The organism is Allobosea sp. NPDC055353 (assembly GCF_053644975.1).
The window spans coordinates 1-429014 of record NZ_JBSHMC010000004.1; the positions used below are offsets into that span (position 1 = coordinate 1).

Here is a 429014-nt window from a genome sequence, read left to right on the forward strand (position 1 = left end):
CCTATAGCCCCAACCCCCGCTGCCGCCCTAACTGCCACGACACCGAACCGCCCTGCATGATACCCGCGACCTCGCGGCCGAGCTGGCGGTCGATGACCGGCCGCCACGGGACAAGCGTGAACTCATGGCTCTTTTCCACCACGGCGAACTTGCCGCTCGTTAGCTGAACAGTCCCGGTGAACTTGCCGCTGACGTTCTCGCCGTCCGTAGCGGCACGGAACGGCAACCCCTTGCCCTCGGCCATCTCCGCGCCGATGCGAGCAACCTCGCGTTCGCGCAGCGTAGCGAGAAGGTTGCGCCGATAGAAGATGCGACCGTCCCGCGCTCGGCTGGCGTCGCGCTGCTCGACATGATGCTCGCGGCGCTGCTCCATCGCCTCGCGCACCTGCTGGCCGAAGCCGGTCGGCGCAAGGCCGGCCGTCTCGCCATGGATCAGCCGCCGGTCCAGCCAGGTCGCGCCGTCCGATCCGATCTGCCTGTCCAGATTGACGGGAGAGACGACGCGAACGCTGGCCTGCCGGTCGCGGCCGGCATCATAGGCGGCGGCGCGGCTCTCGAAATCTTCGGGAATGCGCCACTGGTCGGCGTCGATGCGCTCGACGATTCCGGCGCGGCGTAACGCCTCCAGCCGGCGCACATGAGCATCGACATAGCCCTCGTAGTCGCCGCCCGGAACACGGCCCTCGAATTTCGCCTGCTCCAGATGACGGCTCGGCCGATAGATACCGTCCTCGGCGATGGCGGTGATGGTGCGGTCGGACGGCCGGGGTGCTGCCTCGGCCGGGCCGATCTGGATGACGCTGCCGATGCGGGCGTCCTCCAGCCGCTCGGGCGCGATGCCCGCGATGTGGTGGGTGCGGCCGTCGATCCCGTCCACCACAACGGTCAGGTTCTCCCCCAACTCGTCGGACAGGTGCTTGTCCACGACGCTGCCGATGATGGGCGTCTCGGGCGCTCCGTCATGGATTTGGAAGCTCATGGGATCGCGTTCGCCGCCCTGCGGGCCGAGCGCCTTCTGCATGGTGCGGATAATGTCGCCGCGCTCGCCTAGCTCGCGCAAGGCTGGCTCCATGTCCTTGCTCAATTCCCAAACGGCGGGCGCGTGCTCGGTCGCCAGCCCCATCTTCTCCAGCTTGCCGAGACGGCGCAGGCGTAGCGTCCGCTCGAACTGCCGCCTCGGCTCTGCCGGTTCATGGCGCAAGTCGAGGAAACGGGCATCGGCTTCCTCGGTCATGGCGCGGTCGATCCGGGTGAAACGATCTTGGTCGATTTCGGCCGACAGCTTGCGGGTCTGCTCGATCTCGGTGACGGGGCCGAGTTCCAGACTGGCAAGCTCGCTGGCGCGTTCGCGCAGGCCGGCGGAAAGGTAGTCGCCGTTAATGACTAGATCCACGCCCGTATCGTCGCGGCCGTTGACGATGACATGCACATGGGGATGGCCGGTGTTGTAGTGATTGACGGCAACCCAATCGAGTTTCGTGCCGAGGTCGGCTTCCACCTGTTTCATGAAATCGCGGGTGTAGGCCGTGAGGTCCGATAGCTCCGCGCCGTCCTCGGGCGAGACGATGAATCTGAATTGGTGGCGGTCGTCCTTGCCGCGATCAAGGAAGGCGTCGCCATCGGCGCGGTCCTCATGTGCCGAATAGAGCCGGCCGCGCTCGCCGTCGCGTGAGGTTCCGTCACGCTGGACATAGCGCAGATGCGCGCGGGCACGGCCGCCCTTCCACGCGGCCCTGACGCTGCGCTGCTTGACGATCACGCGGCGGCTGCCCGACTGGCGATGATGCCAATGGCCGGAGATATTGCGAGCGCGCACGAAGCTCGCGCCCCGGCCGCGCTTCACGCCCTTGCCGCTGGCGACCACGGCACGGGACCGGCCCGGCGTTGACGGGCGGGCGGATGACGGCACGGAAGGATCGCGGGAGGCCGCTGCCTGATGCTGCCGGGTGATCTTCCTGACCTGCGTGAAAAAGCTCTTGGTCTTGCCGGCCTTCGGCGTGTCGGATCGGATGCGGCCGGGCTTCGGTCGGAAGCGGTTTTCGTCGTCGGCGCTCAAGGGCGCGACTCCAGCCCAAACCGCCGGAAAACGGCCGATCTGCCCCTATGGTGCCGCTCGAAACCCTGCAAAGCCAAGGCTTTGCGCGAAATCGCGGCACGCGGCCCCTCAAAACCATGGTGCCGGAACCGGCCACCTAACCAGTGTGCAGACAACAATAATTTCCAGAAGCGGCCCCATATGGTGCCGTCTTCTTTAATCTTGCCCTCCGCCCTTCTGCCTTTTCTGCCCCTCCTGCCGGGAATCCAGCCGGGCGCAAACCTACCCGACCGGATGCCGAAACCAGCGCCGCCGAGCGCGGGAACGCCGCCCTCATGGTATTCTCCCGTCGCTGGCGCTCGCCACGAAAATTCCGTCGTCCTGCGGCTCCGCACGGGCGCGGCCGTCGCCTGTTTGCACCTCGGACGGCGGCGCGGCGACAGCCCGCGCGTCGCCCGGACGCATCACGAACAGCGGTGCCTCGCGCCAATCTGGCGGCGGTGGCGGTGCCGATGACGGCGCTTCGGTTGCAGCCGCACCGCCGAGGATCGGCGCGAGCGCGGCGACATAGGCCCGCGTTTCGGCCGGCAGCGTGCGGCCGGTCGCAAGGTATTCGTCATAGCGGCCGGGACCGGCATTGTAGGCCGCCAGCATCGCCGCGACATTGCCGAAGCGGTCGAACATTTCGCGCAGGTAGGCGGTGCCTGCGAGGATGTTGTCATGTGGGTCGTAGCGATCGCGGCCGAGGCCGTAGCGGACGCGCAGGCCCGCCCATGTGTCGGGCATTACCTGCATCAATCCCATCGCGCCGGCCGACGAAATCGCGCGCACGTCGCCCGCGCTCTCGGCGCGCAGCACGGCGCGAATCCAGTGTTCGGGGATGCCGAAACGCTGCGACGCCTCGGCGATGTGGGCCGCATAGGGATGGGCGGCAGCCGGGCGCTCGAAGGGCGCGGATTGCGCGACCGCGACGCCCGATCCGACGCAGACGGAAAGCGCGCCGGCCAGTATCAAGACGGCATAATGCCATGCAGTCCTGTCTCCGCTTCGACACCAGCCTGCCAGCGTGCTCGCTGCGGTCAAGGGCAAGGCGCAAGCGCCGGCCGATGGCCGCCCCTGACCTTCGCTGCGCGCGCCGGCCGTCCGGTGGCCGAGCGGGACGGAGGGATGAGACGGCTTTTCCGCGAACAAAGGGATGACGATCTTGGACCGGATGGCGGGCCGAACGCGCGCGGCCGTCATTCCTCGTCCTCGACTTTCCGGGGGTGCTTCCAACGCAGGGTCCAGACCGAAGGATCGTCGTTGGACTGGAACAGTTTGGCGCGGATCGGGATCGGGAAGATTGGCCCTTCCAACCGCATCGACACGAAGTCGCCAGCGTTCTCGCTGGAGTCTTTCCATGCGGGGCCGGTGTCCGGGCCGTCCTCGCTGTCGAGACGCACACGATAGTCGGGCGCGTTCTTCACGTCGCTCGGCTTTGCCGGGACGATGAAAAGCCGTTCGTGAAGGCCGAACGAATGAAGCTCCCCGGCATAGCCGGTTTCGGTGCGGGTGAAGGTGCCTATTTCTGCCATGGGAAATCTCCTGCGGTTGGCTTTGAGGGGTGGTTTCAGTGCGTCCGCGCGCGCCACTCGTAGCGGCCGACGCCTTCCTCGTCGGTCCAGAGCGGAACCGCTCGGCCGATGACGGAAGCTGCGAGGGTGAGTCCGAAATATCGGCCGTCGAGGCTGTCGCGGACTTCCCAATTCATGAGGAAAAGCTGGTCGTCGCCGATGACGCGGCAGCCCTGCCAGACGGGCAGATCGCGGCCGAGGCCGTCACGCTCCAGCGCCTCGCCCATGTCGATCCCGTCCACCGTGATCGTGCGGCCGGTGCGGCAAACCCGCTGTCCCGGCAGGCCCAAGACGCGCTTCAACAGCGGGACGCCGCGCGCGATATAGCCGCGCTCGGCCATGAAGGCGGCGAGCGGTTCGGGCGGCATGACGACGACCAGCTCGGGCACGTCGAGCGCGTCGGCCGGCTCGACGGTGTAGAAACCGATGGGTGCGCTGGCCGTCGCGTTCCAGATGAGTTTCACGGGCCAATCGACGGCGCTGGCGGCGGCGATGCCGATGGCGGCGAGCGCCGTCACCGTGAGATAGCGGCGGCGCATCATGGCCCGATCCTTCGGCGGTGAAGCCACGCGGCATGTCGCTCGGGCGTGTAGGCGTGCGGCTCCAGATTGGCGGTCAAACGGTTGTGGACGTGCCGCCAGTGGTCCGGCGAAGCGTCGGCCGGATCGAGGCCGAGCGCATCCACGGCGTCGATGGCGGCAAGCGCGCGCTGCACCTTCGGCCAGCCGTCGATGCGCAACAGGATTTCGCCGCCCGGCCGGACGAACGGCAATGTCTGGAACGGCTCGCCCCGGCCGATTGCCCGCACAATGTCCATGCGGGAAACGACCGTACCATGCTCGCCATTCGCCCATCGCACGAAGGCGAAGACGCTGCCCGGCGCGAAGCCGACGACACTCCGGCGGCGGTCGATGATCTGTTCGTAGCTCTTGCGGCCGAAGCGTATCCAGTGCTCGATGCGGCGCTTCTCGAACGTGAGTTCAACCAATGTCGTGAAGGGCGCAGGCCCGTCCGGCAGCGGACGGCCGTGCGCGCTGCGATGGGCGCGGCGGGTCATTGTGCGTCTCCGGCGATGTGCTGGTGGGGATTGCGCGCGTGCGCTGCGTCAACGGCGGGCGTCATGGCTCGCCGCTCCCGGCAGAACCGGCACCACGCTTCGCCTGCGCGCGCGTCAAAGAAAAAGAGTTAGATTCTCTGTTAGATAAGTTAGCGGTCAGATTCCGCGTTTCAGACCAAAGCGTTAGCTGCGATTCGTGCGCCTGATCTGCCGATAGTCGTGCGCCTGATGTGCCGATACATCGTGCGCCTGATCTGCCGATGGCATTCACACCCTTATCAACAGTGCCTGTTGATGAGTTTTCGGGGCGGATGCGCAGCAACTCGCGGCCGTCTTCGCGCTCGATCTGGAGCAGGTAGCCGGGGAGTTGCTGGCGGGCCGCGATCCGGCGCAGGTCGAGCGCGAAATCGGACGGCCGCGCGAGGCTGCCGGATTTCTGATGAAGGTGCGCGACCTCGAAAATCCAGCCGTGGCGCTGGTGCCCGGCGTGCTTTCGGGCGACGCGGTAAAGCCATCGCTCGATACCGCCAGTCAGTCGGAAATAGGCCGGGTCGGTGGTCAGGACCAGCGAACGGTCGATGACGCTGTTGTAGAACCATTCGGGCAGGACGAACTCCATGCCCTCGACGCGGCCGGCGCGCGTCGTCATTTCCTCCCATTCGTTGATCCATGAGAATTGCCGGCGACGCCAATGCGGGCCGTTGCGAATGGTGGTGGCGATAACGGTGGATTGCAGCCGCGCCAGCGCGGCTTTTAGAAGCCGGTATTGGTGATTGCCGGTCGGGCGTCCGATGGCCCGCAACAGATGGTAGGGCGTGAACCGGACGAAGCGCGACGTGGCGAGTCCGTTGTTCTCGGCCGCGACGATCTGCGAAGCCGCCCATATCAGCACATCGGCGTCCCATATGGTCGCCATGCCGTGCTCGGACATCCCGAACACCTGCACCTCTATGTCGGCGGCCTTGTAGAGAATCGGCTTGGTGCGCGGGGTCTTCGCCAGCGAGAAGAACGGCCGTTCCATCAAGTCGCGCTGGTCGCGCGGCGGCGCATCGCCCGTTGCGACCACGAAGGGGTCTAGGCGGCTGCGCTCGCTATCATCGACCGGCGGCGCGGGGGCGTGATCGTCCTCTCGCAGCATCTAGCACTCGTCCCGTTCTTCGGGCGTGAGCGGACGCGCGGGAAATACGGTGCCGGCGGTCTTGTCGCGGGTGGATTTGCGCTCGCCCGCCGCGCTCCAGTCTTCCAGATCGCGGACGGTGTAGAGGACGCGCCCACCGACCTTGCGATAGGTCGGCCCGGTGCCATAGGTGCGATGCTTCTCAAGGGTGCGGATGGATATGCCGAGGAAACGCGCGGCTTCCTTGGTGCGCAGCAGGCGCGGCGGCAGGCCCGCAAGCGGGTTGGGCATGGATCACCTCCAGTCGGGATTGGGCTGCCGGGGGCGGCAGCGGACTGTGGCGAACCATGGCGAGGGATCGGCGGCGCGTAGCGTGCCGCATTTGCGTAGGTGCGCAGGCGGCACCCCCCCTGCGAGGGGTCGCGTGGCTAATAGATGAGGGATTTCAGTGGCTCGTTGGCTGCCGCGCCGAATAGGCAAAGACATTCGCGCGCAGCTCGGCTAAGATTGTGGGCAGAGCAGACGCGCTGCTCTGGGGCGTAGTAACCCCTGACTAGCGGTTGGTGTCGGCCGTGACGGCACCACGATCCTCGAACCTATGGTCGGGGAGCCTATGGCGTATGTCCAAGGCTACCCGCCCAAAGGTCATAGGGCCGTCTAGTCACGGTTACTAACTCCCCGATCACCAGGTAGAGGGGCCATTTGCGGGGGCGCACCGCAAGCAAGGCCCTTTCCAGATGAAGGGGATGGCGATGCGGGTTCCCGTCGAACTCGATCCCGATGTGGACGATGAAGCGCCGACCGGCGACACCATAACCGTCTATGACGAACGGCATTTCGTGACCTATCTGCGCTTACTGGATGCGAAGACCGAGGGCGCTGACTGGAAGGAAGTTGCGCGGATCGTGCTGCACCGCGATCCGGCTGCCGAGGAACTGCGGACCTATCGTTGCTGGCAAAGCCATCTCGAACGCGCGCAATGGCTTTCGCGCAAGGGCTATCGGAAGATTCTAGAGCAGGCCGTCGCCAACAAGGCGTGAGGTCAAAGGCCGAGAACGATCAACGCTTGTCGGGCTTGATCGGATAATGGAGCAGCAGGCGATAGCCGCCGCGCATCATTTTGATGCCGTGCGCAACCAGTCGGCGGGCCTTGTTCTTGCGCGGGTCGCTCTCGAAATCCTCCTTGGTGCCGCGAAAGCCGAGCAGGACTTCAGCGATGGTGCGATAGCTTTCGCCGCGCAACCGCGCGTCAAGCGCGCGCAGGGTCAAGATATGCCATTGCCGGAGTTGGGCAGGCACGGCTCGGAAATCAGGACCGGGCGCGCGACCGTTGAGGGACCGCCAAAATCGGCGGGCCGCGTGAGCACGCAGTTCCAGAAACGAATCCATCGGCAACGTGACGGCGTAGAATGCGGCGGCATCGGGCACGGCCTCGGGCAGCCAGAATTGATGCGCGACGCCATCCACCTGCCAGATGCTGTGCCAACCATCGGCGGCGCGGCGCAGGTCAAGGCCATCGAGATGCGCCAGCGTCAATATTGGTTCGGTATCGCCGTTCTTGTGATCGACCGGCGACAACATCACCGCTTGCGGGTGAAGGTTCGGATTCCAGATCGGCGATTGCGGGCCATGCTGCGCGTCGGGATCGCAAGGGAAATCGCAAGCCCCAGCGATGTGCAAACATTTCGAGGTCACCGCCGGTCGGTTCCCCGGTCCTTGCGATGGTCTCGAAGTCCTGACGATAATCGTCATTCCGGCGCAGGTATTCCCAAGCGAAACCGGCGGCCGGAATTTGCTTCGCGTGTCTGTATGCCGCCGGCAAACGCCAGTCGATGCTTAGCATGGCGTCACCTCTCAAAGCCGGAGCGCGCGAGGTTGCGCCCGGATCGGAGAGATTCAAGTATTGTTTGAAGTATTAGAAGGCTTTCAAATCAGATACGTTGAGCGGTTAACCCGATCATTCTTGGTTATTTTCTTCTTAACACTGTCGTTGAAGTCTGGCTAGCCGCTCGCCCGCGTATGCGGGCAAGCAGACCTTGCTTCATCTGCTGGAAAACACATGCACCTCGTCATGTCCGATTTCGATGGTGAAAACGTCACCGCTCATTTCGGCGTCACGCGCCATCGCCTTCCAATCGACATAATACCGCAGCGCCTCGGGGATCGTGATGCTGTCGCCGGTCAATTCCTCCATATAATCGGCAAGGCTGGTGAACTGACCGTGATAGCAATCCTGCAAGGCGGTTTCGGCTTGGTCGATGTCGTCGCCGAACTGCTCCAGCAGGCCCGCGCCTAGTGCGCCATGCTCTGCGATGAAAGCGCCCATGCGCGCCACTGTGTCGATGCCGGCATATTCGGAGATGCGGACGCCCTCGAAGCCCTTATAGTCGTGAATGGCGTATTCCTCCGCGTCCTCGACAGGGGAACGGGAAAGCATCACGGCAATCTCGTCCCTGATCTGGTCGGCGTCCTGATCCGCGTCGATCCAAGCCCCATGCAGATAGCCATTGTTGTAAGCTGCAAGGCACGCAACATAGATACGAGGATTGCTGTCGGCTGCACTGGTCATGTCTCTGTTCCTTTGGGTTTTGAGGTTCAGAGCAGCGAAGCGCCGCTCCTGAACCCTTGCCCGTCGGCGAGACCGGGGTAGTAAGGTGCCAGACAACTCTTTGGCACCGTGGAATAAATGGAGGGGACCCGTTTGTGGGGAGCGGGCCGTTTATGCCGCGAAAGGTCAGAGAGTTGTCTTGCGCCGCGCGAGGGCAGCGCCCTTAGAAATAGCTATCAGATGGGACGCGGCGAAAGCTGCGCCGGCCCGCAGGCGAACGCGCTCAGAGATTGCGTGGTAGAGAGCCGGACGGCCGCTAGACGAATTCACGGTGTTTGCTAGTGGTAGCATATCCTCAGGGCTGGTTTTTGTGTATCCGCCGGATACACTGCGAATTATGAAAAAAGACGCTGGTATGCGAATCAGGATCGAGCGCGAGCTGCGGGATGAATTCCTTGCAGCCTGCCAAGTTCTGGATCGGCCTGCCGCGCAGGTCATACGGGAGTTCATGCGCGATTTTGTCCGCAAGCACGGTGCGTCGTCGGACGCGCATCCCGCAACGAAACCGAACGTGACGACGCGCTAATGGAACAGGTGCGAAAGCCGGGTCCGGCGCAACAGGTGAATGCCCGAACAGGGGCTTGGGGGAAGACATGGCCGAACAGACGCTGCAATCGCTTTTGCAGACCTACCGTGATGCAGCGCGTACCGAGCGGGAAAAGGGAACATATTTCGAGCGTTTCGCCATCGCCTACCTCACCCATGATCCGATCCAGCTTGAACAGTATGAGCAGGTTCAGACCTTCAAGGATTGGGCCGACGCCAACGGCTGGGATGCCCGTGACACCGGAATCGACCTTGTAGCCAAGCTTCGCGACGAAGACGGCTTCGCCGCGATCCAGTGCAAATTCTATGATGCTGCCTACCGCATCAGGAAAGAGGACATCGACAGCTTCATATCGGCATCGGGCAAAGCCCCGTTCAAACGGCGCGTCATCATTGACAGCACCGAAAAGGCTTGGAGCGAGAACGCCGAAACCATGATCCGTGGGCAGGCCATCCCCGTCCTTCGGATCAACCTGTCCGAAATGCAGGAAAGTCCTATCCGTTGGGAAACCTTCGCCGCCAAGGGCGAAGTGGTGCTGGCGGACAAAAAGAAACTCCGCGAACACCAGCAGGACGCCTTGCGTGAGGTGCGCGCCGGACTGGCCGAAGCCGATCGCGGTAAGCTCATCATGGCCTGCGGAACAGGCAAGACCTTCACCAGTCTCAAGATCGCCGAAGACCTTACAGGGGAAGGAAAGCTTGTCCTGTTCCTTGTGCCGTCCCTTGCCCTGATGTCGCAGACGGTACGCGAATGGACGGCGGACACCGAAACCCCGTTGCGATCCTTTGCGGTATGTTCCGATACGCAGGTCGGCAAGCGTCGTCAGAGCAATGATGACATTGCCGAAATCGACGTGCTGGACCTTGCATTCCCTGCCACGACCAACGCCGCCAAGCTTTCCGAAAGCGCGGGCGAGGCCGTGCCGGACAAGATGACCGTGGTGTTTGCGACCTACCAATCCATTCAGGTTGTCGCGGACGCACAGCAGAAGCACGGCCTGCCGGAATTCGACCTCATCGTTTGCGACGAGGCGCACCGTACCACTGGCGCAACTCTGGCGGGCGAGGACGAATCCAATTTCGTCAAAGTCCATTCCAACGACATTATTCGCGGCAAGAAGCGTCTCTATATGACGGCCACGCCGCGCATCTTCGGCGACAACGTGAAGAGCCGTGCCGATGAAGCCGACGCTGTTCTGGCTTCGATGGATGACGAGAAGCTGTTCGGTAAAACGCTGTTTTACCGTGGCTTCTCATGGGCGGTGCAGAACAACCTTTTGACCGACTACAAGGTTGTCGTGCTGGCGATGGATGAAGGGCTTGTCAGCTCAGCGATCCAGAAGCGTCTTGGCGACGGCAGTTCCGAGCTTGTCCTTGATGACGCGACCAAGATCATCGGTTGCTACAAGGCCCTGACCAAAGCCGACATGAAGGCCGATGTCGCCGCCGATCCGCATCCCATGCGCCGGGCATTGGCGTTCTGCAAAGACATCCGCAGCTCCAAGCTGATCCGTGACGAGTTCGGCACGGTTGTCGATGAATATCTCGACTACACTGACGAAGACGACGCCGAAAACAGATTGTCCCTGCGGTGCGAGATCGAACACGTTGACGGCACGTTCAATGCCAAGTCCCGTGGCGCATTGCTCGACTGGCTGAAAGCCGATGCAGGCGACGATATCTGCCGTATCCTGACCAATGCGCGCTGCCTGTCCGAAGGCGTGGACGTTCCGGCGCTCGACGCCATCATGTTCCTTCATCCGCGCAAGAGCCAGATTGATGTTGTGCAATCGGTCGGGCGCGTGATGCGCCGCGCCGAGGGTAAGAAGATGGGCTATGTCATCCTGCCCGTTGGCGTCCCCGCAGGCGTTCCGGCGGAACAGGCATTGAACGACAACGAGAAATATCGCGTTGTCTGGCAAATCCTCAACGCCCTGCGCGCCCATGATGATCGTTTCGATGCGACCATCAACAAGGCATCGCTGGGGCAGGATGTCAGCAATGCGATCGAGATCATCGGCGTCACCCAGAATGCCGAATTGCAGGCGGTTACTGCCGTTGTGGAAGACCTGCCGACGCGCTCGAAACCCGAACGGTCGGGCATCGGCACACCGGGGCGCGATCCGATCGTCACCGGCGAGGTGCAAGGCGAGCTTGCCTTCTCCGTTGACGAATTCTCCCGCGCCATCATGGCGAAGATCGTCAAGAAGTGCGGCACCCGCGATTATTGGGAAGATTGGGCGACCAACATCGCCGAAATCGCCAAGAACCATATCAGCCGCCTGAAAGGCATCCTTGCCGATCCGGACACCGAAGCCCGCCGTGCGTTCGATGAATTCCACGGGGAGCTGAAAGACGATCTGAATGACAGCATCACCGAAGATGATGCCGTCGAAATGCTGGCACAGCACATCATCACCCGTCCGGTGTTCGAGGTGCTGTTTGAAGGCCATCAGTTCACCAGCGAGAACCCCGTCTCTCGCGCGATGCAGCGTGTGCTGGACGTTCTGGACGAAGCCAATCTCGACAAGGAATCCAAAGACCTCGAAAAATTCTATGCCAGTGTGCGATTGCGCGCATCGGGCATCACCGACCCGCAGGCCAAGCAGCGGCTTATTGTCGAGCTTTACGAGAAATTTTTTGCCAAGGCCTTCAAGCGTACAACCGACAAACTCGGCATCGTCTATACGCCGGTCGAAATCGTGGATTTCATCATCCATTCGGTGAACGAGGTATTGCAGCAGGAATTCGGGCAGACGCTTGGTTCCGAAGGCGTCCATATCATCGACCCGTTCACGGGAACCGGCACGTTTATCACGCGCTTGCTGCAATCCGGCCTGATCGCGCCGGAGGAAATGGAACACAAATTCCGGCATGAAATCCATGCCAACGAGATCGTTCTACTGGCGTACTACATTGCTGCTATAAATATCGAAGCCGTTTATCACGGCATCATGGGGGGCGATTATGTGCCGTTTGAAGGTATCTGTCTCACCGATACATTCCAGATGTACGAGAGTAATGACCTAATCTCACATTATATGCCGGATAACTCGGAGCGCCGCAGGCGACAGAAAGCGACTGACATCAAGGTCATCGTTGGTAATCCGCCATACTCGGCAGGGCAAGGTAGCGCCAATGATGATAACGCGAATGTTGAGTACCCGAATCTGGATGAGCGAATCCGTCGCACGTATGTAGCTCGCTCCGAGAATACGAATAAGCGCGCACTGTATGACAGCTATATCCGCGCATTTCGCTGGGCGTCGGATCGTCTAGGCGACGCAGGGGTCATGGCTTTTGTGACCAACGCTGGTTGGGTTGATGGCAATGCAGCGGATGGAATGCGGGCATGTTTGGCCGAGGAGTTCAGCGACCTTTATATTTTCCACCTGCGCGGCAATCAGCGAACAAGCGGAGAGCAGTCGCGGCGCGAGGGTGGAAAAATCTTTGGCTCAGGTAGTCGTGCGCCTATCGCCATTACTGTACTGGTCAAAAACCCTGATGCGGCGGAACATGGGCGCATCCATTTTCACGATATCGGCGAGTACCTCGATCAAAAGCGGAAATTAACGATTGTTCGAAGCTTCGCTAGCATAGGGGGAATTTCAAGGGCGGATGGTTGGACAATTATCCAGCCGGATGAGCACAACGATTGGCTCAGTCAAAGGGATACGCGATATCAGAATTATATTCTGACTTCGGATAAGAAAACATCCGAGCCAACCTTGTTTTCCATGCATACTCGAGGCGTGCAAACCACGCGGGATGCCTGGTGCTTCAACTATTCACGAACCGCCCTTTGGGAAAACGTCTCAAGCGCGGGGGAAGCGTATAACACTTACGCCAAGCGAAATGACCCGTCTGGGACCGACGCGAAGGAATTCAGTTGGTGCCAGAAGACGCGCAAGGCAGCAGAAGACGGAAAGCTGTACACGCCTGACACGAACAGAATTTTCCTTTCTGATTTTAGGCCCTTCGTCAAATCATGGCTCTACACAGACGGTTTCCTGAATTGGAGCGCTTATCGAACTTCTAATCTCTTCCCCGACCAAGAAGCGCCTAACCTTGCGATTGGTGTCCCCAGTCGAGGTTTTCGCGGTGATTTTTCTGTGCTTATGTCTGCCCGCATGCCCGGTCTCTACTTTGCAAGCACAGACTGTAGTGAATTCTTTCCCCTATACACGTATGAAGCGGCAACTTCGCCGGAGAGCGGCGATTTATTCGCTGGTTCCGATGCTTCTCAGCAGGTTGTCAAAAAGGACGGCATCACCGATGCTGGCCTCGCCCATTTTCAGAATGCCTATCCCAGTGAGACAATAGCCAAGGAAGATATCTTCTTTTATGTTTATGGCTTGCTGCATTCCGATGATTATCGCGCCCGTTACGCCGACAACTTATCCAAGGAATTGCCGCGTATCCCATGCGTGAAGAAGGTGGAAGATTTTTGGGCATTCAGCCGTGCCGGACGCACTCTTGGCGATCTTCATGTAGGTTACGAAAGTGTGGAGCCGTATCCGGTTACTTTCAAGCAGGGTGACTTGCGCCTTGCCAACATCCCTGATCCGGAAGCGTTCTACCGCGTTACGAAGATGAAATTCGGCGGCAGTGGGAAAGCGAAGGATAAATCCGTAGTTATCTACAATGCCAATATTACCATGCAGGACATCCCGCTTGAGGCGTATGATTATGTTGTCAACGGCAAGCCCGCCCTTGAGTGGCTGATGGAACGTCAGGTGGTTAAGGCGGACAAAGACAGCGGTATCGTCAATGACGCCAACCGTTATGCCATGGAAACCGTTGGCAATCCGGCCTATCCGCTGGAACTTTTTCAGCGCGTCATCACGGTCAGCTTGGAGACGATGAAAATCGTCCGCAGCCTCCCGGCGTTGGAGATCGAGCCATGACGGAGTTGTGCAAATATAAGCTTTTGTCGCCCGTCTCGGTAGGTGAAGGCGATGATCTTTTGGCAGATAAATCCCCTGAAGACGGGCTGCGACGGGTGCAGGCGCTACTCGCAGACTGGCTCCGAATGGAAAATGTTGTCGTTCTGACCGCAGCAGGCACATCGTTTAGCGCTGGCGGGAGATTGATGGCTGGGCCAAGGGCGAACAATCTCGAATGTTTGGTTTTGGGTGCTGTCGAGAATTGCCAACTCGCAGATGATGTGCAGGCCATCATCCGCCATCGAATAGCACAGTGGCCGCCCAAAGTAGATTCTGGACCTCTGGGCTTTGAGGATTGGCTAAGCTATCTCTTCAATGCCTCAGAGCTTTCGAAGCCCGAAAAATCTCCCATCAGTACGGTGAAATGGAAAGGAGAAGATAGCATCGGTTTGGATTGCGATGTCATTCTCGGTGATGAAGACCTAAAGTTACTGAGAAAGCTGATCGAAAGAGCAATTTATGCCGAATGCGCTCTTGAGATCGATCGCAGCGAGCTTTCTGATCCAAGCGCCCCAAATACCACAGGGCATATCCCGTTTCTGGCCAAACTCATCGCCCGTGACACCAATCTTGGCCGCACACACCTTTTCACACTCAACTACGACACCCTGTTCGAGCAGGCGATGGAAGAGCTGGGCATTCAATATTTCGATGGCTTTACCGGCAAAGCAAATTCGCGGTTTGACCCCTCCGTCTATGGGTTGGATATCTACTATCCGGGTGATGTGGCGGAAGGGCGTGTCCGTCGTTTCGATAAGTTTCTCCAATTTTATAAGCTACACGGTTCTATCCACTGGCAGCCAGACGAGCGTGGCCTTGTGCGCGCCCGCCATAGGGAAGTTGGATTTGCGAAGCAGTACCGACAAGCAGGCGCTGAACAGAAAGCTGCACTGCTTGCTTCCCCTGAATTTGAGGGAATAGATTCATTCGGAATTCTGCCAACGTCGCAAAAATTTACGAAGACGCTGGATATGCCCTACGCGCATCTGTTCCGGCTTTTCCATGCTCGCCTGAATCAGCCGCAAACCTTTCTGCTGGTATTGGGGTATGGGTTTGGTGACGATCATGTAACCCGCATCATTGAAACGGCACTTATGAATCCGTCACTGGTGTTGCTGGTCGTGGAGCCGAACCCCGATAGTGCAATCGTCGGGCGCATCCGCAGCTATCAGAGTTTGGGACAGCGTGCTTTCGTGTTGACCGAGCGCGTCGGTGAAGGTGCTGCTTGTTCCTATAATGTCGCAACCTTCTCTGATTTCGCGCAGAACATCATGCCGGATGTGAAGTGGCTCGATGACTACAAACATCTTCGCAGCTTTGAAGAGCAGCTTCGTAAAACTCAGGAAAGGCAGCCTGACGGGAAAACGGAGGCCGTTTGATGGAACAGCCGCGCGTCATCGGCCACGTCGTTTCGGTAAACGGATTTCGGCTCAAGGTTGAGTTGTCGCCGGATGCGAAATCGTCCTCTCGTGCGACGCCCGATGGCGTGCAGCGTGCGGTTGCAATCAATTCGTTTCTGACTTTTGACCTTGGGGCGGGTTCCCATGCGATCGGTATGCTCAGCGACCTCGAAGCGCGTGAGAGCTATGATCCGACACGGGATGAAGAACTGTCCCTTGAGCTGACCAAGCCGCGCCGAATTGCTTCAGTACAGCTCCTTGGCACTGTGCGCCATTTGAGAAAAAATAAATGGAAGTTCGATACCGGAATTACCGTTCTTCCGACATTGGACACGCCTGCCGAGGTTGCAAATCCAGAAATTTTGTCGGGTATTTTTGCTCATCCACCTCAGCGGAACCGTCCGCATGGTTGGACTGACAAGCCTTTTGATTTTGCTCTGGAGATCGGGCATCAAACAGGTGACGAGAATACCAAGGTCAGGGCATCTTTTAATGACCTATTTTCCCGCCCGCTCGCGGTTGTAGGAAATACCGGGTCTGGGAAATCCTACACCGTTGCCAGCCTAATCCGGGGTATCGTAGAGCATGATGGATTTGGCTCAGATGCCGAGGCGGATCCCCATATTTTCATCCTTGATATCAATGGCGAATACGCAAACGCATTTCTTGATCCCACCAAGACAACCTATCAGCGCGAACCCAACCGAGTTTACCTCAACGGAGAGGAGTTCTGTCTTCCCGCGTGGTTGATGAACGGAGAAGAACTTTGTGAATGGCTTCAAGCATCTGAAGCAACACAAGAGCCTGTTCTGAAGGATTGGTGGGCGATCGCGAAGATATCCAGCTCTGGCATCGGAGCTTACGACCCGCTTCAAATTGCTGTCTCGAAGATAGATGCTGCATTCGAGTGGATGGATAGGCAGGGAAATAAAAACAATAACGGCTTTAAAGTCCAACTCGATCAAGCTGCGGAATATGTCACGAGCATAGATTGGAGCGAAATAAAATCGCTTCCAACGTGGAGCGGTTCCGGTGATTGGGACTCGTTGACCAATGAAAAGGCCGTTCGAGACAAGCTTGTAGAAGTCCGATCCAACTTGCTTACAGCGATTTCCGATCGGCAGAATGAAGGTATCAACTTCGCAAAGTCAGCAGATTCCCCGCGCTTTGTTGAGGTTGCTGAGTTCCGTGACCCCCGCCTTGTCGATCGAACAACGGATCAGGAAAGCGGAAAAAAGATTGACCAGTATCTGACGACGTTGAAGCTGCGTCTGCGCACCCGTCTTGACGACAGGCGATGGCAGTCGCTTTTCAGCTACGAGAAGCAGGCCATTAGCAGCTTTCAGGACTGGATGGAGAGGCTAGGGGTCGGAAAGAGAACTGGCCCCCGTGTGTCGGTGCTCGACTTTTCCATGTTGGCATCCGAGGTTTTGCCATTCGCATGTGCGCTGTTGGGGCGGTTGTTGCTCGAAGCACGAGAAATGCTTCGCCCAGATACGCGAAGTCAGTATCCGTGGGTTTTGGTTCTGGAAGAGGCGCATAACTATGCCCGCCCCGCTGGCAAGGTCGAAGATCGAGGTCAGGCACTTTCGCGGCGTGCATTTGAACGAGTTGCGAAAGAGGGACGAAAATTCGGGCTATCGCTCATCGTCGCTAGTCAGAGGCCGAGCGAGATTAGCCCTACCATTATAAGCCAGTGCGCCAACTTTTTTTCCCACCGTTTACAGAACCCCGATGATATAGATCATTTCCGACGAATAATTCCAAAGCAAGCGCAGCGTATGCTGGATCAGGTAACAGTTCTCGCTGCTGGTGAAGCAATCGTTTTTGGTAGCGCATTGCATGTTCCGGTGCGCGTCCAGATCAGATTGCCGAAACGAGAGCCATGGAGTGCAACAGCAGCTCCATATATTGATTGGGCTAAGGGCGATGCGTTTCCCTTGGCTGAGGTGGTTGAGAGCTGGGGGCTAAAGACAATTTCTGAATCAGAGAAGTCAGTTTATCAAGTTCCAGATGTACCTTATACTTCAACAGAATTGGATGATGAGATTCCGTTTTGATTACGTAATTTACCTGAAAATGTTAACGCTTGGTCATTTGTATTGGAAAATTATTTATAGATAAATAGTTTGGGCGTTGCTGTGTAGGGAGGGGGTATGCAGGATGAGATCTGGTTAGGTAAAGATGGCGTGCTAGCCGTCTTGCCGATCCATTTTAACTTACCGGCGCATGCCATACCTCTCGGTACGTTTGTGCGCACCGCCGAACAAGCGGAAACCATCATTGCCTCTTTGAACAGGGAGCTTTTCGATGGAAAGCTGAAATATGAGATTCTGGTTCTTCCGCCGCAGGAAAGCTCCTTCAAAAGCAGGATCGGCGTCTATTTGCTTGGCGGCTGGATCGCTGTTTGGACATTTACGGAAAGCGATATCGGTCAGGCCTTCATCCGTGGTCTGACATTACGGGAACCGGCACATTGGGCCGAGCAGGCAGGTTCGGCGATCAGGGAGCAGATCGTTTCTGATGAGGATGACGAGGTCATCGAGGAAGCGGACAAAGCGCCAGAAGATGACGAAGCGAAATGCCTTGCCGCCGCTGAATTCCTGGTCGAAACAACAAAATCCTTCCTTCAAACAGATGTCGCCGAACTGGAATCGGTTGGCGTAACCACGACGCGCTTTCGCGATGGATTCGCCGCACGGAACGAGTTCTACGAAGCTTGCGCCGTCACACCTGATATCCGCGCAGTCGGGTTCGAGGACGAGCCTGTTTTCCCAATCGACCGAAGCGACTTCGCGCGCCTACAGGTTGTTCTCCCGCCGGTGAAGGACGAAGACGATGAGCCGTGGCAGACGGCTATCGTTGACCTCAAGGTGACGTCCCCGAATTGGGAAAGGGAAGATCGTCAGCGTGCTTGGAAGGCGAAGGACGCCAAGGGCCGCGAGCGGCTGTTCCGGATTGAAGATGAACAGTTCTGGGGGCTGGTGAAAGCCGAACAGCTCAACATCCACATCATGGACACGATCAAGGTGCAGTGGGCTTTTCAGGGAAAGGCCAATTCACCCAAGAATATCAGAGTTCTGCGCGTTCTAGAGTTCAATGGCGATGCCTTGTCTGAGCCTCTAGACGATAATGCTCTGTCAGCGGTTTTGGGTGCATTTAGCGAAATCGACACAGATCAGGGGGACCTTTTCGCAGGCAGAGGGGGTGCCGATGAGTAGTGGACATCATTCAGCAATAAAGACCATGGCCGTGCGATCCACCTCATGAGATCTCCTAGATTTGACATACGTGCGAAGAAGCTGCGAACAATATTTTCTCCACAGAACATCGAAAGGATTTGGAAAGAGAAAGTTAAAGTCTCAATGCGTGATCAGTTCATGTGCGATGGGATAGAGAATTTCGACTTTCATGTGTCACGCAAAGTAGAGAGCCAAAAACTTTCGCATTTGATATTATCGGGTGATTATGTACCGCAGAAGGCGCAACGGATCCTTGTCGAAAAAAGCAAAGGGCTTTGCAGGCAGCTCGTCATTCCGAGCATACGAGATGCCATCGTTTTGCAGTGTCTATCTGATGCTCTCTATTCTGAAATCAAAGGCAAGGCGCCTACGAGCAAGGCATTCTTTGAACCAAAGGATCACAAGTTCTCGTCACCACCGAGTGGTTACGGCACGTTCGCAGCTTGGTTAAATTTCCAGAAAGAGCTGTTCGAGTTTTCAAAGACGCGTAAGTTCGTCGTCGTAACAGACATCGCCAACTACTACGACAGTATTTCATACGTTCATCTCCGCAACGCCATTGCCTCGATCAGCGGCGTCGATGAATGTGTGATTGATATGCTGATATACGTCCTCGGTGATCTTCTTTGGCAGCCGGATTACACTCCTCGCATCGAGGTTGGGTTGCCCCAAATCAATCTTGATGCACCTCGCCTGTTAGCGCACTGCTTCCTCTACGAGCTAGATTCGTACCTTGCGAGCGATCCCGGACGAGACTTCGTGCGCTACATGGACGACATCGATATAGGTGTTGACACGATCGTTGATGCCAAACGGGCATTGAAGACCGTCGATCTGGTCCTTCAGACGAAGCAGGTTCGTTTGAACAGCGGCAAGACAGTCATTCTTACTCGGCCCGAGGCTATTCGACATTTCCGAATTTTCGAGAACGCGCGGCTAGATTCAGTTCAGGCAAGCGTCGATCACCGCGTGAGACACGGACTTCCGTTGGACCGGCAGCGAGCTCATGTTGAAGCCAGAATCAGGCAAGGACTTCGTAAAAAATCATTCGACGCAGGGAACGGCGAAAAGGTTCTGAAGCGATGGCTGGGGCTTGCGGCTAAAACCGGCGCTGTGGTGAAGCCTGAAGCTCTCGAAGATCTCGTCAAAAGAAGACCATCAGTTCGAGAGAATGTTTATTCGTTTATAAGAAGTCGCCCCCTCACTCCATCGATTGCGGGCATTCTAGCAAGAGCAAGTCAGTCAGGTCTTCTTGTTGATGATGCCGCGATGGTGGAGATGTCAAACTATCTTGTCGAAACATTTGTCAAAAATAAGCGATGTCACGCAATGCTTGAAGCTGTCATCGCGAGCAATGACCCACAAAGCTACTTTGGGCTCTATTCAAGGCTTTGGCTGCTGTCGAAATATGGGACGCCCGCGCAGATTCTCACAACTCTTCGAGATGCCCGAAACATTTGGTCACCGCATGAGCGGCTGGGTCGTCTGGCGGCTTCGTTCATGCCCTTGTTTCACGGTTCGCCTGAAGAGACGCCTCTTAAGCGTCTTCTCGGGGATACCTTAAATTCTGGTGTGCGCGACACATACAAATTCCATATGAAACTTGCGACCGATCTTCCAACATTTAAGGCAATGTTTGACGCGTTAAAGGCACCAAATCCATCCCGTGGAACCGGCATTACACACGCAAAATTTCTATGCCTCCTATCTGCACTGAAAAATCCTGCTGCACCGGTCGCTCAGATTACAACCTTAAGAGCTAATCACTTCCGAGCCTTTGAGGACGCTTACTACAAAGAGATAAGCAAGCGAGTCGGTGTCTAGACTAGCTCAAATGCAAAGAGAAAGCGGCGGCCACCTGCCGCCGTTGTCACGCTTACCTGATCTCGCCGAAGGCCGTTGGCGCAGTAAAGGCCACCGAAACCACCTGCGCCGATAGTCAGGCCTGTGCGCAAGAAACATCTATAATTTCAGAGAAGCTACTCCCTGTCAGCGAAGGCACATTTATAGGGCTATAGCGTAAACGTAGTTGTCATCTTCGCCCGGTGCGGCGCGCCATTTCCAAACATATCTGGGAACACCGTCGACTGCGAGCGATAGCCTGGCGGCGGTCCGTTCCAGAGACGCTTCATCAGCAATACACGAACAACACCGTCATCGACTTCGACGCGGTCGATAGCGGCGTATCGCCGGGGTGATGTTTTCGCGCTTGGCTCGACCGAAGCTTTCGATCACGTCGGGTGAAAGCCCGGAGGCGGAGCAGTCTCAAGTCCAATGCAGCTCGCCGACGATGCACATGCTGCTCCTTTTGAGCGAGACATCACTTCCGGCATCATGCTCCAGAGCTGCCCCCCTCATGGTACTTGAGGCCGAGCGATCGGGGATCGTTCGGCCACCCTCATTCTGAGAGACGCCCACCCGACATGGCCGAGCGCCAGACCCCGCCCGTTACGACGTCGAGGCCAGGTTTTGCTCTTGGCGCTACAGCGCTTTGACCGTCGCTTTCACGGCTCGCTGCGTTGCATCGACAACCTGGTCGGCCTCCTGCCGCGTCAGGCAAAGCGGCGGGGCAAAGCCGAGGATGTCGCCCTGCGGCATGGCGCGGGCGATGACGCCCTGTTCCAGCAGGGCAGCGGCGATGCGCGGGCCGACCTTCTGCGAAGCGTCGAAGAAGACGCGGTCATCCCGGTCGCGGACGAACTCGACAGCCGCCAGCAGGCCTTCGCCGCGGACCTCGCCGACATAGGCGTTGCGGCCGACCGCGTCCTTCAGCGCTGCGTTGAAATAGGCGCCGACCTCGCCGGCATTGCGCACGAGGTCGAGCTCGTCGACCAGTTCGAGATTGGCAACACCGGCTGCCGCACAAAGCGGATGCGAGGAATAGGTCCAGCCATGGCCGATCGGGCCGAATTCGTCCGAGCCCTGCTCGAGCACACGCCAGAGTTTCTCCGAGACGATGACGCCGGAGAGCGGCGCATAGGCCGAGGTCAGCCCCTTGGCGATGGTGATGAGATCGGGCTCGATGCCATAGTGATCGGAGCCGAACATGCTGCCGAGGCGCCCGAAGCCGGTGACGACCTCGTCCGCGATTAGCAGGATGTCGTATTTCTTCAACACGGCCTGGATCTTCGCCCAATAGCCCGCCGGCGGCGGCACGATGCCGCCGGTGCCGAGCACCGGCTCGCCGATGAAGGCGGCGATCGTCTCCGGCCCCTCGGCCTGGATCAGCTCTTCCAGCCTGTCGGCGCAATGCTGCGAGAACTGCTCCTCGCTCATGCTGCGATCCTCGCGGCGGAAATAGTACGGCGCCTCGGTGTGCAGGACCGGCGCCTTGGGCAGGTCGAAGAGGTTGTGGAAGGCGGCAAGGCCTGTGAGGCTGCCGGTCATCACGCCCGAGCCGTGATAGCCGCGCCAGCGCGAGATGATCTTCTTCTTCTCCGGCCGCTTCAGGACGTTGTTGTAGTACCAGACCAGCTTGAGATTGGTCTCGTTGGCGTCCGAGCCCGAGAGCCCAAAGAACACCCGGCTCATGCCCTTGGGCGCGCGTTCGACCACCATCTTGGCGAGCCTGATCGATGGCTCCGAGCCATGGCCGACATAGGCGTGGTAATAGGGCAGCTTCGCCGCCTGCTCGGCGATCGCATCGGTGATGGACTTCCGGCCATAGCCGACATTGACGCAGTAGAGCCCGGCGAACGCATCGAGGCTCCGCTTGCCCTCGCGATCGACGATGTAGACGCCCTCGCCACCGGCGATGATGCGGTTCGGCGTCTCGCCGCGGGCATGCTGGCCCATATGCGTCGAGGGATGGAAGAAGTGGTCGCGGTCCCAGGCGTCCAATTCGTTGTCGGTGCGGGCGGGTTGGTCGAGCATTGCAATCATCCTTCGCGAAAGCGGGAAACGGCGCCTCAGTTCAAATCGAGGCAGACATATTTGAGGTCGGTGAAGGCCTCGAGGCCGTGGCGCGAGCCCTCGCGGCCGAGGCCGGATTGCTTCATTCCGCCGAAGGGGATCGGCGCGCCGGTGATCTTGACGCGATTGATCGCGACCATGCCGTAGTCGAGCGCCCTGGCGAGGCGGGCGGCGCGGGCGCCGTCGCGGGTCACGACATAGGCGACGAGGCCGTATTCGGTGTCGTTGGCGCGGGCGATGACCTCGTCCTCGCCATCGAAGGGAGCGATGGCTGCGACCGGCGCGAAAGTCTCCTCGCGCATGATCAGCGCCTCCTCCGGCACATCGGCGAGCACCGTTGGTGCCAGGAAGAGTGGGCCCGGCATGGCGCGCTCCGGCGTCAATCGCCTCGCTCCGCGCGCCAATGCGTCGGTGATCTGGGCCTCCGCCTTGCGCCGGGCGGCTGCGTGCATCAGCGGGCCGATCTCGACGCCAGCCTCCAGGCCAACGCCGACCCGCAACGCCGCGACTTTCTCTGCAAAGGCTGCGCAGAAGCGCCCATAGAGATCGCGCTGCACATAGATCCGGTTGGCGGCGAGGCAATCCTGGCCCGAGGTGGCGAACTTGGCGTCGATGGCGATCGCGACGGCACGGTCGAGGTCGGCATCCTCGAAGACGATCAGCGGAGCATGGCCGCCGAGTTCCATCACCACGCGCTTGACGGTCGCAGCCGCGTTGCGGGCGACGATGCGTCCGATCTCGGTCGAGCCGGTGAAGCTGACGGCGCGTACACGGGTATCGGCGCAATAGGCCTCGGCGATCGGCGCGGCCTCGCCGGTGACGATGTTGAAGACGCCCGCCGGCAATCCGGCGCGGTCGGCGAGCTCGGCCAGCGCCAGCGCCGAGAGCGGCGTGTGCGACGAAGGGTGGGCGACCACGGTGCAGCCGGCGGCGAGCGCGGCCGCGGTCTTGCGCGTCAGCATGGCGGAGGGGAAGTTCCAGGGCGTGAGCAGAGCTGCGACGCCGACCGGCTCGCGCGACAGCGACATCTGCGCTCCCGGCAGATGGCTGGTGACGCCCTCGGCATTCACACGCAGCGCGTCCTCGGCGTAATATGCGATGAAGTCGGCGGCATAGGCGATCTCGCCGCGCGATTCCGCCAGCGGCTTGCCCTGTTCGAGCGTCATCAGCAGCGCAAGGTCCTCGGCCGCCGCCAGCATCGCGGCATGCCAGCGCCGCAGCAGCGCGGCGCGCTCCTGCGGCAGCAGCGCTTTCCAGGCTGGAAAGGCGGCATGGGCCGCCTCGATCGCGCGTGTCGCTTCGCTCACGCCGAGCGCCGCGACCTGCGCGACGAGGGCGCCGGTCGCGGGATCGGCCACCGGGAAGGTCTCGCCGTCTCGGGCGGCCGTCCAGCGTCCATCGATATAGGAGAGCTGCCGCAGCAGGCGGCGATCGGCCAGGCGTGCCAGGCCGGGATGTTCGGCCGGTTTGGCGATCGCGGCTTCTCGCCTTGCCGTGCTCGTCATTGCGTTCATGACCGTCCTCCCTCGATTGATGACGAGGCTAGGCGCAAGAGCGGCGAGACTGTCTTCGAACTGCCGGCTGTGGACCGAAGCAGTCTCGGAAGTTCACGGTGGCGCCGATAGATCGTCGGCGCGACCTCAGCCCAGCACCGAGGCCAGGAATTCGCGGGTGCGCGGCTGCTCGGGCGCGTTGAAGATGCGCTCCGGCTCGCCCTGCTCGCAGATGCGGCCCTTGTCGAAGAAGCAGACCCGGTCAGAGACCTCGCGGGCGAAGCGCATCTCATGGGTGACGAGCAGCATCGTGAGATCGTGCTCGCTGGCGAGGCCGCGGATGACCGAGAGCACCTCGCCGACGAGCTGCGGGTCGAGCGCCGAGGTCGGCTCATCGAAGAGCAGCACGCGCGGCCGCATGGCGAGCGCGCGGGCGATCGCGACGCGCTGCTGCTGGCCGCCGGAGAGCTGGGCCGGGTAATGGTCCTTCTTGTCGGCGAGACCGACCATGGCGAGCAGGTCGACGGCCCGGCATTCGGCCTCGCCGCGCGGCAGGCCGAGCACCCTGACCGGCGCCTCGACGACATTGCGCAGCACGGTCATGTGCGGGAACAGGTTGAAGCTCTGGAAGACCATGCCGACATGGCTGCGGATCTGGCGCAGATGCCCGTCCGAGGCCTTGAACGGCCCGCCGGCATTCGGCTCGTGATAGGGCATGCCGGCGAGCGTCAGCCGGCCTTCCTGGAACGGCTCCAGCGTCATCAGGATGCGCAGCACCGTCGACTTGCCCGAGCCCGACGGGCCGATCAGCGTGACCTTCTCACCGCGGGCGACGCTGAAATTGAAATCGTCGAGCACGGTCAGGGCGCCGAAGCGCTTCGTGACGCCAGCGAACTCGATGATGGGCGCCTGAGTGTTCTCGATCATCGCAACGGGATCCCTGCTTTCGGCAGCGCCTTCTGCAGCCGGTGCAGGCCGGCCGAGCAGATCAGCGTGAGGAGGAGGAAGATCAGGCCGACCAGCGTCAGCGGCACCAGATATTCGAAGGTGCGCTCGCCGATCATGTTGGCGAGCCCCATCATCTCGAGCACGGTGACGACGGAGAGCACCGGCGTCTCCTTGATCATGGCGACGAGATAATTGCCCATCGCCGGCAGGATTCGCGGCACGATCTGCGGCACGACGATGTCGCGATAGGTCTGCATCCGGGAGAGGTTCAGCGCGGTCGCCGCCTCCCACTGCCCGCGCGGCACCGCCTCGATGCCACCGCGATAGACCTCGGAGGTGTAGGCCGAATATTGCAGCCCGAGCGCGATCGCCCCGGTCAGGAAGGCGGGCAGCGTTATCCCGTAGTCCGGCAGCACGTAGTAGAGGAAGAAGAGCTGCACCAGCAGCGGCGTGTCGCGCAGGAACTCGACGACGACGGCCGTGGTCCAGGACACGGACGTGAACCGGCTGCGGCGCAGCAGAGCGAAGACGAGGCCGAGCACCAGCGCGATCGCAAAGCCTGCGGCAGCGGCCTGCAATGTCACGGTGAGGCCGATGAGGATGATCGGCAGGATCGAGGACGCGTAGGTCAGCGGCGTCGTCGTATCCCATTCGAAGCCGTACATCATGCGCGGCCCCTCACGAATGCGCTGCGCGCGGGAAGGCGGCGCCGCGCCGGACGAACCGCTCGATCAGCCGCATGAGCAGCATCAGCACCAGCGACATCGCGAAATAGCCGATGAGCGTCAGGCTGTAGATCCCGGCACTGTCGAGGGTGAGGTTGCGGATCGACTGCGCCCGGAAGGTCAGGTCGGCGATCGAGATCAGCGAGACCAGTGAGGAGAGTTTCAGCGTCTCGATGGCGAGATTGCCGAAGGCCGGCATCATCTCGACCAGCGCCTGCGGCAGCGTGATGTGGAGCAGCGTCTGGACCCGGCCAAAATTCAGCGCCCGCGCCGCCTCGTGCTGCTGGACGGAGACCGATTGCAGCGCGCCGCGCACGATCTCGGAGCCATAGGCGCCGACATGGAGCGAGAGCACCAGGATGCCCGTAGCGACCGGCTCGAAGCTGATCCCGACGAGCGGCAAGGCGTAATAGAACCAGAACAGCTGGACGAGGAGCGAGGTGCCGCGGAAGAGCTCGGTGTAGCAAAGCGCCGCCATCGACAGCACGCGCCCGCCCTCGACGCGGGCGATGCCGGCCGCGAAGGCGGCGACGGCGCCGATCGCGATCGCCGACACGGTGATCCCGGCGGTGATCAGGGCCCCGCGCGACAATGCAGGCAGATAGGACAACCATTCCATCCGGCAGGCTCCGCGACAACGTTGAACAGGCGTGGAGTTCCGCCCGCCATCCGGGCGGGCGGAATGATGTCGGCTAACGCCTCACTTGCCGGCGCAGAGGTCCGCGACCTTGCGATCCGCCGCCGCCTTGATGCTGGCTTCCGAGAGGCCGTAGGTGCCGAGGATCTTCTTGTAGTCGTCGGTCTTGCGGAACTCGACCAGCGCGGCGTTGAAGGCGTCGCGCAGCTCCTTGTCCTCGGGCCGGAAGGCGAAGCCGCCGAAATTGCGGACAGGCTTGCCGTTCACAACCGGGTCGGTGAAGGGCGCAACCTGCTCGACATTGGCCTGGCCCTTGGCGAGCGAGGCGACAGTGAGCTCGGTCGCGGCATAGGCGTCGGCGCGGCTCTGAACGGTGGCGAGCGCGTCGGCATTGGCGGTGATGAAGATGACCTGGCTGTCCTTGACGCCGACGGCGCGCAGGAAGTCGATATTGTTGGCGCCGGAGACGACCGCGACCTTGAGAGAGGGGTCCTTGGCGATGTCGGCATAGGTCGTCAGCTTCTTCGGGTTGCCCTTCTTCACCAGCAGGCCCTCGCCATAGGAGGAGTTCGGCTCGGTGAAGGAGACCTGCTTGCAGCGCTCGGGCGAGATGTTCTGCTCGGCGGCGACGAAGTCGAAGCGCTTGGCCTTGAGGCCGGGGATCAGCGTGCCGAACGGCGTGACCGACCAGTTGGCCTCGGCGATACCGAGCTTCTTCAGCACGGCATTGGCGACATCGGGGCCGATGCCTGCCGAGGTGCCGTCATCCTTCATGTAGGAATAGGGCACCTCGTTGGCGGTCGCGACGCGGATATAGCCCTGGTCCTTGACGTCCTTAAGCGTGGTGGCGCCGGCGGCGGCAAGGCCGGTGGCGAGAGCAATGGCGGAGAGACCCGCGATCTTCAGAAACGGCATGTGCAATTCTCCTCTGGTTGATGTTTCTCCGCGTGCCGATTGCTTCGGCTTGGCTGGCGTCTTCGCGCCGGCGGATTGGCTTGGACCGGTCGCCCGGCCGAACGGGTCAGGGCGCCTCCCTCAGCACGGCGAGCACCGAGAGGCAGTCGCCGGCTTTGATCAGCCCGGGGACGTGGCGGGCGGCGAGCACGCCATCCATGGCAGCACAGTACTCGGCCGGGGCGAGCCCGGTCTTTCCGACGGGATAGACCCGGGCGATCGCTTCGCCGGCGCGCACGGGTTCGCCGAGGTCGCGCTCGAAGACGATCAAACCGTCGTCCTGCGCGAAGGAGAAGCAATCGGCCGAGGGCATGTCGAGCCAGCGGGTCGGCACCGTCTCGGGCACTCCTGCGAGGATGCCGGCATGCCTGAGCAGGTTGCCCGCGCCGCGCCGGGCGATGCCGATGCTCGTCGCGCTCGCCGTTCCGGCGCCGCCGAGCTCGGTCGTGACGAAGACCTTGCCCATCTCCTCGACGGTGGTGTCGAGCATGCCGACGGCGTCGATCTCCAGCATCTTCATCGAGTAGGGCGCGGAGAAGGCCGCGACCGCCGCAAAGCAGCGCGCCTCCTGCGCCTTGTCCGGCAGTTCGTGCGCGGCGGCGTAAGGCAGGAAGTCGAGCGTCTTTCCGCCGGAGTGGAAGTCGAGGACGATATCGGCGAGCGGCACGAGATGGCGCGTGACGTAGTCCGCGATCTTCTCGGTGACATTGCCATCCGGGCGGCCCGGAAAGCTGCGATTCATATTGCCCTTGTCGATCGGCGAGGTCCGCGTGCCGGCGCGGAAGGCCGGATAGTTCAGGGCCGGCAGAATGATCACCCGGCCCGAAACCTCAGCCGGATCGAGCGAGCGCGCCAATTCGAACAGCGCAGCCGGCCCCTCATATTCGTCACCGTGGTTCGCGCCGGTCAGGAGCGCGGTGGGCCCCTCCCCGTTCGCGACGACGCAGATCGGGATCATCACCGAGCCCCAGGCGCTGTCGTCGCGACTATAGGGCAGGCGCAAGTGGCCGTGCTGGACGCCTCGGGCCGAGAGGTCGATCGTCGGCGTCACCGGCGAGGGGCGGGGCGAGGCGCTTAGCATCGCATCAATCCTTGGCGAAGAGCTGGCGCGGCACGTTCGATAGGCATTCGACGCCGGTCTCTGTGATCGCGATGCTTTCGGTGATCTCGAGGCCCATATCCTCGAGCCAGAGGCCGGTCATGAAATGAAAGGTCATGCCGGGCTTGAGTTCGGTCCGGTCGCCGGGCCGCAGGCTCATGGTGCGCTCGCCCCAATCCGGAGGATAGGACAGGCCGATCGGATAGCCGGTGCGGTTGTCCTTGATGATCCCGTACCGCTTCAGCACCGCGAAGAAGGCGTTGGCGATGTCCTCGCAGGTATTGCCGGGCTTTGCCGCGGCGAGGCCGGCTTCCATGCCTTCGAGCGTCGCCTTCTCGGCGTCGAGGAAGGCTTGCGTCGGCTTGCCCAGGAAGACGGTGCGCGAGAGCGGGCAGTGGTAACGTTTGTAGGCGCCTGCGATCTCGAAGAAGGTGCCCTCCCCCAGGCGCATCGGCTTGTCGTCCCAGGTCAGATGCGGGGCGGAGGCATCGGCGCCCGAGGGCAGCAGCGGCACGATCGCGGGATAGTCGCCGCCGAATTCGGCCGTGCCGCGAATGCCGGCATCGTAGATCTCGGCGACGAGATCGCATTTGCGCATGCCGGGTTCGATGACCTCGACGATACGCTGGTGCATCAGCTCGACGATGCGGCCGGCCTTGCGCATATAGTCGAGCTCGGTCGCGCTCTTGACCGCACGCTGCCAGTTCACCAGCCCGCCGGCATCCTTGAAGCGGGCGTTCGGCAGATGCTTCTGCAGCGAGGCGAAAGCCGCCGCCGAGAAGTAGTAATTGTCCATCTCGACCGCGACCCGGAGCTCGCCCCAGCCACGCTCGGCGATGATCTCGGCCAGCAGATCCATTGGATGGCGCTCGGTCGACTGAACATAGTGGTCGGGATAGCCGATGATGCTGTCATGGCCGATATAGGCGGTGCGCTTGGCGCCGTTCGCATCCTGCTTGCGGCCATACCAGATCGGCTCGCCCGTCGGCGGCACCAGCACGCATTGATGGACGTAGAACGACCAGCCGTCATAGCCGGTGAGCCAATGCATGTTCGACGGGTCGGTGACGATCAGCAACTCGACCTCAGCCCGCTCCATCGCGGCGCGGGTCTTGGCGAGGCGCTCGGCATATTCCTTGCAGGTGAAGTTCAGGGTCACGGTCACGCGGCGTCTCCCGCTTCGGCTTTGGTGTCGATGGTCTGCCCCGCGCCGGCAGTGCGGGCGCGGAGGGCGGCGAGATTGGCGATCGCGGTGTCCTGCACGCCGGTGCCGGTCAGGTCCGCCAGGGTGATCTCTTCAGCGCGGCTCCGGCCGGGGCGTTGGCCGGCGATGACCTCGCCGAGCTCGGCGGAAGCCTGGTCGGCGCTGGCGGAACCGGCGCGGATCGCATGGGCGAGCTCGCCGAGGCGCCGGGTCTGGCTGAGCCGGTCGGCGACATAAGTCGCGCGGGCGAAGACGGCGGGGTCGATCTCGTTCTTGTGCTCGCTGTCGGAGCCCATTGCCGTGATGTGCTGGCCGGGCTCGATCCACTCCGCCATCAGGATCGGCCGCTCGGCCGGCGTCGTGGTGACGATGATGTCGGCGCCTCGCACCGCGGCCCGGGGATCGGCCACAGCAGCGACAAGGAAGCCGAGCTTCCGGGAGAGCTCGGCCGCCGCCTCGTTCGCCTTCTGCGGATCGCGGGCCCAGATCCGCGCCTCGCGGATCGGCCGCACCAGCGCCAGCGCTTCGAGCTGGAGCCGGGCCTGCATTCCTGCACCGAAGATGGCTGCGACCGCGGCATCCGACCGGGCGAGATGGCGCGCTGCGACGGCTCCGGCCGCGGCCGTCCTGACATCGGTGAGATAACCATTGTCCAGAAGCAGCGCCTCGACCAGCCCGGTGCGGGTGCTGAACAGGATCATCAGCCCGTTGAGGCTGGGCAGGCCGAGCCGGGGATTATCGAAGAAGCCGGGGCTGACCTTGATCGCGAAGCCATCGAGGCCCGGCACATAGGCCGTCTTCACATCGACCTCGCCGCGGTGCTGGGGAATGTCGAGCCGCAGGATCGGCGGCATCGCGACGGGCTTGGTCGCGAGCGCCGCGAAGGCCTCCTCGACACAGTCGACGGCGCTCGGATCGAGCCCGACGATGCGGCGCAGCTCCGCTTCGGTGAGGACGAGCATACGGCTCATGCGGCGGCTCCGGAGACGATGCGCCGATGCACGGCCTCGTCGATGTTCCGGCCGGAAACGATGAGCGCCGTCGGCCCCTGCGGCTTGACCTTGCCGGCGAGCAAGGCGGCGATGCCGACGGCCCCGGCGCCCTCGACGATCTCGCCCTCCACGAGCGCGGCATGGCGGATGCCGGCGGCGATCTCGGCCTCGCTCAGCAGCACGACCTCGTCGACGAGATCACGGCACAGCCCGAAGGTGACGCGATTGGAAAGACCGATGCCGCCGCCGAGCGAATCAGCCAGCGTTTCCTCTTCGACGACCTCGACCGGCCGGCCGGCCGCGATCGCCGCGGCCATGGCGGCGCCGCGCTCCATCGAGATGCCGACGATCCTTGCCGAAGGCCGCAGGGCTTTGACCGCCACAGCGATGCCGGCGGCGAGCCCGCCACCTGAGAGCGGGATCAGCACGCAGGCTAATTCCGGCAGATCCTCGATGAGTTCGAGGCCGATCGTGCCCTGGCCGGCGACGACGTCGGAATCGTCGAAGGGCGGGATCTGGGTGAGGCCCTGTTCCGCGACCAGTCGCTCGACCTCGACCTGCGCATCATCCTGCGAGCGGCCGACGATGCGGATTTCGACACCCAGCGAGCGGATCGCCTCGATCTTGTTCGCCGGCACGAGCGCCGACATGCAGATGGTGGCGGCAAGGCCGAGTTCGCGGGCAGCGTAGGCGACGGCGCGGCCATGATTGCCGGTCGATGCGGTCACGAGCCCGCGCCGGCGCCGGTCCTCGCCCAAGGCCAGCACCGCATTCATCGCGCCGCGCAGCTTGAAGGCGCCGACCGGCTGGCGGGTTTCGAGCTTGAGATGGACAGGATGGCCGCAGAGGCGGCTCAGGGAAGGCGAAGTTGCAAGCGGCGTACGCTCGACCCGGCCAGCGATCCGCGCCATGGCGGCTTCGACCTCGGACAGCGCGACAGCGGCCGGCGGCGCGGCCGGTCGATCTGCCTCGGCAGTGAAAAGACGCGGTTTTGTCACCGTCATGTCTCCCTCGCTTGTCATGCTGCGAGGGAGAAAATTTCATGTCAATTATTATATTGTCATGATCCAATTATGCCAAACTTGCGCCGCAGGCGGCAATGACATGGGCGGAGGGCCCTGCCCGCCGCTCTCAGCCGATAGCGCCGATATCGAAGACCGGCGGCAGCTGCTCGAAGGTCTGGCGCACCGTCGTCAGCGTCCGCGCCAGCAATTCATGGCTCATCCGTCCGCCGAGGCAGATGCGGAGGCCGCCGCCATGGCCTGCACCAGCCACAAACGGGTCAGACGGCGTCACCGCGATGCGCCGGTCGGCGAGCGAGCGCACCAGGCTGTCCTCGGTCCAATGCGCGGGGACCTTGAGCCAGGAGCAGAGCGAGAGCGGATGGCTTGAGGCGACATGGCCTCCGAGCGTCTCCGCGACGATGCGCTGGCGTGCCGTCGCTTCCTCGCGCTGGACGGCGAGCAGCCTTTGCGCGGTACCGTCCTGGACCCAGCGCGTCGCGATCTCGGCCGGCAGATAGGTGCCGCTCCAGCTGGTCACGCGCAGGATCGAGGCTGCGCGGATCGAGTATTGCGGCGGCACGACCAGGTAGCCGACGCGCAGGCCGGTCAGCACCGTCTTGGTAAAGCTGGTGAGGAAGAAGCCGAGATCCGGCAGCATCGCGGTGATCGACGGCAGCGGTTCGGCGATCAGCGGCTTGTAGACCTCGTCCTCGACGACGAAGACGCCATGGCGCTGCGCGATCTCGGCGATAGCGCGGCGTCGCTCGGGGCCGGCGACATGGCTGGTCGGATTGTTGAGCGTCGGGATGAGCACGACCGCCCGCACGCCGCCAGCGCGGCAAGCCGCCTCGAACGCATCGGGGCGGATGCCTTCCTCGTCGGTCGGCAGGCCCTTGAGGCTGAAGCCGAGGACGTTGGCGAGGCCGATCACGCCGTGATCGGTCAGGTTCTCGGTCAGCACGAGGTCGCCGGCACGGACCACACAGGCGAGCGCGAGGAAGAGCGCATGGGCGGCGCCATTGGTGATCAGGATGCGCTCGACGGGTGTCTCGACGCCGAGCGGACCGAGCCAGAGGCGCGCCGCTTCACGATGGTGGTCGAGCCCCGCGATCGGCCGGCACGGCCGCATGAAGGCGCTGCTGTCGCCCTCGGCCAGGGCTGACAGCGCCTGGCGCGAGGCCACCTCATGGGCATCGAGATAAACCCCGCGCACGATCGAGAGGTCGACGACTTCGGTGGGGCTGCGGTCGAGCATCAGCCGGCCCGCCTGTTCGGTGACGCGGCTCTTCACGAAGGTTCCGCGCCCGACCTCGCCGCTGAGATAGCCGAGGCGCTCGGCCTCCTTGTAGCTGAGGCTGACGGTCTGGACGGAGATGCCGAGTTCATGGGCGAGGTCGCGATGCGTCGGCATCCGGTCCATCGGCTTCAGGATGCCGGCGTCGATATCGGCGATGATGCGCTCGGTCAGCGCAGCATGCTTGGTCGCGCCCTTCTGCTTCGTCAGGACCGGGCGCCATTCGACGGCCTTCTCGACGATCGGAGAAAGCCTGTTGCCGGAAGGCCGTTCGGCTTGACGGAACATGATATTGTCTCGTTCTTATAAAGAGGCATTCATGACATTATGCACCCGCGGTCCCAGAAGATGAAGCTCGATCCCATCGATCTCAAGATCGTCGCGGCCCTGCAACGCGACGGCCGCATGACCAAGCTCAAGCTCGCCGAAACGGTGGCGCTGTCGCCGGCGGCCTGCTGGGAGCGGCTGCGCCGGATGGAGGAGGCCGGCGTGATCAAGGGCTATTCCGCGATCGTCGATCTGAAACCCGCTGCCCCACGCACCACGGTGATCGTCGAGATCAGCCTGAAGAGCCATCAGCAGGCGGATTTCCGCCGCTTCGAAGAGGCCGTGGCGAGGGAACCGGCCATCGTCGCCTGCGACGCGACCGGTGGGGGCATCGACTACATCATGCGGGTGGTCACCCCCGATATCGACGCCTATCAGCGCCTGATCGACCGGCTGCTCGAACCGGCGATCGGGATCGAGCGCTATTACACCTACGTCGTGACCAAGAGCGTCCCGTTGGCCGAAATCCACGCGATCCCGAGAGACCAGCCTTGAGCCACGCCATAAGAAACAGGCACAAATCTCGGCTTGCGGGAGAGAGCATCCACAAAAGCCCGGGGCTGTTCAGCCGGAAACCCATCGCGCCTGCACGGTGGCGACCGTCGGATGCCGCGCCAGGCGGTCTTCGATATGAGCCAGCTCGATATCCGGTGGCGCCGACACGGCCAGCTTGAATTCGGCAGTGCTTGCCGACGAAGCGGAAGCCGCGATCTCGTTCAGCGTCCAGCCGAAGCGCTGAACGTCCGCGAGCACGCGGCTTACGGAATCTCCGAGATCCGACGTGACAACGTTGATGACGACGCGGTTCAATGAGGATCCGGGCACGGTGCGACGGGACCTAGGGCAGCAGGATGGTGGAGCCGACGGTGCTCCGGCCCTCCAGCCTCGCATGCGCCTCGGCGGCTTCCGCCAGCGGGAGGCGCAAGCCGATATCCGCCTTGAGAATGCCTTCGCCGATCAGCGCGAAGACTTCGGCCGCCATCTCCCTCAACGCGGCTGGGTTGCGCAGGTGATGAAAGATGATCGGCCGGGAGAGTGAATTCGAGCGCGCCGCGAGTTGCGAAACCTCGAACGGCGGCACCGGGCCGGAACTCTGCCCGAAATTCACCAGCTTCCCGAAATACGACAGCGCGGACAGCGACGATTGGAAACTGTCGCGCCCGACCGAGTCGTAGGCCACGGCGACGCCCTCGCCCTTCGTGATGTCCATCACCTTGCCGGCAAGCCCCTGATCGGAGCTTGAGAGCACATGCGCAGCGCCCGCCGCACGCGCGACCGCTTCCTTGCGTGGATCTCCGACCGTTCCGATCACGACGGCGCCAAGGTGATCCGCCCAGCGGCAAAGCAGTTGTCCAACGCCCCCGGCAGCGGCATGCACGAGAATATGATCCCCCGGACCGACCACGTACTCCCTGCGGAGCAGCATGCAGGCGGTCAGCCCCTTCAGGATCGTCGCGGCAGCGATCTCATGATCGACGGCGTCAGGCAGCTTGAGCGCAAGGTTCTCGGGCAGGTTTCGATGCGCGGCATAAGCTCCGTAACCGCCTGTGACATAGCAAATCCTGTCGCCGGGCCGGAAATCCCTGACACCTTGGCCGGCTTTCTCGACGATGCCACTGGCCTCAATGCCCGGAATGCCGGGCAGCGCGAGCGTGCGATACAGCCCCGAGCGAACATACACGTCATGAAAATTGACGCCTATGGCGCTCTGCCTGATCCGCAATTCGCCAGGACCGGGGTCCGGCAGGTCGACCTGCTCCAGCTTCAGCTGATCCGGGTCTCCATGGCTCCTGAGGACGATCGCCGGTGTCATCGTGAAGTTCCGTTGATGGCTCTATCAGGCTGCATCGGTCGCGGCTCAGGTCACGATCTTCAGGCCGGTGCGCTGGCCGATGGAGCGAAACCTTGCATTTTCCGCCACGACGATCGCGCGGGTGCTTTCGGGAGTGTTGGGGCCTTCCCACGCCTGCATCCCTGCTTTGAGGAACCGTTCCCGCGTGACCTGCTGGTTCAGCGAGGCGGCTCCGGCCTTGTTCAGCTTGGCGCGGACCTCAGGCGGCAGGCCCGCCGGCGCATGGATCAGGTAGTAGATGTTCAATTCCATCTCCGGCATCCCGAGCTCCCTGAACGTCGGGATGTCCGGGAACAGCGGAAACCGGTTGGGGCTCGTCACGGCTAGCCCCCTCAGGGCACCGCCGTTCAGAAGTCCCGTCGCCGACCCCAGCGACGCCACCCCCCAGGCCGTCTCGCCTTTCGACACGCTCAGCACCGCTGGCGCACCGCCGCGATACGGCACATGGCGCGACTGGTTGGCGGGGCCGACAAGGGCTCGCAGCAATTCTGAGCCGATATGAGGGATCGAGCCGACGCCGGAGCTGGAATAATTCAGCTCCGCAGATGCCGGCGTACGGAGAAGCTCGATTGTCTCCTTCACCGTCTTCGCCGGAAAGTCCGGCGAAACGATCAGCACCATGGGAGCCGTACAGACGGTCGCAATCCAGTCGAAATCCTGGACCGGATCATATTTGACGCCGGTCTCATGCATCGCAGGCCAGATCGCGAACGAGGACGATTCCGACAGAAGCAGGCTGTAGCCATCCGGCTGCTGGCGCGTCAGCCATGTCGCCGCGACGGTTCCGCTGGCGCCCGGCCGGTTTTCGACGACCATTCGATGTCCGTCGAGCTCCTGCGCCATACCCTCGATGATCAATCGCGAGGCGATATCCGTCGAGCCGCCGGCCGGGTAACCATTGGACAGGATCGGGGATCGGATCGGAAACGTGCTCCCGAAGGCCTGCGTCGCGGAGAGACCGGCGGCGGCAAGCCCGATGATGCATTCGCGGCGATCCATAGCATTCTCCTCCCGAATTTCTCTCAGGCGTCGTCGCCATTCATTATTTTATTCGAATGATAGTGCGGAGCTTCCGGACGTCAACCTGAAAGCGGCGAAGTCGCGACGATTCCCAACCACTGGCCAAAGGAAGCGCACAGGCCTCTCAAGGCATTTGGGATGCTTTGACTTTCAATCGACGCCGCCTTGCCGTAACCGGCTGCGCGGCCTCACGGCATAGGCCCTGCCATTTCATTCGAAGAACAGTGTGCAGTTCGCTCCGGGGGCTATGATTCGGCGCCGGAGCAAGCTATTTCACGGAGCGAGCGGGGATTTTGCGTGCGAGAAGAAGCAAGACATGCCTGAGGGTACCAGGACCACCGGTGGACATGCGGTCCTTGCGGATCTGCTGCGCGACGAAATCGGCGGAGGGACCTACCCTGTGGGCAGCCGCTTCCCGACGGAGCCCGAACTGCAGGAGCGGTTCGGCGTGGGTCGCCACACCATACGCGAAGCTTTGAAGCTGCTCGCGGAGCAGGGCATCCTCGGGCGCCGGCGCAAGACGGGCACGACGGTGCTGGCCCAACGGCCGGTCGCGCCCTATGTGCATTCGCTGCGCGATCTCAAAGGGCTGTTCGATTTCGCCCAGAGCACCCAGCTCGACGTGCGCCATTACGGCTTCGCCTCCAGCGTGGCGAAGTCGTTCGAATCCTTCTCCGGACTTCGGGAAGGCAGATGGTTGCGGGTTGCAGGCGTGCGATCGACACGCAACGACCAGCAGCCCCTTTGCTGGTCGGAGGTTTTCGTGCCCGAGAAGCTGGCCCCGACCCTCGAAGCCATCCAGCAGGGGGACAGGGCCATCTACGAAGTCATCATGGATGAGCAGGGTCTCAAGCTCGACTATGTCGAGCAGGAGGTATCGGCGACGACCATGCCGGCGGCAATGGCCGATCTGTTGCACGCCGGGACTGAAACCGCCGCCCTGGCCGTGAAGCGGCGCTATGTCGCCAATAATGGCCAGACATTCGAGTTGTCCTACAATCTCTATCCGGCGGCGCGCTACTCGGTCAGGAGCGTCATCCGCCAGCGGATCTGAAAGCGGTTCGGCGCGACCTTATCGGCCGGCGAAGCGCGGTTTCCGTTTTTCGAGGAAGGCCGCCCGACCCTCCGCATGGTCCGCCGTTTGCAGCAGGGCGGCCTGGGTATCGCGCTCCCAGTCCAGCATCGGGTCGAGCCCCCGGGCCAGGGCGGCTCGGGTCTGCGCCGTCGCCAGGGGAGCCAGTTGGCTGAAACGGCCGGCAAGCGCCAACGCCCGTTCGAGCAGTTCGCCCGAAGCCACCGTTTCGTCGGTCAATCCGATGCGGCCGGCGCGCTCGGCATCGATCACTTCATCATATAGCAGAAACTGGCGCGCCCTTGCGGGCCCGATGCGGGCCGGCAAGGTATGCAGCAGGCCGAAATCCGCGATCAGTCCGACCTGCGGAAACCCCGCCCGGAAGCGTGCGCCGGGCGTGGCGATCACCGTATCGGCCGCGAGCGCAAGCCCCAGCCCGGCACCGACCGCCCAGCCCTCCACCGCTGCGATCACCGGCTTCGAGCCCCGGATCATCAGCCGCGTCAGCTCGTGCACGCCGCGAAAACGCTCGCGACCGGCGGCCAGATCCGTCGATTGATTCATCGAGTCGATGTCTCCGCCCGAGCAGAAGTTCCCCCCGGCGCCGACGATGACCGCCGCACGCAGATCACGGTCCCTCTCGAGCCTGAGGAAAGCTTCCAGCAATCCCTCCCGCAGCGGGGCGGAGAGCGCGTTTCGCTTTGCGGGATTGTTCAGGGTCAGGACAATGGTCGTGCCGTCGCGGGCGATTTCCAACATCGGCCTCTTCCTTTTGATGATAAGTTCGAATTTAATAGCGAGTGAGATCGCTTCCGGCTAGAGGCCGCGCGACGATGCTTGCTCGGATCGAGATGGGAGAGGCGCATGTTCAGGGACGACGTCTTGAAGGGCCAGCACATCCTCGTGACGGGAGGTGGCACCGGGCTCGGCCGCGAAATGGCGCATCGCTTCGCCGGCTACGGCGCGCGCGTCGCGATCTGCGGGCGCAGGGAAGCGGTCGTCCGGGAGACGGCCGAGGCGATCGCCCGCGAGACCGGCGCGGCGGTCGACGCCTATGAGTGCGACATCCGCTCGCCTGAATCCGTGCGGACGATGGTCGACCGGGCCTGGCTCGACCATGGTCCGCTGACCGGGCTGGTCAACAACGCGGCCGGCAATTTCATCAGCCGCACGGAAGACCTGACGGCGAACGGCTTCAACGCGATCTCCGATATCGTCCTGCGCGGCACCTTCTACGTCACCAACGCGATCGGACAGCGCTGGATAGCCGAGCAGCGAAAGGGCTCGGTGCTCTCGATCCTGGCGACGTTCACGCGGACCGGCGCGCCCTTCGTCGTGCCCTCGGCCATGTCGAAGGCCGGGATCGAGGCGATGACGCGCTCGCTCGCCATCGAATGGGGGCGCTACGGCATCAGGCTCAATGCCATCTCGCCGGGCATTTTTCCGACGGAGGGCGCTTCGGCCCGCCTGCGCCCGACCGACAATCCGCATGACTACGAGCGCTCGGTCAATCCGATGGGACGCCTCGGACAGAAGCCCGAGCTCACCACACTGGCCACCTTCCTGATGGCGCCGGGCTGCGAGTGGCTCAGCGGTGAGACGATTGCCGTCGACGGTGCGCATGGCCTCGCGAACGGCGCCTATTTCACGAACTATCTGCCCTGGACCGACGAGCAATGGCAGCAGGCGCGCGACCGTATCCGGGGCCGTGACCGCAACGACAAGGCTGCGAGCGCTGCAGGCTGATGGGGGCATCCCAAGCCGCTTCGGTGCGGGGGTGCCATCGCCACGCGGAGCGCCTGATTGCGCTCCGCCCCGTCAGGCTGCGGAAGAAAAGCCCTTTGGCAGGCCGGCGCGGGCGAGAGCGCCGGTGAAGCGCTCTTCCGGAAGCCAGGTTTCGACGCGCTCCCGCAAGCGCAGCAATGCAGTCAGGTCGATGCCGGTGGCGAAGCCCATCGCCTCGAGCATGAAGGCGCAGTCTTCCGTGTTGATGTTGCCGGTCGCGCCGGGGGCGAAGGGGCAGCCGCCCAGCCCCCCGAGCGAGGCATCGAAACGGCGGACCCCGGCCGAAAGCGCAGCCCCGACATTGGCCAGCCCGAGGCCGCGCGTGTCATGGAAATGCGCGGCGAGCGGCAGCGGCCCGACAATGCCGGTGGCTCCCTCGAACAGGCGGTGGACGCGCGCTGGATCGCCATAGCCGACGGTATCCGCCAGCATGATCTCGTCCGCTCCAGCGCGCGCCAGCCGCCCGACGATCGCGAGCACGCGCTCCTCAGGCACCTCGCCTTGCAGCGTGCAGCCAAAGCTGGTCGCCACGCCACAGCCCAATGTGACCCGATCGGACAATCCTTGAGCCGCGCGCTCGGCGACGATCAGATCGAACTCGTCCAGCGCCGCATCGGTCGAGCGGCGCGCATTGGCGAGGCTATGGGCCTCGCTGGCAGAGACCACATAGTTGACCTTGGTCAGCCCGGCGGCGAAGGCGCGCCGTGCTCCCTTCAGGTTCACGACGAGGGTGGAGACCTGCGCGCCTCGAATCCCGGCAATCCCCGCAGCGACAGCATCGGCATCCGCGAATTGCGGAATGACATGCGCCGGCACGAAGGATGTCGCCTCGATCTCGGCAAGGCCGGCCGCGGCTGCACTGCCACACCAGTCGAGCTTCTTCTCCGTGTCGAGAACGGTCGAGACGAGCTGCAGCCCGTCGCGCAGCCCGACCTCCCTCAACAGAACCCGCTCCGCCATCATCCACCTATTTCCCGATGAAGCGCGGCGGTCGCTTTTCGTTGAACGCCGTCACGCCCTCGTGGCGGTCCTGCGTCGGGACCATCCGGGCATAGGCTTCGATCTCGAAGGTGAGGCCGTCGCGCAGGGCCATCTGCAGGCCGCGGTGGATCGACTGCTTCGCCTGCCGCACGGAAATCGGCGCGTTATTGGCGATGGTGGTCGCGGTCGCGAGCGCCGCCGCAAGAAGCTCGTCCTGAGGCAGCACCGCATTGACCAGGCCCCATTGCGCCGCTTCGCGCGCCGAGAAGGGCTGCCCTGTCAGGATGAGTTCCTTCGCCCGTCGCTCGCCGACGGCGCGGGCAATCGTCTGGGTTCCTCCGCCGCCGGGCATGATGCCGAGTGTCACTTCGCTCTGGGCGAAACGGGCGTGTTCGGCGGCGTAGAGAAAGTCGCAGCAGGCGGCGATCTCGCAGCCGCCGCCATAGGCCGCCCCGTTGACCGCGCCGATCACGGGGATGGGGCAGTCCAGCAGGGCGCGCACCATCCGCTCGAACACGACATGCTGGCGTTGCCACGCCTCATCGCTCATGCCGCGCCGTTCCTTCAGGTCACCGCCGGCACAGAAGGCGCGCTCCCCCTCGCCGGTCAGCACGATGCAGCGCAGCCCCGCCGCATCGAGCGCGACCGCCTCGAAGAAGGTCACCAGATCGCGCCCCATCTGCGTATTCAGCGCATTCATGCCCTGCGGACGCGCGAGCGTCACCAGGGCGATATGCTCGGCCGGCGCCGAGACCACGAGCGTCTCGAAGGCTGGAGGCGCGGCGGAGGCGTTCATGCCGCGCTCCTGCCGAGCGCCAGGCGCAACCGCGTGATCCAGGCGCCGACATCCGGCGACGTAGCGATCGTCAGACCATCCCCGAACAGGCCGAGCGTCGTATCGGCGCCGAGCCCCGGCTGCACGCGCCGCAAGCAATCCGTCCATTTGGCGGCGAGCTGCTGCTCCGTCATCGGGTCCTCCGGCGAACCCGGCGCGCGCGTCACCGTCCTCGCAACGGAACCGCCATCCTTCAAGGTCACAGTCACCGTGACGGGCGCGCTGCCGACCTCGCTCCCCCGGCTCGATTCGCCCGACGCCTCGACCAGTTGGATATCGGCAAGCCGTGCCTGAAGGTCCGATCGAAGGACAGCCTCGTCGGTGAAGCTCGCCAGATCGATCCTGCCGTCGGCCAGGCTGGCGGCAACCGCATAGGGGCCGCTGAAGAGGGCATTCAGCCCGGTGCGGGGGAACGGGTGGATCAGCGGCTTGGTGCCGCCTGCCGGCATGTCGACGCGAACATGCTTCACCGCGGCGAGATCGATGCCTGTGTCGCGGCGCAGACCGAGCGTACCCTCGATCATCCGGTGCAGCATGTAGCAGCACGGATAGCGCTTCTGCTCGAAGCCGGGCTCGCTCAGCGCGAACGGCGCGCCGAGCACGACATCCGGCGGCCAGCGATCGGTCTCGCCGCCGGAGAAGGCCTTGAGATAGCCGTCGGCCTCGAAGACCTCGGAAGCCGCATCGATGCCGCCCTGCGCGAGCCTTGCGGCCTTGAGCCCGTTCGATGCCGCCAGTCCGACATGCAGCGACTTCACCATCGAGCCGAAATTCTTTCGTAGGCCGCAGGCCATGCTGGCGGCAATCGCGAGCGCCCGCCGGGTCGTGTCGGCATCGAGGCGCAGGAGTCGCGCGACCGCGGCGGCGGCGCCGACCGCTCCCAGCGTGCCCGTGGCGTGGAAGCCGAGCGCGTAATGCCGAAAGCCCATGCTCTGCCCGAGACGGATCAGCACCTCGGTGCCGATCGCCACCGCGCCGAGCAGTTCCGCCCCCGTGACCTTGCGCTTGTCGAGAAGGGGCAGCAAGGCCGACAGTACGGGTGCCGTCGGATGGCAGACGCTCAGCATCGAGACGTCGTCATAATCGAGCACATGGCTCGCCATGCCGGTCAGAAGCGCGGCATCGTCGCTGCGGAAGGCTTCCGGTCCCCAGAAGCTGGGCACGGCCCCCGGCCAGGATTCAAGAGAAGCGGCCAGCCGTCGCACCGGCTCCTCGGCGCCACCCGCCACGGTCACGGCGAGCGTATCGACGACCACGCGCGTGGCCTGGCTCAGGACCTCATCCGGCACCCGGGCGTCGACGATGAACGCCGCGAGGCGTTCCGTGGGGCCCGGAAACGGCGAAAGGCTTTTCAGAGGCTGCAAGGCTGTCATCCTGTCCTCGTTTCGGCTCAGTAGGAACGGGGCATGCCGAGCGCGTGCTGGGCGACCTGGGCAAGGATCAGATTGTTGGAGAGCGGCGCCGTGCGGAACAGCCGCGCCTCCTTCCATTTGCGCTCGACGTGATATTCGCTCGCGACGCCGTAGCCGCCGAACGTCGTCATGCACGCCTCGGCGGCCTCCCAGGCGGCTTCGCTGGCGAGGAACTTGGCCATGCTCGTCTCGTTCGCGCAGGGCAGCTTGCGGTCGAACAGGGCCGCGGCCCGGTTGCGCATCAGCTCGGCCGCCTCGATATTCATATGCGCCCGCGAGATCGGGAACTGGATGCCCTGGTTCTGGCCGATCGGCCGATCGAAGACCTGCCGGTCGCTGGCGTATCGCGAGGCCTCGGCGGTGAACCAGCGGCCGTCCCCGATCGACTCGCTCGCGACCAGGAGGCGTTCGGAGTTCAGCGAGTCCACGAGATAGTGGAAGCCGCGGCCTTCCTCGCCGATCCGATCCTCCTCCCCCACCTCGAGATTGTCGATGAAGACCTCGTTGGTGTGGTGGTTCAGCATGGTCCGGATCGGCCGGGCGTGCAGGGCCTTGCCCGCCTTCTCGATGTCGATGAGGAAGAGCGAGAGGCCGTCCGTCTTGCGGCTCACCTCCTCGAACGGCGTGGTCCGGACGATCAGCAGATACATGTGCGACTGCATGTAGCGCGAGGTCCAGATCTTCTGGCCGTTGATCACATAGCCGCCGCCCGGACGGCGCTTCGCGAAGGTCTTGATCCTGAGCGTGTTGGAACCGGCATCCGGCTCGGTGACGCCGAAGGCCTGCAGCCGCAGGGAGCCGTCGGCGATGCGCGGGAGATAGCGGCGCTTCTGCTCCTCGCTGCCATGGTTCAGCACCGAGGCCATCGTGTACATCTGCGCGTGGCAGGCGGCGCCGTTGCCCCCCGAGCGATTGATTTCCTCGAGGATGATGCAGCCTTCCATCAGGCCGAGCCCGGAGCCGCCATACTCCTCCGGGATCAGGGCCGAGAGCCAGCCTGCCTTGGTCATCGCCTGGACGAAGTCTTCGGGGTATTCGCCGGCCTCGTCGCATTTGCGCCAGTAGTCGACGCCGAACTCGGCGCAGAGCTTGCGGACCGCCGCTCGGATCTGTTGCTGGGTTTCCGTGTAGTCGAAATCCATGGTGCTCTGTCCTGGAAAAGGCTGCTTTACCCGACCGCCCCGGCGAGGCGCAGGCGTTCGATTTCGTCGGATGCGTAGCCAAGGCCCGAGAGCAGGGACGCCGTGTCGGCGCCAAGCACAGGCGGCGGTTCGAGCCGGGTCGAGCGGCTCCCCGAAAGCTTCAGGGGCAAGGCGACGACGCGATGGTTCTCGCGCTCGGCCGCCGGCAGATCGGCGATGATCCCGGCCGCCTCGACCTGCGGATGCGCGAGCATCTGCGCGACCGAGTTGAGCTCGCTGCAGGGAGCCCCCGCCGCGCGCAGCCGCGAGACGATATCGGCCGCCGGCAATTGCTGCGTGACCGCGCTGATCGCCGCCACGAGCGCTTCGCGGTTAGCCACACGCGCTGTGTTGGTGGCGAAACGCATATCCGCCACGAGCTCGCGGCAATCCAGCCCACCGCAGACGCGCTCGAACAGCCCATCGTTTCCGGCCGCGATGAACACATGGCCGTCTCGCGCCGGGAAGAGCTGATAGGGAGCGGCCATCGCCATGCCGGAGCCGAGCTTTTGCGGCAGCGTTCCGGTCGCGAGATAGGTCGCGACGAATACGCTCATCCAGCCGATGCCGGTATCGAGCAGGCTCGCCTCCACGAGCATCCCGCGCCCGCTCCGGCCGCGCTCGATGACGCCGGCCAGAACACCCAGCGCGGCCCACATCCCGGTGCCGAGATCGATCAGCGAGACGGCCACGCGCACCGGCGCGTCGCCCTCGTTGCCGGTCGTGCTCATGATGCCCGTGAAGGCCTGCATCAGCGGATCGTAGCCTGGCAGGGCCGCCAGCGGGCCGGCCTGCCCGAAGGCGCTGATGGCACAGTAGATCAGGCGCGGATTGCTCGCGGCGAGATCGGCATGGCCCAACCCGCGGCTTTCGGCGCTGCCGGGCTTCATCGAGTGGATGATGACGTCGGCATCGGCGGCGAGGCGCTTGAGCACCGCCAACCCCTCGGGGTGGTCGAGATCCAGGCAGATGCTGCTCTTGTTCCGGTTGAGGGCGAGGAATGTCGCCGACTGATCCCCATGCTGCGGCGGCCAGTCACGCGTGTCGTCGCCGCGCCCGGGGCGCTCGACCTTGATCACCGTCGCGCCCATGTCGCCGAGCACCTGGGTGCAGAACGGCCCGGCCACATTTTGCGTGAGGTCGACGACCTTCAGCCCCGACAGAATCGCTCCAAGCATTCCCGCTTTCCATTTTTATTCATTCGATTGATATAGCGCCCCTGCAAGGGAGGCAACCGCCCGCACCCAGATTTCGATATAAAATTCGGATGAATAAACCCGGCGCCGTATCACCCCTTCAGGGCGGCCTCCGCCATCGCTCGCAGCACATTGCGCTGGACCTTCGGCCCGTTCGGTCCATCCGTCGTCGGAAACGTGTCGACGGCCAGAATGCGCGCGGGTTGCTTGAACTTGGCGAGCTGTCCGCGGCAGTGCTCCCGCACCACGGCTTCGGTGAAGCCTCCCTCCGCCGCAATGACGAAGGCGACCGCCCGGTATCCGTCCGGGCCATGGGCTCCGACGACCTGGCACTCGCTCACCATCGGATGGGACGCAACCATCTCGGCGATCTCCGCCGGGCTGACGAGGAACCCTCCCAGGCGCAAGGCGTCGTTCATGCGTGCATGGAACTCGAAGCTGCCATCGGCACGCAGGCAGCCGGCATCGCCCGTCCGCAGGAAGCCATCATCGGTGAAGGCGGCCACGGTCGCCTCCGGGTCGCCGAAATAGCCGAGCATCATGCTCGGAGCCGACACCTCGAGCTCGCCGCTCTCGTCGACTGCGAGAAGGCGGCCGGTGTCCGGATCGCGGACGCGGACGATCGCCGCGGCAGAGACCGGATGACCGCCGCCGCGGGCACGGCGCTCCGGCCCCGCCTGCCTGGGCTGGAGGGAGAACAGCCCCTGGAATTCAGACATGCCATAGGCCCCGACCGCCAGCAGCCCACGCTGGTCTGCGGTACGGACGAAGTCGTCGGGCGAATTGTTGAACGAGCCGAAAACGACGAAGCGCAACTCCGGAAAGGGCGCTGCATCGCCGCTCGTCTGGAGCAGGCGATAGAAGACATCGTCGACGCCAGCCATGTTGGTGACGCCGTGCTGGCGGATCGCGGCTGCGGCGACCTCCGGATCGAAGCTGCGCATCAGAACCGTGGGAGCGCCGCCGGCCAGCGCACCGATCGTCTGGGTGAGGCCGAACGCGCCGCATAGCGGCATGATCGACATGCCGGCGCTGCCCGCCTCGCCATAGAATCCCGATGCGGCGGCAACGTCGAAGGCGTGCGTGACCAGGCCCTGCTGGGAATGCAGCACGAATTTCGGCTTCTTCGTCGTGCCTGACGTGGTGAGGATCAGGCACCCTGTCGCAGGCGACATCGCCGGCCCGTCCCATTCGCCCCATTCCAGTAGTGAGGCATAGGTAGCCTGGCGGCGGCCCTCCAGAACGGGCGTCGCCTCTTCCGTCAAGGTCACGATCGTCGTCACCGCGGCCAATTCTGCGGGCGGGACGCTCGCCAGGATTTCGCGATAGGCAATCGGCGCGAAATCGGGAGACATGACGAGAGCGCACGCGCCCGAGCGACCGAGGATGTCGCCGATCTCCACGGCGCGGAAGCGGGTGTTGAGCGAGACCACGATCGCCCCCAGGCGACCACAGGCGAGCAGGGTCACGATCCAGGCCGAGCAGTTCGGCAACCAGACCGCGACACGATCTCCCTGCCCGATGCCGAGCCGGGCGAGGCCGGCGGCGAGGTGCCGGCTGCGCCGCGCGAGCTGCGCGAAGGAGACCGGACGGTCCTCGTCGAACAGCGCCGGCGCCTCGCCGTGCTGCAAAGCCAGGCTGTCAATCCAGCCCCCCAGCGTCACCGGGCGTATGCCCTTCCGCTCCGCCGCCATCGCGAGGTTACTTCTTCACCAACGGGCAGCGCGAGCGGGACAGCGGCTGGAAGGCTTCGTCACCGGGAATCGTGGCCAGGACGTTGTAGAGGTCCCACGGCTCCTTCACCTCGGACGGCTTCTTGACCTCGACCAGATACATGTCGTGGACCATCCGACCGTCCTCGCGGATTTTGCCGTTGGTGGCGAAGATGTCGTTGATCGGCAGCGCGCGCATCTGCTTCATCACGGCGTCCGTCTCGTCGGTGCCCGCCTGTTTGACCGCGCCGAGATAGTGCAGCACGGTCGAATACACCGCCGCCTGCTCGGCATTCGGCATCCGCTTCATCGCCTCGTAGAATCGGCGCGACCAGGCGCGGGTCTGCTCGTTGCGGTTCCAGTAGAATGCCTCGGTGAAGATCAGCCCCTGCGCGCCCTCGACACCGATCGCGTTGATGTCGTTGATCAGCGTGTAGAGCGACGCCATCCGTTGCTTGCCGCCGACACCGATGCCGAACTCGCGTGCCGTCTTCAGCGCATTGGCCGTGTCGTTGCCGGCATTGGCGAGGGCGATGACCTTTGCGCCCGAACTTTGCGCAGCGACCAGGAAGGACGAGAAATCGGTCGTCGCCAGCGGATGGCGCGTCGTACCGACAAGCTTTCCGCCGGTATCCGCGAGAGCCGCCCCGGCATCCTGGATCAGATCCGCGCCGAAGACGCTGTCGAGGGCGAGGATATGCCAGCTATCGAGGCCGCGTTCCGTCAGCGCCTTCACGGTCGCACGGGTCAGGGCGTAGCTGTCCAGCGCGTAGTGAATCGAGATCGGCGAGCAGCTCTCGTTGGTGAGCCGCACCGCGCCCGGCCCGCTGAAGGCGACGATCTTGTTCTTCTGCTTGGCGATCTCCAGCACCGCCAGCGCCGGACCGGTTGCGACGGTCTCGAGGATCGCATCGACCTTCCCGTTGTCGAACCATTCGCGCGCGCGGCTCGACGCGATGTCGGGTTTGTTCAGATGATCCGCTGCCAGCACCTCGATCGGCTTGCCCAGGACGGTGCCGCCGAAATCAGAGACCGCCATCCGCGCCGCTGTCGCCGCGCCTTCGCCGGAATAGTCCGAATACGGCCCGGACATGTCGAGGAGAAGCCCGATCCGGACGACGTCATCGGAAATCGTGGCCCGGGCTGCGGCGCGTTCGCATGGGTTCGCGGCCATCAGCAGCCCGACGATCAGAGCAAGCGTCCAACGCATGTTCATCACTCCCCTGTTCGGAGAGGTTCGCCCTCCCCGCCTTGTCGTTGGAAACGTCCTAGCCGCTCATTCGGCGGCGAATTCGAATATCCCGTTGTTGAGGATCACGATGTCCCGCTCGACCGCGCGGCAGCGGAAAGCGGCCGAACCCGGCTTCACGGACCAGATCTCGGTCCTGATCGTCTCGCCGGGATAGACCGGGGCGGAGAAGCGGCAGTCGAAACGCTGGAACCGCGCCGGAGCCCCCCCGCACAGGGTGCGCAGCAAGGCATAGGCTGCGATGCCCCAGGTTGCAGCTCCATGCAGGATCGGGCGCGGGAAGCCAGCAGCGCGAGCCACTGCGGGGTCGGCGTGAAGCGGGTTGTAGTCACCCGACAGCCGATAGATCAGCGCCGCCTGCGGGACAGTCGGATGGTCGACGATGTGGTCGGGCTGCGTCTCCGGCGGCGGCGGAAGAACCCGGATGCCGGACGTGGCAGGGCCGCCGAAGCCGCCATCTCCCCGCGCGAAGATGGAGTTCGTGACCGTCGCGATGAGGTCGCCCGTCCCGGCGTCGACCACGTCGCGCACGGTATAGATGACAGCCCCCTTGTCGGCGCCCTTGTCGACGACCTCCTCGACCCGCGTGCGCCCGATGACATGTCCCTCCGGAGGAAGCGGCCGGTGCAGGATCAGCCCCTGCTCGCCGTTCAGGATGCGCTTCCAGTCGATCCCGGTCGCAGGGTCCTGCAACCAGAAGCCGGGGTAACCGAGAACGCCTGCGAAGCTGGGCAAGGCCTGCAGACCGCGCTCGTAGACGAAGTTCAGATCCTCGGTCCGACTCTCGTCGCCGCCCAGCCCCAGGCCGAGCGCGTAGAGCATGGTGTCGCGCGCGGTGAAGCTGTGGTCCTTCGGCTCGATCCGCCAGGATTTGATGGCATCGTAGTCGATCGGCATCGGCGTCATCCGGATTATCGTGAGCGGGGAGCGAGCCCCTGCCTTGCCATTCAATATTCATTCGACGGAAATGACAACGATCCTTCTTATTAAAGTCGAATTTTTTCTTGCGCACGCGCCGGCCGGGTGGGAGAAGGCTAGCGCCTTCGTGCGTCCGCGCGACAGGCGCGAGAGGACAGCGACGGGGATGGAAGATGAGTGATTCTTTGCAGGGTAAGGTGGTCCTGGTCACAGGCGCCGGTCGCGGGATCGGCCGTGAGATCGCCCTTCTGGCGGCGGCGGAGGGCGCTGCGGTCGTGGTCAACGATCTCGGCGGCGACGCGGAAGGCGGGGGACGCAGCGCCGGCCCCGCAGACGACGTCGTCGCAGAGATCAAGGCGGCCGGCGGGCGCGCCGTCGCGAACGGGGACAGCATCACCGATCCGGCAGCAGCGGAACGCATGGTTCAGCAGGCCGTCGACAGTTTCGGCAGGATCGATGCCGTGATCAACAATGCCGGCATCCTGCGCGACCGCATCTTCCACCGCATGTCGCATGACGACTGGTCGTCGGTGATCAACGTGCATCTCAACGGCTATTTCAACGTCTCCAAGGCGGCCTGCCCCTTCTTCAAGGAACAGCAGAGCGGCGCCTTCGTGCATTTCACCTCGACATCGGGCCTCATCGGCAATCTCGGCCAGGCGAACTACATGGCCGCCAAGCTCGGCGTCATCGGTCTCTCAAAGGCGATCGCCCTGGACATGCAGCGCTTCAACGTGCGCTCCAACTGCGTCTCGCCCTTCGCCTGGAGCCGGCTGGTTGGAACGATCCCGACCGAAACGGAGGCCGAGAAGCTGCGCGTCGAGCGCATCAAGGCCATGACCGCGGCCAAGATCGCGCCGCTCACCGTGTTCCTCGCCAGCGACCTCGCCAAGGACGTCAACGGGCAGATCTTCGGCTCGCGCAAGAACGAGCTGTTCCTGTTCAGCCAGCCCCGGCCGATCAGGGCGGCGCAGCGGAGCGACGGCTGGACGCCGCAGACGATCGCCGAGCACATGCTGCCGGCCTTCAAATCGTCCTTCTATCCGCTCGAGCGCTCGGCGGACGTCTTCTCCTGGGACCCGATCTGAGACGGGCCATATGCCGGCCGCAGGCGATGCCTGCGGCCGGCAGCGGCGTTCACGTCCGGGCGGGCCGCAGCAGGTCGCGGCCGATGATCAGCTTCAGGATATGGTTGCTCCCCGCCGAGATCCGGTCGACGCGGGCATCCGCATAGGCCCGCGCGATCGGGTATTCCCACATATAGCCCCAGCCGCCGAAGAGCTGCAGGCACTGGTCGATCACCCGCCCCTCCAGTTCGCTGGCCCTCAATTTGGCGGCGGCCGCATCGACTGCCGACAATTCGCCCCGCAGATGCCGCGCGATGCAGTCGTCGACGAAGACCCGGTGCACCATCGTTTCCGACCACAGGTCCGCCAGCAGGAACTGGGTGTTCTGGAAATCGGCGATCTTGCGGCCGAACGCCTCGCGCTCACTGACATAGTCCACGGTCGATTGCAGCGCGCGCTCGGTCGCGGCCATCGCGCGCACGGCCGAGCTCAGCCGCTCCTGCGCGAGCAGGTTCATCATCATCCCGAACCCGGCGCCCTCCTGGCCGAGCAGATTGGAAACGGGGACCCGCAGATCCGCGAAGAACAATTCCGAGGTGTCCTGCGCCTTGCGGCCGATCTTTTCGAGCATCCGGCCGCGCGTGAAGCCGGGCCGGTCGGTCTCGACCAGGACCATGCTGATGCCCTTGCCGCGTGCGGTCGGATCGGTCTTGCAGGCCAGCAGCAGCAGATGCGCCTGATGGCCGTTGCTGATGAAGACCTTCTGGCCGTTGATCACGTAATCGTCGCCATCGCGGACCGCGCTCGTCCGCATCGCCTGCAGGTCGCTTCCCGCCGACGGCTCCGTCATGCCGATCGCAGTGATCACCTCGCCGCGCGCCATCGCAGGCAGCCAGCGCTCCTTCTGCTCGGGCGTCCCGTAGACACTGAGATAGGGTACGACGATATCGGAATGGCCGCTGAAAGCCGGGCCGGACCCGCCCGCAGCCGTCATCTCCTCGTTGACGATGACGTTGTGGAGGAAATCTCCACCACCGCCACCGTGCTCGATGGGCTGGTCGCAACAGAGCAGTCCCGCCTCGCCCGCCTTGCGCCACACCTCCGGCGGCACCGTCCCCGCCTTTTCCCATGCGACCCGGTGGGGCAGGATTTCCGCCTCGACGAAGCGGCGCACGGTGCGCCGGAACTGTTCGTGTTCTTCCTGAAAGATCGATCGTTTCGACATGCATCTCTCCCTGTTGTTCAGATGGCGTCAGGCGAGGCCCAGCTCCGCCAGGATGGCCCTGCGATCCTGATCGAGGTCCGGCGCGACGCGGCGCGTCGGCGGATCCTCGAAAGTCGAGAACTTGAGCGGCGTCCCGGCGATCCGGACCGGACCGAGAACCGGGTCGGTGACCGAGATCAGCATGTTGCGTGCCGCCACCTGGGGATGGCTCAGCGCCTTGTCGATGGAGTTGATCGGCCCGGCGGGAACACCGGCAGCGTCGAAATGCGCAAGCCAGTTCGCCGTGCCGTCTCCCCGCAGGCGCTCCTCGATCAGCTCATGGAGGAGCTCCCGATTCGCGACGCGCAATTCGTTGCGGCGGAAGCGCTCATCCTCGACCAGCTCCGGCAGGCCGAGCGCCCGGGCGAGCAGCCCGAACATCTTGTCGTTGCCGCAGGCCAGCACGATGTGCCCATCCGCAGTCGCGAAGGCCTCGAACGGCATGATCGCCGGATGGCGGGAGCCCATGCGCCCGCCGACCTCGCCGGCCATGGTGTAGCGCGAGATCGTGCTTTCCAGCATCGCCAGCAGGCAGTCATACATCGCGATATCGATGCGCGAGGCCTCGCCGGTGCGCTCGCGATGCAGCAGCGCGGCGTTGACGGCGGCGGCGGTGAAGATGCCCGAGCCGACATCCGCGATCGAGATGCCGACGCGGCAGGGCTCGCCCTCGCTCGGGCCGGTCACGCTCATCATCCCGGACATGCCCTGGATGACCATGTCGTATGACGGGCGGTCGCGCGCCGGGCCGGCATGACCGAACCCGGACGTGGACGCATAGATCAGGCGTGGATAGCGCTCGTGAAGATGCTCCCAGCTATAACCCAGCCTTTCGAGCACGCCGGGCCGGAAATTCTCGGTGAGGACATCGGCGCGCTCCAGCAGCTTCTCGAACACCGCCCGGTCCGCCTCGGATTTGAGGTCGAGCGCGATCGATTCCTTGCCGCGGTTGACCGAGCCGAAATAGCAGGGTCGGCCCTGGATGAACGGCCCGAACTGGCGTGAATCGTCCCCGAGCCCTGGCGGCTCGACCTTGATCACCCGAGCCCCCATGTCGGCGAGCATCATCGTGCAGTATGGCCCGGCCAGGACGCGGGTCAGGTCAACGACGGTTATGCCCGAAAGGGGCCCCTTTGCGGTCATCGCGCATTTCCTCCGGTCTTATGCGTCGGCGGCGACATCGAGGCCGCGCGCTTCGCCCTTCAAAACACAGATTTTTAGGATGGACAATATTTGTTCGTATTAATAGACAGGTCGCCGACGCAGCGATGCCACGCCCCGTGCGTCGACAGGTGACGGGAGGCGCGATTGGGACCGCTGTCCGGGATTAAAGTCGTAGAATTCGCCGGGATCGGGCCCGGGCCCATGTGCGCCATGCTGCTCGCCGATCTCGGCGCGGATGTCGTCCGCATCGAGCGGCAGGGCGGCGAGCTCGGCGTACCGAAATCACCGGCCCATGACGTGCTCCGCCGCAATCGGCAATGCCTGACGCTGGATCTCAAGACCGAAGCCGGCCTCGCGGCCGCCCGGGCGCTCGTCGCCCGCGCCGATGCCCTGATCGAGGGCTCGCGCCCCGGCGTCATGGAACGCCTCGGCCTCGGGCCTGAGGCTTGCCTGGCCGCCAATCCCCGCCTCGTCTACGGTCGGATGACGGGCTGGGGCCAAGATGGGCCGCTCGCCCATGCCGCGGGCCACGACCTCAACTACATCGCGATCACGGGTGCCCTCCACGCGACCGGCCGGCAGGGCCATCCGCCGACGCCTGCGCTCAATCTGGTCGGCGATTTCGGTGGCGGCGCGCTCTATCTGGCATTCGGTCTGGCCTGTGCGCTTCTCGAGGCGCAGCGTTCCGGCAAAGGGCAGGTCGTCGATGCGGCCATGACGGAGGGCGCGAGTTCGATGATGGCCGTGTTCCACGGCCTTTACGCTGCCGGGCGGTGGGAGCTCGATCGCGGTGCCAACATTCTCGATTCCGGCGCCTTCTTCTACGATTGCTACGAATGCAGCGACGGCAAATGGGTCAGCGTCGCCGCGCTCGAACCGAAATTCTACGCGCTCCTGATCGATGCGCTGGAGATCGCGCCCCAGACGCTGCCGCCCCAGCATGACAAGGCGCGCTGGCCCGAAGGGCGCGCGATCCTGGCGGCGCGCTTCGCCGAAAAGACCCAGGCCGAATGGTGCGCGCTGCTCGAAGGCACCGACGCCTGCTTCGCGCCGGTGCTGTCGCTCGCCGAAGCCCCGCACCACCCTCACATGCAGGCCCGCGGCGCCTTCGTCGCAGTCGACGGCATCACGCAGCCGGCACCGGCGCCGCGCTTCAGCCGGACCAGCCCAGCGGCCCCTCGATCGCCCGTCGCCCTGGACGGCATCTCGACCGTTCTGTCGCGATGGGAGAGGCATGCCTGATCCGGCCTCCCGCGACTAGACATTCATTCGAATAAATGCCATCGATCATAAATTCGCACGAATGAGCATTCCGACATGGCGACACCATCCGAACGACCGCGGCCGAAGCCGACCCCCGAGACCCGGCACTTCTGGGAGGGGACGCGCGAAGGAGAACTCCGGCTGCAGCGCTGCAACGCCTGCGAGCGCTCCTATTTTCCGCCGCGCCCGTTCTGCCCGCATTGCAACGCCGACGACGTCACGGTCTATGCGGCCTCCGGGCGGGGCACGCTCTACAGCTACGTCATCAGCCATCGCCCGGCGCCCGGCTTCACGCCGCCCTATGCGATCGCCGTGGTGGAGACGCAGGAAGGGCCGCGGCTGATGTCCAACATCGTCGACTGCCCGCAGACGCCCGAGGCGCTGCAGCTCGACATGGCCGTGGAGGTCGTTTTCCAGAAGCTGGACGACGAGATCACGCTGCCGCTCTTCCGCCCGGTGGGGGCGCGCGGATGAAACCCGGATCGATCGCCATCGCCGGCGCCGCCGAGACGACGCGGATGGGGCATATCCCCGATGCCTCGCAGATCCAGCTCCATGCCGATGCCGCGCGCAACGCCATGCGCGATGCCGGCCTGAAACCCTCCGACATCGACGGCTATGCCTGCGCCGGGGAAATCCCGACCAATGTGGCGCATTATCTCGGCCTGACGCCCAAATGGGTGGACGGCACTTATGTCGGCGGCTGTTCCTTCATGCTGCATGTGCGCCATGCGGCGGCGGCGATCACGGCCGGGCTGTGCTCGACGGTGCTGATCACCCATGGCGAGAGCGGGCGCTCCCGGATCGGGCTGGTGCGGCCGACGACGCAGCCCGAGAGTTATGCCGGGCAGTTCGAGCTGCCCTACGGCCCCAGCGGGCCGCCGACGCTCTTCACCATTCCCGTGCTGCGCTACATGAAGAGATACGGCCTGACGCATGAGCAACTGGCGATGGTCGCGGTCGTGCAGCGCGAATGGGCGGCCCGCAACCCGCGCGCCAGCTTCAAGGACCCGATCACCGTCGACGACGTCCTGAACTCGAAGATGATCGCCTATCCGTTCAGGATCCTGCAGTGCTGCCTGGTCACGGATGGCGGCGGCGCCCTGATCCTGACCTCGGCCGATCGCGCCAAGGACTTCCCGCAGAAGCCCGTCTACATCCTCGGAACCGGCGAAAGCACGGAAACGCCGATGATCAGCCAGATGGCCGACTTCACCTCGTCGCGCGCCTTCCGCGTCGCCGGCGCCACCGCCTTCGCCGAGGCCGGCATCAGCCACGCCGATGTCGACCATGCCATGTTCTACGACGCCTTCGCGCATCTTCCGATCTTCGGCCTGGAAGATCTCGGCTTCGTGCCGCGCGGCGAGGCGGCGCGCTTCATCTGGGAGCGAAACACGGCGCCGGGCGGCAAGCTGCCCGTCAACACCAATGGCGGCGGCCTCAGCTACATGCATTCCGGCATGTACGGCATGTACGCGCTGCAGGAGAGCGTCCGGCAGATGCGCGGCATTGCTCCCGCTCAGGTCGAGGGCGCGAAGGTCTCGGTCTGCCATGGCGTCGGCGGCATGTTCGCGGCCAGCGGAACGGTGATCATGTCGAACCAGCAGCCTTAGGGACCGTCCCCCGAGAAGCATCAAAGATGCCCGGGGTCTTACGAACAGGGAGGAAAGAATGCGTGGACTTACAGCAGCGGCAGCGGTTGCGCTGGCGCTATTCAGCCAATCCGCCGTTGGGCAGGAGCCGGTCCAGGGCGGCACGCTGCGCCAGGCCGTCCTTGCCGAGCCCTATACGCTCGATTGCCATGCCGCGACCACGGTCTATGTGACCAGCGCGCTCGCGCCGCACTATTCCACTCTGGTGCGCTACGACCCGCAGAACTACCCGAAGGTGATCGGGGACCTGGCCGAGAACTGGACGGTCTCGGAAGACGGCCTGACCTACACCTTCAAGCTCATCCCGGGCGTGAAATTCCATGACGGCTCGCCGCTTACGGCGCGGGACGTCGCGGTGTCGCTGGAGCGCATCCGCAAGCCGCCGAAGGGCATCGTCTCGGCACGGGGACCGCTCTTCCAGCGCATCGCCTCGATCGAGGCGGTTGACGACCTGACGGTGGTCCTGCGCCTCTCGCAGCCGGAAGTGGCGCTGCTTGAGCTTCTCGCCAACCCGCTGAACTGCGTCTACAGCGCCGCGAAGCTGGAGACGGACCCGCATTTCCCCGAGAAGCAGGTCCTCGGCTCGGGCCCCTTCAAGTTCAAGGAGCGCGTCTCCGGCTCGACCTGGGAAGGGGAGCGCTACGAGAACTTCCATCGGAAGGGCCAGCCCTATCTCGACGGCTTCAAGCTGTTCTTCATGAGCGGCCCGGCGATCCTCAACGCCCTGCAGTCGGACCAGGTCGACACCGAGTTCCGCTCCCTGACGCCGCAGCAGCGCGATCGGCTGGTGGCCGCCCGCAAGGATTCCGTCTCCGTGCAGAGCGGCACGATGACGACCATGATCAAGATCGCCTTCAACACGCAGCGCAAGCCGTTCGACGATGTCCGGGTGCGCCGCGCGCTCAACCTCGCGATCGACCGCACCGGTGGCTCGGAGGTGATCTCGCGCGTCACCTTCATGGGCGGCGTCGGCGCCCTGCAGCGCCCCGGCTACGACCTGGCCGAGACTCCCGCCGAGCTGGCGAAGCTCCCCGGCTTCGGCAGCGACATCGAAGCGCGCCGGGCCGAGGCGCGGCGGCTCCTGAAGGAAGCTGGCGTGGCCAACCTCTCCTTCGCCTTCGGCAACCGCAATGTCGGCGAGCCCTATGTGACCATCGGCACCTGGGTGATCGACCAGTGGCGGCGCATCGGCGTCAATGCGCGCCAGGACATGCTGGAAAACCCGGTCTGGGTCGCTTCGCGGGCCAACGGCCAGTTCGACGTGCTGATGGATGCGATCGCCGAGGCGACCGACGAGCCGACGGTGATCTTCTCCAAGTATCAGTCGCGCGACAAGACGCCGTTCAATACGGCGAAATACGAGGATCGCGAGATTGACGCGCTCTACGAGAAGCAGCGCGCCGAGCTCGACCCGGCGAAGCGCAAGGAAATCCTTGCGCAGATATCCCGCCGCGTCCTGGATCAGGCCTATTACGCACCGCTTTTCTGGGCGAACCGCATCATCGTCAGCAACGCCAAGCTCAAGCACTGGAAGCTCGCACCGAGCCAGTTCCTGAACCTGGATCTGGCCGACATCTGGCTCGACAAATAGAGGCCGGATGGGGATCGGGACGAGAGACGCGCGATGACGGGTTTTCTTTTGCGGCGGATCGCCCTGATGATCCCCACCTTGCTGGGCGTTGCCGTCCTGATCTTTCTGATGCTGCGCGTCCTGCCGGGGGACATCGTCGAGGCGAAGCTGCGCGGCGACGGCGCGGCGGTGAGCGCGGAACTCATCGCCACCGAGCGCGCGCGGCTCGGGCTCGACCGCTCGCTCCCGATCCAGTTCGGCGAATGGGTCTCCCGCGCGGCAAGGGGCGATCTCGGCGTCTCGATGTGGACCGGGCAGCCGGTGACCAGCGAGATCGGCCTGAGGATCGGGCTGTCGCTGCAGGTGGCGGTGATGGCGGCGCTGATCGCCACGCTGATCGCATTGCCGCTCGGCACGCTCTCCGCGATCTATCCGGGAACGCCGCTGGATTACGTGATCCGTCTCGTCGCGGCCTCGGGCATGGCGGTCCCGTCCTTCTGGTTCGGCATGATGCTCATCCTCATGCTGCTCTACCTGTTCAACTGGGCGCCACCGATCACCTACACTCCGTTCTGGCAGGACCCGCTCGCCAATCTCAACCAACTGATCTGGCCGGCTCTGGCGGTGGGCTACCGCTATGCGGCGGTCGCGGCCCGCATGGTCCGCTCCTCGCTGCTCGAAGTCCTGCAGGAGGACTATATCCGCACCGCGCGGGCGAAGGGGACGCCGGAGCGCGACCTGATCTGGCGGCACGCCATCCGCAACGGATTGCTGCCGACCATCACCATCGTCGGGCTCGAATTCGCATTCCTGGTGGGCGGCCTCGTCGTGACCGAGCAGGTCTTCAACCTCAACGGCATCGGCAAGCTTCTGGTGCAATCCGTCGCCCATTATGACTACGTCATGATCCAGGGCATCGTGATGGTGCTCGCCTTGGTCTTCGTGCTGACCAATCTGGTGCTCGATATTCTCTATGTCTGGCTCGACCCGCGCATCGAGTGGTCGCGATGAGCGTGGGCGACGAGCTTTCGGTCCCGCCGCGGCGCCGGGGCGCGGTACGGCGCTTCCTGATGTCGCAACCGGTCGGCACCATCGGCCTGTGCGTGGTCATCGTGATGGCTGCCGCGGCCGCCTTCGCGGACTGGCTGGCGCCTTACGATCCGCTCGCCCTGGGGTTCGACACCGCGCTTCAGCCGCCGTCCATGGAGCATCTCTTCGGCACGGATTCGCTGGGGCGAGACATCTTCTCCCGCGTGATCTTCGGCGCCCGGACGGCGTTGACGATCGGCGTTTCCGCCTCGCTGGTCGGCTGCTCGATCGGCGCGCTGATCGGCATCGCATCCGCCTATTACGGCGGGCTGGTCGATCTGATCATCCAGCGCCTGACCGATCTCATGCTGGCCTTGCCCATCATCGTGCTGGCGATCGTCATCGTCGCCATTTTCGGTCGCAGCACCAGCGAGGGCATCGATCTGAACGTCATCCTCGCGATCGCTATCGCGATCATCCCGAACGCCGCGCGCGTGATCCGCTCATCGGCGCTCACCATCGTGACGATGCCCTATGTCGAGGCTGCCCGCGCCTCCGGGCTGCGCAGTGCCCGGATCATCCTTCGCCATATCGCGCCCAATGTCGCCGCGCCGTTCCTGATCCTCGTCAGCGCCTATATCGCGCAGTCGATCCTGCTCGAGGCGGCCCTCTCCTTCCTGGGGCTCGGCGTGACCGAGCCCCAGCCCTCATGGGGGCTGATGCTGTCGGGGAATACCTCGGATTTCTATCGCGAGGCGCCCTGGATGATCGTTTTCCCGGGGCTTTCGATCACGGTCACCGTGCTCGCCTTCAGCCTCGTCGGCGACAGCCTGCGGGACTGGTTCGACCCGAAATTCCGGATGCGGTGAAAGGCGGGAGGAGTTCCGACATGTCAGGGAAAGTCGCGATATCCGCAGGTGAAGCGCCTCCGGTCCTGCATGACCTGCGGGACGGCGTCGGCATCATCACCCTGAACCGCCCCCGCGTGCACAACGCCCTGAACGACGCCGCACGCGCTGCGCTGAAGGAAGCGCTGATCTGGGCGCGGGATAACGGCGCGGTGCGCGCCGTGCTGCTGCAGGGCGCCGGGCGGTCCTTCTGTTCCGGGCGGGACCGCAACGGCTTCCTCGAAACAGGCGAGCATGCCTCGCATCGCGAGCTCATCCGTGCGGCACAGGAACTGCGGCTGCTGCAATGCGGGCTGGGAAAGCCCTCGATCTGCGCCCTGCACGGCCACGCGATCGGCGCCGGGGCGGAGCTGGCGCTGGGATGCGATTATCGCATTGCCGGAGCCGACCTGAAATACAGCTTTCCCGAGGTCGGATTTGGCGTCGTCTCCGACACGGGATCATCCGCGCTGCTGACGCGGCTCCTGGGTCCCGCCCGCGCAAAATGGCTCCTGGCGAGCGGCGATGTCATGGATGCGCGACAGGCTGCGGATTGGCATCTCGTCGAATGGGTCGTCGAAACCACGGAGCTCGCCGATGCTGCATTCGAGAAGGCCGCCCGATTGGCGCGCCGGCCGCCGACAGCGCTCCGGAAGCAATCGGAGCTGATCGACGCAGCAGCGCCGGCCCTGCTCCGCCAGGCGCTCAGCCGGGAGATGGAAGCCCAACTGGAACTGTTCGCCGGCTCGGAGTTCGCCCTCATCCGCGAGCAAGGCTTCCAGGCCCGTGGATAACGCAGGACACGGTCCTCGCTATATCCGTGCATTCGTCCCGGCGGCGTGCTGACAGCGGCTCTTGACCGATCCGTTGGCTCGACATCATCAGCGTGATCGACAAGACCGTCCCGCGCGTTGTGTCGGGCTGGAGCCCTGAACTTGCCCCGGAGGGACTGAAGATTGGCTTTTCTCGAGGAACCTGAGCCTCAGCGGGGCGTCGCCCTGCCCGTTCTGCCAGGCATCAGGCGTATCGTCGCGAATAACCCGAGCCTGATGACCTATCACGGCACGAACACGTACCTGATCGAGTCTGATGAGGGCTTCATCGTGCTCGATCCCGGGCCGGAGGATGCCGGCCACCTCGACGACATCATCGCGGCAACGGGGGGCAAGGTCTGCGCCATCCTCCTCAGCCACACCCATTCGGATCATCTTGGCGCCACCTCTTCCCTCAAGGCCAGGACGGGAGCGCCGACCTTCGCCTTTCATCGGGTGGCCGATCCATCCTTCGAGCCGGATGTCCTCGTCCAGGACCGCGACATGGTGGCCGGAATGCTCGCGATCCACACACCGGGACACGCCAGCGACCACCTCTGCTTCGCAGCCCGGGACGGGGTCGTCTTCAGCGCCGATCACGTGATGTCGTGGTCGAGCAGCATCGTCTCCCCGCCCGACGGCAACATGGCCGCTTACTGCGCAAGCCTTCGCCTGATGCTGTCACGCAGCGACAGTCTTTATCTGCCGGGCCACGGCCCTCCGCTACCCAATCCCGCACCCTATGTCGCAGACCTGCTCAATCGGCGAGTCGAGCGGGAGGAGGCGATTTTCGAAGCGTTACGCTCCCGGCCGTCCGACGCCTGGGACCTGATGGATCGACTCTATTCCAAGACCGATCCCTGGCTTCGGCGGGCGGCCGAACGCAATGTGATAGCCCATCTCGAGAAACTGCATGCGGAGGGGCGCGTCACACAGGCCGGCGAGATCTGGAGCGTGCCGCGCTGATCAGGCTGAGTTCGCGAGGCGCCAGACGACGTCTGCGAGGACCTGCGCGCCCGCGGTCAGGTGCTCCGGTTCAGCCCATTCGTCGGGGTTGTGGGACACCCCGCCCCGGCATGGCACGAAGATCATCCCGGCGGGGCAGACATAGTGCAGTTGGCGCGCGTCATGGCCGGCTGCCGAATAGACATCCATGGCGGGAATGCCGCGCGCCGCAGCCGCTTCGGCAATGGCGCTGCGAATCGCGGGCGCGAAGTTCAGCGAGGGCGAATGCTGGATCTGCTTCAGCTCGACGCTGCACTCTCCCTTCATCTCTTCGACGATGCGGCGGATCGCGGCATCGACCCGGTCGACCACAGCATTGTCCGGGTGCCGAAGGTCGATCGAGAAGAAGACCTCAGCCGGCACGACGGACGGGGCGTTCGGCGTCACCTGCAACATGCCGACCGTCAGCAGCGTATCGGCCGGTTCCATGGCGGCTTCGTCGATGGCACGGATCATGCGGATAGCCGCCATCAGCGCATCGCGCCGATCCTTGCGCAAGGCGGTGCCGGCATGGGCGGCCTCGCCCATCACGCGGACCCGGTAACGCCGCGTCCCCTGAATACCCGTCACGACGCCGATCGGGATGCCCGCCTGTTCGAGCACGGAGGCCTGTTCGATATGGGGCTCGACATAGGCGGCGATCGGCAGGCCGAACGCCCGCAACGGCACCTTGTCGTCGGCAGCCAGGATCGACGCCACGGCTTCGCCAATGCTGATGCCGTCCGCGTCGCGGATGGGCAGAACCGCCTCGAGAGCCTTGGTTCCGGTGAAGAGGTCGGAGCCCGTCATGCCCGGCGCGAAACGCGAGCCTTCCTCGTTGGTCCAGGCCACGATCTCGAACGGGCGGAGCGGCCGCTCGCCGCGCGCGACGATCGCCGCCGCGGTTTCCAGCGCCGCGAGCACGCCGAAAACGCCATCGAACTTGCCACCGGTCGGCTGCGAATCGATATGCGATCCCGCCACCACCGGGGCGAGCGAGGGATCGCGCCCCTCGAGACGCAGGAACAGGTTCGCGGCCTTGTCGGTGAAGGGCTCCAGGCCGATCGCACGGCCCCAGGCGATCACCTGCGCGCGGGCCTGTGCCTCCTGCGGCGACAGGGTCGGGCGATCGACGCCGCCATCGGCGCGGGCGCCGAATGCGGCCAGCGCCATGTGGCGAGCCCAGAGGCGCTCGCCATCGACGAAATCGGACAGGCGCTGCGGGGCCGCCATGCTCAATCGACCCGCATGATCTGCGCCGGGTTGGCGCGGGGGTCGCGCACGCCCCAGCGCCCGGCCTCGACCTGCGCGATGAACTCGGCGAGCAGGCGATTGAAGAGTTCGGGTTCCTCGAGATTCAGCGTATGGCCGGATTTCGGGAAGACGGCGAGGCCGCAGCGCGGCACCACCCGCTTCAGATAGAGCCCCGGCTCGATGCAATGATCATCCTCGTCGCCGGTCATGACCAGCAGAGGCGCCTGCATGGCGCGGAACCCGGCCTCGAGATCGTAGAGCGAGGGCCGGCGCATCTGCACGCCGCGCATGGTGTTCGCCGCGCCGAGCGAATCATGCTGGCCGAGCCGCTCCGCGAACAGCGCCCAGCCGCGCGGGTCCTTGTCCTGGAACTGCACGCGCGAGGCGCCCTCGGCATAGGTCGGCGCGAAGTCTTTTGCGCCGCGCTCCTGGAAATTCCGGGCCACCTGCTCGGAAATGCCCTTGAAATAGTCCTCGTGGGCTTTCTCGGCGCCGTAGCCCGCCCCGGCGGCAACGATCGACAGCACGCGGCCGGGATGGCGCAGCCCCGCATGCAGCGCGGCGAAGCCGCCCATCGAGAGCCCGACGACATGGGCCTTCTCGATTCCGGCCGCGCTCAGCACATCGACGATGTCATCGGCCGCGCGCGCCTGGGAATAGCTTTCCGGGCTCTCCGGCACGTCGGAGGGCCGGTAGCCGCGCGCCGCGAAGGTTATGCAGCGGTGCCGGCGCGCGAAGAAATTGAGCTGCGGCTCCCAGCTCCAGTGGCTGCCGCCGAACTCGTGCACGAAGATGATCGGCGTGCCGGTGCCGGCCTCCTCGTAGAACAGCTTCACGCCATCGCTGGCCGTGGCAAAGGCCATGTCGCGCCTCCCCTCAGATCACGGAACGGCGCGAGGCGATGCCGCCATCGACGGTGAAGATCGCGCCGGACGTGTAGCCGGACCGGTAGGAGGCGAGGAACACGATCAGGTCGGTGACCTCGTGGATATGGGCCGGGCGCTTCAGCGGATAACGCTGCTGCAACTCCTCGTAACGGCCGGCATCGCCGAGCCAGTCGGCCGCGCGCTTCTTCAGCATGTTGTAGATGCGGTCCGTATCGACCGGCCCCGGATTGACGCCCACCACCCGGATATTGTCGTCGAGCGAGTGGCCGCCGATGGCGCGGGTGAAGGCCATGAGGCTGGCATTGCCGGTCGTGCCGGCGACATAGGCGGGATCGAAGACCTCGCCGCCATTGCCGATATTGTTGATGATGACGCCGCCGCCGCGCGCCTTCATCAGCGGATAGAGCGCGCGCGTGAGGTTGATGTAGCCGAAAACCTTGAGTTCCCAGCCGGCGCGCCATTTCGCCTCATCGACGTCCCACAAGGTGCCGCTGGGGATGACGCCGGCATTGTTGACGAGAATATCGATATCGCCGACCGCCGCAACGAGGCGTTCCACCGCGCCCGCCGCCGTCAGATCGACCGCGTGCGCCGTCACCGTCACGCCATGACCGGCCTCCAGCTCGCGCTTGAGCGCCTCGAGCCTGTCGCCGGAGCGCGCCACGACATGGAGATTGCAGCCCTCCTCGGCGAATGAGCGCGCCAGCCCTTCGCCGATGCCCTGGGACGCACCGGTGATCAGGACCGTCTTGCCCTTCAGCTTAAGATCCATTGTCGCTTTCTCCCTTTGATGAGCGCTGCGGCGCGGCAGGTCGGCTCAGAACAGTTTGACGTCTTCGTTTTGGCCACGAACCTGCTCGACCATGGTCGGCAGCAGGTCGACGAACTCCTCCACCCAGGCGGTCGGGACCGTGGTGCTGATCTTGACGAACCGGTCGCCGAAATTGGGCGTGTGATAGGCGCCCTGGCGGATCATGATGTCGTGCTTCTGAAAGGCTGCGACCAGCGCCTCCGGCTTCACCCCGGCGCGCTCGCATTCGAGCACCACGAAATTGCCGTTCGACGGGAAGACCGGCAGGGACAGGCCTGGAATCCTGTCGGCAGCGTCCTTGATCAGTTTCTGGTTGGCGCGCTGCTGCGACAGGACGCCGGGAAACCACTCCGCCTTGATGCCGAGGCCGGCGAGCGCCGCGCGCTGGGACAGAATGTTCGAGCCGAGATTGTTCGGCGGCGCCGCCGAGAGCTTCTCGATGATGTCGGGATGGGCGACGACCGCGCCGACGCGCATGCCGGCCAGGCCGAGCCATTTCGAGAAGCTGTAGATGGTCAGCGTCCGCTCGGGATAGCGCGTCGCCGCCAGCGTGTGCTCATGCGCGAAATGGCGATAGGTGCAGTCGTGGATCAGATAGGCCCCGACCTCGCGCGCGGCTGCCACGATGCCGTCGATCTCGTCCGCCGTGCAGGCCGAGCCCAGCGGATTGTTCGGATCGACGATGTAGATCACCTTGGTCTTCGGCGTGATCGCCGCTTTCAGCCGCTCCGGCGCAAGGCGATAGCCATATTCCTCGCCATAGATCGGAATTTGCGTGACTGTCGCGCCGACGGCGCGCGCGAAGGCCATCGGCCAGTTCCAGGTCGGGTCGGTGGTGATGAACTCGTCGCCCGGCCCGAGCAGGCTGTGGCAGACATGGTAGAGCGAGGCGACCGCCCCGTCGGAAACCAGCGCCGCCTGCCCCTCGAGGCCGAGATCGGCGACGATGCCGTGGCGCAGCTCCTCGAGCCCTGCCGGCGGCGCGTAGATGTGGAATTCCTCGTCGCGGATGCATTTCTCCATCGCCGCTAGCACGGCGGAATGCGGTGTCGCGTGATTGGTGTTCTGCCCCATCCAGCGCAGGCCGGTCGTGTTCACCAGCCGGTCGAAATGGGCATTGCGAACCTCGAAGGTTTTCATGACATCTCCGCGGCGTATCGCCATTTTGGTATAATGAAGGCGGCTTACAGCTCTATCTTTGGGAGTGTTTGCACAAAATCCGCATACCGAACAGCCCAAAAACGCGGCGTGCCGGCAAAAAATTATGCAGGAATTGATTTTGTGCATAATGACACTTGCGCCCAGCGGAGATCACGGTGATGCTGGTGACAGCGTCGCCACAGGCAGGCAGGCGACAATAAAAGGGGAGATACCGGATGCGTGTTTCACGTCGCAGTGCTCTCAAGGGCTTCGGTGCCGCAGCCGCGGCAGCCATGACGAGCACCATCGCCATGCCCGCGCTCGCGCAGGGGCTGAAGAAGGTCTCGTTCACGACCTCCTGGATTCCCGAAGGACCGAACCTTTTCGCCTATGTCGCGCGCGACAAGGGTTTCTGGAAGCGCCATGGGCTCGACGTCTCGGTGGCGCGCGGCTCAGGTTCGGGGGCGGCGGCGCAAGCGGTCAGCGCCGGCACCTTCGATTTCGGCATGGCGGCCACCCCGACGGTGATCGTGCAGGCGGCGAAGAAGCTGCCGATCACCTGCATCGGCCAGATCAACTATGATGCGCTGATGGGCATCGGCGTCCTGTCGGGCTCGCCGATCAAGGGCCCCAAGGACCTCGAAGGCAAGAAGCTCGGCGCCAGCGTGACCTCCGGCGAGTATCCGTTCCTGCCGCTCTATGCCGAGAAGGTGGGCCTCGACCTTTCGAAGCTCCAGATCCTGCAGATCGACGGCAAGGTGCGCGAGCGCACGCTGGTCGAGAAACAGGTCGATGCAGTCTCGGCCTTCGCCACCAGCACGGTGCCGTCCCTGGCACCGCTCGGCACCGATGTCCGGTTCATGCTGTTCTCCGCGGCCGGCATCGAATTCTACGGCCAGTCCCTGACGACCCAGCCGGCCCGGCTCAAACAGGACAAGGCGCTGTGCGAGGCTTTCGTCCAGGGGGCCATGGACGCCATCAAGTTCACGATGACGAATTTCGACGAGTCCGTGGACATCTTCCTGAAAGCCAATAGCGAGGTCGCGATTTCCTCGACGGGCAAGGAATATGCCCGGATCGGGCTCGGGCTGACGAACCTCACCAATCTCGTGCCGGAGGTGAAGCAGAACGGCTTTGGCTGGGCCGATCCGGCCAAGGTCGCCATGATGGCCGATCTCGTGATGAAATATGCAGCCGGCGAGGGAGCGGTGAAGCCGGATGTCGGCACGCTGTTCACCAATGACTTCATCGGCAAGCTCAAGCTCTCGCCGGAAGAGCTGGCGGCGGCGGAGAAGAGCGCCGCGCCGTTCCGCAAATATGTCGGCTCCTGACCGGCCCATCGCACGAGGCGACAACCTGATGCTGAGTTTGGCACCCAAGGTGGAGCGTCCCGCGGCCGAGGCACCTCTCGTCTCGGCCACGGATGTCCAGAAGACCTATTTCACGCGGCAGTCGCCGATCCATGCGGTCGCCTCCGCGTCGGTCGATGTGGCGAGGGGCGAATTCGTTTCGCTGCTCGGCCCATCGGGCTGCGGAAAGTCGACGCTGCTGATGATGATCGCCGGGCTGGAGCGGCCGACATCGGGCACGATCACGTTGGCGGGCGAGCCCGTCGCATCGCCGCGCCGCGACATCGGCATCATCTTCCAGGATGCGACGCTGCTGCCATGGAAGAGCACGCTGGAGAACGTGCTCTTCCCAATCCGCATCCTGAAGCTGCCGATGGAGACCTATCGCGACAGGGCCCACGGCCTGCTCAAGATGGTCGGCCTCGCCGGCTTCGAGCACAAGAAGCCGGGCGAGCTCTCGGGCGGCATGCGCCAGCGCGTCGCGATCTGCCGGGCGCTGATCCACGATCCGGAAATCCTGCTGATGGACGAGCCGTTCAGCGCGCTCGACGCCATCACCCGCGACCAGATGAATGTCGCCCTCTCGGAGATCCTCGAGACCTACCGCAAGACCGTGATCTTCGTGACCCATTCGATCCGCGAAGCCGCCTTCCTGTCCGATCGGGTGGTGGTGATGGGCGGGCGGCCCTCGACGATCATCCTGGACAAGAAGATGCCGTTCCCCCGGCCGCGTCGCTTCGAGATCGAGGAAACGCAGGAATTCGCCCAGGTCTGCCGGGAGCTGCGCCTGACCATCGAAGCCGCGCATGGGCACGGGCAGGATGGCCATGCGCAGGATGCGCCCAGGCCCGCTTCGAGCCCCGCCGCCGTCAGCGTCATCGAGTGAGGTCCAGCATGGCAAAGCTCACCATCGGCACCGAGACCGGCGCCGTCCTTCCGGCGTCCGATACCGGCCGCTTCCGGGGTTCCGCCGGCCTGAGCAGCATCGTCCTGCCGCTCGGCCTGGCCTTTTTCGTGCTGGCGGCCTGGCAGCTCTACGTCACGATCTTCCAGGTCCCCTCGGTCATCCTGCCGTCGCCGATCTCGATCGCGCGCTACATCGTTGCCCGCTACGACATCCTGCTGATGCATGCGGTGCCGACCACACTGGAATCCGCTGTCGGCTTTCTGCTCGCGGTCCTGCTCGGCGTCGCGATCGCTGTCCTCATCACCTATTCGGACATGGCGCGCGAGGCGCTTTACCCGAACCTGATCTTCTTCCAGCTCATCCCGAAGATCGCGTTGGCCCCGCTCTTCATCATCTGGCTCGGGGTCGGCTCGCAATCGCGCATCGCGTTCTCGATATTCATCGCCTTCTTCCCGATGGTCATCGCGACCACCGCCGGCTTCCTGAGCGTCGACCGCGGCATTCTGAGGCTGTGCCGCTCGCTGACGGCCACGGAATGGCAGATCTTTACCAGCGTGCGCTTTCCGGCCGCGCTGCCCCATATCTTCAGCGGCATGAAGATCGCAATCACGCTGGCGATCATCGGCGTGATCATCGGTGAGTTCATCACGGCGCAGGCCGGGCTCGGCTATCTCATCATCTTCGCGACGGCCCGCGCCGATACCGAGGTGTCGATGGCGGCCATCGTGGTGCTTTGCATCTGCGGCCTGCTCCTCTATGGGCTTGTGGCGCTCGCGGAGATGGTCGCGAACAGATTTTACTCGGCAGACAGCCGGTGAGGCGCTGACCTGATGGCGCGAATGAACGGATCGATGACGCCAGACGAGCCTGAATCGCTTTCGGCCGGAGTGGTCACCCGTCTCGAGGAGGAAATCCTCAAGGGAATCCGCAGGCCGGGCGACAAACTGGACGAGCGCCAGCTCGCCGAGCAGTTCGGCATGTCGCGCACGCCCGTGCGCGAGGCGTTGCAGCGCCTCGCCGCCAGCGGCCTCGTGGTATCGCGCGGCCGTCAGGGATTGCAGGTCGCGCAGATGTCGCTCGCCGATCTCCTGGATGCGTTCGGGGTGGTCGCCGAGCTGGAGGCCTTCGCCTCCTCCCAGGCCGCGCGCCGCATCCAGCCGGAGCAGCGGGCGCTTCTGCAGGCGGCGCACCGCACCTGTGCCGAAGCCGCCGCGGCCGAGGATGCGGAAGCCTTCTACGCGGCCAATCTCGTTTTCCACGAGCTGATCGCCGCCGCCAGCCACAACCGCATCCTGCAGGACGAGTTGCGGCGATTGACGCTGAAGATCTCACCCTATCGCCGCACCATCACCTACCAGCCGGGGCGGATGTACTCCTCCATCCCCGAGCACGAGCGCGTGATGGATGCCATCCTGCGGGGCGACGGCGTCCAGGCTGCGCAGATGATGCGCTCGCATGTGACCCTGCTGGGCGAGGGACTGTCGGACCTGCTGCATTTCCTGCGCGCCTCCGGCGGGCACGGGCTGCTGGCGGAGATGTCCTGAGCCAGCGCTTCCGTTCGCCGCGCAGGCCGATTTCAGCGTCTCCGAAACGCCGGGCCGCCGAACATCGCATCCCCGGCTCCGCCCTCGACGATCTGCGGCAGCAGCGCTTTCCAGGCCGCGATCATATCGGCGAAATAGCCGGGGTCCTGGCGCAGCACGGTCTGCACGCCCATGCCGCGCACCAGGCAGACCGTCAGGTTGAGGATGATGCGAGCCTCGCGGGCCGTGCGCTTCTCCGGATTGCAGAACTCCACCCAGGTCGAATCGAGCGCCTCATGGAAGCGCTTGACGACGGGAACCATCCGTTCGCGCAGATCGGCATCGTTGCGCGCCTCGGTGATCATCTCCAGCGAGAGATAGAAGAAGCGGCCGGAGAACAGCTCCCAGAGAAAGCCGACGAAGCCTTCGAGCGACAATTCGCCGTTCTGGACACGCCGGGCGACGGCGCGGATCTCCGCGGTGCCGTCGTCGAGCAATCGCTCCATCGCCGCCAGGATGATGTCAGCGCGAGCCGGGAAATGGTAGAGCAGCGCCCCGCGGGACACTTGCGCCCGCTCGGCGATCTCCTGCGTCGTCGCCGCGTGGTAGCCGACATCGTGGATCACATCGAGCGTCGCCCCGATCAGTCGTTCATAAGTCGCGACGCTGCGCGCCTGCTGCTGGCGCTCGGAACGCGAAGCCTGCTTCATCTCTGCCGCCACCTGTCCGCTCCCCTCTGTGCTGCCTCACCCGGCCGGCGCATCGATCCCATAAAAAACAATCTTGCCTGATTTTTTCAAGAGAATACCGTGCCCGGATCGCGACACGAATGCGCGCAGGGAGGGAAGAAGCCATGACGGACGACTATCAGAACAGAAGCTACGGCGAGATTCCGGTCGGCTTCGGCAAGAAGCCCGGCATCGTCGTCGTCGATTTCCAGACAGGCTTCACCGATGCCCAATATCCGCTCGGCGGAGCCCCGCTCGTCATGCGCGCCGTGGAAAACACCGCCAGACTGCTGGAGGTGGCGCGCCGCTACAACGTGCCGGTCGCGAACTGCAACACGGCCTATATGAACGAGCGCGAGATGCCCTACTGGAAGATCACCGCCGTGCGCGAGACCTTCCGGCACGACCATCCGAGCGCCGCCTTCGACCCGCGCATCCACGATCCCGCCTACGATCTCACGGTCTGCAAGAAAGCACCCTCGATCTTCTTCAACACCGGGGTGAGCGACTACTTCAACAAGGAGCGCGTCGACACGGTGATCGTGACCGGCTGCAACACCTCGGGCTGCATCCGCGCCACCTCGATCGACAGCTTCAGCTATCGCTACCGGACCATCGTTCCCGAGGATTGCGTCGGCGATATCGAGGAGCAGCCGCATCGCGACAATCTTCGCGATCTCGGCCGCCGCTATGTCGACATCTCCGATCTCAAGACCGTGCTGGCCTATCTGGAAGACTGGCACAAGCAGAACGCCGCCTGAAACCGGTCGGCACGGTCTCTGCCTGCCGGCTCAAGCTGATCGGCGGGCCACAGGGCGGGCTTCAGCGCATCGCGCTCTGCGACTGAAGCGCCGAGGCCAGCACCCGCACGACATGCACGGCCTCGCGCTGCGCGCCGTCATGGATCTGGTGGCGGCAGCTCGTGCCGTCGGCCACCACGAGATCGTCGGCGCCGGCCTTGCGCACCGCCGGCAGGAGCGAGAGCTCGCCCATCGCCAGCGAGACGTCGATCGTCGCCGCGCCATAGCCGAAGGCGCCGGACATGCCGCAGCAGCTCGACTCGATCGGGCGCACATCGAGGCCCGGCACGGCCCGCAGCGTCTTCTCGACCGCCCCCATCGCGTCGAACGCCTTCTGGTGGCAGTGTCCGTGCAGATGCGCGATGCGTCCGCCCTGATCGCCGAGCGGGAGCGTCGTCTTGCCCGCCGCCATGTCGGCCGCCAGCAATTCCTCGATCAGCAGCGCGGCCTTCGCCAGCGGCGCGACTTCGGCCTTGGGCAGGAGAGCCGCGAACTCGTCGCGAAAACTCATCAGGCAGGAGGGTTCGAGCCCGACGATGCGTGCGCCCTTCGCAACGAAGGGCGCGAGCGCATCGAGCGTCCGCCTTGCCTCGGCCCGGGCTTCCTCGACCAGCCCGGCCGAGAGGAAGGTGCGCCCGCAGCAGAGCGGCCGCCCGCCACCGGCGGCTTCGACGCGATGCAGGCGGTAGCCGCCGGCCTTGAGCACGCGCTCGGCCGCCTCCAGGTTCTCGCGCTCGAAATAGCGGTTGAAGGTGTCGCCGAAGAGCACGATGTCGCGGCCATCGCCCTGAACCGCCGCGGCATCCGCTGCGGCAACCGCCTCGCGCCAGGGCTTGCGCCAGACCGGGAGCGAGCGCCGCGCCGAGAAGCCGAGCCAGCGTTCGCTCAGCTTCGCCAGGAGCGGGATGCGGTCGCGCAGGTTCATCAAGGGCGCGAGCGCGGCAGCGACAGGCGCATAGCGCGGCAGGAAGGCGATCAGGCGCTCCTTCAGCGGCAGGCCGTGCTTCGCGTGGTAGTGATGCAGGAACTCGACCTTCATCCGGGACATGTCGACGCCGGTCGGGCAGTCGCGCTTGCAGCCCTTGCAGGACACGCAGAGATCGAGCGTCTCCTTCATCTCCGGCGCGGTGAAGGCATCCGGGCCGAGCTGGCCGGAGATCGCGAGCCGGAGCGTGTTGGCCCGGCCGCGGGTGACATGCTGTTCATCCTGCGTCGCGCGCCAGGACGGGCACATCGTCCCGCCGGTCATCTTCCGGCAGGTGCCGTTGTTGTTGCACATCTCGACCGCACCGCCGAGCCCGCCCCAGTCGGACCAGTCGAGCGCCGTTTGTGCGGGGACCGGCGTGGCATAGCCCGGCGCGAAGCGCATCAGGCTGCGGTCATCCATATGATAGGGCCGGACGATCTTGCCGGGGTTCAGCCTGTTGTCGGGATCGAACCCGTCCTTGACCGCCTCGAAGGCGCGTGTCAGCGGCGCCCCGAACATCGGCTCGACGAAATCCGAGCGCGAGATGCCGTCGCCATGCTCGCCCGAGAACGAGCCCTTGAAGCGGCGGACGAGCTCGCAGGCCTCCTCGGCGATGCCGCGCATCGCCTTGACGCCCGTTTCCGTCTTCATGTTCAGGATCGGCCGCACATGCAGGCAGCCGACCGAGGCATGGGCATACCAGGTGCCGCGCGTGCCGTGCTTCTCGAACAGGGCCGTCACCGCATCGGTGTAATCGGCGAGGTGCTCGAGGGGTACCGCGCAATCCTCGATGAAGGAGACCGGTTTCCCGTCGCCCTTCATCGACATCATGATGTTGAGGCAGGCTTCGCGCACGTCCCAGACCGGCTTCTGCCGGGCCGGCTCGACCACCTCCACCACCGCATCGGGGAAGCCGAAATCGGCCATGCACTGGTCGAGCCGCTTCAGGTCCCGCTTGAGATCGGCGAGATCGTCGCCGGCGAACTCGACCAGCAGCAGGCAGTTCGGCTGGCCCCTGGTGATGTCGGCGAGCGTGCGGACGAAGAGCGGGATGTCGGCGCCGAGCACCAGCACATTGTTGTCGACGAGCTCGACCGCGACCGGCCCGAGCGCGACGATATGCTGCGTCGTCTCCATCGCGGCGCGGAAATTCGGGAAATGGCAGACGCCCATGACGCGGTGCTGCGGCAGGGCTGAGAGCTTGAGCGTCGCCTCCGTGGTGATGGCGAGCGTGCCTTCCGAGCCCACGAGCAGATGCGACAGGTTCGGCTGCGGTGCGATCAGCTCGTCGAGATTATAGCCGCCGACCCGCCGCTGCACCTTCGGGAAGATCGCCTCGATCGCCTCGCGATGCTCTCCGGCCAGCGCCAGCATCCCCGTCATCAGGTCGCGCGCCCGCGGCGAAGCGTTGTCGCGCACGGCGCCCTCGCCCAGCGCGAATGGCTCGCCGTCATGGAACAGCGCCTTGAGCGCGACCACGTTGTCGACCATCTTGCCGTAGCGCAGCGAGCGCGCACCCGACGAGTTGTTGCCGGTCATGCCGCCGATCGTGCAGCGGCTCGCCGTCGAGGGCTCCACCGGGAAGAACAGGCCGTCCTTCTTCACATGCGCGTTGAGCCGTTCCAGGACGATGCCGGGCGCGACCGAGATCGTGCGTGCCGCCGGGTCGTAGTCCCTGATGTCGCGAAAATGCCGGCTCATGTCGAGGATCAGCGCATCACCGATCGGCTGGCCGTTCTGCGAGGTGCCGCCGCCGCGCGCGATCACCGGCACACCGTGCTCGGCCGCGATCGTCAGCGCCGCCGCGATATCGGCCTCGCTCTTCGGAAAGGCCACGCCCTGCGGCACGATCTGGTAGATCGAGGCATCGGTGGCGTAACGCCCGCGGGTGAAGGCGTCGAAGCGGACCTCCCCTTCCAGCGCCTGCGACAGTTTACGTTCGAAGCCGAGATTGCGGCTATGCGGGCGCGACAGCGCGGCCTGCGTCATCGTGTGGCCTCGGCGGTCTCAGGGTCGGTCCGGCCGCGGCCGCGCAGTGCGGCGATGGCATCGCTGGCCGGACCCCAGCAGAGCAGCAGCAAGGCGAGGATGACGAGCGTCGTGACCAGCCCGTTCGCCCAGAAGATGCCGAGCGAGCCACCCGAGCCGAGCAGTGCCTGGCGGAAGGCGTCCTCGGCGCGATCCCCCAGCACCAGTGCCAGGATCATCGGGGCGAGCGGATAGTCGAGCTTCTTGAAGAGATAGCCGACGACGCCGAAGATCAGCATCAGCCAGATGTCGAAGATCGAGTTCGAGATCGTGTAGGCACCGATGGCACAGACGATCAGGATCACCGGCGCGACGAAGGAAAACGGAATCCGCATGATCGCGGCGAAGAGCGGCACCGTGGCGAGCACGATGACGAGTCCGGCGATATTGCCGAGATACATCGAGGCGATCAGGCCCCAGACGAAGTCCTTCTGCTCGACGAACAGCATCGGCCCGGGCTGCAACCCCCAGACCAGCAGGCCCCCGAGCAGGACGGCAGCCGTCGCCGAGCCGGGAATGCCGAGCGCCAGCATTGGCAGCAGCGCGCTGGTACCGGCGGCATGCGCGGCGGTCTCGGGGGCGAGCACGCCCTCGATCTCGCCCTTGCCGAAATTCTTGCCGCGCTTCGAGAAGCGCTTGGCCAGGCCATAGCCCATGAAGGAGGCCGCGATAGCGCCGCCCGGAGTCACGCCCATCCACATGCCGACGACCGCGGAGCGCAGCAGCGTCGCCCAGTAGCGTGGCAGGCCAGCCCAGGTCCGCAGCACCACCATCAGGTCGATCTTGGCCTGCTTGCCCTTGAACACCAGCCCGTCCTCGACCGTCAGCAGGATCTCGCTGACGCCGAACAGGCCGATCACGACGATCAGGAAGTCGAAGCCACGCATCAGTTCGGTCGAGCCGAAGGTCATGCGCAGGTCGCCCGAGATCGAATCGAGGCCGACCGCCGCCAGCAGGAAGCCGATGCAGAGCGAGGCGATGATCTTGGCGCGGTTCTCCCGGCCCATGCCGATGAACGAGCAGAAGGTCAGAAGGAAGACCGCGAAGAACTCGGCCGGGCCGAATCTCAGCGCGAACTGGGCCACCAGCGGCGCGACGAAGGTGATCAGCACCACGCCGGAAAGCGCCCCGATGAACGAGGCGGTGAAGGCTGCCGTCAGCGCTTCCGCCGCTTTGCCCTGCACCGCCATCGGGTAGCCGTCGAAGGTGGTCGCGACCGACCAGGCCTCGCCGGGGATGTTGAACAGGATCGAGGTGATCGCCCCACCGAACAGAGCGCCCCAGTAGATCGACGACAAGAGGATGATCGCCGAGGTCGGGTCCATGCCGAAGGTCAGCGGCAAGAGGATCGCCACGCCGTTCGGTCCACCGAGGCCAGGCAGCACCCCGACGATGATGCCGAGGATGACGCCGACCGCCATGAAACCGATATTGTGCCAGGAGAGCGCGACCTGGAAGCCGGCGATGAGCGAGGAGAAATCGTCCATCGGTGACCCTTCAATAGCCGAGCATGGCTTCCAGCGGACCCTTTGGCAGGGGCACGCGGAACTGCAGTTCGAAAATCCAGAAGCAGGCGATCGGTACGATGAGCGCCGTCAGCCCGATCGACCACCAGCGCGACGTCCCGACCACCGCCATGAAGGCGACGATGAAGACAGCCGAGGCGACATAGATTCCAAGCGGCTGGATCAGTGCCACGAACAGAACGAGCGGTCCCAGCACCCTGACGACCTGGCGCAGTTGCTCATAGGTGACAAAGACCGCATCCGGCCGGCGGAAGGACTGCCAGAGGATGAAGAGCGAGGCGGCAAGAAAGATCCAGCCGACGCGGGCCGGGAAGAAGCCGTTCTGCGGGCCGCCATCCCAGCCGGCGCCACGGCCATGCGAGTCGTAGAGCACGATGCCGGCGAGGCCGATCAGCAGCAGCGCCGTGGCGATTTCGACCGGCCGACGCGAGATGCCGGGTTCCCGGGGTTCAGCTTCAACTGGCTGCGTCATTCACCGTTCCTCGCGCGTCATCCCGGACAAGCCGCCCTCGGGTCCGACCTTCGGTCGGCCCAGGGACAGGCTTAGCGGCGCCGATCCGGGATCCATTCCTGAACATTCCGGAATGGATCCCGGGTCTCCCTTTGCTCGCCCGGGATGACGAGGCACCCCGGCAACGGTCACCCGTTCACTTCGCCATGAAGCCGGCTTCGGTCATCAGCTTCTCGTGCTTCGCCTCGTCCGCCTTCAGGAAGGAAACGAAGGCTTCACCGTCGCGATAGTCCGCCGCCAGCGCATTGCGGGCGAGATACTCTTTCCACTCCGATGTCTCGGAGACCTTCTTGAACAGGTCGACATAGAAGGCTTGCTGCTCCTTGCTGACCTTGCCGGGCATGAACATGCCGCGCAGCATCTGGTAGCTGACATTCAGCCCCTGCGAGGCGCAGGTCGGGATATCCGCCCAGGACTGTCCGTCCGCGACCTTCTCGGTGTAGGTCATCTTCTGCTCGGCGAAGACGCAGAGCGGCCGCGTGGCGCCGCCGCGCCAGTTGGCGAGATCCTCGGCCGGGTTGTTGGTGGTGGCCTCGACATGCCCGCCCGACAACTGCGTCGAGGCCTGGCCGCCGGAGGTGTAGGGGATGTAGGCGAACTTGGTGCCGCCCTGCTTCTCCATGGCGAAGACGAGAAGGTTGTCCTCACGCTTGGAGGAGGTCCCGCCGATCTTCATCGCTGGATTGGCGCTCTTGGCCGCCGCCATCAGGTCGCCGGCGTTCTTGTAGGGCGCTTTGGCGTTGACCCAGAGCAGGAAGGAATCCTGCGCCAGCATGGCGACCGGAGTGTAATCGGTCCAGTTCAGCGCAAGCTTGGTCGCCATCGGCGTCATGAAGATACCGCTCGAGGTGGTGATCAGCTTGTGGGGATCGCCGGCCGATTTCTGGATGTCGAGCATGCCCTCGGCACCGCCGGCCGCCGGCTTGTTGACGACGATGATCGGCTGCTTGGTGAACTGCTGCTTCTGGATGATGCCCTGGATCGTGCGCGCCATCTGGTCGGAGGCGCCGCCTGCCGAGAACGGCACGACGATCTCGATCGGTTTCGTCGGCTCCCAGGCGGCGGCTGGCGCGATGGCACCGAGCGACAGGGTAGCGGCGAGCCAATGCTGCTTCATGGTCTTTCTCTCCCTTCATCGCGCTCTGACGGCGCCATGGGAGCGACCCTAGACCAAAAAATTTTGCATTCAATCTAAAAGATCAAACCTGTCGAATTGAGGACGAAACACCCCGCCTTGCCCTCGGCCTTGCGATCGCAGGCCCATCAAATCGGAGACAGCCTGCGCTCAGACCGAAGGCTGGGCCGCCTTCAGCTTGTTCCTGAGATGCAGAAACAGGATGTCGCTCAACTCGCTGCCCGCGCGCCGACGCAGCGCGTCCAGGATCGCCTCATGCTCGCGCATCGCCTCGCTCAGCCTGTCGCGGTCCTTCGCCAGGTTGGCGGCATAACGGACGCGCCGGATGCGGCCGGCCAAGCCCGCATAGGTCGATGCCAGCAGCGTGTTGCCCGCAGCCGCCACGATCATCTGGTGGATGGCCTGGTTGCAGCGGAAATAGCCGTGCACGTCCCGGCGCAGGTAGAAATGGTACATTTCATGGTGAACCCGCTCGATCTCGGCGATTTCAGCATCGGTTATGCGCTCGCAGGCCAGGCGCCCGGCCAGGGATTCCAGGCCGCCCATGACATCGAAAAGCTCGCGCAGATCAGCCGCGCTCAGCTCGCGCACGCGCGCGCCGCGATTGGGAAGCAGCTCGATCAACCCTTCCGCAGCAAGAACCTTCAGCGCCTCGCGCAGCGGCGTCCGCGAAATGCTGAAGCGCTCGCACAGCGCGCGCTCGGGGATGCGCACACCATCCTCCAGATGCCCCTCGACGATGAAATCGCGCAGCGCCGCCAGCAACTCGCCGTGAAGCGTCCCCGACGACCTGGCAGCCTCCACAGCCTCGCGACTCCGCCCCTCATGTGCATTCATGCTTATCTCGCTCATGGCCTCCAGCTAAGCTCGCTTACATCGACTGTCGAGCCCCGCCCCTCGCCCATCTGAATTACATGATAAGCTTGATCTTACAAAAAATGAATGCAAAATGAGATCAAGCAGCGGCGCAACATCCGCTGAAGGGAGGATACAACGTCATGCAGGGTCGTCATTTCCTACATATTCCCGGCCCGAGCCCGATCCCTGACCGCATCCTGCGCGCGATCGCGATGCCGATCATCGACCACCGCAGCGCCGAGTTCGGTGCGCTCGGCAAGGAGGTCCTCGAAGGCTCCAAGGCCGTCTTCAAGACCAGCCAGCCGGTCGTGATCTACCCCTCCTCCGGCACCGGCGCCTGGGAAGCCGCGATCACCAACACGCTCTCCCCCGGCGATACCGTGCTGATGGCCGAGACCGGGCATTTCGCCACGCTTTGGAAGCAGATCGCCACGCGCTTCGGCATCGAGGTCGACTTCATACCCGGCGATTGGCGCCATGGCGCCGATCCCGCCGCGATCGAGGCCAGGCTCGCCGAGGACAAGGCCCATAAGATCAAGGCGGTGATGGTCGTCCATAACGAGACCTCGACCGGCGCAACCAGTCGTGTCGCCGAAATCCGCAAGGCCATCGACGCCGCCGGCCACCCCGCCCTGTTCATGGTCGACACGATCTCCTCGCTCGCCTCGGTCGATTACCGACACGACGAATGGCAGGTCGACGTCACCGTCTCCGGCTCGCAGAAGGGTCTGATGCTGCCGCCCGGCCTGGGCTTCAACGCCGTCTCCGAAAAGGCGCTCGCGGCATCGAAGACCAACAAGCTGCCACGTTCCTACTGGGACTGGCAGGAGATGGTGAAGATCAACGCCAGCGGATTCTTCCCCTACACGCCCGCGACGAACCTGCTCTACGGCCTCAAGGAAGCGCTCGCGATGCTGCAGGAGGAAGGGCTCGCCAACGTCTTCACCCGCCACCAGCGCCTTGCCGCGGCCTGCCGCGCCGCCGTCAAGGCATGGGGGCTCGAAGTGCTCTGCCAGAACCCGGACGAATATTCGCCGGTCCTGACCGCCGTGCTGATGCCACCCAGCCATGACGCCGACCGCTTCCGCAAGATCGCGCTGGAGAAATACAACATCTCGCTCGGCTCCGGCCTCGGCAAGGTCGCCGGCAAGGTCTTCCGCATCGGCCATCTCGGCGAATGCAACGAACTCAGCCTGCTCGGCGCGCTGTCGGGCGTCGAGCTTGGCCTCTCGGCCGCCGGCGTGCCGCATCGCAGCGGCGGCGTCGCCGCGGCGATGGCGAGCTTCGAAGGGCAGGACAAGGCCAACGAAACAGCGGTCGCGGCCGTCGCCTAGAGGCTGCTGATTTTATACGAAACCACGCCGTCATCCCGGGCTTGCTTGTCCGGGATGACGGCCCGCTTCCGGGACAATCAAGCAAGCACTGGGCCATCGCGCGTCCTGTCGGACGGCCCGACCCTACGGCGCTTTCAACCCGAAGACGGCCTCGGCGGTCTCCCCGGCCGTCAGGGCCGCTTCCCATTTCGCCTCCAGCACCAGCCGCGCTTCGGCATCGGCGATGCGGGCGCGGATCGTTGCCGGCGTCAGCGCGACCAGCCCGTCGTCGTCGCCGATCAGGAGGTCTCCAGGCGAGACGATCGCGCCGCCGATCGTCACCGGCCGGTTGATCTCGCCGCGCTCGGCCGAGGACGGGCCGCGTGGCGTCACCGAACGCGCGAAGACCGAGAAATCGGTCCAGCTCGCGAGCATTCCGACATCACGGATCGCCCCGTCGCAGACGATGCCGACAGCGCCCTTGCGGCGGATATGCCCGCCCAGGATTTCCCCGATCATCGCACTTTCGCCATGTCCTGCCGCGGCGATGACGAGGACGTCGCCGGGGCCGATGATGTCCATCGCTCGCACGACCGAGCCGAAATCCGGCGCCTCGCAGAACGCGGTCACCGCGCGCCCGAACAGGCGCGGCTGCTGACCGGGCGGCATCAGGGGACGGATGGCAGGATCGATCTGATTGAGATTGCGGCCGAGATCGACAGCGACCGCGACGGGTATCGCCCGCCAGCGCTCGATCTCGGCCTGTGTCAGGTCGCTTTTCGGAACGGGGTGGATGGTCACGGGCATGATCGGATCCTCATCGGTCGCAGCACGGCGCACTTGTGTCGATCGGCAGGGTTTGCGTCAGCCGCGAATCCGCGACCCCATACGGCTTTTCAGGACGTTGCCGAGCGCTGTGATGCCGGCGACCAGCCGCTCGTCCGTCTGAGTCGAGTAGCTCATCCGGGCATGATTCGGCCGCTGGTCGAGGGCGAAGAAGGTCGCGCCGGGCACATAGGCGACGCGGGCCTCCGGCAGCGCATGGTCGAGCATGAACGCAGCCGCGTCGAAGCCTTCCGGGAAGGTCAGCCAGGTGAAGAGCCCGCCGCTCGCATCGGTGCAGGCGATCTCCTGCGGGAAGCTCCGCCGGATCGTGTCCAGCATCAGGTTCTTCTTGTGACGGTAGGCGCTGCGGATCGTCGCGATATGCGCGTCGATGTCGTATTCCGCGAGGAAGCGCGAGGCGACCGCCATGTTGAGCGTGCTCGTCTGCGTATCGGCGGCGAGTTTGAGCAAGCCGAGCTGCTCGATCAATTCGGCCGAGGCGACAGCCCAGCCGAGCCGGAGCCCCGGCGCCAGGATCTTCGAGAAGCTGCCGAGATAGATCACCCGGCCCTCGGTATCGAAGCTCTTGATCGGCGGGATGCGCTCGCCTTCGAAGCGGATCTCGCGATAGGGCGAATCCTCGAGAATGATGATGTCACGGGCGTTTGCGATCTCGACCAGCCGCTTGCGCCGCTCCAGGCTCATGGTGACGCCGGTCGGATTGTGGAAATCCGGGACGGTATAGATGAACTTCGCGCCAGGATTGGCCTTGAGGGCCGCGTCGAGCGCCTCGACATCCATGCCGTCCTCGTCCATGCCGACCGTGACATAGCGCGGTTCGCAGGGGTTGAAGGCGATCAGCGCGCCGAGGAAGGTCGGATCCTCGACCACGATGATGTCGTCCTTGTCGACCAGCATCTTGGCGACGAGATCGAGCCCCTGCTGGCCACCTTGGAGGATCAGCACCTCGTCCGTCGTGCAGGGCACCCCGTCGCGCGTCATCCGCTCGGCGATCTGGCGGCGGAGCAGCGGCATGCCGTTCGGGACGGTGTATTGCAGCGCCTCCTGCCCGTTTTCGGCGAGCGTCTTGCGGAAGACCTCGTCCAGCCCCGCGATCGGAAACAGCGAGGCGTCGGGATAGCCGCCGCCGAAGGAGATCACGCTGGGATCGGCACCGAGACGCAGGAGCTCGCGGATGGCGGAGGGCTTGACCCGGTCCATCCGGGCAGCGAGGCGAGACGTCATGATCGTACGCTCCGGCACTCAGGCGGTGACGTTGAGCTCGACGGCGCCGACGCCTTCGAGTTCGAAGCGATAGGTTTCGCTCTCGGTCGGGAAGCGGGTGGTGACGAGGCTGCCGGTCATCACGATCTCGCCGGCGCGCAGGCTCTGCCCCTTCGCGGCCAGCGCATTGGCGAGCCAGGCGAGCGGCGCAAAGGGATGGCCCAGCGCGTCGCGGCCATAGCCGCGATCGATCTCCGTCCCATTATGGCTGATCGTTCCCGAGACCGCGTCCAGCGCCGGCCAGTCGCTGCAGAATGTCGACAGGATCACGCCGCCGTTCCAGGAATTGTCGGCGACCAGCGAAAGCACGTCGAGCTCGGCATAATCGGCGGCCCGGTCGTCGACGATCTCGATCGCGGCGCAGACGCCGGCGACATGGGCGGCGATGTTCTCCGGGGTCCAGGCCGGGCCGCCGACGGGCAGGTCACTGGCCATGCGCACCGCGATCTCGAATTCGAGGCCCATGCGGCCATAATCGGCAATGGCGAGGCGCGCGCCGGAATGGTGCAGCCGGTCGGCCAGCACGACGCCGGCGATCGGATGGGGAATGCCGCACATCGCCTGCATGCGCTGCGAGGTCAGGCCGATCTTGTAGCCGACGGCAGCGCCGCAGCGCGGCTTCAGCAGCGAGACATAGCGCTCCTGCACGGCATAGGAATCGTCGAGCGAGGCGATGCCATTCGCCGCGGCGAAGGATCGGAATTTTTCGTTGCGGTCATGCTCGTCGATCAGCCGTGCGGCCAAGCGGTTCCTATCCATCGTCCAGTCCTCCCGCCCGCAAGGGAGGCTGGTTTCCCGGAAACGGCAAGAGCCGGATCGGCGGAACGGGCATGCGCTCTCGCGCATCCGGCGCATCGGCCACGGCCGCGTCCGGCCATGGCCCTATCGGCGGATCACGCCTTCAGGTGAAACGTCACCAGCACGGTGATCTCGGCGCCATCGGGCAGCGACGCGGCGACGCGCAGGAAATTGCCGAAATGGCTCACCCGCTGGAAGGTGACGGCGTCCCTCGCGGCCGGCAGGTCGAATTCCGAGCCTTCGGCGCACCAGTGCAGGCCATCGGCCGAGATCTCGATCCGCGCTTTCGGCAACGGGCCGGTCGGCGCCTTCAGCGCGCGCACGAAGACGATCGCCTCCTTCGCCCAACCGGCCTCGTAAGGCTCGGTCGCGCTTTCAGCCGTCCAGCTTTCGTTGCGGGCGACGACGGCGGTGAGGTTCTCGGGCAGCATCAGAAATCCCCCGACAGGCAAACGGAGTCGAGATAGGCGAAGGCGCGCTTGTCGGTATCCGTCTCCGCGAAGAAGGCGAGGTTCAGCATGCACCACAGGTTCTTCATCGCGGGGATGCGGATGCAGTCATAACCATCCATGGCGAAGACCCGGTCATTGACCTGAAACCGTGTCGCCTGCATCGCGGCAAGGTCGAAATCGAAGCGCAGATAATGCCAGTTCACCTTGGTCGGGATCTCGTTGTAGCAAAGCCGCTGCTCGCCGCCCGGCAGATCCTCCCAGTCATCGGGAGCGAGGTGGTAATGCGTGATCGTCTTGCCGGCGGTGCCGATCGGCTTGATCGGCGTCGTCTTGCGCTTGAACTGCCATTTCTGGATGTGCTGCCCGTCCTGCGCGTTGAGGAAGCGCAGGTGCGGCATCACCCGATCGCCCGGCCCAGAGGTATCGCCGATCTGGAGATCATAGAGGAAGCCGAAGGAGCGGATATCGGTCTCCGAGAGCGCGAGCTCCGTCGCCTCCGGCTTGAAGGTGAAATAGGCCTCCAGCCGGATCGGCCCGGCCTTGCGGAAGGTCAGTCGCTTGATCGCGACATTCTGCGCGCCCTTCCTCGGCCGGGTCGCGATCTTCAGCGCATAGGAGCCGTCGACGCCGCCATGCGAGCCGAAATCCCAGTTCGGCAGGGTCGAGAGCATGGCATGGCTGTGCTGGGCATAGCCCGGCAGCATCGCGTCCAGCGTGTCCTCGTAATTGCCGACGAGCTGGGTCCAGCCGCACATGCCGCGGTCGAAATCGTCGAGGCAGATGATGCGCGGCAGCGGGTCGAAGCGACTGAGTTGCGGGTCGCTTTCGCGGATCGCGCGTCTGAGGTCGTCGAGTTGGGTCATGGCGATTACCCTTTCACCGCGCCGGCGGTGAGCCCCGCCACGAGATGCTTCTGCATGAGGATGACGAAGGCGAGCACCGGCACGAGCTGCACGGTGGAGGCCGCGAAGAGCACGCCCCATTCGACGCCCTCGACGGCGCCGATCATCTCGGAGATCACCAGCGGCGCGGTCTTGGCCTTGGTCGTGGTGAAGATGAAGGCGAAGAGGAACTCGTTCCAGGCGTAGACGATGACGAAGACCGAGACCGCCAGCATGCCCTGTGCCGCCATCGGCAGGATCACGCGCATGATGATCTGGAACTGCGAGGCGCCATCCATCATCGCGGCCTCGTCGAGTTCGCGCGGGATCTGGTCGATGAAGGTGCGCATCACCACCGTGCCCAGCGAGACGAAGAAGGTGGCGTAGAGCACGATCAGCACGAAATGCGTGTCGTTGAGGCCAAGCCAGTTCACCACCGGGAAGAGCGGCAGCGTGATCACGATCGGCGGGATCAGGCGGATGAAGATCAGGAAGAAGGCCGAGGCCTGCAGGCCCTTCGAGGCGAAGCGCGAATAGGCGAAGCCGGCGAGCAGGGAGACACCGACGGCCAGCACGGTCGCACCGACCGTGACGAGGAAGCTGTTCCACAGGCCGAAGAAGAAATCGCCCCAGCGGCTCCACAGCGCCTGGTAGTTCGCCAGCGTCGGCGCGAAGGAGAATGTGCCGGTGGTCGAGAAGATGTCGCGGTCGGCCTTGAAGGAGGACATCGCGATCAACCCGATCGGCACCAGCGACCAGGCGACGACCGCGAGAACGCCGATGAGCTTCAGGAGATGGCGCAGGAGCTTGGACAGGGAGAGCTTAGGCACGCGCGAACATCTCCTTGTAGAGCCGGCGCAGGTAGAACAGCGCGAGCAGGAGCGAGGCGAGCACCAGCAGCCAGCCGGTGGCGGCGGCGGAGCCGAAGGCGTTGTAGCGGAAGGCCTCGAGATAGAGATAGACCGCCATCACCTCGGTCGAGCGCGCCGGCCCGCCGCCGGTCATCAGCCAGACCTCCGAGAACAGCCGGAAGGCGAAGATGTAGCGGAACAGGGCCGCGATCAGCAGCGCCGGCATCAGCAGCGGCAGCGTGATGCGGCGGAACGACGTCCAGGCCGAGGCGCCGTCGATCGAGGCGGCCTCATAGAGGTCGCTGGGGATCGAGAGCCGTGCCGCGTAGAGGATGATGAACGAGAACGGCAGGTGCAGCCAGATCGAGAGCAAGCTGACCATGGCGAGGCCATGGCTGGGGTTCACCGCCCATTCGATCGGCGGCAGGCCCAGCGTCATCAGCAGCCGGCTCATCATCCCGACATCGGGCTCGAACAGGTAGCGCCACATCACCACCGCCGAGACTTCGCTGACAGCATAGGGCGCGAGCACGATCGCGAGCAGCAGAGCGCGCAACGGCACGCCGGAGGCGAAGAACAAGGCCATGCCGAGCCCGATCAGCAGTTCGACATGCACCACGACGGCGACGACGATCACCGTATTGAGCAGCGCCTTCCAGAAATACGGATCGCTCAGTACCTTGGCGTAATTGGCAAGGCCGACGAACGTTGCCGCCTGTCCGAAGGAAGACTGGTTGAGGCTCAGCCAGAAGACATAGAGCGCCGGCAGGAAGATGATGCCGCCGATCATCATCTGGACCGGCGTGACCAGCGCGATCGCGGAGAGGGGCGTACGGGCGCTCATCAGGCGATCCTGAAGCGCTTCAGCGCCTCGCGGTCGATCTCGATGCCCAAGCCCGGCCCCTGCGGGATCGCGAGCTTGCCGTCGACGAGCTGCGAGCCCTCGCCGACGAGCGGGCGCGTGAAGGCGTCGCGCAGCGGGTTCTCGTAGACCATGCACTCGAAGGTACGGAAGCTCTCCGCCGCTGCGGCGAGCTGCAGGCTCGCGGCAACGCAGATCGCGCCCGACCAGCCGACATGCGGCGCATAGGCCGTGTTGAAGGTCGCGGCGAGCTCGGCGATGCGCCAGGTTTCGGTAATGCCGCCGGAGCGGGTGACGTCCGGCTGGATCAGCCCGAGCGAGCGATCCTGCAGCATGGTCAGCGCCTCGCCCGCGACGAAATCGCTCTCGCCGGCCGCGAGCCGGATCGGCAGATGCTGGGCGAGGCGGCGATAGCCTTCACGGTCATGCGGCGCGATCGGCTCCTCGAAGAAGCCGTAGCCGAGATCGGCCAGCGCGCGGCCGACGATCATCGCGTCGTCGACGTCATAGGCCCAGTTCGCATCGACATAGAGCGCGATCTCGTCGCCGGCGAGCCGGCGGATCAGCTTTGCGCGGGCGATGGCATCACGCAGGGGATGGCCGAGCTTGACCTTGATTTCGCGGAAGCCGGCCTCCAGCGCCGCCGCCACCTCGGCCTCGACCGTGGCGTCGTCGAGCCAGTTGATCGAGGAGGCATAGGCCGCGACCTCCATGCGCCCCATGCCGCCGAGCAGCTTGTGGACCGGCTGCCCCGCCTGCTTGCCGGCGATATCCCAGAGCGCGATATCGACGGCCGCGATGGCCTCGACGACCTGCCCGCCCGGACGCCCCGAGAGCGCGGCGCGCATCGCCTTCCACAGCGCGCGGCGGTCGGCAGCATCGCGCCCGATCAGGCGCGGCACAAATGCGTCCTCGATGAAGCGCGCATAGCCGGCCGCGCCGCGCCGGCACAATCCCTCGCCGAAGCCGATCGTGCCGTCCGCGGTCTCGACCTCGACGACGACGATCTCGATCGCGGGATAGTCGCCCTGCGAGGTCCGCTGGACCTTGGGCAGCGTCGCCCGCAGCGGATGGACGTCGATTCTGGCGATGCGGCTGGCCGACATGCGGCATGGCCCTCCCGAGGCGCGTCGCTGAACGACACTTGCTTATCTGATAGGTTGAACAGTTGCCAAGGAACGCGGCATCTGTCAATGATCCCCGCCGGAGGAAATTGATGAGCGATATCGCCCGTTCCGTGCTGGATGCCGACGACCCGTTCGCGGGCGGCGATGTCGTGCCGATGCGTCTCGGCGATGCCGTGATCCAGCGCATCACGCAGGCGATCCATGAGGGGCGTTTGAAGCCGGGCGATTTCCTGCCCTCGGAAGCGCGCATCGCCGCCTCCTTCGGCGTCAGCAAGCCGATCGCACGCGAGGCCATCCGCCAGCTCGCGGCCATGGGCGTCGTCCATATCCAGCAGGGCAAGCCGACGCGGGTGCAGGCGCTCGATGCCGCGCCGCTCGACCGGTTCTATCGTTTCGCCGTGCGCGGCCGTGCCAACGGCCTGACCGAAGCCGTCGAACTGCGCCGCATCCTGGAGCCGCCGATCGCGGCGCACAGCGCCGAACGGCGTACGGACGAGGATATCGAGAAGCTCGATCTCATCCTCGCCCGGATGGAGGATGCGCTGGGTCACGTGCCGCTCTGGATCGAGGCCGATCTCGATTTCCACGAAGCGGTCGCAGCCTCCTCTGGCAACCGCCTGCTCGATTTCCAGCTCCGCGGCCTGCGCCCCGTCATCCGCGAGGTGATGGAGATTTTCAACTCGCGCGAGGCGCGCGGCCCCGAGGACTGGCAGCGCACGTTCAAGCGCCATGTCCTTGTCGTGGACGCCATCCGCGCGGGCGATGCCGCCGCGGCTTCCGCCGCCATGAACAAGCATTTCGAAGCGGCAGAAGCCGCCATCGCGGAACTCGCGAGCCATAGGGAGGATCATCATGAGTCAAGGGGCGACACTCGACCGTAGGCAGTTCGGCGCCGGTATCCTCGGGCTGAGCTTTGCCGGGCTGGGTCACACGGCGCAGGCGCAGAGCGGGCCTTTCAACGTCTTCACCCATCGCGTCATGCAGACGGTCGCGACCGGCGCGCAGGGCGGCGACATCACGAAGGACTGGGCGCAGAAGAACGGCGTCACCGTCCAGTGGACGACCTTCGACACCGGGCCGCTGCAGGAGCGCCTGTTCCGCGAAGCGAGCCTCGGCGAGACCTCCGTCGATGTCGGCTTCGTCGTCAACACCCAGGTCGTGCCGCGCGCTGCGACCCTGTTCGAGCCGCTCGACGACTATCTGAAGAAGGACCCGGTCGAGGACATCGCCGATATCTTCCCCGGCCTGATCGAGGGCATGAAGGTCGGTGGCAAGCAGCTCGCGATCCCGTTCCGCCACGCCTCCTCCGGCCTGCACTACAATGAGGAGATCCTGGCCGAGAAGGGCTTCTCCAAGCCGCCCGCGACGATCGAGGAGATGATCGAGATCGCCAAGGCCTGCAGCTATCGCCGCGCCGACGGCACGCAGGTCGTCGGGTTGTGCACGCCGGGCGCGACCTATCCCAACGTGATCGATCTCGCCCGCGCCTGGGACGGCGATTTCATCACGCCCGATTTCAAATGCGTCGCCGACCAGCCGCCGATGCTGAACGCGATCCGCACCTTGCGCGAGCTCTTCCAGGCCAACGCCTTCCCGCGCAATTTCGCGACGCTCTCGCCCGAGGACGTCAATGTCTGGATGCAGCAGGGCCGCGCCGCGATGAGCCTGCAGAGCATGGGCCGAAACCGCATCTACAACGACCCGCAGAAGTCGAAATTTCCCGGCAAGATCAAGACGATCGCCGTCCCAGCCTCGAAGACGCTGGCTGGCAAATATGCAGCAGCCCCGGCCAAGGTCGAGTTCTGGGGCATGGTCATCCCGAAGAACGCCAAGCGCAAGGACCTCGCCTGGAGCTTCATCAAGGCGATGACCTCCAAGGAAGCGACGCTGAAGGCCGCGCTCAATGGCAACGGCCCGGTCCGCGCCTCGACCTATGCCGATCAGGGCTTCGCCGGGTCCGTGCCTTACGCCGCCGAGGAATTGAAGGTGCTCAAGGTCGCGCGCGTCCCGATGCCGGCCTTCGACGAGGCTGCCCGCGCCGGCGATCTGTTCAAGGAAGAAGCCGAAGCCGCCGTGCTCGGCATGAAGACGCCGGAAGAGGCGATGGCCTCGCTGGTCAAGCGCGTACAGCCGCTGCTGCCGGCCTGACGATCGAGAAAGCGGCGCACCACGCCAGAAAACGAGCACCGGAGGACAATCGATGACATCCCGCATCTCGCGCCGCCGGTTCGGCGCGCTCGCCGGCGCCGCAGCCGCCTCGGCGCTTCTCCCGCGCGGCGCCTTTGCCCAGGCGAAGACGCTGACGGCGCTCGGTCACCGCGTTCACCAGAATGCCGCGACGACCGGTCCCGGCGGCGATGCCACCGAAGCCTTCCGCAAGGCGAACGACGCCAATGTGAACTGGGTCACCTTCGGCGATGTCAACGCCGTGCATGAGCGGCTGCTGCGCGAGGCCTCGCTCTCGGAGACCTCGATCGATGTCGCCTATCTCGTCAATGGCCGCGCCGTGCCGCGCAATCTCCAGCTCTTCGAGCCGCTCGATGCGCTGATGAAACAGGCGCCGATCGAGGCCTTCGACGATTTCGCGCCGGGCCTGCTCGGCCCGCTCAAGGTCGGCGATGCCCTGCATGGCATCCCGGTGCGCCACGCGACCAACGCATTGATCTACAACGAAGCCCTGCTGGAAGAGCGCGGCGTCACCAAATTGCCGACGACATTCGAGGAGCTGACGGAGCTCGCCCGCAAGCTCACCTTCAAACGCGAGGACGGCACGCAGATCTACGGCCTCGCCTTCACCGCCGTCTTCGCCTCGAACTTCCTGACGCTCGCCCGCTGCCTCGGCGGCGACTACATGACGACCGACGGCAAGATCGTCGCGGCCGAGCCGCCCATGGTGAAGACGCTCGCCCTGCTCGCCGATTTCTACAAGGCCGGCGTCCTGCCGCGGAATTTCGCGACGGTGAACAACGAGGAGATCACGACCTGGATGCAGCAGGGCCGGGCCGCGATGACGATCAACCCCTTCGCCCGGCTCGTCACCTATAACGACCCGTCCAAGGGCAAGTATGGCGGGCGCTTCAAATCGCTACTGCCGCCGATGGCCGCCGATCTCGTGGGCAAGGTCGCCTTTGCGCCGACGACCGAATTCTGGGCGCTGATGATCCCGAAGAACGCCAGGCAGAAACCGCTGAGCTGGGAATTCATCCGCACCCTCTCTTCGAAGGCCGGCACCGCCGCCATGGCGCTGAACGGCAACGGCCCGGTCCGCATCTCGACCTATGCCGACGAGAAGCTGAAGGCGGCGATGCCCTATGCCGCCGACGAGGCTGCCGCGCTCAAGGCTTCGCGCATCCACCTGCCCGCCTTCGACGAGCAGGCCCGCGCCCACGACATCTTCATCGAGGAAACGCAGGCCGCCGTGCTCGGCCGCAAGCCGGCGCAGCAGGCGATGGACGATGCCACCGCGCGCGTGAAACCGCTGCTCGGCTGATGACGGGTCCGCTTTCGGGCCGTGTTGCCCTCGTTACCGGCGCGGCGCGCGGCATCGGGCGGGCGATCGCGACACGCCTCGCGGAAGCCGGCGCGCATGCGATCATCCATGACCGGGACGCCGGCGCCGCCGACGCGGCGGTGGCCGATCTGCGCGCGCAAAACCGTGCAGCCACGGCCCTGATCGCCGATCTCGCCGAGCCGGGCGCGCCCGCTGCGATGGCGGCGCAGCTCATGGCAAAGGGCATCGAGCCCGATATCCTCGTGCTCTGCGCCTCCGTCGAGATGCTGGAGACCTGGGACGCGGTCTCGGAAGCCGCGATGGCCGCCCAAACGGAGATCAATCTCCACGCCACGGTGCGGCTGCTGCAAGCTTTCCTGCCGGGGATGCTATCGCGCGGCTTCGGCCGGGTGATCGCGATCGGCAGCGTGCAGGAAGCGCGCCCCAATCCGACCCACTTCTACTACGCCGCCACCAAGGCGGCGCAGACCAGCATGATCCTGAACCTCGCCCGCACCACGCAGGCTCCGGACGTCACCTTCAACATCGTCAAGCCCGGCGCCATCCTGACGGACCGCAATCGCGCCGTGCTGGCCCAGCCCGGCCGAGAGCAGCAGGTGCTCGCCCGTATCCCCCTGGGCCGGATCGGCAGCCCCGAGGATTGTGCGGGGATCGCCCTGCTGCTCTGCTCGCCCGAAGGCAGCTATATCAACGGAGCCGAAATCGCGGTGGATGGCGGATTGCGGCTCTGAGCGGGCTCAGGGCCCGACGAGCTGCCCGCCATCGACGACGATGCTCTGGCCGGTGACCCAGCTCGCCTTGGCCGAGGCGAGGAAGAGCACGACCTCGGCGACTTCTTCGGGCTTCCCCATGCGCCCGAAAGCGATAGACGCCAGGGTTGCATTGTAGAGCTCGGGATTGGAGGTCTTCCGGTTTTCCCAGGAGCCGCCAGGGAATTCGATCGAGCCCGGCGCGACGCAGTTCACCCGGATGCCCTTGCGCGCCAGCATCTTGGCCTGGCTGCCCGTGTAATGCATCACGGCCGCCTTGATCGCGCCATAGGGCGCCGAGCGTGCCGAGGCCCGCAGAGCCGAGATCGACGAGATGTTCACGATCGACGAACCCGGCTGGAGATGCGGGATCGCCGCATGGCTGCCGCGCACCACGGCCATCATGTCGACGCTGAGCGAGGCGGCCCAGCCCTCCTCGTCATCGCTCTGGCCGAAGCCCGAGGCATTGTTGACGAGGATGTCGAGGCCGCCGAGCGCCTTGACGGCTTGCGGCACATAGGCCTCGATCTGGCCGGCATCGGCGAGGTCGACGGTCGCCGCATGCGCGGAGACGCCCAACGCTTCGATCTCCTTACGCGTCGCCTCCAGCGGGCCGGCGCCGCGCGCGCAGATCGAGACCGCTGCCCCGCCCGCGGCGAAGCCGAGCGCGATCGAGCGGCCGATGCCGCGGCTGCCGCCCATCACGATCACGCGCTTGCCGGTGAATTCCTTGGCCATGCGGGCCTCCCCTTCCTGATTGATTCCCGGTCCTTATTGCCGGCGGGAAGAGGCAAGCTTCAAGGCAGGCGGCACGCATGCCGCCCCTGCAAATCCGGGAGGAATGATGGGTCTATCGGTCCCGCGCGACGCGAAAACCATTGGTGTAGAAGCGCACGTCGGCCTCGTATTTGAAGCGCGCGGCCGAGCGCAGATAGCGCGGATCGTTGTTGAAGGAGCCTCCGCGCAACACCCGCTCGCGGCACCCCCCGACCGTAAAGGCGCTGCCGTCGCGGGGCGCGTTGCGATAGCTCTCGCTCCAGCAATCGGCGACCCATTCCGCGGCATTGCCGGCCATGTCGTAGAGCCCGAAGGCATTGGCCGGGAACTGGCCGGCCGCGACCGCGCTACCGCGCTTCTGGTCGTTGCAGCCAAGGCAGTTGGCCCGCTCCTTCACCAGGGTCTGCCCCCAGGGATAGGTCGTCACCGTGCCGGCGCGCGCGGCATATTCCCATTCGCTCTCGGTGGGCAGGCGATAGGACTTGCCAGTGCGGGCCGAGAGCCAGGCGAGATAGGCATTGGCATCGTTCCAGTGGATATCGGTCACCGGCCGCTTGCCGCGGCCGAGCCCGCGATCGTCCGGCCGATAATTGCAGCCGCCCTGGTCGATACAGAGATCCCATTCCTCGAATGTCACCTCCCGCACCCCGAGATGGAAGCCGCGCACGCTCACCGGATGCACCGGCTTCTCGAATTCGTAGAGATCGTTCGAGCCCATCTGGAAGCTGCCGGCAGGGATCGCGACCAGCTCGGGACAGCCTGCGCAATCGCGTTGCCGCGCACCGGCAGGCTGGGAGGTTGCGGCTGCGGGCGCAGGCGCGGCCGGGCCGGCGCGATATTCCTGCTCGCGCGTGCGGGCCAGCGAAGCGAAACGCCCGCTCGGATAGGCATCGAGATAGGCGCGGTACTCCGCCGCGTTGCGGCTGTTGCGGATCGATTCCCAGAAGGCGAGGTCGTAGGCGGCGTCCTGGGTCGCGCCCGGCGTCTGCGGCGGCGGAATCACGGCGCGGCTGCCTTGCGCCACCGCAACCGGCCGGGCGACGGGCGTGACGACGAGCCCCTTCGGCGGCTCCGCCGAGAGCCAGACCTGCTGGCTGCGCCGGGTTTCGCGCGAAACCGTGTCCCGCACCTGCTTCAGCGCCTGCGTCATGTCCAGCCCAGGCGTCCGGATCGCCTTCAGCCAGGCGGCGACCGCGCGGTCGGGGCCGCCCGGCAGCGTCTTGCCCGGCGCCGTCGGGAACAGCACGGCGATACCTTCCATCGGCTCCAACGGCAGGAGCCCCTTCGTCTTGGCCTGCCAGGGATTGTCGCGGCCGGCATCCAGGAACACCAGGGCGCTCGCCGGCCGGGCGACGATCAGCGGATCGATGATCTCGTCGAGATCGACCACCCCCTCAGCGCCGTTCTGCGTCGAGATCAGGAAATTGCGGTTGCGCTGCTGGATCGCATGGCCGCTGTAGAACACCACGACCTGCGCGCCGCGCCGGAGCTTGCCCGCGAAACCGGCGATCGCCTGCCGCAAGGCGTTGCGGTCGGCATTCTCGACCGCGACGACATCGAAGCCGCCGGCGCTCAAGGTCTCTGCGACGGCGCGGCCTTGCTGGGCGGTGCCGGCGATTGGCGCCTCCGGATAGGCTTCGTTGGCAATGACGAGGGCGACACGCGCAGGCTCGCCCGGCTGCTGGGCAAAGCCGGCCAGACCCGACAATCCCTGCAGCACGATCGCAGTGGCCAGAACGCGCAACCAAGCCATCGGCGGACGATATCCTTCAGCTAGCGGACATTGACCGTGATCTTCGGTGACATCACGGGCGGATTATGCGGGGTATGATTGTGGTCGCCGAGCAGCAATTGCAGCGTGTGCCGGCCCTTGGGCAGCGTCACCACCACTTCGGTCTGCCCGTTGCCGAGATGGATGTTGTTGTAGTCGGACGGGATCGGCTGGTCCGGCGGGCCGGGATCGGTATCGATCAGCAGGTGATGGTGCCCCGTCCGCGCGTGATTGACGCCTGCCGGCGCGACGCCCATGCCGCGCAGGCCGATCCGCACGGTGAAGCGCTCGGGAACGCTCAAGCCATCGATCGGGTAGTGGAAATAGACCTGGGCGCCGGGAGGCGCCGGCTGGCGCGCCGGCGTCTGCGCCGCGGCCTCCGGAGCAGACGCCTGCCAGGCCATCAGCGCGACAAGGCCGGCTGCTGCGATGCGGGCTTGCGACATCACCGGCGCCTCCTCGCATGCGGGCCACCCGGCGCCACCGTGACCGTGATGCGCTCCGAAATCACCGGCGGATCATGCGGCACATGGTTCTCGTCGGCGAGCAGGAGCTGCAGCGTGTGCCGCCCGTTCGGCAGCGTCAGCTTGTATTCGGTCTGGCCGCCGCCGAGATGGATATGGTTGAGATCGGCCGGGATCGGCTCGCCGAAGGAGGGCGGCCCGGTATCGACCAGCAGGTGGTGATGGCCGGTATTCGGCTTGGCGACGCCGGCCGGCGCCACGCCCATGTTGCGCAGGCCGAAGCGGATCGTCGAGGTCGGATAGATCCGGTCGCCATCCCTGGGATAGACGAAATAGACCGCGGCATCGTTGGGCGACGCCGTGCGGGCGCGGCCGGGGCCATGGGCATGCGGCGGTGGAGGCGCAGCGACCGAAGCCTGCGCGTCGCCGACGACGCGGACCCGGATGCGCGGGGACACCACCGGCGGATCATGTGGCACATGCTCGTGATCGCCCATCAGCAATTGCAACGTGTGCTCGCCGGGCGGCAGCGAGAGCTCGACCTCGGTCTGGCCGCGCCCGAAATGCAGATGGTTGAAGTCGCTGGGAATCTCGCGGTCGAGCGCCGGCAGTTCGGTATCGACGAGCAGATGGTGGTGGCCGCCATTCTGGCTGGTTGTTCCGGCCGGCGTCACCGCGATACCCTCCGCACCGAAGCGTATCTTGGCACGGCTCGGGATCGTCGCGCCGTCCTGCAGATCGATGAAGAAGACGCGGGCGCCGGGCGCGGCGGCCGAGCGTGGCTTCTCAGGCGCCGCCGAAACCTCGACCGTGATGCGCTCCGACACCACTGGCGGATCATGCGGCACATGGTTGTGATCGGCGAAGAGCAATTGCAGCGTATGCTTGCCCGGCGTCAGCGCGATCTCGGCCTCGGTCTGGCCGCCGCCGAAATGGATATGGTTGAAATCGCTGGGGATCGGCTGGTCGAGCGGTGGCAATTCGGTATCGATCAGCAGGTGGTGATGCCCGCCATTGCGCATCGGCTGGCCGGCAGGAACGACCTCCATGCCGGAAATCGCGAAACGCACCGTGAGCTTGGCGGGAACCTGCGCCTTGTCGGCGAGACCGACGAAGGAGAGACGGGCGGCTGCGGGGGCCGGGCTGCGCTGCCGGGCACGATCCTGCGCCGATACCCCGGCGAATGGGAGCGCCAAGGCCAACCCCAACAGCAGAAGCCCCGGCGCGAGACGAAGCATCAGCGTCTTCCTTTCGCGAGAAGATAGGCGGAAGGCTATCAGCGACGATTGCAGCCTTCAAGCAAAACACCATCCCGTTTCGATGAGAACTATGCTTTGTTCTGGAGATAGCCGGGATCATGCATTAGCATGACGTAGAGGCTGCCCGCAGCCTCCAGGATGCGCCCATGACCCTCGTCGTCAGACTCTGCGGCCTGATCCTCATGCTCTGGTCCGGCCTTGCGCTGGCCGAGACGCCGCCCGAACGCCGCGTGGCGCTCGTCATCGGCAATTCCAGCTATCGCAACGCCCCGGCGCTGCCGAATACCGTCAACGACGCGCGCGACATGGTCACGGCCCTGCGCAAGGTCGGCTTCGAGGTGGTCGACGGTATCGATCTCGACAAGCGCGGGATGGATGCGGCGCTGACGCGCTTCGCCCGGCTGGCGCAGGATGCCGACGCCGCGATGTTCTATTTCGCCGGCCACGGCTTCCAGTTCAACGGCGAGAACTATCTCGTACCCGTCGAGGCGAAGGTCGAGGATGAGGTCGGCGTCCAGTACGAGACGACCCGGCTCAACGATGTCGTCACTGCGCTGAATTATGCAAAGGGCGTCAAGATCATGGTGCTCGACGCCTGTCGCAACAACCCGTTCGTCGGCTTGCTCGCCAAGCGGCAGGCGACGCGCGGCTTCTCGGTCGCCTCCGGCCTCGCCCCGGTCCAGCGCGCGCAGGGCATGGTCATCGCCTATGCCACGCAGGCGAATGACGTCGCCGCCGATGGTGCGGGCCGCAACAGCCCCTTCACCGCCGCTCTGGTGCGCGAGATCGACCAGCCCGGCCTGGAAGTGGCGGCGCTGTTCCGCCGCGTCCAGAAGAGCGTCTACGACTCGACCGCCGGCAAGCAGACGCCGGAACTCTCGCTCTCCCTGCTTGGCGATTTCTATCTCAACCGCGAGGAGACCGACGCCGATGTCTGGCGCCGGATCCGCACCAGCGACGACACCACCGCCTTGCAGGCCTTCATCCAGCGCTATCCGCAGAGTTTCTTCGTCATCGATGCCCGCACGCGGCTCGACCTGCTCGAACGCCGCTCCGCCGTATCGAGCGATCGTGACAAGCTCATACGCGAATTCGCCGCGCGCGAACGTGCCTTGCTCGAGCGTCTCGAACGGGCGGAACAGGGGCGGCGGCAGGCAGCAGACGATCTCGCCCGCAAGGATATTGGCGACGCGGTCGGCGTCCCGCCACCCGTGCCGGCTCCGGGCTCCGCGCCTGTCGCTATCGCCCCTGCCCCGCCCCCGCCGCGTGCCCAGGACAAGGCGGAGCGCGCGCGCCTCGCCGACGAACTCGCCCGCCGGGAATCGGAGCTCGCGGCGATCGAGACGGAAAAGCAACGGCTTGCCGAAGAGCGCCTGGCTGTCGAGCAGGCCATGGCAGCGCGGCTCGGTGTATCCGGCTCGCTGTCGCCGAACCGGTCGACGCAGCCCGTCGCCCTGCCGGGTGCCGCACTGCGCCCGCCGGAAGCCGCACCGCGCGGACGAGCCTCCGGCGAATGCGCCGAACTGTTGATGCGCGCGCAGCTCGGCGACCTCACGCCGGCCGGGCGCGAACAATTGCGGCAGTGCCGCTGATGCAGGGGGCCGCGGCGGGAAAGCCCGGCCGAAGCCGGAGAGGTGAGGCATGACGGGCCTGGTCCGCTTCAAGATCGCCGTGATCGGCCTGGCGCTGCTGGCAGGAGCCGGCGTGGCCCACGCCCAAGCCGCACCGCCGACACCGACCCCGTTCGCTGACGCGCTCCGCAGGGCGGCCGACGACCTGTTCGGCAAGGCGTCGGTTTCAGGCGACAAGGTCGAACTGGTGATCGACCCGCTCATCGACGCGGCCTCTGGCGCGCAATCGACCGCGACGCGCTCGATGCAGGCCACGCTGATGGAGATCGTCCGGTCGCACTATCCGCGCTTCACCGTCCTGCCCTTCGACAGCGAGGCGCTCGCCGGCAAGCCGGTGGTGCTGGTCGGCACCTTCACCGCCGTGAACAACCAGGGCGTGGCGGACGGTCCGCGCGACGCCTACCGGATCTGCCTGACGCTGGCCGACCTGAAATCCAACAGCATCGTCTCCAAGGGCGTCACCCGCGCCCGCACCGAAGGCGTCGACACGACGCCGACGCCCTATTACCGGGACTCGCCACTCTGGGCCAAGGATCAGGCGACGGACGCCTATATCAAGACCTGCCAGGGCACGAAGCTCGGGGACCCGATCGATCCCGGCTATGTCGAGAAGCTCACCGCCAATGCGCTGATCAATGACGGCATCCTCGCCTATGAGACCCGGCATTTCCGCGAGGCGCTCGCCTTCTACCGGACGGCGCGCAGGCTGCCCGGCGGCGAGCAGCACCGCGTCAGGATCGGCACCTATCTCGCCGCCAGCAAGCTCGACCGGCGCGAGGACATGGTCGATGCCTTCGGCGACCTGATCGACTACGGCCTCGGCACCGACCGATTGATGGTGAAGCTGCTGTTCAAGCCCGGCACCACGCAGTTCATCGACGACCGCCAGATCACCGAGCCCTATCCGATGTGGCTGAGCCAGATTGCGACGCGTTCCCGCCAGAAAGGTGCCTGCCTGGAGATCGTCGGCCATACCTCGCATACCGGCCTGCCGCAGGTGAACGACCGGCTCTCGGCGCTGAGGGCACAGTTCGTCATGGACCTCCTGCTGACCGGCGCGCCCGACAATCGCGGCCGCCTGATCGCGACCGGCCGCGGCTTCAAGGAAAACCTCGTCGGCACCGGCAAGGACGACGCCAGCGACGCGCTCGACCGCCGCGTCGAGTTCAAGGTGATCGGCTGCTGACGCGGAGCGACCGGCAGCATTGTCCTCTCTCCCCCTTTCGATTCGGCGGCGCTGTTGCGGTGGCGCGCCGAAAAGCGGAAGCTGCGCGCCATCGCGCAAGCTTTCCTGCGATCGACAAGGCTATCGACACCGTGCTGACCCGCCCCACATCGCGCCCCTCCGATTTCGGCCACAAGACCGCGATGCGCTTCAGCGCGCTCGGCGCGCAGCCCCTGCAGACGGCCTGACGATGACCGAGGAAGCCAAACGGATCGGCGCGATCATCGGGGCGCCACCCGAAGCGGTGCGCCGGGCGCTCTCGCGCCATGGCGTGCTGCGCGCCGGCATCAATCTGTCGAATTTCCTGCTGGTTTCCAGCCGCACGGCCGATGGCGGCCCGGCCGGCGTCTCGCCGGACATGGCGGCGATCCTGGCCGAATGCCTCGGCTTGCCGCTCCGGTACGTCCCCTATGAATCGCCCGGCCCGCTCGCGGATGCGGCCGAGCGCGACGAATGGGATGTCGCCCTGGTCGGCGCAGAGCCACAGCGCGCCGCGGTGATCGACTTCACCCCGGCCTATACCGAGATCGAGGCGACCTATCTGGTGCCGGCGGGCTCGGACCTGCAATCGGTGGCGGAGGTCGATCGTCCGGGCCGGCGCATCGCGGTCGCCGCCCGCACGGCCTATGGTCTCTGGCTCGAACGCAACATCCAGGCGGCCGAACTCGTCGCCGGAGAGGGCTTCGACGGAGCCTACCGGCATTTCGTCGACCGGAAGCTCGATGCCCTCGCGGGCCTGCGTCCCAAGTTGATCGAGGATGAGAAGACCCTGCCGGGTTCGCGCATGCTCCCCGACCGCTTCATGGCGGTCCAGCAGGCGCTGGGCACGCCCAAGGCCTCCGGCATCGCCCTCGACTATCTCAGCAGCTTCGTCATCGCCGCCATCGAGAGCGGGCTCGTCGGGCGGCTGATCGCGAAGCATGGCATCACCGGCCTCTCCGTCGCCGAGCCGCCTCTCGGCAGCTAGACCGACAGCTCATCGGCCTTGTCGAGGTGACGGAATTTCGCGACGCCACCCCGTTCAACCGGAATTGAGTGGCGAGCGGCCCCGGGAAAGTGCCGGGCTCCGATTGATCGATTGCCGTACAATCCGTATTCCTCTTGTCGACAAGAGGATTTCCCATGACCGCCAGCAAGACCAAGACAATCCCCGTTCCGGAGCGCAAGCGCGGCTCGGGCGTGAAATTCGTCTACGACCTGTTGCGCGATGAAATCCTCGATCTGGTCCTCCAACCCGGCAGCCCGATCGACGAGGTCCAGCTCGCCGAGCGCTTCCAGATGTCGCGCACGCCGATCCGCGAGGCACTGGTGCGGCTGGCCGGTGAAGGGCTGATCGACACCTTGCCGAACCGCTCGACCATGGTGGCCAATCTCGACTTCCTGAACATGGCGCCCTTCTTCGACGCGCTGACGCTGATGTACCGGGTGACGACCCAGCTTGCCGCCCAGAACCGCCGGCCGGAGGACCTGGAAGCAATCCGCGCCCGGCAGGCGGAATTCGCCGCCGCGGTGAAGGCGCAGGATGCACTGGCGATGATCGCGACCAACGCCGCTTTCCATGCCGCGATCGCGGAAGCCGGGCGCAACCCTTACTTCAACAGCCTGTTCAGCCGCCTCCTCGACGAGGGTCGCCGCTTCCTGCGGCTCTATTACCAATCCTATGACGACCGGCTGCCGCAGCAATTCGTCGACGAGCACGAGACCATCGTCGCCGCGATCCTGGCCCGAGACACGGCACTGGCAGAGCGCCTGGGGAAGGCTCATGCGGAACAGATCGTCCGGCAGATCCAGAAGCTCATGATCGGCGAGGACAGGCTCGACATCGCGCTTTGAGTTTCTTGCGTAATCGTTGTCGACAAGGAATATGCAAAACCCTATAATGAGCCCGAGAAGAGCGCGCCGCTGGGGTGTCGGGCTCTCCGCAAGAACGACAGCCAGAAGGAGAGCGAGATGAAGGCCCAGATTTTCTCCGGCGTGATCCCCGCGTTGATGACTCCCTGCAAGGCGGACCGCACGCCCGATTTCGACGGGCTGGTGCGCAAGGCCAGGGAGCTGGTCGCCGCCGGCATGTCCGCGGTTGTCTATTGCGGCTCGATGGGTGACTGGCCGCTCCTTACCGACGCCCAGCGCATGGAAGGCGTCGAGCGGCTGGTGAAGGCCGGAATCCCGGTCATCGTCGGCACCGGCGCGGTCAACACCGCCTCGGCCGTGGCGCACGCCGCTCATGCCCAGAAGGTCGGCGCCAAGGGCCTGATGGTGATCCCGCGCGTTCTCTCGCGTGGCTCGGTCATCGCCGCCCAGAAGGCGCATTTCAAGGCGATCCTGACCGCCGCGCCGAGCCTGCCGGCAGTGATCTACAACAGCCCCTATTACGGCTTCGCCACCCGCGCCGACCTGTTCTTCGCGCTGCGCGCCGAGCACCCGAACCTCGTCGGCTTCAAGGAGTTCGGCGGTGCCGACGATATGCGCTATGCGGCCGAGAACATCACCAGCCGCGATGACGGCGTCTCGCTGATGATCGGCATCGACACCACCGTCGTCCATGGCTACGTGAACTGCGGCGCGACCGGCGCGATCACCGGCATCGGCAATGTCCTGCCGAAGGAAGTGCTTCATCTCTGCCAGCTCTCGGTGGCCGCGGCCGCCGGCGATGCCACGGCGCGCCGCCAGGCTCAGGAGCTGGAGCAGGCTCTGGCCGTGCTCTCCTCCTTCGATGCCGGCCCGGACCTCGTCCTGTTCTTCAAGCACATGATGGTGCTGAAGGGCGACGCGGAATACACGCTGCACTTCAACGAGACCGATGCGCTGAGCGACAGCCAACGCGGCTATGCCGAGACGCAGCTCAAGCTGTTCGACGCCTGGTATGCCGACTGGTCGAAGGCGAACGTGGCCCATAAGCAGGCGGCCTGATCATGCGCCCCGCGCGGCGGAAGCCCTTCCGCCGCGCGGGGGCAAGTTCCATGCTGATATCCCCGGCCGGTTATTGGCCCGGATCAAAACCGCAAGACGCATTCGCGAAGCGCATCCGCTGATGGCCAATCCCGATGTCACCGTCATAGGCGCCGGCGTGGTCGGCCTCTCAGCCGCGATCGCGGCGCAGGGGCGCGGCCTGTCGGTCGTGGTGCTGGACAAGACCGGGCCGGCCGCGGGCGCCTCCGCCGGCAATGCCGGCGCCTTCGCCTTCACCGACATCCTGCCGCTGGCTTCACCCGGCATCCTGCGCAAGGCGCCGAAATGGCTGCTCGATCCGCTCGGGCCGCTCTCGGTGCCGCCGGCCTATGCGCTCCGGATCGCCCCCTGGATGTATCGCTTCTGGCGGGCCTGCTCGCCTGATCGCGTCGCCCATTCCACCACGGCGCAGACCGCGCTGATGGACCTGTCGAAGGCGGAGCTGGAACCCTTCCTGCACGAGACCGGCACCTTCGCCATGCTGCGCAAGGACGGCAATCTGCAGGTCTATGAGAGCGAGGCTGAGCTGAGGGCCTCCCTGCCCGGCTGGCAGGCCCGTGCGGAACACGGCATCGCCTTCCGGCATCTCGACGCAGCCGGCATGGCCGAGATCCAGCCCGGCCTCGCACCACGCTTCACCCACGGCACCTTCACCCCCGGCTGGTATTCGATCGCCGACCCAAAGGGCTATACGGTCGCGCTCGCCGACCACTTTCGCGCCCGCGGCGGCACGATCGAGCGGCTGGAGGTCGAGCGCCTTGCTCCGCATGACGGCGGCATCACGATCCACGCTCGCGGCGGTGAGACCCGGCAGGCCGCGCAGGTCGTGTTGGCTGCCGGCGCCTTCTCCCATCGCATCGCCAAGAGCCTCGGCGAGCGCATCCCGCTCGAAACCGAGCGCGGCTACAACACCACGCTACCGCCCGATGCCTTCGACCTGCGCACCCAGGTCACCTTCGGCGGCCATGGCTTCGTCGTCAGCCGCCTGTCGATCGGCATCCGCGTCGGCGGTGCGGTCGAGCTCGGCGGGCTCGACCTGCCCCCGAATTTCCGCCGCTCGGAGGCGATGCTGGCCAAGGCCCGCGCCTTCCTGCCCGGCCTCAAGCCCGATGACGGCGTGCAATGGATGGGTTTTCGCCCGTCACTGCCCGACAGCCTGCCGGCAATCGGCCGTGCTCGCGCGACCCCGCGCGTGATCTATGCCTTCGGCCACGGCCATCTCGGCCTGACGCAATCGGCCGGCACCGCCCGCCTCGTCGCCGACCTCTTGACGGATCGGCCACCCGCCATCGACATCGCTTCCTTCTCACCGCAGCGCTTCTGAGAGTCGGACCATGGCCAGCCACACCTTCTCCTGCATCGACGGCCACACCTGCGGCAATCCGGTGCGCCTCGTCTCCGGCGGCGGCCCGCGCCTCGAAGGCGCGAACATGCTGGAGAAGCGCGCGCATTTCCTGCGCGAGTTCGACTGGATCCGCACCGGCCTGATGTTCGAGCCGCGTGGCCACGACATGATGTCGGGCTCGATCCTCTATCCGCCGACCCGCCCCGATTGCGACGTCGCCGTGCTCTTCATCGAGACCTCGGGCTGCCTGCCGATGTGCGGCCACGGCACGATCGGCACGATCACCATGGGCATCGAGAACGGGCTGATCACCCCGCGCGAGCCGGGCAAGCTCTCGATCGAGGCGCCCGCCGGCAAGGTCGATATCAGCTATCGCCAGGAGGGCCGCTTCGTCGAGGAGGTCCGCCTGACCAATGTGCCGGGCTTCCTCTATGCCGAGGGCCTGACGGCCGAGGTCGAGGGTCTCGGCGAGATCGTCGTCGACGTCGCCTATGGCGGCAATTTCTACGCGATCGTCGAGCCGCAGAAGAATTTCCGGGACATGGCCGACCATACCGCCGGCGAGCTGATCGGCTGGTCGCCGAAGCTGCGCGCGGCGCTGAACAAGAAATACGAATTCGTCCACCCCGAACACCCTGAGATCCAGGGGCTCAGCCATATCCAGTGGACCGGCAAGGCGACGAAGCCGGAGGCGCATGCTCGCAACGCCGTGTTCTACGGCGACAAGGCGATCGACCGCTCGCCCTGCGGCACCGGAACCTCCGCCCGCATGGCCCAGCTCGCCGCCAAGGGTAAGCTCGCCGTCGGCGACGAGTTCGTGCATGAATCGATCATCGGCTCACTGTTCAAGGGCCGCGTCGAGGCCGCAACGACCGTCGCGAACCGCCCGGCGATCATTCCCTCGATCGCCGGCTGGGCCCGGATGACCGGCTACAACACCATCTTCATCGACGATCGCGACCCCTTCGCCCACGGCTTCGTCGTCGCCTGAGGCCGCTTCAGCTTGCGGATCGCTCGTCCGCTCCGCGACGCAACAGAAAGACCACGGCCCCGCTGCTCATCAGTGCCAGGCAGAACCAGGTCAGCGCATAGATCAGGTGCGTGTTGCGGAAGCTGACCTGGGTCATGCCGCCCTGTGGCAACGGGCCCGGTTCGGCGGCGGCATCGGCATCGACGAAATAGGGCGCGACCGCACCCAGACCTCGCGCGGCAGCGATCGCGGCAACGTCGCGCGAATACCAGCGCCCTGCAGCGGGATCGTTATTGCGCAGGAAGCCGCCGCCAGGCTCGTTCAGGCGCAGCAGCCCCACGACCCGCGTCTCTCCGGGTTCCGCCGCGCGGCGCTCATCCACCCCGCGCCGATCCTCCGGCACGAAACCGCGATTGACCAGAACAGTGAAGCCGGCATCGCTGCGGAACGGCGCCATGACCCAGAAGCCGGGTCCGCGCCCGGTGACGGCCATGGTCAGCGTCTCCGGCGCATCGAGATAGCGGCCCTGCATGGCGATGCGTCGGTATTCGTCGGCGGCTGCACCAACGCCGCTCCACTCATCCGGCCCCGGTGCTGTGCTCGGAGCAGCATGAATCCGCGCCTCGACGCGGGCGATCAGGTCAAGCTTCCAGCTCCGGCGCTCGACCTGCCAGATGCCGAGCCCGACGAAGACCAGCGTGAAGAGACAGAGCGCCGCGGCAAAGGCGAATCGGGCAAACCCACCGCGCGCGTGCCCGCCCGCATCCACCGACATCGGCCCTGCCTTACATTCTGTGCATGTCCGGCATCATGTTGCTGTTGAGGTGGAACATCACCCAGAGCGAGCCGGCGAGCACGATCGCCACGATAACGAGGGTGAAGATCAGCCCCATCATGTTCCAGCCGCCCTCCGAGCGGCCGTTCATATGGAGGAAGTAGACCATGTGGACGACGATCTGCGCGGCCGCGAAAGCCATGATCACGATCGCCGTCAGCGTCGCATTCCCCAGCATGTCGTTCATGACCAGCCAGAACGGGATCGCGGTCAGGACGACCGAAAGCAAGAAGCCGGTGACATAGCCGCGCAGGCTGCCATGCGGGGCATGGTCGTCGCCATGGGCGCCATGCGGTTCGGCTTGGTCGTGGCTACCGCTCATTTCAGCACGCCCATCAGGTAGACGAAGGTGAAGACGCCGATCCAGATGACGTCGAGGAAGTGCCAGAACATCGAGAGGCACAACAGGCGCCGGCGGTTCGCCTCGATCAGCCCGCGCTTCGAGACCTGCACCATCAGCACCGTCAACCAGATCAGGCCGAAGGTGACGTGCAGGCCGTGCGTGCCCACCAGCGTGAAGAACGAGGACAGGAAGGCACTGCGCATCGGCGTCGCGCCCTCGCGGATGAGATGCGCGAACTCGTAGAGCTCGATCGCCAGGAAGGCGAGGCCGAACAGCCCGGTGACGACGAGCCAGCGCTGCATCAGCGCCTGCTTGCCCTTGTCCATCGCCAGCATGGCGAAGCCATAGGTGATCGATGAGAACAGCAGCATGGCGGTGTTGACCGCGACCAGCCTGAGATCGAACAGGTCGGCGCCAGAGGGCCCCGCTGCATAATTGCGCCCGAGCACGCCATAGGTCGCGAAGAGCACTGCGAAGATCAGGCAGTCGCTCATCAGGTAGAGCCAGAAGCCGAGCATGGTCGAGCCGCCGGAATGGGCGTGATCGTCCCCGGTGACGTAGAATGCCGGCACGCTCGCGGCTTGAGCCTGTGCTTTCGCCTTGGCCATCATCGCCCCTCAGGCCCGTCCGAGCTGTCGGCTGCGCGCTTCCTCTTCCCGCACGACGTCGCCTGCGGGGATGTGGAAATCGCGGTCGTAGTTGAAGCTATGGATGATCGCGGTCGCGACCACGCCGACGAAGGTGAGCGCCGCCAGCCACCAGATATACCAGATCAGCGCGAAACCGCAGACCGTGGCGAGCCCGGCGATGATCACGCCCGCACCGGTGTTCCGTGGCATGTGGATCGGCTTGAAGCCGCCGAGCGGGCGGCTGTAGCCGCGCTTCTTCATGTCGGCCCAGGCATCGAGGTCATGCACGATCGGCGTGAACGCGAAATTGTAGGCCGGCGGCGGCGAGGAGGTCGACCATTCCAGCGTGCGCCCGTCCCAGGGATCGCCGGTCACGTCGCGCAATTGCTCGCGGCGGAGGATGCTGACGCCGATCTGGATGATGAAGCAGAGGATGCCGAGCGCGATCAGCACCGCGCCCATCGCCGCGACCACGAACCAGATCTGCAGCGACGGGTCCTCGAAGCGGCTGAGCCGCCGCGTCACGCCCATCAGGCCGAGCACATAGAGCGGCATGAAGGCGACGTAGAAGCCGATCACCCAGAACCAGAACGAGAGCAGGCCCCAGAATCGGTCGAGCTTGAAGCCGAAGGCCTTGGGGAACCAGTAAGCGATGCCGGCGAAGACGCCGAAGACCACGCCGCCGATGATGACGTTGTGGAAATGGGCGATCAGGAACAGGCTGTTATGCAGGATGAAATCGGCCGGAGGCACCGCCAGCATCACGCCGGTCATGCCGCCGATGACGAAGGTGATCATGAAGGCGAGGAGCCACATCATCGGCAGCTCGAAGCGGATGCGGCCACGATACATCGTGAACAGCCAGTTGAAGATCTTCGCCCCCGTCGGGATCGAGATGATCATCGTCGTGATCCCGAAGAACGAGTTCACGCTGGCGCCCGAGCCCATCGTGAAGAAATGATGCAGCCAGACGAGATAGGACAGGATGGTGATGACCACCGTCGCATAGACCATCGAGGCATAGCCGAAGAGGCGCTTGCCGCAGAAGGTCGAGGCCACCTCGGAATACACCCCGAAGATCGGCAGGATCAGGATGTAGACCTCGGGATGGCCCCAGATCCAGATCAGATTCACGTACATCATCGGGTTGCCGCCGAGATCGTTCGTGAAGAAATTGGTGCCGACATAGCGGTCGAGCGTCAGCAGCGCGAGTGTCGCCGCCAGGATCGGGAAGGTCGCGACGATCAGGACGTTGGTGCAGAGCGCGGTCCAGGTGAAGACCGGCATCCGCATCATCTCCATGCCGGGCGCCCGCATCTTGACGATGGTCGCGATCAGGTTGACGCCGGACAATGTCGTGCCCACGCCTGCGATCTGCAGGGCCCATAGGTAGTAGTCCATGCCCACCCCGGGCGAGTAGGCGGCCCCCGAAAGCGGCGGATAGGCGAGCCAGCCGACCTTGGCGAATTCGCCGACGAACAGCGACATCATCACCAGGACGGCGCCGCTCACCGTCATCCAGAACGAGAAATTGTTGAGGAAGGGGAAGGCGACGTCGCGCGCGCCGATCTGCAGCGGCACGACATAGTTCATCAGGCCGGTGACGAAGGGCATCGCCACGAAGAAGATCATGATCACGCCATGCGCCGTGAAGATCTGGTCGTAATGATGCGGCGGCAGATAGCCCTCGTTGGCGCCGAAAGCGATCGCCTGCTGGCCACGCATCATCAGCGCATCGGCGAAGCCGCGCAGCAGCATGATCACGCCGAGGATCATGTACATGATCCCGATCTTCTTGTGGTCCACGCTGGTGAACCACTCATGCCAGAGATAGCCCCAGAGCCTGAGCCGAGTGACCAGCGCGATGAGCGCGAGGCCTCCGAGCGCGACCGCGGCGAAGGTCCCGATCAGGATCGGCTCGTGATAGGGGATCGCCTCAAAGGTGAAGCGCCCGAAGATCAGCTTCCACCAGTCGGGATAGGTCATCGCTCACTCGCCTCAGTTGGCGACACGGGCGGTGACGCCCGCGGTGCCGTAGACATCGGTCGGCGTGCAGATCGCCGTCACGAACGGACGCGGCGGCATCGGCTGCCCGCCCCGGCGCACGCTCTTGTCGTATTCGAGCTGCGCGACGATATGGATGCCTTCCTTGCCGCCGCCACCCTTCGCGTCCAGCGCCATCATGTCGCGCGTGCACATCTTCGCCCGGTCGACGCACATGTTGAGGATGGCGCTGAAGAGATCGGACGGGATGTCGCGGAAATAGCGGACCTGCTCGCGCTCGCTCGGCTTCTCCAGCACGAGATACTCCTCGCGCCCCAGCGGGCTGCCGGTGCGGATCGCACCCTGCACCCAGTCGCCGAAAGCCTTGTCGTCGACGCCACGGAAGCGGAAGCGCATGTCGGAGAAGCCGGCACCACTGTAATTGGCCGAGAAGCCTTCGAACTCGCCGGCATGGTTGATCACGGCGTTGAGTTTGGTCTGCATGCCCGGCATCGCGTAGATCTGGCCGGCCAGCGCCGGAATGAAGAGCGAATTCATCACCGAGGACGAGGTGATGCGGAACTCGATCGGCTGGTCGACCGGCGCCACCACCTCGTTGAGCGAGGCGATGCCCTGCGCCGGGTAGAGGAACAGCCATTTCCAGTCGAGCGCGACGACCTCGATGACGAGCGGCTCCTTGCGGACGCCGTTGCCACCGGCCTTAGCCTCGACCACCGGCTTGCCGGCACTGATGCGGTTGAGCGGGCGATAGGGGTCGAGCAGATGCGTGCCCATCCAGGTCATGGCGCCGATCACGATGATGATCAGCAGCGGCACCGACCAGATCACCACCTCCAGCGGCAGCGAATGGTTCCACTCCGGATCGTAGCTGGCCTTGGCCGAGGCGCGGTAGCGCCAGGCGAAGAAGATCGTCAGCGCCATCACCGGCACGATGATCAGCAGCATCAGCCCGGTCGAGGCGAGCAACAGGTTGCGTTGTTGCAGCGCAACATCGCCGGACGGGCCGAGCAGCACCATCTGGCAGCCGCCGAGCAGCGCGAAGAGCGGTAGAACCGCTAAAAAACGAAAGATCCGCAAGAGACTCGAGACCTCCCTCATCCGGGACTGCCGTTCTCTATTCCCATTCTTTCGCACCGCACATAAGACAATCTGTCTCATTGCGATGGTTTGACGGGTGGCTTCTATCCACCGTATCCATTTGTATCAGGTGCGGGCAAGTCCGGTTCGGCCGGCAGGCCCGCCAACGAGGAATTCGCGGTCATGAGCGCTGACGCAGCGAACCATTCAACGAGGCATCCGGCGGACGAGCATGGCCGCGACCACGTGTCGCCGGCCGATATCGCGCTCGGCGTCATCATCGGCCGGACCTCGGAATATTTCGATTTCTTCGTCTTCGGCCTCGGCTGCGTGCTGGTTTTCCCCGAGCTGGTCTTTCCCTTCGCCGACCGCCTGACAGGCACGATCTATGCCTTCGGCATCTTCGCGCTGGCTTTCGTCACCCGCCCGATCGGCTCGGTGCTGTTCTTCGCGATCGACCGCCGTTACGGCCGCGCCACCAAGCTCACCGCCGCCCTCTTCCTGCTTGGAGGCTCGACGGCGGGTGTCGCCTTCCTGCCGGGCTATGCGACGCTCGGCATCTGGTCGATCGTCATCCTCGCGGGCTTTCGCCTGCTGCAGGGCATCGCGCTCGGCGGCGCCTGGGACGGGCTGTCCTCCCTGCTTGCGCTCAATGCCCCGCCCAACCGCCGCGGCTGGTATGCGATGCTGCCGCAGCTCGGAGCGCCCTTCGGCTTCATCCTGGCGGCCGGGCTCTTCGCCTATTTCGAGGGTGCGCTCTCGAAGCAGGATTTCCTCGGCTGGGGCTGGCGCTATCCCTTCTTCGTCGCGCTGACGATCAACGTCGTCGCGCTTTTCGCCCGGCTGCGCATGGTCGCGACCCAGGAATTCGCCCAGCTGATGGAAACCCGTGAGCTGATGCCGGTCCCGGTCGTCGAGCTCATCCGCGTCCACGGCCGCACCCTCATCGTCGGCGCCTTCGTGCCGCTGGCGAGCTTCGCGCTCTTCCACCTCGTCACCATCTTCCCGGTGAGCTGGATCAATCTCTTCACCGACCGCTCGGTTTCCGAGTTCCTGCTGGTGCAGGCCGCCGGCGGCGTGGTCGGCGCAGGCGCGATCGTCACCTCCGGCCTGATCGCCGACCAGATCGGGCGCCGCAACACGCTGCTGCTTTCGGGCGGGATGATCGCGCTGTTCAGCCTGTCGAGCATCGTCGCGCCCCTGCTCTTCGGCGACAGCCTTGCCGGCCAGACGATCTACGTGATCATCGGCTTCGGCCTGCTCGGCCTCGCCTATGGCCAGACGGCCGGCGCGGTCGCTTCCAGCTTCAAGGCGCAATACCGCTATACCGGCGCGGCACTGACCTCCGACTTCGCCTGGCTGATCGGCGCCGGCTTCGCCCCGCTGGTCGCGCTGACCCTGTCGAGCAGCTTCGGTCTCGCCTGGGTCGGCCTCTACCTGCTCTCCGGCGCGCTCTGCACGCTGGCGGCCCTGTGGATCGACCGGCGGCTGGAAGGGCGCTACGGCTGAGGCATTCTCTGTCGCGGCCCTGGCGGTACAGAAAGCGGTGACACCGCGTCATCCGCCTCAAGGACGGGAATTCACCCGCGCGCGCTTCAGGGCCGCTTCCGGCAGAGCGCGGCTTCGGCCTTCGTCGCCTCGCGGACGATGCGCGTGGCGACGACCGGCGGCTTCCGGCTCTCATCGATCTCGCCGGCGAAGACGATCGTGCCGTAATAGGTGCCGCTGACCTCCGCCACGCGCTTGCGCTCGGCTTCCGTCAATTGCGTCAGCGACGCTTCGGTGCGCGGCAGGCGCCGGTTGGAGGGCAGGAGCAGGACGTCGCGGGCCGGGCATGGCGCCCGGAAGCAACGCAGGCCGTTGTCGCAAGTGACGAACAGGGTTTCAGCCTGAACGGGTTGCCAGAGCAGGAAGCTCAGGGCCGATGCGGTGACGATCCTCATGATGTTCTGTCATCCCATACCGCACGGGGGGCGTCGTCCATACGGATGACGCCCCCCACTTTTCAGAACAAGCGTGAAACCGCATCGATCCGTCAGGCGGCCTGGGGCTGCTCCGCCGGCGCCAGATAGGCGCTCTGGAAGGTCGACATCACATGCGCGACCATGTCGCGGGCAATGTGGAGCTGATCGTCCTGGAAGGCGAGCGCGCGGGGCGAGTTCAACACGATCTCGTAGCTCGGGAAGTAGTCGACGAAGTCGTGGCGCCGGAACAGCTCCTCCGCCACCGCCCGCAGCAGCGATTTCGAGGCGCTGTTGGCGACGATGACATCGGCGTCCTTGAAGGTCGCGCCGAACGGCACCGGCGAGACCGTGACGACGAAGCGCATCTCCGGGTGGCAATGCTCGCGGATCAGCCCGATGATCTCCTCCATGTCGGCGAGCGTCGCATCGTAGCCGTAATCCACGAAACGGAAGCGCTCCGGCATCCGCTGCAGCCAGGTCGGGCCGGGATGGGCGTTCATGGCGATGCCTGTCTCGGCATCCTGCCAGGTCTCGGTCAGGCCGAGCGTGAAGAAGCAGATGCGCGCCTGCCTGATCTGCGCCGTCGCCTCGGTGAGGCGCCTGCGATTGGCGAAGGCGCTCTCGCGATCCAGCAATCGCAATCCGCTGGCCTGCGGGTCGAACCATTGCCCCGGCGCGAGCTCGATCAGCCCCTCGTCGGGATAGCTTTCACCGAGCAGCACGCGCTTGAGCTCATGCGTCATGGAGCGCACCGAATATTTGTTGAGCGCGCCCCGGCTGAGCTGGCCGCGATCGGCCCCGCCGCCGCGGCCGGTTTCCTCGCTCCAGCTCTCGAAATGCTCGGCCGGCACGCCATGGCCTGCGAGCAGCAGCGGCAGGCCGCGCAGCATCAGGATGTTCTCGACCTCGCGCGCGAAGCAGGAGCCCATGGTGAAGATCGGCCAGGACGGGTCGATCCTGAATTTCGGCTTATGCGCCACGGCGAGATAGTCACCCGTCGTCAGGCGCTCCCTGGCCATTTTCTCGGGCTTGCCCGAGGTCCAGCCGCGCACGGGGTTTCCGCGCATGATCGAAAGGGCCGTGCCTGCATCGTATTCGATCTTCATGATCGTCTCCTGGTTCGTGGAAGCCGATAGCCGGAGAGCCTTCGCGCCCCGCCAGGCTTGGCGAAGCCGTTCATGCCCCCGGATCGGCCTTCACATCCGGTGGGGAATGCCGTTCCGGTCGAGGAAGCCGCGCATCCGGTCGTAGGAGCCGGCATAGCTCTTCGCGAGGCCGTTCAGCGCCGCCTCCTGATAGACCGCGCGCCAGCCGCCCTCAGCCAGCGCCGCCTCCGGCACGACCGGAATCTTCAGCGTCTCCGCCAGTTCCTGGCTGCGCGTATCATAGGCGACGAGCACGCCGGGCACGCCATGCGCGACGGCCGGCAGCACGCCATGGACGCGATAGCCGACCGCGAGGTCCTGCGAGCGGGCGAAGGCGTCGTAGTGCTCGACATCGAAGAACGAGAAGAGCTGTTTCTCGTAGATTCGACGCATCGCGGCATCGTCCGCCCCGTTCCACCAGCCGGTGCGGATGAATTCCGCGACAGCCTTCTCCTTGGCCGCGGGATCGCGCAGGAAGAAGGCCTTCTCCTCCTGCTCGCCATGCGAGGACATCACCATCTCGCTTTGGCTGTCGACCTTGAGCAAGGCAGCCTTCTGGTTGCGCAGATAGGCTTCCGGATCGGCGGTGTAGCTCTTGTCGGCCTCGCGACGCAGGCTGAACGCGACCTTGCGGATCTCGCGCTGATCGGGGACGCGGATCTGGAGGTCGCGATTGCGGGTGCGGAAGATCGAGGGACAGCCGACGACCTCGACATTGCGGATACCGTTCTGCCTGAGCGTCTCGGCGCTGAAGGCGCCGCGCACGCCGATGGCGGCCGAACGCTCGGCCACGATCGACCAGAAGCGCTTCGAGCCCTCGGACAATTCGATCCGGCGGTTCTGGCTCGCCTGCGCGCCGACGCCGATGGCGTAGACCGGCAGCTTGACCTTCTCCAGCACCTCGACGGCGCGGAACCACTCCATGCTCTCATGGATGAAGTTCGAGCCGCGCACGAAGACGAAATCGAACTCGCTGGCATAGCGCGCGATGTCGGCATCCGTCGGCGACATGATCTTCATCGGCTCCAGATGCGCGTAATCGAGGAGCTTCAGCGTCGAGTCGTAGACGATCATGTCGCCGATATTGAAATAGTCGCTGAGCAGCTTCTCCATCGGCGCGCGATACCAGCGCACCTTGTCATGGTCGTAGACCTCGCCGGCCGGGTAGATCACCAGTGCCCGCAACGCCTTCGTCTTCGAGACCGGGCGCAATTCCGAGCCGGGCGCGAGCGCGCCGGTGCGGGCATCGGCGACCGCGATGGAGCGCAGACGCGTCTCCGGCAGGGCCGGCAGCGGGATGGCGATCTCGGCCATGGTCGCATCGCCGGTGACGAGCGCGCCCGGGTTGATAGTGGCGTAGTCCTGCCCGTCGATGAGCAGGCGCAGCGACGGCCAGCTCCCGCCGGGCTCGCGCGCGACGAGCACGACGACCTCCTGCGTGGTCGCGCGCAGGATCTTCATGCTCTGCACGACCTGGCTGGCCGGGAGCGGATGGGCGGGCGCATTCATGGATTGTCCTTCACGATGCGGATTTTGATGCGGACGAGATCGCGCTGGGGGCCGAGCTTGCAGTCGGCGACATGCATCTTGGTCATGAACAGAAAGGGCTCGTTGCCCGTGGTCTCGAAATTGCGCGAGGGCGAGGCAGGGTCTGCGATGGCGCCGTAGCCATAGCGGTCGCGATCGCCGCAATCCTTGCTCCACATCGTCGGATGCGTGACGAGCGTCTGCAGCGGCGACCAGCTCACGAGGTCCTTCGACCAGCTATAGGCGACACGCCCGCCGGCAATGCCCAGCTTGGGATCGGGGCCGAGATGGAACAGCGCGAGCCATTGCCCGCTCGCCTCGTGCCGGGTGACCGAGCCGACCGTGGTGGGCAGGTGCCTGAGCGGTTGGCATGGCCGGGCCTGGCTCAGGTCGCCGCGATAGGGATCGACGGCGGAGATCGTGAAATCCTGCCCGTCGAAGGCGCGCCACGCCGTCGCGTCCTTGATATCCGTCGAGCGGAACAGGCAGACGCCGTTCTTCTGGCCCTCGCCGCCCGTCGTCGCGATCAGCGCATACCAGGCGCCGTCCGTCTCGACGATGTTCGAAGGGTTGAAGAAGCCGCGATGCCGACCCTGCCCGACCTCCTGCTTGTAGGGCGGCGCCGCCACCAAGGGACGCGGCTCGTCGGTCCTGAAGCTGCGACCGCCATCGTTCGAGCGAGCGGCAGTGACGACATTGTACCAGCAGCTCATCGCCGCCTTGAAGCGGCAGGCGCCGGGATGCTTGTCGGCATGGTATTCGGCATGGATCAGCGCCTGGACATGGCGGCCGTCATCGGTCCAGGTCGCGGCGATCCAGCTCTTGTCGCTGAATTGGCTCGGATCGGCGCTGTTCTTCGCCTGGAAGGACACCGCGCAGCTCTTGCGGATCGAGGTGAGGTCACGGCCGATCAGCGGACGGCTGCGGTAATGGCTGGCGAAGGCGACGACCTCGCCCTTGTCGTCGCGGAAGGCGCGCAGCGGCGCATCCGGCAGGTCCCATTCCTCGCAGCGCTCGCGCGCCCAGGAGACCACCGTCTCCTCCTGCGCGCCGGGTGCGAGCTCGAGCCGATAGCCCTGCGCGACCGCGGGCAGCGCCAGCAGCAGGCATGCGGCCGACAGGGCCGCCTGCAGGGCGGGGGCGCCCCTCATGCCACCTTCCTTTCCGGCGCGGGCGCCTCTTGGGCAGCCGCAGCCGGCTTGACCATCTTGTGGTCGACCTTGTTCTCGCTGAGGAACGCGCTCATCGCGCGGTAGACCTGCCCATAGGCTGCGTTGAATCGGTCGAAGCGCGCCTGCTCCCAATAGTCTTCCAGCCTGAAATCCTGGCCGGAGAAGACGTCGACGCTCGGGATCTTGAACGTATCCGCGAATTCGACGGTGCGGCTGTCATAGGTGAAGTAGATCGAGGGCGTACCGTTGGCGAGCGCCATCAGGTTGCCGTGCAGACGGTAGCCGAGCACGAGGTCGAGCCCACGCACCAATCGCTCGTATTCCGCGACCACGTCGGAATAGAACATCCGGGTCTGGTAGAGCCGCTCGACCTGCTCGTCGAGATACCAGCTATTGGCCCATTCATTGGCGCGCAGCGCCGTCATCGCCTGCGCCTGCTGGTCGATGGTGCCCAGCGCGAGCTTCTTCTCCTCGACCTCGCCCTGCGACATCAGCGTGACCTCGAAACGATCCGCCATCGCCTTCACCAGGGAGCGGTGGAAGGTGAGGTAGCGCTTGATGTCCTGCGCATAGGTCTTCGAGACCTCGCGCCTGAGCGTCACGCCGGCGGTCTTGATCTGCTCCAGCGGCGGCAGCCGGATGGCGAGGTTGGGATCGTTGTTCCGGAACGCCGTCGGGCAGCCGATAATGCGGACATTCCTGATGCCGAGATCGTTCAGCACCTCGGCGGAATAGGTGCCGCGCACGCCGAGCGAGGCGGTGGAATCCGAAATGAGCTTGAGGACCGTCTTCGTGTCCTCGCTCAGTTCCAGCTTGCCGCTGACCGGCGCCTGCGCGCCGATGCCGAAGGCGATGACCGGGATCTTCAGCCGGCGCAGCACGTCCGCCGCCTGCGCCCAGTTCATCTGCGCATGGACATAGTTCGAGCCGCGCAGGAAGACGTAGTCGTATTCGGCATTGAGCCGGTCGATCATCGCGGGATCGACGCGATCGATCGGCAGCTCGTCGAGCTTCTCGAAATTGAGCAGCTTCAGCGAGGAATCGAAGACGAAGGCGTCGCCGATATTGTGGTAGTGCTCGATATGGCTCTGCAGATCGGCATGGCGATACCAGCGGACATTGTCGTGGTCATAGACCTCCCCGGAGGGGCTGATGACGAGGATGCGGGCCATGGTCGGGTCTCCCCTGTTGTTTCGTTATGGTTTCAGGCGATCATCGCGGGAGGGTCCTGCCGCACGGGCGCAGGCTTGCTGCGTTCCGCCAGCAGGCGGCGGTAGAGATCGAGATGCGTCCCGGCGCATTCGACATGGCTCATCGGCCGCTTGATGCCGCCGCGCAGACGATCCCAGAGGCCGGGCTCGGTCAGCGCGCGCGTCATGCAGTCGACAAGGTCTTCCGGGCTGCCAGGCCGGAAATGCAGGCCGTCGACCTCGTCGGTGATCTTCTCGGCCATGCCGCCGAGATTGCTCGCCAGGATCGGGCGGCCGTGGAAGAACGCCTCCTGGATCACGATCGGCGAGTTTTCCCACCAGACCGAGGGCATCACCATCCAGTCGACCGAACGCATCAGGTTCGGCATCTCGCGGTTCTGGAAGGCGCCGCAGAAGCGCACGCGGCGCCCGGCCGCTTCCACGAGCTTGGCGAACTTGTCCTGATAGGCCTGCGGCTGCCTCTCAAGGTTGCCGCCATAGACCAGCAGGATCGAATCCTCGCCCCAGACATCTTCCGGAATGCGGGTCACCGCATCGATCAGCACATCGGCGCCCTTGTAGGGCGTGAGCTGGCCGAAATAGGCAAAGCGCGAACGCCGCCCCTTGCCCTCCGGCAGGGGGCGTGGCGGGGCGGCGCCGGCGACATCGATGCCGTTCTCGATCACCGAGAAACGGTCTTCAGCGAGGCCCCAGTCGACATAGCGATCGACGAGGAAGCGGCTCGGCGAGACGAAATGGTCGGCCAGTCCCAGCATGCCCTTGATGAAGGTCTCGCGAGCGAGGAAGCGGGCGGGCGAGATGTCCGGGAAGCAGGCGTTGCAGTCGGTCGGCGAGGCCCGGTAGCAGAGCTTGAATTGGCCGGTCTTCACCATCTGGCCGTGATGGTGACAGATCGAGAGATATTCGTGGAAGGTCACCACGATCAGCGCGTCCGGCAGCGCGTCGCGCACCGCGAACAGGCATTCGAGGCCGAGCCCGATGAAATGGTGGAAATGCACCACGTCGGGCTTCAGGTCGTTCAGCACGCGCACGAAATCGCGCTCGATCTCCTCCGTCGCCCGATTCGAGATCAGGAAGTGGTCGTAATCCTCGGCATAGTAGAGCAATTCGCCGCCGCGCTGGCGCAGGCTCATCAGCGCCGTGCCGGCATGGCGCGGCGTCGGCGCACCGACGCGGGCGAGGAAATGGGAATCGACGCCCTCGCCCGCCTGCAAGCCCTTGTGGAGATTGTAGGAAGCCACCTCCGCGCCACCCAGGGACATCGAAGGATGGCCGTGCGATATCACGAGAACCCGCATCCTCAGCCTTTCATGTTGGAGATGGCGAGCGCCCAGCGCCGGTCGAAGCTGGTGCGGTCGGCAAGCTGGGCGAGCGCGCCGGCATGGGGCGCCGCGGTTTCGCCATCGTCGACCGCATAGACCTCGACATCCGGCACCCAGAGCGAGGGCGAGCCCGCCATCCGGAGCTTGAGGCAGAGATCGAGCCCCTTCTCCGCCGTGGTGAAATAGTTGCGCGCGAAGCCGCCGACCTCGATAAAGGCGGCGCGCGACAGCACGCAGCACTCGCTCGCCCCGGCAGCGACCTCCATCGGGCCGAGATTGCCGACAGCTTCCAGCGGATAGCCGACGAAACGGTTGGCGATCCGCCGGCTTGCCCCCTCGCCTTCCAGCCAGGCGCCGGCCCAGCGGATCGAATCGTCCTCGAACAGAAGCGTGGGGCTGGCGACGCATTGGCCGCCCCGCGCCCGATAGGCCCGCTCCAGCCGGCCGAGCCAGCCGGGCATGCGGATCTGCGCGGCGCCGGAAAGCAGAGCCACCGTCTGGAAACGACAGGCACGCACGCCTGCCTCCAGCGCGTCGCAGGCATCCTCGACGCCTTCCACTGCGACGAGGCGCATCGACAACCCATAGAAGCGCGCGAGCCGGCGCGCTTCCGCGCCGACGCGGTCGAAGCTCTCGGAGGGCGCCGCGAGCACGATCGGCAAGGGCCGCGCTTCCGGGTCCATCGCGAGCAAGGCGAAGAGCGCCGACAATTCGCGATGGCGGTGATCGAGTCCGATCACGAGGCCAAGCGCGGCTTCCGGATCGAAAGCACCGACATCGAGCGTTTCCGCGGCGCGCGGCGGCGCGATCTCGGCCGCCTGCAAAGCCGGCGCGATCTGCCGTTCGACCACGGCATTGGCCGTCGAGGAACGGGCATCGAGCAGACCGAGCACACGCTCGAGCGCCCGCCGTGCCGGGGCACGGTTGGGTTCGAGCGGCAGGAAGGCGGGGCCCGTGCCCTGCACCTCGAAAGCGAGATGCAGCGGCTGGCCGGCCTCCGGCAGGAGTTTCGGTGCGAAGACGATGAAACCGTGATTGTTACGGCGCGACGCGAGCGCAGGGCCGAAGCGCGGGTCTTCCATGAAGGCTGCCGTCACGTCGGCGCGCTGCACCCGGGTCCACAGGCGATCGACAGCGCAGGACTGGCTGCCGCTGCGCAGCGAGACGCCGTCGACACGGCGCTCGGGATCGAACAGCCAGCCGATGATGAGCACGCCGGTGCCTTCGACCACGGTCACCGAGTCGATGCCGGCGCGTACCGGCTCCTCCAGCAGGCAGACCGTGTCGCGGCCGTCGAAGCGCTGCGAGGCGCGCTTGAGCTTGTCGGCCGTCGCCTGCGGGGCCGTACCGCGCTGTAGGCCGTCGCGCAGATGGCCGGGCACGGTGATCGGTTCGAGCAGGACATAGCGCTCATAGACCTCGAGCGCGCGCCAGCCGTCATTGCCGCGGAAATAAAGCCGTTCGATCTCGCCGGGATGCTGGACGTGGCAATCCTCCAGCAGGCCGAAGAAGCCGCGCGCACCCTCGCCGAGATCGTCGCGCTCGAAGGTCCCGGTTTCGAGATGGGCCGGCGACAGGCCGCCATGCGAGATCAGGAGCTTCACGCGCCCGGCGGCGAAATGGGAGGTCCAGCCCTGCAGGAAGATGCTGCGTTCCGCCCCCGCGATATCGTCGAGCTTGCCCATCACTTCGACGAAGCCGCCTGGCCGCGCCACCGTCTGCAGCAGCATCGCCACGGCCCTGAGGCGCCGCGGATTGGGCGCCCCGGTCAGCAGCACTTCGAGCAATCCGTCGACCACGCTCGGGAAAGCCTGCCCGGCATCATCCGCGAGTTCGGAGAGGAAAGCCTGCAGGGGCTGCGGCTTCGGCGCCAGGATCAGGCGCAGCGGCCGGCCGGGCCTGCCGATCAGCAACGCGCCGGTGCCGCTGTTGTCGACGCTAGGCGCCGGCGCGAGACACAGGAAACCGGTGGCGGCAGACGGCTCGGCACCGGGCCGGCGCCAGCTCAACACCATGGTCTGGGCGCGGTTGCGCGGGTTGCCGTCGACCGCGACCGGCACCTTCGCTGGAATGGCATCGCAATGGCTGCGGACGAGGATCGCGTTCTCGCCGAGCGGCGTCCAGGCCACGGTCGGCGCCTGCGCGATCGCGGTCCTCTCGGGAACGATGACCTCGCTCATCCCTCACCCTCCCCAAAGCGTGACGGCGAGCGTGACGAAGGACATCACCGCCGCGAGCGTCGAGAGGAAGCCGAGGATGACAGTGACCTGCCGGAGCGGCGCCCGCGCCTCCTTGCGGATCGCGTCGAGTCGCTCGTCGAAGCCGCGCAAGGTGCCGTCGAAACGGAGCTGGAAGACGTCGAGCTCCCCGAGCCTGCGCACGATCTCGCTCTGGCTCTCGGTCTCGGCCTTGGTCGCCTCGGCCAGCGCATGGTTCTCCTCCAGCCGCGCCGCGATGCGGTCGAGCTTCTCGTTGAGCTCCTTCTGGGCAAGCTGGGCGCGCCGGTTGAGCACGATCAGCATCTCGACCTTGTCGAAGAAGCGCGCCAGCGGCACCGCGATCGCAGCCTCCGCCGCCAGTTCGTCCGCCGCCGGCAGGCGCAATTCGAGTTCGACGCCCGTGGCCGCGGAGACACCGACGATCGTCAGACGCGCACGCGCCGCGACCAGCGCCTCGTCGAGATCGATCGAGAAGGCGTGCTTGCCGTCGCCGATGCCATTGCGGCGCAGATCGATGCGGCTCTGGTCGGCCTTGGTCTCTGCGACGACCTTGCCATCCAGGGAAATCCTGACGGTGATCGCCTCGTCGGGACGAGCCTCGTCCCAGATCCAGCCATGCAGGCGGCTGCCGTCGAGGGCATCGACCCGTCCATTCAGGCGGGCAGGGTTGACGTTGGGAAGGCGGACCTCGTTGTCCTGATCGGGACGGCGGACCTCCTGGTCCTGATACTGAGCCGTTGTCATGCGGCCTCCGCGAGCTTGAGATCATCGAAGAGGGCGAGGTGGCGGCCGACGCAGCTTGCTAGCGAAGGCTGCTCGGCGATGCCGTGGACGAGGCGCTGCCAGAGGCCGGCCTCCTCCATCGCCCGGCGAAGGGTACGGGCCAGTGCGGCCGGGTCGCCCGGCCGGACGTGCAGCCCGTCGATCTCGTCGCGCACCATCTCGGCCATGCCGCCGATCGAGCTGACGATCGGTGGGCGGCGGTGCTGGAAGGCTTCCTGGATGACGAGCGGTGCGTTCTCCCACCAGATCGAGGGCATCACCACCCAGTCGACCTCCGCCATCAGGCCCGGCACCTCGTCACGGGAATAGGGCCCGCAATGGGAGACGACGCCCTCTGCGCCTGCAAGCGCCGCGTCGAGCGCCGTCGTGAAAGCCTCGCTCTGGAACGGCGCGCCACCGTGGATGCGCAGCGAGAATTCGGTTTCGCCGGAAGCGCGCAGCAATTGCGCCGCCTGCAGCAGCGGCAGCACGCCCTTCCAGGGGTTGAGATTGCCGAAATAGCCGAAGCTGGTGCGTCGGCCGGTGGCCTGCCGGTGCGGCGCGGCCTCCTGCGCCGGGCGGGCATTGGCGATGACCTCGATCCGCTCGCCGGGCAGACCCCAATCGACATAGCGCTGGCGCAGGAAGCGGCTCGGCGCGACGAAACGGTCGACCGCCGCCAGATGCGTCTTGATGAAGCGCTCGCGCAGCAGGAAACGATCGGAGCCGATCTCGGGGAAGCAGCCATGGCAGGCGGAGGGCGAGGAGCCGTTGCAGCGCTGGCGGTCGCCCGGCCGCACCATCAATCCGTCATGATGGCAGATCGGATAATAGTCGTGCAGCGTCATCACGATCGCCGCCTGCGGCAGCAGCCGGCGGGCCAGTGTCAGGAACTCCGCGCCGATCAGCACGAGATGATGGACGTGGATCACGTCCGGCCGGAACTCCTCAAGCAGCGTCGCGAGATCCTGCAACGTGCCGTAATGGTCGATCTGGCTCATGTGGAAGCGGTCGTAATGCGCGCTCCACAGCACCACGTCCTCGCCGATCGCCTGCAGCGCCGTGCCGGGATGGGGCTCGCGATGCATCGCATTGGTCGCGCCGAGGAACAGCACCTCGCAGCCCTGCTCGCGATAGGCCTGCGACAGATCATGCGCGAAGATCTCGGTGCCGCCCGGATGCAACGCCGGATGGTTATGCGCGACGACGAGGATGCGCCGGCTCATGCCATGCCCCCCGGTCCCTTGCCCCCCGGCTTCGTGGCGATCAGCAGATCCTGGTAATGCGCCGCGCTGATGCCGCGCCAATGGCCGGGCCTGAGCGCCTCGACGGTAAGCCCGGCCTGCGTCGCCTGCTCCAGCAGGAAGCGGCTGTCGATGCCGGCGGCCGCGAGCGGCGCCTCGTCGATGGCGTACCAGCCCGGCCCATCCTGCCAGCGCTTGAAGGAGAGGCGCTCCTGCCCCGTCGAGGTGCCGTCGATCGCGAAGGCGGTCAGGAAGAGGCGCCCGCCCGGTGCCAGCAAGCGCGCGGCCTCCTGCAGGTAGACCACCAGTTCCTCGGGCGGCAGATGCGTCGCGACCGAGGTCATCGTCACGAAATCGAAGCTGCCATTGGCAAAGCCGAAGCGGACCTCCAGGCCAGGCAGGGATCCTTGCGGGTTGTAGAGCGGGTGAGCGATATCGAGCCGCTGGAAGCGGAAGCGCGGATAGGCCGGGGTGATCGTCTGGGCGCACCAGAGGATGCCCTCCATCACCGGATCGACGCCATCATAGCTGCCGCGCTCGGGATCGAGATATTGCGTCAATGGCACCGCCATGCGGCCGATGCCGCAGCCAATATCGAAGACGCGCTCATGCGGCCGGAGGCGACCGATGCGGATGAAATGGCCGAGGAACTCGGCACCGATCGCGCGATAATCGCCATCGCCGACGAAGATCGAATCCGGGGGCGGATGCGGCATGAAGCGGTTGCTCTGCAGCGACGCCATCAGCCAGTCGAGCTCGGGCCCGGCGGAAACTTCCGCGGGAGCCGGCTCTGGTGCGATCTGTCTCAGGGCGGTCATGCTGCGGTCGCTCTCCTGAAGCCGAAGCGGGGAACAAGGTCGGGTTCGCTGGGAGCAACGGGCGCCGGCAAGGCGAGCTCCGGGGCGGATGTCTCGAAGGCCTGCATCAGCGCATCGATCTGCGCGCCCCAGCGCTGGCTTTGCAGCCAGGCATTGTGCTGGGAGGCGGCGCCGCGCGTGTAGTCGGTGCTGCGCGCGATCGATTGCCGTTCGAGATGGTAGAGCGCGACATCCGGCACGTAGAGGATGCCGAAGCCGGCGCGGCGGATCTTGAGGCAGAGGTCGCTGTCCTCGTAATCACCGATCACATAGCTCTCGTCGAAGCCGCCGAGCTCCTCGTAGAGATCGCGCGCCATGACGATGCAGGCCCCGGTGACGCCGGGCACCGGTCGCTCGACATTGGCCGGCGCGTAGCTGCCGGGCATGCCCTTGAAGTAATGATGGTTGAGCCAGGTGCCTTTGCTGTCGCGCTTGAAGAACAATCCCGCATGTTGCAGCGAGCCGTCATCGTAGAGCAGCTTCGGGCCGACGGCGCCGACCCGCGCCCCGCGATCGAGCTTGGCGATCAGCGTTGGCAGCCAGTCGTTGGCGGTGGGGATCACGTCGGAGTTGACGAGAGCAAGAACCTCGCCGCGCGCCTGGTTCGCGCCCGCATTGCAGGCGGCCGAGAACCCGCCATTGCGCCGCATCGCCACGAGCTGCATCGGCAGGCCGTAGGCGAGATGCAATCCGCCGAGGAGGTGGCCGACCTCAGCCTCGTGCTCGGGTGAATCGAGCACATAGATCAGCTCGGCATTCTCGGCGAACCAGCGGTCGCCGGCGAAGGCCGCGACCTGCACGCGCAGGAAATCGTAGACGCGGTAAAGCGGGATCACGACCGAGGCCTTCGGCCGCGCCAGCGGCTGGCCGAACATCCTGGCGGTCGGTTCGGGCCGGCTGTCGCGCAAATCCTCCTGGCAGGCGGCGAGCACCGGCGCGAGCGTCGTCTCCAGCATATCGGCCGTCAGGTACTGCGGCGGGATTGCCGCGAGCGCCCTCGCCCGGATCGTCACGGCATCGGCCGGCTGCACCGGCGGGCGCAGCGTCAGCGTCGTGCCGGATTTCAGCTTGATCTCGCAGCGCGGCTGCAGCACCGGCGCCCCGGTGGCGTAATCCGAGGCGAAACCGGCAAAGCCCGTGGCGGCGCGCGTCTCGCCATCCGCCCCGGCCGGCAGGCGGACAGGGAAGCGTTGCAAATGCGCGAGCATCGCGATCGGCTCGCCATTGCCGCGATGCAGCAGCACTTCCTCCAGCAGATCGTCGGGATCGCGCAGCCAGCCACCGATCAGGAGCCCCGCCCGGTTGCAGACCGCGAGATCGAGCTCGGCGGCGGGCAGATCGTCGCTGCGGCGAACATGCTGGACGGCGAGCGGCACGCGCCGCTGCATCTCGATGGCGAGCAGACGGCCCTGTTCGGACAACCCCGCAAGCTGCTCGACGACCCAGTTGCGCAACCCGTCCCGGCTGGCTGCCTTGCCCGCCCACCAACGGCCGAGCGAAGCCGCCGCCTGCCGGCCGGGCAAGGCGCGCAGCACGAGCGAGCGCTCGCCCTGCAGAATCAGGAGCCCGCCGCCCCGGCTGGGCGGCGCGTCGAGAACGAGATGAAGCTCGCGCTTGCCGCCGCGATCGGTGGCACCCAGCCTTGCCTTGAGATCGAGGCGCGAAAGCCCGGTGCCATCGAGGCGCGCGACGCCCTGCAAGGCACCAAAATCGGCCGGCACGGCCGTCTCGAACAGCCACTGGCCTTCGACCAGGGCCGCGGTCGGCTGCATTGCCGCCGGCTTGGGAAACAGGGTCAGCAGAAGCTGGCGCAGAAAGGACAGGTAGTTCGGAATCGCAGCGAGACCGAACAGCGGCGGCCAGGACCGGACCAGCGCATTGGCGAGCGTCAGGCGCGCCTGAGGGGCAAGCTCCTTCAGAAGCTCGGTCGGGTCGGCGAGGCCATGAACCAGCGTCGGGTCGAAACCGGCCGTCACATCCCCCTGCGGCCCGTGATCGCTGAGGGTCGCGACGACATTGTCATGGCCAGACGAGCGGAAGGCGACGACGAGCCGCTCGCGTCCATCGCGCAGGCCGAGCGAGATCGAGGCCGCAGGCAGGCGCCGGCCGCTGGCGGTGAGCGCGATCGCAGGCTTACCGAAAGGCGAGGCCTCGAGCGTCCAGCAGAGCAGGAAGACCGAACCGCCGAGGCGGTGGAGTTCGAGCTGGGCCGGCGGTGTCGTCGCCATCGCGACAGGCGCAAGTGAAAGCATTGGGGCGTTCCTGCGGCACGGAGAATCCCGGAGCGCTTGCGGAAAGCGGGGGGACACTTTCCGGGGACATGCGCGCTCCGGGGCTGCGGATCCCTCGCCCGGCCATGCGGCGGACGAGGGATCGCATCAGGATCAGGCGACCGTGAAGTAGGAGTTCGGGTCGGCCTGAACGTCGTCGGCGGAGACGCCGACCAGGGTCAGCGTGTCGCCATTGCCGAGGTCGACGACCGTGTTGCCGCCAACGGTGGTCGCACGCGCGGCCACGTCCTCGGCCGAAGACACGCCCGTGCCGTTGATGTCCGAGGCGATCTGCAGCATGTCCGAGCCCGCCTCGAAATCGAGGACGACATCGTTGCCGCCGCCGCCGGCGAACACGAAGGTGTCTGCGCCCGCGCCGCCATGCAGCATGTCGTTGCCGGCACCGCCGAACAGCATGTCGTCGCCCGCGCCACCCTGCAGGATGTCGTCACCGACGCCGCCATTGAGGATATCGGCACCCTCACCGCCCTGAAGGACGTCGTTTCCGGCGCCACCCTGGAGGATGTCGTCGCCGGGTCCGCCCTGCAGGATGTCGTTGCCTTCACCCCCGACCAGGACATCGTCGCCGGCATTGCCGCGCAGGATGTCGTCACCGGCGCCACCGATGAGCGTATCATTGCCCTCGCCGCCGAACAGGGCGTCATTGCCTTCGTCGCCGGACAGGACATCGTCGCCGAGCCCGCCGAACAGGGTGTCATTACCCTCGCCGCCGAACAGGGCATCGTTGCCGCCGTCGCCGAACAGCGTGTCATCGCCCTCTTCGCCGAACAGGGAATCGACCTGATCCCCACCCTTGACGATGTCATCGCCGGCGCCGGCGAGGATCACGTCGCTGAAACGACTCCCAATCAAAAAGTCGTCGAATGCACTTCCTTCGATCGTTGCCATACGGCACCTCCTCAGCGATCTGATGAACCTGGAACGTTCGACGGCCGCACCGCGGAACGAAAAGACCAGGAATGGGTACGACAGCCTTCCGATAGATCAGGCCATCATTCGACCGGGGGAAGATTGCTCAATAGCTGCGGCGCAGCAAGAGTTTTATTATGATCATTTTGCGACGCAACATAATTTGGTCTTTATTTTACAACCGATATTCTACCTATAACGACGAGAATATACTTTCAAAATCGAAATATAAGCGAAACCAGCGGATATCACTGACCGCCACATCGATGGCGCCTCTCAATCCTCGCGGAAGGCCCGGTTGAAGCTGTCGGTGACCGGGGAGAGCAGATAGTCGATCGCCCGGCGCGCGCCGTTGACGATCATCACCTCCGCGGTCATGCCGGCATGCAGCGCGATCTTGTGGTCCCGCAGGCTCTCGGGATCGATCTCGGCCCTGACGACGAAATAGGGAATGCCCGTCTTCTCGTCGACGAGCTGGTCTGGCGCGACATAGCTGACCTTGGCCTCCAATGGCGGCAGCAGGCGCGAGTTGAACGCCGTCAGGCGCACGCGGGTCGTGGACCCGATGCGCACCGAATCGATATCGCGCGGATCGACCTTAGCCTCGACGATCAGCGGTTCGTTCTCCGGCACGATGTCGAGGATCGCCTCGCCTGCCGCGATCGCGCTGCCGGCGGTGCGCATCCGGATATTGGCGACGATGCCCTCCTGCGGCGAGGTCACCACCAGCCGGCGCAGCACGTCCTCGGCCTGGATGATGCGTTCCGTCACCTCGGAGAGCATCAGCTGGGATTCCTGGATCTCGCCGCCGATATCGTTCTGCTGCTCGAGGCTGATCGAAAGGATTTCGAGATTGGCGCCGGCGACCGCCTGCTCGGCCTTGGCCTTGCGGGCGGCGTATTCGCCGGCCTTGCCGGAAAGCTCGCTCTGCTTGGTCTGCAACTCGACGAGCTGGCTGCGCTTGGCGTAACGCTTCTCGTAGAGCTCGGCCATGATCCTGACCTCCTCGTCGATCAGCGAGCGCTGCTGCGTGGTGGCGTCGATCTGGGCCTTCAACGCATCGGCCTCGGCCTGATGCTGTTCGATGACGCGCTGCTGGATATGGATCTTACCGCCCTGGACCTGGGCGCGGGATTTGAACAGGCCCTGCTCGGCCCGCAGAACCTCGCGCGCGATTGGCGAATCCATCTGGGTGAGATCCTCGGGAAAGACGATCTCGGTTGCGCCGGTCTGTTCGGCCCGCAAGCGCGCGAGCTTGGCCTCCAGCCCGATGCGCTTGGCCTGCAATTGCTGCAATTCGGCGCGTTGGCGCGCATCCTCCAGCCGCAGCAGCGGCTCGCCCCGCGTGACGCGCTCGCCCTCTGCCTTGAGCAGGGTCTTGAGGATGCCGCCTTCGAGATGGCTGACGGTCTTGCGCTTGCTGTCGACCGCGACGATGCCGGTGGCGACGGCGGCATTGTCGAGCCGCGCCGTCACCGCCCAGGCGCCGAAACCGCCGAACCCGACGCCGATCGCGGCGACGCCGGCCAGCACGAGATTGCGCAGGCTCGGCGTGCGCTCCTCATGGACCTCCGCCTCGATCTGGAGGGTGAGCGAATGCTCGGGGCGCTTGATCAGGGACCGTCCGGTCATGCCTTCACCTCGCGAACCTGTGGGGGAGCGGCCGGAGCCTTGACGGCAGGATCGACCTCGACCCGGCCACTGGGCGTGATCATGCCGGCAATCTCGCCGCGCGGGCCGAATTGCTGGACGCGGCCCTCGCGCAGAACGAGCAGCTTGTCGACGACCTGCATCACCGAGGGCCGATGCGCGATCAGCACGACGATGGCGCCGCTCTCGCGCGCCGCCGCGATGGCACGGATCAGGCTCTGCTCGCCTTCCGCGTCGAGATTGGCGTTGGGCTCGTCGAGCACGATCAGGCGCGGCGAACCGTAGAGCGCCCGGGCCAGGCCGATGCGCTGGCGCTGGCCGCCGGAGAGATTGAAATCGCTGTCGGCGACATTGGTGTCGTAGCCGAGCGGCAGGCGGCCGATGAGCTCGTGCACACCGGCGACGCGCGCCGCCTCCAGGATCGCATGCGGATCGGGGTCGCGCATCCGGGCGATGTTCTCGGCGATCGTGCCGTTCAGGAGCGAGACCGATTGCGGGAGATAGCCGACCATCGCGCCGAACGAGCCACGCTCCCACAGATAGGTGCTGTGCCCGTCGAGATAGACGCCGCCGACATTGGGCCGGAGCACGCCGACGAGCAGCCGCGCCAGCGTCGACTTGCCGGCGCCGGAAGGCCCGACCACGCCGAGAACCTCGCCCGGCTCCAGGGTAAAGGAGACGCTCTTGATTACCGTCTGCTCCTGGCCGGGCGGCGCATAGATCACGCGGTCGATCACGAGATCGCCCTGGCAGGGCGGCGTCGGCACGGTCTGGCGCTGCGAGCTGCGGCTCAGCACGAGCTCGCGCACGCGCTTCCAGGCAGCGGCGGCGAGAACCCATTGCCGCCAGTCGACGATCATCGAATCGAACGGCGCCAGCAAGCGGCCGAGCAGGATGCTCGCCGCCATCAGCGTGCCTGCGGTGACCTCGTTGCGGATGATCAGGATGGCGCCGGTCGCATAGACCGCGAGCTGCATCGTCATCCGTGAGGAGCGCGTCACGGCCGCGATGAATTTGCCACGCCTTGTGCCCATGTCGAGTTGCTCGATCATCGCCAGCTGCTGGCCGCGCCAGCGCCGGGCGAGCGCCGGCAGCATGCCCATCGCCTCGATCGTCTCGGCATGGCGCAGGCTGGCGCCGACCTCGTTGATGCTGGCGACGCCGGCTTCGTTGGCCTCCTTGAGAATGCGGCGGGTCAGCATGTCCGAGAGCACGCCGAGCAATAGCAGAATGATCAGCGACGCCAGACCGACGAGCCCGTAGACCGGATGCAGCGCGAAGAGCACGGCGAGGAAGACCGGCGACCAGATGGCCTCCAGAGGCGTGGCGATCGCCGAGCTCGCGATGAAGAAGCGGATGTCGTTGAGATCGCGAATCGCCTGCGTCGCCTGCCCCGAGCCCTGTTCGAGCGAGGAGCTCACCGCCGCTTGCAAAGCCGGCAGATTGAGCTTGCGCGCGAAGATGCTCGCCATCGCCTGGAAGGTCAGCGAGCGGATGAACTCGATCGTGCCGTAGAGCGCCAGCGCCCCGACGGCGATGACCAGGAGCATGGTCAGCGTGTCGTAGCTGCGGCTCACGGTCACCCGGTCCTGGACCTGCATCATGAACAGCGGGACGGTCAGCAGCAGCAGGTTCACGCAGAGGCTGAGGAAAGCCGCGTAGCTCAGGCCACCGACGAACGAGCGCTGGAGATTCCGGATCAGTGCGTCCGGCGCAGGCTTCATCGCCTTCATGCATGGCTCCGAGAGTGAGGGTGTGTGGATCCGAGAAAGCTGCGGGAAAAACCCGTCATCGGTCCGAGCAACGAGACATGGAGGGAGTGTCAAGATTATGACAGATTAGAAGCGTAGCTCACCGACTCAGAGCGAAGCAAATAAGGCTGAAACGTGAGAAATTTTGAATTTCGAAACAGTTTCGGCACATCTGAAGGTGATTACAATCTTATTTATTGGCTCACCTAGATGGCATGTGCTTTGCTATTAGGCTTGTTGAGACGCGTGGAGGCAAAACGGATGGTCTATTTAGTTTTTGATCAGGTGGGGTAAGGGATGCACTTCAAATTGCACGGCGGCGAGCAATTCACAGGCGGTTCCTTGAACGGCCACCATCCAGCGAATGGTTCCGGGGCCCTCGAAGAGGTCCCTGATCGCCGAATTTCTCCTTTTGACCTGGCACGGGTGATCGAACGTGTCAGCCGGCGCTTTCTCGACTACCTCAGGCTCGAACTGTCCAAGCTCGGCGTCGACGACATCTCGCCATCGCAAGTGATGGTCCTGATGACGATCGGACAAGGCGAGATCGCGGTTCGCGATCTCTTGGATCGCGGCCATTATGGCGGCTCGAACGCCTCCTATAATCTCAAGCAACTGGTCGAGAACGGCTATCTCGACCGCGGCGCCTCGCCGCGCGATCGCCGCCAGGCCCGCATCTCCCTCTCGCTGAAGGGGCAGATGCTGTGCGAGCGGCTGCGCTTGCTCGACGAGGCCAGCCAGGTCGGCCAGCGGCTCGAAAGCAACCGCGAGACCGACCTGAACACGACCCACGAGACCCTGCGCCAACTCGAACAGTGGTGGAACGATGCGCTCCGCTACAGCGGAGTGCTGCTCGCATCATGCATGTCCTATTCGTTCATCGCACAGGATCTGGTCAATTCGCTGCTTTGATCGGCAGCCTCGTCGCCGAGGGCGTCGAGATTACGCTGATCACCGAACGTCCGGCGCAGGAGGCGCCGGGCGTGCGCCAGCTCGTCTATTCCGTCGACGAGACCGCGACCCAGCATCCGGCGCTCGCAGCCACCGAATATCACCTGCGCACGGGCGAGGCGGTGGCGCGGCTGATGGAACGCCTGAACCGCAGCGACCCGCCCGATGTCGTGCTCGGCCATATCGGCTGGGGCGGCATGCTCTTCGCCCGCGATACGCTGCCTGATGCGGCGCTGATCGGCTATTGCGAATATTATTACCGCAGCACCGGCTCGGACCTCGATTTCGGTATCGGCGAGCCGGTTCCCGCGGCCGACCGCCAGCGCGTGCGCATGCGCAACGCAGCCCAGCTTCTCGCGCTCGACACGCTCGATGCCGCCTATGCCCCGACGCAATGGCAGCGCCGGCAATATCCGGCCGCCTATCGCCAGGGCATCGCCGTCTGCCATGACGGCATCGACACGCAGACCTGCCGGCCCGATTCGCAGGCCTCCTTCGTCCTGCCCGACGGCCGCGTGCTGACGCCCGCCATGCCGGTCGTGACCTTCGTCGCCCGCGATCTCGATCCCTATCGCGGCTATCCCGAATTCATGCGCGCGGCTGCGACCCTCGCGGCCCGTCATCCCGACGCGCTTTTCGTCGTGGTTGGCGGCGACGGCTCGGGCTATGGCCGTCCACGCTCCGACGGCAACAGCTGGCGCGAGGCGATGTGCGCCGAGACCGGACTGGGCGACAGGATCATCCATATCTCCTGGCTGCCCTATGAGAACCTGATCCGGCTGTTCCAGGTCTCGGCCGTCCATGTCTATCTCACCGTCCCCTTCGTCCTGTCCTGGTCGCTGCTCGAAGCGATGGCCTGCGGCTGCCTCGTTATCGGTTCCGATACCGAGCCGGTCAGGGAAGTGATCCGCGACGGCGTCAACGGCCTGCTGTCCCCCTTCCATGATGCCCAAGCGCTGGCGGAGCGGATCGAGGAAGCACTGTCGAGCCCGGCGCTGATGCGACCATTGCGCCGCGCCGCGCGGGAAACCGTCCTCGCCGGTTACGAGCGAGAGCGCTGCATCGCCCGCCAGACCGGCTGGATCCATCAGTTCGGGGCTTAGGCAGGACGGCGATTGCTGGATCGTCCGTGATGGCAGCCCCTTTGTCATTCCGGGGCTTCGCGCAGCGAAGAACCCGGAATCCACGACCGGGCGAGCTAACGGCAACCGAACACGCCGCGTCCCACCCCGTCGTGGGTTCCGGGTTCGCGCCTGCGGCGCGCCCCTGAATGACAAAGACCGCGGCTGAAAACCGCTGGCTTAGATGCCGGCACCGATCCTGGCCTACCTCGTCACGCCTCAACGGTCCCGGCGAAATCAAGAGCCGCCTTCCGGACCGTTTCCGCGAAATCGAGCGCCACGGCCGAGCGGAAGCGGCCGGCGCCCCAGATGATGGCGATGTCGTAGGTCACTGCCGGCTTGAGCGGACGCACCTCGACGCCTCTGCCGCGATACTCCGCCGCCGTGAAGGGATCGACCACCGAGAGCCCCGCACCCGCCGCGACGAGCCCGCAGGCGATCATCGACAGCGGCGTCTCGACACGGGTCTGGCGCGCGACGCGATGGGCCGAGAACAGGGCATCGATGCGATAGCGCAGCTGCGTCGACTGCTCGAGCGAGATGAAGGGCTCGTCGACGAAATCCTCCGGCGTCAGTTCGGCCTTGACCGCGAGCCTGTGCCCCGTCGGCAGCACGGCGACGGGCGCCATCGCCGGCAGGATCTCGATGTCGATCCCCGGGAAATCCAGCGGAAGCTGAGCGAAACCCAGCTCGCAGAAGCCCGAGGTGACCCAGTCCACGACCTGCGAGGAGATGCTGCCATAGAGCGCGATCTCCAGGTCCGGCTTCTGCTTGAGATAGCCGCCGACGACCCGCGGCAGGAAGCCGACATTGAAGGCCGGCAGCGCCGCGACCCGCAACGAACCCGCCCGCCCGTCGCGCAGGTTGCGGGCGGCGTTCTCGATGCGCTCCAGCCCGACGAACTGGCGCTCGACCTCGCGGTAGAGCGACAGCGCCTCGTTTGTCGGCACCAGTCGCGCACCGCGCTTCACGAAGAGCGGCAGCCCGAGCGCATATTGCAGGTCCTGGATCAGGCGCGTCACCGCTGGCTGCGTCACATTGAGCGCCTGCGCTGCGGCGGTAACACCGCCGGTCACGATCACCGTGCGAAAAGCCTCGATCTGACGCGGATTCAGCATAATGGAGCCCTCGCGCAGCGCATAACATTTCGGCATGGCTTGCACGAAACATTCGATTTGACCAGTTCGAGATCAGCCCCGAACCTGACGGCATCACTCGAAAACGAGGAGGGGATACCGTGAAGCTCGCCATCACATTCGCTCTTGTCGCCGGAACCGCGCTCGCCGGCTCCGCCGCCTTCGCCCAGCAGAAGACGCTTTATGTCGCCGGCTATGGTGGCTCCTACGAGCAGACCATGCGCAAGGAGGTCATCCCGGCCTTCGAGAAGCAGGCTAACGTCAAGATCGAATACGTCGCCGGCAATTCGACCGACACGCTCGCCAAATTGCAGGCACAGAAGGGCAACCAGCAGATCGACGTCGCGATCGTCGATGACGGCCCGGCCTATCAGGCGGTGGCGCTCGGCTTCTGCGGCACGCTGACCGACGGCGCCGTCTACAAGGACGTCGCGCCGGTGATGAAGTTCAAATCGAACAAGGGCGTCGGCCTCGGCCTCGTCGGCACCGGCCTGTTCTATGACAAGAAGGTGTTCGACGAGAACAAATGGCCGGCCCCGACCTCGTGGAACGACCTGAAATCGAAGACCTATGGCAAGAAGATCGTCGTGCCGCCGATCAACAACACCTACGGCCTGCACGCCCTGATCGCCTTCGCGCAGATGGCTGGCGGCGGCGAGAACAACATCGAGCCGGGCTTCGAGGCCTTCAAGAAGGACATCAACTCGAACATCGTCGCCTACGAGCCCTCGCCGGCGAAGATGACCGAGCTGTTCCAGAACGGCCAGGCCGTGCTCGGCGTCTGGGGCTCGGGCCGGGTCAAGGCCTTCGCCGATACTGGCTTCCCGGTCGCGTTCGTCTACCCGAAGGAGGGCGGCTACGCGCTGGGCTCCGCCGCCTGCCCGATCGAGGGCTCCAAGAACGCGGCCGAGGCCAATGCCTTCATCCAGTTCATGCTCTCGCCCGCGATCCAGAAGATCATGGCGACGGGCGCTGGCTTCGGCCCCGCCAACATGACGGTGACGCTGACGCCGGACGAGCGCAAGGGCTTGCCCTATGGCGAGGAGGTGAAGACGCTCAAGGCGGTCGACTGGGACGTCGCCAACGCCAAGCGCGAGGAATGGACCAAGCGCTGGAACCGCGAGGTCGAACGGTAACATAGTCCGCTTTCGAACCTCGCCGTCATCCCGGACGTAGCGAAGCGAAGATCCGGGATCCATCGCAGAGCGCGAGGCCCTTCGATGGATCCCGGGTCAAGCCCGGATGACGGAGGAGTTTCCGCGCCCTCAAACGAGGCCAGAAATTAACCCATGTCCCATCTCGTTCTCGAAGGCCTCGGCAAATCCTATGGCAGCGCGGTCGCGGTCGAGGGGCTCGGCCTCACGGTCGCGCGCGGCGAGTTCATTTCGCTGCTCGGCCCCTCCGGCTGCGGCAAGACCACGACGCTGCAGATGATCGCCGGCTTCGTGCTGGTCGACCGCGGCCGCATCCTGCTCGACGGCCAGGATCTCGGCGCGGTCCCGCCCAACAAACGCGGCCTCGGCATCGTCTTTCAGAGCTATGCGCTCTTTCCCCATATGACCGTGGCGCAGAACATCGCCTTCGGTTTGGAAATGCGCGGAATCGAGAAGGCGGAGCGCGAAAAGCGCACGCTGGAGGCGATGGCGCTGGTCGGGCTGAAGGGCTTCGAGGATCGTTATCCCCGCCGCATGTCGGGCGGACAGCAGCAGCGCGTCGCGCTGGCCCGTGCGCTGGTGATCAGGCCCTCGCTGCTCCTGCTCGACGAACCCCTCTCCAATCTCGACGCCAAATTGCGCGAGGAGATGCAAGGGGAGCTGCGCCAGATCCAGCGCTCGATCGGCACGACCACGATCCTCGTCACCCATGACCAGCACGAAGCGATGGCGCTCTCCGACCGGATCGTCGTGATGAATCGCGGCCGCGTCGAGCAGATCGGCGCGCCCGATGCCGTCTATGGCGCACCCGACAGCGCCTTCGTCGCGAACTTCCTCGGCAAGACCAACGTGCTGAAGGCGACCGGCGACGGCCGCGGCCATGTCACGATCGAGGGCCTCTCCGTACCGCTCCCTGATGCTCGCTCCGGTTCCCTGCGCATCGCGGTCCGCCCGGAGCGCCTCGGCTTCGCGGCCGAGGGCGCCCCGGGCTTTACGGCCCGCATCACCTCGCGCATCTTTCAGGGCGCGCATTGGCTGCTGAGCGCCGAGAGCGCCGCCGGCACGGTCACCCTGATCCGGCACAATGACGGCGCGCCCGTCCCCGGCGAAGGCGAGAGCGTGACGCTGACCTTCGGCTCCGGCGATGCCGCTTTGCTGGCGGAGGGCGCAGGCACATGAGCCCGGACGCCTCCGCCCGCGCGACGCCCTATTGGCTGACCGGCCCCGCGCTCGCTGTCTTCCTTGGCCTCGTCATCATCCCGCTCGGCATGACCGTGCTGCTCGCCTTCCACGACTGGGGCCAGTACAAGGGCATCGTCGCCGAGTTCACGCTGAAGAATTTCCGCGAGATCTTCAGCGACAGCTATTTCCTCGAAGTCTTCCTGCGCACCTTGCGCATCGCCGTGCTGGTGACGCTCTTCGCCATCCTGGTCGGCGTGCCCGAGGCCTATATCCTCAACCGCATGTCGCCGGCCTGGCGCGGCATCTGCCTGCTCGCGATCCTCGGGCCGCTTCTGGTCTCGGTCGTGGCGCGCACGCTCGGCTGGGCGCTGCTGCTCGGCTCGACCGGCCTCGTCAACCGCGGGCTGATGGCACTCGGGCTGATCGACCAGCCGCTCGAATTCATGTTCACCGAGACCGGCGTGGTGATCGCGCTCGTCCATGTCCTGATCCCCTTCATGATCCTCGCCGTCTGGGCCTCGCTGCAACGGCTCGATCCGCAGATCGAGAACGCCGCCCTCTCGCTCGGCGCCTCCCGCCTCACCATCTGGCGCCGCGTGATCCTGCCGCAGATCGTGCCAGGCATCCTCTCGGGCTCGATCATCGTCTTCGCGCTGGCGGCGAGCGCCTTCGCTTCGCCGGCGATCATCGGCGGCAGGCGGCTCAAGGTCGCGGCGACGCTCGCCTATGACGAGTTCCTGAACACGCTGAACTGGCCGCTCGGCGCCGCTGTCGCCGTGCTGCTGCTCGCCGCGCTGGTCATCCTCACCGTCGGCACCAACCGATTGGTCGAGCGCCGCTATTCACAGGTGTTCGAATGAGCCGCAACGGTCCCTTCGCCATCCTGTTCCACACGCTCTTCGTCGTCTTCATGCTGGCGCCGCTGGTGGTGGTCTGCCTCGTCGCCTTCACGCCGGAGGGCTATCTCTCGCTGCCCGGCCGGGTCTGGAGCCTGCGCTGGTTCAGGGCGATCCTGGATTATCCCGAGTTCCTGCGCGCCTTCCGCGACTCGCTCTGGCTGGCCGCGCTTTCCTCCACCGTCGCGATCGGGCTTGCCGTGCCGGCCGCGCTTGCCATTGCCCGCTACCGCTTCCCCGGCCGCGAGGCGATGACGGCCCTGTTCATGTCGCCATTGATGGTCCCCCATGTCGTGCTGGGCATCGCCTTCCTGCGCTTCTTCACGCAGATCGGCCTCTCCGGGACTTTCCTCGGGCTGGTGCTGAGCCATATCATCGTGATCATTCCCTTTGCGCTGCGCCTCGTTCTCGCCGCCTCCTACGGCATCGACCGGCGCATCGAGCATGCCGCGATCTCGCTCGGCGCGAGCCCGGCCGTGGTCTTCCGGCGTGTGACGCTGCCGCTGATCCTGCCCGGCGTCGTCTCCGGCTGGCTGCTCGCCGCGATCAATTCCTTCGACGAGGTGACGATGACCGTTTTCATCGCCTCGCCCGCCACCACCACGCTCCCTGTCCGGATGTTCCTCTACATCCAGGACAATATCGACCCGCTCATCGCAGCCGTCTCCGCCTGCCTGATCGCCCTGACCGCCATCCTGCTGCTGGCGCTGGACAGGCTCTTCGGGCTCGACCGGCTGTTCGTCGGAACCGGAAAAGGCTGAACCCGTGTCCACTATTTCCACAGAGCCCGATGTCGCTGTGATCGGCGGCGGCGTGGTCGGCGGCGCCATCGCACTCGGCCTCGCCCGTAGCGGCGCCAAGGTCGCGATCCTCGACGAAGGCGACACGGCCTTCCGGGCCTCGCGCGGCAATTTCGCGCTGGTCTGGGTGCAGTCCAAGGGTTTCGGCATGCCCGATTATGCGCTCTGGTCGCGCCGCTCCGCCGATAGCTGGCACGAGTTGGCCGCCTCGCTTGCCGGCGAGACCGGAATCGACGTCGCCCATAGCCAGCCCGGCGGCTTCATGCTCTGCCTCTCGCAGGCCGAGCTCGACAAGCGTATCGACGCGATGCGCCGCCTCCATAACAGCCGGCCACTCACCGATTTCCCTTATGAGGTGCTCGACCATGCCGAGACGAAGCGGCGCCTGCCCGCCATCGGCAAGGATGTGGTCGGATCGCTCTATTCCCCGCTCGACGGCCATGTGAATTCGCTGAAGCTCTTCCGGGCCTTGCGCGAGGCGACGGTGCGGCGCGGCGTCGACTACCGCCCGAACAGCCCGGTCGAGAGCATTGTCCCGAAGGATGGCGGCTTCGCCATCACCGGCCCCTGGGGCGAGATGCGCGCCGGGAAGGTCGTGCTCTGCGCCGGGCTCGGCAATGCGCGGCTGGCGCCGATGGTCGGGCTCGACGCGCCGGTGAAGCCGAGCAAGGGCCAGATCATCGTCACCGAGAAGACCGAACCCTTCCTGCACAACCCGATGGTCACGGTGCGTCAGACCGACGAGGGCGGCGTGATGATCGGCGACAGTCAGGAGGATCGCGGCTTCGACACCGTCGTTGGCCAGCCGATCCTCTCGACCATGGCGGAGCGGGCCGTGAAGATGTTCCCGCGCCTCGCCGGCCTCAACGTCGTCCGCACCTGGTCGGCGCTGCGCGTCATGAGCCCCGACGGCTTCCCGATCTACGACCAGTCCGAAAGCCATCCCGGCGCCTTCGTCGTCACCTGCCATTCCGGCGTGACGCTCGCCGCCAACCATGTTCTGACGCTCGCTCCCGCGATTCTCGCCGGCACCTTGCCCGAGAGCGTCGCGAGCTTCACCGCACGGAGGTTCCATGTTCCGGCCCATAGCTGACCTTGCCGCGAGCGGAGAGCTCAGCTTCACCTTCGACGGCCGGCCGATGACGGCGCGCGCGGGCGACACCGTCGCCGCCGCCTTGCTCACCAACGGCATCACCGCCTGCCGCGAGACCCCGGTCTCGGATACGCCGCGCGCGCCCTATTGCCTGATGGGTGCCTGCTTCGACTGCCTCGTCGTCATCGACGGCATCGGCAACCGGCAGGGCTGCCTCGTCCCGCTCGTCGAGGGCATGCGCATCGAGACCCAGCATGGCCGCCGCCATCTCACGGAGGCCGCGGAATGACCCCGATCGCCAGCATCGAACAGCTCGCCGAGAGCTATGACCTCCTCGTCGTCGGCGCCGGTCCGGCCGGTCTCTCCGCCGCCGTTCGCGCCGCCGAACTCGGCCTCTCGGTCCTGCTCGCCGACGAGAACCCGGCGCCGGGCGGCCAGATCTACCGCGCGGTGACCACGACGCCGGTCAAGAACCGCGCCATCCTCGGTGAGGACTATTGGCGCGGCGCCGACATCGTCGCCCGCTTCGAGCGCTCGAATGCCGTTTACGCCCCGCGCTGCACCGTCTGGTCGATCGGCCCGGACGAAACCGCGCCCGGCACATTCGAGCTTGGCCTCTCGCTGGACGGCAAGGCCCGCATCATCGGCGCGCGGCAGGTCATTCTCGCGACCGGCGCGCAGGAGCGTCCCTTCCCGATTCCCGGCTGGACCTTGCCCGGCGTGATGACGGCGGGCGCCGCCCAGATCGCGCTCAAATCCGCAGGCGCCATTCCGTCGGGGCGCACCGTCATCGCCGGCTGCGGCCCCCTGCTCTACCTGCTGGCGGGCCAGCTTGCGGCCGCCGGCTGCCAGATCGCCGCGGTGCTCGACACGACGCCGAAAGACAACTGGTCGAAGGCGCTCGGCGCGATCCCGGACTTCCTGCGCTCGCCCTATCTCGCCAAGGGCCTCAGGCTTATGGCAGCTGCGCGACGCAAGCTGCGCTTCGTCTCTGGCGTCACCAGCCTGACAGCAACCGGCAGCGGAAAGCTCGGCTCGGTCCAGTTCGAGCAAGGCGGCCGCACCGGCACCATCGCCTGCGATACGCTCCTGCTGCATCAGGGCGTGATCCCGAGCGTCAACTTCTCCAACGCCGCCGGCTGCGCCCATGATTTCGACACCGAGCAGCACGCCTGGGTGCCGCGCGTCGATGCCTGGTTCGCCTCGACCGTGCCCGGCATCGCCATCGCCGGCGACGGCGCCGGCATCGGCGGCGCAGAAAGCGCGGCCCTGCGCGGCGAGATCGCCGCTTTCGGCGCGGCATCGCGGCTCGGCAAGCTCAACGAGGCCGAGCGCGACCGGCAGGCCGCCCCGATCCGGGCCGAACTGGAAAAGAAGCTGCGCGGCCGGCGCTTCCTCGACCTGCTCTACAAGCCGGCGCCGCAATTCCTGGCGCCGCCCAAGGACGAGACCATCGTCTGCCGCTGCGAGGAGGTCACCGCCGGCCAGGTCCGCGATGCCGCGGGACGACTCGGCGTCACCGGCCCCAATCAGATGAAGGCCTTCCTGCGCTGCGGCATGGGCCCCTGCCAGGGCCGCCTCTGCGGCCCGACCGTCGTCGAACTGATCGCCGAAACGCGCGGCACGACCCCGGCCGAGACCGGCTATTACCGCCTGCGCCCGCCGATCAAGCCGGTGACGCTGGCCGAACTCGCGGCCCTGCCGCAGACCGAGGCCTCGGTGAAGGCGGTCGTGCGATGACAAAGGATCGTCGCAATGCCGATGTCATCGTCATCGGTGGCGGCATCCATGGCTGCTCGACCGCGATGCATTGCGCGATGCGCGGGCTCACGGTCATCCTGATCGAGAAGGACCATGCCGGCCGCCACGCTTCCGGCGTCAATGCCGGCGGCGTGCGTCAGCTCGCCCGCCATGTCGCGGAGATCCCGCTCTCCAACGCCTCGATGGCGCTCTGGCACAACATCGCCGAATTGGTCGACGACGATTGCGGCTTCACCAGCGATGGGCAGGTTCTGGTCGCCGAGGACGAGGCCGATCTCGAAGGCTGCCGCGCCCGCGTCGCCGACCTGACGCTTCGCGGTTTCCATCATGAGGAGATGGTCGACGCGAAGGAATTGCGTTCGATCGTCCCGGCCGTCTCCGAGACCTGCCCGGGCGGCGTGATCTCGCGCCGCGACGGTGCCGCGATCCCCTTGCGCGCGACGCAGGCCTTCAAGCGCAAGGCCGAGAGCCTCGGCGTCTCCATCCGCGAAGGCGTGCGTGTCACCAAGGTCGAGCAGGACGGTGAGAACTGGCGCGTCGTCACCGATTCCGGCGACTTCCTCGCGCCCCGCATCGTCAACGCTGCCGGCGCCTGGGCCGACCGCATCGCCAGCGATCTCGGCGAGCCCGTGCCGCTCGAAGTCATCGCGCCGATGCTGATGATCACCGCGCCATTGCCGGCCTTCATCAAGCCCGTGGTGATCCTGCGCGGGCGAAAACTCTCCTTCAAGCAGTTCGACAACGGCACGGTGCTGATCGGCGGCGGCCATCTCGGCACCCCCTTGCGCGACCAGAACGTCACGCTGCTCGACTGGCGCAAGCTCGCGATCAGCGCCGGCACGGTCTGGGACCTCTTCCCGATCATGCGCGGCGCGCCGGTCGTGCGCGCCTGGGCCGGCATCGAGGCGCGCATGCCGGACGACCTGCCGGTCTTCGGCAAGAGCGCCAGGCATGACGGCGTCTACCACCAGTTCGGCTTCTCGGCCCATGGCTTCCAGCTTGGCCCCGGCGCCGGCGCGGTGATGGCCGAGATCATCGCGACCGGCCAATCGAACGTGCCGATCGACGGCCTCGACATCGCCCGTTTCACCGCCACCCACTGAGCTTCAACCGAAGGAGAAGACCCATGGCCATCAAGCGCTCCATCCGCACGCCCATCCAGAACCGCGTCGTCGAGACCGGAAACCTCGCTTTCGTCGGCGGCGTCGTCGCCGACGACACCAAGCAGGGCATGGGCCCGCAGACCCAGAACATCCTCGGCAAGATCGAGAGCTATCTCGGCGAGGTCGGGCTCGATCGCAAGGCGATCGTCGCCGCCCAGATCTTCGTCACCGATCTCAAGCTGAAGAAGGAGATGGACGCGGTCTGGACCGGCTTCTTCGGCGAAGACATGCCGACTCGCGCGACCGTCGGTGTCGCCGATCTCGGCGGCCCGCTGATCGAGATCGTGGTCACCGCCTCGCGCTGATCCGCGGCGACGGTAGACAGGGTGGCAGGCGCGGTGTTGCGCCTGCCGACCATCTTCGGAAAGCGCAAACAGGGGTGCCCAACCTCCCGACGCTGGCATACGGTCTCCATCTGACGACAGCCTCGAGACCAGCATGCAGCACGCTTCCGACCATTCCGACATCCGCGATGCCGTCGCGAAGCTCTGCGCGGGCTTTCCCGGCGAATACTGGCGCAAGCTCGACCGCGAGATGGCCTATCCGACGGAGTTTGTGACCGCGCTCACGGAAAGCGGCTTCCTCTCGGCGCTGATCCCCGAGGAATACGGCGGCGCCGGCCTCATGCTCTCGGCCGCGGCCGTCATCATGGAGGAAATCCAGCGCCAGGGCTCCAACGGCGCCGCCTGCCACGCCCAGATGTATGTGATGGGCACCGTACTGCGCCACGGCACAGAGGATCAGAAGCAGCGCTACCTGCCCAAGATCGCCTCCGGCGAACTGCGCCTCCAGGCCTTCGGCGTCACCGAGCCGACCAGCGGCACCGACACCACCGCCCTGCGCACCACCGCCCGCCGCGAGGGCGACCACTACATCGTCAACGGCCAGAAGATCTGGACCAGCCGAGCCGCGCAGTCCGACCTGATGCTGCTGCTCGCCCGCACCACGCCGCGCGACCAGGTCGCCAAGCGCACCGACGGGCTCTCGGTCTTCATCCTCGACATGCGCGAGGCGCTGAAGGACGGCCTCACCATCCGGCCGATCCGCACGATGATGAATCACGCGACGACCGAGGTCTTCTTCGACAATGTGAAGGTCCCGGCCGAGAACCTCGTCGGCGAGGAGGGCAAGGGCTTCCGCTACATCCTCTCCGGCATGAATGCCGAGCGCATCCTGATCGCGGCCGAATGCGTCGGCGACGCCAAATGGTTCATCGACAAGGCGTCGACCTACGCCAAGGAACGCCATGTCTTCGGCCGGCCGATCGGCCAGAACCAGGGCATCCAGTTCCCGATCGCCAAGGCCTACGCCAACATGCGGGCGGCCGAACTGATGGTACGCGAGGCGATCCGCCTCTACGAGGCCGGCGCCAATCCCGGCGCCGAGGCGAACATGGCGAAGATGCTGGCGGCGGATGCCTCCTTCGAGGCGGCCAATGCCTGCGTGCAGACACATGGCGGCTTCGGCTTCGCCGAGGAATACGATGTCGAGCGCAAGTTCCGGGAGACACGGCTCTATCAGGTCGCGCCGATTTCGACGAACTTGATCCTGTCCTATCTCGCCGAGCATGTGCTGGGCATGCCGCGCTCCTACTGACCGAAGGCCTGAGGGCCTCAGGCCGAGGCTGGCGCTTCGGGCGCCAGGCTGACGCGGTCGAGCTTCGGCGTCATCGTGTCGAGCAGAGGCAGAGCGGCGGCTCCGAGCGCTGCCGTCAATCGCCCGGTCGCGCCGCGCTGAACGCGCGGGATCGTCCGCCCCGAACGGTTCGCCACCGAAACGGCCAAGGGCGACATCGCCACGATCAGCGCATCGATCACCGTATCCGGCATTTCGCCGCCGAGGATCACGGTCTCCGGATCGAACAGATTCTCCAGCATCGTCACGACCGGCGCGAGCAGCCCGGCCGCCTCCACGATCCAGCCGGACAGGACGGGATGCCCTTGCGCATGCAGGCGCGCGATCTCCTCCGGCCCGGCGCCCGAGATGCCGGCCTCCCGCAAAGTCTCCGCCAGCGCATGGACGGAGGCATAGCGTTCGAGGCAGCCATAACCGCCGCAGGCGCAGGCGCGCCCATAGCGCACGACCGGGATATGGCCGATCTCGCCGGCATTGCCGAAGGCACCGCGATAGGGCTGCCCGCCGACGATGACGCCGAGCCCGAGGCCGGCACCGAAATAGATCTGGCAGAAATGGCGCAGGTTGCGGCCGAGCCCGTGGAGGTGCTCGCCGACCGCCGCCGCATTGGCGTCGTTCTCGATCACCACCGGCGTGTTCAGGGCGTCCTGCAGAAGCTGCGCCGCATCCTGCCCGGCCCAGCCCGGCAGGGGCGAGGTGCCGACCGAGTTCATGCCCTCGATCTCGAAGGGGCCGGGCATCACCACGCCACAGCCAAGCAGGCGCTCGGGCAACCCAGCCTCGCGCCGCACCGTGGCCAGCTCCACTGCCGCCGTCTTCTGCACGCCCACAACGGTCGTGTCCGCGAGGGGCGCGATACGCTGCGCCCTGATCCGCCCGGCGAGATCGACGAGGACGGTGGTGACGTGATCGGACGCGATCTCCATCCCCGCCGTCATTCCGCCTTCGGGATTGACGGCGAATTCCACCGGCGGCTGCCCGCGCGCCGTCCGGCGCCGGCCGAGCTCGGTCAGAAAGCCCTCCTCGACCAGCTCGGCGACGATGTTCGATACCGCCTGGGCCGTGAGCCTGGTCAAGACAGCGATGTCGGAACGGCCGAGCTGCCCGTGCTGACGCACGGTTTCCAGCACGACCCGGCGGTTATGGCTGCGCGTCCGCTCGGGATTGGTGCCGACGGCGACGCTGCGGGAGGGGGGAACGGGACGGTTCGGCATAGGCGGTCGCGAGGGAACGGGCGGGCAGCCTGCTCCGGTAATTAATCCAACTCAAGTGAATTAATTGATTGACAGTCTCGGGCCGGCGAGATGACGATATCGACGAGCCTCCCGAATGCCGTTTTCCGGCAGGGACGGAGGATGATGAAATCAGGGGAGAGGGTCATGCGCGGCTTACGCGGGATGCTGTTGGGTCTGATGGTCTCGGTCGGCGCGGTCGCCGGCGCGAAAGCGCAGACCGTCGAGATCGAATACTGGCAGTATGTCTTCGACGCACGCGTCAAGGCGATGACCGAGTTGATCAAGCGCTTCGAGGCCGCCAATCCGAACATCAAGGTCAAGCAGACGACCTTCCCCTATGCCGACTACCAGACCAAGATCGCCGCGGCGATGCCGGCCGGCCAGGGTCCGGACGTCGTGCAGCTTTTCTATGGCTGGCTCGACAATTTCGTCGGCGCCAAGTTCATCCAGCCGCTGCCGCGCGACGCCTTCCCGCCCGCGATGATCGAGAAGGAATTCTACCCGATCGTCTCGGCGATGAAGCGGGACGGCGAGTATTACGCCCTGCCGACAGCGGTACGCTCGCTTGCGCTGTTCTATAACAAGAAGCTCTTCCAGGAGGCCGGGCTCGACCCGAACACGCCGCCCAAGACCGTCGAAGAGCTGCTCGACTTCGCCAAGAAGACGACCAAGCGCGACGGCGCCGGCAACATGCTCTCCGCCGGCATCACGCTCGATTTCCCCGGCCAGGATTATCACTGGTGGCGCGAGACGCTGCTGCGCCAGAATGGCGGCGCGCCCTATAGCGACGACAACAAGACCGTGACCTATAACAGCGAGGCCGGCGCAAAATCGCTGAACTGGTATGCCGATCTCCAGCGCACCCACAAGGTCGGCCAGGTCGGCTTCATGGACGAGGGTCAGGCGGCCTTCCGCGCCGGCCGTGCCGCGATGACCATCGACGGCTCCTTCCGCCTCGGCGCCTTCGGCGGCATCAAGGCCTTCGAATGGGGCGTTGCCGAACTCCCGGCCTCGGCCGACGGCAAGAAGGCGAATTTCGCCAGCTACTGGGTCAACGCCATCACCACCAAGCCGACCGGCCCGAAGCTCGAAGCGGCCAAGAAGTTCCTCGCCTTCGTCACCACGCCCGAGGCAATGCAGCTCTGGCTCGAGACCGTCGGCGAGTTGCCGGCACGCAAGGCGGCGGCCGAGACCGAGAAGAACCTGAACCACCCGGTCTACGGGCCGTTCCTGAAGGCGCTCAACTACTCGCACGCCACGGTCTTCGTCGACGAATTGGCCCAGCGCCAGGTCGCGCTCGACATGATCAACCGCGTGCTCTTGCAGAACCAGGACGCCAAGGCCGCGCTCGCCGAGGCCGCCAAGGCCGAGCAGGCCATCCTCGACCGCTTCTACAAGAAGTGATGCGGACCGGGCACCGGATCGGATTGTCGCGATGAACGCTTCTTCGTCTCGTGTCGATGCACGGTCCGGCACCCGTCTCTCCTCGGGCCTCGGCATGCGCCAGAAGCAGGTCCTCTGGGCCTGGTCCTTCCTGGCGGTGCCGATCCTGTTTTATGCGGTGGTGCGCTTCTACCCGACGCTGGAAGCCTTCTGGATCTCCACCACCAACTGGAACCTGCTGACCGAGCCCTCCTTTGTCGGGCTCGCCAACTTCAAGCGCCTCCTCGCCGACCCCGTATTCTGGAAGGTCTTCGGCAACACCGCGCTGTACCTCTTGCTGGGTACGCCGATCAGCCTGCTGCTCGCCTTCACCATCGCCTATCATCTCGATCGCGTGCGCTTCCTGCACGGCTTCATCCGGGCTTTGTACTTCCTGCCCTTCCTGACGACGGCCGCGGCGATGGCCTGGGTCTGGCGCTGGTTCTACCAGCCGGTGCCGATCGGCCTGTTCAACAACCTGCTCGCCGGCATCGGCATCGCCCAACAGCCCTTCCTGCGCTCGACCACGCAATCGCTGCCGGCCGTGCTGGCGCCGGCGATCTGGGCCGGACTGGGCTTCCAGGTCGTGATCTTCATGGCCGGCCTGCGCGCGATCCCGACGACCTATTACGAGGCCGCCCGCATCGACGGAGTCTCGAACTTTACGATCCTGCGGAGGATCACCCTGCCGCTGCTCAAGCCGACGATCGTCTTTCTCGTCGTCTTCTCCTCGATCGGGTTCCTGCGGATCTTCGATCAGGTCTACAACATGACCAGCCAGACGAGCAGCGATCCCGGCGGGCCCTTGAACGCCACCAAGCCGCTCGTGCTGATGATCTACCAGACGGCCTTCTCCTCCTTCGACATGGGCTATGCCGCGGCGCAGACCGTCGTTCTCTTCCTCGTGCTGCTCGTGGTCTCGCTGCTGCAGCTCCGGCTGCTAAGGGATCGCTGATGAGCGCCGCCGCCTCCCCCCTGGCCCTGCGCATCGAACCCGGCCGCATCCTCGCCTGGCTTTTGCTCTTCGGCGGCGGCCTGCTGATGGTGACGCCGCTCGTCTTCATGTTCGCGACCTCGCTGAAGGATTCCTCCGAGATCTACGATCTCGCCTTCTTCCCGGCCCATCCGACGCTCGACAACTACGTGACCGTGCTCTCGGACGGCCGCTTCCTGCGCTGGTTCGCCAATTCCTTCGGCATCGCGGTTGCGGTGACCCTCTCGAACGTCTTCTTCGACAGCCTCGTCGGCTACACCCTCGCGAAATTCCAGTTCCGCGGCCGCTATCTCGTCTTCATCGCCATCCTCTCGACGCTGATGATCCCGACCGAGATGCTGGTCATCCCCTGGTACGTCATGGCCAAGAACTTCGGCTGGCTCGACAGCTACTGGGGCATCATGTTCCCCGGCATGATGACGGCCTTCGGCACCTTCCTGATGAAGCAGTTCTTCGAGACCGTGCCGAACGACTTCCTCGAAGCCGCCCGCATCGACGGCCTCAACGAGTTCGCCATCTTCTGGCGCATCGCCATGCCGCTGGTGACACCGGCGCTCTCGGCGTTGGCGATCTTCACCTTCCTCAGCAACTGGACGGCCTTCATCTGGCCGTTGATCGTGACGACATCGAAGGAACTCTACACCTTGCCGGTCGGCCTCACGAGCTTCGCCGTGGAATCGCAGGTCCAGTGGGAATTGATCATGACGGGCGCCGCGCTCGCCACCCTGCCGACGCTGACCGTCTTCCTGCTGCTCCAGCGCTATATCGTGCGCGGCGTGGTCCTCGCCGGTCTCAAGGGCTGATTGCCATGACGAAAACCGATCCTCGCGCGAGCGATACCTCCGTCTTTCCCGATCCGGTCTACAAGGAGACGGTGCTGCGCCCGCTCTTCGACGGCGCGAAGACGCATCATGTCCAGAGCTTCCGTGCCATCGACCGCGCCCATCTCGTCATGCTGGCCGAGACGGGTATCCTGCCGCGCGCTACAGCCGGCCGCATCGCTCGCGCGCTCGACGCCATCGATGCCGAGATCGACCCGGCCACGCTGAGCTATGACGGCACGGTCGAGGACTATTTCTTCCTGATCGAGACCGAGCTGAAGAAGCGCCTGCCGGCCGACGATGCCGGGCGCCTCCATACCGGCCGCTCGCGCAACGATATCGACCACACCCTGTTCAAGCTCGCGCTCAAGCCGCGGCTCGACCATATGGCCGGCCTGCTGCGCGCGCTGATCACCGCGACCCTCGATCTCGCCGAGCGCGAGAAGGCGACGCTGATCGTCGCCTATACCCATGGCCAGCCGGCCCAGCCGACCACCTTCGGCCACTACCTTTCGGCTGCCATCGAGGTGATGCTGCGCGATCATGAGCGGCTGGTGCAGGCGCGTGCGCTGCTCGATCTCTCGCCGATGGGCGCTGCCGCGATCACGACCTCCGGCTTCCCATTGGATCGCGCCCGCGTCGCGCATCTGCTCGGCTTTGCGGCCCCGCTGCAGAACTCCTATGGCTGCATCGCCGCGATCGACTACCTGACCGCGACCTATAGCGCGGTCGAACTCGTCTTCCTGCATCTTGGCCGCCTGATCCAGGACCTGCAGGTCTGGACCGCCTTCGAAGTCGGCCAGCTCTATGTGCCCAACGCCTTCGTGCAGATCTCCTCGATCATGCCGCAGAAGCGCAATCCGGTGCCGATCGAGCATCTGCGCCATCTGGCGTCGCAGACCGTGGCGCGCGCCCGGATGGTCAGGGACATCGTCCACAACACGCCTTTCACCGACATGAACGACGCCGAGGGCGAAACCAACGAAGCTGGCTATCAGGCCTTCGCGACGGCTGAGCGCGTGCTGAGCCTGCTCGCCGCGCTGCTGCCGGCGCTCCAGGTCGACGGGCGCCGCGTTGCCGAGAACATTCGTCGCTCCTGCATCACCATCACCGAGCTTGCCGATACGCTGGTGCGGTCGGAAGGCCTCTCCTTCCGCACCGCTCATGAGATCGCGGCCGATGTCGCCCGGGCCGTGGTCGCGGCCGATGGCGACCTGCCGCGCGACGGCTATGCGCCCTTCCGCAAGGCTTTCCGTGAACATGCGGGCCGCGAGCCGCAATTGAACGAAGCCGCCTTCGCCGAGGCCGTCTCACCCGAACATTTCGTCGCGGTGCGCGAGCGCTTCGGCGGGCCGGGGCCGCAGGCACTCGGCGCCGCCTTCGCCGGCTATCGCGGCGTCCTGGTGGCGGCCGGTCTCGCCGCGACCGCGACCGCCGCCCGCGAGGCTTCCGCGCGCCATGAACTCGACGCCGCCTTCGCGGATCTGATGGGAGCAGCCTGATGGCCGGTATCGAGCTTCAAGGGCTGGTCAAGCGCTACGGCAAGACGCAGGTCGTCCACGGCATCGACCTTGCGATCGAGGACGGCGAGTTCGTCGTCTTCGTCGGCCCCTCCGGCTGCGGCAAGTCGACGACGCTGCGCATGATCGCCGGTCTCGAAGAGATCGACGATGGCATCATCACGATCGGCGACAGGCCCGTGAACCGGCTGGAGCCGAAGGAACGGAACATCGCCATGGTGTTCCAGAATTACGCGATCTACCCGCATATGAGCGTCGCTGAGAATATCGGCTTCGGCCTCTATACGGCGAAGCTCGACAAGGCCGAGAAGCGCCGCCGGATCGAGGAGACCGCCCGCATCCTCGGCCTCGAACCGCTGCTGGAGCGCAAGCCCTCGGCGCTGTCGGGCGGCCAGCGTCAGCGCGTCGCCATCGGCCGCGCCATGGTGCGCGACCCCTCAGCCTTCCTGTTCGACGAGCCGCTCTCCAATCTCGATGCGCAATTGCGCGCCCAGATGCGCCTGGAGATCAAGCGCCTGCACCAGCGGCTCGGCCGCACCATCGTCTTCGTCACCCACGACCAGGTCGAGGCGATGACGCTGGCCGACCGGATCGTGGTGATGCGCGACGGCCGCATCCTCCAGGTCGGCGCGCCGATGGAGCTCTACGAGAAGCCGGCCGACGTCTTCACCGCCCGCTTCATCGGCTCGCCGACGATGAACATCCTTCCGGCCAGGACGACCACTGCCGATGGCAAGCAGAAGCTGGAAATCGTAGGCAATGCCGTCGCGCTGCCGTCCCGCCCGGCTCCGCTCGCCGCCGCGGTGCTGGTCGGCGTCCGCCCGCAGGAATTGCGCGTGCTTGCCCCCGGCGACAGCGCCGATCTCGTGCTCACCGGCAAGGTCGCGGTGGTCGAGCCGCTCGGCTCCGAGACCTTCGTCCATGTCGAGCATGGCGATGACCTGATCCTCGCCTCGGCCTCGGCCAAGGCGCCGCCGGTCGTCGGCCACGACGTCCGGCTCGGCGCCGGCATCGATTCTCTGCGCCTGTTCGACGCGGCGACCGAGCGCGCCCTATGAGCACTGGGCGCGACCTCGTCCTCAGCATCGGCCGGCTCTACTGCGATGTCGTCTTTCGCGGACTCAAAGCGCTGCCGCGCCTCGGCGAGGAACGTTTCGCCGAGACGGTCGCGATCGTGCCGGGCGGCGGCGGCTTCATCACGGCTGCCCATCTCGCCGCGCTCGGGACGCATGCAGGGTTGCTCGCCCGCATCGGTACAGACCCGCTCTCCGGCACGCTTGCACCGGCACTCGCCGAAAGTGGCGTCGATCTCCACTGGCTTGAGCGCAGCTCCGAGGCCGGTCCGCAGCCGACCGTCGTCATGGTTCAGGACGGCGAGCGCGCCTTCCTGTCCCGGCGCGCCGGCAGCGCCCGCCCGGCCACACTGGACGCGGCGCTTGCCGACCCGGCCGCCAGACATCTCCACATCGCCGAATTCGCGACGCTCGCCGAAATCCCCGACCTGATCGACAGGGCGAAACGCGCTGGCCTCACCGTCTCGCTCGATCCAAGCTGGGACGATGACTGGATCCGCCGGCCAGACCTGATCGAGCGCGCCGCGGGCGCCGACATCTTCCTGCCCAATGCCGCGGAAGCACGCGCGATCGCAGATTGCGAGGATCTCGATCAGGCCGGAAGCCGCCTCGCCCGCCATTTCCCGGTCGTGATCGTCAAGGACGGTGCCAACGGCGCCCGCCTCTTTCAGCGTGACACCGTCTTCGCCTTGCCGGCGCCCGAAGGCGGGCTGGTCCTCGACACGACGGGAGCGGGCGACGCCTTCAATGCGGGCTTCCTTGCCGCCTGGCTCGGCGGACGCCCGCCCGAACAGGCGCTGGCGGAGGGCATCGCCTGCGGCACCCTGTCCGTCCGCGCCATCGGTGGAGCCGGAACGCGGCTGAACCCTGCCGATGTCGACGCGATAAGCCGAAACCTGCTGCGCTGCCATGACCGGATCGATGCCTGAAGCCCTTCTCACCCGCGAGGCGGCGGAAGCGGCCGACGTCGCCGCCCGCCAGATCTCGGCCAATGCCGACGCGATGGTTGAGCTCGGCGAACGCTTGCGCCGGCGCAGGCCCGCCTTCGTCGCGACCTGCGCGCGCGGCTCCTCCGACCATGCCATGACCTATGGCAAATACCTGCTGGAGCGGACGCTGGGCCTGCCCGTCGCCTCGCTCGGCCCCAGCCTCGCCTCGGTCTATCGCGAAGAACTCGATCTCTCCGGCGCAGTCTTCATCGCCGCCTCGCAATCCGGCCGCAGCCCGGACACGCTCCAGTTGACCGAGACCGCCAGGCGCGGCGGCGCGCTGACGGTCGGGCTGATCAACGACATGGAATCGCCGCTCGCCGGACTGGTGGACGTCGCCTTGCCCCTCGGCGCCGGCCGCGAGACCAGCGTCGCCGCGACCAAGAGCTTCCTCGCCACCGGCATCGCCCTCCTGCATCTCGCTGCGGCCTGGAGCTGCGAACGCAGCCTGTCGGACGCGCTGGTCAGGTCACCCGAACTGCTCCGGCAGGCTGGCCTCTGCGATTGGTCGCCCTTCTTCGATCGCTTGAGGAATGCGACCAGCCTTTATGTCATCGGCCGCGGGCTCAGCCTCGGCATCGCCCAGGAAATGGCGCTGAAATTCAAGGAAACCTGCCGCATCCACGCCGAAGCCTTCAGCGCGGCCGAGGTTCTGCACGGGCCAATGGCGCTGGTCGGGCCGGGCTTTCCGGCTTTGGTGCTTGATCCCGCCGATGAAGGCAGCGACAGCACGCTTTCGGTCGCTCGCAGCTTCGCAGGGCTCGGTGCGGAGATCGCCTATGCCGGTATCGAGACGGCACCGGGAATCGCCCTGCCCGTGCCGGTGGAGACGCCTGCCGTGCTGATGCCACTCCTGCAAGCGCGTGCCTTCTATGGCGGTATTGCCGCGCTGGCCAAGGCGCGCGGGCTCGATCCCGATCGTCCGCCTCACCTGCGCAAGGTCACGCAGACGCTTTGAGACCCGGCCGGCGTCAGACAAGGTTCCGTCGAAACGCGGCTTGCTCTAGAGCTGATGCGGCCTCACGCCTTGGATAGCAGCCCATGAAACAGCCGCTCACGCCCGCTTCGCTCGCCCCGCCGTTCGGGCAGTATTCCCATGGCATGAAGGCCGACGCGCAGGGCGTCCTGCTGACCTCCGGCCAGCTCGGCATCAACAGCGACGGCAGCGTCCCGGAGGATGCCGGCGCGCAGGCCCGCATCTGCTTCGAGAGCATCGCCGCGATCCTGCGCGAGGGCGGGCTCTCGATGGCAAATATCGTGCGCCTCAACGCCTTCGTCACCGACCGCAAGCATATGCCGGCCTATATGAAGGCGCGCGACGAGGCCTTGGCGGACTGCCCGGTGAAGCCGGCCTCGACCCTGGTGATCGTTTCCGGCTTCAGCCGCCCCGAATTCCTGGTCGAGGTCGAGGCGACGGCCGTCTACTGAGCCGGTTTGGGCCTCTATCCGCGGGCGCTCAGTGCGCCCCCGCCTTGACGAAATTGGCGAGTTCCGGCGTCTGCGGATTGGCAAAGAGCTCCTTCGACGGCCCGCTCTCCCAGATCAGCCCCTGGTGCATGAAGACGGTGGTATCCGCGACGGTGCGCGCGAAATTCATCTCGTGCGTCACCAGCAGCATGGTCATGCCGCCCTTGGCGAGCTTCTCCATGACGATCAGCACCTCGCCGGTCAGCTCCGGATCGAGCGCCGAGGTGACCTCGTCGAACAGCATCACCTTGGGCTGCATCGCCAGCGAGCGGGCGATCGCGACGCGCTGCTGCTGGCCGCCCGAGAGATTGTCCGGATAGCTGTCGAATTTCTCGGAGAGCCCGACCTGCGCCAGCACGTCCTTGGCCAGCGCCAGGGCCTGCGCCTGCGGCACGTTCTTGGTGATGCGCGGCGAGAGCATGATGTTCTGCCCCACCGTCAGATGCGGGAACAGGTTGTAGCTCTGGAACACGATGCCGACATCCTTGCGCAATTCGCGCAGCTTCGTCGGGTCCTGCGTCATCGTGTGGCCGGCGACCTCGATCTTGCCGGCGTGGAAGGTCTCAAGGCCGTTGATGCAACGCAGGAGCGTCGACTTGCCCGAGCCCGAGCGGCCGATGATCGCGACCACCTGTCCGGCATCGACACTGAGCGAGACGCCTTTCAGCACCTCCAGCGAACCGAAGCGCTTATGGATGTCTTCAATGAGAACGGCTGGCATTCATCACCTTTTCGAGATGGCGGCTGAGCCGGGAGAGCGGGAAGCAGATCGCGAAATAGATCGCTGCGACCACGGTGAAGATCTGAAAGGCCTGATAGGTCGCGTTGTTGACCAGCATGCCGGCGCGCATCAGGTCGACGAAGCCGACGACCTGCACGATCGAGGTGTTCTTCACGAGCTGCACGAGGAAGCCGACCGTCGGCGGCAGTGAAATGCGGATCGCTTGCGGCAGGATCACGTGGCGGTAGGTCTGCGCCGGCGAATGCGCCAGCGACATCGAGGCCTCCCATTGCTGGCGCGGAACGGATTCGATCGAGCCGCGCCAGATCTCGGCGAGATAGGCCGAGACGTAGATCGACAGCGAGGCCGAGGCCGCAAGGAAGGGCGGCAATTCGATGCCGAGAGCCGAGAGCCCGTAATAGCTCATGAACAGCACCATAAGCACCGGGATCGACTGGATCACCAGGATGTAGCCGCCCGCGAAGCGTCGCAGCCAGCGGATGCGCGACAGACGCATGAGCGCGAAGGCGCCGCCGATGATGCTCCCGATGAAGAAAGCGATGACGGTGAGCGCCAGCGTCCAGCCGGCGGAGCGCAGGATGAAGAGGATTTCCGGCCAACCGAAGGTCTGCATCAGGCGGCCTCCCCATGCGCTTCGGTGAGGCGAGCAAGGCCCGACACCTGCGGGAAGAGCCTCCGGCCGAGCCAGTTGAGGAACAGCTTCAGCGAGAGCGCCAGCACGAGATAGATCACGGTGACGACGATATAGGTCTCGAACGAGCGGAACGTGTCCTGCTCGATGATCGCCGCCGTACCCGACAATTCCTGCACCGAGACGAAGGAGCAGATGCTGGACGCCAGCATCATCAGCACGAACTGGCTCGACAAGGCCGGCCATACACGGGCGAAGGCGGGCTGCAGCACGACATGCTTCAGCACCTGCCATTTGCTCATCGCCAGGGCCAGGCCCGCCTCGATCTGCGACTTGTGGATCGAGTCGACGCCGGCGCGGATGATCTCGGTGGCGTAGGCGGCCAGGTTGAGCGTCATCGCCAGGACGGAGGCTTCCAGGCCGTCGAGACGGATGCCGATCTGCGGGAGCCCGAAGAAGATCATGAAGAGCTGCACCAGGAACGGCGTGTTGCGCATCAGCTCGACATAGGCGTCCACGATATAGCCGGCCCAGCTCCCCGCGAGGCTGCGCAGCGCGGTCATCGCCGTCGCCAGCACGAGGCCCAGCGTGATCGCGACGAAGGACAGCGCGATCGTGAGCCAGACCCCGTGGAGGATCATCGGCCATTTGGAAAAGACGTCTTGGAAGAGCAACGGCGCGCTCCTTCGTCCGGGAAGGTCGATGGTGGTCGCCGGCGCGTCGTGGACGCGCCGGGACATTGGTGTATCCGATCGGGAATCCGATCAGGACGTCGGATCAGAAGGTCGGCAGCGGCGGCAGCGGGCTACCGACCCACTTCTGCGCGATCGCGTCGAGCTCGCCGTTCTGCTTGACGTAGTAGATGAAGTTGTTGAGCCACTGGCGCAGCTCCCAGGCGTCCTTGCGCATGGTCATCGAGTTCGGCTGCACGCCGAAGACGAACTTGAGCTCGGTCTCGGTCTCGCCGCGCGCCTTCATCGCCGCGTTGGCCTGGGCGTCCGGCCCGGCAATGGCCTCGACCTGGCCGGAGAACAGCGCCTGCATGGTGGTGGCGTCGTCCTCGAAGCGCAGGATGGTGAGGTTCAGCTCCTTCTCGCGGCTGGTGAATTCACGCTCGACGCTGGAACCGCGGTTGACCCCGACCTTCTTCCCCTTGAGATCGGCCCAGGTTTTGATGGCGACGCCCTTCTTGGCATAGATGCCGGTCTGGAAGGCGCTGTAGGGGATCGAGAACATCACCGCCTTGGCGCGCTCCGGCGTCGGCGCCAGCGTCGCGACGAGGAAGTCGACCTTGTTGGCTTCCAGCGCCGGGATACGGGCCGGCGGGGTGAGCTGAACCATCTCGACCTTCACGCCGAGATATTTGCCGATCAGCGCGATGACGTCCGCATCGTAGCCGATGGCGTTGCCCTGGGAATCGACCGAGCCGTAGGGCGGGGCGCCGATCAGCACGCCGACCTTCACCGAGCCGCGCTTGATGATGTCGGTGATCGTCTGGGCCGAGGCCTGGCTGGCGGCGAGCATGCCGGCGCCGAGAGCGAGAGCCAGGCCGGCAATCTTGAGATGCTTGAGCATTTTCACGTGGTGTCTCCTCTGCTGCGGCGGCGCCGCTTGTCTTGGCCCGGCTTCTGGCGGCCGGCTGTGGAAGAACTTGTTTCGGCGCATCGAATTCCCCCGAAAAGTGCGGCCACCTTTCGGTTCGATGCCGGAGCGTCAGGCGCTGGCGCGCACGACGTTGACGAGCGGCTCGCCGGCGAAGCGACGCCTGATGTTGTCGGCGATAATCCCCTGCCTGCGGCTGATGGTGCCGCTCGTCCATCCGGACATGTGCGGCGTCATTAAAACGTTTGAAAGCTCATGGAAAGGCAGATTTGCAGGCAGCGGCGTGCTGTCCCCAGCGCTGGGATAGCGGTACCAGGTATCGATGATCGCCCCGCCGATCCGGCCGCCTTTCAGGGCGTCGAACAGTGCCTGCTCGTCGATGGTCGGGCCGCGCCCGACATTGATGACGACGGCGCCCGGCCGCATCGCGGCAAGGGCGGCGGCGCCGACGATGCCCCTGGTCTCCTCGGTGAACGGCACCGAGACCACGACGACATCGACCGAGCCGCAGAATTCGGCGAGCGCATCGAGCGTGAAAGAACGATCGACCAGGGCCGAGGCCGGCACGGCGCTGCGATTGGCGACATGGACCTGCATCTCGAAGGCCTTGGCCCGCGCCGCGATCGCCTTGCCGATATGGCCGAAACCGAGGAGACCGATGGTCTGGCCGGCGATCTCGCCATGGACGCGCTCCGGCGCGCCGGCCCAATAGGCCCAATCGCCCTGGCGCAAGCGCCGGTCGGCATCGGCGAGCGGGATATTGCGCGCCAGCAGCGCCGCCATCACGTATTCGGCGATGGCCTGCTCATGGCCGAAGCAGTTGCAGACGGCGGCCGATGCCGGCAACGCGCCAAGATCGACCATGTCGTAGCCGGCACCCGGCACATGGAACAGCTTGAGCCCGGCAGGCTGCGGCAGGCCGGCATCGAACTTCACACCGACGATGACCTCGGCCTCGGCATAGGCTTTCTGGTCGGCACCCGCTTCGAGATGGTCGGGCAGGAGCCGGATCTCGGCCTTGTCGCCGACCAGCCCGGCAAAGCCATGGCTGAAGGAGGCGGCGTTCTCGCCATGGAAGACAATGCGCATGGTCCGGTAATCCCTTCCGTCAGGTCTTCAGCAGCGGCTCGACCCTGCAATCCAGCAGGGACGGGTCGATCGCTGCTTCCATCTCGTCGAACATGCCGTCCACGAAGCCGATCAGCGCATCCGAGGCGGCAACGGCCTCATCCGCCCGGCGCGCCGCGATGGCGTTCAGCACCGCGATGTGATGGTCGACCGAGACCGCGAGGCCGACCCGCTGCGGCATCGCGCTGTGATAGATGAAACCGATGCGCCGGAAGATCGTGTGCAGCGGGCGCAGGGTATGTTCGAGAAACGGCTCCGCGGCGGCCGACAGCACCGTCTCGTCGATGCGGCGATCCAACGCGTTGAACTCCGCCAGGCTGAAGCGGTCCCGGCGCTCGCGCAGCAGGCGCTCGATATGCAGGAGCTGGTTGCGATGGGACGGGCCGGCCCTCTCGGCCGCCAGCCCGATGACGAAGCGTTCGAGATCGCGGCGCAGGCGCAGCAGCACGCGCTCCCGCGCCAGATCGATCGGCGCGATCTGGAGGCCGTGACGTGGGCGGATGACGATCAGCGTATCCGCCGCCAGCCGGTTGACGGCATGATGGACCGGCGTGCGGCCATAGCCGGTCATATCCTGCAGATCCTGGAGCGACAGGAAACGCCCCGGCGGAAGCTCGCAGGTGATCAGCATCGCCTCGAGGCGCTCGTAGGCGAGCTCGAACAGGTTGACGCGGTTGCGCCGCTTGGGCGCAGGCGCATCTTCTGCCTGTCGGGGTTGGATCGCGCTGCGCGCCATTCCCGGGTTTCCTCCGCGAGGGCGCTCTTGGTCGGCGCCTGTTGGGGAGGAGCGTAAACATGTTGTGAAATTTTACAAGAGGGCGCTTTGCCCAAGAGCATTCGCCGGCCTGCGTGACCGCATCGGCACCGCTCCCCCGAAACTGCATATCAAGTCGAAACGGATCGATTCGACCGATCGGATGATCTCATCACATTGCCCCCGGAAAGGGTCCCGCTTGAATCAGCCCCAGGTGAACCAGGACAGCCCGTAGCGTGGCTGAAGGCCTTCGCGGGCAAATAGCTGCCGGCAGCTTTCGGGATCGACCTTGCCGTCCTCGCTCCAGTCCAGGTCGCCGCGATGGATGCCGCCCGCGATGAAGGCGGCGTCGATCCCGGCCTGCGCCGCGCCCGCGACGTCGTGCTCCAGCGAATCCCCGATGGCGAGCAGGCGTTCAGCCGGACGATCGAGATAGTGCAGGCAGCTCCGGTAGATTCGCGGATGCGGCTTGCCGTGATAATGCACCGTGCCGCCCATCTCCTCATAGACGAGCGCGGCGAGCCCAGGCGCCTCGTGCAAGGTGCCGTCGGCATGGACCCGGTAACGATCAGGGTTGCCGCAGACCATCGGCAGGCCGCGCCGCAGGGCCTGCTCGAGAACAGGTTTCCAGCCGGCAACCGACTGGCTGTCCGGATCCATGCTCATCACGAACAGGAAATCGGCCGCCTCCGGCGTTTCCACCAGCGTCAGGCCCAGTCCGCTCGCCAAGCGATCCTCGCCCGGTCGCGCCAGCAGCAGGCAGCGCGAGCCGAGATCGCGATAGGCTGGCTCGGAGCGTTCCAGCAGCGCCTCGCGCGCGTCGTCCCCCGCCGAGGCCACCCGGTCGTAGAGATCGCGGGCGAAGCCCATGCTGGCGAGCACGCCTTCGTTGTCGCGCCCGCTCCGGCCCGAATTGGACAGGATGATCACGGCCTTGCCGGCGGCCCGCAGGCGTTCGAGGCAGGCGACCGCCTCGGGATAGGGCCGCGTGCCGTCATGCAGCACGCCCCACTGGTCGAGCAGGAAGCCGTCATAGCGGTCAACCAGTGCTGACAGACCGCCGGGAAAAGCGGTCTGCGCCTGTGGTTCAGACAATGCGGGAGCGGACATAAGCCGAAAGCGCCTCGCTGATGATGACGATGCCGAGGATGGCGATCAGGATCACGATCGCCTGCGACCAGGCGAACTGGTTGATCGAGGCGTAGAGCAGGAGCCCGATGCCGCCGGCGCCGACGAAGCCGAGCACGCTCGACTCCCGCACATTGATGTCCCAGCGGTAGATCGAGGTGCCGATCAGCACTGGCAGGATCTGCGGCAGGATCGCGACGCCATAGACCTGGAAGGTGCTCGCCCCGGTCGATTCCACCGCCTCGATCTGGCCGGCATCGACCTCCTCGATCGCCTCGGCGACGAGCTTGGCGATGAAGCCGATCGAGCGCGCCGCGACCGCACAGATGCCGGCGACCGGCCCCGGCCCGAAGATCGCGACGAAGACGAGACCCCAGATCACCGTGTTGATCGAGCGCGACAGCACCAGCATGGCCCGGCCGATCAGCCAGGTCGCCTGGTTGTAGGTGGTGTTGCGCGCCGCGAGGAAGGCAACCGGCAGCGCGAAGACGATGGCGATCATCGTGCCGAGCGTCGCGATATGCAGCGTCTCGATCAGCGGCTGGACGATGCGCGGCAGATAGGACCAGCGCGGCGGCCACATCCGCTCGATCAGGTCGGCCGCCTGTTCGTGGGCATCGGCGAAGAAGGCCCATTCGATGTCGAGCGCCGAGACCGACCAGGCCGCGGCGACCGCGATGCCGCCGAGCCAGATCCAGTGCACGATGCGCTCGCGCAGCGAATAGCGTTCCCACTGGTCGGGATAACGGCGCATCGGCGCGCGGTCCTGCGGGAGCTGATGCGCGGTCATCTCAGCCTCCGCCGGGCCCAGTCGCTGAACCATTCGCCGAAGGCGACCATCGCCGCGATCGTTAGCAGGATCGCGCTGGCGAAGTCGAAATCGTAGCGCGAGAACGAGGCCGAGAGCGTCTGGCCGATGCCGCCGGCGCCGACGATGCCGATCACGGTCGAATGGCGCAGATTGGAATCGAGCCGGTAGATCAGCACGCCCAGCGTCTTGACCAGAACCTGCGGCACGACCGCGTAGAAGAAGGTCTGGCCGAAGCTCGCGCCCGTCGCACGGATCGCCTCGACCGGACCGGGCTTCATGTTCTCGATATCCTCGGCCAGCATCTTGCCGAGGAAGATCGCCGAGGAGAAGGCGAGCGTCAGCAAGCCCGCGACCGGCCCGAAGCCGAACAGCTTCACGAAGAAGATCGCGATGATGACCTCGTGGAAGGTCCGGCCGGTGACGATGAAGGTGCGCGCCAGCAGATAGAGCGGGCGCGGCGAGAGATTGGCTGCAGCCGCGATGCCGATCGGGATCGACAGCACCGCGCCGATGATCGTCGCGGCGATGGCGATCTGCACGCTCTCGACCATGCCGGTCAGCAACAGCTCCCAGCGGCTGAAATCGGGCGGCATCATCCGTTCGAGAATGGTCCAGGCCCGCGGCAGCCCGGCGAGGATGCGGGCGGTGTCGATGTTCAGCGTCGAGAGCGACCAGACCAGATAGGCGGCAACCAGCGCCCAGAAAGCGAGCCGCCGGCCGGGGCTGCCGAAGATGCTCGGTGCGCGCCAGCGACTGGGATAGGAGGCGGCAGCCGTGGTCATGACAGCGCGCCGACCGGCGCCATCGTTGCTGCCGGAGCCGGAGCCTCGTCGTCCTCGTCATGCGGGGTCGACCAGTCCTCCTCGCCATAGATCCGGGTCAGCGCTGCATCGGTCAGCGCGGAAGCCTCGGCGTCGAAGACGATCAGCCCGTCCTTCATGCCGATGATGCGGTCGGCATGGGCGCGGGCGAGCGCGACGTCGTGGATATTGATGATCGCCGGCGTCTGGCGCTCGGCCACGAGCTCGCGCACGAGGCGCATGATCTGGCGCGAGGTCTTGGGATCGAGGCTCGCGGTCGGCTCGTCGAGCAGCAGCAGGTCGGGCCGCTGCATCAGGGCGCGCGCGATGCCGACGCGCTGGCGCTGGCCGCCGGAGAGCGCATCCGCCCGCTGGTTGTGGTAGCCGTCGAGCCCGACGCGGTCGAGCAGCGCGAAGGCCGCCTGAATATCCTCGGGCGGGAAGCGGTAGCGCAGCGAGGCCAGGAGCCCGGTATAGCCGAGCCGCCCTGAGAGCACGTTCTGCATGACGCTGAGCCGCTCGACCAGGTTGTATTCCTGGAAGATCATGCCGATCCGCCGCCGCGCCGCGCGCAGGCCCTTTCGGTCGAGCGCGACGATCTCCTCGCCGTTGAGCCTGACGCTGCCGGCGGTCGGCTCGACCAGCCGGTTGATGCAGCGGATGAAGGTGCTCTTGCCGGCGCCGGACGAGCCGATCACCGCCACGAGCTGCGGCCGGTCGATGACGACATCGACGCCGCCCAGCGCCTTCTTGCCGGTCGGATAGACCTTGGCCAGTCCCGCGACGGCCAGCAGCGGAGCACCGCTGGCCGAAGCCCCCGTAGCAACAGACATCAATCGCCCTTCAGCTTCGAGAGGCCGTCCTGGGTATAGGTGATGCCGCTATCGCGCTGGATCAGGATGATGTCGCCCCAGGCATCCTTGTAGCTCAGCTCCTTGAAGCCCTTGGTGTCCTTGAACTCCTTGGCCAGCGCCGAATTCAGGAAGTCGAAGCTCAGGAAGGCCTGCTTGATCTTGGCCTGCAGCTCGGGCTTGAGGTCATGCGCGAGACCGAAAGCCGTGCGCGGGAACGGGCTCGATTCATAGACGATGCGGATGTCGTCGCGCTTGAACATGCCGCGATCAGCCATGCGTTCGACCACGCTGGAGGCGACGGGCGCGGCGTCATAGTCCTTGTTGACCACGCCCATGATCGAATTGTCGTGCTTGCCGGAATAGAGGATTTCGTAGTCCTTGCCGGGCACGACGCCCTTCTCCTTGAACAGGATGCGCGGCGCGGTATCGCCCGAGTTCGAGGACGGAGCGACATGGGCAACGCGCTTGCCCTTGAGATCGGCGATGGTCTTGATCGGCGAGTCCTTCGGCACGATCAATTGCAACGTATAGCCGATCGAGTTGTCCTTCTTGGCCATCGCAACGATCGGCACGAAGCCGGCGAGATTGACTGCGAACGGCGTCGGGCCGCTGGCGACGCCGGCGATATGGAGGCGGCCGGAGCGCATCGCCTCGACCTGCGCGGCATAGGATTCAGCGCCGAACCACTTGATCTTCTTGCCGGTGACCTTGCTGAGATGAGCGAGGAAATCGGCGAAGACGTTCTCGTAGACCGAAGGGTCCTCCACCGGCGTATAGGAGAAGATCAGCGTGTCCGGGTCCTTCTGCTTCGCCGCCTCGGTCGGCGTATCCGCCAGCAGGTCGCGATTGGCGTCGCAATAGCGGGCATCGAGCGTCCCGCGATTGGCGCAGTCCTGTGCCCCGGCCGGGCCGGCAAGCCCGATCCCGAAAGCAAGCAGGCAAAGGGACGCGATCTTGGCGCGCAGCATGGCAACCTCCCTGGAAGCGGCGGCGCCCTGACGGCGCTCGTGTAAGATTTCTTCCATCCTGATCAAAAGCGATCACGGACGCAAGAGTGCCGGCTAAGAATTGAAGGCGAAAAGCGGTTTCAGGCCACGAGCCAGCGCGCACCGCTGCGCTCCCAGCTCGCCCGCAGGCGGGGGCCGGGCTCGGCATCGACGACGATGAGGCTCAGCGCCTCTGCCGGCGCGACGCGGGCCGTGCCGATCTGCTCGAACTTGGTATGGTCGGCCAGTGCCAGGCTCTGCCGGGCGCGACCCATCGCGGCCTGGCGCACGGCGATCTTCTCAAGGTCGAAATCCATCGGCGCGCCGTCATCGTCGAAGCCGCCGAGGCCGATGACGGCATAGTCGAAGCGGAAGCCCATGATGCTGGCGATCGCCGCCTGCCCGACGAGCGAGCCGTTGGCCCCGCGCGTCGTGCCGCCGGTCACGACCACATCGAAGACGCCGTGGCTGCAGAAGATCTGGGCGACGGAGACGCTCGCCGTCACAACCCGCAGGCCGGGCTTGTTGATGAGAGCACGGGCCGCAGCCTCAACGGTGGTGCCGACATCGAGGAAGACCGAGGCTCCCGGCGGCACGATCCGCGCCACCGCAGCGCCTATCCGCTCCTTGCCGCGCGGCGAGACGGTGAGCTTCTGGGCATAGGCCGAGCGGATGCCGCCGGAGGCGAGTCCCGCCCCACCATGGAAGCGCTGCAGGAAATTGCCGGCCTGCAGGCGGATGATCTCGCGCCGGACCGTCTGCGCCGAGACGCCGAAGCGCTCGGCCAATGTCTCGATCGTGGTGAAGCCGAGCTCCTGTACGAGATCGAGGATCTGCCGCTGGCGCGGCGTCAGAGTGTCGGTATCGGGAGCGGAAGGGCTCATCGCATGTCCGTGCCAGACGTGCCGGGTTTTGGAAGCAAGCCCCGGCTACGCGCGTATGATAGCCGCCCGGCGCCAAATGCAAGCGGGCCGGAAGAAGCGCTTTAACCGCCGCCCCACAGCGCATGGACGGATTGCACGATGGCAAAGCCGCTGACCGCGAGCAGGATGACGATCGCAACGATGCGGTAATGGCGCTGCAAGGCGGAGCGGAACAGCCGCGTCCCGATCACCTGCCCGACGAAGAGCGCGGGGATGGTCACGGCCGCCAGCATGGCCGTCGAGGATCCCATTAACCCGGAAGCTCCCGCGAAACCGATCGCGACCGTGTCCGAGAGCAGGAAATACAGGACGATCGAGGCACGCCCGACATGCATCGCGGTCTTGGCGTTCAGATAGAACAGCACCACGGGCGGGCCGCTCATTGCGGCCGCGCCGTTGAGCAGGCCGGAGAGGATGCCGACGCCGAAGGTCGCGGGCGCCCCCGGCTCGCGGCTCGCCTTCAGGCCGGCGGCGAGCGCGCAGGTCGTCGCGAGCACGACCAGCGCGATGACCAGGCGCATCACGTCGGCCGGGAGCGCCGCGAGTCCGTAGAGGCCGATCGGCGTCGCCAGCAGCGCGCCGCCGACCAGCAGCATGACCGAGCGCAGATGCGCCGCGCGCCACAGGCCGGGCAGCAATTGCAGGCTGCCGACCACTTCAAGCAGCAGCACCATCGGCACGGCGGTGACGGGATCGGCGATCAGGGCGAGCAGCGGCACCGCCACGAGCGCGAAGCCGAAGCCGGTATAGCCGCGCATGATCGCCGTCAGGAAGACGACGAGGATGCAGGCGCAAACCTGCCCCGTGCTGAAAGGCTGCAGCAGCGCCGCGACCGTCATGAAGCCCCCGTCGAATCGGCCGCTGCCGCATTGGCCTGGCCGAACCTTCTGCCCGCGACGGGCGAGGCTGGATAGCAGGCTGTCAGAGAACCGGCGCCGCCTGCTTGCCGAGCTCTTCGGCCGGCGGAATCCGGCCGCCCTCGAACCAGTAGGACGCGGCTGCACGGGACATCGCCGCCCCGTCATGGCCGATGCCGGCGACCGTGATCAATTGCCAGTTGCAGGGCATGCCGAGGCGCGCTGCCTCGGCCTGGCCGAACGCCAGCATGTTATGGGCGCGGCCATAGCGGTGCGGCCCCTGCGCCAGCGCCTCGGGCTGCGCCGGCAGGTTCGGATCGTCCGTCGCGATATCGCGGTCGCCCGCGAACAGGATCATCGGATAGGCGAGCCAGCGCGTCAGCGCCGCCCGATCGAGCCCGAGCCCGCCGAGCCCTTCCGGGAAGTTCCGCTCCGGCGTCGGCAGGGTGTACCAGCCGGGATTGGAGGCCATCGCGGCTTCGAACAGCGCGCCGCCTTCCGTCGCCAGCATGCGGTGCACGAACTGGCCGCCGGCCGAGTGACCGAAAATGCGGGTGACCGGCTTGTTGATCACGCCCGCCGCGCGCAGCGCGTCGAGCACGCGCCCCGGCACGGCGTAAAGCCATTCGGCACGCGGGGCCACGGCACCATCCGTCGTGACCACAAGGCCATTATTATAGCCCTCGGCCTTGGGGAAAGGCTCGTTCGGGAAGGTCGGTGCGACAATCAGCAGGTTGTGCTTCTCGGCCGCATCGATCCAGAAGTCGCGATAATCGTCGCCATTGCGCAGCATGCCGTGCTGCACGACGATCACCGGATCGTTCGGCTGATGCCGCGCCGGCCGATAGAAATTGACCTCCAGCGGCTTGTCCGGATGGCTGACGTCGATGAAGGGCAGCGTGCTGCGCCCGACCGGCGGATTCAGGGTCTTGGGTGTCATGCGGCCTCCGGAGCCTAGATCATCGCGCGTCCGATCGGACGCGATAACGATGATCTATTCTATTGGAACCGCATCGGATTTTTCCGAAAAGTGGCTTCCACTTTTCGGCCCGATGCTGGTGTGCAGATGGCAGGCGGCGCTGCGGCCGGGCGCGATCTCGGTGAGAACCGGCCGGACCTCGCGGCAGACCGGCATGGCCTGCTCGCAGCGCGGATGGAAAGGGCAGCCCGGCGGCGGCGCCAATGGAGAGGGCAACTCGCCCTTGAGCGGCTGGAAGGCGCGCTTGCGTCGTGCCGCCGACGGAATCGCGGCGATCAGCGCCGCGCTATAGGGATGCGCCGGCTCGGCGAAGATCTCGGTCGCCGAGCCGACTTCGACGATGCGGCCGAGATACATGATCGCGACGCGGTCGCTGATATGGCGGACGAGGCCGAGATCGTGACTGACGAAGAGATAGGTCAGGCCGTGGCGCGCGCGCACATCCATGAACAGGTTGATGACCTGCGCCTGGATCGAGACGTCGAGCGCCGAGACCGGCTCGTCGCAGACCAGGAAATCCGGCTTCACGGCGAGCGCCCGCGCGATGCCGATGCGCTGGCGCTGCCCGCCCGAGAACTGGTGCGGATAGCGCTCGCGATAGGCGAGATCGAGCCCGACCTCGCTCAGTGCCTGGTCGACCGCCCCATCGATCTCGGCCTTGGGCAGGAGCTTGTGGACGCTCAAGGCCTCGCCGACGATGCGGCTCACCTTCATGCGCGGATCTAGCGAGGCGTAGGGGTCCTGGAAGATCATCTGGACCTTCAGCAGGAAATCGAGCCGCTCCTTGCCCTTCAGACCCGCCACACGCTGCTGCTCGTAGACCACCTCACCGGTCGTCGGCTTCAGGATGCCGGTGACGACACGCGCCAGCGTGGACTTGCCGCAGCCGGATTCGCCGACGAGGCCGAGCACTTCGCCGCGCTTCACGCTGAGATCGATGCCGTCGACGGCGCGCAGCACCGGCGGCGCCTTGCCCCGCCCGGTCGCCATCAGGATGCGTTCCGCCAGCGTCGGCTTACGGCGGAAATGCTTGGTGATGCCCTTGAGCTCGATGATCGGGGCGCTGGTCGAAGCACTCATGCCGCTTCTCCCACCGGCACCGGATTATGGCAGCGGAAGCTGCGGTCGCCCTCGCCCGTCGTTTCGGGGTCCCGTTCCGCGCAGACCGGCTGGACGCGCGGGCAGCGCGGCCGGAACGGGCAGCCGCTCGGGCGCGCGTCGATGCGCGGGGCGACGCCATCGATCTGGTTCAGGCGTTCGCCCGGCGCGACATTGGCGGCCGAGGAGTTGAGCAGGCCGAGCGTATAGGGATGGCGCGGCTGATCGAGCACCGCGTCGACCGGCCCGATCTCGACGACGCGGCCGGCATACATCACCGCCACCCGGTCGGCGAGCTCGGCCACCACCGCGAGATCATGCGTGATCCAGAGCACGGCCGTCCCAGTCTCGCGGGCGAGCTTCTGCACCTCGAACAGGATCTGGCTCTGGATGGTGACGTCGAGCGCCGTCGTCGGCTCGTCGGCGATGATCAGGTCGGGCGCGTTGAGCAAAGCCGTCGCGATCGCGACGCGCTGGCGCATGCCGCCGGAGAACTCGTGCGGGAACTGCTTGAGGCGGGCTTCCGGCGAAGAAATGCCGACGCGGGCCAGCGCCTTGGCGGCTTCGCTGAGCGCCTCCTGCCGGCTGCAGTCGCGATGTTCCAGGATCGCCTCGCTCATCTGCTCGCCGATGCTGAGCACCGGATTCAGTGTCATCAGCGGGTCCTGGAAGATCATGGCGATGCGATCACCGCGCAGGTCGCGCAGGCGTTCTTCGGTCGCCGCGCGCAGGTCTTCCCCGCCAAAGCTCACCGTGCCGGCGACGATCTCGCCCGGCGGATCGATCAGGCGCACCAGCGAGAAGCCGGTCACCGACTTGCCGGAACCGGACTCGCCGACAAGACCCAGGACCTCGCCGCGCGAGACGCTGAGATCGACGCCGTCGACGGCGGGCCAGGCGCCGTCGAGCGCATGGAAGACGGTTCGGAGGCCACGAACCTCAAGCAAGGGATCGGTCGCGAGATCACTCATGAGCGCACGTTGAAGCTGCGGCGCAGCCGGTCGCCGACGAGGTTGAGCGAGCCGATCAGCAGCACCAGCGCGATGCCGGGGAAGACCGCGATCCAGTATTCGCCGGAGAGCAGGAACTCGAAGCCGTTGGCGATCAGCAGGCCGAGCGAGGGCTGCGTCACCGGCACGCCGACGCCGAGGAAGGACAGCGTCGCCTCCAGCGTGATCGCGCCGGCAATGCTGATCGAGGCCACGACCAGCACCGAGCCGACTGAGTTCGGCAAGAGATGCGCGATCATGATGTGCCGGGTCGGCAGGCCGAAATTGAGCGCTGCCTCGATATATTCCTTGCGCCGCTCGACCAACGCTGACGCGCGCATCAACCGGGCATATTGCGCCCATTGCACCAAGACGATGGCGAGGATGACCTTGTCGACCCCGCGCCCGATCGAGGCCAGCAGCACGAGCGCTATCAGGATCGAGGGGAAGCCGAGCATGAAATCGACGACGCGCATGATCACGGCATCGACCACGCCACCGAACTGCGCCGCGACGAGCCCGGCCGAGATGCCGATGAAGAGCGCGCCCAGCGTCGCGGTGAGCCCGACCATCAGGCTGGTGCGCAGGCCGTAGAGGATCGCGCTCAGCATGTCGCGCCCTTGCGAATCCGTGCCGAGCCAGTAGGTCAGGCCGTTCATGCCGGTCTCGCCCGGCGGCAGGCGGTTATCCATCACGCTGAGCGAAGCGAGATCATGCGGGTTCTGCGGCGCTATGACGGGAGCGAGCAAGGCCAGCGCGACCATGATGCCGAGCAGGATCGCGGCGCCGCGCGTCGTCGGCCGGTTGCGGATGCGGCGCAGCACCTTTTCGCGGAGCGGCGTGTCGGCATAATCAGGGATGGCCGGCGCTTTGGCTTCAGCGCTCATGCCATCTCTCCCGTCAGCTTCACCCGCGGATCGAGCGCGGCATAGAGGATGTCGACGAGGAAGTTCACCGTGACAAAGAGCAGCGTCGCCAGCAGGACATAGGCGACGACGACGGGCCGATCGAGCTGATAGACCGAGTCGATCAAAAGCTTGCCCATGCCCGGCCAGGCGAAAACCGTTTCGGTGATCGTCGAGAAGGCAACCAGGCTGCCGAACTCGATGCCAACCACGGTAACGACCGGGATCAGGATGTTGCGCAGCACATGCCGGCCGACGACGCGGCGCGGCTTGACGCCCTTGGCGCGGGCATATTTGACGTAATCCTGCGTCATCGCCTCGGTCGTGCCGGCGGCGACGAGGCGGATCATCAGCGCGATCTGGGGTATGGCGAGGTTGATCGCCGGCAGCGCGAGATGAGTGAGCCCGTCCCGGGTCAGGAGGCTGGTCTGGATGCCCAGAACCGACACCGTCTCACCACGGCCTGCCGTCGGCAGCCAGCCGAGCACCACCGCGAAGAGCAGGATCAGCATCATGCCCTTCCAGAAGCTCGGCAGCGAGAAGCCCAGCACCGTACCGCCCATGATGATGCGCGAGGGCCGGCTGTCCGGATCGAGCCCGGCATAGAGGCCGATCGGCACGCCGGTGACGATGGCGAGCGTCATCGAGAGCAGGACGAGCTCGAAGGTCGCCGGCAGGCGCCCGAGGATGAGCTCGATCGCCGGCACGCCATGCACGAAGGAGCGTCCGAGATCGCCCTTCAGCGCATTGCCCATGAAGACGAAATATTGCTGCCAGACCGGCAGGTCGAGGCCGAGACGCCGGACCAGCGCCTCGCGCTCGGCGGCGCTCGCCGAGGGCGAGACCAGCAGTTCGACGGGGTCGCCGATGCCGTAGACGGCGAAGAACACCACGACCGAAACCGCGAGCAGCACAAGCACGCTCTGGATCAATCGCTGCAGGACATAGGCGGTCATGACGCTCGACCGGCTCCACTGAATGGCTCACGGGCCGCCCTCGGCGGGCGACCCGGCTTGTCGATGGCCTGTCGGCCGGCGGCTTACTTGGCTTTCGGGCGGACCGACATCGCCAGCGTATACTGGTCGGCGCGGCCCGCCAGGGTGAGGTCGGACTTGAAGGCCCAGATGCCGCTCTCGAAGTGCAGCGGGATGAAGGCGTAGTCGTCGACGACGATCTTGCCGGCCTCCTGCAGGAGCTGCGAGCGCTTGTCGTCGTCGAGCGTCGAGATCGCCTCGCGGATCAGCTTGTCGAACTGGTCGTTCTTGTAGCCGCCATAGTTCGATCCGCCGATCGTCTTGGCCTCGTTCGGGGTCGGCGGCCACTGGCGCAGGAAGGAGGCCGCCTCGCCGGTGCCGGAACCCCAGCCGCCGATCGCGACGGAGAATTCCTTCTTGGCGCGGCGCGGGAAGTAGATCGCGCGCGTCATCGCGTCGACCTCGGTCTTGATGCCGATCTGGGTCAGGTACTGCGCGACGGCCTGGGTGATCTGGCTGTCGTTGATGTAGCGGTCATTGGTGGTCGAGAGCGTGAGCTGGAAGCCCTTGGCGTAGCCGGCCTCGGCGAGCAGCTTCTTCGCCTGCGCCGGGTCATAGGCCAGCTTCGGCGGGTTCGGCCGCGTGCCGGACATGCCGGTCGGCAGGTACTGGTAGGCCGGCTCCGCCGCACCGTCCATGATGCGCTTGACGATGGCGTCGCGGTCGATGGCGAGCGACATCGCCTTGCGGACGCGCAGGTCCTTCAGCGGATTCTTGCCGTCCTCGGACTTGACGAAGGGGCTCTGGTCGCGGGCGACGTCGAGCTGGAAATAGACCACGCGGGTCGAGGGCGTGATGACATGGCTGAAGCGCTTGTCGTCCTTGATCCGGCCGAGATCGCGCGCCGCCGGGTTCTCGATCACGTCGTAGTCGCCGGCGAGCAGCCCGGCGAGACGCGGGCCGGCATTGGTCACCGGCAGGAAGCGCACGGTCGCCCAAGGCTCGGCCTTGCCCCAATAGCTCGGGTTGCGCTCGAGCTCGATCGCGGAACCGCGCACATAGGATTTGAGCTTGTAGGGGCCGGTGCCGATGGCGAGCGTGCCGTCGTTGAAGCCGGTCACGGTCGGCCAGGGGCCGGTGACGCCGCAATTCTTGGCGACATCGTAGCTGATCGGGCCGTGCTCGACGATCGAGGCCGAGAGGATGCTGAGACCCGAAAGCAGGTTCGGCAGCAGCGGCTCGGGCTCCTTCGTGTTGATCACCAGCGTCTGCGCGTCGGGCATTTCGACCGAGGCGAAATTGCCGGTGGTATCGGCGAAGGAATCCGAGACCTTGGTCTCGTTCTTCAGCGTGCGGCAGAAAGTGAAAACCACGTCCTCAGCGGTGAAGGGCTTGCCGTTGGTGAACTTCACGCCGTCGCGCAGCTTGAAGGTCCAGCGGTTCTTGCCGTCGTTCTGCCAGGAGGTCGCGAGGTTCGGATGCAGCTTCTGCTGCTCGTCCTGGCGCACCAGCGAATCGAAGATGTGCTGGGCCAGCGCATTGTTGGGAGAGAGGTCATGGTAGTGCGGATCGACCGCCGTCGGCTCCGACGACAACGCGATGCGCAGTGTCTGCGCCGAGACCGCCGTACCGGCGAGGCAGGCGGCCGCGAAAGCCGCGAGGAAAAGGGGTTTACGCATGGTGTGGTCCGCTCCCGGTTGAGAACCGCTTTTGACAGCTTTATTTTCGTCCAGTAGCAAACATGAAAATTTTCGAACGTCAATCGGGTAGCCGCGCATGTCTCAGGGCCTGAAGCCGACGACCGATCTCTCGAACCGGATCGCCCGGATCTACCCCTCGCTGAGCAACGGCCACCGCCGTGCCGCGGATTTCGTGCTGCAGCATCCGCTCGACGTCGCGACCATGACGATCGAGGGGCTGGCCGAGGGCAGCGGCACCTCCAACGCGACCGTGACGCGCTTCGTCCGGGCGCTCGGCTATGGCGGCTATGGCGAGTTCCGCGGCGCGCTCTCGTCTGCTCTGAAATTCGCCCATGACCCGGTCGACAATTTCGCCGGCGCCCGCTCCGCCGCCGGCTCGATCTTCGCAACCTTCACCGCCGCGCTCGCCGACCAGAACGCCAATCTCCAGGCCGCCCGCGACGGGCTCGACGAGGCGTCCGTGACCAAGGCCGTCGAGCTGTTGCTGAAGGCGCCGCGCGTCTTCATCGCCGCCTCGGGCGCGAGCCACCATGTCGCCTCCTTCCTGGAGGACGGGCTCGCACTCTATCTCGATGCCGACGTGACCTTCGCCTCCTCGCGCACCGGGCCGGAGCGCGCCATCCGGCACATGATGTCGGCGCGCCCGGATGACCTCGTCGTCGCGATCGCGGTGCCGCGCTATTCGCGCGCCACGCTCGATCTCGCGACCTTCGCCAAGAAACGCGGCGCGGCGCTGCTGGCCCTGACCGACAGCCCGACCTCGCCGCTCGCTCCCGTCGCGGACGTGACCCTGTTCGCACCGGCCCGCAGCCGGCTGCTGCCGAATTCGCCGACCGCGGTCTTCGCATTGGTGGATGCGCTCATCGCCGCCATCGCGCGCGAGCGCCCGGACGCGGTCGAAGCCCTGAAGGAGCTGAGCGAAAATCTGCTCTGGACGTTCCACCAGTAGCGGGCAGCAGGCTCAGGCCGCTCCGACGCGCGCTGCCGCGAAGCGCTCGCGCAGCCAGCGCGCTGCCGGTCCGCAAGGGCGCTGCTTGTGCCAGACCATTTCCAGTGCGACCGGCAGGTCGAAATTGTCGAACTGAAGATCGGGTGTGACGAGATCGGCCGTCACCGGCGAATTCTCGATGACATAGCTGGAGACGAAGGCCCAGCCGATGCCCTGCTTGACCAGTTGCAGGATCACCCAATGGCTTTCGACCCACCAGACCTCGGCCGCGACGCGCAGGCGCTGCTTTTCCGGCCCGTCGCCACGCGCCGCGACGAGGATCTGGCGATGCCGCTTCAGCTCCTCCCAGTCGACGCGCGTGCCGGCCAGCGGATGCCCCTTGCCACAGACGAGCTTGATCGGCACCCAGCCGACCGTCTGGAAGCCGAGCTCAGGCGGCAGCACCTCCTGGCGCCACATCACGCCGATATCGGCCTGGCCGGCCAGGACGAGCTGGCTGACATCCTCCATCAGCGGGAACAGCAGCTCCAGCTCGACATGCGGGAACTGCCGGGCGAAATCGGCAAAGAGCGCGCCCAGCAGATGCTCCGGATAAAGCTCGTCGATGGCGACGACGAGCCGCGTCTCGACATGGCTCTCGAAGCTGCTGGCGACGCCGATCAGGTGTTCGCGGCGATCCAGGATGACCTTCGCCTCGCGCAGGAGCCGCTCGCCCGCCGCGGTCAGCACGGGATTGCGCCCGGCCCGACTGAACAGCGCGACGCCGAGATCCTCTTCCAGATTGGCGACCTGCGTGCTCACCGCCGACTGCGCCTTGCGCAAAGCCCGCCCCGCTGCCGAGAAGGAACCCTGCTCGGCCGCCGCGACGAAGGCTTCCAGCTGCTCGAAGGAGACATTCATCTATCTGGCAATCAGATATAACCTAACTTGAGAAAGCCAGATTTGACGATAGAAGGCAGCACGTCAACGAGAACAACAGGTGTTTTGGATGTCGATGCGTTCTTTTCCCGACCGGGTTCGCCATACGGTGCTGTTCGAGGTGCTCGGGCTTGCGCTGGTGATCCCCGGCGGCGCCATGCTCTTCAACCTGCCGGCGACCCATATGGGCGTGATCGGTGTGGGCTCGGCGACCGTCGCGACGCTCTGGAACTTCGTCTACAATCTCGGCTTCGACCACGCGATGCTTCGCCTCATCGGCCACACCCGCAAGAGCCTGGCGTTGCGCGTGCTGCATGCGCTGCTGTTCGAAGGCGGCCTGCTGGTCCTGCTGCTGCCGCCGATGGCCTGGTATCTGGGCATGGGCCTGTGGCAGACCTTCGTGATGGACCTCGCCATCGTGGTTTTCTACGTGGTCTACGCCTTCCTCTTCAATCTGGCCTATGACCGGGTCTTCCCGATCCCCACGGTGCCGCAAATGGCCGCAGCCTGAGCCGCTTTGCCGCTCTGACCGGCGAAAGTCTCCGGTTTCCCCTCTGCATGCCGGCAGCCTATGCCACGGCAGCCATGGACATTCGCCGGCGATCGTATTTTGATCGAAGCGGAACCATCGGGACGGCCTGCTCCGTCCCGGCCGGGATTGCGTGACGCGGCATCAGGCCGCGCCGGGGAGAAGCGATGACAGGTAAGATTTATGATGGCCCGGGCGCTGCGCTCGAAGGGCTGCTTTTCGATGGCATGACGATCATGTCCGGGGGCTTCGGCCTGTCGGGCAATCCCGAGAGCCTGATCCCGCAGATCCGCGATTCCGGCGTCAAGAACATCACCGTGATCTCGAACAATGCCGGCGCCGACGGCTTCGGCCTGTGGATGCTGCTGCAGACCCGCCAGATCAAGAAGATGATCGCGTCCTATGTCGGCGAGAACAAGCTGTTCGAGCAGCAATATCTCGCCGGCGAGCTGGAGCTGGAGCTGAACCCGCAGGGCACGCTGGCCGAGCGCATCCGCGCCGGCGGCGCCGGGATCCCGGCTTTCTATACCCGGACCGGCGTCGGCACCGTCGTCGCCGAGGGCAAGCCGGTCGAGGAATTCGAAGGGCAGCTCTATGTCCGCGAAACCTGGCTGCGCGCCGACCTCGCCATCGTCAAGGCCTGGAAGGCCGATACCGCCGGCAATCTCGTCTATCGGAAGACCGCGCGGAACTTCAATCCGAACATGGCGACCGCCGGCAAGGTGACGGTGGCCGAGGTCGAGGAGATCGTGCCGATCGGCTCGCTCGATCCCGAGGCGATCCACACGCCCGGCATCTATATCGACCGCGTCATCAAGAGCACGATCAACGAGAAGAAGATCGAGAAGCTGACCGAGCGCAAGAGGGAGGCCGCCTGATGTCCTGGACCCGCGAAGAGATCGCAGCCCGCGCCGCCAAGGAATTGAAGGACGGCTTCTACGTCAATCTCGGCATCGGTATCCCGACGCTGGTGGCGAACTACATTCCCGACGGCGTCAACGTCACCTTGCAGTCCGAGAACGGCCTGCTCGGCATCGGCCCCTTCCCCTATGAGGGCGAAGCCGATCCCGACCTGATCAATGCCGGCAAGCAGACCATCACGATCCTGCCGAGCTCGAGCTTCTTCTCCTCGGCCGACTCGTTCGCGATGATCCGCGGCGGCCATATCGACCTGACCATCCTTGGCGCCATGGAAGTGGCGGCGAATGGCGACATCGCCAACTGGACCATCCCCGGCAAGATGGTGAAGGGCATGGGCGGCGCGATGGATCTCGTCGCCGGCGTCAAGAAGGTCATCGTCGTGATGGAGCACGCCAACAAGGCGGGCGAATCCAAGGTGCTGGAGCGCTGCACCCTGCCGCTGACCGGCGCGGGCGTGGTCGACCTGATCGTCACCGATCTGTGCGTGATGAGCTGCGCCAAGGAAAACGGCGGCGGCCTGACCCTGGTCGAGCTCGCGCCGGGCGTCACGCTCGACGAGGTCAAGGCCAAGACCGGCGCACCCTTCACCGTCGCGCCAAGCCTCGCAAAGGCCGCGTGAGCGGGTTCCTCCGCGCACGGCCGGCGACGACTGAGGCCATGCTGGCCGCGTTCTCGGACGCGGCCACGTTGCGTTCTGCGCTCGCCTTCGAGGCCGAGCTCGCGCGCGCCGAAGCAGCAGAGGGCCTGATCGGCGCGGAGGCGGCCGAAGCCATCGCGGCGCTCTGCGCGACGATCGCGATCGATCCTGCCGAACTGGCGGAAGAAGCGGCGCTCGCCGGCACGCTGGCGATCCCGCTGGTCGCGCGCCTGCGCGCCGCCCTGAGCGGCGAGGCGGCCAAAGCCCTCCACAAGGGCGCGACCAGCCAGGATGTCGCCGATACCGTATTGGCCTGCCAGATCCACGCTGCGAGCGACCTGCTCGACCACGACCTGACACGCATCACGACAGCGCTTGCCGGCCTCGCACGACGCCATGCCGGGACCCCCGCCATCGGCCGAACGCTATTGCAGGACGCCTTGCCGATCGGCTTTGGCCTGCGCATTGCGCAGTGGCAAGCCGGCGTTGCGGAAGCCGCGACTCGTCTCCGCCGCGAGGTCGAAACGGGTGCCGCCCTGCAATTCGGCGGCGCCGCCGGCTCCCGTGCCGGGCTTGGTGGCAAGGGTGCGGCTGTCTCCGCCCGCCTCGCCGCGGCGCTTGGGCTACCCGATGCGCCGCCCTGGCATGCTCGTCGCGGCGGCATCGCCGGCATCGCGACGGCGCTCGCCATCGCCATCGGCGCGCTCGGCAAGATGGCGCGCGACGTCTCGCTTCTCGCCCAGAACGGCATCGCGGAAGCCCGCGAGCCGGCGATCCCCGGCCGCGGCGGCTCTTCCGCCATGGCGCATAAGCGCAACCCGACCGGCTGCCAGATCGTGCTTTCGGCAGCCTTGCGCGCACCCGGCCTCGTCGCCGGCATCCTTGCCGGCTTGCCCGCGGAGCAGGAACGCGGCCTCGGCGGCTGGCAGGCGGAAGGCCCGGCGCTCGCCGATCTCTTCCTGCTCGCCGCCGGCGCGGCCGATGCCATGGCGGCGGTCGCGGAAGGTCTGGAGATCGACGAGGCCGCCATCGCCCGCAATCTCGCGGTGGCCGGGCTCGGCAACGATATCGGCGAGAGCGCAGGCCTGGTCGCCGCTCTGCTCGCGCAGGACGATTGAGGAACCTACGATGCCTTTCGCGACGAGCAGCGGCGCCCGCATCTACTGGAAGCTGGAGGGCAGCGAGGACAAGCCGACGCTCGTCCTGCTCAACTCGATCGGCACCGATCTCGGGCTCTGGGATGCGGCGATGCCCGCCCTGCTCACCGCCTTCCGGGTGCTGCGGTTCGACACGCGAGGCCATGGCGCCTCCGATGCGCCGGGGGGCGACTATTCCCTCGCCCTTCTGGCCGACGATGTGGCCGCGGTCATGGACACAGCCGGCATCCCGCAGGCCGCGATCGCCGGCGTCTCGCTCGGCGGCATGATCGCGATGGAACTGGCGCTCTCCAAGCCCGAGCGCGTCTCTGCACTGGCGCTGATCTGCACCTCCGCGACCATGGACAAGGCGGCCTGGCAGGATCGCGTCGAGAAGGTTCGCACCGGGGGCACGGCGGCGATCGCCGATCTCGCCATGCAGCGTTTCCTGTCACCTGCTTTCTCCGCGGGGCAGCCGGCTATCGCCGAGAGCGTCCGACGCAACCTCGTCGCCATGAATAGCGAAGGCTATGCCGGAGCCGGCGCCGCGATCCGCGACATGGAGCTGATCGGGCGCATTCCCGCCCTCGCCTGCCCGACGCTCGTGATCGTCGGCGGGCGTGACGCCTCCACCCCCTTCGCCGGCCATGGCGAGAATCTCGTCGCCGCGATCCCCGGCGCCGCACTGAAGCAGCTCGATTGCGGCCATCTTGCCCCGCTCGAAGCACCTGCGGCGCTGGCCGGCGTCTTGCGCGCCTTCCTTTTGCCCGGTCCGGATACCGCAGATGCAGCGGAAACCTTGTTCGAAGCGGGCCTCGAGAACCGCCGCCGCGTGCTCGGCGATGTCTGGGTCGATCGTTCGCTCGCCAACCGCACGCCCTTCAACGCCGAATTCCAGGCGATGATCACCCGCATCGCCTGGCAGGAAATCTGGAGCCGGCCCGGCCTCGACGACCGCACGCGCCGGCTGCTCGTGCTGGCGATCACCGCGAGCCTCGGCCGTTGGGAGGAATTCCGCCTGCATGTCCGCGCCGGCCTGACGCGCGGCGGCTTCACGCAGGACGACCTCAAGGAGGTGCTGATGCAGACGGCGATCTATGCCGGCGTCCCCGCCGGCAACACCGCCTTTGCCGAAGCCGCCGCGGTCATCAAGGACATCGAGGCGGCTGGGTAAGCCGCCTCAGGCCTTGGACCGATAGTCCGAGGGCGACACGCCCGCCCGCTTGGCGAAGAAACGCGAGAAATAGGCGGGATCGGAAAAGCCCAACCGGAACGATATCCGCGAGATCGACATCGACGTGTAGACCAGATCGCGCCGCGCCTCGATCATCAATCGGTCCTGGATGACGCGCGCGGCCGAGCGGCCAAGCAACTCCCGGCAGGAGCGCGAGAGGTGCGGCACCGAGGTGCCGAGCACGCGCGCATAATCCGTCAGCGCATCGTGATGCTGGAAGCGCGTCTCGACCTGCTCGACGAAGCGGCGGACGAGCCCCGCCCGTGCATCCCGCGCCGGTTCCGCGACCGCCCGCGCCCCGCGCATCGCCCGCACGAACCAGGCCGCGATCAGATCGGCATAGGCGCCGAGCGAGAATTCCCGCACCGGCCGGTTGGCGGCGAATTCGCCCATCGCCAGCCTGAGCGTGGCATCGAGCCCGGCATATTGCACCCCGCCGACCGGCACATGCAGCACCGCCGCGCCGCCCAGCAGCGCGCGTGCCTCCGGCTCGTTGCCGAACAGGCGCTTCAATGAGGTCGCCGCCGCGCTGGCGACGAAGCCGTCGGTATCGTCGAGGAAGGCGAACTCATGGATGGTCGATGGCGGCAGCAGCAGCACCGAGCCCGGCGAAAGGGCATGCTCTCGGCCATCGACGCGCGTGCGCCCTCCCCCCGCCGTGACGAGAAAGAACTGGAACAGGTCGTGATGCATATGCGGCTGGATCGTCCAGCCATGCAGGGAACTGCGAGCCACGATCGGCTCGATATGCAGCGCGTCGGGAAAGCGCTCCGTCAGACGCTCGCCATAGAGCCAGTAGGCGGGGACGCTTCGGCTGGACATGTCGCACTCACGATCGATTTGTCCAAGACAATGCGCGAATCCTCCATTTCGTCAACGGCAGCGAAAGCGTTAGCCTCTGCCTGCGGATCGAACGGTGCAAACCGCCGTTTCGCGGGAGGCAAAGAAGAACGATGCGGACGCAGGTCGCCATCGTCGGCGCCGGACCCGCCGGGTTGCTGCTCGGGCAGCTCCTGTCGCGCGCCGGCATCGACAACGTCATCCTCGAACGGCGCAGCGCCGATTACGTGCTGTCGCGCATCCGCGCCGGCGTGCTCGAACAGGGCATGGTCGATCTCCTGCACGAGGCCGGCGTCGGCGAGCGGCTCGACCACGAGGGCCTCGTCCATGACGGCTTCTCCCTTGCCTTCCAAGGCGCGCTCCACCGTCTCGACCTCAAGGAACTCAGCGGCGGCAAGACGGTCACCGTCTACGGCCAGACCGAGGTCACACGCGATCTGATCGAAGCCCGCCAGGCGCTCGGGCGGCCGGCGATCTACGAGGCCGAGAACGTCGCGCTCCACGATTTCGACGGCGCCACGCCGCGCCTGACCTTCCGGGCCGACGGGCAGGAGCAGGAGCTGCACTGCGATTTCATCGCCGGCTGCGACGGCTATCACGGCGTCTCGCGCGCCTCCGTCCCGGCGAAATCAGTGCAGACCTTCGAGCGGGTCTACCCCTTCGGCTGGCTCGGCCTGCTGGTCGACCGGCCACCGGCCGCGCATGAGCTGGTCTATGCCAATCACGAGCGCGGCTTCGCGCTCTGCTCGATGCGCTCGGCCGAGCGCAGCCGCTACTATGTCCAGGTCCCGCTGGAGGAGAAGGCCGGGAACTGGTCCGACGACGCCTTCTTCGACGAATTGCGCCGCCGCCTGCCGGCGGAGGTCGCCGATGCCGTGCAAACCGGCCCCTCGCTGGAGAAAAGCATCGCACCGCTGCGCTCGTTCGTCGCCGAGCCCATGCGCTTCGGCCGGCTTTTCCTGGCGGGAGACGCCGCCCATATCGTGCCGCCGACCGGCGCCAAGGGGCTCAATCTCGCCGCCAGCGATGTCCGCTACCTCTTCGACGCCTTCCGCGAGCATTATCGCGACGGCTCGAATGCCGCGCTCGACGACTACTCGACCCGCGCGCTCGCCCGCGTCTGGAAGGCCGAACGCTTTTCGTGGTGGATGACCAACCTGCTGCATCGCTTCCCGGAGCGTGACGGCTTCGACCAGCGCATCCAGCAGGCGGAATTCGACTATCTCGTCCATTCGCGCGCCGCGGCCACCGCCGTTGCCGAGAACTATGTCGGCCTGCCTTATTGAGGGCATTGCCCTCGCGGCAGAAAATTGCGTTGGTGACAACAAGAGGCACGGCGCCATGGCGGCGACCGGCCCGAGCAGCTAGAGCTTCGACCCACGCAAGGCATTTGCGGGATCGCAGGCAGGATCGGGAGGAGATGGAATGACCAAGGGTTTCCTGAACAGGTTGCTGCCAGCCGGCGCGCTGGCGCTGGCCGGAGCGCTCACGCTCGGTGCCTCCGCCATGGCGGACACGATCAAGGTCGGCATCATCGGGCCGTTTTCCGGCCCCTTCGCCCTGCAGGGCAAGAACTTCCAGGCCGGTGCCGAGGCCTGGCTGGCCCAGAACGGCAAGAGCGTCGCCGGCCACGATATCGAGCTGGTCTATCGCGACCTGCCGACCGCCAATCCGCAGCAGGCCCGCGCGCTGGCGCAGGAGCTGATCGTGCGCGACAAGGTGCAGTATCTCGGCGGCGTCTATTTCACGCCGGACGCGATGGCGATCACCCCGCTGCTGAAGCAGGGCAATGTCCCGCTGGTGATCTTCAATGCCGCGACCTCGGCGATCATGAATTCCTCGCCGCTGGTGGTGCGCACCTCCTTCACCCTGTCCCAGACCACGACACCGCTCGGAAAGGCGGCGGTGGAGCGCGGCGTCAAGAAATTCGTCTCGATCGTCAGCGATTACGGCCCGGGCGTCGATGCCGAAACCGCCTTCAAGAAGGCGATCGAAGCGGCCGGCGGCGAGGTCAAGGAAGCGATCCGCATCCCCCTCAACACCACCGAGTTCAGCCCGATCATGCAGCGTATCCGCGATGCCGGGGCTGAGGGCGTCTTCGCCTTCCTGCCGTCGGGCCCGCCGACGCTCGGCTTCGTCAAGGCCTTCAGCGACACCGGCCTGAAGAAGGCGGGCGTCAAGCTGTTCGCGCCGGGCGACCTGACCCAGGAATCGGACCTGCCGGCCCTTGGCGAGGCGGCCGCCGGCCTGATCACCTCGTTCCACTACGCGGTCTCGCATGATTCCGAGATCAACAAGCGCTTCGTCGCTGCCGCCGAGAAGGCGATCGGCGCGCCCGATCTGCTCTCCTTCCCCGCTGTCGGCGCCTATGACGGGATGTTCGTAATCTCCAAGATGATCGCGGCCACCGCCGGCAAGCAGGATGCCGAAAAGGCCGTCGAGGCGGTGAAGGGGCTTGGCTGGGAGAGCCCGCGCGGCCCGGTCAAGATCGATCCGGAGACCCGCCACATCACGCAGACGATCTATCTGCGCGAAGTCGCGAAGGATGCGCAGGGCCGCTGGATCAACAAGGAGATCGCCAGCGTGCCGGAGCAGAAGGATTCCGGCCTGACGAAGTAACGGCCCCAAGCCTGAAACGCGGCGGGAGCGCGCAAGCTCCCGCCTTCCGCTCCCGTTCGACGAGGCCCGCAGCATGCAGACCGCGCTGAGCATCGCCATGGACGCGCTGGCCTATGGCATGGCGCTGTTCATCATCTGCATCGGCCTGTCGCTGACCATGGGCCTGATGCGGGTGGTGAACCTCGCCCATGGCGCCTTCGCCATGATCGGCGGCTATATCGCCTCCTATGCCGCCCGCGATCTCGGTCTCGGCTACGGCTTCGGCATCGCGCTGGCCGTGATCGGCACGATCATCATCGCCGTGCCCCTCGAGCGCCTGCTCTATCGCCGCATCTATGACCGCAGCGAGCTTTCCCAGGTGCTGATGACGATCGGCATCACCTTCTGCGTCATCGGCATCACCAACTATTTCTTCGGTCCGACACTGAAGACCATTCCCCTGCCGGCAGAGCTCGCCCGCTCGGTCGATCTCGGCTTCCGCAGCATCGCCGGCCATCGCCTCTTCGTCATCGCGAGCGGCCTCGTCGTGGCCGGCGGCCTGTGGTTCCTGATCGAGCGCACCGGCTTCGGCATCCATCTGCGTGCCGCCGTCGAGAACGCGCCGATGGCGCGGACGCTCGGCATCCGTACCGAGATCATCTATGCCGCGAGCTTCGCGCTGGCGATCGGGCTTGCGGCCTTCGGCGGCGTGGTCGGCGCCGAGTTCCTGCCGATCGAGCCCTATTACGCGCTGCGCTACATGGTGACCTTCCTCGTCGTCGTCTCGGTCGGCGGCGCGGGTTCGATTCCGGGCGCGCTGGCGGCCAGCCTGCTGCTCGGCGCCATCGACGTCACCGCGCGCTACCTCGTGCCGGATTTCGGCAATTTCTTCTTCTATCTCGCGGTGATCCTGGTGGTCTGCGCCTTCCCGCGCGGCCTGATGGGACGGGCGCAGTAGCATGGCAACCGCGACGACCATGCCCGCTACCCCCTCCGCAAGCCGCACGCTCGGCCGCGACCTCCTCGGCCTCGCCGTGATCGCGCTCGTGGGCCTGGCCGGCTATTGGCTGTTTCCCGACAATCTCGCCTTCCTGACCCGCGTGATCTCGGTCGCGCTGCTCGTCCTCTCGCTCGACCTGATCGTCGGCTATTGCGGCGTCGCCTCGCTCGGCCAGGGCGCGCTCTATGGCGCCGGGGCTTATGCTGCCGGCATCGCCTGCGTCCACGGCATCACCGACCCCGTCCTGCTCATCCTGATCGGCGCGGCGGCAGGTGCCGTTATGGGACTCCTGATGGGTGCGATCATGCTGCGTGCCCATGGCCTGCCGCAGCTCGTGCTCTCGATCGCCATCGTCCAGCTCCTGCACGAGGCCGCCAACAAGGCCTCCTCGATCACCGGCGGCAGCGACGGCTTGTCCGGCATGAGCCCTGCCCCGCTCTTCGGCCTGTTCGAGTTCGATCTCTGGGGCCGCAGCGCCTATCTCTTCGGCCTCGGCCTGCTCCTGATCGTCTTCGCCGTGCTGCGCTTCGTCACCCGCTCGCCCTTCGGCATGGTCTGCCGCGGCCTGAAGGAAGACCCGCTCAGGATCAGCGCACTCGGCATCTACGCCTTCCCCGTCCTGCTCAAGATGTTCGTCATCTCCGGCACCGTCGCCGGCATGGGCGGCGCGCTCGCGGCCATCGCGACGCAGGTCGTCGGGCTCGACAGCGTGAGCTTCGAGGTTTCTGCCAATGCGCTCGTCATGCTGGTGCTCGGCGGCATCGGTCATCTCTACGGCGCGCTGATCGGCACGGTGATCTTCATGACGCTCGAGCATGTCGTCGCCGCGATCAACCCCTTCCACTGGATGACGCTGGTCGGCGCCGTGCTGATCGCCATCGTGCTCTTCGCCCCGCGCGGACTTTCCGGGACATTGGACGAGATTGCCCGCCTGCTGACGCGCGACCGCTGGGGGGCCGGCCGATGAGCGCGGTCTTCGAAGTCTCTGGCCTCTCCAAGGCGTTCGGCGGGCTGAAGGTCAACAGCGACATCTCGCTGGCAATGAACGAGGGCGAGCGCCTCGCCCTGATCGGCCCGAACGGCGCCGGCAAGACCACCTTCGTCAATCTCGTCACCGGCCGCATCCCGCCGAGCGCGGGCAGCGTCCATCTTGCGGGCGAGGACATCACCGCTCTCGGCGCCGTCAAGCGCGTCAGGCGCGGCCTGGTTCGCACCTTCCAGGTCACGCGCCTCTTCCCCGACATGACGCCGGAAGAGCATGTCGTGATGACCATCCTGCAGCGGCTCGGCCGGGCGACGCGCATCCTCGCCCGCTTCCATGGCGATTCAGAAGCGACAGACGAAGCCGCCGAAATCCTCGCCACGCTCGGCCTGACCGAGGTCGCCCGCCGCAAGGTCGCGACGATCGCCTATGGCCAGCAGCGCCTGCTGGAGATCGCGATCGCGCTGGCGCAACGCCCCAAGGTGCTGCTGCTCGACGAACCCGCCGCCGGCGTGCCCTCCAGCGACACACCGCGCATCGAGGAGGCGCTGGCGAGGCTGCCTGCCTCGCTGGCCGTGCTGATGATCGAGCACGACATGGATCTCGTTTTCCGCTTCGCCAGGCGGGTCGTCGTGCTGGCTGCGGGCGAGCTGATCTTCCAGGGCCTGCCGGCCGAGGTCGCGAGAGACCCCAAGGTCCGCGAAGCCTATCTCGGGAGCTATGCCCATGCCGGCAGCTGAGCTCGACGTCCGTAACCTGAGCGCCGGCTACGGCCAGACCCATGTGTTGGAGGATGTCTCCTTCGCGGTACCGGCCGGCGGGCGCCTCTCCATTCTCGGACGCAACGGCATGGGCAAGACCACGCTGATGGCGAGTCTGATGGGGCTGACCCGCCGCTATGCTGGCAGCATCAGCCTCGGTGGGCAGGATGTCACTGCGCTCGGCACGGCGGCCCGCGCCCATGGCGGCATCGGCCTCGTCCCGCAGACCCGCGAGATCTTCAAGGGCCTGACGGTGGAGGAGAACCTCTTCGCTGGGCTCAAGGGCCGCCCGCGAACGGCGATCGAAGAGGCCTATGCGCTCTTCCCGCGCCTTGGGGAGCGGCGCCGCAATCTCGGCTCCCAGCTCTCCGGCGGCGAGCAGCAGATGCTGGCGACCGCGCGCACCATACTCGGCCAGCCTTCAGTGCTGCTGCTCGACGAGCCGCTGGAGGGCTTGGCGCCGGTCATCTGCGACATGCTGATGGAGGCTTTCGGCCGCCTTGCCAACAGCGGCGCGATGACGATCCTCTTCGTCGAGCAGCGGCTGGAAAGCGCGCTCGCCTTCGCCGATGACATCATCATCCTCGAACGCGGCCGGATCGTCTGGTCGGGCAAGCCGGACGCGCTGCGGGCGGATGCCGACGTGCTCGAACGCCATATCGGCGTCGGCGGGCTTCACTGAGGGTGCCACCCCTAGAAACGCGGGTCATCCCGGCCGGAGCGAAGCGTAGGGCCGGGATCCATTCCTGAACCTCTACCAGCAGCGCTCCGGCATGGATCCCGGGTCAAGCCCGGGATGACGGCGTGTTTCCTTGCAAAATGACGACGCGTGAACCTCACACCACCAGATCGAGCGGCGGCACCGGCTCGCCGCGCGAGACGTGCTGCATGTTGGCGAACATGCGCTTCACCACCGGCGCGAAATTGTCGGATGCCATGGCAGCGAGATGCGGCGTGGTCACGAGGTTGTCGAGGGTCAGCAACGGGCTGTCGGCCGGCAGCGGCTCGATCTCGTAGACATCCATCGCCGCGCCCGCGATCTCCTTTGCCCGCAGCGCCGTCACGAGATCGGTCTCGTTGACGACGCCGCCGCGCGCGACATTGATCAGCACGGCCGTCTTCTTCATCTTCCTGAGCGCCGCGAGGTCGATCAGGTCCTTGGTCTCGGGCGTCAGCGGGCAATGCAGCGAGACGACATCGGCCTGCGTCAGGATCTCCTCGATCGAGGCATGCTTCACGCCGAGCGCCGCCTCCTCGGCGGCATCGAGCGGCGTGCGCTTGCTGTAGAGGATCGTGCAGCCGAAGCCCTTCAAGAGCTTGGCGACATTCTTGCCGATCGCGCCCAGGCCGACGATGCCGACGGTCTTGCCGGAGAGCGTATAGGTGTCCGACGGCAACTGGCCCGTGCGCCAGTTGCCCTTCTTCAGCTCGGCATTGCCATAGGCGATCAGGCGCAGCGTCGAGATCGTCAGGCCGATCGCGAATTCAGAGACGGCGACCGCATTGGAGCCGGTCGTGCGCGCGACCTTGATGCCGAGCTCCTTGGCGGTGGCGATATCGATATTGTCGTAGCCGACGCCCCATTTATGCAGCAGCTTCAGCTTCTTGGCGGCGCGCAGCACGTCGCCGGAAACGCCCACCTGGCCGGAGATCGCGTAGTCGGCCTGGGCGATGATCTCTTTCATGTGCTCGTCGCCGCGGGCGGTGCCATGGGTCAGCACGAAGCCCTCAGGCAGGAATTCGCGCAGGCGGTCGGCCCGCTCGGGCGTGGTCATGTCGAGGAGGCAGATGGTCTCGGGCATGGGATGGTCCAGTCGCAGGATCGGTGAAGATATCGGGTCAGATGGTGAAGCGGGCGCCGGCGCGGGCGAGCCCGCCGGAGATGGCGACGGGCGTGCCGTCGGCGCGCCAGCAGGCGGCACCGGTCAAGGTACCGTCCGGATTGAAGGCAATGGCGTTCATGCCGCCGGCGACGCGGGGCGAGCGCACCACCTTGTGGCCGCGCGCGATCAGCGCCTGCGCCACCGCCTCGGGGATGGCTTCCTCGAGTTCGAGCACGCCGCCCTCGGTCCAGACGCGCGGCGCCTCGACCGCCTCCTGCAGGCTCATGCGGTGGTCGATCAGGTTGACGATCGCCTGCAGCGCCGACGGGAAGATGCGCAGCGCGCCGGGCAGGCCGAGCGCAAAGGCGAGCCGGCCATCCTTCACCGCCATCATCGGCGCCATCGAGGTGAAGACCCGCTTGCCCGGCGCGATCGAGAGCGCGCGGCCGGGGTGGGGGTCGAAGTTGTACATGTAGTTGTTGGCGATCATGCCGGTGCCGGGGATCTGCACGCAGGCGCCGAACAGCCCGTTGATCGTCTGCGTGGCGCTGACGACATTGCCCATGGCATCCGCGACGGTGACATGGGTGGTGTCGGCGGATTCGCCGCCGGAGAGCCCGGCCGTCCAGCTCTTCGCCTGCTCCATTGCGATCAGGGCGCGACGCTCGTCGGCATAGGCCTTGTCGATCAGCTTGGCGACCGGGACCTTGACGAAGGCCGGGTCGGCCGTCGCCACGGCGCGATCGGCGAAGGCGATCTTCAGGGCCTCGGCCAGCAGATGCACGGCATCGGTCGAGCCGAAGCCGAGCGAGCCGATATCGTAGCCTTCCAGGATGTTGAGCATCTGCGCGATATGCACGCCTGAGGACGAGGGCGGCGGCGGGCCGATGATCTCGTAGCCGCGATAGGAGCCCCGGATCGGTTCGCGCAGTTCGATGCGGTAGTTCGCGAGATCGGCCTGATCGATCAGCCCGCCATTTTTCGCCATGTAATCGGTCAGCGCCCGGCCGAGCTTGCCGCCGTAGAGCGCCTCCGGCCCCTCCGCCGCGATCAATTTCAGGCTCGCGGCATACTCGGTCTGGACAAGCCGCATGCCCGGCTGAAGGGGCTTGCCGCCCGGCAGCAGCATCGCCGCGAGGCCCGGATCACGCGCGAGATCGGCGGCATTGTCGGTGATGCAGTTCGAGAGATAAGGCGTCACCACGAAGCCGCGCTCCGCCAGCCCGATCGCCGGCTGGAGAACATCGGCCAGCGTCAGCGTGCCGAAACGGGCGAGCGCCTCGCACCAGCCCTTGAGCGCGCCGGAAACCGCGACCGCCTTGGCGCCGACCACGTTCTCGCGGTCGCGCGTGTCGCGCTGCTTGCCGATCTCGTCGGACAGGCATTCGTACATGTCGGCCGTCGCCTTGCCCGGCGCGGTCGAGAGATTATCGATCACGACATGGCGGCCGTCGGCGAGCCGGATATGGCTCAAGCCCCCGCCGAGGATGCCGACCATCATCGGCTCGGCCACCGTCAGCGCGAAAAGCGAAGCGACGGCCGCATCGATGGCATTGCCGCCGGCGAGCAGGATCTGCGCGCCGGCCGCCGAGGCGAGCGGATGGTTGGTGACGACCATGCCGCGCGAGCCACTCGCCGGCTTCTTCTCGCAGGTGAAATCGGCGATGCGCGGGGCGGGAACGGGAGCGTTCATAGCGGCCTCGTCAGCCTTTCGCCGCGGCGATGGCGTCGAGCACCATCTTGGTCGCGCCGGAGATGTCCCCGAGCTTCTCGCCCGCCTTCACCCGAGCCTGGCTGCGCTCGCCGCGCTCCTGCCGGGCGATGGCGGCGTCGGCAAGCGCCTCGGCCTCGGCGCGGGGCAGCACCAGCACGCCGGATTCGTCCGCGAGGATGACGTCGCCGGCCTTGACCGGGACATTGCCGCAGGAGATCGGCAGGTTCAGCGTGCCGCCGAGATTGTAGAGCCGGGTCGTGATCGGCGACATGCCGCGGCACCACATCGGAAAATCGGAATCCTCGATTTCAGCGAGGTCTGTGCAGGGCCCGTCGACGATGCCGCCGACCGCGCCGGCAGCCTTCGCCGCGACGGTCACGCCGCCGCCCCAGCAGGCATGCTTGTCGTCGCCGAGCCGGTCGACGACGAGGATATCGCCCGGACGCAGCAGGCCGAGCGTGTGATGCAGCAGGGTCGAATCCTGGCCGGGGATCGCCAGCGTCACCGCCGCCGCGGCGATGCGCTTGCCGCGCAGCAGCGGCTGGATGCCGCGATCCATGAAACCCCAGTGCTGGGAATGGCCGATGGTTGCGGTCTCGACCTTCTGCAGCTTCTCGACCAGCGCCGCCGGGAGCTGCTCGGGCATGGCTTCGATGCGATAATCGGGCATTTCTCTCTCCTATTTCCCTACGGCACGGGCGACGCCGACGAGACGTTCGACCACGAGAACGACGGCGAGCGTCGCGACGATGAGCACCACGGACAAGGCCGCGATGAGCGGATCGGTGCGCCCTTCGACATAGCGCACCATCTCGACCGGCAGGGTCGATGCGCGCGGGCCGGCGATGAACAGCGAGATCACCGTCTCGTCGAAGGAGAGCAGGAAGGACAGGCAGGCGCAGGCGATCAGGCCCGGCGTCGCCAGGGGCAGCGTCACCCGCCGCACCACCCGCCAGGGCGTGGCGCCGAGCGTGGCGGCAGCAGCCTCGATATCATCCGGCAGGTTGGCCAGCGCCGTCGCCATCATCCGGATCACGAAGGGCACGGTCACCGTCATATGGCCGAGAACGAGGCCGGGCAGCGTCGCCGTCAGCCTCAGCGGCGAGAAGAACAGCAGCAGCGCGAGACCGATGATCAGCGTCGGCAACAGCAGCGGCGCCAGGAAGAAGCCGGTCAGTGCCGCCTTGCCCGGGAACTGGCCTTTCGCCAGCGCGAGCGCAGCGGGCACGCCGACCGCCAGCGACAGCAGCGTCACCACGGCCGCGATCCGAACGCTAAGCCAGAGCGCCGTCAGCAGCGGCCCGTTACTGGCGAGCTGGTTGAACCAGCGCAGCGAATAACCGGACGGCGGAAACAGGATGAAATTATCAGCCGAGAAGGCCAGCATGACCACGACGACGATCGGCGCCAGGATCAGCACATAGACCAGCGTCGCGAAGCTGGAGAGAACCCGCCCCGCCCCGGTCATCGCTGCAGCCTCCGCGCCACCAGGTTGGAGACCACGAGCAGGGCGAGCAGCAGGACGAGCGTGTAGATCGCCAGCACCGCCGCGACCGGCCAGTTGGTATTGGTCGTCGCCTGCTCGAAGATTTCGGTCGCCAGGACGAAGACGCGCCCGCCGCCCAAGAGCTTGGGCGTGATATAGGCCGACATCGAGAGCACGAAGCCGAGGCCGGCCGCGAGCGCGATCGCCGGCAGGCTGAGCGGCAGCGTGACGCGCCGGAAGGTCCGGAACGGCGAGGCGCCCAGCGAGCGCGCCGCCTCCTCCAGCGTGCGGTCGAGCCGGCCGAAGCCGGCGAGCAGCGCCAGGATCATATAGGGCATGATGCTTTCGGCGAGGCCGATGGTGACGCCGGTCCAGTTGAAGACGAGCTTCAGCGGCGTCGAGATCAGGCCGAGCGATTGCAGCGTCGTGTTCACCAGCCCGCGATCGCCCAGAATGGCGAGCCAACCGAAGACGCGCACCACGCCGGAGACCAGCATCGGCATGATCGCGACGACCGCAAGCAGACTGCGGAAGCGGGACTCGGTGCGGAACAGGAAGAGCGAGACGGGATAGGCGAGGCAGAGCGCGATCAGCGTCGAGACCGTCGAGAGCCAGAGCGAATTCAGCGTCAGTTCGAACGTGAAGCTGTCATGGAAGGTCGCGCGTGCGGTATCCAGCGACCAGGCCTCGACCATCGCGCCGGTCGGCCCGACCTCGTTGAAGGCATTGCGGAACAGCCCGAGCGACGGCCAGACATAGATGACGAGCAGGAACAGCATCGCCGGGATCAGCAGCAGCGGCAGGCGGCGCGAGGCGGTCATGCCGCCTCGCGCGCGAAGACGCGGCTCTCGGCCCGCGGCCAGACGATCGCGACCTCGCTGCCCTCAATCGGCGCAGCCGAACCCGATGGCATCTCGACCGTGAGCTGGCCGCCTGCACCCTCGACCAGCACCTCGACATGGTCGCCGACGAAGACGCTGCGCAGCACGCGGCCAGTCAGGCGCGCCGCATCGCCGCTGGCCGGCTCGGAGAGGGGCACGATGCGCATGCGCTGAGGCCGGACGAAGAGATCGGCATTCTCTGCGGGCTCGACCGGCACGGGTTGCTCCCAGACGGTCGCGCGGCCCTGCGCGTCGCGCGCCAACGGCAGCACATTGGCGCGCCCGACGAACTCGGCCACAAAGCGCGTCGCGGGCCGGTCGTAGATATCTTCGGCGCTGCCGATCTGGGCGATGCGGCCGCGATGCATCACCGCGATCCGGTCGCACATCGTCAGCGCCTCGACCTGATCATGCGTGACGAAGAGCGTGGTGATGCCGAGCGTGCGCTGGATCGAGCGGATCTCGTGGCGCATCGCGTCGCGCAGCTTGGCATCGAGATTGGACAGGGATTCGTCGAGCAGCAGAACGGAAGGCTGGATCACCAGCGCGCGAGCCAGGGCCACGCGCTGTTGCTGGCCGCCCGAGAGTTCCTTTGGACGACGCTGCTCCAGGCCGCCGAGCCGCACCAGCGCCAGCCCTTCCTGAACACGCTTGTCGATCTCGGCGCGGGAGGCGCCGCGCTCCTCCAGCCCGAAGGCGATGTTGCGGCCGACAGAAAGATGCGGGAACAGCGCATAGGACTGGAAGACATAGCCCATATTGCGCTTATGGGCCGGCAGCCGGGTGATCTCGCTGCCGTCGAGCGTCATCGTGCCGCGGTTCGGTTCGATCAACCCGGCGAGCATGCGCAAGGTCGTGGTCTTGCCGCAGCCTGAGGGGCCGAGCAGCGCGACGGATTCGCCCTGCTCCACCGAGAGCGAGACGTCGTCGACCGCGACCGCATTGCCGTAGCGCTTCTGCAGCCCGGCGAGTTCGAGATAGCTCATTGCCTGCCGCTCAGCGTGCCGCCGCGATGACCTCGCGCCGCCAGCGGTTGTTCCACTGGTCGCGCACCTTCAGGACCTCGTTCCAGTCGACCGGGATCATGCGTGCAAGGTTCTCGGGCGAGGCCGCCGTGCGCGCCAGCGCCTTGGCGTCGATCTGCGCCTTGCCGTTGGTCGGCGCATAGAACATCCGCTCGGTGAAGGCCTTCTGCGGGCCCTGCGACAGCGCATGCGCCACGAAGGCGGCGGCTGCGGCGCGGTTCTTCGAGCCGGCGGTGAGGTTGATGGTGTTGACCTGGAAGACCGAGCCCTCGGGCGGCAGCAGCGCATTGATCTTGCCGCCGGTCTGGTCCGAATAGAGCTGGGCACGGGCGTTCCAGCCGGTCGCGACCTTGGCCACGCCGTTGAGGATCAGCGAATAGCCATCCGGGTTGGGGTCGAAGGTCTTCACGCCCGGCGCGAGCTCCTTCAGCTTCTTCATCGCGGCGTCGATCGACTTGCGGTAGTCGCCGCCTTCCATCTTCTCGGTCATCGCCGTCAGCGCCAGGCCCTGGATATTCGGCGGTGCGGCGAGCGCGATATGGCCCTTGAGGTCCGGGCGCCAGAGATCGGCGAGCTTGGCGATCTGGGGGGAGAGCGCCGCGTCCTGGACGATGACGAGATGGTCGAAGGTGACGGCCGGGCCGAATTCACCGCCGGCCGCGCGTGCCTCCGGCAGGAGTTCGTTCAGCACCGGGAATTCGGCGGGCGTCAGCTTCTCGAACAGCCCCTCGAGGTTGCCGATGCTGGAGGTGGTGACGTCCATGATCACCACGTCGGTCTGCGGATCAGCCTTCTGCGCCCGGACGCTGCCGACCATCTGGGCCGAGGAGCCGCCGGGCACGAAGTTCACCTTCACGCCCGGATGCGCCTGCTGGAACGGCTCGATCACCGCCTTGGTGTAGTTGTCCTGGAAGATACCCGCATAGGACATCAGCGTGATCTGCCCCGAGAGCGTCTGCGCCCGGAGAACGGCCGGCATCGCGATCGTGGCGAGACCGGACTGGATGACGAGGCGGCGGGTGAGCATGGGATGACTCCTGCTGTGACGCCGCCTCGGGCGGCTGGTTCGCGAGCTGTCAGCTCAGGCCGGGATCTTGGCGGCGAAATGGGCCACGAAGCGCGCGACGACATCGCTCAGCTTCTCCGCCAGCTTCGCCCCCGTCTCGGCCGAGCAGAGCGTCGGATCGCCCTTGCCGACGCCGTCATGATAGACCTCGTCGTATTCGTGCGGCACCCCCACTTCGGCGCCGTCGAAGCTCGCGGTGCCCAGGCCCGTGAAGGGCAGGTCGAGGATGGGATCGCGCTTCATCGGCTTGCCGGCCGGGATGAGGTCCTTGCGGATCAGCTCGGGGAAGAGGTGCAGCCCGAGGCTGGTCAGCGGATCGGCGCCGTGGCCGGAAACCTTCGCCGACGTCTCGGCGCCGACGATGCCCGGCAGCATGCCGTAGGCGATGCGCCAGAGATAGAGACTCGGCAGCACGATGCGCTCGCGCTGGTAGAGCTCGCGCGCGACCTCGGAGATCGGCCCGACATTGCCGCCATGGCCGTTGATCACGATGATCCGGGTCAGGCCGTTGCGATGCAGCGAGTCGACCATCTCGGCGATCACCGCCGTCAGCGTGCTCTGCGAGATGGCGATGCCGCCGATCATCGGGCCGAACCAGTCCGCCCCGCCATAGGGCAGAACCGGGGCGACCAGCGTGCGCGTGCCGGCCTTGCTCGCCTGCAGCGCGGCAAGCTCCGCGATCTTCTCGGCCAGCAGATAGTCGCCCATCGGCGCATGCGGGCCCTGGTCCTCATGGCTGCCCATCGGCAGCAGGATCACCGGGTTGGACGCGAGAAGCTCGCGCGCCTCGCCGCCCGTGATGGTGCCCATATGGACGAGAGGATCGGTCTTGGTAGCCATGGCGTGGTCCTTCCTTGGGAAATACTCGGTTCGTCAGCGCTCGCTGGTGCGCGGGTCGAGGATGTCGCGCAGCGCGTCGCAGAGCAGGTTCATGGCGAGGATCGTCAGGGTCAGCACGGCACAGGGCCAGAGCAGCAGCAGCGGCGCCTGCTCCATGGTCGAGCGCGCCCCGCGGATCATCAGCCCCCAGGACGGTGCCGGCGGCACGACGCCCAGCCCCAGGAAGGACAGCCCGCTCTCGATCACCACCGCGGCGGCGACCGCCAGCGAGAACTGCACCAGCAGCGGCCCCGCGATGTTGGGCAGAACGGTGCGGAACAGCAGATGCGACGGCGTGGCGCCGAGCGCCCGCGTCGCCTCGACATAGTCGCGCCCCTTGACCGCGATCACCTCGGCATAGGTCACGCGCGCAAAACCGGGCAGGTAGAGCACCGAGAGCACGAGGATGAGCGTCCCGGCGCCGGGGCCGAGCAGCGTCACGACCAGCAGCGCCAGCAGCACCGGCGGGAAGCACATGATGATCTCGACGCTGCGCACCGTGAGAAACGCGCCCCAGCTCCGCGCCCAGCCGCCGATCAGCCCGAGCGTGATGCCGACGAGCCCGGCACACAGCGCCGAGACGAAGGCGACGGACAAGCTGGTGCGTGCGCCCCAGACCAGTCGCGAGAGCACGTCGCGGCCGAACTCGTCGCGCCCGAGCCAGGACCCCGCCATCGGTCCGGCCAGGCGCTGCGCCACGTCCTGCTTGACGGGATCGGGCAGCGGCAGCAGGGGCGCCGTCAGGGCCATCAGCAGGATCACGGCGACCACGCCGCCGGGCACCAGAAGCCGTGTGAACCTGCGCCGCCTCATGCGTGCTGCACCCGTGGGTCGATCGCCGCGTGCAGCAATTCGACGAGGAGATTGATCAGCAGGAACAGCACCGAGATCGTCAGGATGATGCCGACCACCATCGGGTAGTCGCGCCCCTCGACGGCACGCAGCAACGGCGTCGACAGGCCCGGCCAGTTGAAGACGTATTCGACCAGCACGGTCCCGCCGAGCAAGGTTCCCATCTGGAGACCCAGCACGGTGACGACCGGGTTCAGCGCGTTGCGCAGCACATGCACGACGAGGACCCGTCGCGGCGAAAGCCCCTTGGCCTGCGCGGTCCGGACATAATCATGGGCGAGCGCGTCGAGCGTCGCCGCTCGCGTCATCCGGAACAGCACGGCCGCCAGCCCCTTGGCGATCGCCACTGCCGGCAGCGTCAGGAGCTTGAAATGCTGGACCGGGTCCTGCGTGAGCGGAACGAAGCCGCCCGCCGGCATCAATCGCAGCGTCTGCGCCAGCAGCAGCACCAGCAGGGTGCCGACGACGAAGACCGGCACCGCCAGCAACAGCGCGGTGATCCAGGAGGCGACGCGGTCGAAGGTACCGCCGCGATGGACCGCGGCGTAGACGCCCGAGGGCACGCCAATCATGAGCGCGATCAGGGTTCCCGTCAGGATCAGCTCCAGCGTGCGCGGCAGCCTGAGCGCGATCTCCTGGATGACGGGATAGTCGTCGATCAGTGACGTGCCGAGATCGCCTCGCGCCAGCCCCGCCAGGAAATGGCCGTACTGGACCAGGAGCGGCCGATCGAGCCCGAGCTTCTCGCGCAATTCCTGCACCGTGGCCGGATCGGGCATGGCGCCCGCGGTCGACAGGAGCAGCTCGGCCGGGTCTCCGGGCACCATGTGCAGCGCCAGGAACACGATCGTCGCCACGACCCAGGCCATCGCCAGGGTCAAAGCCAGCCGCCGTCCGAGCCAGGCCGCGCTCATCCGAAATACGTCTCCTCGAGCTGGTTGCCGGAGGATGTCGAGAGCGCGCCGGGCAGGTTGGTGAAGCCCTGGATGCCCTTGTCCATGCCGTAGCCCTGCTGGCGCCAGGCCAGGCCGACAAGCGGCACCTCCTCGAGCGCGGCGCGCTGCATCTCCTTGTAGATCTCGACGCGCTTGGCCTGGTCGAACTCGGCGCGCCCCTTGGCGAGCGCGGCGATGGTGCGCGGCGCATCGACCTTGAAGGAGCGGCCATGCGTCGGCGAGAGCGAGGTGTCGAGCACCACGGTCAATCCGTCCGGATCGTTGTTGTCCGAAGACACCCCGTGGATCGCCATGTCGTACTGGCCGCGCGAGCCGCGGCTCACCCGCGTCGACCAGTCCGGCAATTGCAGCTCCGCCTGGATGCCGATCGCCGCGAGATATTGCTGGACGATCTCGGCGGTGTCCTTGTGCATGCCGAACTGGGCGGTGGCGAGCAGCGTCGTCTGGAAACCGTTGGCATGGCCAGCTTCCGCCAGCAGCGCCTTGGCCCGGGCCGGATCGTAGTTCCAGCCATGCGCCAGCTCCTTGTCGTACCACGGCGTGCCCTCGACGATCGGCACGCCTTCGAGCGGCTTGCCGCGCCCGAAGAAGGCGACCTTGACGATGTCCTCGCGCTTCACCGCATGCGCGACGGCCCGGCGCACGCGCGGATCGTTGAACGGGGGTTTCGTGCCGTTGAAGAGCACGTCCATGAACGGCCCCTCCTGGTTGTCGAGCTTGAGGCGCGGGTCGGCCTCGACCGTCGCCATCGACTGCCAGGGCACATATTCGATCATGTCGACATCGCCGGAGATCAGCGCCGCGTTGCGCAGGTTCTCGTCGGCATAGACGATGAACTTGATGCCCTTCGCCTTCGGAATGCCCGGCTTGTAGAACTTGTCGAAGGCGGCGAGCTCCACCGAGGTGCCGCGCTCCTGCCCGACGAGGCGGAAGGGGCCTGCGCCGATCGGCTCGTTCGGGGTCGATTTCCGCCAGATGACGAAGGTATTGTAGTTGGCAAACCAGCTCGGCAGCGTCGCCTGCGGCCCCTTGGTGACCAGGCGGACAGTCTGCGGATCAGGAATCTCGACCTTCTCGATCAACTGGAACTGCGTCCGCATATAGGCGGTCGATTTCTCGCCGGCGATCTGCTCGATCGACCATTTCACGTCGTCGGCGGTGACCGGCTCGCCATTGTGGAAGACGCAGCCCTTGCGCAGCTTGAAGACCCAGGCGCCCTCGGGATCGCGCGACCAGGACTCGGCGAGTTCGCCGCGCAATTCACCCTTGGAATCGTAGGAGACGAGGCTGCGGTTGATCAGCATCTTGACGGTGCCGGCCGACGCCCCCGTCGAGACCCAGGGCTGGAGGTTCGGCGGAAAGGCCGACAGGCCGTAGCGGATGATGCCGGCGGCGCGCTGCGCGCTCGCGGGGCGGATCAGGAAAGGCGAGGCCAGCAGCGGGCCGGCAAGGCCGGCACCAAGGACGGAACGGCGAGAGATGGTCATGGGCTGATCCTCTGCTGCTGGGTCCGGCTGTCCGCGGGCTTAAACCCTGTCGGCTCCCGTCGATGGCGGGAAGGGCGGAGCCGGGCTGATGCGAGCAATAACCGCGCCAGCGATCCGACAAGGCCGCCTGTGCCGGGCCGATCGGTCCGGTCTGCAGCTTCCTGTCGCGAAGGTGGCGTGCACGGTCATGCGGTTCCCCGGCACGGCTTCGCTATAGACGAATAGGCGAGCCGCGCTCTTGATGCGTCATGTATACGTGGCGGATTTTTTGCTGTCTACTCTCGACAGCCCTAGGAAAGACCGAAGGGGGCGCGTTGTCGATGGCCATGATCGAACAGAACGAGATGGCTGCCTTGCGCGGCAAGCCGACCCGGGAACGGGTCTATCTCTATGTGCGCGAGCAGATCCTGCGCGGCCGCTTTCTCGGCGGCTGCTTCATCGAGGAGGAGGAAATCTCCTCGGCGCTCGGCGTTTCGCGAACGCCCGTCCGCGAGGCCTTCCATCGTCTCGAAGCCGAACGCTTCATCGACCTGCTGCCGCGTCGCGGCGCGCTCGTCCGGCAGGTGACGGCACAGGAACTGCTCGACCTCTACGAGGCAAGGCGCATGATCGAGAGCCATGCCATCCGCCGCATCTGCCGCGAGGAATTGCCGCTCCCTGCCGACATGCACGCGATCCTCGCCGAGCTGGAGCACCTGCCGCAGGGCGACTATTTCAACCGCGTCGAGCTGAACCGCGAATTCCACTTCGTCATGATCGCCGCGCTCGGCAATGTCGTTCTGTCGGACCTTTACCAGTCGCTGGGCGCCCGCCAGCAGCGCGTCGCAATGACGGCGATCAGCACCGACCCGACCCGCGTCGCGCGCATCAGCAGGGAGCATCACGCTCTGATCGCCGCCCTCTCCGAATGGGATGAGGAGAAGGCGCAGGCGATTCTGGAGCAGCACCTGCGTCCGATCGTCGGCGTGATCTCGCGGCTGCCGGAGCAGGCCGCCGAAATCTGACGGGTCAGGCCCGGCCCAGCATCAGGATGGCCCGGCCGATCGCTCGGCCGGGCCATCGGTCTTCGCCCTGTCAGAACATGTGGAAAGGCGGCTTGGCGTCGTCGGGCAGGAGGGGCTTGTAGGGCGTCCGGGTCAGGCGTTCCGCGAAATCGGCCTTGGCCTGTTCCAGCAAGCCCGGCTCGACGAGCACGTCGGCGGCGACGCCCGCCATGATCTTGGCGACATGAACCATGCCCTTATGCGCCAGCGGCGACTGCCCGTGAGCCGTCAATTGCCAGGAATGGCCGGGCGTGCCGATCGTATAGGTGGCGCCGCGCGCCTGGACCGTCGGCACGGCCCAGGAGACATCGCCGACATCGGTCGAGCCCATCATCCGCGGTCCCGGCGCCTCCTTGGGGGCGATCGCGTTGCACAGCGGGAAATCCGTCGCCGGCAATCCCGAACGGCGAAAGGCGCTTTCGATATGCGCGGGCGTCACGGTCTTCTGCATGCGCCTGGCGAAGGCGACGTCGTCCGCATCGAAGGGCGGCGGCCCGAGCCGATCGAAATTGCGCTGCATCGCGTCTTCCAGCGGCGCATTCGCCAGCAGGTTGCTCATCGCGCTGACGACTTCGCTGGTGACGGTGGTCTCCGTCATCAAGGCTGCGCCCTCGGCGATTTTCCGGACCCGGGCGAGGAGTTCGTGGACCTGGGAGACCACCGTCGCCCGCACGACATAGCGCAGCCTGGCCTTGGCCTGCACGACGTTCGGCGCGATGCCGCCGGCATCGAGATAAGCGTAATGGATACGCGCATCGCTCGGCATGTGCTCGCGCATGTAGTTGACGCCGACATTCATCAGCTCGGCTGCATCGAGCGCCGACCGACCGAGATGTGGCGCCGCGGCAGCATGCGAGGCGCGGCCGGTGAACTCGAAATCGATCGTCGTGTTGGCGAGCGAGATAGCTGCCGTCACCGCCGCGAAATCCGCCGGATGCCAGGAAATCGCGATATCGACATCCTTGAAGGCGCCTTCCTTGACCATGAACGCCTTGCCGGCGCCGCCTTCCTCGGCCGGGCAGCCATAATAGCGCACGCGGCCCTTGAGCCCGCGTTCCGCCAGGAAATCCTTGACCGCGGCAGCCGCCAGCATGGCGCCGGCGCCGAGCAGGTTGTGGCCGCAGCCATGGCCAGCCGGCTGGTTCGGAAGCGGCTGGTGGTCGGATACGCCCGGCGCCTGGGACAGCTCCGGCAGCGCATCGTATTCGCCGAGGATGGCGATCACCGGGCCGTCCTCTCCCGCCTCGCCCATGACGGCGGTCGGCAATCCGGCAATGCCCGTCTCCACGCGAAACCCCTCGCGCCGAAGCTGCTCGGCATGGGCCGCGGCCGACTTGACCTCACGATAGTTGAGCTCGGGGATTTCGAAGACGCGATCGCTCAGTTCGATGTAATCAGCCTGCTTTGCATCGACGATCGTCCAAATCTTGTCGGTATTCTGCACTGCCTTCTCCCGCGATGCATGGCGCCCACATGGTCCGCTGAAGGCCGCCATCATCGCAACGGTTCGGCGGTCGGCGGCCCCAACCAGGCGAGGCTACTACAAGGCCGGCGACAGAACGGCTGAATTTTACGCCGAAGAATCGGCGATTGTTGCGGGCAACGGCATGCCGTTCGCGAAGGACGTGATGGGTTGGTGCGGCCTTCGAAGCAGCGGGCGGCACGATACACGTCCAGCATCGCGCGGCCGCGCCACTGCTGGCGAAGGCCCGGCTATTTCGACGCTTGAACGGAAGGCCTCGGTGGAGCTGAGGTCCACCGAACATATGTCCGCTGCGGGCCGCCTCTGCCCGCAGCGAGCCGCCAACCCTCTAGAATTACACGATTTATCGTGTATGGGTTTCCGTAGCCCTCCGATCATGGCCTCCGAAGGAGAAAGCGGCTGATCAGTCGGGTGCAGCACTCGATAGCAACGCCGCCAACGAAGCCAACCGCCACGCCCGATGGCCAGTGCGCGAGAATGGCAACGCGTGCTGCAGCCAGAACTGCGGAAGCGGACCAGAGTCCTGCCGGCCCTCTCACTGATCGAGAAAAAAAGGCTGCCACCGCTCCGGCATGCATCGCGTGGCCAGAGGGCATCGCGTCTGATGATCGGCCGGTTTTGATACGCCCATCGCCCATCAATCGGTCAGGCCGCTTCTGATCAACCACTCGCTTAACGACATGGTGGAAGGCGGTTGTCGATGCGATGGTCACAACAAATCGACTGGCAACTCTACGGGCTTCGCTTCCGCGAGGCGTCGCTAGGAACCAAATCGCACCGGCTCCAAGTAGCGTGCGCGCATCGCATAGCCATCCGAGCGCTAGAGCCAAATCCGCGCTCCGCGAGTTCAAGCGAACGCGTCGGGTAATTGCGCGATCGGCCTGAGCTATTGGAAGTGAAATTCGGCGCACAAGTCGACCGCCTAGCTCTTTCTTCCAGCCGGATTATGAGCAGGCCCAAGAACTGTGTCGTGGTCCATCGGCCCCGGCCCAGATTTCTTCACGAGCGGGCAACGCTTCTTTCAGGCTGAGAGTTCCGCTTCCGCCTCTTGCTGGAACCAAATCCGAGCTTACGTGTTTTTCGCGCGGCATCCCCCGATGCTTACATGCTCTCCAGTCGATGCGTTGCCGCGGATGTACCGGCCGCACCCGACAGGAGGGCAAAGCCAGTTTCCCGGCGATGGCCGGAACCGCCTAGTCCTGACAGAAGTCAGAGGCCCGTCGCTTCCCGAGCGGCGGGCTTATCATTTGGCGAGCGACGTAGCAGCTCTACCAAGGCGGGCTGGAACTGGAAGGATGCGAGGACGGTTAATGTAGGCCAGGTAACGGAAAATCCCGGATCCGTTGGCCGCTGCGAAATCATGGACAGGACGATACAGATGGCTGCCGTTGAAAACGTCAAAAGCTCGGCCAGCGGTGAAATTGTCGAAAGCTCTTCTCTCGTCGGACCGCGGTTTGCCCCTCTTCGGGGATTGCTGAAGCTTCTTGTCCAGGCAGACGGGTCTCGCTCAACGCTAAGTCGCCTAAGAGCCGCCTTTACCCTGTTCGCAGCACTCTCGGCCTTTGCATTCCTCGGTTACCTGCTGCCGACGCTACTTTGGTGATCGGATTAGCCGCACGCATTTGCTATCCGCACCTGCGACGCCAACCGGGCATCATTCCAATCGTTCCTTTCGGCACGCATCAGCTGCGGCCTTTTTCTTCGCTGACGTCGGGCCGCGACATCAGGTTTTGGAGCCGCAGATCGAGCACCGCTATCGCAAGCAGAAATCAGATTGGGCGTTGCGGGACCGCAGCTCGGCCGCGGCCACTGTTGAAATTGTCAGGTTGACAGGCGTGGGGTTGAAAAGCGTCGAAAGCTTTACATCAGCGGGCAGGATAGCCTCTCCGGGTTTATCCGGACCCTGGAGAGCGTGAACCGAGACCCTCAGAGTCTGCTCTTCGGCAGCAAGAACCGTGTCCCGCAGTAACGCGGCTCACGTTAGCTTGGCGATATCCAAGCTCATCCGTGTGGTTGGGCGAATGGCGTCGAGCGAGAGGGCTGTCCTCGTTGCGTCGTCCCCTACTCGCATGCACTGGCAGTCTAGCTTGAAGCTTCAGCCTCGGTCCCTTCGAGGGACAGGCTCGCGACATAGATGGCAACACCGGATTCGTTCCGAACGACGACACGCAGGCCAATATGATCAGAGGTCGGCAGCTTCTCGCCGATCATAGCCGCCAGGATCAACTTTGCGGCATGCTTCGCTGCTTCGCGGTCAGGAAAATCCACCCCTTCGTCATCCGTATCAGGGGCAGAACCGTCGTCGGTATCAAAGTAAAACCGTGCCATCTCAGCAGAATGCCGCTCGCCTGCTCGGGTTCCTTGTCGAGCTTGAAATTTGCATCACTCGTCGTGGTGCTTCAAATGCAGATAGTTCGGATCGAAATCAGCGCGCTGACACAGACCGTCCCAATCCAGAATACGGATTATATTCGCGCGTACTTCCACCAGCCTTTCCCGCTTGAGCTCGCGCAGTTTCTTGTTGGTATGAACGGTCGATAACCCCAGCACATCACCCATTTCAGGTTGGTTGAGCGGCAAGCTGCATGTCACCCCATCCGAAAGCCCGATGGCCTTCATTCGCGTCACGAATTCGCAGAGGAAATGCGCGATTCGCGCTGGAGCGCTCCGCTTCCCGATACTGACTGTCCAGCCTCTTAGAATTGATGCCTCGACCAGAACTTCCAGCCAGAATGCCTTTGAAATTGCATAGGATTTCTGGAGCGTATGCTTGATCGCAACATGAGGGATGAAGCCGACCAGTGCTGGCGATAGCGTCCCGACGGTGTGATCCATCGTATCGATATGGATCGACTGAAGGTCAGGGATATCGCCTGGCATATGCAGCGAGAGAATTTGCCTTCCGCCGTCTCGAACGACCTTGTAGCGGCACAGCAAGCCTTCGAGAACGATGCAACACTGATTGTTATGGCGGCCTTCGAGAATGATGTCTCGACGCGCTTCGTAGCGCCTTATCGAGATAGGCAGGCTAAGGAGGATTTTGGTGTCATCTGCGGAAAGCCTTGATCGCGTTTCCAACTTCCTGACCAACGCATCGAGTTGCGACAAAGGCCGCATCAATGCACATCCAATGTCATCGTGTCGGCGTTCGACAGCGGCACAGAAGGACAGAGGTTCAGCAAAGCGGTCGAAGGCGCAGTCATTACGCCTTCGTAGTCGGCTCAACCTCGGCAAGAGATGTCATTTGACAGAGTGAACTGGCAAGTTCGTCGAATTTTGGTGCCAGAGGATCTCACGCTGCGCCCCATGTCAGGAAAACGGCACGGAGCGCAACTTGGACTTCGCGCTAAAAGTCTCCCGGCTGGGAGAGAACGGCCTTGGGCCTACCTCACCCATGGTCCTTATGGTCGCGATGTGGAGATGGGACGGAAGCGTAGGGTTGCGTTGTGCGAGGCATCGCATTTGAAATGCGCATGGCACTGAGTGATGTGTCTCGGGTCGCGCCACCTGAATGACAGGGAGCGAATGGATAAGCAGCTTTATCTTGAGCGCCTCGTTCTAAAGCTCGAAACCCATGTTCCTCTACCCTCAGCTGAGCGGGAGAAGCTGCTCAATTTGCCGCTCACCTTGAAGCACGTCGAAGCCGGCCAGGACATCGTTCGCGAGGGCGATCTCACCAAGCAATGCTGCCTCGTGGCCGAAGGGCTGGTTTGCCGCTACAAGATCGTCGGCGATGGCGCGCGGCAGATTCTTTCTCTTCATCTTCCCGGCGATATTCCGGATATACATTCGCTGCTCATCGAGCGTATGGATCATTGCCTGGGCGCGCTGACGCCTGCCGTAGTCGGTCTGATCCCACATGATGCGGTCCGAGCGCTCACGCGAACGTCCTATCGGATATCCGAAGGATTGTGGCGCGAGACGCTGATCGAAGCCGCGATATACCGTGAATGGATGGTGGGTATCGGGCGCCGCTCGGCACCGAGCCGCATCGCTCATCTGTTCTGCGAATTCCTCACCAAAATGACGGCCATCGGCTTGTCGGACGGCATAACTTGCAATCTGCCGTTAACGCAGCCGGAGATCGCCGATGCGCTGGGCCTCTCCACGGTTCACATGAACAAGAAGCTCAGGGAGATCCGCGAGGCCCAGCTCATTCGGCTCCGTGCCAATCGTCTGACGGTTTTGGATTGGAGAGGGCTCTGCAAGTTAGCGGATTTTGATCCTGACTACCTGCATCTCCAGCCTGGTGTCGCCAAAATCGGGAGTGCTGGAGGAACAGCTAGGCGCTAGCTGCATTAGGCGGATATGCCCAGCTATTTCTTCCATACCCGCGACGGAGACATGCTCGAATTTGACGAGGAAGGCACAGATTTGCCCGATGACCAAAGCGCGCGAAATGCCGCCAAGGAATTGCTCTCCGCGTTGAACCGCGAGAAGCTGCCCAATGGCGACCACATGTCGCTTTCTGTCACCGTACAGAACGCCGAAGGGGCAGAAATCTACATAGCCAGTTTGCGCCTGGATGGCCTGCCGCCGTCGAAGCCCGCCAAGAAGGGTTAGGTCGTCACCTGCGCGCAGCTCCGCTCGGCCAGCGCCAGTTCATGACCGTCAGCGGATGGGTCTGCGCGCGCGTTGCACGCGGATGCATTCGCTGCAATGTCATTTGCTGTTGCTCTGCAAGCTTTGATCGGCGCAAAGAGAGAACCCTCACCGGCTGGTTCTCCGCATGCCTATCTCTCAGGCGTTCTTTCAACGCTCGAACGCCCTGCTTCTGGCCATCGGTATCGCCGTACTGGTCATCATCGTCGCCACATCTCTCTGGCTGACAACGGCAAGCGAGCGCTATTTCGGCGAAGTTACTGCAGCTCGCGCCGTGCGAAGCGCAACCGCTGACTTGCTGTCTCTCGTGCAGGACGCCGAGACGGGCCAGCGCGGCTACCTGCTGACACGGGACGAAAGCTATCTTGCTCCCTACAGCGCAGCGGCCTCCCGGCTTCCCGACCAACGCCTTCGGCTTGAACGTGCCGCAGCAAGGCTGCCCGAGGTCACGCCCATCCTGCAGCGGGTCAATAGCGAGCTCGACCAGAAGATGGGCGAGCTCGCGGCGACCGTCGAAGCCACGCGCAAGGGCGACACCGAGACCGCGCTGAACCTCGTCCGCAGCGGGGCTGGCAAACGCCTGATGGACGAATTGCGCGCCGACCTGAGCGCTATTCTCGCGATCTCGGAAAAAGAGCTGCGGGACGCGATCGACGCCCAGGTTACGGCCTCGGCGAGGCTGCGCTGGACCACGGTCATCGGCGCGATTCTGATCCTCGCCATGGCCGGCGCCGCGAGCTGGACGATCATGAGCTACACCCGCGAACTGGTCGCGGCGCGGCGCGAGGTCGAAACGCTCAATGTCGGGCTCGAAGAGCGCGTGCGCGAGCGCACGGATGCGCTCGTCAAGGCGAACGAGGAGGTCCAGCGCTTCGCCTATATCGTGACGCATGACCTTCGCGCGCCGCTGGTGAATATCATGGGCTTCACCAGCGAGCTGGAGGCGATGTTCAAGCCGATCGACGCCTATGTCGGCGCGGGGGCGGATGCCACCCCGGAGCAGAAGGCCGCGGCGGAAGAGGCGCTGCGCGTCGATGTCGACGAGGCGATCGGCTTCATCCGCTCGTCGACGCGCAAGATGGACGCGCTCATCAACGCCATCCTCAAGATTTCCCGCGAGGGCCGGCGCGAGTTGCGGGCCGAAAGCGTCGATCTCGCCGCATTGATCGAGACGGCCGCAGCGGCCGTCCACCATCAGGCCAGCGCGGAGGAAGGCGGCGGGATCGAACTCGACTCGCAAGTTCCCCGCATCACAAGCGATCGCCTGTCGCTCGACCAAGTGATGGGCAATCTCCTCGACAACGCAATCAAGTACCGGGCGCCCGAGCGTCCGATCCGGATCGCTGTCCGCACGCGCCGGGAGCGCCGCGGCTGGGTGAAGATCGAGATCGAGGACAATGGCCGCGGCATCGCGGCGACCGATCACGAGCGCATCTTCGAATTGTTCCGGCGCGCCGGCTCGCAGAACACGGCGGGTGAAGGCATCGGCCTCGCCCATGTCCGGACGATGGTGCGCAATCTCGGCGGCGACATCGCCGTGCGCTCAGAACTTGGAAAGGGCACGACCTTTACCGTGACCCTGCCCCCCGACCTCGCGGCCTACAGACGGAGTGCCGAAGCGTGACCAATGGAAAGCCCGTCTCGATCATCATGATCGAGGACGATGAAGGCCATGCCCGCCTCATCGAGAAGAACATTCGCCGTGCCGGGGTCAGCAACGAGATCATCCCCTTCGCCAACGGCACGGATGCGCTGAACTACCTGTTCGGCCCCGACGGCTCCGGAGCGATCAGCGCCGGCCGCCAGCTGCTCATCCTGCTCGATCTCAACCTGCCCGACATGGGCGGCGTCGACATTCTCGAGAAGGTGAAGGCGAACGTGCATACCAAGCGCTCACCGGTTGTCGTGCTCACCACGACCGATGACAGCCGCGAGATCCAGCGCTGCTACGATCTCGGCGCCAATGTCTACATCACCAAGCCCGTGGACTATGACGGCTTCGCCAACGCGATCCGCCAGCTCGGGCTGTTCTTCTCCGTCATACAGGTTCCGGAAACGCCATGACCGGCTTGCGCGGTCGCCGTTGATGCCGAACCGGCCGATCAACGTCCTCTATATCGACGACGACGCTACGCTCGGGCGCCTCGTGCAGCGCATGCTCGCGCGCCACAACTATGTCGTGGAGCATGTCGAGACCGCCGAGGCCGGCCTCGCGCGCGCTGCCGCTGGCGGGAGCGACGTGATCATCCTCGACCATGATCTCGGGACAGCTTCAGGGCTCGATGTTCTCGCGGCGCTTTCCACGGACGCCGCTTCTCCAGCGGTCATCTACGTGACCGCCTCGTCGGAGCTGTCGATCGCCGTAACCGCGCTGAAAGCCGGCGCGATGGACTATGTCGTCAAGACGGTCGGCGAGGATTTCGAGGTGCTGCTCCGGGCGGCTCTGGAGCATGCCGTCGTCAAGACGCGCTTGACCCGTGCTCGCGAGCAGGCCGAGCAGGAAGTGCGGGCCGCGCGCGACCGGGCCGTGACGCTGCTGGCCGAGGTCAATCACCGGGTCGCCAACAGCCTGTCGCTGGTCGGATCGCTCGTCCGGATGCAGGCCAATTCGGTTGAGGACCCCGGCGCCAAGGCGGCGCTCGCCGAGACGCAGGCACGCATCACGGCGATCGGCAACCTGCATCGCAGCCTCTACACCTCCGACGATGTCCGTACCGTCGATCTCGCCGGTTATCTCGGCTCGCTGCTGGACGAGTTCGCCCAATCCCTCACTGGGTCCGGCCAGATGCCCATCGTCCGCTTCGAAGCGGATTCTGTGCTGGCGAAAACAGACAAGGCGATCTCGATCGGGCTGATCGCGACGGAGCTGGTCACCAACGCGCTGAAATACGCCTATCCGAACGGTCAGGGCGAGGTCCGGGTCAACCTCTTCCGCGAAGGCGACATTGTCACGCTCAAAGTCGTTGACGACGGGATCGGCTGGACCGGGACGGGCGCGATCAAGGGCACCGGTCTCGGCAGCAAGATCGTGCGCGCGATGGCGAAGAGCCTCGCCACCGAATTGCGCTATGCGGATACGGGCGGACGCGGCACGCACGCCGTCATGGAGCTGTCCCTCGCCAGCCTGGCACCGCTGGCGTCCGAAGCGGCCTGAACCGCGTCGGGCGCTGATCAGCTACGCGACGCCTGGAAGCCTGCGGAGCGCGGCCTCGAGCGAAGCGAGATTGTAAGGCTTGCGCAGGGTCGCGGCCTCGGCGACTCCGAGGATCGCAAGATCGTCGTAACCCGTCGCGAAGAGGAAGGGCACGCCAAGCTCGCGGAGGCGGTTGCCGATCGGCTCGGAGGTTTCGGAGCTAAGGTTGACGTCGAGGACCGCAAGGTCCGGCGCCGCCCGGCTCAAAAACGACAGGGCTTCGGAGACATTCGCGCAGACCTCGACCTGGCTCGCGCCCAAGGTCGCCAGCATGTCCTCGCAATCCATCGCGATGATGAACTGGTCCTCGACGAGCAGCACGCGCCGCCCTTCGAGCGGCCGGCCCGGCTTGCCCCTCGTCGGCGCAGGGGTCTCCTCGGGAGACGCCGCATCTTCGGTCCAGCGGACGAATTTGGCGGGGATGCAGAGCTTCGCCGTGATGCCCTCGGGCTCGAAGGTCAGATCGCTTCGCCCGCCGAGATCGTAGGGGATGCTGCGATCGATCAGGATGCTGCCGAAACCCTGCCGCGACGGCGGCTTGACCGGCGGTCCGCCCCGCTCCTGCCAGACGATCTCGCAATCCCCGCCGGTATTGGTGGACCAGTCGACCGTGAGTTCGCCGGTCTTGACGGATAGCGCTCCGTACTTGGCGGCGTTGGTGATCAATTCATGGATCACCAGGGCGACGACCGAGAAGGCGCGCGCATCGAGCGAGACTGACGGCCCGCGAACCGTGATCGTGCCGCCGCTCGTCCGATAGGGCGAGGCCTCCGCCTTGACGAGATCGGGCAGCAACCCGCCACCGCTCGCCCGCATAGCCTGATCGTGAGCGATGGCCAGTGCCTCGATCCGCCCCTTCAGCGACGTGACATAGGCCTCGATCGTGGCGCCTTCCGCAAGCGGATGGGCAACGATCGACTTGATCAGGGCGAGGATGTTCTTGACCCGGTGGTTGAGCTCCTGATTGAGCATCTTCTGGCGGATTTCGGCCTTGTTGCGCTCGTCGGCTAGAAGCTCGCTCTGACGCAGCACGACCTCGATGAGCGTCCGGCGTGCAGATTCCGCAAGTTCCCGCTCGACCGGCGTCCAGATCTTGGAATGGCCCGCTACGGTCTCCTTCCAGACGGCGAAGCTCTGCCGTGGCGTAAGACGGTCGCCATGGGGACCGCTCGTATAGGTCTTGTTCGGGTCGCCGCCCCAGTCGATCGTATGGACCAGTTCCTTGCGGAAGAAGAACAGGTAGTCGCGCGGAATCTGGGAGAGTGGGATGGCCAGCATCCCGGCGAACTGATCGGCATGGGCGCGTGCCGACGGCAACGCCTCGGCCAGCGCCGTCGTCGCCCAGATCCGCCCTTCGCAGACCTCGCCGGCGAAGGCGGCCAGCTCTTCCGCGAATTCGGCCGGTGGTGCGCTGCCCTCCGCCCGCCACTCGCCATTCACCCAGACGCCGACGCCGTCACTTTCGACGAGGTCGCGGAACTCGCCGAGGTGCTGGCCGAGGAAGCTTGAGGCATCGGTCACATGCGCGGTGGACGAAAGCAGGCCATTGAGGAAATCCCGCGCCCTTTCGGCCGCGATCAGCATCTGCTTTTGCGTGAGCGCACCAAGCTGGAGTGCGAAGAACTCGCCGAATATCTCCGCCGCGATCCGGCGATTCATCGAGAGCGAGCGCGGGCTGTAATGGTGGCAGGCGATCAGCCCCCAGAGTGCACCATCGACGATGATCGAGACCGACATCGAGGCCGAGACGCCCATGTTGCGCAGATATTCGCAATGGATCGGCGAGACGCTGCGCAGATGGGCATAGGACAGGTCGAGTGGCTCTCCGGACGCATCGAGCACGGGCGTGATCGGGAAGCGCTCGCCGCTCGCGTCGGAGACGACGCGGATCGGGTTGAGGAGATAGAGCTGCCGCGCCTGCTGGGGGATGTCGCTCGCCGGAAAATGCTGCCCCATGAAGCTTTCGAGGTCCGGGCGTTTGGCTTCGCTCACGACCTTGCCTGAGCCATCGGGCGCGAACTGGTAGATCATCACACGGTCGTACTGGAGCACAGCCCTGAGCAGGCGCGCCGCGTTCTTGATGAGCTGCGCCGGTGTCGTGACGTCCGAGAGCCTGCCGACCAGGGTCCGGGCGAATTCGAGCGGCGAGCTCGGCCCGGCCGAAACGCTTTCCTCGAACTCGATGATGGCGTTGCCCTTGAAGGCATGGATCGAAATGTCGAATTCGCGATCCAGCACGGCCAAGCGACAGCGCGGCATCAACCCCGCGCGCGAGGGCGCGCCCGAACGTGCAAGCGCGTTGCGCATCTCGTGCACGACCGGTCCGCCAAGGACTTCCTCAAGCCTGCGGCCGACGAGCTCGAACTCCTTCAGGCCGAGGAAGGCGCTGGCATTGCTGGAATGGCGCCTGATCGTCACCACCTCGGCATCGCACACGATCATGCAGCCATGGGGCTGGACACTGCCGGGGATATGGATCGGCTCGCGATCACAGTTCGTCAGATCAACGGTCGTCATGCAGGAGAGAGTTCTTCCGAGGTGAAGGCCTGGATGGCATGCAGGAAGACGGCCCTGGCCGCTTGCGCCGCCGCTTGCCACGCCTGCCGGTCGAGCCCCTCCAGTGCGGCCAGCAATGTGCGCCAGCTCTCGAGGGAGCCTGCTTGCGCGGAGAGGTAGCGTGCTCCGCATCCAGATCCAAAACCCAGGGCGGCCACTTCTTTCTCCAGCACGCGAGCCCCCAGGGCAGAGCCTTCGAGAACATAGGCAGTGCCCAGAAACGCAGCCATGTCATTTGACAGATGGAAAGGCTCGGCCGCGGGAAGCGGGAGCGCCAGATCGGCGAGGTCTGCCTCCAGTTCCGGCAGGAGTTGGCGCGGCTGCCAGGACGAAGCCCCCACAACCGTGGCATTCAGCAACGCGGCCTCGACCGGCGCGCGATGGCGGTACGTCCCCTGCAGGAAGCTGGCATACGCGATGCGGTTCGAAAAAACTCCGACGATGGCATCCAGTTCTCGATGAAGCTCGCTCGTCTCGTCGCGCAGGAAACTTCTGATCTCAATCATTGCGTCGGCTTCCAGAATCGTTCCGCATCAGCATTGCTATAACCTGATATCGACGGAAACGGCGCTGTTTTCATTGCGGATTTTCCTGTCGCCCCGGTCCGCCCAGCATTCTTATCCAAGGGATTGGCTTGAAACAGAGCCAAGATCGCCTTAAGAACATATAGTGAACAAAAGGAAGGGTGATGGCACAGCTCTCGGTCCTGGAGAAGCTCGAAATCCTCAGCGACGCTGCGAAATACGACGCCTCCTGCGCGTCGAGCAGCACCACGAAGCGGGATTCGCGTGATGGAAAAGGTCTGGGCTCCACCACGGGCGCCGGCATCTGCCATTCCTATGCGCCCGACGGCCGCTGCATCTCGCTGCTCAAGATCCTGCTCACGAATTTCTGCAACTTCGACTGCGTCTTCTGCATCAACCGCTCGTCGAGCAATGTCCGCCGCGCCCGTTTCTCGGTCGAGGAAGTCGTCGCGCTGACCCTGAATTTCTACCGCCGCAATTATATCGAAGGCCTTTTTCTTTCCTCGGGCATCATCCGCTCGGCCGATTACACGATGGCGGAACTCGTTCGCGTCGCCGAAACGCTGCGCCGGCAACATGGGTTCCGCGGCTATATCCACCTCAAGCTCATCCCCGGCGCGAGCCGCGATCTGATCGAGCGCGCCGGGCTTTTCGCGGACCGGGTATCGATCAATGTCGAATTGCCGAGCGAGGCGGCGCTCGCGCGCTTCGCTCCTGAGAAGCAGGCAGGCGAGATCAAAAGCGCGATGGGGGGCCTCAAGCTGAAGATCGAGGCCGCGCACGAGGAACGGGAGAAGAGCACGAAGGCGCCCGCCTTCTCGCCCGCGGGACAGAGCACGCAGATGATCGTCGGTGCCGATGGCGCGAGCGATTCCGCCATCCTGAAGCGCAGCGCCTGGCTTTATGGAAGCTTCGGCCTGAAGCGCGTCTATTACTCGGCGTTCAGTCCGATTCCGGATGCCTCGCACCAGTTGCCGCTCCAGCCGCCGCCGCTGATGCGCGAGCACCGGCTTTACCAGGCCGATTGGCTGACGCGCTTCTATGGTTTCGAGACGGAGGAAATCCTCGGGCATGGCGAGATGCTCGATCTTGATATCGACCCCAAGCTCGCCTGGGCTTTGCGCGAGCGCGGGCGCTTTCCCGTCGATGTAAACCGCGCCGATCGCGAGACCCTGCTGCGGGTTCCGGGTCTCGGTACGCGCAGTGTCGATCGCATCCTGGCTTCGCGGCGGTTCCGTCGGCTCAGGCTGGAAGATGTCGGTCGATTGACACGCTCACTCGCGACGATCCGGCATTTCATCCTGGCAGAGGGATGGCGCCCCGCCAGTGGGCTTGATGCCCAGAACCTACGGGCCCGGCTGATGCCGAACCCGCGGCAATTGACGCTGTTCCCGTGATTGCGGCCCGGCTGAACGGGCCAGCTGATTTTGCCGGCTGGCGCCGCGAGGCACGCCGTCTGGCGCTTGCCGGCGTCCAGCCCGAGGCCGTCGCCTGGCTGACGAGCCAGGACGATGCCGGATTATTCACGATGGAGAATGCCGCCGCGGTCGAGGGCGGAAGCCCCGCACTGACCGTGTCTCGCCGTTTCATCGAGCTTGCCGAAAACGTCGTCTGTCATCGGGATGCCGGCCGTTTCGTCCTGCTGCACCGCCTGCTGCTGCGTTTGCAGGACGAGCCACGTTTGCTCAACAATGCAGCCGACGCCGATATCGCGCGCGCCGAGGCGATGGCCCGCTCGGTACGACGCGACCTCCACAAGATGACCGCTTTCGTCCGCTTCCGGGCTGTGTCGGGCGCGGGAGAGGACGGCCCCTTCATCGCCTGGTTCGAACCAGAGCATTTCATCCTTGAACGGGTCGCGGGCTTTTTCACAGGACGCTTCGCCGGGATGATCTGGTCGATCATGACACCGCAGGGATCGCTGCACTGGGACGGCTCGGCCCTCCAGTTCGGCCCGGCCGCCAGCAAGACCGATGCGCCGGACAGCGATGCCATGGAAGCCTACTGGCTCACCTACTACGCCAATATCTTCAATCCGGCCCGCCTGAAGCCGCAGGCGATGAAAAGTGAAATGCCGGTGAAATACTGGCGGAACCTACCCGAGGCCGAATTGATTGTGCCTCTGATCGCAAGCGCCGCCCGGCGAGCAGAGGACATGGTGATGCGCGCCCCGACGCAGCCACCCGAACGACATATCAGCCAGCTTCGGCATCGGCCCGAGGCGCCTGCCGATGATCCCGCGATCACGTCCTGGCAAGATGCCGCCGCTGCGGCGCAACGCTGCCGGCGCTGCGAGCTTCATTGCCACGCCACGCAAACGGTCTTCGGAGAAGGCCCGCTGGATGCACCTGTCCTGTTCGTCGGCGAGCAGCCAGGAGACTATGAGGACCTGGCAGGCCGGCCGTTCGTCGGACCGGCAGGGCAGGTTTTCGATCGGGCGATGAGGGAGGCCGGTCTCGATCGGGCGCGCGCCTATGTCACCAATGCGGTGAAGCACTTCAAATTTCAGCTGCGCGGCAAGCGCCGCATCCACGAGAAGCCCAATGTCGGGGAGATCAAGGCGTGCCGCTTCTGGGTCGATCTCGAATTGCAATTCGTGAAACCCCGGCTTGTCGTTGCCCTCGGCGCCAGCGCCCTGAGATCGCTGACGGGGCATGCCGGCTCGTTGGCTAATGTGCGGGATCGTGAGCTGGCGCTTGCAGATGGCTCGCCGCTACTGGCCACAGTCCACCCCTCCTTCCTGCTTCGCCTGCCGGATGAAGAGGCGCGGTCTCGCGAGTACGCCCGCTTCGTCGCCGATCTCGCGCGTGTGCAGCAACGGGTGTTCCGGCACTAAGCCATCTTGGTGAGACCTGAGCCGCTTTGCCGTGGCTCGTGGATACCTTACGACCGACCAACCACTCTGCGTTCTCAGGAAAACGGCCTTGCCCGCCAGCGACGTTAATATCGCCTCGATCCTCTCCGAGATGTTCGACCAGGCGCCAACTTTCATGGCGCTTTTGCAAGGCCCGGAGCATCGCTTCCAGCTGGCGAATCCGAGCTATCTGGAACTGGTCGATGGCCGCAACGTCATTGGAAAGACAGTCGCTGAAGCGCTTCCCGAAGCGGATGCGCAAGGCTTTGTCCGGATTCTCGATGAAGTTTACCAGTCCGGCAAAGCCTACACGGCGTCGGGCGCGCGGTTTGCCATACAGCGGCAGCCCGAAGGTCCAATCTCCGAGCGTTTCCTTGATTTCGTCTACCAACCGCTCATCGATCCGCAGGGCAGCGTGACCGGCATCTTCGTTCAGGGAAGCGACGCTACCGAGCGCAGCCTGGCCGAACGGCGCCTGTCCGATAGCACCGCTCTCTACAAAGGGCTCTTCGACGCGATCGACGAAGGCTTCTGCATCATCGAATTCTTCGACGGGCCGCACGGCCTCGACAGTGACTATATTCATATCGAGGCCAATGCAGCCTACGCCCGGCATGCCGGGATTCCGAATGTCGTCGGGCAGAAGCTTCGCGAAATGGTCGGTGCTGAAGCCGATTCATGGGTGGAGCGCTATGGCGCTGTCCTGCGCACCGGCACGCCCATTCGCTTCCAGCAGGAACTCGTCGCCACCGGCCGCTTCCTGGAGTTGGCTGCCATTCGGATCGAGCCGCCGAGCCGGCGTCAGGTCGCGGTCCTGTTTCAGGACATCACGGCACGCCGGCAGGCCGAGCTCGCTCTCGCCAAGCTGAACGAGACGCTCGAACAGATCGTGGCGGAACGCACGCAGAAGCTGCTCGCCGCTGAAGAGGCCCTGCGCCATAGCCAGAAGATGGAGGCGATCGGCCAATTGACCGGCGGGGTCGCGCATGACTTCAACAACCTGCTGCAGGTGATCTCGGGCAATCTGCAGCTCCTGGCCAAGGATGTCGCCGGGGACGAGAAGGCCGAGCGCCGCATCGCCAATGCCATGACCGGCGTCGCCCGCGGCTCGAAGCTCGCTTCGCAACTGCTCGCCTTCGGCCGGCGGCAGCCGCTGGAGCCGAAGGTCGTCAATCTCGGCCGCCTGGTTCGTGGCATGGATGACATGCTTAGCCGCACTCTCGGCGAGGGCATCGAGATCGAGACGGTTGTGGGTGGTGGGCTCTGGAATTCCCTGATCGACCCGACGCAGGTCGAGAATGCGCTGCTCAATCTGGCGATCAACGCGCGCGATGCCATGAACGGGTCGGGCAAGCTGACGATCGACCTAGCCAATGCCCATCTCGACGATAGCTATGCCGCCAGGCACAACGATGTCGCGGCGGGGCAGTATGTCATGCTTGCAGTCAGCGACACCGGCTCGGGAATGCCGCCCGAGGTGCTGGCTAAGGCCTTTGACCCGTTCTTCTCCACGAAGCCCGAGGGAAAGGGCAGCGGGCTTGGCCTGTCGATGGTCTACGGTTTCGTCAAACAGTCAGGCGGTCACGTCAAGATCTACTCGGAGCTCGATCACGGTACGACGGCGAGGCTTTATCTGCCTCGCTCCTTCCAGAAGGAGGCTGTTGAGACGGCCGTCGACAACAGCCCGATCGCGGGTGGGACCGAAACGATCCTGGTCGTAGAGGACGACGAGCAGGTCCGTGGCACGGTGATCGAGCTTCTGACCGATCTCGGCTATCGCGTTCTGCGGGCCAGCGACGCGACAAGCGCGCTCCATGTCGTCGAAAGCGGCGTCGCCATCGATCTGCTGTTCACCGACGTGGTGATGCCCGGACAGTTGAAGAGCCCCGAGCTTGCCCGGATCGCGCGTGAGCGCCTGCCACATCTCGCCGTGCTGTTCACCTCGGGCTACACGGAAAATTCCATCGTCCATGGCGGCCGCCTGGATGCGGGCGTCGAGCTCCTGTCCAAGCCCTATACGCGGGAAGCCCTGGCTCGAAAGATTCGGCTGGTGCTCGCCACGCAGAAGGCGCGCTCCCCTCGGAAGGCGGAGCAGACATGGACGGAAGACAACGGCTCTGAACCCGTTGCGCCAAAACCTGCCACCGTCCTGATTGTCGAAGACGACGCTCTAATCCGCATGAATACCTGCGATATCCTCGAGGATGCCGGTTTTTCCATCATCGAGGCAGGTAGCGCTGAGGAGGCCATGCCGATCTTGCAGGTTCACCCGATAGATGTCCTCGTCACCGATGTGAAGCTTCCTGGGGCCTCGGGTATCGAACTCGTGCAGATGGCGAGAGAGCACAACAGCTCGCTTTGCGTTGTGTTCGCGACGGGTGACACCTCGGAGATCGACGTCAACGGCGAGGTCGTCGTTTCCAAGCCCTATAGTCCCTCGGCCATCGTCAATGCAATCGCGAGAGCGTGGAGTTCATAGCTTCGCGCCGTAATCGGCACAGCGCTCGGATTGTTCATGCAAGCTCTTCGACCTTGGGCGAAGTCGACACGTCCACTTGCAAGAAGCGAAGGTCCAACAAGTGCCGGCGCGATTTTCCGGGGCCGACAAACTCCATCAAACGTTCCGCAGAGCCTGTCACAGTAACCTATCTATAGCGCCGTCCGTTTCGCCCTCACTTTCGCTCAACAGCAGGAGGGGCTCTGTGAAAGGAGATGCGCTCACTGGTCGAGGCAGCGGTGTAGAGCGCCACCGGGCAAGTGACTTCAGCGACCTTGAGGACGCCTTTCCTGGCGGCGCCATGGTCGCCTCTCAATATGTGTGTTCGCGGCCCCAACAGCAGACTCCGTGAACATCTTCGAGCTTCGAATGTTCCGCCCGCATCTGAGCCGCTTCACCGGCCAGTCTCAGCCTCCATATCTCCAACAATCCAGCCACATCATTTTCATCGCCTGCAGGCCCGGGAAGCGTCAGCGAGCGTGGAACAGAATCGCACTGCGGACCGTTCGATCCACATTCAGCGGCCTCGAGCCGTTCCCCATCAGGAGTGTCGGACAATGAAAACAACAATCTTCGTTTCGCTCGTCGCGGCTACGATTTCGTTTGGTGCGATCGCTCAGACGAGCACCACGTCTCCCATGCCGGCACCGAAGGCTGACGCCGACAAGAACGCCCCGCTGCCGGGCGCCAACAGCTTCACTGAAGGCCAGGCCAAGAGCCGCCTCGAAGCCAACGGCTATTCCAGCGTCGGCGCTCTGAAGAAGGACGACAACGGCGTCTGGAAGGGCACGGCCACGCATGCTGGCGCGCAGGTCAATGTCTCCGTCGACTATCGCGGCAACATCACCCGCAATTGATCTCGACCCTTAAGCCCAACTCTTGGAGCCAAAAATGACCCGCACCCTGACCCGCACCTATGACAACTACGAAACGGCCCGCTCGGTGGTCGAGCAGCTGGAGGCCGCAGGCGTTTCCAGCAAAGACATCAGTGTTGTTGGCCGCGCCGGTACCTCGGACGAGACGAATGCTACGGAGGGCGCCAGCATCGGCGCTGGCATCGGTGGCGCTGCCGGCCTCCTTGCCGGCATCGGCATGCTCGCTATCCCCGGGGTCGGCCCGGTCGTCGCGGCCGGCTGGCTCGCATCTACAGCAGCCGGCGCCGTCGCGGGCGCCGCAGCCGGCGGCCTTGTAGGCTCCTTCGTGAAGGAAGGTCACGACAAGGAAGAAGCGGATTACTATGCCGAGACGGTTCGCCGCGGCGGTTCTGTTGTTTCGGTCCGTACCGAGCCGGAGCATGAAGCCGCGGTTCAGGCCATCCTCGACGGGGCCACGCCGATTGATCGGGCGACGCGCGAAGCCGAGTATCGCGCCAGCGGTTGGGAGCGGTTCGACGAGACCGCGGGCCCCTATCGCCCGCCTGTCGTGTGACAGTAGCCCGACACATTCACGGTTATGGCCTCGTCAGCTTTGCTGACGGGGCCACTTTCGAACCGGACAGCTGTCATATGACGGCGCATGCATTGATGAACCTAGTAGGTTTACTTTCATGCCCTTCTCACCGCTCCAGAACCCATTGATCTCGCCCGTGCCCATGCTGCGCTTGATGACGCCTTGACGCAGGTTAAACCAATGATCGATGAGGGAGATCGTGCACGAGAGCGTACGCGCCTTTCATACATCGTGGCATCTCTGGTGATGCTAGCGCTGGATGAAGAGGACCTGGTCGATCGCGCACTGCGACAGTATCGGGCGCGCCAATAGGCCGCTCGACAGGGAACCATGGCCGATAGCCTGCGTTCAGCGGCGAACACCCTTCTTCCATTGCTGGACCAAGCATGAACTCGCACTTACTCGCGGCCAATGACGCCCCGAACGACCTGTTTCGTCCCCTGCAAGCCATCGATTTCCTAAACCCGCCGATTCTGCTAGCGGGGGTCGTCGACAATATGATGTATGGGTTTTTCCGGGATAGGCTCATGACGGCGCCCCGCGAGGGAATCGTCGTCATCGAACTGAGCACACTTGGGGGTGATCCTGAGGTCGCGCGCATGATGGGAGAGGATATTCGCTTCCATAGCGAGCAGGAGCCGGCACGGCGGTTCGTCTTTCTGGGCAAGACCGCGATCTACTCCGCCGGCGCCACCTTCATGAGCTTCTTTGCCCGCCCGAACCGCTATCTCACGCGCGGCACGCGGCTGATGGTGCATGAGCGCAAAATCCAGGCGAATATCATTCTGGATGGCCCGTTGACGATGTGCATCGCCAATCTCAAGGCGAAGCTGAATGAAATCGAACACTCCATCCAGATTCAGAACGAAGGGTTTCAGAACCTCATCGCTGGATCGTCGGTGACGATGGAGCAGGTCCTCAAACTCGCACCAGAGAACTGGTACATCGAAGCCAACGAGGCCAAAAATCTCGGCCTCATCGAGGGTGTGATCTAGCCAGCTCGCGTCGAAGCGGGCTCGTAGCATTCCAATGGCGGCAGAAAATCCGGGCCAACTCGCAGGGCTGCGACCAATAAGCTCGCTGGGACGATAGCGTCGCTGTCCAAGCACCATCTCACATATGTCAGTGACCGGTTGGCTGCGTGAGCGAGGTTGGCTTCCACCTCGTCGGACGGCATCAATTTGGACAGCGCCTTGTTCATCTGCCGCCCGGTGGGGGGACGAGAGCGCCATTGCCGGACCAGCACGCCATGATCGGGTATAGAGTGAAACATTGGAAACCTCCCGATTCGACGGACACAACGACCAACGCGTGCGCTCGAGGAAGGTTCATCTGCATGCATCCGCCGGCGAAAGGGAGTGGGCGCTCAGGATCTTCTGCCCTTCAGCTCACTATTGCCGGTGCGTGGCACGGCCTTGAGCAAACTGCCCGCAGCGAATCCCCGCGCTGAAATCCTTGCAGCCACCTCGTCCTCAAACGCCCGAAGGCCATTCGAGATATCGCGGAGTTCACACGCTTCCGCCGAACCTTCTGGCGCGCCAAACAGTTCTTCGAACCGCCTTAGTGCTCCGGCGAGGTCTTCGAAGTTGCGGATAGGGAGTTTTATCATCTCTCGCAGTCGGCAGATTCGTCGCGTCAGATCCTTCTGATATTCCCACTGGGGCGGGTCGCGACCCCAGCTGAATCCGCCGGATCATTGGCCTCATAAGGAGATGGGTCGCATGAAGTGACACGGGGTTGAACCCTCTTCGCCTGGTTCCGGTCTACGCCGCGTGTCGAAATGTCCAGGTGCAGACGCCGCACCGGTCAGCTGGCGATCTTCCAATTTTTGACTGTTGTGAGGAGCCCAGCCATTCGTCTGCTTCGGTCGAGCCTTTCAGCATCAGCGAGCTGGTAAATTCTTGCTTTAGCCGCCTCGTGTGCGGCCGTGGAAGCACTTGCCATGGGCCTCACTCCCTTTGCATCCCAATTGGCGACGAACTGCTCCATGATGCCGCAGCTGGGTTTGGTGATGTGAACGCGGACTGCGCCGTCTTCGACGAACCAATCATCGCCTTCGCGGCGAATGGTGAGCGTCGCGCTCACATCTTCGCTCCGCCATCGAGTGCCATGCGACGAAGCTGTGCCTCCACAGCATCCGCGGAAGAGCCGACTTAACGGACAACGGCCTCCAACTGCGCCTTGGTATACCCGGCTAATTCGTCCAATATTGGTTCTGGTCTTTGCTGAGATGGATCCGCGAACGATCCAGCGGCTCCTGCCTTCTCTCGTCGTCTTGCATGCGAACCTCCTGACGAAGGATCAATCGGCCGGAAGTCGTAGAGTTCCGCAAATTCGAGCTATTCTCGATTTCCAGCGTTTTGGATGCGTCGCCCGATAAGCTCGACGAGTTCGCGAACAGTTTTGCATCGTTGCATCGCTTCGTCCGGCATCATGTCGCAATCGTACTCTCGTTCGATCGCGTTGCCGATAAGCGTGAGGTCGTCGATTGTGAAGCCGATATCGTCAACTTTGGCATGAGGTTCGAGCAGCTCGGGTTTTACAAGTCCTTCGGCGGAGATGATTTCGAGCAGACGCTCCACCAACCCAATCTCCGTCGGCTCCAAATCACCTGACCCGATGTTTGTGCCGTCATCAGCGCCCATGCGTCGCCCACCAGATTTCGACATTCAATGCGAGTTGGATGGGCGCGCGCTGTTCAGGCACAATTACCGATGCTGTTGCTGGATTGGCGATGAACCTAAGCGGCGTTTGATACTCAGCCTGGGATTCGATCATCTTTTCATGAGCCTCATTCCGCTGGGCGCCTGATCTGGACGGCAGTTCCAGGGAAGGAACTCCAAGGCCGCCACCAGCGTTCCAACTCCCGCTGGCGGGGCCATTTTTTCGTTTTGCGCGATATGTTGATCATCTGAAATTTTCGGCTTCAAGGCTGGAAGGACGCTCGGGGGGATCGCCCTCACGAGCAGGCGATGCCCGGCCATTCTCGTTTCGGGCGCCCAGCAGCCCTGACCGATAATGCAATGGAACGCGTTCGCTTTCGTCCACGTTCTCCCTTCATGCAACTTCAGGAGAATGACATGGATCATTCAAAGCATATGCGTCTCGCGACTCCCGAATTGACACCCGAGATTCTGGAGGGTGCCACGATCTACGGCCCCGGCGATGAAAAGGTCGGCTCTGTTTCCCACCTGCATGGATCCCAGGTTATCATTGATGTGGGCGGGTTCCTGGGCATCGGTGCCAAGCCCGTATCCGTACCTATCTCCGAGCTTGAGTTCATGCGCGATGAGGATGGCCACGTGCACGCCGTCACGAACTGGACGAAGGACCGGCTCAAGGCGATGCCCGAGCATGCGGACCCCTGACTTCAGTTCGTCAAATTACGTTAGGTCGGCGGGCATTGTTCGCGAGCTACGCCACCCTTGATGCCCGAGGTTTTGGTGAAACTGCAAAAATGCCCTTTTGGGGTTGCTTTGGTATCGGCGGCGCTTGGAGCGGTTGGATGCTTGCTTGCATTCAATCTGCTGCCTGAGCCGCAGGAATTGCGAGAGCCGCTTCCGCATCATTTGGCCTCGTCAGATCAGCAGCTCAAGTTATCGATGGGGGCTCTTTTCGGGTCGAGCTACATTCCGGGCAATAAGGTCGATGCCCTGATCAACGGGGTCCAGATCTTTCCGGCGATGCTGCGTGCCATTCGTGAGGCGCGGCAGTCGGTCAGCTTCGAGACTTACATCTATTGGCGCGGCGCCATCGCTCAGGAATTTGCCGATGCGCTCTCGGTCAAGGCTCGGGAGGGGCTGCGCGTCAAGGTCCTGCTCGACTGGGTCGGCAGCCTTCCGATGGATGAGCAACTGATTAAGCGAATGCAGGACGCGGGCGTTGAGGTCGTGCGGTTCCGACCGGTTACCTGGTACACGATCGACCGCGTGAACAACCGTACCCACCGAAAGCTTCTGGTGGTCGATGGTCGCATTGGCTTCACGGGCGGCGTCGGCATCGCGGACGAATGGAATGGCGATGCTCAATCACCCAACGAATGGCGCGATAATCACTACCGCGTGGAGGGGCCTGCAGTGGCAGAGTTCCAGGCGGCTTTCGCCGAACACTGGCTTGAGGCGACCGGAGAATTGCTGCTCGGCGATCGCTTCTTTCCGGAAATCGCTCCGGTGGGGAAGCGGAGTGCACAGGTAGTAGTCAGCTCGACGCATCAGCGCAACGTCATGCACCTCATGCTTATGACGGCCCTTGCCGCCGCGCAAAAGAACATACGGATCGCGACGCCCTACTTCGTCCCAGACGACTTGACACGGCAGCAGCTTCTCGAGGCCCGCAAACGTGGCGTCGACATTCAGATCGTCGTCCCCGGTTCGCAGACCGATGCCCGCATTGTCAGGAAAGCGTCGCGGCATCTGTGGGGAGACCTGCTCAAGGCAGGCGTGAAGATCAGCGAATACCAGCCGACTTTTTTCCACTGCAAGCTGGTTATCGTCGACGATATCTGGACCTCAGTTGGGTCCACGAACATCGATGACCGGGCCCTGCGGCTAAACGATGAGGCCAATGTCAATCTATTCGATCAGGATTTCGCCCGGGCTCAAACAGCGCTTTTCGACAAGGATGCAGCAGCCTCCAGAGCTTACTCCTTCTCGGATTGGCAAAGTCGCTCGGCCAATGACAAGTTTTCAGACTGGGTATCCAGTCTGGCTCGTTCGCAGATTTGAACGGCTCGTCGACGCCACTCTACTGGCAGACCTGAACTTTCACTCCGGGCACCGCGTCAGCATCTTTCCCGACGGCATCGTGCAATAGCATTCGTCCTCGTAGTGGACCGGGGTGCCGTCTTCGAACGAATACGAAACGGTCGAGAGGCCGGGCTTGTTCTGCCAGACGATATCGACGAAGCGGTTGCCGTCGTCGTCCTGGCATCGCTCGCGATAGAGTTCTCGGCGGGTGCTCGACTGCTGCCGGGGAGCGGCGGCAGAATCGTTCGATGCGTCGATGACTATGAGCGAGCGACGCAGCGAGTCCTCGAGCTCGGGAGCCCAAAAGCAGGTACTCCCGAGGAGATGGAGCTGATCGGCCTTATCGAGGCTATCGAGAAGTGGGAGGCCCGCCACGATGACGTGGACGGCTGGGAGTAGAATCAGACATTCCACCAGTAGTGGCTTTGGGAAGTAGCGCTGTTCTTGGCGTTTTGCGTCAAAGCCCAATCTATAAGCGCTGTCGTTGGAATGCCTGCGTTCTCGTTCAGCGCAAAAACCCTTCGGCAGCGAACTTCTCCCAACCCTCCAACTGAGCTTCCTGCAGCTCTTCTGAAGAGTGCAAAGCTGCCTTTCGCTCGACTGCTCGCTTGCCTGCTCGGGTCAACGCCGCCTTGCCGGCCGCGCGGCGGCGCTTCTCGGCAAGCGCCACCGCATCCTCGCAGCGCCAGATTTCAGTCAGGTCGCTATCGAGTATGTGCTCGATTTGAGCCGGTTCGAAGACGTGAAAGGTGACAGCTTTCGATCGTCCGCGCAGCTTGACGGTCCGAGTTCCTGCGCTCTGGAGGCGGCCATCGCTCATCCACTTGTGCCGCTCTCGAGAAGAGATCGAGAGGATGTCCTCCGCTTCGCTCGGAAGCACGGACAGCGATGCCAGTCCATCGACGGCTACGCTAATCGCCTCGGATGCATTCTGAAATTCATCGGGAGACGCCTCGTGCATATGTAAGATGACTTTCCCGGCTTCGACTTTGAGGAACTTCCTTAGCATCCACGGCAGTTTGCGTCGGAGCTCACGTTCAATGCCTTTGGCTCGGACGGGAGACCCGAGTGTCATGTTGGATTGCAGCGGCCAATCAGCGTGCAGCTTTGGTGTGCCATTCACGGCGATCACTCGCTTATGATTGCCAACTGACTTAACCGCCGAATGAGCGGCCGTGTTCCACCCGAACACTGCGCTTCACTCTCGAGCCGCGGAAGAGCTGGCGTCTTGATTCCAGCGGAACGACCTTTGTCATAACAAGCTCTGGGACGCGGTTCGCGAACGGCCGCACCGAGCAAGTTCGCTCAATTCTCTCGGCTTGGGCATAAAAAATTCCAGCCGGCGTAGCTAAGCTCCGCTGCCTGAACGGAAAGTCTTTTCACGGGCCATGCGCTGGCGACGGCAAGCGCGGTTTGAGCGCCGCCTTTCACAAATGCAAAGCGGCAATGACTCTAATAGCGTATTGCGCGGCATTTCGTCCGTAGCCGAACGCACAACTCCGTCAGAAACCGAGATCTCGACTAGGGCCGACAATAGGGCCCAACCTTAGCAATAGGGATTTAAAGGCGCAATTACAATTGCTTACGCGAAAACCTTGGTGGAGCTGAGGGGATTCGAACCCCTGACCTCTGCAGTGCGATTGCAGCGCTCTCCCATCTGAGCTACAGCCCCAAGGCGCTGGCCTTCTAGGCTGTGCGTCGCGTGGATGTCAATCACTTCCGCCATCTGATTTTGGCGCGGGTCGAGAGATTCCACGTCACCTTTCCGGACAGGCCTAAAAGGAAGCCCGATGCGTGCCGTTCTCGACGTGATCATGATCGCGCTGAACCTCTATATCTGGGTTCTGATCGCCTCGGCAGTGCTCAGCTGGCTGATCGCCTTCAACGTCATCAACACCCGCAACCAGTTCGTCTCCACGGTCTGGGACATGCTCTATCGCATCACGGAACCTGTGCTGCGGCCGATTCGCGAGCGCCTGCCTAATCTCGGCGGGCTCGACATCTCGCCGATCATCCTGCTGCTGATCATCTATTTCATCCAGAGCGTGATCACCCGCTACATCTACCCCAACGTGTTCTGATCCTGGCATCGGACCGAAAAGTGGAATGCACTTTTCGGAAAGATCCGATGCCCAAGCCAAGGGATGGATCGCCGCGTTGCGCGCTATAGGGCGCACGGTGATCCATTCGCGTCCTGCGCCGGGCGCGGCTCGCAATCCGCCACGACGCATTCGACGTCGTGGCGACCGGCATGCAGTATGGCCGCCTCGCCAACACTTCGAGGTTTCCGCATGGCCGCTGCCGCCCTTCCCTATCGCAGCCAGAACTGGGCTCTGACCAAACCCGCCGCGCGCGGCAGGCATGGCATCGTCGTCTCGCAGAGCCGAGAGGCCGCAGAAGCCGGAACCGCGATCCTCGAACAGGGCGGCAATGCCGCTGATGCCGCCGTCGCCGCCTGCTTTGCGCTGGCCGCAGTCGAACCCTGGAACAGCGGGCTCGGCGGCATCGGCTTCGCCGTCGTGCTCAAGGCCGGCGAGAGCCGCGCGCAGGTCGTCGATTTCGGGCCGGTCGCACCGCGCCGCGCCGACCCGGCCGACTATCCCCTGACCGGCGAGATGAAGAAGGACCTCTTCACCTGGCCGGAGGTGGTGGACGACCGCAATATCCACGGCCCCCTCTCCTTCGTCACGCCTTCCTCCGTCGCGGGCTATACGAAACTCAAGGAGACCTTCGGCTCGAAGCTCCCGCTCGCCGACATCCTCGCGCCGGCCATCGCGCTCGCGAAGCGCGGCCTGCCGGCCGACTGGTACACGACGCTGAAGATCGCCTCCTCGGCCTCGGTCCTCAGGCTCTACGCGGAAAGCGCCCGCATTTACCTGCCGGGCGGCCTGCCGCCGGTGCCGCCCTATCAGGGCATTCCGGGCTTCATGAAGCTGGGCCAACTCGGCGACACGATCGAACGGCTGGCGCAGGCGGGGCTCGACGATTTCTATCGCGGCGACGTGGCGACCCGACTCGTGGCGGATATCGCCGCGGCAGGCGGCGTGGTCGATGCGCAGGACCTGGCGAACTGCAAAGCCGACTTGCGCGAGGCTCCGACGATCGACTGGCGCGGCAGCCATCTGCTCCACACCGCCGGCGGCCTCACCGCTGCGCCGACGCTGGAACGCGTCGTCGCCGGCATGGCCGATGCCTCGACCGCAGGCGACGGCCCCTCCGCCGCCTGGTTCGCACAGCTCTCGCAGGTGATGCGGCAGGCCTATCAGGAGCGGCTCGCAGGCCTCGGCGCTGCCGTCACGGCGAAGGAGCCGGGCGACACCTGCACGACCCATCTCACCGTGGTCGATGGCGCGGGCAATCTCGTCACCGTCACCACGACGCTGCTCTCCTCGATGGGCAGCCGTGTCGTGCTGCCCTCGACCGGCGTGCTGATGAATAACGGTATGATGTGGTTCGATCCGCGCCCCGGCAGCGCCAATGCGATCGCGCCGGGCGCCCGCCCGCTCTGCAACATGTGCCCGGTCGTGGTCACGCCGAAGGATGGCGGCTGGCCGCGCCAGGCGATGGGTTCCTCCGGCGGACGGCGCATCCTCGCCAGCATCTACCAGACGCTGGCCTGGCAGCTCGATTTCGGCATGGGCACCGAGGCGACCGCGCATCAGCCGCGCATCGATGTCTCCGGCCCGGATTCGGCCAGCGCCGACCTGCGACTGCCGGCCGAGACGCTCGCTGCGCTGGAAGCGGCGGGACCGACCGCGGTCGTCGAGCACAGCGTGCTGCCGATCAACTTCGCCTGCCCGAACTTCGTCCGCGTCGACAAGGACGGCGCGGAAGGATCGAGCGACGCCGCCTCGCCTTGGTCGGCCGCGGTGGCTGCGACGCGCTGAAACAAAAAAGGGCGGCCTCCCGGCCGCCCTTCTCCGTATCGCTCTGCGATCAGCCGCGCTTCAATCCCCACGGATAGGGCGCCGAGCCGGCAAGCATCCCGGTCATATCGTTGCGATAGGCCGTCCGGCTGACGAACTGCCCGAGCGGGATGGTCGCGACCTCCTCCAGCGCCAAGCGGGCCAGCGCCTTGGCACTCTTCTTCTGCGCGGCTTCGTCGGGGGCATAGAGCCATTCCTCGGCCAGGGCCTCGGCCTTGTCGCTCTTCCACCAGCCGAACCAGCCCTTCTCGCCCTGACCGCGCACCAGCGAAGACATCGCCGGATTGCCCCAGCTCGTCGCCGATCCCGTCGTGTGGAAGATGCTCCAGCCGCCCTTCTCGGTCGATTCGCGGCTGCCGCGGCGCTGCACGACGGTGCCCCAGTCGCTCGCCGCCATCTCGACATTCATGCCGAGCTGCTTGAGCAGTTCGAAGGTCACCTCGCCGAGCGGCCCGATATCCGGGAAGTCGGTCGGGTTGATGATCACGACCTTTTCGCCGTTATAGCCGGATTCCTTGAGGGCCGCCTTCGCCTTCTCCAGGCTTTGCGGCATCAGGTCTTCCTGCTCCCCGTCGTAATAGGGCGTGCCGCGCCACCACAGGCTGCGGCAGGTCTGCCAGAGCGTGGTGTCGTCGCCCTGGGCGGCGCGCATATAGTCTTCCTGCTTCACCGCCATGCGCACGGCGGCGCGCACCTTCGGATTGTTGAACGGGGCCTGCAGATGGTTGAGGCGGATGATCGCGCCGCGCCCGGCCTTGTCGATGATCTCCTGCTTGATGTCCTTGTTGCCGGCCAGCATCGGCTGGAGGTCGGTGAGCGGGCGCTCCCACCAGTCGACCTCGCCGGTGGTCAGCGCCGCGGCGGAGGTCGCGGGATCGGGCAGGATGTTCCACTCGATCCGCTTGAAATGCGCGACCTTGCCGCCGGCGTTGCGGCTCGGCGGTTCGGCTCGCGGCTTGTAGCCCTCGAATTTCTCGTAGACGACCTTGCTGCCCGAGACATAGCCCGATGCGACGAACTTGTAGGGGCCAGAACCCGTCATCTCGGTGACCTGCGTGTTCGCATCGGTCTTGGCCAGGCGCTCCGGCATGATGATCGGCGGCTGGTCGGATTTCGACAGGCAGTCCAGCATCATCGGGAACGGGCGCTTGAGCTTGATCTCGACGGTGCGATCGTCGGGCGCACCCCATTCCTCAACCGCCCGGCCGAGCAGCTGGCCGTAAGGGTCGCGCTGCGTCCAGCGCTTGAGGCTGGCGGCGCAGTCGACGGCCTTGACCGGCGTGCCGTCATGGAAGCTCAGGCCTTCGCGCAGCTTGATCCGCCAGGTCTTGCCGTCGGCCGAGACCTCATGCCCCTCCGCCATCTGCGGCTGCGGCTTCAGGTTCTCGTCCGCCCCGTAGAGCATGTCGAAAACGTAGTAGCCGTGGTTGTTGGTGACGGTCGCGGTCGTCCAGACCGGGTCCAGCGCCGAAAGATTGGCCTGCGGCACGAACTTCATCAGCGTTGTGCTGGCCTGCGCCGAGGCCGGTCGCGGCAGGGCCGGGCCGGCCAGGCCGAGCGCGGCCGTCCCCATCAGAAAATCACGACGCTTCATCCGTACTCTCCCCATTATGATTGGTATCGAACGCAGATCCCGCCTTAGGCGAAGCCCATGAAGTTCGGGCTCTCGCTGAGCGGCCGCGCCTTGGCGAGCTTCGCAAGGTCCGGCACCGGACGCGCCGTCAGCGGATCGCCCGCGAGCGCCGCTTCCAGCGCCGCCGCCACCGCCAGCACCATGGCGTCACCGCCGCGCGGCCCGACGATCTGCAGGCCGAAGGGCATGCCGTTGCGGTCGAGCCCGACCGGCAGCGAGATCGCGGGATGGCCGACAATGGTGACGGCATAGGCCGCCGCCAGCCAGTGGAAATAGGTCCGGGTCGGCTTGCCGTCGATCTCGGACGGGAAGAGCTCGGTCCAGGGCCGCGGGCTCAGCGTCACCGCCGGCGACAGGATGACGTCGTAATCCTCGAAGAAGCGCTGCCAGCGCTGGTAGATCACCGTCTGCTGCTTCATCGCGCGGGTAACGTCGAGCGCGGAGTAGCCGAGTCCTTCCTCGACATTGGCGCGCACATTCGGCCCGACCATGTCCGGCGTGTCGCGGACCTTGTCGAGATGCGCCGCGAGGAAATTGCTCGCGCGCAGGATCTCGAAGACCTCGTCCGTGCCCTCGCAATCCGGGGTCGCTTCCTCGGCGGCACGGAAGAGATGGCTGAAGGCCCTGGTCTTGTCGGAGAAGGTATCGCGGATCAGGCGTTCGGTCGGCGCAAAACCGAAATCCGGGGTCAGAGCCACCTTGAGCGAGGCGAGATCGATCGCATCGGGACGGGCGAAATCCTCGGGCCGGCGTACGGTCTTGCCATGGATCGTCGTCGCCAGCGGGTCGGCAGCGGCATCCGAGACCATGGTCGAGAGCAGCAGGCAGAGATCCGGCAGGTTGCGCGCCATCGGGCCGAGCACCGGCAGCGGAGACCAGCCGAGCTGGCGCTTCTCGCTCGGCACGAGGCCGGGCGTCGGGCGGAAGCCGACGATGCCGTTGAAGGCAGCCGGATTGCGCAGCGAGCCGCCCGTATCGGAGCCGGTCGCGAGCGGTACCATGTTCGTCGCCAGCACGACGCCGGAACCGCCGGAGGAGCCGGCCGCGCTCTTCGAGGGATCGAACGGGTTGCCGGTCGCGCCATAGACGGCGTTGCGAGTATTGGCGCCGGCGCCCCATTCCGGGGTGTTGGTCTTGCCGGCGATGATCGCGCCGGCCTTGCGCACCGAGGCGACGATGAGCTGGTCTTCCTTCGGCACGAAATCGCGATAAAGCGCGCTGCCATAGGTAGTGCGCAGACCGGCGACGTTCTCCAGATCCTTGATGCCGACCGGCAGGCCGTGCAGCGGGCCAAGCGCATCGCCGCGCGCGGTCGCCTCATCGGCCGCGCCCGCATCCTTGCGCGCCTTGTCGTCGTCGCGCGCGACCATCGCGTTCACGGCGGGGTCGATCGCATCCATGCGGCGGATGCAGCTCTCGAGCAGTTCGCGGGCCGAGAGTTTCTTGGCGCCGATGAGGGCACGCGCGGCAACGGCGCTGAGATCGCAGGGTTCGGTCAAGGCAGGTCACTCCGTTGCGCACGCCCCCGCGCAAGCGCTGTGCTGCGCCGGGTAATTCGCTCAGACTAGGCAACGAGGCCGAGATGTCCATGTCCCGACGGCGCATGGCCGTCCCTTCCCCGTGAGTGGATCGAGAAGCGATCCGGCCGCCCCTCAACATACGGTTGGGCAAGAGCCCGCAGGTGGAAGGAGCGATACCGCACCGCAACATATACTTGACGAAGCCGTCCATTTCCTGTTCGACAGGGTCCATGGAAAAGCCTGCAGAGCCATTCCCGCAGCGCCTGACGGAAGGCTATCGCTCCTTCCTCGACGATCGTTTCATCCGCGAGCAGAGCCGCTATGAAGAGCTCGGCGAACACGGCCAGACGCCGGAGATCATGCTCATCGGCTGCTGCGACTCGCGCGTTTCGCCGGAAGTCATCTTCGATGCGCGCCCTGGCGAGATGTTCGTCGCGCGCAACATCGCCAATCTGATCCCGCCCTTCCAGCCGGACGACCAGCTCCACGGCACCTCGGCGGCGCTCGAATACGCCATTCAGGCGCTCAAGGTGCAGCACATCGTCGTGCTCGGCCATGGCCGCTGCGGCGGCATCCGCGCCTTCGCCGACGACAGCCAGCAGGCGCTTTCGCCCGGCGACTTCATCGGCAAATGGATCACCCTGATCGGCCCCGCGGCCGAGCGCACCGGCGGACGTGGCCGCCATGAGAGCTTCGACGACTATCTGCAGCGGCTGGAGCTGGCCTCCGTACAGCAATCGCTCGCCAATCTGCGCACCTTCCCTTGCGTGCAGATTCTCGAGAGCAAGGGCAAATTGCACCTGCACGGCGCCTATTTCGCCGTTGCGACCGGCGTGCTGATGATCCTCGACCCCGCGACCGGCCAGTTCATCCCGGCAGTCGGCGAAATGCCCAAGCGCGTCCAGCAGATCCGCTGTTCGGAGGCGTGAACTCAGCGCGTCATCCCGTGCGCGCCGCAGCGTGAAACGCTGCTGCGCAGACACGGGACCGCGCTCCGGAAGGGGCGCCCTCTCGTCATGCGATCCCGCGTCTGCGCAGCAGCACTGCGTGCCGCAGCGCTTGCGGGATGACATCCTGCCTTACCCCCCATCCGACAACGGATGGAGATCGCGGACCATGCTCTTAAGCCGCTCGTCGAGGACATGGGTGTAGATCTGCGTCGTCGCGATATCGGCATGCCCCAGCAATTCCTGCACGACCCTGAGATCGGCGCCGTTCTGGAGCAGATGGCTGGCAAAGGCGTGGCGCAGCACATGCGGGCTCAACGCCGCAGCCGAAAGCCCGGCCGCACCCGCCAGCGACTTGAGATCCCTGGCGAAGACCTGACGGGTCAGATGCCCGCTCTCGCCGTCCGAGGGGAAGAGCCAGCGCCCCTCCACCTCTCCGGCCTCCTTCAGCGCCTCCAGCCAGTCCCGCGCCGCCTGTCGCGCGGCGTCGTTCAGCGGCACCAGCCGCTCCTTGTCGCCCTTGCCGCGCACGATCAGGAAGCGCTCGCGCGTCGTCGCGGCCGATAAGGGCAGCGCGATCAGCTCGGAGACGCGCAGGCCGGTGGCGTAGAGCATCTCGACGAGGCAGCGCATGCGCAGGGCCTTGAGCCGCGCGGCCTTCGATATCCCCTCCTGCTCGCATTGGGCCCGCGCCGCTTCCAGCAGGCGGTCGACATCGCCGACCGTCACCACCTTGGGCAAAGGGCGGCCCAATCGCGGCCCGGAAATCGCGGCCGAAGGATCGGTGCCCGCCAGCCCTTCCGTATAGAGGAAGCGGTGGAACTGGCGCACAGCCGAGAGCCGTCTCGCCGCCGAGGAGGCCTTGAGGTCGCGTGCCGCAAGATCGGCAAGCCAGCCGCGGATATCCTCCGCCGTGGCGTCGCCTGGCGCCTTGCCGCCGAGGAATTCGAGATAATCGGTAATGTCGCGCTCATAGGCGTCGAGCGTGTTGCGCGCCGTGCCGCGCTCGGCCGCCAGCATGTCGAGGAAGGCGTTGAGCCGCTGGCGCCCCAGCCGGCTCATTTCGGCTGCAATTTTGAAGGCGGCACGATCTCGATCATCTCACGCTGAACCGGCTGAACGAAGGTGACGAGCGCGACCATGCCCCCGAAGATCAACCCGGCGATGATCGCGATGAAAGCCAGGAAACGGAACAGCGTCGGCACGTCGGGCGGACTCTCGCAATCGCTTGGGGTGCGCGCGATCCCGGCACCGGATTTGATTATCCCCGATCGCAACCGCGCCGCGCAAGGGCTGGCGGGCCACAGCCTGGAGCATTTTCGAGTGAAATGGGCACCGGCTCGCGTGAGGAACCGAAGATCCGTGCCGGCGAATATGCGATGAACAAGAAGCGCGCCGGGGCATGACGCAGCGGCCGGCCGGTGCTACAGGCGTGCCGAGGATTGAAAGCTATCATGACCGCCGCCGCTTCCATCGTGCCCCCCGAAACGACCGATCTCCGCGCCATTCTCGGCGCGCGGGCGATCGTGCTCGTCGGCATGATGGGGTCCGGCAAGAGCTCCGTCGGCCGCCGGCTGGCGGCGCGCCTCGGTCTGCCCTTCGTCGATGCCGATACCGAGATCGAGACGGCCGCGCATATGACGATTCCCGAGATCTTCGCGCAACGCGGCGAGGCCGAGTTCCGCGAAGGCGAGCGCCGGGTCATCAGCCGCGTCCTGACGACCCGCGCCCCGCTGGTGCTGGCGACCGGCGGCGGTGCCTTCATGAATGCCGAGACGCGCGAGCGCGTGAAGGAGCTCGGCATCTCGGTCTGGCTCAAGGCCGAGCCCGACGTGCTGATGCGTCGCGTCCGCAAGCGCTCGAACCGGCCCTTGCTCCAGACCGCCGACCCGGAAGCGACCTTGCGCCGGATGCTGGCCGAGCGCGAGCCGGTCTACGCGCTGGCCGACATCACCATCCTGTCGAGCGACGAGCCTCACGAAGTCGTGGTCGGCGAAACCATCGCCGCATTGGGCGACTATCTCGGGCCGGCAGCCGGAGCGACAGCATCATGAACGCCAGCATCTCCGACAAGACCGGCGCCCGCATCGTCGTCCCCGTGGCGCTCGAGGGCCGCGGCTACGACATCCATATCGGCCGCCACCAGCTCTGCGAGGCGGCCGCCCTGATCGCCGCTTTCGCGCCCGGCGCCAAGGCGGCCATCGTCACCGACGAGAGTGTCGCCGCCCTGCATGGCGCGGCTTTCGAGACCTGCCTGCAGCAGGAAGGCATCGCCGCGACCCGCATCACCATCCCGCCGGGAGAGGCGTCGAAATCCTATCCCCAGTTCGTCGCGCTCTGCGATGCGCTGCTGGCCGCCAAGATCGAGCGCAACGACCTCGTCATCGCCTTCGGCGGCGGCGTCGTCGGCGATCTCACCGGCTTCGCCGCGGCGGTTCTGCGGCGCGGCGTGCGCTTCGTGCAGGTGCCCACCACCCTGCTCTCCCAGGTCGATTCCTCGGTCGGCGGCAAGACCGGCATCAACTCGCCGCACGGCAAGAACCTGATCGGCGCCTTCCACCAGCCGGCTTTGGTCATCGCCGATACCGCCCTGCTGGACACGCTGAGCGAGCGCGAGTTCAAGGCCGGCTATGCCGAGGTGGTGAAATACGGGTTGATCGACGATCCCGCCTTCTTCGACTGGTGCGAGGCGAACTGGAGCCGCGTCCTCGCCGGCGGCCCGGAACGCGATCACGCCGTCGCCGTCTCCTGCCGCGCCAAGGCCGCCATCGTCGCCCGCGACGAACGCGAGGAAGGCGACCGCGCTTTGCTCAATCTCGGCCACACCTTCGCCCATGCGCTGGAGCGTCTGACGCACTACGATTCTGCGCGCCTCGTCCATGGCGAGGCCGTCGCCATCGGCCTGGCATTGGCTTTCCGCTTCTCGCAGCGTCTCGGCCTGTGCTCGGGGCAGGATGCCGTCCGCGTCTCGCGCCATCTCGACCATGTCGGCCTGCCCAGCCGGTTGCAGCAGGTGCCCGGCGGCGCCGGCAGCGCCGAGGAGATCGTCAACGCCATGGCGCAGGACAAGAAGGTCAAGCGCGGCGTCCTGACCTTCATCCTCGCCCGCGGCATCGGCAAGAGCTTCATCGCGCCGGGCGTCGCGGCCGATGAGGTGCGCGCCTTCGTCGAGGCGGAACTCGCCGCCTGAGCCGGTTCAGGCAACACCGATCTTCGTCAGGAAGTCAGCGGCGCGATAACCGGGCTCCACGCCCTTCACGAGCATCGTCACGCCGCGCGAATTTTCCGTCCGCAGCGGCAGGATCGCGCGATAGGCCGGCGAATCGTACCAGGCGCGCGCCCGTTCGATGTCGGGAAAGGCGATGATCACGAGATCGCCCGGCCACGGCCCCTCGACGATCTCCGGCGTCGCGCCATGGATCAGGAAGTGCCCGTCATAGGGTGCGAGCGTCCCGTCGATGCGCGCGATGTAGTCGATGATCTCGGCGCCGAGGCGGACATCCTGGAGATGGGCGATGGCATAGGCGGTCATGGTTCTCTCCTGCATCTGGCGGCCGAGAGGCCGTTCGTTGCGGAGGACCATGGCGGCTCCGGCGCATGAGGTCGATTACCACCGGGGTAATCGCGCAGCTCCGGGACTTGCCGCGACAGCCCCCTCGGTTGCGGCGATCGCCCCCCGATCGCGCCCTATTTTTTCTCGTACTGGTCGAGCAGGGCCGCCCCGTCCGGTCCGGCGCGGCGCCGCCAGTCCTCCACGGCGCCGCGCCCGGCCTTGGCCAGTGCCTGGGCCACGTCCGGCGGCACCTCCGTGCGGATCGCGACCTTGTTTGCTCGCATCCGTGCATAATTTTCATCGAGCCGCGTGCGGATCGCCGTCCATTGCCGCTGTTCGGTCTCCTTCGCCGCCGCATCCACGATCTGTCGGAGATCGGCCGGCAGCGCCTCATAGGCCGCGAGATTGACCGTCGCGAGCGAGATCGGCATCGCGTAGTTCACCTCGGTGAAATTCGGCAGGAAATCCCAGAGATTGCGCCCTGCCCCGCCATCGCCGGAGGAGAGCACGGCGACGACCGAGCCATCCTTCACCTTGGGCATGGCATCGGCGAAGGAGAGGTTGGCCGCCTTGGCGCCGGCCGCGTTCATCACGGCGGTCGAGGTCGCGTCATAGGTCCGGATCGACAGGCCCGTCAGGGCGGCAGCCGAATCGAGCGGCGCCTTTGACCAGATGCCCGAGGCCGGCCAGGGCGTCGTGTAGAGAATTTTCTGCCCGAAGCCTGCGAGCTTCTTCGCGTAGGCCGGCCGCGCCAGATCGGTCAGGCGGCGCGCGTCGGCGATCGAGGTCGCGAGGAAAGGCAGCGAGGACAGGCCAAACTGCGGGTCGACCGCGCCGAGGGCACCGGCGAAGGCATCGCCGGCTGCAACCTCGCCCTTCTGCACGGCTGCGATCATCTGCGCCGACTTGATGCCGCGCTTGGCGTCGAAGCTCGGCTTGATCGTCAGGCGCCCGCCAGCCCGTTCATTGACCAGCCTGGCGAAACTCGCGACCCCTTCTCCGGGGATCGCGGTCTCCGGATATTCGGTCGGCATCTCCCAGCTGGTCTGCGCCAACGCGGTCCCTGCGCCGAAGACGAGACCCGTGACGAGGAAACCCGCGGCCAGCCATCGCATGACAATTCCCCTCTGGTGCTTTGCCGGAGCATTCCAGCAAGAAGGGCGAGGCTCCGTCAATCGGCCCGCAATTTCTGCGCCAGCGGGCTCGCGATTTCCGCGGTCGGCTCGGAGGCCGGCTTGTCCGCCACCAGATACTGCGCCCGTGCCAGCGCCGCGAAACGCCCGCCCTTGGCGACGAGTTCGTCGAAGGTGCCCATCTCCTCGACCTGCCCCTGCTCGAAGACAAGGATGCGATCGGCGTTGCGGATCGTCGCGAGGCGATGCGCGATGACGAAGGTGGTGCGGTCCTTCATCACCTCCTCCAGCGCCTTCTGCAGCTTGACCTCGGTGGCGGCGTCGAGCGCGGAGGTGGCTTCGTCGAGGATCAGGACCGGCGGGTTCTTGAGGAGCGCGCGGGCGATCGAGAAGCGCTGGCGCTCGCCGCCGGAGAGGGTGCGGCCGCGCTCGCCGACCAGCGTGTCGAGCCCGTCGACCTGGCGCGCCATCACCTCGGCGGCCTGGGCGCGCTCCAGCGCCTGCATCATCTCGGCATCGGTCGCGTCCGGCTTGCCGACCAGCAGGTTCTCGCGGATCGAGCGGGCGAACAGCATCGGCTCCTGGAAGACGACGCCGATATTGCGCCGGAGCGAGAGCAGCGAGATCTCGCGGATATCGGTGCCGTCGACCGTGATCCGGCCCGATTGCGGATCAAAGGCGCGATGCAGCAGGCCGAGCGTCGTCGACTTGCCCGAGCCGGTCGAGCCGACGACGGCGATGGTCTCGCCGGGCTTCACGGTGAAGGAGACGTCGCGCACCGCGGCGCGCTTGCCGTCATAGGAGAAGGAGACATCCTCGAAGGCGACCGCGCCTTCGAGCCGGCCGGGGTCCTTGGCATTGGGCAGGTCGCGCACGCTCGGCAGCGTGTCGAGCACCTCGAAGAACTCCCGCATCTTCGGCGCCTGCATGAAGATGAAGTTCACGAAGCCGACGATCTGCTCGAGCCGCCCGACCAGCATCGTGGCGAAGCCCATGAAGGTGACGACCTCGCCGACAGTGGTCTGGCCATGCATCAAAAGCCAGGTGCCGACGATGAAGATCAGCAGCACGGTCAGCGTCGCCGACGCCCGCGTCGCGACATTGGCCACCGCCCACCAGGACAGGACCGGCAATTGCGCCGCCAGCACATTGGCGATGGTCGAGCGCAGGCCGCGCACCTCGGCCTCGATGCGGGTGAAGCTCTGGATCACCGGCACGTTGCCGAGCGCGTCGGAAGCCCGCTCCGCCAGATTGGAGTGATAGGCCTCGACATTGCGCTGCAGACGATCGGTCTTGCGCAGCACGAAGGCGGTGAGCGAGCCGAACAGCACGACGAGCCCGATCAGCAGCAGCCCGAGCTGCCAGTTCTTCCAGATCGTGAAGGGCAGGAGCACGAACAGCGCGACGGCCGAGGCGCAATGCTCGCGGAAGAAGGACAGCCAGAGGCCCCACATCGCATTGGTGCCGTCGAGCATCACCTTGAGCACGCGGCCGGAATGGGTCTGCGTGTGATAGGCGAGCGGCAAGGTCAGCGCATGCTCGAAATATTCGGCCATCACCGTCAGGCGCGCGCGATGGGCCAGCCTATCGGCATGCAGCGCGACGAAGACGCCAAGCGCGATATTGGCGAGGCCGAAACCGACCCAGGCGACGATCAGCAGGTTGATGCTGGCCCATGTCAGGGTCCCGCCCGAGACCTGGATCGTGGTCAGCCGGTCGATCAGCGCGCCGAACAGCATCGGCTCGGCGAAGGCGACCGCCGCCAGCACGATATTGGCCAGCGCCAGGATGACGCCCAGCCGCTTTTCCGGGCCGAGCTCACCGAGGACGCGGGCATAGAGCGAGAGCAGAGACATCGCGCCGAGCTTTAGCGAAACCGGCGCGCCGGGCAAGCGGTCAACCTTAACGCTTCGTTCAACCCACACCTCTTATGGTTTACGCACTGCGAAAGCCCGGCCCGCGATCCGGAGCATCGCGTGCATCAGGTGTTGTCATGGATCTCGCCACCGGCGCAGGTATTCTGGGTGGTATCGCGACGATCGTCGCGCTGATCATGATCGATGGCGGCAATTTTGCCGCCTATTGGGACAAGCACGCGGCAATCATCATCTTCGGCGGCGCCAGCGCGGCCACGATGCTGCGCTTTCCCTTCTCGGTGATCGCGCATGGCCTGCCGATGGGTGTCCGCTTCGCCTTCACGATGCGTTCGATCCATCCGCGCGAGCTGATAGACGAGATCACCCGCGTCGCCGAGATCGCCCGCAAGAGCGGCCCCGTCGCGCTCGAGAGCGTCGAGGTCTCCGACCCGTTCCTGGCCCAGGGCCTGCGCTATATCGCCGATGGATACGACAAGGATTTCATCCGCGACACGATGGAGCGCGACCGCGACAATTTCCTGCAGCGGCTCGACGAAGGTTCCAAGGTCTACCGCGCCATCGGCGACTGCGCCCCGGCCTGGGGCATGATCGGCACGATCCTTGGCATGGTGACGATGTTCGCCAACATGTCGGACCCATCGAGGCTCGGCCCGGCCATGGCGACAGCCCTGCTGGCGACGCTCTACGGCGCGATGGTCGCCAACATGTTCACGCTGCCGATCGCCGACAAGCTGCATATCAAGCTCGAGGAGGAGGAGATCTCCCGCACCTTGATCATCGACGGCGTGCTGCAGATGCGCGATGCCAAGAGCCCGACACTGGTTCGCGAGATGCTGCTCGCCTATCTGCCCGACCATCACCGCGCCGAAATGGCCGAAGCGGCATGATCGGGGCCTAGGGCCATGGCCAAGAAAAAACGCGGCGGACACGGCGGTCACGGCTGGTTCGTGACCTTCGCCGACCTGATGGCGCTGCTGATGGCGTTCTTCGTCATGGTCGCCGCCTATTCGAGCCAGGACAAGCAGAAGCTCCAGATCGTCGCCGGCTCGATGCGCGAGGCCTTCGGCACGCAGACCGATGTCCGCCTCGCCGGCATCGTCGAGCGCGACGGCATCCCGACCAAGAGCCACATCAAGAACGCCCATATCCGCCCGCTGGAGGACGCGACCGACACGCCCGGTCCGAGCCAGCACAACCAGAAGGACGACGGGCTGATGTCGGCGACCTTCGATCGCGGCTTCGCGCTCGCCGCCGCCTCGCTCAGGCAGGCCCTGCGCGACATGCCGGAGATCGCCGAAATCTCGCGCAACGTCCTCGTCGAGGTCTCGGAAGCCGGCATCGACATCCAGCTCGTCGACCAGGAAGGCCGCTCGATGTTCGCGGAGGGCTCGGCCCAGCCGAACGAGCGCATGCGCAAGGTGCTGGCCGCCGTCGCCCCGACGCTGCGCCAGATGCCCAACAAGATCGCCATCTCCGGCCACAGCGCCACGCCGAGACCGGGAGAAGCGCCCGAGGGCGACCTCTGGGGCCTTTCCATCGCCCGCGCCAATTCCGTGCGCGAGATCCTCGCCAATGCCGGCGTCCCGAACGAGCGCTTCCTGTCCGTTACGGGCCGCGGCGACACCGAGCCGCTGATCAAGGACAATCCCTATCTGCCCTATAACCGCCGGGTCGGGATCGTGCTCAAGGCTGCGGCACCGGCCCTGCCCAACGGCTTCAAGCCTTAAGCGCGACAAGCCTTAAGCACGAAAAGCGTCGGCCAGCGCCTCCGCCGTGACCTCGGCCATCGCCATCTGCAGCTTGTAGGCGCGGGTCTTCTCGCCGGGCTTCATCACCAGGATCACCGTCTCGCTGCCCGGACAGGCAGGGTCGGCACAGATGATCTCGTTGACGGCGATCGCCGCCGTCTCGGGCAGGCCGAGCAGGTCCCTCACCTGCACCTTCAATCGTTCGGCCGTGCGCCTCGCCTCGGCCTTCGCGTCGCCGCTCTCAGACTTGCCGAAGAGGCCGAAGCGCATCGCCGCTCAGTTCGGCAGCGTCAGCACGCCGGCCGCGCCATCCTCGGCGCCGAAGGCGAGCCGCTTGCCGGCCTTGTCCCAGGCGAAGGCGCTGATGCCACTGTCGCGCAAAGCCGGCCGCACCAGCAGTTCGGAACCATCGGTCAGGCGGACCATCAGGATGCAGCCGTCATCGTAGCCGATCGCCAGCACCAGCGCGCCGGGATGGAAGGCGACGCGGGTGACGCGGGCATGGCGCACGCCGCACTCGCGCGGCGCCTTACCCTGCGGCCCGTCGCCCTGGAACGGCCAGACGATCGCGCCATCCGCCCCGCTGGAGGCGAGCCAGAGCCCGTCATGCGACCAGGACAGCGAGCGCGGCTTGGCCGGATAGCCGGTCATCCGCATATGGCCGGGCTTGTCGCCGAGCTTCCAGCCATGCAGCGCATTCTCTTGCATCGAGGAGACGACGAAGCGTCCGTCCGGCGACCAGGCGACGTCGATATGCGAGCCCTTCCACTCCAGGAATTCCGGCTTAGCCTCGGTGTTCGGATACCAGAGCGAGACGCCGTTCATCTGGGCGATGGCGAGGCGATAGCCCTTCGGCGCGAAGACGAGCCCCTGCGGCGTGCTCGCAGCGTCCAGCGTGCGGATGCGGCCTTTCTCGTCGCGAGCCTGCACCGTCTTGCCGGTGTTCCAGGCGAGATTGCCTGATGGAGACAGCGTGATCGCATCGATCCAGCGACGCTTCTGGTCCTTCGCGATCTCTTCAGGCTCGCCTTCAAAGCCCGTCGCGACGACGCGCCCGTCATCCCCGCCGGAGATCAGGCGCTCGCCATCGCCGGTGGCGCAGAGAATGCCGCCGGCATGGGCCTCGACGCTGTCCACGAGCGCACCGTCGCGCCAGCGCAGCACGCGCCCGTCAGCGAGCGCGAGCACGAGCCCCTGCTTCAGCCAGTGGGCCGCGACGACATGCGTCTCCGCGACGATCGGGGTGACATGCTCGCGCAGCGAGACGGGTGGGGTCATCGTGGTCATGACGCGGCTTTAACTCAGGCCGCGCAGGCTTCAAACCCCTTGCGCAATTCGTTCTCGTTGAGATCGCGCCCGATGAAGACGAGGCGGCTCTCGCGCGTCTCGCCATCCTTCCAGTCGCGCTGCAGGTCACCGTCAAGGATCATGTGCACGCCCTGGAAGACGAAGCGGCGCGGCTCGTTCTTGAAGGCCAGAATGCCCTTGGAGCGCAGGATGTTCGGCCCCTGGATCTGGGTGAGGTCGTTGATCCACGGCATGAACTTCTCGGGATCGACATCGCCCGGCACGGTCAGCGAGATCGAGCGCACATCCTCGGCATGGTGATGGTGATGCCCGGCCTCGAGGAAATCCGGCTCGATATCGAGGATGCGATCGAGATCGAAGGCGTTGCGGTCGAGCAAAGCGGCGATATCGACATTGGCGCGCTCGGCCTTGTGCAGCTTGGCATAGGGGTTGATGGCGCGGATCGCGGCCTCGACATCGGCCAGTTCCTCGGCGTTGACCAGGTCGGTCTTGTTGAGGACGATGACGTCGGCGAAGGCGATCTGGTTCTTCGCTTCCGGCGCGTCCTTCAGCCGGTCCTTCAGCCACTTCGCATCGGTGACGGTTACGACCGCGTCGAGGCGGGTGGCGTCGCCGACATCCTGGTCGACGAAGAAGGTCTGGGCGACCGGCGCGGGGTCGGCGAGACCGGTGGTCTCGACGATGATCGCGTCGAACTTGCCCTTGCGCTTCATCAGCCCGTCGAGGATGCGGATCAGGTCGCCGCGCACGGTGCAGCAGATGCAGCCGTTGTTCATCTCGAAGATTTCCTCGTCGGCGCCGACGATGAGGTCGCCATCGATGCCGGCCTCGCCGAACTCGTTGACGATCACGGCGAATTTCTTGCCGTGGTCCTCGGTCAGGATGCGGTTGAGGAGCGTGGTCTTGCCGGCGCCCAGATAGCCGGTGAGCACCGTGACGGGGATTTTCTCGGACATGGCTTGACCTGAATGACTGCGACGCGAGGAGGACACCGCCCGGTCAGGCCGGGCCGGCGGTCAGCGCCTTTTCGATTTCGCTTATATTGTGCTTCATCATCCGGATGTAAGTCCCCGCCGGCCCGCTCTCGGCCGAGAGCGCATCCGAATAGAGCCGGCCGCCGACCTTGGCGCCGCTTTCGCGCGCGATCTGCTCGACGAGGCGGGGATTGGTGACGTTTTCGAGGAAGACGGCCGGAATCTTCTGCGCCTTCACCTGCCGGATGATGCGGGCGACATCCCGCGCGGAGGCCTCGGCCTCGGTCGAGACGCCCTGCGGCGCGACGAAGCCGACGCCATAGGCCTTCACGAAATAGCCGAAGGCGTCATGAGTGGTGATCGCCTTGCGTCGCTCGGCCGGAATACGCGCGATCGCGGCCTTCACTTCGCCTTCGAGCGTATCGAGCTCGGCGAGATAGGCCGTGGCATTGGCTTCGTAGCTCGCCTTGCCGGCCGGGTCGGCCGCACTCAGCGCATCCCTGATATTGGCGACATAGAGTTTCGCATTGGCGACGCTCTGCCAGGCATGCGGATCGTCATGGCCATGAGCATGCGCATGGCCGCCCTTGCCCTTGTCGTCATGGTCGTCATCGGCTTCGAGCGGCGTGATGCCCTTCGTCGCGGTCGCCATCGTCGCCTTAGTGCCCGAGGATTTCACGAGGCGCGGCAGCCAGCCCTCGAAATGCAGGCCGTTGACGAGGACGAGCTTGGCGGCAGCCATCGCCTTCGCATCGGCCGGCGTCGGCGAATAGACATGCGCGTCGCCATCAGGACCGACCAGCGTGGTGACGCTGACGCGATCGCCACCGACCTGCCGGGCGAAATCGCCGAGGATCGAGAAGCTCGCCACGACCGGCAGCTTCTCTTGTGCAAAGGCGCCGAACGGCGCGGCGACTGCGGCAAGCCCGAGAGCAAGGCCCGCGACGAGGGCGCGACGGTTGGGCATGGGTGACTCCGAGAAATGAAACGATATAACGTTTCTATCTCTGGAGATGGGCGCGAGGCAAGAGGCGTCGCGCAAGCCCGTCCTGCGACCCGAACAGGAGCGAGCCGATATAGATCGCCCCGGCGGCGAGGATGATCGACGGCCCCGCCGGCAGGCTCGACCCCGCCGCATAAGACGTCACGAGCCCGGCATAGCCGGAAACCATCCCAAAACCGGCCGCGAGCAGCAGCAGGCGCGTGATATCGGCCGTCCAGAAACGCGCCGCGGCGGCCGGCAGCATCATCATGCCGACGGCGAGCAAGGTCCCCAGCGCATGGAACCCCGCGACGAGGTTCAGCACCACGAGCGCAAGGAAGGCGAGGTGAACGACACCGCCGGAGCGGCTGACCGAGCGCAGGAAGCCGGGGTCGACGCATTCCAGCACCAATGGCCGGTAAAGCGCCGCCAGCGACAGCAGCGACACGGTCGCGACGCCGGCAAGCAGGATCAGCACCTGGTCGTCGAGCGCCAGCACATTGCCGAAGAGCACATGCAGCAGGTCGATGGCCGAGCCCCTGAGCGAGACGATGGTAACGCCGAGCGCCAGCGAGATCAGGTAGAAGGCGGCGAGTGAAGCGTCCTCCTTGAGCACGGTCGCGCGCGCCACGGCACCGGCCGCAAGCGCCACCGCAAACCCGGCGGCGAGCCCGCCGATCGTCATCGCCGGCAGCGAGAAGCCCGCGACGAGATAGCCCAAAGCCGCGCCTGGCAGGATCGCGTGCGCCATGGCGTCACCGGTCAGGCTCATCCGTCTGAGCATCAGGAAGACGCCGATCGGCGCGCCCGAAACTGAGAGCGCGACCACGCCGACGAGGGCGCGGCGCATGAAGTCGAATTCGGCGAAGGGGCCGATGAGGAGATCGTAGAGCATCGGCTTGGCCTGTTTGGGCGGATCAGGCGGCGTCGCGCTGGCAGGGAGCCGCGTGGCTATCGAAGGACTCGACCATGCGCCGCGCCTTCAGCAGGTTTTCAGGCGTCAGCACGGTCGCGGTCTCGCCCCAGGCCACGGCCTCGCGCGCCAGCAGCAGCGTCTGCGGGAAGGCCTGCCGGACCGTCTCGATATCGTGCAGCACCGCGACGACAGTGCGGCTCTCGCCATGCCAACGCCGCACCAGCTCCAGCAGATCGGCGGTGGTGCGCGCATCGATCGCAGTGAAGGGCTCGTCGAGCAGGATCACATCGGCATCCTGGAGCAGGAGCCGCGCGAACAGCGCCCGCTGCATCTGCCCCCCCGAAAGCGTGCCGATCGGCCGGCGCTCGAATCCGGTCAGGCCCACGGCCGCGATGGCATGCTCGATCTTGTGGGCGGCGCCCGCGCCGATGCGACCGAAGATGCCGGCCCGGTTCCACAACCCCATGGCGACGAGATCGTAGACATGGATCGGGAAGGAGCGGTCGAGATCGGCCGATTGCGGGAGATAGGCGAGCCGCTTGCCCTTGGCGAGCGCGACGCCACCGGAGAGCGGCGCGAGCGCCCCGGCAATGCCCTTGAGCAAGGTCGACTTGCCGGCGCCGTTGGGCCCGACGATGGCGGTCAGGCTTCCGGTCTCGATCTCGCCGGAGAGGTGATGCACCGCCGGATGGCGGTCATAGCCCAGCGTCAGGTCGGTCAGGCGGATGGCGGACATCAACGCAAACTCACAGGATCACGGCCAGCGTCGCCAGCCAGAGCAGGGCGACGATGGCAGCGGCCAATCCCACGCGCGTTCCCGCCGACAGGCGCAGCAGCGACCACCCCGGAGCTTCCGAGGCGGCGCGATGCGTGTGAGGTGCGTGCGCGTGAGCCATAAGAAATGATATAATGTTACGCTCGCGCCGGAGCAAGCGCGATTCCGTGCCTGTCCCCTGCGTGATGGCAGGACCTGCTCCGGCCTTTTGTCATTCCGGGGCGCGCCGCAGGCGTGAACCCGGAAACCACGACTGGGCAGAACGTCAGGTGCTCGGCTGCGAGCCGCTCGCCCGATCGTGGATTTCCGGTTCTTCGCTGCGCGAAGCCCCGGAATGACAAGGGTAGCGCCAATCAGGAATGGCCCAGCTCCTCCCGGCTCAGAACGGCAGGTACTGATAGAGCCAGGTCTCGGTCAGCACCGTATCGCCCGCCTTGAGATAGCAGCGCATCTCGACCGGCTCGCTGCCGGCGACGGTGAGGTCGAACTGGGCCCGCCAATGGCCGGTGACATCGTCCGGAACCGCTTCGGTGAAGACATAGGAGAAGCTGCCGCGCGAGGTCGAGAGCACCACCTCCGGCTTCGTGCCGAAGGGGATCGCCTCCAGCGCCGGGCCGAGGAACTCGACCATGAACTTGCGCACGCCTCGGGGCCGCGCCGTCCCCGGCTGGCCGCCATTGCCGAGCCGCATCGCGACGACCCGCCCGAGCTTCGTCGGGAAGGGCTCGTCGGAGAGCCAGTGCAGCGTGTAGCGGAAATTGTAGGCGTTTCCGGCTTTGGCTGGCGCTTCCGGCACCCACATCGCCACGATATTGTCGTGGATCTCATCGTCGGTCGGGATCTCGATGAGTTGCACCGAGCCCCTGCCCCATTGCCCGTCCGTCTCGACCCAGAGGCTCGGACGACGCTCGTAATGCACGCCGTCGAGATAATGCCCGGTCTCGCGATCGCGCTGCATCAGGCCGAAGCCGCGCGGATCGGTGTCGACGAAGGACGAGGCCACGGTGTGCGGCGGATTGTTCAGCGGGCGCCAGGCACGCTCGCCCGAGCCGGTCCAGAGCCCGAGCCCGTCGGAATCATGCACTTCCGGGCGCCAGTCGACCGCCGTCTGCTTCACCGTTTCGGAATACCAGAACATCGAGGTCAGCGGCGCGATGCCGAGCCGCGAGACGTCCTGGCGCAGATGCAGCGCGGTCTCGATCTCCATGACCACGCCCTTGCCGCGATGCATGCGGAAGCGATAGGCGCCGGCCAGGCTCGGCCCCGAAAGCAGCGCATGGACCACGACATGTTCGGCGCCGGCCTGCGGGGTTTCCAGCCAGATATGGGTGAAATCAGGGAATTCCTCGGCCTTGCCGGAGACCGCCGGATCGATCGCGACGCCGCGCGCCGACAGGCCGTACTGGTAGAGCTCGCCGATGGCCCGGAAATAGGAGGCGCCGAGAAAGGCGACCCAGTCGTTCGTCTTCCAGTCGAGCGCCTCGCCGTTGCGCCCGGGATGGCCGCTGCGGCTTTCCTGGAGGCGGAAGCCGGCAAAGCCCGCTCCGGCGGGGAGTTCGCGCGCCGGCGAGTTGACGGGCATCTCGAAATAGCTGGCGTCGTAGACGATCTCGCGCGCCTTGCCGTCATCGACGACATGCATCCTGACCGGCTTCTGGAAGAAGCGGCCGAGATGGAAGAAGGTCACCGGCCAGGGCGAGGGACCATTCGCCCAGAGCGCCGCTTCCGGCTTGAACCGGATTTGGCCATGGGCCTCGTAATCGATCCGCCGCATCACCTCGGGCCGCGGATTCGGCGGCGCCTCATAGGGCCTGGCCGCCATCTCCTTCGCCCGCGCCTTCAGGGATTCGAAGCTGAACTCCCTGGCTTCGCCGAGCTTGAGCCCCTGCTGGGCCAGGGCTTCCGGCGCAAAGCCGAGCGCGGCAAGCGTCGCTGTCGCGCCCGCGCCGGCGAGAAGAGTTCGTCGGTCGAGGCGAAGCCCCTGGCTGCTACCCTGCTCGGCGCGGTCCTGCATGTCGTTCCTGGTCACTCGTTGCTCGGAGGCGCGGCCAGCCCGCCCATGGCGAAGTGACCGTGCGAAACCGGAGATAGGCAGCCGATCATGGCGAAACCAGTCCGGCCCTTGGGCTAAAGGCGGACTGCCACCTGTTGTCGAACGCTTTCCCTTTCCGGTTCAGCATGCTCTAAAAACGCGACAACTGGCCGCATGAGCCGGAAAGACCCTCAGGGAGACATCATGAAAGCACAGTTCCGCAGCCGCCTTGCCGGCTTTGCCGCCGCCGTCGCGCTCGTCGCCGCGCCAGTCGCCGCCAGCGCCCAGGACTTCATCAACATCCTGACCGGCGGCACCTCCGGCGTTTATTACCCGATGGGCGTCGCGCTTTCGAAGATCTATGGCGAGAAGATCCAGAACGTCCGGCCGACCGTGCAGGCGACCAAGGCCTCGGTCGAGAATCTCGTGCTGCTGCAGCAGGGCCGCGGCGAGATCGCCTTCACGCTGGGCGATTCGCTCGACGCCGCCTGGAAGGGCGATGAGGAAGCCGGCTTCAAGGCGCCGCTGAAGAAGCTGCGCGGCGTCACCGCGATCTATCCGAACTACGTCCAGATCGTCGCCTCCAAGGAGAGCGGCATCAAGACGCTGGCCGATCTCAAGGGCAAGCGCCTCTCGGTCGGCGCGCCGAAATCCGGCACCGAGCTCAACGCCCGCGCGATCCTCGCCGCCGCCGGCATCACCTACAAGGATCTCGGCAAGATCGAGTACCTGCCCTTCGCCGAATCCGTGGAGCTGATGAAGAACCGCCAGCTCGACGCCACCCTGCAATCGGCCGGGCTCGGCGTCGCCTCGCTGCGCGACCTCTCGACCTCGGTCGAGATCAACGTCGTCGAGGTGCCGAAGGCCGTCATCGACAAGGCCGGCCCGCCCTTCATCAGCGCCCCGATCCCGGCCAATACCTATACCGGCCAGAGCGCGGCGGTGAACACGGCTGCCGTGGTCAACTACCTCGTCACCCATGAGGGTGTGAAGGAGGAGCTGGTCTACCAGATGACCAAGGCGATCTTCGAGAATCTCGGCGAGCTCGCCGCCTCGCATGCGGCCGGCAAGGAGATCAAGCTGGAGAAGGCGCTTGACGGCATGCCGGTCCCGCTGCATCCGGGCGCCGCGCGCTATCTCAAGGAAAAGGGCCTGAAGACCGGCTCGTAAGGCGCTTGTCATCCCGTGCGCGCTGCAGCGTGAAACGCTGCGGCGCAGACACGGGACCGCGCGACGAGAAGGCGCCCTACCTGATGACGATCCCGCATCTGCACCGCAGCACTCGCGTGCCGCGGCGCGTGCAGGATGACAAAGCTTTACCGGCAGGATCTGGACGATGACCACCACCGCCGCCGAAACCGACCAGTTGGAAGCCCTCTCCGGTGCGAAGCCGGGCGAGGTCGAGCACGCCGATCTGGACAATTTCGAGCATGGCTTCCCGCCCGGCTTCGGCCCCGGCGGCTGGGGCCTGTTCGCCTATGGGCTGGCGCTCGCCTTCGCCGCCTTCCAAATTGCGGTCTCCGCCTGGAACTTCCTGCCGAGCCAGGCGGCGCGCGGCGTCCATGTCGGTTTCCTGCTGCTGCTCTCCTTCGGCCTCATCGCCAATTTCAGGGCCAAGGACACGCCCGGCCGCCTGCTCGGCTGGGCGCTCGGCATCCTCGGCTTCGGCATCGGCCTCTATCAGTGGATCTTCTACGCAGACCTGATCCTGCGCGACGGCGATCCCTCGACGCTCGATCTCGTCGTCGGCACGCTCCTGATCGTGCTGATCTTCGAGGCGGCCCGCCGTTTGATGGGCAACGCCCTGCCGATCATGTGCGGCATCTGCCTGCTCTACTGGTTCTTCGGCCAGTATCTGCCCGCGCCCTTCAACCATCGCGGCTATGGCTTCGACCAGATCATCGGCCACCTCTCCTTCGGCACGGAAGGCTTCTACGGCACTCCGATCTACGTCTCCGCGACCTATATCTTCCTGTTCATCGTCTTCGGCTCCTTCCTCGAGAAGGCCGGGATGATCCATCTCTTCAACGACGTCTCCCTCGGCCTCTTCGGTGGCGCGCGTGGCGGCCCGGCCAAGGTCGCCGTGGTCTCGTCGGGCATGATGGGCATGATCTCCGGCTCCGGCGTCGCCAATGTCGTCACCGTCGGCCAGTTCACCATCCCGCTGATGATCAAGTTCGGCTATCGGCGCGCCTTCGCCGCCGGCGTCGAGGCCACGGCCTCGATGGGTGGCCAGATCATGCCGCCGGTGATGGGCGCCGTCGCCTTCATCATGGCCGAGACGCTGGGCGTGCCCTATGCCGAGATCGTCAAGGCGGCTGCGATCCCTGCCGTGCTCTATTTCGCCTCGGCCTTCTGGATGGTGCATCTGGAGGCCGGCAAATACGGCCTCAAGGGCATCGAGCGCTCCATGCTGCCGAGCCCGCTCAAGGCCCTGCGCGAGCGCTGGTATCTGGCGCTGCCGCTCGCCGTGCTGGTCTTCATGCTGTTCCACGGCTTCACGCCGCTCTTCGCCGGCACGATGGGCCTGGCGCTGACGGTCGGCCTGCTGCTCGGTGCCGGCATCACCGCGGGCTTCAGCACGCAGACCTTGCGCATCATCTTCTGGGTCGGGCTCGGACTGATCGCCGCCGCGCTCTTCCGCGACGGCATGGATATCCGCATCGTCGCCGGCCTGATCGCGCTGCTTGTCCTTGCCAACGCCTTCACGCTCGGCGGCCGCACGACACTGGCGATCAGCCGTGACGCGCTCGCCGACAGCGCCAAGACGGCGCTGCCCGTCGGCATCGCCTGCGCCATCGTCGGCACCATCATCGGCCTGATGACGCAGACCGGCATCGGCACCACCTTCGGCGCCTGGATCATCGGCCTCGGCCAGCACAGCCTGTTCCTGGCGCTGATCCTGACGATGATCCTGTCGATCCTGCTCGGCACCGGCATCCCGACGATCCCGACCTATATCATCGTCGCCGCACTCGCCGCCCCGGCACTGGAAAAGCTCGGCGTGCCGCTGATCGTCAGCCACATGTTCGCCTTCTACTACGGCATCATGGCCGACCTCTCGCCGCCGGTGGCGCTCGCGGCGCTCGCCGCTGCCCCCATCGCCAAGGAGAACCCCGACAAGATCGGCTGGGAGGCGATGCGCGTCGCGCTCGCCGGCTACGTCATCCCCTTTATCGCCGTCTATTCGCCAGCGCTGATGCTGCAGCCGGGAGATCCGATGGCGAACGTCATCGGCTTCTGGCCGGCGGTGGTCTACGCCACCTTCAAGGCGACGATCGCCATCGGCCTCTTCGGCATGGTCGCGATCGGCTATCTGTTCGGCCGTCTCACCGTGATCGAGCGCGTGCTCTGCTTCGGAGCCGCCGTGCTGCTCTTCGGCGAGTTCGCCTATAGCGATCCGCTCGGCTATGCGCTGGCTATCGCCATCGTCGGGAGGCACTGGCTGGCCGCGCGCAAGGCCGAGACGGCCGTCGTATGAGCCTGTGCCTCGCGGCCGGCGCGCTCGTGGTAGCGCTCGGCACGGGCGAGATCACGCTGGGCTGGCGCCATTCGGTGCAGAAGACGCTGTGGGAGGAGGTCTGGCGGGAAACGCCCGCCGGCCTGGAGATCGTCGAGGCCCGGATCGAAGGCTCCGGCGCCGGCATGGACCCGCCCGATGGCGCGAAGCTCGCGGGCGGCTTCTGGCGCTGGCATCCGGCGCTGCCGCCGCTGAAGGACGTGGTGATGCGCCGCTCGGGCGCGACCGCGGACTGGCGCGTCTGCACGGCCTCAGGCTGCCGCGCGATGGGCGACTACCTGCCGGCGGGTGCCGATCCGGTCACGCTGAAGATCTGCGATTGATAGAAAAGGCCGAAGGCCTCAATCGACCTCGGTCAGATGCTCGATCTTGAGCATGCGGCGCATCAGGTTGACGATGCCGTAGGCCGCGAAGACCGAGAAGATCGCCATCATGATGTATTCGAAGATGGTGCCGAGCTCGAACAGGCCCGCCAGCGCCCAGCCAGCCGCCAGCGCCACGCCGAGGAGCTCGACCGCGATCAGAATCCCGAACGAGGTGACCATGATCAGGTTGCGCCAGTTGGTATGCCGTCCGGCCATGCTGTCCTTCCCGAGATCATCGCGCGTCCGACCGGACGCGGACACGATGATCTATCATAGTGTCATCGCATCGGGTTGATCCGGCGCGATAGCGCGAGCACCTCAAGCGGTCATGCGCCTCACGCACCTAGCGGAGCTTGCCGCCCCATGCAACAAATTCGCGCCCCCTGCCCAGATGGGCACGATCTGCGCGCTTGAAAAGTCCTGATGCTGGATACGCCTGTCTTCGCTTCCGCCGCCGTGGCGGCCCCTCACCGCCTCGCCTCCGAAGCGGGCAGGGCTGTTCTGGCCGAAGGCGGCAACGCCATCGAGGCCATGGTCGCGATGGCCGCGACGATCGCCGTGGTCTATCCGCATATGAACGCCATCGGCGGTGACGGTTTCTGGCTGGTTCATGAGCCCGGCGGGAAGATGCACGGCATCGAGGCCTGCGGCCCGGCAGGCTCCCTCGCCACGATCGAGCGCTATCGCGGCATGGGTTACGACACCCTGCCTGCGCGCGGGCCGGAAGCCGTCCTGACGGTCGCCGGCGCCGTCGGCGGCTGGCAGCTCGCCCTCGATCTCTCGCGCTCGCTCGGCGGCCGCATGCCGCTGCGGGACTTGCTGCTCGATGCGATCACGCATTGCCGCGAGGGCTATGCCGTCTCGGATTCCGAGCTCGGCAACAAGCCGAACGAGCTGGAGGCCCTGAAGGCCGCTCCCGGCTTCCTCTCCAGCTTCTGGATCGATGGCGCCCCGCCCGGGCCCGGCGCCCGCCGCAAGCCGGAGGCGCTCGGCGCCGCCCTGCAGCAGCTCGCCGATGCCGGCCTCGACGATTTCTACCGCGGCGATGTCGGCCGCGAGATCGCCGCCGATCTGGAGCGCATCGGCACCCCGGTCACGCGGACCGACCTTGAACGCTACCACGCACGCAGCGTCGCCCCGCTGACGCTGAAGCTGCCCGGCCTGACCGTCGCCAACCTGCCGCCGCCGACGCAGGGGCTGGCTTCGCTGATCATACTCGGCATCTTCGAGCGGCTCGGCCCCTGGAAACGCGACTCGTTCGAGCACCATCACGGGCTGATCGAGGCGACGAAGCGCGCCTTCGCGATCCGTGACCGCTACGTCACCGACCCGGCCGAGCTCGACCACCCGGCAGCCGATTTCCTGAGCGAAGCCGCGCTGGCCCGCGAGGCGGCCGCAATCGACCGGAAGCGGGCGGCGACACTGCCCCTGCGCAACGGCGATGGCGACACGATCTGGATGGGCGCGATCGACGGCAAGGGCCTCGCCGTCTCCTATATCCAGTCGCTCTACTGGGAATACGGCTCGGGCTGCGTGCTGCCGGCGACCGGCATCCACTGGCAGAATCGCGGCGTCTCCTTCTCGCTCGACAGGAACGCTGCCAATCCGCTGGTTCCAGGCCGCAAACCCTTCCACACGCTGAACCCGGCCCTCGCCCGTTTCGATGACGGACGCGTCCTGCCCTATGGCGCGATGGGTGGCGACGGCCAGCCGCAGTTCCAGGCCCAGATCCTGACGCGCTACCGTGCCGGCCAGAGCCTCGCCGCGGCGGTCGATGCGCCGCGCTGGCTCTTCGGCAAGACCTGGGGAGCAGGCTCGACCAGCCTCAAGTTCGAGAGCCGCTTCGACCCGTCGCTGCTGGAGCGGCTCGATGCCGCCGGCCACCCGGTCGAGGAAAGCGGCCTCGCCTATTCCGAAGGCTTCGGCCATGCCGGCATGCTGGTGAAGCACGCGAAGGGTCAGGTCGAAGCCGTGCATGATCCGCGTTCCGATGGCGATGCGAGGGGGCTCTGACGCATGACTTTCGACGATCCGTTCCGCTGCTTCCTTCCCTATCCCGACGCGCCGGTGAAACACGCCGTCGCCGGCCCGCTCGCCGGGCTGACGCTGGCGGTGAAGGATCTCTTCGACATCAAGGGCTATCCGACCGGGGCCGGCTCGCCCTTGGTGCTGGCGCAGTCCGGCATCAAGGCCAAGACGGCGCCGATCGTGAAGGATCTGCTCAAGGCCGGCGCCCGCTTCGTCGGCAAGACCCATACCGACGAACTCGCCTTCTCGCTCAACGGCCAGAACGCGCATTTCGGCTCGCCGATCAATCCGGCGGCGCCCGAGCGCATCACCGGCGGCTCCTCCTGCGGCTCGATGGCGGCGGTTGCCGGGCGCCTCGCCGATATCGCACTGGGCTCCGACACGGGCGGCTCGGTGCGGGCACCGGCGAGCTATGGCGGCCTCTTCGGCATTCGGCCGAGCCATGGCCGGCTCTCGCTGAAGCGCACCTGGCCGCTGGCGGAAAGCCTCGACACCCCCGGCTGGTTCGCGCGCGACGGCGAGACCTTCGCCCGCGTCGCCAATGTGCTGTTCGGTCCCGATAAGACGGAACTCCCCGAGGCGCCGCGCCTCCTGATGGCTGACGACATGTTCGCCCAGGCCGTGCCCGAGGCGGAGACGATCCTGCGCAATGTCGTGCAGCGCACGGTTCCGGCGCTCGGCCAACCCGAGGGCATCAAGCTCGTCCGCGATCTTGACGCGCTCTACTGGGCCTTCCGCTGGATCCAGGGCCGCGAAGCTTGGGCTTCGGACGGCCCAATGATCGAGCGCTTCAATCCCCCGCTCGGCCCGGGCGTGAAGGAACGGTTCGCCTTCTCGAAGGCGGTGACCGACGCCGAATACGCCAAGGGCGAATCCACCCGGAAATCATTCCGCACCAAGCTTGCCCGCTTGCTCGGCCAGAATGGCGTGCTGATCCTGCCGACGATGCCGGACGTCGCCCCGCTGATCGCGGCCAGGGAACCCGAGCTGGACGATTTCCGCAACCGGGCGCTGCGCCTGCTCTGCCTCGCGGGCCTGTCCGGCTTCCCGCAGGTCACGATTCCCGTGGCGCAGCGCGAGGGCGCCCCACTCGGCCTGTCATTGATCGGGCCGAAAGGCTCCGACCGCTCGCTCGTCGCCTTCGCGGTGCGCTACGAGCGCGCCGCCCGCATCCGGATCGCCTGAGAGGAGACCGCCATGAGCGGACATCACCACCACGATCACGACCATGACAACCACTTCACCGCGATCGAGGCGCGGGTGAAGGCGCTGGAAACGCTGATGGTGCAGAAGGGCTATGTCGACCCGGCCGCGCTCGACGCGATCATCGACACCTACGAGACGAAGATCGGCCCGCGCGACGGCTCCCGCATCGTCGCCAGGGCCTGGACCGATCCGGCCTTCGCCGAGCGCCTGAAGGCGGACGGCACCGCGGCGGTCGGCGAACTCGGCTATGGCGGGCGCGGCGGCGAGCATATCGTCGCCTGCTTCAATACGCCCGAGCAGCACAACCTGATCGTCTGCACGCTCTGCTCCTGCTATCCGTGGCCAGTGCTCGGGCTGCCGCCGGTCTGGTACAAATCCCCGCCCTATCGCGCCAAGGCCGTCATCGACCCGCGCGGCACCATCTCCGATTTCGGCGTGACGCTGCCGGAAAGCCAGCGCATCCGCGTCTGGGATTCGACCGCCGAGACCCGCTTCATCGTCATCCCGATGCGCCCCGCCGGCACCGAGGGCTGGAGCGAGGAAAAGCTCGCCAGCATCGTCACGCGTGATTCGATGATCGGCACCGGCTTGCCGAAGCTGGAGGACGCGGCATGAACAGCGCCCACGATCTCGGCGGCCAGATGGGCTTCGGCCCTGTCGTGCCCGAGCCGAACGAACCGGTCTTCCATGGCGACTGGGAAAAGCGCGTGCTGGCGATCAATGTCGCGGCCGGCGCCATGGGCGCCTGGTCGATCGACGAGATCCGCCATGCCCGCGAGAGCCTGCCGCCGGCCCAGTACCTGTCCTCGACCTATTACGAGATCTGGCTGGCCGCACTCGACAAGGTGCTGGTCGAGCACGGCTTCCTGAGCACCGACGAACTCGCCAGCGGCAAGCCGGCGCCCGAGCGCCGCGAGCCGAAGCGCGTGCTCAAGGGCGACGAGGTCGCGGGCGTCCTGCGCCGCGGTTTCCCCTACGAGCGCGAGGCCAAGGCACCGGCCCGCTTCGCCATCGGCGACAAGGTCCGCACCATCGTGATGCATCCGCAGCATCACACCCGCTTGCCGCGCTATGCCCGCGGCAAGACCGGCGCGATCGAGCGCATCACCGGCTGCCACGTCTTCCCGGATACCGGCGCACAGGGCCAGCCCGAGACGGCGCAATGGCTCTACACGGTGGTCTTCGACGGCCGCGAACTCTGGGGCCGCGATGCCGACCCAACCTCCACCGTCAGCATCGAGGCCTGGGAGAGCTATCTTGAGCCGGCCTGAGACCGATCTCGCGGCGGCATTGGCCGCCGACACCCCGATCCCGCGCGATGCCGAGGGGCCGATCTTCGCCGAACCCTGGCAGGCGCAGGCCTTCGCGCTGGTCGTCGAACTCCAGAACAAGGGCGTCTTCACCGCCGATGAATGGGCGCAAGCGCTCGGCGCAGAAATCCGCGAGGCGCTGGCGGCCGGCGGCTGCAAGGACGGCTCGGATTATTACGAGCGCTGGTGCGAGGCGCTGGAGCACCTGCTGATCGCCAAGGGGCTGACCTCTCACGAGGGCGTCGACGCGCTCGCCGCCTCATGGGCTCGCGCGGCGGAAGCGACGCCGCATGGCAAGCCGATCCTCCTGGAAAATGATCCGCTGCGGGGCTGAGGCTTAGCTCCCTGCCCCGCCGATCCAGAGACCAGTGAACAGCGCCGCGCCGAGCACGGCGACGAAGGCGGCGGCCAGCAATTCGAGCCCAGCGATCAATCGCGCCGAGCGCAGACTGCCGCCGCCGGCGAATTTCAGCGCCGCGAACTTGAAGAACACCGCGAAGGCCGCCAGCGCCCCGGTCGTGATCGCCGTCCCCAGTGCCATGGCGAAGGTCGCGGCGATGCCGGCCCAGAACAGCCCCTGCGCATTCGCGAAGACGAGGATGATCAACGCGCCCGCGCAGGGCCGCGCGCCGGCCGCGACGACGACGCCGGCCATGTCGCGCCAGCCGGCGAGCCGCGAGACCTGCTCGGCATCGGGCATATGGACATGGTCGCAAGCCGCCGGATCATGCGCTCCGCCCGCTTCCAGCCGAACCAGCGCGCCCGCCTTCCGCCAGAGCATCAAGAGCCCGACCAGCGCGACCAGCAGGAAGCTGCCCTGCTCGATCACGGTCGTCGCGGCATTCATCTGCATCGCAGTGACCCGCAGCAGCAGCGTCGCCACCGTCACGATCGCGATCGCGACCAGCGCCTGCAGGAGCGCCGCGGCAAAGCTCAGGCCCAGGCCCCGCTTCAGGCTGCGATTGTCGGCGACGATATAGCCGGAGATCACCGCCTTGCCATGCCCCGGCCCGGCCGCATGGAAGACGCCATAACCGAAGGAGAGCCCAAGCAGCCCCCAGAGTGCGGCGGGGGCCGTGGCGATCGCCTTCAACGTCGCGGTCAACTCGCGATAGAAGCTCGACTGCCAGGCGATCAGCACCGCGCCGAAGCCGGTCGTGGACGGCAGCGCCTCCCGTGGCAACGCCGTGCCGAAGGGATTGCGCGGCGGAGGCGGAGGCGGCGGGCTGACGCTCGCGATCAGCAGGGCGAGCAGCGCGACCACGCCCCCGACCAGCAGCAGCGCCAGCGCGCAGGCGATCAGGCGCCGGGATAGCGTCGTGCCGGCCGGGCGCGCTGCCTCAGCCGCTGTCACGGACAGGCCACCAGCGCTCGCGTCGTCACCTCGAGCCCACTGACATCGGGCGTCGCCGTGATGTCAGCTTCGGCGAGGCGTTTCTGCGTGGCGTCGTCGAGCTTGGGCGGGCGGTTGACCCGCACCACGCAACCCTGCGGCGCACCCTTGGTCACGACCGCATCCGGCGCATCGACAATGTCGAAGGCGACGAAATAGGTGGGATCGCCGATCTCGATGCCGAAGGAGCGCGCCTTCGCCGGGGTCTTCAGCGGCAGGGTGAAGACCAGCGTCAGCACCTTGCTGTCATAGGACATCACCTGCTCGCCGGGCGTGCCGAATTCCTGCTTGCGGCCGTTGAGCTTGGCGGCGGTGAAGAACTCGACATCGGGCAGCGATTCGACATTGATCTTGGCGAGTTCGGCGAGCTCGTCCGAGGTCAGCTTGCCGTCGCCGTTCTTGTCGAGGCCTTGCGTGATATAGGCCGAATAGGCCTCATCGAAGCTCCAGTGATGCCGGATCGCCTGCACCGAACCATCGGCCGTGAAGACGATTTCTGCCTTGGCGTTGACGAAGACATGCGGATGCGCAGCCGCCGGCCCGGCCGCAAAGGCCGCCAGGAGCCCGAAAAGGGCCGTAAGATGCGCGCGTCGCGTCAAAAGCGAACCCTCCGTGATCCCCTCAAGGCTTGCGTGGATCATGGTTAAGCGATCGTCAACGGGCGCTTCGTCACGCCTGATCACGGCAACAGCCATCCCCGCCAAACAGGGCCAAATCGCGGCGCCTCCCGCGTGGCGCACACCAGCCGCTCCGCAAACCGCTGGACCGAGCTGCGAAAACTGGAATGATACCAGATCAATTGACCGCTTCCGGTCGATATGTCAGCCTTGCTGACATATTCGCCGCGAAGACGGCAAAGCATGAGGCCGGGACTACCGGCCCGTCGGCGGGAACGATCATCCGGGAGGCCGAACATGGCCGAAACACCACGGACATCCGGCACCGAGGCGGGAGCGCTGCCGAAGAACGGGCTGCGCGAGGTCGCGCTCGACGACAAATACGACCTCGACAAGCGTGAGGTCTTCCTCACCGGTACGCAGGCCGTCGCCCGCATGCTGCTGATGCAGCGCGAGCGTGACCGGCAGGCCGGGCTCGACACCGCCGGCTTCGTCTCGGGCTATCGCGGCTCCCCGCTCGGCGGGCTCGACCAGCAATTGATGCGCGCCGCGAAGCCCCTCAAGGCCGCGAACATCGTCTTCCAGCCCGGCCTCAACGAGGACCTCGCCGCGACCGCGATCTGGGGCACGCAGCAGGCGGGGCTCAGCGGCGAGGGCAAGCATGACGGCGTCTTCGCGCTCTGGTACGGCAAGGGCCCGGGCGTCGACCGCTCCGGCGACGTCTTCCGCCACGGCAACATGGCCGGCACTGATCCGAAGGGCGGCGTCATCTGCCTGATGGGCGACGACCACACGGCGGAATCCTCGACCAACGCCCATCAGACAGAATTCGTGCTGGTCGACCGGATGATGCCGATCCTCAACCCGGCCGGCGTGCAGGAGATCATCGATTACGGCCTGCACGGCATCGCGCTCTCGCGTTTCGCCTCGGTCTGGGTCGGCATCAAATGCGTCAAGGACAACATCGAATCGACGGCCTCGATCGATGGTTCGCTCGACCGCGTCACCATCACCACGCCGACCGACTACACCCCGCCGCCCGGCGGCCTTGCCATCCGCCGCGAGCTCGATTTCGTCGAGCAGGAACGTCGGATGCATCTCTACAAGCGCGATGCGATGCTGGCCTATCTGCGCGCCAACAGGCTGAACCGCATCGTCACCCATGGCGGCAAGACGCCGCGCATCGGCATCGCGACCGTCGGCAAATCCTATCTCGACGTGCAGCAGGCCCTAGTCGATCTCGGCATCGACGAGGTCCGCGCCAATGACCTCGGCATCCGCCTGTTCAAGCTCGCCTGCCCCTGGCCGATCGATCCGGCCGAGCTGAAGGCCTTCGCCAAGGGGCTCGACCTCATCATGGTGGTCGAGGAGAAGCGCTCGCTGATCGAGGTGCAGGTTCGCGAGGAGCTTTACGGCGCCGCGCACCAGCCGATGGTCATCGGCAAGAAGGACGAGACCGGCGACTGGCTCTTCCCGGTCCATGGCGCGCTCGACCCCAACGATATCGCGATCGCATTGGGCGGCCGCCTGCTGCAATACCGCGACGACCCTGCCTTGCGCGCCCGGCTGGAGGAGATCGCCGCAGCACGAGGACGGCTGGCCGAGGCACAGGAGATCGCGCGCCGTACGCCCTATTTCTGCTCGGGCTGCCCGCATAATTCCTCGACCGTGGTGCCCGAAGGCTCGCGCGCCTATGCCGGCATCGGCTGCCATTACATGGTGCAGTGGATGGACCGTGATACCGCCGGCTTCACCCAGATGGGTGGCGAGGGCGCGAACTGGGTCGGCGAAGCGCCGTTCTCCAAGCGCGGCCATGTCTTCCAAAACTTGGGCGACGGCACCTATACCCATTCCGGCTCGCTCGCGATCCGCTGGGCCGTCGCGAGCGGCGTCACCCTCACTTACAAGCTGCTCTACAACGACGCCGTCGCCATGACCGGCGGCCAGCAGGCGGAAGGCCACCTCTCGCCCGACCAGATGGCAAGACAGGTTGCGGCCGAGGGCGTGCAGCGTATCGCCGTGGTCAGCGACGACCCCGGAAAGTACCCGTCGGGAACGCAATGGCCGGCTGGCACGACGCTGCACCATCGCGACGAGCTCGACACCGTCCAGCGCGAGCTTGCCACGGTCTCCGGCGTCTCGCTCCTGCTCTACGACCAGACCTGCGCCACCGAGAAGCGCCGTCGGCGCAAGCGCGGTGCCTATCCCGACCCGGACAAGCGCGTGATCGTCAACGAGCTGGTCTGCGAGGGCTGCGGCGATTGCGGCGTGCAGTCGAACTGCGTCTCGGTCCAGCCGCTCGAGACCGAATTCGGCCGCAAGCGCCAGATCGACCAGTCGAACTGCAATAAGGACTTTTCCTGCGTGAAGGGCTTTTGCCCGTCCTTCGTCACGGTCCACGGCGCGAAGCCGAAGAAGGCCGATCCGCTCCGGCTCGATGCGTCTGCGCTCGGCGAAACCGAACTGCCCGAGCCGATCGTGCCGGCGCTCGATCGCAGCTTCGCGGTGATCGTCACTGGCGTCGGCGGCACCGGCGTCGTCACCATCGGCGCCATCCTCGGCATGGCCGCGCATCTCGAAGGCAAGGGCTGCGGCATGATCGACATGGCCGGCCTCGCCCAGAAGGGCGGCGCGGTCTTCAGTCACGTCAAGCTGGCGCCGCACCCGGACGACATCCACGCCATCCGCGTCACGGCCGGACAGGCCGATCTCGTGCTGGGCTGCGACTTGACCGTCACCGGCTCGAAGAAGGTGCTCGGCGCGATCCGGCCTGAGCGCGCCGCCGTCATCGTCAACACGGCCGAGAGCCTGCCGGGCGATTTCACCCGCAATGCCGATTTCTCACTGCCGACCGAGCGCCTGAAGCGCGCGATCCTCGCGGCCGCCGGCCGCGAGCAGACACATTTCATCGACGCGACGGCGGCCGCCGTCGCCTTCCTCGGCAATGCCATCGCCGCCAACATGTTCATGCTCGGCCATGCCTGGCAGCTCGGCGCGGTGCCGCTTTCGCGCGATGCGTTGCTGCGGGCAATCGAGCTCAACGGCGAAGCCGTCGCCATGAACAAGCAGGCCTTCGAGCTCGGCCGCCGCGCCGCGCATGATCCCGAAGCGCTGGCTGGCCTCCTGTCGCAGAGCAAGGCGGCGACGCCGGCCCGCCAGCTCTCGCAGACGCTCGAAGAAATCATCGAGCGCCGCGTCGCCTTCCTCACCGCCTATCAGAATGCAGCCTATGCGGCGCGCTATCGCCATCTCGTCGCCCGTGCGCAGACGCGGGAGGCGGCGGTGATGCCCGGCCAAACCGCCCTCAGCGAGGCCGTCGCCCGCAATCTCTTCAAGCTGATGGCCTACAAGGACGAATACGAGGTCGCCCGGCTCTACAGCGACGGCGCCTTCCGCAAGCAGGTCGCCGCGACCTTCGAAGCCGCGGATGGCGACGGCAAGCCGCTGCGCTACGAGCTCCACCTTGCCCCGCCGCTGCTGGCGCGGCGCGACCCCAATACCGGCCTGCCGCGCAAGATGAGCTTCGGTCCGTGGATGATGGGCGCCTTCTCCGTGCTCGCGAAGTTCAAGAGCCTGCGCGGCACCCCCTTCGACCTCTTCGGCTACACCGAGGAGCGCCGCATCGAGCGGCGGCTGATCGCGGATTACGAGGCGCTGCTGAACGAGCTGCTGACCAAGCTCTCGCCGAAGAACCACGCTCTCTGCGTGGCGCTGGCCGCGATGCCCGAGAAGATCCGGGGCTTCGGCCATGTCAAGGAACGGCATCTCACGGCAGCGAAGGCCGAGGAGGCGACGCTGCTTGGGCAATTGCGCGATGGATCGCCTTCAACCGCGTTGCCGCAGGCGGCAGAATAAGGTGCGGGGAACCCCTCTCGTTCACGGGCGCCTCTTTGGTTCAACTTGAGCCCAGCCCCCGTCGCAGCCCATACTGCGCGAACCGCACCATTGCCCGGATAACCGCCACCTTGATCACCCCCGAGGAACTGCGTGCCATCGCCTCCTGGTCCCGCGACCTGTCGGAGGGCGAATTCGAGGAGGCGCGACGCGGCATCTCCTTCAAGAGCTACGGCAAGGGCGCCTCGATCTGCCATGTCGGCGACCGGCTGGAATCCTGGACCGGCGTCGCCGACGGGCTGGTCAAGATGGCGACGACCTCGAAGACCGGGAAATCCGCGACGCTCGCCGGCATGCGCTCCGGCGCCTGGTTCGGCGAGGGCACCGTGATCAAAGCCGAGCCGCGACGCTACGAGCTGGTAGCACTGCGCGAATCCCGGATCGCCCTGATGCGGCGCTCGACCTTCCTCTGGCTGTTCGAGCATTCGGCCGCGTTCAACCGCTTCCTCGTCCACCAGTTCAACGAGCGCCTCGCCCAGTTCATCTCGCTGGCCGAGACCGAGCGAACGCTCGATTCGACCGGCCGCCTCGCCCGCAACCTCGCCTGGCTGTTCAACCCGATCCTCTACCCCGATCTCGGCCGCACGCTGGCGATCTCGCAGGAGGAGCTCGGCATGCTCGCCGGCATTTCCCGGCAGATGGCCAATCAGGGGCTGGCGAAGCTCGCCGATCTCGGCCTGATCGAGCTCGGCCATGGCAGCGTCACCATCCGCGACCTCGACCGGCTCGCCCGCTACGAAGGTTGAGTACGGTGCGACGGCACCAAATCGCCTCTCGCGCGTTCCCTTCCTCGAACAGCCATGGCTGAGAAAGGAAATGCCACCATGTTTGGCCTCCTCGACCTATTCACGAAACGGGTCAACGAGCAGATCGTCGCGTTTACCGCCGCACAATCCGATATCGCCCGCCGGCTCTGGGGCATTTGGTTCGATCCGTTCTATGCCTGCCAGCCGGTGAAAGTCCGCGCCGACCGCCGGAATTCCGGCCCGGCATCGGAGCGTTCGCCCGCGCAGCAGCGCCGTCATATCTGAACGGCAGCCAACACCGGCGTTCAGGTAACATTGCGCCGGGACCTGCTTTGATGAAGCGCGTCGAAAGAGAAGGAGACGACCATGCGTGGAATTCTCGTAGTCGCTGGCCTTGCTCTCGCTGCGATCGCCGCAACACCGGCCGCAGCCGCGCCCCTGACGCTCCCGCAGGCCGAGGCTCTCGATCGCCTGCCCGCCGAATACACCCGCCACAACCGCGAACACCGGATGTGGGAAATCGAGCGCAACATGGAGCGGCAGGACCGGTATGGCCGTCATCGCTACGGCCGCGACTATGACCGTGGCTATGGGTATGGCCGTCGCCACGGTGGCCCGCCGCCCTGGGCACCGGCTCATGGCTATCGGCGTCATCACTACGAGCGCTTCTGACGAGCGCCGCACGGTTCAGAAGCCCACCATCCCCCGAATGGTGGGCCGCTCTGCATCTCCAATGGAGGTTTCAGTCACGGCAGCGACGGCTAAACCGGCGCGTTGAACACAGCCTCGATCGCATGGCCGGCCGGGTCGACCACGAAGGCCGCGTAGTAATGCGGCCCGTAATGCGCGCGCAGGCCCGGCGCGCCATTGTCGCGCCCGCCATGTCGAAGCGCCGCCTCGTAGAACCGATCGACCGCGCCGCGATCCGGCGCCGCGAAGGCGAGATGGAAGCCCGGCCCAGGGGGCCTCTGCCCCTCCGGCCTGTGCTTCAGAGTAAGCTTGTCGCCGCCGCCCGGCTGGCCGTAGCCGACCGCCTGCCCGGTTTCGCCCGGCCGCAGATCCTGCCAGACCCTGACATAGCCGAGCGGCGCCAGCACCGCGTCGTAGAAGGCGCAGGCACGCTCGATATCGGTAACGCCGAAAGACAGATGATGAAGCATGTGTCGGTCCGCCATCGCCGCAGGCACGGTTCCGCCCGCCGATTCAATCTGCCGAATTCGTGAGGAAAATCAGGGCCGAAGCAGAAAAACCATCTAACACATCTGTGTGAGAAGCAGACTTCGGCGGGACAATAGTCACCAAAAGGCGAATTGTCTGTCAAGCGGGTCCTTGCAAGGATGATGGCCGCCTGCAAGTCTTGCATGAGAACGAGGCCGGAAACCGGCCCGCGGAAGTCGCCACGACGCATGGCGGCTCGACAGGGAGAACGCAATCGTGGCAAGCGGCACCGCCGGCGAGGCGGATACCTTTCCGAAATTGCTGTTGCGCAATGCAAGGGAGCGCGCCTCGCGCGTGGCCTTCCGCCACAAGGACCTGGGCATCTGGCAGTCCTGGAACTGGGCCGAGGTCGCGACCCATGTCCGCGATTTCGCCGAGGGCTTGCGGCAGCTCGGCCTGAAGCGCGGCGAGAAGGTCGCGATCATCGGCCAGAACCGGCCGAAGCTCTACTGGTCGATGTGCGCGGCGCAGTGGCTCGGCGCGATTCCCGTCCCTGTCTATGCCGACGGCGTCGCCGAGGAGATGGCCTATGTCCTCGACCATGCCGAGGCGGTCATCGCCGTGGTGCAGGACCAGGAGCAGGTCGACAAGCTGCTCTCGATCACCGAGCGCCTGCCGCATCTCAGGCACATGCTCTACGACGAGCCCCGGGGCCTGCGCGACTACGACCACAGCAAGCTCCACGCCATCGAGACGGTGATCGCGGCCGGCGCCAAGGCGCTGAAGGACCCGCAGATCGAGGCCGCACTGGCCCGCGAGATGGAACAGGGACAAGGCTCCGATCTCGGCATCATCCTCTACACCTCCGGGACGACCGGACGGCCCAAGGGCGTGATGCTCAGCCATTTCAACGTCCTCATCGCCGCCGAGATCGGCTGTGGCTTCGACGGGCTGAACGAGACCGACGAGGTCATCGCCTATCTGCCGATCGCCTGGGTCGGCGACCACGTCTTTTCCTACGCGCAGGCGATGCTGGCGGGCTTCTGCGTCAATTGCCCGGAAAGCCCGGACACGGTGATCGACGATCGCCGCGAAGTCGGCACCACCTATGCCTTCGCCCCGCCGCGCGTCTTCGAGAACATGCTGACCGTGACCATGGTGCGCATGGAGGATGCCGGCGCCCTGAAGCGGAAGATGTTCCACTATTTCCTGGATGTCGCGAAACGCTATGGCGAGCAGATCCTGAACGGCGAGAGCGTGCCGCTGAAGGGCCGCCTGCTCTACAGGCTCGGCGACATGCTGGTCTACGGCCCGCTGCGCAACCGCTTCGGCCTGACCAATATCAAGGTCGGCTACACCGCCGGCGAGGCGATCGGCCCCGAACTCTTCCGCTTCTACCGCTCGATCGGCATCAACCTGAAGCAGCTCTACGGCCAGACCGAGGCCGGGGTCTACATCACCATGCAGCCCAACGGCGAGATCAAGGCCGACACCGTCGGCAAGCCCGCGCCGATGGTCGATATCCGCATCGACGACAATGGCGAAGTGCTCTACCGCTCGCCCTCGATCTTCGGCGGCTATTACAAGGACCCCGACAAGACCGCGGAGACGATGACCACCGACGGCTATGTCCGCTCCGGCGATGCCGGCTTCTTCGACGACGGCGGCCATCTCAAGATCATCGACCGCGCCAAGGATGTCGGAAAGCTCAACAGCGGCGATCTCTTCCCGCCGAAATACATCGAGAACAAGCTGAAATTCTATCCCAACATCAAGGAGGTCGTGGCTTTCGGCCAGGGCCGCGACTACGCGACCGTCGCGCTCAATATCGACCTCATCGCCGTCGGCAACTGGGCCGAGCGCAACAATGTGGTCTATGCCTCCTATCAGGAGCTCGCCGGCCACGATCTCGTCTACGACATGATCGCCAAGCATGTCGACGAGGTGAACCGCTCGCTCGCCTCCGAGCCGATGATGGGCGGCGCCCAGATCAAGCGCTTCCTGATCCTGCACAAGGAGCTCGATGCCGACGACGGCGAGCTCACCCGCACCCAGAAGGTCCGCCGCGGCTTCATCGCCGAGCGTTACGCCCCGCTGGTCACCGCGCTTTATGACGGCTCGGACGCCGCCGACATCTCCACCGAAGTCACCTTCGAGGACGGCCGCAAGGGCGTGATCTCGGCCCGCGTCAAGGTGCGCGACGCCAGGCTCTATCCCGTCACGGTCGAGGGGGCGCCGACCGCGGCGAAGGCGGCATGAACGCGGAACCGATCAACGTGACCGGCGTGCCCGTCCGCGACAAAGGCGAGGTCCTGCTCTCGGTCGAGAACATCTCGCTGCGCTTCGGCGGGGTGAAGGCGATCAGCGACGTCTCCTTCGACATCCGCAAGGGCGAGATTCGCGCCATCATCGGCCCCAACGGCGCCGGCAAGACCTCGATGCTGAACTGCATCAACGGCTTCTACCAGCCGCAGGAAGGCCAGATCGTCTTCAAGGGGGAGCGCCGCGCCAAGATGCGCCCGCATCGCGCGGCTGCCGGCGGCATCGCCCGCACCTTCCAGAACGTCGCCCTGTTCAAGGGCATGTCGACGCTCGACAACATCATGACCGGCCGCACGCTCAAGATGAAGAAGGGTTTCTTCTGGCAAGCCCTGCGTCATGGCCCGGCAATGCAGGAGGAGATCGCGCATCGCCGCGTCGTCGAGGACATCATCGACTTCCTGCAGATCGAGCACATCCGCAAGCTGCCTGTCGGCAAACTGCCCTACGGCCTGCAGAAGCGCGTCGAGCTTGGCCGCGCGCTCGCGATGGAGCCGGAGCTGCTCCTGCTCGACGAGCCGATGGCCGGCATGAACCTGGAGGAGAAGGAGGACATGTGCCGCTTCATCCTCGACGTGAACAACCAGTTCGGCACCACCATTGCGTTGATCGAGCACGATATGGGGGTGGTGATGGACCTCTCCGACCGCGTCGTCGTGCTCGAATACGGCCGCAAGATCGCCGACGGCACGCCTGAAGAGGTCAAGGCCGACCAGGCGGTCATCGACGCCTATCTCGGCGTGGCCCATTGAGGAGCGTGGACATATGAGCGACATCGCCACCCGCCCCGCCCCGAACCTTCTGGCCAACCCGTTGGTCAAAGCGGGCTTGATCGTCGCCGCCGTCATTGCGGCACTCGCGATCGGCGTCCGGCTCGATTCCACCAACACGCTCTATGCGATCTTCGTCGACCCGTTCCAGCAGATGGTCCAGGCGCCGGACCTGCTGGTGCAGACGGTCTGGGAAGGGCTCGTCTCCGGCGTGCTCTACGCCCTGATCGCGCTCGGCTTCGTGCTGATCTTCAAGGCTTCGGGCGTGTTCAATTTCGCCCAGGGCATCATGGTGGTGTTCGCCGCGCTGACGCTGGTCGGCCTCTATGAGAAGGGCGTGCCGGCCTTCCTCGCGGTCATCCTGACGCTCGGCGTGATGTTCGCGCTCGCGGTCACGATCGAGCGCGTGGTGCTGCGCCCGCTGGTCAACCAGCCCGACATCATCCTGTTCATGGCGACCTTCGGCATCACCTATTTCCTGATCGGCTTCGGTGAATCGCTCTTCGGCGGCAGTCCCAAGCAGATGATCGCCGAGCAGCTCTATCTGCCGAAGGGCGCGATCGACCTGCAGATCCTCGGCGGGCTGGTCTCGCTGCAGAAGATCGACATCGCCGCGGCGCTCATCGCCTCGCTGATGATCGCGGCGCTCGCTGTCTTCTTCCAGTACACCCGCATCGGAAGGGCGCTCCGCGCCGTGGCCGACAGCCACAAGGCGGCGCTTTCGGTCGGCATCTCGCTCAACCAGATCTGGGTCATCGTCTGGTTCACCGCCGGCATCGTCGCGCTGATCACCGGCATCATGTGGGGCGCCCGCTCGGACGTCTCCTTCGCACTGGAAATCGTGGCGCTGAAGGCCCTGCCGGTGCTGATCCTCGGCGGCTTCACCTCGATCCCCGGCGCCATCGTCGGCGGCCTGATCATCGGCATCGGCGAGAAGCTCGGCGAGTTCTACTGGGGCCCGCTGATCGGCGGCGGCATCGAGAGCTGGCTCGCCTATTTCATCGCCCTGGGCTTCCTGCTGTTCCGGCCGCAGGGCCTGTTCGGCGACAAGATCATCGAACGTATCTGAGGAGCCGGACGACATGCTCTACCGCGAGGCCGGCCAATACAAATCCAGCTATTCCAGCGATATGGCGGTCTTCCCGCTCAAGGAAGACCGGATCGGCATCGCCGTCATCCTGGCGATCGCGCTGGTCGCGATCCCCTTCCTGGGCAGCGACTTCTTCATCGCCTCGGTGATGATCCCGTTCCTGATCTTCTCGCTGGCGGCGATCGGGCTCAACATCCTCACCGGCTATACCGGGCTGATCTCGCTCGGCACCGCCGCCTTCATGGGTGTCGGCGCCTATAGCTGCTACAAGCTCACCACGATCTTCCCGGGCGTGAACATCATCGTCCTGATCCTGGTCTCGGGCCTGTTCTCGGCCGGCATCGGCGTGCTTTTCGGCCTGCCCTCGCTGCGCATCAAGGGCTTCTATCTGGCGGTCGCGACGCTCGCCGCGCAGTTCTTCCTGCAATGGGCCTTCGTGCGCGTGCCCTGGCTGTTCAATTACAACGCCTCGGGCGCGATCGAGGTGCCGCAGCGCACCCTCTTCGACATTCCCCTGACAGGCGCGTCCGCGACCCCGGAGACCCGCTATTTCGTCTGCCTCGGCCTCGTCGTGGTGCTGACCTGGTTCGCCTCCAACATCGTCCACGGCAAGCTCGGCCGCTCCTGGATGGCGGTTCGCGACATGGACATCGCCGCCGAGCTGATGGGCATCAAGCTGCTCAACGCCAAGCTCGCCGCCTTCGCCGTCTCCTCGTATTTCTGCGGCGTCGCCGGCGCGATGATGATCTTCCTCTGGTACGGCGGCGGCGAGGCGGCGGACGTGTTCTCGATCCGCCTGTCCTTCAACATCCTGTTCATGGTCATCATCGGCGGCCTCGGCTCGCTCATCGGCTCCTTCTTCGGCGCGGCCTTTCTGTCGATCCTGCCGACGGCGCTGAAATTCGGCCTGCCGGCGCTCGGCGTCCCGATCCAGGGTGCGGCGGCCGAACATGTCACCTTCATGCTGGTCGGCGCGCTGATCATCATCTTCCTGATCGTCGAGCCGCACGGCCTCGCCAGGCTCTGGCAGATCGGGAAGCAGAAATTGCGGACGTGGCCCTTCCCGTACTGAGGCGGGAGAGAGTCCAAGAAACGACCGGCACGACAGAAGCGCCGGCGAAAACAAGACGGGACCGGCTGGAACCGGCCCGGAGGAAACGAACGGAGGAAGTCCATGAAGACCAGCAATCTGTTGAAGGGTGCCGCGCTCGGAGCCCTGTTCGCTGCCGGCGCGCTTGCCCCGGCGATGGCGCAGGACAGCGTCTATTTCGCCAACAACGCCTATCGCACCGGCCCGTTCTCGGGCTCGGGCATCCCGATCGGCGACGGCATGCGCGACTACATCACGATGATCAACGAGCGCGACGGCGGCGTGAACGGCGTCAAGGTCATCTACGAGGAATGCGAGACCGGCTACGACACCAAGAAGTCGATCGAGTGCTACGAGCAGGCCAAGTCGAAGAACACCATCGTCTACTCGCCTTGGTCGACCGGCGCGACGCTGGCCGCGATCCCGCGCGCTCATGTCGACAAGATCCCGATCTTGTCGATGGCCTACGGCCTGTCCTCCTCGGCTGACGGCACGAACTTCCCCTGGGTCTTCATCCCGCCCTTCACCTATTGGGACGGCGCCTCCGTCATGGTGAAGCACATGGCGGCCGAGCTCGGCGGCATGGACAAGCTCAAGGGCAAGAAGCTCGGCCTCGTCCATCTCGACGCGCCCTTCGGCAAGGAGCCGATCCCGGTCCTCGAGAACCTCGCCAAGAAATACGGCTTCGAGCTCAAGCTCTATCCGGTGGCCGCAGCCGACATGCAGAACCAGGGCTCGCTCTGGCTCTCGATCCGCCGCGACCGGCCGGACTTCATCTATAACCAGGGCTGGGGCGCGATGAACCCGACCGCGGTCAAGGAAGCGATCAAGAACAACTTCCCGATCGGCAAGCTGGTCGGCGTCTGGTGGGCCGGTGGCGATGACGACGCCCGCGCCGGCGGCGACCAGGCCAAGGGTTACAAGTCGCTGAGCTGGACGCTCGCCGGCACCGAGGCGCCCGCCATGCAGGACATCCTCAAATACGTGGTCGACAAGGGCAAGAGCACGACGCCGAAGGAGAAGGTCGGCGAAGCCCTCTACAATCGCGGCGTCTACAACGCGATGCTCGTCGTCGAGGCCGTGCGCAACGCGCAGAAGCTGACCGGCAAGAAGGTGATCACCTCCGAGGACATGCGCCGCGGCCTGGAATCGCTCAATCTCACCGAAGCGCGCCTCAAGGAGATCGGGCTTGGCGGCTTCGTCACGCCGACCACGATCTCCTGCACCGACCATTCCGGCCACAGCAAGATGTTCGTCTCCGAGTGGGACGGCACCAAGTGGACCAAGAAGGGCGATTGGGTCGAGCCTCTGAAGGACGAGGTGCGGCCGCTGATCGAGGCCAACGCCAAGGACTATATCGAGAAGGCTGGCAACTGGCCCAAGCGCACCGAGCCCTGCGAAAAGTCGTCTTGATCTGACGGCAGCCGGCGGCGGCTCCCCGCCGCTCTTCCTTCTCCCCTCGGGGGAGAAGGTGTCTGCGAAGCAGACGGATGAGGGCAGACCTGCTCAGCTCTCATCCGTCATTTCCCTCATCCGACCCGGCTGACGCCGGGCCACCTTCTCCCCCGAGGGGAGAAGGAAGGAGCGTGAGATGTCGACCGCCACCCTCGAAAAGCCAACAGCAACGACCGCGAGCGACACCATCCTGTCGCTCAACAATATCGAGGTCATCTACGACCATGTCGTGCTGGTGCTGAAGGGCGTCTCGCTCACCGTGCCGCGCCAGGGCATCGTCGCGATCCTCGGTGCCAACGGCGCCGGCAAGACCACGACGCTGAAGGCGATCTCCAACCTGCTCAAGGCCGAGCGCGGCGAGGTCACCAAGGGCTCGATCGTCTTCGACGGCGAGCGCGTCGACAGGATGTCGCCGAACGAGCTCGTCCGACGCGGCTGCATCCAGGTCATGGAAGGCCGGCACTGCTTCGGCCATCTCTCGATCGAGGAGAACCTGCTGACCGGCGCCTTCACCCGCCGCGACGGCAATGCCGCGATCAAGCGCGACCTCGAGAAGATCTACACCTTGTTCCCGCGCCTGAAACAGCGGCGCTCATCGCAGGCCGGCTACACCTCCGGCGGCGAGCAGCAGATGTGCGCCATCGGCCGGGCGATGATGTCGAACCCCAAGATGATCCTGCTCGACGAGCCCTCGATGGGCCTCGCCCCGCAGATCGTCGAGGAGATCTTCGAGATCGTCCGGGGGCTCAACGCCGACGAGGGTGTGTCTTTCCTCGTCGCCGAGCAGAACACCAACATGGCGCTGCGCTACGCGACCTACGGCTACATCATGGAGACCGGCCGCGTCGTCATGGACGGCGAGGCGAAGATGCTGCGCGAGAACGAGGACGTGAAGGAATTCTACCTCGGCGTCGCCGAGGGCAACAAGAAGTCCTTCCGCGAGGTGAAGAGCTACAAGCGCCGCAAGCGCTGGCTGTCGTGACCTCACGCGATCCGGCACCGCACCCCGATAGACGAGACCCCGCCATGACAGAGCACCACGACGCGCTCGAAACCCGCTCGCCTGCCGCGCGCGAGGCCGATCTCTTCGCCCGCCTGCCGGCGGTGCTGGCGGCCGCTATGAGAGCCCCGGCCTATGCCGAGCGGCTCACCGGCATCGATCCCGCCGCGATCACCGATCGCAAGGCGCTGGCCGGGCTGCCGATCCTGCGCAAGGCGGAGCTGCCCGCCCTGCAGAAGGCGGCCCTACCCTTCGGCGGCTTCGTCGCGGAGGCGCCCGGCTCCTTCGGCCGCCTCTTCACCTCGCCCGGCCCGATCTTCGAGCCCGAGGGCACCGCGATCGACCCCTGGGGCGCCGCGCGCGGCCTCTACGCCGCCGGCTTCCGGCCGGGCGATATCGTCCTGAACACGCTGAGCTATCACCTGACGCCTGGCGGTTTCATCATGGATTCCGCCGCACGCGCGCTCGGCTGCACCGTGATCCCGGCAGGTCCCGGCAATACCGAGCAGCAGATGGAGGTGATCTCCGCCTACCGCCCGAGCGCCTATGCCGGCACGCCCGATTTCCTCAAGATCCTGATCGAGGCGGCGCAGACGCGTGGCGTCGACATCTCCTCGATCAAGCGCGCTGTCGTCTCCGGCGCCGCCTTCCCGCCCTCGCTGCAAGCCTGGGTCAAGGAGCGCGGCATCGATGCCTACCAGCTCTATGCCACCGCCGATGTCGGCGTCATCGCCTATGAGACCGCGGCCCGTGAGGGCATGGTGCTGAATGAGAACCTGATCGTCGAGATCGTCCGGCCGGGCACTGGCGATCCCGTCCCCGAGGGCGAGGTCGGCGAGGTCGTGATCACCAATCTCGACCCGCATCATCCCCAGATCAGGCTCGCGGTCGGCGATCTCACCGCCATCCTGCCGGGCACGAGCGCCTGCGGTCGCAGCAACACCCGGATCAAGGGCTGGATGGGCCGCGCCGACCAGACCGCCAAGATCAAGGGCATGTTCGTGCGGCCCGAACAGGTCGCCGAGATCGCCAGGCGCCACGCCGAGATCGCAAAACTCCGCCTCGTCGTCGGCCGCGCCAACGAGACCGACACCATGACCTTGAAGGCCGAGATCTACGCCGAGGCCGCTGGCCTGATCGACGCGGTCTCCTCGACCTTGCAGCAGGTGACGAAGCTGAAGGGAGCAGTCGAGATCCTGCCGCTCGGCGCCTTGCCGAACGACGGCAAGGTCATCGCCGACGAACGGCCGGTGGGATAGACGCGTCGTCCTGAAAGAAGCGCGGGATCCCCTCTCCTGTAAGGAGAGGGGTAGGGGTGAGGTGTCGGCCGTTGGACGGTTTCGCTCGCCCTGACCGCAGCAGCAGCGGTTAGATCACAGCTACGGGTGTCCAAGGGCCTACCCCTCACCCTGCCCTCTCCCTCCGGGAGAGGGTTCCCTGCGCCTTCTTCACCATGCGATCGGGTTCTCCCCATGCTCGTCCAGCCACGCATTGGCCCGGCTGAACGGCTTCGAGCCGAAGAAGCCTCGCCGGGCCGACAAGGGCGAGGGATGGGCGCTGGCGATGACCAGATGCCGGCTCTCGTCGATCAGGGGCCGTTTCGTTTGCGCCGGAGCGCCCCAGAGCAGGAAGGCGACATGCGGCCGCTGGCGTGAAACCGCCGCGATCACCGCGTCCGTTACCGCGCCCCAGCCGAGCGAGAGATGCGAGCCGGCCTTGCTCGCTCCCTCGCGCACTGTCAACGCCGTGTTGAGCAGCAAGACGCCCTGCTTCGCCCAGCGCGTCAGGTCACCGTCCGAGGGCGCGGGCTCTCCCAGATCCTCCGCCCGCTCCTTGTAGATATTGACGAGCGAGCGCGGCAGCGGCGGCGGTCCGACATAGGAGAAGGCGAGCCCATTGGCATGGCCCGGCGTCGGATAGGGGTCTTGGCCCAGGATGACGGCCCGGACCGTATCGAGCGGCGTCAGCGCCAGCGCGGCGAAGACCCGCTCCGGCACTGGGGCCACCACATGCCCGGCCGCCCGCTCGGCATCGACCGCGGCGCAGGCGCGCGCGGCAGCCCCATCGGCCGCGAAGACCGGCAGCTCGCGCCAGCCTCGTGCCCCCTCGCTCGCCAGGAAGGCTGCGAGCGCCTCGCTGCAACTCACTTCAGGACCGCCCGGCCTTCGACCCTGGCATCGACCGTGCCGAGCTTGCGGACATAGACCATCACTTCGTTGGCCATCAACTTGCCGTCGGTGAGGCCGATCAGCGTCCTGCCACGGCTCAGCGCCGTGTAGCCGTCGCCGCCCTCCAGCATGAAGTTATTGGAGGCGACGGTGTATTTGCCGGCCGGATCGATCGGCTTGCCGTCGACCGTGACGGCACCGACGCGCGAACCCTGCGGCTGCTTGAGATCGGCCTCGAATGTCAGGCCGGACACCACCGGGAAGCGGCCGGCGCCCTGCGGCGCATCGCGCAAGCCGTTCTCGATCGCGTCCTTCACGTCCTTGCCGGTGATCTCGACCATCACGGTGGCGTTTCCGAAGGGCAGCTCGCTCAGCACGTCGCGGCGGGTCAGCTTCTGTCCGGTGGCATATTGCTTGTTGGCGCGGATGCCGCCGGCATTGGTGATGGCGAGCTGGGCGCCGGTCGCGGCGCGGATCGCATCGGCGATCAGGTTTCCGATCGCGGTCTCCTGGGTGCGGATGACGCCGGTGCGGGAATCGAGCGGCGCGGCCAGCGTCGCGATGTCGACGTCGAGCTCCTTCGAAAGCTCACCCTCATAGCCCTTGATGATGGCGGCGACATCCGGGTCCGGCGTCGCTGCGCGGGAATCGTTGACGCGGAAGGTCGGCGTCCACGAGACCTGCCGCGCCGCGCCCTCGCCCTTGACGCTGACGGCGATGTCGATCGCGGTGACGTAATTGCCCTCCTCGTTCGACTCGACCATCACGACCTTGCCGTCATAGGCGATGGCGAGATCGTGGTCGTGGCCGGTGAGCACGATATCGACCACGCGCGAGCGCACGATCTCGTAATCCGTCTTCCGGTCGGCATGGACGACCGCAACGAGAATATCGGCGCCCTTGCCCTTCAAAACCTTGGCCTCGCGGCGCAGCGCCTCCATGGTCGAGGAGAATTTCAGGTCGCCGGGGAAGGAGACCTGCGGCGTCGGGTCGAAGGCCGTGCCGATGACGCCGACCTTGATGCCGCCGAGCTCGAAGATCTGCGAATCCTTGTGATGGGGCAGGATGCTGCCGGCCGCATCGCGCAGGTTAGCGGCGAAGGTCGGGTAGGTCTGCGCCGCCGTCAGCTTGAGGTAGTTCTCCTTGCCGAAATCGAATTCGTGGTTGCCGGGCACGAAGACGTCGATCCCCATCTTGTTCTGCATCGCGACGATATGCGCGCCCTGGTCGAAGCCCGACATCAGCGAGGGCGAGTAGCAGTCGCCGGCATGGCAGAACAGCACCGGCACACCCTTGGCGCGTTCGGCCTTGGCGATGCCGGCGGCGCGGGCGAAGCCGCCGCGGCCCTTGTCATCGCTCATCTTGTAGATGTCGTTGAGCAGCAGCAGCGTGAAGCTCGGCGCCGGCTGCTGGGCCATCGCCGCCGGAGCCGTCGCGGCGAGCGTCACTGGCGCCGCCAGGACGCCGAGAGCCTTGCGGCGGGTGAGCTTCGTCATGGCGAGCGCCCTTATGTCCTGAGAACCGCTCCAGACTAGCAAGAACAGAGCCGGGCTGGCCAGAGCAAGACGCGCCATAGGAAGCCGATGGCAGCGATGTCGCACCTCGACTTTCGGAGGGTTTCGAGGCTGGACGAAAGCGCGAACTCGTCTAAACCACGGGTTCAAGGAGAGCCCGCGCTCATGACTGCTGACATCGCCACGGGACTGGCCAGCGAGGCCGCTTCCCAGCCCGCCGACCATCCCAAGGTGCAATACGGACGCATCGGCGTTCTGCTGATGAATCTCGGCACGCCCGAAGGCACCGGCTACTGGCCGATGCGCGCCTATCTCAAGGAGTTCCTCTCCGACCGCCGCGTCATCGAGGAGCCCCGCTGGAAATGGTGGCCGATCCTCAACCTGATCATCCTGTCGACCCGGCCCGGCCGCAAGGGCAAGGACTACGCCTCGGTCTGGAACAAGGAGCGCAATGAGGGGCCGCTCAAGACCATCACCCGCTCGCAGACCGAACAGCTGGCCGAGCGCCTGAAGCCGCTTTCCGGCGAGCGCGTCGTCTTCGACTGGGCGATGCGCTACGGTTTTCCCGATGTGCAGAGCCGCTTGAAGGCGCTGCTCGACCAGGGCTGCGACCGCATCCTGCTGGTACCGCTCTATCCGCAATATGCTGCGCCGACCTCGGCCACCGCCTGCGACCAGGCTTTTCGCGCGCTGATGCAGATGCGCTGGCAGCCTTCGGTGCGCGTCGCCCCGCCCTATCACGACGACCCCGTCTATATCGGCGCGCTTGCCCGCTCGATGCGCGCCTCGCTGGCGAAGCTCGATTTCGCGCCGGAGGTCATCCTCTGCTCCTTCCACGGCATGCCCAGGGAGTACCTGCTCAAGGGCGACCCCTATTACTGCCAGTGCGTCAAGACCTGGCGCCTGCTGCGCGCCGAGCTCGGCCTCTCCGAGGAGCAGTTCCCGCTGACCTTCCAGTCGCGCTTCGGGCCGGACGAATGGCTCCAGCCCTATACTGACGAGACGGTGAAGGCGCTGGCCCAGGCCGGCAAGAAATCGATGGCGATCGTCGCGCCCGGCTTCTCGGCCGACTGTCTGGAGACGCTGGAAGAACTCGACGGCGAGAACCGCGAGATCTTCCTGCACAATGGCGGCGAGACATTCGCCTATCTGCCCTGCCTGAACGATTCCCGCGAAGGCATCGACGTCATCGCCGAAGTCGTGCAGCGCGAGTTGATGGGCTGGCTCTGAATTAGCCCTCGCCGATGACGAAGCGCGCCACGCTCTCGGCCACCGGCCGCGCCTTCAGGATGCGGCGATGGCCGAGCCCGTCCGTCGCTTCCAGCCGGACGAACGGGCCGGTTTCCGCCAGCGCTTGCGCATGCTGGAAGCCGAGTTCGCGATCCTGCCTGTCGTGGATCACCAGCGTCGGCAGCCCGATCGCCTTGAGCTGAAGCGGCGCCTCGAAAGCCTCGACCGGATTGCCGGCCACGACATGGATGCGCCGTTCCAGCGCCGCCTGCCCGCGCCGGCCAAGCCCGATCGCGTGGCCGAACTGCCGGGTGATTCCGGTGATCGAGGACGGCGCCGAGATCAGCACAAGCCGGTCAGCGCTGACCACCGGCTGTCCCCTGACCGAGCCCGCCAGTGCGGCCAGCGTGATCGCGCCGCCGAAGGAATGGGTGACGATCGCGTGGAATGGCCCGAACACCCGCGCGACCGCCGCAAGGCTCGCGACGCCGAGCGGAATATTGAGTTCCCGCCCCGTCGAGGCGCCATGGCCGGGCAGGTCGAAGGCGACCACTCGGAAACCCGCCGTCAGGAGCGGCTCGACGAAGCCCGTCATCGAGGCCGCATCGCCGGTCCAGCCATGGACCAGCAGCACCGTCCGGGTCGGCGCCCGCTCCTCAGGCTCGAAGACATAGGCCTGCACGCTCCCGCACGGAAACGGTATCGCGCGCAAGCTCGCTTGTCGCAGCCGCGGCGGCAGCGCCGGCTGCCCCATCTTGCCGTTTCCGTTTCGCGTCGACGGCCTCGGCGGGGTACAGAAGAGGCGGAAGGCCAGCCGGCCGGTCGTGCGCGGAGCTATGAAGCTCGCGGCCTGGACCAGCGGGCGCATGTAGCGAAGGGTGGCAGTGGTCATGGCGAAGCCCCGATCTTGTTCAGCACTGAACCATTATGTTCAGCCATGAACAAAATACAAGCCCCTTCTGCTTCGCCTGAAGCGCAGGTCCTGCCCTGGGAATTGCCGCGTTTCCGCAACTGGATCGCCGTCGCCCGCGCGCACAGCCTCTGGGAGAAGGTCTTCACAGAGGCCCTGGCGCCGCTCGACATCCAGCTCGCTCATTACGACGTGCTCGCCAATATCTTCCATGTCCCCGGCCTCTCCCAGCAGGCGCTTGCCGAGAAGCTCCTGGTCGGGCGCAGCGCGATGAGCATGCTGCTGCCCGTACTGGAGAAGCGCGGCCTGATCGAGCGCCGCAATGACGAGGCCGACAAGCGCCTGCGCCGCCTCTGGCTCACGCGCGAGGGCGAGGCGCTGACCCGCAAGGCGATGGCGGTCCATGTCGCCGAGATCGAGGCGATGATGCAGGTGCTGAGCGACGAAGAATGCAACGCCGCCGGCGAGGCGATGCGCCGTGTCGGCAAGGCGCTCGAAGCGCGTGGCGGCGCGGCAACGAGCCGCCCCGAAAAGCCGTAAGGCCCGACGCGCTCAGAGCGCCAGGATCACCCGCGCCACCGCGTCGAGCGCAGCGTCCGCGTCAGTGCAGGCCTGCGCACCATCCACCGTCGGGGCGCCTTCCAGCAGGAAGACCGGGCGCTTGAACTGCAAGGCGAAGGCGATCTCGGACAAGGTGCCGTAACCGCCGCCGATCGCGACGAGGCAGCAGGCGGCCCGGGCGATCAACGCATTGCGGGCGACGCCGATGCCGGTCGCAAGCGGAACGGTGACGTAAGGATTGGCCGCCTCCGGCTCGTCATCGGGCAGAAGGCCGATCGACAGGCCGCCGGCTTCCGCCACGCCGCGGCAGACCTCCTCCATCACCCCGGCGCGGCCGCCGCACAAGACGGTGACGCCATGCTCCGCGAGCCGCCGCCCCATCGCAACGGCGGCGGCTTCCTGCGCAGCGCTCGGCGTGCGCGTCCCGATCACGGCGACGGGCGTCCGCAGCGGCGTCCCGCTATCGCGCTGGAGCCAGTGAAGGGCGCGGGCCGGAGAGACGGGTTCTCCCCGCCCTGCCGTTTCCGTCGCCTCGCTCCAGCGCCGGGTCGCCGGATCGAAGATCCGGCCGCGCCCGTCGAGCAGTTGCCCGGTCTCGCGATCAAGTCGCAGTTGCAGGTCTCGAAGCATCGGCTCAGGCCGGCTTCTTCTCCTCACCGAAAGCGGAGATGCCGCCATGCTTGGCCGACCAGCTCGCCGGGTCGTTCAGGAAGCTCTCGACCTCGGCCAGGATATGCGGCTCGAAATGGCCGCTCTCCTTGGCCACGGCCAGCACGTCCCACCAGGTGGTGAGATAATGCAGGTTGACGCCGATCTCGGCCATCAGCTCGCGGCTCTTCGGGAAGATGTCGTAATAGAACAGCACGAAGCAGTGCTGCACATCGGCGCCGGCATTGCGCAGCGCCTCGGCGAAATTGACCTTGCTGCGGCCGTCGGTGGCGAGATCCTCGACCAGCAGCGTGCGCGCGCCCTCGACGACCGAGCCCTCGATCTGGGCATTGCGACCAAAACCCTTCGGCTTCTTGCGGACATATTGCATCGGCAGCGACAGCCGATCGGAGATCCAGGCGGCGAAGGGAATGCCCGCCGTCTCGCCACCGGCGATGATGTCGAGCGACTCGTAGCCGATATCGCGCACGATCGTCGTCGCCGCGAAATCGATCAGCGTCGAGCGCAGGCGCGGATAGGAGATGATCTTGCGGCAGTCGATATAGACCGGGCTGGCCCAACCCGAGGTGAAGAAGAAGGGCTTGTCGCTGTAAAAGTGCACAGCCTTGATTTCGAGCAGCATCTTGGCCGCTTCGCGCGCGATCACGGTCCTGTCGGTGGGGGTGAACAGGTGGGACATGGCGCGGTATCTCCGGGCTGAGCGACGCCGCTCGCCGGGAACGGCAAGGGCGCAAGGGCTGGTCGAATTGGCAAACGGCCTCTTCTGATCGCCTCGGCCCGGCAGGTCAATCCCTCTGGCCAGCGATTTTCACCGCGATCTGCAACCCTGTTCCGCTGCATCTCCCTCCAGCCGCCAGCCGCACCGCAGGATGCCGCCGGCGTTCCCGAAAAACGCTCATGGCAGGGTTTCCCACGACATCCACAGGCTGGGATGCGGACGCTCATTGCGCTGGCCCAGGCCGCATGAGATGCCAAACGATCTGAATATGGGCGACGCCATGCCGCATCGCCGCTCCGCTGGGCTTGGCCGGAGCAGACAAGGGGCTTTCATCATGAGCGATATCGAGGCATCGAGCGTGGGCTCGATCGAGGGTTCCGGCCCGACCGAGGTCGACGGCAAGGCGCGCAAGGCCTTGTGGGGTGCGGCGATCGGCTATGCGATGGACGGGTTCGACCTCTTGATCCTCGGCTTCATGCTGCGGGCGATCTCGGCCGATCTGCAGCTCAGCCAGGCGCAGGCGGCGTCGCTGGTCACCGCGACGCTGGTCGGCGCCGTGCTCGGCGGCATCGGCTTCGGCATGCTCTCCGACCGCATCGGGCGCGTCCGCGTGCTGACCTGGACCATCGTCCTTTTCGCCGTCTTCACCGGCATGTGCGCCTTGGCGCAGGGCTACTGGGACCTGCTGATCTACCGCACCATCGCGGGCCTGGGTCTCGGCGGCGAGTTCGGCATCGGCATGGCGCTCGTCGCTGAGGCCTGGCCGGCCTCGAAGCGGGCGCGCGCCTCCTCCTATGTCGGGCTCGGCTGGCAGGTCGGCGTGCTCGCCGCGGCCATCGCCACCCCGATCCTGCTGCCCACGATCGGCTGGCGCGGCATGTTCGCCATCGGCATCCTGCCGGCGGTTGCCGCCTATTTCATCCGCCACTCCCTGCACGAGCCCGAGGTCTTCGTCGCCCGCTCCAAGGACCGGCCGAAGGAATCGGCGCTGCGCCTGCTGGTCAAGGACCGCGAGACCACCAAGCTCAGCCTCGGCATGGTCATCCTCTGCTCGGTCCAGAACTTCGGCTATTACGGCGTGATGATCTGGCTGCCGAACTATCTCGCGACGCGGTTCGGCTTCCAGCTCACCCAGTCGGCGGTGTGGACGGCGGTGACCATCGCCGGCATGGCGCTCGGCATCTTCGCCTTCGGCCATATCGCCGACCGGATCGGCCGGCGCCCGGCCTTCTTCGGCTACATGATCGGCGCTGCCGTGATGGTCGTGGTCTATTCGCGCCTGACCGACCCAATGCAGTTGCTCGTCGCCGGCGCGGTGATGGGCTTCTTCGTCAACGGCATGCTCGGCGGCTATGGCGCGCTGATCAGCGAGCTCTTCCCGACCGCGGCCCGCGCCACCGCCCAGAACGTGCTGTTCAACATCGGCCGCGGCGTCGGCGGCTTCGGCCCGGTCGTCGTCGGCGCGATCGCGGCGGCTTATGGCTTCCAGACCGCCATCGCGCTGCTCGCCGCACTCTACATCCTCGACCTCCTCGCCATGTGGCTCCTCATCCCCGAGAAGCGCGGCGCAGAGCTGACGTGAACGCGTGGAGCTTCGAAAACACCTGCAGAGGGCGCCAGACGGCGCCCTCTTGCGTTTGAAGCCTGGTGGTTTCCGGCAAATCGAAGGGCTACAGCCCAAAAAGCAAAAAGCGCCGGAAGATCCGACGCTTGCATGCTTCTCAAGTCCTGAGATTGTCTGGAGCGGGCGAAGGGATTCGAACCCTCGACCCCAACCTTGGCAAGGTTGTGCTCTACCCCTGAGCTACACCCGCATCCGAGACAGTCGCGCCGTGTTGGCGGCGCGGCCGGGTTATTGCCCCAAAGCGCCGCGAAGCGCAAGCACCCGGCGAAAGTTTTTTTGCCGCCTTCCCCGAAATCCGGGATTATCCCCTCCCGCCTTGCTGCCGGCGCCCTGCAAGGCTAGGCATCCATCGCCCGTGCCTGCCGCCCCGGCAAGCGTTACGTTTTCGCCCCGAACCCCGCCGATCGCCCAGCCATGACCGCGCCCGTCACGCCCGACCAGCTCTGCGCCTATCTCACCGAGAAAGGCATTGCCTTCCATCGCACCGACCACCCGGCCGTCTTCACCGTCGCCGAGACCGCGCCGCATCGCGACGCGATGACCGGTCATCACACCAAGAACCTGTTCCTGAAAGACAAGAAGGGGCGGATCTTCCTGGTCTCGGCCGAAGCGCATGCGCGCATCGATCTCAAGCGCCTGCATGAGCGGATCGGCGCCAGTGGGCGGCTCTCCTTCGGCTCGGCCGAGCTCCTGATGGAGAAGCTCGGCGTCACGCCAGGCTCCGTCACCGCCTTCGCCGTGATCAATGATCGCGCGGGCGAGGTGACCATGGTGCTGGACGCCGATCTGACGACCGGCGAGGACGTCAATTTTCACCCGCTGATCAACACGGCGACGCTGCGGATTGGCCGCGACGATCTGCTGGCCTTCTTCCGAAGCACGGGCCACGAGCCGCTGATCGTCGATTTGCCCGTCCCGCCTGATGGACAGAACGGCTGAAGCACCCCATCTATGGGGCGACCGCGCGGGCGGCCGCATCGGCACGCCTGCGCCTCTACGAAACATCACGAAGGACGACCCATGCTGGTCAATGGCGAGGCGGCCGGGCAACCCGGCCTGATCAAGGACACCACGACCCAGGGCTTCCGCGAGGACGTCATCGCCGAATCGATGAACCAGCCGGTGCTGATCGATTTCTGGGCGCCCTGGTGCGGGCCCTGCAAGCAGCTCACGCCCGTGATCGAGAAGGTGGTCAAGGCCGCCGGCGGCAAGGTCAAGCTCGTCAAGATGAATATCGACGAGCATCCGCAGATCCCCGGCCAGCTCGGCATCCAGTCGATTCCCGCCGTCATCGCTTTCAAGCAGGGCCAGCCGGTCGACGGCTTCATGGGCGCCCAGCCCGAGAGCCAGATCAAGGTCTTCATCGAGCGCCTGGTCGGCCCGATGGGTCCGGGCGAGACGGCCGAGCTGATCGAGGCCGCCGCAGCCGCCATCGCAGCCGGTGACCCCGCCGGGGCGAGCGAGCTCTATGCCGGCGTGCTCGAGATCGAGCCCGACAACCTCGCCGCCATCGCAGGCCTCGCGCGACTGCATCTCGACAGCGGCGATATCGAGGGCGCCAAGGGCATCCTCGGCACGGCGCCGCAGGACAAGGCCGCCGATCCGGCGATTACGGCCGTGCGCGCCGCGATCGAGCTCGCCGAACAGGCCGCCTCGCTCGGCGACACCGCCGAGCTGGAGGCCAAGGTCGCGGCCGATCCAAAGGACCATCAGGCCCGCTTCGATCTGGCGCTGGCGCTCAGCGCCCGCGACAAGCGGGAGGAGGCGGTCGACCATCTCGTCGCCATCATCAAGGCCGACAGGAAATGGAACGATGACGGCGCGCGCAAGCAGCTCCTTCAGTTCTTCGAGGCCTGGGGCCCGATGGACGAGGCGAGCGTCAGCGGGCGCCGCAAGCTCTCGACCCTGCTGTTCTCCTGATCGGTGAGAAGGACAAGGCGCGCATGGGCATGAACGCCATCTACGAGGGAGCCAAGGATTGCCCGGCGGCGATCCCGCTCTTTCCCTTGGGTGGCGCCCTGCTCCTGCCGCGCGGCCAGATGCCGCTCAACATCTTCGAGCCGCGCTATCTCGCCATGATCGATGACGCTCTCAAGGGCGAGCGCGTCATCGGTATCATCCAGCCCGAGCCGGAGACCGGCCGCCAGCCCGAGATTCCGCCGCTGCTGAAGGTCGGCTGCCTCGGCCGCATCACCCAGTTCTCCGAGACCGGCGACGGGCGCTACATCATCACCCTGACCGGCATCAGCCGCTTCCGGCTGCTCGAGGAATTGTCGGTCACCACACCCTATCGCCAGGGCCGCGTCGGCTATGACGCCTTCGCCGCCGATTTCGTCGCCCGTACCGGTGAGGACGAGGTCGACCGCAAGGGCCTGCTCAAGGCGCTCAGGGACTTCGCCAAGGCCAACGACCTCAAGATCGACTGGAAGGGCGTCAACGAGGCCCCGAACGAGGCGCTGGTCAACGCGCTTTCGATGATGTGCCCGTTCGGGCCGCGCGAGAAGCAGGCACTCCTGGAAGCGCAGACCCTGAAGGACCGGGCCGAGGTGCTGGTCGCGATCACCGAGATCGAGCTCGCCCGCGGCGGCGGCGATCCGGACACGACCCTGCAGTGACGCCAGCGACGCCGCCCGCCGAAGCGCCACCGACCGTCTGGCCACCGCGCCGCGCGGTGACAGCCTGGCTGTTCTTCGACTGGTCGGCGCAGCCCTTCTTCACGCTGATCACCACCTTCGTCTTCGCGCCCTTCTTCGCCTCGGCGCTGGCGAAGGACGCGGCCGACGGCCAGGCGCTCTGGGGCTATGCCACGGGCTTCGCCGGGCTGTGCATCGCCCTGCTCTCGCCCGTGCTCGGCGGCATCGCGGACCGAACCGGGCCGCGCAAGCCCTGGATCGCCGCCTTCGGCGCGCTCCTGGTCATCGGCGCGGGAATGCTCTGGTTTGCCGTGCCCGGGTCGGCGACCGCGGTGCCGATCGCGCTTGCGGGCTTCATCATCGCGACTGTTGGAGCCGAATTCGCCACGACCTTCAACAACGCGATGATGACCCGCCTCGTGCCGCCGGAGCGGCTCGGCTGGCTCTCGGGCACCGGCTGGGCGATCGGCTATCTCGGCGGTCTGCTCTCACTTGCGATCACGCTCGGGCTGCTCGCAGCCGATCCACAGACCGGCAAGACGCTCATCGGCATCACGCCGATCCTCGGGCTCGATGCCGCCGCCCGCGAGGGCGATCGCTTCTCCGGCCCGCTCACCGCGCTCTGGTTCATCATCTTCGTTACGCCGATGTTCCTGCTCACGCCGGATTCCCGCAGGACGGGCCTGAGCCTCGCCGAGGCGGCCAGGGGCGGTGTCGGGCGTCTGAAGGACACGCTCGCCGAACTGCCGAAGCTGCCGTCGCTCGGCCGCTTCCTGCTCGCCAACATGATCTACCAGGATGCGCTGGTCGCGCTCTTCGCCTTCGGCGGCATCTATGCGGCCGGCGTCTTCGGCTGGCAGACGATCGAGCTCGGCATCTTCGGCATCCTGCTCACCGTCACCGGCACGCTGGGAGCCTGGCTCGGCGGCAAGCTCGACGATCGCATCGGCGGCAAGCCGGTCGTGCTCGGCGCGATCGCCTGCCTGCTCTTTGCCTGTATCGGCATCCTCTCGCTCAGTGCCGACCACGTCCTGTTCGTGATCCCCGCCGCGCCGCCAGTGACCGGCGATGGCCTGTTCGCCTCGCTGCCGGAGCGGGTCTACCTGGGCCTGGGCCTGCTGATCGGCCTTGTCGCCGGGCCGATGCAGGCGGCCTCACGCAGCTTGATGGCACGGCTGGCGCCGGAGGGACGGATCGGCGAGTTCTTCGGGCTCTTCGCCCTGTCGGGCAAGGTCACGTCCTTCATGGGGCCGACTCTGGTCGCGCTGGCCACGACGATCTTCGCCAGCCAGCGGGCGGGCCTGGCCGTGCTGATCGTGTTCTTCCTGGCAGGAGCGGCGCTGCTGGCCGGCGTGAAGGTCACCCGCAAGTCGTAGAGTGTCATCCCGTGCGCGCTGCGGCACGATAGTGCTGCTGCGCAGACACGGGACCGCGCGACGAGAAGGCGCCCCTCAAAGGAAAGGGCGCCCCCTGCACGAGAAGGCGCCCTTTCCTGAAGACGGTCCCGTGTCTGCGCAGCAGCACTATCGTGCCGCAGCGCGCACGGGATGACGCGCTTGGTCAGCGAACCAGGATGTTCCGGAACTGCCAGGGGTCGCTGGTGTCGATATCCTCCGGGAACAGGCCCGGGCGGCCGTCGAGCGGCGTCCAGTCGGTGTAGTAGCCCTGCACCGGCCCGAGATAGGGCCGCTGGATCTCGAGGCAGCGATTGAAGTCGAGCTCCTCGACCTCGACGATCCCCGCGCGCGGGTTCTCCAGCGCCCAGACCATGCCGGCGAGCACGGAAGAGGTCACCTGCAGACCGGTCGCGGTCTGGTAGGGCGCGAGCGAGCGCGCCTCCTCGGTCGAAAGCTGCGAGCCGAACCAGTAGGCGCCCTTTTCGTGGCCATAGAGCAGCACGCCGAGCTCGTCGATGCCGTCGACGACCTCCTTCTCCTCGAGGATATGGTGCTCTTCCTGCGGGCGGCCGGCATTGCCGAACATCTCGTGCAGCGAGAGCACGGCATCGTTCGCCGGGTGGTAGGCGTAGTGGCAGGTCGGCCGGAAGACGGCCTTGCCGGTCTCGTCGCGCACGGTGAAATAATCCGCGATCGAGATCGACTCGTTATGCGTCACCAGGAAGCCGTATTGCGGCCCCGGCGTCGGGCACCAGCTCCGGACCTTGGTTTCGGCCCCGGCCTGCATCAGGTAGATCGCCGCCTGCGAGCCGGTCTCGTGGCCATGGGCGTTCGCCGGCATCCATTTCTCGTGGGTGCCCCAGCCGAGTTCGGCCGGCTGCACGGCTTCGGCGATGAAGCCTTCGACCGACCAGGTGTTGACGAAGACGCCCGGCGGCTTGGGGTGCTTCGAACGCTGCGTGTCGCGCTCGGCGATATGGATGCCCTTGACGCCGACGCGCTGCATCAGCGCCGCCCATTCCTCGCGGGTGTTCGGCTGCGTCGCGTTGAGACGCATATCGGCGGCGAGGTTGGTCAGCGCCCGCTTCACCAGCGAGGAGACCATGCCGGGATTGGCGCCGCAGCAGGAGACCGCCGTCGGCGTGCCGGCCGGGCGCGCCCGCTTGGCGGCCAGCGTCATCTCGCGCAGCGCATAGTTCGAGCGCTCGGCCGGGCCCTTGCTCTCGTCGAAATAGAAGCCGAGCCAGGGCTCGTTGACCGTGTCGATATAGAGCGCGCCGAGGCTGGAGCAGAACTCCATGATGTCGCGCGAGCCGGTGTCGCAGGAAAGATTGACGCAAAAACCCTGCCCGCCACCGGCGGTCAGCAGCGGCTCCAGCATCGTCTTGTAGTTCTCGATGGTGACGGCTTCCTGGATGAAGCGGATGCCGCGCTCGTCGAGCAGGTGGCGGTTGGAATCATCGGGAGCAATGACGACGAAGCGGCTCTTGTCGAACTTGAAGTGCCGTTCGAGCAGCGGCAGCGTACCGCGGCCGATCGAACCGAAGCCGATCATCACGATCGGGCCGGTGATCTCGCCGTAGACGGGCCAATTCGTCATTCTCTGTAACTCCTGGGTTCTAGGGGGATAAAAGGGTCGTATGAGCGCAAAATCGCGCCGTCAATCGCCGCGGCGCCTTCCATACGGCCTGCGCATGGAAAGCGCCGGGCAATGACGGCGCGATGACGATGGGTCTGAAGCGTCAGGCGGCCTTGGCCACCGGCTCCGCCTCGAAGGCCGCTGGCGACGCTGCACCGCTGGCGACAAGCACACCGCTGGCGCCATCGAGCGCGCCGTCGCGCAGTTCGATCGCGAGGAAGCGCTCGCGCTCGACCGGGCCGGGCATGGCAAGCTCGCGGGTCAGCGCCGGATCGAAGCCGAACCGGGCGTAATAGGGCGCATCCCCGACGAGGATGACCGCGCCATGCCCGCGGCAGGCGGCGCGCCAGAGCGCCTCGCGCATCATCGCCTTGCCGAGGCCCTCGCCCTGCAGCTCGGGCTTGACCGCGAGCGGGCCGAGCAACAGCGCCGGTACGCCATTGGCTTCCACATGCCAGAGGCGCACGGTGGCGAGCAATTCGCCGTCGCGTTCGGCCGTCAGCGCCAGGCCTTCGGCCGGCAGGCGGCCTTCGCGCAGGCGCTCGCTCGACTTGGCGGTGCGGCGCTCGCCCAGGCAACGGTCGAGCAGCGCCTCGCGGGCGGGAATGTCGGTGACGACCTCGTCGCGGATCGTGATCATGACGCACCTCCGGCCGGAGCGCCCATTCTCATGGACCTACCCGGCGCCACGCTCGCGCGCAGCCACAATGGAACGATGTGGGGAAGAGGGGTCCGGCGGGAGCCACGCCCGCATCTCCGTTCTGGAGATACGCACGCTCCACCCGACTTAGCGTCGGACAGCCTGCCTTGCGGCAGGGCGCTTCGCCGGACCCGATTGGCATAGGGGCGGCGAAAGCCGCCCCGTACTTTCCGTCAGATGACGTACTGCTTCAGCGGCGGAAAGCCGTTGAAGGCGACGGCCGAATAGGTCGTCGTATAGGCGCCCGTGCCCTCGATCAGCACCTTGTCGCCGATCTCCAGCGAGAAGGGCAGCATGTACGGGGTCTTCTCGTACATGACGTCGACCGAGTCGCAGGTCGGGCCGGCGAGCACGCAGGGGACCGTCTCATCGCCATCGCGCACGGTGCGGATGGGGTAGCGGATCGCCTCGTCCATGGTCTCGGCGAGACCGTTGAACTTGCCGATATCGAGATAGACCCAGCGGACCTCGTCCGTTTCAGCCTTCTTCGAGATCAGCACGACCTCGGCCTCGATCAGGCCGGCTTCGCCGACCATGCCGCGGCCCGGCTCGATGATCGTCTCGGGCAGCTGGTTGCCGAAATGCTTCGACAGCGCCCGGAAGATCGCATCGCCATAGGACGGCACGCCCGGAATCGGCTTCAGGTAGCGCGCCGGGAAACCGCCTCCGAGATTGACCATCGACAGGCCGATGCCGCGGGTGGCGCATTCCTTGAAGATCGCCGAGGCCGAGGCCAGGGCCGAATCCCAGGCGTTCACGTTCGCCTGCTGCGAGCCGACATGGAACGAGATGCCATAAGCCAGGAGGCCGAGGCGATGGCCGTGCTCGAGCACGTCCGCGGCCATTTCGGGCACGCAGCCGAACTTGCGCGAGAGCGGCCAATCGGCGCCGGCACCGTCGCAGAGGATGCGGCAGAAGATGCGCGCGTCCTTGGTGCCGGTCTTCTCGGCGGAACGGGCGACCTTCTCGACCTCGGCCGTGCAGTCGACGGCGAACAGGCGCACGCCGAGCTCCATGGCGCGCACGACGTCGCGCTCCTTCTTGATGGTGTTGCCGAAGGAGATGCGGTCGGCGGTGGCACCGGCGGCAAGCGCGAGCTCGATCTCGACGACCGAGGCGCAGTCGAAGCAGGAGCCGAGCTTGGCGAGCAGGGCGAGCACCTCCGGCGCCGGGTTGGCCTTCACCGCGTAGAAGACGCGGGTGTCGGGCAACGCACGGGCGAAGGCATGATAGTTCTCGCGCACGACATCGGTGTCGATGACGACGCAGGGCCCGTCCTCACGTCGGGTACGAAGAAACTCACGGATGCGGTCGGTCATGAGACGCGACTCCCCTACGACGCAAGCGGCGTCGATGCGATGTATCGCCGGAGTGAATCGTCGCTGTCGCCCGGCGCTGTGGAGACGCCTGCTACAACGGACGAGCCGTCCGGACCCGAAACACCGTTCGATTGGGGAAGACCCCGCACGGCCGGCAATGAAGGACAAGCCTCTTCGGTGCCGGCCTGTGGAAAGCCGGCGAGACCAAAAAAGCCCGCTCCGTCGTTGCTTTAAGCTGCGTCCCCCGTGGAGATTCGGGGTTCGCCGGTTTTGCCTCCGGCTGCCGGTCGTTGTCGGGGAACAATCTCCTTGCGGAGACTGGGAAGCGTGATTTGAGGGATATCCATCCCCTCCATCCGTCTTCCAACCCCTGGCGGCTGTCCGGCCTCTTGTCCGGATGCCCACCGACCAGCACGCGGCCACAGGCACGTGCGAATTGGGTGAACGCGATATACGGACGCTCGCCCCGGACCACAAGTGTTTTGTGGGCCCGGAGCCGCATTTTTTTGCAAGGCCGATCCGCGTCCGTTCGGGGGCGGGTTAACCGGGGAAAGCCCTTCGCCGGCTATGAGTTAGTCGCGCTTCTCGCAGAAACGGATTCGATTGCCGAACGGGTCGGGCACTTCGAGCGTCCGGCCACCTGGGCCCTCCTCCTGGATGCCGGGTTTGGAGTAGGTGTAGCGCTTCCCGATCAGCTCGGCGCGATAGGCGTCGACGCCCTCCATCCAGACGAAGACGGTCGAGCCCGGGCTGGCGTCGCCATGATGCTCGGAGAGATGGAGCTGCAGGCCCGAGCGGGACACCTGCATATAGAGCGGCATGTTCGGCCCGAAGCGATGGTCCCAGTCCATCGCGAAGCCGAGGAAGCCGAGATAGAACTCCTTCGCCTTGGCCTCGTCGAAAATCCTGAGGACCGGAATCCCCATCTGGAGGCGAACCGCCTCCGCCGGCTTCTCCGGCGGCTCCGTGGGCGCGCCCTCGCCGATCTTCGCCGCGAGCACGTTCCAGTCGTCATAGCCGAACTGGCGCGCCACGATCTCGAGGGCCTCCGAGTGGGAAAGCGGCACCTGCCGGGCGGCCATGGTGTCGCGCAGGCTCCTGGCCATCAGCTTCGCATCGCGAAAGCTACGCATCGTCGTGATCCTTCTCGCTGCGGACGGTCGTGATCGGGGCTCGCCTTGCCGATATCCGTCCACGAGTCGATCGGGATCAGGACAGGTCTCGTCTGGATGCGTTCACCTTGCCTTTTCGGGGCGCGAGCGGCTGGCCGCATCCGGCCGGCTGCAAAGGTTGCGGGATGTTCATCTCCTGTCAATGGCGGATGCCCTAGACCGGCCCCATTTGATGGCCTTAAGTCTCGGCTGCCGCAGATGTTTCGCGAGCCGCGCGAGGGAACACGGACCACTTATGACCACGACAGATCGCCGCCGCGTCCTGGGCGGACTTTCAGCCGCGCTCTGCCTTTCGGTGGCGCCCTCCGTCCTGCTCGCGCAGCAGCCCCGCGCCCCGGCGCAGCCGCAGGGCCAGCCGCAGACGCCACCACCTCAGAACGCGGCGCCGCAGCCCCGTTTCGGCTTCGAGGACGTGCAGCGCCGTGCCCGCGAGATTTCCGCGGTTCCCTACGAACCGATCGCCCCCTTGCCGGAGGCGCTGGCCAAGCTCGACTACGATTCCTGGCGCGACATCCGCTTCCGGCCGGAACGGGCCCTGCTGGCGCAGAACGGCTCGCCCTTCCGCATGCAGATGTTCCATCCGGGCTTCCTCTTCACCCGGCCGGTCACGGTCAACGTCGTGCGCGACGGCGTGGCGATGCCGGTGCCCTATGCGGCAAACCTGTTCGACTACGGCCGGGTCAAGTTCGACAAGCCGCTGCCGGTCAATCTCGGTTTCGCCGGCTTCCGCCTGCACTACCCGCTCAACGACCCCCGCGTCTTCGACGAGCTGATCTCCTTCATCGGCGCGAGCTATTTCCGGGTGCTCGGCCGCGGCCAGCGCTACGGCCTCTCGGCGCGCGGCCTCGCGATCGGCGCCGGCACGACGGCCGAGGAATTCCCGGTCTTTCGCGAGTTCTGGATCGAGCAGCCGGCGGCCAATGCCGAGCGCATCGTCATCCACACCCTGCTCGATTCGCCGGCTGTGACCGGCGCCTATCGCTTCACCATCTATCCCGATCTCGATACCGTCATGGAGGTCGCCGCGACCCTCTATCCGCGCGCGCCCATCGAGAAGCTCGGCCTCGCGCCGCTGACCTCGATGTTCTTCACCGGCGAGAACGACCGCCGTTTCTTCGACGATTTCCGCAGCGAATTGCATGATTCCGACGGGCTGATGATCCATTCCAGCAGCGGCGAATGGATCTGGCGCCCGCTGCGCAATCCGAAGCAGCAGGCCGTCTCCTCCTTCGTCGAGCGCAATCTGCGCGGCTTCGGCCTGATGCAGCGCGACCGCACCTTCGAGCACTATCAGGACCTCGACCTCTCCTATGAACTGAGGCCGTCCTACTGGATCGAGCCGCAGGGCGACTGGGGCGAGGGCGTCGTCGAACTGATCGAGATGCCGACCACCGACGAAACCAACGACAATATCGTCGCGCTCTGGGCGCCGAAGACGCCGCTGGAGCCGGGCAAAGAGTTCTCCTTCGGCTACAAGCTGATCGCGATGCTCGATTCCAGCGACCTGCATCCGGGCGGGCGAGTGGTCAACACCTACCAGGCCAAGCCCAAGGCGCTGGGCTCCGGCGAGCCTGTCACCGACGGCTCGCGCCGCTTCATCGTCGACTTCGCCGGCGGCGATCTCGACTACCATCTGAAGCAGCCCGAGAAGGTCGAGATCGTGCCCTCGATCGCCTATGGCCGGATCGACCGCGCCTTCATCGTGCCGAACCGCAAGACCGAGGGCTTCCGCGCCTTCATCGATGTCGTGGTCGAGCCCGGCCAGCTTGCCGAGATGCGCGCCTTCCTCAGGAGCGGCGGCAAGACGCTCACCGAAACCTGGAGCTACCCCTGGCGCGCCGAAGCGCAAGGGTGATCTGAAGGAGCCTGTGCCATGGACGTCGTCGAGAACGCCGAACAGAACCGTTTCGAACTATCGCTCGACGGCGGCACCGCGCTCGTCGCCTATCGCCGCGACGGCGAGCGGCTTGTGCTGGTTCACACCGAAGTGCCCGCGGAGCTCTCAGGGCAGGGTGTCGGCTCGAAGCTGGCGAAGGGCGTCTTCGAACTGCTGCGGGCGAGCAAGCGCAAGGCCGTGGTCCGCTGCGAATTCCTCAAGGGCTGGATCGCGAAGCATCCCGAATATAACGACGTCGTCGACGGCTGAACCGACGGATCAGGACGCCTTGCGGCCGCCTCGACGCGCCGGCTGCTTCTTGCGTCCGTAGAGCTCCAGCCGATGGCGCACGAGCTCGTAGCCGAGCTCTGCCGCGATCCGCCGCTGCAACTCCTCGATCGCATCCGAGGAGAACTCGATCACCTCGCCCGAATCGACGTCGATCAGGTGGTCGTGATGCTCCTGGTCGGCATGCTCGTAGCGCGAGATGCCGTCCTCGAAGGCATGGCGCTCGATCGCGCCCTGCGATTCCAGCACCTTCATCGTCCGGTAGACAGTCGAGAGCGACAGGGTCGGGTCATGCGCGAAAGCGCGGGTGAAAATGCCCTTCGCGTCGGGATGGTCGTCAGCTTCCGCCAGTACGCGCAGGATCAGTCGCCGCTGCTGCGTCATGCGCAGCCCGGCTCCCTTCAGCTGGCTCTCGAAAACGGCAATGCGCCGGTCGGTCTCGGTCATGCCTTGCCATAGCAATGCCGACCGCCAATTGCAAAAGCAACCACCAGAAAGTCATTCTCATTTGCATTAATCATGCAAATGCAAATCAACAGCGATAAATCAGGCCTGCCGTGAGACGACGTGTCTCCGCAAAAGATCAACGAGCCCTATGTCCCAAGCTCGGCCGCGATCTCCGCGACCAGCTCATAGGAGCGCTTGCGCTTGTCATGGTCGAAGAGCGGCGCCGTGATCATGATCTCGTCCGCCCGGGTCTCACGCAGGAAGGCCCCGAGCGTGCGCTTCAGCGTCGCCGGCGAGCCGATGAAGGCATAGCGCAGCATCCCCGAGACATGCGCCTTCTCGGCCGGCGACCAGTACTGCTCGATATCCTCGATCGGCGGCTGGAGCTTGCCGCGCGCGCCTCTCACCATGCCGACGAAGCGCTGCTGCAGCGAGGTCGCGAGATGGCGCGCCTCCTCGTCCGTCTCCGCTGCCACGACATTGATGCCCGGCATCGCATGAGGCGTCGTGAGCTGCTCGGACGGCTTGAAGCGCTCGCGATAGACGGCGAGCGCCTGCATCAGCGCATCCGGTGCGAAATGCGAGGCGAAGCTGTAGGGCAGGCCCAGCTCGGCGGCGAGTTGCGCCCCGAACAGGCTCGATCCGAGAATCCAGAGTGGGACCTCGAGCCCTTCGCCCGGCACCGCACGGATCGCCTGGTTCGGCCCGGCCGGCGCGAACAAAGCCTGCAATTCGAGCACGTCCTGCGGGAAGCTGTCCGATGACATCGGGCTGCGGCGCAGCGCCCGGAGCGTCAACTGGTCGGTGCCGGGCGCGCGGCCGAGGCCGAGATCGATGCGTCCCGGAAAGAGAGCTTCCAGCGTGCCGAACTGCTCGGCGATGACGAGCGGTGCATGGTTCGGCAGCATGATGCCGCCAGCCCCGACGCGGATCGTGCTGGTCGCAGCCGCGAGCTGGCCGATCACGACGGAGGTCGCGGCGCTGGCGATGCCGACCATGTTGTGGTGCTCGGCGACCCAGTAGCGGCTGTAGCCGAGCCGCTCGGCATGACGGATCAGGTCGATGGATTTCTTGAGCGCCTCGCGCGGCCCCTCCCCTTCGACGACGGGAACGAGATCGAGGACTGAGATCGCGACCATGACGGCCCCTGCTGGCTGGCACCGGTGGAAAGCCGGCGGGAAGGCGTGGCTTCACCAGATGGGAAGGCTGGGCGGCGCGGTCCAGAGGGCGGCCCCCTTCGTCATGGCGCGCCTGCGCTGGCGTTCTGGCGGAACGGGGTCGGCCCTGCCGCGTTGATCGCAGGAACCAGCCACGCCGAAGGGAGCGACCATGACCGCCACCGCCAATCCTGCCAAGGAAAGCCTGCGCAAGGAGCAGAAGGAGCAGCGCCAAGCCGCGCGCGAGCACGGCAAGGACGCCGAGCTCAATCGCGCGCTGAAGGACACCTTCCCGGCCAGCGACCCCGTCGCGACGCAGACGCCGATCAAGCCCGGCGCCAAGGCGAAGAAACCGGCCTGAGGCTCAATCGCGCTGGTGGAGCAGGCGCGCGCGGATCGTGCCGTCGAGCGCGCGGATATCCTTGAGGATGTCGCGCGCCTCGGCGCTCGAGACGCCGTCCGCCTCCATCACGACATAGCCGACCTCGCCGTCGGTCTGGTAATTCTGGGCGGCGATGTTGACCTGCCGGCTGGCGAAGACGTCGTTCAGCCGCCGCAGCATGCCCGGCACGTTGCGCTGGACATGGATGAAGCGCGTGCCGATGGCTCGGGCCGGCAACTGGACCTGCGGGAAATTGACCGCACCCACCGTCGAGCCGACATCGGAGTAATCGACGAGCTTGCGCGCAACCTCGGCGCCGATGCGCTCCTGCGCCTCCTCGGTCGAGCCGCCGATATGCGGGGTCAGGATGACATTCCCGCAGCCCTGGAGCGGCGAGACGAAGCGTTCGGCATTGGAGGCAGGTTCGATCGGGAAGACATCGACCGCCGCACCGGCGAGATGGCCGCTGTCGAGCGCCGAAGCCAGGGCGTCGAGATCGACGACCGTGCCGCGCGAATTGTTGATGAGATAGCTCCCCGGCTTCATGAGAGCGATCTGCTTTTCGCCGATCATGCCGTGGGTCTGCGGCGTCTCCGGCACATGCAGCGAGACGATGTCGGCCGCGCCGAGCAGGGCGTTCAGGCTCTTCGTCGGCTCGGTATTGCCGTGACGCAGGCGGTCCGTGTGATCGAAATAGATCACCCGCATGCCCATCGCCTCGGCCAAGGTCGAGAGCTGGCTGCCGATATTGCCGTAGCCGACGATGCCGAGCGTCTTGCCGCGCACCTCGAAGGAACCGTTGGCGGACTTGTCCCAGCCGCCGTCATGGGCGGAACGGGAGCGGTCGGGGATGCGGCGCAGCAGCATGACGATCTCGCCGATGGTGAGTTCGGCGACGCTGCGCGTGTTCGAGAACGGCGCATTGAAGACCGGCACGCCGCGCAGCCGCGCCGCATCGAGGTGAACCTGGTTCGTCCCCACCGAGAAGCAGCCGACGGCGAAGAGCCGGTCGGCCCCCGCGAAGATCTCCGGCGTGAGCTGGGTGCGCGAGCGGATACCGAGGACGTGCACGCCCTGGATCGCCTTGAGCAGGCTGTCGCGGTCGAGCGCCTTCGGCAGGCGTTCGAGATTGCTGTAGCCGGCCTGCTGCAGCAGTTCGACGGCGGAATCATTGATACCTTCCAGCAGCAGAACCTTGATGCGGTCCTTCGGAAGGGAAAGGCGTTCGCTGGGGCTGGTCATGACGGCGCGCTCTTGGAGGAGCGGTTGCTATAGTCCCCGCAGCGTCAGAGGCCAACGCCCTGGACGCAACGCTATCGCGAAAAACGTCGCGACGGATGCAAAAACCTCATGGCGCGCGTCAAGCCTTCTCGACGACGAGCGTCGAACCCTCGACCCGCACCACCTTTACCTCGGTTCCCGCCAGCAGCTCCGGGCCGACGATCCGCCAGGACGAATCGCCGACGCGCACCCGCCCCTCGCCGCCGGTCATCGTCGTCTCAAGCCGGAAAACCCGGCCGATCAGCTGGCGGCCGCGGTCGTTGAGCCCGGTGGCCGCGTCCGGCTCCTCGCCCTTGCGGCGCGTCAGCAGGCGTCCGGCGACGACGCTGGCGACGGCGAAGATCGCGAAAACCAGCATCGCTGCCTGCCAGCCGACACCGGACAGGCCGACCACGACGCCGGTGAGGAGCGCGGCTAGGCCAAGCCAGATCAGGAAGATGCCGGGCGCCAGCATCTCCCCGCCAACCAGGACGAGCCCGAGAATGGCCCAGCTCCAGCCGCCGAGATTCGTCAATCCATCGAGCATGGCCGCCTCCGCTCAGGCGCCCGGGCGGCCGGAGGATGGCACCGAGCCTGCCCCGCCCCGGCGTTGCGCGGCCGCCTCCTCGCCGAACACGGCCTTGGTGAGCTGGGCGATGCCGCCGACCGTGCCGGCCAGCGAGGCGGCCTCGATCGGCACGATCACGACCTTGCTGTTATGGCTCGACGCGATCGATTTCAGTGCGTCGGTATAGCGTTCGGCGATCAGGAAGTTGGCGGCCTGGATATCGCCGCGGCTGATCGCCTCCGAGACCATGGCGGTCGCGGTTGCTTCGGCCTGCGCCAGCCTTTCGCGCGCCTCGGCATCGCGCAGCGCCGATTCCTTGCGGCCCTCGGCGGCGAGAATCTGCGACTGCTTCTGGCCCTCGGCCTTGAGGATCTCGGCCTGACGCAGGCCTTCCGCTTCCAGGATCGCGGCGCGCTTCTCACGCTCGGCCTTCATCTGCCGGTTCATCGCGCCGGCAATATCCGCCGGCGGCAGGATGTCCCGGATCTCGATGCGCGTGACCTTGACGCCCCAGGGCGAGGCGGCGGCATCCATCACCCGCAGCAGCCGCTCGTTGATCTCGTCGCGATGCGACAGCAACTGGTCGAGATCCATCGAGCCGACGACGGTGCGGATATTGGTCATGGTCAGGACCATCAGCGCGTCGTTGAGCGACGACACCTCGTAGCAGGCCTTGGCGGCGTCGAGCACCTGGTAGAAGGCGGCCGCGTCAATGCGCACGCCGGCATTGTCCTTGGTGATCGCCTCCTGCGAGGGAATGTCGAGCACCTGCTCCATGACATTCACCTTGTGGCCGATGCGATCGATATAGGGCACGATCAGCCCGAGGCCCGCGCTCAGCGTGCGCGAATAGCGCCCGAAGCGCTCGACGGTGTAGTTATAGCCCTGCGGAACGGTACGGACGCCGCGCGCGATCGTCAGGATGACAAGCGCCACGATGACGATCACGGCGATGTTGAAGCCTGACAGTTCCATCTCGTCCCCCAGCGACGCCGATGCGCCATCCTGCTATGCAGGCGTCAAACTGGCGGTTGCGACGAGCGGATGCAAGCCGCGTCGGCGAACGGTGAGCCGCCCACGGCGCCTCACCGTCGAAATCCGCGTCAGCTCTGCGTCGCGTCGGTATCGCAGCGCGCCAGCATGCGCGAGGCCGCGGTCACACCCGCGAGCGAGAAGGTATAGCTGGTGACGTTGCCGCGCAGCGAGCGCGCCTCGAGCGTCATGCTGCTCCCGCCCCGCATCGCCGCGAGCAGCGCCGGCTCGCGCTCCAGCCGTTCGAGCCAGGCATTGCTGCCCTCGGTCAGCATGCGGAAGCTGTCATCGCCGATCGTGACGGTGACCACCGAGTTGCGGGCGAAGTCATAGCCCGTCTGGAAGCTCGATTCCGTATCCGTAGCCTTTTCGCCGGTCTGCACGAAGAAGAAAACATCGCCGTGACGCAAATTGGATGGCTCTTCGGACGAAGGCTTGCTCATGATGAAGCAGCGCGCCAGATCGTCCTTCGCGTAAGTGGCTGCGTTCCAGTCGCCGAACTGGCCCAGGGATTTCGGGCTCGCCGCCTCTACGCCCGTGCTCGCCAGAATGGCGAGGCAGGCGGCCGAAAGCGCTGTCTTGAACATGGTCTCATCTCCTCTCATCGCGACCCAATTGGAAAGAAGAGTGTTACCGAGGCGTAAACATGACCCTAACAATCCGTGCGTCGATCCGGCGCAGGAGCGACTGGCGGGCGCCGGATGGCGACAATTGCAGGATCGCTGGCGGTCAGAACCACGCTTGTCATTCCGGGGCTTCGCGGAGCGAAGAACCCGGAACCCACGACCGGGTTAGCCCCTTCAAACGCGTGATCGCAGGTCTCCACCCAGTCGTGGGTTCCGGGTTCGCGCCTGCGGCGCGCCCCGGAATGACAAGCGTGGCTCGCCCCTAAAACGACGATGCCCGGCACAGGGCCGGGCATCGGGAGACATCAGGATGGCAAGGCCTCAGGCGAACTGGCCGTGGCAGTGCTTGAATTTCTTGCCCGAGCCGCAGGGACAGGGTTCGTTGCGGCCGACCTTGCCCCAGCTTTCGGGATCATCCGGATTGCGGTCGAGCACGGCGACATCGGCATCCGTCGCGGCAAACTGCACGCCGCCGCCACTATAATCCCCGAAGCCGGAGCCGGCGCCGTCCTGCACCTGGCCCGGCGCCTGATCCTCGGGCTGGTCGAAGCGCACCTCGATGCGCGAGAGATGGCCGGTGACCTGCTGGCGCAGATGACCGATCAGCCCGTCGAACAGCTCGAAGGCCTCCTGCTTGTATTCCTGCAGCGGGTCGCGCTGGGCAAGGCCACGCCAGCCGATCACCTGGCGCAGATGGTCGAGCGTGACCAGATGCTCACGCCAGAGATGGTCGAGCGACTGCAGCAGCACCTGCTTCTCGACATAGGTCATGACCTCTTCGGTGTTGCGCTCGATGCGGCCGGCATAATCCTCGTCGGCGAGCTTGCGGATGCGCTCGCGGATCTCGCTGTCGGCGATGCCCTCTTCCTTGGTCCAGTCCTCGATCGGGAGATCGAGGTTGAGGTGCTGGATCACCTCCTGCTTGAGCCCGGCGCTGTCCCACTGCTCGGGATAGGCCTCCTCCGGGATATGGCGGGCGACGACATCCTCGACGACGCCATGACGCATGTCGTCGATCGTCTCGCGCACGCTTGCCTGGCGCATGAAGTCGCGGCGCTGCTCGAACACGACCTTGCGCTGGTCGTTCATGACGTCGTCGTATTTCAGGATGTTCTTGCGGATGTCGAAATTGCGCGCCTCGACCTTCCCTTGCGCCTTCTCGACCGCCTTGTTGATCCAGGGATGGACGATCGCCTCGTCCTCCTTGAGGCCGAGCTTGGTCAGCATGCCGTCCATCCGGTCGGAGCCGAAGATGCGCATCAGGTCGTCCTGCAGCGACAGGAAGAACTTCGAGCGGCCGGGATCGCCCTGGCGGCCGGCGCGGCCGCGCAGCTGGTTGTCGATGCGCCGGCTCTCGTGGCGCTCGGTACCGACGATGTAGAGCCCGCCGGACTTGAGCACGCGCTGCTTGAAATCGGCGACCTCGGCGCGGATGGCGGCGGCCTTCGCGTCGCGCTCCGGGCCTTCTTCCAGGCCCGCAAGATCGTGAGAGATCCGCATGTCGGCATTGCCGCCGAGCTGGATGTCTGTGCCGCGGCCGGCCATGTTGGTGGCGATGGTGATCGCGCCGGGTACGCCGGCCTGTGCGACGATATAGGCTTCCTGCTCGTGGAAGCGGGCGTTCAGCACGGCGAAGGCCTTGACCGTCTTGCCTTCGCGAGCCGCCGCATAGACCGGCTCCAGCGCCGTCGGATCGGTGAAGTCGAGAAGCTTGTAGCCCTCCTTCTCCAGCATCTCGGCGATGAGCTCCGAGCGCTCGATCGAGGTCGTGCCGACCAGCAGCGGCTGGCCGTTGGCCTGCGCGGCCTGGATCTCGCGGATGACGCCGCGCACCTTCTCTTCGAAGGTACGGTAGACCTCGTCGTCCTCGTCCTTGCGGGAGATCGGGACGTTGGTCGGGATCTCCACGACCTCGAGCTTGTAGATCTGGAAGAATTCGTCGGCCTCGGTTGCCGCCGTGCCGGTCATGCCGGCGAGCTTGGCGTAGAGGCGGAAATAGTTCTGGAAGGTGATCGAAGCCAGCGTCGCGTTCTCGGGCTGGACGGTGACGTGCTCCTTGGCTTCCAGCGCCTGATGCAGGCCTTCCGAATAGCGCCGGCCCGGCATCATGCGGCCGGTGAACTCGTCGATGATCACGACCTCGTCATTGCGGACGATATAGTCCTTGTCGCGCGTGAACAGCGAATGCGCGCGCAACGCCTGGTTGACGTGATGGACCAGCGTGACGTTGTGGGCGTCGTAGAGATCGCCCTCGTTCAGCAGCCCGGCCTCGCGCAGCAACTCCTCGATATGATCGTTGCCGGCCTCGGTCAGCGCCACCGTGCGCTGCTTCTCGTCGACCTCGTAATCGGCCGGGACGAGACTCGGCAGGACCTTGTCGATCGAGACGTAGAGATCCGATTTGTCGTCGAGCGGGCCGGAGATGATCAGCGGCGTGCGGGCTTCGTCGACCAGGATCGAATCGACCTCGTCGACGATCGCGAAATGGTGGCCGCGCTGGCTCATCTGGGCGACCTCGTACTTCATGTTGTCGCGCAGATAGTCGAAGCCGAACTCGTTGTTCGTGCCGTAGGTGATGTCGCAGGCATAGGCGCGCTGGCGCTCCTCGTCATCGAGGCCGTGCACGATGATGCCGACGGTCAGGCCGAGGAAGTTGTAGAGCTTCGCCATCCACTCGGCGTCGCGCCGGGCGAGGTAGTCGTTGACGGTGACGACATGGACGCCCTTGCCTTCGAGGGCGTTGAGATAGGTCGGCAGCGTCGCGACCAGCGTCTTGCCCTCACCGGTCTTCATCTCGGCGATGGCGCCCTCGTGCAGCACCATGCCGCCGACGAGCTGGACGTCGTAGGGCCGCTGGCCGAGCACGCGCTTGGCCGCCTCGCGCACCGTGGCGAAAGCGGGCACCAGCAGGTCGTCGAGCTTCTTGCCGGCGGCGATCTGCTGCTTGAACTCGTCGGTGCGCGCCTTCAGCGCCTCGTCGCTCAGCGCGGCGATCTCTGTCTCGAGCGCGTTGATCGCAGCGACACGGGGCTGGTAGCCCTTGACGCGGCGGTCGTTCGACGAGCCGAAGAGTTTCTTTGCGAGCGCGCCAAGCATGTTGGGCCTTTCAGGTGATGCTTCAAGCCTCCGCTCGACGCGTAGCGTTGTCGCGCGCGAACCGAAAGCTCGGGTATTCTCGAATTGCGACCGCGTGTTTAGACGCGAGCGCGGGCAGGGTCCAGCGTGCGTTTCGTCCTATTGGTAGCGAAACGGCAAGTGAATTCGGCTCCGGATGTGGGGTTTTTTCATTCCGCTTCCAAGAGCCCGCACGTCAGATCACCCGCCGCTGCGGCATCGGGGTAGCGCAGAGCTTTCGTGATCGGCCGGCGCAATCGTCTGAACCGCCTTGCCTTTGCCGCGTTCATCGGGCAGTGCAGCCGTCAAACCGCCTCGGTTTCCGACGAAAGGCCGTCATTCATGAACTCAGCCCGTTTCATCGCCGTCCTCGGTTTCACGCTGCTGGCGGCACCGGCCTTCGCCCAGGCGGACAAGGTCGTCGCCAAGGTCGATGGCATCGCCATTACCGAAAAGGACGTCCAGCTCGCCACTGAGGATCTCGGCGAGCGCCTCGCCCAGCTCCCCGAGGAGCGCAAGCGCGACGAGGTCGTGAACTATCTCGTCGATCTCAAGCTCGGCGCCAGAGCCGCGGCCGAGGCCAAGATCGGCGATACACCCGATTTCGCCGCCCGCCTCGCCTATTACCGCGAGAAGGTGCTGCTCGACGAATACCTGACCCGCGAGGGCAAGAAGGCCGTCACTCCCGAGGCGGCGAAGAAGCTCTTCGACGACACCACCAAGGCGATGGCGCCCGAGGAAGAGGCCCATGCCCGCCACATCCTCGTCGAGGACGAGGCGCAGGCCAAGGCCGCGGTCGAGCGGCTGAAGAAGGGCGAGGATTTCGCCAAGGTCGCGGCCGAGCTCTCCAAGGATCCCGGCTCCGGCAAGGAGGGCGGCGATCTCGGCTGGTTCACCAAGGACCGCATGGTGCCGGAATTCGCCGAAGCCGCCTTCAAGCTGAAGAAGGGCGAGATTTCCGAGCCGGTGAAGAGCCAGTTCGGCTGGCATGTCATCAAGCTCGAGGACAAGCGCTCCAAGCCGCTGCCGGATTTCGCCGCCGTGAAGCCGCAGATCGATCAGTATCTCGAGCGCAAGGCCCAGCAGGACCTCGTCCTCGCCATGCGCGAGAAGGCCAAGGTCGAGCGCCTCGACAAGCCGGCAGCACCTGCTGCTCCCGCTCCGGACGCCGCCAAGCCGGCCGAGCCGAAGAAGAACTGAGCGCTTCGCGCCGTACCACGCGATTTTGAAGGGCGGCCCTTGCAGCCGCCCTTCTTGTTTTCGTCATCGGCCTGCGGCAGAGGGATTCTCGAACGAGACGCACTGCCCGGCGGACGGACGATTCGCCGACCCTCGCGCAGTGCTCCGCAGGAGGAAGCCCGATGGCCGGCAAGGATGTCCCCGTTTCCCCGCTCGCGCCGAAGCGCCAGCCCAAGGTTCCAGCCGTGCCGGGCGTGCGCTTCGCCACTGCCGAGGCCGGCATCCGCTACAAGGGCCGCCAGGACGTCTGGTTCGCGCTGCTCGACGAGGGCACGCAGGTCGCCGGCGTCTTCACCCGCTCGAAATGCCCCTCCGCCCCGGTCGACTGGTGCCGCGAGAACCTGAAGCAGGGCTCGGCGCGAGCCGTCGTCGTCAATTCCGGCAATGCCAACGCCTTCACCGGTCTCAAGGGCCGCGACGCGGTCAAGCTCACCGCCGAGATCGCAGCCAAGGCGGCGTCCTGCAAGCCTGAAGAGGTCTTCATCGCCTCGACCGGCGTGATCGGCGAGCCGCTCGACGCGACCAAGTTCAAGGGCGTGCTCGACGACTGCGCCAAACGCGCCACCGATGGGCCCTGGATCGACGCCGCCCGCGCGATCATGACCACCGATACTTTCCCGAAGGCCCTGACCCGCAAGGCCAAGATCGACGGCAAGGACGTGGTCATCGCCGGCATCGCCAAGGGCGCCGGCATGATCGCTCCGGACATGGCGACGATGCTCTCCTTCGTCTTCACCGACGCTCCGATCGCCGCGCCCGTGCTGCAGGCCCTGCTCTCCAAGGGCGTGAAGGGCTCGTTCAACGCGGTCACCGTCGACAGCGACACCTCGACCTCGGACACGCTCATGCTGTTCGCCACCGGCAAGGCGGCCGCGCGCGGCGTGCCGGTGATCACCGAGATCAACGACGCCAGGCTCTCCGGCTTCAAGCGCGCGCTGAATTCGATCCTGCTCGAACTCTCCCATCTCGTCTGCAAGGACGGCGAAGGCGCGCGGAAATTCGTCGAGATCCGGGTCACCGGCGCGACTTCGGCCCGCTCGGCCAAGCGCGTCGCGCTCTCGATCGCCAATTCGCCGCTGGTCAAGACCGCCATCGCCGGCGAGGACGCCAATTGGGGCCGCGTCGTCATGGCCGTCGGCAAGGCCGGCGAACCGGCCGACCGCGACAGGCTCGATATCGGCTTCGGCGATATCGTCGTGGCCAGGCAGGGGGCGCGTGCTGCTTCTTATGATGAGCACGCGGTATCCGAGTATATGAAGGGCGACAATATCGTCATCACCGCGGATCTCGGCATCGGGCGCGGCAAGGCCACGGTCTGGACCTGCGATCTCACCAAGGCCTATGTCGAGATCAATGGCGACTACCGCTCCTGAGGCTGCGCCGGCTCAGGAGCCCGGGCGCGGCTTCATCGCCTTCAACCTGCTGATCTGCTCCCTGCTGTGGGGGTCGAGCTATCTGTTCATCAAGCTGATGAGCGGGGACGTCTCGGCTCTCACCATCGCTGCCAGCCGCGGTATCCTCGGCGCAGTCTCGCTGTCGCTCTGGAGCCTGTGGCGCGGGCGCAATCCGCTGCCGCGCAAGGCGGAGATCCTGCCCTGGATCGTCCTCGGCACCACCAATGGCTGGCTGCCGAACGTGCTGGTCGCTTATGCGCTGACGCAGCTCGCCAGCGGTCCGGCGGCGATGATCCAGGCGGCGGGGCCTCTCGTCGTCGCGCTCATCGCTCATTTCGCCTTCTCGGAGGAGAGGCTGAGCCGACGTCGGCTCGGCGGCATCCTGCTCGGCATGGCCGGCGTCGCTCTGCTGATCGGGCCGCGCCTGTTCGAGGGCGGCGGCACCGCGCTCAGCGTCTTGGCGATGATCGGGGCGACACTGAGCTATGCGTCCGCGAACATCTATGTCCGAACGGTTCCCTCCGCGACCGGCGACCCGGCCCGGCTGGCGCTGGGCCAGCAGATGCTCTCCGGCATGATCGCGACGACACTGACGCTCGCGATCCTCGGGCCGGCTGCCTTTCTGCCGCTCGGCAACCACCTGCCGGCGATGCTGATGCTCGGGGTCGTCGCCACGGCCATTCCGGTGACGGTGTTCATGCGGCTGATCCGGGCCGCGGGCCCGACCCGGGCGGCGATGACCGGCTATCTCGTCCCGACCGTGGCGGTGATCCTCGGCGTCGTCGTCTTGGACGAGGCGCTGGAGTTGCGGCAGGTCCTCGGCGGCGGCATCATCCTGGCCGGCGTCTTCCTCGTCACGACGGCGCCGCGCAGGGTGGGGGCGTCATGAAGATCGGGACTTTCGCGGCGGTGGCCCTGGCCGGCGCCGTCATGGCAGGCTGCCAGGCCACGCGCCAGCCGGCGACGATGGCCTTCTCGACCGAGGAAGCAGCCTTCATCAACAAGCCGGGCAACGGCGTCATCACCGGCCACGCCTTCCGCACCAAGCCGAGCGGGGCAGTGGTCAATGCGGCCGGCGAAGTCGTCCGCCTGATCCCGGCCACGGCTTTCGCGCGCGAGCGCTTCGCCAATCTCTACGGCAAGCGCAAATACATCCCTCACAGCGCCTATCCGCGCGACGACGAGGTCGACCCGGCCTATGCGCGGTACACCCGCACGACCAAGGCGGAGTCCAACGGCCGCTTCGTCTTCGAGAAGGTCGCGCCGGGAACCTACTTCCTCACCACGCAGGTGATCTGGGGAGACGAGGCCGCCTTTTCGCGCGAGGGCGGCTCGGTCTATGACAGCGTCACGCTGACGGGCAAGGAAACCGAGCCCGTCCAGGTCATTCTCTCCGGCAACTGAGTTCTCCTGTGAAGCTGCTCCTCGTCGTCGCCTGCGCCCTGATCGATGCCGATAACCGTGTGCTCGTCACCCAGCGGCCCGAAGGCAAGGCCCTGGCGGGCTTGTGGGAGTTTCCCGGCGGCAAGCTGGAGCCCGACGAGCGGCCGGAGCCGGCCCTGATCCGCGAATTGTCCGAGGAACTCGGCATCACCGTGAAGGAGGATTGCATCGCACCGCTGACCTTCGCGAGCTATGCCTATCCCGAATTCCATCTGCTGATGCCGTTCTATATCTGCCGGCGCTGGGAGGGCACGGCGATGTCGCGCGAGGGCCAGGCCCTGAAATGGGTCCGCCCCGGCAAGTTGCGCGATCTCGCCATGCCGCCGGCCGACGAGCCATTGATCCCGCCGCTGATCGACCTGCTCGGCGCCTGAAGCTCAATGCACGGCCGGCAGGCCGAGCGCCTCCCAGCTTTCCCTTGGGATCGGCTCGCCAACATGGAAGGCGAAGGCGGTGACACGCTTCAGGTCGGCCGAGACGGTGCAGGCGAAGCGCAGGCCGTACCAGCTCCGCTTGCTGCGAAAGGCCGCGCCCTCCGCCGTCAGGACCCGGCCTGAGAGCTTTGTGCTCGCCTGCGCATAGGCGGTGACGCGATCCGGCTCGAAGCTGCGCTGCCAGTCATGGATCTGGCCCATCGCTTCCAAACCGCAGAGCTGTTCGACGCGCTCGTCCGGCGCGAGCCGCGGCAGCAGCGCGACAGTCTCGCGGCTGCGCGGATCGGCCAGAACCCGCTGCGACAGCATGCGCGACGGGTGGATCATGCCGTCAGCTTCGACCGGGGCAGGCGAGGCACTCGGAGCAGGCTCATCCGGCTTCGGCAGAGCATCCGGCAGCACCGGTGCTGCAGGGGCGGGAATGGCGGCGACCGGCGGCGGCCTCAGTCGGGTCAGCGCCTCGAACTCCTCGGGAGTCTGCAGCTCGACCTCGATGCTTTGCTCGGTGACCGGCGCCGGATCGAAGCTCTGAACCGCGAAAGCAGCCAGCCACGCAAGGAGCGCCGCATGAAGAATCACAGCGACTTGCAGGCCCGGAGCGGGCATCGAGGGCCGTGCCGGGAGCGCGACCTCCATGGTTCAGGCCGCCGCCCTGTCGCGGGCAGGCACCCCCGATCGAACCATCCTCGTCATCCGGCCTTGTGCCCCTGCTCCCTTGTCGGGCAACAGCGACGATCAAGCCGGCATTTTTGTGATCTCGGGCTCAGGCTCCGTCACGGCTTCGTCGCGCGCGAGCTGGAAGCGCTCGAAACGCTGCAGTTCCTCCTCGATCGCCGCCTTCAATACCGGCGTCTCGCAATCATCGAGCCAGGTCCATTGCTGCATCAGGAGCCTGCCGGCCGCCCGGTCGGTCTTCAAATCGAGCACCGCGACGACGCGCTCGCCCGCCAGGACCGGCAGCCCGAAATAGCCATAGGCGCGCTTCTCTTTCGGCAGATAGGCCTCGAAGACATGGGCATAGTCGAGCAGGAGCTTCGCCCGTTTGCGCTGGATCATCAGCGGATCGAAGGGCGAGAGGATATGGATCAGCGTCTCATCCGGCGCAGCAAGCGGCTCCAGCGCGGCCGGGGCGGCCCAGTGCTGCGTCTTGCCGGCGCCTGCCACGGCCACCGGAACGAGGTCCCGGCGCTTGACGCGAGCGGCGATCAGTTCGGCCACGGCCTTCTTCGAGGGCGCGTCGAGATGGCAGATCGAATCGAGGCTGACCAGCCCCTGTGCCCGGAGCGCCCGGTCGAGCAGATAGGCGGTGATCTGCCGCTCGCTCGCCGGGGTCGGCTTCTTCTCCCACTGGAAATGCCGGTCGAACAGTTCATAGGTCTTGACCATGCCGGCCCGCGCCGAAATCGCGAGCTCGCCATCGTAGAAGGCCCGTTCCAGCAGCCCCTTGGACGGCTTCTTGCTGGCCCAGAGATGCGCCTTCTCGATCAGCTCCTCCTCGATATCGCGGATCGACAGCGCGCCGTCCTTGCGGATGCGGCGCAACAGCTTGCGCGTCTCCTCGCGGGCGCCGACCGCCGACCAGCGCTTCGGCTCCTCGCGATGCGCCTTCATCGCCGGCAGGAAATAGCGGATGTCGCGGGTGGGCACGTAGGCCAGCGCATGCGTCCAATATTCGAAGACGCTCTTCCCGACCGATTGCAGATCGGCGAGATCGGCCCGGCGATAAGCGGGGATGCGGGCATAGAGGATGTGATGGTGGCAGCGCTCGATCACGTTGATCGTGTCGATCTGGACATAGCCGAGATGCTCGATCGCGGCGCGGGCGGCGTCCGGCCCCGCCCCGAAAGGGTCGCGCCGGTCGAGCCGCTGGGCATGAAGCCAGAGGCGGCGGGCCTGTTCGACGGGAAGGGAGATCGGCTTGCGGGATCGCGGAGGCATGGGAAACAGGCTAGCCGCACCCGCACCATTCGGTAAGGGCCCGAGCGCTTCGTAGCTGACAGCCATTGGCGGGAGCGTCGCGCTTGAAGCGGCGGGCTTGATAGGCGCTCAGTCCATAGGCTTGCTGCTCAGGAAGGCGGACGCCACCAGAGCTGCTGCCGGCTATGGCGCGACGATCAGCGCCCAGTAGACCTGATATTTCGAGCCCGGCGCATAGGCCGTGGCGATGCCCATGCGTTTGGCCTTCGCGTCCTTCATGACGCGATCATGCTGCGGCGAATCCCGCCAGCCCGAGAAGGCCTCGGCGAGACGGCGGTAGCCGGCCGAGAGATTGGCTTCGGCTCCGGCCTGTCCTTCCCGCGCGAGGCGCGCCTTGACCGCATCGGCCTGGGCCGGCTTGTCCGACCCCGCCATGACGGTCGCTTCGCGCTGGGCGGCCTCGACGAGAGCGGGGTCGAGCGTCAGCGCGCCGAGGCCCGCATTGAGGCGGTAGGCCGAGATCATCGCCCGCGCCTGCTCGGTATCGACACGGGCCGAGGCCGAGCCGAGATCGCGATAGAAGGCCGGCTGGCCCTGGCGCTGCGGCTCGACACAGCCGGCGACGCCGAGGAGCGCGAGCGCGCCGGCAACAGCCGCCGGGCAGGTCATCGCGCGCGAGGCCGCGGCGCGGCGCAGAAAGCTGGGCATCCGATCATTCCTTGCTGTCGTCCTTGGCGGGCTCGGGCGCGGGAGCAGGCGTGACGGCCTCGGCCTCCTCGTCCTCGGGCTCCGCCGCCACCACCGGCTTGCGCGAGCGGCGCACCGGAGCGGGCGCTTCCCGTTTCACGCGGCTACGCGCACCATCTCCCCGGCCGACCGCCGCGGCGATGCTGCCGAGCGAATGCTCGACGCCCTCGAGGCCGCGTACCATCAATTCGGGCGTGGAGGCGGCCGGCTCCATCTCGGCAAGGCGCTTGTGGATCGCGAAGTTCAGGTCGCTGTTGACCCGGCCCGTGATCTCGACATCGCCGACCACGCAGATCAGCTCGAAATCCATCGTCGTGGTGCCCAGCTTCTTGAACATCACGGCCGGCGGCGGCTTCTGCATGACATCGCCATGGTTCGCCGCGACCTCGGACAGCATCGCCCGGACCTGGCCGGCATCCAGCGAGCGCAGCACGGTGAGCGCGATCAGCACACGGCCGGTCCGGTCGTTGCGGACGCGGTTGCGCACCACGCCCGAGATCAGGTTCGAGTTCGGGACGATCACGGTCGCCCGGTCGAAGGTCGCGATCTCCGTCGAGCGGACATTGATGCGCTTGACGATGCCCTCGATGTCGCCGACCAGGACCTGGTCACCGACCCGGATCGGCCGCTCCCAGAGCAGGATCAGCCCCGAGACGAAGTTCGACACCACCGATTGCAGGCCGAAACCGATACCGACCGAAAGCGCCGACGCCACCAGCGTCAGGCGCTCCAGGCTCAGGCCCACCGCGGTGACGGTGATCGCCGCCGCCGCGATATAGCCGACATAGCCGGCCGCCGTGGTGATCGAGTTGCGCAACCCCGTATCGAGCGCCGTCGTCGGCAGGAACTGGTTATCGAGCCAGCGCTGCATCGCCCGCGTCGCACCGATGCCGATCGCGAAGACGATCGCGCCGACGACGATCGTCGAGAGCGAGACCGTGACGCCGCCGACCTGGAAGCCGAAGAAGGCGGCGCGCAGCGAGACGAGGAAGTCGCTCGATTCCAGCCCCCAGGGCGCGAGGATGAGCAGCAGCGTCACCGCGATCAGCAGCAGCTTCAGCACGCCGACGCTGACGACCGAAATCTTGTCGAGCGTGGCGGCGCGCAGGCCCATGCCCGCCTTCAGCGTCAGGGCGAAGCGGCCCTTGCCGCCGAGCAACACCGGAATGCCGAGGTCGATGAACTGGAAGACCAGCAGGAACAGGCAGGCGACGATGCCGACCCAGAGCGCCTGCTCGGCCAGGAAGGCGGCGAAGACGACATAGCCGCTGAGCGCCGCCGCGATGATGCCGAAGCCTATGATCCAGCCGAGGATGCGCACCGGCCCCAGGCTCGCGCCATCCACGGGGACGTAAGGACCGAGGCAGGCTTCCTGCTCGACATCGTCATCGTCGCGAATCCGGTAGAGTCCGGCGATCAGCGCAAGCGCGAACAGGATGGCGAAGAGCGCCTTGACGATGATCGAGACGGCGAGACCGGCGGCGATCGCCTGCAGCCAGGCCTCGAAGACCTTGCCGACAGACATGACGGCCGCAAGCGAGCCGGCGATCCAGACGACGCTGCGCGCCGTCGTATCCATCACCTTGACGAGGCGCCGCTGCGGGCTCGACGGTGCGAACAACGCATCGGCCAGCGCCTGCACGAAGGCGAAGAATGCCAGGCCCACGACGACGGCCCAGATCACCGGCTGGATGCGGGGCGGCAAAAGCCCGGTCGTGTTCAGGGCCTTGTAGATCAGCCAGCTCGCCAGCACCGGCGGCGCCGCGCCGGCGATGATATGGGCGAGCGCGATATAGAGGCAGTGCAGGTTGCCGGTGTCCTGCGTGTTGCTGAAGCGCGCCTTGAAGCGCGGCAGATAGCGCGCCCGCGCCAGATAGAGCAGGAGAGCGCCCATCAGGGCGAGCGCGACCACGGTGCCGCGCGTGCCGGAAAAGGCATCGCCCACGCCCTCCAGCCAGCCGCCGAAGATGTAGCCGGAGGCGCGCAGGTCTTCCGGCGCCGTCGCGATCGCGTTGCCCCAGACCTCGGGGTTCGCCACGGAAGGGCCGGCGGCGAACAGCGCCTTGGCGAAGATGTCCCGGCGCTTGTCGCCGATGCTGCTCTGCAATTGCTCGGCCTGGAGCAGCGAGGCCCTGGCGATCTTCAGCGTCTCGTCGGCGTCGGCATAGGCCTTGGCGCGCGCCTCTCGGTCACGGACGATCTCGGCGCTCTCGGCCGGCGCACTCGCCTCCGGCTTGGGGCCGAGCTGGTCGAGCCTGAGCTTGGCCTGGTCGACCTTCGGCGTCTGCTCGTCGACGATCAGGCGCAGTTGGTCGAGCGAGGGTTGCAGCCGCAGACGCTGCCGCTGCAATTCGGCGTCGCTCGGATCGGGCGAGGCCAGCGTCGCCTCGATCTGGGCAAGATCGGTGCGAACGATGTCCAGCCGGGCGCGAAGGCTGCCCGGCTCCGCCGGCGTCTGCGCGAAGGACGGGCCCGCCCCCGAGAGCGTCAGCACCATAAGAACGAGACAAGCGGTCAGCAGGCCTTGCAGACCCCTGAACGATGCGTGCGCCATCTGCGCTGCCATGGTGGTGAGGCCCTGTCCGGCCGAATGATTCGGCTCCGATTCGACCCTCGCCACAGCCATGCGCGCAAGGCAAGATGAAGAGCGGAATTCGACCGGCACGAAGGGCTTCCGAGCTTGCGGATGAAACGAGGTGGGGAGACGGACCCCGCCGCCTCATCGCCGTAAAACACGACCTGAAGATGGCGAAAGCAGCGCTTTTGTCGGCGTAGCTCTCAGTCGCGCCCCTTGCCCTTCGCCTTGACACGGTTGTGGTAGCTCGCATTGCCGAGGCCGGTGCCGATCGTCAGCACGGCCCAGTTCTCGACATCCTGCATCGCCGGCATCTCGCTCAGGCCCTGGATCACCGCGTCATTGTGCATGACGACCTCGGTCTCGTGCTCGCCGATCTCGGGCACGAGGTCGCGGATGCTGTCGACGAGGTTGAAGCGGCTGCTTTCCCAGTTGCCGGGCAGGTTCTGCGCGCCGCGATCGATGGCGCCGTCGGGCTGGATCAGGCCGGGGCAGCCGACGCCGATGAAGGGGGCGACCCGCAGCCCCTCCTTCTCGGCGTTGCCGATCTGCTCGCGCAGCATCTCGCCCAGGCGCTTTATCGCCTCGTCGCGGCTCGGCTCCTCGTCGGCATGGCGCCAGAGATCCGATTTCCAGACCCGCGCCTTGCTCAGGTCGGGCGCCTTCTTCTGCCTGAGCTCGACGATCCCGGCACGGATGTTCGAACCGCCGATATCGACGGCGACGAGGCTGTCATAAGCCTCGAAGATCCATTTCGGCGCGAGATGGGCGCTGCCGACCAGCCCGGCCTCGTCGGGGTGATGGCTGACCGGGACGAGTTCGAGATCGCGCCCGTCGGTCCGCAGGATGATCGCGGCACGCGCGATGGCGAGCTCGCCGACACGGCTTTCGCGAAAGCCGCCGCCGACCACGATGCGCTCGATGGCGGCCCAGCTCTTCAGGCGCGCGAAGCGGCGGATGACGAAGGCGAGCGACTGAGCGAAACCCTCGACGGCGCTGAGCACCAGCGCGGCTTCAGCGGCATCGCCCTCCTTGAGCAGCGCATCGAGCTCCTTCTTGCTGATCTCGGCGGTCTTGCCCTCCAGCGGATCGTCGCCGTTGCGCTTGAGGTGACTGCGCAGCGCGTCGAGATGCTCGATGAAGGCACCGCGACTCGCCTTGTCGCCGACAAAGCCGTCATCGTCGCGAACCTCCAGATTATAGCTGGTCACCACCACCGAAGGCAGTTCGGCCGCGCCATGCGGCCCGGTCGCGGCCTTGGCCGCACTGCGTGATGTCTCGGCGGTTGCCGTGGCCATGATGGTCCCCCTCGGTCGCGTATGGATCAGCAGAGGCAACCCGCCGGCCACCTTCGCGGTTCCCCCGGGCGGGGCGATGCGCCGCATGCAGCCCGCCCTCGCGCGGCTCGCTCACCGCGACGGTTGACCGCTGCCGCGATCGCCGCTCCAACAGGATGCACCGCGTCGAAGCGGCTTGGGGGATGGAACGTGTCGGATCTGATCTTGCGGGTGATCGTCATTGGCGCCGGCGCGACCGCGCTCACCGATATCTGGGCTCAGGCTTTACGCCTTTTCGGCTTTCCCAAGCCGAACTGGGCGATGCCCGGCCGCTGGTTCGCCCATCTGCCGCGCGGCCGCGTCTCGCATGAGGACATCGCCAGCTCCGAGCCCGTCGCCGGGGAGCTCGCGATCGGCTGGATCTGCCATTACCTCGTCGGCATCGCCTTTGCCGGGATCGTGCTGGCGATCGCCGGTACCGATTGGGCTCGCAATCCAACCTTGCTGCCGGCACTGATTGTCGGCTGGGTCACGGTCGGCTGCGGCTGGTTCATCCTGCAACCAGGTATGGGCATGGGCGTAGCCGCCTCGAAGAAGCCGAACGCGGGCCAGATCCGGCTGCTCAACATCGTCAGCCACACCCTCTTCGGCCTCGGGCTTTACGGCACGGCGCTGCTGACGTGTTGAAACGGCTCAATCGAGAATGCGCGTCTCATATTGGTAGAGCGTGCGGAAGCCGAGACTGCCATAGAGACTGATCGCGACCGCATTGCTCTGTTCGACCTGCAGATAGGCGCTGTGGCAGCCCATCGCCCCGGCCCAGCCCATCAACCCCTGCACGATCCTGCGGCCATAGCCATGGCCGCGATGATCGGGATGGACGCAGATCAGGCCGATCTCGGCCATGCCGCGCTCGGCGACGCTCATGCCGAAGGCGACCGCCTCGCCCTCGACCAGCCAGGTCGCAAAGGCCGCCGGCAGCCGGACCTTCTCGATGACAGCCGCAAGATTGCCGGCATGGGTCTTGTTGCCGCTCTGCAGGGCAGCAGCGCCGGCCGTCCATTCCTGGCTCGGCCGCGCCTCGATCTGCAATTCCGGCTCCTCCGACGCTGTAAAGCAGGCAAGCGGTGCGATCTGGCCGAAGGACTTGTCCTTGACCCGGTAGCCGCGCTCCAGCACCGCCGCGCGCGTCGCCTCCGCCACGAGCGGCGTCAGGCGGATTGCGGGGGTCAGCCCGTCCGCACGATAAAGCTCCTCGATCAGGTCGAGCATCGTGGCGTCGAGCTCGGCGCCATAGCTCAGCGGCGTCGCCGAATTGGCCCGACCCGAATAGCCGTTCGCGAAACGCAGCACCCAGTCGCCAACGATCAGCGTCGACAGCGCCGGCCAGGCATTGATGATGCGCCGCTCGCAGCCGAGCACGATTTCGCTGTCTTCCGTCTTTGTCAGCATCCTATCCCCCGGATGGCTTGCGTGGTGTCGGCCGCCAGCCCGGCGGCGCCATCTCGAAGCCCTTGAATTCAAAGCCCGGCGCGACCGTGCAGCCGACCAGCGTCCAGGCGCCGAGCGAGGTCGCGCTCTGCCACCAGCCGGCCGGCACCACGAATTGCGGCCGCTGGCCGGCAGCAAGCTCCGTGCCCAGATGATGAGCCGAGGCATCATGACCGTTCGGCGAAACGGTGATCACCAGAGGTGCGCCAGCGTAATGATGCCAGATCTCGGCAGCATCGACACGATGCCATTCCGAGGTCTCGCCGGTGTCGAGCAGATAATAGATCGCTGTCGAAAAACCCCGCCCCTCCGGCCCGGCCGGATCGCGAAAGGTCTCGCGATAATGGCCGCCCTCCGGATGGGGCCTGAGATCGAGCAGGCGGATGACCTCCGTCGCCGTCAGCCCGTCCAGCCGCATCGTCATGGCTCAGAACCGGTTCTTGGCTTCGCGCAGCGCCGCGAAGACCGCGCCCGGCGCGGAGCCGGCCAGTCCGACCGCCTTCGCCAGCGCCGGCTCGCCGGCCCGGAAGAACGGGTTGGTCGCTTGTTCCTCGGCCACCGTGGTCAGCGCCCAGAAGCGGCCTTCGGCCTTGGCTTTCTCCGCCTCGGCAAAGCGCGCCTTGAGCGCCTCGTTCGCCGGATCGACAGAACGGGCGAAGCGGGCATTGGACAGGGTATAGTCATGGCCGCCGAGCAGGCGGACATCGCCCGGCAGCGCCATCAGGCGCGAGAGCGAAGCCCACATCCGCTCCATCTGGCCGGGCTGGACGCGCCCGCAGCCCATCACGAAGACGACGTCACCGACCAGCGCGAGCCTGGCGCCGCGCCCGACAAAGCTGAGATGCCCGTCGGAATGGCCAGGCGTGTGCCAGATCTCGAAGTTTTCGCCGCCGAAGGTCACGGTGTCACCTTCGCCCAACACCCGGTCGAGGGGGGCGCTGGTCCGCGCATCGGCCGGGCCGACGACGTTCGCCCCGGTCGTCTGCTTCACCTCGGCCACCCCTTGCGTGTGGTCGTGATGGGCGTGGGTGATGAAGATGTCGCTGATCGTCCAGCCCTTCGCCTTGGCGGCAGCGAGCGTCTCGCCGGCGTCGGGCACGTCGATGGCGGCGCAAGCGCCGCTGGCAGGGTCATGGAGCAGCGCGCCCGCATTGTCGCTGAGCGTGCGGAAGACGTGAAGGTCGAGCGGCATGGCTTCCTCCGGCAGGGTCGGCCCACCGGAACGGCGAGCGGTCATGCGCCCTGCATGGGCCATGCCCGGCCATCGATCAACCCGGTCCTGCCGCAAGGCAGCCCTTGCGTTCGGGCCGCCCACGTTCCATCTCAGGCGCCATGCCTCTCGACGTCGTCGACCTGCGCGCCTTCTATGCGAGCCCGCTCGGCCATGTGGCCCGGCGCTTCATCGGCCGGGCGATGCTGCGGTTCTGGCCGGATTGCGTGCGCCAGCGCCTGCTCGGCCTCGGCTATTCGACGCCGTATCTCTCCGTGCTCGGCATGCAGGCCGAACGGACCATCGCCTTCATGCCGGCAGCCCAGGGCGTAGTGAACTGGCCCTCGCCCGGCCTGTCAGCCTCCGCGCTGGTCGAACCGACGCTCCTGCCCTTGCCGACCGCCTCGATCGACCGCGTCGTGCTGGTCCATGCGCTGGAGGAGACCGAAAGCCCCGACGACCTGCTCGAAGAAGTCTCGCGCGTGCTCAACCCCGGCGGGCGGATGATTCTCGTCGTGCCCAACCGGCGCGGCCTCTGGGCCCGCATGGACGGCACGCCCTTCGGCCAGGGCCGCCCCTTCAGCCGCAGGCAGCTCTCGGCCCTGATGCGCGGCGCCGAATTCTCGCCCGAGCATTGGACCGAGGCGCTTTATGTCCCGCCTCTGCAAAAACGGCTGCTGATGCGATCGGCCCGAGCCTGGGAGCAGATCGGCGCAGGGCTGTCGCTGCCCTTCGCCGGCGTCCATATCATCGACGCCACCAAGCAGTTCTACCGGCGCGCGCCCCTGCGCGCGACGCGGCGCAGTTTCGCGCTGAGACCCGTCCTCCTGCCGCAAGCCTCCCCGACGCCGCGTGCGGCAAACCCGCCTGTGAGACCGGGAACGGGTTGACAATTTCGCCGGGCCGCGGCCAAGGTCCGCCGCTTTTCAAGCCCGGTTTGCTGTAAAACCGCCGCTCCGCCCGCTTTTGGCGCGGAATCTGAACTGGATCACGATGCGTAGCTATCTGGATTTCGAGAAACCGGTCGCCGAGCTGGAGGCGAAGGCGGACGAGCTGCGGGCCTTGGAGGCACGCGGCGACGGCATCTCCTTGTCCGAGGAGATCGGCAAGCTCGACGCTCGCGCCAATCAGGCGCTGAAGGACCTCTACACCGCGCTGACGCCCTGGCAGAAGACGCTGGTGGCCCGCCATCCGCAGCGCCCGCATTTCAAGGATTACTGCGCCGGGCTGATCACGGAATTCACCCCGCTCGCCGGTGATCGCGCCTTCGGCGAGGACGAGGCCATCGTCGGCGGTTTCGGCCGCTTCCGCGGCGAGCCCGTCTGCGTCATCGGCCAGGAGAAGGGCGATTCGACCGAAACGCGCATCCGGCACAATTTCGGTATGCCCAAGCCCGAGGGCTACCGCAAGGCCGTGCGCCTGACCGAACTGGCCGACCGCTTCGGCCTGCCGGTGCTGAGCTTCGTCGACACGGCCGGCGCCTATCCCGGTATCGAAGCGGAGGAGCGCGGCCAGGCCGAGGCCATTGCCCGCTCGACGGAAGCATGGCTCGGCCTGCGCAGCCCGAGCGTCGCGCTCGTCATCGGCGAAGGCGGTTCGGGTGGCGCGATCGCCATCGCCGCCGCCAGCCGCGTGATGATGATGGAGCACGCGATCTATTCGGTGATCTCGCCGGAAGGCGCGGCCTCGATCCTCTGGCGTGACACCGCACGCGCCCAGGACGCCGCCACCGGCATGAAGATCACGGCGCAGGACCTGCTGAAATTCGGCATCATCGACAGGATCGTCCAAGAGCCGACCGGCGGCGCCCATCGTGACGGTCAGGCCGCGATCAACCGTGCCGGCGACGCCATCGCCGCCGCACTCGGCGATCTCGCCGGCCTTTCCGGCGAGGACATCGTCGCGCAGCGCGCCGACAAGTTCCTGGCGATCGGCCGCAATCTCTGAGCAATCAAGGGACGCTGATATTCCGCACCTGCGAAGGCAGCGGTTCTTTACCCCGTGTTGACCATGTGGTCAGACTCGGGGAGCCTATGGTAAGGAACCCTCAAGGCTAACGCATCTAAAACGAGTCGACGGGCACAATTTGGCCGTCATGCGAAGTCACAGGTCGCGCCCCGGCCTGCCGTTCGATGGGATTGACGACGTGGCAATCAAGCAACTCGCGCTCGTGGCTTTTGTTGCATTGACGCTGGCTGCCTGCGAGGAAGACCGCTATCGCGGCTCCGCGCGCCATAACATCCCGATTCCGAGCGCGACTTATGCGCTGATGTCCGAGAAGGGCATGAGCAAGGATCAGCCGATCATCATCCGTTCCTACAAGAAGGAATCGGAGCTCGAGGTCTGGAAGCGCAAGGCCGATGGGCAATACGCCCTGCTGAAGACCTATCCGATGTGCCGCTGGTCCGGCCAGCTCGGCCCGAAGGTCCGCGAGGGCGATCGCATGGCGCCGGAGGGCTTCTATGCCATCGCGCCCCAGCAGATGAACCCGAACTCGTCCTATTACGTCTCGTTCAACATGGGCTACCCCAACGCCTATGACCGCTCTTATGGCCGCACCGGCGCGCATCTGATGGTGCATGGCGCCTGCTCCTCGGCCGGCTGCTATTCGATGACGGACGACCAGATCGGCGAGATCTATGCACTGGTGCGCGAGGCGCAGAATGCCGGCCAGCGCGCCGTGCAGATGCAGGCCTATCCCTTCCGGATGACCGCGCAGAACCTGGCCAAGCACCGGCTCGATCCCAACATCGCCTTCTGGAAGAACCTGAAGGAAGGCTCCGACTATTTCGAGGTCACGAAGGACGAGCCGGCCGTGTCCGTCGCCGGTGGCCGCTATGTCTTTAATGGCGGCCAGGCCCCGGCCGCCGTCGCCGAGAAGCGCCGCGAGGATGAGGTCCAGGTCGCCTCGCTCGTCGCCAAGGGCACGCCCGCGATCAAGCTGATCTATGACGATGGCGACCAGCACGCCTCCTTCAAGCGGGCGCTCGCCTCCAACGGCGCCGATGCCCTGAACCGCTCGGCCTCCTGGGGGTCGAGGGATGTCGGCATCAGCCGCGAGGATGCGCTCGCCTCCGGCCCGCGCGTCGTCGTGCTCGATAACGCAGGCAAAGCCAAGGCGACCGTGCGCGCCGCCTCCGCCGATAACGACGCGATCCTCGCCGCCGTCGCATCCGCTCCGGTCGAGGAGCCCACCAAGCCCGTTGAAGCCAAGCCGACCCTGGCCCCGCGCCCGGCTGCGGCCACAGCCACCACGCAGCTCGCCAAGGTCGTTCCGGGTAATCCCCAGCAGGGGCCGGTGCTGGCGAGCGCCTCGTCCACCCCGGTCGTCCCCGCCGCTCCGGCTGAGGACAAGCCGTTCCTGCAGCGCGCACTGAGCTTCATGCCGGTCTTCGGCGGCACGGCCGACCAGGGCGTCGCCACCGCCTCCGCCCCGGTGGTGTCGGTGGTTCCGGCAGCGCCGACCACGACCAGCGCCCCGCTACCGCCGCGCCGAGCCAACGGCCTCCGGACGTCCGGTCTGGATCGGTCGACGGCCGCTTACGCCAGCCAGCCGGCCCGGCGCTGAAACGCTCGATGACCGCCCGATCGCCGTGACAAAAATGTCGCGGCGCTCTGAATAATCCGGACTGCCTTTTTTGCAGGCGCGAAGGCCCCCCGTTTCGGGGGCCTTTGCTTTTTGACTGTGCGACACGCCCAAAAGCTCGTCTTGCCGGAAAAACGACCCCACCCGCTTGATGGCGTGACAGCGCGATCACTGCGCGGCGAGGGGTTCCAGCAGATGTCCGATCTCTTCCGTTCCTCGATTCTCGGCCTGGCCCTGGCGGCGGGCCTCGGTAGTGCCCAGGCCTCCGACCTGCCCAGCAAGAAAGGCGCGCCGCCGGTTCCGGTCATCCCGGCGATCACCTGGTTCGACATCGCCGTCAATGTGAAGGCCCAGACCGACTACAATTTCCGAGGGATATCGCAGACCGACCGCAAGCCCGGCATCGGCGGCGGCGCCGAGCTGCAGATCTACAACAACCTGTTCTATGTCGGCGTCTACGGCTCCAGCGTCGACCTTGCGACGCGCCCCGATGCCGAGATCGACTTCTACGGCGGCATCCGGCCGAAATTCGGCGACCTCGCCTTCGACCTCGGCGTGATGCAGTACTACTACCCGAGCGAGAAGCAGCTGATCGACGCGAGCGGCGTGTTCTGGACGCCGAAGAACACCGATTTCACCGAGGTCTACGGCAAGGTCTCCTACACCTTCGCTGAGAGCCTGACGCTCGGCACCAACGTCTACTATGCCTGGGACTGGCTCGGCACCGGTGCAAGCGGCACCTATGCCTCGGTAACCGCCAAGTACGCCCTGCCCTTCCTGGAAGGCCTCTCGGTCTCCGGCGAATTCGGCCATTACTGGCTCGGCACCACCAACCTGGCGATCTGGTCGACGGTGCCGCCGACCAACCTTCCGGACTACAATTATTGGAATGCCGGCGTGTCCTATACCTGGAAGAACGTCACGGCGGATGTCCGCTATCACGACACCGACCTCTCGAAGAACGAATGCTTCGCGCTGACGGCCGATCCGCGCGGCATCACCACGGGCAGTGGTCGCTCCAAGTGGTGCGGCGCGGCCGTGGTCGCCACGCTCTCCTTCGACATCACCGCCAGCAGCATCGGCATCTTCGCGCCGAAGTGAGCCCTGCGCCTTCCGCAAACACGAAGGGGCCGCCCGAAAGGCGGCCTCTACTGTTGAAGCGATGCCCGCCCTCAGACGATCTCGGAGACCAGCTTGGCGATCAGGCTGTTGGAGAGGATGACCGGCAGGCCGGCCTCCGCCGCCTCGCGGCGATGCCGCTCGACGAAGCCCATGCAATCCATCAGCAGGATCTGTGCCCCGCGCCCCGCGAGATCGCGCGCGGCTTCTGCCACCGATGCCCCCTTCCCGCCATAGGGCGAGGCAGCGGCATAGAGCGGCGCGCGGCCGAGCGGCGCCCATTTCCCGGCCTCGGACGCGATCTGCTCGGCCAGCGGTACGATGATGCCGAGCTCAGCGCCCTGCACCAGCGCCGCCACGGTCGGCGGCAGGATGCGGTCCGGCTCGATCAGGCGCGCAGTCTGCGTCCTCAGGCTCGCGAAATGGCCCGTGCAGAGCATCAGGATCGTCGAGCAACCCTCGGCTTCCAGCATCGCGAGCTTATCCTGCGCCGCCGCCTCCGTGCGGGCCCGGTCGATGACCACGGCGCTGCCGTCGAGCAGTTTGGTGATCAGCACCGGCTTGCCGGCCTCAGTTGCGAAGCCCCGGTCGATCTCGGAGCGGCTCAAGCCGTCGAGCACTCCGGCATGGCGACGCGGCAAGCGCGCTTCCAGCACGTCGTCGAGGATCGGCGTGATGTCGGCGCGCGGCGCCTGGCCGATGGTCAGGGTTCCCAGCTTGCTCATGGCGATGCCTCCTCCGCAATGAAAAGGCCCCGGACTGATCGCCCGGGGCCTGTCTCGTTCAGCGCTTCCAGAAGTTCTTCGAGACCGAGTCGAAGAAGGAGAAGATCGCATCGCCCGCGATCACGCCCGCGGCGAAAACCTCCATGTCGCCTTCGCCGCTCGCGCCGCGCAGCTTCTCCCAGATCAGCCGGCAGAGGATGCCGGCCAGCACCGCCCAGCCCGCCATCGGGAAGTTGATCAAGAGGCCGGTGGCGAAGAGCACGCCGATCTGCCGCTTCGGCCCGCCGACGAACTGCAGGATCGCGCCGGGGATCGCCCAGATGAAAAGCTGCCAGGCGACGCCCGGCGCCACGCCGGCCTTGATCGTCGCGGCATAGACCTTGTTCACGGGAGCGACGAGGTTCTGGTCGAAGAAGGACTGGTAGGAGACCAGCACCACCGCGCCCGCCACGACGAAGGCGAACATCGCCGCGAAGAGCTGCTGGCGGCGACCGTCGCGCTCGAAGGCGGGATCGGCGCCGTTGCCGCGCAGCAGGTAGCCGGCCTTCAGATCATAGCCCATATCGGCGAAGGCCGGGCCGGTCGCGGCCGAGAAGCCGACAAGCAGCGCCAGAGCCGGCATCGGGAAGCCGATGAGCATGCCGATGATCAGCGTGATCAGCGCCACGGCGAAGGCCGGGAACCAGCCGGAATGCATCGCGGCGAGGCCGACGATCAGTTCATGCACATAGGCGGCGAAGGCGGCGTAGAGAACGAACAGGATCAGCATGCCCATCGACATGTCGCTCATCAGCCCGCCGACGATGGCGATGAACACCGCGATCGCGAGATAGCCGACCGTGCCGAGCCCGAGCGCACGCTTGACCTCGGCATCCGAGACGCCAGCTGCTGTTTCGCCCGCCTTCGCCTCAGCCCGCCGAAACAGCAGCGAGGCGACCTGAAACAGCGCGACGAGGCCGGCACCAATCATGAAGCCATGCGGGATGTAAGCCGCCATCAGGTCGCCCTTAGGGATGATGGTCTCGAACAGCGGCCCGCCGAAGATCTGGCCGGAATAGCCGCGCAGCAGCAGGCCGATGCCGAACATCGTGAGCGCCCAGACATTGCCGATGAAGGCGACGCCGAAAGCCGACATCGGAATGCCCGAAACCGCGGTCGAGCCGGCGAAGCCGATCCAGGCCAGCGGGATCTTGATGAAGGAGGCGGCGACGCCGGTGCCGAAGCCGATGCCCATCAGCACCGCCTTGCGGCCGCCCTCGTCGCCGGCCTTGATCGCCTCGGCGGCAGCCACGCCCGGAGGCCAGGCGCCCTGCGCCGGGAAGACGCGGGAATCGAACATCCGGTAGAGCAGGTAGGCGTCGAGCAGCATCGCGAAGAAGGCGCCCGCCAGCATCGGCAGCACCAGATCCGGCCGGCCGAGCAGCCAGGGAATGCCGACCGGCAGGAGCAGGCTGTTCGCCGCGCCGAACGTGGCCGAGGAGATCGCGCTCTGGGCCAGGTTCTGGACATGGATCGAGCGGTAGCGGGCAAACATCGCGAGCGGCACGCGCGCCAGCGCCATGGCGGCGAGCGCGCCGATCAGCGAGGTGTTGGCGGTGATGCCGAGCGACACCAGAAGCTGCATGCCGATGATCGCGCCGAAGACGCAGAGCACGGCGATGAGCAGCAATGTCGCCGGCTCGAACAGGCTGGGGTGCCGCCGAGGCACCCCTTCAGTCGGATTGGTCATGCCTCGGTCCCCATGTGATGCCCTTGTCGGGCTGTTGGCGTTTCGTCCCTGGATATCAAGCAACCAGGATGCCGGCCTTGGCCTCACCGACATCCTGCGTGGCATGCGCGCCCTGCACGCCGTAATCGCGCTTGGCCGCATCCGAAGAGACCAGCCCGAGCGCGATGTCGCGGGCGATCGCCTCGCGCGAGCGTTCGGAGGCCGGGCCGTAGCCGGCGCCGCCGGCGAGCACGAGCTCGACGATCTCATGCGGCTGCCGCACCTGGACCAATTCGCCGGTGCCGACATCCCTGAGCACATGGCCCTGCTCGTCGATCACCCGGCCGGAGGCCCCGCCGCCGGCCTTGCCGCCGAACAGGCCCGGGATCGGGTTGTTGACCCCCTCCGGATAGAGCGAGACCAGCGTCGGCAGGCCGTCATCCGAAAGCTTGCGCAGCCGCACGCGCTGGCCGAGGCCGCCGCGATGCTGGCCGGCGCCGCCCGAGTCGGCGAGATAGGTCTTCTCGACCACCAGCACCGGCACCCGCGATTCGAAGGTCTCGATCGAGGTGTTCGCGGCGGAAGTCGGGTAGAGCAGGCCCGACTTGCCGTCGCCCTGGGCCGAGCCGCCCTGGCCGCCGCCGCAGAAGAGCATGTCGGAATAGGTGTCGCCGGCCGCATCGCGGCCATAGACGCTCGCCGCCACCGGCAGGCCGGTGAAGGCCTGGACCTGCTTCGGCGCCGCTTCCGACAAGGCGCGGAAGATGTTCGGCGCCAGATACCAGCCGGTCCGGGTACGCAGGTTCACCGCCAGCGGCTTGTCGCAGTTCAGGATCGAGCCCTTCGGCGCATCGACCGAGAAGGCGCGGTAGCAGCCGGCATTGCCGCGCACCGACGGCGTCAGCATGCATTTCAGCGGGTAGGTCGCATGCGCCATCGTGTAGTTGAGCGTGCAGTTCAGCCCGCCCTGCGGCAGCTGCGGCGGGGCCCCGGCGAAGTCGAGATGGATCGTATCGCCCTTCACCGTCAGCGCCAGCGGATAGGTCATCGGCGTACCCAGCGGGTTGTTCGAGACCGTGCCGTGATAGGTGCCGTCGGGCAGCGCGCGGATCGCCTCGCGCATCGCCTTCTCCGAGCGGCTCTGCACGACATGGGCGAGCGCCCTGAGATCCTGCATGCCGTAATCGGTGAGGAAGGACTGCAGCCGCTCGGCGCCGATGGCGTTGGCCGCCACGAAGGAGTGGAGATCGCCGAGCACCTGCTCGGAATTGCGCACGTTTTCGCCGAGCAGGCGCACCAGCGTCTCGTTGATCCGACCGGCTTCGTAGAGCTTCATCGGCGGGATCTGGAAGCCTTCCTCGTAGATCTCGCGAGCCCGGAGCGAATCCTTGGTGCCGCCGATGTCGGAGACATGGCCGACCGTGCCCATCAGGCCGACGACGCGATTGCCGAGGAAGACGGGCGTCACCACCGCGATGTCGAAGAGATGGCCGGCGCAGAGCCAGGGATCGTTGGTGATGAGCACGTCGCCGGGCTTCAGCGTCTCGGCCGGATAGCGCTCCAGCAGCGCCTTGACCGCGCGCGGCAGCGTCAGGTTGAACACCGGCATCGCGCGGGGCGAATGCGCCAACGTCTCGCCTTCGGGGTCGAGCAGTTCGCAGGCGAAATCCTGCGCTTCCGAGATCACCAGCGAGAAGGCGGTGCGGCAGACCGTCAGCCACATCTCCTCGACGACGTTGATCATCCGGCTCCACATGATCTCCAGCGAGATCGGATCGGCCTCGATCCGGCGCGCGGCCTCGGCCAGCGGCATGTCGGCGGTGATCGTCGTCTCGGCCGCATTGGCCTGGCCGACATGGATGATGAGGTTCAGGACATCGTCGATGGCGACGCTGTCGCCGGGCGGGACGATCGTAGTCGCCTCGCGCTCCTCGATGATCGCCGGGCCCTTGACGGTGTCGCCGGAACGCAGCGCATAGCGGTCATAGACCGAAGCCTCGCTCCAGCCGCCCTCGAACCAGGCCTTGCGGGTGCCCTTGATCTTGTTGGTGGCGTCGCCGCCGCCGGCCGCGCCGGACAGCGAAAGCGTCGGCACGGGGCCGGCGCAACGGACGCGGAAGTTGATCGCCTCCAGCCGCGCGCCCTCATAGACCGAGGTGTAGCGGGCGGAATAGGCCTTGCTGAAGGCCGCGCGGATGGCATCGAGGCTCGCCGCATCGATGGTGCCTGATGGCAGCGGCACGGAGATGTCGTGCATCTGGCCGACGAGGCGCATATCGGCGGTGCGCTCGACCGTGACGTCGGCGGCCTTCACGCCGGCCTCGGTCAGGTGCTTGCGGCCCTCGACCTCGAGATCCCTGAGCACGGCATTGACGGAAGCCGCATCGAAGCCCTCCGAGAACTCGACCGGCAGCGAGCGCACCATGTCGAAGGAGAGCGGCGCGGCGAGGAAGCCGAGCGCGGACGCCGCGCCCGAGGCCGGCGGGATGATGACCTGCTTGACGCCAAGCACGCGGGCGACGTCGACCGCATGCGCCGGACCGGCACCACCGAAACCGACCATGGCGTAATGGCGAGGGTCCTTGCCCTTCTCGACGAGATGGACGCGGGCAGCCGCACCCATGCTCTCGACCACGACCTTGTGGATGCCCCAGGCGGCTTCCTCGATCGAGAGGCCGAGCGGCCCAGCCACCGTCGAGACAGCGTTGCGGGCGGCTTCGAGGTCGAGCGCCATGCGCCCGCCCAGGAAGAAGCCGGGATCGTAATAGCCGAGCACGAGATTGGCGTCGGTCACGGTCGGCTTCGTGCCGCCCATGCCGTAGCAGGCCGGGCCCGGATCGGAGCCAGCCGAATGCGGGCCGACCTTCAGCAGGCCGACCTCGTCGATCGCCGCGATCGAGCCGCCACCGGCACCGATCTCGATCATGTCGATGACCGGCGCCTTGATCGGCAGGCCGGAGCCCTTGGCGAAGCGGTTGACGCGGCCGGCCTCCAGCATCGGCGCGATCTCGGCGCGGCCATCCTCGATCATGCAGGCCTTGGCGGTGGTGCCGCCCATGTCGAAGGAGATCACGTCCTTGTGGCCGGCGAGCTCGCCGAAGAGCGCCGTGGCGAGGCCGCCGCCGGCAGGTCCGCTTTCGAGCAGGCGGATCGGGAAGGTGCGCGCCGTCTCCGGCGAGACCAGGCCGCCAGCCGAATGCATCAGCGTCAGGGAACCGCGGAAGGAGCGGGCCGCAAGCTCGCGCTCCAGGCGCTGCAGATAGCGGCGCATCAGCGGCTGGACATAGGCATTGGCCGCCGTGGTGACGAAGCGCTGGTATTCCCAGATCTCGGCGACGACCTCGCTCGACAGCGAGACGGTCAGCTCCGGGCAGGTCTCGCGCACGATCCGGCCGGCTTCCTGCTCATGAGCGGGGTTGCGGTAGCTGTTGAGGAAGCAGACCGCGATCGCCTCGCAGCCGGCAGCTTCCAGCTCGCGCGCGGCCTTGCGCACGGCGTCCGCATCGAGTGCGGTGACCACATTGCCGTCGCGGTCGATGCGCTCGGCCACTTCGAGGCGGTGCTCTCGCGAAACCAGCGGATCCGGGAAGGTCAGGAACAGGTCGTAGATGTCGTAGCGCTGCTCGGTCCCCATTTCCAAGATGTCGCGAAAACCCTTGGTGGTGATCAGGCCGAGCTTGGAGCCCTTGCGCTCGATCACCGCATTGGTGACCAACGTCGTGCCGTGGACGATGTCGCCGACATCGGCGAGCGTGATCCCGGCCATCTCGGTGAGTTCGCCGAGGCCGATCAGCGCCGCCTCCGACGGATCGTGCGGGGTGGTCAGGCGCTTGTGCAGCCGGACCGAACGCTCCTGCGAGTCGTAGAGGATGAAATCGGTGAAGGTGCCGCCGATGTCGAAGCCGATACGCCAACGATTGCTCATGGAGCGGTCTCCGCGATTGAGAGGTTCAAGGGGTAGAAGCGCTTGTCCTGGATCAGGGCCGCGATTTCGGCGGCGCCCTGACCCAGCGAACGGATGATGGCGAGACGCTCGGCCGGCTCGACCGTGGCTGCCGGGAAGGAGATGCAGAGCGCGACCTCATCGCCGGTGGCGGGGTCGCCGACGGCAACGGAGATGGCGCGCACGCCGTGCACCGCCTCGTCATGGGATTCGGCGAAGCCGGCGCGGCGCACGATGGCGAGACGCGACAGCAGCTCGTCCATATCCTGCGGCGCGGTCTCCGAGGGCGGCTTGAAGCCGGCGCGATAGAGCGCGCGAACCTCTTCATCGGAGAGGCGGGCCAGCAGGGCACGGCCGGTGCTCGAGGCGAAGGCCGGGATGCGGTCGCCGATCGACGTGACGACGCGCAACGCGTGACGGCCGGGATGGGCGGTGACGCCGACGATCTCGTTGCCACGGCGCACGCTGATATAACCGGTATGGCCGATCTGGTCGGAAACCCGGCCCACCACCGCATCGGCACGGTCGATCAGCGAAGCGGCGAAACGATAGAGATGGCCGACCTGGTTGAGCAGGAGCGAGGGCCGGTAACGCTTGCTCTCGCCGACCGTCTCCAGCAGCCCCTCGTCGCGCATCGCCCGCAGCAGGCGGGAGGCATTGCTCTTCGGCATGCCCAGGAGCGTGACCAGATCCGTCACCGTCACGTCGTGGCGCGTGCTCGAAAAACAGCGAAGCACATCCACGGCCGATGACAGGATGGACATCGCGGCTGACCCTTAAAGTTCCATTTAATGGAACTTGAGTTGCAATAAAAGGGAAAATACGCGAGTTAAGGAAGATGTCAATCCGGTGACCGCGTTTTTGCTTCCGTAAGGTGAGAGGGGCTGCACGCCTCGACGCCGATCCGGCTTGGCTGTATCCGGCTTCCTTGCCTGTTCGGGCCCCGCCGGCCCGCCGTCATGGAGACCACCGGATGAGCGACAGCCTGCTCTATCTCTCGCGCGACGATGTCAGAGCACTGGCGATCTCGCCCGACGAAGCGCGCGAGGCCGTGCTGCAGGGCTTTCGCGACCATGCCGCCGGTTTGAACCGGAGCCTGCCGAAGACGGCGCTGACGCTCGGGCCGGGCCACGGCTTCCAGGCGATGACGGCAGCCTCATCGGCCCAGCAGATCGCCACGGTGAAATGGGTCGCGATGGCGCCGGTCGCGGCGGGCTCGCCCCTGCCGGCCGTCAGCGCGCTGATCTGCGTCAACGACTATGCTACGGGCATGCCGCGCGCGATCCTCGACGGCGACGAGATCACCTTGATCCGCACTGCCGCGATCACCGCCGCCGCCGCCTCGCGCCTGGCCCCGCCAGCGCCCCGCACCATCGGCTTCGTCGGCTGCGGCTTGCAGGCCCATGCTCATCTCGCCGCCTTCCGCGCGCTCTATCCGGGCCTCACCTCGGCGCTGGCCATGAGCCGCAGCCGCGCCTCGGCCGAGCGCCTCGCGGAAGCCGCGCGCTCGGCTGGCCTTGCCGCACAGGTGCTGGACGATGCCGACGCCCTGCTAACCGAGAGTGATATCGTGATCTCGATGGTACCGGGCGGCCCCGGCATGACGCCCTTCCTCGATGCGCGGCGCCTGAAGCCCGTCGCCTTCGTTGCAGCCGTCGACACCGGACGGAGCTGGCTGCCCGAGACGCTGCCGGCTTTCGACGTGTTCGCCACCGACAGTCTTGAGCAGTCGCATGCCCCCTATGACGCCGCCGGCAACCCGGTCACCACCGTCAGCTTCGGCCATGACATGACGGAACTGGCAGCCGCGCCGCACCCGATGGCGCCGACGAGCCGCTCCTTCTTCTGCTTCCGCGGCGTCGCTCTGGCCGATCTCGCGCTGGCCCATCTCGTCGTCGAGAAAGCCCGCGCGGAAGGGCTCGGCAGCACCCTGCCGCGCTGATCCAGCCTAGCCTTACCGGACCAAGACATGACCCAGCGCCTTCGCGATTTCGGCCTCACCTGCGGCATCCTGCAACCCGGCCCGCTCAACGCGATCACCGATGTGCCCGGCGTCAAGCTTGGCCATTTCACCCTGAACGAAGGCGATCTCCGAACCGGCTTCACGGCCCTGCTGCCGCATGACGGCAATCTCTTCCGCCGGAAGGTCCGCGCCGCGGTCGACGTCATCAACGGCTTCGGCAAGAGCGCGGGGCTGATGCAGCTCGCCGAGCTCGGCCAGATCGAAACGCCGCTGCTGCTCGGCAATACGCTCGCCGTCGGCGCCGGCTTCGACGCGCTGGTGACGCGTGCGCTCGCCGACAATCCCGACATCGGTCGCGAGACCGGCACGGCCAATCCGGTCGTGCTCGAATGCAATGACGGCTATCTCTCCGATATCCGCGCCCGCGCTCTGACGCAGGAACATGCCTTCGCCGCGCTCGATGCCGCCGCTTCCGGCCCCGTCGCGGAAGGCGCGGTCGGCGCCGGCACCGGCATGAGCGCCTTCGGCTTCAAGGGCGGCATCGGCACGGCCTCGCGCCGCTTCGCGCTCGATGGCGTCGATCACACGCTCGGCCTGCTGGCGCTCGCCAATTTCGGCAATGCCGGCGACCTCGTCCTGCCCAACGGCCGCCGCCCGGTCCCGCCGAAGGTGAAGCCGCAGGCCGAGCGCGGCTCGGTGATCCTCATCATCGCGACCGACGTGCCGCTGGAATCGCGGCAGCTCCAGCGCGTCGCGCGGCGCGGCGGCGCAGGCCTCGCCCGGCTCGGCGCCTTCTGGGGCAATGGCAGCGGCGACATCGCGGTTGCCTTCACCACGGCCTGTCCCGTCAACCACGATCAGCCTGATGATCTCGTGCCGCTGCGCGCCCTCAACGAGAACCGCATCGACACGCTCTTCCGCGCCGCCGCCGAGGCGACGCAGGAAGCCGTGCTCAACGCGATGGTCGCCGCGCCCGCCACGACAGGGCGCGACGGACATCACCGCCCGTCGCTAGGGGATTGGCTCAGGGCGAACGCGGGCTGAAAAGGAAGCACGCCGTCATGCTCGCCCTTGTGGCGAGCATCCACGACTTGAACACCGCGCTGCACGAACAAAGACGTGGATGGTCGGGACAAGCCCGACCATGACGGCAGAGGCCCGGGGTCGGAAACGCCCCTCAGGCCCACTCGCCCTTGCGGAACACCGGCACGCGGCGCCCATCCGCATGGACGCCGTCGATATCGACCGCGCCCGAGCCGATCATCCAGTCGATATGGATCAGGCTCTTGTTGCCGCCCTGCGCCGCGATCTGCTCCGGCGTCAGGTTCGCGCCATCGACGAAGCATTTCGAATAGCACTGGCCGAGCGCGATATGGCACGACGCGTTCTCGTCGAAAAGCGTGTTGTAGAACAGGATGCCGCTCTTCGAGATCGGCGAGGAGTTCGGCACCAGCGCGACCTCGCCGAGCCGGCGAGCGCCCTCGTCGGTATCCAGCACCTTGTTCAGCACAGCCTCGCCGCGCGAGGCCTTGGCCTCGACGATCCGGCCGCCCTCGAAGCGCACCTGGATCTGGTCGATCAGCGAGCCCTGATAGGAAAGCGGCTTGGTGCTCGAGACATGGCCGTCCACACGGCGCGCATGCGGGGTGGTGAAGACCTCCTCGGTCGGGATGTTCGGGTTGCAGACGATGCCGTTCTTGGCCGGCGAGGCACCGCCCTGCCAGTCATGGCCATCGGCCAGACCCACGGTGAGATCGGTGCCCGGCCCGGTGAAATGCAGCGAGGCGAAGCGCTGGCCGTTCAGCCAGTCGCGCCGCGTCCGCAGCGCCGCGTTATGCGCCGCCCAGGCTGCGACCGGATCGGCCTGATCGATGCGCGAAGCCGAAAAGATCGCCTCCGCCAGCTTGCCGACTGCCACCTCCTCGGCATCATCGGGAAACACCTGCCTGGCCCAGGCCGCGCTCGGATAGGCCAGGATGTTCCAGTTGATGTCGAAGCCGGCGATCTTCTCCAGCGCCGGCTGGTAGGCCAGCGAATTCGCCTTGCTGGCGCGGCCGACCTTGGCCGGGTCCTCGTTGGCCAGCAGCATCGGATTGTCGCCGACGACCGCGAGCCGCGCCGTATTGGCGGAGAAGGCCTCGGCAACGCCCTTGTAGAGCCAGGCCGGCGCCTTGTCGAAGCTCGCATCCTGCGCATGGCGATAGCGCGCCAGCGTCACCTCCTCGTCCGCCAGCATCGGCGTGACGATGCCGGCACCGGCCTTGTAGGCGTGCGCGGCGATCAGCCGGACCAGCGGCAGCGCCGCGACCGGCGCGGTCAGGAACAGGTCCTGCCCCGGCTGGAGGTTCAGGCCGACGCGGATGGCGACCTCGGCCAGCTTGTCGAGCTTGGCGGGATCGATGGCAGAGGGGCGCTGATCTTGCGGGCGCTGGTGAACAGTCATGGCACTCGACCTGTCGGATTCGGAATGGCCGCCATTGCTGGCCCAAATCGTCGCCGGGTCAACCACCGCGACGGCAGGACAGCCATCCGACAGCGTCGAGAGAGGAACCTCTCCGTCATTGCGAGGAGCAAAGCGACGAAGCAATCCAGGGGGACTGGCTGAAGCGCTCGCCCGGTCCCCCTGGATTGCTTCGCTTACGCTCGCAATGACGGATTACGCGCCAATCGCTTTCCTAGCCGGCTTCTTCAGCCTTCGTCATTCGTCTGAGCTTGCTCGCCCGCAGCAGATGGCTGCGCATCAGCGCCGAGGCGACCTCGTTCTCGCCCGCCTCCAGATGGTCGAGCATGGCCAAATGCTCGGCGCAGTTCACCCGCACGCGCTCCATGCCCTGGTCCCAATCATAGTTCGACAGGCGCCGGAGCTGGTTCTGGCGCCGCATCGCCGAATGGAAGAAGCGGTTGCCGGTGGCGGCGGCGAGCCCCTCGTGGAAATCGGCATTCATCTCATAGAAGGCGATGCTCGACGCCTCCCGCCAGGGCCGCTTCAGCGACTCGACATGCCGCACCCGCATCTCCGCGATCCAGCCGGGATCGAGCTGGAAGCCGGGCTCCAGCATCACCATGGGCTCGATCAGCAGGCGGAAGCGGTAGCTCTCGTCGCGCAGGCGCTGGTCGCGCGGCTCATGCAGAAAGCGCCAGCCATAGCCCGGCTTGCGCTCGACCATGTCGAGATCGGCGAGGCGGGCGAGCAGCTTCTGTGCCTCGGGCCGGCCGAGCTCGTAGCGCCGCATCACTTCGAGCTCCGAGACCTCGTCCGGCAGCAACCCGTTCTCGCGTTCATGCGCGAGCCTGACGATGGCGAGATCGACCGTCTCCGGCGCTCGGGCGCTCTCGCTCGCTGCCGGCAGGCTGATGAGCTCGATGCCCTTGTTGAGATGCCGGCGCACCACGCCCTGCTCGGCGAGGTGGTCCAGCGCGGCACGTACCGGCGTGCGTGACACCCCGAGCCGCTTCGCCGTCGCGTTCTCGTTGAGCCAGGCACCGGCCGCCAGCGCATCGTCACGCACGAGCTGCAGGATGCGGTCGGCGATCTCCTGTTGCAGCCGGGTCGGCGCCGCCATCGGAAAAGACCTTGATTGTTTTAGTTCGGGATGAAATACACTACAGCACGATTTCTCGCCAGCATACCGGAAAGATGTGCGCCATGGTCCAGCCCTGCCCCTTCGTCGACGTGTCGGGCACGCCCTATGAGCGCGGCCGCCAGCATGGCGCAGCCGTGCCGCAGCGCGTCAAGCGCTCGATCGAGCTCTATGGCGGCCAGCTCGGCGAACTCGGCTACGATGCCGCGGCGAAATCGGCGCTGATCGCCGAGTTCGCCAAGGAGATCGAGCATTTCGGCGCGCATTACATCGAGGAGATGCGCGGCATCGCCGACGGCGCCGGTGTCGCGCTCGAAGACATCGTCATGGTCAATGCCCGCACCGAGGTCATCGCCAAGGCCCGCCTCGTCAAGAACAAGCCGATCGAGGCCCAGGAAGAGCTCGATGACGGCTGCACCGGCGCCATCATCCTGCCGGAGCGCAGCGCCTCGGGCGAGCTGATCCACGGCCAGAACTGGGACTGGAAGGCCGAATGCGCGGAGACGGCGATCGTGCTGCGCGTGCGCCGCGACGACGGGCCGGACTTCCTCACCTTCGTCGAGGCCGGCGGCCTCGCCCGCTGCGGCATGAACGCAGCCGGCATCTCGATTACCGCGAACTATCTCGAATCCGAGCGCGACTTCACCCAGGCCGGCGTGCCGCTCGCCCTGATCCGCCGCAAGGTGCTGGAGCAGGAGCATCTCGCCTTCGCCATCAAGGCCGTGGCGACGACGCCCAAGGCCTGCTCGAACAACATGATGCTCTCGACCGTGAAGGGTTTTGGCATCGATTTCGAATGCGCCCCGGACGAGGCTTTCCCGATCTACCCGCAGGACGGCATGATCGTGCACGCCAATCACTGGGTCGGCCAGATCGCCCTGACCAAGATCAAGGACACCGGCATTCCGCGCGTGCCGGAGAGCTTCTATCGCGACTGGCGCGTCCGCAAGCTGCTCGACGAAGCCGGCCGCAAGCTGACCGTCGACGACCTCAAGCAGGCCTTCTTCGACGATTTCCTGGCGCCTCACTCGGTCTGCCGCCCGGTGCGCCCGAACGAGGCCGGCAATCTCTCGGCGACCGTCGCCATGGTGATCATGCAGCCGGCGAAGGGGATCATGGAGGTCGCGCCGCTGCCGGCCCAGAACCGCGTCTTCACGCGCTACAGCCTGACCGAGGAGCCGGTCCTGCTCGCCGAAGCGGCGGAATAAGCCGGCAACACCGCGTCACAACCGAAAAACAACAGGGGAATAGGATGCGCCGAACCACCAAGACCGTCCTCGCCGCTGCACTTTTGTGTGGCGGCCTCGTCCCGGCCGCCGGGGCGAGCACGCTCAAGATCCAGTTGCGCGCCGACATCCGCTCGATCAATCCGGGCGTCAATCGCGACGCCAATACCGACGGCGTCGTCGTGCAGATGGTCGAGGGCCTCGTCGCCTATGGCGAAGACTCGCTGCCGAAGCCGTTGCTGGCCGAGAAGATCGACATCTCCCCGGACGGCAAGACCTACACCTTCACACTCCGCCAGGGCGTGAAGTTCCATAACGGCGCCGCCCTGACCTCGGCCGACGTGCTGTGGAGCTGGAACCGCTACATGGACCCGAAGACCGACTGGCGCTGCCTCTCGGAATTCGACGGCCGCGGCCAGGTCAAGGTAGAGAAGGTCTCGGCCCCCGACGCCAGGACCGTCGTCTTCAACCTCGACAAGCCGAGCGCACTGTTCCTCGCCTCGCTCGCCCGCACCGATTGCGCGATGACGAGCATCCTGCACAAGGATTCGGTCAAGGCCGACGGCTCCTTCGACAAGCCGATCGGGACCGGGCCATTCAAGTTCGCTGAATGGAAGCGCGGTGAATCGATCCGCCTGGAGCGCTTCGCCGACTACGCCTCGCTGCCCGGCAAGATCGACGGCCTGACCGGCGCCAAGAAGCCCCTGGTCGACGAGGTGCGTTTTCTCGTCATCCCGGACAGCGCGACGGCGAATGCCGCCCTGGTGCGCGGCGATATCGACATCCTGCCGGATGCCGCCAATTCCGACATCGCCGACCTGAAGACGAACGACAAGATCCGCACCTCCGTCGTCTCGAGCATGGGCCTCGTCGGCCTGATCATCCAGACCCGCGATCCGGTCCTGCAGAATGTCAAGCTGCGCCAGGCCATCGCCGTCGCCATCGACAGCAAGGAGCTGGTGGCCGCGGTCACGGACGGCCTCGGCACGCCCAACAACTCGATCGTGCCGGTGCTCTCCGCCTATCACGGCCCTGTCGAGAAGCAGGGCTGGAAATATGACCCCGCCGCGGCGAAGAAGCTCCTCGCCGAGGCCGGCTACAAGGGCGAGAAGATCGTCATGCTCGCCAACAAGCGCTATCCGCAGAGCTTCGACGCGGCCGTGATTGCGCAGCAGATGCTCAAGAGCGCCGGCCTCAATGTCGAGATCGAGGTGCTGGAATGGGCGACCCAGCTCGACCGCTACAGCAAGGGCACCTACCAGATGCAGGCCTTCCCCTATTCAGGGCGCATGGACCCGGCGCTGAGCTACGAGTCCATGACCGGTCCGAAGGACAAGCAGCCGCGCAAGCTCTGGGACAATCAGGAGGTGCAGGCCCTGCTCGACAAGTCGATGGTCGTCGCCGACAAGGGCGAGCGCCAGAAGATCTTCGACGAGCTGCACAAGCGCTTCCTCGCGGATGTGCCGATGGTGATGCTCTACAACGGCATCGTCGGCGGCGCCGCGAGCACCAAGGTCAAGGGCTATACGTCGACGATCATGTCGCTGCCGCGGGCCTGGGAAGTCAGCATCGGCGAGTAAACGCCGCTCACCTCGCTTTCCGCATCCGACTGCAGGGCGTGCCTTCCCAGGGCACGCCCGAACCACAAGACAACGAGGGAACGGGAATGATCCGCTTTTCGGCCTCTGCGCTGGCGCTCGCGCTCCTCTGTGGCGCAGCCCAGGCACAGACCATCAATGTCGCGCTCAATGCCGACATCCGCTCGACCAATCCGGGGGTCAACCGCGACGACAACACCGACGCCGTGGTGCTGCATATGGTCGAGGGCCTCGTCGGCTATCGCGAGAACGGCGCCGTTGCTCCCCTCCTCGCCGAAAAGATCGACGTCTCGCAGGACGGGCTGACCTACACCTTCCATCTCCGCAAGGGCGTGAAGTTCCATAACGGCGCCGAGATGAGCTCGGCCGACGTACTGTGGAGCTGGAACCGCTACATGGACGCGAAGACCGACTGGCGCTGCAAGCCGGAATTCGACGGCCGCATCGGCCTCAAGGTCACGGAAGCGACGGCGCCCGACGCCGCGACCTTCGTGATGAAGCTGGAGAAGCCGAGCGCGCTCTTCCTCGACACCATGGCCCGTACCGACTGCGCCATGGTCGCGATCCTGCACAAGGACTCGCTCAAGCCCGATGGCAGCTGGGACAAGCCGATCGGCACCGGACCGTTCCAGCTCGCGGACTGGCGTCGCGGCGAATTCGTCCTGCTCAAGCGCTTCGACGCCTATGCCTCGCCTGCCGGAGAGAAGCGCGACGGCTATGTCGGCTCAAAACGCCCGCTCGCGGCCGAGGTCAAGTTCCTCGCCATAGCCGACGGCGCGACCGTCAAGGCCGGGTTGATGTCGGGCGCGCTCGACGTCGCCGACGTGCCGGACGAGGACGTGCCGGAGATGAAGAAGAGCGGCCTGCAGGTGCTGACGGCACCGAGCGCCACCAAGCACGGCATCCTGCTCCAGAGCCGCGACCCGCTGCTCAGCGACGTCCGCATGCGCCAGGCCATCGTCGCGGCGTTCGATCAGGACGAGATCGTCGGCGCCGTCTCAAACGGGCTCGGCAAGGTCAACAACTCGGCGGTCTATGTCACCTCGCCCTATTACGACGAGGTCCAGAAGAAGCGCTACACGCACGATCCCGCGCGCGTGAAGAAGCTATTGGCAGAGGCCGGCTACAAGGGCGAGACGATCAAGCTGATCGCCAACAAGCGCTCGACCGTGCCGAGCTATCCGATCGCGATCATGGCGCAGGCGATGCTGCAGGCCGCCGGAATCAAGGCCGATATCGAGATCCTGGAATGGGCGACGCAGCTCGACCGCTTCTCGAAGGGCAACTACCAGATGATGTCCTTCAGCTATTCGGCTCGCATCGACCCGGCCCAGAGCTACAATCAGTTCTCCGGCCCGAAGGACAAATTGCCCTCCAAGGTCTGGGACAATCGCGAGGCCGATGCCCTGATCGAGAAGGCGACGCTGGTTAGCGACGAGGCCGAGCGAAAGAAGGTCTTCGACCAGCTCCACGTGATGATGCTGGCCGATGCGCCGCTGATCTTCCTCTACAATCAGGTCGACACGGCCGTCGTTTCGAAGCGCCTGCAGGGCTTTGCGCCCTGGGTCGCCTCGAAGCCGCGCCTCTGGGAGGTCTCCGTCACCAAGTGACGGCCGCCGCTCAGCCCGGCTCGATCGGGGCCGGGCCGACGGGCGCGCCCTTGACGATATGGGTCGCGATCAGGGCCGCCAGCCGCCTAGCGTCGCGCGCCTTCAGGGCCGCCATCATCTCGTAATGCTCGCGGTCGCTCTTCTGGAGCAATTCATGCGAGCTCCACACCGTGATCTGCGAACCGCGCCCGCGGTCGCGCAGGCCCCAGATCATCTCCTCCAGCACGGCATTGCCGCAGAAGGAGTACATGAATTGATGGAAGGCGCGGTTGATCTCGCTCTGCTCGGTCCGGCTGCCGGTCGTGACCGCAGCGGAGAACTGCGCCGCGAGCGCATCCAGCCGCGCGATCGCGGCATCGTCGATGCGCGCAATGACGCCGTCCGCCGTGGCCCGTTCCAGGATGATGCGCGTCGCAAGAATCTCCTCATAGGTCTTCAGGTCGACCTCGGCGACGCGATAGCCCCGGTTCGGGACATGCTCGATCGTCTTGCGCACGGCGAGTTCGTCGAGCGCGCTGCGCACGTCGAAGCGGGTCGCCTCGAAGCGCTCCTCGAGGTCGATCTGGCGCAGCCATTCGCCCGGCCGGAACGCGCGCAGACGGATCGCCTGCGCGATCTCGTTGGCGAGCATGGCGCGCCGCGTGCTGGTGTTCTTGCGTTTCCGCTCGGTCATGACGGGCTCTCTAGCAGGATTCGCGCAGCACGGAAGAAGTTGGTTGCGAAGCCAACCATATCATGCAACATAATTGGCGCCAATAATTTCGCCAGAGGAGAAACGCCGTGAACGCCGTGGCAGAACAGACCGCCAAGCCCGATGCCGAGGCGGCCGCCCGCGCCAAGGCGCTCTACGAATACGGCCCGACCTCGATCTATTCGTCGAAGCACGATGCGCGCTTCCCCTACTGCCTCTATGTCCCGCCGAGCCTGGGCGAGGGTAGCGAGAAGCCGGAGCTGATCGTGGCGATGCACGGCACCGGCCGCGGCTTCACCGGTTATCGCGACGCCTTCTCGGCCTTCGCCCGCTGGAACAACTGCATCATCCTGGCGCCGCTCTTCCCGATCGGCGTGATGGGCGACGGCTATCGCGACGGCTTCAAGTACATGCGCGAGGGCAATCTCCGTTACGACCACGTCCTGCTCGCCATCGTCGAGGAGGTCTCCGAGCGTTATGGCATCGCCTTCGATCGCTTCGGCCTGTTTGGCTATTCCGGCGGCGGCCATTTCGCCCACCGCTTCCTGATGCTGCAGCCCAACAAGCTCTGGGGCGTCTCGATCGGCGCGCCGGGCTCGGTCACCCTGCTCGATCCCAGCCGCGACTGGTGGGTCGGCACCCGCAACTTCGCCGAGCTCTTCGGCCAGGATCTCGACGTCCCCGCGATGAAGCAGGTCGCGGTGCAGATGGTCGTCGGCGCCGCCGATCTCGAAACCTGGGAGATCACCCACAGGCCGGGCGGCCGCAACTGGATGCCGGATGCCAACCATGCCGGCACCAACCGGCCGGAGCGGCTGGCGAGCCTGCGCGACAACTTCGCCGAGAACGGCATCAAGGCACGCTTCGATCTCGTGCCGAACACGCCGCATGACGGCGTCAAGGTCGTGCCGGTCGTCGAGGATTTCTTCGCCGGCGAGCTTCGCCGCATCCGCACCGCCCGCAAGGCCGGCTGAGCGGCCATAAGAACTACAGGGGAAACACCATGAAGCGCTTCCTTGTCTCCGCCGCCGCGCTGGCCCTCTCGGCCGGAGCCCTGCAGGCCCAGACGCTGACGGCCGTGCTCAACGCCGATATCCGCTCGACCAATCCGGGCGTGAACCGCGACGGCAATACCGATTCCGTCGTGCTTCACATGGTGGAGGGCCTCGTCGGCTATGCCGAGGACGGCTCGGTCGGCCCGTTGCTCGCTGAGAAAGTCGAGATTTCGCCGGATGGAAAGACCTACACCTTCCGCCTGCGCAAGGGCGTGAAGTTCCATAACGGCGCCACCATGACCTCGGCCGACGTGCTGTGGAGCTGGAACCGCTACATGGATCCGAAGACCGACTGGCGCTGCATCTCCGATTTCGACGGGCGCAACGGCCTCAAGGTCGAGAAGATCTCGGCTCCGGATGCCGACACCGTCGTGATGGAGATCAACGCGCCGAACGGGCTCTTCCTCGACACGCTCGCCCGCGCCGATTGCGGCGGCACGGCCGTGATCCACAAGGATTCGGTCAAGGCCGATGGCAGCTGGGACAAGCCGATCGGCACCGGCCCGTTCATGCTCGGCGAATGGAAGCGCGCCCAGTCGATTCAGCTCCTCGCCTTCGACCAGTATGTCTCGCCGAAGGGCGACAAGCGCGACGGCTATATCGGCTCGAAGCGCCCGCTGGTGAAGGAAGCCCGCATCATGGTCATCCCCGATGCCGCGACGGTGAAGGCTGGCCTGCTCGCCGGCTCGCTCGACATGGCCCTGATGCCGGAATCGGACGTGCCCGACCTCAAGAACGCCCCGAATGTCGCGCTCGCCATCGCGCCGAACCCGGTCCGGCACGGGCTGATCATCCAGACGCGTGACCCGGTGATGAAGAACCAGGCTCTGCGCCAGGCGATCGCCGCCGCGATCGATTTCCCCGAGCTCGTCGCCAATGTCTCGAACGGTCTCGGCAAGCCCAACAACTCGCCGGTCTACACGACCTCGAAATACTATGGCGATGTCGAGAAGCAGGGTTTCAAATACGATCCCGCCGCCGCCAAGGCGCTGCTGCAGAAGGCCGGCTACAAGGGCGAGAAGATTACGATCCTCGCCAACAAGCGCTCCAGCGTGCCGAGCTTCAACACCGCCGTCATCGCCCAGGCAATGATGCAGGCGGTCGGCATCAATGCCGAGATCGAAGTGCTGGAATGGGCGACGCAGCTCGATCGCTACAACAAGGGCAACTACCAGATGCAGTCCTTCTCCTATTCGAGCCGCTTCGACCCCGCGCTCGGATTCGAGCAGATCGCCGGCCCGAAGGACAAGCAGCCGCGTAAGATCTGGGAGGAGCCGGAGGCGCTCGCCCTGATCCAGAAGTCGATGGTGGTGACCGATACCACTGAGCGCCAGAAGATCTTCGACGACCTGCACAAGCGCTTCATCAACGAGGTCCCGACCATCTTCACCCATAACGACCTCGACATCATCGCCCATTCCAAGAAGGTGAGCGGCGTGACGCCCTGGGCGTCCCAGTTGCGCCTCTGGGAAGTCAGCGTTTCGAAGTGAGGCGACTGCCGGCTCCGCCATCCGGAGGGGCCGGCCTTGAGCATTTTCGAGCGAAGCGAGCCCCGGTTCGCATAGAAGAAGATGCGGGAATGCTCTGAGGCTTGGGAGGGCCTTTGATGTTTCGATTTGCTTTGACGCGGATAGGGATGGCGCTGCCGACGCTGCTGATTGTCGCGGTGTCGGTGTTCGTGCTGATCCGCCTGATCCCGGGCGATCCGGCCCAGCTGATGCTGGGCGATCTGGCGACGCCGGCGAGCCTGGCCGATCTCAGGGCCCGGCTCGGGCTCGACCAGTCTCTGCCGGTGCAGTTCGGCATCTGGATCGGCAATGTCCTGACCGGCGATTTCGGCCAATCGATCTCGTCGCAGCAGGCGGTGCTGCCGCTGATCCTGCAGCGCTTCTGGGTCTCCGCCCAGATCGTGCTCGTCGCCGTGCTGCTGGCGAGCTGCGTCGCGGTGCCGGCCGGCGTCATCGCCGCCTGGAAGCAGGATTCGGCTCTCGATCTCGGTTTGGTCGCGACCGCGACGCTGCTGCTCTCGATCCCGACCTTCTGGCTCGGCCTGCTCCTGCTGCTGTTCTTCGGGCTCAAGCTCGAATGGCTGCCGGTGGTCGGCTATGTCTCGATCGCCGAGAACCCGTGGGCCGGCATCCTCTATCTGGTCATGCCGATCATGACGCTGTTCCTGCACGAGATCGGCGTGATCCTGCGCATGGCGCGGGCCTCGACGCTGGAAGTGCTCCGGCTCGACTACATCACCCATGCCCGCGCCAAGGGCCTCTCGGAGCGCGCCGTGCTCTGGCGCCACGCCTTCAAGAACGCCTTCGGCCCGACCTGGACCCTGATCGGCCTCGTGCTCGGCAATCTCCTCGGCGGCATCGCGGTGGTCGAGACGGTCTTCACCATCCCCGGCCTCGGGCGCCTGCTGGTCGATGCGATCTTCGCCCGCGACTATCCGGTGATCCAGGGCTGCATGCTCTTCGTCGCCTTCACCTACGTGCTGGTGAACCTCGTCATCGACCTCTGCTACCCGGTCTTCGATCCAAGGGTGACGGCGCAATGAGCACCGACAGCGCAACGACGGGTAGCGGCACCCTAAAGAAGCCCCGCCGCATGAAGCTCCCCGCTCCCAATGCGATCGTCGGCGGCACGCTGATCGGCATCCTGCTCGTGAGCGCCTGCATCGGCGCGCTCTGGACGCCCTATGATCCGCTCAAGCTCTCCTTCCGCGAGAAGCTCGCCGCGCCCTCCGCGCTGCACTGGCTCGGTACCGACGAGTTCGGCCGCGACGTGCTCTCGCGCCTGATGGCGGGGGCCGCGACCTCGGTCTGGATCTCGATCCTGACGGTCACCCTCGCCGTCGTCTTCGGCACGCTGATCGGCCTGTTCTCCGGCTATATGCGCGGCTGGACCGACCGCATCATCATGGCCTTCAACGACGCCCTGCTCGCCTTCCCCGGCATATTGCTGGCGCTCGGCCTGCTCGCGGTGGTCGGCGCCAACAAATACGGCATCATCGTCGCGCTCGGCATTGCCTATACACCCTCGGTCGCCCGCGTCGTGCGCGGCACCGTGCTCTCGCTGCGCGAGCGCGAGTTCATCGCCGCCTCGCGCGTGATGGGCAACTCGGAAGGCTTCACCATGGCCCGCCACATCCTGCCGAATTGCATCGCGCCGCTCACCGTGCTGGCGACCTCGATGTTCGGCTATGTGCTGCTGGCCGAGAGCGCGCTCTCCTTCCTGGGCCTCGGCGTGCCGCCGCCGGCCCCGACCTGGGGCAACATGCTCGCCGGTTCCAGGCCCTATATCGGCCAGGCCGTCTGGCTCGGCATCTTCCCGGGCCTCGCGATCTCGCTGACCCTGCTCGGCATCAACCTGCTCGGCGACGCCGTGCGTGACCGGCTCGACCCGCGGATGAGGGGCTCGCGATGAACACCACCGCTCCTCTCCTCGACGTCGCCAATCTCACGCTCCGGATCGGCGCCTCCGGCCGCACCGTCGTCAACGACGTCTCCTTCCAGGTCTTCCCGGGCGAGATCGTCGGCATCGTCGGCGAATCCGGTTCGGGCAAGACGCTCGCCGCGCGGGCCGTGATGGGCTTCATCCCGCCGGCGGTCCGGCTCGAGGGCGGCACGATCCGCTTCGACGGCCAGGACGTCATGGCGATGAGCCCGAAGGACCTGCGCACCATGCGCGGCGCCAAGGTCGGCATGGTCTTCCAGGAGCCGATGACCTCGCTCAACCCCTCGATGCTGATCGGGCGCCAGCTCGACGAGGGGCTGGCCCTGCACCGCAAGCTCGACGCCCCCGCCCGCCGGGCACTGATCCTCGACATGCTTCGCAGCGTCGGCCTGCGCGATCCCGAAGGCGCGCTCACCGCCTATCCGCACCAGTTCTCCGGCGGCATGCGCCAGCGCATCATGCTGGCCTCGGTGATGCTGCTGAAGCCGGCCTTGCTGCTCGCCGACGAGCCGACCACCGCGCTCGACGCCGTCGTCCAGCGCGACGTCATGGAGCTGATGGTCGAGCTGACCAAGGCCAACCACACCGCCGTGCTGCTGATCTCGCATGACCTCGGCATGGTCGCCCGCTATTGCAGCCGCATCGTCGTGATGTCCCAGGGCGACGTGGTCGAGCAGGGCAAGGCCGAGGACATCCTGGCCCGGCCGCAGCACCCCTATACCCGCAAGCTGCTCTCGGCGATGCCGCATCGCTCGCCGGCGCGTCCGCTGCCGGAGGCGAAGACGCCGATCGTCGCGGTCAGCGACCTCGTCGTCGACTATCCCGGCCGGCAGGGCTTCTTCCGCAAGGGCGAAGCCAAGCGCGCGCTGCACGGCATCAGCATCGATGTGCAGCCCGGCGAGGTCGTCGCGGTGGTCGGCGGCTCGGGCTCGGGCAAGACCACGCTCGGCCAGTCGATCGCCGGCCTGGTCAAGCCGGCTGGCGGCGAGATCCGCTTCAACGGCAAGCCCATCGAGAAGAGCGACGCCGCCTACTGGGACTACCGGCTGAACTGCCAGATGGTCTTCCAGGACCCCTACTCCTCGCTCGATCCGCGCATGACGATCCGGCAGCTCGTCGCCGAGCCGCTCAGGCTCGTCCCCGACATGAGTCCGGCCGACCGCAAGGCACGCGTCGCCGAGGTCCTGACCGAGGTCGGCCTGGGCAACGGCTTCGCCGAGCGCTATCCGCACGAGCTCTCCGGCGGCCAGCGCCAGCGCATCGCGATCGCCCGCGCGATCGTGCGCCGGCCGAGCTTCGTCATCGCCGACGAGCCGGTCTCGGCGCTCGACGTCACCGTCCGCGCGCAGGTGCTCGAGCTCTTCGACGAACTCCAGAAGAAGCACGGCTTCTCCTGCCTGTTCATCAGCCACGATCTCGGCGTGGTCGAGCAGGTCGCCGACCGCGTCATCGTCATGCAGGACGGCCGCATCGTCGAGGAAGGGCCCCGCGACGACATCTTCGACAACCCCAGGCACCCCTACACCCAGAAGCTCCTCGCAGCCGTCCCGGGCCTCGAAGCCACATCGGAAGGCGGCGTCAGATTGTTCTGGAGGCGGGCAGAGAACGACAGGGAAATCGTCGGGTGAGCCCGCCTCGCCTGAAAGAAACGCGCCGTCATTCCGGGTCAAGCCCGGAATGACGGCGTAAAATCGGGGCGATCCGAACCCGAAACAAAAGCGCCCCGGAGCGGCTGCCTTCACGACTACGCGCCGCGCTTGTCCAGAGGTACGATGAAGAAGCAGATCACGCCCGACAGCGCACAGGCGAACAAGCCGAGGTCGAAGCGGCCGGTCAGGCTCAGCACCATCGCAAAGGCCGATGGGGCCACGACGTAACCGAGGAAGATGACGAGCGTCGCGGCGGCAGACGCCTCCCGAACCAGGCTTGGCGGGCAAGCACGCGCGATTTCGGACAATTGGACGCCGTTCCAGCTCGATACGGTAACGCCGGCGATCGCTGCGATGATGCAGTATATGGGGAAGGACCACTCCGGCGTCGCCAGGGCCAAAGTCAGTGACGTCGCGCCCGACGCCAATCCGATCATGCGCAACAGGAGCCGCGGAGCTCCCAGGTGATCGGACAGCCAACCGAGAAAGACACGGCCGGCGACGCTCGTAGCCTGCATCAACGCGTAGAGCGCGCCGGCGGTCTCAAGGCTGTAGCCGAGCTTCGAGACCGCATAGGTCATGAGATAGGCGAACCAGATCCCCTGCCCCAAGGCCAGACAGGTGCCTGCTGCCGCCAGACGAAACAACGTCGAGGACGCTGTCAGCGTCCTGATCGGCGTCACCAGATTGGAGACGGAGAGGATGGCTCCGAGCCCGAATTTCAGACCCCTCTCCCGATCACGATCGAGCGCCTCTCGCATCGGCTGGACACTGGCGATGATGGCAAGCACGAAGACTGCCGATGCCAGGAGGGCGACGCGCCAGCCATAGGCCGCTGCGAGAGGTGGCAAGGCGAGCCCCGCGATGACCCCTCCGAGGGGCACGCCAGCCTGCTTGATCGAGAAGATCATGCTGCGACGGCCATGAGGTGCCGTTCGATGAAGGACATCGTTACCCGCCGGCGAAGACGGCCCGTAGCCAACTCCGATCAGGAGCGAGGCCAGACATGCCGCGATCGTCCAGCTCGGAAGAAAAAGCGCCAGCCCCAGGATGCCGATCATCAGCCCGGCCTGGAGCGCCCGCACGGAGCCGAGAGCTCTCAGATAGGGCGCGCCCAGGGCGAGGAAGAGAATCGACCCCAGCGTGTTCAGGCTGGCGAGATAACCCACCACGGAATCCGACCAGCCGCGCTCGGCGGCAAGGATCGGCGCGATCGTGGGAGGGATGCGGCTGAGGAAGGCCGTAGCCATCTGCACCGCAACCATGGTGGCGAGAGCGAGCCGCCATGATGGAGCGGACCCGGTCTCCAGGGGCCCAGGTTTCACACGCTCAACTCGCGCCAGCGCAAGCACGCGGTACCGTGACCGTCTTCATCATCCAGCTCCGGATCGATCTCGGCACATGCCGATGTCGCGTATTGGCAGCGCGTCCGGAAGCGACACCCACTCGGCACATTGGACGGATCGGGCGGCTCGCCCTGCAGGGAGAAATTCTCAGTGACGCGGGGCCCGCCGATCACAGGGGCAGCCGACAGCAAGGCCTGCGTGTAGGGGTGGCGCGGCGCGGCAAAAACCTCGGCGGTCCGCCCGATCTCGACGATCCTGCCGAGATACATGACGATCACCCGGTCGCAGATCGACTGCACGACGGCGAGATCGTGGCTGATGAAGAGATAGGTCAGGTCGAATTCCGACTTGAGGTCGCGGAATAGTCTGAGCACGGTCGCCTGGACGGAAACGTCGAGCCCCGACGTGGGTTCGTCGAAAATGACCAGTTCCGGCCCGAGAACCAGGATCCGGGCCAGGCCGACCCGCCGCTGCTGGCCGCCGCTGATCTCGTGGGGGTAAAGATCGAGGTGCTCGACGGGCAATCCCACCGCCTTCACGATCTCCCTGACCTTTGCCTCCCGCTTCTCCTTCGGCCAGTCCGTGTGGATGATCAGCGGCTCGTGGAGAGAACGACGCAGCGTCCAGCGCGGGTCGAGGGACGCGCCGGGATCCTGGTAGACATATTGCAGCCGCGCCCGGATTCGCGCAGCGCGCTTCTGGCCCGGCGAGGCGATCCTCTCGCCGAGCATCCGGACTTCGCCCTCGCTGGGTTCGTGGATACCCATGAGCGTTTTGCCGAGCGTGGACTTGCCACAGCCGGATTCACCGACGATTCCCAGGATCTCGCCCGGCTCGACCGCGAAGGAGACGTTGTCCAGCGCGCGCAGGCTGCCGACCTGCCGGTTGAGGAAACCCCGGACCGGAAAGTGCCGGGCCAGGTTGTCGACTTCCAGGATCGCGGGATTATCGCGCTCAGACATGCGCACCCTCCGCCTTGGCCGACCAGGGATGATGACACGCAACCGCGTGGCCATCGGAACCCGTCGTCAGCGCCGGCCTGGTCTCGTGACAGATGTCCGTTGCGCGGGGGCATCGGGGATTGAAGCGGCAACCGCCGGGAGCCTTGAGGGGGCTGGGGACACCGCCGGGAATGCCGACGGGATCGCGCCCCGGGGACGGCAGGCTGTCGAGCAGCATGCGGGTATACGGGTGGCGGGGATCGCCGAAGAACTGCTCGCGCGGAGCGATCTCCGCCGTCTGCCCGGCATACATCACCACGATGCGGTCGCAGATTTCCCAGGCGGCACCGAGATCATGGGTCGTGAACAGGACGGATACGCCGCGTTCGACCGCCAGCCGGCGCAACAGCCCGAGGATCTGCGCCTGAACCGTCACATCCAAGGCCGTCGTCGGCTCGTCGGCGATGATCATCCGGGGCTGGGGGAGCAGCGCCATGGCGATCATCACGCGCTGACGCTGGCCGCCCGAGAGCTGATGGGGGTATTTCGCCAGGATCGCTTTCGGCTGCGGCAGCTGAACCGCATCGAGCATGGCGATCGCGCTGGCCTCGTCGGCCTTCCGCGAGCGGCCGAAACCTCCCCCGCCGTCGCGCGGGGCCTTGAAGCGCATCAGGTCCTGGATCTGGGTACCGATCCGGAACAGCGGATTGAAGCTCGCAAAGGGGTCCTGCGGGACGAAGGTCACGACCCGGCCGCGCAGATGTTCGGCCGCCTTGCCGCCCGAGAGCATATCGACACCATCGAGCCGGATATGTCCGCTGTTGATCTCCGTCTGGCCTTCGGGAAGCGTCCCGAGAATGGCTCGGGCAAGCGTTGACTTGCCGCAGCCGGACTCTCCGACCAGGCCGACAATCTCTCCCGGCTTCACGCTGATATCGATCCGGTCGAGCACCTTGGCGATGCCCTTTTCGGTTCGGAAGCCCAGGGACAGAGCCTGGATATCGAGAAGATTGCTCATGATCAGACGCTGCGCCGCGTGCGCGGGTCGAGGATGTCGCGCAGGCCGTCGCCAAAGAGATTGAAGCCCAGCACCGTCAGGAAGATCGCGATGCCCGGAGCGAGCGCGTACCACCAGGCTTCGGGAAGGAACTCGCGGCTCTCGGCGATCATCCGGCCCCATTCGGGCGTGGGCGGCGGCGCTCCAAGCCCGAGAAAGCCCAGCGTCGCCGCGGTGAGAATCGTCGCACCCATGCCGATCGACGTCCGGACGATGATCGGCGAGGCGATGTTCGGCAGGATGTGCAGGACGATGACCCGCCAGGGCGATGCTCCGAGCGCAACGGCGGACTCCACGAAGACCTCGTTCCGCATCGAACGCGTCTCGGCATAGACCAGCCGCGCCCAGAACGGCCAGTAGGTCAGCGAGAGCGCCAGGATGACGTTCTCGATCGATGGCCCGAGCGTCTGCGCGATGGCGATGGCCAGGACGATCTGGGGCACGGCCAGGAAGATCTCGGCAATCCGCATCAGCGCGTCGCTGACCCAGTTCTGGTAGTAGCCGGCGATGAGCCCGATCGGCACGCCGATGACCAGTGCCGAGCCGATGGCGATGCCCGCCAGCATCAGCGTGATCCTGGCGCCGAACAGCATGCGGCTGAAGATGTCGCTGCCCATGCGGTCGGTGCCGAAAAGAGCGGTGGCCGAGGGCGGTTGAAGCCGGTTCCCGATGTGGAAATCGAAGACATCGTTGGGAAAGGGAGCCAGCAGCGGCGCAAACAGCGCAGCCAGCACGAGAAGGCTCAACAGGCTCAACCCGATGAAAGCGGCCTTGTCCCTGGTGAGGCGCTTGAGGAGATCCATCACGCAGCCCCCCGCGGATCGATCGCGGCCTGCAGCATATCCACCAGCAGGTTGATGAGGACGAACAATGCCCCGGTGCAGAGGGTAAAGCCCATCACGGCGTTGTAGTCGGACTGCAGGATCGAGCGCACGGCATAGGCGCCGAGACCCGGCCAGTCGAAGACGGTCTCGACCACGACCGCGCCTGCCAGGAGGATGCCGAAGATGAGGCCGAGCTGCGTGACGGTGGCGGTCAATGCCATGCGCAGCACGTATTTCCAGACGATCAGGCGGCGCGGCAGCCCCATCGCCGTCTGGTAGGCTACGGACGGCGAGCCGATCACGCCGATGACGCCGTTTCGGGTAAAGCGAACGACCGTGGCCGCCGCAGGCAGGGCCAGGGTCAGCGTCGGCAGGATGATGTGCCGGAAGGCGGAGCCGATCATCTCGCGATCGCCCTCGATCATCGCGTCGACCAGCATGAGGCCTGTCACCGTCTCCGGCGGAAATCCCTCGATGCGACCGGACAGCGGCAGCCACCCAAGCTTCATCGAGAACAGGAACTGGAACTGCATCGCCAGCCAGAAGGAGGCCACGGCCAGGCCCGAAACCGTCACGATCCGAAGCACGTGATCGATCCACGAGTTGCGGTGCAGGCCGCAAAGGACCCCAAGGGGAATGCCGATGAAACCCGCTATCAGGACCGCGAAGATGGTCAGCTCCAGCGTGGCGGGCAGACGCGATTTCAGGTCGTCGACGATGGGCTGCTGGGTGAAGAGGCTGACCCCGAGATTGCCCTGCGCGATGTCGCGCAGGTAATTCACGAACTGCACCGGCAATGGCTTGTCGAACCCGAACCGCTCGCGCACCTGCTGCACCTGCTCGGGCGAGGAATTCTCCCCCGCGGCCAGAACCGCGGGGTCGACGGGGATCACGCGCGACAGCACGAACACGATCGCGAGCAGCCCCACGAGCGTCGGCACGAACCAAAGCAATCGGTTCGCCACCATTGACAGCCAGTTCATGGCGGTGCCTCCGGTTGGAGCAGTCGAGAACCGCTCAGCGCTTCAGGGACGCCCAGCGAATATCCTGGCCGTTGCTGACCGGTGAGAAGCGGATGCCCTCGACCTTGCTCGAATAGGGTCCGTACCAGCGGGTGTTGTAGACGAAGATGCCGGCGGCATCGTCGTTCACCATCTGGGTCATCTCCTCGTAGAGCTTGCGCCGTTCATCCTGGTCTGCCGAGACGAGCGCCCGATCGAGCCGCTTGTCGAATTCGGGATTGCTGTAATACGAGAAGGTGCGCGTGCCGTGATAGCGCGTGCCATAGAGCTCGCCGACCCAGTTGTTCGGATCGACATAGTAGGTGCTCTTCCACAGCGGCACGATATCCGCCTGCGTGTCGGCCTTGCGCATGCGGGTGGAGACGAGCGACCAGGGCGAGACCTCGACCACGACCTCGACCCCGATCTGGCGCAGGGTGCTCTGGAAGAGCGTCGCCGCCTGCTCCGACTCGCTGAAGCCGGCAAGGGCATTGATGGTGATCGGCCGCAGCGGCTCCGTCACCTTCTTCAGCTCTTCGCGGGCCTTGTCGAGATTGTAGCTGTAGCCTTTGAGGCCGGGCGGCGTGCCCCAGATGTTGTTCGGGTTCGGCCCCGGATTGCGCGAAACCGAATCCTTCATGATGCTCTTGATGAAGCCGTCATAGTCGAAGGCATAGGCCAGCGCGCGGCGGAAGTTCGGGTTGTTCATCGGCGGCTTGGTGCAGTTCAGCGCCAGGATGAACACGCGCATCGATTCCTGCTCGATGATCTGAACGTTGCTCGATTGCCGGAGCCGCTGGATCTGATCGTAGGGAAGGTAGCCGTCGGCGCCCTGGAAATCGCCGCGGATCAGGCCCAGCACGCGCGTGTTCGTCTCGAGCACCGTGCGGAATTCCAGGTCATCGAAAGGCTGCCCGGTCCAGCCTGCGAAATGATCGGCGAAGCGGCGTGCGGTGAAGCCCACGGCCGGATCATGCCGGCGCAGGGCATAGGATCCGGAACCCGCCTCATTCCTGGCGAGCCAGGCCTCGCCCCAGTCGCCATCCTTCTCATTAGCCTTCACCAGCGCGCTGTTGACCACGAGGATGTCGGGCACCGTCGTGAGAAAGATCGCTGACGGGGCATTCAGGTTGAAGACGACCGTGTGCGGGTCGGGCGCCTGTGTCGATCCGGGCTTGATGCTGGCGAGGTAGAGGCTGGCCGGGCCCTTCTTGAGAGCGAGGATGCGCTCGATCGAATAGACGACGTCGGCGGATGTCAGCGGCTTGCCATCGTGGAACTTGGCATTCTGCCGCAGCTTGAACGTGTAGACCTTGCCGTCATCCGAGACGGTATGGCTTTCCGCGAGCCATGGGATCATCTTGGGAGGATTGTCGACCCAGCGGTAGAGCCCGTCATAGAGATTGAAGCGCGAGGCGGCGCGGGCCGTGTCGAAAATGGTGTGCGGGTCGAGATTGTCGTACGGGCTGTTGTTCGCGTAGACGAACTTGCCGCCGGCCTGCGCCAGAACGCCCTCGATCGAGAACGAGGTCAGGGCTGCCGAACCCGCAATTGCTTTAAGTGCGTCTCTCCGTGTCGTCGTCATGCCGTCCCTCCATTGTTATCGTGTTTCAAGGACTGCCGGTCACCGAAACGACCTGGCCTGTGATGAAGTCCGCATAGTCGGAGGCAAGGAACATCACCGTGTAGGCGATGTCCTGCGGTGTCCCCGGACGGCGGCGGGCCGTGTTGGCGATCATGTTTTCCTGCCGCTCGGCCGAGTATGATTGCCACTGCCGCTCATAGTCCGGGCTCGTGCGCTGGAATCCCGGGGCAACTGCGTTGACCGTGATCCCGAATGGCCCGAGCTCCTGCCCGAGCTGGCGCGCCAGCCCGATCTCGCCAGCCTTGGCGGAGGCGTAAGCCTGGATGCCCGTCAGCGAGGTGCGCAGCCCCGCACCGCTGGCGATCAGCACGATCCGCCCCTTGCCACGGGCCTTCATGCCGGCGCAAACCGCCTGGGACGACAGGAAGGCGCCGGTCAGATTGACGTCGAGCACGGCGCGCCAGTCCGCCTCCTCGACCTCCTCGAGCGGCTTCGCGCTTTGCCCCAGAACCCCGCCGGCTACATAGACAAGGACGTCAGGCGCTCGCCCGCTGATCCTCTCGGCCTCCGCAATCCAACCGTTGACCGCTGCCTTGTCGAGCAGGTCGAGCTGCGTCGGGTGCGCCGGCAGGCCGGCCATCTCCTCCTTGAGTCGATCGGCCGCGAAAACCCGGGCACCCCTCGCCGCAAATTCCTCGACGATGCCGCGGCCGATCCCGCGGGCAGCTCCGGCGACAAGCACCGTCTGATTGGCGAACTCGATATTCACGCCGCATCCTCCAGCTGACGAGGCAGGATCTGCGGGTACTGCTCCAGAACATCGGCAAAGGCCCGTTCCAACGCCGCGACCGGATCCTTGCTGGCGGCGCCATCGGCATTCACCGCCGCGAAGAGCTCGTGTTTGACGAAGAAGCGCCACTCGACCGGCAGGGCGAACAACTGCTGCGACAGCCGGTCCCAGACGGCATCCGACCAGATGCGCTCGAAGCTCAGCCTCTCGGGGTCGAAGGTCATGCCCTTGATGCGCTCCCGCGGTGCCGACCGCAGAGCCTCGGTGGCAGCCTCGTCGACGACACCGTCCTCGACCACCACGCCATAGGCTCTGGCGCCGCCCTCGGTGACCTTGCCCCCGAGGACGTCGCCCAGGACGTCCTGAACCGGGCGCTCGAACGGATCGCCCCAGCCGCCTGCTCCCGCAGCCGAAATGGTCAGCACGTCGCCGGGTCCGCAGCGAACCACGTCGGTATTCCCCAGAGCTTCCGGCTTGGCGTTGCCGTTGACGCGATGGAAACTGCAGGTCGAGCCTGGCAGCCCGCCTTCGAGCCCCCAGCAGGAGAAGCGCACGCGGTCGCGGTTCCGGGCGGTCACGACCGAGTTCGGCGTGAACATCTGGAAGGTCATCTGAGCCGCAAGGCCACCGCGATAGCGACCAGGACCGCCGGAATCCGGCACAAGCTCATAGCTCCGGACGCGGATCGGCACCTCCGCCTCGGTGATCTCGACGGGCGTGTTCTTCAGGAAGGAGTTGGAACCGTCCTGCCCGTCCTCGAACGAGCTCCCGCCTCCGCCGCCGGTGATGGGATTGATCGAGGCCATGGCCAGGCGCCCCGTGCGACTGTCCGTGGTGCGCACGTTCAGGATGCCGCCGCCGCCCGCGGGGCCCGCGGGCAGGCGATCGGGCATCGCACGCGAGAAGGCTCCGATGACCATTCCCTGGATGCGCACGCATGTCAGGCTGCGCATGCCCGTGGCCGCCGGGTAGATCGGATTGACGACGGACCCTTCCGGCAGAATGCACTTAACAGGGCGGAGAAGCCCCATGTTGAGAGCGACTGTTCGATCGAGCGAATAGACGACGTAGTTGTAGCCGACGAGCGGCAGGATATGACGCGGCAGGCCGCCGGTCGGCATGTTCAACGCCGATTGCAGCTGCGGGTCGCTGCCCGTGAAGTCGAAGATCGCTTCGTCGCCCCGCACCTTGACGGACAGCTTCAGGCGGCAAGGGATGCCGCCCGGGCTGTCCTCGTCGATGTAGTCGGTGAAATCGTAATCCCCGTCCTGCATCGACGCGAAGAGCTGACGCGCCTGTTTCTCCGCCAGGTCGAGCACGCCATAGGTCGCGGCGCAGACGGTATCGACGCCGAATCGTGCGACGGCCTCGCGGATCTTGCGTTCACCGGTCTTGAGCGAGGCGATCTGGGCTTTCAGATCGCCCCAGTTCTGATCCGGCATGCGGACGTTGCGCAGCATGATGCGCAACACGCTTTCATTCATCACCCCGGCTTCAACCAGCTTCATGGGGGGAATCCGGATCCCTTCCTGCTGCACCTCCGTGAGCGCGCGGGACAGCGAGGCCGGCACGGCGCCACCCATATCGGTATTGTGGATATGGCCGACCGCGAAGCAGATCAGCCTGTCCTCATGGAAGACGGGCATCCACAGGTGGATGTCGGGGGCGTGGGTGCAGACATAGCCGGAATACGGGTCGTTGGTGATGCAGATGTCGCCGGGCTTGTAGTCCGCGATGGCGTCGATCGCGCCCTTGTAGTCGAGCCCGATGAACCAGGTCGCGCCGAGGTCCTTCGGGCTGGCGAAGGTTTGCCCGCACGGCGTCGTCAATCCGCTGGTGAAATCCTCCGTCTCCTTGACGAAAGCGGAATGGGCTGTGCGCAGAAGCGTGAACGCCATGCTCTCGGCCGCAGCCTCGAAATGGCTCTTCAGGATCTGCAGCGTGACCGGATCCAGCGCCGCCATCAGATCGCACTCCGCTTCAAGATCAGATTGCCGAAGCCATCGACATGGCCCTCGAAACCGGGCGGAGCCCAGGTCGTCGTATCGTCCTGCAGGATCACCGCCGGACCGGCAAAGGACGAGCCCGGGGACAGGTCGTTGCGATCGAAGAGTCCGGCCTCGACGATGGAGCCTTGATGGACGATCGGGATCAGCTTCCCGGGCTGAACCTGCCGCTCCGTCACGCGCTGTTCCGCGAAGTGGGGCTTGGGCGTAACGCCGGCGATGACGACGCGGATTGCAACGATCTGCACATCCGCCGCGTCGTCCGAGTGGTCGTAGATTTCGGCGTGGCGCTTGTGGAAGGCAGCGGCGATGGCGCCGTGATCGCCATCGACGACCCAGGACTGCTCCAGGGGCGTCTCGATCTCATAGGACTGGCCGCGGTAGCGCATGTCTGCCGTGATCGACAGCATGGCCTCGCCTGCATCGCCCTGGCCTTCGATCAGCCAGGCGCGCGCTTCCTTGGCGAGATCGTCCATCGCCCGGCGCAAGCCGTCGACTGAGCTCGGGCCGACATCGAGGAAGACCACGCGCACGAAGTCCGATCGCAGATCGGCCAGAAGGCCTCCCAGGGCGGCCAGGACACCTGGAGTCTGGGGGATGATGACCGACTGCATCCCCATGGCATCGGCCAGCAGGCAGCCAAGCATGGGGCCAGCGCCACCGAATGCCAGCAGCGCGTAGCCGCTCGGCTCTTCGCCAACCTGGGAGAACAGCCGGCTCGTCTCGCGATACATGTTGGCGACGGCGAGCTGGATGATGGCTTCGGCGGCGAGCTCCGGCGAGCGGTCGAGGCCCCTGGCGAGCGGCTCGAGCGCGGCAAGCGCGCGGGAGCGGTCGACATTGACGGCTCCGTATCCGAGCCCGCCGGCGCCCAGCACGCCGATCGTTGCGAAGGCATCGGTGATCGTCGCCCGCTCGCCGCCTCGGCCGTAACAGGCGGGCCCCGGCGTCGAGCCGGCGCTTTCGGGCCCGACGCGCAGCACCCCCAATGCGTCCACCGACGCAATCGAGCCTCCGCCGGCGCCGATCGAGGACACCGAGACCGTCGGAAGATAGATCGGATACGCCCCGACGAGCTCGCCGGAGCGGAAATCGGGCATACCGTCCTTCAGGAGGGCGACGTCGGCGCTCGTGCCGCCGATATCGAGGCTCATGACCCTCGGGAAGCCGGCCAGCTTGGCCGTGAAGCCTGCACCGATCACGCCGGCAGCCGTGCCGGACAACAGCATCTCGATGCTGCGAACCTTGCCGGCCGCCGCGGTCATGACGCCGCCATTCGACTTGGTGATCATCGGCGCCGGAACGACGCCCCGCTCGATCAGGGCGTCCTCGAGGCGGCCGATATAATGGGACACCCGTGGCTGCACCGCGCCGTGGATACAGGCTGTGATGGTCCGCTCGTACTCCCTGACGATCGGCCAGACGTCTGCGGAGCAGAAAACCGGCAGGTCAGGGCGCAGGCGATTGATCTCCGCTTTGACCAATCGCTCATGAGCCGGGTTCTTGTAGCTGTGAAGCAGGGCGATGACGATCGCTTCGGCGCCTCTTGCCTCCGCCTGCTCGAGGGCCGCGGCGATCGCTGCCGGATCCGGAACGATTTCCGCCACGCCATCCGCATTGATGCGTTCCAGCAAGGGAACCACCCGGTCTCGTGGAACGAGCGGAACCGGCCGGCGCGAGAACAGGTCGTAAGGATCCGGTATCTTGAGGCGAGCCAGCTCGAGCACGTCACGGAAACCCGCGGTGACGATGAGCCCGAGCTTGGCGCCCTTGCCCTGGATGATGCTGTTCACGCCGACAGTCGAGCCGTGGGTGAAGTAGCTGACCTGCGAAGGCGCGATGCCGAAGCGCTTCTCGATCTCGTCCAGCCCCTGAAGCACCTCGGCTCCAGGCGCATCGGGACGAGACAGAACCTTGAGTGTCCGCAGGTTCAGCGTCGCCTCGTCCAGCACGCTGAAATCGGTGAAGGTGCCGCCGATATCGACGCCGATGCGATAGCCCATCGCTCAGCTCCGGCTGCTGTCGACTGACGGGGCCGGCGCGCTAAGGCCCGCCTCGGAGGCGCAATACCGGCAGATCTCCTCATGCGTGGCGAACCAGACGGAGCCCTTCGCTTTCGCCGCTCTGATCACCTCGTCCAGAATGAAGATCCGCGAGCGGTGCCCGGTGATGTGCGGGTGCATCGTCAGCTGGAAGAGGCCGCCTTCCTCCGCGGCGACGTCCAGCTCCCGCAGGAAGATATCGAGCACCATCGGAGGGCCGCTATGAGGCCTCAGCCCCTTGAAGCGATCCATGCCGAAATAAACCGCATCGTCGCGGATCCACTCGACAGGCAGCTCGACGATCCCGGTCGGCTGCCCCTCGTCGAGAAGCTCGTAGGGCTCGTCGTCCGCCATCAGGGAGGAATCGTAAAGCAACCCCATTTCGCGCACGATCTTCAACGTCCATGGGCTGAAATCCCATGATGCGGTGCGCATCCCCTTCGGCTCGCGCCCGGTCAGCTTCGTCAGGGTGTCGCGGGCACGAAGCGCCAGATCGCGCTCGGTGTCGTAGTCGAGAACCGAGTTCAGCTCGTGGATCCAGCTATGGATCGCGACCTCGTGTCCGGCATCCGCAACCGAACGGGCCTCCCGGTCATGCAGAAGCGCCGCGACGGCCGGCATGAAGAAGCTGGCAGGAACGGAATGCCGGGCGAGCGTCGCCAGGATGCGCGGAATGCCCGATCGATTGCCGTATTGCCCCTGGCTGAGCTTCGAGTAGGAGCGTCCACCCTCCCGGAGCTCGTTCGTCTCGTGATCGGAGTCGAAAGACAGGGCGACTGCGAAGCGGGCGCCATCCTTCCAAACTCCGGGCTTGAGCGAACGCCCGGCCCGGACATGGCTCACGACCTGTCGCCAGGTCTCCTCGCTCCATGTCCAGGGCTTGGTGTCAGGGGGGAGCGTGACGTTCATGGGATCACTCAGCGATTGAACTGGAACCCGTCCACCACGATGTCTTGGCCCGTGATGAAGCAGGGGGTCGAAGTTGCTAGGAACGTGACGAGCTCAGCCACATCATCGGGCTTGCCCATTCGCTTCAGAGCGATGCCGGCATCGGCGATCGCGGGGCCGCGAGCTCGGGTCAGCGTGTTGCCGACCTCCGTCTCGATGATGCCCGGGCACACGGCATTGATCAGGATCTCGGGGCCGAGTTCCTTGGCGAGAGCCCGGGTCATCCCGATGATCCCCGCCTTTGCGGCAGCGTAGGCGAACCGGCTGACGGCAGCCGTCACGCCACCCGAATGCGCGTTCAGCGACGACATCGAGACAATGCGGCCGTTACCCTGGCGCTGCATGATGGGCGCGACAGCCTGGATGTAATTGAAGCAGCTCTTCAGATTGAGAGCGATCGTGTGGTCGAATTCGGCTTCGGTGATCTCGAAGATGCCCTTCGGCATCCCCTTCCCGGCATTGTTCACAAGGACGTCGACACGCCCCCATTGGCCGACAACCTCGGCAACAATACGGTCCGCCTCTTCTTTGAAGACGACGTCCGACTGGAAAGTCAATGCGCGGCGCCCAAGCGCTTTTATCTCTTCAGCGGTGCGAGACAGCTCGTCAGGCAGCAGATCAACGAGCGCAATATCCAGCCCAGCTTTCGCAAGAGACAGAGCGCAAGCGCGTCCGATACCTCGCGCGCCACCCGTGACAATCGCCACGGACGCAGCGTTGCTTGAAGTCATGGCATGCCCTCTTTCAAGAGTGTTGATTTCCTCTTGATTAAGAGTGAGCCTATCGCCGGCAAATTGGTTCGCCAAGAGAGATTCGGTTCACGTCCATGAACACTGAGGTCAAATCCGCAGCCCGTGTGCTGGACCTGCTGGAGTATCTCGCCGGCTGCTCGGAGCCCGTGAAGCTCAAGGAGATCGTCGCCGCGCTGGGATTTCCAAAGAGCAGCGCTCATGCGCTGGCGCAGACCCTGGTCTCACGCGGGTATGCGATTCAGGACGCGACCGAGCGCTACGTGCTCGTCCATGCCAGTCGGCATCAATCGGCATCGCGGGCCCTCGAAGCCCGTCTCCTGTCGGCTGCCCATCCGATCATGGAACAGCTTCGCGACGAAACAGGCGAGACCGTCATGCTGGCGGTTTTGACCGTGCGCGGCGATTGCCGGCGAATCGCCAAATGCGTGAGCCGGCAGGCTGTGCGCTACGATATCGAACTGGATGGCCTGTCCGATTCCTATTGCTCGGCGACCGGCCGCGTCCTGCTGGCGCATTGGGACCCGGCTCTCACTGACGGGTACTTTGCGAGAGCGCATCTCGTACCCAGGACACCCAAGACGGTCACGGACCCCGACACGATAAGGGGAATGTTCGAGACGATCCGCGCGGAAGGCATTGCCGTCAGCGACGAGGAACACGTCACTGGTTCCACGGGCCTTGCCGCGCCGATCTGGGGGAGAGAGGGCAAGGTGATCGCCGCTCTCAACCTTGGTGTCGTGGCGCTGCGCTATCACGCGCGCGCGAACGAGCTTGCGGAGCTTCTCAGGAACGGCGCGCGTCGCATAAGCGAACGGCTCGGCCACAGAAGCAGCCCGAATCCGGCCATCCTAACGACAGCACCAAGGCCGCCGCGAGCCCTGGCCGACGGCTAGGCTGGGTTGCCAGCGTAGGAACGAGCGGTCCTTCATCCTGGCTGCTGGAGATGGCGCGTCCGGCAGCCGTCTCGCACGTTCCTTGGCCGCGACGCGGTCTCTGCACGCAGGCGAGCATCTCGCGCCAGCCCGGGTGCGGGAAAAGAAATGCATATTTGCGCCCAGAAAAACAATTTGTTAATCGAGGTGCCGCTGCAGCGCCGGGCCAGCTGGCGGACAGATCCCAAGCCGTCGGCGCCAGGCGCGGTGACGGATTCCGTTCACGGACTTCGAAGGCAAAAGGGCCTCCCATGAAGATCATCATACTGCCCGGAGACGGCATCGGGCCGGAGATCACCGAGGCCACGCTGCGGGTTCTGGGGGCTGCCGACCGGGCTTTGTCGCTGGGGCTGGAATTCGAGCCGCACGAGATCGGTCTTGCCAGCCTGAAGGCGCAGGGCACCACCCTGCCCGACGCAGTGATGCAACGCATCCCGCAGGTCGATGGCGTGATCCTGGGGCCGGTTTCCCACTACGAATACCCCTCGCGGGACCAGGGCGGGATCAATCCGTCGGGCGAGCTTCGCGTCAAGTTCCAGCTCTATTCGAATGTTCGGCCCTGCCGGTCGCGCCCGGAGATGAGCATTCTGCGCAGGCCCATGGATCTCGTCATCATCCGCGAGGCGACGGAAGGCTTCTACGCGGACCGCAACATGTTCGCGGGCTCCGGGGAATTCATGCCCGATCCGGACATGGCGCTCTCGGTCCGCAAGATCACCGCCAAGGCCTGCGAGCGCGTCGCCCGCACTGCGTTCGAGCTTGCGAGCCTCCGCAGGAAGAAGGTCACGGCCGTTCACAAGGCGAATGTGCTGAAGCTCTCGGACAGCCTGTTCCTGCGGGAGGTCCGCAAGGTCGCGGCCGAATATCCCGGCATCGAGCTCGAAGAGCTGATCGTCGATGCAACGGCCGCGCTCCTCATCCGGACACCCGATCGTTTCGACGTCATGGTCACCACCAACATGTTCGGAGACATTCTCTCCGATGAGGCCTCCGAACTGTCGGGCAGCCTCGGCCTCGGTGGTTCGATCAATGCCGGCGATACGATCTGCGTCGCCCAGGCCCAGCATGGTTCGGCCCCTGACATCGCCGGCCAGGATATCGCCAACCCGACATCGCTCATCCTGTCGGCCGCAATGCTGCTGCAGTGGCGCGGGCAGCGCGACGGAAACCGAAAGCTTCTGGATGCCGCCTGCCTGATCGAGGCGGCAGTCGAACACACCCTCGACAATCCGGCGACGCGCACACGGGACATTGGCGGCGAGCTCGGCACGAAAGCCTTCGCCGGTGCCGTGATCGCGGCGATCCCGTCCATGGCCGCGCGCGTCGCGGCCGCCTGAGTGGGATCAAGCGGCCCGGCTACGGCCGCGAACTCGGCGCCTGCGGCATCCGGGAATTCACCAACATCAAGACCCTCTGGATCGGCCCCGCCAAGATCTGAGCGCGAAAGGAAGAGACATGTCGACAGCAGCCAGGCCGGCCGTTCTGCGGCCTTCCGAAATCCCGGCCCGCCAGCGCGGCGGCGGCGCCAGGACCATTCCCCTGGTCACGCGGCGGACCGGATCCACCAGCTTCATCAACGGCATCACGATCTTCGAGCCGGGTGCCGCGATCCCGATGCACAGACACAATTGCGAAGAAAGCGTCATGCTTCTCGAAGGTACGGCCATCGCGGAGATCGACAGCGTCGAATACCCGATCCAGGCCGGCGACATCACCTTTATCCCGGCGAACATTCCGCATCGCTTCCGCAACGTCTCCGACAGCGAAGGCATGAAGATCCTCTGGATCTACGCTTCGGTCGATGCGACCCGCACACTGCTCGAAACGGGAGACACCCGCTCCATCGACGAAGAGCACAAGGCCCCGATCGCGAATTGAGGGTGCCGCAGCGGTTTGGCAGCCTCCCGCGTCGATCAAGCCCGGCCGCGAGGTCTTGCCTCGAAGATCGGCCTTGCCTCGCTCCTTCGCCTGCGAAGGATGTCGCCTCCGCTCGCGGCCTGGCGATTCCGATATTGGCTATTCCATAGTATAAAGCCAGGTGGGCGCCGATGTGACCCCGCGTGATTTGCCATCGCCGCCATGACCTGCGATCACTCGCGCGTTTCAATGGCGCCGGACATGCCCCCCAGCCCTCTCGCTCTTCGCATCGCCAACGACATCATCGCGCGCATCGGCATGGGCGAATTCGGCACGGGCGCGCATCTGGCGACCGCGGCGCTTGCCGAGCGCTTCGAGGTCTCGCGCTCGCCGGTCCGCGAAGCGCTGGCCATCCTCTGCGACCGGGGCGTCATCGAAAGCCGTCGGAACCGCGGCTTCTTCGTGCTGCCGACCACGGGACGAAAAACCGGAGAGACGGGGCTGGAGCCGGTCGGCCCTCGTGAAAGCGATCCCTATTACGAGCTGGCGGAAGACTGGCTCAAGGACCGGATCGGCGCCGACCAGACCGAGCAGGCCATCCGGGATCGCTACAAGCTGACCCGCGCGCAGGCGCAGGACCTCCTGTCTCGCGCCGCCCGCGAAGGCTGGGCCGAGCCGAAGCCGGGCTATGGCTGGAAATTGCGCCAGGTCGCCAAGACGGTCGAGGCCTTCGAGGAAATCTACCGTTTTCGCGCGGTCATCGAACCTGCCGCCCTGCTCGAGCCGAGCTTCCGGTTCGACCGTACGGTCGCCGCATCCCTGCGCCGGACGCAGGAGCGGTTGGCCTCAGGCGACCTCGACGGGCTGGCGCCTGCGGCGATGACGGCGGCCGGCGCCGCGTTCCACGAGGGCATCATCAGGATGTCCGGCAATCCGATGTTCTTCTACGCGCTGGAGCGCGCCAACCAGTTGCGGCGGCTGGCGGAATACCGGCTCAAGGTGAATCCGCAGCGCATTGCCGTGCAGAGCCGCGAGCACCTGGAGATGCTCGACCTCCTCGCCAAGGGCGACAATCTGGAGGCGGCCCATCTGATGCGCCGGCATCTCAGCGGGGCGCTCGCCTCCAAATCGCCGGTCGTGCACCCGCGCGCCAACGACACAGGGTCCACGGCCTAGCCTCATCGACAAGTCCAATGGCATCGCCGGCGCCTCGGGGGAAACTCGTCGCGCCGATATTGGTTTTATAGATTGATAAAACCAATTAATGTCCTTAGGCTCCGGCTCTATCCTTCCGGCCTTCCTTCGACCCGGTATTTCAGTAAGGCGGGCTCAGGCCCGAACACGATCGTGACGTTGAACGACAAGGCCGAGTGGGCAGCCTTCGAGGCGGCGGGCGAACGGTTCTACCGCCTCGATGTCGCGTCGTTGCTAGGTGCGGATTTCCGGCGCCTGCCGCATGTGCTGCGGATTCTGTTCGAGAATGCGATGCGCTCGGCCCCCGCGGAAGAGACGGCGCATCTGCCTCGGGCCTTTCGTGACTGGCTCGATCAGGGTTCGAGCCTCACCGAGATTCCGTTCCTGCCGAACCGGATCATGATGCATGACACGACCTGCGGGCCGGCGCTGGTCGATATCGCGGCCATGCGCGACGTGCTCGCCGAGAACGGTCGCGATCCCGACTTGCTGATGCCGCGTATTCCCGTCGACGTCTCGACGGACCATTCCTCCGGCGTCGATGTCTTCGCCCGGCCCGATGCCTTCCGGCGCAACCTGGAGAAGGAATTCGTGCGCAATGCCGAGCGCTATCGCCTGATGAAATGGGCGGCGGCGGCAATGCCGGGCGTCCGGGTGCATCCGCCGGGATCGGGCATCATGCACACGATCAATCTGGAGCGGCTTTCCAGGGTGGTCATCAGCGAGACGTATCGGGGCGAGCGCCGGGCCTTCCCGGATGCCCTGCTCGGGACCGACAGTCATACGCCGATGGTCAACGGGCTCGGCGTGCTCGGCTGGGGCGTGGGCGGGCTGGAGGCGGAAGGCGCCTTGTTCGGCGTGCCCGTCGTGCTGCGCATTCCCGACGTCATCGGCGTGAAGCTCACGGGCCGGTTGCGCGACGGCATGCTCGCAACCGACCTTGCGCTGGAAGTGACCCGGGCGCTGCGCGCCATCGGCGTCACCGGCGATTTCGTCGAGTTCTTCGGGCCGGGCGTGCGGACGTTGTCGGTCGGTGAACGCGCCGCGATCGCTAATATGGCACCGGAATACGGGGCATCGACCGGGTATTTCCCGATTGACGACAAGGCGCTGGCCTATCTCGCACGGATCGGCCGCTCGCCTGAAGACTGCGCGCTGGTCGAGGCCTATGCCAGGGCGAGCGGGCTCTGGTTCGATGCCGAGGCCGAGCCGCGCTTCACGCGGACGATCGCCATCGATCTCGACGCGATCGAAGCCAGCGTCGCCGGGCCCCGGCGCCCGCAGGATCGACTCGCCGCCGGCTCGACCCGTTCGGCCTTCACCCCGGCCCTGCTACCCGCGCGTGAAGGCGCTTTGCCCGATGGGGCCGTCGTGATCGCCGCGATCACGAGCTGCACCAACACATCCGATGCGGGCATGCTGGCGGCTGCGGGCATCCTCGCCGGCAAGGCCCGGGCGCGCGGGTTGTTGCCCCCGGCCCATGTCAAGACCTCGCTGGCACCGGGATCGCCCACGGCGGAACGGTTCCTGAGCCGCGCCGGCCTGCTCGGCGATCTCGAAGGGCTCGGCTTCGGCATCGTCGGCTATGGCTGCACGACCTGCATCGGCAATTCCGGAGCCTTGCTCGATGTCGTCAGGAAGGAGCTCGGCCGCGAGGGCTTCCGGCCGGTCGCAGTCCTGTCCGGCAACCGCAATTTCCCCGGCCGTGTCCATCCCGATCTCGAGAACGGCTTCCTGGCCTCGCCCCCGCTGGTCATCGCCTTCGCGCTCGCCGGCACGGTCAACATCGACATCGCGCGGGAGCCGCTCGGCTTCGACCGGGCCGGCAAGCCCGTGATGCTCGGCGAGATCTGGCCGACCGGCGCCGAGATCGACGAGGCCGTCGCTTCCGGCTGGGACGTGGCCGATTTCGACGCGGCCTATCAGGAGGCCGCGACCCGGCCGCTCTGGATCGATCTCGATGCGCCGAGCGGATCGCAATTCCCGTGGAACCCGGCCTCGACCTATCTGCGCAAGCCGCCCTTCGTCCGCCCGCAAGGGTTGCCGGCGCCGGAAGGACATGCCCGGCCGCTGATCGTGCTGGGCGACGACGTCACCACCGACCATATTTCGCCGGCAAACCAGATCCGCCCGGACAGCCCGGCCGGGCGGCATATCATCGCCGGGGGTGGCGACCCGGCCGATCTCAACGTCTTCGCCTCGCGGCGCGGCAATTTCGAAGTGATGATCCGGGGCGCATTCACCAACCGGATGGCGGTCAACCGCCTGCTGCCGGCGGATGCGCCGGCCGGCTTCACGCGGCACGAGCCGTCCGGGGAGATCGTGCCGCTGACCGAAGCGGCCGAACGTTATGCAAGCGAGAGCACCCCGCTCGTGCTTGTGGCGGGCGAGCGCTACGGCATGGGCTCCTCGCGGGACTGGGCTGCGAAAGCCGTGGCGCTGCTCGGCGTTCGTGCCGTGATCGCTGCGAGCATCGAACGCATCCACCGCACCAACCTGATCGGGATGGGCATCCTGCCGCTATTGCTGCCTGAAGGCGTCGATCCGGGCACGCTCGCCATCGGCTCGGCCGATCTTTTTGCGGTCGATCTTCGCCCGGATCACCTGAGGCCGCGATGCACGGTTCCGCTGACGCTCATTCGCCCCTCCGGCGAAACCGTCGCAATCGCCCTGCGGGCCGCGATCGAGACCTCGCTCGAGATCACCCTCCTGAAATCGGGCGGGCTGATCCCGCATGTTCTCGGCGGCCTTCTGGAGGATGCCGGACCGCGGCGCTGATGACGATCAGCGCGTCAGCATGGCCGCGACGACCGGCGCCAGGGCCGCCCCAATCGCCCGGGTATTGGCGGCATCCAGATGCACGCCGTCGACCTTCGAGGCCACGGAAACGGACGCTGCATCGAAGAAGGAGCAATCCGAGCGCTCGGCCAGAGCCTTATAGAGCGGTGCCAGCTTCTGCGATTCCGCGATGCTGCGGCCGCCGCCGGGTTGTCCGTCCGGCGCACGGCTTGCGCCAAAATGGGGCGGGCTCATCAACAGGATCGCTGGCAGCTGGCGGCCATGCGGATACGTCCGCACGATTTCCACAAGACGCGCCATCCCGAACGAGGCCCCGAGCGCGCTGCCGCAGACATGCGGCTTCAGATCGTTGGTGCCGAGCATGATGATCACGAGATCGAGCGGAGCATGACTGCCGATGAGAACAGGGAGCGCGCGCGTGCCGTTGCGGTCGGCCGGCCCGGCGTGATCGTCGAAGCAGGTCGTGCGACCGCTCAACCCTTCGGCGATGACCCGCACATCGGCAAGTTCAGCCTCGACGACACTGGTCCAGCGATCCGCGTGACGATGTCTGGCTTTGGCCTCCGGGTCTCGGCCCCAGGTCAAGCTGTCGCCGAATGCCAGAACTTGCTTCTTCTCGATCATGTCGACCCCGACAACCGCCTATGTGACCGAACAGGCCGGGCCGGCCAGCGCACTGGCCTGGAGCTCCCGGGCCCCTCGAGCGAACCTGTGTTCGCCGGAAATGCGCTAGGAGACGGCCGGGCTGAACCTCCGGGACGTCGATTCCCATGCGATCCGAAGATGGTCTCGCATCAGGTCCGAAGCCTCGTCGAGACGACCCCGTTCGATCGCATCCAGGATCGCCATATGCTCGGTGAAGTTCTTTTCAACGCGCACGCGCCCGCTTCTCCAGTTGTACATCGCGAACCGGCGCAGTCTGCTCTGGAGGCGAACGGCTTCCCGATAGAAGCGATTTCCGGAAGCGGCTGCGAGATCCTCATGGAAAGCGGCATTCGTCTCGAACAGCGCCACGCTCATGTCTTCCGTCCAGGCCTTCTTGAGAAAGATCTCATGCGCGGCGCGCGTGTCGTCGAGCCATTTGCGAGACACGCTGAAGCCGGGCTCCAGCAAGGCGGCGGGCTCGATCACCATCCTGAACCGATAGCTTTCATCGACGATGGTCAGATTCCAGTCCGTCAGGAAGCGCCAGCCATAGCCCGGCTTCTTTTCGATCATGCCGAGCCCCGCCAGGCGTTCCAGGATCGGGACGAGGGCGGCCCGGGCCACGCCGTATCGTTCGGCCAGTTCGACGACGGAAAACTCGTCGCCCAGCTCCTGCCGATCTCTCTCGGTCGCGATCCGGAGAACAAGCGCCTCCTCCCTGGCGGCTGAAGGGGCCAGCTCGCGGGTCTCGATTCCGCTGCCGCTGTCATCGGGCAGGTTGACCAGCACAACGCCGGTGCCCGGGCGCCGCAGCACCACGCCATCGTCCTGGAGAAGCGCGAGAGCCGTCCTGATCGGCGTGCGGGACACCCCCAGCCGCAAGGCGATCTGCTGCTCGTTGATGCGGTCGCCCGGGCGCAACCCTTCGTGCCGGACGAATTCGAGAATCCGGTCGATCAGCCTGCGCTGCAGATTGGTCAGGGCGCGATCTGTGTTCATTTGATTCCAGAAAAACATTCTGTTAGATGACTGTCGTCGACCACTAGTGCAATCGCGCCGACGAAGGAATCGAACATGGCCGCACCCGTTGAATGTCCGACGATCGAGGTTTGCGGTGCGCCGCGCGAGCGGGGTCGCCAGTACGGTGAGCAGGCCGCCGCCCGTATCAGGCTGGGCGTGCAGCATTATACCGATCAGATCCGCAAGAAGAACGTCAGCCGGGCGGTCATCGAAGAGACCGCGCTCGGCTTCGAAAGCCAGGTGGCGGCTTTCGACGCGAACTATGTCGAGGAGATGCACGGGATCGCTGAAGGCGCCGGTGTGAATTTCGCCTCCGTCATGTTGCTGAACGCCAGGACGGAACTGCTCAAGCTCGCCGGCAGGACCAAGGCCAGCCGCGCGCTTCATGACGAATGCACCGGCCTGGTTGTGCTGCCCAAGGCTTCCAAGGAGGGCACCTTGATTCATGCCCAGAACTGGGACTGGAAGACGGAGTGCGTCGACACGGCCGTTGTCCTGAAAATCAGGAACGAGGATGGGCCGGACATCATCACCTTCACGGAAGCCGGCGTGCTCGCGCGCTTCGGGTTCAACACCGCCGGCATCAGCATCACCGGCAACTATCTCGAATGCGAGCGCGATTATCGTCGCCTCGGCGTTCCGTTGGCGCTGATCCGCAGGAAGGTGCTCGAGCAGGACCTGCTCGGCCGGGCGATGCACGCTGTCTATACGACGCCGAAATCGGCTTCCAACAACATCATCGTGACGCAGAGCGAGGGAATCGCGATCGATTTCGAATGCGTGCCGGACGAGACCTTCATGATCCAGCCGCAGGATGGCCTGATCGTGCACGCCAATCACTTCCAGAGCCCTGTCGCCCTGTCGAAGCTGACCGATACCGGCATCGCCAACATGCCGGATTCGCTCTATCGCGACACCCGCGTGCGCGAGAGCCTGGAGCCGCATGTCGGGCAGATCACGGTCGATCACGTCAAGACGGCGCTGTTCGACGACTATCAGTCGCCCTGGTCGGTCTGCCGGCCACCGCGTCCCAGCTTCTCCGGCAACAACCAGTCCGTGACCGTGGCGATGATCGTGATGCAGCCGGCAAAGGCGATCATGGACGTGGCCCTGCTCCCCGCGCTCCATCGCAATTTCACGCGCTACACCCTCGCACCGAAGGACGTGGCGGGCAGCACCAGGTCGGCGGCCTGAATATCGCGCGGCTCCGGCTTCCCCTGCATCCCGAGCGGTGCAGGGCAGCCCGGATTCCGACTTTGGCATCGGGCCATCCCGGATAGCGGAGGCCGCTTTTCGATCCGCTGCTCCGGCGAATCTGAATCAAGAGCAATGAGGGGCGTCATGAAGAAGCTTGTCATCGTCTTGGGCCTGCTGGGCGCCGCGCTTCCCGCGGCAGCCGAACAGCCGGCGCTGCGGATCCGGCTGGGCGCCGATGCGCGCACGCTCGATCCTGGCACCAATCGCGACGCGATCACCGATGCCATCCAGACCAACCTGTTCGAAGGGCTGGTCGCCTTCAGGGACGACAGCTCGGTCGGGCCGGTGCTCGCGAAATCCGTCGCCGTCTCGGAGGACGGCAAGACCTACACTTTCGCGCTGCGCGACGGCGTCAAGTTCAGCAACGGCGCGCGCCTGACGGCCAGGGACGTCCTCTTCGCCTGGCAGCGCTACACCGACCCGAAGACCGGCTGGCGTTGTCTGAGCGAGGTCGACGGACGCGGCGCGGTCAAGGTCGCGAGCGTCACGGCGTCGGACGACAGGACGGTCGTCTTCACGCTGGAAAAGCCCTCGGCACTGTTCCTCGCCACCCTGGCCCGGCCCGATTGCGGCGGGACAGGCATCTTCCATTCGAGCTCGCTCAACCCGGACGGAAGCTGGCGCGAGCCGGTGACGACCGGCCCCTACAAGCTCGGCGAGTGGAAGCGCGGCCAGTTCATCCGCCTTCTCGCCAACGAGCACTATACGGCCGGCCCCGGCCCACGCGACGGCCTCACCGGCGACAAGACCCCTCTCGTCGCGCAGGTCGACTATCTCGTCATCCCCGACGAGGCCACGGCGAAGGCTGCGCTGCTGTCGAACGGGATCGACATCAACTGGGATATCGCCACGAGCGATCTCCAGGAATACCGCGCGCGCAAGGACATCGTCATCGAAAGCGTCCCGACGATGAGCATCAGCGACCTTCTGATCCAGACGAAGGACCCGTTGCTGTCGAACATCCGGATGCGCAAGGCCATCCTGCTCTCGCTGGACCTCGAAACCATCGCCGACGAGGTCACCGGTTCGCAATCCAAGGCGAGCCATTCGCCGATCCCGCGCTCGAGCGCCTATCACAAGGCGAAGCAGGCCGCGCCGATCCACCGGGATATCCCGGCGGCGAAAAAGCTGCTGGCAGAGGCGGGATATCGCGGGCAGGTCATCAAGCTGCTGGCGAACAAGCGCTATCCGGAGATGTTCGATCAGGCGATCCTCGTCCAGGCGATGGCCAAGGAGGCGGGCATCAATATCGAGGTCGAGGTCGTCGACTGGGGCGTCCAGCAGGATCGCTACCTGGCCGGCAACTACCAGATGATGTCGCACTCCTTCTCCGCGCGCCTCGACCCGTCGCTGTCCTTCGAGATGTTCACCGGCGAAAAGGCCACCCAGCCCCGCAAGGCCTGGGACAGCAAGGCGGCGGCAGATCTCGTCACGCGCAGCATGGCGATCGCCGATCCGGCGCAGCGCCAGGCGATCTTCGACAAGCTCGAGGACATGTACCGCGCGGACATTCCGATGATCACGCTGTTCTCCGGTACGCGCCTCAGCGCCGCCAGGAGCAATATCGAAGGTTACAGGAGCTGGGCACTCGGCACGCCGCGCCCTTGGGGCGTATCGATCAAGCGGTAAGGCTCGCGGCCTCGTCGCGCAGGACGGCCGTCCCGGGTCTCGAAGCCACACCGGAAGGCGGCGTCAGATTGTTCCGGAAAAGAGCCGAGAACGACAAGGAGATCGCCTACTGATTTCGAAACGGAAAAGGCCCGGAATCCATCGGCGATGGCTTCCGGGCCTTTCCTTTCGCCCCACCGCAAGGGCAGGGCGAAAAGATGGCGGTATGGATCAGCGCTTGCGCTTGGCGCCGACCAGTTCGTCCCACTTGCGGAAAGCGACGACCATCTTGTCGGGCTTCAGCGGCAGTTCGATCGGGTTATTGGCGATGAGATCGGCATATTCGGGCCGGCCGAACTCCGCGATCACCTCCTGGCTGCGCTGCGGCGCGAGCGACAGCGGCACATTCTTCACCGCGGGGCCGGGATAGAGATAGCCCTCGTCATAGGAATAGGCCTGCATCTTCGGCGTCAGCACATGCGCCATGATGTCGAGCACGACGGCGAGCCGGTCGTTCGGGATGCCCTTCGGCACGCACATGAAGAAGGCGTCCGAGACCCAGTGGAAGCCCTTCAGCGTCTGGATCTTGGCTTCCTTCGGCACGATGCCGAGCGCGCGCGGATTGATGTCCCAGCCCGTGGTCGAGATGATGATGTCGCGCGAACCGTCGCCGAATTCCTTCATCGTGGCGCCGGTGCCGGCCGGATAATACTCGATATATTCGCCGATCGCCTGCAGATAGGCCCAGGTCTTGTCCCAGCCATTGACCGGGTCCTGCGGGTCCTTGTCGCCGAGGAGATAGGGCAGGCCCATCATGAAGGTGCGGCCCGGCCCCGAATTGGTCGGACGCGCATACATGAACTTGTTGGGGTTGGCCTTGGCCCAGGCCAGCAGCTCCTCGGCCGTGGTCGGCACCTGCTTGACGCGCGCCGGCATGTATTCGAGCAGCGGCCCGGACGGATAGTAGTTCACCACCGTGCCGAAGCCTGCGCCCTGCACCTTGTGCAGGTTGAGCGCCGCCGGCTCGTAGTTCTGCTCGATATTCGGGAACTTCTCGGCGAAATCCGGGAAGATCTTGAGCCAGAGATTCTGCTCCAGGCCGGCCGCGAGCCCGTCCGAGCCGGTCAGGACGAGGTCGAGATCGGAGCGGCCCGCATCCTGCTGCGCCTTGATCTTGCTCGCCAGTTCCGGCGCCGGCGCCTTCACATAGGTGATGCGCGAGACCAGCTTCGGATTGTTCGTGCGATAGTCGTCGAAGGCCTGCTGCATCAAGGCCAGCGCACCGCCGACATCGATGATGTTGATGCCGACCGGAGCCGACGGCAGAGCCGGCACGGCGGCCAGCGCACTGCCTCCGCCCAAGGTCAGCGCGCCGAGCCCGCCCAGAACGGTGCGGCGATCCACGCCTTTCGGAAATTCGCTCATGATTCTCCCCTTCTTGCTTTGGTTGGTGACGTCTTCAGGCGGCAAAATCGCGGCGCTCGCTGCCGACGCGAGCGTTGCGGACATGGAGATCCGGCGACCAGTCGATCGCACTCTCCGGCAAGCTGATGCCGGCCCCGGCCAATGCATCGGCAATGCAGGCGAGCGCATGGGTCGAGGCCATGGCGACCGCTTCATCGGGCGTCGCGATGCCCCAGGCGACGACGTTGCGGACGGCATCGTCGAGCTTCAGTGCCGAACCCGCCAGCGAGGCGCCGCCGGGCTGGCGCACCGAGCCGTCGGCGGCGAGATCGACCGGCATGCCGGCGAAGCTGTAGCGGCCGGGCACCGCGCCCGCCGCGACCACGGCATCGGTGACGAGAATCGAACGCTCGAAACCCTTGGCCCGGATCAGGCTCTTCAGGGCCTTCGGATGGATATGGATGCCATCCGCGATGAAGCCGGCCATCAAACGATCCTCGGCGAGCTGCGCGAAGAGCGGATTGACCAGCTTGTGCATCTGCTGCGGCAGGCCGTTGCCGAGATGCGTCGAGAGCGTTGCTCCCGCGGTGGCAGCGGCCTCGACAGCCTCGAAATCGGCGGCCGAGTGGCCGATCGCGACGACCTTGCCCATGCGGGCGAGCTTGCCCGCGAGCGCAACGCCGCCCTCGACCTCCGGCGCCAGCGTCACCATCAGGATCGGCCGCGACAGCAATGTTTCCAGATGCGCGACGAGGTCGCCGGTCGCCGCCGTCATCGCCTCGGGCGGATGGCAGCCGGCATAGCCGGCCGACGGATTCAGGAACGGGCCTTCGAGATGATAGCCCGGGCACATCAATGGCCCGAGCCGGCTTTCCGTCACGGCCGCGTCGAGCGCCCGAAAGCGCTGTTCCAGCTCGTGCGGATGCGCCGTGATGATCGTCGGCAGGCAGATCGTGACGCCGGTTGCCAGCATCGCCTCCAGCGCCCGGTCGAGCTCCGCCGCGGTGATTGTGCCGGAGTTGAAATCCACCCCGGCAAAGCCGTTCACCTGCAGGTCGACGAGGCCGGGCGTGCGCATCCTCAGCCCTTCCGGCTCAGCAGCGAGGCAGCCGGCGGATCGATGAACAGCACGGTCCGCTTGTGCGTCTGCAGGATCGAGGCGGGGCTGAGATTGCTGACCGGGCCTTCCAGCGCCGCCTTCGTGGCGGCGGCCTTGCGCGTGTCGGAGACCGAAAGGACGATCAATTCGCTCTTCAGGATCTGGCGGATGCTCATCGAGATCGCCTGCCGCGGCACGGCGTCGAAGCTTGGGAACCAGCCCTCGCCGAATTGCTGCTGGCGACAGGCATCGTCGAGATTGACGACCAGATAGGGCTCTTCGGTGTCGAAATCGGCCGGCGGATCGTTGAAGGCGAGATGGCAGTTCTCGCCGAACCCGGCGAAGCAGACCGCGATGCGCTTGCCGGCGATCTGCTGGTTGAGCTGCTTCACCGCCGCAGCGGGATCGCCCTCGCCTTCGACCGGAATGAAGGTCGGCGCGTTCTTCAAGGGCGCCATGAAACGCTCGCGCAGATAGCGCCGGAAGCTCGCCGGATGGCTTTCAGGCAGGCCGACATATTCGTCGAGATGGAAGGCGGTGACCTTCGACCAGTCGATGCCCTCGGCCACGACGAGAGCTTTAAGCATCTCGAACTGGCTGGCGCCGGTCGCCACGATGATGGTCGCCGCGCCATGGCGGGCAAGCTCGTCGCGGATCGCCTGCGCACCAGCCGCCGCCGCCTGCCGGCCGAGCTCTTCCTTGTCGGAGGCGACATGCATCTCGATCATCGAATTTTGAACCTTTTGCGTCAGAAAATTTCCGATATTCTGCACCCGAGCTTATGAAGCTTCGCCCGAAACGCAATGATTAATTTTGAACGCAACCGTTCCGAATAGAGCCCGCCTTGTCCCTGCTGACGCTCGACGAAACCCGCCTCACGCTCGCCCATGACCGGGACTGCGCCCGGATCTACCGGCTGATCCTCAATGGCGAGGCCCATTCCCGCGCCGATATCGGACGCATCCTGCAATTGCGCTCGACCAGCGTCTCGCGCGTCGTCGGTGATCTCATCGCGCGGCGTCTCGTCATCGAAGCGATCGGTGAGACGAGCGGACGCGGGCGGCCACCGGCGATCCTCGTCGCCCACACCCGCCGCATCGGCGCCTCCGTGATCTATGTTTCCAGCCAGTCGCTGTCGGGCGCGCTGGTCGATCTCAACGGCCATCTCGTCGCCGAGCGCCGCCGCGCCATCGCCGCCGATGCCGACAACGCCGCCATCGCCGAGGCCATGGCCAGGCTGGCGCAGGACCTCCTCGACGCGATGCCGCCGGGCATGAGCCATGCCGGCACCGCCGTCTCGCTCTCCGGCCTGATCGACCTGAAGCAGGGCCAATGGCTGCTCGCCTCGCGCTGGCCGCGCATGCGCGGGCTCGACGTCGCCGCGGTGCTCGAACCCGTTGCCGGTCCGGTCACGATCTGCCGCAATCTCGATGCCGAACTGCGCGCCCGCGCCGCCCGCGAGCCCGAGAATTTCGCGGGCGGGACGATCCTGCTGCACTGGGGCTGGGGCGTCGGCCTCGCCTATGCGGTCGATGGCGAGCCCTTCGCGCCGACCGGCTCCTTCGGCGAGATCGGCCATTGGCGCCTCGCCGCTCTGGGGCAGCGCCGCTGCGGCTGCGGCAACACCGCCTGCCTCGAAACCGGCGCCGCGCTCTGGTCGCTGCTGCCGGCGCTGCGCCGGCATTGGCCCGATCTCGACCAGGACGAGGTGCGCCTCGCCCGCCAGCTCGCCGGGCTCGACCTGCTGGCCCTGCCCGAACTGGAGATGGCGGCAGCGCTGCTCGCCCGCGCGCTCGCCAATGCCTGCCGCCTGCTCTTTCCGGCCCGGATCGCGGTCAGTGGCCCCTTCTCCGCCAATCCGCAGCTCTGGGCCCGGTTCAACACGCTGTTCCGGGCGGAGGGCACCATGGACGGCTTCGCCGTGCCCGGTCTCTCCGGCGTGCCCGCCAGTCATCTCTATGAGATCCACGGCGCCGCCGCGCCTTTGCTGAGCCGCGCGGCCGAGGCACTGCTGCTCGAACAGGCCTGATCGGCCCGCTTCGCCATGTCCCGGCGCGGTGCCAGCCATGCCGCCGAATCCGCTGGCGCCTCCAAAGGTGGTGCACTAGTATCCCAGTGAAATGCTCCGGATGTCGCTGCTGGCATCGCAAAAGAGAGCCGCAACCCAGGGAGAGATCATGACCAATCCGACACGCCGCACGATCATGGCCGGAGCTGCCGGCCTCGCTGCGCTGAAAGCCGGCGGAGCGCTGGCGCAGAGCGCGCCCGTCTCGCTCAACATCATCGACGTCGCCGGCAATCTTCAATTGACCCAGGCGGCCATCGAGAAATTCGGCAAAGACAATCCGAAGCTGATCTCGCGCCTGAATTTCTCGCGCGCGCCCTCGCCGGAGCTGCCGGCCAAGCTCAAGGCCCAGCAGGCGGCCAACCGCGTCGATATCGACCTCGTGCTGACCGGCCCCGGCGCCATGTCCGACGGCATCCAGCAGGGGCTCTGGGTCGATGTCTGGAAGTCCCACGCCAAGGACCTGCCGAAGCCCGAGGAGGTCTATCACGAGCAGGCGCTGATGATGCAGCGCAATTTCGGCCAGAACGAGGGCGTCGCCGTCGTCTATTCGCCCTCCGGCCCGCTCTTCGAATATGCGCCCGAGCGCCTCAAGACCGTGCCGAAGACGGCCGAGGAGCTGCTCGCCTATGTCAAGCAGAACCCGAAGCGCTTCACCTATGCCCGCCCCCTCAATTCCGGTCCCGGCTGGACCTGGCTCATGGGCCTGCCCTATATCCTCGGCGATGCCGACCCGACCGACCCGATCAAGGGCTGGGACAAGAGCTGGGCCTATCTCAAGGAGCTCGGCACCGGCATCGACTACTATCCGGGCGGCACCGCCGCGACGATGAAGGAGCTCGGTGAAGGCACCCGCGACGTCATCGTCTCGACGCTGGGCTGGGACATCAACCCGCGCGTGCTCGGCATCGTGCCGAAGGAGGCGAAGGTCTTCGTCCTCGCCAACACGCACTGGATTCCCGACACCCAGTTCATGTGCATCCCCAAGGGCGTCCCGGCCGACAAGATGCCGGCGCTGATCGCGCTCATGGCCTATATGCTCAAGCCGGAAGCGCAGGCCGTGACCTATGACAAGGGCTATTTCTACCCCGGTCCGGCGGTCAAGGGCGTGACGCTCGCGATGGCGCCGCAGGAGAGCCGCGATATCCTCGCCGAGTACGGCCGGCCGGAATATGACGGGCTGATCACCAGCCTGCCGACCCGCCCGCCATTGACGCCCGAGCGTCTCGTCGCCGCCTTCCGGCGCTGGGACCAGGAGGTCGGCGTCGGCCACGGCGCGCCGCAATAGCGATGAAGTTCGCCGCCATCGGCCTCGACCACCGCCATATCTACCATATGATCGGTGGTCTCCTCGAAGCCGGCGCGACCTGCGTCGGCTTCGATCCCGCGACCAGCGACGAGCGCGTCCTTGCCGGCTTCCGCGAGCGCTTCCCCGACCTGCCTGAGAGCACGGCCGAACGGCTGATCGACGATCCCGCAATCGACCTGATCGTCTGCGCCGCGATTCCGGCGGAGCGCGCCGCGCTGGCCATCCGCGCCATGCGGGCCGGCAAGGACGTGATGGTCGACAAGCCCGGCGTCACCGATTTCGACCAGCTCGCCGCCGTCGAGCAGGCGGCCGCCGAAACCGGCCGCATCTTCTCGATCTGCTTCTCCGAGCGCTTCACCGTTCCGGCCACGCTCATCGCCGGCAAATTGATCGCGGACGGCGCGATCGGCCGCGTCGTGCAGACACTCGGCATGGGCCCGCACCGGCTCAACCGCGCGATCCGGCCGGGCTGGTTCTTCGACAAGCGTCATTACGGCGGCATCCTCACCGACATCGCCTCGCACCAGATCGATCAGTTCCTGCATTTCACCAGCTCCGACGATGCGGAGATCGTTGCTTCCGGCACCGGCCATTTCGGCGTGCCCGACCTGCCCGATTTCGAGGATTTCGGCGAAGTCCTGCTGCGCAGCGACCGGGCCGGCGGCTATATCCGCGTCGACTGGTTCACCGCCGACGGCCTGCCGACCTGGGGCGACGGCCGCCTTACCATCCTCGGCACCGAAGGCACGATCGAACTGCGCAAATATGTCGACATCGCCGGCCGCCCCGGCACCGACCATGTCTTCCTCGTCGACAAGGCCGGCACCCGCCATATCGACGCCTCCAACGAGCCGCTGACCTACTTCCGCAACCTGATCGCCGACATCGGCGCGCGCAGCGAAACCGCGATGAGCCAGCGCCACGTCTTCACCGTCTGCCGGCTCGCGCTGGAAGCGCAGGCCAAGGCGGTGTGGCTGCCGGCACGGCCTCAGGGAACCTGAACGATGTCATCCCGGGCGACCGAAGGGAGACCCGGGATCCATGCCTGAACCTGTACCGGAAATGCTCCGGAATGGATCCCGGATCGGCGCGGCTGTGCCGCTTGTCCGGGATGACCCTGGTAGAAATGATTGAGTGAAACGGGGACCGCCTGACATGACACGCAAGCTCGGCATCGCCGTGATCGGGCTCGGCCCCGCCTCCCTGCCGCATTCGAAAAGCCTGCTCGACCTCGCTGATCGCGCCGAGACGCGCTGGGCCGTGAGCCGCACGCCGGATCGGGCCAAGGCTTATGCCGCGCAATTCCCCTTTCCCACCACCACCGATCTCGACGCGGTGCTGGCCGATCCGGCAGTCGATGCCTGCATCGTGCTGACGCCGCCGTCGAGCCATCTCGACGTCTCCGCACTCTGCCTTGAAGCCGGCAAACATGTTCTGGTCGAGAAGCCGCTGGAATTGACCAGCGAGCGCGGCCAGCGCCTTGTCGATACCGCCCGCCGGACCGGCAGGACTTTCGGCGTCACCCTCCAGCACCGCTTCCGCCCGGCAAGCCTGCGCCTGAAAGCCGCCCTGCAGTCGGGCGAACTCGGCACGATCGAGGCCGCCTTCCTCTCAGTGCCCTGGTGGCGCCCGCAGAGCTACTATGACGAACCCGGCCGCGGCACGCTCGGTCGTGACGGCGGCGGCGTGCTGCTGACCCAGGCGATCCACTCGCTCGACCTGTTCCGCTCGCTTGTCGGGGTTTCCAGGGTTGTCGCCGCGCAGGCGCGCACCACCGCCCTCCACCGCATGGAGACCGAGGACTACGTCTCGGCCCTGCTGGAGACCGGCAACGGTGCGCCCGCCACGCTGGTGACGACCACGGCCGCCTATCCCGGCTATCCCGAGCGCATCGAGATCACCGGCACGAAGGGTTTCGCCGCCCTCATCGGCGGGCGCCTGCGCCTCGCCTATCTCGACGGGCGCGAGGAGATCGTCGAGGCCGAGGGCTCGACCGGCAGCGGCGCCAACATCATGGATTTCCCCCATGACGCCCACCGCGCCGTTATCGCCGATTTCCTCGACGCGATCGCGCAGGGCCGCGACCCCGTCGTCACCGGCGAGGAAGCGCTCGCTTCACAACGCCTGGTCGACGACATCCTGAAGGCTGCACGGCCGGCATGACGCCGTCGGTTTCTTGACTTCGTGACGATTTGCAGTGTGTTTCCACTGATGAAACGCCGTCATTCCGGGCTTGACCCGGAATCAATCGTAGAGCGCCGAGCCCTGTGATGGATTCCGGATCGGCGCCGCTTTGCGGCTTGTCCGGAATGACGGCCGTGCAGCTACCCAGATGCCCCCGATGAACGTTGTCCTCGCCTGCGATCTCGGCGGCAGCAGCTTCCGCGCCGCGCTGATCGACGATCGCGGAACGACATTGGCCGAGCATGCCTTGCCCGGCCCGGTCCTGAACGATCATCTCGACCGCTCGGAAGTCGCCGCGCAAGCTTGGTGGGCACAGCTGCTCGAAGCTGCCGGCAGGCTCGCCGAACAGGCGCCAGATCTGTTCGCAAGCGTCCAGGGCATCGCGATCTGCGGCGTGACCCGGACGCAGGTCTTCCTCGGCCATGACGGTCGGGAATTGCGCCCGGCCATGACCTGGAAGGACGCACGCTCCGACGGCATTGCCGCTCGCCTGCGCGAGAGGCTGCCCGATCATCCCGAAGCCAGCCGCATCAACGCCTTCCACCCGCTCGCGCGCCTCGCCTGGCTGGTCGAGAACGACCCCCTCAACGCCCTCGCGCTCGCTTGCGTGCTCGAGCCCAAGGACTACCTGAATTTCCGCCTGACTGGCCAGAAGGCGAGCGACCCGGTTTCGCTCGCACGCCTTGTCGCTTGCGCGGAAAGCGTGAATGGCGGCTCCGGCTTCGGCGCTATAGGCCTCTCGCCAGACATCATCCCGGCGATCCTCGAACCCATCGATATCGTCGGCTCCGTCATCACCGGCCTGCCCGCGCCCTTCGACAGGCTCGCCGGCATCCCGGTCTTTTGCGGCTGCAACGACACCTGGGCGGCCGTCGCAGGGCTCGGCGCCCTTCGACCGGGTTACGCCTACAACATCTCCGGCACCACTGAGGTGCTTGGCGTGCTCGGCCCCGAGCAGGCCGAGGCCGAGGGGCTGATCTCCGTCGACTGGCGCGGCCTCTGGCATCTCGGCGGCCCCAGCCAGAACGGCGCCGACACCGCCGCCTGGCTCGCCGGACTAGTCAGCGATAACGGCCCGGTCGGCGAGACGATCGAGCGTCTCCTCGCCGGCCAGCGCCATCCGCAGCCGCTGATCTTCCTGCCTTATCTGCAGGGTGAGCGCGTGCCCTATTGGGACCCGAACCTGCGCGGCGCCTTCATCGGGCTTTGCCGCCAGCACGGTCCGACCGATCTCGCCTATGCCGTGCTCGAAGGCGTCGCCTGCCAGAACCGCCTCGTGCTGGAACGCGCAGAGGGCGCGCTCGGCACCCGCGTCGACGAAATCCGCTTCGGTGGCGGCGCGGCGGCCAATCCCGTCTGGGCGCAGGTCAAGGCCGATATCTGCGGCCGCCCGATCGCGGTCGGCGCCGCACGGGAGCCAGGCCTGCTCGGCGCGGCGATCATCGCCTGGACGGGCCTTGGCCGCTTCGCCTCGCTCGCAGCCGCGCAGGACGCCCTCGTCGGCATCGCCCGCCGCTACGAGCCCAACCCGGCGCGCCGCCCGGCCTATAACGCGCTCTACGCCCTCTATCGGCAGAGCGAAGCGGCGCTCGCCCCGATCTCGGCCGATCTCGTCGCGCTTCAGCAGAACACCGCCGCGCTGCCCGGCCTCGCCAACCCGGCAAGCGCCACGTAAAGGACGCTTCATGCCGGCGATTCGAAGCAGGGCGCCGGCGCGGATGATCGCGAAGAAGGGAAGCTGAGCTTGGGCCGCATCGACCCGCGCGAACTGATCGGACGCTACGGCACGGCGCTCGCCGGGCTTGCCCTGATCCTGTTCTTCCTGATCTTCGCGCCGAACTTCGCCAGCACGATGAACATCATCAACGTGCTGAAGGATACCAGCTTCCTCGCCATCCTCGCGCTCGGCTTTGCGCTGGCCTTCACCGTCTCCGAGCTCGATCTCTCCGTCGCGGAAATGGCGAGCCTCGCGGCGGTCGTCTGCGGCTGGCTGGTCCATGCGCAATATCCGCCGGCTGTCGCGGTGAGTGCCGCAATTGGCGTCGGCATCGTGCTGGGTTCGCTCAATGGCTACGGCGTTACCGTGCTGCGCATCCCCTCGCTGATCATGACGCTCGGCACCGCCGCGATCGCCAAGGGCTTCGCCTTCATGATCACGCAAGGCGTCGCCTTCGTCGGGCGCTGGCCGGTCGGCTTCACCGGGCTCGCCCGCGGCTACAGCTTCGGCATCCCCAATCTCGTGCTCTGGATGGCGGGAGCGACGCTCTTCGCTTACGGCCTCGTCAAATGGACGCGGACCGGCGCGCATATGGTCGCGACCGGCGAGGCGGACGAGGCCGCGCGGCTCGCCGGCATCGCCACCGCCCGGATGAAGCGCATCGGCCTCTTGCTCTCCGGTGTCTTTGCCGGCCTGATGGCCATGCTGCTCGCCGCCAACCTGTCCTCGGCCGCGCCGAACATGGCGGGCGACTACCTGCTCTACGCCATCGCCGCCGTGCTGCTCGGCATGACCATGTTCGAGCCCGGCAAGCCCAACATCCCCGGCACGGTCTTTGCGGCGCTGGTGCTCAAGGTGCTCGGCAACGGCTTGGTGCTGATGGGCGCGCCCTATTACATCCAGGACATCGTGCTCGGTGCGATCATCATCGGCTCGGTCGCCTTCTCGGCCAGCGCGATGAAGACGGCGGCGTTCAAGGTTTGATGCGGCGACAACAACGATCGGAATGAGGGGAGTGGGTTTGATGTTCGGTTTCAGGAAATTGCTGGTCGCCGCCGCGGCGCTCGTCGCGCTCGGCCAATCCGCGAGCGCCTTCGAGCTCGGCATCATCGGCTTCCAGTTCACCTCGGAAACGCATGCACGCGTCGCCAATGCCGCTGCTGCCGCCGCCAAGGCCAAAGGCTGGAACGTCACGCTGCTGAACTCGGAAGGCGCGCTGCCGAAGCATGCCGAGCAGTTCGACGCGCTGATCGCCAAGAAGGTCGACGCCATCATCATCGCCATGGGCAAGCCGGTCGAGGCCGATGCCCAGTTCAAGGCGGCGAAGGATGCCAAGATCCCGGTCATCACCGTGCAGTCGGGCTCAAGCCCGCATGCGCTCTTCGACATCCAGACCAACGAGTACAAGGTCGGCGCCGATGCCGCGCTCTACCTGCTCGGCCAGCTTGGCTACCAGGGCAACATCGTCTCCGCCCGCTTCGACCTCAACGTTGCCTCGCGCATCCGCGGCCGGCTGCTCGACGCCGTCCTCGCCGAGAACCAGGCGGTGAAGGAGCTCGGCAAGTTCTCGATGGCCCGCACCCAGAGCTGGCGCGACGATGTCCGCGCCGGCATGCAGGCGCTGCTCCTGCAGAACCAGGGCAAGATCAACGGCATCTGGGCCTCGTTCGACGGCCAGGCCTATATCATCGACGACCTGCTGCAGGCTCAGGGTGTGAAGAAGGGCCAGATCCCGCTGGTCTCGGTCGATGGCGGCAAGGAGAGCTACGAGCGCATCGCCGACCCGAACTCGACCTTCATGGCGACCGTCGCCGTCCCCTTCGACGAGATGGGCAAGCAGGCGGTCGATGCGATCCAGGCGATCGTCGTCGACAAGAAGCCGAAGGAGAGCATCACCTCCGGTCCCTATCTCTTCACGGAAGCCGTGCTGGTCGACAAGAACAACGTCCAGCAGTTCCTGAAGAAGTGAGGCGTGCTTCCCGCGTCATGGTCGGGCCTGTCCCGACCATCCACGTCTTCGCTGGTCGAAGACCGTATTCAAGACGTGGATGCTCGCCACAAGGGCGAGCATGACGGCAGCGCCAGCCATTCGGGCTCATGACAAGCATTGAAGCCATGACCGTAACGACCTCTTCCACTCCCCTCCTCTCGCTGCGCGGCATCGGCAAGGCCTATGGCCCGGTCGTTGCCGTGCGTGATGTCGATCTCGACATCTTCAAGGGCGAGGTCGTGGCGCTCTGCGGCGACAACGGCGCCGGCAAGTCGAGCCTGATCAAGGTCATCTCCGGCGCCGAGGAAGCCACCAGCGGCACGATCAGCCTGCGCGGCAAGCCCGTCACCTTCGCCTCGCCGCATGACGCGCTGGAGAACGGCGTCGCGACGATCTACCAGGATCTGGCGCTCGCGCCGCGGCTCTCGATCGCCCAGAACGTCTTCATGGGCTCGGAATTGACCAAGCCCGTCCTGCTGCCCTTCCTGCGCATCCTCGACAAGAAGCGGATGATCGCGGAATCACAGCGCTATCTCTCGCAGCTCTCCGCCGCCGTCACCGACATGACGCGGCCGGTCGAGCGCCTCTCCGGCGGCCAGCGTCAGGCCGTGGCGATCTCCCGCGCGCTGCGCTGGAATGCCGAGATCATCATCATGGACGAGCCGACCGCCGCGCTCGGCGTCAAGGAAAGCACGCTGGTCCTTGACCTCATCCGCAAGCTCAAGGCCGACGGGCGCACCGTCATCCTGATCAGCCACAACATGCGCGACGTCGTGGCGCTGGCCGACCGTGTCGTGATCATGGGCGCCGGCCGCAAATACGTGGACCGGCCGCTCGGCGACCTCAGCGCCGACGACATCGCCCATATGATCATGGCCGGCAACGCCAAGGCGGCCTGAGATGCGCGAAGCCATTATCATCGATACCGATCCGGGCCAGGACGACGCCGTCGCCGTGCTGCTGGCCTTCGCCAGCGCCGAGCGGATCGATCTCAGGGCGATCACCACCGTCGCCGGCAATGTCCCGGTCGCGCAGACGACAGTGAATGCGCTGCGCATCCGCGATCTCGCTGGCCGTGGCGACATCCCCGTTCATCGCGGCGCCGAGGGCCCGCTGGTCTTCGCGCTGGAAACCGCTGAGTTCGTCTGCGGCCCGGACGGGCTGGATGGCGCCGACCTGCCTCAACCAAGGAGCGACGCCGCACCCGGCCATGCCGTGCAGGCGATCATCGATCTCTGCCGCGCGGCTCCTGCGGACGGCATCACGCTCTGCCCGCTCGGGCCGCTGACCAATCTCGCGCTCGCCTTCCGGCTCGCGCCCGACATCCTGCCGAAGGTGAAGCGCATCGTCCTGATGGGCGGCGCCATCGGCCTCGGCAACATCACGCCGGCCGCCGAATTCAACACCTATGTCGACCCGCATGCGGCTGCGGTTGTGTTCGACTGCGGCCGGCCGATCGTGATGTTCGGCCTCGGCGTCACGCTCCAGGCCATCGCCAGCCATGACCAGATCGCCCGCATCGGCATGCTGGGCACCGCCGCCGGTAAGGCGGTGCATGGCATGCTGACCCGCCCGCGCCCCGGCGGGCTCGGCTCGAACGGCCACCCGATGCACGACCCCTGCGTCATCGCCTTCCTGCTCTGGCCGGAATTGTTCGACGGCCGCGACTGCTTCGTCACGGTCGAGACCGGCGACGGTCCTCTGCGCGGACGCACCACGATCGACTGGAACGGCCGCCTCAGGCGCGAGCCCAACGCCCATGTCGTCTCGGCCGTGAAGGCCCATGACCTGTTCGAGCGGATGATCGAACGCCTCGCCACGCTGCCTTGAAAGACCAAACCATGCCGCATTTCGTCGAAGCGCTGCAGCAGGAAGCGGCGGAAGCCATCGCGCAGATGCAGGAGGCGGCCCTGCGCGCCCGCCATGCCCATGCCCGCGCCGAACTGATGCGCCACATGCTGACCACGGCCCGCAAGGTCAAGGACAAGCCGAAAGCCGAGGCGGTCGAAACCGTCGTGCGCGAATGGATGGATGCCTGGAATCTCGGGCGCTCCGACTGGCCCCATATCGCCCGCGAGATGGAGAACTTCACCGAGGCCTTCCATGACTACGCCAATGATCCGAGCGATGCCCATGACACGCGCCTGCGCGAAACCTGCGCCGCGCTCGATGCGGTGCTGGAGCAGGAGGGCACCTCGATCTCCGACCAGATGGCCTTCCGTTCGCAATGCGCCCATGGCTGGTGGGAGCAGGTGAAGCCGGTGCCCGCCGACCTGCCCGGCCGCAAGCCGAGGCCCTCCGTGCCGGCACTTGAATCCGGCAAAGCATTCTGGGAAGCCGGCTGCGCTGATTTCTGCCGCTGAGCAGTTTTGCGAAGGAAACACGCCGTCATCCCGGACAAGCCGCGAAGCGGCGTCGATCCGGGATCCATGCCGGAGCGCTTCCGCTGAAGGTTCGGGAATGGATCCCGCGTCTCCGCTGCGCTCCGCCCGGGATGACCAGCGATAACCCGCGCAGTTCGAAGAGCGTTACGGCAGCTGCTGGTTCTCGAAGAACCCGTCCAGCGGAATCTGGGTCGTCTTCTCGAAATCGTCCATCGCGTCGAGCAGGCGCTGGCGATAGTTCAGGAGCGCGAGTAATAGCTGCGCCGCGTCGCGCGACAGGCCATAGCGCGCCCAGCTCTCGGAGGTTCGCCGCTCCAGCCCGATCTGGTCGCCGAAAGCTTCGACCGTCGAAAAGCCGAGACCCTGCACGACCTCCAGCAGTTCCTCGGCCGACATGCGCGGCTTCACGACATGGGAATGCACCCGCTCCAGCATGAGGCGGATGTCGGACGGCCGGAACTGCAGGGAGTTGCGCGCGAACTGCTCGAAATTATTGGCCATGGCGTCTCTCCCGTTCGGCTCCCTCTGTCGCCTGTTTCGCGCTGCCAGCCAGCAGGGCCTCGGCAGCGCCTTCATCCGTGATCAGCACCTTCGCCGCGCTCGCCCGCAAGGCCGCACGGATCGCATGTTCCTTGTGGGCGCCGCCGGCCGCGATCGCGACGAGGCCGATGCCCCTGAGATCGGCCGGGCTCACCGCCATGATACGCCGGTTCACCGGATGGTCCACCAGTTCGCCATCCGCATCGATGAAATGGCAGACGAGATCGCCGACCGCGCCGGCCTTCTTCAGCCCGGCCAGATCCGATTGCGGCAAGAGCCCCTCGCGGAACAGCGTCGAGTCCGGCACGAGATCGCCGACGCTGACCAGCGCGACATCGGCCGCCCGCGCCCGGTCGAGCAGGTCGCGCAGCGTCGGCTCGCGCCAGAGGGCATCGCGGATTTCGGCATTCGAGACGAAGACCGGCGCGGTCAGCTGGAAGCAGTCGGCCCCGAACATGTCGGCGACGCGGCGCGCCACCGCCGAAGGATTGATGCTGCGCGAATGGGTGAGCCCGCCCAGCAGCGAGACCACCGACATCGCCTCGACCTGGCGCGGCTGCATGCCCCGCAGCGCCAGATGCAGGGTCTGCCCCCAGCCGACGGCCAGTGACATGTTGTCGGTCAGCTTGTCGGAAAGCCACAAGCCCGCGGCATAGCCGACGAGCGCCGAGACGCTCGCCGCATCGCGCGCCGCCGGCACCACCACCGCCTCCTTCAGGCCGAAGGCGGTGACGAGTCCACGCTCCAGCCCTGCCTGCCGGGCCGAGCGCGCATCGATCCTGATCTTGACCAGCCCTTCGGAGCGCGCCGCCGCCAGCATGCGGATCACCTTGATCCGGCTCAAGCCAAGCGCCTCGGCGATCTGCTCCTGGGTCAGGCCCTCGACATAATAGAGCCAGGCAGCCCGAACCTTCGCCTCCGCGACCGGCGCCTCGCCATGGATCTGTCCTGCTCCGAATGCGTCTTCCACGAGCGCTCCCTGCCGCGCCATCGCGGGCGCTTGCGCCAGCATCACCGCATCGCGCGGTCCAAGGCAACCCATTCGAACATCTGTGCGCTTGACAGGACGAAAGACATGTTCTTTTGTTCCTATATAAGAACATATGTCCTAGGGAGAGTATCGACGATGGCCGCGATCCAGCCGCAGCCGCCTTTGGGCGCGCCCGTCGCCGGCCTGTCCCTGGCCGAAGCCCTCGAACTGCGCGCCAGGGCTGGCAAGCCGGTCCGCGTCGGCCTGATCGGCGCCGGCCAGATGGGCACGGATATCGTCGTCCAGATCTCCCAGATGACCGGCATCGAGATCGCAGCCGTCGCCGATATCGCGCCGGATCGCGCGTCCGAGGCCGCAGCGCTCGCCGGGCGCAAGGGCGAGGTCGACAATGTCACCGACGAGGCCGGGCTCGATGGCGCCCGCCGCAAGGGCCGCATCGCCGTCACGACCTCGCTCGACCTGATCTGCCGCTCGCCCCATGTCGACGTCATCATCGACGCCACCGGGAACCCGGAAGCCGGCTCGCGCGTCGCGCTGACCGCCATCGCCGCGCGCAAGCATATCGTGATGATGAATGTCGAGGCCGACATCACCATCGGCTCCTATCTCGCAGTCGAGGCGGCCAAGGCCGGCGTGGTCTATACGCTCGGCGCCGGCGACGAGCCCGCCGCCGCGATGGAACTGATCAATTTCGTCCGCGCCATGGGCTATCCGGTGGTTGCCGCCGGCAAGGGCAAGAACAACCCGTTCCGCATCGACGCCGTGCCGGCCGATTATGTCGAGGAAGCCACGCGCCGGAACATGAATCCGCGCATGCTCGTCGAGTTCGTCGACGGTTCGAAGACGATGGTCGAGATGGTCGCCATCGCCAATGCCTGCGGCTTCGTGCCGGATATCCCCGGCATGCACGGCCCGGCTGCGCCGAAGGACGAGTTGCAGAACTATTTCTGCCCGAAGGAAGAAGGCGGCCTGCTCTCGCAGAAGGGCGTCGTCGACTTTTCCGTCGCCAAAGGCGTCGCGCCCGGCGTCTTCGCCGTCGCAGAGATGCGCCATCCCCGCGTCCGCGAGCGGATGAGCGACCTCCATCTCGGCCCCGGCCCGTACTATTCCTTCTTCCGGCCCTATCATCTGACGAGCCTGGAAGTACCCCTCTCAGCCGCCGCCGCGACGATCTTCAACCAGAGCCATATGCGCCCGCTGCCGGTGCCGACCTCCGAGGTCGGCTGCGTCGCCAAGCGCGATCTCGCCGTCGGCGAGACGCTCGATGCCATCGGCGAATACGGCTATCGCGGCTTCGCCCTCTCCCGCACTGAGGCGCAGGCCCGCAAGGCCCTGCCGATCGGCCTCGCCCAGGGCGCGACCATGACGCGGCCCGTCCGCAAGGGCGAACTCATCACGCTGGCCGATGCCACGCCCGACGAACGGCTGAAGATCGTAGAGGTGCGCCGCGCCCAGGACGCGATGATCGCCGCGCTGACCTCCGGAGCCCAGGCATGAGCGCCCATCAGAAGCCGAACCAGCGGCCGGAACTCGCGGCGCTCGATGATGCGACGGTGGCGCAGGCGCTGACCCGCATGCACCTGATCCGCAAATTCGAGGAGGCGGCCGAGGCGAGCTACATGCGCGGCCTGATCCACGGCACGATGCATCTCTCGATCGGCCAGGAGGCGAGCGCCGTCGGCACGACGCTGCCACTCGAGGCCCACGACTACATCCTCTCGACCCATCGTGGCCATGGCCACTGCATTGCCCGCGGGGCCGAGCCGAAGCTGATGTTCGCCGAGTTCTTCGGCAAGGAGACCGGCTACTGCAAGGGCCGCGGCGGCTCGATGCATATCGCCGATGTCGAGGGCGGCAATCTCGGCGCCAACGGCATCGTCGGCGGCGGTCTGCCGATCGCGGTCGGCGTCGGCATGAGCATCAAGGCGCAGAAGAACGGCCGGGTCTGCATGGTCTTCTTCGGCGACGGCGCCTCGAATGAAGGCGCCTTCCACGAAGCGCTCAACATGGCCTCGATCTGGAAACTGCCGGTCGTCTTCGTCTGCGAGAACAACAAATACGGGATGTCGATGGATATCGGCCGCGCCATGGCCGTGCCGAACGTCGCCGACCGCGCGGCGGCCTACGGCATGCCCGGCCATTGCCTCGACGGCAACGACCTCGCTGGCGTCGCAGCCGTGGCGAAGGTGGCGATCGCGCGCGCCCGCTCCGGTGAGGGCCCCTCGCTGATCGAGTGCAAGACCTATCGCTGGCGCGGCCATTCCAAGAGCGACCGCAATCTCTACCGCTCCAAGGAAGAGATCGAGGAGTGGCGCAACCAGGACCCGATCCGGCGGCTGGAGGACGAGCTCAAGGCGCATGACCGCTTCGACGCGGCCACGCTGATGAAGCTCGAAGAGGATGCCCAGCGCGACATCGACGCCGCCGTCGAATTCGCCCGCACTTGCCCGGACCCCGATCCGAAAGACCTGACCCGTGACGTCTATGCCCTCTGACACGCTCGAAGCGGCAACCGAAATCCGCGAGCTCTCCTATGCCGAGGCCGTGCGCGAGGCCCTCGGTCAGGCGATGGAGGCCGACGAGCGCGTCTTCCTGTTCGGCGAGGATGTCGGCGTCTATGGCGGCGCCTTCGGCGTCTCCGGCGATCTCGTCCACCGCTTCGGCAAGGAGCGCGTGATCGACACCCCGATCAGCGAGCTCGGCATCGCCGGTGCAGCGGTCGGCGCCGCGATCACCGGCATGCGCCCGGTGCTGGAGATCCAGTTCTCGGATTTCGTCACGCTCGCGATGGAGCAGCTCGTCAATCAGGCGGCAAAAATCCGCTTCATGTTCGGCGGCAAGGCGAGCGTGCCGATGGTCGTGCGCCTGCCCGGCGGCTCGGGCACGGGTGCGGCAGCCCAGCACAGCCAGAGCCTCGAAGCCTGGTTCGCTCATGTTCCCGGCCTGAAGGTCCTGCAGCCGAGCACGCCGCATGACGCCAAGGGCATGCTGCTCGCCGCGATCGACGACCCCAACCCCGTCCTGATCTTCGAGCACAAGCTGCTCTACAAGACCAAGGGCCATGTCCCGGCGGAAGCCTATCGTGTGCCGATCGGCAAGGCCGCGATCCGCCGCGAGGGCACGGACCTCACCATCGTCGGCTCCTCGATCATGGCCCGCAAGGCCGAGGCCGCAGCCGAACGCCTGGCCGCAGACGGCATCTCGGCCGAGGTGATCGACCTGCGCTCGATCCGCCCGATCGACTTCACCACCATCGCCGAGAGCGTGCGCAAGACGCATCGTCTGCTCGTCGTCTACGAGGGCGTGAAGACCATGGGCATCGGTGCCGAGATCTCGGCGATGATCGCCGAGAGCGAGGTCTTCGACTTCCTTGATGCGCCGATCATCCGGCTCGGCGGCGCCGATGCGCCGATCCCCTACAATCCGGTTCTGGAGAAGGCGGCCGTCCCGCAGGAGGACGACATCGTCACCGCCGCCGCCAATCTCATCCGCCGCGGGGAAGCCTGATGCCCATCGAGGTCATCCTTCCCAAGGTCGACATGGACATGGAGACGGGCACGATCGAGGCCTGGCATGTCAAGGAAGGCGACCGTGTCCGCCAGGGCGACACCATCTTCGAGATCGGCACCAACAAGGCCGTGATGGAGGTCGAGGCCCCCGCCAGCGGCGCGATCCGGAACATCAAGACCGAGACCGGCGTGCCGATCTCGGTGGGAACCCCCGTTGCGTGGATCTACCTCGACGGTGAGGCCGCCACCACACCGTCCGAGCCGGCAGCCGCTGCGGCTACCGTGGCGGCTGCCACAACCCTTTCAAAAGCAGAGACGCCGGCCGCTCCGGTGATCACGGTTGCACCAACCTCGTCAGGCCTGCGCGCGACCCCGCTCGCCCGCCGCATCGCCCGCCAGAACGCCCTCGACCTCAAGACGGTGACCGGCACCGGCCCGCGCGGACGCATCGGGGAATCCGACGTGAAGCGCCATCTGGAGCAGCGGCCGCGCTGCGCTCCGGCGCAGGAAGCGCGCCCCGCGCCAGCCGCTGGCGCTTCCGAAGGCCGCCTGCAGCCCTTCTCCGCCATCCGCCGCATCGTCGCGAACCGGCTCTCCGAGAGCATGCGCACGGCCCCGCATTTCTACCTGACGTCCGAGATCGAGATGAGCGCCGCGCGCGACCTGCTCGGCCGCCTCGCCAAACGTCACGAGCGCATCAGCGCGCCCAAGCCCAGCCTCACCGTGCTGATCGCCCGCGTCGCCGCCCGCATCCTGCGTGACCATCCGGTGATCAATGCGTCCGTCGAGGGTGAGGCGACCCGCTTCCACGAGCGTATCGATATCGGCATCGCCATGGAGCGTGAGGGCGACCTCGTCGTCCCCGTGCTGCGCGATGCCGGCAGCATGGACATGCCCGCCATCACCCGCGAGTTCGCAAGGCTGCGCGAGGGCATGGCCAAGCGCACGCTGACCCCGACCGAGCTCGGCGGCGGCACCTTCACCATCTCCAATCTCGGCATGTACGGCGTCGACTCGTTCACCGCGATCATCAACCCGCCGCAGGGCGCGATCCTCGCGGTCGGCCGCACCGTCGACAAGCCGGTCGGGCGCGACGGCCAGATCGTGCTCAGGCCGATGGCGAACTTCACGCTGTCCTCGGATCATCGCATCGTCGACGGCGTCGCGGCGGCCCGTTTCATGGCCGATCTGCGCGAGGCCCTTGAAAACCCCGAGCTGCTTCTGTGAAGGAAGATGGTAGCCGGCCACCGCATCGCGGATGACCGGCACGAGACGGCCTGAGATAACGAACTGACACGAAGATCGACTGGCGCATTTGGCGTAAAGGTCGGCATCGCGACAACGGAGGAGACAAGATCATGACCCTGACACGCCGCCACTTTACCCGGCACGGCCTGATGATGACGGCCGCGGCCGCCCTGCTCGCCGCCGCACCCGCCTTCGCACAGGCGCCCTCGGGCAAGCTCGTGCTCTACACCTCGCAGCCGGAGAAGGACGCGACCCAGACCGTCGCCGCCTTCAAGAAGGCCTATCCCAATATCGAGGTCGACATCTTCCGCTCCGGCACGACCGAGGTGATGGGCAAGCTCGCTGCCGAAATCTCGGCCGGCCAGCCCGGCGCCGACGTGCTGCTGATCGCGGATGCCGCGAGCATGGAGATCCTGAAGGCCCAGAAGCAGCTCCTCGCCTATCCCGGCGCCAAGACCGACGGCTTCCAGGCCGGCTCCTTCGACGCCGACAAGACCTATTTCGGCTCGAAGCTGATCACCACCGGCATCGCCTACAACACCGCGGCCAAGGAGAAGCCGACCTCCTGGACCGATCTCGACAAGCCCGCCTACAAGGGCCAGATCGCGATGCCGAGCCCGCTCTATTCGGGTGCGGCCGCGATCATGCTCTCGACCATGACCGCCCGGCCCGATCTCGGCTGGAAGCTGTTCGAGGGGCTGAAGGCGAACGAAGCCGTCGCCGTGCGCGGCAACGGCGCCGTCCTGAAATCCGTCGCCAGCGGCGAGAAGTCCTACGGCGTGCTCGTCGACTTCATGGCCTATAACGCCAAGAAGCAGGGCTCGCCGATCGACTTCGTCTTCCCGAAGGAAGGCGCGCCGGCCGTGACCGAACCCGTCGCGATCATCAAGTCGACCAAGAACGAGGCCGCCGCCAAGGCCTTCGTCGACTTCATCCTCTCCGATGCCGGGCAGAAACTGGCGCTCTGGATGGGCTATATTCCGGCCAAGCCCAGCATCGGCTCGCCGTCCTGGCTGCCGGAAGGCACCAAGATCAACGTCATGGCCTCCGACATCGCGGCCGTGGTCAAGGCGACCGAGGCCGACAAGGCCCGCTTCGCCACGATGTTCGGCAACTGAGCCGTAGACGGGTGCGCATGTCTCTCGCCGATCCCGCGACGCTGCGCACGCGCGTCGAGGAGACGGGCCTCCTCTGGGGGCTCGTCGGCCTTGTCGCGCTCCTGTCGCTGCTGCCGATCGGGCGCCTGATCGTCGAGGGCCTGGCCCCCGGCGGTCAGCTCTCGGCGACGGCGCTCGGCAAGGTCATGGCGAGCCCGGCGACCTGGACCGCGACCTGGAACAGCCTCACCACCGCCATCGCCGGCACCATCCTCGCCACGCTGATCGGCGGCACGGTCGCGCTCTTGGCGACGCTGACCGATATCCGCGCTCGCAACGCCTTCACCTTCTGCTTCGTCCTGCCGCTGATGATCGCGCCGCAGGTCACGGCGCTGGCCTGGCTCCAGCTCTTCGGCCCGTCGAGCACGCTGCTCAAGCTCATCGGCATGGCGCCGCCGCTCGGCAGCCGCAACCCGCTCTATTCGCGCGAAGGCATCATCCTGCTGCTCGGCCTGCAATATGCGCCGCTGGTCTTCCTGACCCTGCGCGCGGGCCTGCGCGCCCTGCCCAAGGAGCTGATCGAGGCCGGCCTCGCCGCCGGCGCAAGCCCGCTGACCGTGCTGCGCACCGTCGTCCTGCCGCTGATGACACCGCCACTCGTCGCCGGCATCGCGCTCTGCTTCGTCTCCAGCCTCGGCAATTTCGGCATTCCCGCCTTCCTCGGCATCCCCGGCAACTTCCTCGTCCTGCCGACCCTGATCTATCAGCGCCTTTCGGGCCTCGGCCCCGGCGTTCTCTCCGAGGTCGCGATCCTCTCCCTGCTGATCGGCGTGATCGCGATGGCCGGCATCCTCCTGCAGGACCTGATGCTGCGCCGGCGCGATTTCCGGATCACCACGACCTCGAGCGCGGCGCGCCCCTTCGAGCTCGGCCGCTGGCGCCGCCCGGTCGAGATCGGGCTCTGGGCCTTCGCGATCCTCGTGCTCGCCATGCCCTTCCTCGGCCTGCTCTCGACCTCGCTGATCCCCGCCTTCGGCGTGCCGCTCAACGCGAAGACCGCGACGCTCGCCAACTACGCCTATGTGCTGTTCGAGCATGCCGCCTCGAAGCGCGCCTTCGTCAATTCCTTCCTGATGTCGGCGGGCGCGGCCACCCTGATCGTGCTGATCTGCGTGCCGCTCGGCTATTTCATCGTCTGGAAGAAGTCGCGCGCCCTGCGCCTGCTCAATCTCGCGGCGGAGCTGCCCTATGCGATGCCCGGCGTCGTTCTCGCCATCGCCGCGATCCTGCTCTTCCTCAAGCCGCTGCCGGTCCTGAACGTCTCGCTCTACAACACGATCTGGATCATCGTCTTCGCCTATCTTGCCCGCTTCCTCGTGCTGGGCCTGCGGCCCGTCATCAGCGGCTATCTCCAGATCGACCGCACACTGGAAGAGGCTGCCCAGATCGCCGGGGCCGGCCTGCCGCGCCGGCTGGTGACCATCATCTTCCCGCTGGTCGCGCCGGCTGCAGTGGCCGGCGCGCTGCTGGTCTTCCTCACCGCCTTCAACGAGCTGACGGTTTCGGCCCTGCTCTGGTCGTCCGGCGCGGAGACGCTCGGCGTCGTCGTCTTCTCCTTCGAGCAGGGCGGCGATTCCACCTATGCCTCGGCGCTGGCCGCCGTGACCGTGCTCGTCACCATCAGCTTGATGGCCTCCACCACCCTCTTCGCCCATAAACTGCCCCAGGGAGTCCTGCCGTGGCGCGACTGACCATCGACCGGGCGCAGAAGCGCTTCGGTTCCTATCTCGCGCTCGACGACGTCTCGATCGCTGTCGAGGATGGCGAATTCCTCGCGGTCCTCGGCCCCTCCGGCTGCGGCAAGACCACGCTGCTGCGGCAGATCGCCGGTTTCGACAAGCTTGACGGCGGCGCAATCCGCATCGGCGACCGGCTCGTCTCCTCGGCGGATACCCATATCCCGCCGGAGCATCGCAAGCTCGGCATCGTCTTCCAGTCCTATGCGCTCTGGCCGCATATGACGGTGGCCGAGAACGTCGCCTATGGCCTGACCGTCGCCGGCGTGCGCGATCCCGAGCGGGCCAGGCGCGTCGCGGCAGCGCTCGATCTCGTCGGCCTGAACGGCTTCGCCGAACGCCGGCCGGGCCTGCTCTCCGGTGGCCAGCGCCAGCGCGTCGCGCTCGCCCGCTGCCTCGTCACCGAGCCCTCGCTGGTGCTGCTGGACGAGCCGCTCGCCAATCTCGACGTGCACCTGCGCGCCTCGATGGAGGAGGAATTCTCCCGCTTCCACGAGCGCACCGGCACGACCATGGTCTACATCACCCACGATCAGGCCGAGGCCATGGCGCTGGCAGACCGGATCGCCGTGATGGATCGCGGCCGCCTGCTCCAGCTCGCCACGCCGTCGCTGCTGTTCCGCGAGCCCGCCAACGTCACGGTCGCCGGCTTCATCGGCGACGGGATGGTATTGCCCGCCACCATCCTGTCCGCGCCGCAGGCCGGCCGCTGCAAGGTCAGCGTGCTCGGCGTCGAGGCTGTGGTGCGCTGCCGGCCTGACCAGCGGGTCACCAGTCAGGCAAAGCTATGCCTGCGCGCCCGCGATCTCGCTATCACCGCAACCGGGCAGGACGGCCTCTCGGCCACGGTCGAGCGCCTGTCCTATCAGGGCGGCTTCTTCCGGATGGAAACGCGCCCCGCCGCCGATCAGGACATCGTCCTGCATCTCGACGCGAACGAACCCGCACCGGCTCAAGCCGGCGAGCCGATCCGCATAGCCATAACCGACGGCTGGATCATCCCGGAGAGCGTCTCCCTGGACAAGGCTGCGTGAGACCGGCGGCATGAAACTCAGGATTCACGGCGGGATCGGCGAGAAGGGCCGGACCTGCATCGGGATCGAGCAAGGCGGAACCCAACTCTTGCTCGATGTCGGCGTCGACACCAGCGCGCGGGGCACCGGCTATCATCCGGCGATCACCCGCGCCGAGCTCGAACGCATCGACGCGATCATCGTCACCCATGCCCATGAGGATCATGTCGCGGCGCTGGGCTGGTGCCTCGCCAACGGCTTTTCCGGCCGCATCCTGATGACGGCGGAATCCGCCGCCGAGACGGCCGCGACGCTCGCCGCCTATGCCACGCCAAAAGAGCAGGCGTTGGCCGAGGGAGCGACCATCGAGACCGTCGCCCCCGGCGCCAATTTCGCCATCGGTCCGATCGCGATCCGCACCGGCCGCAGCGGCCATGTCGTCGGCGGAATCTGGTGTCATCTCGACGCAGGTGGGCGCAGCCTCGGCTATTGCGGCGACGTCGTACCGGATAGCCCCGTCTTCGCCATGGACGCGCTGCCGGCTTGCGACTTGCTGCTTGTCGATGCCTCCTATGGCTCTGATCGCATCCCGGCAGCCGAGCGTGGCGCAGCCATCACGCGCTGGCTCGCCAATCATCCGCAGGGCGCCGTCCTGCCGACCCCCCTTTCCGGCCGCTCCGTCGAGTTGATCGGCCTGATCGATACGCCGATCGCGATCCACCCCTCGATGCGCGAGGCTTTGGCCCGGCAGATCGCCGCTTCCGCCTGGCTGAAGCCCGGTATCGCCGATACCCTCTCGGCGCGCTTCGCCGAGGCGCTGCTTTGGGAGGAAGGGCAGGCTCTGCCGCATGCCGCCCTGCTCGTCGATGACGGCATGGGGCTCGCCGGTCCCTCCAGGGCCGCGCTCGCGCAGGCCCGCCGCGAGAAGCATCCGGTCCTGCTGACCGGCGGCATTCCCAAGGACAGCCCGGCCGATCTCATGCTGGCCGCGGGCGAGGCGGACTGGCTGCGCTTCCCGACGCATCCGACACTGCCCGAGAACATCGTGATCGCTGCAGCCAGCGGTGCCGGCCGTATCCTCGCCCATTCCTGCGATGCCGCGACTGCCCGCACGCTGGCTACCGACATCCCCAAACTCGTCACCGGCCTGACGCCCGGCGATATTATCGAGATCTGACCATGCGCATCCTCATCGCCAATGACGACGGCATCGATGCTCCCGGCATCGCTTTGCTGCGTAAAGCCGCCGCGCGCGTCGCAACCGATATCTGGGTCGTCGCGCCCGAGCGGAAATGGACCGCGGCTAGCCACCATCTCTCCTTCGACAAGGAATTGACGCTCACCCGCCGCGAGCCGCAGGTCTATGCGCTCGACGGCACCCCGGCCGATTGCGTCGTCGCGGCCATGACCGTGCTGTTCCGCGACGGCGGCATGCCCGATCTTGTCCTCTCCGGCGTCAACGATGGTCGCAATGCCGCCGAGGACGCCGCCTATTCCGGCACGCTCTCGATCGCCCGCGAGGCGAGTTTCTGGAATCTCCCCGCCATCGGCTTCTCCCGCACCAAGGGCGGCACGTCGGAGGAGCGCGACATCGCCGCGCTCGCGGCCCTGATCGAAAACCTCTGGCGGACACGCGCGCAATGGACGCGCGAGGGCACGTTCCTGAGCGTCAACCTGCCGAAGGAATTGCCGGCCGAAATCGGCATTGCCAACATCGGCCGCGACAAGATCGCGGGCGCCGCCGATATCGTCTCAAAAGGCAATGACCACATCGTCTGGCGCATCCGCCGCGGCCGCCCGCATACCAGCCGTCCGGGCGACGAGAACAGCCTGATCGATGCCGGCCGGATCGCCATCGTCCGCCATTGCTGGAGCGACGGCGCCCCGCTCGATACCGGGTTCGCCGGGGATCTCAACGGCTCGCTAAAGCAGCCTGCAGGCTGAGCCAGGTCCGGCTCAGCCCTCCAGGAACTGCATTCGGTGCAAACGGGCATAGGCGCCGTCGCGCGCCAATAACTCGTCATGGCTGCCGGTCTCGACGACCTTGCCCTCGTCCATCACCACGATCATATCGGCCTCGCGAATGGTCGAGAGCCGATGCGCGATGACGATCGTCGTACGTCCCTTCATCAGCGTCGCCAGCGCCTGCTGGACCAGCCGCTCCGATTCAGTGTCGAGCGCGCTCGTCGCCTCGTCGAGCAACAGGATCGGCGCGTTCTTCAGGATGGCGCGGGCGATCGCGATCCGCTGGCGCTCGCCGCCCGAGAGCTTGTGGCCGCGCTCGCCGACCGAGGCGTCGTAGCCGCCCGGCATCGCCATGATGAACTCATGCGCGGCGGCCGCCTTCGCCGCGGCGACAATCTCGTCCAGCGAGGCCTCCGGCCGCCCGAAGGCGATGTTGGCCTGCACGCTGTCGTCGAACAGCACGACATCCTGGCTGACGACGCCGATCTGGCGGCGCAGGCTCCTGAGCGTGACATTGCGCAGGTCCTGCCCGTCAATCTCGATCCGGCCCTCGGTCGGGTCGTAGAGGCGCGGCACCAGGGCGAGCAGCGTCGATTTGCCCGAGCCCGAGCGGCCGACCAGCGCCATGGTCTTCCCGCCCTGCGCGACAAGGTCGATGCCCTCCAGCGCGCGCTGGTCCTCGCGATAGCGGAAGCGCAGATGGCGGAAGGCGACCTCACCGGCCGTAACCGTCAGCGGCTTCGCGTCCGGACGGTCGAGAACCCGCGGCTTCTCGTCCATCAGCGCGTAGTAGCGCTTCAGCGAGGCGCCAGCCTCCTGGACGATGGCGTTGAGATTGCCGAGCGAGCGCATCGGCTGGGCCGCGAGCAGGAGCGCCGAGACATAGCCGGTGAAATCGCCGACCGTCGAATTGCCGGCGGTGATGCGCACGCCGATGGCGGCGAGCACGCCGGCGACCGCGAGACCACCGCCGACCTCGAGCAGTGGATCGAGACGGCCGCGCGCATTGGCCGCCTTCATCTTCAGCGCCCGGATCGTCTCGAAGGCATTGGCGGCCCGCGTCTTCAGATAGGGCTCGAGCCGGTCGGTCTTGGCAACGCGCGCGCCCTGCAGGCTCTCGGTGACGAGATTGGCCATCAGGCCGGTCTGTTCCTGCTGGGAACTGGCCATCCGCCTGAGCTTGCGGCCAATCTTGCCGATCGGATGGGCGATCACCGGCGCGATCAGCAGCACGACCAGCGTCATCTGCCAGTCGATCCAGATCAGCGCGCCGACCAGCGCGATCGCCGTGACCACGTCGCGGATGGCGATGTTGACGATGCGCGTCAGCGCTTCCTTGACGAAGGTGAAATCGGTGGTGAAGCGCTGGGTGAGGGAGGCCGGATTTTCCCGCTGCAACTGCGCCAGATCGGCATCGATCAGATGGCCGTAGAGCGCGGTCTGCATGTCCGCCTCGATGCGGCTGACGACATTGTTGGTCATCACTGTCTGGGCGAGCAGCGAGAAACCCTTGATCGCGGTGACGATCACGACGACGGTCGCGACCGCGTTGATGACGCCGATCTCGTAGCCGATCGACTTCGAGACCAGTCGCTCCATGCGCCGGACGAAGCCGGTCGATTCGGCCATCAGCGGGTCGGCGAAGGCGTCGAACGCCGCCTTGATCAGCAGCGGATAGAAGCTCGTCGTCGCCGCGATGATCACGACGAGGCCGAGAATCATCAGCATCTGCGGGAGATAGGACCTGATCTGCTCACGCCAGACACGGGCAAAGAGCGCAAGGGTGTCGTCGGTGACGCGGCCGATCTTCATGGCCGGGGCCTATCATGACAGCCCGACAAGCGCCACTGGTGCATGGCTGGCTGCGACAGGGGGGCCTTGCTACGGACACGAAGCTGTCTTCCCATGGCCATAACCGATTCAGGAGACTTCATGCCGCTATCCCCGCCGGCCCAGCCCGGCCAGAGCTTCGCCGAGATCGAAACCCCCGCCCTCGTGCTCGATCTCGATGCGTTCGAGCGCAATCTCGTCGCCATGGCCGCTTTCACCCAGGCTCATGGCATCAGGCTCAGGCCCCATGCCAAGTCGCACAAGAGCCCGGAGATCGCGCTGCGGCAGATCGCCCATGGCGCGGTCGGGCAGTGCTGCCAGAAGGTCGGCGAAGCCGAAGTGCTGGTTGCAGGCGGCGTCGGCGACGTGCTGGTCACCAACGAGATCGTCGGCACGGCCAAGCTCGACCGGCTCGCACGCCTCGCCCGCAGCGCAAAGATCGGCCTCTGCGTCGACCATCCCGACGGCGTGCGCGAGGCGGCGGAAGCGGCAGCCCGCAACGATGTGACGCTCGACGTCTATGTCGAGATCGATGTCGGCGGCCGGCGCTGCGGCGTCGCGCCCGGAGAGGGCGCCGTCCGGCTGGCCGAGGCGATCGCACGATCGAACACCCTGCGCTTCGCCGGCATCCATGCCTATCACGGCTCCGCCCAGCACATGCGCTCGATCGACGAGCGGCGCGAGGCGATCGAACGGGCCGGTTTCGCCGCCCGCAATACGGTCGAACGTCTCAGCCATGCCGGCCTGAAATGCGAGATCGTCACCGGCGCCGGCACCGGAACCCATGAGCTGGAGACCCAATCCGGCATCTGGAACGAGATCCAGGCCGGCTCCTACATCTTCATGGACGCCGACTATGCCCGGAATCGCCAGGCTGACGGCACGCCCTTCCGCACCTTCGAACACGCGCTTTTCGTCCTCGCCGGGGTGATGAGCAAGCCGGTGCCGGACCGCGCCATCGTCGATGCCGGCCACAAGTCGGCGGCGGTGGATTCGGGCATGCCCGTGCCCTTCCGCCGCGAGGGCGTGATCTATACCAAGCCCTCCGACGAGCACGGCGTCCTCACCGGTGACCCGATCGCGATGCCGCATCGCGGCGACAGTTTGCTGCTGATCCCCGGCCATTGCGACCCGACGGTCAACCTGCACGACTGGTATGTCTGCGTCCGCGGCCTGCACGGGCCTGACGCGCATGTCGAGGCGCTCTGGCCGGTCGCTGCGCGTGGTGCGCTGATCTGAGCGGGCGATGCTCGCGGAGCTGATCCTCCGGCTGGCAACACCGGCGGCCCGGATGACGCGCCGGCTCGGCCTCGTCGGAGAAAGCGTCGCGCTCTGGGCGCGCGGCAACCGGCAGCGCCGGGCCTGGGGGCCGCATCACGAACGCTGCCGCAGTGTGGTCGCGCAGGCTGTCGCGGAGCTGTCGCAGCGCCGCAAGGTGGTGGTCCTCGGCTCGGGCCTGCTGCGCGACATCCCGCTCGACCTGCTCTGCGAGCGGTTCGAGCAAGTCCTGCTGGTCGATGCCGTCCACCTGCCGCAGATCCGGCTGCGCATGCGCTTCCGGCCCAAGATCATGCTCCTGACCCGCGACCTCACCGGCGTCATGGGCTGGCTGGCCGAGGAGAACGACAGGCGCATCGATCCGCTGGTCGATCTGGCCGCCGAACCGGCCGTCGACCTCGTCATATCCGCCAATCTGATGTCGCAGCTCGCCTGGCCGGTCGAGGATTGGCTGGACGATCATCCCGACCGTGCTGGACAGCTACCGGCCGACCTGCCGGCGCGCTGCATCGCCTGGCATCTCGCCGATCTCCGCCGCTTCAACGGCCGCGTCGTGCTGCTGAGCGATGTCGAGATGGTCGAGCGCGATCGTGCGGGCGCGATCACCGATCGCCTCGATCTCACGCGCGGCATCGCGCTTCCCACGCCGGATGAAAGCTGGGACTGGCCGGTGGCGCCCTTCGGCGAAGCCGAACGCGACCGCGAAAGCATTCACCGCGTCGGCGCCTGGCGGGATTTTCGCTAACGCCGTTTTCAACGGGCTGCGCCGTCATTGCGAGAAGCGAAGCGACGAAGCAATCCAGGGGACGTAGCGCTCTGCCGCCCCTGGATTGCTTCGCTATGCTCGCAATGACGACTCCGTAAAGCGGGAACGACGCAAACGTCAGGGCCGCCAGCCGGTCTCCTCGACCGGCGCGTTCTCGCGCTCTTCCACGCGGCGGGCTTCCTCGACGATGGCGAAGAGAGCGCGCAGCGCCGCATCAACACCCTCGCCCGAGGCGGCCGAGAGAATGATCGGCATGCGCTTGGCCGCCCGCTTCAGGCGCGCGACCTGCTCTTTCAGGGCCTCCGGCGTCAGCGCGTCGACCTTGGAGAGCGCGACGATCTCCGGCTTGTCGGCCAGCCCTTCGCCATAGGCTTCGAGCTCCTCGCGCACAGTCTTGTAGGCCTTGCCGGCATGCTCGCTGGTGCCCTCGACCAGATGCAGCAGCACGCGGCAGCGCTCGATATGGCCGAGGAAGCGGTCGCCGAGGCCATGGCCTTCATGCGCGCCCTCGATCAGGCCGGGAATATCGGCCAGCACCATCTCGCGCCCGTCGACGCGCACGACGCCGAGGCCGGGATGCAGCGTGGTGAAGGGATAATCGGCGATCTTCGGCTTCGCCGCGGTGACGGTGGCGAGGAAGGTCGACTTGCCGGCATTGGGCAGCCCGACGAGGCCGGCATCGGCGATCAGCTTCAGCCGGAGCCAGACCCAGCGCTCCTCGCCCGGCAGGCCCGGATTGGCATGGCGCGGCGCCTGGTTGGTCGCGGTCTTGAAATAGGCGTTGCCGAAGCCGCCATTGCCGCCCTTGCACAAAACGAAGCGCTGGCCGGGCTCGGTCAGGTCGGCGATCTTGGTCTCGCCGTCTTCCTCGAGGATCTCGGTGCCCGGCGGCACCTTCAGCACGATCGCCTGCGAATTCGCGCCATGGCGATCCTTGCCCATGCCGTGCTCGCCGGTGCGGGCCTTGAAATGCTGCTGGAAGCGGAAATCGATCAGGGTGTTCAGCCCCTGCACGCATTCGATGACGATGTCGCCGCCGCGCCCGCCGTCGCCGCCATTGGGCCCGCCGAACTCGATGAATTTTTCGCGGCGGAACGAGACGCAGCCGGCGCCGCCGTCACCCGCCTTCACATAGATCTTGGCCTGGTCGAGGAATTTCATGCTGTTTCACTAGTGATGAGCGGAGGAAAGGGCAATGGACCGGATCATGCCGCCTGCCGGAAAGCGCTCATCTCCTCGCGCAGGGCATCGGCGAAGCGCTGGGCCGCGAGCCCCGGGCGCGGCGCCATGAGCAAACCGACCGTCAGCTCGAACAGCGGCGGCAAACCCTCGGCCGCACCGAGGCGGCGCAGCGAGGGCGGCACGGCGCTTTCGGTAATCGCCGTGACGCAGAAGCCGCCTTCCACCGCCGAGAGCACGCCGGAGGTATGCGAGCAGGAGAAGACCAGCCGATAGGCCAGCCCGGCGCTGTTGAGTGCCGCGAGGATGCGTGGCCGCGCCCGACAGCCTTCGGAAAACAAGGCGAGCGGCAGCGTCTCCTGCAATTCCGGGCGGTGGCCGCGCGCCGCGACCCAGATCATCGGCTCGCGCCTGAGCACCTCGCCCATCGGCCTGTTGGGGTCCTGGGTCACCACGGCCAGATCGAGATCGCCGGCCTTCAGCGCCGGTTCGATCCGCTTCGAGATGTCGCAGATCACCTCAAGCTCGACCTTGGGATGCTCGGCCGCGAAGCGCGCGATCAGGGGTCTGAGATAGGCGTCCATATAATCGTCGGGCACGCCGATACGCAGCCGGCCGGTCGGTGTCTCGCCGGCAAGGTCGGCCAGGGCCTCGCGCTCGACCGCGAGCAGGCGCCGCGCATGGGCGAGCAGCCGCTCGCCCGCATCGGTCGGGGTGACGCCGCGGCGCGAGCGCTCCAGCAGCTTGTGGCCGAGCTGGCTTTCCAGGTCCTGGATGCGCACGGAGATCGCCGATTGCGTCCGGCCGAGCCGGGCGCTGGCCGCGGTGAAGCCACCGGTCTCCGCCACCGCCACCAGCATGCCGAGCGCGGCGAGGTCGAAATGAGCGGTCATGACGTGCCTCCTTGGGACGCGCGAGATCCATCGGTTTTAAGAATGGTTAAATCAGAATAATCCGTTTTTCCGATTGATGGAAGCACACTATATCGTCGGTTGAACGAGGCTGAGCCGGCCGCGCCGTCGCGACCGAAGCTGGCCTCACGATCCATCAGAAGACACCATGTCCGCTCCCGCGATCCCCGTCCGGCCCGCATCGCCCGCGCTGGCGATGTTCCTCGCGCTGCTAGCCGGCGCCACCTGCATCGGCTTTTCCGGCATCTTCGTGCGCCTGGCCGATGTCGGCCCGGCCGCGGCCGGTTTCTGGCGGATGCTCTTCGCGCTGCCGGTGCTGGTCGCCTGGACGGCGCTGGAGCAGCGCAGGCCGGCGAGCGAGAAAATCGGCCGCGGCGCCTTTATCGCGGTTGCGTTGGCCGGCCTGACCTTCGGCATCGACGTGACGCTCTACAACGCGGCGCTCGGCCATACCACGATCGCCAATGCCTCGCTGCTCGGCAATCTCTCCCCGGTCGGTGTCGTGCTCGGCGGCTGGCTGCTGCTTGGCGACAAGCCCTCGCGACGCATCCTCGGCGCGCTGATGCTGGCGGTCGCCGGCGCGATCCTGCTGGTGCTGCCGAAATTCACTGGCGCGGAGCAGGTCACCGGCAATCTCTTCGGCGACAGCCTCGCCGTCGGCGCCGCCTTCTCCTATGCCGCCTATATCCTTGCGGTACGGCGCGCCCGCGACCGGGTCGGCGCCGGCTATGTCAGCCTCGTCTCCAGCGCGATCTGCGCGGTGTTCTGCCTTGTGGCGGCAATGATGCTGGGCGAGCAGGTCATTCCGATGAGCCTGCAGGGCTGGCTGGCGGTGGCCGCGCTCGGCCTCGTCTCGCATGCGCTCGGCCAGGGCCTGATCACGCTCTCGCTCGGCAGCTATGGCGCCGGCGCCGCCTCGCTCGTCATGGTCTGGCCGGCTCTGGTGAGCGTGCTCGCCGCCTGGGCGCTCTTCGGCGAGCAGCCCACCCCGGTCCAGGCCTTCGGCGGCGTCGCCATTCTCGCCGCCGTGCTGATGGTGCGGCGCGGTTGAGCGCCCCTCAGGCCGCGGCCTTCACGCCGTAATGCAGGATCACGGTTCCGTTCTTGAGCGGACGGGCCGCGATCAGAGCGTATTTCCGCTTCTCCGCATTCGGCTTGAACAGGGGCGTGCCTTGCCCGATCGTGACGGGAGCGACCGCGATCATGATCTCGTCGACGAGCCCCGCGGCCAGCAGCGACTCCGTCAGCTCTGCGCTGCCGAAGGCATAGATGTCCTTGCCCGGCTCGGCTTTCCGGCGCGCTATCTCCCCGGCGATATCCGCCGTCACCGTCGTATTGTTCCAGTCGGAGCTCGTGAGGCTGCGTGACGCCACGAGCTTCGGCAGGGCGTTCATGAAGGCCTTGGTCTCGCCCTCCTCCTCGGTCGAGGTCCAATAGGCCTTCATCCCCTCATAGGTGACGCGGCCGAAGACGAGCAGCCCGGCCTTGCGCCCGAACTCGCTGCTGAGCGCGGCGAGTTCCTCGCCCCAGGCATCCTCGTGGAAGCCGAGATCCCACTTCTCCCTGCCCTCGAAGAACCCTTCCAGCGTCATCAGATTCCAGACGATCACCTTGGCCATCGCATCCTCCTGCTGTGCTCGATTAAAACCAGTTTTGATTTGCAACCAGTTGATGGATAGCGAAACCGATCCTATATTGCAAGCGGTTTTGGAGACGAGCATGCGCGAGACCGGCCGTTCGGGCTGTCCGATCAATCTGACGCTGGAAATCCTGGGCGATCGCTGGAGCCTGATCGTGCTGCGCGACATCATGTTCGGCAACCGCCGGCATTTTCGCGAGATGCTGGCGAAATCGGACGAGGGCATCGCCTCGAACATTCTCGCCGACCGCCTGAAGCGCCTCGTCGAAAACGGCCTGCTCTCGCGCCGTGACGACGCCAGCCACAAGCAGAAGGCGATCTACAGCCTGACCGAGATGGGCATCGCGCTCGTCCCGGTCTTCGCCGCAATGGGCGAATGGGGCCGAAACTTCTTAGCCGTGACCGAGGAACTCTCGATCCGCGCCGAGCTCCTCAGCGAAGGCGGCCCGGCCCTCTGGGAGCGCTTCATGCAGGAGCTGAGGCACCTGCATCTCGACGCCCCCAAGCCAGAGCAGTCCGTGCTCGACGAGCTGACGCAGGCCTATCGGGACGCACTGGCGCGCCGGCAGGCGGCCGAGGTCTCCGCGACCCCGGCTTGACTCACTCTGCCGCCATCCGCGGTATTGCCGGCTTCGACATCGCTTCCGCCGTCGCGATCGCGGGCGCGGCGTGTTCCTCGATCGGCTCCCACTGGCTCTCGTCCTCGGCCTTGCCGAAGAAGCGGCCGAAGAGCCAGCCGGTCGCACGCGAGAGATCGTCCATCACCATGTAGAAGGACGGCACGAAGACCAGCGAGAGCACCGTCGAGACGATCAGGCCGCCAATCACCGCGATCGCCATCGGCGCGCGGAACTCGCCGCCGTCGCCGACGCCATAGGCCGAGGGCAGCATGCCCGCCGCCATCGCGATCGTGGTCATCAGGATCGGCCGGGCCCGCTTGCGGCCGGCCTCGATCAGGGCCGTGAGCCGGTCCTTGCCGCGCCCGACCTCCTCGACCGCGAAATCGACCAGCATGATCGCGTTCTTGGTGACGATGCCCATCAGCATCAGCAGGCCGATATAGACCGGCATCGAGACGGCGTTCTGCGTCGCGAGCAGCGCGATCACCACGCCGCCGAAGGAGAGCGGCAGCGAGAGCAGGATCGTGATCGGCTGGAAGACCGAGCCGAACAGCAGGATCAGCACCGCCAGCACCAGCATCAGGCCGGTCGTCATCGCGGTGACGAAGCCCTGCACGACCTCGCCCTGGATCTCGGCATCGCCGGTCGCGGCGATCCAGACTCCATCCGGCAGGCCGACCTCCTTGACGATCTCCTGGAACTTGTCCTGGGCCGTGCCGAGCTCGAAGCCGCGCTTCAGGTCGGCGCCGATCTGGGCGCGGCGGACGCGATCATAGCGGTCGATCGAGCTCGGTCCCTCGCCAAAGCCGATATCGGCGACCGCCGTCAGGGGAATCGAGACACCGGTCGCGTTGGTCACGCGCAGCGCCGCGATGTTGCGCATGTCGGTGCGGGCGGCCTCGTCGAGCTGGACACGGATCGGCACCAGCCGGTCGCCCGCGTTGAACTTGGCGAGGTTCGGCCCGACATCGCCGATCGTGGCGACGCGCACGGCTTCCGAGATCGCTTCCGGCGTGACGCCGAGCGTGGCGGCCTCCTCGAGCTTCGGCGTGACGCGCAGTTCCGGGCGGCTCAGCGAGCCGGCGGTCGCGACGTTGAGATAGCCGTCGACCTGGCGCATCCGCGCCTCGATCTTGGCGACCGCGGCGTCGAGCGCCTCGCCGTCCTTCGACAGGATCGAGAAGGCCATCTCGCGCTCGCCGCGCTCGTTGACGTACCAGGCACGGACGTCCGGCACGCTGGCGAGCTTCTCGGCGATGGTGACCTTGAGCTCCTTCTGGGCGATGTCGCGCTCGGCCTTGGGCTTGAGCAGGATGAACACCGCGGCCCGGCGCACCTCGCGCTGGCCGGTCGGCGAGGCCCCGCCGAGCACGAAGACATCGCGAACCTCGGGAATCGTCTTCAGCGCATCGACCAGCTTGTCGGTGGTGAAGCGGGTATCCTCCAGCGTCGAGCCGGGCGGCAATTCGACCGAGGCGACGACGCGCGAAGTGTCCTCGTCCGGGATGAAGCCGGTCGGCAGCATCTGCGTTGCCTGGATCGAGCCGATCAGGAATAGGAAGCCGATCACCAGCGTCGCATAGGCCGTGTTGAACGGCAGGGTCCGCCAGCGCCCGCTGCCGTCGAAGCGCGGGAAGAACGGCATGCGGCGCTTCTTCAGCGTGCCCTTGAGCAGGCCGACATAGCCGCGCATGACGAACCCGTCCCTGGGATCGGCATGGTGGACCGGCTTCATCAGATAGGCCGCCATCATCGGCGTGATCAGGCGCGCGACGAGCAGCGAGAACAGCACGGCGACCGCCACCGTCAGGCCGAACTGCCGGAAATACTGTCCGGCGACGCCGCCCATGAAGGAAACCGGCGCGAAGATCGCGACGATGGTCAGCGTGATCGCGATGACCGCGAGCCCGATCTCGTCGGCCGCCTCCATCGCGGCGCGATAGGGCGACTTGCCCATCTTCATGTGCCTGACGATGTTCTCGATCTCGACGATGGCGTCATCGACCAGGATGCCGGTCACCAGCGTGATGCCGAGCAGGCTGACGAGGTTGAGCGAGAAGCCCATCATCTCCATCGCCCAGAAGGTGGGGATGGCCGAAAGCGGCAGCGCGACCGCCGTGATCAGCGTCGCGCGCCAGTTGCGCAGGAACAGGAACACGACGAGGACGGCGAGCCCCGCACCTTCGAGCAACGTTTCCATCGCCGCCTTGTAGTTGCCGTGGGTATAGGCGACGGCGTCGTCGATCGGCGTGATCTTGATGTCGGGAAAGCGCTTGTTCAGCTCCGCCACGCGCTGCGCCACGATATCCTTGACCGAAAGCTCGCTTGATCCCTTCGAGCGGAACACCGCGAAGGTGACGACCGGGCTCTTGTTGAGGCGGCCGAAGGCGCGCGGCTCGGAATTGGAATCCTCGACACGGCCGAGCTCCTTCAGGCGCACCTCGCGGCCGCCCGAGAGCGTGATCTTGGTCTCGGCCAGCTCCGCGACGGTCCGCGCGCCGGCCAGCGTGCGGATCGCCTGCTCCTGCCCGCCGACCTCGCCGCGCCCGCCCGCGAGGTCGACATTGGTGGCGCGGACCTGGCGGTTGACCTCGCCGGCAGTGATGCCGAGCGCGAGCAGGCGGTCGGGATCGAGCGAGATGCGGATCTCGCGGTCGACGCCGCCATAGCGCTCGACCCGGCCGACGCCCTTCAGCCCCTGCAATTCGCGCGCGACGACATCGTCGACATGCCAGGAGAGCTGCTCCAGCGTCATGCCGGACGAGGCTGCGCCATAGGTCAGGATCGACTGCCCCTCGACATCGATCCGCTGGATGATCGGCTCGTCGATGGTGCGCGGCAGGTCGGCACGGATCTTGGCGACCGCGTCCTTGACGTCGTTGACGGCCCGGTCGGTATTGGTCTCGAGCCGGAACTCGATCAGCGTCAGCACCTGGCCGTCGGTCAGCGTCGAGGTGACATGCTTCACCCCGGTGATATTGGCGACCGTGTCCTCGACGCGCTTGCTGACCTGGCTTTCGAGCTCGGCCGGCGCCGCGCCCGACTGCGTGATGGTGATCGAAACCAGCGGCACGTCGATATTGGGGAAGCGCGTCACCGGCAGCTTCGAGAAGGCGAGCAGCCCGAGGACGCAGAGCACGACGAAGATCAGGATGGCCGGAACCGGTTTCCGGATCGACCAGGCGGAGAAATTGACGTTCATGCGCTTGCCCGTCAGTTCGTCGCGACCGGCGTGACGATGTCGCCGTCGCGCACGAAGGTGCCGGCGCGCGCCACCACGGTCTCGCCCTCGGTGATGCCGCTGGCGATCTCGGCGCGGCCATGGCCGACCAGCCCGAGCGTCACCGGCTTGGTCGTGACCTTGCCGTCCTTCACGGACTGAACCGTCGCGCCCGATCCGTTATAGGTGATGGCCGAAAGCGGCAGGGTCAGGGCACGCTTGCGGCCGGTCTCGATGATCCCGCGCGCGAACGAGCCGATGGCGACCGGCGGATCGCCGTCGAGCGCGACGAGCACGCGGCCGAGCCGCGACGCCTTGTCGACCTCCGGCGCGATCAACCGGATGTGGCCCGCCAGCGCCTCCCTGGCGCCGGCCGGCAGGACTGCCACGCCCTGCCCGAGCTTGAGCTTGGGAAGCTCGACTTCGGCGACCTGCGCCTCCAGCTCGACCGCGCCATCGGCGATGATCCGGAACAGTGGGTCGGTCTGCGGCAGCATGCTCGCCATCGCGCCCAGCCGCGCTGTGCGCCGGCTGACGATGCCAGCGCGCGGCGCCTTGATCTCGGTGCGCGCGAGCTTGACGGCGATGTCCTTGCCCTGGGCCTTGGCGAGCGCAAGATCGGCGCTGGCGATCGCCAGGGCCTGCCGTGCCGAGTTGGCGCGCGCCTGCCCGGAGCGCGCCGCGGCGGCGCGCTGGTCGAACGTCTCGATGCTGGCATTGCCGCTCTCGCGCAGCGCCTTGGTGCGGTCGAAGGCGTTGTTGGCCTGGACGAGATTGGCATCGGCCTCGGCGATCTGGGCGTTGGCCTGGGCGACCAAGGCCTCGGCGCGGGCGATCTGGGCGTCGTTCTGCGCCTTCTGGACCTCGAGTGTCGTCCGGTCCAGCCGCGCGAGAACCTGTCCGCGCGCGACCTTGTCCCCCTCCTGCGCCAGCAATTCGACGATCGACAACCCGTCGACTTCCGGCGCGACCAGGATTTCGTCGCGCGCAACGATCGAACCGGAGACGACCACGCTCTGGACGATCTCGGTGGTCTGCGCCTGCGTCACCGTGACGGAAGGTCCGGCGGCCGCGGGCGCAGCCTGCCCGGACGTCTGCGCCTGCAGCGGCAGCGGCGCGACCAGCAGGGCCAGCGCGATCATCGCGTTCAGCGGAACGATCGAACGAAGGGACATCGGAAACGATCCTGTTGCGGCCATGCGGCCGGTCGGAAACGGGGTAAGCCCAGCGGGAGCAGAGATCACGACTGCGTCTCCGTTTCGGGCAGGAGCATCGTCTGGGAAAGCTGGCGCATGCCGGTGAAAAGCGTGTCGGCGGCGGCGGTCACATCGAAATTCGGATCCATCGCCCGCCGGCAGAAGAAGCCGTCCGCCATCATCGAGATCGCCATCAGGAAGCGGCCTTCGTCGAGCCGGGGCGGCAATTCGCCATTGGCCTTGGCCTCGCGGATCGCCGCGGCGAGCCCTTCGATCACGGTGCCCTCGATATCCGCGCACATCTGCGCCATGCCGGGGTTGCGCGCCGCTTCCGCCCAGATCTGCAAGGCAATGACGGCCTTCTCGCGCGGCTGATGCACGAGATGCTTGCGGCCGAGCTCCTCGAGCTGGTCGAGCAGCGAGCCGTTATTCGGGCAGAGCTTCCCGAAATCCTCCGCGATCAGGCTGCGGTCGCGCTCGGTCAGCCCCTCGATGATCGCGTCCTTCGACGAGAAATAGCGATAGAGATTGCCCGGGCTCATGCCGGCCTCGGCCGCGACATCCTGCATCGTCGCCGCATGGAAACCGGCGCGCGCGAAGACGCGCTCGGCCGCATCGAGGATGCGGATATGGCGCTCCGTCAGGGCGGCAACGGGCTGCGATGCGGAAACCAGGGGCGGCATCAGGACTCGACATGAATGAGAATGAATGTTCATTCTCATCTCAGATAAGACGGCACCCGTCAAGCGAATCGCCCTTCCGGTCGCCAGCGTCGCGACAGGTCCATGCAGGAATTGCCGGATCATTGCCGCATTTGCGCGCATAAATCGCTTGCTTCGTTCCGTCTGGAACCGCATGCTCGGAGGCGATCTGGCATGGCTCCGCGCGCCGTCCTCTCCTGATGATCACGCGCGAGCGACCTTGAAGTCCGTGATGAACCACCACGCCTTCCCCTTGCACCCGGCTCGCCGCACCCGCTCCCCCCTTACCGCCCGCAAGCCGAGGCCCGCGCCCAAGCCGGTGCTCATCGTGCTGCATCAGGAGCATTCGACGCCCGGCCGCGTCGGCCGGCTCCTGCAAGCGCGCGGCCATGCGCTCGACATCCGCAAGCCGCGCTTCGGCGATCCCCTGCCGCAGACAATGCGCGAGCATGCCGGCGCCGTGATCTTCGGCGGCCCGATGGGCGCCAACGATCCCGAGGATTTCGTCAAGGCCGAGATCGACTGGATCGGCACCTGCCTGAAGGAGGATGCCGCCTTCCTCGGCATCTGCCTCGGCGCGCAGATGCTGGCCAAGCATATGGGTGCGCGCGTCTATACCCATGGCGAGGGCCGGGCCGAGGTCGGCTATTACCCGCTCGCCGTCACCGATGCCGGCCATTCCCATGCAGCGGCAGCCGGCTTCACCTGGCCCGGCACGGTCTATCAATGGCACCGCGACGGCTTCGACTGCCCCAACGGCGCGGAATGCCTCGCCACGGGTGGGGATTTCCCCGTGCAGGCCATCCGCGCCGGCAGCAAGGCCTATGGCCTCCAGTTCCACCCGGAGGTGACGCCGGCGATGATGTATCGCTGGTCGGTGCGCGGCTATGAGCGCACGCTGATGCCCGGTGCCCAACTCGGCCACACCCATGTCCCCGGCTGGTTCCAGCATGACCCGGCGATCCGGCTCTGGCTCGACGCCTTCCTCGACCATTGGCTGAAGGAGCCGGCGGCAGCCGGAACGACATCACCTTGACCCGTACAGCTCTCGTCCTCGGCGCCGGCATGGTCGGCGTCTCCTGCGCGCTCGCGCTCCAGAAGCGCGGCATCGCGGTCACGCTGGTCGACCGCAAGGAGCCCGGACGCGAAACCTCCTACGGCAATGCCGGCGTGCTCGCGGCCTCCTCGATCCTGCCGCTCAACAACCCCTCGCTCTACGCCAAGATCACCGGCTATCTCGGCAACCGCCATCCCGCGCTCAACCTGAGCTGGGCTCGCGCTTTCAGCCGTCCGGGCTGGCTGCTGCGCTTCCTCTGGGAGGCACGGCCCTCGCAAGCGAAGGCCCGCATCACCGCCCTGCAGGCGCTGACGGCGAGCACGGTCGAGCGCCACCGCGCGCTGATGGCCGAGGCCGGCGTCTCGCACCGCCTGCGCGAGACCGGCACGATCAAGCTCTGGCGCACCGAAGCCGGCCATGAGGCCGCCCGGGCCGAGCATGATTTCCTGAAACGCCATGGCATCGAATCGCAGGTTCTCGACCGGCAGGGCATTTCCGGCATCGAGCCCAGCCTGAACCCGATCTTCCCGGCCGGGCTCCTGATCCCCTGCGTCGGCTCGGTCGATTCCCCCGGCGCCGTCACCGAAGCCTATGCCGCCCTCTTCGCCCAACGCGGCGGCCGGATCGAGCAGGCTGCGATCACCGGGCTCGCCCGCAACGGCAATGGCTGGCGCGCCAGCACCGCTTCGGGCTCGTTCGAGGCCGATATCGTTGTGGTCGCGCTCGGCCCCTGGAGCGGCGATTTGCTGAAGCCGCTCGGGATCGATCCGAAACTCGATGTCGAGCGAGGCTATCACCGCCATCTCAGGCCGGAAGCCGGCACCGGCCTGTCGCGACCGATCTACGATGTCGACGGTGCCTATTACATGGCCCCGATGGGGCAGGGTTTTCGCGTCACCAGCGGCGTCGACCTCTCCTTCCGCGACGCACCGGACGAACACCGCCAGATCGACGGCGCGACCGCCGCGGCCCGCGAGGCATTCCCGCTCGGCGAGGTCGTCGGCGAAACCTGGCGCGGCGCGCGACCGACCCTGCCGGATTCATTGCCGATGATCGGCGAGGCGCCGCGCAATCCCGGGCTCTGGCTCGCCTTCGGCAACCAGCATATCGGCTTCTCGACCGGCCCGATCACCGGCGAAATGATCGCTGCGATGGTCTGCGGGGAAAAGCCGCCGATCGACCCGAAGCCGTTCCGGCCGGGCCGCTACATCGGCTGATGAAGCGTGTCATCCCGCACGCGTTGCGGCACGCAGTGCTGCTGCGCAGATGCGGGACCGTCTTCAGGAAAAGGCGCCTTCTCATGACGCGATCCCGTGTCTGCGCAGCAGCGTTGCACGCTGCAGCGCGCACGGGATGATACGCTGCTGAGCCGAGCGCGAAGGCGCTGGTGTGAGCCGGCTGGCGTGGCGGCCGAGAACCGGAGCGGAGCGTACATCAGTACGTGAGCACCGGAAGCGCAGGCCGTCGCGTCAGACGGCCGCGCCAGTAGCATTCGCCCCGGCTCAGACCTGGCGGGCGACCATCATCTTCTTGACCTCGGCAATCGCCTTTGCCGGGTTCAACCCCTTCGGGCAGGCATTAGCGCAGTTCATGATGGTGTGGCAGCGATAGAGCCGGAAGGGATCTTCCAGATCGTCGAGGCGCTCGCCCGTCGCCTCGTCGCGGCTATCGATCAGCCAGCGATAGGCCTGCAGCAGCGCGGCCGGGCCGAGATAGCGGTCGCCGTTCCACCAGTAGCTCGGGCAGGAGGTCGAGCAGCAGGCGCAGAGGATGCACTCGTAGAGCCCGTCGAGCTTCTCGCGGTCGTCCTTGGCCTGGCGCCATTCCTTCTCGGGGGCCGGCGTCGTCGTCTTCAGCCAGGGCTCGATCGAGGCGTGCTGGGCATAGAAGCGCGTCAGGTCCGGCACGAGGTCCTTGACCACGGGCATATGCGGCAGCGGGTAGATCGCGACCCTGCCCTTGGCGCCGCATTCGTCGATGCCGGTGGTGCAGGCCAGCCCGTTCTTGCCGTCCATGTTCATGGCGCAGGAACCGCAGATGCCCTCGCGGCAGGAACGGCGGAAGGTCAGGGTCGGGTCGACCTTGTTCTTGATCCAGATCAGCGCATCGAGAACCATCGGCCCGCAATCGTCGCGGTCGACATAATAAGTGTCGGTGCGCGGATTCTCGGTGTCGTCCGGGCTCCAGCGATAGACCTTGAACTCGGTCAGCTTCTTGGCGCCGGCCGGCTTCGGCCAGGCCTTGCCCTCGACGAGGCGGGAGTTCTTCGGAAGAGTGAATTCAGCCATCGGAGTTCCTCAGTACACCCGTGCCTTGGGCTTGATGTACTCGATGTCGTTGGACATCGTGTAAGTGTGCACCGGCCGGTCATCGAGCGTGATCGTACGCTTCTCGTCGTCGATCCAGGCGAGCGTGTGCTTCATCCAGTCCTTGTCGTCGCGGTTCGGATAGTCCTCGCGGGCATGGGCGCCGCGGCTTTCCGGACGGTTCAGTGCCGAGTCCATGGTCACGACCGCCTGGGTGATCAGGTTGTCGAATTCCAGGGTCTCGATCAGATCGGAGTTCCAGATCAGCGAGCGATCCTTGGTGCCGACATCGGTGATGCCGTTCCAAACCTCGTGGATGAGCTTGTGGCCCTCTTCCAGCGTGTCGCCCTCGCGATAGACGGCGCAGTTGTTCTGCATCGTCCGCTGCATCCGGTCGCGCAGCACCGCGGTCGGCGTTCCGCCGGCAGCGTTGCGGTACTTGTCGAGACGGGTCAGCGCCAGATCCGAAGAGCCCTTCGGCAGTTCCGGCTGCTTCTCGCCCGCCGTCACCGTATCGGCGCAGCGTAGGCCGGCCGCGCGGCCGAACACGACGAGGTCGATCAGCGAGTTGGAGCCGAGGCGGTTGGCGCCGTGGACCGAGACGCAGGCCGCCTCGCCGATCGCCATCAGGCCGGGCACCACCGTGTCCGGATCGCCGCCGACCTTGGTCAGAACTTCGCCGTGATAGTTCGTGGGGATGCCGCCCATGTTGTAATGCACGGTCGGCAGGACCGGGATCGGCTCGCGGGTCACGTCGACGCCGGCGAAAATCTTGGCGCTCTCCGAGATGCCGGGCAGGCGCTCGTGCAGGATCTTCGGATCGAGATGGTCGAGATGCAGGTAGATGTGGTCCTTGTCCTTGCCGACACCGCGGCCGGCCCGGATCTCCATCGTCATCGAGCGCGAGACGACGTCACGCGAGGCGAGGTCCTTGGCTGACGGGGCATAACGCTCCATGAAGCGCTCGCCCTCGGAATTGGTGAGATAGCCGCCCTCGCCGCGCGCGCCTTCCGTAATCAGGCAGCCCGAGCCGTAGATGCCTGTCGGGTGGAACTGCACGAACTCCATGTCCTGCATCGGCAGGCCGGCACGCAGCACCATGCCGCCGCCGTCGCCGGTGCAGGTATGCGCCGAGGTCGCCGAGAAATAGGCGCGACCATAGCCGCCAGTCGCCAGGATGGTCTGCTGGGCGCGGAAGCGGTGCAGCGTGCCGTCATCGAGCTTGAGCGCGATCACGCCGCGGCAATGGCCGTCCTCGTCCATGATCAGGTCGATGGCGAAATACTCGATGAAGAACTCGGTATTGTAGCGCAGGGCCTGGCCGTAGAGCGTGTGCAGCATGGCGTGGCCGGTGCGGTCGGCGGCGGCGCAGGTGCGCTGGGCCGGCGGGCCCTCGCCGAATTCGGTGGTCATGCCGCCGAAGGGGCGCTGGTAGATGCGGCCGTCCTCGGTGCGCGAGAAGGGCACGCCCCAGTGCTCGAGCTCGTAGACGGCGGCCGGCGCGTTGCGCACGAGATATTCGATGGCGTCCTGGTCGCCGAGCCAGTCCGACCCCTTGACGGTGTCGTACATGTGCCACTGCCAGGTGTCCTTGCCCATGTTGCCGAGCGAGGCGGCGACGCCGCCCTGGGCCGCGACGGTGTGCGAGCGGGTCGGGAACACCTTCGAGATGCAGGCGGTGCGCAGGCCGGCCTGCGAGCAGCCGACCGTGGCGCGAAGGCCGGCGCCGCCAGCGCCGACGACGACGACGTCGAAGGTATGGTCGGTGATCGGATAGGCGGTGCCGGTATAGGCCGGGACCGGGCGGGATTTTGTGATCGCCATCGGATCAGCCTCCAAAAGACAGCTTCAGCACCGCGTAGACGCTGGCCGCGCCGACCGCGATGGCGAAGAAGGTGTTGGCCATGACGGCAAGGACCTTGGTCCCCTCGTTATGGACGTAATCCTCGATGACGACCTGCATGCCTAGACGCATATGGATGCAGGCCGAGAGGATGAAGAGCAGCATCAGGATCGCGACGCAGGGGTTCGACAGGAGCGCGACAGCGGCGGGATACGGCCGGCCGACCAGCGCAATGACGACGCCGATGAAGATCACCGTCAGGATCAGGTTCGAGACGGCGGTGACGCGCTGCAGCCAGAAATGGCCGGTGCCGGACTTGGCGGAACCGAGGCCGCGGACGCGGCCAAGCGGGGTGCGCATCGAGGAATTGGACAGCATGGCGGGGCTCCTCAGCGCAGGACCAGGGCGACGATCCAGACCAGGACCGTCAGGCTCACCGAGGCGACGAGCGTGAACTTCGCCATGTTCATCCGGGTCTGCGGCTCATAGCCCTTGCCCGTATCCCAGACGAAATGCCTCAAGCCCCCGCACATGTGGTGGATCAGCGAGAAGCTGTAGAGGAAGAGCACGACCCGTCCGAGGAAGGAGCCGGCGATCGCCTGCGCCGTATCGAAGGCAGCGGGGCCGGAGGCGGCAGCGACCAACCAGGCGGCGATCAGCACCGTGCCGAGATAGAGCCCCGTGCCGGTGACGCGGTGGGCGACGGACATCGCCATCGTCCAGGACCAGCGGTAGATCTGGAGGTGGGGCGAAAGCGGGCGGGCTGCGGGCTTGACCTCGGCCAATATCGTTCTCCGATCAAGCGGTCCGCCGAAAACACGCGGACCATTTGGGATCATTCTAGAGTGACTGGTTGTCTAACGAAACCGTCCCCGCGCTGCAATGCGGCATGCGCATAACGAAGTTACAGATTCTGAAAATCGTCATTTTGTTACGAAAACGTTAGCGTGGCAGCAGCGCCCAGTAGTCGAAATCGAGAATCACGCTTGGATCATACTGATCTGCGGCCTTCAGCGGGAAATCCGCGCAAGGTCGGTTCTTGGTCGCGACCAGCCGCAGCCGCAACGCGCCGACATCGCTGCGGCCGGGAAGCTCGGCGCTCCCCAGCACCTCGCTCCAGGCATAGACCGTGTCGCCGGCAAAGAGCGGCGCGACATGGCGCCCGCCATTGATCGCGGCGATATGGAAGGCGTTGCCGAGCCCGTTGAAGGAGAGCGCCCGCGCCAGGCTGATGACATGGCCGCCATAGATCAGGCGCTTGCCGAAGCGACTGCCTTGCGCCGCATGCGCGTCGAAATGCACCCGCGCGGTATTCTGGTAAAGCCGCGTCGCGAGCTGGTGCTCGGCCTCCTCGACGGTCATGCCGTCGACATGATCGATCCGCTCGCCGACAGCATAATCGCCCCAGCGGAAGCGCGAGCCGGCCAGCGCGTCGTCATAGGCCGCGAGCTCGATCCGGGGACAGCCCTCGCCGAGCTGCTCCGGCAGCACGGCCTTGGCCAGATCGGGCACCTGCTCGGCATGGGCCGGCGTGCCCGGCTCGCGCTTGCGCACCAGGACCCAGCGCGCATAGCTGAGTACGATCTCGCCATGCTGGTTGCGGCCGATCGAACGGACATAGACGATACCGGCATCGCCGGCAGAGGTCTGCTTCAGCCCGATCACCTCCGACGTCGTCGAGAGTGTGTCGCCCGGATAGACCGGCCTGAGGAAGCGCCCATCGGCATAGCCGAGATTGGCGACGGCATTGAGCGAGACATCCGGCACCGTCTTGCCGAAGACGATATGGAAGACCAGCAGGTCGTCGACCGGCGCGGTCGGATAGCCGATGCTTGCCGCGAAAGCATCCGAGGATTGCACCGCGAAGCGCGAGCCGTAGAGCGCCGAATAGAGCGCCGCGTCCCCGGCCCGCACCGTGCGCGGCGTCGCATGGACAATCGTATCGCCGAGGTGGAAATCCTCGAAGAAGCGGCCGGAACTGGTCTTAGGGCTAGAACCGGGCATGCATCGCCTCCTGATGGGCGGCGAGTGTGCGTTGCAACGAAGGCTCACGTCCAGCCCCGACGAAAGGTCGAGCTTTGTCATTCCGGGGCGTCCCACAGGGACGAACCCGGAACCCACGACCGGGCGCGACCTGTCGCATGGAAAATGCCCTCGAAGCGCTCACCCAGTCGTGGGTTCCGGGTCTGCCGCTACGCAGCATCCCGGAATGACAAGCGTTCACCCCACGATCACCGCGAGCTTCGCCAGATCGACATTCGCGCCGCAGACGAGCACGCCGAGCCGCTCGCCCTGCGCAGGCTTGTAGGCCCCGCAGAGCAGCGCGCCCAGAGCCGCCGCCCCGCCGGGCTCGACCGCAAGGCGGAAATCGCGCCAGAGCACGCCCTGCGCCTCGGTGATCGCCGCATCCGGCACGAGCGCGACATGGTCGACGCTGTCCCGGGTCACGTCATAGACGAGCTGGCCGACATTGCGGGCGCCCAGCGAATCCGCCGCCACCGACGCGACCTTGACCTCGACCGGTCCCTTGGCGTCGAACGCCGCCTGCAAGGCGCGCGAGCCTTCCGGCTCGACGCCGACGACCTTGACCTTGCTGCCTGCGAACCAGCTGGCGATGCCCGAGATCAGCCCGCCGCCGCCGACCGCGACGAGCACGGTGTCGAGATCAGGCTCCTGCAAATCCCACTCCCGGCCAAGCGTGCCCTGGCCGGTGATGGTCTCTGCCGCGGCGAAAGGATGGATCTTCAGCGCGCCGCTCTCCGCGACGAAACGGTCACAGGCCGCCTGCGCATCATCATATTGCGCACCGCCGACCACGACATCGGCACCGAAGCGCTTGATCGCGTCGATCTTGGCGGCTGGCGAGATTTCCGGCACGAAGATCGTCGCCTTCACGCCGCGCTTCATCGCGGCATAGGCCACCGCCGCACCATGGTTGCCGCCGGACGCGGCCGAAACGCCGGAGGCCGGCACCGGCAGGGAGAGCAGGTTGTTGAAGGCGCCACGCGTCTTGAACGAGCCGGCATGCTGCAGGCATTCAAGCTTGAGCGAGATATCCGCCTCGGAACCGAAAACGCCTGTGCCCAATCGCATCACGGGCGTGATCCGGGCATGGCCAGCGATGCGCGCAGCCGCTTCCTCGATCATCGGACGGGTGACGGGGCGTGCGCTCATGACGATATCCTGACGAGGCTCGGAAACCGGACAATAGGTCCAGATCGCAATCGGAAGACCGTGGCTATCGCGTCCCGGTGGATCGGGGAAGGGCCGCCCGCGCCCGGCGGCAATGTGCCGGGCGACGACCAGCGCTGCCAAGGCATCGAGCAGGTCGTCCGCCGCAGCCCCGCGCGGCGGGCGGCAGCCGGCCGTCGCCGTCGGAATGCCGGCTGCGACCAGCAGGTTCCGGCGCTCGGCCAGCCCTTCCGGATTGACCACGCTTTTGATCTTCTTGGGGTGAAGCAGCGGCGCGCCTCGCATCGTGCGGAAGGCGAGTTCGGGGTGAATCTCGAAGACGCGCTCGCGCAGGCCAGCATCGGCCCGTAGCAAACCATCGATCTCCCGAATTTTCGGAAACAGGTGAAAGCCCTGCTTTGAGACCTTGCGCGGTGGATCGGAGGCTGCGAGCGCCAACGCGCAGGCTTCCCAGTAGTCGGTCGCCTCCACGGCCCGGCGCGCCGGAATGGAGAAGACAGAGGATTGTCGGTCGCCCAGCAAGGCACGCACCGCCTGCTCCGGCCCGCGCCCGGAGCCCTGGACCCGGTCCGGCAGGCCGATCGGCATGTCGACCGCAACGAGCTCCGGCACGATCTCGCCTGCGAACAGATCGGCAAAGCGGGACACCACCCGGATCAGCGGCGCCTCCGACCCCTCATCGGACGCAATGGCAACGATCCAGCCGCCCTTGCAGCCATCGACCCCGGCCAGCCACGCCATGCCGTTTCCTCCGCCTTTCGCAGCGCTGGCATTGCAACTGCGCTGCTCTAATGTGCACCGCAATACAAGCCGGCCCGTGTCAGGAGAGACGATGACCACGATACGCCCCCGCCGCAGCGCCCTCTACATGCCCGGCTCGAACGCCCGCGCGCTCGAGAAGGCCCGCGAGATCGCGGCCGACGTCCTGATCCTCGACCTCGAGGACGCCGTCGCTCCCGACGCCAAGGCGACAGCGCGAGAACAGGTCTGCGCCGCCGTGAAGGCCGGCGGCTATGGCCGGCGGGAGCTGGTGATCCGCGTCAACGGCACCGGCACGCCGTGGTTCACGGAGGATCTCGCCGCCGCCACGGAGGCGAAGCCGCAGGCGATCCTGATCCCGAAGGTTTCGGCGCCGGAAACCCTGCACGAGGTCGGCGGCCTGCTGAACGGCCTCTGGGCGGACCCTGCCATCGCGATCTGGGCGATGATCGAGACCCCGCTCGCTATCCTGGACGTCGAGCGCATCGCCCGCGCTGCCCGCGATCCGGTGACGCGCCTCGCCTGCTTCGTCATGGGCACCAACGACCTCGCCAAGGAGACGCGCGCCCGCTTCGTGCCCGGCCGCGCCCCGATGCTGCCCTGGCTGACGAGCGCGCTGCTGGCCGCCCGCGCCCATGGCATCGACATCCTCGACGGCGTCTATAACGACATCAAGGACGAGGCCGGTTTTCTCGCCGAATGCGAGCAGGGCCGCGATCTCGGCTTCGATGGCCGCACCCTGATCCACCCCTCGCAGGTCGCGGTGGCCAACGCGGTCTTTGCGCCTGACGAGGCCGAACTGACAAAGGCCCGGGCGGTCATCGCCGCTTTCGACCTGCCGGAGAACGCGGGCAAGGGCGCGATCCAGCTCGACGGCCGCATGGTCGAACTGCTCCATGCCGAGATGGCGCGCCGCACGGTCGCGCTGGCGGAAGCGATCGCGGCGTAGGGACTGCACGGCCGACGGGCGTCATCCCGTGCGCGCTGCGGCACGTGAGTGCTGCTGCGCAGACACGGGACCGTGCGACGAGAGGGCGCCTTATCCTGAAGACCATCCCGCATCTGCGCCGCGACACTCACGTGCCGCAGCGCGTGCGGGATGACACTCAGCCCTTCGCAGCCTTCGCCCGATCGATCGCCTCGGTGATCAGCTTCTTGGCCATGGCGGCATCGCCCCAGCCCTTGAGCTTGACCCATTTTCCGGGCTCGAGATCCTTGTAGTGCTCGAAGAAGTGCTGGATCTGGTCGAGCGTGATCTGCGGCAGGTCGGTGTAGTTGTGCACGTTCTCGTAGCGCTTGGTCAGCTTCGGCACAGGCACGGCGATGATCTTCTCGTCGCCGCCGGCCTCGTCCTCCATCAGCATCACGCCGATCGGCCGAACCGCGATATACGAGCCCGGCACCAGCGGGCGGGTATTGGCGACGAGCACGTCGCAGGGATCGCCATCTTCCGAGAGCGTATGCGGGATGAAGCCGTAATTCCCGGGATAGCGCATCGGCGTATAGAGGAAGCGGTCGACGAAGAGCGTGCCGGCTTCCTTGTCCATCTCGTACTTGATCGGCTCGCCCCCGATCGCCACCTCGATCAGGACATTGACTTCTTCGGGCGGGTTCTTGCCGATGGAGATGGCGTCGATGCGCATGCTGGAACCTGTCGCTTGGGAATTTTGCCGGGCCTTATGCAAGTTCGTGGCGAAAACGCCAAGCCCTTCCGTGATCGCATATCGCCTGATGATTTGCGCCGACGCGCCCGCGCTGCTATCGGGCGCCCCATGAACAGCCCCGAGATCAGGCCGTGCTGAGCCGCCTGCGACCCGACGAAGAGCGCTATGCCCGCCGCATGGCCCGCATCGCCCGCTGGGACCGGCCGATCGAGGGCCGCGGCCAGCGCCTGCGCGCCTGGGCCAACATGCTGCTGGTCGATCACGGCATCTTCCGGCTCGCCTATCTCAATGCACACCGCGTCACGCCGCGGCTGTGGCGCGCGGCCCAGCCCGCGCCCGGCCAGATCGCGGCCTTCGCGCGCAAGGGCGTCAAGACCATCGTCAACCTGCGCGGCGGGCGCGAGCACGGCTCCTGGCCGCTCCAGAAGGAAGCCTGCGAGCGCCACGGCATTCAGCTGGTCGATTTCGTGCTGCGCTCGCGTGGCGCGCCGGAGCGCGAGACCATTCTCGGTGCCAAGGCCTTCTTCGACAGCCTCGACGAACCCGCCTTGGTGCATTGCAAGTCCGGCGCCGACCGGGCCGGCTTCTTCTCGGCGCTCTACCTGCTGATCCATGAAGGGCGCCCGCTCGACGAGGCGATGCGCCAGCTCTCGCTGCGCTACGGCCATTTCCGCTTCGCCAAGACCGGCATCCTCGACGCCTTCTTCGTGGCCTATCGCCGCGAGGGCGAGGCGAAGGGCATCGCTTTCCTGGACTGGGTCGCCACGATCTACGACCCCGAGCGCCTGGAGCGGGAATTCAAGCCGGGGCTCCTGTCGTCGCTGGTCGCCGACAAGCTGATCCGCCGGGAATAGAAGCATTCTCAGACGACGCGGGCGCCGGTTCGCATAAAGGCGATGCGATGGATAAAAAGCCGGCCGCTCAGCGGGCCGTGCCCGAAGCGGCAAGGCCATCCGACGGCGCCTCTGCGGTATCGTCGAGATGCAGCCAGATGAACAGCGTATGCATCAGCGTCCGCAGGATCGAAATGACGCCGATCGTGTGAAGCAGCTCCGGCGACAGCGCCCCGAACCACGCCATTGCCGCCACGATCGCCAGGAGCGCCCCGGCATTGATCACAACCTGCCAGAAGGGCTGGCGCGACAACGTCGCCACTTCCTGCAGCGGTCCTAGCACGGCAATGCCGATATAGAACGCCGCCAGCAGCGCGACGACTTCGCCCAGATCCTGCCATTGCGTCCCGATCAGCCAATGATCGGCCACGAGCGAGGCCAGGGCGATGATGCTGAACAGCGCCGTCGCGCCGACGATCAGGCCGAGGGACATGATCCGCGCCCAGAAACGCCTTCGCGGGCCGGCATAGGAACGCAACCGGTTGAGCACGAGCGGGATCGAGACGGTGCCGAACATCTGGGTTGGCACGTCCAGCAGCCGCATCGACAGGGCGACCTGCGCCGCGAGCACGGTGTTGCTAGCATAGGGCAGGGCCAGCAGCGGCGCGATCACGAAGCCGTAGGAGAGCAACGTCGAAGGCAATAGTGCCTGCGGCGCATCGCGCCAGCGGAACGCCGCCTCGGCAAGGCTGCGCCGGGACCACAAGGACGGCCGGATCAGCTCGGCGATGGCATCCCGCCGGCGCTGCAGGATATAAGCGGCTGCCAGCACATGCCCGAGCGCGTCGGCCATGAAGAGCGCGAGCGCCTTCGGTCCGAAGATCCAGATCAGGATCAGCATGATGATGGGCTGCACCACGGCCTGGACGACATTGCTGTTGCCGATGGCGCGGAAATCTCCTTCCGCGGTCGCTTCCGACCAGAGCAGGCGCAGCACCGAACGCGCCGCCAGCGTGACCAGGAAGAAGAAGGCGACGGCCGGCGCGACCCAGCCGGCTATGGCAAGGCCGATCAGCACGACGGTGGCGATGGCGAGAAAACCCGCGCCCACAGCCGCAGCCAGCCGGAAGGCGAGGCCGAGCCGGGCCCGATCGCTGCTCCGGAAGAACACCGCCTCCAGCCGCAGCAGCGAGGCGGTCGCGACGAAATTCGCAGCCGCGGAAAACACGGCGAAGGCGGCGAACACGAAGGGCGGGCACAGGGCGGCCGCAATGATCAGGCCCCAGACCGAGATCAGCCGGGCCTGGATGAAGCGCAGACCCAGCAGGACTGCGGAGCCGAAACCCGAGCGCAGGGCTGGAACCCGCTCCGCCACGAACCGTCGACCGGCCGCAACGCTGAATGTCGGGCGGTCATGCGGCAGGAGGGCTCGCTCCATGGTGACATGCGCGGCCATATCGCCCCCCATCGTCGAACCGTCGGACAGCCTTTCATCGGGCGTGGCTGCCGCGTCGCCCGAGAGCTCGCGGTCTCGCTGTGCGGTCATGCCCGACGGGCCTTCTGCCGCGAAGGCTGCGTCAACATGGTTAACGATAGGTTAATTCCGCTCATGCCCGTCACTGATACCGCTTCGCGCGGCTTGTACCGCGCGGAGCATAAATCGCACCATGACGTTTTTTTCGCGGCTCAGGCGAATTTTGTCTTGAGCGCCTCGAACCGCGCCAGCTGGTCCGGCAGCAGTTCCCGCGCGGCATCGCGCCGCACGAAGACCTTGAACATCACCTCGCCGGAGCCGTTGAAGAACTGCACCGAGCAGGCGCGCCGGCCCTGCGCGGTGGAGCGGTCGACCAGATAGATCGCCCGGCAGTTCTCGGCCTTGATATGCCCGCCGATCGGGCTGTCGCCATGAATGTTGTAGTAGCCATGGCCGAAGCTGCCGATCGGCAGCGAGCCTTCGCATTCCAGAACGATGTCGGGCGTATGCATCAGGAAGAGCACCGTCCCCCAGGTCGCCAGCTCCTTCCAGACATCCTCGAAGCGCTCGGGCGCCACGAGCTGGCGCTGCCCGGCGGGCAGGAGTTCGAGGACCGCGCGCGTCGAGACCTTGGCCTCGCGGGCGACGGCCTCGATCAGGCCGTCCGGCTTGGCGGCGAGCAAGGCACGCGCATGCTCCATCGGGTCCTGCGCGGTGATGTCGGCGGTCGTCATCGGGTAAGCCTCACTCGGCCGCCTGGCGGGGCAGGTGCGGGTTGCTCTCGCTCAGGACGGTTTCGAAGCCTTCGAACTCGGGATGGCCGAGATACATCGGCTTCGGGCGCGGCTGGCCGGCATTGCGATGCGATTCGCGGAACTGCTCGGACTTGGTCCAGGTCACGAAATCCTCCTTCGAGGCCCAGCTCGTATGGGAGGAATAGAGCGTGTGATCCTCCTTCTCCGGCCCCTTCAGCAGATGGAAGGAAAGGAAGCCCGGCATCTCGTCGAGCCGGGTCTTGCGCGAGGACCAGACCGTCTCGAAGGCGGCTTCCTCGCCCTTGACGACCTTGAAGCGATTCATGGCGATGAACATCGGTAAACCCTGCATCTGACGCGCCGGAGCCGGCGGAAACGAACGATGCCGCGATCGCGGCAGGGCAGCCGCCATCCGTTCGATCGCCTCCGGAAGGAGGGCTCGACCCGGAAATGCACATGGCCGGCAGGCCACTCTCGGGCGATCTCGCCCGACGAAGCCGGCCGCGCATCGGCGTTGCCCTTGACCCCTTGTAGTAAAGCCTCATATCAGCGTCAATAATACTGTAAAGCAGATCTTGTTTTGAATAATTAAAAACAGGTTCTGCTTTGTATTGAATGATTTTAAACTGGATACAACCTTCTTGCCTGGCGCCCGCGTCGGTAGAATCCTCCGTCTGGGCCCGAATGGAGTTGCGATATGTCTGGCTCGCGCATCACCAAAGCGCATGACGGCCGGCGGCAGCCGAACCGTCGCGAGATGACCGCAGCGCTCGCCTTGAGCGCGCTCGGCCTCGGTGGGCTCGCACTCCCCGCCGCCTTGCCGGGCGCGGCGCTTGCCCAGACGCCGGATCGCATCGTCGTCGCCGGCGGCGTCATCACCGAGGTGATCTATGCGCTCGGCCTGCAGGACCGCATCGTCGGTGTCGACTCGACTAGCCAGTTCCCGCCCGAGGCGCTGAAGCAGAAGGCGAATGTCGGCTATGTCCGCGCGCTCTCGGCCGAGGGCGTGCTTTCGTTGAAGCCTTCCCTGATCATGGCGATCGATGGCGCCGGCCCCCCCGATGCCGTCTCGCTGCTCACCGAATCCGGCGTGAAGATCGCCCGCATCCATGACGGGCTGACCCCGGACGGGGTCACCAGCAAGATCGCCGCGATCGGCGCCGCGATCGGCGCTGCCGCCCCGGCCGAGCGCCTGGCGGCGCAGACCAGGGCGCGCTTCGACGAGCTCGCCACGCTGCGCTCCGGCATCGCCAAGAAGAAGCGGGTCCTCTTCCTGCTCTCGCTCCAGAACGGCCGCGCCATGGTCGGCGGCCGCAACAGCTCGGCCGACGGCATCATCACGCTCGCCGGCGGCATCAACGTCGCCGATGCGATCGAGGGCTACAAGCCGATGACGGACGAGGCGATCGCCGCCGCCGCGCCGGACATGGTGCTGATGATGCGCAACAGCAGCGCTCATAACACCACGCCCGACGAGCTCTTCGCGATGCCCGCCTTCTCCCAGACCCCGGCCGCGACCGGCAAGCGGCTGGTCCATATGGACGGGCTCTACCTGCTCGGCTTCGGGCCGCGCACGCCGATGGCAGCGCGCGACCTGATGGCCGCGATCTACCCGGAAGCCGCGATTCCGCCGCTCAAGACCGCCGCCGCCCCGTGACCCTCGCGGCACCGTCCCCGACCATGGCTTCATCGCCCCTGACGACGCTGATCGCCGGCCGGCGTCGCACCGGCCTGCTCGCGGTTGCCGGTCTTGGCCTCGCCTGCCTGCTCCTGACCGTCGTCGCCATCGGCCAGGGCGCGATCTCGATCGCACCCGGCCGCGTCGCCGAAATCCTGATGGCGCGGCTCTCCGGGGACACCACCTTGCTCGAAGGCCGCGATGTCCTCGTCGTCCTCAACATCCGCCTGCCGCGCGTGCTTCTCGGCCTGCTCGTCGGCGCCGGCCTCGCCGTCTCCGGCGCCCTGATGCAGGGGCTGTTCCGCAATCCGCTTGCCGATCCCGGCCTCGTCGGCGTCTCCAGCGGCGCGGCGCTGGCGGCAGCCACCACCATCGTGCTGGGCGATCGCTTGCTCGCCGGCACGATGATGAAGCTGCCCTTCGCCGCCCTGCCGGCCGGCGCCTTCTGCGGCGGCCTGATCTCGACGCTGGCGCTCTATCTGATCGCGACCCGCGGTGGCCGCACCTCGGTCGCCACGATGCTGCTGGCCGGCGTCGCGCTCGGCGCGCTCGCGGGCGCGCTGACCGGCCTGCTCGCCTTCATGTCGGACGACCGGCAATTGCGCGACCTGACCTTCTGGTCGCTCGGCAGCCTCGGCGGCGCGAGCTGGACCAAGCTGACGGTGGTCGCACCGATCATCCTGCCGCTGCTTCTCCTGATGCCGCTGCTGGCGCGCGGCCTGAACGGGCTGATGCTCGGCGAAGCCGAGGCCTACCATCTCGGCATCCCCGTCCAGCGCATCAAGGCGCTGGCGATCCTGCTGGTCGCGCTCGCCGTCGGCGCCAGCGTTGCTACCGCCGGCCTGATCGGCTTCGTCGGCATCGTCGTGCCGCATCTGATCCGGCTTAGCGTCGGCCCGGATCATCGCCTGCTGCTGCCGCTCTCGGCTTTGGGCGGCGCGATGCTGCTGGTCGGCGCCGATATCGTCGCGCGCCTGATCGTCGTCCCCGCCGAGCTGCCGATCGGCATCGTCACCGCCACGATCGGCGCGCCCTTCTTCCTCTGGCTGCTGCTCCGCCGCACGAGCCTGATCGATGTCTGACGCGAACCCGATCCTCTCCGGCCATGGCGTCAGCTTCCTCGCGAGCGGGCGCAAGCTCGTCGCTGACGCCAGCCTCGAGCTCACCGGGGGCACGACGACGATCCTGATCGGCCCCAACGGCGCCGGCAAATCGACGCTGCTCAAGCTCCTGACCGGCGAGATCAAGCCGGCCGGCGGCGATATCCGCATCGCCGGCGAGGCGCTCGCATCGGTCCCCGCCTGGCGCCTCGCCTGCCTGCGCGCGGTCATGGCCCAGCATGCCCGCCTCGCCTTCCCCTTCAGCGTCTACGAGGTCGCGAGCCTCGGCGTCGACGGCATCGGCCGGGCCCTGACCCGCCAGCGGCGCGAGGCGATCGTCGCCGAGAGCCTCGCCGCGGCCGGTGTGATCGACCTCGCCGGTCGGCGTTATCAGACGCTCTCCGGCGGCGAGCAGCAGCGCGTCCAGTTCGCCCGCGTGCTCTGCCAGCTCGAAGCCGGCCGCAGCGTCGCCGAGCGGCAGGTTCTGTTTCTGGACGAGCCGATCGCCAGCCTCGACCTCTGCCACCAGCTCGCGCTGCTCGACATGGCCCGCGCCATCGCAGCCCGCGGCGTCGCGGTGCTGATCGTGCTGCACGACCTCAACCTCGCGGTGACCTATGCCGACCATCTCGTCGTGATGGATCAGGGCCGGATCATCGCGCAGGGCCCGCCGGCGAAGACGCTGGACGACGCCCTGCTGCGACAGGTTTTCAAGGTCGATCTGACGCTGAGCCGCGCGCCCGCGCCTGGCCTGCCCTTCCTGCTGCCGCAGCAGCACCGCGCCCGTCCGGCAGCTTGAGGCTCGGTTGCCTCCTTGTCATTCCGGGGCTTCGCGCAGCGCAGAACCCGGAACCCACGACCGGGTGGGCGGCCTGCAACCGGGCATCGGATGATATACCCAGTCGTGGGTTCCGGGTTCGCGCCTATGGCGCGCCCCGGAATGACAAGGGCGTTGCCTAAAACTGCGGCGATCGAGGCGCCAAGTACGCCTAGAGCAGAATTCACCGGTGATTCATCCTGAATCACCGCTTCACCATATCGCTCAACCCGCGCTTCACGGCTGCGGCGGCACAACTCCCGCAGTTTCCAGGGAGTTCCAGACATGTTCCGGCATATCGCTGTCGCGACCCTTGCCCTGTCAGCCGCCGCTGCGGCTGCGCTACCTGCACAAGCCCGCGAGGTCGTCGGAATGCGCGACGGGCGTTTCGACCCCGGCACGATCGTGATCCGCACCGGCGAGCGGAAGCTCTACTACGTTGTCTCGCCCGGCGAGGCGATCCGCTACACCATCGCCGTCGGCAAGGCCGGCAAGCAGTGGCGCGGCGTCAAATATGTCGAGGAACTTCAGGTCGATCCGGCCTGGGCGCCGCCGGCCGAGGTCAAGCGCGACAATCCGCGCCTGCCCGACGTCATTCCCGGCGGCTCGCCGCGCAACCCGATGGGCGCACGCGTCATCGGCCTCGGTCCCGGCGGGCAATACGCGATCCATGGCACCAACATGCCGAACACCGTCGGCAAGGCCGCCTCCTATGGCTGCTTCCGCATGCACAACCAGGACGTGATCGACCTCTACGCACGCGTCCAGATGGGAACGCCGGTCGTCGTCCTGCCCTGATCCTTCAGAGGATGACCGGCGAAGGCATCGGCCGTCCCGCGAAGAACGCCTCGAGGTTGCCAAGCAGCATCCGCAGCTGCTCTTTCTTGGCATCCTGCGAACTCGCCGCGATATGCGGCGTCAGCACGACATTGTCGAGCGCGCGGAGCCGTTCCGGCACATGCGGCTCCGCGGCGAAGACGTCGAGCGCCGCGCCGGCGATCCGCTTCTGTTCAAGCGCCGCGCAGAGCGCATCCTCGTCGATGACAAGGCCGCGCGCGATATTGACGACATAACCCGCGGGCCCAAGCGCGTTCAGCACGGCATCGTCGATGGCGTTGCGGGTCTCGGCACTCGCCCGGACAGCGACCACCAGCACGTCGGCCCATGCGGCAAGGCCGGGCAGGCTGTCATGGAAGCGGTAAGGCAGGTCCGGCTTGGGCGAGCGGCTGTGATAGCCCACCTCCATCTCGAAGGCTGCGGCGCGGCTGGCGATGCGGCTGCCGATGGCGCCGAGCCCGTAGATGCCGATCTTGCGGCCGGCAAGATCCGGCGTGTTGGCCACCGGATCGCGCCCCGGCTTGCTCCAGAGGCCGTCGCGCACGAAGCGCTCCCCCTGCCCGATGCCGCGCATGGCGCAGAGCATCAGGCCCATCGCGAATTCGGCGACGCTGCGCGCATTGGCGTCGGCGGCATTGCAGAGCCTGATGCCGCGCGCTTTGGCCGCCCCGGCATCGACTCCCTCGACGCCGGAGCCGTAGCAGGCGATCAGCTCGAGCTTCGGCAAGGCGTCCATCAGTTCGGCGCCGGTCCGGCGCCCGCCATAGGTCACCAGCACGCGCGCGTCCCTCGCCTCTGCCGGAACCGCAGCCGCAGCGTCGCCATCGACCGGCCCGACCACGGTGTAGCTCTGCTGCAGGCGCGCGATCGCATCGGCGGCGAGACGCGGCATCATCAGGATCGTCGGCTTCATCGTCATGCTCCGGGGGATGCTGCATCGCAGCACCGGATCGGCGCCGGCTCAACCCATGCTGGCGTTGGTCCCGTCATCCGCGCCACGCAATTCCGGCCTTCGACCAAAGGCTGGTCCGGGCGGTTCCGAAATCTCGAAATCTCATCCTTTGCCCCCTCGCCCCCTGTAAAAAACCGCGTTAACCTCCGCCCGCGACACGTAACCACCCGTACTCCCGTACGGGCCAGGAAGGGGCTACCAGATGGACCATCTCGCCGACGTGAAGAAGTTTGCCAAGAAGCCGCTCAACGAAGCGGCCTTTGCAGGCATGTCGAAATCCTATGCACTGGTGATGAGCAAACCCGATACCCGCTTCGTCGCCTGCTCCGATCCGGCCGAACTCGATCGCGTCCGCGAAAACTTCCTGAAGAAGAAGCTCGGCCTGAAGTCCGGCGATCTCGACGGCTCCGTCAAGGCGATCTGCGAGCACATGAAGGCCGACAAGACCAAGTCCCGCCTGACTTTCTATTACCTGCTGGCCGAGCATCACGGAAAGCTCGACCTCTTCGTCAAGAAGTAAGACCTCGGCCCGGCCGCACGCCGGGCACTCTTCCCAACCCATGACAAGACAGGAGGCCGGCGCCGAAGCCGGCCCGGGGCCTGTCAATCGCGATAGAGGTCTGCGCGCGTCAGCGGCAGGCCGGACGACCCCTTGCGCCGCTTCGAGACCAGCGTCTGATTGACCAGCGCCCCGCCGCGCTCGAAGGCCAGCGAACAGCCGGCGAGATAGAGCAGCCACATCCGCGTCCGCGCCGCGCCGATCTCGGCTTCGGCCTTGTCCTTGTTGGCGTCGAGCCTTTCCCACCACAGCCGCGTCGTACGCTGGTAATGCTCGCGCCAGCCCTCGACGTCATGGACCTCGAAGCCGTGGCGCTCGAGATTGGCGATCGACATGCCGAGATGGTCGAGCTCGCCGCCCGGGAAGATGTAGCGGACCAGCGCGCGATACTCGGCCGGCATCTTGTTGAAGGCCTTCTCGGTCTTCTTGGCGCGGCGCGAGATGCAGTGATGCAGATAGAGCCCACGCGGCCTGAGCAGCCGGTTCACCGCCTGGAAATAGGACGGGTGATTGCGGATGCCGACATGCTCGAACATGCCGATCGAGGAGATCTTGTCGAACTCCCCCTCCATCTGGGTGAAATCCTTGAGGTGGAGCGTGACCTTGCCCTGAAGCCCGAGCCTCTCGACCTTCTCGCGCGCCAGGGCGAGCTGCTCCTCCGCCAGCGTCACACCATGGGCCTCGACCCCGTAATAGCGGGCGGCATGGCAGGCCAGCGCGCCCCAGCCGCAGCCGATATCGAGGAAGCGGTCGCCGGGCTGCAGGCGCAGCTTCCGGCAGATCATATCGAGCTTGTCGCGCTGGGCGCGTTCGAGATCGCCGTGATCCTCGGTGAAATAGGCGCAGGTGTAGACCATCTCCTCGTCGAGGAAGAGCCGGTAGAAATCGTTCGAGACGTCGTAGTGGTAGGCGATGTTGGCCTTGTTGGTGGCCGGCGCGCCATCCCGCGCGATCTCGTCGCCCTTGCGGTGGCTGACGGCGGCCTCGGCCGCTCCGGGCGCGAAGATGAAGCGCCTGATGACATCGAAGACCGCGCTCTTCGGGATGGTGCGCGCGAGTCTGCCGACCTTCCCGTCCGGCCGCGCCGCGGCAAGATCGAAGAGCGAGCCGTTCAGGATCGCGATCCGGTCGGCAATATGCAGGTTGAGCAGCGTATCGAGCTTCGGCTTGCGGATCAGCGCGGCCAGCACGCCGGCATCGGCGATGGCGATGGCGAGCCCTTCCGTCGGCCAGGATGCCGGCACCGAACTGCCGTCCCAGAGTCGGAAGCCGAGCTTCAGGCCGAGCTTTTCATGCGCCTCGGCGAGAAGGCGGCGCAGGGCCGCGAGGCGCTTGTCGTTGCTGTCCATGAGGCCAATCCGCTGCTATCCCGCTGCTGTTTGGACGCCGGGCCGCCAATTGGCAATATTTCAGGGAGCCGGCCTCAGAAGTCGCTGGCGATGCCTTTCACTTCCCAGTCGTCATAGCGCACCGGCTCCAGGCCGCCGCGGCCGTTGACCTCGCGTTGCCTGGCGACCTCGGCTGCATGGGCGTCGATCGCGGCGCGGCGCGCGGCCGCTTCCGCCAGCGCGCGCTGCGCGGCGGGGGATAAAACCTTGGCTTCCGGAGCATCCGTTGGCCTGTCCTGATCGGTCTTATCGGGCATTTCGGCGCGTTTCCTTGCAGGATTCTCTTGCAGGATCGGGATTGCCCTCACCACATAGGGCACGATGCTCGCAGATGCGAGGGCCGACGCCAAAAGGCGCCTAGAGAAGGGATTTCGATGAACTACGTTCGCACCGGCATGTTGATGGCGGGCCTGACGGCGCTTTTCGGCGCGGTCGGCTATCTGCTCGGCGGCGGCGGCGGCATGCTGATGGCGCTCGGCTTTGCCGTCGTGACCAATCTCTTCAGCTACTGGAACTCCGACCGGCTGGCGCTGGCCGCTCACAATGCTCAGGAGGTCGATGCTGCGACCGCGCCCGAGCTCTACGGCATGGTGCGCGATCTCGCCGCCCGCGCGAACATGCCGATGCCGCGCGTCTACCTGATCCACGAAGACCAGCCCAACGCCTTCGCCACCGGCCGCAACCCGCAAAACGCCGCCGTCGCGGCGACCACCGGCATCCTGCGCACACTGACCTATGAGGAGCTGGCCGGCGTGATGGCGCACGAGCTCGCGCATATCAAGAACCACGACACGCTGACCATGACGATCACCGCGACCTTCGCCGGCGCGATCTCCTCGCTCGTCACCTTCGGCATGTTCTTCGGCTCGCGCGACAACCGCCCGAACTTCATCGTCCAGATCCTGCTTTCGATCCTTGCACCGATGGCCGCCGCCCTCATTCAGATGGCGATTTCGCGCTCGCGCGAATACGAGGCCGACAAGCTCGGCGGCGAAATCTGCGGCAATCCGGTCTGGCTCGCCGACGCGCTCGCCAAGATCGCCGCCGGCGTTCAGCACATCCCCAGCGAGACAGCCGAGGCCAAGCCTGCTACGGCGCACATGTTCATCATCAATCCCCTGACCGGCGGCGGCATGGATAATCTGTTTTCGACACACCCCGACACCGGCAACCGCATTGCCGCCTTGATGGAGCAGGCGCGTGCGCTCGGCATCGGCCGCAGCGATGCGGGCGCGGGCTTCACCGCTCAGGCCGACAACAGCCCGTGGGGCAATGCCCCGCGCCAGCCGGGCCCGTGGGGCTGAAATGGCTGCTCAACCTTCCTCGCGCCGCCCAGCCCAGCCGGAAACGCCGCCCAAGCTCGACGATGCGCCGGGCCTGCCGGCGCGCCGGCTTGCAGCCACGGTCATCGACGAGGTCCTGCGCGCCCGCACCGCCCTCGATGAAACCCTGGAGCGGATGCTGCCGGAATCCGGGCTCGATGCCGCCGATGCGAGCCTCGCCCGCGCCATCGCTGTCACGGCCTTCCGCCGCCTCGGCACGATCCAGCAGGCGATCGATGCGCGGCTCGACCGTGGCAGCCCGCGCAAATCCGGCCCGTTCGAGCCGATCCTGACGGCCGCGGCCGCCCAGATCCTGTTCCTCGACGTGCCCGACCACGCGGCGGTCGACCTCGCTATCCGCCACCTGCACGAGGACGCGCGCTCGGCCCGCTATGTCGCGCTCGGCAATGCCGTGCTGCGCCGCCTCGCCCGCGAGCGCGACGCCGTCCTGGCTGAAGCGCAGGCGGAGGTCTTCGGCGACACGCCCGACTGGCTGGTCGAGAGCTGGTGCACCGCCTATGGCGAGGACACCGCTGCCGCGATCGCGCAGAGCCATCGCGAGGAGCCGCCGCTCGACCTCTCCGTCAAGGCCGATCCCGCCGGCTGGGCGGAAAAGCTCGACGGCATCGCCCTGCCGATCGACTCGGTGCGCCTGCGCGAGCGCCAGGCCATTGCCGGCCTGCCGGGCTTCGATGAGGGCGCGTGGTGGGTGCAGGACGCCGCCGCCGCCCTGCCGGTCAAGCTCCTGGCTCCGCAGCCCGGCGAGCGCATCGCCGATCTCTGCGCCGCGCCCGGCGGCAAGACCGCCCAGATTGCGGCGGCCGGCGCCAATGTCACCGCGCTCGATCGCTCCGGCCCGCGCCTGCGCCGCCTCAAGGCCAATCTCGCCCGGCTCGGCCTCTCGGCCGAGGTGGTCACCGCCGATGCCGTGACCTGGAAGGCCGAACCCTTCGACGCCGTGCTGCTCGATGCGCCCTGCAGCGCCACAGGGACCATCCGCCGCCATCCCGATGTCGCCTGGACGAAATTGCCGGAGGATCGCGATCGGCTGGCCGCCCTTCAGGCGCGCCTGTTCGATGCCGCCGCCGCGTTGACGAAGCCCGGCGGACGCCTCGTCTACTGCACCTGTTCGCTCGAGCCGCAGGAAGGCGAGGAGCAGACCGCGGCCTTCCTCGCCCGCAATCCCCAGTTTCGTCGCGAACCGGTTCGCCCGGAGGAAATCGGCGGTTTGGCCGATGCAATCGACGCGAATGGCGATATCCGGACCTTGCCGCACCAGTTGCAGGGCGAAACCCCGCGCCTCTCGGGATGGGCGGGATTTTACGCAACCCGCCTGATCAGGCTATGACGGAGCCAGGATTCGCGCGGCGCACCGCCGCGCCCGGGCACGGAGTCGACAGGAGATTTGAGCGGGTGGGCTGAGCGACGGGGGTTGGCCCAGGCCGCGATCGGACGGGCGGCGCGGCGGACCCGTGGCCAGCTCGTCGGCGCCACCCGCAGGCTCTGGCCCTTCGGCCGCAGCAATGCCACGCGCCTGCTCTTCGCTCCCCACGACCTGCGCACCGCCGACCCGACGACGGCCAGCGATTTCTATGCCGGCTACTACGCCTTCGCCGGGCGCACCCTGCGCAGCCACGGTGAAGCGCCGTTCGACGCGACGCCGCCGAGCGATGCCTGGGCCGAGGCGCTCTACGGCTTCGGCTGGCTGCGCCATATGCGCGCCGCCGATACCGCGATCGCCCGCGCCAATGCCCGCAGCCTGGTCGAGGATTTCATCGCCAGGCGTCGCGACCGCCACGACATCGCGCGGCGCCCTGCGGTGGCTGCGCGCCGGCTGATCTCCTTCCTGTCGCATTCCCCGCTGCTGCTGGAGGGCGCCGACCATGCCTTCTACGAGCGCTATCTGCGCCATGTCTCGCGCCTCACGGACCGGCTGAGCCTTGCGCTGTCCGGCGCTGTCGAGGGAGCTGACCGGCTGAACGGCCTGATCGCCATCGCCTTTGCCGCGATCTGCCTCGACGGGCAGGATAGCCGGCGGCGGCGGATCGAGATCCTGTTGTCCGAGGAGCTCGACGAGCAGATCCTGCCCGATGGCGGCCATCTCTCGCGCAATCCACGCCTGTTGATCGAATTCCTGCTCGACCTCCTGCCCTTGCGCGAGACCTTTGCCGCCCGCGGGCTGGAGCCGCCGCGCGGCGTGCTCACGGCGATCGAGCGGATGATGCCGCACTTACGCCTGTTCCGGCACGGCGACGGGGCGCTCGCTTTGTTCAACGGCATGGGCACGACGCCTCCAGACCTGATGGCGACGCTCGCGGCCTATGACGATGCCCGCGGCCGGCCGACCGAACATGCCGGCTATTCCGGCTATAGCCGCCTCGCGGCCGAGCGCAGCACCGTGGTCACCGATGCCGGCGCACCGCCGCGCGGCGCCTATTCGGTCGAGGCCCATGCTGGCTGCCTCGCCTTCGAATTCTCCAGCGGCCCGCAGCGCATCATCGTCAATTGCGGCGCCAGCCGCTTCGGCCCCCCGGAATTGAAGCTCGCCGCGCGCAGCACCGCCGCCCATTCGACGCTTGTTCTCGACGATCGCTCCAGCGCCAATTTCGGCATGGTTCTCGGCGAGATGCGCATCGTCTCCGGCCCGCGCGACGTCCGCGTCGCCCGCCAGGATGGCGCGGATGGCGCCGAGTGGGTCGCAAGCCATGACGGTTATCGCCGCAGCCTCGGTGCGACCCATACCCGCCGGCTGACGCTCGCCCGCGATGGCGCGGCGCTCGCCGGCGAGGACGAGGTCGCCCTGACCGGCACGCGCACCGCGCTCGCGGCCGCCTTGCGCTTCCACCTGCATCCGAATGTCCGCGCCAGCCTCGTGCGCGAGGGCAGCGGCGCGCTCCTGGCGCTCGCCTCGGGCGAGGTCTGGAGCTTCGAGGCCGGCGGGCTGATCATCGCCATCGAGGAGAGCATCTTTCTCGCCTCGTCCGACGGCAGGCGCCGCACCGAGCAGCTCGTCATCGCCTTCGATGCCGTGGCGACGCCGCGCGTCACCTGGCGCTTCAGCCGGATCAGCACCGCCAATCCCCGTGCCGGCAAGACGGTCGCTGCTGCGATCGCCGAGCGCGAAGCTGGGGAACTCGCACCCGACGCGTGACGGTTCTGCGACGGCGGCTTTTGCCTTTTGCAGCGCAGCATGATAGCCCGCGCGCGTCTGCCGAAACTGCCTTCCTGCAATCAAAGCCGGACCTGATCCCGATGCCGAATGAGCTTCGCCGCGTCGAACGCGCGCTCCTTTCCGTTTCCGACAAGACGGGGCTGATCGATTTCGCGCGCGCCCTCCACAAGCTCGGCATCGCGCTGGTCTCGACCGGCGGCACCGCCAAGGCAATCGCGGAAGCCGGGTTGCCGGTCAGCGACGTCTCCGATCTCACCGGCTTCCCCGAGATGATGGATGGCCGCGTCAAGACGCTGCACCCGAAGGTCCATGGCGGCCTGCTCGCCATCCGCTCGCATCCCGAGCACCAGGCCTCGATGCTCGGCCACGGCATCCAGCCGATCGACCTGCTCGTCGTGAACCTCTACCCGTTCGAGGCGACGGTCGCTGCGGCCAAGCCCTATGACGACTGCATCGAGAACATCGATATCGGCGGCCCCGCCATGATCCGCGCCGCCGCCAAGAACCATCACGACGTCGCCGTCGTGGTCGAGCCGGCGGATTACCCTTCCGTCCTCGCCGATCTCGAGGCCCAGAAGGGCGCGACCACGCTGACGCTGCGCCGCAAGCTCGCCCAGAAGGCCTATGCCCGCACCGCGGCCTATGACGCGGCGATCTCGAACTGGTTCGCGAACGAGCTCGGCGACACCGCCCCGCATTTCCGCGCGCTCGGCGGCGCCTTGGCCGAGACCATGCGCTATGGCGAGAATCCGCATCAATGGGCCGCCTTCTACCGCACCCCTGAGAACCGGCCGGGCGTCTCGACCGCCCGCCAGGTCCAGGGCAAGCAGCTCTCCTACAACAACATCAACGATACCGACGCCGCCTTCGAATGCGTCGCCGAGTTCGCTCCCGAAGCCTCGGCCGCCTGCGTCATCGTCAAGCATGCCAACCCTTGCGGCGTCGCCGCCGGCGGCTCGCTGCTCGAAGCCTATGAGCGCGCACTGGCCTGCGACCCCGTCTCGGCCTTCGGCGGCATCGTCGCGCTGAACCGCAAGCTCGATGCGGCTGCCGCCAAGAAGATCGTCGAGGTCTTCACCGAGGTCATCATCGCTCCGGATGCCGACGAGGAGGCGATCGCCATGATCGCCGCCAAGAAGAACCTGCGCCTGCTGCTGACCGGCGGCCTGCCGGACGTCCGCTCGCCCGGCCTTGCGCTGCGCACCGTCTCCGGCGGCTTCCTCGCCCAGTCGCGCGACAACGCCGTCGTCGACGACATGGGGCTCAAGGTCGTGACGAAGCGCCAGCCGAGCGAGCGCGAGCTTGCCGACCTGCGCTTCGCCTTCCGCGTCGCCAAGCACGTCAAGTCGAACGCCATCGTCTATGCGAAGGACCTTGCGACCGTCGGCATCGGCGCCGGCCAGATGAGCCGCGTCGATTCCTCGCGCATCGCCGCCTGGAAGGCCGCCGAAGCCGCCAAGGCTGCCGGTGTCGCTGAGAGCCTGGCCAAGGGCTCGGTCGTCGCCTCCGATGCCTTCTTCCCCTTCGCCGACGGCCTGCTCGCCGCGGCCGAAGCCGGCGCCACCGCCGTGATCCAGCCCGGCGGCTCGATGCGCGACGACGAGGTCATCAAGGCGGCCGACGAAGCTGGCCTCGCCATGGTCTTCACCGGGCACCGCCACTTCCGCCATTGACGGCGGCACGGACCGCGGGACACCCTCGCTGACGGGCTGCGCGCGAAATCGCGCGGCAGGGGACAGGGGTCTGCATGGCGAAAGCTCACAAACCCGGCGCGCTGCTCAGGGAGCGCGTCGAACACCAGCATGCGAGGGTCAGCTATGTGGAGCTGTTCTTCGATCTGGTCTTCGTTTTCGCGATCACGCAGATCTCCCACACGCTGCTCGAGCATTTCAGCCCGCTCGGCGTCGCCCAGGCCGCCTTCCTGCTCGGCGCCGTCTGGTGGATCTGGATCTATACGAGCTGGGTGACGAACTGGCTCGACCCCGAGCGCCCGCCGGTCCGGATCCTGCTCTTCGTCCTGATGTTCCTGGGCCTGGTGATGTCCTGCGCGTTGCCGCAGGCCTTCGGCTCCGGCGGCCTCATCTTCGCCGGAGCCTATGTCGCGGCGCAGCTCATTCGCTCGCTGTTCACGATGGCAAGCCTCCGGAACGCGTCGCCGGCGAACTACCGCAACTTCCAGCGCATCAGCATCTGGCTGTCGATCTCGGCCCTGTTCTGGTTGGCAGGCGGCCTGAGTGAAGGCAATCTGCGCTTCGGCCTCTGGCTTGTCGCTCTCGGCATCGAATATGCCGGCCCGGCCCTGGGCTTTCGCGTTCTGCGTCTCGGCCGCTCCGAAACAACCGACTGGAATGTCGAAGGCGGCCATCTCTCCGAGCGCTGCGCCCTCTTCATCATCATCGCGCTCGGTGAATCCGTTCTGATGACAGGCGCGACCGCCGCTAAGCTGCCGGTCACGGCCGTCAACCTGACGGCGTTCTTCAATGCCTTCCTGAGCTCGGTCGCGATGTGGTGGATCTATTTCCATATCGGCGCCGAACGGGCGAGCCACCACATCGCACGCTCCGACGACCCCGGCCGGATCGCACGCATCGCCTATACCTATCTGCACGTGCTGCTGGTCGCCGGCATCATCCTGGTCGCCGTCGGCGACGAACTGGTCATCGCCCATCCCACCGGCCATACCGATGGCAGGACGGCGATCGCGGTCCTGGCCGGCCCGGCCTTCTACCTGCTCGGCAACCTGCTGTTCAAACGCATCACGGCCGGCTGGTATCCGCTCTCCCATCTCGTCGGCCTCGGGCTGCTCGCCGTGCTGACACCGGCCTGGGCGGTGCTGCCGCCGCTCGGCTTCAGCCTGGCCGCAACCGCGATCCTGATCCTGGTCGCGACTTGGGAGGCAATCTCGCTGCGGGCCAAGGAGGCCTGATCCATGCATACCATCAAGGTCATCGGCATCGGTTTCGCCCTGCTTGGCATCCTGCTCGTCCTGGCGCCGCGTCTCTCGATCTCCGCCGGGCGTCCGATTCCCTTCGCGGTGAAGCTGTTCCTGCCGCTCTGGTTCACCGGGGCCCTGATCAATCTCTGGATCGGCGTCGCCCGGGCGGGCTATACCGTGATGGAGGAAGCGCCGATCTTCCTCGTCGTCTTCGGCGTGCCGGCGGTCGCCAGCCTGCTGATCCTGTGGCTGACCTCCCGAATTGCCCGATGAGCCTCGAATCCGTCCGCACCTTCTTCGCCACGCACGCGCCCGACATCGCCGTCATCGTCACCAAAGAAAGCAGCGCGACCGTGCTGCTCGCCGCGGCAGCCCATGGCGTCGAGCCCGGACAGATCGCCAAGACGCTCTCCTTGCGTATCGGCGACGACGTCGTGCTCGTCGTCACCCGCGGCGATGCGCGGCTCGACAACAGGAAGGCCAAGGCGGCGCTCGGCGGCAAGCCGCGCATGCTCGGCCAGGAAGAGGTCGAGGCCCTGACCGGCCATCCTGTCGGCGGCGTCTGCCCGTTCGGGCTCGCCACGCCGCTCAAGGTCTATTGCGACATCTCTCTAAAGGCCTTCGACATCGTCGTGCCGGCCGCCGGCTCGACCCATAGCGCCCTGCGCATCGCGCCTGAGCGCATGGCCGAGCTGACGAAGGCCGAATGGGTCGATACCTGCCAGGAAGCAACGCAGGAAGCCGCCGCGGCGAAGTAGATCTCAGGCCTTCGTCCGCGCGATCAGTTCCATCGCAGCGGCGGGATTGCGCACCTTGTCGCCGCTGATGACATAAAGGAAGACGTCGCGCTTCTCGGCCTTGGCCGGCGGCGCGACGATCTCCAATCCCTCGGGGACGCCGCCCTTGGCCCAGGTTTGCGCAGCCCTGACCCAACGACCGATGCCTTCTTCGGAATAGCCCTTCGGCTCAGCCTCCTTGGTCCCCATGATCCGCGCATAGACGAAGGGCGCCGTCACGTCAGCGATCTGCGTGTAATCGGCATCGGCCGAGGTGATGACGGCCACGCCATAGCCGCGCAACAGCGCGATGAAATCCGGGGAACGGAAGCTGTCATGCCGGACCTCGACGGCATGGCGTAGCGTGATCCCGTCCAGCTCCTTCGGCAGCAGCTTGAGGAAAGCCTCGAAATCGGCGGGATCAAACTGCTTCGTCGGCATGAACTGCCAATTGATCGGCCCGAGCTTGTGCTTGAGCTCTGTCAGGCCACTGGTCAGAAATTTCTCGACCGAAGGCCCCGCTTCGGCCAGCACACGCCGGTTCGTGCAGAAACGCGAGCCCTTCAGCGCGAAGACGAAATCATCCGGTGTCTCCTCGCGCCACCTGGCGAAGCTCTCGGGCTTCTGGGAGCCGTAATACGTGCCGTTGATCTCGATCGAGGTGAGCTTGCTCGCGGCATATTCCAGCTCGCGCTTCTGTGGCAACCCATCCGGATAAAATGGCCCGCGCCAGGGCTCGAACACCCAGCCGCCTATGCCGATATGGATCTTGCCTGCTGCCGTTGCCATGACGCTCCCTCCAGGATCGAGAGGATCCTGCCTCCGCGGGGCGCAATGCGCCACCCGTTTCCGAACAGGCCGTGGAAGGTAAGGGGCGGCACGAGCCGAAATTGTCAGGAGAGAGCCTGCTCCCGGCAATACCGCTCGGGAACAGCGAGACTTTTTGATGTTTCAAAGCAAAAAAGCTCCCGCAATCAGCGAGAGCCTTTTTATTTTGGTTGCGGGGGCCAGATTTGAACTGACGACCTTCAGGTTATGAGCCTGACGAGCTACCGGGCTGCTCCACCCCGCGTCGACTTTGTTTGCCT

Annotated in this window: 397 protein-coding genes, 3 tRNA genes and 2 pseudogenes; 188 read left to right on the forward strand and 214 right to left on the reverse strand. The window is 66.1% G+C overall.

All coding sequences use genetic code 11. The features are described 5' to 3' along the window. Position 1: 1 nt before the first annotated feature. The 8 genes and pseudogenes from ACWIEX_RS23090 to ACWIEX_RS23125 form a co-directional block, all read right to left on the reverse strand. Positions 2 to 1234, reverse strand: coding sequence for a DUF3363 domain-containing protein (locus ACWIEX_RS23090; RefSeq protein ID WP_374481082.1), 1233 nt, complete (start codon positions 1232 to 1234; stop codon positions 2 to 4). Between the two features lie 180 nt (positions 1235 to 1414). Then, positions 1415 to 1909: pseudogene (locus ACWIEX_RS23095) on the reverse strand (hypothetical protein); the annotation flags it as partial. A 459-nt stretch (positions 1910 to 2368) separates the two neighbouring features. Further along, a complete protein-coding gene (locus ACWIEX_RS23100) occupies positions 2369 to 3277 on the reverse strand; it encodes a lytic transglycosylase domain-containing protein (RefSeq protein WP_454035280.1) in 909 nt (302 codons plus the stop codon). Beyond that, positions 3274 to 3609, reverse strand: coding sequence for a DUF736 domain-containing protein (locus tag ACWIEX_RS23105; protein ID WP_374480917.1), 336 nt, complete (start codon positions 3607 to 3609; stop codon positions 3274 to 3276). Before ACWIEX_RS23105 ends, ACWIEX_RS23100 begins: the two co-directional genes overlap by 4 nt. A gap of 35 nt (positions 3610 to 3644) precedes the next feature. Beyond that, positions 3645 to 4190, reverse strand: a complete 546-nt coding sequence (locus ACWIEX_RS23110) for a S26 family signal peptidase (RefSeq protein ID WP_374480919.1) — start codon at positions 4188 to 4190, stop codon at positions 3645 to 3647. Further along, a complete protein-coding gene (locus ACWIEX_RS23115; RefSeq protein WP_374480921.1) occupies positions 4187 to 4705 on the reverse strand; it encodes a DUF2840 domain-containing protein in 519 nt (172 codons plus the stop codon). Before ACWIEX_RS23115 ends, ACWIEX_RS23110 begins: the two co-directional genes overlap by 4 nt. Positions 4706 to 4766: 61 nt before the next feature. Then, positions 4767 to 5843: a replication initiator protein A gene (locus ACWIEX_RS23120; RefSeq protein WP_374480923.1), complete on the reverse strand. Its 1077-nt coding sequence runs from the start codon at positions 5841 to 5843 to the stop codon at positions 4767 to 4769. Continuing rightward, positions 5844 to 6113, reverse strand: coding sequence for a helix-turn-helix transcriptional regulator (locus ACWIEX_RS23125; RefSeq protein ID WP_036284017.1), 270 nt, complete (start codon positions 6111 to 6113; stop codon positions 5844 to 5846). 461 nt (positions 6114 to 6574) lie between these two features. Here ACWIEX_RS23125 and ACWIEX_RS23130 point away from each other — a divergent pair, with 461 nt between their 5' ends. Beyond that, a complete protein-coding gene (locus ACWIEX_RS23130) occupies positions 6575 to 6862 on the forward strand; it encodes a DNA -binding domain-containing protein (protein ID WP_374481084.1) in 288 nt (95 codons plus the stop codon). Positions 6863 to 6881: 19 nt separating this feature from the next. Here the strand turns inward: ACWIEX_RS23130 and ACWIEX_RS23135 are convergent, their stop codons facing one another. The 3 genes from ACWIEX_RS23135 to ACWIEX_RS23145 all read right to left on the reverse strand — a co-directional run bounded on the left by ACWIEX_RS23135 (position 6882) and on the right by ACWIEX_RS23145 (position 8391). Beyond that, positions 6882 to 7403, reverse strand: a complete 522-nt coding sequence (locus ACWIEX_RS23135) for a DUF2285 domain-containing protein (RefSeq protein ID WP_374480925.1) — start codon at positions 7401 to 7403, stop codon at positions 6882 to 6884. Next, the gene (locus tag ACWIEX_RS23140; protein WP_374480927.1) at positions 7330 to 7665 is read right to left on the reverse strand and encodes a transcriptional regulator domain-containing protein; all 336 of its coding nucleotides are present in this window, start codon (positions 7663 to 7665) and stop codon (positions 7330 to 7332) included. Before ACWIEX_RS23140 ends, ACWIEX_RS23135 begins: the two co-directional genes overlap by 74 nt. A 198-nt stretch (positions 7666 to 7863) precedes the next feature. Continuing rightward, on the reverse strand, positions 7864 to 8391 hold the full coding sequence (locus ACWIEX_RS23145) for an antirestriction protein ArdA (RefSeq protein WP_374480929.1): 528 nt from the start codon (positions 8389 to 8391) through the stop codon (positions 7864 to 7866). 376 nt (positions 8392 to 8767) lie between these two features. On the opposite strand from ACWIEX_RS23145, the gene ACWIEX_RS23150 reads away from it, so the two are divergent. The 6 genes from ACWIEX_RS23150 (at position 8768) to ACWIEX_RS23175 (ending at position 20388) form a co-directional block, all read left to right on the forward strand. Further along, positions 8768 to 8956, forward strand: coding sequence for a PIN domain-containing protein (locus ACWIEX_RS23150; protein WP_374480931.1), 189 nt, complete (start codon positions 8768 to 8770; stop codon positions 8954 to 8956). A gap of 67 nt (positions 8957 to 9023) precedes the next feature. Then, complete coding sequence (locus tag ACWIEX_RS23155) at positions 9024 to 13883, forward strand: DEAD/DEAH box helicase (protein ID WP_374480933.1); 4860 nt, start codon at positions 9024 to 9026, stop codon at positions 13881 to 13883. Next, complete coding sequence (locus ACWIEX_RS23160; protein ID WP_374480935.1) at positions 13880 to 15301, forward strand: SIR2 family protein; 1422 nt, start codon at positions 13880 to 13882, stop codon at positions 15299 to 15301. The genes ACWIEX_RS23155 and ACWIEX_RS23160 overlap by 4 nt, the downstream gene beginning before the upstream one ends. Next, positions 15301 to 17382 carry an ATP-binding protein gene (locus ACWIEX_RS23165; RefSeq protein ID WP_374480937.1) on the forward strand — a complete coding sequence of 694 codons (2082 nt, stop codon included), beginning with the start codon at positions 15301 to 15303 and terminating at the stop codon, positions 17380 to 17382. The genes ACWIEX_RS23160 and ACWIEX_RS23165 overlap by 1 nt, the downstream gene beginning before the upstream one ends. A gap of 96 nt (positions 17383 to 17478) precedes the next feature. After that, on the forward strand, positions 17479 to 18543 hold the full coding sequence (locus tag ACWIEX_RS23170; RefSeq protein ID WP_374480939.1) for a hypothetical protein: 1065 nt from the start codon (positions 17479 to 17481) through the stop codon (positions 18541 to 18543). A gap of 144 nt (positions 18544 to 18687) precedes the next feature. Next, entirely contained in the window at positions 18688 to 20388 is a 1701-nt protein-coding gene (locus ACWIEX_RS23175) for an RNA-directed DNA polymerase (RefSeq protein WP_374480941.1), read from the forward strand. Positions 20389 to 21045: 657 nt separating this feature from the next. Here ACWIEX_RS23175 and ACWIEX_RS23180 read toward each other — a convergent pair. The 11 genes from ACWIEX_RS23180 to ehuR form a co-directional block, all read right to left on the reverse strand. After that, positions 21046 to 22437 (reverse strand): aspartate aminotransferase family protein, encoded by a 1392-nt coding sequence (locus ACWIEX_RS23180; protein ID WP_454035281.1) that lies wholly within the window; start codon positions 22435 to 22437, stop codon positions 21046 to 21048. Between the two features lie 35 nt (positions 22438 to 22472). Then, a complete protein-coding gene (locus tag ACWIEX_RS23185; protein ID WP_454035626.1) occupies positions 22473 to 23981 on the reverse strand; it encodes an NAD-dependent succinate-semialdehyde dehydrogenase in 1509 nt (502 codons plus the stop codon). Between the two features lie 135 nt (positions 23982 to 24116). Further along, positions 24117 to 24896, reverse strand: coding sequence for an ectoine/hydroxyectoine ABC transporter ATP-binding protein EhuA (gene ehuA / locus ACWIEX_RS23190; RefSeq protein WP_454035282.1), 780 nt, complete (start codon positions 24894 to 24896; stop codon positions 24117 to 24119). Next, positions 24893 to 25585, reverse strand: coding sequence for an ectoine/hydroxyectoine ABC transporter permease subunit EhuD (gene ehuD / locus ACWIEX_RS23195; protein WP_061966090.1), 693 nt, complete (start codon positions 25583 to 25585; stop codon positions 24893 to 24895). The genes ehuA and ehuD overlap by 4 nt, the downstream gene beginning before the upstream one ends. Before the next feature lie 10 nt (positions 25586 to 25595). Beyond that, positions 25596 to 26261 (reverse strand): ectoine/hydroxyectoine ABC transporter permease subunit EhuC, encoded by a 666-nt coding sequence (gene ehuC / locus ACWIEX_RS23200; RefSeq protein ID WP_454035283.1) that lies wholly within the window; start codon positions 26259 to 26261, stop codon positions 25596 to 25598. A gap of 81 nt (positions 26262 to 26342) precedes the next feature. Beyond that, complete coding sequence (gene ehuB / locus ACWIEX_RS23205; protein ID WP_091860388.1) at positions 26343 to 27194, reverse strand: ectoine/hydroxyectoine ABC transporter substrate-binding protein EhuB; 852 nt, start codon at positions 27192 to 27194, stop codon at positions 26343 to 26345. A gap of 106 nt (positions 27195 to 27300) precedes the next feature. Beyond that, a complete protein-coding gene (gene doeB, locus ACWIEX_RS23210; RefSeq protein ID WP_454035284.1) occupies positions 27301 to 28314 on the reverse strand; it encodes a N(2)-acetyl-L-2,4-diaminobutanoate deacetylase DoeB in 1014 nt (337 codons plus the stop codon). Positions 28315 to 28318: 4 nt separating this feature from the next. After that, positions 28319 to 29497 (reverse strand): ectoine hydrolase DoeA, encoded by a 1179-nt coding sequence (doeA, locus tag ACWIEX_RS23215; RefSeq protein ID WP_454035285.1) that lies wholly within the window; start codon positions 29495 to 29497, stop codon positions 28319 to 28321. Further along, positions 29494 to 30507 (reverse strand): ectoine utilization protein EutC, encoded by a 1014-nt coding sequence (gene eutC / locus ACWIEX_RS23220; protein WP_454035286.1) that lies wholly within the window; start codon positions 30505 to 30507, stop codon positions 29494 to 29496. Before eutC ends, doeA begins: the two co-directional genes overlap by 4 nt. Beyond that, positions 30504 to 31532: a hydroxyectoine utilization dehydratase EutB gene (eutB, locus tag ACWIEX_RS23225; RefSeq protein WP_454035287.1), complete on the reverse strand. Its 1029-nt coding sequence runs from the start codon at positions 31530 to 31532 to the stop codon at positions 30504 to 30506. The genes eutC and eutB overlap by 4 nt, the downstream gene beginning before the upstream one ends. 127 nt (positions 31533 to 31659) lie before the next feature. Continuing rightward, on the reverse strand, positions 31660 to 33114 hold the full coding sequence (ehuR, locus tag ACWIEX_RS23230; protein WP_454035288.1) for a MocR-like ectoine utilization transcription factor EhuR: 1455 nt from the start codon (positions 33112 to 33114) through the stop codon (positions 31660 to 31662). Positions 33115 to 33174: 60 nt separating this feature from the next. Between ehuR and ACWIEX_RS23235 the strand changes: the two genes are divergently transcribed. After that, complete coding sequence (locus ACWIEX_RS23235) at positions 33175 to 33648, forward strand: Lrp/AsnC family transcriptional regulator (RefSeq protein ID WP_454035289.1); 474 nt, start codon at positions 33175 to 33177, stop codon at positions 33646 to 33648. A gap of 69 nt (positions 33649 to 33717) precedes the next feature. Here the strand turns inward: ACWIEX_RS23235 and ACWIEX_RS23240 are convergent, their stop codons facing one another. The 3 genes from ACWIEX_RS23240 to ACWIEX_RS23250 are packed head-to-tail and all read right to left on the reverse strand — an operon-like array spanning position 33718 to position 35821. Beyond that, positions 33718 to 33963, reverse strand: coding sequence for a hypothetical protein (locus ACWIEX_RS23240; RefSeq protein ID WP_454035290.1), 246 nt, complete (start codon positions 33961 to 33963; stop codon positions 33718 to 33720). Positions 33964 to 33991: 28 nt separating this feature from the next. Next, on the reverse strand, positions 33992 to 34966 hold the full coding sequence (locus ACWIEX_RS23245; RefSeq protein WP_454035291.1) for a quinone oxidoreductase family protein: 975 nt from the start codon (positions 34964 to 34966) through the stop codon (positions 33992 to 33994). A 45-nt stretch (positions 34967 to 35011) separates the two neighbouring features. Continuing rightward, positions 35012 to 35821: a Bug family tripartite tricarboxylate transporter substrate binding protein gene (locus ACWIEX_RS23250; RefSeq protein WP_454035292.1), complete on the reverse strand. Its 810-nt coding sequence runs from the start codon at positions 35819 to 35821 to the stop codon at positions 35012 to 35014. Positions 35822 to 35824: 3 nt separating this feature from the next. Here ACWIEX_RS23250 and ACWIEX_RS23255 point away from each other — a divergent pair, with 3 nt between their 5' ends. Further along, entirely contained in the window at positions 35825 to 36064 is a 240-nt protein-coding gene (locus tag ACWIEX_RS23255) for a hypothetical protein (RefSeq protein ID WP_454035293.1), read from the forward strand. A gap of 277 nt (positions 36065 to 36341) precedes the next feature. Then, positions 36342 to 37079, forward strand: coding sequence for a GntR family transcriptional regulator (locus ACWIEX_RS23260; protein ID WP_454035294.1), 738 nt, complete (start codon positions 36342 to 36344; stop codon positions 37077 to 37079). Between the two features lie 18 nt (positions 37080 to 37097). Here ACWIEX_RS23260 and ACWIEX_RS23265 read toward each other — a convergent pair whose 3' ends face one another. Further along, positions 37098 to 37856 (reverse strand): enoyl-CoA hydratase/isomerase family protein, encoded by a 759-nt coding sequence (locus ACWIEX_RS23265; RefSeq protein WP_454035295.1) that lies wholly within the window; start codon positions 37854 to 37856, stop codon positions 37098 to 37100. Positions 37857 to 37961: 105 nt separating this feature from the next. Here ACWIEX_RS23265 and ACWIEX_RS23270 point away from each other — a divergent pair, with 105 nt between their 5' ends. Next, positions 37962 to 38843 (forward strand): SDR family oxidoreductase, encoded by an 882-nt coding sequence (locus ACWIEX_RS23270; RefSeq protein WP_454035296.1) that lies wholly within the window; start codon positions 37962 to 37964, stop codon positions 38841 to 38843. Between the two features lie 72 nt (positions 38844 to 38915). Here ACWIEX_RS23270 and ACWIEX_RS23275 read toward each other — a convergent pair whose 3' ends face one another. From ACWIEX_RS23275 to ACWIEX_RS23310, 8 genes are all read right to left on the reverse strand, one after another. Further along, positions 38916 to 39845 carry a hydroxymethylglutaryl-CoA lyase gene (locus ACWIEX_RS23275; RefSeq protein ID WP_454035297.1) on the reverse strand — a complete coding sequence of 310 codons (930 nt, stop codon included), beginning with the start codon at positions 39843 to 39845 and terminating at the stop codon, positions 38916 to 38918. Between the two features lie 4 nt (positions 39846 to 39849). Beyond that, positions 39850 to 40659, reverse strand: coding sequence for an enoyl-CoA hydratase/isomerase family protein (locus ACWIEX_RS23280; RefSeq protein ID WP_454035298.1), 810 nt, complete (start codon positions 40657 to 40659; stop codon positions 39850 to 39852). Then, positions 40656 to 42062 carry an MmgE/PrpD family protein gene (locus tag ACWIEX_RS23285; protein WP_454035299.1) on the reverse strand — a complete coding sequence of 469 codons (1407 nt, stop codon included), beginning with the start codon at positions 42060 to 42062 and terminating at the stop codon, positions 40656 to 40658. Before ACWIEX_RS23285 ends, ACWIEX_RS23280 begins: the two co-directional genes overlap by 4 nt. Before the next feature lie 26 nt (positions 42063 to 42088). Continuing rightward, a complete protein-coding gene (locus tag ACWIEX_RS23290) occupies positions 42089 to 43252 on the reverse strand; it encodes an acyl-CoA dehydrogenase family protein (RefSeq protein WP_454035300.1) in 1164 nt (387 codons plus the stop codon). Between the two features lie 26 nt (positions 43253 to 43278). Further along, complete coding sequence (locus ACWIEX_RS23295; protein WP_454035301.1) at positions 43279 to 44469, reverse strand: CaiB/BaiF CoA transferase family protein; 1191 nt, start codon at positions 44467 to 44469, stop codon at positions 43279 to 43281. A gap of 110 nt (positions 44470 to 44579) precedes the next feature. Further along, complete coding sequence (locus ACWIEX_RS23300) at positions 44580 to 46181, reverse strand: AMP-binding protein (protein WP_454035302.1); 1602 nt, start codon at positions 46179 to 46181, stop codon at positions 44580 to 44582. A gap of 7 nt (positions 46182 to 46188) precedes the next feature. Further along, a complete protein-coding gene (locus ACWIEX_RS23305; RefSeq protein WP_454035303.1) occupies positions 46189 to 47409 on the reverse strand; it encodes an ABC transporter substrate-binding protein in 1221 nt (406 codons plus the stop codon). 66 nt (positions 47410 to 47475) lie between these two features. Next, entirely contained in the window at positions 47476 to 48345 is an 870-nt protein-coding gene (locus ACWIEX_RS23310; protein WP_454035304.1) for a MaoC family dehydratase, read from the reverse strand. A 194-nt stretch (positions 48346 to 48539) separates the two neighbouring features. On the opposite strand from ACWIEX_RS23310, the gene ACWIEX_RS23315 reads away from it, so the two are divergent. After that, entirely contained in the window at positions 48540 to 49454 is a 915-nt protein-coding gene (locus ACWIEX_RS23315; RefSeq protein ID WP_454035305.1) for an SDR family NAD(P)-dependent oxidoreductase, read from the forward strand. Positions 49455 to 49503: 49 nt separating this feature from the next. On the opposite strand, the gene ACWIEX_RS23320 is transcribed toward ACWIEX_RS23315, so the two are convergent. Both ACWIEX_RS23320 and ACWIEX_RS23325 read right to left on the reverse strand, forming a co-directional pair. After that, entirely contained in the window at positions 49504 to 50658 is a 1155-nt protein-coding gene (locus tag ACWIEX_RS23320) for an acyl-CoA dehydrogenase family protein (RefSeq protein ID WP_454035306.1), read from the reverse strand. A gap of 27 nt (positions 50659 to 50685) precedes the next feature. Beyond that, the gene (locus ACWIEX_RS23325; RefSeq protein ID WP_454035307.1) at positions 50686 to 51840 is read right to left on the reverse strand and encodes a CaiB/BaiF CoA transferase family protein; all 1155 of its coding nucleotides are present in this window, start codon (positions 51838 to 51840) and stop codon (positions 50686 to 50688) included. Between the two features lie 165 nt (positions 51841 to 52005). On the opposite strand from ACWIEX_RS23325, the gene ACWIEX_RS23330 reads away from it, so the two are divergent. From ACWIEX_RS23330 to ACWIEX_RS23365, 8 genes are all read left to right on the forward strand, one after another. Then, a complete protein-coding gene (locus tag ACWIEX_RS23330; protein WP_454035308.1) occupies positions 52006 to 53103 on the forward strand; it encodes a CaiB/BaiF CoA transferase family protein in 1098 nt (365 codons plus the stop codon). 75 nt (positions 53104 to 53178) lie between these two features. Next, positions 53179 to 53598 (forward strand): Zn-ribbon domain-containing OB-fold protein, encoded by a 420-nt coding sequence (locus ACWIEX_RS23335; RefSeq protein ID WP_061966137.1) that lies wholly within the window; start codon positions 53179 to 53181, stop codon positions 53596 to 53598. Further along, entirely contained in the window at positions 53595 to 54737 is a 1143-nt protein-coding gene (locus tag ACWIEX_RS23340) for a thiolase C-terminal domain-containing protein (RefSeq protein WP_454035309.1), read from the forward strand. Before ACWIEX_RS23335 ends, ACWIEX_RS23340 begins: the two co-directional genes overlap by 4 nt. Positions 54738 to 54795: 58 nt before the next feature. Further along, complete coding sequence (locus ACWIEX_RS23345; protein ID WP_454035310.1) at positions 54796 to 56367, forward strand: ABC transporter substrate-binding protein; 1572 nt, start codon at positions 54796 to 54798, stop codon at positions 56365 to 56367. A gap of 33 nt (positions 56368 to 56400) precedes the next feature. Continuing rightward, the gene (locus ACWIEX_RS23350; protein ID WP_454035311.1) at positions 56401 to 57357 is read left to right on the forward strand and encodes an ABC transporter permease; all 957 of its coding nucleotides are present in this window, start codon (positions 56401 to 56403) and stop codon (positions 57355 to 57357) included. Then, positions 57354 to 58244: an ABC transporter permease gene (locus ACWIEX_RS23355; RefSeq protein ID WP_454035312.1), complete on the forward strand. Its 891-nt coding sequence runs from the start codon at positions 57354 to 57356 to the stop codon at positions 58242 to 58244. Before ACWIEX_RS23350 ends, ACWIEX_RS23355 begins: the two co-directional genes overlap by 4 nt. Positions 58245 to 58264: 20 nt before the next feature. Further along, positions 58265 to 59056, forward strand: coding sequence for an enoyl-CoA hydratase/isomerase family protein (locus tag ACWIEX_RS23360; protein ID WP_454035313.1), 792 nt, complete (start codon positions 58265 to 58267; stop codon positions 59054 to 59056). Positions 59057 to 59218: 162 nt separating this feature from the next. Then, positions 59219 to 60040 (forward strand): MBL fold metallo-hydrolase, encoded by an 822-nt coding sequence (locus tag ACWIEX_RS23365; protein ID WP_454035314.1) that lies wholly within the window; start codon positions 59219 to 59221, stop codon positions 60038 to 60040. Here ACWIEX_RS23365 and ACWIEX_RS23370 read toward each other — a convergent pair whose 3' ends face one another. From ACWIEX_RS23370 to ACWIEX_RS23385, 4 genes are read right to left on the reverse strand one after another with little or no spacing between them, the layout of a single operon-like run. Further along, the gene (locus ACWIEX_RS23370; protein WP_454035315.1) at positions 60041 to 61291 is read right to left on the reverse strand and encodes a M20 family metallo-hydrolase; all 1251 of its coding nucleotides are present in this window, start codon (positions 61289 to 61291) and stop codon (positions 60041 to 60043) included. It abuts the gene before it with no gap. 2 nt (positions 61292 to 61293) lie between these two features. Beyond that, positions 61294 to 62175, reverse strand: a complete 882-nt coding sequence (locus tag ACWIEX_RS23375; protein ID WP_454035316.1) for an alpha/beta fold hydrolase — start codon at positions 62173 to 62175, stop codon at positions 61294 to 61296. A 13-nt stretch (positions 62176 to 62188) separates the two neighbouring features. Further along, entirely contained in the window at positions 62189 to 62971 is a 783-nt protein-coding gene (locus ACWIEX_RS23380; RefSeq protein WP_454035317.1) for an SDR family oxidoreductase, read from the reverse strand. 45 nt (positions 62972 to 63016) lie between these two features. After that, positions 63017 to 64150 (reverse strand): pyridoxal phosphate-dependent aminotransferase, encoded by a 1134-nt coding sequence (locus tag ACWIEX_RS23385; protein WP_454035318.1) that lies wholly within the window; start codon positions 64148 to 64150, stop codon positions 63017 to 63019. A gap of 236 nt (positions 64151 to 64386) precedes the next feature. On the opposite strand from ACWIEX_RS23385, the gene ACWIEX_RS23390 reads away from it, so the two are divergent. The 4 genes from ACWIEX_RS23390 to ACWIEX_RS23405 are packed head-to-tail and all read left to right on the forward strand — an operon-like array spanning position 64387 to position 67950. Then, positions 64387 to 65481 (forward strand): ABC transporter substrate-binding protein, encoded by a 1095-nt coding sequence (locus ACWIEX_RS23390; protein ID WP_454035319.1) that lies wholly within the window; start codon positions 64387 to 64389, stop codon positions 65479 to 65481. 28 nt (positions 65482 to 65509) lie between these two features. Then, positions 65510 to 66385, forward strand: a complete 876-nt coding sequence (locus tag ACWIEX_RS23395) for an ABC transporter ATP-binding protein (RefSeq protein ID WP_454035320.1) — start codon at positions 65510 to 65512, stop codon at positions 66383 to 66385. Between the two features lie 8 nt (positions 66386 to 66393). Next, positions 66394 to 67224, forward strand: a complete 831-nt coding sequence (locus tag ACWIEX_RS23400; protein ID WP_454035321.1) for an ABC transporter permease — start codon at positions 66394 to 66396, stop codon at positions 67222 to 67224. Between the two features lie 33 nt (positions 67225 to 67257). Beyond that, positions 67258 to 67950 carry a GntR family transcriptional regulator gene (locus tag ACWIEX_RS23405; RefSeq protein WP_454035322.1) on the forward strand — a complete coding sequence of 231 codons (693 nt, stop codon included), beginning with the start codon at positions 67258 to 67260 and terminating at the stop codon, positions 67948 to 67950. Between the two features lie 32 nt (positions 67951 to 67982). Here ACWIEX_RS23405 and ACWIEX_RS23410 read toward each other — a convergent pair whose 3' ends face one another. Beyond that, positions 67983 to 68639: a TetR/AcrR family transcriptional regulator gene (locus ACWIEX_RS23410; RefSeq protein WP_454035323.1), complete on the reverse strand. Its 657-nt coding sequence runs from the start codon at positions 68637 to 68639 to the stop codon at positions 67983 to 67985. A gap of 143 nt (positions 68640 to 68782) precedes the next feature. Here ACWIEX_RS23410 and ACWIEX_RS23415 point away from each other — a divergent pair, with 143 nt between their 5' ends. Next, positions 68783 to 69418, forward strand: a complete 636-nt coding sequence (locus tag ACWIEX_RS23415) for an isochorismatase family protein (protein WP_454035324.1) — start codon at positions 68783 to 68785, stop codon at positions 69416 to 69418. A 61-nt stretch (positions 69419 to 69479) separates the two neighbouring features. On the opposite strand, the gene ACWIEX_RS23420 is transcribed toward ACWIEX_RS23415, so the two are convergent. The 5 genes from ACWIEX_RS23420 to ACWIEX_RS23440 form a co-directional block, all read right to left on the reverse strand. Further along, complete coding sequence (locus ACWIEX_RS23420; protein ID WP_454035325.1) at positions 69480 to 72413, reverse strand: FAD-binding and (Fe-S)-binding domain-containing protein; 2934 nt, start codon at positions 72411 to 72413, stop codon at positions 69480 to 69482. Then, positions 72410 to 73939: a tripartite tricarboxylate transporter permease gene (locus ACWIEX_RS23425; protein WP_454035326.1), complete on the reverse strand. Its 1530-nt coding sequence runs from the start codon at positions 73937 to 73939 to the stop codon at positions 72410 to 72412. The genes ACWIEX_RS23420 and ACWIEX_RS23425 overlap by 4 nt, the downstream gene beginning before the upstream one ends. A 10-nt stretch (positions 73940 to 73949) precedes the next feature. After that, entirely contained in the window at positions 73950 to 74450 is a 501-nt protein-coding gene (locus ACWIEX_RS23430; RefSeq protein ID WP_454035327.1) for a tripartite tricarboxylate transporter TctB family protein, read from the reverse strand. 175 nt (positions 74451 to 74625) lie between these two features. After that, the gene (locus tag ACWIEX_RS23435; RefSeq protein WP_454035328.1) at positions 74626 to 75606 is read right to left on the reverse strand and encodes a Bug family tripartite tricarboxylate transporter substrate binding protein; all 981 of its coding nucleotides are present in this window, start codon (positions 75604 to 75606) and stop codon (positions 74626 to 74628) included. A gap of 168 nt (positions 75607 to 75774) precedes the next feature. Beyond that, a complete protein-coding gene (locus tag ACWIEX_RS23440; RefSeq protein WP_454035329.1) occupies positions 75775 to 76461 on the reverse strand; it encodes a GntR family transcriptional regulator in 687 nt (228 codons plus the stop codon). A 161-nt stretch (positions 76462 to 76622) separates the two neighbouring features. On the opposite strand from ACWIEX_RS23440, the gene ACWIEX_RS23445 reads away from it, so the two are divergent. Beyond that, positions 76623 to 77816: a pyridoxal-phosphate-dependent aminotransferase family protein gene (locus ACWIEX_RS23445; RefSeq protein ID WP_454035330.1), complete on the forward strand. Its 1194-nt coding sequence runs from the start codon at positions 76623 to 76625 to the stop codon at positions 77814 to 77816. A gap of 123 nt (positions 77817 to 77939) precedes the next feature. On the opposite strand, the gene ACWIEX_RS23450 is transcribed toward ACWIEX_RS23445, so the two are convergent. From ACWIEX_RS23450 to ACWIEX_RS23485, 8 genes are all read right to left on the reverse strand, one after another. Continuing rightward, positions 77940 to 78602: an RraA family protein gene (locus ACWIEX_RS23450; protein WP_454035331.1), complete on the reverse strand. Its 663-nt coding sequence runs from the start codon at positions 78600 to 78602 to the stop codon at positions 77940 to 77942. Positions 78603 to 78659: 57 nt separating this feature from the next. Continuing rightward, complete coding sequence (locus ACWIEX_RS23455; protein ID WP_454035332.1) at positions 78660 to 79865, reverse strand: aminotransferase-like domain-containing protein; 1206 nt, start codon at positions 79863 to 79865, stop codon at positions 78660 to 78662. An 18-nt stretch (positions 79866 to 79883) separates the two neighbouring features. Beyond that, the gene (locus ACWIEX_RS23460) at positions 79884 to 80663 is read right to left on the reverse strand and encodes a 2-keto-4-pentenoate hydratase (RefSeq protein WP_454035333.1); all 780 of its coding nucleotides are present in this window, start codon (positions 80661 to 80663) and stop codon (positions 79884 to 79886) included. 134 nt (positions 80664 to 80797) lie between these two features. After that, positions 80798 to 81133 (reverse strand): hypothetical protein, encoded by a 336-nt coding sequence (locus tag ACWIEX_RS23465; RefSeq protein WP_454035334.1) that lies wholly within the window; start codon positions 81131 to 81133, stop codon positions 80798 to 80800. Next, the gene (locus ACWIEX_RS23470; RefSeq protein WP_454035335.1) at positions 81133 to 82017 is read right to left on the reverse strand and encodes a DUF6772 family protein; all 885 of its coding nucleotides are present in this window, start codon (positions 82015 to 82017) and stop codon (positions 81133 to 81135) included. The genes ACWIEX_RS23465 and ACWIEX_RS23470 overlap by 1 nt, the downstream gene beginning before the upstream one ends. 5 nt (positions 82018 to 82022) lie before the next feature. After that, positions 82023 to 82865, reverse strand: coding sequence for a carbohydrate ABC transporter permease (locus ACWIEX_RS23475; protein WP_454035336.1), 843 nt, complete (start codon positions 82863 to 82865; stop codon positions 82023 to 82025). Beyond that, the gene (locus ACWIEX_RS23480) at positions 82858 to 83730 is read right to left on the reverse strand and encodes a carbohydrate ABC transporter permease (protein ID WP_454035337.1); all 873 of its coding nucleotides are present in this window, start codon (positions 83728 to 83730) and stop codon (positions 82858 to 82860) included. The genes ACWIEX_RS23475 and ACWIEX_RS23480 overlap by 8 nt, the downstream gene beginning before the upstream one ends. Then, positions 83730 to 84854 (reverse strand): mandelate racemase/muconate lactonizing enzyme family protein, encoded by a 1125-nt coding sequence (locus ACWIEX_RS23485; protein WP_454035338.1) that lies wholly within the window; start codon positions 84852 to 84854, stop codon positions 83730 to 83732. The genes ACWIEX_RS23480 and ACWIEX_RS23485 overlap by 1 nt, the downstream gene beginning before the upstream one ends. Positions 84855 to 84964: 110 nt before the next feature. Here ACWIEX_RS23485 and ACWIEX_RS23490 point away from each other — a divergent pair, with 110 nt between their 5' ends. The 4 genes from ACWIEX_RS23490 to ACWIEX_RS23505 are packed head-to-tail and all read left to right on the forward strand — an operon-like array spanning position 84965 to position 89117. Then, positions 84965 to 85756 (forward strand): FadR/GntR family transcriptional regulator, encoded by a 792-nt coding sequence (locus ACWIEX_RS23490; RefSeq protein ID WP_142113914.1) that lies wholly within the window; start codon positions 84965 to 84967, stop codon positions 85754 to 85756. Beyond that, entirely contained in the window at positions 85728 to 87023 is a 1296-nt protein-coding gene (locus tag ACWIEX_RS23495) for an ABC transporter substrate-binding protein (RefSeq protein ID WP_091860523.1), read from the forward strand. The genes ACWIEX_RS23490 and ACWIEX_RS23495 overlap by 29 nt, the downstream gene beginning before the upstream one ends. A gap of 52 nt (positions 87024 to 87075) precedes the next feature. Continuing rightward, positions 87076 to 88365 carry an ABC transporter substrate-binding protein gene (locus ACWIEX_RS23500; protein WP_454035339.1) on the forward strand — a complete coding sequence of 430 codons (1290 nt, stop codon included), beginning with the start codon at positions 87076 to 87078 and terminating at the stop codon, positions 88363 to 88365. Further along, entirely contained in the window at positions 88365 to 89117 is a 753-nt protein-coding gene (locus ACWIEX_RS23505; RefSeq protein WP_454035340.1) for an SDR family NAD(P)-dependent oxidoreductase, read from the forward strand. The genes ACWIEX_RS23500 and ACWIEX_RS23505 overlap by 1 nt, the downstream gene beginning before the upstream one ends. 6 nt (positions 89118 to 89123) lie before the next feature. On the opposite strand, the gene ACWIEX_RS23510 is transcribed toward ACWIEX_RS23505, so the two are convergent. The 4 genes from ACWIEX_RS23510 to ACWIEX_RS23525 all read right to left on the reverse strand — a co-directional run bounded on the left by ACWIEX_RS23510 (position 89124) and on the right by ACWIEX_RS23525 (position 93385). Further along, on the reverse strand, positions 89124 to 89873 hold the full coding sequence (locus tag ACWIEX_RS23510; protein ID WP_454035341.1) for an SDR family NAD(P)-dependent oxidoreductase: 750 nt from the start codon (positions 89871 to 89873) through the stop codon (positions 89124 to 89126). 112 nt (positions 89874 to 89985) lie between these two features. Continuing rightward, positions 89986 to 91665: an SUMF1/EgtB/PvdO family nonheme iron enzyme gene (locus tag ACWIEX_RS23515; RefSeq protein ID WP_454035342.1), complete on the reverse strand. Its 1680-nt coding sequence runs from the start codon at positions 91663 to 91665 to the stop codon at positions 89986 to 89988. A gap of 20 nt (positions 91666 to 91685) precedes the next feature. Further along, entirely contained in the window at positions 91686 to 92129 is a 444-nt protein-coding gene (locus ACWIEX_RS23520) for a DUF4399 domain-containing protein (RefSeq protein ID WP_454035343.1), read from the reverse strand. Then, positions 92129 to 93385 carry a DUF4399 domain-containing protein gene (locus ACWIEX_RS23525; protein ID WP_454035344.1) on the reverse strand — a complete coding sequence of 419 codons (1257 nt, stop codon included), beginning with the start codon at positions 93383 to 93385 and terminating at the stop codon, positions 92129 to 92131. Before ACWIEX_RS23525 ends, ACWIEX_RS23520 begins: the two co-directional genes overlap by 1 nt. Before the next feature lie 167 nt (positions 93386 to 93552). Between ACWIEX_RS23525 and ACWIEX_RS23530 the strand changes: the two genes are divergently transcribed. The 8 genes from ACWIEX_RS23530 to ACWIEX_RS23565 all read left to right on the forward strand — a co-directional run bounded on the left by ACWIEX_RS23530 (position 93553) and on the right by ACWIEX_RS23565 (position 101547). Then, a complete protein-coding gene (locus ACWIEX_RS23530; protein WP_454035345.1) occupies positions 93553 to 94998 on the forward strand; it encodes a caspase family protein in 1446 nt (481 codons plus the stop codon). Positions 94999 to 95047: 49 nt separating this feature from the next. Continuing rightward, positions 95048 to 96223: an OmpA family protein gene (locus tag ACWIEX_RS23535; protein WP_454035346.1), complete on the forward strand. Its 1176-nt coding sequence runs from the start codon at positions 95048 to 95050 to the stop codon at positions 96221 to 96223. A 59-nt stretch (positions 96224 to 96282) separates the two neighbouring features. After that, positions 96283 to 96450 (forward strand): hypothetical protein, encoded by a 168-nt coding sequence (locus tag ACWIEX_RS23540; RefSeq protein WP_454035347.1) that lies wholly within the window; start codon positions 96283 to 96285, stop codon positions 96448 to 96450. Between the two features lie 2 nt (positions 96451 to 96452). Next, positions 96453 to 97229, forward strand: a complete 777-nt coding sequence (locus ACWIEX_RS23545; protein WP_454035348.1) for a transporter substrate-binding domain-containing protein — start codon at positions 96453 to 96455, stop codon at positions 97227 to 97229. Positions 97230 to 97384: 155 nt separating this feature from the next. Continuing rightward, positions 97385 to 98095 carry a GntR family transcriptional regulator gene (locus ACWIEX_RS23550; protein WP_454035349.1) on the forward strand — a complete coding sequence of 237 codons (711 nt, stop codon included), beginning with the start codon at positions 97385 to 97387 and terminating at the stop codon, positions 98093 to 98095. 117 nt (positions 98096 to 98212) lie between these two features. Then, the gene (locus ACWIEX_RS23555) at positions 98213 to 99172 is read left to right on the forward strand and encodes a dihydrodipicolinate synthase family protein (protein ID WP_454035350.1); all 960 of its coding nucleotides are present in this window, start codon (positions 98213 to 98215) and stop codon (positions 99170 to 99172) included. Positions 99173 to 99293: 121 nt separating this feature from the next. After that, positions 99294 to 100535: an NAD(P)/FAD-dependent oxidoreductase gene (locus ACWIEX_RS23560; protein WP_454035351.1), complete on the forward strand. Its 1242-nt coding sequence runs from the start codon at positions 99294 to 99296 to the stop codon at positions 100533 to 100535. Positions 100536 to 100545: 10 nt separating this feature from the next. Next, positions 100546 to 101547: a 4-hydroxyproline epimerase gene (locus ACWIEX_RS23565; RefSeq protein WP_454035352.1), complete on the forward strand. Its 1002-nt coding sequence runs from the start codon at positions 100546 to 100548 to the stop codon at positions 101545 to 101547. A gap of 7 nt (positions 101548 to 101554) precedes the next feature. On the opposite strand, the gene ACWIEX_RS23570 is transcribed toward ACWIEX_RS23565, so the two are convergent. Genes ACWIEX_RS23570 through cyoA form a run of 5 tightly spaced genes read right to left on the reverse strand, consistent with a single transcriptional unit; the run spans position 101555 to position 106414 of the window. After that, complete coding sequence (locus tag ACWIEX_RS23570) at positions 101555 to 102301, reverse strand: SURF1 family protein (RefSeq protein ID WP_454035353.1); 747 nt, start codon at positions 102299 to 102301, stop codon at positions 101555 to 101557. Positions 102302 to 102311: 10 nt separating this feature from the next. Then, on the reverse strand, positions 102312 to 102683 hold the full coding sequence (gene cyoD / locus ACWIEX_RS23575) for a cytochrome o ubiquinol oxidase subunit IV (protein WP_454035354.1): 372 nt from the start codon (positions 102681 to 102683) through the stop codon (positions 102312 to 102314). Next, positions 102680 to 103312 carry a cytochrome o ubiquinol oxidase subunit III gene (gene cyoC / locus ACWIEX_RS23580; RefSeq protein ID WP_061966279.1) on the reverse strand — a complete coding sequence of 211 codons (633 nt, stop codon included), beginning with the start codon at positions 103310 to 103312 and terminating at the stop codon, positions 102680 to 102682. The genes cyoD and cyoC overlap by 4 nt, the downstream gene beginning before the upstream one ends. 9 nt (positions 103313 to 103321) lie before the next feature. Continuing rightward, positions 103322 to 105319, reverse strand: coding sequence for a cytochrome o ubiquinol oxidase subunit I (cyoB, locus tag ACWIEX_RS23585; RefSeq protein WP_454035355.1), 1998 nt, complete (start codon positions 105317 to 105319; stop codon positions 103322 to 103324). Between the two features lie 12 nt (positions 105320 to 105331). After that, positions 105332 to 106414 carry a ubiquinol oxidase subunit II gene (gene cyoA, locus ACWIEX_RS23590; protein ID WP_454035356.1) on the reverse strand — a complete coding sequence of 361 codons (1083 nt, stop codon included), beginning with the start codon at positions 106412 to 106414 and terminating at the stop codon, positions 105332 to 105334. A gap of 183 nt (positions 106415 to 106597) precedes the next feature. Here cyoA and ACWIEX_RS23595 point away from each other — a divergent pair, with 183 nt between their 5' ends. Further along, complete coding sequence (locus ACWIEX_RS23595; RefSeq protein WP_454035357.1) at positions 106598 to 107923, forward strand: MFS transporter; 1326 nt, start codon at positions 106598 to 106600, stop codon at positions 107921 to 107923. An 86-nt stretch (positions 107924 to 108009) separates the two neighbouring features. Here ACWIEX_RS23595 and ACWIEX_RS23600 read toward each other — a convergent pair whose 3' ends face one another. From ACWIEX_RS23600 to ACWIEX_RS23665, 14 genes are all read right to left on the reverse strand, one after another. Beyond that, positions 108010 to 108357: a hypothetical protein gene (locus ACWIEX_RS23600; protein WP_454035358.1), complete on the reverse strand. Its 348-nt coding sequence runs from the start codon at positions 108355 to 108357 to the stop codon at positions 108010 to 108012. Positions 108358 to 108449: 92 nt separating this feature from the next. Beyond that, a complete protein-coding gene (locus ACWIEX_RS23605) occupies positions 108450 to 109484 on the reverse strand; it encodes a GSCFA domain-containing protein (RefSeq protein ID WP_454035359.1) in 1035 nt (344 codons plus the stop codon). Positions 109485 to 109574: 90 nt separating this feature from the next. Continuing rightward, positions 109575 to 111032 (reverse strand): polysaccharide pyruvyl transferase family protein, encoded by a 1458-nt coding sequence (locus tag ACWIEX_RS23610; RefSeq protein WP_454035360.1) that lies wholly within the window; start codon positions 111030 to 111032, stop codon positions 109575 to 109577. Beyond that, entirely contained in the window at positions 111029 to 112201 is a 1173-nt protein-coding gene (locus ACWIEX_RS23615) for a hypothetical protein (RefSeq protein ID WP_454035361.1), read from the reverse strand. Before ACWIEX_RS23615 ends, ACWIEX_RS23610 begins: the two co-directional genes overlap by 4 nt. Continuing rightward, entirely contained in the window at positions 112198 to 113394 is a 1197-nt protein-coding gene (locus tag ACWIEX_RS23620) for a polysaccharide pyruvyl transferase family protein (RefSeq protein WP_454035362.1), read from the reverse strand. Before ACWIEX_RS23620 ends, ACWIEX_RS23615 begins: the two co-directional genes overlap by 4 nt. A gap of 32 nt (positions 113395 to 113426) precedes the next feature. Then, positions 113427 to 114695, reverse strand: coding sequence for a glycosyltransferase family 4 protein (locus tag ACWIEX_RS23625; protein WP_454035363.1), 1269 nt, complete (start codon positions 114693 to 114695; stop codon positions 113427 to 113429). Positions 114696 to 114733: 38 nt separating this feature from the next. Further along, positions 114734 to 116935, reverse strand: coding sequence for a glycosyltransferase family 2 protein (locus ACWIEX_RS23630; protein WP_454035364.1), 2202 nt, complete (start codon positions 116933 to 116935; stop codon positions 114734 to 114736). A 3-nt stretch (positions 116936 to 116938) separates the two neighbouring features. After that, complete coding sequence (locus ACWIEX_RS23635) at positions 116939 to 117718, reverse strand: hypothetical protein (protein WP_454035365.1); 780 nt, start codon at positions 117716 to 117718, stop codon at positions 116939 to 116941. Further along, a complete protein-coding gene (locus tag ACWIEX_RS23640; protein ID WP_454035366.1) occupies positions 117715 to 118962 on the reverse strand; it encodes a glycosyltransferase family 4 protein in 1248 nt (415 codons plus the stop codon). The genes ACWIEX_RS23635 and ACWIEX_RS23640 overlap by 4 nt, the downstream gene beginning before the upstream one ends. Beyond that, positions 118959 to 119798: a class I SAM-dependent methyltransferase gene (locus ACWIEX_RS23645; RefSeq protein ID WP_454035367.1), complete on the reverse strand. Its 840-nt coding sequence runs from the start codon at positions 119796 to 119798 to the stop codon at positions 118959 to 118961. The genes ACWIEX_RS23640 and ACWIEX_RS23645 overlap by 4 nt, the downstream gene beginning before the upstream one ends. Beyond that, on the reverse strand, positions 119795 to 122089 hold the full coding sequence (locus ACWIEX_RS23650; RefSeq protein WP_454035368.1) for a glycosyltransferase: 2295 nt from the start codon (positions 122087 to 122089) through the stop codon (positions 119795 to 119797). The genes ACWIEX_RS23645 and ACWIEX_RS23650 overlap by 4 nt, the downstream gene beginning before the upstream one ends. Before the next feature lie 132 nt (positions 122090 to 122221). Next, on the reverse strand, positions 122222 to 123016 hold the full coding sequence (locus ACWIEX_RS23655) for a calcium-binding protein (protein WP_454035369.1): 795 nt from the start codon (positions 123014 to 123016) through the stop codon (positions 122222 to 122224). 297 nt (positions 123017 to 123313) lie between these two features. Beyond that, positions 123314 to 124669 (reverse strand): HlyD family type I secretion periplasmic adaptor subunit, encoded by a 1356-nt coding sequence (locus ACWIEX_RS23660; RefSeq protein ID WP_454035370.1) that lies wholly within the window; start codon positions 124667 to 124669, stop codon positions 123314 to 123316. Then, on the reverse strand, positions 124666 to 126420 hold the full coding sequence (locus tag ACWIEX_RS23665; RefSeq protein ID WP_454035371.1) for a type I secretion system permease/ATPase: 1755 nt from the start codon (positions 126418 to 126420) through the stop codon (positions 124666 to 124668). The genes ACWIEX_RS23660 and ACWIEX_RS23665 overlap by 4 nt, the downstream gene beginning before the upstream one ends. A 327-nt stretch (positions 126421 to 126747) precedes the next feature. Between ACWIEX_RS23665 and ACWIEX_RS23670 the strand changes: the two genes are divergently transcribed. Next, on the forward strand, positions 126748 to 127350 hold the full coding sequence (locus ACWIEX_RS23670; RefSeq protein WP_454035372.1) for a MarR family transcriptional regulator: 603 nt from the start codon (positions 126748 to 126750) through the stop codon (positions 127348 to 127350). After that, a complete protein-coding gene (locus tag ACWIEX_RS23675) occupies positions 127347 to 128492 on the forward strand; it encodes a glycosyltransferase (protein ID WP_454035373.1) in 1146 nt (381 codons plus the stop codon). Before ACWIEX_RS23670 ends, ACWIEX_RS23675 begins: the two co-directional genes overlap by 4 nt. A gap of 230 nt (positions 128493 to 128722) precedes the next feature. Here ACWIEX_RS23675 and ACWIEX_RS23680 read toward each other — a convergent pair whose 3' ends face one another. Further along, positions 128723 to 129628 (reverse strand): LysR substrate-binding domain-containing protein, encoded by a 906-nt coding sequence (locus tag ACWIEX_RS23680; protein WP_454035374.1) that lies wholly within the window; start codon positions 129626 to 129628, stop codon positions 128723 to 128725. A 119-nt stretch (positions 129629 to 129747) separates the two neighbouring features. Here ACWIEX_RS23680 and ACWIEX_RS23685 point away from each other — a divergent pair, with 119 nt between their 5' ends. The 10 genes from ACWIEX_RS23685 (at position 129748) to ACWIEX_RS23730 (ending at position 139291) form a co-directional block, all read left to right on the forward strand. Beyond that, positions 129748 to 130782, forward strand: a complete 1035-nt coding sequence (locus tag ACWIEX_RS23685) for an ABC transporter substrate-binding protein (RefSeq protein ID WP_454035375.1) — start codon at positions 129748 to 129750, stop codon at positions 130780 to 130782. Between the two features lie 153 nt (positions 130783 to 130935). Beyond that, complete coding sequence (locus ACWIEX_RS23690; RefSeq protein WP_454035376.1) at positions 130936 to 131979, forward strand: ABC transporter ATP-binding protein; 1044 nt, start codon at positions 130936 to 130938, stop codon at positions 131977 to 131979. Beyond that, positions 131976 to 132842 (forward strand): ABC transporter permease, encoded by an 867-nt coding sequence (locus ACWIEX_RS23695; protein ID WP_454035377.1) that lies wholly within the window; start codon positions 131976 to 131978, stop codon positions 132840 to 132842. Before ACWIEX_RS23690 ends, ACWIEX_RS23695 begins: the two co-directional genes overlap by 4 nt. After that, positions 132839 to 133639 carry an ABC transporter permease gene (locus tag ACWIEX_RS23700; protein WP_061966239.1) on the forward strand — a complete coding sequence of 267 codons (801 nt, stop codon included), beginning with the start codon at positions 132839 to 132841 and terminating at the stop codon, positions 133637 to 133639. Before ACWIEX_RS23695 ends, ACWIEX_RS23700 begins: the two co-directional genes overlap by 4 nt. Positions 133640 to 133652: 13 nt before the next feature. After that, entirely contained in the window at positions 133653 to 134771 is a 1119-nt protein-coding gene (locus tag ACWIEX_RS23705) for an NAD(P)/FAD-dependent oxidoreductase (protein WP_454035627.1), read from the forward strand. Then, positions 134752 to 135060, forward strand: a complete 309-nt coding sequence (locus tag ACWIEX_RS23710; RefSeq protein WP_454035378.1) for a (2Fe-2S)-binding protein — start codon at positions 134752 to 134754, stop codon at positions 135058 to 135060. The genes ACWIEX_RS23705 and ACWIEX_RS23710 overlap by 20 nt, the downstream gene beginning before the upstream one ends. Then, positions 135057 to 136511, forward strand: coding sequence for an FAD-dependent oxidoreductase (locus tag ACWIEX_RS23715; protein ID WP_454035379.1), 1455 nt, complete (start codon positions 135057 to 135059; stop codon positions 136509 to 136511). The genes ACWIEX_RS23710 and ACWIEX_RS23715 overlap by 4 nt, the downstream gene beginning before the upstream one ends. Then, on the forward strand, positions 136508 to 137635 hold the full coding sequence (locus ACWIEX_RS23720; RefSeq protein ID WP_454035380.1) for an NAD(P)/FAD-dependent oxidoreductase: 1128 nt from the start codon (positions 136508 to 136510) through the stop codon (positions 137633 to 137635). Before ACWIEX_RS23715 ends, ACWIEX_RS23720 begins: the two co-directional genes overlap by 4 nt. 23 nt (positions 137636 to 137658) lie before the next feature. Continuing rightward, the gene (locus ACWIEX_RS23725; protein WP_454035381.1) at positions 137659 to 138000 is read left to right on the forward strand and encodes a Rid family hydrolase; all 342 of its coding nucleotides are present in this window, start codon (positions 137659 to 137661) and stop codon (positions 137998 to 138000) included. A 133-nt stretch (positions 138001 to 138133) separates the two neighbouring features. Next, positions 138134 to 139291, forward strand: a complete 1158-nt coding sequence (locus ACWIEX_RS23730) for an acyl-CoA dehydrogenase family protein (RefSeq protein WP_454035382.1) — start codon at positions 138134 to 138136, stop codon at positions 139289 to 139291. A gap of 17 nt (positions 139292 to 139308) precedes the next feature. On the opposite strand, the gene ACWIEX_RS23735 is transcribed toward ACWIEX_RS23730, so the two are convergent. Then, positions 139309 to 140544 (reverse strand): ROK family protein, encoded by a 1236-nt coding sequence (locus ACWIEX_RS23735; RefSeq protein ID WP_454035383.1) that lies wholly within the window; start codon positions 140542 to 140544, stop codon positions 139309 to 139311. 165 nt (positions 140545 to 140709) lie between these two features. On the opposite strand from ACWIEX_RS23735, the gene ACWIEX_RS23740 reads away from it, so the two are divergent. From ACWIEX_RS23740 to ACWIEX_RS23775, 8 genes are all read left to right on the forward strand, one after another. Then, positions 140710 to 141969 carry an extracellular solute-binding protein gene (locus tag ACWIEX_RS23740; RefSeq protein WP_454035384.1) on the forward strand — a complete coding sequence of 420 codons (1260 nt, stop codon included), beginning with the start codon at positions 140710 to 140712 and terminating at the stop codon, positions 141967 to 141969. 31 nt (positions 141970 to 142000) lie between these two features. Further along, positions 142001 to 142942 (forward strand): carbohydrate ABC transporter permease, encoded by a 942-nt coding sequence (locus ACWIEX_RS23745; protein WP_454035385.1) that lies wholly within the window; start codon positions 142001 to 142003, stop codon positions 142940 to 142942. Then, a complete protein-coding gene (locus ACWIEX_RS23750; RefSeq protein ID WP_454035386.1) occupies positions 142942 to 143784 on the forward strand; it encodes a carbohydrate ABC transporter permease in 843 nt (280 codons plus the stop codon). The genes ACWIEX_RS23745 and ACWIEX_RS23750 overlap by 1 nt, the downstream gene beginning before the upstream one ends. 5 nt (positions 143785 to 143789) lie before the next feature. After that, entirely contained in the window at positions 143790 to 145304 is a 1515-nt protein-coding gene (gene argH, locus ACWIEX_RS23755; RefSeq protein ID WP_454035387.1) for an argininosuccinate lyase, read from the forward strand. Next, positions 145304 to 146380, forward strand: a complete 1077-nt coding sequence (locus tag ACWIEX_RS23760) for an ABC transporter ATP-binding protein (RefSeq protein WP_454035388.1) — start codon at positions 145304 to 145306, stop codon at positions 146378 to 146380. Before argH ends, ACWIEX_RS23760 begins: the two co-directional genes overlap by 1 nt. Next, positions 146377 to 147324, forward strand: coding sequence for a carbohydrate kinase family protein (locus ACWIEX_RS23765; protein WP_454035389.1), 948 nt, complete (start codon positions 146377 to 146379; stop codon positions 147322 to 147324). Before ACWIEX_RS23760 ends, ACWIEX_RS23765 begins: the two co-directional genes overlap by 4 nt. Next, positions 147317 to 148342 (forward strand): SIS domain-containing protein, encoded by a 1026-nt coding sequence (locus tag ACWIEX_RS23770; RefSeq protein WP_454035390.1) that lies wholly within the window; start codon positions 147317 to 147319, stop codon positions 148340 to 148342. Before ACWIEX_RS23765 ends, ACWIEX_RS23770 begins: the two co-directional genes overlap by 8 nt. Before the next feature lie 83 nt (positions 148343 to 148425). After that, a complete protein-coding gene (locus ACWIEX_RS23775; RefSeq protein ID WP_454035391.1) occupies positions 148426 to 148812 on the forward strand; it encodes a RidA family protein in 387 nt (128 codons plus the stop codon). Positions 148813 to 148840: 28 nt separating this feature from the next. Here the strand turns inward: ACWIEX_RS23775 and ACWIEX_RS23780 are convergent, their stop codons facing one another. From ACWIEX_RS23780 to ACWIEX_RS23870, 19 genes are all read right to left on the reverse strand, one after another. Beyond that, positions 148841 to 149572, reverse strand: coding sequence for an amino acid ABC transporter ATP-binding protein (locus ACWIEX_RS23780; protein WP_454035392.1), 732 nt, complete (start codon positions 149570 to 149572; stop codon positions 148841 to 148843). Then, entirely contained in the window at positions 149553 to 150206 is a 654-nt protein-coding gene (locus ACWIEX_RS23785; RefSeq protein WP_454035393.1) for an amino acid ABC transporter permease, read from the reverse strand. Before ACWIEX_RS23785 ends, ACWIEX_RS23780 begins: the two co-directional genes overlap by 20 nt. Further along, the gene (locus ACWIEX_RS23790; RefSeq protein WP_454035628.1) at positions 150206 to 150865 is read right to left on the reverse strand and encodes an amino acid ABC transporter permease; all 660 of its coding nucleotides are present in this window, start codon (positions 150863 to 150865) and stop codon (positions 150206 to 150208) included. The genes ACWIEX_RS23785 and ACWIEX_RS23790 overlap by 1 nt, the downstream gene beginning before the upstream one ends. Before the next feature lie 136 nt (positions 150866 to 151001). Further along, complete coding sequence (locus ACWIEX_RS23795) at positions 151002 to 151805, reverse strand: transporter substrate-binding domain-containing protein (protein WP_454035394.1); 804 nt, start codon at positions 151803 to 151805, stop codon at positions 151002 to 151004. Positions 151806 to 151937: 132 nt separating this feature from the next. Next, a complete protein-coding gene (locus ACWIEX_RS23800) occupies positions 151938 to 152915 on the reverse strand; it encodes a 2-hydroxyacid dehydrogenase (RefSeq protein ID WP_454035395.1) in 978 nt (325 codons plus the stop codon). Positions 152916 to 152934: 19 nt separating this feature from the next. Further along, on the reverse strand, positions 152935 to 153690 hold the full coding sequence (locus tag ACWIEX_RS23805) for a GntR family transcriptional regulator (RefSeq protein WP_454035396.1): 756 nt from the start codon (positions 153688 to 153690) through the stop codon (positions 152935 to 152937). Between the two features lie 222 nt (positions 153691 to 153912). Next, entirely contained in the window at positions 153913 to 154803 is an 891-nt protein-coding gene (locus tag ACWIEX_RS23810; RefSeq protein WP_454035397.1) for a TIGR01459 family HAD-type hydrolase, read from the reverse strand. Next, positions 154796 to 155626, reverse strand: coding sequence for a phosphonate ABC transporter, permease protein PhnE (phnE, locus tag ACWIEX_RS23815; RefSeq protein WP_454035398.1), 831 nt, complete (start codon positions 155624 to 155626; stop codon positions 154796 to 154798). Before phnE (ACWIEX_RS23815) ends, ACWIEX_RS23810 begins: the two co-directional genes overlap by 8 nt. Then, the gene (gene phnE, locus ACWIEX_RS23820; RefSeq protein ID WP_454035399.1) at positions 155623 to 156429 is read right to left on the reverse strand and encodes a phosphonate ABC transporter, permease protein PhnE; all 807 of its coding nucleotides are present in this window, start codon (positions 156427 to 156429) and stop codon (positions 155623 to 155625) included. Before phnE (ACWIEX_RS23820) ends, phnE (ACWIEX_RS23815) begins: the two co-directional genes overlap by 4 nt. After that, positions 156426 to 157241, reverse strand: coding sequence for a phosphonate ABC transporter ATP-binding protein (phnC, locus tag ACWIEX_RS23825; RefSeq protein ID WP_454035629.1), 816 nt, complete (start codon positions 157239 to 157241; stop codon positions 156426 to 156428). The genes phnE (ACWIEX_RS23820) and phnC overlap by 4 nt, the downstream gene beginning before the upstream one ends. Positions 157242 to 157279: 38 nt before the next feature. Further along, positions 157280 to 158269 (reverse strand): phosphate/phosphite/phosphonate ABC transporter substrate-binding protein, encoded by a 990-nt coding sequence (gene phnD, locus ACWIEX_RS23830; protein WP_454035400.1) that lies wholly within the window; start codon positions 158267 to 158269, stop codon positions 157280 to 157282. A 119-nt stretch (positions 158270 to 158388) separates the two neighbouring features. Continuing rightward, a complete protein-coding gene (locus ACWIEX_RS23835) occupies positions 158389 to 159171 on the reverse strand; it encodes a DeoR/GlpR family DNA-binding transcription regulator (protein WP_454035401.1) in 783 nt (260 codons plus the stop codon). Between the two features lie 101 nt (positions 159172 to 159272). Further along, a complete protein-coding gene (locus tag ACWIEX_RS23840; protein ID WP_454035402.1) occupies positions 159273 to 160049 on the reverse strand; it encodes a TSUP family transporter in 777 nt (258 codons plus the stop codon). An 82-nt stretch (positions 160050 to 160131) separates the two neighbouring features. After that, positions 160132 to 161007, reverse strand: a complete 876-nt coding sequence (locus tag ACWIEX_RS23845; protein WP_454035403.1) for an alpha/beta hydrolase family protein — start codon at positions 161005 to 161007, stop codon at positions 160132 to 160134. A 54-nt stretch (positions 161008 to 161061) separates the two neighbouring features. Further along, on the reverse strand, positions 161062 to 162126 hold the full coding sequence (locus ACWIEX_RS23850) for an ABC transporter ATP-binding protein (RefSeq protein ID WP_454035404.1): 1065 nt from the start codon (positions 162124 to 162126) through the stop codon (positions 161062 to 161064). Further along, the gene (locus ACWIEX_RS23855) at positions 162123 to 163115 is read right to left on the reverse strand and encodes an ABC transporter ATP-binding protein (protein ID WP_454035405.1); all 993 of its coding nucleotides are present in this window, start codon (positions 163113 to 163115) and stop codon (positions 162123 to 162125) included. The genes ACWIEX_RS23850 and ACWIEX_RS23855 overlap by 4 nt, the downstream gene beginning before the upstream one ends. Next, the gene (locus tag ACWIEX_RS23860; RefSeq protein WP_454035406.1) at positions 163112 to 164020 is read right to left on the reverse strand and encodes an ABC transporter permease; all 909 of its coding nucleotides are present in this window, start codon (positions 164018 to 164020) and stop codon (positions 163112 to 163114) included. The genes ACWIEX_RS23855 and ACWIEX_RS23860 overlap by 4 nt, the downstream gene beginning before the upstream one ends. Then, entirely contained in the window at positions 164017 to 164994 is a 978-nt protein-coding gene (locus ACWIEX_RS23865) for an ABC transporter permease (RefSeq protein ID WP_454035407.1), read from the reverse strand. The genes ACWIEX_RS23860 and ACWIEX_RS23865 overlap by 4 nt, the downstream gene beginning before the upstream one ends. A gap of 83 nt (positions 164995 to 165077) precedes the next feature. Beyond that, on the reverse strand, positions 165078 to 166691 hold the full coding sequence (locus ACWIEX_RS23870) for an ABC transporter substrate-binding protein (RefSeq protein ID WP_454035408.1): 1614 nt from the start codon (positions 166689 to 166691) through the stop codon (positions 165078 to 165080). A gap of 97 nt (positions 166692 to 166788) precedes the next feature. Here ACWIEX_RS23870 and ACWIEX_RS23875 point away from each other — a divergent pair, with 97 nt between their 5' ends. Next, positions 166789 to 167661 carry a MurR/RpiR family transcriptional regulator gene (locus tag ACWIEX_RS23875; protein WP_454035409.1) on the forward strand — a complete coding sequence of 291 codons (873 nt, stop codon included), beginning with the start codon at positions 166789 to 166791 and terminating at the stop codon, positions 167659 to 167661. 12 nt (positions 167662 to 167673) lie between these two features. On the opposite strand, the gene ACWIEX_RS23880 is transcribed toward ACWIEX_RS23875, so the two are convergent. Next, a complete protein-coding gene (locus tag ACWIEX_RS23880) occupies positions 167674 to 168561 on the reverse strand; it encodes a LysR family transcriptional regulator (protein ID WP_454035410.1) in 888 nt (295 codons plus the stop codon). A 94-nt stretch (positions 168562 to 168655) separates the two neighbouring features. Here ACWIEX_RS23880 and ACWIEX_RS23885 point away from each other — a divergent pair, with 94 nt between their 5' ends. The 5 genes from ACWIEX_RS23885 (at position 168656) to pcaDC (ending at position 172976) form a co-directional block, all read left to right on the forward strand. Continuing rightward, the gene (locus ACWIEX_RS23885) at positions 168656 to 169090 is read left to right on the forward strand and encodes a PACE efflux transporter (RefSeq protein WP_091860814.1); all 435 of its coding nucleotides are present in this window, start codon (positions 168656 to 168658) and stop codon (positions 169088 to 169090) included. Between the two features lie 185 nt (positions 169091 to 169275). Beyond that, the gene (locus ACWIEX_RS23890) at positions 169276 to 169986 is read left to right on the forward strand and encodes a CoA transferase subunit A (RefSeq protein ID WP_454035411.1); all 711 of its coding nucleotides are present in this window, start codon (positions 169276 to 169278) and stop codon (positions 169984 to 169986) included. Next, a complete protein-coding gene (locus ACWIEX_RS23895) occupies positions 169986 to 170648 on the forward strand; it encodes a 3-oxoacid CoA-transferase subunit B (RefSeq protein ID WP_454035412.1) in 663 nt (220 codons plus the stop codon). The genes ACWIEX_RS23890 and ACWIEX_RS23895 overlap by 1 nt, the downstream gene beginning before the upstream one ends. Further along, the gene (locus ACWIEX_RS23900) at positions 170645 to 171784 is read left to right on the forward strand and encodes a lyase family protein (protein ID WP_454035413.1); all 1140 of its coding nucleotides are present in this window, start codon (positions 170645 to 170647) and stop codon (positions 171782 to 171784) included. Before ACWIEX_RS23895 ends, ACWIEX_RS23900 begins: the two co-directional genes overlap by 4 nt. A gap of 10 nt (positions 171785 to 171794) precedes the next feature. Further along, positions 171795 to 172976, forward strand: coding sequence for a bifunctional 3-oxoadipate enol-lactonase/4-carboxymuconolactone decarboxylase PcaDC (gene pcaDC, locus ACWIEX_RS23905; protein ID WP_454035414.1), 1182 nt, complete (start codon positions 171795 to 171797; stop codon positions 172974 to 172976). A gap of 6 nt (positions 172977 to 172982) precedes the next feature. Here pcaDC and ACWIEX_RS23910 read toward each other — a convergent pair whose 3' ends face one another. Further along, positions 172983 to 173858 carry a helix-turn-helix domain-containing protein gene (locus ACWIEX_RS23910; protein ID WP_454035415.1) on the reverse strand — a complete coding sequence of 292 codons (876 nt, stop codon included), beginning with the start codon at positions 173856 to 173858 and terminating at the stop codon, positions 172983 to 172985. 131 nt (positions 173859 to 173989) lie between these two features. Here ACWIEX_RS23910 and pobA point away from each other — a divergent pair, with 131 nt between their 5' ends. From pobA to ACWIEX_RS23940, 6 genes are all read left to right on the forward strand, one after another. Further along, positions 173990 to 175162 (forward strand): 4-hydroxybenzoate 3-monooxygenase, encoded by a 1173-nt coding sequence (gene pobA, locus ACWIEX_RS23915; RefSeq protein WP_454035416.1) that lies wholly within the window; start codon positions 173990 to 173992, stop codon positions 175160 to 175162. A gap of 139 nt (positions 175163 to 175301) precedes the next feature. Further along, positions 175302 to 176495 (forward strand): ABC transporter substrate-binding protein, encoded by a 1194-nt coding sequence (locus tag ACWIEX_RS23920; RefSeq protein WP_454035417.1) that lies wholly within the window; start codon positions 175302 to 175304, stop codon positions 176493 to 176495. Positions 176496 to 176568: 73 nt separating this feature from the next. Further along, positions 176569 to 177432, forward strand: coding sequence for a branched-chain amino acid ABC transporter permease (locus tag ACWIEX_RS23925; RefSeq protein ID WP_454035418.1), 864 nt, complete (start codon positions 176569 to 176571; stop codon positions 177430 to 177432). A gap of 1 nt (position 177433) precedes the next feature. After that, positions 177434 to 178441 carry a branched-chain amino acid ABC transporter permease gene (locus tag ACWIEX_RS23930; RefSeq protein WP_454035419.1) on the forward strand — a complete coding sequence of 336 codons (1008 nt, stop codon included), beginning with the start codon at positions 177434 to 177436 and terminating at the stop codon, positions 178439 to 178441. Continuing rightward, on the forward strand, positions 178438 to 179196 hold the full coding sequence (locus tag ACWIEX_RS23935) for an ABC transporter ATP-binding protein (protein ID WP_454035420.1): 759 nt from the start codon (positions 178438 to 178440) through the stop codon (positions 179194 to 179196). Before ACWIEX_RS23930 ends, ACWIEX_RS23935 begins: the two co-directional genes overlap by 4 nt. After that, positions 179183 to 179899 (forward strand): ABC transporter ATP-binding protein, encoded by a 717-nt coding sequence (locus tag ACWIEX_RS23940; RefSeq protein WP_454035421.1) that lies wholly within the window; start codon positions 179183 to 179185, stop codon positions 179897 to 179899. The genes ACWIEX_RS23935 and ACWIEX_RS23940 overlap by 14 nt, the downstream gene beginning before the upstream one ends. 154 nt (positions 179900 to 180053) lie before the next feature. Here ACWIEX_RS23940 and ACWIEX_RS23945 read toward each other — a convergent pair whose 3' ends face one another. Genes ACWIEX_RS23945 through ACWIEX_RS23995 form a run of 11 tightly spaced genes read right to left on the reverse strand, consistent with a single transcriptional unit; the run spans position 180054 to position 191386 of the window. Then, on the reverse strand, positions 180054 to 181019 hold the full coding sequence (locus ACWIEX_RS23945) for a 2-hydroxyacid dehydrogenase (protein ID WP_454035422.1): 966 nt from the start codon (positions 181017 to 181019) through the stop codon (positions 180054 to 180056). 37 nt (positions 181020 to 181056) lie between these two features. Continuing rightward, a complete protein-coding gene (locus ACWIEX_RS23950) occupies positions 181057 to 182733 on the reverse strand; it encodes a cephalosporin acylase I (RefSeq protein WP_454035423.1) in 1677 nt (558 codons plus the stop codon). Positions 182734 to 182743: 10 nt separating this feature from the next. Continuing rightward, complete coding sequence (locus ACWIEX_RS23955; protein ID WP_454035424.1) at positions 182744 to 183424, reverse strand: RraA family protein; 681 nt, start codon at positions 183422 to 183424, stop codon at positions 182744 to 182746. Between the two features lie 9 nt (positions 183425 to 183433). Then, on the reverse strand, positions 183434 to 184222 hold the full coding sequence (locus ACWIEX_RS23960; RefSeq protein WP_454035425.1) for an ABC transporter permease: 789 nt from the start codon (positions 184220 to 184222) through the stop codon (positions 183434 to 183436). Then, positions 184219 to 185061, reverse strand: coding sequence for an ABC transporter permease (locus tag ACWIEX_RS23965; protein ID WP_454035426.1), 843 nt, complete (start codon positions 185059 to 185061; stop codon positions 184219 to 184221). The genes ACWIEX_RS23960 and ACWIEX_RS23965 overlap by 4 nt, the downstream gene beginning before the upstream one ends. Beyond that, a complete protein-coding gene (locus ACWIEX_RS23970; RefSeq protein ID WP_454035427.1) occupies positions 185058 to 186107 on the reverse strand; it encodes an ABC transporter ATP-binding protein in 1050 nt (349 codons plus the stop codon). Before ACWIEX_RS23970 ends, ACWIEX_RS23965 begins: the two co-directional genes overlap by 4 nt. 10 nt (positions 186108 to 186117) lie before the next feature. Further along, positions 186118 to 187173 (reverse strand): extracellular solute-binding protein, encoded by a 1056-nt coding sequence (locus ACWIEX_RS23975; protein WP_454035428.1) that lies wholly within the window; start codon positions 187171 to 187173, stop codon positions 186118 to 186120. A gap of 54 nt (positions 187174 to 187227) precedes the next feature. Beyond that, complete coding sequence (locus ACWIEX_RS23980) at positions 187228 to 188052, reverse strand: creatininase family protein (protein WP_454035429.1); 825 nt, start codon at positions 188050 to 188052, stop codon at positions 187228 to 187230. 33 nt (positions 188053 to 188085) lie between these two features. Then, positions 188086 to 188904 (reverse strand): ABC transporter permease, encoded by an 819-nt coding sequence (locus ACWIEX_RS23985; RefSeq protein ID WP_454035430.1) that lies wholly within the window; start codon positions 188902 to 188904, stop codon positions 188086 to 188088. Beyond that, positions 188901 to 189857 (reverse strand): ABC transporter permease, encoded by a 957-nt coding sequence (locus ACWIEX_RS23990; RefSeq protein WP_454035431.1) that lies wholly within the window; start codon positions 189855 to 189857, stop codon positions 188901 to 188903. The genes ACWIEX_RS23985 and ACWIEX_RS23990 overlap by 4 nt, the downstream gene beginning before the upstream one ends. Further along, positions 189854 to 191386 carry an ABC transporter substrate-binding protein gene (locus tag ACWIEX_RS23995; protein ID WP_454035432.1) on the reverse strand — a complete coding sequence of 511 codons (1533 nt, stop codon included), beginning with the start codon at positions 191384 to 191386 and terminating at the stop codon, positions 189854 to 189856. The genes ACWIEX_RS23990 and ACWIEX_RS23995 overlap by 4 nt, the downstream gene beginning before the upstream one ends. 320 nt (positions 191387 to 191706) lie before the next feature. Here ACWIEX_RS23995 and ACWIEX_RS24000 point away from each other — a divergent pair, with 320 nt between their 5' ends. After that, complete coding sequence (locus ACWIEX_RS24000) at positions 191707 to 192390, forward strand: GntR family transcriptional regulator (RefSeq protein WP_454035433.1); 684 nt, start codon at positions 191707 to 191709, stop codon at positions 192388 to 192390. A 70-nt stretch (positions 192391 to 192460) separates the two neighbouring features. On the opposite strand, the gene ACWIEX_RS24005 is transcribed toward ACWIEX_RS24000, so the two are convergent. Continuing rightward, positions 192461 to 193873, reverse strand: a complete 1413-nt coding sequence (locus ACWIEX_RS24005) for a M20 family metallopeptidase (RefSeq protein ID WP_454035434.1) — start codon at positions 193871 to 193873, stop codon at positions 192461 to 192463. A gap of 413 nt (positions 193874 to 194286) precedes the next feature. Then, complete coding sequence (locus ACWIEX_RS24010) at positions 194287 to 194823, reverse strand: phosphatase PAP2 family protein (RefSeq protein WP_454035435.1); 537 nt, start codon at positions 194821 to 194823, stop codon at positions 194287 to 194289. A gap of 467 nt (positions 194824 to 195290) precedes the next feature. Here ACWIEX_RS24010 and ACWIEX_RS24015 point away from each other — a divergent pair, with 467 nt between their 5' ends. Further along, positions 195291 to 195515 carry a hypothetical protein gene (locus ACWIEX_RS24015; RefSeq protein WP_454035436.1) on the forward strand — a complete coding sequence of 75 codons (225 nt, stop codon included), beginning with the start codon at positions 195291 to 195293 and terminating at the stop codon, positions 195513 to 195515. A 479-nt stretch (positions 195516 to 195994) separates the two neighbouring features. Here the strand turns inward: ACWIEX_RS24015 and ACWIEX_RS24020 are convergent, their stop codons facing one another. Together ACWIEX_RS24020 and ACWIEX_RS24025 are read right to left on the reverse strand one after the other, a co-directional pair. After that, positions 195995 to 196240, reverse strand: coding sequence for a DUF6894 family protein (locus ACWIEX_RS24020; protein ID WP_454035437.1), 246 nt, complete (start codon positions 196238 to 196240; stop codon positions 195995 to 195997). Between the two features lie 54 nt (positions 196241 to 196294). After that, positions 196295 to 197029 carry a Crp/Fnr family transcriptional regulator gene (locus ACWIEX_RS24025; protein WP_454035438.1) on the reverse strand — a complete coding sequence of 245 codons (735 nt, stop codon included), beginning with the start codon at positions 197027 to 197029 and terminating at the stop codon, positions 196295 to 196297. Positions 197030 to 197437: 408 nt separating this feature from the next. On the opposite strand from ACWIEX_RS24025, the gene ACWIEX_RS24030 reads away from it, so the two are divergent. The 5 genes from ACWIEX_RS24030 to ACWIEX_RS24050 all read left to right on the forward strand — a co-directional run bounded on the left by ACWIEX_RS24030 (position 197438) and on the right by ACWIEX_RS24050 (position 201668). Next, positions 197438 to 198205, forward strand: coding sequence for a Crp/Fnr family transcriptional regulator (locus ACWIEX_RS24030; protein WP_454035439.1), 768 nt, complete (start codon positions 197438 to 197440; stop codon positions 198203 to 198205). A 15-nt stretch (positions 198206 to 198220) separates the two neighbouring features. After that, positions 198221 to 198475: a DUF6894 family protein gene (locus ACWIEX_RS24035; protein ID WP_454035440.1), complete on the forward strand. Its 255-nt coding sequence runs from the start codon at positions 198221 to 198223 to the stop codon at positions 198473 to 198475. 166 nt (positions 198476 to 198641) lie between these two features. After that, positions 198642 to 200138, forward strand: coding sequence for a sensor histidine kinase (locus tag ACWIEX_RS24040; RefSeq protein ID WP_454035441.1), 1497 nt, complete (start codon positions 198642 to 198644; stop codon positions 200136 to 200138). Between the two features lie 26 nt (positions 200139 to 200164). Continuing rightward, on the forward strand, positions 200165 to 200578 hold the full coding sequence (locus ACWIEX_RS24045) for a response regulator (protein ID WP_454035630.1): 414 nt from the start codon (positions 200165 to 200167) through the stop codon (positions 200576 to 200578). Between the two features lie 22 nt (positions 200579 to 200600). Next, a complete protein-coding gene (locus tag ACWIEX_RS24050) occupies positions 200601 to 201668 on the forward strand; it encodes a histidine kinase dimerization/phosphoacceptor domain -containing protein (protein WP_454035442.1) in 1068 nt (355 codons plus the stop codon). A gap of 21 nt (positions 201669 to 201689) precedes the next feature. Here the strand turns inward: ACWIEX_RS24050 and ACWIEX_RS24055 are convergent, their stop codons facing one another. Further along, on the reverse strand, positions 201690 to 204224 hold the full coding sequence (locus ACWIEX_RS24055; protein WP_454035443.1) for an HWE histidine kinase domain-containing protein: 2535 nt from the start codon (positions 204222 to 204224) through the stop codon (positions 201690 to 201692). After that, complete coding sequence (locus ACWIEX_RS24060; protein WP_454035444.1) at positions 204221 to 204769, reverse strand: biliverdin-producing heme oxygenase; 549 nt, start codon at positions 204767 to 204769, stop codon at positions 204221 to 204223. Before ACWIEX_RS24060 ends, ACWIEX_RS24055 begins: the two co-directional genes overlap by 4 nt. A gap of 182 nt (positions 204770 to 204951) precedes the next feature. On the opposite strand from ACWIEX_RS24060, the gene ACWIEX_RS24065 reads away from it, so the two are divergent. From ACWIEX_RS24065 to ACWIEX_RS24075, 3 genes are all read left to right on the forward strand, one after another. Then, the gene (locus tag ACWIEX_RS24065; protein ID WP_454035445.1) at positions 204952 to 206184 is read left to right on the forward strand and encodes a putative DNA modification/repair radical SAM protein; all 1233 of its coding nucleotides are present in this window, start codon (positions 204952 to 204954) and stop codon (positions 206182 to 206184) included. After that, positions 206181 to 207623 carry a UdgX family uracil-DNA binding protein gene (locus ACWIEX_RS24070; protein ID WP_454035446.1) on the forward strand — a complete coding sequence of 481 codons (1443 nt, stop codon included), beginning with the start codon at positions 206181 to 206183 and terminating at the stop codon, positions 207621 to 207623. The genes ACWIEX_RS24065 and ACWIEX_RS24070 overlap by 4 nt, the downstream gene beginning before the upstream one ends. 88 nt (positions 207624 to 207711) lie before the next feature. Continuing rightward, on the forward strand, positions 207712 to 210120 hold the full coding sequence (locus tag ACWIEX_RS24075) for a response regulator (protein WP_454035447.1): 2409 nt from the start codon (positions 207712 to 207714) through the stop codon (positions 210118 to 210120). A 223-nt stretch (positions 210121 to 210343) separates the two neighbouring features. Here ACWIEX_RS24075 and ACWIEX_RS24080 read toward each other — a convergent pair. Beyond that, positions 210344 to 210454: pseudogene (locus ACWIEX_RS24080) on the reverse strand (non-homologous end joining protein Ku); the annotation flags it as partial. A 322-nt stretch (positions 210455 to 210776) separates the two neighbouring features. On the opposite strand from ACWIEX_RS24080, the gene ACWIEX_RS24085 reads away from it, so the two are divergent. The 3 genes from ACWIEX_RS24085 (at position 210777) to ACWIEX_RS24095 (ending at position 212582) form a co-directional block, all read left to right on the forward strand. Beyond that, positions 210777 to 210995, forward strand: a complete 219-nt coding sequence (locus tag ACWIEX_RS24085) for a hypothetical protein (protein ID WP_336814438.1) — start codon at positions 210777 to 210779, stop codon at positions 210993 to 210995. 34 nt (positions 210996 to 211029) lie between these two features. Beyond that, positions 211030 to 211566, forward strand: coding sequence for a general stress protein (locus tag ACWIEX_RS24090; RefSeq protein WP_454035448.1), 537 nt, complete (start codon positions 211030 to 211032; stop codon positions 211564 to 211566). Positions 211567 to 212114: 548 nt separating this feature from the next. Then, positions 212115 to 212582: a peptidase S14 gene (locus tag ACWIEX_RS24095; RefSeq protein WP_454035449.1), complete on the forward strand. Its 468-nt coding sequence runs from the start codon at positions 212115 to 212117 to the stop codon at positions 212580 to 212582. A gap of 811 nt (positions 212583 to 213393) precedes the next feature. Here the strand turns inward: ACWIEX_RS24095 and ACWIEX_RS24100 are convergent. Further along, positions 213394 to 213672 (reverse strand): hypothetical protein, encoded by a 279-nt coding sequence (locus ACWIEX_RS24100; RefSeq protein WP_454035450.1) that lies wholly within the window; start codon positions 213670 to 213672, stop codon positions 213394 to 213396. A gap of 254 nt (positions 213673 to 213926) precedes the next feature. Further along, positions 213927 to 214232, reverse strand: a complete 306-nt coding sequence (locus ACWIEX_RS24105) for a phosphopantetheine-binding protein (RefSeq protein WP_454035451.1) — start codon at positions 214230 to 214232, stop codon at positions 213927 to 213929. 435 nt (positions 214233 to 214667) lie between these two features. On the opposite strand from ACWIEX_RS24105, the gene ACWIEX_RS24110 reads away from it, so the two are divergent. Further along, positions 214668 to 214955: a PRC-barrel domain containing protein gene (locus tag ACWIEX_RS24110; RefSeq protein WP_454035631.1), complete on the forward strand. Its 288-nt coding sequence runs from the start codon at positions 214668 to 214670 to the stop codon at positions 214953 to 214955. Between the two features lie 75 nt (positions 214956 to 215030). Next, positions 215031 to 216311 carry a phospholipase D-like domain-containing protein gene (locus ACWIEX_RS24115; RefSeq protein ID WP_454035452.1) on the forward strand — a complete coding sequence of 427 codons (1281 nt, stop codon included), beginning with the start codon at positions 215031 to 215033 and terminating at the stop codon, positions 216309 to 216311. A gap of 39 nt (positions 216312 to 216350) precedes the next feature. Here the strand turns inward: ACWIEX_RS24115 and ACWIEX_RS24120 are convergent, their stop codons facing one another. From ACWIEX_RS24120 to ACWIEX_RS24130, 3 genes are all read right to left on the reverse strand, one after another. After that, complete coding sequence (locus ACWIEX_RS24120; protein WP_454035453.1) at positions 216351 to 216800, reverse strand: hypothetical protein; 450 nt, start codon at positions 216798 to 216800, stop codon at positions 216351 to 216353. Between the two features lie 37 nt (positions 216801 to 216837). Continuing rightward, positions 216838 to 217464 (reverse strand): hypothetical protein, encoded by a 627-nt coding sequence (locus ACWIEX_RS24125; RefSeq protein ID WP_454035454.1) that lies wholly within the window; start codon positions 217462 to 217464, stop codon positions 216838 to 216840. Positions 217465 to 217928: 464 nt separating this feature from the next. Beyond that, positions 217929 to 218004, reverse strand: a tRNA-Ala gene (locus ACWIEX_RS24130). Positions 218005 to 218122: 118 nt separating this feature from the next. Here ACWIEX_RS24130 and ACWIEX_RS24135 point away from each other — a divergent pair. Both ACWIEX_RS24135 and ACWIEX_RS24140 read left to right on the forward strand, forming a co-directional pair. After that, a complete protein-coding gene (locus tag ACWIEX_RS24135) occupies positions 218123 to 218413 on the forward strand; it encodes a YggT family protein (RefSeq protein ID WP_061965995.1) in 291 nt (96 codons plus the stop codon). A 210-nt stretch (positions 218414 to 218623) separates the two neighbouring features. Further along, on the forward strand, positions 218624 to 220219 hold the full coding sequence (locus ACWIEX_RS24140; RefSeq protein WP_454035455.1) for a gamma-glutamyltransferase: 1596 nt from the start codon (positions 218624 to 218626) through the stop codon (positions 220217 to 220219). A gap of 49 nt (positions 220220 to 220268) precedes the next feature. Here ACWIEX_RS24140 and ACWIEX_RS24145 read toward each other — a convergent pair whose 3' ends face one another. Both ACWIEX_RS24145 and ACWIEX_RS24150 read right to left on the reverse strand, forming a co-directional pair. Further along, the gene (locus ACWIEX_RS24145) at positions 220269 to 221852 is read right to left on the reverse strand and encodes an ABC transporter substrate-binding protein (protein ID WP_454035456.1); all 1584 of its coding nucleotides are present in this window, start codon (positions 221850 to 221852) and stop codon (positions 220269 to 220271) included. Positions 221853 to 221896: 44 nt separating this feature from the next. Beyond that, entirely contained in the window at positions 221897 to 223390 is a 1494-nt protein-coding gene (locus tag ACWIEX_RS24150; RefSeq protein WP_454035457.1) for an amidase, read from the reverse strand. Positions 223391 to 223641: 251 nt separating this feature from the next. Between ACWIEX_RS24150 and ACWIEX_RS24155 the strand changes: the two genes are divergently transcribed. Beyond that, positions 223642 to 224340, forward strand: coding sequence for a carbonic anhydrase (locus ACWIEX_RS24155; RefSeq protein ID WP_454035458.1), 699 nt, complete (start codon positions 223642 to 223644; stop codon positions 224338 to 224340). 150 nt (positions 224341 to 224490) lie between these two features. Here the strand turns inward: ACWIEX_RS24155 and ACWIEX_RS24160 are convergent, their stop codons facing one another. Beyond that, positions 224491 to 225420, reverse strand: coding sequence for a site-specific tyrosine recombinase XerD (locus tag ACWIEX_RS24160; protein WP_454035459.1), 930 nt, complete (start codon positions 225418 to 225420; stop codon positions 224491 to 224493). Beyond that, on the reverse strand, positions 225417 to 225563 hold the full coding sequence (locus ACWIEX_RS24165) for a histidine kinase (protein ID WP_454035460.1): 147 nt from the start codon (positions 225561 to 225563) through the stop codon (positions 225417 to 225419). Before ACWIEX_RS24165 ends, ACWIEX_RS24160 begins: the two co-directional genes overlap by 4 nt. A 249-nt stretch (positions 225564 to 225812) precedes the next feature. Between ACWIEX_RS24165 and ACWIEX_RS24170 the strand changes: the two genes are divergently transcribed. Together ACWIEX_RS24170 and aroB are read left to right on the forward strand one after the other, a co-directional pair. Beyond that, positions 225813 to 226412 (forward strand): shikimate kinase, encoded by a 600-nt coding sequence (locus ACWIEX_RS24170; RefSeq protein WP_454035461.1) that lies wholly within the window; start codon positions 225813 to 225815, stop codon positions 226410 to 226412. Continuing rightward, positions 226409 to 227548: a 3-dehydroquinate synthase gene (gene aroB, locus ACWIEX_RS24175; RefSeq protein WP_454035462.1), complete on the forward strand. Its 1140-nt coding sequence runs from the start codon at positions 226409 to 226411 to the stop codon at positions 227546 to 227548. Before ACWIEX_RS24170 ends, aroB begins: the two co-directional genes overlap by 4 nt. 6 nt (positions 227549 to 227554) lie before the next feature. Here aroB and ACWIEX_RS24180 read toward each other — a convergent pair whose 3' ends face one another. The 3 genes from ACWIEX_RS24180 to ACWIEX_RS24190 form a co-directional block, all read right to left on the reverse strand. Then, positions 227555 to 227890, reverse strand: coding sequence for a DUF1330 domain-containing protein (locus ACWIEX_RS24180; RefSeq protein WP_454035463.1), 336 nt, complete (start codon positions 227888 to 227890; stop codon positions 227555 to 227557). A gap of 155 nt (positions 227891 to 228045) precedes the next feature. Further along, positions 228046 to 229026, reverse strand: a complete 981-nt coding sequence (locus ACWIEX_RS24185) for a TRAP transporter substrate-binding protein (protein WP_454035464.1) — start codon at positions 229024 to 229026, stop codon at positions 228046 to 228048. Positions 229027 to 229082: 56 nt separating this feature from the next. Continuing rightward, positions 229083 to 230900: a glucan ABC transporter ATP-binding protein/ permease gene (locus ACWIEX_RS24190; protein ID WP_454035632.1), complete on the reverse strand. Its 1818-nt coding sequence runs from the start codon at positions 230898 to 230900 to the stop codon at positions 229083 to 229085. 137 nt (positions 230901 to 231037) lie between these two features. On the opposite strand from ACWIEX_RS24190, the gene ACWIEX_RS24195 reads away from it, so the two are divergent. Next, complete coding sequence (locus tag ACWIEX_RS24195) at positions 231038 to 231808, forward strand: motility protein A (protein ID WP_454035465.1); 771 nt, start codon at positions 231038 to 231040, stop codon at positions 231806 to 231808. Positions 231809 to 231823: 15 nt separating this feature from the next. After that, positions 231824 to 232648 (forward strand): OmpA/MotB family protein, encoded by an 825-nt coding sequence (locus ACWIEX_RS24200; protein WP_454035466.1) that lies wholly within the window; start codon positions 231824 to 231826, stop codon positions 232646 to 232648. 12 nt (positions 232649 to 232660) lie between these two features. On the opposite strand, the gene ACWIEX_RS24205 is transcribed toward ACWIEX_RS24200, so the two are convergent. The 8 genes from ACWIEX_RS24205 to ACWIEX_RS24240 form a co-directional block, all read right to left on the reverse strand. Then, entirely contained in the window at positions 232661 to 232939 is a 279-nt protein-coding gene (locus tag ACWIEX_RS24205) for a hypothetical protein (protein ID WP_454035467.1), read from the reverse strand. Positions 232940 to 232945: 6 nt separating this feature from the next. Then, positions 232946 to 233956 carry a WD40 repeat domain-containing protein gene (locus tag ACWIEX_RS24210; RefSeq protein ID WP_454035468.1) on the reverse strand — a complete coding sequence of 337 codons (1011 nt, stop codon included), beginning with the start codon at positions 233954 to 233956 and terminating at the stop codon, positions 232946 to 232948. A 14-nt stretch (positions 233957 to 233970) separates the two neighbouring features. Further along, positions 233971 to 234933: a CobW family GTP-binding protein gene (locus tag ACWIEX_RS24215; RefSeq protein WP_454035469.1), complete on the reverse strand. Its 963-nt coding sequence runs from the start codon at positions 234931 to 234933 to the stop codon at positions 233971 to 233973. Positions 234934 to 234976: 43 nt separating this feature from the next. After that, positions 234977 to 235918 carry a metal ABC transporter substrate-binding protein gene (locus tag ACWIEX_RS24220; protein ID WP_454035470.1) on the reverse strand — a complete coding sequence of 314 codons (942 nt, stop codon included), beginning with the start codon at positions 235916 to 235918 and terminating at the stop codon, positions 234977 to 234979. A gap of 34 nt (positions 235919 to 235952) precedes the next feature. Continuing rightward, positions 235953 to 236828: a metal ABC transporter permease gene (locus tag ACWIEX_RS24225; protein WP_454035471.1), complete on the reverse strand. Its 876-nt coding sequence runs from the start codon at positions 236826 to 236828 to the stop codon at positions 235953 to 235955. A gap of 22 nt (positions 236829 to 236850) precedes the next feature. Beyond that, a complete protein-coding gene (gene aztA, locus ACWIEX_RS24230; protein ID WP_454035472.1) occupies positions 236851 to 237585 on the reverse strand; it encodes a zinc ABC transporter ATP-binding protein AztA in 735 nt (244 codons plus the stop codon). Between the two features lie 10 nt (positions 237586 to 237595). Then, complete coding sequence (locus tag ACWIEX_RS24235) at positions 237596 to 237745, reverse strand: hypothetical protein (protein WP_377842713.1); 150 nt, start codon at positions 237743 to 237745, stop codon at positions 237596 to 237598. Between the two features lie 258 nt (positions 237746 to 238003). Beyond that, positions 238004 to 239638 carry an OpgD/OpgG family glucan biosynthesis protein gene (locus tag ACWIEX_RS24240; protein WP_454035633.1) on the reverse strand — a complete coding sequence of 545 codons (1635 nt, stop codon included), beginning with the start codon at positions 239636 to 239638 and terminating at the stop codon, positions 238004 to 238006. Positions 239639 to 239860: 222 nt separating this feature from the next. On the opposite strand from ACWIEX_RS24240, the gene ACWIEX_RS24245 reads away from it, so the two are divergent. The 3 genes from ACWIEX_RS24245 (at position 239861) to ACWIEX_RS24255 (ending at position 243499) form a co-directional block, all read left to right on the forward strand. Next, the gene (locus tag ACWIEX_RS24245) at positions 239861 to 240826 is read left to right on the forward strand and encodes a TAXI family TRAP transporter solute-binding subunit (RefSeq protein ID WP_454035473.1); all 966 of its coding nucleotides are present in this window, start codon (positions 239861 to 239863) and stop codon (positions 240824 to 240826) included. Positions 240827 to 240992: 166 nt separating this feature from the next. Continuing rightward, positions 240993 to 243137 carry a TRAP transporter permease gene (locus ACWIEX_RS24250; protein WP_454035474.1) on the forward strand — a complete coding sequence of 715 codons (2145 nt, stop codon included), beginning with the start codon at positions 240993 to 240995 and terminating at the stop codon, positions 243135 to 243137. After that, positions 243134 to 243499 (forward strand): DUF1850 domain-containing protein, encoded by a 366-nt coding sequence (locus ACWIEX_RS24255; protein ID WP_454035475.1) that lies wholly within the window; start codon positions 243134 to 243136, stop codon positions 243497 to 243499. Before ACWIEX_RS24250 ends, ACWIEX_RS24255 begins: the two co-directional genes overlap by 4 nt. Positions 243500 to 243517: 18 nt before the next feature. Here the strand turns inward: ACWIEX_RS24255 and ACWIEX_RS24260 are convergent, their stop codons facing one another. Beyond that, positions 243518 to 243757, reverse strand: coding sequence for a hypothetical protein (locus ACWIEX_RS24260; RefSeq protein WP_061965956.1), 240 nt, complete (start codon positions 243755 to 243757; stop codon positions 243518 to 243520). A 207-nt stretch (positions 243758 to 243964) separates the two neighbouring features. On the opposite strand from ACWIEX_RS24260, the gene ACWIEX_RS24265 reads away from it, so the two are divergent. From ACWIEX_RS24265 to ACWIEX_RS24285, 5 genes are read left to right on the forward strand one after another with little or no spacing between them, the layout of a single operon-like run. Further along, positions 243965 to 245554, forward strand: a complete 1590-nt coding sequence (locus tag ACWIEX_RS24265; protein ID WP_454035476.1) for a gamma-glutamyltransferase family protein — start codon at positions 243965 to 243967, stop codon at positions 245552 to 245554. A gap of 3 nt (positions 245555 to 245557) precedes the next feature. Beyond that, entirely contained in the window at positions 245558 to 246754 is a 1197-nt protein-coding gene (locus ACWIEX_RS24270; RefSeq protein ID WP_454035477.1) for an amidase, read from the forward strand. Between the two features lie 12 nt (positions 246755 to 246766). Next, positions 246767 to 247390, forward strand: a complete 624-nt coding sequence (nthA, locus tag ACWIEX_RS24275) for a nitrile hydratase subunit alpha (RefSeq protein ID WP_454035478.1) — start codon at positions 246767 to 246769, stop codon at positions 247388 to 247390. After that, the gene (gene nthB / locus ACWIEX_RS24280; RefSeq protein WP_454035479.1) at positions 247387 to 248046 is read left to right on the forward strand and encodes a nitrile hydratase subunit beta; all 660 of its coding nucleotides are present in this window, start codon (positions 247387 to 247389) and stop codon (positions 248044 to 248046) included. The genes nthA and nthB overlap by 4 nt, the downstream gene beginning before the upstream one ends. Next, entirely contained in the window at positions 248033 to 248419 is a 387-nt protein-coding gene (locus ACWIEX_RS24285; protein ID WP_454035480.1) for a nitrile hydratase accessory protein, read from the forward strand. Before nthB ends, ACWIEX_RS24285 begins: the two co-directional genes overlap by 14 nt. A 3-nt stretch (positions 248420 to 248422) precedes the next feature. Here ACWIEX_RS24285 and ACWIEX_RS24290 read toward each other — a convergent pair whose 3' ends face one another. Both ACWIEX_RS24290 and ACWIEX_RS24295 read right to left on the reverse strand, forming a co-directional pair. Further along, positions 248423 to 249445, reverse strand: a complete 1023-nt coding sequence (locus tag ACWIEX_RS24290) for a nickel/cobalt transporter (RefSeq protein WP_454035634.1) — start codon at positions 249443 to 249445, stop codon at positions 248423 to 248425. Then, positions 249436 to 250119 carry a DUF1007 family protein gene (locus ACWIEX_RS24295; RefSeq protein ID WP_454035481.1) on the reverse strand — a complete coding sequence of 228 codons (684 nt, stop codon included), beginning with the start codon at positions 250117 to 250119 and terminating at the stop codon, positions 249436 to 249438. Before ACWIEX_RS24295 ends, ACWIEX_RS24290 begins: the two co-directional genes overlap by 10 nt. A gap of 273 nt (positions 250120 to 250392) precedes the next feature. Between ACWIEX_RS24295 and ACWIEX_RS24300 the strand changes: the two genes are divergently transcribed. From ACWIEX_RS24300 to ACWIEX_RS24315, 4 genes are all read left to right on the forward strand, one after another. Continuing rightward, positions 250393 to 253950 (forward strand): indolepyruvate ferredoxin oxidoreductase family protein, encoded by a 3558-nt coding sequence (locus tag ACWIEX_RS24300; RefSeq protein ID WP_454035482.1) that lies wholly within the window; start codon positions 250393 to 250395, stop codon positions 253948 to 253950. A 110-nt stretch (positions 253951 to 254060) separates the two neighbouring features. Next, complete coding sequence (locus ACWIEX_RS24305) at positions 254061 to 254735, forward strand: Crp/Fnr family transcriptional regulator (RefSeq protein ID WP_454035483.1); 675 nt, start codon at positions 254061 to 254063, stop codon at positions 254733 to 254735. Between the two features lie 78 nt (positions 254736 to 254813). Continuing rightward, complete coding sequence (locus tag ACWIEX_RS24310; protein WP_454035484.1) at positions 254814 to 255020, forward strand: hypothetical protein; 207 nt, start codon at positions 254814 to 254816, stop codon at positions 255018 to 255020. Positions 255021 to 255101: 81 nt separating this feature from the next. Further along, positions 255102 to 255407, forward strand: coding sequence for a hypothetical protein (locus ACWIEX_RS24315; protein ID WP_454035485.1), 306 nt, complete (start codon positions 255102 to 255104; stop codon positions 255405 to 255407). An 89-nt stretch (positions 255408 to 255496) separates the two neighbouring features. On the opposite strand, the gene ACWIEX_RS24320 is transcribed toward ACWIEX_RS24315, so the two are convergent. Next, positions 255497 to 255895 (reverse strand): VOC family protein, encoded by a 399-nt coding sequence (locus ACWIEX_RS24320; protein WP_454035486.1) that lies wholly within the window; start codon positions 255893 to 255895, stop codon positions 255497 to 255499. 271 nt (positions 255896 to 256166) lie between these two features. Between ACWIEX_RS24320 and ACWIEX_RS24325 the strand changes: the two genes are divergently transcribed. From ACWIEX_RS24325 to ACWIEX_RS24355, 7 genes are all read left to right on the forward strand, one after another. After that, on the forward strand, positions 256167 to 258152 hold the full coding sequence (locus ACWIEX_RS24325; RefSeq protein ID WP_454035635.1) for an AMP-dependent synthetase/ligase: 1986 nt from the start codon (positions 256167 to 256169) through the stop codon (positions 258150 to 258152). Continuing rightward, positions 258149 to 258964 (forward strand): ABC transporter ATP-binding protein, encoded by an 816-nt coding sequence (locus ACWIEX_RS24330; RefSeq protein WP_454035487.1) that lies wholly within the window; start codon positions 258149 to 258151, stop codon positions 258962 to 258964. Before ACWIEX_RS24325 ends, ACWIEX_RS24330 begins: the two co-directional genes overlap by 4 nt. Positions 258965 to 259136: 172 nt before the next feature. Beyond that, positions 259137 to 260051, forward strand: coding sequence for a branched-chain amino acid ABC transporter permease (locus tag ACWIEX_RS24335; RefSeq protein WP_454035636.1), 915 nt, complete (start codon positions 259137 to 259139; stop codon positions 260049 to 260051). A 13-nt stretch (positions 260052 to 260064) separates the two neighbouring features. Continuing rightward, complete coding sequence (locus tag ACWIEX_RS24340; RefSeq protein ID WP_454035488.1) at positions 260065 to 261144, forward strand: branched-chain amino acid ABC transporter permease; 1080 nt, start codon at positions 260065 to 260067, stop codon at positions 261142 to 261144. 102 nt (positions 261145 to 261246) lie between these two features. After that, positions 261247 to 262575: an ABC transporter substrate-binding protein gene (locus tag ACWIEX_RS24345; protein ID WP_454035489.1), complete on the forward strand. Its 1329-nt coding sequence runs from the start codon at positions 261247 to 261249 to the stop codon at positions 262573 to 262575. Between the two features lie 178 nt (positions 262576 to 262753). Further along, positions 262754 to 263599, forward strand: coding sequence for an ABC transporter ATP-binding protein (locus ACWIEX_RS24350; protein ID WP_454035490.1), 846 nt, complete (start codon positions 262754 to 262756; stop codon positions 263597 to 263599). A gap of 44 nt (positions 263600 to 263643) precedes the next feature. Beyond that, entirely contained in the window at positions 263644 to 264876 is a 1233-nt protein-coding gene (locus tag ACWIEX_RS24355; protein WP_454035491.1) for a phenylacetate--CoA ligase family protein, read from the forward strand. 189 nt (positions 264877 to 265065) lie between these two features. Here the strand turns inward: ACWIEX_RS24355 and ung are convergent, their stop codons facing one another. Then, positions 265066 to 265764 (reverse strand): uracil-DNA glycosylase, encoded by a 699-nt coding sequence (ung, locus tag ACWIEX_RS24360; RefSeq protein ID WP_454035492.1) that lies wholly within the window; start codon positions 265762 to 265764, stop codon positions 265066 to 265068. Next, a complete protein-coding gene (locus ACWIEX_RS24365; RefSeq protein WP_454035493.1) occupies positions 265761 to 267281 on the reverse strand; it encodes a bifunctional metallophosphatase/5'-nucleotidase in 1521 nt (506 codons plus the stop codon). Before ACWIEX_RS24365 ends, ung begins: the two co-directional genes overlap by 4 nt. A gap of 183 nt (positions 267282 to 267464) precedes the next feature. Between ACWIEX_RS24365 and hemH the strand changes: the two genes are divergently transcribed. Then, positions 267465 to 268529, forward strand: a complete 1065-nt coding sequence (gene hemH / locus ACWIEX_RS24370) for a ferrochelatase (RefSeq protein ID WP_454035494.1) — start codon at positions 267465 to 267467, stop codon at positions 268527 to 268529. A gap of 1 nt (position 268530) precedes the next feature. Here hemH and ACWIEX_RS24375 read toward each other — a convergent pair whose 3' ends face one another. Further along, on the reverse strand, positions 268531 to 269421 hold the full coding sequence (locus ACWIEX_RS24375) for an alpha/beta fold hydrolase (RefSeq protein WP_454035495.1): 891 nt from the start codon (positions 269419 to 269421) through the stop codon (positions 268531 to 268533). A gap of 45 nt (positions 269422 to 269466) precedes the next feature. On the opposite strand from ACWIEX_RS24375, the gene ACWIEX_RS24380 reads away from it, so the two are divergent. Next, a complete protein-coding gene (locus ACWIEX_RS24380) occupies positions 269467 to 269979 on the forward strand; it encodes a MarR family winged helix-turn-helix transcriptional regulator (RefSeq protein WP_454035496.1) in 513 nt (170 codons plus the stop codon). A 12-nt stretch (positions 269980 to 269991) separates the two neighbouring features. Here the strand turns inward: ACWIEX_RS24380 and ACWIEX_RS24385 are convergent, their stop codons facing one another. Beyond that, complete coding sequence (locus ACWIEX_RS24385; protein WP_454035497.1) at positions 269992 to 270630, reverse strand: TIGR00725 family protein; 639 nt, start codon at positions 270628 to 270630, stop codon at positions 269992 to 269994. A 4-nt stretch (positions 270631 to 270634) separates the two neighbouring features. Then, entirely contained in the window at positions 270635 to 271348 is a 714-nt protein-coding gene (locus ACWIEX_RS24390; RefSeq protein WP_454035498.1) for an orotate phosphoribosyltransferase, read from the reverse strand. A 373-nt stretch (positions 271349 to 271721) separates the two neighbouring features. Between ACWIEX_RS24390 and ACWIEX_RS24395 the strand changes: the two genes are divergently transcribed. Next, positions 271722 to 272969 (forward strand): MFS transporter, encoded by a 1248-nt coding sequence (locus tag ACWIEX_RS24395; protein WP_454035499.1) that lies wholly within the window; start codon positions 271722 to 271724, stop codon positions 272967 to 272969. A 157-nt stretch (positions 272970 to 273126) separates the two neighbouring features. Here ACWIEX_RS24395 and ACWIEX_RS24400 read toward each other — a convergent pair. Then, a tRNA-Gly gene (locus tag ACWIEX_RS24400) sits at positions 273127 to 273201 on the reverse strand. Between the two features lie 224 nt (positions 273202 to 273425). Here ACWIEX_RS24400 and ACWIEX_RS24405 point away from each other — a divergent pair. The 4 genes from ACWIEX_RS24405 (at position 273426) to ACWIEX_RS24420 (ending at position 277020) form a co-directional block, all read left to right on the forward strand. Further along, entirely contained in the window at positions 273426 to 273950 is a 525-nt protein-coding gene (locus tag ACWIEX_RS24405; RefSeq protein ID WP_454035500.1) for a prolyl-tRNA synthetase associated domain-containing protein, read from the forward strand. 81 nt (positions 273951 to 274031) lie between these two features. Continuing rightward, on the forward strand, positions 274032 to 274931 hold the full coding sequence (gene trxA / locus ACWIEX_RS24410) for a thioredoxin (protein ID WP_454035501.1): 900 nt from the start codon (positions 274032 to 274034) through the stop codon (positions 274929 to 274931). A gap of 23 nt (positions 274932 to 274954) precedes the next feature. Next, the gene (locus ACWIEX_RS24415; protein ID WP_454035502.1) at positions 274955 to 275626 is read left to right on the forward strand and encodes an LON peptidase substrate-binding domain-containing protein; all 672 of its coding nucleotides are present in this window, start codon (positions 274955 to 274957) and stop codon (positions 275624 to 275626) included. Continuing rightward, positions 275623 to 277020, forward strand: a complete 1398-nt coding sequence (locus tag ACWIEX_RS24420; protein ID WP_454035503.1) for an MFS transporter — start codon at positions 275623 to 275625, stop codon at positions 277018 to 277020. Before ACWIEX_RS24415 ends, ACWIEX_RS24420 begins: the two co-directional genes overlap by 4 nt. A gap of 184 nt (positions 277021 to 277204) precedes the next feature. On the opposite strand, the gene ACWIEX_RS24425 is transcribed toward ACWIEX_RS24420, so the two are convergent. From ACWIEX_RS24425 to ACWIEX_RS24440, 4 genes are all read right to left on the reverse strand, one after another. After that, on the reverse strand, positions 277205 to 278641 hold the full coding sequence (locus tag ACWIEX_RS24425; protein WP_454035504.1) for a homospermidine synthase: 1437 nt from the start codon (positions 278639 to 278641) through the stop codon (positions 277205 to 277207). A 142-nt stretch (positions 278642 to 278783) separates the two neighbouring features. Further along, positions 278784 to 279320, reverse strand: a complete 537-nt coding sequence (locus tag ACWIEX_RS24430; RefSeq protein ID WP_454035505.1) for a GNAT family N-acetyltransferase — start codon at positions 279318 to 279320, stop codon at positions 278784 to 278786. 233 nt (positions 279321 to 279553) lie between these two features. After that, entirely contained in the window at positions 279554 to 280699 is a 1146-nt protein-coding gene (locus tag ACWIEX_RS24435; protein ID WP_454035506.1) for a type III PLP-dependent enzyme, read from the reverse strand. A gap of 572 nt (positions 280700 to 281271) precedes the next feature. After that, entirely contained in the window at positions 281272 to 281832 is a 561-nt protein-coding gene (locus ACWIEX_RS24440) for a glyoxalase superfamily protein (RefSeq protein WP_454035507.1), read from the reverse strand. Positions 281833 to 282106: 274 nt separating this feature from the next. Here ACWIEX_RS24440 and ACWIEX_RS24445 point away from each other — a divergent pair, with 274 nt between their 5' ends. Together ACWIEX_RS24445 and ACWIEX_RS24450 are read left to right on the forward strand one after the other, a co-directional pair. Beyond that, positions 282107 to 283726 carry an OpgD/OpgG family glucan biosynthesis protein gene (locus ACWIEX_RS24445; protein ID WP_454035508.1) on the forward strand — a complete coding sequence of 540 codons (1620 nt, stop codon included), beginning with the start codon at positions 282107 to 282109 and terminating at the stop codon, positions 283724 to 283726. Positions 283727 to 283744: 18 nt separating this feature from the next. Further along, the gene (locus ACWIEX_RS24450; protein WP_454035509.1) at positions 283745 to 284017 is read left to right on the forward strand and encodes a GNAT family N-acetyltransferase; all 273 of its coding nucleotides are present in this window, start codon (positions 283745 to 283747) and stop codon (positions 284015 to 284017) included. A 9-nt stretch (positions 284018 to 284026) separates the two neighbouring features. On the opposite strand, the gene ACWIEX_RS24455 is transcribed toward ACWIEX_RS24450, so the two are convergent. Together ACWIEX_RS24455 and ACWIEX_RS24460 are read right to left on the reverse strand one after the other, a co-directional pair. Beyond that, the gene (locus tag ACWIEX_RS24455; protein WP_091861663.1) at positions 284027 to 284482 is read right to left on the reverse strand and encodes a Fur family transcriptional regulator; all 456 of its coding nucleotides are present in this window, start codon (positions 284480 to 284482) and stop codon (positions 284027 to 284029) included. Positions 284483 to 284628: 146 nt separating this feature from the next. Further along, positions 284629 to 285621 carry an LLM class flavin-dependent oxidoreductase gene (locus ACWIEX_RS24460; protein ID WP_454035510.1) on the reverse strand — a complete coding sequence of 331 codons (993 nt, stop codon included), beginning with the start codon at positions 285619 to 285621 and terminating at the stop codon, positions 284629 to 284631. Between the two features lie 190 nt (positions 285622 to 285811). On the opposite strand from ACWIEX_RS24460, the gene ACWIEX_RS24465 reads away from it, so the two are divergent. Next, the gene (locus ACWIEX_RS24465) at positions 285812 to 286000 is read left to right on the forward strand and encodes a hypothetical protein (protein WP_454035644.1); all 189 of its coding nucleotides are present in this window, start codon (positions 285812 to 285814) and stop codon (positions 285998 to 286000) included. Between the two features lie 3 nt (positions 286001 to 286003). On the opposite strand, the gene serA is transcribed toward ACWIEX_RS24465, so the two are convergent. The 5 genes from serA to secA form a co-directional block, all read right to left on the reverse strand. Continuing rightward, positions 286004 to 287263 carry a phosphoglycerate dehydrogenase gene (serA, locus tag ACWIEX_RS24470; RefSeq protein ID WP_454035511.1) on the reverse strand — a complete coding sequence of 420 codons (1260 nt, stop codon included), beginning with the start codon at positions 287261 to 287263 and terminating at the stop codon, positions 286004 to 286006. A 118-nt stretch (positions 287264 to 287381) separates the two neighbouring features. Continuing rightward, positions 287382 to 287828, reverse strand: coding sequence for an NfeD family protein (locus ACWIEX_RS24475; protein WP_454035512.1), 447 nt, complete (start codon positions 287826 to 287828; stop codon positions 287382 to 287384). 12 nt (positions 287829 to 287840) lie between these two features. Next, positions 287841 to 288824 (reverse strand): SPFH domain-containing protein, encoded by a 984-nt coding sequence (locus tag ACWIEX_RS24480; RefSeq protein WP_454035513.1) that lies wholly within the window; start codon positions 288822 to 288824, stop codon positions 287841 to 287843. Positions 288825 to 288952: 128 nt separating this feature from the next. Beyond that, positions 288953 to 289468 carry an invasion associated locus B family protein gene (locus ACWIEX_RS24485; RefSeq protein WP_454035514.1) on the reverse strand — a complete coding sequence of 172 codons (516 nt, stop codon included), beginning with the start codon at positions 289466 to 289468 and terminating at the stop codon, positions 288953 to 288955. A gap of 360 nt (positions 289469 to 289828) precedes the next feature. Continuing rightward, positions 289829 to 292603, reverse strand: coding sequence for a preprotein translocase subunit SecA (gene secA / locus ACWIEX_RS24490; protein ID WP_454035515.1), 2775 nt, complete (start codon positions 292601 to 292603; stop codon positions 289829 to 289831). 360 nt (positions 292604 to 292963) lie between these two features. On the opposite strand from secA, the gene ACWIEX_RS24495 reads away from it, so the two are divergent. The 5 genes from ACWIEX_RS24495 to ACWIEX_RS24515 all read left to right on the forward strand — a co-directional run bounded on the left by ACWIEX_RS24495 (position 292964) and on the right by ACWIEX_RS24515 (position 297071). Then, a complete protein-coding gene (locus ACWIEX_RS24495; protein WP_454035516.1) occupies positions 292964 to 293821 on the forward strand; it encodes a peptidylprolyl isomerase in 858 nt (285 codons plus the stop codon). 161 nt (positions 293822 to 293982) lie between these two features. After that, positions 293983 to 295233, forward strand: a complete 1251-nt coding sequence (gene argJ / locus ACWIEX_RS24500; RefSeq protein WP_454035517.1) for a bifunctional glutamate N-acetyltransferase/amino-acid acetyltransferase ArgJ — start codon at positions 293983 to 293985, stop codon at positions 295231 to 295233. Next, positions 295214 to 296143 carry a DMT family transporter gene (locus ACWIEX_RS24505; protein ID WP_454035518.1) on the forward strand — a complete coding sequence of 310 codons (930 nt, stop codon included), beginning with the start codon at positions 295214 to 295216 and terminating at the stop codon, positions 296141 to 296143. The genes argJ and ACWIEX_RS24505 overlap by 20 nt, the downstream gene beginning before the upstream one ends. Next, positions 296140 to 296658, forward strand: coding sequence for a peptidase associated/transthyretin-like domain-containing protein (locus ACWIEX_RS24510; protein ID WP_454035519.1), 519 nt, complete (start codon positions 296140 to 296142; stop codon positions 296656 to 296658). The genes ACWIEX_RS24505 and ACWIEX_RS24510 overlap by 4 nt, the downstream gene beginning before the upstream one ends. Further along, the gene (locus ACWIEX_RS24515; protein WP_454035637.1) at positions 296655 to 297071 is read left to right on the forward strand and encodes a (deoxy)nucleoside triphosphate pyrophosphohydrolase; all 417 of its coding nucleotides are present in this window, start codon (positions 296655 to 296657) and stop codon (positions 297069 to 297071) included. The genes ACWIEX_RS24510 and ACWIEX_RS24515 overlap by 4 nt, the downstream gene beginning before the upstream one ends. Before the next feature lie 3 nt (positions 297072 to 297074). Here the strand turns inward: ACWIEX_RS24515 and ACWIEX_RS24520 are convergent, their stop codons facing one another. From ACWIEX_RS24520 to ACWIEX_RS24540, 5 genes are all read right to left on the reverse strand, one after another. Continuing rightward, a complete protein-coding gene (locus ACWIEX_RS24520) occupies positions 297075 to 297767 on the reverse strand; it encodes a DUF930 domain-containing protein (RefSeq protein ID WP_454035520.1) in 693 nt (230 codons plus the stop codon). Between the two features lie 99 nt (positions 297768 to 297866). Next, on the reverse strand, positions 297867 to 299069 hold the full coding sequence (locus ACWIEX_RS24525) for a winged helix-turn-helix domain-containing protein (RefSeq protein WP_454035521.1): 1203 nt from the start codon (positions 299067 to 299069) through the stop codon (positions 297867 to 297869). Positions 299070 to 299231: 162 nt separating this feature from the next. Beyond that, on the reverse strand, positions 299232 to 299756 hold the full coding sequence (locus ACWIEX_RS24530) for a CAP domain-containing protein (RefSeq protein ID WP_454035522.1): 525 nt from the start codon (positions 299754 to 299756) through the stop codon (positions 299232 to 299234). Between the two features lie 4 nt (positions 299757 to 299760). Beyond that, on the reverse strand, positions 299761 to 302349 hold the full coding sequence (locus tag ACWIEX_RS24535; RefSeq protein ID WP_454035523.1) for a DUF3772 domain-containing protein: 2589 nt from the start codon (positions 302347 to 302349) through the stop codon (positions 299761 to 299763). 224 nt (positions 302350 to 302573) lie between these two features. After that, positions 302574 to 303668: an ROK family protein gene (locus tag ACWIEX_RS24540; RefSeq protein WP_454035524.1), complete on the reverse strand. Its 1095-nt coding sequence runs from the start codon at positions 303666 to 303668 to the stop codon at positions 302574 to 302576. A gap of 123 nt (positions 303669 to 303791) precedes the next feature. Between ACWIEX_RS24540 and ACWIEX_RS24545 the strand changes: the two genes are divergently transcribed. Further along, positions 303792 to 304334, forward strand: coding sequence for a DUF2938 domain-containing protein (locus ACWIEX_RS24545; RefSeq protein WP_454035525.1), 543 nt, complete (start codon positions 303792 to 303794; stop codon positions 304332 to 304334). A gap of 6 nt (positions 304335 to 304340) precedes the next feature. Here the strand turns inward: ACWIEX_RS24545 and ACWIEX_RS24550 are convergent, their stop codons facing one another. Genes ACWIEX_RS24550 through gloB form a run of 3 tightly spaced genes read right to left on the reverse strand, consistent with a single transcriptional unit; the run spans position 304341 to position 306330 of the window. Beyond that, entirely contained in the window at positions 304341 to 305099 is a 759-nt protein-coding gene (locus ACWIEX_RS24550; protein WP_454035526.1) for a GNAT family N-acetyltransferase, read from the reverse strand. A 1-nt stretch (position 305100) separates the two neighbouring features. Further along, positions 305101 to 305556: a cupin domain-containing protein gene (locus ACWIEX_RS24555; protein ID WP_454035638.1), complete on the reverse strand. Its 456-nt coding sequence runs from the start codon at positions 305554 to 305556 to the stop codon at positions 305101 to 305103. A gap of 9 nt (positions 305557 to 305565) precedes the next feature. Continuing rightward, a complete protein-coding gene (gloB, locus tag ACWIEX_RS24560; protein ID WP_454035639.1) occupies positions 305566 to 306330 on the reverse strand; it encodes a hydroxyacylglutathione hydrolase in 765 nt (254 codons plus the stop codon). 140 nt (positions 306331 to 306470) lie between these two features. Between gloB and ACWIEX_RS24565 the strand changes: the two genes are divergently transcribed. From ACWIEX_RS24565 to ACWIEX_RS24580, 4 genes are all read left to right on the forward strand, one after another. Beyond that, positions 306471 to 307238, forward strand: a complete 768-nt coding sequence (locus tag ACWIEX_RS24565; protein ID WP_454035527.1) for a class I SAM-dependent methyltransferase — start codon at positions 306471 to 306473, stop codon at positions 307236 to 307238. Between the two features lie 103 nt (positions 307239 to 307341). Continuing rightward, a complete protein-coding gene (locus tag ACWIEX_RS24570; protein ID WP_454035528.1) occupies positions 307342 to 308295 on the forward strand; it encodes an acetyl-CoA carboxylase carboxyltransferase subunit alpha in 954 nt (317 codons plus the stop codon). Between the two features lie 199 nt (positions 308296 to 308494). After that, positions 308495 to 309916, forward strand: a complete 1422-nt coding sequence (locus ACWIEX_RS24575; protein WP_454035529.1) for a L,D-transpeptidase family protein — start codon at positions 308495 to 308497, stop codon at positions 309914 to 309916. A gap of 213 nt (positions 309917 to 310129) precedes the next feature. Next, complete coding sequence (locus ACWIEX_RS24580) at positions 310130 to 311035, forward strand: TorF family putative porin (RefSeq protein ID WP_454035530.1); 906 nt, start codon at positions 310130 to 310132, stop codon at positions 311033 to 311035. 71 nt (positions 311036 to 311106) lie between these two features. Here the strand turns inward: ACWIEX_RS24580 and ACWIEX_RS24585 are convergent, their stop codons facing one another. Genes ACWIEX_RS24585 through ACWIEX_RS24600 form a run of 4 tightly spaced genes read right to left on the reverse strand, consistent with a single transcriptional unit; the run spans position 311107 to position 318193 of the window. Further along, positions 311107 to 311778: an AroM family protein gene (locus tag ACWIEX_RS24585; RefSeq protein WP_454035531.1), complete on the reverse strand. Its 672-nt coding sequence runs from the start codon at positions 311776 to 311778 to the stop codon at positions 311107 to 311109. A 58-nt stretch (positions 311779 to 311836) separates the two neighbouring features. Next, complete coding sequence (locus tag ACWIEX_RS24590; RefSeq protein WP_454035532.1) at positions 311837 to 313507, reverse strand: OPT/YSL family transporter; 1671 nt, start codon at positions 313505 to 313507, stop codon at positions 311837 to 311839. Positions 313508 to 313562: 55 nt separating this feature from the next. Continuing rightward, on the reverse strand, positions 313563 to 317411 hold the full coding sequence (locus ACWIEX_RS24595; protein ID WP_454035533.1) for a hydantoinase B/oxoprolinase family protein: 3849 nt from the start codon (positions 317409 to 317411) through the stop codon (positions 313563 to 313565). After that, positions 317408 to 318193, reverse strand: a complete 786-nt coding sequence (locus tag ACWIEX_RS24600) for an IclR family transcriptional regulator (RefSeq protein WP_454035534.1) — start codon at positions 318191 to 318193, stop codon at positions 317408 to 317410. The genes ACWIEX_RS24595 and ACWIEX_RS24600 overlap by 4 nt, the downstream gene beginning before the upstream one ends. 209 nt (positions 318194 to 318402) lie before the next feature. Here ACWIEX_RS24600 and ACWIEX_RS24605 point away from each other — a divergent pair, with 209 nt between their 5' ends. Together ACWIEX_RS24605 and ACWIEX_RS24610 are read left to right on the forward strand one after the other, a co-directional pair. Next, positions 318403 to 319371 carry a hypothetical protein gene (locus tag ACWIEX_RS24605; protein ID WP_454035535.1) on the forward strand — a complete coding sequence of 323 codons (969 nt, stop codon included), beginning with the start codon at positions 318403 to 318405 and terminating at the stop codon, positions 319369 to 319371. A gap of 27 nt (positions 319372 to 319398) precedes the next feature. Further along, positions 319399 to 320436, forward strand: a complete 1038-nt coding sequence (locus ACWIEX_RS24610; protein WP_454035536.1) for a DmpA family aminopeptidase — start codon at positions 319399 to 319401, stop codon at positions 320434 to 320436. A gap of 133 nt (positions 320437 to 320569) precedes the next feature. On the opposite strand, the gene ACWIEX_RS24615 is transcribed toward ACWIEX_RS24610, so the two are convergent. Further along, positions 320570 to 321835, reverse strand: coding sequence for an aminopeptidase (locus ACWIEX_RS24615; protein WP_454035537.1), 1266 nt, complete (start codon positions 321833 to 321835; stop codon positions 320570 to 320572). Positions 321836 to 322067: 232 nt separating this feature from the next. Beyond that, positions 322068 to 322955, reverse strand: a complete 888-nt coding sequence (locus tag ACWIEX_RS24620) for a GntR family transcriptional regulator (RefSeq protein WP_454035538.1) — start codon at positions 322953 to 322955, stop codon at positions 322068 to 322070. A gap of 83 nt (positions 322956 to 323038) precedes the next feature. Between ACWIEX_RS24620 and ACWIEX_RS24625 the strand changes: the two genes are divergently transcribed. From ACWIEX_RS24625 to ACWIEX_RS24635, 3 genes are all read left to right on the forward strand, one after another. Beyond that, positions 323039 to 324181, forward strand: a complete 1143-nt coding sequence (locus ACWIEX_RS24625; RefSeq protein WP_454035539.1) for a C45 family autoproteolytic acyltransferase/hydolase — start codon at positions 323039 to 323041, stop codon at positions 324179 to 324181. A 44-nt stretch (positions 324182 to 324225) separates the two neighbouring features. Further along, the gene (locus tag ACWIEX_RS24630) at positions 324226 to 325779 is read left to right on the forward strand and encodes an ABC transporter substrate-binding protein (protein WP_454035540.1); all 1554 of its coding nucleotides are present in this window, start codon (positions 324226 to 324228) and stop codon (positions 325777 to 325779) included. 86 nt (positions 325780 to 325865) lie between these two features. Next, positions 325866 to 327407, forward strand: coding sequence for an ABC transporter substrate-binding protein (locus tag ACWIEX_RS24635; RefSeq protein ID WP_454035541.1), 1542 nt, complete (start codon positions 325866 to 325868; stop codon positions 327405 to 327407). 10 nt (positions 327408 to 327417) lie between these two features. Here ACWIEX_RS24635 and ACWIEX_RS24640 read toward each other — a convergent pair whose 3' ends face one another. Next, positions 327418 to 328080 carry a GntR family transcriptional regulator gene (locus tag ACWIEX_RS24640; RefSeq protein ID WP_454035542.1) on the reverse strand — a complete coding sequence of 221 codons (663 nt, stop codon included), beginning with the start codon at positions 328078 to 328080 and terminating at the stop codon, positions 327418 to 327420. Between the two features lie 107 nt (positions 328081 to 328187). On the opposite strand from ACWIEX_RS24640, the gene ACWIEX_RS24645 reads away from it, so the two are divergent. The 5 genes from ACWIEX_RS24645 to ACWIEX_RS24665 all read left to right on the forward strand — a co-directional run bounded on the left by ACWIEX_RS24645 (position 328188) and on the right by ACWIEX_RS24665 (position 334231). Beyond that, positions 328188 to 329072 carry an alpha/beta hydrolase family protein gene (locus tag ACWIEX_RS24645; protein ID WP_454035543.1) on the forward strand — a complete coding sequence of 295 codons (885 nt, stop codon included), beginning with the start codon at positions 328188 to 328190 and terminating at the stop codon, positions 329070 to 329072. Positions 329073 to 329101: 29 nt separating this feature from the next. Next, entirely contained in the window at positions 329102 to 330643 is a 1542-nt protein-coding gene (locus ACWIEX_RS24650; RefSeq protein WP_454035544.1) for an ABC transporter substrate-binding protein, read from the forward strand. Between the two features lie 116 nt (positions 330644 to 330759). Then, positions 330760 to 331704, forward strand: a complete 945-nt coding sequence (locus ACWIEX_RS24655; protein WP_454035545.1) for an ABC transporter permease — start codon at positions 330760 to 330762, stop codon at positions 331702 to 331704. 50 nt (positions 331705 to 331754) lie between these two features. After that, on the forward strand, positions 331755 to 332573 hold the full coding sequence (locus ACWIEX_RS24660; protein WP_454035546.1) for an ABC transporter permease: 819 nt from the start codon (positions 331755 to 331757) through the stop codon (positions 332571 to 332573). After that, a complete protein-coding gene (locus ACWIEX_RS24665; protein WP_454035547.1) occupies positions 332570 to 334231 on the forward strand; it encodes an ABC transporter ATP-binding protein in 1662 nt (553 codons plus the stop codon). The genes ACWIEX_RS24660 and ACWIEX_RS24665 overlap by 4 nt, the downstream gene beginning before the upstream one ends. Before the next feature lie 116 nt (positions 334232 to 334347). On the opposite strand, the gene ACWIEX_RS24670 is transcribed toward ACWIEX_RS24665, so the two are convergent. The 11 genes from ACWIEX_RS24670 to ACWIEX_RS24720 all read right to left on the reverse strand — a co-directional run bounded on the left by ACWIEX_RS24670 (position 334348) and on the right by ACWIEX_RS24720 (position 347523). Continuing rightward, entirely contained in the window at positions 334348 to 335502 is a 1155-nt protein-coding gene (locus ACWIEX_RS24670) for an MFS transporter (protein WP_454035548.1), read from the reverse strand. Between the two features lie 71 nt (positions 335503 to 335573). Continuing rightward, complete coding sequence (locus ACWIEX_RS24675; protein ID WP_454035549.1) at positions 335574 to 336560, reverse strand: ABC transporter ATP-binding protein; 987 nt, start codon at positions 336558 to 336560, stop codon at positions 335574 to 335576. Continuing rightward, positions 336553 to 337557, reverse strand: a complete 1005-nt coding sequence (locus ACWIEX_RS24680; RefSeq protein ID WP_454035550.1) for an ABC transporter ATP-binding protein — start codon at positions 337555 to 337557, stop codon at positions 336553 to 336555. Before ACWIEX_RS24680 ends, ACWIEX_RS24675 begins: the two co-directional genes overlap by 8 nt. A 2-nt stretch (positions 337558 to 337559) precedes the next feature. Next, the gene (locus ACWIEX_RS24685; protein ID WP_454035551.1) at positions 337560 to 338399 is read right to left on the reverse strand and encodes an ABC transporter permease; all 840 of its coding nucleotides are present in this window, start codon (positions 338397 to 338399) and stop codon (positions 337560 to 337562) included. Further along, positions 338399 to 339388: an ABC transporter permease gene (locus ACWIEX_RS24690; RefSeq protein WP_454035552.1), complete on the reverse strand. Its 990-nt coding sequence runs from the start codon at positions 339386 to 339388 to the stop codon at positions 338399 to 338401. Before ACWIEX_RS24690 ends, ACWIEX_RS24685 begins: the two co-directional genes overlap by 1 nt. Before the next feature lie 49 nt (positions 339389 to 339437). Then, entirely contained in the window at positions 339438 to 341006 is a 1569-nt protein-coding gene (locus ACWIEX_RS24695; RefSeq protein ID WP_113584135.1) for an ABC transporter substrate-binding protein, read from the reverse strand. 25 nt (positions 341007 to 341031) lie between these two features. Then, positions 341032 to 341775 carry an SDR family NAD(P)-dependent oxidoreductase gene (locus tag ACWIEX_RS24700; RefSeq protein ID WP_454035553.1) on the reverse strand — a complete coding sequence of 248 codons (744 nt, stop codon included), beginning with the start codon at positions 341773 to 341775 and terminating at the stop codon, positions 341032 to 341034. Continuing rightward, positions 341772 to 343760, reverse strand: coding sequence for a hydantoinase B/oxoprolinase family protein (locus ACWIEX_RS24705; protein ID WP_454035554.1), 1989 nt, complete (start codon positions 343758 to 343760; stop codon positions 341772 to 341774). Before ACWIEX_RS24705 ends, ACWIEX_RS24700 begins: the two co-directional genes overlap by 4 nt. Further along, positions 343760 to 345805 carry a hydantoinase/oxoprolinase family protein gene (locus ACWIEX_RS24710; protein ID WP_454035555.1) on the reverse strand — a complete coding sequence of 682 codons (2046 nt, stop codon included), beginning with the start codon at positions 345803 to 345805 and terminating at the stop codon, positions 343760 to 343762. Before ACWIEX_RS24710 ends, ACWIEX_RS24705 begins: the two co-directional genes overlap by 1 nt. Before the next feature lie 3 nt (positions 345806 to 345808). Continuing rightward, the gene (locus tag ACWIEX_RS24715) at positions 345809 to 346753 is read right to left on the reverse strand and encodes a polysaccharide deacetylase family protein (protein WP_142114067.1); all 945 of its coding nucleotides are present in this window, start codon (positions 346751 to 346753) and stop codon (positions 345809 to 345811) included. Between the two features lie 8 nt (positions 346754 to 346761). Continuing rightward, positions 346762 to 347523: an SDR family NAD(P)-dependent oxidoreductase gene (locus ACWIEX_RS24720; protein WP_454035556.1), complete on the reverse strand. Its 762-nt coding sequence runs from the start codon at positions 347521 to 347523 to the stop codon at positions 346762 to 346764. Between the two features lie 95 nt (positions 347524 to 347618). Here ACWIEX_RS24720 and ACWIEX_RS24725 point away from each other — a divergent pair, with 95 nt between their 5' ends. From ACWIEX_RS24725 to acnA, 5 genes are all read left to right on the forward strand, one after another. Next, the gene (locus ACWIEX_RS24725) at positions 347619 to 348437 is read left to right on the forward strand and encodes an IclR family transcriptional regulator (RefSeq protein ID WP_454035557.1); all 819 of its coding nucleotides are present in this window, start codon (positions 347619 to 347621) and stop codon (positions 348435 to 348437) included. 290 nt (positions 348438 to 348727) lie between these two features. Further along, on the forward strand, positions 348728 to 349813 hold the full coding sequence (locus ACWIEX_RS24730; RefSeq protein ID WP_454035640.1) for an isocitrate/isopropylmalate dehydrogenase family protein: 1086 nt from the start codon (positions 348728 to 348730) through the stop codon (positions 349811 to 349813). 118 nt (positions 349814 to 349931) lie between these two features. Continuing rightward, positions 349932 to 350354 carry a cupin domain-containing protein gene (locus ACWIEX_RS24735; RefSeq protein WP_454035558.1) on the forward strand — a complete coding sequence of 141 codons (423 nt, stop codon included), beginning with the start codon at positions 349932 to 349934 and terminating at the stop codon, positions 350352 to 350354. 240 nt (positions 350355 to 350594) lie between these two features. Further along, positions 350595 to 351509 carry a GntR family transcriptional regulator gene (locus ACWIEX_RS24740; protein ID WP_454035559.1) on the forward strand — a complete coding sequence of 305 codons (915 nt, stop codon included), beginning with the start codon at positions 350595 to 350597 and terminating at the stop codon, positions 351507 to 351509. Between the two features lie 171 nt (positions 351510 to 351680). Continuing rightward, positions 351681 to 354305: an aconitate hydratase AcnA gene (acnA, locus tag ACWIEX_RS24745; RefSeq protein WP_454035560.1), complete on the forward strand. Its 2625-nt coding sequence runs from the start codon at positions 351681 to 351683 to the stop codon at positions 354303 to 354305. Positions 354306 to 354311: 6 nt separating this feature from the next. Here acnA and ACWIEX_RS24750 read toward each other — a convergent pair whose 3' ends face one another. Together ACWIEX_RS24750 and ACWIEX_RS24755 are read right to left on the reverse strand one after the other, a co-directional pair. Continuing rightward, on the reverse strand, positions 354312 to 354950 hold the full coding sequence (locus tag ACWIEX_RS24750; protein ID WP_454035561.1) for an SGNH/GDSL hydrolase family protein: 639 nt from the start codon (positions 354948 to 354950) through the stop codon (positions 354312 to 354314). Between the two features lie 105 nt (positions 354951 to 355055). Then, positions 355056 to 356156: a GntR family transcriptional regulator gene (locus tag ACWIEX_RS24755; RefSeq protein WP_454035562.1), complete on the reverse strand. Its 1101-nt coding sequence runs from the start codon at positions 356154 to 356156 to the stop codon at positions 355056 to 355058. On the opposite strand from ACWIEX_RS24755, the gene ACWIEX_RS24760 reads away from it, so the two are divergent. Together ACWIEX_RS24760 and ACWIEX_RS24765 are read left to right on the forward strand one after the other, a co-directional pair. Next, entirely contained in the window at positions 356046 to 357185 is a 1140-nt protein-coding gene (locus ACWIEX_RS24760) for a C45 family autoproteolytic acyltransferase/hydolase (RefSeq protein ID WP_454035563.1), read from the forward strand. The two genes, ACWIEX_RS24755 and ACWIEX_RS24760, sit on opposite strands and share 111 nt — an antisense overlap. A gap of 147 nt (positions 357186 to 357332) precedes the next feature. Then, positions 357333 to 358877 carry an ABC transporter substrate-binding protein gene (locus tag ACWIEX_RS24765; protein ID WP_454035564.1) on the forward strand — a complete coding sequence of 515 codons (1545 nt, stop codon included), beginning with the start codon at positions 357333 to 357335 and terminating at the stop codon, positions 358875 to 358877. A 210-nt stretch (positions 358878 to 359087) separates the two neighbouring features. Here ACWIEX_RS24765 and ACWIEX_RS24770 read toward each other — a convergent pair whose 3' ends face one another. Genes ACWIEX_RS24770 through ACWIEX_RS24780 form a run of 3 tightly spaced genes read right to left on the reverse strand, consistent with a single transcriptional unit; the run spans position 359088 to position 362087 of the window. Next, the gene (locus ACWIEX_RS24770; protein ID WP_454035565.1) at positions 359088 to 360281 is read right to left on the reverse strand and encodes an extracellular solute-binding protein; all 1194 of its coding nucleotides are present in this window, start codon (positions 360279 to 360281) and stop codon (positions 359088 to 359090) included. Positions 360282 to 360315: 34 nt separating this feature from the next. Next, a complete protein-coding gene (locus tag ACWIEX_RS24775) occupies positions 360316 to 361338 on the reverse strand; it encodes an N-acetylglucosamine-6-phosphate deacetylase (protein WP_454035566.1) in 1023 nt (340 codons plus the stop codon). Positions 361339 to 361340: 2 nt separating this feature from the next. Beyond that, positions 361341 to 362087 carry a 6-phosphogluconolactonase gene (locus ACWIEX_RS24780; RefSeq protein WP_454035567.1) on the reverse strand — a complete coding sequence of 249 codons (747 nt, stop codon included), beginning with the start codon at positions 362085 to 362087 and terminating at the stop codon, positions 361341 to 361343. A 116-nt stretch (positions 362088 to 362203) separates the two neighbouring features. Here ACWIEX_RS24780 and ACWIEX_RS24785 point away from each other — a divergent pair, with 116 nt between their 5' ends. The 10 genes from ACWIEX_RS24785 (at position 362204) to ACWIEX_RS24830 (ending at position 372987) form a co-directional block, all read left to right on the forward strand. Continuing rightward, the gene (locus ACWIEX_RS24785) at positions 362204 to 363388 is read left to right on the forward strand and encodes an ROK family protein (protein WP_454035568.1); all 1185 of its coding nucleotides are present in this window, start codon (positions 362204 to 362206) and stop codon (positions 363386 to 363388) included. A 148-nt stretch (positions 363389 to 363536) separates the two neighbouring features. Further along, positions 363537 to 364712 carry an extracellular solute-binding protein gene (locus tag ACWIEX_RS24790; protein WP_454035569.1) on the forward strand — a complete coding sequence of 392 codons (1176 nt, stop codon included), beginning with the start codon at positions 363537 to 363539 and terminating at the stop codon, positions 364710 to 364712. A 2-nt stretch (positions 364713 to 364714) separates the two neighbouring features. Then, the gene (locus tag ACWIEX_RS24795; protein WP_454035570.1) at positions 364715 to 365734 is read left to right on the forward strand and encodes a Gfo/Idh/MocA family protein; all 1020 of its coding nucleotides are present in this window, start codon (positions 364715 to 364717) and stop codon (positions 365732 to 365734) included. Between the two features lie 154 nt (positions 365735 to 365888). Then, on the forward strand, positions 365889 to 366896 hold the full coding sequence (locus ACWIEX_RS24800) for a Gfo/Idh/MocA family protein (protein ID WP_454035571.1): 1008 nt from the start codon (positions 365889 to 365891) through the stop codon (positions 366894 to 366896). 178 nt (positions 366897 to 367074) lie between these two features. After that, a complete protein-coding gene (locus tag ACWIEX_RS24805) occupies positions 367075 to 368592 on the forward strand; it encodes a xylulokinase (protein WP_454035572.1) in 1518 nt (505 codons plus the stop codon). 69 nt (positions 368593 to 368661) lie between these two features. After that, the gene (locus ACWIEX_RS24810; protein WP_454035573.1) at positions 368662 to 369618 is read left to right on the forward strand and encodes an ABC transporter permease; all 957 of its coding nucleotides are present in this window, start codon (positions 368662 to 368664) and stop codon (positions 369616 to 369618) included. A gap of 40 nt (positions 369619 to 369658) precedes the next feature. After that, positions 369659 to 370603, forward strand: coding sequence for a sugar ABC transporter substrate-binding protein (locus ACWIEX_RS24815; RefSeq protein WP_454035574.1), 945 nt, complete (start codon positions 369659 to 369661; stop codon positions 370601 to 370603). A gap of 146 nt (positions 370604 to 370749) precedes the next feature. Further along, positions 370750 to 371523: an ATP-binding cassette domain-containing protein gene (locus ACWIEX_RS24820; protein WP_454035575.1), complete on the forward strand. Its 774-nt coding sequence runs from the start codon at positions 370750 to 370752 to the stop codon at positions 371521 to 371523. 1 nt (position 371524) lies between these two features. Then, positions 371525 to 372454, forward strand: a complete 930-nt coding sequence (locus ACWIEX_RS24825; protein ID WP_454035576.1) for a nucleoside hydrolase — start codon at positions 371525 to 371527, stop codon at positions 372452 to 372454. 11 nt (positions 372455 to 372465) lie between these two features. Then, entirely contained in the window at positions 372466 to 372987 is a 522-nt protein-coding gene (locus ACWIEX_RS24830; protein WP_454035577.1) for a hypothetical protein, read from the forward strand. A 165-nt stretch (positions 372988 to 373152) separates the two neighbouring features. On the opposite strand, the gene ACWIEX_RS24835 is transcribed toward ACWIEX_RS24830, so the two are convergent. Beyond that, entirely contained in the window at positions 373153 to 373509 is a 357-nt protein-coding gene (locus ACWIEX_RS24835) for a hypothetical protein (RefSeq protein ID WP_454035578.1), read from the reverse strand. Further along, positions 373499 to 374590: a sugar-binding transcriptional regulator gene (locus ACWIEX_RS24840; RefSeq protein ID WP_454035579.1), complete on the reverse strand. Its 1092-nt coding sequence runs from the start codon at positions 374588 to 374590 to the stop codon at positions 373499 to 373501. Before ACWIEX_RS24840 ends, ACWIEX_RS24835 begins: the two co-directional genes overlap by 11 nt. An 84-nt stretch (positions 374591 to 374674) precedes the next feature. Between ACWIEX_RS24840 and ACWIEX_RS24845 the strand changes: the two genes are divergently transcribed. The 9 genes from ACWIEX_RS24845 (at position 374675) to surE (ending at position 385146) form a co-directional block, all read left to right on the forward strand. Beyond that, on the forward strand, positions 374675 to 376036 hold the full coding sequence (locus ACWIEX_RS24845) for an NAD(P)H-dependent oxidoreductase (RefSeq protein WP_454035580.1): 1362 nt from the start codon (positions 374675 to 374677) through the stop codon (positions 376034 to 376036). Beyond that, positions 376033 to 377034 (forward strand): thiamine pyrophosphate-dependent dehydrogenase E1 component subunit alpha, encoded by a 1002-nt coding sequence (locus ACWIEX_RS24850; protein WP_454035581.1) that lies wholly within the window; start codon positions 376033 to 376035, stop codon positions 377032 to 377034. The genes ACWIEX_RS24845 and ACWIEX_RS24850 overlap by 4 nt, the downstream gene beginning before the upstream one ends. Then, positions 377024 to 378046 carry an alpha-ketoacid dehydrogenase subunit beta gene (locus ACWIEX_RS24855; protein WP_454035582.1) on the forward strand — a complete coding sequence of 341 codons (1023 nt, stop codon included), beginning with the start codon at positions 377024 to 377026 and terminating at the stop codon, positions 378044 to 378046. Before ACWIEX_RS24850 ends, ACWIEX_RS24855 begins: the two co-directional genes overlap by 11 nt. Further along, a complete protein-coding gene (locus ACWIEX_RS24860; protein WP_454035583.1) occupies positions 378046 to 379275 on the forward strand; it encodes a dihydrolipoamide acetyltransferase family protein in 1230 nt (409 codons plus the stop codon). The genes ACWIEX_RS24855 and ACWIEX_RS24860 overlap by 1 nt, the downstream gene beginning before the upstream one ends. A 131-nt stretch (positions 379276 to 379406) precedes the next feature. After that, entirely contained in the window at positions 379407 to 380414 is a 1008-nt protein-coding gene (locus ACWIEX_RS24865; RefSeq protein WP_454035584.1) for an ABC transporter substrate-binding protein, read from the forward strand. 17 nt (positions 380415 to 380431) lie between these two features. Then, positions 380432 to 382144, forward strand: a complete 1713-nt coding sequence (locus ACWIEX_RS24870; RefSeq protein WP_454035585.1) for an ABC transporter permease — start codon at positions 380432 to 380434, stop codon at positions 382142 to 382144. Next, a complete protein-coding gene (locus ACWIEX_RS24875) occupies positions 382132 to 383223 on the forward strand; it encodes an ABC transporter ATP-binding protein (protein ID WP_454035586.1) in 1092 nt (363 codons plus the stop codon). The genes ACWIEX_RS24870 and ACWIEX_RS24875 overlap by 13 nt, the downstream gene beginning before the upstream one ends. A gap of 10 nt (positions 383224 to 383233) precedes the next feature. Further along, complete coding sequence (locus ACWIEX_RS24880; protein WP_454035587.1) at positions 383234 to 384379, forward strand: MBL fold metallo-hydrolase; 1146 nt, start codon at positions 383234 to 383236, stop codon at positions 384377 to 384379. Positions 384380 to 384381: 2 nt separating this feature from the next. Then, positions 384382 to 385146, forward strand: a complete 765-nt coding sequence (gene surE / locus ACWIEX_RS24885; RefSeq protein WP_454035588.1) for a 5'/3'-nucleotidase SurE — start codon at positions 384382 to 384384, stop codon at positions 385144 to 385146. Between the two features lie 12 nt (positions 385147 to 385158). Here surE and ACWIEX_RS24890 read toward each other — a convergent pair whose 3' ends face one another. Continuing rightward, positions 385159 to 386979 carry an ABC transporter ATP-binding protein gene (locus ACWIEX_RS24890; RefSeq protein ID WP_454035589.1) on the reverse strand — a complete coding sequence of 607 codons (1821 nt, stop codon included), beginning with the start codon at positions 386977 to 386979 and terminating at the stop codon, positions 385159 to 385161. A 120-nt stretch (positions 386980 to 387099) separates the two neighbouring features. Here ACWIEX_RS24890 and ACWIEX_RS24895 point away from each other — a divergent pair, with 120 nt between their 5' ends. Together ACWIEX_RS24895 and ACWIEX_RS24900 are read left to right on the forward strand one after the other, a co-directional pair. Further along, the gene (locus ACWIEX_RS24895) at positions 387100 to 388236 is read left to right on the forward strand and encodes a DSD1 family PLP-dependent enzyme (protein WP_454035590.1); all 1137 of its coding nucleotides are present in this window, start codon (positions 387100 to 387102) and stop codon (positions 388234 to 388236) included. 7 nt (positions 388237 to 388243) lie between these two features. Next, the gene (locus tag ACWIEX_RS24900; protein ID WP_454035591.1) at positions 388244 to 389020 is read left to right on the forward strand and encodes a hypothetical protein; all 777 of its coding nucleotides are present in this window, start codon (positions 388244 to 388246) and stop codon (positions 389018 to 389020) included. A gap of 138 nt (positions 389021 to 389158) precedes the next feature. On the opposite strand, the gene obgE is transcribed toward ACWIEX_RS24900, so the two are convergent. Together obgE and ACWIEX_RS24910 are read right to left on the reverse strand one after the other, a co-directional pair. Next, a complete protein-coding gene (obgE, locus tag ACWIEX_RS24905) occupies positions 389159 to 390202 on the reverse strand; it encodes a GTPase ObgE (protein WP_454035592.1) in 1044 nt (347 codons plus the stop codon). 44 nt (positions 390203 to 390246) lie between these two features. Then, positions 390247 to 391113, reverse strand: coding sequence for a LysR family transcriptional regulator (locus tag ACWIEX_RS24910; protein WP_454035593.1), 867 nt, complete (start codon positions 391111 to 391113; stop codon positions 390247 to 390249). 166 nt (positions 391114 to 391279) lie between these two features. On the opposite strand from ACWIEX_RS24910, the gene ACWIEX_RS24915 reads away from it, so the two are divergent. Then, on the forward strand, positions 391280 to 392182 hold the full coding sequence (locus ACWIEX_RS24915; RefSeq protein ID WP_454035594.1) for a DMT family transporter: 903 nt from the start codon (positions 391280 to 391282) through the stop codon (positions 392180 to 392182). 7 nt (positions 392183 to 392189) lie between these two features. On the opposite strand, the gene ACWIEX_RS24920 is transcribed toward ACWIEX_RS24915, so the two are convergent. After that, positions 392190 to 392750 (reverse strand): dihydrofolate reductase family protein, encoded by a 561-nt coding sequence (locus ACWIEX_RS24920; RefSeq protein WP_454035595.1) that lies wholly within the window; start codon positions 392748 to 392750, stop codon positions 392190 to 392192. 100 nt (positions 392751 to 392850) lie between these two features. Between ACWIEX_RS24920 and ACWIEX_RS24925 the strand changes: the two genes are divergently transcribed. After that, the gene (locus tag ACWIEX_RS24925) at positions 392851 to 393369 is read left to right on the forward strand and encodes a winged helix-turn-helix transcriptional regulator (RefSeq protein WP_454035596.1); all 519 of its coding nucleotides are present in this window, start codon (positions 392851 to 392853) and stop codon (positions 393367 to 393369) included. A 1-nt stretch (position 393370) separates the two neighbouring features. Here the strand turns inward: ACWIEX_RS24925 and ACWIEX_RS24930 are convergent, their stop codons facing one another. The 3 genes from ACWIEX_RS24930 to ACWIEX_RS24940 all read right to left on the reverse strand — a co-directional run bounded on the left by ACWIEX_RS24930 (position 393371) and on the right by ACWIEX_RS24940 (position 398489). Next, positions 393371 to 396592 (reverse strand): efflux RND transporter permease subunit, encoded by a 3222-nt coding sequence (locus ACWIEX_RS24930; RefSeq protein WP_454035597.1) that lies wholly within the window; start codon positions 396590 to 396592, stop codon positions 393371 to 393373. Positions 396593 to 396603: 11 nt separating this feature from the next. Continuing rightward, the gene (locus ACWIEX_RS24935) at positions 396604 to 397785 is read right to left on the reverse strand and encodes an efflux RND transporter periplasmic adaptor subunit (protein WP_454035598.1); all 1182 of its coding nucleotides are present in this window, start codon (positions 397783 to 397785) and stop codon (positions 396604 to 396606) included. Between the two features lie 65 nt (positions 397786 to 397850). Next, positions 397851 to 398489: a TetR/AcrR family transcriptional regulator gene (locus ACWIEX_RS24940; RefSeq protein WP_454035599.1), complete on the reverse strand. Its 639-nt coding sequence runs from the start codon at positions 398487 to 398489 to the stop codon at positions 397851 to 397853. A gap of 250 nt (positions 398490 to 398739) precedes the next feature. On the opposite strand from ACWIEX_RS24940, the gene ACWIEX_RS24945 reads away from it, so the two are divergent. Both ACWIEX_RS24945 and ACWIEX_RS24950 read left to right on the forward strand, forming a co-directional pair. After that, the gene (locus ACWIEX_RS24945; RefSeq protein WP_454035600.1) at positions 398740 to 399543 is read left to right on the forward strand and encodes a glutamine amidotransferase; all 804 of its coding nucleotides are present in this window, start codon (positions 398740 to 398742) and stop codon (positions 399541 to 399543) included. Beyond that, positions 399540 to 400781, forward strand: coding sequence for an NAD(P)/FAD-dependent oxidoreductase (locus tag ACWIEX_RS24950; RefSeq protein ID WP_454035601.1), 1242 nt, complete (start codon positions 399540 to 399542; stop codon positions 400779 to 400781). The genes ACWIEX_RS24945 and ACWIEX_RS24950 overlap by 4 nt, the downstream gene beginning before the upstream one ends. A gap of 285 nt (positions 400782 to 401066) precedes the next feature. On the opposite strand, the gene ACWIEX_RS24955 is transcribed toward ACWIEX_RS24950, so the two are convergent. The 6 genes from ACWIEX_RS24955 to ACWIEX_RS24980 all read right to left on the reverse strand — a co-directional run bounded on the left by ACWIEX_RS24955 (position 401067) and on the right by ACWIEX_RS24980 (position 407646). Then, positions 401067 to 401852: a succinate dehydrogenase iron-sulfur subunit gene (locus tag ACWIEX_RS24955; protein WP_454035602.1), complete on the reverse strand. Its 786-nt coding sequence runs from the start codon at positions 401850 to 401852 to the stop codon at positions 401067 to 401069. Positions 401853 to 401861: 9 nt separating this feature from the next. Continuing rightward, positions 401862 to 403694 (reverse strand): succinate dehydrogenase flavoprotein subunit, encoded by a 1833-nt coding sequence (gene sdhA / locus ACWIEX_RS24960; protein WP_454035603.1) that lies wholly within the window; start codon positions 403692 to 403694, stop codon positions 401862 to 401864. 4 nt (positions 403695 to 403698) lie between these two features. Beyond that, the gene (sdhD, locus tag ACWIEX_RS24965) at positions 403699 to 404091 is read right to left on the reverse strand and encodes a succinate dehydrogenase, hydrophobic membrane anchor protein (RefSeq protein ID WP_454035604.1); all 393 of its coding nucleotides are present in this window, start codon (positions 404089 to 404091) and stop codon (positions 403699 to 403701) included. Positions 404092 to 404102: 11 nt separating this feature from the next. Continuing rightward, entirely contained in the window at positions 404103 to 404501 is a 399-nt protein-coding gene (gene sdhC, locus ACWIEX_RS24970) for a succinate dehydrogenase, cytochrome b556 subunit (RefSeq protein WP_454035641.1), read from the reverse strand. A gap of 154 nt (positions 404502 to 404655) precedes the next feature. After that, the gene (locus ACWIEX_RS24975) at positions 404656 to 405717 is read right to left on the reverse strand and encodes a MaoC family dehydratase (RefSeq protein ID WP_454035605.1); all 1062 of its coding nucleotides are present in this window, start codon (positions 405715 to 405717) and stop codon (positions 404656 to 404658) included. Positions 405718 to 405933: 216 nt separating this feature from the next. Continuing rightward, a complete protein-coding gene (locus ACWIEX_RS24980) occupies positions 405934 to 407646 on the reverse strand; it encodes a serine/threonine dehydratase (RefSeq protein ID WP_454035606.1) in 1713 nt (570 codons plus the stop codon). Between the two features lie 91 nt (positions 407647 to 407737). Between ACWIEX_RS24980 and ACWIEX_RS24985 the strand changes: the two genes are divergently transcribed. Then, positions 407738 to 408613 carry an HpcH/HpaI aldolase/citrate lyase family protein gene (locus ACWIEX_RS24985; protein WP_454035607.1) on the forward strand — a complete coding sequence of 292 codons (876 nt, stop codon included), beginning with the start codon at positions 407738 to 407740 and terminating at the stop codon, positions 408611 to 408613. A gap of 157 nt (positions 408614 to 408770) precedes the next feature. Here ACWIEX_RS24985 and ppa read toward each other — a convergent pair whose 3' ends face one another. After that, a complete protein-coding gene (ppa, locus tag ACWIEX_RS24990; protein WP_061965715.1) occupies positions 408771 to 409307 on the reverse strand; it encodes an inorganic diphosphatase in 537 nt (178 codons plus the stop codon). Positions 409308 to 409459: 152 nt separating this feature from the next. Here ppa and ACWIEX_RS24995 point away from each other — a divergent pair, with 152 nt between their 5' ends. After that, entirely contained in the window at positions 409460 to 410182 is a 723-nt protein-coding gene (locus ACWIEX_RS24995) for a fused DSP-PTPase phosphatase/NAD kinase-like protein (RefSeq protein WP_454035608.1), read from the forward strand. A gap of 67 nt (positions 410183 to 410249) precedes the next feature. Here ACWIEX_RS24995 and ACWIEX_RS25000 read toward each other — a convergent pair whose 3' ends face one another. From ACWIEX_RS25000 to hmuQ, 3 genes are all read right to left on the reverse strand, one after another. Beyond that, positions 410250 to 411707, reverse strand: a complete 1458-nt coding sequence (locus ACWIEX_RS25000) for a hypothetical protein (protein WP_454035609.1) — start codon at positions 411705 to 411707, stop codon at positions 410250 to 410252. Positions 411708 to 411847: 140 nt separating this feature from the next. After that, positions 411848 to 412369 carry a heme utilization cystosolic carrier protein HutX gene (gene hutX / locus ACWIEX_RS25005; RefSeq protein WP_454035610.1) on the reverse strand — a complete coding sequence of 174 codons (522 nt, stop codon included), beginning with the start codon at positions 412367 to 412369 and terminating at the stop codon, positions 411848 to 411850. A 10-nt stretch (positions 412370 to 412379) separates the two neighbouring features. Continuing rightward, positions 412380 to 412727 carry a heme-degrading protein HmuQ gene (gene hmuQ / locus ACWIEX_RS25010; RefSeq protein WP_454035642.1) on the reverse strand — a complete coding sequence of 116 codons (348 nt, stop codon included), beginning with the start codon at positions 412725 to 412727 and terminating at the stop codon, positions 412380 to 412382. Between the two features lie 360 nt (positions 412728 to 413087). Between hmuQ and ACWIEX_RS25015 the strand changes: the two genes are divergently transcribed. From ACWIEX_RS25015 to ACWIEX_RS25030, 4 genes are all read left to right on the forward strand, one after another. Then, positions 413088 to 414047: a heme/hemin ABC transporter substrate-binding protein gene (locus ACWIEX_RS25015; protein WP_454035611.1), complete on the forward strand. Its 960-nt coding sequence runs from the start codon at positions 413088 to 413090 to the stop codon at positions 414045 to 414047. A gap of 23 nt (positions 414048 to 414070) precedes the next feature. Then, positions 414071 to 415150 carry a FecCD family ABC transporter permease gene (locus ACWIEX_RS25020; protein ID WP_454035612.1) on the forward strand — a complete coding sequence of 360 codons (1080 nt, stop codon included), beginning with the start codon at positions 414071 to 414073 and terminating at the stop codon, positions 415148 to 415150. Then, positions 415143 to 415967 (forward strand): heme ABC transporter ATP-binding protein, encoded by an 825-nt coding sequence (locus ACWIEX_RS25025; RefSeq protein WP_454035613.1) that lies wholly within the window; start codon positions 415143 to 415145, stop codon positions 415965 to 415967. Before ACWIEX_RS25020 ends, ACWIEX_RS25025 begins: the two co-directional genes overlap by 8 nt. Positions 415968 to 416270: 303 nt before the next feature. Continuing rightward, positions 416271 to 416783 carry a L,D-transpeptidase gene (locus tag ACWIEX_RS25030; protein WP_454035614.1) on the forward strand — a complete coding sequence of 171 codons (513 nt, stop codon included), beginning with the start codon at positions 416271 to 416273 and terminating at the stop codon, positions 416781 to 416783. 4 nt (positions 416784 to 416787) lie between these two features. Here ACWIEX_RS25030 and ACWIEX_RS25035 read toward each other — a convergent pair whose 3' ends face one another. Then, positions 416788 to 417735 carry a 2-hydroxyacid dehydrogenase gene (locus tag ACWIEX_RS25035; RefSeq protein WP_454035615.1) on the reverse strand — a complete coding sequence of 316 codons (948 nt, stop codon included), beginning with the start codon at positions 417733 to 417735 and terminating at the stop codon, positions 416788 to 416790. Positions 417736 to 417976: 241 nt separating this feature from the next. Between ACWIEX_RS25035 and ACWIEX_RS25040 the strand changes: the two genes are divergently transcribed. Continuing rightward, entirely contained in the window at positions 417977 to 418294 is a 318-nt protein-coding gene (locus tag ACWIEX_RS25040; RefSeq protein WP_454035616.1) for a DUF2853 family protein, read from the forward strand. Positions 418295 to 418377: 83 nt separating this feature from the next. On the opposite strand, the gene ACWIEX_RS25045 is transcribed toward ACWIEX_RS25040, so the two are convergent. Both ACWIEX_RS25045 and ACWIEX_RS25050 read right to left on the reverse strand, forming a co-directional pair. Then, positions 418378 to 419682 (reverse strand): class I SAM-dependent methyltransferase, encoded by a 1305-nt coding sequence (locus ACWIEX_RS25045; protein ID WP_454035617.1) that lies wholly within the window; start codon positions 419680 to 419682, stop codon positions 418378 to 418380. 74 nt (positions 419683 to 419756) lie between these two features. Beyond that, positions 419757 to 419978 (reverse strand): DUF1674 domain-containing protein, encoded by a 222-nt coding sequence (locus ACWIEX_RS25050; protein WP_454035643.1) that lies wholly within the window; start codon positions 419976 to 419978, stop codon positions 419757 to 419759. 117 nt (positions 419979 to 420095) lie between these two features. Between ACWIEX_RS25050 and htpX the strand changes: the two genes are divergently transcribed. From htpX to ACWIEX_RS25085, 7 genes are all read left to right on the forward strand, one after another. Then, positions 420096 to 421025 (forward strand): zinc metalloprotease HtpX, encoded by a 930-nt coding sequence (htpX, locus tag ACWIEX_RS25055; RefSeq protein WP_454035618.1) that lies wholly within the window; start codon positions 420096 to 420098, stop codon positions 421023 to 421025. A 1-nt stretch (position 421026) separates the two neighbouring features. Continuing rightward, complete coding sequence (locus tag ACWIEX_RS25060; RefSeq protein ID WP_454035619.1) at positions 421027 to 422391, forward strand: RsmB/NOP family class I SAM-dependent RNA methyltransferase; 1365 nt, start codon at positions 421027 to 421029, stop codon at positions 422389 to 422391. Positions 422392 to 422475: 84 nt separating this feature from the next. Then, complete coding sequence (locus tag ACWIEX_RS25065; RefSeq protein ID WP_454035620.1) at positions 422476 to 424194, forward strand: heparinase II/III family protein; 1719 nt, start codon at positions 422476 to 422478, stop codon at positions 424192 to 424194. Positions 424195 to 424295: 101 nt separating this feature from the next. After that, on the forward strand, positions 424296 to 425888 hold the full coding sequence (gene purH / locus ACWIEX_RS25070; RefSeq protein ID WP_454035621.1) for a bifunctional phosphoribosylaminoimidazolecarboxamide formyltransferase/IMP cyclohydrolase: 1593 nt from the start codon (positions 424296 to 424298) through the stop codon (positions 425886 to 425888). 74 nt (positions 425889 to 425962) lie between these two features. Continuing rightward, positions 425963 to 427141 carry a low temperature requirement protein A gene (locus tag ACWIEX_RS25075; protein ID WP_454035622.1) on the forward strand — a complete coding sequence of 393 codons (1179 nt, stop codon included), beginning with the start codon at positions 425963 to 425965 and terminating at the stop codon, positions 427139 to 427141. A gap of 3 nt (positions 427142 to 427144) precedes the next feature. Next, positions 427145 to 427423: a hypothetical protein gene (locus tag ACWIEX_RS25080; protein ID WP_454035623.1), complete on the forward strand. Its 279-nt coding sequence runs from the start codon at positions 427145 to 427147 to the stop codon at positions 427421 to 427423. Next, positions 427420 to 427908: a YbaK/EbsC family protein gene (locus tag ACWIEX_RS25085; RefSeq protein WP_454035624.1), complete on the forward strand. Its 489-nt coding sequence runs from the start codon at positions 427420 to 427422 to the stop codon at positions 427906 to 427908. The genes ACWIEX_RS25080 and ACWIEX_RS25085 overlap by 4 nt, the downstream gene beginning before the upstream one ends. A 3-nt stretch (positions 427909 to 427911) precedes the next feature. Here the strand turns inward: ACWIEX_RS25085 and ACWIEX_RS25090 are convergent, their stop codons facing one another. Next, on the reverse strand, positions 427912 to 428715 hold the full coding sequence (locus ACWIEX_RS25090; RefSeq protein WP_454035625.1) for a DUF72 domain-containing protein: 804 nt from the start codon (positions 428713 to 428715) through the stop codon (positions 427912 to 427914). Positions 428716 to 428921: 206 nt separating this feature from the next. After that, positions 428922 to 428998, reverse strand: a tRNA-Met gene (locus tag ACWIEX_RS25095). Positions 428999 to 429014 lie beyond the last annotated feature (16 nt).

Coding starts and splice junctions, on each gene's coding strand:
- ACWIEX_RS23090 (WP_374481082.1), bottom strand. CDS start 1,234: ATGACCGAGGAAGCCGATGCCCGTTTCCTCGACTTGCGCCATGAACCG.
- ACWIEX_RS23260 (WP_454035294.1), top strand. CDS start 36,342: ATGCCTGAGGGTACCAGGACCACCGGTGGACATGCGGTCCTTGCGGAT.
- ACWIEX_RS25045 (WP_454035617.1), bottom strand. CDS start 419,682: ATGGACAGCAACGACAAGCGCCTCGCGGCCCTGCGCCGCCTTCTCGCC.
- ACWIEX_RS24570 (WP_454035528.1), top strand. CDS start 307,342: ATGCGTAGCTATCTGGATTTCGAGAAACCGGTCGCCGAGCTGGAGGCG.
- ACWIEX_RS23735 (WP_454035383.1), bottom strand. CDS start 140,544: ATGCCGAACCGTCCCGTTCCCCCCTCCCGCAGCGTCGCCGTCGGCACC.
- ACWIEX_RS23100 (WP_454035280.1), bottom strand. CDS start 3,277: ATGACGGCCGCGCGCGTTCGGCCCGCCATCCGGTCCAAGATCGTCATC.
- ACWIEX_RS23835 (WP_454035401.1), bottom strand. CDS start 159,171: ATGAGCCCTTCCGCTCCCGATACCGACACTCTGACGCCGCGCCAGCGG.
- ACWIEX_RS24665 (WP_454035547.1), top strand. CDS start 332,570: ATGAACACCACCGCTCCTCTCCTCGACGTCGCCAATCTCACGCTCCGG.
- ACWIEX_RS24485 (WP_454035514.1), bottom strand. CDS start 289,468: ATGTTCAAGACAGCGCTTTCGGCCGCCTGCCTCGCCATTCTGGCGAGC.
- ACWIEX_RS24855 (WP_454035582.1), top strand. CDS start 377,024: ATGCCCTCTGACACGCTCGAAGCGGCAACCGAAATCCGCGAGCTCTCC.
- ACWIEX_RS24000 (WP_454035433.1), top strand. CDS start 191,707: ATGGCCATGATCGAACAGAACGAGATGGCTGCCTTGCGCGGCAAGCCG.
- ACWIEX_RS23405 (WP_454035322.1), top strand. CDS start 67,258: ATGACGCCAGACGAGCCTGAATCGCTTTCGGCCGGAGTGGTCACCCGT.
- nthA (WP_454035478.1), top strand. CDS start 246,767: ATGAGCGGACATCACCACCACGATCACGACCATGACAACCACTTCACC.
- ACWIEX_RS24340 (WP_454035488.1), top strand. CDS start 260,065: ATGCTCTACCGCGAGGCCGGCCAATACAAATCCAGCTATTCCAGCGAT.
- ACWIEX_RS23110 (WP_374480919.1), bottom strand. CDS start 4,190: ATGATGCGCCGCCGCTATCTCACGGTGACGGCGCTCGCCGCCATCGGC.
- ACWIEX_RS23180 (WP_454035281.1), bottom strand. CDS start 22,437: ATGCTCGACCAACCCGCCCGCACCGACAACGAATTGGACGCCTGGGAC.
- ACWIEX_RS23505 (WP_454035340.1), top strand. CDS start 88,365: ATGACGGGTCCGCTTTCGGGCCGTGTTGCCCTCGTTACCGGCGCGGCG.
- ACWIEX_RS23845 (WP_454035403.1), bottom strand. CDS start 161,007: ATGACACCCAAGACCCTGAATCCGCCGGTCGGGCGCAGCACGCTGCCC.
- ACWIEX_RS24060 (WP_454035444.1), bottom strand. CDS start 204,769: ATGATTGAGATCAGAAGTTTCCTGCGCGACGAGACGAGCGAGCTTCAT.
- ACWIEX_RS23245 (WP_454035291.1), bottom strand. CDS start 34,966: ATGACACCGGCGATCGTCCTCAGGAGCCATGGAGACCCGGATCAGCTG.
- ACWIEX_RS24840 (WP_454035579.1), bottom strand. CDS start 374,590: ATGGGTTGCCTTGGACCGCGCGATGCGGTGATGCTGGCGCAAGCGCCC.
- ACWIEX_RS23420 (WP_454035325.1), bottom strand. CDS start 72,413: ATGACGCAGGCCGCGCTGTCGCGCCCGCATAGCCGCAATCTCGGCTTC.
- ACWIEX_RS23725 (WP_454035381.1), top strand. CDS start 137,659: ATGGCCATCAAGCGCTCCATCCGCACGCCCATCCAGAACCGCGTCGTC.
- ACWIEX_RS25085 (WP_454035624.1), top strand. CDS start 427,420: ATGAGCCTCGAATCCGTCCGCACCTTCTTCGCCACGCACGCGCCCGAC.
- ACWIEX_RS24385 (WP_454035497.1), bottom strand. CDS start 270,630: ATGCTTCGAGACCTGCAACTGCGACTTGATCGCGAGACCGGGCAACTG.
- ACWIEX_RS24050 (WP_454035442.1), top strand. CDS start 200,601: ATGCCGAACCGGCCGATCAACGTCCTCTATATCGACGACGACGCTACG.
- argJ (WP_454035517.1), top strand. CDS start 293,983: ATGGCCGGCAAGGATGTCCCCGTTTCCCCGCTCGCGCCGAAGCGCCAG.
- ACWIEX_RS23765 (WP_454035389.1), top strand. CDS start 146,377: ATGAGCACTGGGCGCGACCTCGTCCTCAGCATCGGCCGGCTCTACTGC.
- ACWIEX_RS24775 (WP_454035566.1), bottom strand. CDS start 361,338: ATGCGCACGCCCGGCCTCGTCGACCTGCAGGTGAACGGCTTTGCCGGG.
- eutC (WP_454035286.1), bottom strand. CDS start 30,507: ATGAGCCGTATGCTCGTCCTCACCGAAGCGGAGCTGCGCCGCATCGTC.
- ACWIEX_RS23520 (WP_454035343.1), bottom strand. CDS start 92,129: ATGTCGCAAGCCCGCATCGCAGCAGCCGGCCTTGTCGCGCTGATGGCC.
- ACWIEX_RS23610 (WP_454035360.1), bottom strand. CDS start 111,032: ATGAATGCGCCCGCCCATCCGCTCCCGGCCAGCCAGGTCGTGCAGAGC.
- ppa (WP_061965715.1), bottom strand. CDS start 409,307: ATGCGCATCGACGCCATCTCCATCGGCAAGAACCCGCCCGAAGAAGTC.
- ACWIEX_RS24830 (WP_454035577.1), top strand. CDS start 372,466: ATGCCGCATTTCGTCGAAGCGCTGCAGCAGGAAGCGGCGGAAGCCATC.
- ACWIEX_RS23645 (WP_454035367.1), bottom strand. CDS start 119,798: ATGACCGCCCTGAGACAGATCGCACCAGAGCCGGCTCCCGCGGAAGTT.
- ACWIEX_RS23345 (WP_454035310.1), top strand. CDS start 54,796: ATGCGTGGACTTACAGCAGCGGCAGCGGTTGCGCTGGCGCTATTCAGC.
- ACWIEX_RS23890 (WP_454035411.1), top strand. CDS start 169,276: ATGACAGGTAAGATTTATGATGGCCCGGGCGCTGCGCTCGAAGGGCTG.
- ehuA (WP_454035282.1), bottom strand. CDS start 24,896: ATGATCGAGAACACTCAGGCGCCCATCATCGAGTTCGCTGGCGTCACG.
- ACWIEX_RS24450 (WP_454035509.1), top strand. CDS start 283,745: ATGGACGTCGTCGAGAACGCCGAACAGAACCGTTTCGAACTATCGCTC.
- ACWIEX_RS24695 (WP_113584135.1), bottom strand. CDS start 341,006: ATGACGACGACACGGAGAGACGCACTTAAAGCAATTGCGGGTTCGGCA.
- ACWIEX_RS24205 (WP_454035467.1), bottom strand. CDS start 232,939: ATGCGCTTCGGCCTCTTCGGCAAGTCTGAGAGCGGCGACGCGAAGGCC.
- surE (WP_454035588.1), top strand. CDS start 384,382: ATGCGCATCCTCATCGCCAATGACGACGGCATCGATGCTCCCGGCATC.
- ACWIEX_RS23975 (WP_454035428.1), bottom strand. CDS start 187,173: ATGCTCACCCGCCGCCTCGTCATCCAGTCCGGTCTCGCCACGATCGCG.
- ACWIEX_RS23895 (WP_454035412.1), top strand. CDS start 169,986: ATGTCCTGGACCCGCGAAGAGATCGCAGCCCGCGCCGCCAAGGAATTG.
- ACWIEX_RS23255 (WP_454035293.1), top strand. CDS start 35,825: ATGTCCGTCGAGCTCCTGCGCCATACCCTCGATGATCAATCGCGAGGC.
- ACWIEX_RS23925 (WP_454035418.1), top strand. CDS start 176,569: ATGCAGACCGCGCTGAGCATCGCCATGGACGCGCTGGCCTATGGCATG.
- ACWIEX_RS24270 (WP_454035477.1), top strand. CDS start 245,558: ATGACTTTCGACGATCCGTTCCGCTGCTTCCTTCCCTATCCCGACGCG.
- phnE (WP_454035398.1), bottom strand. CDS start 155,626: ATGACCGCGCATCAGCTCCCGCAGGACCGCGCGCCGATGCGCCGTTAT.
- ACWIEX_RS24495 (WP_454035516.1), top strand. CDS start 292,964: ATGAACTCAGCCCGTTTCATCGCCGTCCTCGGTTTCACGCTGCTGGCG.
- ACWIEX_RS24440 (WP_454035507.1), bottom strand. CDS start 281,832: ATGCGTAGCTTTCGCGATGCGAAGCTGATGGCCAGGAGCCTGCGCGAC.
- ACWIEX_RS24195 (WP_454035465.1), top strand. CDS start 231,038: ATGGATCTCGCCACCGGCGCAGGTATTCTGGGTGGTATCGCGACGATC.
- ACWIEX_RS25035 (WP_454035615.1), bottom strand. CDS start 417,735: ATGAAGCCGACGATCCTGATGATGCCGCGTCTCGCCGCCGATGCGATC.
- ACWIEX_RS24375 (WP_454035495.1), bottom strand. CDS start 269,421: ATGACCACTGCCACCCTTCGCTACATGCGCCCGCTGGTCCAGGCCGCG.
- ACWIEX_RS23105 (WP_374480917.1), bottom strand. CDS start 3,609: ATGGCAGAAATAGGCACCTTCACCCGCACCGAAACCGGCTATGCCGGG.
- ACWIEX_RS24590 (WP_454035532.1), bottom strand. CDS start 313,507: ATGACCAATCCGACTGAAGGGGTGCCTCGGCGGCACCCCAGCCTGTTC.
- ACWIEX_RS24795 (WP_454035570.1), top strand. CDS start 364,715: ATGAAGTTCGCCGCCATCGGCCTCGACCACCGCCATATCTACCATATG.
- ACWIEX_RS23165 (WP_374480937.1), top strand. CDS start 15,301: ATGGAACAGCCGCGCGTCATCGGCCACGTCGTTTCGGTAAACGGATTT.
- gloB (WP_454035639.1), bottom strand. CDS start 306,330: ATGCCGCTCGACCTTCACGTCTTCCGCACGCTCAGCGACAATGCGGGC.
- ACWIEX_RS24365 (WP_454035493.1), bottom strand. CDS start 267,281: ATGACGAAGCTCACCCGCCGCAAGGCTCTCGGCGTCCTGGCGGCGCCA.
- ACWIEX_RS23485 (WP_454035338.1), bottom strand. CDS start 84,854: ATGTCGGCCAGCCGCATCGCCAGAATCGACGTCCATCCGCTGCGGGCG.
- ACWIEX_RS23355 (WP_454035312.1), top strand. CDS start 57,354: ATGAGCGTGGGCGACGAGCTTTCGGTCCCGCCGCGGCGCCGGGGCGCG.
- ACWIEX_RS24910 (WP_454035593.1), bottom strand. CDS start 391,113: ATGACCGCTCATTTCGACCTCGCCGCGCTCGGCATGCTGGTGGCGGTG.
- sdhD (WP_454035604.1), bottom strand. CDS start 404,091: ATGCTGTCCAATTCCTCGATGCGCACCCCGCTTGGCCGCGTCCGCGGC.
- ACWIEX_RS24595 (WP_454035533.1), bottom strand. CDS start 317,411: ATGAGCAATCGTTGGCGTATCGGCTTCGACATCGGCGGCACCTTCACC.
- htpX (WP_454035618.1), top strand. CDS start 420,096: ATGAACTACGTTCGCACCGGCATGTTGATGGCGGGCCTGACGGCGCTT.
- hutX (WP_454035610.1), bottom strand. CDS start 412,369: ATGACGACCGCCGACATCACCGCGCAGGACCCGATGGAGCATGCGCGT.
- ACWIEX_RS23745 (WP_454035385.1), top strand. CDS start 142,001: ATGAACGCTTCTTCGTCTCGTGTCGATGCACGGTCCGGCACCCGTCTC.
- ACWIEX_RS23840 (WP_454035402.1), bottom strand. CDS start 160,049: ATGACGGTCGCGGCGCTGCTGCAGCCTTTCAGCACGGGGCAGGTTTGC.
- ACWIEX_RS23625 (WP_454035363.1), bottom strand. CDS start 114,695: ATGTCCCTGGGTGGCGCGGAGGTGGCTTCCTACAATCTCCACAAGGGC.
- ACWIEX_RS24955 (WP_454035602.1), bottom strand. CDS start 401,852: ATGGCTGAATTCACTCTTCCGAAGAACTCCCGCCTCGTCGAGGGCAAG.
- ACWIEX_RS24565 (WP_454035527.1), top strand. CDS start 306,471: ATGCCTCTCGACGTCGTCGACCTGCGCGCCTTCTATGCGAGCCCGCTC.
- ACWIEX_RS24465 (WP_454035644.1), top strand. CDS start 285,812: ATGACCGCCACCGCCAATCCTGCCAAGGAAAGCCTGCGCAAGGAGCAG.
- ACWIEX_RS24630 (WP_454035540.1), top strand. CDS start 324,226: ATGCGCCGAACCACCAAGACCGTCCTCGCCGCTGCACTTTTGTGTGGC.
- ACWIEX_RS24780 (WP_454035567.1), bottom strand. CDS start 362,087: ATGATCGAGATGCATGTCGCCTCCGACAAGGAAGAGCTCGGCCGGCAG.
- ACWIEX_RS25025 (WP_454035613.1), top strand. CDS start 415,143: ATGTCTGACGCGAACCCGATCCTCTCCGGCCATGGCGTCAGCTTCCTC.
- ACWIEX_RS24095 (WP_454035449.1), top strand. CDS start 212,115: ATGACGGCGCCCCGCGAGGGAATCGTCGTCATCGAACTGAGCACACTT.
- ACWIEX_RS23315 (WP_454035305.1), top strand. CDS start 48,540: ATGAGTGATTCTTTGCAGGGTAAGGTGGTCCTGGTCACAGGCGCCGGT.
- ACWIEX_RS24550 (WP_454035526.1), bottom strand. CDS start 305,099: ATGCTGACAAAGACGGAAGACAGCGAAATCGTGCTCGGCTGCGAGCGG.
- ACWIEX_RS24210 (WP_454035468.1), bottom strand. CDS start 233,956: ATGACCACGATGACCCCACCCGTCTCGCTGCGCGAGCATGTCACCCCG.
- ACWIEX_RS23385 (WP_454035318.1), bottom strand. CDS start 64,150: ATGAAAACCTTCGAGGTTCGCAATGCCCATTTCGACCGGCTGGTGAAC.
- ACWIEX_RS23700 (WP_061966239.1), top strand. CDS start 132,839: ATGAGCCGCAACGGTCCCTTCGCCATCCTGTTCCACACGCTCTTCGTC.
- pobA (WP_454035416.1), top strand. CDS start 173,990: ATGCGGACGCAGGTCGCCATCGTCGGCGCCGGACCCGCCGGGTTGCTG.
- ehuR (WP_454035288.1), bottom strand. CDS start 33,114: ATGTTCCGTCAAGCCGAACGGCCTTCCGGCAACAGGCTTTCTCCGATC.
- ehuB (WP_091860388.1), bottom strand. CDS start 27,194: ATGCCGTTTCTGAAGATCGCGGGTCTCTCCGCCATTGCTCTCGCCACC.
- ACWIEX_RS23425 (WP_454035326.1), bottom strand. CDS start 73,939: ATGGACGATTTCTCCTCGCTCATCGCCGGCTTCCAGGTCGCGCTCTCC.
- ACWIEX_RS23145 (WP_374480929.1), bottom strand. CDS start 8,391: ATGACCAGTGCAGCCGACAGCAATCCTCGTATCTATGTTGCGTGCCTT.
- hmuQ (WP_454035642.1), bottom strand. CDS start 412,727: ATGTTCATCGCCATGAATCGCTTCAAGGTCGTCAAGGGCGAGGAAGCC.
- ACWIEX_RS24170 (WP_454035461.1), top strand. CDS start 225,813: ATGACCGCCGCCGCTTCCATCGTGCCCCCCGAAACGACCGATCTCCGC.
- ACWIEX_RS24335 (WP_454035636.1), top strand. CDS start 259,137: ATGGTCCAGGCGCCGGACCTGCTGGTGCAGACGGTCTGGGAAGGGCTC.
- ACWIEX_RS24915 (WP_454035594.1), top strand. CDS start 391,280: ATGTCCGCTCCCGCGATCCCCGTCCGGCCCGCATCGCCCGCGCTGGCG.
- ACWIEX_RS24980 (WP_454035606.1), bottom strand. CDS start 407,646: ATGGCGTGGCTGGCCGGGGTCGATGGCTGCAAGGGCGGCTGGATCGTT.
- ACWIEX_RS23545 (WP_454035348.1), top strand. CDS start 96,453: ATGACCGAGGAAGCCAAACGGATCGGCGCGATCATCGGGGCGCCACCC.
- ACWIEX_RS24030 (WP_454035439.1), top strand. CDS start 197,438: ATGGATAAGCAGCTTTATCTTGAGCGCCTCGTTCTAAAGCTCGAAACC.
- ACWIEX_RS23290 (WP_454035300.1), bottom strand. CDS start 43,252: ATGGATTTCGACTACACGGAAACCCAGCAACAGATCCGAGCGGCGGTC.
- ACWIEX_RS24025 (WP_454035438.1), bottom strand. CDS start 197,029: ATGCGGCCTTTGTCGCAACTCGATGCGTTGGTCAGGAAGTTGGAAACG.
- ACWIEX_RS23185 (WP_454035626.1), bottom strand. CDS start 23,981: ATGACGAGCACGGCAAGGCGAGAAGCCGCGATCGCCAAACCGGCCGAA.
- ACWIEX_RS24600 (WP_454035534.1), bottom strand. CDS start 318,193: ATGTCCATCCTGTCATCGGCCGTGGATGTGCTTCGCTGTTTTTCGAGC.
- ACWIEX_RS24620 (WP_454035538.1), bottom strand. CDS start 322,955: ATGGCGGCGCCGACCCGGCTGCAACAGGAGATCGCCGACCGCATCCTG.
- ACWIEX_RS24535 (WP_454035523.1), bottom strand. CDS start 302,349: ATGGCGCACGCATCGTTCAGGGGTCTGCAAGGCCTGCTGACCGCTTGT.
- ACWIEX_RS24640 (WP_454035542.1), bottom strand. CDS start 328,080: ATGACCGAGCGGAAACGCAAGAACACCAGCACGCGGCGCGCCATGCTC.
- ACWIEX_RS23770 (WP_454035390.1), top strand. CDS start 147,317: ATGCCTGAAGCCCTTCTCACCCGCGAGGCGGCGGAAGCGGCCGACGTC.
- ACWIEX_RS24790 (WP_454035569.1), top strand. CDS start 363,537: ATGACCAATCCGACACGCCGCACGATCATGGCCGGAGCTGCCGGCCTC.
- ACWIEX_RS24065 (WP_454035445.1), top strand. CDS start 204,952: ATGGCACAGCTCTCGGTCCTGGAGAAGCTCGAAATCCTCAGCGACGCT.
- ACWIEX_RS23775 (WP_454035391.1), top strand. CDS start 148,426: ATGAAACAGCCGCTCACGCCCGCTTCGCTCGCCCCGCCGTTCGGGCAG.
- ACWIEX_RS24580 (WP_454035530.1), top strand. CDS start 310,130: ATGTCCGATCTCTTCCGTTCCTCGATTCTCGGCCTGGCCCTGGCGGCG.
- ACWIEX_RS24675 (WP_454035549.1), bottom strand. CDS start 336,560: ATGTCTGAGCGCGATAATCCCGCGATCCTGGAAGTCGACAACCTGGCC.
- ACWIEX_RS24105 (WP_454035451.1), bottom strand. CDS start 214,232: ATGGGCGCTGATGACGGCACAAACATCGGGTCAGGTGATTTGGAGCCG.
- ACWIEX_RS24730 (WP_454035640.1), top strand. CDS start 348,728: ATGAAGATCATCATACTGCCCGGAGACGGCATCGGGCCGGAGATCACC.
- ACWIEX_RS24415 (WP_454035502.1), top strand. CDS start 274,955: ATGGGCATGAACGCCATCTACGAGGGAGCCAAGGATTGCCCGGCGGCG.
- ACWIEX_RS24985 (WP_454035607.1), top strand. CDS start 407,738: ATGACCACGATACGCCCCCGCCGCAGCGCCCTCTACATGCCCGGCTCG.
- ACWIEX_RS24185 (WP_454035464.1), bottom strand. CDS start 229,026: ATGCGATGGCTGGCCGCGGGTTTCCTCGTCACGGGTCTCGTCTTCGGC.
- ACWIEX_RS23125 (WP_036284017.1), bottom strand. CDS start 6,113: ATGCCCAACCCGCTTGCGGGCCTGCCGCCGCGCCTGCTGCGCACCAAG.
- ACWIEX_RS23565 (WP_454035352.1), top strand. CDS start 100,546: ATGGCCAGCCACACCTTCTCCTGCATCGACGGCCACACCTGCGGCAAT.
- ACWIEX_RS23380 (WP_454035317.1), bottom strand. CDS start 62,971: ATGGATCTTAAGCTGAAGGGCAAGACGGTCCTGATCACCGGTGCGTCC.
- ACWIEX_RS24835 (WP_454035578.1), bottom strand. CDS start 373,509: ATGGCCAATAATTTCGAGCAGTTCGCGCGCAACTCCCTGCAGTTCCGG.
- ACWIEX_RS23415 (WP_454035324.1), top strand. CDS start 68,783: ATGACGGACGACTATCAGAACAGAAGCTACGGCGAGATTCCGGTCGGC.
- ACWIEX_RS23870 (WP_454035408.1), bottom strand. CDS start 166,691: ATGCGTAAACCCCTTTTCCTCGCGGCTTTCGCGGCCGCCTGCCTCGCC.
- ACWIEX_RS23980 (WP_454035429.1), bottom strand. CDS start 188,052: ATGGCTACCAAGACCGATCCTCTCGTCCATATGGGCACCATCACGGGC.
- ACWIEX_RS23910 (WP_454035415.1), bottom strand. CDS start 173,858: ATGTCCAGCCGAAGCGTCCCCGCCTACTGGCTCTATGGCGAGCGTCTG.
- ACWIEX_RS24615 (WP_454035537.1), bottom strand. CDS start 321,835: ATGACTGTTCACCAGCGCCCGCAAGATCAGCGCCCCTCTGCCATCGAT.
- ACWIEX_RS23130 (WP_374481084.1), top strand. CDS start 6,575: ATGCGGGTTCCCGTCGAACTCGATCCCGATGTGGACGATGAAGCGCCG.
- ACWIEX_RS25020 (WP_454035612.1), top strand. CDS start 414,071: ATGGCTTCATCGCCCCTGACGACGCTGATCGCCGGCCGGCGTCGCACC.
- ACWIEX_RS24895 (WP_454035590.1), top strand. CDS start 387,100: ATGCCGCTATCCCCGCCGGCCCAGCCCGGCCAGAGCTTCGCCGAGATC.
- ACWIEX_RS24555 (WP_454035638.1), bottom strand. CDS start 305,556: ATGCGGCTGGACGGGCTGACGGCGACGGAGGTCATCCGCCTGCTCGAT.
- ACWIEX_RS24315 (WP_454035485.1), top strand. CDS start 255,102: ATGCGTGGAATTCTCGTAGTCGCTGGCCTTGCTCTCGCTGCGATCGCC.
- ACWIEX_RS25040 (WP_454035616.1), top strand. CDS start 417,977: ATGGACCATCTCGCCGACGTGAAGAAGTTTGCCAAGAAGCCGCTCAAC.
- ACWIEX_RS23490 (WP_142113914.1), top strand. CDS start 84,965: ATGAGCGATATCGCCCGTTCCGTGCTGGATGCCGACGACCCGTTCGCG.
- ACWIEX_RS24265 (WP_454035476.1), top strand. CDS start 243,965: ATGCTGGATACGCCTGTCTTCGCTTCCGCCGCCGTGGCGGCCCCTCAC.
- ACWIEX_RS23115 (WP_374480921.1), bottom strand. CDS start 4,705: ATGACCCGCCGCGCCCATCGCAGCGCGCACGGCCGTCCGCTGCCGGAC.
- ACWIEX_RS23455 (WP_454035332.1), bottom strand. CDS start 79,865: ATGACGTCTCGCCTCGCTGCCCGGATGGACCGGGTCAAGCCCTCCGCC.
- cyoD (WP_454035354.1), bottom strand. CDS start 102,683: ATGAGCGGTAGCCACGACCAAGCCGAACCGCATGGCGCCCATGGCGAC.
- ACWIEX_RS23650 (WP_454035368.1), bottom strand. CDS start 122,089: ATGCTTTCACTTGCGCCTGTCGCGATGGCGACGACACCGCCGGCCCAG.
- ACWIEX_RS23170 (WP_374480939.1), top strand. CDS start 17,479: ATGCAGGATGAGATCTGGTTAGGTAAAGATGGCGTGCTAGCCGTCTTG.
- aztA (WP_454035472.1), bottom strand. CDS start 237,585: ATGTCCGCCATCCGCCTGACCGACCTGACGCTGGGCTATGACCGCCAT.
- ACWIEX_RS24800 (WP_454035571.1), top strand. CDS start 365,889: ATGACACGCAAGCTCGGCATCGCCGTGATCGGGCTCGGCCCCGCCTCC.
- ACWIEX_RS24735 (WP_454035558.1), top strand. CDS start 349,932: ATGTCGACAGCAGCCAGGCCGGCCGTTCTGCGGCCTTCCGAAATCCCG.
- ACWIEX_RS24220 (WP_454035470.1), bottom strand. CDS start 235,918: ATGCCCAACCGTCGCGCCCTCGTCGCGGGCCTTGCTCTCGGGCTTGCC.
- ACWIEX_RS23760 (WP_454035388.1), top strand. CDS start 145,304: ATGGCCGGTATCGAGCTTCAAGGGCTGGTCAAGCGCTACGGCAAGACG.
- ACWIEX_RS23320 (WP_454035306.1), bottom strand. CDS start 50,658: ATGTCGAAACGATCGATCTTTCAGGAAGAACACGAACAGTTCCGGCGC.
- ACWIEX_RS24475 (WP_454035512.1), bottom strand. CDS start 287,828: ATGCTCGATGGATTGACGAATCTCGGCGGCTGGAGCTGGGCCATTCTC.
- ACWIEX_RS23920 (WP_454035417.1), top strand. CDS start 175,302: ATGACCAAGGGTTTCCTGAACAGGTTGCTGCCAGCCGGCGCGCTGGCG.
- ACWIEX_RS23280 (WP_454035298.1), bottom strand. CDS start 40,659: ATGAACGCCTCCGCCGCGCCTCCAGCCTTCGAGACGCTCGTGGTCTCG.
- ACWIEX_RS24940 (WP_454035599.1), bottom strand. CDS start 398,489: ATGCCGCCCCTGGTTTCCGCATCGCAGCCCGTTGCCGCCCTGACGGAG.
- ACWIEX_RS23885 (WP_091860814.1), top strand. CDS start 168,656: ATGCGTTCTTTTCCCGACCGGGTTCGCCATACGGTGCTGTTCGAGGTG.
- ACWIEX_RS23570 (WP_454035353.1), bottom strand. CDS start 102,301: ATGTCGGTGGATGCGGGCGGGCACGCGCGCGGTGGGTTTGCCCGATTC.
- ACWIEX_RS23640 (WP_454035366.1), bottom strand. CDS start 118,962: ATGAGCCGGCGCATCCTCGTCGTCGCGCATAACCATCCGGCGTTGCAT.
- ACWIEX_RS23720 (WP_454035380.1), top strand. CDS start 136,508: ATGACAAAGGATCGTCGCAATGCCGATGTCATCGTCATCGGTGGCGGC.
- ACWIEX_RS24770 (WP_454035565.1), bottom strand. CDS start 360,281: ATGAGCGAATTTCCGAAAGGCGTGGATCGCCGCACCGTTCTGGGCGGG.
- ACWIEX_RS23535 (WP_454035346.1), top strand. CDS start 95,048: ATGACGGGCCTGGTCCGCTTCAAGATCGCCGTGATCGGCCTGGCGCTG.
- serA (WP_454035511.1), bottom strand. CDS start 287,263: ATGACCAGCCCCAGCGAACGCCTTTCCCTTCCGAAGGACCGCATCAAG.
- ACWIEX_RS24945 (WP_454035600.1), top strand. CDS start 398,740: ATGAACCACCACGCCTTCCCCTTGCACCCGGCTCGCCGCACCCGCTCC.
- ACWIEX_RS23880 (WP_454035410.1), bottom strand. CDS start 168,561: ATGAATGTCTCCTTCGAGCAGCTGGAAGCCTTCGTCGCGGCGGCCGAG.
- ACWIEX_RS23660 (WP_454035370.1), bottom strand. CDS start 124,669: ATGACCGGACGGTCCCTGATCAAGCGCCCCGAGCATTCGCTCACCCTC.
- ACWIEX_RS23600 (WP_454035358.1), bottom strand. CDS start 108,357: ATGAGGATCGTCACCGCATCGGCCCTGAGCTTCCTGCTCTGGCAACCC.
- ACWIEX_RS24655 (WP_454035545.1), top strand. CDS start 330,760: ATGTTTCGATTTGCTTTGACGCGGATAGGGATGGCGCTGCCGACGCTG.
- ACWIEX_RS24920 (WP_454035595.1), bottom strand. CDS start 392,750: ATGGCCAAGGTGATCGTCTGGAATCTGATGACGCTGGAAGGGTTCTTC.
- ACWIEX_RS23995 (WP_454035432.1), bottom strand. CDS start 191,386: ATGACCATCTCTCGCCGTTCCGTCCTTGGTGCCGGCCTTGCCGGCCCG.
- ACWIEX_RS23785 (WP_454035393.1), bottom strand. CDS start 150,206: ATGCAGACCTTCGGTTGGCCGGAAATCCTCTTCATCCTGCGCTCCGCC.
- ACWIEX_RS24610 (WP_454035536.1), top strand. CDS start 319,399: ATGACCCAGCGCCTTCGCGATTTCGGCCTCACCTGCGGCATCCTGCAA.
- ACWIEX_RS24310 (WP_454035484.1), top strand. CDS start 254,814: ATGTTTGGCCTCCTCGACCTATTCACGAAACGGGTCAACGAGCAGATC.
- ACWIEX_RS24020 (WP_454035437.1), bottom strand. CDS start 196,240: ATGGCACGGTTTTACTTTGATACCGACGACGGTTCTGCCCCTGATACG.
- ACWIEX_RS23740 (WP_454035384.1), top strand. CDS start 140,710: ATGCGCGGCTTACGCGGGATGCTGTTGGGTCTGATGGTCTCGGTCGGC.
- ACWIEX_RS24090 (WP_454035448.1), top strand. CDS start 211,030: ATGACCCGCACCCTGACCCGCACCTATGACAACTACGAAACGGCCCGC.
- ACWIEX_RS24355 (WP_454035491.1), top strand. CDS start 263,644: ATGACAGAGCACCACGACGCGCTCGAAACCCGCTCGCCTGCCGCGCGC.
- ACWIEX_RS24670 (WP_454035548.1), bottom strand. CDS start 335,502: ATGGCTACGGCCTTCCTCAGCCGCATCCCTCCCACGATCGCGCCGATC.
- ACWIEX_RS23530 (WP_454035345.1), top strand. CDS start 93,553: ATGACCCTCGTCGTCAGACTCTGCGGCCTGATCCTCATGCTCTGGTCC.
- ACWIEX_RS23865 (WP_454035407.1), bottom strand. CDS start 164,994: ATGACCGCCTATGTCCTGCAGCGATTGATCCAGAGCGTGCTTGTGCTG.
- ACWIEX_RS23985 (WP_454035430.1), bottom strand. CDS start 188,904: ATGAGGCGGCGCAGGTTCACACGGCTTCTGGTGCCCGGCGGCGTGGTC.
- ACWIEX_RS23655 (WP_454035369.1), bottom strand. CDS start 123,016: ATGGCAACGATCGAAGGAAGTGCATTCGACGACTTTTTGATTGGGAGT.
- ACWIEX_RS23635 (WP_454035365.1), bottom strand. CDS start 117,718: ATGACAACGGCTCAGTATCAGGACCAGGAGGTCCGCCGTCCCGATCAG.
- ACWIEX_RS23440 (WP_454035329.1), bottom strand. CDS start 76,461: ATGAATGCACATGAGGGGCGGAGTCGCGAGGCTGTGGAGGCTGCCAGG.
- ACWIEX_RS24820 (WP_454035575.1), top strand. CDS start 370,750: ATGACCGTAACGACCTCTTCCACTCCCCTCCTCTCGCTGCGCGGCATC.
- ACWIEX_RS24705 (WP_454035554.1), bottom strand. CDS start 343,760: ATGGCGGCGCTGGATCCGGTCACGCTGCAGATCCTGAAGAGCCATTTC.
- ACWIEX_RS23690 (WP_454035376.1), top strand. CDS start 130,936: ATGTCCCATCTCGTTCTCGAAGGCCTCGGCAAATCCTATGGCAGCGCG.
- ACWIEX_RS23935 (WP_454035420.1), top strand. CDS start 178,438: ATGAGCGCGGTCTTCGAAGTCTCTGGCCTCTCCAAGGCGTTCGGCGGG.
- ACWIEX_RS25050 (WP_454035643.1), bottom strand. CDS start 419,978: ATGCCCGATAAGACCGATCAGGACAGGCCAACGGATGCTCCGGAAGCC.
- ACWIEX_RS24140 (WP_454035455.1), top strand. CDS start 218,624: ATGGCCGCTGCCGCCCTTCCCTATCGCAGCCAGAACTGGGCTCTGACC.
- ACWIEX_RS24880 (WP_454035587.1), top strand. CDS start 383,234: ATGAAACTCAGGATTCACGGCGGGATCGGCGAGAAGGGCCGGACCTGC.
- ACWIEX_RS23875 (WP_454035409.1), top strand. CDS start 166,789: ATGTCTCAGGGCCTGAAGCCGACGACCGATCTCTCGAACCGGATCGCC.
- ACWIEX_RS23155 (WP_374480933.1), top strand. CDS start 9,024: ATGGCCGAACAGACGCTGCAATCGCTTTTGCAGACCTACCGTGATGCA.
- ACWIEX_RS23525 (WP_454035344.1), bottom strand. CDS start 93,385: ATGCTTCGTCTCGCGCCGGGGCTTCTGCTGTTGGGGTTGGCCTTGGCG.
- ACWIEX_RS23510 (WP_454035341.1), bottom strand. CDS start 89,873: ATGGCCAAGGAATTCACCGGCAAGCGCGTGATCGTGATGGGCGGCAGC.
- ACWIEX_RS23790 (WP_454035628.1), bottom strand. CDS start 150,865: ATGATCCTCCACGGGGTCTGGCTCACGATCGCGCTGTCCTTCGTCGCG.
- ACWIEX_RS24110 (WP_454035631.1), top strand. CDS start 214,668: ATGGATCATTCAAAGCATATGCGTCTCGCGACTCCCGAATTGACACCC.
- ACWIEX_RS24225 (WP_454035471.1), bottom strand. CDS start 236,828: ATGCTCTACGATCTCCTCATCGGCCCCTTCGCCGAATTCGACTTCATG.
- ACWIEX_RS23445 (WP_454035330.1), top strand. CDS start 76,623: ATGCAGGGTCGTCATTTCCTACATATTCCCGGCCCGAGCCCGATCCCT.
- phnE (WP_454035399.1), bottom strand. CDS start 156,429: ATGACCACGGCTGCCGCCTCCTATCCCAGTCGCTGGCGCGCACCGAGC.
- ACWIEX_RS24480 (WP_454035513.1), bottom strand. CDS start 288,824: ATGGAACTGTCAGGCTTCAACATCGCCGTGATCGTCATCGTGGCGCTT.
- ACWIEX_RS23855 (WP_454035405.1), bottom strand. CDS start 163,115: ATGAGTGATCTCGCGACCGATCCCTTGCTTGAGGTTCGTGGCCTCCGA.
- ACWIEX_RS24380 (WP_454035496.1), top strand. CDS start 269,467: ATGAACAAAATACAAGCCCCTTCTGCTTCGCCTGAAGCGCAGGTCCTG.
- ACWIEX_RS23350 (WP_454035311.1), top strand. CDS start 56,401: ATGACGGGTTTTCTTTTGCGGCGGATCGCCCTGATGATCCCCACCTTG.
- ACWIEX_RS23800 (WP_454035395.1), bottom strand. CDS start 152,915: ATGCGCATTGTCTTCCATGGCGAGAACGCCGCCTCCTTCAGCCATGGC.
- ACWIEX_RS23680 (WP_454035374.1), bottom strand. CDS start 129,628: ATGCTGAATCCGCGTCAGATCGAGGCTTTTCGCACGGTGATCGTGACC.
- ACWIEX_RS24890 (WP_454035589.1), bottom strand. CDS start 386,979: ATGAAGATCGGCCGCGTCACCGACGACACCCTTGCGCTCTTTGCCCGT.
- ACWIEX_RS23400 (WP_454035321.1), top strand. CDS start 66,394: ATGGCAAAGCTCACCATCGGCACCGAGACCGGCGCCGTCCTTCCGGCG.
- ACWIEX_RS24680 (WP_454035550.1), bottom strand. CDS start 337,557: ATGAGCAATCTTCTCGATATCCAGGCTCTGTCCCTGGGCTTCCGAACC.
- ACWIEX_RS24660 (WP_454035546.1), top strand. CDS start 331,755: ATGAAGCTCCCCGCTCCCAATGCGATCGTCGGCGGCACGCTGATCGGC.
- ACWIEX_RS23335 (WP_061966137.1), top strand. CDS start 53,179: ATGGCGACACCATCCGAACGACCGCGGCCGAAGCCGACCCCCGAGACC.
- ACWIEX_RS24300 (WP_454035482.1), top strand. CDS start 250,393: ATGGCCGAAACACCACGGACATCCGGCACCGAGGCGGGAGCGCTGCCG.
- ACWIEX_RS24160 (WP_454035459.1), bottom strand. CDS start 225,420: ATGAGCCGGCTGGGGCGCCAGCGGCTCAACGCCTTCCTCGACATGCTG.
- ACWIEX_RS24935 (WP_454035598.1), bottom strand. CDS start 397,785: ATGTCCCTTCGTTCGATCGTTCCGCTGAACGCGATGATCGCGCTGGCC.
- ACWIEX_RS24930 (WP_454035597.1), bottom strand. CDS start 396,592: ATGAACGTCAATTTCTCCGCCTGGTCGATCCGGAAACCGGTTCCGGCC.
- ACWIEX_RS25060 (WP_454035619.1), top strand. CDS start 421,027: ATGGCTGCTCAACCTTCCTCGCGCCGCCCAGCCCAGCCGGAAACGCCG.
- ACWIEX_RS23950 (WP_454035423.1), bottom strand. CDS start 182,733: ATGAACGCTCCCGTTCCCGCCCCGCGCATCGCCGATTTCACCTGCGAG.
- ACWIEX_RS23955 (WP_454035424.1), bottom strand. CDS start 183,424: ATGCCCGATTATCGCATCGAAGCCATGCCCGAGCAGCTCCCGGCGGCG.
- ehuC (WP_454035283.1), bottom strand. CDS start 26,261: ATGGAATGGTTGTCCTATCTGCCTGCATTGTCGCGCGGGGCCCTGATC.
- ACWIEX_RS24900 (WP_454035591.1), top strand. CDS start 388,244: ATGCTCGCGGAGCTGATCCTCCGGCTGGCAACACCGGCGGCCCGGATG.
- ACWIEX_RS23930 (WP_454035419.1), top strand. CDS start 177,434: ATGGCAACCGCGACGACCATGCCCGCTACCCCCTCCGCAAGCCGCACG.
- ACWIEX_RS23450 (WP_454035331.1), bottom strand. CDS start 78,602: ATGCCCGTGACCATCCACCCCGTTCCGAAAAGCGACCTGACACAGGCC.
- sdhA (WP_454035603.1), bottom strand. CDS start 403,694: ATGGCGATCACAAAATCCCGCCCGGTCCCGGCCTATACCGGCACCGCC.
- ACWIEX_RS24850 (WP_454035581.1), top strand. CDS start 376,033: ATGAGCGCCCATCAGAAGCCGAACCAGCGGCCGGAACTCGCGGCGCTC.
- ACWIEX_RS23325 (WP_454035307.1), bottom strand. CDS start 51,840: ATGACCGCAAAGGGGCCCCTTTCGGGCATAACCGTCGTTGACCTGACC.
- ACWIEX_RS24180 (WP_454035463.1), bottom strand. CDS start 227,890: ATGACCGCCTATGCCATCGCCCATCTCCAGGATGTCCGCCTCGGCGCC.
- ACWIEX_RS23665 (WP_454035371.1), bottom strand. CDS start 126,420: ATGAAGGCGATGAAGCCTGCGCCGGACGCACTGATCCGGAATCTCCAG.
- ACWIEX_RS24295 (WP_454035481.1), bottom strand. CDS start 250,119: ATGATCCACGCAAGCCTTGAGGGGATCACGGAGGGTTCGCTTTTGACG.
- ACWIEX_RS25030 (WP_454035614.1), top strand. CDS start 416,271: ATGTTCCGGCATATCGCTGTCGCGACCCTTGCCCTGTCAGCCGCCGCT.
- ACWIEX_RS23730 (WP_454035382.1), top strand. CDS start 138,134: ATGCAGCACGCTTCCGACCATTCCGACATCCGCGATGCCGTCGCGAAG.
- ACWIEX_RS23435 (WP_454035328.1), bottom strand. CDS start 75,606: ATGAAGCAGCATTGGCTCGCCGCTACCCTGTCGCTCGGTGCCATCGCG.
- ACWIEX_RS23460 (WP_454035333.1), bottom strand. CDS start 80,663: ATGGATAGGAACCGCTTGGCCGCACGGCTGATCGACGAGCATGACCGC.
- ACWIEX_RS23500 (WP_454035339.1), top strand. CDS start 87,076: ATGACATCCCGCATCTCGCGCCGCCGGTTCGGCGCGCTCGCCGGCGCC.
- ACWIEX_RS24760 (WP_454035563.1), top strand. CDS start 356,046: ATGGCCGCACCCGTTGAATGTCCGACGATCGAGGTTTGCGGTGCGCCG.
- ACWIEX_RS24255 (WP_454035475.1), top strand. CDS start 243,134: ATGAGCCTGTGCCTCGCGGCCGGCGCGCTCGTGGTAGCGCTCGGCACG.
- aroB (WP_454035462.1), top strand. CDS start 226,409: ATGAACGCCAGCATCTCCGACAAGACCGGCGCCCGCATCGTCGTCCCC.
- ACWIEX_RS24870 (WP_454035585.1), top strand. CDS start 380,432: ATGTCTCTCGCCGATCCCGCGACGCTGCGCACGCGCGTCGAGGAGACG.
- ACWIEX_RS23750 (WP_454035386.1), top strand. CDS start 142,942: ATGAGCGCCGCCGCCTCCCCCCTGGCCCTGCGCATCGAACCCGGCCGC.
- ACWIEX_RS24245 (WP_454035473.1), top strand. CDS start 239,861: ATGAAAGCACAGTTCCGCAGCCGCCTTGCCGGCTTTGCCGCCGCCGTC.
- ACWIEX_RS24200 (WP_454035466.1), top strand. CDS start 231,824: ATGGCCAAGAAAAAACGCGGCGGACACGGCGGTCACGGCTGGTTCGTG.
- ACWIEX_RS24865 (WP_454035584.1), top strand. CDS start 379,407: ATGACCCTGACACGCCGCCACTTTACCCGGCACGGCCTGATGATGACG.
- ACWIEX_RS24525 (WP_454035521.1), bottom strand. CDS start 299,069: ATGCCTCCGCGATCCCGCAAGCCGATCTCCCTTCCCGTCGAACAGGCC.
- ACWIEX_RS24235 (WP_377842713.1), bottom strand. CDS start 237,745: ATGGCTCACGCGCACGCACCTCACACGCATCGCGCCGCCTCGGAAGCT.
- ACWIEX_RS23395 (WP_454035320.1), top strand. CDS start 65,510: ATGCTGAGTTTGGCACCCAAGGTGGAGCGTCCCGCGGCCGAGGCACCT.
- ACWIEX_RS25075 (WP_454035622.1), top strand. CDS start 425,963: ATGGCGAAAGCTCACAAACCCGGCGCGCTGCTCAGGGAGCGCGTCGAA.
- ACWIEX_RS23270 (WP_454035296.1), top strand. CDS start 37,962: ATGTTCAGGGACGACGTCTTGAAGGGCCAGCACATCCTCGTGACGGGA.
- ACWIEX_RS23375 (WP_454035316.1), bottom strand. CDS start 62,175: ATGGCCTTTGCCACGGCCAGCGATGGCGTGAAGCTGTTCTACGAGGAG.
- ACWIEX_RS24215 (WP_454035469.1), bottom strand. CDS start 234,933: ATGTCCGAGAAAATCCCCGTCACGGTGCTCACCGGCTATCTGGGCGCC.
- ACWIEX_RS25090 (WP_454035625.1), bottom strand. CDS start 428,715: ATGGCAACGGCAGCAGGCAAGATCCATATCGGCATAGGCGGCTGGGTG.
- ACWIEX_RS23175 (WP_374480941.1), top strand. CDS start 18,688: ATGCGTGATCAGTTCATGTGCGATGGGATAGAGAATTTCGACTTTCAT.
- ACWIEX_RS23960 (WP_454035425.1), bottom strand. CDS start 184,222: ATGACCGGGGCGGGGCGGGTTCTCTCCAGCTTCGCGACGCTGGTCTAT.
- ACWIEX_RS24345 (WP_454035489.1), top strand. CDS start 261,247: ATGAAGACCAGCAATCTGTTGAAGGGTGCCGCGCTCGGAGCCCTGTTC.
- ACWIEX_RS24405 (WP_454035500.1), top strand. CDS start 273,426: ATGACCGCGCCCGTCACGCCCGACCAGCTCTGCGCCTATCTCACCGAG.
- ACWIEX_RS23515 (WP_454035342.1), bottom strand. CDS start 91,665: ATGGCTTGGTTGCGCGTTCTGGCCACTGCGATCGTGCTGCAGGGATTG.
- ACWIEX_RS23940 (WP_454035421.1), top strand. CDS start 179,183: ATGCCGGCAGCTGAGCTCGACGTCCGTAACCTGAGCGCCGGCTACGGC.
- ACWIEX_RS23410 (WP_454035323.1), bottom strand. CDS start 68,639: ATGAAGCAGGCTTCGCGTTCCGAGCGCCAGCAGCAGGCGCGCAGCGTC.
- ACWIEX_RS24510 (WP_454035519.1), top strand. CDS start 296,140: ATGAAGATCGGGACTTTCGCGGCGGTGGCCCTGGCCGGCGCCGTCATG.
- ACWIEX_RS23630 (WP_454035364.1), bottom strand. CDS start 116,935: ATGAGCGAGGTCATCGTTCCCGAGAGGACCGCGATCGCGCAGGCGCCG.
- ACWIEX_RS23360 (WP_454035313.1), top strand. CDS start 58,265: ATGTCAGGGAAAGTCGCGATATCCGCAGGTGAAGCGCCTCCGGTCCTG.
- ACWIEX_RS23715 (WP_454035379.1), top strand. CDS start 135,057: ATGACCCCGATCGCCAGCATCGAACAGCTCGCCGAGAGCTATGACCTC.
- ACWIEX_RS24135 (WP_061965995.1), top strand. CDS start 218,123: ATGCGTGCCGTTCTCGACGTGATCATGATCGCGCTGAACCTCTATATC.
- ACWIEX_RS24710 (WP_454035555.1), bottom strand. CDS start 345,805: ATGGGCTATCGCATCGGCGTCGATATCGGCGGCACCTTCACCGATTTC.
- ACWIEX_RS24155 (WP_454035458.1), top strand. CDS start 223,642: ATGGAAAAGCCTGCAGAGCCATTCCCGCAGCGCCTGACGGAAGGCTAT.
- ACWIEX_RS24015 (WP_454035436.1), top strand. CDS start 195,291: ATGGCTGCCGTTGAAAACGTCAAAAGCTCGGCCAGCGGTGAAATTGTC.
- ACWIEX_RS24845 (WP_454035580.1), top strand. CDS start 374,675: ATGGCCGCGATCCAGCCGCAGCCGCCTTTGGGCGCGCCCGTCGCCGGC.
- ACWIEX_RS23390 (WP_454035319.1), top strand. CDS start 64,387: ATGCGTGTTTCACGTCGCAGTGCTCTCAAGGGCTTCGGTGCCGCAGCC.
- ACWIEX_RS25000 (WP_454035609.1), bottom strand. CDS start 411,707: ATGACCGCACAGCGAGACCGCGAGCTCTCGGGCGACGCGGCAGCCACG.
- ACWIEX_RS23615 (WP_454035361.1), bottom strand. CDS start 112,201: ATGAGGGGCGCCCCCGCCCTGCAGGCGGCCCTGTCGGCCGCATGCCTG.
- ACWIEX_RS23135 (WP_374480925.1), bottom strand. CDS start 7,403: ATGTTGTCGCCGGTCGATCACAAGAACGGCGATACCGAACCAATATTG.
- ACWIEX_RS24445 (WP_454035508.1), top strand. CDS start 282,107: ATGACCACGACAGATCGCCGCCGCGTCCTGGGCGGACTTTCAGCCGCG.
- obgE (WP_454035592.1), bottom strand. CDS start 390,202: ATGAAATTCCTCGACCAGGCCAAGATCTATGTGAAGGCGGGTGACGGC.
- ACWIEX_RS23250 (WP_454035292.1), bottom strand. CDS start 35,821: ATGGTCGTCGAAAACCGGCCGGGCGCCAGCGGAACCGTCGCGGCGACA.
- ACWIEX_RS23150 (WP_374480931.1), top strand. CDS start 8,768: ATGAAAAAAGACGCTGGTATGCGAATCAGGATCGAGCGCGAGCTGCGG.
- ACWIEX_RS24750 (WP_454035561.1), bottom strand. CDS start 354,950: ATGATCGAGAAGAAGCAAGTTCTGGCATTCGGCGACAGCTTGACCTGG.
- pcaDC (WP_454035414.1), top strand. CDS start 171,795: ATGCCTTTCGCGACGAGCAGCGGCGCCCGCATCTACTGGAAGCTGGAG.
- ACWIEX_RS23140 (WP_374480927.1), bottom strand. CDS start 7,665: ATGCTAAGCATCGACTGGCGTTTGCCGGCGGCATACAGACACGCGAAG.
- ACWIEX_RS23850 (WP_454035404.1), bottom strand. CDS start 162,126: ATGAGTGCTTCGACCAGCGCCCCGATCATCGAGCTCAAGGGCATCACC.
- ACWIEX_RS24045 (WP_454035630.1), top strand. CDS start 200,165: ATGATCGAGGACGATGAAGGCCATGCCCGCCTCATCGAGAAGAACATT.
- ACWIEX_RS23560 (WP_454035351.1), top strand. CDS start 99,294: ATGGCCAATCCCGATGTCACCGTCATAGGCGCCGGCGTGGTCGGCCTC.
- ACWIEX_RS24625 (WP_454035539.1), top strand. CDS start 323,039: ATGGTCCAGCCCTGCCCCTTCGTCGACGTGTCGGGCACGCCCTATGAG.
- ACWIEX_RS23965 (WP_454035426.1), bottom strand. CDS start 185,061: ATGACCGCCTCGCGCCGCCTGCCGCTGCTGCTGATCCCGGCGATGCTG.
- ACWIEX_RS24040 (WP_454035441.1), top strand. CDS start 198,642: ATGCCTATCTCTCAGGCGTTCTTTCAACGCTCGAACGCCCTGCTTCTG.
- ehuD (WP_061966090.1), bottom strand. CDS start 25,585: ATGATGTACGGCTTCGAATGGGATACGACGACGCCGCTGACCTACGCG.
- ACWIEX_RS23970 (WP_454035427.1), bottom strand. CDS start 186,107: ATGAGCTATCTCGAACTCGCCGGGCTGCAGAAGCGCTACGGCAATGCG.
- purH (WP_454035621.1), top strand. CDS start 424,296: ATGCCGAATGAGCTTCGCCGCGTCGAACGCGCGCTCCTTTCCGTTTCC.
- ACWIEX_RS24430 (WP_454035505.1), bottom strand. CDS start 279,320: ATGATCACGATCCGCGACGAGGTCGTCACCGACATTCCCGCCCGCGAG.
- ACWIEX_RS24320 (WP_454035486.1), bottom strand. CDS start 255,895: ATGCTTCATCATCTGTCTTTCGGCGTTACCGATATCGAGCGTGCCTGC.
- cyoC (WP_061966279.1), bottom strand. CDS start 103,312: ATGGCCAAGGCGAAAGCACAGGCTCAAGCCGCGAGCGTGCCGGCATTC.
- doeB (WP_454035284.1), bottom strand. CDS start 28,314: ATGCTAAGCGCCTCGCCCCGCCCCTCGCCGGTGACGCCGACGATCGAC.
- ACWIEX_RS24685 (WP_454035551.1), bottom strand. CDS start 338,399: ATGGATCTCCTCAAGCGCCTCACCAGGGACAAGGCCGCTTTCATCGGG.
- ACWIEX_RS23780 (WP_454035392.1), bottom strand. CDS start 149,572: ATGCCAGCCGTTCTCATTGAAGACATCCATAAGCGCTTCGGTTCGCTG.
- ACWIEX_RS24085 (WP_336814438.1), top strand. CDS start 210,777: ATGCCGGCACCGAAGGCTGACGCCGACAAGAACGCCCCGCTGCCGGGC.
- ACWIEX_RS24650 (WP_454035544.1), top strand. CDS start 329,102: ATGAAGCGCTTCCTTGTCTCCGCCGCCGCGCTGGCCCTCTCGGCCGGA.
- ACWIEX_RS23805 (WP_454035396.1), bottom strand. CDS start 153,690: ATGGCGCGCAGCGCGATCCAACCCCGACAGGCAGAAGATGCGCCTGCG.
- ACWIEX_RS24815 (WP_454035574.1), top strand. CDS start 369,659: ATGTTCGGTTTCAGGAAATTGCTGGTCGCCGCCGCGGCGCTCGTCGCG.
- ACWIEX_RS23235 (WP_454035289.1), top strand. CDS start 33,175: ATGAAGCTCGATCCCATCGATCTCAAGATCGTCGCGGCCCTGCAACGC.
- ACWIEX_RS24505 (WP_454035518.1), top strand. CDS start 295,214: ATGGCGACTACCGCTCCTGAGGCTGCGCCGGCTCAGGAGCCCGGGCGC.
- ACWIEX_RS24755 (WP_454035562.1), bottom strand. CDS start 356,156: ATGCTGCACGCCCAGCCTGATACGGGCGGCGGCCTGCTCACCGTACTG.
- ACWIEX_RS24460 (WP_454035510.1), bottom strand. CDS start 285,621: ATGGTCGCGATCTCAGTCCTCGATCTCGTTCCCGTCGTCGAAGGGGAG.
- ACWIEX_RS24765 (WP_454035564.1), top strand. CDS start 357,333: ATGAAGAAGCTTGTCATCGTCTTGGGCCTGCTGGGCGCCGCGCTTCCC.
- ACWIEX_RS24145 (WP_454035456.1), bottom strand. CDS start 221,852: ATGAAGCGTCGTGATTTTCTGATGGGGACGGCCGCGCTCGGCCTGGCC.
- nthB (WP_454035479.1), top strand. CDS start 247,387: ATGAACAGCGCCCACGATCTCGGCGGCCAGATGGGCTTCGGCCCTGTC.
- trxA (WP_454035501.1), top strand. CDS start 274,032: ATGCTGGTCAATGGCGAGGCGGCCGGGCAACCCGGCCTGATCAAGGAC.
- ACWIEX_RS23550 (WP_454035349.1), top strand. CDS start 97,385: ATGACCGCCAGCAAGACCAAGACAATCCCCGTTCCGGAGCGCAAGCGC.
- ACWIEX_RS24395 (WP_454035499.1), top strand. CDS start 271,722: ATGAGCGATATCGAGGCATCGAGCGTGGGCTCGATCGAGGGTTCCGGC.
- argH (WP_454035387.1), top strand. CDS start 143,790: ATGACGAAAACCGATCCTCGCGCGAGCGATACCTCCGTCTTTCCCGAT.
- ACWIEX_RS23470 (WP_454035335.1), bottom strand. CDS start 82,017: ATGACCCAACTCGACGACCTCAGACGCGCGATCCGCGAAAGCGACCCG.
- ACWIEX_RS24035 (WP_454035440.1), top strand. CDS start 198,221: ATGCCCAGCTATTTCTTCCATACCCGCGACGGAGACATGCTCGAATTT.
- ACWIEX_RS24390 (WP_454035498.1), bottom strand. CDS start 271,348: ATGTCCCACCTGTTCACCCCCACCGACAGGACCGTGATCGCGCGCGAA.
- ACWIEX_RS23480 (WP_454035337.1), bottom strand. CDS start 83,730: ATGAGCGCCCGTACGCCCCTCTCCGCGATCGCGCTGGTCACGCCGGTC.
- ACWIEX_RS24825 (WP_454035576.1), top strand. CDS start 371,525: ATGCGCGAAGCCATTATCATCGATACCGATCCGGGCCAGGACGACGCC.
- ACWIEX_RS24805 (WP_454035572.1), top strand. CDS start 367,075: ATGAACGTTGTCCTCGCCTGCGATCTCGGCGGCAGCAGCTTCCGCGCC.
- ACWIEX_RS24260 (WP_061965956.1), bottom strand. CDS start 243,757: ATGGCCGGACGGCATACCAACTGGCGCAACCTGATCATGGTCACCTCG.
- cyoB (WP_454035355.1), bottom strand. CDS start 105,319: ATGACCTATCCCGACTGGTGGAAGCTGATCTTCGGGCGCTTCACCTTT.
- hemH (WP_454035494.1), top strand. CDS start 267,465: ATGACTGCTGACATCGCCACGGGACTGGCCAGCGAGGCCGCTTCCCAG.
- ACWIEX_RS23595 (WP_454035357.1), top strand. CDS start 106,598: ATGAGCGCTGACGCAGCGAACCATTCAACGAGGCATCCGGCGGACGAG.
- ACWIEX_RS25080 (WP_454035623.1), top strand. CDS start 427,145: ATGCATACCATCAAGGTCATCGGCATCGGTTTCGCCCTGCTTGGCATC.
- secA (WP_454035515.1), bottom strand. CDS start 292,603: ATGCTTGGCGCGCTCGCAAAGAAACTCTTCGGCTCGTCGAACGACCGC.
- ACWIEX_RS24190 (WP_454035632.1), bottom strand. CDS start 230,900: ATGTCTCTGCTCTCGCTCTATGCCCGCGTCCTCGGTGAGCTCGGCCCG.
- ACWIEX_RS24520 (WP_454035520.1), bottom strand. CDS start 297,767: ATGGAGGTCGCGCTCCCGGCACGGCCCTCGATGCCCGCTCCGGGCCTG.
- ACWIEX_RS23305 (WP_454035303.1), bottom strand. CDS start 47,409: ATGCGTTGGACGCTTGCTCTGATCGTCGGGCTGCTGATGGCCGCGAAC.
- ACWIEX_RS23370 (WP_454035315.1), bottom strand. CDS start 61,291: ATGGCGGCCCCGCAGCGCCTGTCCGATTTCGTCGATGGCGAGCGCCTC.
- ACWIEX_RS24715 (WP_142114067.1), bottom strand. CDS start 346,753: ATGAACGTCACGCTCCCCCCTGACACCAAGCCCTGGACATGGAGCGAG.
- ACWIEX_RS24350 (WP_454035490.1), top strand. CDS start 262,754: ATGTCGACCGCCACCCTCGAAAAGCCAACAGCAACGACCGCGAGCGAC.
- ACWIEX_RS23295 (WP_454035301.1), bottom strand. CDS start 44,469: ATGCTTGGAGCGATTCTGTCGGGGCTGAAGGTCGTCGACCTCACGCAA.
- ACWIEX_RS24860 (WP_454035583.1), top strand. CDS start 378,046: ATGCCCATCGAGGTCATCCTTCCCAAGGTCGACATGGACATGGAGACG.
- ACWIEX_RS24740 (WP_454035559.1), top strand. CDS start 350,595: ATGCCCCCCAGCCCTCTCGCTCTTCGCATCGCCAACGACATCATCGCG.
- ACWIEX_RS23710 (WP_454035378.1), top strand. CDS start 134,752: ATGTTCCGGCCCATAGCTGACCTTGCCGCGAGCGGAGAGCTCAGCTTC.
- ACWIEX_RS23340 (WP_454035309.1), top strand. CDS start 53,595: ATGAAACCCGGATCGATCGCCATCGCCGGCGCCGCCGAGACGACGCGG.
- ACWIEX_RS23605 (WP_454035359.1), bottom strand. CDS start 109,484: ATGAAGATCGAATACGATGCAGGCACGGCCCTTTCGATCATGCGCGGA.
- ACWIEX_RS23465 (WP_454035334.1), bottom strand. CDS start 81,133: ATGCTGCCCGAGAACCTCACCGCCGTCGTCGCCCGCAACGAAAGCTGG.
- ACWIEX_RS24530 (WP_454035522.1), bottom strand. CDS start 299,756: ATGCCCAGCTTTCTGCGCCGCGCCGCGGCCTCGCGCGCGATGACCTGC.
- ACWIEX_RS24540 (WP_454035524.1), bottom strand. CDS start 303,668: ATGGCCACGGCAACCGCCGAGACATCACGCAGTGCGGCCAAGGCCGCG.
- ACWIEX_RS24330 (WP_454035487.1), top strand. CDS start 258,149: ATGAACGCGGAACCGATCAACGTGACCGGCGTGCCCGTCCGCGACAAA.
- ACWIEX_RS25015 (WP_454035611.1), top strand. CDS start 413,088: ATGTCTGGCTCGCGCATCACCAAAGCGCATGACGGCCGGCGGCAGCCG.
- ACWIEX_RS23120 (WP_374480923.1), bottom strand. CDS start 5,843: ATGCTGCGAGAGGACGATCACGCCCCCGCGCCGCCGGTCGATGATAGC.
- ACWIEX_RS24605 (WP_454035535.1), top strand. CDS start 318,403: ATGAGCGACAGCCTGCTCTATCTCTCGCGCGACGATGTCAGAGCACTG.
- ACWIEX_RS23945 (WP_454035422.1), bottom strand. CDS start 181,019: ATGCCCGAGACCATCTGCCTCCTCGACATGACCACGCCCGAGCGGGCC.
- ACWIEX_RS23300 (WP_454035302.1), bottom strand. CDS start 46,181: ATGGCGGCGGAGCGGAAGGGCATACGCCCGGTGACGCTGGGGGGCTGG.
- ACWIEX_RS24455 (WP_091861663.1), bottom strand. CDS start 284,482: ATGACCGAGACCGACCGGCGCATTGCCGTTTTCGAGAGCCAGCTGAAG.
- ACWIEX_RS23495 (WP_091860523.1), top strand. CDS start 85,728: ATGAGTCAAGGGGCGACACTCGACCGTAGGCAGTTCGGCGCCGGTATC.
- ACWIEX_RS24585 (WP_454035531.1), bottom strand. CDS start 311,778: ATGAGCAAGCTGGGAACCCTGACCATCGGCCAGGCGCCGCGCGCCGAC.
- ACWIEX_RS24425 (WP_454035504.1), bottom strand. CDS start 278,641: ATGACGAATTGGCCCGTCTACGGCGAGATCACCGGCCCGATCGTGATG.
- ACWIEX_RS23430 (WP_454035327.1), bottom strand. CDS start 74,450: ATGACGCAGCCAGTTGAAGCTGAACCCCGGGAACCCGGCATCTCGCGT.
- ACWIEX_RS23990 (WP_454035431.1), bottom strand. CDS start 189,857: ATGAGCGCGGCCTGGCTCGGACGGCGGCTGGCTTTGACCCTGGCGATG.
- ACWIEX_RS24725 (WP_454035557.1), top strand. CDS start 347,619: ATGAACACTGAGGTCAAATCCGCAGCCCGTGTGCTGGACCTGCTGGAG.
- ACWIEX_RS24435 (WP_454035506.1), bottom strand. CDS start 280,699: ATGACCGACCGCATCCGTGAGTTTCTTCGTACCCGACGTGAGGACGGG.
- ACWIEX_RS24720 (WP_454035556.1), bottom strand. CDS start 347,523: ATGACTTCAAGCAACGCTGCGTCCGTGGCGATTGTCACGGGTGGCGCG.
- phnD (WP_454035400.1), bottom strand. CDS start 158,269: ATGCTGCGCGCCAAGATCGCGTCCCTTTGCCTGCTTGCTTTCGGGATC.
- ACWIEX_RS24240 (WP_454035633.1), bottom strand. CDS start 239,638: ATGCAGGACCGCGCCGAGCAGGGTAGCAGCCAGGGGCTTCGCCTCGAC.
- ACWIEX_RS24055 (WP_454035443.1), bottom strand. CDS start 204,224: ATGACGACCGTTGATCTGACGAACTGTGATCGCGAGCCGATCCATATC.
- ACWIEX_RS23265 (WP_454035295.1), bottom strand. CDS start 37,856: ATGTTGGAAATCGCCCGCGACGGCACGACCATTGTCCTGACCCTGAAC.
- ACWIEX_RS24925 (WP_454035596.1), top strand. CDS start 392,851: ATGCGCGAGACCGGCCGTTCGGGCTGTCCGATCAATCTGACGCTGGAA.
- ACWIEX_RS23160 (WP_374480935.1), top strand. CDS start 13,880: ATGACGGAGTTGTGCAAATATAAGCTTTTGTCGCCCGTCTCGGTAGGT.
- ACWIEX_RS24690 (WP_454035552.1), bottom strand. CDS start 339,388: ATGGTGGCGAACCGATTGCTTTGGTTCGTGCCGACGCTCGTGGGGCTG.
- ACWIEX_RS23310 (WP_454035304.1), bottom strand. CDS start 48,345: ATGCCGATCGACTACGATGCCATCAAATCCTGGCGGATCGAGCCGAAG.
- ACWIEX_RS23860 (WP_454035406.1), bottom strand. CDS start 164,020: ATGAGCGCTGAAGCCAAAGCGCCGGCCATCCCTGATTATGCCGACACG.
- eutB (WP_454035287.1), bottom strand. CDS start 31,532: ATGACGGTGACAAAACCGCGTCTTTTCACTGCCGAGGCAGATCGACCG.
- ACWIEX_RS23555 (WP_454035350.1), top strand. CDS start 98,213: ATGAAGGCCCAGATTTTCTCCGGCGTGATCCCCGCGTTGATGACTCCC.
- ACWIEX_RS23695 (WP_454035377.1), top strand. CDS start 131,976: ATGAGCCCGGACGCCTCCGCCCGCGCGACGCCCTATTGGCTGACCGGC.
- ACWIEX_RS24975 (WP_454035605.1), bottom strand. CDS start 405,717: ATGCCCGGTTCTAGCCCTAAGACCAGTTCCGGCCGCTTCTTCGAGGAT.
- ACWIEX_RS23620 (WP_454035362.1), bottom strand. CDS start 113,394: ATGGCCCGCATCCTCGTCATCAGCCCCTCCGGGGAGGTCTATGACCAC.
- ACWIEX_RS24635 (WP_454035541.1), top strand. CDS start 325,866: ATGATCCGCTTTTCGGCCTCTGCGCTGGCGCTCGCGCTCCTCTGTGGC.
- ACWIEX_RS23275 (WP_454035297.1), bottom strand. CDS start 39,845: ATGATGGCGGAGCGGGTTCTGTTGAGGGAGGTCGGGCTGCGCGACGGG.
- ACWIEX_RS24250 (WP_454035474.1), top strand. CDS start 240,993: ATGACCACCACCGCCGCCGAAACCGACCAGTTGGAAGCCCTCTCCGGT.